This window comes from Photobacterium kishitanii (genome assembly GCF_000613045.3).
GTDB lineage: Bacteria > Pseudomonadota > Gammaproteobacteria > Enterobacterales > Vibrionaceae > Photobacterium > Photobacterium kishitanii.
Genome location: NZ_LN794352.1, coordinates 2,709,981 through 3,039,543, shown reverse-complemented (window position 1 = coordinate 3,039,543; position 329,563 = coordinate 2,709,981). Strand labels below are relative to the sequence as shown.

General features: G+C 40.9%; 252 protein-coding genes, 15 tRNA genes, 7 rRNA genes, 1 other RNA gene, 1 riboswitch and 1 other annotated feature. Of the genes, 152 read left to right on the top strand and 123 right to left on the bottom strand.

The features are described from left to right. The first annotated feature begins 59 nt into the window (after positions 1 to 59). The 5 genes from PPBDW_RS14030 (at position 60) to PPBDW_RS14010 (ending at position 3,798) form a co-directional block, all read left to right on the top strand. Positions 60 to 136 (top strand) — tRNA-Ile (locus tag PPBDW_RS14030). Positions 137 to 180: 44 nt separating this feature from the next. Then, a tRNA-Ala gene (locus PPBDW_RS14025) sits at positions 181 to 256 on the top strand. 287 nt (positions 257 to 543) lie between these two features. Next, positions 544 to 3,437 (top strand): 23S ribosomal RNA (locus PPBDW_RS14020). A 136-nt stretch (positions 3,438 to 3,573) separates the two neighbouring features. Next, positions 3,574 to 3,689 (top strand): 5S ribosomal RNA (gene rrf / locus PPBDW_RS14015). Between the two features lie 32 nt (positions 3,690 to 3,721). Beyond that, positions 3,722 to 3,798 (top strand) — tRNA-Asp (locus PPBDW_RS14010). 708 nt (positions 3,799 to 4,506) lie between these two features. On the opposite strand, the gene PPBDW_RS14005 is transcribed toward PPBDW_RS14010, so the two are convergent. Together PPBDW_RS14005 and PPBDW_RS14000 are read right to left on the bottom strand one after the other, a co-directional pair. Next, entirely contained in the window at positions 4,507 to 5,343 is an 837-nt protein-coding gene (locus tag PPBDW_RS14005; RefSeq protein ID WP_036796209.1) for a TIGR03899 family protein, read from the bottom strand. A 75-nt stretch (positions 5,344 to 5,418) separates the two neighbouring features. Then, positions 5,419 to 5,970, bottom strand: coding sequence for a YtfJ family protein (locus tag PPBDW_RS14000; protein ID WP_036796207.1), 552 nt, complete (start codon positions 5,968 to 5,970; stop codon positions 5,419 to 5,421). Between the two features lie 167 nt (positions 5,971 to 6,137). On the opposite strand from PPBDW_RS14000, the gene PPBDW_RS13995 reads away from it, so the two are divergent. From PPBDW_RS13995 to tamB, 3 genes are all read left to right on the top strand, one after another. Continuing rightward, on the top strand, positions 6,138 to 6,347 hold the full coding sequence (locus PPBDW_RS13995) for a DUF1107 domain-containing protein (protein WP_036796206.1): 210 nt from the start codon (positions 6,138 to 6,140) through the stop codon (positions 6,345 to 6,347). A 439-nt stretch (positions 6,348 to 6,786) separates the two neighbouring features. Continuing rightward, positions 6,787 to 8,511, top strand: a complete 1,725-nt coding sequence (tamA, locus tag PPBDW_RS13990) for an autotransporter assembly complex protein TamA (protein ID WP_036796204.1) — start codon at positions 6,787 to 6,789, stop codon at positions 8,509 to 8,511. Then, entirely contained in the window at positions 8,508 to 12,269 is a 3,762-nt protein-coding gene (tamB, locus tag PPBDW_RS13985) for an autotransporter assembly complex protein TamB (protein ID WP_036796203.1), read from the top strand. The genes tamA and tamB overlap by 4 nt, the downstream gene beginning before the upstream one ends. A gap of 87 nt (positions 12,270 to 12,356) precedes the next feature. Here the strand turns inward: tamB and PPBDW_RS13980 are convergent, their stop codons facing one another. The 3 genes from PPBDW_RS13980 to fbp form a co-directional block, all read right to left on the bottom strand. Beyond that, positions 12,357 to 12,737: a rhodanese-like domain-containing protein gene (locus PPBDW_RS13980; protein ID WP_036796202.1), complete on the bottom strand. Its 381-nt coding sequence runs from the start codon at positions 12,735 to 12,737 to the stop codon at positions 12,357 to 12,359. A gap of 12 nt (positions 12,738 to 12,749) precedes the next feature. Further along, positions 12,750 to 13,277 (bottom strand): inorganic diphosphatase, encoded by a 528-nt coding sequence (gene ppa / locus PPBDW_RS13975; RefSeq protein ID WP_036796201.1) that lies wholly within the window; start codon positions 13,275 to 13,277, stop codon positions 12,750 to 12,752. Between the two features lie 163 nt (positions 13,278 to 13,440). Further along, the gene (gene fbp, locus PPBDW_RS13970; RefSeq protein ID WP_036796200.1) at positions 13,441 to 14,454 is read right to left on the bottom strand and encodes a class 1 fructose-bisphosphatase; all 1,014 of its coding nucleotides are present in this window, start codon (positions 14,452 to 14,454) and stop codon (positions 13,441 to 13,443) included. A gap of 196 nt (positions 14,455 to 14,650) precedes the next feature. Between fbp and mpl the strand changes: the two genes are divergently transcribed. Then, positions 14,651 to 16,006: a UDP-N-acetylmuramate:L-alanyl-gamma-D-glutamyl-meso-diaminopimelate ligase gene (gene mpl / locus PPBDW_RS13965; protein WP_036796198.1), complete on the top strand. Its 1,356-nt coding sequence runs from the start codon at positions 14,651 to 14,653 to the stop codon at positions 16,004 to 16,006. A gap of 11 nt (positions 16,007 to 16,017) precedes the next feature. Then, positions 16,018 to 16,641 (top strand): flavin prenyltransferase UbiX, encoded by a 624-nt coding sequence (locus tag PPBDW_RS13960; RefSeq protein WP_036796197.1) that lies wholly within the window; start codon positions 16,018 to 16,020, stop codon positions 16,639 to 16,641. A 110-nt stretch (positions 16,642 to 16,751) separates the two neighbouring features. On the opposite strand, the gene argR is transcribed toward PPBDW_RS13960, so the two are convergent. Continuing rightward, on the bottom strand, positions 16,752 to 17,222 hold the full coding sequence (gene argR / locus PPBDW_RS13955) for a transcriptional regulator ArgR (RefSeq protein ID WP_036796195.1): 471 nt from the start codon (positions 17,220 to 17,222) through the stop codon (positions 16,752 to 16,754). Positions 17,223 to 17,616: 394 nt separating this feature from the next. Between argR and mdh the strand changes: the two genes are divergently transcribed. After that, on the top strand, positions 17,617 to 18,555 hold the full coding sequence (mdh, locus tag PPBDW_RS13950) for a malate dehydrogenase (protein WP_036796193.1): 939 nt from the start codon (positions 17,617 to 17,619) through the stop codon (positions 18,553 to 18,555). 70 nt (positions 18,556 to 18,625) lie between these two features. Here the strand turns inward: mdh and PPBDW_RS13945 are convergent, their stop codons facing one another. Beyond that, positions 18,626 to 18,811, bottom strand: coding sequence for a hypothetical protein (locus tag PPBDW_RS13945; RefSeq protein ID WP_230850453.1), 186 nt, complete (start codon positions 18,809 to 18,811; stop codon positions 18,626 to 18,628). 150 nt (positions 18,812 to 18,961) lie between these two features. Continuing rightward, positions 18,962 to 19,933 (bottom strand): octaprenyl diphosphate synthase, encoded by a 972-nt coding sequence (gene ispB, locus PPBDW_RS13940; RefSeq protein WP_036796191.1) that lies wholly within the window; start codon positions 19,931 to 19,933, stop codon positions 18,962 to 18,964. A 278-nt stretch (positions 19,934 to 20,211) separates the two neighbouring features. Between ispB and rplU the strand changes: the two genes are divergently transcribed. From rplU to folA, 7 genes are all read left to right on the top strand, one after another. Continuing rightward, entirely contained in the window at positions 20,212 to 20,523 is a 312-nt protein-coding gene (gene rplU, locus PPBDW_RS13935) for a 50S ribosomal protein L21 (protein ID WP_036796189.1), read from the top strand. Between the two features lie 18 nt (positions 20,524 to 20,541). After that, on the top strand, positions 20,542 to 20,799 hold the full coding sequence (gene rpmA, locus PPBDW_RS13930; protein ID WP_036796188.1) for a 50S ribosomal protein L27: 258 nt from the start codon (positions 20,542 to 20,544) through the stop codon (positions 20,797 to 20,799). A 67-nt stretch (positions 20,800 to 20,866) separates the two neighbouring features. Then, complete coding sequence (locus PPBDW_RS13925; protein ID WP_036796187.1) at positions 20,867 to 21,793, top strand: DMT family transporter; 927 nt, start codon at positions 20,867 to 20,869, stop codon at positions 21,791 to 21,793. A gap of 88 nt (positions 21,794 to 21,881) precedes the next feature. Beyond that, on the top strand, positions 21,882 to 23,057 hold the full coding sequence (gene cgtA, locus PPBDW_RS13920; RefSeq protein WP_036796185.1) for an Obg family GTPase CgtA: 1,176 nt from the start codon (positions 21,882 to 21,884) through the stop codon (positions 23,055 to 23,057). A 142-nt stretch (positions 23,058 to 23,199) separates the two neighbouring features. Next, positions 23,200 to 23,991: a threonine/serine exporter family protein gene (locus PPBDW_RS13915; protein ID WP_036796495.1), complete on the top strand. Its 792-nt coding sequence runs from the start codon at positions 23,200 to 23,202 to the stop codon at positions 23,989 to 23,991. Further along, the gene (locus tag PPBDW_RS13910; protein ID WP_036796184.1) at positions 23,988 to 24,452 is read left to right on the top strand and encodes a threonine/serine exporter family protein; all 465 of its coding nucleotides are present in this window, start codon (positions 23,988 to 23,990) and stop codon (positions 24,450 to 24,452) included. The genes PPBDW_RS13915 and PPBDW_RS13910 overlap by 4 nt, the downstream gene beginning before the upstream one ends. A gap of 51 nt (positions 24,453 to 24,503) precedes the next feature. Then, the gene (folA, locus tag PPBDW_RS13905; protein WP_036796183.1) at positions 24,504 to 24,986 is read left to right on the top strand and encodes a type 3 dihydrofolate reductase; all 483 of its coding nucleotides are present in this window, start codon (positions 24,504 to 24,506) and stop codon (positions 24,984 to 24,986) included. A 66-nt stretch (positions 24,987 to 25,052) separates the two neighbouring features. On the opposite strand, the gene PPBDW_RS13900 is transcribed toward folA, so the two are convergent. From PPBDW_RS13900 to lptD, 6 genes are all read right to left on the bottom strand, one after another. Next, positions 25,053 to 25,871, bottom strand: a complete 819-nt coding sequence (locus tag PPBDW_RS13900; RefSeq protein WP_036796181.1) for a symmetrical bis(5'-nucleosyl)-tetraphosphatase — start codon at positions 25,869 to 25,871, stop codon at positions 25,053 to 25,055. 50 nt (positions 25,872 to 25,921) lie between these two features. Next, positions 25,922 to 26,338, bottom strand: coding sequence for a Co2+/Mg2+ efflux protein ApaG (apaG, locus tag PPBDW_RS13895; protein ID WP_373455556.1), 417 nt, complete (start codon positions 26,336 to 26,338; stop codon positions 25,922 to 25,924). 102 nt (positions 26,339 to 26,440) lie between these two features. After that, positions 26,441 to 27,259 carry a 16S rRNA (adenine(1518)-N(6)/adenine(1519)-N(6))-dimethyltransferase RsmA gene (rsmA, locus tag PPBDW_RS13890; protein WP_036796179.1) on the bottom strand — a complete coding sequence of 273 codons (819 nt, stop codon included), beginning with the start codon at positions 27,257 to 27,259 and terminating at the stop codon, positions 26,441 to 26,443. Then, on the bottom strand, positions 27,256 to 28,266 hold the full coding sequence (gene pdxA / locus PPBDW_RS13885) for a 4-hydroxythreonine-4-phosphate dehydrogenase PdxA (RefSeq protein ID WP_173425424.1): 1,011 nt from the start codon (positions 28,264 to 28,266) through the stop codon (positions 27,256 to 27,258). The genes rsmA and pdxA overlap by 4 nt, the downstream gene beginning before the upstream one ends. After that, positions 28,259 to 29,566, bottom strand: coding sequence for a peptidylprolyl isomerase SurA (gene surA / locus PPBDW_RS13880; protein WP_036796178.1), 1,308 nt, complete (start codon positions 29,564 to 29,566; stop codon positions 28,259 to 28,261). The genes pdxA and surA overlap by 8 nt, the downstream gene beginning before the upstream one ends. A 47-nt stretch (positions 29,567 to 29,613) precedes the next feature. Next, positions 29,614 to 32,013 carry an LPS assembly protein LptD gene (lptD, locus tag PPBDW_RS13875; RefSeq protein ID WP_036796177.1) on the bottom strand — a complete coding sequence of 800 codons (2,400 nt, stop codon included), beginning with the start codon at positions 32,011 to 32,013 and terminating at the stop codon, positions 29,614 to 29,616. Positions 32,014 to 32,183: 170 nt separating this feature from the next. Between lptD and djlA the strand changes: the two genes are divergently transcribed. Next, positions 32,184 to 33,035, top strand: a complete 852-nt coding sequence (djlA, locus tag PPBDW_RS13870) for a co-chaperone DjlA (protein ID WP_036796176.1) — start codon at positions 32,184 to 32,186, stop codon at positions 33,033 to 33,035. Positions 33,036 to 33,113: 78 nt separating this feature from the next. On the opposite strand, the gene PPBDW_RS13865 is transcribed toward djlA, so the two are convergent. The 3 genes from PPBDW_RS13865 to rapA all read right to left on the bottom strand — a co-directional run bounded on the left by PPBDW_RS13865 (position 33,114) and on the right by rapA (position 37,911). Then, positions 33,114 to 34,067 (bottom strand): D-2-hydroxyacid dehydrogenase, encoded by a 954-nt coding sequence (locus tag PPBDW_RS13865; protein ID WP_036796174.1) that lies wholly within the window; start codon positions 34,065 to 34,067, stop codon positions 33,114 to 33,116. A 66-nt stretch (positions 34,068 to 34,133) separates the two neighbouring features. Continuing rightward, positions 34,134 to 34,832, bottom strand: a complete 699-nt coding sequence (gene rluA, locus PPBDW_RS13860; RefSeq protein WP_045041772.1) for a bifunctional tRNA pseudouridine(32) synthase/23S rRNA pseudouridine(746) synthase RluA — start codon at positions 34,830 to 34,832, stop codon at positions 34,134 to 34,136. A gap of 157 nt (positions 34,833 to 34,989) precedes the next feature. After that, positions 34,990 to 37,911, bottom strand: a complete 2,922-nt coding sequence (gene rapA, locus PPBDW_RS13855; protein ID WP_036796173.1) for an RNA polymerase-associated protein RapA — start codon at positions 37,909 to 37,911, stop codon at positions 34,990 to 34,992. A 326-nt stretch (positions 37,912 to 38,237) separates the two neighbouring features. On the opposite strand from rapA, the gene PPBDW_RS13850 reads away from it, so the two are divergent. Continuing rightward, positions 38,238 to 39,614, top strand: coding sequence for a PhoH family protein (locus PPBDW_RS13850; protein WP_036796172.1), 1,377 nt, complete (start codon positions 38,238 to 38,240; stop codon positions 39,612 to 39,614). 87 nt (positions 39,615 to 39,701) lie between these two features. Here the strand turns inward: PPBDW_RS13850 and thiQ are convergent, their stop codons facing one another. The 8 genes from thiQ to leuA form a co-directional block, all read right to left on the bottom strand. Next, on the bottom strand, positions 39,702 to 40,433 hold the full coding sequence (gene thiQ / locus PPBDW_RS13845) for a thiamine ABC transporter ATP-binding protein (protein WP_036796171.1): 732 nt from the start codon (positions 40,431 to 40,433) through the stop codon (positions 39,702 to 39,704). Beyond that, positions 40,426 to 42,033, bottom strand: coding sequence for a thiamine/thiamine pyrophosphate ABC transporter permease ThiP (gene thiP / locus PPBDW_RS13840; protein WP_036796170.1), 1,608 nt, complete (start codon positions 42,031 to 42,033; stop codon positions 40,426 to 40,428). The genes thiQ and thiP overlap by 8 nt, the downstream gene beginning before the upstream one ends. Positions 42,034 to 42,045: 12 nt before the next feature. Beyond that, the gene (gene thiB, locus PPBDW_RS13835) at positions 42,046 to 43,008 is read right to left on the bottom strand and encodes a thiamine ABC transporter substrate binding subunit (protein ID WP_054262113.1); all 963 of its coding nucleotides are present in this window, start codon (positions 43,006 to 43,008) and stop codon (positions 42,046 to 42,048) included. 143 nt (positions 43,009 to 43,151) lie between these two features. Further along, positions 43,152 to 43,268: riboswitch (TPP riboswitch) on the bottom strand. A 28-nt stretch (positions 43,269 to 43,296) separates the two neighbouring features. Beyond that, positions 43,297 to 44,079: a DUF547 domain-containing protein gene (locus PPBDW_RS13830; RefSeq protein WP_036796167.1), complete on the bottom strand. Its 783-nt coding sequence runs from the start codon at positions 44,077 to 44,079 to the stop codon at positions 43,297 to 43,299. Between the two features lie 124 nt (positions 44,080 to 44,203). Continuing rightward, entirely contained in the window at positions 44,204 to 44,806 is a 603-nt protein-coding gene (leuD, locus tag PPBDW_RS13825; protein ID WP_036796166.1) for a 3-isopropylmalate dehydratase small subunit, read from the bottom strand. A gap of 13 nt (positions 44,807 to 44,819) precedes the next feature. After that, complete coding sequence (gene leuC / locus PPBDW_RS13820; RefSeq protein ID WP_036796164.1) at positions 44,820 to 46,262, bottom strand: 3-isopropylmalate dehydratase large subunit; 1,443 nt, start codon at positions 46,260 to 46,262, stop codon at positions 44,820 to 44,822. Positions 46,263 to 46,273: 11 nt separating this feature from the next. Then, on the bottom strand, positions 46,274 to 47,362 hold the full coding sequence (gene leuB, locus PPBDW_RS13815; protein ID WP_036796163.1) for a 3-isopropylmalate dehydrogenase: 1,089 nt from the start codon (positions 47,360 to 47,362) through the stop codon (positions 46,274 to 46,276). A 43-nt stretch (positions 47,363 to 47,405) separates the two neighbouring features. After that, a complete protein-coding gene (gene leuA, locus PPBDW_RS13810; protein ID WP_036796161.1) occupies positions 47,406 to 48,947 on the bottom strand; it encodes a 2-isopropylmalate synthase in 1,542 nt (513 codons plus the stop codon). 858 nt (positions 48,948 to 49,805) lie between these two features. Between leuA and leuO the strand changes: the two genes are divergently transcribed. The 4 genes from leuO (at position 49,806) to ilvN (ending at position 55,499) form a co-directional block, all read left to right on the top strand. Then, entirely contained in the window at positions 49,806 to 50,765 is a 960-nt protein-coding gene (gene leuO / locus PPBDW_RS13805) for a transcriptional regulator LeuO (protein WP_036796160.1), read from the top strand. A 362-nt stretch (positions 50,766 to 51,127) separates the two neighbouring features. Then, positions 51,128 to 52,951: an AMP-dependent synthetase/ligase gene (locus PPBDW_RS13800; protein ID WP_036796159.1), complete on the top strand. Its 1,824-nt coding sequence runs from the start codon at positions 51,128 to 51,130 to the stop codon at positions 52,949 to 52,951. Positions 52,952 to 53,283: 332 nt separating this feature from the next. Continuing rightward, on the top strand, positions 53,284 to 55,002 hold the full coding sequence (locus PPBDW_RS13795) for an acetolactate synthase 3 large subunit (RefSeq protein ID WP_036796158.1): 1,719 nt from the start codon (positions 53,284 to 53,286) through the stop codon (positions 55,000 to 55,002). Continuing rightward, positions 55,002 to 55,499, top strand: a complete 498-nt coding sequence (ilvN, locus tag PPBDW_RS13790; protein ID WP_036796156.1) for an acetolactate synthase small subunit — start codon at positions 55,002 to 55,004, stop codon at positions 55,497 to 55,499. Before PPBDW_RS13795 ends, ilvN begins: the two co-directional genes overlap by 1 nt. Before the next feature lie 69 nt (positions 55,500 to 55,568). Here the strand turns inward: ilvN and PPBDW_RS13785 are convergent, their stop codons facing one another. From PPBDW_RS13785 to rpsU, 7 genes are all read right to left on the bottom strand, one after another. Continuing rightward, entirely contained in the window at positions 55,569 to 56,192 is a 624-nt protein-coding gene (locus PPBDW_RS13785; protein ID WP_036796492.1) for an FCD domain-containing protein, read from the bottom strand. A gap of 389 nt (positions 56,193 to 56,581) precedes the next feature. Beyond that, positions 56,582 to 57,994, bottom strand: a complete 1,413-nt coding sequence (gene pykF, locus PPBDW_RS13780) for a pyruvate kinase PykF (protein WP_036796155.1) — start codon at positions 57,992 to 57,994, stop codon at positions 56,582 to 56,584. A gap of 508 nt (positions 57,995 to 58,502) precedes the next feature. Continuing rightward, a tRNA-Ile gene (locus PPBDW_RS13775) sits at positions 58,503 to 58,578 on the bottom strand. A 180-nt stretch (positions 58,579 to 58,758) separates the two neighbouring features. Continuing rightward, positions 58,759 to 60,612: an RNA polymerase sigma factor RpoD gene (gene rpoD / locus PPBDW_RS13770; protein ID WP_036796154.1), complete on the bottom strand. Its 1,854-nt coding sequence runs from the start codon at positions 60,610 to 60,612 to the stop codon at positions 58,759 to 58,761. A gap of 92 nt (positions 60,613 to 60,704) precedes the next feature. Then, complete coding sequence (gene dnaG, locus PPBDW_RS13765) at positions 60,705 to 62,459, bottom strand: DNA primase (RefSeq protein WP_036796153.1); 1,755 nt, start codon at positions 62,457 to 62,459, stop codon at positions 60,705 to 60,707. A gap of 131 nt (positions 62,460 to 62,590) precedes the next feature. Continuing rightward, positions 62,591 to 63,034 (bottom strand): GatB/YqeY domain-containing protein, encoded by a 444-nt coding sequence (locus tag PPBDW_RS13760; RefSeq protein WP_036796152.1) that lies wholly within the window; start codon positions 63,032 to 63,034, stop codon positions 62,591 to 62,593. 31 nt (positions 63,035 to 63,065) lie between these two features. Continuing rightward, positions 63,066 to 63,281, bottom strand: a complete 216-nt coding sequence (rpsU, locus tag PPBDW_RS13755; RefSeq protein ID WP_005301411.1) for a 30S ribosomal protein S21 — start codon at positions 63,279 to 63,281, stop codon at positions 63,066 to 63,068. A 249-nt stretch (positions 63,282 to 63,530) separates the two neighbouring features. On the opposite strand from rpsU, the gene tsaD reads away from it, so the two are divergent. Next, positions 63,531 to 64,547, top strand: a complete 1,017-nt coding sequence (gene tsaD / locus PPBDW_RS13750; RefSeq protein ID WP_036796150.1) for a tRNA (adenosine(37)-N6)-threonylcarbamoyltransferase complex transferase subunit TsaD — start codon at positions 63,531 to 63,533, stop codon at positions 64,545 to 64,547. A gap of 64 nt (positions 64,548 to 64,611) precedes the next feature. On the opposite strand, the gene plsY is transcribed toward tsaD, so the two are convergent. Then, positions 64,612 to 65,226, bottom strand: coding sequence for a glycerol-3-phosphate 1-O-acyltransferase PlsY (plsY, locus tag PPBDW_RS13745; protein WP_036796149.1), 615 nt, complete (start codon positions 65,224 to 65,226; stop codon positions 64,612 to 64,614). A 250-nt stretch (positions 65,227 to 65,476) separates the two neighbouring features. Here plsY and folB point away from each other — a divergent pair, with 250 nt between their 5' ends. Genes folB through PPBDW_RS13730 form a run of 3 tightly spaced genes read left to right on the top strand, consistent with a single transcriptional unit; the run spans position 65,477 to position 67,163 of the window. Further along, positions 65,477 to 65,830 (top strand): dihydroneopterin aldolase, encoded by a 354-nt coding sequence (folB, locus tag PPBDW_RS13740; protein ID WP_036796148.1) that lies wholly within the window; start codon positions 65,477 to 65,479, stop codon positions 65,828 to 65,830. Then, positions 65,830 to 66,303 (top strand): 2-amino-4-hydroxy-6-hydroxymethyldihydropteridine diphosphokinase, encoded by a 474-nt coding sequence (folK, locus tag PPBDW_RS13735; RefSeq protein WP_036796147.1) that lies wholly within the window; start codon positions 65,830 to 65,832, stop codon positions 66,301 to 66,303. The genes folB and folK overlap by 1 nt, the downstream gene beginning before the upstream one ends. Positions 66,304 to 66,359: 56 nt before the next feature. After that, the gene (locus PPBDW_RS13730; protein ID WP_036796146.1) at positions 66,360 to 67,163 is read left to right on the top strand and encodes an undecaprenyl-diphosphate phosphatase; all 804 of its coding nucleotides are present in this window, start codon (positions 66,360 to 66,362) and stop codon (positions 67,161 to 67,163) included. A 53-nt stretch (positions 67,164 to 67,216) separates the two neighbouring features. Here the strand turns inward: PPBDW_RS13730 and PPBDW_RS13725 are convergent, their stop codons facing one another. Continuing rightward, the gene (locus tag PPBDW_RS13725) at positions 67,217 to 68,452 is read right to left on the bottom strand and encodes a multifunctional CCA addition/repair protein (protein ID WP_036796144.1); all 1,236 of its coding nucleotides are present in this window, start codon (positions 68,450 to 68,452) and stop codon (positions 67,217 to 67,219) included. 272 nt (positions 68,453 to 68,724) lie between these two features. Between PPBDW_RS13725 and PPBDW_RS13720 the strand changes: the two genes are divergently transcribed. After that, positions 68,725 to 70,350 (top strand): AAA family ATPase, encoded by a 1,626-nt coding sequence (locus tag PPBDW_RS13720; protein ID WP_036796143.1) that lies wholly within the window; start codon positions 68,725 to 68,727, stop codon positions 70,348 to 70,350. Beyond that, a complete protein-coding gene (locus PPBDW_RS13715; RefSeq protein WP_036796142.1) occupies positions 70,350 to 71,291 on the top strand; it encodes a general secretion pathway protein GspB in 942 nt (313 codons plus the stop codon). The genes PPBDW_RS13720 and PPBDW_RS13715 overlap by 1 nt, the downstream gene beginning before the upstream one ends. An 86-nt stretch (positions 71,292 to 71,377) precedes the next feature. On the opposite strand, the gene PPBDW_RS13710 is transcribed toward PPBDW_RS13715, so the two are convergent. The 3 genes from PPBDW_RS13710 to PPBDW_RS13700 form a co-directional block, all read right to left on the bottom strand. Next, a complete protein-coding gene (locus PPBDW_RS13710; protein ID WP_036796140.1) occupies positions 71,378 to 71,989 on the bottom strand; it encodes a TIGR04211 family SH3 domain-containing protein in 612 nt (203 codons plus the stop codon). Positions 71,990 to 72,103: 114 nt separating this feature from the next. Continuing rightward, the gene (locus PPBDW_RS13705; protein ID WP_036796139.1) at positions 72,104 to 73,369 is read right to left on the bottom strand and encodes an inorganic phosphate transporter; all 1,266 of its coding nucleotides are present in this window, start codon (positions 73,367 to 73,369) and stop codon (positions 72,104 to 72,106) included. Between the two features lie 31 nt (positions 73,370 to 73,400). Further along, positions 73,401 to 74,081 (bottom strand): TIGR00153 family protein, encoded by a 681-nt coding sequence (locus tag PPBDW_RS13700; protein ID WP_036796137.1) that lies wholly within the window; start codon positions 74,079 to 74,081, stop codon positions 73,401 to 73,403. Between the two features lie 185 nt (positions 74,082 to 74,266). Here PPBDW_RS13700 and PPBDW_RS13695 point away from each other — a divergent pair, with 185 nt between their 5' ends. From PPBDW_RS13695 to hldE, 4 genes are all read left to right on the top strand, one after another. Further along, a complete protein-coding gene (locus PPBDW_RS13695) occupies positions 74,267 to 75,781 on the top strand; it encodes a CYTH and CHAD domain-containing protein (RefSeq protein ID WP_036796136.1) in 1,515 nt (504 codons plus the stop codon). 282 nt (positions 75,782 to 76,063) lie between these two features. Next, on the top strand, positions 76,064 to 77,653 hold the full coding sequence (locus tag PPBDW_RS13690; protein WP_036796135.1) for a methyl-accepting chemotaxis protein: 1,590 nt from the start codon (positions 76,064 to 76,066) through the stop codon (positions 77,651 to 77,653). 109 nt (positions 77,654 to 77,762) lie between these two features. Then, a complete protein-coding gene (gene glnE, locus PPBDW_RS13685) occupies positions 77,763 to 80,645 on the top strand; it encodes a bifunctional [glutamate--ammonia ligase]-adenylyl-L-tyrosine phosphorylase/[glutamate--ammonia-ligase] adenylyltransferase (RefSeq protein WP_054262080.1) in 2,883 nt (960 codons plus the stop codon). Between the two features lie 71 nt (positions 80,646 to 80,716). Then, positions 80,717 to 82,147 carry a bifunctional D-glycero-beta-D-manno-heptose-7-phosphate kinase/D-glycero-beta-D-manno-heptose 1-phosphate adenylyltransferase HldE gene (gene hldE, locus PPBDW_RS13680; RefSeq protein WP_036796134.1) on the top strand — a complete coding sequence of 477 codons (1,431 nt, stop codon included), beginning with the start codon at positions 80,717 to 80,719 and terminating at the stop codon, positions 82,145 to 82,147. Between the two features lie 65 nt (positions 82,148 to 82,212). Here the strand turns inward: hldE and tolC are convergent, their stop codons facing one another. Further along, the gene (gene tolC / locus PPBDW_RS13675; RefSeq protein WP_036796133.1) at positions 82,213 to 83,511 is read right to left on the bottom strand and encodes an outer membrane channel protein TolC; all 1,299 of its coding nucleotides are present in this window, start codon (positions 83,509 to 83,511) and stop codon (positions 82,213 to 82,215) included. Positions 83,512 to 83,833: 322 nt separating this feature from the next. Here tolC and nudF point away from each other — a divergent pair, with 322 nt between their 5' ends. From nudF to idi, 8 genes are all read left to right on the top strand, one after another. After that, entirely contained in the window at positions 83,834 to 84,469 is a 636-nt protein-coding gene (gene nudF, locus PPBDW_RS13670) for an ADP-ribose diphosphatase (RefSeq protein ID WP_036796132.1), read from the top strand. Positions 84,470 to 84,501: 32 nt separating this feature from the next. Continuing rightward, positions 84,502 to 84,930: a DUF1249 family protein gene (locus tag PPBDW_RS13665; protein ID WP_080895427.1), complete on the top strand. Its 429-nt coding sequence runs from the start codon at positions 84,502 to 84,504 to the stop codon at positions 84,928 to 84,930. A 40-nt stretch (positions 84,931 to 84,970) separates the two neighbouring features. Then, on the top strand, positions 84,971 to 85,795 hold the full coding sequence (gene cpdA, locus PPBDW_RS13660) for a 3',5'-cyclic-AMP phosphodiesterase (protein ID WP_036796129.1): 825 nt from the start codon (positions 84,971 to 84,973) through the stop codon (positions 85,793 to 85,795). Next, positions 85,795 to 86,373, top strand: coding sequence for an esterase YqiA (yqiA, locus tag PPBDW_RS13655; RefSeq protein WP_036796128.1), 579 nt, complete (start codon positions 85,795 to 85,797; stop codon positions 86,371 to 86,373). Before cpdA ends, yqiA begins: the two co-directional genes overlap by 1 nt. A 215-nt stretch (positions 86,374 to 86,588) precedes the next feature. Further along, complete coding sequence (gene parE, locus PPBDW_RS13650) at positions 86,589 to 88,472, top strand: DNA topoisomerase IV subunit B (protein WP_036796126.1); 1,884 nt, start codon at positions 86,589 to 86,591, stop codon at positions 88,470 to 88,472. Between the two features lie 81 nt (positions 88,473 to 88,553). Continuing rightward, positions 88,554 to 90,833 carry a DNA topoisomerase IV subunit A gene (gene parC / locus PPBDW_RS13645; RefSeq protein ID WP_036796125.1) on the top strand — a complete coding sequence of 760 codons (2,280 nt, stop codon included), beginning with the start codon at positions 88,554 to 88,556 and terminating at the stop codon, positions 90,831 to 90,833. Positions 90,834 to 90,998: 165 nt separating this feature from the next. After that, a complete protein-coding gene (locus PPBDW_RS13640) occupies positions 90,999 to 91,724 on the top strand; it encodes a 1-acylglycerol-3-phosphate O-acyltransferase (protein ID WP_036796123.1) in 726 nt (241 codons plus the stop codon). 149 nt (positions 91,725 to 91,873) lie between these two features. Continuing rightward, positions 91,874 to 92,404 carry an isopentenyl-diphosphate Delta-isomerase gene (idi, locus tag PPBDW_RS13635; RefSeq protein WP_036796122.1) on the top strand — a complete coding sequence of 177 codons (531 nt, stop codon included), beginning with the start codon at positions 91,874 to 91,876 and terminating at the stop codon, positions 92,402 to 92,404. Between the two features lie 60 nt (positions 92,405 to 92,464). On the opposite strand, the gene PPBDW_RS13630 is transcribed toward idi, so the two are convergent. The 8 genes from PPBDW_RS13630 to PPBDW_RS13595 form a co-directional block, all read right to left on the bottom strand. After that, a complete protein-coding gene (locus PPBDW_RS13630; protein ID WP_036796121.1) occupies positions 92,465 to 92,851 on the bottom strand; it encodes a RidA family protein in 387 nt (128 codons plus the stop codon). Positions 92,852 to 92,960: 109 nt separating this feature from the next. Next, entirely contained in the window at positions 92,961 to 93,446 is a 486-nt protein-coding gene (locus tag PPBDW_RS13625) for an arginine repressor (protein WP_036796119.1), read from the bottom strand. A gap of 309 nt (positions 93,447 to 93,755) precedes the next feature. Then, entirely contained in the window at positions 93,756 to 94,223 is a 468-nt protein-coding gene (gene pyrI, locus PPBDW_RS13620) for an aspartate carbamoyltransferase regulatory subunit (protein WP_036796118.1), read from the bottom strand. 15 nt (positions 94,224 to 94,238) lie between these two features. Then, positions 94,239 to 95,168 (bottom strand): aspartate carbamoyltransferase, encoded by a 930-nt coding sequence (pyrB, locus tag PPBDW_RS13615; protein ID WP_036796117.1) that lies wholly within the window; start codon positions 95,166 to 95,168, stop codon positions 94,239 to 94,241. Positions 95,169 to 95,598: 430 nt separating this feature from the next. Then, a complete protein-coding gene (locus PPBDW_RS13610) occupies positions 95,599 to 96,609 on the bottom strand; it encodes an ornithine carbamoyltransferase (RefSeq protein WP_036796114.1) in 1,011 nt (336 codons plus the stop codon). A 121-nt stretch (positions 96,610 to 96,730) separates the two neighbouring features. Next, positions 96,731 to 97,645, bottom strand: coding sequence for a carbamate kinase (arcC, locus tag PPBDW_RS13605; protein ID WP_036796113.1), 915 nt, complete (start codon positions 97,643 to 97,645; stop codon positions 96,731 to 96,733). A gap of 63 nt (positions 97,646 to 97,708) precedes the next feature. Beyond that, positions 97,709 to 98,929: an arginine deiminase gene (gene arcA / locus PPBDW_RS13600; RefSeq protein WP_036796111.1), complete on the bottom strand. Its 1,221-nt coding sequence runs from the start codon at positions 98,927 to 98,929 to the stop codon at positions 97,709 to 97,711. 714 nt (positions 98,930 to 99,643) lie between these two features. Next, complete coding sequence (locus PPBDW_RS13595) at positions 99,644 to 101,092, bottom strand: YfcC family protein (RefSeq protein WP_036796110.1); 1,449 nt, start codon at positions 101,090 to 101,092, stop codon at positions 99,644 to 99,646. A 534-nt stretch (positions 101,093 to 101,626) separates the two neighbouring features. Here PPBDW_RS13595 and rraB point away from each other — a divergent pair. Both rraB and PPBDW_RS13585 read left to right on the top strand, forming a co-directional pair. After that, on the top strand, positions 101,627 to 102,025 hold the full coding sequence (gene rraB, locus PPBDW_RS13590) for a ribonuclease E inhibitor RraB (protein ID WP_036796109.1): 399 nt from the start codon (positions 101,627 to 101,629) through the stop codon (positions 102,023 to 102,025). A 201-nt stretch (positions 102,026 to 102,226) separates the two neighbouring features. After that, a complete protein-coding gene (locus PPBDW_RS13585) occupies positions 102,227 to 104,662 on the top strand; it encodes a beta-mannosidase (RefSeq protein WP_036796108.1) in 2,436 nt (811 codons plus the stop codon). Between the two features lie 100 nt (positions 104,663 to 104,762). Here PPBDW_RS13585 and PPBDW_RS13580 read toward each other — a convergent pair whose 3' ends face one another. From PPBDW_RS13580 to pepA, 5 genes are all read right to left on the bottom strand, one after another. Then, the gene (locus PPBDW_RS13580) at positions 104,763 to 105,668 is read right to left on the bottom strand and encodes a bifunctional helix-turn-helix transcriptional regulator/GNAT family N-acetyltransferase (RefSeq protein WP_036796107.1); all 906 of its coding nucleotides are present in this window, start codon (positions 105,666 to 105,668) and stop codon (positions 104,763 to 104,765) included. 84 nt (positions 105,669 to 105,752) lie between these two features. Continuing rightward, on the bottom strand, positions 105,753 to 106,166 hold the full coding sequence (locus PPBDW_RS13575; RefSeq protein ID WP_036796105.1) for a DUF2061 domain-containing protein: 414 nt from the start codon (positions 106,164 to 106,166) through the stop codon (positions 105,753 to 105,755). 218 nt (positions 106,167 to 106,384) lie between these two features. Beyond that, positions 106,385 to 109,246, bottom strand: a complete 2,862-nt coding sequence (locus PPBDW_RS13570) for a valine--tRNA ligase (RefSeq protein ID WP_036796104.1) — start codon at positions 109,244 to 109,246, stop codon at positions 106,385 to 106,387. Between the two features lie 28 nt (positions 109,247 to 109,274). Further along, on the bottom strand, positions 109,275 to 109,727 hold the full coding sequence (locus tag PPBDW_RS13565; RefSeq protein ID WP_036796102.1) for a DNA polymerase III subunit chi: 453 nt from the start codon (positions 109,725 to 109,727) through the stop codon (positions 109,275 to 109,277). A gap of 48 nt (positions 109,728 to 109,775) precedes the next feature. Beyond that, entirely contained in the window at positions 109,776 to 111,284 is a 1,509-nt protein-coding gene (gene pepA / locus PPBDW_RS13560; RefSeq protein ID WP_036796100.1) for a leucyl aminopeptidase, read from the bottom strand. Between the two features lie 195 nt (positions 111,285 to 111,479). Between pepA and lptF the strand changes: the two genes are divergently transcribed. Together lptF and lptG are read left to right on the top strand one after the other, a co-directional pair. After that, positions 111,480 to 112,580, top strand: a complete 1,101-nt coding sequence (gene lptF, locus PPBDW_RS13555) for an LPS export ABC transporter permease LptF (RefSeq protein WP_036796099.1) — start codon at positions 111,480 to 111,482, stop codon at positions 112,578 to 112,580. Continuing rightward, entirely contained in the window at positions 112,580 to 113,653 is a 1,074-nt protein-coding gene (gene lptG, locus PPBDW_RS13550; RefSeq protein WP_036796098.1) for an LPS export ABC transporter permease LptG, read from the top strand. Before lptF ends, lptG begins: the two co-directional genes overlap by 1 nt. Before the next feature lie 64 nt (positions 113,654 to 113,717). On the opposite strand, the gene PPBDW_RS13545 is transcribed toward lptG, so the two are convergent. Continuing rightward, on the bottom strand, positions 113,718 to 114,209 hold the full coding sequence (locus PPBDW_RS13545; protein WP_036796097.1) for an RDD family protein: 492 nt from the start codon (positions 114,207 to 114,209) through the stop codon (positions 113,718 to 113,720). Between the two features lie 243 nt (positions 114,210 to 114,452). Between PPBDW_RS13545 and PPBDW_RS13540 the strand changes: the two genes are divergently transcribed. After that, a tRNA-Leu gene (locus PPBDW_RS13540) sits at positions 114,453 to 114,537 on the top strand. Positions 114,538 to 114,779: 242 nt separating this feature from the next. Here the strand turns inward: PPBDW_RS13540 and PPBDW_RS13535 are convergent. Then, complete coding sequence (locus tag PPBDW_RS13535) at positions 114,780 to 116,102, bottom strand: hypothetical protein (RefSeq protein WP_054262079.1); 1,323 nt, start codon at positions 116,100 to 116,102, stop codon at positions 114,780 to 114,782. A 423-nt stretch (positions 116,103 to 116,525) separates the two neighbouring features. Between PPBDW_RS13535 and PPBDW_RS13530 the strand changes: the two genes are divergently transcribed. After that, positions 116,526 to 117,392, top strand: coding sequence for a PA4780 family RIO1-like protein kinase (locus tag PPBDW_RS13530; RefSeq protein ID WP_036796093.1), 867 nt, complete (start codon positions 116,526 to 116,528; stop codon positions 117,390 to 117,392). Positions 117,393 to 117,470: 78 nt separating this feature from the next. On the opposite strand, the gene PPBDW_RS13525 is transcribed toward PPBDW_RS13530, so the two are convergent. After that, positions 117,471 to 118,154 (bottom strand): 2'-5' RNA ligase family protein, encoded by a 684-nt coding sequence (locus PPBDW_RS13525; RefSeq protein WP_036796092.1) that lies wholly within the window; start codon positions 118,152 to 118,154, stop codon positions 117,471 to 117,473. 514 nt (positions 118,155 to 118,668) lie between these two features. Here PPBDW_RS13525 and PPBDW_RS13520 point away from each other — a divergent pair. Further along, positions 118,669 to 120,669, top strand: coding sequence for an oxidoreductase (locus tag PPBDW_RS13520; protein ID WP_036796090.1), 2,001 nt, complete (start codon positions 118,669 to 118,671; stop codon positions 120,667 to 120,669). 371 nt (positions 120,670 to 121,040) lie between these two features. Here the strand turns inward: PPBDW_RS13520 and cadA are convergent, their stop codons facing one another. The 3 genes from cadA to PPBDW_RS13505 all read right to left on the bottom strand — a co-directional run bounded on the left by cadA (position 121,041) and on the right by PPBDW_RS13505 (position 126,546). Next, complete coding sequence (gene cadA, locus PPBDW_RS13515; RefSeq protein ID WP_036796089.1) at positions 121,041 to 123,173, bottom strand: lysine decarboxylase; 2,133 nt, start codon at positions 123,171 to 123,173, stop codon at positions 121,041 to 121,043. Positions 123,174 to 123,263: 90 nt separating this feature from the next. Continuing rightward, positions 123,264 to 124,616, bottom strand: a complete 1,353-nt coding sequence (gene cadB, locus PPBDW_RS13510) for a cadaverine/lysine antiporter (RefSeq protein ID WP_036796088.1) — start codon at positions 124,614 to 124,616, stop codon at positions 123,264 to 123,266. Between the two features lie 463 nt (positions 124,617 to 125,079). Further along, positions 125,080 to 126,546, bottom strand: a complete 1,467-nt coding sequence (locus PPBDW_RS13505) for a winged helix-turn-helix domain-containing protein (RefSeq protein ID WP_036796087.1) — start codon at positions 126,544 to 126,546, stop codon at positions 125,080 to 125,082. Positions 126,547 to 126,839: 293 nt separating this feature from the next. Between PPBDW_RS13505 and lysS (PPBDW_RS13500) the strand changes: the two genes are divergently transcribed. Beyond that, the gene (gene lysS / locus PPBDW_RS13500) at positions 126,840 to 128,345 is read left to right on the top strand and encodes a lysine--tRNA ligase (protein WP_036796086.1); all 1,506 of its coding nucleotides are present in this window, start codon (positions 126,840 to 126,842) and stop codon (positions 128,343 to 128,345) included. A 90-nt stretch (positions 128,346 to 128,435) separates the two neighbouring features. Here lysS (PPBDW_RS13500) and tsgA read toward each other — a convergent pair whose 3' ends face one another. Then, positions 128,436 to 129,626 (bottom strand): MFS transporter TsgA, encoded by a 1,191-nt coding sequence (tsgA, locus tag PPBDW_RS13495; protein WP_036796085.1) that lies wholly within the window; start codon positions 129,624 to 129,626, stop codon positions 128,436 to 128,438. Positions 129,627 to 130,410: 784 nt separating this feature from the next. Here tsgA and PPBDW_RS13490 point away from each other — a divergent pair. The 9 genes from PPBDW_RS13490 to PPBDW_RS13450 all read left to right on the top strand — a co-directional run bounded on the left by PPBDW_RS13490 (position 130,411) and on the right by PPBDW_RS13450 (position 136,219). Then, a 16S ribosomal RNA gene (locus PPBDW_RS13490) occupies positions 130,411 to 131,957 on the top strand. Between the two features lie 100 nt (positions 131,958 to 132,057). Then, a tRNA-Glu gene (locus PPBDW_RS13485) sits at positions 132,058 to 132,133 on the top strand. Between the two features lie 21 nt (positions 132,134 to 132,154). Further along, positions 132,155 to 132,230, top strand: a tRNA-Lys gene (locus tag PPBDW_RS13480). A gap of 68 nt (positions 132,231 to 132,298) precedes the next feature. Further along, a tRNA-Val gene (locus tag PPBDW_RS13475) sits at positions 132,299 to 132,374 on the top strand. A 44-nt stretch (positions 132,375 to 132,418) separates the two neighbouring features. Next, positions 132,419 to 132,494 (top strand) — tRNA-Ala (locus PPBDW_RS13470). Between the two features lie 308 nt (positions 132,495 to 132,802). After that, positions 132,803 to 135,696: ribosomal RNA gene (locus tag PPBDW_RS13465) — 23S ribosomal RNA — on the top strand. Positions 135,697 to 135,832: 136 nt separating this feature from the next. Next, positions 135,833 to 135,948, top strand: a 5S ribosomal RNA gene (gene rrf / locus PPBDW_RS13460). Positions 135,949 to 135,994: 46 nt separating this feature from the next. Next, positions 135,995 to 136,110: ribosomal RNA gene (gene rrf / locus PPBDW_RS13455) — 5S ribosomal RNA — on the top strand. The 16S, 23S and 5S rRNA genes sit together here with 5 tRNA genes alongside, the layout of an rRNA operon. A gap of 32 nt (positions 136,111 to 136,142) precedes the next feature. Then, a tRNA-Asp gene (locus PPBDW_RS13450) sits at positions 136,143 to 136,219 on the top strand. Positions 136,220 to 136,639: 420 nt separating this feature from the next. Here PPBDW_RS13450 and PPBDW_RS13445 read toward each other — a convergent pair. The 15 genes from PPBDW_RS13445 to hemL all read right to left on the bottom strand — a co-directional run bounded on the left by PPBDW_RS13445 (position 136,640) and on the right by hemL (position 160,122). Further along, complete coding sequence (locus tag PPBDW_RS13445; protein WP_036796084.1) at positions 136,640 to 137,029, bottom strand: hypothetical protein; 390 nt, start codon at positions 137,027 to 137,029, stop codon at positions 136,640 to 136,642. 284 nt (positions 137,030 to 137,313) lie between these two features. Next, positions 137,314 to 138,726: a phosphoglucomutase/phosphomannomutase family protein gene (locus tag PPBDW_RS13440; RefSeq protein ID WP_036796082.1), complete on the bottom strand. Its 1,413-nt coding sequence runs from the start codon at positions 138,724 to 138,726 to the stop codon at positions 137,314 to 137,316. 61 nt (positions 138,727 to 138,787) lie between these two features. After that, on the bottom strand, positions 138,788 to 141,193 hold the full coding sequence (locus tag PPBDW_RS13435) for a glycoside hydrolase family 94 protein (RefSeq protein ID WP_036796080.1): 2,406 nt from the start codon (positions 141,191 to 141,193) through the stop codon (positions 138,788 to 138,790). Positions 141,194 to 141,234: 41 nt separating this feature from the next. Beyond that, a complete protein-coding gene (locus PPBDW_RS13430; RefSeq protein WP_036796079.1) occupies positions 141,235 to 143,163 on the bottom strand; it encodes a beta-N-acetylhexosaminidase in 1,929 nt (642 codons plus the stop codon). Between the two features lie 10 nt (positions 143,164 to 143,173). Then, entirely contained in the window at positions 143,174 to 144,064 is an 891-nt protein-coding gene (locus tag PPBDW_RS13425) for a glucosamine kinase nucleotide-binding domain-containing protein (protein ID WP_036796078.1), read from the bottom strand. Beyond that, positions 144,057 to 145,793 (bottom strand): glycoside hydrolase family 9 protein, encoded by a 1,737-nt coding sequence (locus PPBDW_RS13420; RefSeq protein WP_036796077.1) that lies wholly within the window; start codon positions 145,791 to 145,793, stop codon positions 144,057 to 144,059. The genes PPBDW_RS13425 and PPBDW_RS13420 overlap by 8 nt, the downstream gene beginning before the upstream one ends. A 131-nt stretch (positions 145,794 to 145,924) precedes the next feature. After that, a complete protein-coding gene (locus tag PPBDW_RS13415; protein ID WP_036796075.1) occupies positions 145,925 to 146,920 on the bottom strand; it encodes an ABC transporter ATP-binding protein in 996 nt (331 codons plus the stop codon). A 42-nt stretch (positions 146,921 to 146,962) separates the two neighbouring features. Next, complete coding sequence (locus PPBDW_RS13410) at positions 146,963 to 147,937, bottom strand: ABC transporter ATP-binding protein (RefSeq protein WP_036796073.1); 975 nt, start codon at positions 147,935 to 147,937, stop codon at positions 146,963 to 146,965. Further along, a complete protein-coding gene (locus PPBDW_RS13405) occupies positions 147,937 to 148,965 on the bottom strand; it encodes an ABC transporter permease (protein ID WP_036796071.1) in 1,029 nt (342 codons plus the stop codon). The genes PPBDW_RS13410 and PPBDW_RS13405 overlap by 1 nt, the downstream gene beginning before the upstream one ends. A gap of 2 nt (positions 148,966 to 148,967) precedes the next feature. Beyond that, complete coding sequence (locus PPBDW_RS13400; protein ID WP_036796069.1) at positions 148,968 to 149,954, bottom strand: ABC transporter permease; 987 nt, start codon at positions 149,952 to 149,954, stop codon at positions 148,968 to 148,970. A gap of 145 nt (positions 149,955 to 150,099) precedes the next feature. Next, entirely contained in the window at positions 150,100 to 151,776 is a 1,677-nt protein-coding gene (locus PPBDW_RS13395; protein ID WP_036796067.1) for an ABC transporter substrate-binding protein, read from the bottom strand. A 749-nt stretch (positions 151,777 to 152,525) separates the two neighbouring features. Next, positions 152,526 to 155,900, bottom strand: a complete 3,375-nt coding sequence (locus tag PPBDW_RS13390; protein ID WP_036796066.1) for a hybrid sensor histidine kinase/response regulator — start codon at positions 155,898 to 155,900, stop codon at positions 152,526 to 152,528. Positions 155,901 to 156,169: 269 nt separating this feature from the next. Beyond that, positions 156,170 to 157,189: a 16S rRNA (guanine(1207)-N(2))-methyltransferase RsmC gene (gene rsmC / locus PPBDW_RS13385; protein WP_036796065.1), complete on the bottom strand. Its 1,020-nt coding sequence runs from the start codon at positions 157,187 to 157,189 to the stop codon at positions 156,170 to 156,172. Between the two features lie 158 nt (positions 157,190 to 157,347). After that, on the bottom strand, positions 157,348 to 158,433 hold the full coding sequence (locus PPBDW_RS13380) for an AI-2E family transporter (RefSeq protein ID WP_036796063.1): 1,086 nt from the start codon (positions 158,431 to 158,433) through the stop codon (positions 157,348 to 157,350). 384 nt (positions 158,434 to 158,817) lie between these two features. Beyond that, the gene (hemL, locus tag PPBDW_RS13375) at positions 158,818 to 160,122 is read right to left on the bottom strand and encodes a glutamate-1-semialdehyde 2,1-aminomutase (RefSeq protein ID WP_036796062.1); all 1,305 of its coding nucleotides are present in this window, start codon (positions 160,120 to 160,122) and stop codon (positions 158,818 to 158,820) included. A gap of 346 nt (positions 160,123 to 160,468) precedes the next feature. Here hemL and clcA point away from each other — a divergent pair, with 346 nt between their 5' ends. Both clcA and erpA read left to right on the top strand, forming a co-directional pair. Beyond that, complete coding sequence (gene clcA / locus PPBDW_RS13370; RefSeq protein ID WP_373455535.1) at positions 160,469 to 161,857, top strand: H(+)/Cl(-) exchange transporter ClcA; 1,389 nt, start codon at positions 160,469 to 160,471, stop codon at positions 161,855 to 161,857. 62 nt (positions 161,858 to 161,919) lie between these two features. Beyond that, the gene (erpA, locus tag PPBDW_RS13365) at positions 161,920 to 162,261 is read left to right on the top strand and encodes an iron-sulfur cluster insertion protein ErpA (protein WP_036796059.1); all 342 of its coding nucleotides are present in this window, start codon (positions 161,920 to 161,922) and stop codon (positions 162,259 to 162,261) included. A 73-nt stretch (positions 162,262 to 162,334) separates the two neighbouring features. On the opposite strand, the gene PPBDW_RS13360 is transcribed toward erpA, so the two are convergent. After that, the gene (locus PPBDW_RS13360) at positions 162,335 to 163,624 is read right to left on the bottom strand and encodes a peptidoglycan DD-metalloendopeptidase family protein (protein WP_243423016.1); all 1,290 of its coding nucleotides are present in this window, start codon (positions 163,622 to 163,624) and stop codon (positions 162,335 to 162,337) included. A 327-nt stretch (positions 163,625 to 163,951) separates the two neighbouring features. Between PPBDW_RS13360 and PPBDW_RS13355 the strand changes: the two genes are divergently transcribed. Next, complete coding sequence (locus PPBDW_RS13355; protein WP_036796058.1) at positions 163,952 to 164,572, top strand: DedA family protein; 621 nt, start codon at positions 163,952 to 163,954, stop codon at positions 164,570 to 164,572. A 98-nt stretch (positions 164,573 to 164,670) separates the two neighbouring features. Here the strand turns inward: PPBDW_RS13355 and PPBDW_RS13350 are convergent, their stop codons facing one another. The 8 genes from PPBDW_RS13350 to gltB (PPBDW_RS13315) form a co-directional block, all read right to left on the bottom strand. Beyond that, positions 164,671 to 165,282, bottom strand: coding sequence for a TRIC cation channel family protein (locus tag PPBDW_RS13350; RefSeq protein WP_036796056.1), 612 nt, complete (start codon positions 165,280 to 165,282; stop codon positions 164,671 to 164,673). Between the two features lie 125 nt (positions 165,283 to 165,407). Then, entirely contained in the window at positions 165,408 to 166,244 is an 837-nt protein-coding gene (gene btuF / locus PPBDW_RS13345) for a vitamin B12 ABC transporter substrate-binding protein BtuF (protein ID WP_036796054.1), read from the bottom strand. Then, the gene (locus PPBDW_RS13340; protein ID WP_036796053.1) at positions 166,244 to 167,206 is read right to left on the bottom strand and encodes a cobalamin biosynthesis family protein; all 963 of its coding nucleotides are present in this window, start codon (positions 167,204 to 167,206) and stop codon (positions 166,244 to 166,246) included. Before PPBDW_RS13340 ends, btuF begins: the two co-directional genes overlap by 1 nt. Before the next feature lie 26 nt (positions 167,207 to 167,232). Further along, entirely contained in the window at positions 167,233 to 167,931 is a 699-nt protein-coding gene (mtnN, locus tag PPBDW_RS13335; RefSeq protein ID WP_036796052.1) for a 5'-methylthioadenosine/S-adenosylhomocysteine nucleosidase, read from the bottom strand. A gap of 175 nt (positions 167,932 to 168,106) precedes the next feature. Further along, complete coding sequence (locus PPBDW_RS13330) at positions 168,107 to 169,516, bottom strand: FAD-dependent oxidoreductase (RefSeq protein WP_036796051.1); 1,410 nt, start codon at positions 169,514 to 169,516, stop codon at positions 168,107 to 168,109. A 14-nt stretch (positions 169,517 to 169,530) separates the two neighbouring features. Further along, positions 169,531 to 173,994, bottom strand: a complete 4,464-nt coding sequence (gene gltB, locus PPBDW_RS13325; protein ID WP_036796049.1) for a glutamate synthase large subunit — start codon at positions 173,992 to 173,994, stop codon at positions 169,531 to 169,533. A 396-nt stretch (positions 173,995 to 174,390) separates the two neighbouring features. Next, complete coding sequence (locus PPBDW_RS13320) at positions 174,391 to 175,857, bottom strand: glutamate synthase subunit beta (protein WP_036796047.1); 1,467 nt, start codon at positions 175,855 to 175,857, stop codon at positions 174,391 to 174,393. Continuing rightward, complete coding sequence (gene gltB / locus PPBDW_RS13315; protein ID WP_036796046.1) at positions 175,850 to 180,397, bottom strand: glutamate synthase large subunit; 4,548 nt, start codon at positions 180,395 to 180,397, stop codon at positions 175,850 to 175,852. The genes PPBDW_RS13320 and gltB (PPBDW_RS13315) overlap by 8 nt, the downstream gene beginning before the upstream one ends. A gap of 520 nt (positions 180,398 to 180,917) precedes the next feature. On the opposite strand from gltB (PPBDW_RS13315), the gene mnmL reads away from it, so the two are divergent. Together mnmL and arcB are read left to right on the top strand one after the other, a co-directional pair. Then, positions 180,918 to 181,865, top strand: a complete 948-nt coding sequence (mnmL, locus tag PPBDW_RS13310) for a tRNA modification radical SAM protein MnmL/YtqA (RefSeq protein ID WP_036796045.1) — start codon at positions 180,918 to 180,920, stop codon at positions 181,863 to 181,865. A gap of 138 nt (positions 181,866 to 182,003) precedes the next feature. Beyond that, positions 182,004 to 184,367, top strand: coding sequence for an aerobic respiration two-component sensor histidine kinase ArcB (gene arcB, locus PPBDW_RS13305; RefSeq protein WP_036796044.1), 2,364 nt, complete (start codon positions 182,004 to 182,006; stop codon positions 184,365 to 184,367). Positions 184,368 to 184,431: 64 nt separating this feature from the next. On the opposite strand, the gene arcA (PPBDW_RS13300) is transcribed toward arcB, so the two are convergent. Continuing rightward, the gene (arcA, locus tag PPBDW_RS13300) at positions 184,432 to 185,151 is read right to left on the bottom strand and encodes a two-component system response regulator ArcA (protein ID WP_036796042.1); all 720 of its coding nucleotides are present in this window, start codon (positions 185,149 to 185,151) and stop codon (positions 184,432 to 184,434) included. Positions 185,152 to 185,761: 610 nt separating this feature from the next. Between arcA (PPBDW_RS13300) and PPBDW_RS13295 the strand changes: the two genes are divergently transcribed. Continuing rightward, positions 185,762 to 186,265 carry a putative 4-hydroxy-4-methyl-2-oxoglutarate aldolase gene (locus PPBDW_RS13295; protein ID WP_036796040.1) on the top strand — a complete coding sequence of 168 codons (504 nt, stop codon included), beginning with the start codon at positions 185,762 to 185,764 and terminating at the stop codon, positions 186,263 to 186,265. Here PPBDW_RS13295 and PPBDW_RS13290 read toward each other — a convergent pair. Together PPBDW_RS13290 and aceK are read right to left on the bottom strand one after the other, a co-directional pair. After that, positions 186,248 to 186,727, bottom strand: coding sequence for a hypothetical protein (locus PPBDW_RS13290; protein ID WP_036796039.1), 480 nt, complete (start codon positions 186,725 to 186,727; stop codon positions 186,248 to 186,250). The genes PPBDW_RS13295 and PPBDW_RS13290 overlap by 18 nt on opposite strands. Before the next feature lie 156 nt (positions 186,728 to 186,883). After that, positions 186,884 to 188,611 carry a bifunctional isocitrate dehydrogenase kinase/phosphatase gene (gene aceK, locus PPBDW_RS13285; protein ID WP_036796037.1) on the bottom strand — a complete coding sequence of 576 codons (1,728 nt, stop codon included), beginning with the start codon at positions 188,609 to 188,611 and terminating at the stop codon, positions 186,884 to 186,886. Positions 188,612 to 188,849: 238 nt separating this feature from the next. After that, positions 188,850 to 188,968: a sequence feature (Thr leader region), on the top strand. 73 nt (positions 188,969 to 189,041) lie between these two features. On the opposite strand from aceK, the gene thrA reads away from it, so the two are divergent. Genes thrA through thrC form a run of 3 tightly spaced genes read left to right on the top strand, consistent with a single transcriptional unit; the run spans position 189,042 to position 193,754 of the window. Then, complete coding sequence (gene thrA / locus PPBDW_RS13280; protein ID WP_036796035.1) at positions 189,042 to 191,501, top strand: bifunctional aspartate kinase/homoserine dehydrogenase I; 2,460 nt, start codon at positions 189,042 to 189,044, stop codon at positions 191,499 to 191,501. 1 nt (position 191,502) lies between these two features. Continuing rightward, complete coding sequence (gene thrB, locus PPBDW_RS13275) at positions 191,503 to 192,459, top strand: homoserine kinase (RefSeq protein WP_036796034.1); 957 nt, start codon at positions 191,503 to 191,505, stop codon at positions 192,457 to 192,459. A 2-nt stretch (positions 192,460 to 192,461) separates the two neighbouring features. Beyond that, a complete protein-coding gene (thrC, locus tag PPBDW_RS13270) occupies positions 192,462 to 193,754 on the top strand; it encodes a threonine synthase (protein WP_036796033.1) in 1,293 nt (430 codons plus the stop codon). Positions 193,755 to 193,853: 99 nt separating this feature from the next. Here thrC and grcA read toward each other — a convergent pair whose 3' ends face one another. Next, complete coding sequence (gene grcA, locus PPBDW_RS13265) at positions 193,854 to 194,231, bottom strand: autonomous glycyl radical cofactor GrcA (RefSeq protein ID WP_036796032.1); 378 nt, start codon at positions 194,229 to 194,231, stop codon at positions 193,854 to 193,856. Positions 194,232 to 194,593: 362 nt separating this feature from the next. Here grcA and nfo point away from each other — a divergent pair, with 362 nt between their 5' ends. Both nfo and ung read left to right on the top strand, forming a co-directional pair. Next, positions 194,594 to 195,445: a deoxyribonuclease IV gene (gene nfo, locus PPBDW_RS13260; RefSeq protein ID WP_036796031.1), complete on the top strand. Its 852-nt coding sequence runs from the start codon at positions 194,594 to 194,596 to the stop codon at positions 195,443 to 195,445. Then, positions 195,446 to 196,108: a uracil-DNA glycosylase gene (gene ung / locus PPBDW_RS13255; protein WP_036796030.1), complete on the top strand. Its 663-nt coding sequence runs from the start codon at positions 195,446 to 195,448 to the stop codon at positions 196,106 to 196,108. It begins immediately after the preceding gene. 69 nt (positions 196,109 to 196,177) lie between these two features. On the opposite strand, the gene PPBDW_RS13250 is transcribed toward ung, so the two are convergent. Next, on the bottom strand, positions 196,178 to 196,360 hold the full coding sequence (locus tag PPBDW_RS13250; RefSeq protein WP_036796029.1) for a DUF3545 family protein: 183 nt from the start codon (positions 196,358 to 196,360) through the stop codon (positions 196,178 to 196,180). A gap of 501 nt (positions 196,361 to 196,861) precedes the next feature. On the opposite strand from PPBDW_RS13250, the gene PPBDW_RS13245 reads away from it, so the two are divergent. Both PPBDW_RS13245 and yaaA read left to right on the top strand, forming a co-directional pair. Next, positions 196,862 to 198,313, top strand: a complete 1,452-nt coding sequence (locus PPBDW_RS13245; RefSeq protein WP_036796028.1) for an alanine/glycine:cation symporter family protein — start codon at positions 196,862 to 196,864, stop codon at positions 198,311 to 198,313. Between the two features lie 109 nt (positions 198,314 to 198,422). Then, the gene (gene yaaA / locus PPBDW_RS13240; RefSeq protein WP_036796027.1) at positions 198,423 to 199,196 is read left to right on the top strand and encodes a peroxide stress protein YaaA; all 774 of its coding nucleotides are present in this window, start codon (positions 198,423 to 198,425) and stop codon (positions 199,194 to 199,196) included. Between the two features lie 84 nt (positions 199,197 to 199,280). On the opposite strand, the gene srmB is transcribed toward yaaA, so the two are convergent. Together srmB and PPBDW_RS13230 are read right to left on the bottom strand one after the other, a co-directional pair. Next, positions 199,281 to 200,531 (bottom strand): ATP-dependent RNA helicase SrmB, encoded by a 1,251-nt coding sequence (srmB, locus tag PPBDW_RS13235; protein ID WP_036796026.1) that lies wholly within the window; start codon positions 200,529 to 200,531, stop codon positions 199,281 to 199,283. 195 nt (positions 200,532 to 200,726) lie between these two features. After that, entirely contained in the window at positions 200,727 to 201,437 is a 711-nt protein-coding gene (locus PPBDW_RS13230; RefSeq protein ID WP_036796025.1) for a tRNA1(Val) (adenine(37)-N6)-methyltransferase, read from the bottom strand. Positions 201,438 to 201,836: 399 nt separating this feature from the next. Between PPBDW_RS13230 and brnQ the strand changes: the two genes are divergently transcribed. Next, positions 201,837 to 203,156, top strand: coding sequence for a branched-chain amino acid transport system II carrier protein (gene brnQ / locus PPBDW_RS13225; protein WP_036796024.1), 1,320 nt, complete (start codon positions 201,837 to 201,839; stop codon positions 203,154 to 203,156). Positions 203,157 to 203,223: 67 nt separating this feature from the next. Here the strand turns inward: brnQ and fldB are convergent, their stop codons facing one another. Then, complete coding sequence (gene fldB, locus PPBDW_RS13220; RefSeq protein ID WP_036796022.1) at positions 203,224 to 203,745, bottom strand: flavodoxin FldB; 522 nt, start codon at positions 203,743 to 203,745, stop codon at positions 203,224 to 203,226. 212 nt (positions 203,746 to 203,957) lie between these two features. On the opposite strand from fldB, the gene xerD reads away from it, so the two are divergent. The 7 genes from xerD to PPBDW_RS13185 all read left to right on the top strand — a co-directional run bounded on the left by xerD (position 203,958) and on the right by PPBDW_RS13185 (position 212,396). Further along, positions 203,958 to 204,854, top strand: coding sequence for a site-specific tyrosine recombinase XerD (gene xerD, locus PPBDW_RS13215; protein WP_036796489.1), 897 nt, complete (start codon positions 203,958 to 203,960; stop codon positions 204,852 to 204,854). Between the two features lie 159 nt (positions 204,855 to 205,013). Further along, on the top strand, positions 205,014 to 205,742 hold the full coding sequence (gene dsbC, locus PPBDW_RS13210; RefSeq protein ID WP_036796021.1) for a bifunctional protein-disulfide isomerase/oxidoreductase DsbC: 729 nt from the start codon (positions 205,014 to 205,016) through the stop codon (positions 205,740 to 205,742). Positions 205,743 to 205,863: 121 nt separating this feature from the next. Then, positions 205,864 to 207,588 carry a single-stranded-DNA-specific exonuclease RecJ gene (gene recJ / locus PPBDW_RS13205; RefSeq protein ID WP_036796019.1) on the top strand — a complete coding sequence of 575 codons (1,725 nt, stop codon included), beginning with the start codon at positions 205,864 to 205,866 and terminating at the stop codon, positions 207,586 to 207,588. A gap of 168 nt (positions 207,589 to 207,756) precedes the next feature. Then, positions 207,757 to 208,855, top strand: a protein-coding gene (gene prfB / locus PPBDW_RS13200) for a peptide chain release factor 2 (protein WP_107174161.1) whose coding sequence is annotated in 2 segments (ribosomal slippage) — positions 207,757 to 207,831 and positions 207,833 to 208,855 — 1,098 coding nt in all. Because the reading frame shifts where the segments join, the coding sequence is not laid out codon by codon here. A gap of 32 nt (positions 208,856 to 208,887) precedes the next feature. Beyond that, on the top strand, positions 208,888 to 210,396 hold the full coding sequence (lysS, locus tag PPBDW_RS13195; RefSeq protein WP_036796018.1) for a lysine--tRNA ligase: 1,509 nt from the start codon (positions 208,888 to 208,890) through the stop codon (positions 210,394 to 210,396). A gap of 230 nt (positions 210,397 to 210,626) precedes the next feature. Continuing rightward, positions 210,627 to 211,970, top strand: coding sequence for a sigma-54-dependent transcriptional regulator (locus tag PPBDW_RS13190; RefSeq protein ID WP_081045129.1), 1,344 nt, complete (start codon positions 210,627 to 210,629; stop codon positions 211,968 to 211,970). Positions 211,971 to 212,093: 123 nt separating this feature from the next. Further along, positions 212,094 to 212,396 (top strand): DUF6482 family protein, encoded by a 303-nt coding sequence (locus PPBDW_RS13185; protein ID WP_036796017.1) that lies wholly within the window; start codon positions 212,094 to 212,096, stop codon positions 212,394 to 212,396. Between the two features lie 3 nt (positions 212,397 to 212,399). Here the strand turns inward: PPBDW_RS13185 and mutH are convergent, their stop codons facing one another. Beyond that, entirely contained in the window at positions 212,400 to 213,065 is a 666-nt protein-coding gene (gene mutH / locus PPBDW_RS13180) for a DNA mismatch repair endonuclease MutH (RefSeq protein WP_036796015.1), read from the bottom strand. A gap of 745 nt (positions 213,066 to 213,810) precedes the next feature. On the opposite strand from mutH, the gene rppH reads away from it, so the two are divergent. The 4 genes from rppH to PPBDW_RS13160 all read left to right on the top strand — a co-directional run bounded on the left by rppH (position 213,811) and on the right by PPBDW_RS13160 (position 218,432). Then, positions 213,811 to 214,335 (top strand): RNA pyrophosphohydrolase, encoded by a 525-nt coding sequence (gene rppH, locus PPBDW_RS13175; protein WP_036796014.1) that lies wholly within the window; start codon positions 213,811 to 213,813, stop codon positions 214,333 to 214,335. 45 nt (positions 214,336 to 214,380) lie between these two features. Then, positions 214,381 to 216,639: a phosphoenolpyruvate--protein phosphotransferase gene (ptsP, locus tag PPBDW_RS13170; RefSeq protein ID WP_036796012.1), complete on the top strand. Its 2,259-nt coding sequence runs from the start codon at positions 214,381 to 214,383 to the stop codon at positions 216,637 to 216,639. Between the two features lie 37 nt (positions 216,640 to 216,676). After that, positions 216,677 to 217,480, top strand: coding sequence for a sulfite exporter TauE/SafE family protein (locus PPBDW_RS13165; RefSeq protein ID WP_036796011.1), 804 nt, complete (start codon positions 216,677 to 216,679; stop codon positions 217,478 to 217,480). A 100-nt stretch (positions 217,481 to 217,580) separates the two neighbouring features. Continuing rightward, positions 217,581 to 218,432 (top strand): thymidylate synthase, encoded by an 852-nt coding sequence (locus PPBDW_RS13160; protein ID WP_036796010.1) that lies wholly within the window; start codon positions 217,581 to 217,583, stop codon positions 218,430 to 218,432. A 139-nt stretch (positions 218,433 to 218,571) separates the two neighbouring features. Here the strand turns inward: PPBDW_RS13160 and PPBDW_RS13155 are convergent, their stop codons facing one another. After that, complete coding sequence (locus PPBDW_RS13155) at positions 218,572 to 219,714, bottom strand: Na/Pi symporter (protein WP_036796008.1); 1,143 nt, start codon at positions 219,712 to 219,714, stop codon at positions 218,572 to 218,574. A 512-nt stretch (positions 219,715 to 220,226) separates the two neighbouring features. Here PPBDW_RS13155 and nhaA point away from each other — a divergent pair. The 3 genes from nhaA (at position 220,227) to nhaR (ending at position 222,628) form a co-directional block, all read left to right on the top strand. Further along, a complete protein-coding gene (nhaA, locus tag PPBDW_RS13150) occupies positions 220,227 to 221,384 on the top strand; it encodes a Na+/H+ antiporter NhaA (RefSeq protein ID WP_036796007.1) in 1,158 nt (385 codons plus the stop codon). 1 nt (position 221,385) lies between these two features. Next, positions 221,386 to 221,625 (top strand): hypothetical protein, encoded by a 240-nt coding sequence (locus tag PPBDW_RS13145; protein ID WP_036796006.1) that lies wholly within the window; start codon positions 221,386 to 221,388, stop codon positions 221,623 to 221,625. A gap of 118 nt (positions 221,626 to 221,743) precedes the next feature. Next, positions 221,744 to 222,628: a transcriptional activator NhaR gene (gene nhaR / locus PPBDW_RS13140; RefSeq protein WP_036796486.1), complete on the top strand. Its 885-nt coding sequence runs from the start codon at positions 221,744 to 221,746 to the stop codon at positions 222,626 to 222,628. Positions 222,629 to 222,682: 54 nt separating this feature from the next. Here nhaR and PPBDW_RS13135 read toward each other — a convergent pair whose 3' ends face one another. Then, positions 222,683 to 223,315, bottom strand: coding sequence for a DUF502 domain-containing protein (locus PPBDW_RS13135; protein WP_036796005.1), 633 nt, complete (start codon positions 223,313 to 223,315; stop codon positions 222,683 to 222,685). A gap of 149 nt (positions 223,316 to 223,464) precedes the next feature. After that, a complete protein-coding gene (gene rpsT, locus PPBDW_RS13130) occupies positions 223,465 to 223,725 on the bottom strand; it encodes a 30S ribosomal protein S20 (protein WP_036796485.1) in 261 nt (86 codons plus the stop codon). Positions 223,726 to 223,932: 207 nt separating this feature from the next. Here rpsT and murJ point away from each other — a divergent pair, with 207 nt between their 5' ends. The 11 genes from murJ (at position 223,933) to PPBDW_RS13075 (ending at position 239,435) form a co-directional block, all read left to right on the top strand. Then, complete coding sequence (gene murJ / locus PPBDW_RS13125) at positions 223,933 to 225,495, top strand: murein biosynthesis integral membrane protein MurJ (RefSeq protein ID WP_036796004.1); 1,563 nt, start codon at positions 223,933 to 223,935, stop codon at positions 225,493 to 225,495. Between the two features lie 187 nt (positions 225,496 to 225,682). Beyond that, complete coding sequence (gene ribF / locus PPBDW_RS13120; RefSeq protein ID WP_036796484.1) at positions 225,683 to 226,645, top strand: bifunctional riboflavin kinase/FAD synthetase; 963 nt, start codon at positions 225,683 to 225,685, stop codon at positions 226,643 to 226,645. A gap of 5 nt (positions 226,646 to 226,650) precedes the next feature. Then, entirely contained in the window at positions 226,651 to 229,491 is a 2,841-nt protein-coding gene (ileS, locus tag PPBDW_RS13115; protein WP_036796002.1) for an isoleucine--tRNA ligase, read from the top strand. After that, positions 229,491 to 230,015 carry a signal peptidase II gene (gene lspA / locus PPBDW_RS13110; protein WP_036796000.1) on the top strand — a complete coding sequence of 175 codons (525 nt, stop codon included), beginning with the start codon at positions 229,491 to 229,493 and terminating at the stop codon, positions 230,013 to 230,015. The genes ileS and lspA (PPBDW_RS13110) overlap by 1 nt, the downstream gene beginning before the upstream one ends. 160 nt (positions 230,016 to 230,175) lie before the next feature. Further along, entirely contained in the window at positions 230,176 to 230,685 is a 510-nt protein-coding gene (gene lspA, locus PPBDW_RS13105; protein WP_036795999.1) for a signal peptidase II, read from the top strand. A gap of 110 nt (positions 230,686 to 230,795) precedes the next feature. Continuing rightward, complete coding sequence (gene fkpB, locus PPBDW_RS13100; RefSeq protein ID WP_036795998.1) at positions 230,796 to 231,230, top strand: FKBP-type peptidyl-prolyl cis-trans isomerase; 435 nt, start codon at positions 230,796 to 230,798, stop codon at positions 231,228 to 231,230. Positions 231,231 to 231,242: 12 nt separating this feature from the next. Continuing rightward, a complete protein-coding gene (gene ispH, locus PPBDW_RS13095) occupies positions 231,243 to 232,187 on the top strand; it encodes a 4-hydroxy-3-methylbut-2-enyl diphosphate reductase (protein WP_036795996.1) in 945 nt (314 codons plus the stop codon). A 112-nt stretch (positions 232,188 to 232,299) separates the two neighbouring features. Continuing rightward, positions 232,300 to 233,109 carry a 4-hydroxy-tetrahydrodipicolinate reductase gene (gene dapB, locus PPBDW_RS13090; protein ID WP_036795994.1) on the top strand — a complete coding sequence of 270 codons (810 nt, stop codon included), beginning with the start codon at positions 232,300 to 232,302 and terminating at the stop codon, positions 233,107 to 233,109. Between the two features lie 553 nt (positions 233,110 to 233,662). After that, positions 233,663 to 234,802, top strand: coding sequence for a glutamine-hydrolyzing carbamoyl-phosphate synthase small subunit (gene carA, locus PPBDW_RS13085; RefSeq protein WP_036795993.1), 1,140 nt, complete (start codon positions 233,663 to 233,665; stop codon positions 234,800 to 234,802). Positions 234,803 to 234,819: 17 nt separating this feature from the next. Beyond that, a complete protein-coding gene (gene carB / locus PPBDW_RS13080) occupies positions 234,820 to 238,038 on the top strand; it encodes a carbamoyl-phosphate synthase large subunit (RefSeq protein WP_036795992.1) in 3,219 nt (1,072 codons plus the stop codon). A 539-nt stretch (positions 238,039 to 238,577) separates the two neighbouring features. After that, the gene (locus PPBDW_RS13075) at positions 238,578 to 239,435 is read left to right on the top strand and encodes a magnesium transporter (protein WP_036795991.1); all 858 of its coding nucleotides are present in this window, start codon (positions 238,578 to 238,580) and stop codon (positions 239,433 to 239,435) included. Between the two features lie 134 nt (positions 239,436 to 239,569). Here PPBDW_RS13075 and dacB read toward each other — a convergent pair whose 3' ends face one another. Continuing rightward, positions 239,570 to 240,973, bottom strand: a complete 1,404-nt coding sequence (dacB, locus tag PPBDW_RS13070; protein ID WP_036795990.1) for a serine-type D-Ala-D-Ala carboxypeptidase — start codon at positions 240,971 to 240,973, stop codon at positions 239,570 to 239,572. A 157-nt stretch (positions 240,974 to 241,130) separates the two neighbouring features. After that, a complete protein-coding gene (locus PPBDW_RS13065) occupies positions 241,131 to 242,207 on the bottom strand; it encodes a porin (RefSeq protein ID WP_036795988.1) in 1,077 nt (358 codons plus the stop codon). 608 nt (positions 242,208 to 242,815) lie between these two features. Between PPBDW_RS13065 and greA the strand changes: the two genes are divergently transcribed. Continuing rightward, entirely contained in the window at positions 242,816 to 243,289 is a 474-nt protein-coding gene (greA, locus tag PPBDW_RS13060; RefSeq protein ID WP_036795987.1) for a transcription elongation factor GreA, read from the top strand. A gap of 148 nt (positions 243,290 to 243,437) precedes the next feature. On the opposite strand, the gene yhbY is transcribed toward greA, so the two are convergent. Next, positions 243,438 to 243,734 carry a ribosome assembly RNA-binding protein YhbY gene (yhbY, locus tag PPBDW_RS13055; protein WP_036795986.1) on the bottom strand — a complete coding sequence of 99 codons (297 nt, stop codon included), beginning with the start codon at positions 243,732 to 243,734 and terminating at the stop codon, positions 243,438 to 243,440. A 212-nt stretch (positions 243,735 to 243,946) separates the two neighbouring features. On the opposite strand from yhbY, the gene rlmE reads away from it, so the two are divergent. From rlmE to nlpI, 15 genes are all read left to right on the top strand, one after another. Continuing rightward, the gene (gene rlmE / locus PPBDW_RS13050; protein WP_036795984.1) at positions 243,947 to 244,576 is read left to right on the top strand and encodes a 23S rRNA (uridine(2552)-2'-O)-methyltransferase RlmE; all 630 of its coding nucleotides are present in this window, start codon (positions 243,947 to 243,949) and stop codon (positions 244,574 to 244,576) included. A gap of 49 nt (positions 244,577 to 244,625) precedes the next feature. Beyond that, complete coding sequence (ftsH, locus tag PPBDW_RS13045) at positions 244,626 to 246,569, top strand: ATP-dependent zinc metalloprotease FtsH (RefSeq protein WP_036795982.1); 1,944 nt, start codon at positions 244,626 to 244,628, stop codon at positions 246,567 to 246,569. A gap of 69 nt (positions 246,570 to 246,638) precedes the next feature. Then, positions 246,639 to 247,472 (top strand): dihydropteroate synthase, encoded by an 834-nt coding sequence (gene folP, locus PPBDW_RS13040; RefSeq protein ID WP_036795981.1) that lies wholly within the window; start codon positions 246,639 to 246,641, stop codon positions 247,470 to 247,472. 81 nt (positions 247,473 to 247,553) lie between these two features. Beyond that, the gene (gene glmM / locus PPBDW_RS13035; RefSeq protein WP_036795980.1) at positions 247,554 to 248,891 is read left to right on the top strand and encodes a phosphoglucosamine mutase; all 1,338 of its coding nucleotides are present in this window, start codon (positions 247,554 to 247,556) and stop codon (positions 248,889 to 248,891) included. Between the two features lie 268 nt (positions 248,892 to 249,159). Then, positions 249,160 to 249,549: a preprotein translocase subunit SecG gene (gene secG / locus PPBDW_RS13030; protein ID WP_081045128.1), complete on the top strand. Its 390-nt coding sequence runs from the start codon at positions 249,160 to 249,162 to the stop codon at positions 249,547 to 249,549. An 11-nt stretch (positions 249,550 to 249,560) separates the two neighbouring features. After that, positions 249,561 to 249,645 (top strand) — tRNA-Leu (locus PPBDW_RS13025). A 57-nt stretch (positions 249,646 to 249,702) separates the two neighbouring features. Then, positions 249,703 to 249,779, top strand: a tRNA-Met gene (locus PPBDW_RS13020). A 188-nt stretch (positions 249,780 to 249,967) separates the two neighbouring features. Next, positions 249,968 to 250,423, top strand: coding sequence for a ribosome maturation factor RimP (gene rimP, locus PPBDW_RS13015; RefSeq protein ID WP_036795979.1), 456 nt, complete (start codon positions 249,968 to 249,970; stop codon positions 250,421 to 250,423). Between the two features lie 22 nt (positions 250,424 to 250,445). Further along, complete coding sequence (nusA, locus tag PPBDW_RS13010; protein WP_036795977.1) at positions 250,446 to 251,933, top strand: transcription termination factor NusA; 1,488 nt, start codon at positions 250,446 to 250,448, stop codon at positions 251,931 to 251,933. Positions 251,934 to 251,961: 28 nt separating this feature from the next. After that, positions 251,962 to 254,694: a translation initiation factor IF-2 gene (gene infB / locus PPBDW_RS13005; RefSeq protein ID WP_036795975.1), complete on the top strand. Its 2,733-nt coding sequence runs from the start codon at positions 251,962 to 251,964 to the stop codon at positions 254,692 to 254,694. Between the two features lie 98 nt (positions 254,695 to 254,792). Next, positions 254,793 to 255,194, top strand: a complete 402-nt coding sequence (gene rbfA / locus PPBDW_RS13000; RefSeq protein WP_036795974.1) for a 30S ribosome-binding factor RbfA — start codon at positions 254,793 to 254,795, stop codon at positions 255,192 to 255,194. Positions 255,195 to 255,196: 2 nt separating this feature from the next. Further along, the gene (truB, locus tag PPBDW_RS12995; protein ID WP_036795973.1) at positions 255,197 to 256,141 is read left to right on the top strand and encodes a tRNA pseudouridine(55) synthase TruB; all 945 of its coding nucleotides are present in this window, start codon (positions 255,197 to 255,199) and stop codon (positions 256,139 to 256,141) included. A gap of 201 nt (positions 256,142 to 256,342) precedes the next feature. Continuing rightward, positions 256,343 to 256,612, top strand: a complete 270-nt coding sequence (gene rpsO, locus PPBDW_RS12990; protein WP_006646210.1) for a 30S ribosomal protein S15 — start codon at positions 256,343 to 256,345, stop codon at positions 256,610 to 256,612. Positions 256,613 to 257,005: 393 nt separating this feature from the next. Continuing rightward, positions 257,006 to 259,129 (top strand): polyribonucleotide nucleotidyltransferase, encoded by a 2,124-nt coding sequence (pnp, locus tag PPBDW_RS12985; protein WP_036795971.1) that lies wholly within the window; start codon positions 257,006 to 257,008, stop codon positions 259,127 to 259,129. A 105-nt stretch (positions 259,130 to 259,234) separates the two neighbouring features. Beyond that, on the top strand, positions 259,235 to 260,137 hold the full coding sequence (nlpI, locus tag PPBDW_RS12980; RefSeq protein ID WP_082386827.1) for a lipoprotein NlpI: 903 nt from the start codon (positions 259,235 to 259,237) through the stop codon (positions 260,135 to 260,137). A gap of 66 nt (positions 260,138 to 260,203) precedes the next feature. Here the strand turns inward: nlpI and PPBDW_RS12975 are convergent, their stop codons facing one another. The 3 genes from PPBDW_RS12975 to PPBDW_RS12965 all read right to left on the bottom strand — a co-directional run bounded on the left by PPBDW_RS12975 (position 260,204) and on the right by PPBDW_RS12965 (position 264,277). Continuing rightward, on the bottom strand, positions 260,204 to 261,079 hold the full coding sequence (locus tag PPBDW_RS12975) for a U32 family peptidase (protein WP_036795970.1): 876 nt from the start codon (positions 261,077 to 261,079) through the stop codon (positions 260,204 to 260,206). Positions 261,080 to 261,089: 10 nt separating this feature from the next. Next, entirely contained in the window at positions 261,090 to 262,097 is a 1,008-nt protein-coding gene (gene ubiU / locus PPBDW_RS12970; protein ID WP_036795968.1) for a ubiquinone anaerobic biosynthesis protein UbiU, read from the bottom strand. A 140-nt stretch (positions 262,098 to 262,237) separates the two neighbouring features. Next, positions 262,238 to 264,277, bottom strand: coding sequence for a sensor domain-containing protein (locus PPBDW_RS12965; protein ID WP_036795966.1), 2,040 nt, complete (start codon positions 264,275 to 264,277; stop codon positions 262,238 to 262,240). 221 nt (positions 264,278 to 264,498) lie between these two features. Between PPBDW_RS12965 and ubiT the strand changes: the two genes are divergently transcribed. The 5 genes from ubiT to rimI all read left to right on the top strand — a co-directional run bounded on the left by ubiT (position 264,499) and on the right by rimI (position 267,832). After that, complete coding sequence (gene ubiT / locus PPBDW_RS12960; protein ID WP_036795964.1) at positions 264,499 to 265,020, top strand: ubiquinone anaerobic biosynthesis accessory factor UbiT; 522 nt, start codon at positions 264,499 to 264,501, stop codon at positions 265,018 to 265,020. Next, on the top strand, positions 265,010 to 265,516 hold the full coding sequence (locus PPBDW_RS12955) for a GNAT family N-acetyltransferase (protein WP_036795962.1): 507 nt from the start codon (positions 265,010 to 265,012) through the stop codon (positions 265,514 to 265,516). The genes ubiT and PPBDW_RS12955 overlap by 11 nt, the downstream gene beginning before the upstream one ends. Positions 265,517 to 265,729: 213 nt before the next feature. Further along, entirely contained in the window at positions 265,730 to 266,827 is a 1,098-nt protein-coding gene (locus tag PPBDW_RS12950) for a glycerol dehydrogenase (RefSeq protein WP_036795961.1), read from the top strand. Between the two features lie 158 nt (positions 266,828 to 266,985). Beyond that, the gene (locus PPBDW_RS12945; RefSeq protein WP_036795960.1) at positions 266,986 to 267,387 is read left to right on the top strand and encodes a DNA polymerase III subunit psi; all 402 of its coding nucleotides are present in this window, start codon (positions 266,986 to 266,988) and stop codon (positions 267,385 to 267,387) included. Then, positions 267,377 to 267,832 (top strand): ribosomal protein S18-alanine N-acetyltransferase, encoded by a 456-nt coding sequence (rimI, locus tag PPBDW_RS12940; RefSeq protein WP_036795958.1) that lies wholly within the window; start codon positions 267,377 to 267,379, stop codon positions 267,830 to 267,832. Before PPBDW_RS12945 ends, rimI begins: the two co-directional genes overlap by 11 nt. 78 nt (positions 267,833 to 267,910) lie before the next feature. Here the strand turns inward: rimI and prfC are convergent, their stop codons facing one another. Further along, positions 267,911 to 269,500: a peptide chain release factor 3 gene (gene prfC / locus PPBDW_RS12935; RefSeq protein ID WP_036795957.1), complete on the bottom strand. Its 1,590-nt coding sequence runs from the start codon at positions 269,498 to 269,500 to the stop codon at positions 267,911 to 267,913. A 168-nt stretch (positions 269,501 to 269,668) separates the two neighbouring features. Here prfC and PPBDW_RS12930 point away from each other — a divergent pair, with 168 nt between their 5' ends. The 6 genes from PPBDW_RS12930 (at position 269,669) to deoD (ending at position 277,125) form a co-directional block, all read left to right on the top strand. Then, a complete protein-coding gene (locus tag PPBDW_RS12930; RefSeq protein ID WP_243423014.1) occupies positions 269,669 to 270,472 on the top strand; it encodes a TatD family hydrolase in 804 nt (267 codons plus the stop codon). 216 nt (positions 270,473 to 270,688) lie between these two features. After that, positions 270,689 to 271,981: a NupC/NupG family nucleoside CNT transporter gene (locus PPBDW_RS12925; protein ID WP_036795956.1), complete on the top strand. Its 1,293-nt coding sequence runs from the start codon at positions 270,689 to 270,691 to the stop codon at positions 271,979 to 271,981. Between the two features lie 658 nt (positions 271,982 to 272,639). Beyond that, complete coding sequence (gene deoC, locus PPBDW_RS12920; protein WP_036795955.1) at positions 272,640 to 273,416, top strand: deoxyribose-phosphate aldolase; 777 nt, start codon at positions 272,640 to 272,642, stop codon at positions 273,414 to 273,416. Between the two features lie 219 nt (positions 273,417 to 273,635). Continuing rightward, positions 273,636 to 274,967, top strand: coding sequence for a thymidine phosphorylase (gene deoA, locus PPBDW_RS12915; protein ID WP_036795953.1), 1,332 nt, complete (start codon positions 273,636 to 273,638; stop codon positions 274,965 to 274,967). 10 nt (positions 274,968 to 274,977) lie between these two features. Then, positions 274,978 to 276,198 carry a phosphopentomutase gene (gene deoB, locus PPBDW_RS12910; RefSeq protein WP_036796480.1) on the top strand — a complete coding sequence of 407 codons (1,221 nt, stop codon included), beginning with the start codon at positions 274,978 to 274,980 and terminating at the stop codon, positions 276,196 to 276,198. A gap of 207 nt (positions 276,199 to 276,405) precedes the next feature. Further along, positions 276,406 to 277,125, top strand: a complete 720-nt coding sequence (gene deoD / locus PPBDW_RS12905; protein WP_036795952.1) for a purine-nucleoside phosphorylase — start codon at positions 276,406 to 276,408, stop codon at positions 277,123 to 277,125. A 98-nt stretch (positions 277,126 to 277,223) separates the two neighbouring features. Here the strand turns inward: deoD and PPBDW_RS12900 are convergent, their stop codons facing one another. Further along, a complete protein-coding gene (locus PPBDW_RS12900) occupies positions 277,224 to 277,838 on the bottom strand; it encodes a YtjB family periplasmic protein (RefSeq protein ID WP_036796479.1) in 615 nt (204 codons plus the stop codon). 262 nt (positions 277,839 to 278,100) lie between these two features. Between PPBDW_RS12900 and serB the strand changes: the two genes are divergently transcribed. After that, positions 278,101 to 279,066 (top strand): phosphoserine phosphatase, encoded by a 966-nt coding sequence (gene serB / locus PPBDW_RS12895; RefSeq protein WP_036795950.1) that lies wholly within the window; start codon positions 278,101 to 278,103, stop codon positions 279,064 to 279,066. Between the two features lie 66 nt (positions 279,067 to 279,132). Here serB and PPBDW_RS12890 read toward each other — a convergent pair whose 3' ends face one another. Next, positions 279,133 to 281,481, bottom strand: a complete 2,349-nt coding sequence (locus tag PPBDW_RS12890; RefSeq protein ID WP_036795949.1) for a PilZ domain-containing protein — start codon at positions 281,479 to 281,481, stop codon at positions 279,133 to 279,135. Between the two features lie 150 nt (positions 281,482 to 281,631). On the opposite strand from PPBDW_RS12890, the gene radA reads away from it, so the two are divergent. Then, positions 281,632 to 283,023, top strand: coding sequence for a DNA repair protein RadA (radA, locus tag PPBDW_RS12885; RefSeq protein ID WP_036795948.1), 1,392 nt, complete (start codon positions 281,632 to 281,634; stop codon positions 283,021 to 283,023). Between the two features lie 76 nt (positions 283,024 to 283,099). On the opposite strand, the gene PPBDW_RS12880 is transcribed toward radA, so the two are convergent. Together PPBDW_RS12880 and ettA are read right to left on the bottom strand one after the other, a co-directional pair. Continuing rightward, a complete protein-coding gene (locus PPBDW_RS12880) occupies positions 283,100 to 284,083 on the bottom strand; it encodes a M23 family metallopeptidase (protein ID WP_082386826.1) in 984 nt (327 codons plus the stop codon). Between the two features lie 270 nt (positions 284,084 to 284,353). Further along, positions 284,354 to 286,021 carry an energy-dependent translational throttle protein EttA gene (gene ettA / locus PPBDW_RS12875; protein WP_036795945.1) on the bottom strand — a complete coding sequence of 556 codons (1,668 nt, stop codon included), beginning with the start codon at positions 286,019 to 286,021 and terminating at the stop codon, positions 284,354 to 284,356. A gap of 290 nt (positions 286,022 to 286,311) precedes the next feature. Between ettA and sltY the strand changes: the two genes are divergently transcribed. Continuing rightward, positions 286,312 to 288,249, top strand: coding sequence for a murein transglycosylase (gene sltY / locus PPBDW_RS12870; RefSeq protein WP_230850432.1), 1,938 nt, complete (start codon positions 286,312 to 286,314; stop codon positions 288,247 to 288,249). Positions 288,250 to 288,432: 183 nt separating this feature from the next. After that, a complete protein-coding gene (gene trpR / locus PPBDW_RS12865; RefSeq protein WP_036795942.1) occupies positions 288,433 to 288,750 on the top strand; it encodes a trp operon repressor in 318 nt (105 codons plus the stop codon). Between the two features lie 57 nt (positions 288,751 to 288,807). Here the strand turns inward: trpR and yjjX are convergent, their stop codons facing one another. From yjjX to PPBDW_RS12835, 6 genes are all read right to left on the bottom strand, one after another. Beyond that, positions 288,808 to 289,323, bottom strand: coding sequence for an inosine/xanthosine triphosphatase (gene yjjX / locus PPBDW_RS12860; RefSeq protein ID WP_036795941.1), 516 nt, complete (start codon positions 289,321 to 289,323; stop codon positions 288,808 to 288,810). Between the two features lie 139 nt (positions 289,324 to 289,462). Next, positions 289,463 to 290,101: a helix-turn-helix domain-containing protein gene (locus tag PPBDW_RS12855; protein ID WP_036795940.1), complete on the bottom strand. Its 639-nt coding sequence runs from the start codon at positions 290,099 to 290,101 to the stop codon at positions 289,463 to 289,465. Between the two features lie 672 nt (positions 290,102 to 290,773). After that, positions 290,774 to 292,354 carry an alkyl hydroperoxide reductase subunit F gene (ahpF, locus tag PPBDW_RS12850; RefSeq protein WP_036795939.1) on the bottom strand — a complete coding sequence of 527 codons (1,581 nt, stop codon included), beginning with the start codon at positions 292,352 to 292,354 and terminating at the stop codon, positions 290,774 to 290,776. 253 nt (positions 292,355 to 292,607) lie between these two features. After that, positions 292,608 to 293,165 (bottom strand): alkyl hydroperoxide reductase subunit C, encoded by a 558-nt coding sequence (gene ahpC, locus PPBDW_RS12845; protein ID WP_036795938.1) that lies wholly within the window; start codon positions 293,163 to 293,165, stop codon positions 292,608 to 292,610. A gap of 290 nt (positions 293,166 to 293,455) precedes the next feature. Beyond that, positions 293,456 to 293,872, bottom strand: a complete 417-nt coding sequence (locus PPBDW_RS12840; protein WP_036795936.1) for a universal stress protein — start codon at positions 293,870 to 293,872, stop codon at positions 293,456 to 293,458. Then, a complete protein-coding gene (locus tag PPBDW_RS12835; protein ID WP_036795935.1) occupies positions 293,865 to 294,401 on the bottom strand; it encodes an HPP family protein in 537 nt (178 codons plus the stop codon). Before PPBDW_RS12835 ends, PPBDW_RS12840 begins: the two co-directional genes overlap by 8 nt. Positions 294,402 to 294,771: 370 nt before the next feature. On the opposite strand from PPBDW_RS12835, the gene PPBDW_RS12830 reads away from it, so the two are divergent. The 3 genes from PPBDW_RS12830 (at position 294,772) to PPBDW_RS12820 (ending at position 296,676) form a co-directional block, all read left to right on the top strand. Continuing rightward, complete coding sequence (locus PPBDW_RS12830) at positions 294,772 to 295,146, top strand: hypothetical protein (RefSeq protein WP_036795934.1); 375 nt, start codon at positions 294,772 to 294,774, stop codon at positions 295,144 to 295,146. A gap of 417 nt (positions 295,147 to 295,563) precedes the next feature. Continuing rightward, positions 295,564 to 296,034: a hypothetical protein gene (locus PPBDW_RS12825; RefSeq protein WP_156312893.1), complete on the top strand. Its 471-nt coding sequence runs from the start codon at positions 295,564 to 295,566 to the stop codon at positions 296,032 to 296,034. A 162-nt stretch (positions 296,035 to 296,196) separates the two neighbouring features. Continuing rightward, positions 296,197 to 296,676 (top strand): C40 family peptidase, encoded by a 480-nt coding sequence (locus tag PPBDW_RS12820; RefSeq protein ID WP_036795932.1) that lies wholly within the window; start codon positions 296,197 to 296,199, stop codon positions 296,674 to 296,676. A 48-nt stretch (positions 296,677 to 296,724) separates the two neighbouring features. Here the strand turns inward: PPBDW_RS12820 and PPBDW_RS12815 are convergent, their stop codons facing one another. Continuing rightward, on the bottom strand, positions 296,725 to 297,648 hold the full coding sequence (locus PPBDW_RS12815) for a hypothetical protein (RefSeq protein WP_036795930.1): 924 nt from the start codon (positions 297,646 to 297,648) through the stop codon (positions 296,725 to 296,727). A gap of 381 nt (positions 297,649 to 298,029) precedes the next feature. On the opposite strand from PPBDW_RS12815, the gene PPBDW_RS12810 reads away from it, so the two are divergent. Together PPBDW_RS12810 and PPBDW_RS12805 are read left to right on the top strand one after the other, a co-directional pair. Continuing rightward, the gene (locus PPBDW_RS12810) at positions 298,030 to 298,680 is read left to right on the top strand and encodes an inovirus Gp2 family protein (RefSeq protein WP_054262077.1); all 651 of its coding nucleotides are present in this window, start codon (positions 298,030 to 298,032) and stop codon (positions 298,678 to 298,680) included. Between the two features lie 54 nt (positions 298,681 to 298,734). Continuing rightward, positions 298,735 to 298,920 (top strand): AlpA family transcriptional regulator, encoded by a 186-nt coding sequence (locus PPBDW_RS12805; protein ID WP_036796476.1) that lies wholly within the window; start codon positions 298,735 to 298,737, stop codon positions 298,918 to 298,920. A 52-nt stretch (positions 298,921 to 298,972) separates the two neighbouring features. Here PPBDW_RS12805 and PPBDW_RS12800 read toward each other — a convergent pair whose 3' ends face one another. The 3 genes from PPBDW_RS12800 to radC all read right to left on the bottom strand — a co-directional run bounded on the left by PPBDW_RS12800 (position 298,973) and on the right by radC (position 300,377). Further along, positions 298,973 to 299,422, bottom strand: coding sequence for a DUF2787 domain-containing protein (locus tag PPBDW_RS12800; protein ID WP_036795929.1), 450 nt, complete (start codon positions 299,420 to 299,422; stop codon positions 298,973 to 298,975). Positions 299,423 to 299,484: 62 nt separating this feature from the next. After that, on the bottom strand, positions 299,485 to 299,910 hold the full coding sequence (locus tag PPBDW_RS12795; RefSeq protein ID WP_036795928.1) for a DUF2787 family protein: 426 nt from the start codon (positions 299,908 to 299,910) through the stop codon (positions 299,485 to 299,487). Next, positions 299,907 to 300,377 (bottom strand): RadC family protein, encoded by a 471-nt coding sequence (gene radC / locus PPBDW_RS12790; protein WP_036795926.1) that lies wholly within the window; start codon positions 300,375 to 300,377, stop codon positions 299,907 to 299,909. Before radC ends, PPBDW_RS12795 begins: the two co-directional genes overlap by 4 nt. A gap of 318 nt (positions 300,378 to 300,695) precedes the next feature. Here radC and PPBDW_RS12785 point away from each other — a divergent pair, with 318 nt between their 5' ends. The 5 genes from PPBDW_RS12785 (at position 300,696) to PPBDW_RS12765 (ending at position 311,074) form a co-directional block, all read left to right on the top strand. Beyond that, complete coding sequence (locus PPBDW_RS12785) at positions 300,696 to 300,887, top strand: type II toxin-antitoxin system antitoxin (RefSeq protein WP_036795925.1); 192 nt, start codon at positions 300,696 to 300,698, stop codon at positions 300,885 to 300,887. 1 nt (position 300,888) lies between these two features. Further along, complete coding sequence (locus PPBDW_RS12780) at positions 300,889 to 304,014, top strand: anti-phage-associated DUF499 domain-containing protein (protein WP_036795924.1); 3,126 nt, start codon at positions 300,889 to 300,891, stop codon at positions 304,012 to 304,014. A 40-nt stretch (positions 304,015 to 304,054) separates the two neighbouring features. Continuing rightward, positions 304,055 to 305,137, top strand: a complete 1,083-nt coding sequence (locus PPBDW_RS12775; protein ID WP_036795922.1) for an anti-phage-associated DUF3780 domain-containing protein — start codon at positions 304,055 to 304,057, stop codon at positions 305,135 to 305,137. Positions 305,138 to 305,240: 103 nt separating this feature from the next. Next, positions 305,241 to 308,288 carry an anti-phage-associated DUF1156 domain-containing protein gene (locus PPBDW_RS12770; protein ID WP_036795920.1) on the top strand — a complete coding sequence of 1,016 codons (3,048 nt, stop codon included), beginning with the start codon at positions 305,241 to 305,243 and terminating at the stop codon, positions 308,286 to 308,288. A gap of 41 nt (positions 308,289 to 308,329) precedes the next feature. Then, a complete protein-coding gene (locus PPBDW_RS12765) occupies positions 308,330 to 311,074 on the top strand; it encodes a phospholipase D-like domain-containing anti-phage protein (protein WP_036795919.1) in 2,745 nt (914 codons plus the stop codon). Between the two features lie 136 nt (positions 311,075 to 311,210). Here the strand turns inward: PPBDW_RS12765 and PPBDW_RS12760 are convergent, their stop codons facing one another. The 4 genes from PPBDW_RS12760 to smpB all read right to left on the bottom strand — a co-directional run bounded on the left by PPBDW_RS12760 (position 311,211) and on the right by smpB (position 314,902). Further along, positions 311,211 to 312,419, bottom strand: a complete 1,209-nt coding sequence (locus tag PPBDW_RS12760; RefSeq protein WP_036795918.1) for an IS256 family transposase — start codon at positions 312,417 to 312,419, stop codon at positions 311,211 to 311,213. Between the two features lie 100 nt (positions 312,420 to 312,519). Then, positions 312,520 to 313,758 carry an integrase domain-containing protein gene (locus tag PPBDW_RS12755; RefSeq protein ID WP_036795916.1) on the bottom strand — a complete coding sequence of 413 codons (1,239 nt, stop codon included), beginning with the start codon at positions 313,756 to 313,758 and terminating at the stop codon, positions 312,520 to 312,522. Between the two features lie 186 nt (positions 313,759 to 313,944). Further along, positions 313,945 to 314,314, bottom strand: a transfer-messenger RNA (tmRNA) gene (gene ssrA, locus PPBDW_RS12750). A 111-nt stretch (positions 314,315 to 314,425) separates the two neighbouring features. Continuing rightward, positions 314,426 to 314,902 (bottom strand): SsrA-binding protein SmpB, encoded by a 477-nt coding sequence (gene smpB, locus PPBDW_RS12745; RefSeq protein ID WP_036795915.1) that lies wholly within the window; start codon positions 314,900 to 314,902, stop codon positions 314,426 to 314,428. A 205-nt stretch (positions 314,903 to 315,107) separates the two neighbouring features. On the opposite strand from smpB, the gene PPBDW_RS12740 reads away from it, so the two are divergent. Both PPBDW_RS12740 and PPBDW_RS12735 read left to right on the top strand, forming a co-directional pair. After that, on the top strand, positions 315,108 to 315,542 hold the full coding sequence (locus PPBDW_RS12740; RefSeq protein ID WP_036795914.1) for an SRPBCC family protein: 435 nt from the start codon (positions 315,108 to 315,110) through the stop codon (positions 315,540 to 315,542). Next, positions 315,532 to 315,840 carry an RnfH family protein gene (locus PPBDW_RS12735; protein WP_036795913.1) on the top strand — a complete coding sequence of 103 codons (309 nt, stop codon included), beginning with the start codon at positions 315,532 to 315,534 and terminating at the stop codon, positions 315,838 to 315,840. Before PPBDW_RS12740 ends, PPBDW_RS12735 begins: the two co-directional genes overlap by 11 nt. 91 nt (positions 315,841 to 315,931) lie before the next feature. Here PPBDW_RS12735 and bamE read toward each other — a convergent pair whose 3' ends face one another. From bamE to nadK, 3 genes are all read right to left on the bottom strand, one after another. Next, complete coding sequence (gene bamE, locus PPBDW_RS12730) at positions 315,932 to 316,288, bottom strand: outer membrane protein assembly factor BamE (RefSeq protein ID WP_036795911.1); 357 nt, start codon at positions 316,286 to 316,288, stop codon at positions 315,932 to 315,934. 170 nt (positions 316,289 to 316,458) lie between these two features. Next, complete coding sequence (gene recN / locus PPBDW_RS12725; RefSeq protein WP_036795910.1) at positions 316,459 to 318,126, bottom strand: DNA repair protein RecN; 1,668 nt, start codon at positions 318,124 to 318,126, stop codon at positions 316,459 to 316,461. A gap of 181 nt (positions 318,127 to 318,307) precedes the next feature. Then, the gene (gene nadK, locus PPBDW_RS12720; RefSeq protein WP_036795909.1) at positions 318,308 to 319,189 is read right to left on the bottom strand and encodes an NAD(+) kinase; all 882 of its coding nucleotides are present in this window, start codon (positions 319,187 to 319,189) and stop codon (positions 318,308 to 318,310) included. A gap of 194 nt (positions 319,190 to 319,383) precedes the next feature. On the opposite strand from nadK, the gene grpE reads away from it, so the two are divergent. The 3 genes from grpE (at position 319,384) to dnaJ (ending at position 323,389) form a co-directional block, all read left to right on the top strand. Continuing rightward, positions 319,384 to 319,998: a nucleotide exchange factor GrpE gene (grpE, locus tag PPBDW_RS12715; RefSeq protein WP_036795907.1), complete on the top strand. Its 615-nt coding sequence runs from the start codon at positions 319,384 to 319,386 to the stop codon at positions 319,996 to 319,998. Between the two features lie 236 nt (positions 319,999 to 320,234). Then, complete coding sequence (gene dnaK / locus PPBDW_RS12710; RefSeq protein ID WP_036795906.1) at positions 320,235 to 322,148, top strand: molecular chaperone DnaK; 1,914 nt, start codon at positions 320,235 to 320,237, stop codon at positions 322,146 to 322,148. Positions 322,149 to 322,246: 98 nt separating this feature from the next. After that, positions 322,247 to 323,389 (top strand): molecular chaperone DnaJ, encoded by a 1,143-nt coding sequence (gene dnaJ, locus PPBDW_RS12705; protein WP_036795905.1) that lies wholly within the window; start codon positions 322,247 to 322,249, stop codon positions 323,387 to 323,389. Between the two features lie 194 nt (positions 323,390 to 323,583). On the opposite strand, the gene PPBDW_RS12700 is transcribed toward dnaJ, so the two are convergent. Next, a complete protein-coding gene (locus PPBDW_RS12700; protein WP_036795903.1) occupies positions 323,584 to 323,979 on the bottom strand; it encodes a type IV pilin protein in 396 nt (131 codons plus the stop codon). A gap of 135 nt (positions 323,980 to 324,114) precedes the next feature. Here PPBDW_RS12700 and PPBDW_RS12695 point away from each other — a divergent pair, with 135 nt between their 5' ends. The 8 genes from PPBDW_RS12695 to PPBDW_RS12660 all read left to right on the top strand — a co-directional run bounded on the left by PPBDW_RS12695 (position 324,115) and on the right by PPBDW_RS12660 (position 329,278). Continuing rightward, entirely contained in the window at positions 324,115 to 324,669 is a 555-nt protein-coding gene (locus PPBDW_RS12695; RefSeq protein WP_054262076.1) for a GspH/FimT family pseudopilin, read from the top strand. Further along, entirely contained in the window at positions 324,656 to 325,252 is a 597-nt protein-coding gene (locus PPBDW_RS12690) for a PilW family protein (protein WP_036795902.1), read from the top strand. The genes PPBDW_RS12695 and PPBDW_RS12690 overlap by 14 nt, the downstream gene beginning before the upstream one ends. Then, the gene (locus PPBDW_RS12685; protein WP_054262075.1) at positions 325,252 to 326,508 is read left to right on the top strand and encodes a hypothetical protein; all 1,257 of its coding nucleotides are present in this window, start codon (positions 325,252 to 325,254) and stop codon (positions 326,506 to 326,508) included. Before PPBDW_RS12690 ends, PPBDW_RS12685 begins: the two co-directional genes overlap by 1 nt. Beyond that, positions 326,498 to 326,929, top strand: a complete 432-nt coding sequence (locus PPBDW_RS12680) for a type IV pilin (protein ID WP_036795901.1) — start codon at positions 326,498 to 326,500, stop codon at positions 326,927 to 326,929. Before PPBDW_RS12685 ends, PPBDW_RS12680 begins: the two co-directional genes overlap by 11 nt. A 409-nt stretch (positions 326,930 to 327,338) precedes the next feature. Further along, positions 327,339 to 328,884 (top strand): 16S ribosomal RNA (locus PPBDW_RS12675). A 99-nt stretch (positions 328,885 to 328,983) separates the two neighbouring features. Continuing rightward, a tRNA-Glu gene (locus PPBDW_RS12670) sits at positions 328,984 to 329,059 on the top strand. Between the two features lie 26 nt (positions 329,060 to 329,085). After that, a tRNA-Val gene (locus PPBDW_RS12665) sits at positions 329,086 to 329,161 on the top strand. A gap of 41 nt (positions 329,162 to 329,202) precedes the next feature. Further along, a tRNA-Ala gene (locus tag PPBDW_RS12660) sits at positions 329,203 to 329,278 on the top strand. The last annotated feature ends 285 nt before the right edge of the window (positions 329,279 to 329,563 follow it).

Genomic DNA, 329,563 nt, shown 5'->3' with positions numbered 1-329,563 from the left:
CTGTTTTATGCAGTGTCCACACAGATTGCTTGGTCGAAATGTAGAACGTAAAAAGACTTGGGTCTGTAGCTCAGGTGGTTAGAGCGCACCCCTGATAAGGGTGAGGTCGGTGGTTCGAGTCCACTCAGACCCACCACTTTTTCTCCCAGAAAAAGTGGCGGTATAGTCTTTTACATCGTTGGGGTTATAGCTCAGCTGGGAGAGCGCCTGCCTTGCACGCAGGAGGTCTGCGGTTCGATCCCGCATAGCTCCACCACTCTTTAAACGCACTTTTCTTGAAAGACAGTTTAGTGTTTTTAAAAAGTGGTTATCTAACGATGATTACATGTTCTTTAACAATCTGGAAAGCTGACTAGTAAATTCAATCGAAAGATTGATTTTAAAAATGTTTTTATCTTCGGATAAAAACGAGTTCTCAAAACAACACACATTCAAGTGTCTTGTATCGAGTCCGGCGAAAAACCAATGTTTAATAGTTTCTTGATCGGATTATTAAACGCAAACCTTGGTTAGTTGAACATACAAGACCTCTTGGGGTTGTATGGTTAAGTGACTAAGCGTACACGGTGGATGCCTTGGCAGTCAGAGGCGATGAAGGACGTATTAACTTGCGATAAGCCCAGATTAGGCAGTAAAAGCCACTTGAGTCTGGGATTTCCGAATGGGGAAACCCACTAGCATAAGCTAGTATCATTAACTGAATACATAGGTTAATGAAGCGAACCGGGGGAACTGAAACATCTAAGTACCCCGAGGAAGAGAAATCAACCGAGATTCCGGTAGTAGCGGCGAGCGAAACCGGATTAGCCCTTAAGCTAGTTCTGCGTTAGGTGAAGGTTCTGGAAAGGACCGCGATACAGGGTGATAGCCCCGTAACCAACAACGCTTTATTAGTGAAATCGAGTAGGACGGGACACGTGATATCCTGTTTGAACATGGGGGGACCATCCTCCAAGGCTAAATACTCCTGACTGACCGATAGTGAACCAGTACCGTGAGGGAAAGGCGAAAAGAACCCCTGTGAGGGGAGTGAAATAGAACCTGAAACCGTGTACGTACAAGCAGTAGGAGCCCACTTGTTGGGTGACTGCGTACCTTTTGTATAATGGGTCAGCGACTTAATTTTAGTAGCAAGGTTAACCGTTTAGGGGAGCCGTAGGGAAACCGAGTCTTAACTGGGCGTCATAGTTGCTAGGATTAGACCCGAAACCGAGTGATCTAGCCATGGGCAGGTTGAAGGTGAGGTAACACTTACTGGAGGACCGAACCGACTAATGTTGAAAAATTAGCGGATGACTTGTGGCTAGGGGTGAAAGGCCAATCAAACTCGGAGATAGCTGGTTCTCCCCGAAAGCTATTTAGGTAGCGCCTCGGACGAATACTACTGGGGGTAGAGCACTGTTAAGGCTAGGGGGTCATCCCGACTTACCAACCCTTTGCAAACTCCGAATACCAGTAAGTACTATCCGGGAGACACACGGCGGGTGCTAACGTCCGTCGTGAAGAGGGAAACAACCCAGACCGCCAGCTAAGGTCCCAAAGTTATAGCTAAGTGGGAAACGATGTGGGAAGGCTCAGACAGCCAGGATGTTGGCTTAGAAGCAGCCATCATTTAAAGAAAGCGTAATAGCTCACTGGTCGAGTCGGCCTGCGCGGAAGATTTAACGGGGCTAAGCTATACACCGAAGCTGCGGCAATATGAATTCGTTCATATTGGGTAGGGGAGCGTTCTGTAAGCCGTTGAAGGTGCATTGTAAAGTGTGCTGGAGGTATCAGAAGTGCGAATGCTGACATGAGTAACGATAAAGGGAGTGAAAAACTCCCTCGCCGGAAGATCAAGGGTTCCTGTCCAACGTTAATCGGGGCAGGGTAAGTCGACCCCTAAGGCGAGGCCGAAAGGCGTAGTCGATGGGAAACGGGTTAATATTCCCGTACTTCTTATAATTGCGATGGAGGGACGGAGAAGGCTAGGTGAGCCTGGCGACGGTTGTCCAGGTCCAAGTATGTAGGCTGATGAATTAGGCAAATCCGGTTCATCTTAAGGCTGAGATACGATGTCGAGCTACTACGGTAGTGAAGTCATTGATGCCATGCTTCCGGGAAAAGCTTCTAAGCTTCAGATTATAAGAAATCGTACCCCAAACCGACACAGGTGATCAGGTAGAGAATACCAAGGCGCTTGAGAGAACTCGGGTGAAGGAACTAGGCAAAATGGTACCGTAACTTCGGGAGAAGGTACGCTCCTAGCGGTGATGAGACTTGCTCTCTAAGCTGCCGGGAGTCGCAGATACCAGGTGGCTGCAACTGTTTATTAAAAACACAGCACTGTGCAAAATCGAAAGATGACGTATACGGTGTGACGCCTGCCCGGTGCCGGAAGGTTAATTGATGGGGTTAGACTTCGGTCGAAGCTCTTGATCGAAGCCCCGGTAAACGGCGGCCGTAACTATAACGGTCCTAAGGTAGCGAAATTCCTTGTCGGGTAAGTTCCGACCTGCACGAATGGCGTAATGATGGCCACGCTGTCTCCACCCGAGACTCAGTGAAATTGAAATCGCAGTGAAGATGCTGTGTACCCGCGGCTAGACGGAAAGACCCCGTGAACCTTTACTATAGCTTGGCACTGAACATTGACCCTACATGTGTAGGATAGGTGGGAGACGTTGAAGCAACCGCGCCAGTGGTTGTGGAGTCAATCTTGAAATACCACCCTTGTATGCTTGATGTTCTAACGTTGGCCCCTTATCGGGGTTACGGACAGTGCCTGGTGGGTAGTTTGACTGGGGCGGTCTCCTCCCAAAGAGTAACGGAGGAGCACGAAGGTGGGCTAATCACGGTCGGACATCGTGAGGTTAGTGCAATGGCATAAGCCCGCTTGACTGCGAGAATGACAATTCGAGCAGGTGCGAAAGCAGGTCATAGTGATCCGGTGGTTCTGAATGGAAGGGCCATCGCTCAACGGATAAAAGGTACTCCGGGGATAACAGGCTGATACCGCCCAAGAGTTCATATCGACGGCGGTGTTTGGCACCTCGATGTCGGCTCATCACATCCTGGGGCTGAAGTCGGTCCCAAGGGTATGGCTGTTCGCCATTTAAAGTGGTACGCGAGCTGGGTTTAGAACGTCGTGAGACAGTTCGGTCCCTATCTGCCGTGGGCGTTGGATGATTGAGAGGGGCTGCTCCTAGTACGAGAGGACCGGAGTGGACGAACCGCTGGTGTTCGGGTTGTATCGCCAGATGCATTGCCCGGTAGCTAAGTTCGGAATCGATAACCGCTGAAAGCATCTAAGCGGGAAGCGAGCCTCAAGATGAGTCATCCCTAGACCTTTAAGGTCTCTAAAGGGTTGTTGAAGACTACAACGTTGATAGGTCAGGTGTGTAAGTGCTGCGAGGCATTGAGCTAACTGATACTAATTGCCCGTGAGGCTTAACCATACAACACCCAAGGGGTTTTCTTCTCCAAAGAGAAGAGACGGACTCTGCAAACGCTTGAATGCGTGTTGAGAACAACTAGTTAGATTTTCCCAGATTGCTATTTATTGCCATAAGGTGATAAATAAAACAGAATTTGCTTGGCGACCATAGCGTTATGGACCCACCTGATCCCTTGCCGAACTCAGTAGTGAAACGTAATAGCGCCGATGGTAGTGTGGGGTCTCCCCATGTGAGAGTAGGACATCGCCAGGCTTCAAATTGCTTAAATGCTGAATAGACACTGCGGAGTGGTAGTTCAGTTGGTTAGAATACCGGCCTGTCACGCCGGGGGTCGCGGGTTCGAGTCCCGTCCACTCCGCCATTATTAAAGAGACCTGAATCTAACGATTCAGGTTTTTTTTCGTCTGTAGATAAATAAATTCTCACTAGCGATGTAATATATCAGTTCAAATTATTCATTACTGAATATTTTATAATTTCTCCTATTTGATTTAATGAAATGACTTTGTTCTCTAAGTTACTTGAATACATTTAGTTTCGAGAAATATATGTTTGTTGTCCTGATAACTTTTTAAAGCTAATTAGCTCTTATTTTAAAGTCTATAATTTTAGAGGGTATAATATTCGTATTTTTTGCTTTTCCAAGATATATAAATATGTGCTATATGTATTTATTTTTATTTTTATTTTTATTTTTATTTTTATTATAGACTTCAAAGTTATCTATTTGATTAAATTATGATATGAATTTTACACTAGACTATTTTTAATTCGATATTCTTAGTGTTGGAGACTTAGCTAAATAAATCGTTTAGATATAAGATTATTATTTTTTCGTTTTTTGAAGGGCTGATTTTATTCAGTAATAGTGTCATATTATTAATTTGTATCATGGTCGTTTATATAAATAACTATCAGATTATTAAAAGTTATTAATGGAAGGGTGACTTAATTGTGAGGGGTTTTGCAGATGTAATATTGTTCACTCCTGATTGTTAACTTGTGTCTCAAGATTCTTTGATATATATAATTTTAATATCAGTTAATTATGTAATTAATATGGAGTATATTATTCTGTTGTGATTGTAAATAATTTAGCGAATATTTCTAGTAAATAAGTTTTGTATTCAGAATTATTTTTATATTCTATTAATGATGCAAGCTCTTGCCCAATTTGTGATATTCGATAATAGGTAAAAGAGATATTTTTATTATGGCAATGTAAGGTGTAATGAGTATCTCGTAAATGTACTTGAAGTTGTGCGGTATGATCAATTGTACTTGATTCGAATTCTGTTTTTAGTATTAGCCCTAAATCCATTAAAATAACGATACTGGAGTAGGGGATATTGTATTGGTCATATGCGATGGAGTAATGTTTTATTTTTGCTCCAAAAGGAATGAACCTTGTTGGTACTTTGATGCCTGTAATTATTTTTTTATCTTTATTCTTACCAACTTGGCAACATACACTTATGACTCGTTGAAATAACAGAGCCTCTTTTTGAGTCATTGTTATTAAAATAGTTAATGTTTTTAAAGAGGTTGTACCTGGACGTATAAGCTCTTTTTTGAGAATCCTAGACCATAATTTTTGCATAGATGGGTTATAGACATGTTTTGCCATTTCAATGAAACGCACTAACCAATCAGGATCTGGTTCTGCTGCTGTCTCATTCTGGCACTCGTCGTAGGTCAATTTGAATATTTTCTCGATATTATACTGTTCGTATTGATGTTGTAACTGTTGGCTATTGAAGTGCCTTTCTGTCAATGATAAGCCATTATTTGAATGAATTAAGCCATCATAGCCAAAATGTTTTGCTAAAGATTGGGTGCGAGCCTTACTGTCAGTTAATGGTCGTTTTGCAGAGGTGTTTTTTAAAGGTTGTTGTGTTGATGTCATTATGAAATATCTATTCACGATTAGGCCGTTATTAATAACGGCTATCATCAATATTTCTGAAGTGATAAATAAAATTTATATATTTTTTTTCACTAAGGTGATTACGCGTTCTATTTGCTGTTGGCTCAGTTGTCCTTCATGCACGAATACGACCTGGGCATTTTTATTGAGTACAATTATTGCGGAGTTTTCTTTTTTTAGATCCCATGTTTTTTGTACGATGCCGTTACTATCTAGCACAATAGATGACCACGGATATTTCTTTTTATTCTCTTCAGTCACACTTTTTACAAAGTGAGCTGTTCCCCAAATTGCATCATCTTGGTTGATGATGGTTGTTGTTTGATATTGTTGTTGCGGAAAGCGCGCAGCACTAATAGCATTCACTAATTTAGCATTGATTTTTTTTGCAGAACTTCTTCCTGCGATTGCCATTATTATACGTGTTTTCCCTTCTAATCTGGTGCTACGCCAAAATTGATAGCTAATACTGTCATTGTTCAGTACTAGTTCACCTTTATTCGTTACTGTAACGGCTGGTAAAGTTGTACCTATTTCAATGTTATTAGCTTGAGCTAAAGTTGGCAATGTAACAATAAAAAGTATTGTTAATAGTCTCTTATACATAATAATCCTTATTTATTTATGGTGTTATTAGTGTAGTGAATTATATTCCCCATGATAATGATCTTGTCTTATCGTTGTTAATCATTTTTGTTTATGTGGCAAATTGTTTGCATCTTTTTGTTGTTAATAAAAATAACTGCGTGTCATTGATTATTATGTGAGGATATATGTTGAGAATTTTTCAAGTTTATCGTCCTATTCAAGTAGCGAAACATGTTAAAAACTTCTTTAAAGGACGACTTTTTATTATCGGAATTGGTGGTTTTGAATTTGAATATGGTCGTTTACTTCCACCTAAGTCAGCTAACCTTAAAGCATTGAATGTATTATCAGAAGTGAATAAAGAAATTCAAATACTTTCTACTATAATTGCTTAACTAATAGCAAATCAATATAGGTATGAGCGTTTATTTTTTGAGATAATAGAAATTAATCGCAATCATTGTTTATGACTATTTAAAAACAATTATCAGAATAAGATGGATAAATTATAGGTTTATAATGAGATCGCCATTTTCATTTTGCAACGCTTGTTGATAACATTTAGTGTCTCATTAGGTTAGATTATTTAAAAAGTGTAGATAATTGTTCTAGAGTTATTTGGTCACTATGTAACTCTCTCTGGTGTTTGCCAGAAAAGTCATTCGAACTTGAATGTGCAACCTAATGAGTATTGTGTGTTAGTGATAGATATTTGAATTGAGTGGTTTATTATCAATAAATATTTGTAGCTATTGTTGTGTTGGTATAGATATACACCACTTGCCAGAATAGACCGTGTGAATGAATCTAATTTTTCCAAGAAGCATAATCCGAATGAATAAAGTTTATCAGTGGCTGGGTATTGCATCTTTTGCCTTAGTATTATCAAGTCCGGCAATGGCGGCATCTCTTAAAGTAAAGGGATTAAAAAGTAGCCTCGAAGATAATGTTGATGCGTATTTATCAGCAATTTCTAAGAATGATTATAGTGATACGTTGCGCTTTCAAGAGCAAGTGAAGTCTGAAATAAGTCAAGCTTTACAAGCGCTAGGCTATTATCAACCAACGTATGATTATCATGTAAAGGGCAGCGGTAAAAAGATTGCAATTACCGTGACTGTTGATGCTGGCCCTCGTACACATATAAGCCAGAGTAATATTATTATTACTGGAGATGCGAAAGATGATCCTGCTTTTATTTCATTATTAGAAAATAGTGGCTTAGGAATAGGTAAGGCTCTTAATCAAGGTAAATATGAGGCGTTAAAGTCTTCCTTACAAAGCTTAGCTATACGTCGAGGATATTTTGATGCTGAATTAAAGAAAAGCGAGTTAGGCGTGATCCCTACTCGTAATGAAGCGATCATTACTATCGATTTTGATTCTGGACGTCGTTACACTTTTGGTGATACGCATTTTACTGGCAGCCAAATCAAGGATGAACGTCTTCGTTCGATGATTCCTTATACTGAAAATGAGCCTTACTTAGCGTCTAAATTAGGCTTATATAATGAACGTTTGTCTAATGTAGGTTGGTTTTCATCTATTTATGTTGGCGGTGATGTCACTAAACGTAAGGATGATAAAATTCCGATTGAGGTTGCTTTAACACCTCAAGTTAGAAATCAAATTGAAACGGGTATTGGTTTTTCAACCGATACTGGTCCACGTTTGAAATTTAATTGGAAAAAACCATGGATTACCAGTAATGGCCATAGTTTTTATCTTAAATCTGAAATATCTAAAGAGCAGCCGAAGCTTGAAGCTGCTTATAAAATTCCATTAGATGATGTGCTAAATAATTATTATCAAATTGTTGGCGGTATCCGTTATGTTGATAATCACGATACTATTAGTACCCAATTAGGGTTAGGTGTTGAGCGTCATTGGAAGCTAAGCTCAGGTTGGGAGCGTACAGTATCGTTACATTGGCTTAATGAGAAATATAAGCAAGCTGGTGATGAAGAGGGTACCTTTAACTTATTTTTACCAGGACTTTCTTACAGTAAAAGTGAATTCACTGGCGGGATATTTCCAACCTCAGGTAGCAAATATAATTTTTCAGTTGAATTTGCGGATAAATCATTAGGTTCAGATACAAGCTTAGTTCGTTTGCAGGCAAAATCTGCTTGGATTCGTACTTTAAGCGAAAATCAACGTGGTATTTTCCGTATTGCCGGTGGTGCTGTATTAGCTGATAGTATTCGTGATATTCCACCATCATTACGTTACTTTATTGGTGGTGATAATAGTATTAGAGGCTACGGTTATGAGTCGATTTCGCCTCGTAATGATGCCGGAAGAATGGTGGGTGGCCAATATATGGCGACTTCTAGTATTGAGTACCAATATCGCCTATACGGCAATTGGTGGGGCGCACTATTTTATGATTATGGTTCGACATGGAATGATAATAAACCAGATTGGATGCGAGGCACGGGCTTTGGTGTGCGTTGGGCATCACCTGTTGGCCCTGTTCGTATTGACTTTGCTTGGGGGCTTGATAAGCCAGCCAAGAATAAGTTTGAACTTCACTTTACTCTAGGACCTGAATTATGATCTGGGTGAAGCGTATTTCTCTGGCTATCTTAGCCCTTTTATTATTTGTTGTGATTGCCGTTGCGGTGATTTTATACACCCCTGCTGGCTTAAAAGTTGCCAGTTGGGGAGCGCAAAAGGCTTTACCTGCACTATCTATTGGTACAACTAGTGGATCGTTGTTAAGCGGTTTCCAAATTGATGATGTACGCTATCAAGATAGCAATATGGATTTAGCTGTTAAGCAATTAAATTTAACCTTGGATGAGCGTTGTTTACTGACTCCTGAGATTTGTATTTCAGATTTAGGCGTAAAAGGGGTTAAGTTTTCAATGCCTAAATTACCGCCAGCAACGGAACCTCAGCAAGCATCAAAACCAGTAACAGAAATTAGTCTTCCGATTCCGATCAAAGTCGATAAAGTCATTTTAGATAATATTGATCTTGATATATTGGCGAATAAAGTGAGTTGGCAACATTTTGCAACGGCAGCGACTGTTATTGGTAGCCATGTAACATTAAAACCAACCGACTGGCAGAATATTAAGTTAGCGCTTGCTCCTGTTAAGGATACTGTTAAATCAAAAAACACTTCTCCAACAGATGTTAAGGATAAGTCGAACGCTACAGCGATTACATTACCTGATGTTGTATTGCCAATGTCATTTGATATTGAACGGTTTACAGTTAAAAACTTTGAATTGGAAGGTAAAACGCCACAAAAAGTATCTTTGCTTGAGCTGATTGCGTCTGGAAAGGGTAGTGAGATTAATGTTGAAAAACTACAAATTAATGCGCCGCAAGCTAATTTAAACGCTAAAGCACAAGTGACGTTAGCGGGTGATTATCCATTAACATTAGATGCCGATGCTAAAATCGCAATGAAGCCAGTTAATGGGCATCGATTAACATTAAAAGCTCATGGTTCATTACAAAAATTGCTTATCGATGCTCAACTAAAAGGTAAGCTAGATGCTGTTATTAAGGGTCAGTTATCGCCTCTTAAGGCAGACTTCCCATTTGATGTTGCAGTATCGAGTAAACACTTGCAGTGGCCGATTGATAAACCAGCTGAGTTTACCGTTGATAATACAGTCATTGACGCAAAAGGTAGTTTAAAAGGATTTACTTTTAAGGCTAAAAGCAGCATCGACGGTACACCTATGCCGGCGGTGAAATTAGCACTTAATGGTAAAGGTGACTTGAATCAGGTCGATCTTTCTTCTTTAAAGATAAATACCTTAGGCGGCGTAATTAGTGGTAATGCGCAAGCGAATTGGAAAAAATTAGTTACTTGGGATGGAGAATTAGCCTTTGCTAATATTCAACCTGGTTTACAGTGGCCTGCGGCTAAAGGCAATGTTAGTGGTAAATTTGTAACGTCTGGTGGATTAACGAAGCAAGGTGGTTGGTTTGTAAAACTGCCGCAACTATCAGTTGATGGCACTATCATGAAACAAGCATTAACGCTTGTTGGACAGTTAGATGCGTCAGATATTAACGGCAAAGGAGATTTACTTCAGGTAAATACCCCAGGGCTGACATTAAAACATGGCCCTAACGGCATGATGGTGAAAGGTCAGCTGGATAATACTTGGGACATGATTGCTAAGATCGATGCACCAGATTTATCAAAATCATTAAAAGGTTTACATGGTGCAGTTAATGGTGATGTGAAATTATCAGGTAGCATGGCAACACCAGATATTAAGCTTGATTTACAAGGTAATGATTTAGGTTGGCAACAATTAGCAAGCTTAGCATCGTTTGATCTTAAAGGTAATGTGACGCCGTTACCTGACATGAAAGCGGATATCAGTTTAACGGCTGCAAAAGGTAAATATGGCACGACCACATTAGATGATCTTAAGGTCTTATTTAACGGCACAGAGCAGAAACATCGTTTAACGGTTAATGCTAAAGGTGATCCTGTTGGTGCCAATTTATTGATTGATGGCTCTTTTAATAAGCAAACTGGTTGGCAGGGGATGTTAGCTAAAGGTGATATTAGTACGCCTGTTGGTAATTGGGTACTAAACCATCCGACTTTGATTCGTTATGACCTTAAAACAGCAATGGCGACGGTTGGAGCGCATTGTTGGCAGCAAGGACAAGCGGGGATTTGTTTAACGCAAGATCTTACCGCAGGGACTTCTGGTCAAGCGCAATTAGCGGTTCGTAAATTTAATTTTAATTTGCTTAAACCCTTTCTACCACCAGAGCTAAAAGTTAATGGTGAGTTAGGGGCGAATGTTGATGCGAAATGGTCACCTAAAACAGCACCATATCTAAAAGCTAACATCATCATGCCTGCCGGTGGGTTAAGCCAGCAAATGAGTAGTGATGAACACCCACTGAAATTAGGCTGGGATAAAGTAACAATCAATGCTGAGATGCAAGATAATGCGTTAAATGCTAATTGGTTAGTTGCGATTAAAAATAATGGTGATTTAAGCGGTCAGGCCAAGATCACTAACCTGCAAGGGGATAAACAGATTAATGCTAATGTTAAGCTTGATCGTTTTACGCTAGGTTTTCTTGAGCCAATAATTAAGGATTATCATAAGTTTGATGGTCAAGTTGATACTAATCTGACAGTGACTGGACCTATTCTACATCCTGCGGTTAATGGCTTATTACAAGTGACTAAGCTTGAAGCAACTGGGCGTAAGGTACCGTTAGATATCAAAAATGCAGATATTAAATTGGCATTTAATGGTTATAACGCCAGCTTAATCGGTAATATTTATACGCCTGATGGTCAGCTTTTGCTGCGTGGTACTGGTGACTGGCAGGATATGGCCGCTTGGAAAACTAAGCTTAATATCAATGGTAAAGAGTTGAAAGTTAGTGTACCGCCGATGGTTTCATTAAAGGTTTCTCCTGATTTAACTATTGAGGCATCACCAACTGCAGCAGAGATCACTGGTAAAATTGGTATTCCATGGGGACGGATTACCGTTAATCAATTACCTAAATCTGCAGTGAAAGTATCGAAAGATCAAGTGATCTTAAAAGATAACTTACAGCCAGTGAAAGAAAAATCAGCGGTGCCATTTGATATTACAACCAATATTTTTGTTCATATTGGTGATGACGTTAAATTGTCAGCCTTTGGTTTAAAAGCTGGTTTGTTAGGTGATTTAAATATTCGCCAAGCAGGTAAGGGACCAATGATTTATGGTGAAGTAAATATTGCTAAAGGATCGTACTACCGCGCATTAGGGCAAGAATTATTGATCCGTAAAGGCCAAATCTTATTTAATGGTCCAGCGGAACAACCTTATCTCTCTATCGAAGCGATTCGAGATCCTGATAATGTAGAAGATGATGTTATTGCCGGAGTACGAGTTACTGGTCCTGCGGATAAACCTGAAGTCAATATATTCTCTGATCCTGCGATGCCGCAACAAAATGCATTGTCATATATTCTAACCGGTAAGAATCTTGACTCTGAAGGTTCAGGTGATAGTAATAGTGCAATGACAACGGCATTGATTGGAATGGGTCTAGCACAAAGCGGTCAACTAGTGGGTGATGTTGGCGAAGCTGTTGGCGTTAAAGATCTGAGTTTATCCACCTCTGGTGCTGGTGATGATTCACAAGTGACGATCAGTGGCTATATTGCTCCTGGCTTACAGGTGAAATATGGGGTTGGTATTTTCAACCAAGTTGATGAGTTTACTTTACGTTATCGATTAATGCGTAATTTGTATGTTGAAGCGGTTTCTGGTCTTGATCAGGCGGTGGATTTACTTTACCAATTTGAATTTAATTAATCACAATATTGGTATTCAATGTATTGAGTGCCAATAATTGACAAAGCCCGGTTAGATTAATAACCGGGCTTTTTTTATCTCATCACTTTATGGGGTGGATATTGGTTGTGATGTTTTAAGTTTTTGATAGTTAAGACCGTTGTAGATTGCTGTGTAACCGAGTTTTTCTAGTGTCGTTGCTGCTATCTCTGCCCGTCGACCTGATTTACAGTAAAGTAAAATGGGTTGAGTCTTGTCTTGATAACGAGTCACTATAGTTGCAATCTGTTGGTAAGGGATATTAATGGCTGAGTTTAAATGTCCTGCGGCAAACTCAGCACTGGTTCGAACATCAATAATGACATTAGGTTGTTGCTGCTGTAGTTGCCAAAATTGTTGTACTGAAACATTTTTGGCATAACTTATTGACGTTATAATACTAAGACTTAATGTTGTAATGAGTAGCCCATATTTTAGTGCTGGTTTCATTACTCGGCCTCGTTATTTTTGCGCGCGTTCAAATGAGGTTATTATTTCTTCTTTTGCTGACTCGGCATTCTCCCAGCCATCAATTTTGACCCATTTGTTAGCTTCTAATTCTTTATAGTGTTCGAAAAAGTGCACAATTTGTGCTTTCAATAGACTAGGAAGATCATCAATATCTTGAATATGATTGTATTCTGAACTGAGTTTACTATGTGGTACCGCGACAATTTTAGCATCTTCACCTGATTCATCGGTCATTTTTAGCACCCCGATTGGGCGACAACGAATAACTGAACCCGCAAGTAATGGGTAAGGCGTTGGTACCAATACATCAACAGGATCACCATCAAGAGAAAGGGTGTGGTTGATATAACCATAATTACACGGATAGAACATTGGAGTGGAGGTGAAACGGTCAACAAATATCGCGCCACTGGCTTTATCTACTTCGTACTTAATTGGGTCTGCATTGGCTGGAATTTCAATAATAACGTTAATATCGTTGGGAATGTCCTGACCTGCAGTCACTTTATTTAAGCTCATGATAGATTCCTTTTTGGTTAATTAAATGTTGCGTATATTGAGGTTATCATGATTATGGCTAAAAACAACCGCAGCGCTTGAGGTGTTTTTAAAAGAACTTGATGGTGATAAAGAGAGAATTAATTAATATCAAGGTGGCTAGCACCACCTTGAATTGTTGTTGTTATTGATCATTTATTTCGTGCAGGAAAGCCTCTACTTTGTTGACCATATTGGTTGAACCAACAAAAAAAGGTACTCGTTGATGTAATTCAGTCGGAATAAGATCCAAAATACGCTGTTGACCATCTGTTGCTCGCCCGCCAGCTTGTTCTATTAATAGTGCCATTGGATTACATTCATAAAGTAGGCGTAATTTCCCATTTGGATAACTGGCTGTACTTGGATAAAGGTAGATTCCACCTTTTAATAAATTACGATGAAAATCAGCAACTAAGGAGCCAATGTAGCGTGAGGTATAAGGACGGTTATCTTGTGGAACACATTCTTGGCAATACTTGATGTATTTTTTTACACCTAATGGAAAACGAATATAATTACCTTCGTTAATCGAGTAAATATTGCCATCAACCGGAATTTGCATATTCTCATGCGAGAGGCAGAATACGCCGAGAGAGGGATCATAAGTGAAGCCATGGACACCATTACCAGTAGTGTAAACCAGCATTGTTGAGGAGCCATAGATAATATAACCGGCTGCAACTTGCAGATGTCCCGGTTGCAGGAAATCTGCATCTGTCGCAGGTGAGCCAACGGGAGATATTCGACGATAGATTGAGAAAATGGTGCCGACGGATACATTAACATCAATGTTAGATGAGCCATCTAGTGGATCCATTAACACCACATATTTAGCATCACGATTTAATTGGCGGTTAAAACTGACGGCTTGATCCTCTTCTTCACTGGCAATACCACAGACTTGATCACGTGCTTCTAATGCTGCTTTAAATTTATCATTAGCATAAAGGTCAAGTTTTTGTTGTTCTTCACCCTGCACATTTTCGGTGCCTACTGCCCCTGTTATATCAACCAGTCCTGCTTTATTGATTTCGCGGTTTACGATTTTAGCCGCTAGTTTGATTGAGCCTAGTAGTGATGATAGTTCGCCACTAGCGTGAGGAAAATCATTCTGCTTCTCGACAATAAATTCACCAAGCGTTCTAATATCGGTCATAAACAATCCTTGCATCATGTTGTCATAAGGGTAGAGAGATTCAGTTGTATACTGTTTGGATCTCAACGCATAATGAGATCGGACGCTTCATAATATTTTTCGTTGTATAAAGAATTGTATATAAAGATCTTTTTTATGGTAACGAAGTAACGTCAAAGCGTGACATTAATAAAAATTAAGGATGGAGAGAGCAATTATGCATATTCATATTTTAGGTATCTGTGGAACATTTATGGGGGGCGCAGCTACATTAGCGACTCAACTTGGGCATAAAGTTACCGGTTCTGATGCTAATGTTTATCCACCGATGAGTACCATGCTTGAGTCTCAAGGTATTGAAATAATTCAAGGATATGATCCTGAGCAATTAAATCCAGCACCTGATTTAGTGGTGATCGGTAATGCGATGAGTCGCGGTAATCCATGTGTTGAATATGTTCTCAACAATAATTTACGCTACACCTCTGGTCCTCAGTGGTTACATGATTATTTATTGCATGATCGTTGGGTAATGGCGGTTGCTGGTACACATGGCAAAACAACCACTGCGAGTATGTTAGCCTGGATTTTAGATGATTGTGGTTATCAACCTGGCTTCTTAGTGGGGGGAGTGCTTGGAAACTTTGGTGTTTCAGCTCGCCTTGGCGAAAGTATGTTTTTTGTTGTTGAAGCCGATGAATATGACAGTGCTTTTTTTGATAAGCGTTCGAAGTTTGTGCATTACCATCCACGCACTTTGATCATGAATAACCTTGAGTTTGATCATGCAGATATCTTTGATGATCTAAAAGCAATTCAACGTCAATTTCATCATTTAGTACGTACAGTACCAGGGAATGGTCGTATTTTAGCACCGCATGGGGTAAAAAATATTGATCAAACGCTAGCGATGGGTTGTTGGAGTGAATTGGAATATATTGGTGGCGATGGCCATTGGCGTGCGCAAAAACAACTTGCTGATGGCAGCATATTTGACGTTTATCTGGATGGTCAATTAGTCGGTGTTGTGGACTGGGCATTAGTTGGCGATCATAATGTTAATAATGCATTGATGGCAATTGCTGCTGCTCGACACGTGGGGGTAACGGCGAATTTAGCCTGTGAGTCATTAGCTAAATTTATTAATACTAAGCGTCGATTAGAGTATAAAGGCGAGGTCAATGGCGTCACTGTATATGATGATTTTGCCCATCATCCAACCGCAATAGAGTTAACATTGGGTGGATTGAGAGCTAAATTGAATCAATCACGTATTCTTGCAGTGCTTGAACCGCGTTCAAATACGATGAAATTAGGTGTACACAAACACGACTTGGCACCTGCGTTACATGCCGCAGATGAAGTGTTCTTATTTCAACCGGATAATATTCCATGGTCAGTTCAAGAAATTGCAGATCAATGTTCACAACCTGCGTTTTGTAGTGATGATATTGATACGCTGGTGGCTAAGATTGCTGAATCAGCTCAGGCTGGCGATACTATTTTAGTGATGAGTAATGGTGGTTTTTGTGGTATTCATGACAAATTATTAGCCGCATTAACTGCAAAATAAAGTGAGATATAATGAAGCATAAACAGATAACATTGGCATGGACGGGAGCGTCCGGTGCACCTTATGGTTTGCGTTTGCTGGAATGTTTGTTGGCGGCAGATTATCAGGTTTATCTGTTGATTTCATCGGCGGCGCGAGTGGTATTGGCGACTGAGCATGGGCTTAAATTATCAGCAGCACCAGAAACAGCGCAGCAACAATTAGTTGCTTATTTGCAGTGTGCCACTGAAAAATTGGTAGTGTGTGGTAAAGAGGAATGGTTTTCACCTGTAGCTTCAGGTTCGGCAGCGCCTAAGCAAATGGTGATCTGTCCATGTTCGGCATCGACGTTAGCTTCCGTTGCTTATGGAATGTCGAATAATTTGCTCGAGCGGGCGGCGGATGTAGTGATAAAAGAGCGTGGTCAATTGCTACTTGTGGTCAGAGAAACGCCATTCTCAAGCATCCATTTAGAGAATATGCTTAAGCTATCGCAATTGGGGGTTACGATCATGCCTGCAGCACCAGGATTTTATCATCAACCGCAAACCATTGCTGATTTAGTGGATTTTATGGTGGCACGTATATTAGATCACCTAAAAATAGAGCAAGGTTTAGTTCCTCGTTGGGGATATGATCAACGCGAACAATCCTAATTTAGGAACAGAGTGTCACTCATATTAAGGAGACACTGAAAACAAAGGGTCTATATTTCTTGAGCATTGATATTGATGCTACGCAAAGTTAGATAGACCCTAATCATCGATCAGTTGCTGTAATCAAACAGCTCGCATACCGAGTCATAAAGCTCATTGGTGGTGATGTTATTGGTCGGTGTAATAAAAATAGTATCGTCACCCGCAACAACACCTAAGATTCCTTCCGCTCTACCTAAAGAGTCTAATAAGCGTGCAATAACTTGCGCTGCGCCGGGACCGGTATGGATCACGACTAAGGCACTATTAAAGCCCACTTCCATTACTAATTCTTTTAATGGGCTAGTGATTGTTGGAACACCCAGCTCAATCGGTAAGCAATAAACCATTTCCATCTTTGCATTGCGAGTACGGACTGCGCCGAATTTTGTTAGCATGCGAGAGACTTTTGATTGGTTAATATTATCAAAACCCTGTGCTTTTAACGCATCAACAATCTCACCTTGAGAACTGAATTTTTCTTCTTTTAAAATTGATTTAAACGCTTTGATTAAACGTTCTTGTTTATCTGAATTTCGCATAAGTAAATATTATCTACAGGGACGAGGTGAGCCATTTTTGCATAACCTGTGACTCACTGGCAAACAAACTGAATCAAAATAAATATGTGAATTCGCATTTTTGGCATAGATAAAATTTTTTATTGTGGCTCTTGTCATTGTTTTATCATAACTAATTAATTGAAATCTGATAAAGCAGAGTCATTATTAATTTTTTATTTTATTTGTCTGATAAAAGCATTTGAGTGCATTTTTATGGGATTCTGCGTTACTTCGCAAAGCGAGGGGGAGAAGATTGTATTTTTTTTATGCTTAATATAACGTCCATAGATTGTTATTCAGTTACTACTATTATTAACTGAATTAGGTTGTACCCACTTCAATAAATATACTTCTATCGTAAAGGAGAACGAACATGAAAGTTGCTGTAATTGGTGCGGCTGGTGGTATTGGTCAGGCATTAGCATTGCTATTGAAAAATCGTTTACCAGCAGGCTCAGATCTTGCTTTATATGATATTGCTCCAGTGACACCTGGGGTTGCGGCAGATTTAAGCCATATTCCAACCCCTGTAGCAATTAAAGGATATTGTGGGGACGATCCAACGCCGGCGCTAGAAGGTGCTGATGTTGTGCTTATTTCTGCAGGTGTAGCACGTAAACCCGGAATGGATCGTTCTGATTTATTCAATGTTAATGCTGGTATTGTAAAATCATTAGCTGAAAAAATCGCAGTAGTGTGTCCACAAGCTTGTGTTGGTATTATTACTAATCCTGTAAATACTACGGTTGCGATTGCGGCTGATGTATTGAAAAAAGCCGGTGTTTACGACAAGCGTAAGTTATTTGGTATTACGACTTTAGATGTACTTCGTTCGGAAACATTTGTTGCTGAGCTAAAAGGCGTTTCACCATGTGATATTCGAGTACCTGTCATTGGTGGCCATTCGGGGGTAACTATTTTACCATTGTTATCGCAAGTTGAAGGTGTGAGCTTTAGTGAAGATGAAGTGAAAGCATTAACTCCACGCATTCAAAATGCAGGTACTGAAGTTGTAGAAGCTAAAGCGGGTGGTGGCTCTGCGACATTGTCTATGGGCCAAGCCGCCTGTCGTTTTGGTTTAGCTATGGTGCGTGCATTACAAGGTGAACAAGGTGTTGTTGAATGCGCTTATGTTGAAGGTGACGGTAAACATACTCGTTTCTTCGCTCAACCTGTATTACTGGGTAAAGATGGCATTGAAGAAGTGATGGACTACGGTACATTAAGTGCATTTGAACAAAATGCATTAGAAAGCATGCTTGATACATTACGTGCAGATATTACACTGGGTGAAGAGTTTGCTGCAAAATAAACCAGCTTAACTATTTGAATTAAAAAAGCGGCCTAAAGAGCCGCTTTTTTATGGCTGTTATTTATGAATATTAATAATAACGTTCGCAACCATTATGGAGTTGAGGTTGTTCGATAAGATCTGCAATATCTATTGACTGTAATTGATGATCTTGGCGGTGCTCGACGATCACTGAGTGGTACTGATGATCAATGCCGATCACTTTGCCTACTCCATGATAAGATTCAACCCACATTCCTTTGGTCAAATGCTTCATATCCATGATCACCTTCTTAGCCGATAAGGCACTTTATTTACCTAGTAGCTACAGTATAGATCATCGTCGATCGTAGATAGAGTTATCACGGGGGGAGGTTATTGGATATAAAAAAACCTGCCACTAGGACAGGTTTTGATAAAAAGGGGATTATTTTTTACGTTGTACTGCCATATGGGCTAACGTAATCAGTGCTTGCTTATAGTCGGACTCAGCAATCGGAGCTAGAGCCGCTATGGCTTTTTGTGCTTCTTGTTCAGCACGTTGTTGAGTGTACTCTAACGAGCCATATTGGTGCATACAAGCCAAAATAGCCTCAAGCTTATCCATGCCATTAGCATGAACAATTGCTTCACGTATCATTGTAGCCTGTGCTTGATCGCCATGATGCATTGCATGCAGTAAAGGTAATGTCGGTTTGCCTTCAGCAAGATCATCACCAACGTTCTTACCCATTTCTTTGCCGTCGGCAACATAGTCAAGGACGTCATCGATTAACTGGAAAGCAGTACCTAAATAACGTCCATACTCTTGCAGCGCAACCTCAATTTCTGTTGGTGCATCTGCAATAATGGCCGCAATTTGTGTTGATGCTTCAAATAAGCGCGCTGTTTTCGAGTAGATCACCTGCATGTAGCTGGTTTCTGTGGTTTCAGGATCGTTACAGTTCATTAACTGCAGTACTTCACCTTCAGCGATCACATTGGTTGCTTCACTCATGATATCAAGGATCCTTAAGGATCGTAGGCTTGTCATCATTTGAAATGAGCGCGTATAAATGTAGTCACCAACTAAAACACTGGCTGCATTACCAAAAGCGGCATTGGCTGTTTCTTTGCCACGACGCATATCTGATTCATCAACCACATCATCATGGAGCAATGTCGCGGTGTGGATAAATTCAACAAAAGCCGCGGCTGTGGTGTGTTTGTCACCCTCATAGCCAAGTGCACGTGCTGTTAATACTGCCAGCATGGGGCGAATACGTTTTCCACCACTGTTGACAATGTAGAATCCGAGTTGATTAATGAGGGCAACATCTGAGTTAAGTTGCGCCTGTATCTTCGCGTCGACTTCCGCCATATCGTTGGCGGTGAGCGCTTGGATAGCTTTAAAATCCATTATACATCCAGCAAGATTGTTAGCCGCGTAGGGCGGAAAATATTTTCAATTGATACGGGAATCTTACACTAAAATAACCATATCGTCATAACCTCAAATACAGCTATTTCAAACAGTTTTTGTATTGGGCAGCTTTTCACCAATTTTCTTTCCATAATGGCTTGCCACAAAGTCTCTTTTCGCGTAACATTCGCGCCCTATTGATGACAAGATTAAGCGCATACCCATTGCCCATTTTAGACGTGGCAAATGGCCTATGCGGAGAAGCGGAGTAAGACATGTACGCTGTTTTCCAAAGTGGTGGTAAACAACACCGTGTAAGCGAAGGCCAAACCTTACGCTTAGAAAAATTAGACGCTGAAACTGGCGCTAACGTTGAATTTGACTCAGTACTTTTAGTAGCTAATGGCGAAGAAGTAACTGTAGGCGCACCGTTCGTAGCTGGCGGTAAAGTAACTGCTGAAGTTGTTACTCACGGTCGTGGCGATAAGATTAAAATCGTTAAGTTCCGTCGTCGTAAGCACTCTCGTAAGCAAATGGGCCACCGTCAGTGGTTCACTGAAGTCAAAATTACTGGCATCAGCGCTTAATAACAGGAGAATTTAAAGATGGCACATAAAAAAGCTGGCGGTTCTACTAATAACGGCCGTGATTCAGAAAGCAAACGCCTAGGTGTTAAGCGTTTTGGTGGCGAGTCTGTATTAGCAGGCAACATCATCGTTCGTCAACGTGGTACTAAGTTCCACGCTGGCACAAACGTTGGCCTAGGTAAAGACCACACTCTATTCGCTCTATCTGATGGTAAAGTGAAGTTTGAAGTTAAAGGTCCTAAAAACCGTAAATTCGTATCTATCGACGCTGAATAATTTTCAGAATCGACACGAATATTAAAGCCCTGCCTTTTTGGCGGGGCTTTTTATATCTGGAGGGTTTATGATTAACCGCGGCCCCATGATTGGTTTTTTTCTTGCAATGACAACCGCCGTTTTTTGGGGCGCATTACCCATTGCAATGAAACAAGCTGTAGAAGTGATGGATCCTTTTACAATTGTTTGGTATCGCTTTATTACTGCAGCGTTTGGCTTAGGCCTTTTTTTAGCGTGGCGAAAGCAATTACCAACGATATCAAATCTTGGGCGAATGAGTTGTGTGGTGCTAGCCATCGCCAGTATTGGCCTTGCGGGTAACTTTGTGCTGTATAACAGTTCATTGAAATACCTAAATCCTCCCGTTGTACAAGTTATTATCCAATTAGCCCCCGTGATGCTGTTAGTATCCAGTGCGTGGGTATTTAAAGAAAAGTTAGGCCGACATCAAATTATTGGTGTAATTGCGTTAATTAGTGGGCTGATCTTATTTTTTAATGAACGGCTTATTGAGTTGTTTACCAGTTTTTCTGGCTATACTCTTGGTGTTAGTCTTGCTGTTGCCGCTGCGTTAGTGTGGGTCGTTTATGGCTTAGCGCAGAAATGGTTATTACGGCAGTTTTCATCAGCACAAATATTACTGATGATTTATATCATCTGTGCTGTAATACTGACCCCAATGGCACAACCACAACAAATTTTAACAATGGATAACCGTCAATTAGGGATGCTGTTATTCTGTTGTGTTAATACGCTTGTTGGCTATGGTGCATTTGCTGAAGCAATGGCACGTTGGCAAGCATCACAAGTGAGTGCAGTGATTACACTGACTCCCTTGTTTACGATATTATTTGTCGATCTTGCGAGTTTGGCTTGGCCACAATATGTTGCGACAGTCTCTTTGAATATATGGGGCTATCTCGGTGCTATGGTTGTGGTAAGTGGCGCTGTTTGCTGTGCTATAGGCCATAAGTTTATTCGCCAGAGCAAATAGTCAAGGTCCATGACAATAATTACTACGCGATGATAAGTGCTAAATGCCGTCATCGCTGTATGTTAAACGCCACAGTGCGGAGAAAAAAATGAAGTTTATAGATGAAGCGGTTATTCGCGCCGATGCCGGTGACGGTGGTAATGGTGTAGTAAGTTTTCGTACTGAAAAGTACATTCCTCGTGGCGGCCCTGACGGCGGTGACGGCGGTGACGGCGGTGATGTTTACCTGCTAGCTGATGAAAACTTTAACACTCTAATTGATTATCGCTTTGAGCGTTTCCATGCTGCTGAGCGTGGCGAAAATGGCCGTGGTGGTAACTGTACGGGTAAACGCGGTGCGGATAAAGTATTAACAGTACCTGTAGGTACACGTGCCATTGATGAAGATACAGGTGAAGTGATTGCCGATCTTACTGAACATGGTATGAAAGTGATGGTTGCTAAGGGCGGTTTCCATGGCCTAGGTAACACCCGCTTCAAATCATCTGTAAACCGTGCTCCTCGTCAAAAGAGTATGGGTAGTAAAGGTGAAATTCGTCATTTACGTCTTGAACTACTGCTTTTAGCTGATGTTGGTATGTTAGGTCTGCCTAATGCTGGTAAATCTACCTTCATTCGCTCTGTATCGTCTGCTAAGCCGAAAGTAGCTGATTACCCATTCACTACCCTTGTTCCAAGCTTGGGCGTGGTACGTGTTGATGCTGAGCGTAGTTTTGTCGTTGCTGATATTCCTGGTCTAATTGAAGGTGCCGCTGAAGGTGCTGGTCTAGGTATTCGCTTCTTGAAACACCTTGAGCGTTGTCGTGTGTTATTACACATGATTGATTTATTACCAGCTGATGGCTCTGATCCGGTAGAGAATGCATTTACTATCATCAATGAGCTTGAGCAATACAGTGATAAACTGGGTAATAAGCCACGTTGGATTATCTTTAACAAAGCAGATCTTCTTGATGAAGAGCAAGCACAACAAAAGATCACTGAAGTACTTGAAGCATTAGCATGGGAAGGTCAGCATTACAGTATTTCTGCCTTGAACCGTGTTGGTACTAAAGAGCTTACTTATGATCTGATGGTGGCTATTGATGCCTTGCCACGTGTTAAGTATGAAGTTGAAGAGCAACAAGCTGATAAAGTTGACTTTAAGTGGGATGATTACCACGCTGAACAAATTAAGAAAGTTCAGGATGAAGACGGCGATGATGATGATTGGGATGACTGGAATGAAGATGATTACGATGTAGAGATCATCTATAAGCCTTAAGTCCGAGCGAGCGTTATGCTAATGAGCCACACCTTTTGAGGTGTGGCTTTTTTTTGTGCTTAATCAACGCAGGCTGCAGCGGGTTAGGTATGCTAGTTGTTACAAAAGGTATTTTTATAATGGATTGTAAATGGATATTGGCATGGAGAGAGCACTCCAACCGTTGAATGACGCTCAGCAACGGCAAGTGACTCGGTTAGCGATTGAGGTTGGTCAACGGTTATTGCAACATGGGGCTGAGAGCTCGGTTATCATGGATGTCACTCGCAGACTCGGGTTAGCACTCGGGGTTGAGTATGTTGAAGTGTCATTATCAGCGAGTTCGATAGTGATCAGTACTCGTCATTTAGGTTGCTGTATTACCACCACGCGTCGTTGCCAAGACGGGGGAATTAACATGCAAATAGTGACTGATATTCAACGTATTTGCATTCTTGTTGAGCGTGGATTATTGGATTGTAATGACGTTCAACATCGTTTAGAAAATCTTAAAACCCAACGTTATAATCGCTGGTTAGTTGCGCTTATGATTGGCTTATCATGCGCGGCATTTAGTCGTTTAGCTGGTGGCGATTGGGCTGTGTTTTTACTTACCTTTTGTGCTTCATCTGTGGGTATGTGTGTCCGACAGCAAATAGCCAGCTATCATTTTAATCCGTTGTTAAACTTTGCAATAACCGCGTTTGTTACCACTTTAATTTCAGGACTTGGGCAAGTATACAATATTGGAGAACAGCCTTTTTTAGCCATGGCTTCATCAGTGCTGATGTTAGTCCCTGGTTTCCCGTTAATTAATGCGGTGGCTGATATGGTAAAAGGTTTTCCAAGTATGGGGTTAGCTCGTTGGACAATGGCAAGTTTATTGACACTATCAACCTGTATGGGGATTGTGGCGGCGATGAATGTGCTTGATGTCTGGGGGTGGTTACTATGACGTTAATGTTAGCGTTACTCAATGATATGTTACTTGCGATGATCCCTGCATTAGGATTTGCATTGGTGTTTAATGTCCCTAAAAAAGCGCTAAAATATTGTGCAATTGGTGGTGCGATTGGTCATGGAACGCGGTTTTTGCTAATGCATTGGGGGATCTCGATCGAATGGTCAACGTTGGTCGCAGCAACTCTCGTTGGTATGATAGGTGTCCATTGGTCGCACCGTTTTTTGGCACACCCTAAAGTGTTTACTGTTGCCGCATTGATTCCGATGGTGCCGGGAGTGTTTGCCTTTAAAGCCATGATTGCAATCGTTGAAATTAATCATCGTGGATTCTCATTAGAATTATGGGGGCTGATGATTGATAATGTGCTAAAAGCGATGTTTATTGTGGCAGCATTGGCAATTGGATTAGCAATGCCGGGGTTATTATTTTATCGTCGCCGTCCTGTGGTATAACGATAGCAGAATGATAATGTGCGCACTGAGAGTGTGAATGGAGATACAAAGATGAAGATCAGTATGATCGCTGCAATGGCTCATGATCGGATCATTGGTAATGATAATAGTATGCCATGGCATTTACCTGCAGATTTTACGTGGTTTAAGCGTTGCACTTTAGGTAAACCGATTGTTATGGGGCGTAAAACCTTTGAGTCGATTGGACGGCCGCTACCTGGGCGATTAAATATTGTTATTAGTCGTAATCCTCATTTCAGTGCTGAAGGTATTACGGTGGTCAACGATATTGCCGCTGCCAAGTTAGTTGCTGGTGATGTACCAGAGTTAATGATCATTGGTGGTGGTAGCATTTATCAGGCCTGTTTACCGATAGCCGATAGACTGTATTTGACTTTTATTGATGCAGATCTTAAAGGGGATACTCAGTTTCCTGAATGGGGAGATCATTGGCAAGTGGTAACAAAAGAGCATCATAATAGCGATGATAAAAATGCTTATGCGATGGAGTTCGTGATCCTCGAACGATCATAACTGATGAATATATTGCATCAGCGAGATAATGCCGACAATCATTGTCGGCATTTTTATAACTTCAAATTAAGCGTAGAGTGGACACTCGGTGACAAATCGTTGTCCATCTTCCCAACGTAACATGGTTAAGCTATTACCCCATACGCAGCCAGTATCTAAACCGATACAGTGCTCATCCTGGTGGCCCATCAGTGCCGCCCAATGACCAAAAATAATGGTTTTTCCTAATGGCTGACTACGTTTGACATCAAACCACGGGATTAAATCACCGATGGCAGGATCGTTAGGTTGCACTTTGCAATGCATATCTAGCCGTCCTTGAGGATCGCAAAAACGCATTCGCGTAAAGCTGTTGATCGTAAACCGTAATCGTTCTAATCGCGAAAGATCGTCTTGCCACCAATCAGGACCATCGCCATACATATTTTTCAGAAGCCATAAGTAGTCATTAGACTGTAGTAGTTGCTCTACTTCACTAGCATGGTGGCGGGCTTGTTCAAGTGTCCACTGTGGCGTAATGCCAGCATGCACCATAACAAATGGATAGTGCGGATGTTCGGCTAATAATGGCTGGTGGCGTAACCAATCGAGTAACTCTTGGCCATCCTCTGCGGTGAAAATCTGATGAATATTATCGCTTTTTTTAGCGCGTGCGAGTTGATGAGATACGGCTAATAAATGCAAGTCATGATTGCCAAGGATCACGGTAGCGTGATCGCCTAATGCTTTGACAAAGCGTAATGTTTCTAATGATTCAGGTCCGCGGGCAACCAGATCACCCGCGAGCCATAAATGATCGTGGTGAGGATCGAAATTAGCTTGCGCCAGTAATTTTTTTAAGTCGGGTAAACAGCCTTGAATATCACCGACAAGATAAGTCGCCATGGTGCTCCCATTATCAATGCGTTAATTAACATGAAATTAATCGCATTAGATTAATGAAGAATGTTTGGCATTGCTAGTCGAAATGGTGCTACTTCAACTTTAAAGGCATTACCTAATTCATCTTCCATGGTGTATTGGCCTTGCATAACGCCGACAGGGGTTTCAATAACGGTACCACTGGTATAAGTGAACTCATCATCAGCGTTAATATACGGTTGTTGACCTACAACACCTTCGCCCTCAATGACTAATTTTTTCCCGTTGGCATCGGTGATCAACCAATAACGTTTAAGTAAGTGGGCACAGCCACGACCTAAATTTTTGATAATAATGGTATATGAAAAAACATAGCGTTGGAGTTCTGGTTGTGATTGTTCGACTAGATAATGACTAACAACATGACACTTGATTGTTGGAGGGGATGAGATACTCACAGGCAATATCCTTTGCTGATGGTTTATTCTCATTTTAGTATTGTTGGCTGATAAATAAAGAAAACCCTGTGTAACACGTGACATGTTACACAGGGTTTTAAGGTTATTTACGCCGTTATAAGTAGGTTATAGCGGTTATTGTTCTTTTTGGAAATTAACATCAAGCCAATTAGCCATAGCAACAAATTGCTCAACCGTAATGTTTTCAGGGCGGTGGCCAGGATTAACGCCTAGCGCTTCAAGTTGTTCTGGAGTGAACAAGCCTTTGTAACAGTTACGAATTGTTTTACGACGTTGGTTGAAGCCTTCACGACACACACGATCTAGCCATTTTAGGTTAGTACATGGGTAAGGTAAAACTTCATATGGCGTTAAACGCACCACCGCAGAATCAACTTTCGGTGCTGGTACGAAAGATTCTGGTGGAACTTCCAATACAGGCATCACTTTACAGTAGTATTGTGCCATTACTGTTAGACGACCATAAGCCTTGCTACCTGGGCCGGCTGCTAGACGATTAACCACTTCTTTTTGAAGCATAAAGTGCATATCTAGTACGTCTTTATGGAATTCAAAAATATGGAACATCAATGGTGTTGAGATGTTGTAAGGCAAATTACCGAAGATACGTAGCTTATTATTTGGCTTAATAAGTTGCGTAAAGTCGAAGCGCATTGCATCGCCTTCATGGATCGTTAGCTTTGAGGCAAGATCGGGATGGTTACGTAAACGCTCAGCCAGATCTCGGTCAAGTTCAATAACGGTAAATTTATCAACTAATTTGCCAACATATTCAGTAATTGCACCAAGGCCGGGGCCAATTTCTACCAAGTTTTGGCCTGGTAGAGGGTTAATCGCTGACACAATGCCATCAATAATATATGGGTCTTTTAAAAAGTTTTGGCCAAAGCGCTTACGCGCGCGGTGACCTAAGTGGACTTGATCGCTGCTCATGCTTGTTTTTCTACCAATTCGAGGGCGTGGGATAGCGCTGTCCGAAGGCTACCTATGTCTGCTTGCCCAGTACCTGCGAGTTCCAGTGCGGTACCATGATCTACTGAAGTTCTGATAAAGGGCAGTCCCAACGTAATGTTGACTGATTTACCGAAGCCTTTGTATTTCAGCACCGGTAACCCTTGATCGTGATACATCGCTAACACCGTATCGGCATCAGCTAAATATTTTTCTTGAAAGATAGTATCTGCTGGAAATGGTCCAAGCAAATTTATGCCTTCTTGTTGACGCAGTTGTTCTAATGTTGGGATGATAGTATCAATTTCTTCCATTCCCATACAGCCGTCTTCTCCGGCATGAGGATTGAGCCCGCAAACATAAATTTTGGGGGACGCAATACCAAATTTAGTCACTAAGTCAGCATGCAAGATACGAATAACTTGCTTAAGTCGAGATTCGGTAATGGCTTTAGAAACACAGCTTATAGGAATATGGGTCGTCACTAATGCAACCCGTAAACCTTCTGTTGCCAGCATCATAACAACTTGTGCTGTATCTGATTGCTGTGCAAAAAATTCAGTGTGACCACTAAAAGAAACTCCGGCGCGGTTGATTACGCCTTTGTGTACTGGACCTGTAACAACCGCGGCAAATTCACCACTCATACAGCCAGAAGCTGCACGTTCTAGTGTTGCTAATACATAGAGACCATTTTGCTCGTCAAGTTGTCCACAGACAACTTCAGCGGCACTGTCTATTTGAGCCACTGTCATGGTGCCAGCTTGATGTGGTTGAGCTGGTAACTCAGATTGATAGGGCAAAATAGTAAGTGGCAAACCTAATTGAGCCGCACGTTCTACCATAACCTGAGCATCAGCACAAATTACAAGTTGATGCGGCCAATGTTGCTGACACAAGGCAATGACTAAATCTGGGCCAATTCCTGCCGGTTCACCTGGAGTGATTGCAATCCGTTGTGTGTTAGTCACCTGCTTGTTATTAGCCATTATTTACCTTATTCATTTGTTCAATGTAGGCACCAGCACGAAGTTCTTGTAACCAAGTTTGTGCTTCTTCATTGAATTTACGGTTAAATAAAATCTGTGCGGCACGGTTCTTTAATGCAGCTTCAGTACGATCGACATTACGGCGACCTTCAACTTCAACAATGTGCCAGCCAAACTGAGATTTAAATGGTTGGCTAATTTGATCTACTGGCAATGTTTCTACTTCTTTTTCAAAAGCAGGTGCATACATTGATGGTACTTGCCAACCTAGTTGACCACCATTAGCCGCTGAGCCTGGATCTTCGCTGTATTGTTTTGCTGCTGCAGCAAAGGTTTCTTTACCACTAATGATCTTCTGGCGAATTTGTTGTAATTCTTTTTTAGCTGCGGCGTCACTTAAAATGATGGAGGTTTTAATTAAAATATGACGTGCTTTTACTTCAACCGCAGAAACTGTTGGCATGCCTTTAACGTCATTAATTTTTAAAATATGGTAACCAACACCGCTACGGAAAGGACCAATTACACTGTCTTTACCGCTGGTTTTAATTTGGTCAGCAAAGATAGTTGGCATTTCATCTTTACTCATCCAACCCCATTCTCCACCTTTAAGGGCTTTAGGGCCTTTTGAGTAGCGATAAGCCAATTCAGCAAAATTAGCGCCTTGTTTTAATTGGGCATAAATTTTATCAGCTTCTTGCTTCGCTTTTTCACGGGTCGCTTTGTTTGCATCATCATCGACAGCAATTTGAATTTGGCTAATGTTGTACTGGACGTTTTGCTGAGTTTGTTTTGCTAGCTGTGCGGCTAAACTATCCACTTCTTGTGGCAGAATATTCACTCGTTTACGGACAATAATGGTACGCGCTTCAGAAGCTAGCATATCGTTACGTAATTGCTCACGGAACATTGAGAAGCTGATACCGGCACTCGCTAAATCTTGACGTAGTTGAGCAACGGTCATATTACGTTGCTTAGCAACATCAGCAATCGCTTGATCAAGTTGATTGTCGTCAATGCGTAATCCTAGCTGTTTTGCTTGCTGGATTTGCAAACTTTCCATGATTAATTTGTCCATCACTTGCTGGCGTAAAATATTATTAGGGGGCAGTTGTTGGCCCTCTGCTGCCGCATTTAGATGAACAGTTTTAAGCATTGCATTGACGTCACTTTGTAAAATGACACCATCGTTAACCGTGGTTACAATTTGATTTAATTCTTGCGGTTGAGGGGCTGCCATTGCTGTCGCTGTCATCCCCATGAGCATTACGCTTAGCGCCGAATACTTCCACTTTTTCATTTATAGTCCGTCATGTTGAGTGGCGATATGTATTATCGCCACGATCATTAATTTTTAAGTGTGAATGGGTCAGCATAACCTAAGATATTGCCGCCATCATCTGTCGATGTTTGACCAAATGGTCGTGCACCTTGAAGCCCAAGTAGACTAAACGAGAAGCTAACATTACTGTCATACTCAGTAAAATCTTGGCTCAATGCATTTTTTGCATAGCGATTATAGCTTAAACCGATCATCCAACATGCAGAGCGGTAAACTAGGCCGACCCGACTCTCTAGCATTTTATTGACATTCATATCTTGGAAATAATCCGCAGTAATATCAATATTATCGTTAATTGGAAAACCTGCTGATAACCCTAATTGTGATATGCCATCATTACCGTTATCTTTTAATGTATTTTCATCAACATAATTACCAAGATAAGAACGAGACACATAACGATAGCTAGGTTGAACAAAAACGCGACCATTACGGTATTCAACTGCCGTACTGCCTTGCTGAATTTCATTCTTACTTGAGTCATATTGCATTGCACTCTTGAAGAACAGGTTATCATTAAGGTTGAATTCGGTTTCTAATGCCGTTGCAGAATAGCTTTTTGCTTCTGTGCCATCAGCGACAGGTTTATCAATATAGAATATTTGACCCAATGAAAGGGTAAATCGTTCCTTAAAGTTTGCATCATAATAGCGAGTTGTGGCACCAACCGTAAATTGGTTAGCAGCAGCAATGTAATCTTGACCACTATAAGTACGATCACTAAATAAGCCGTAATAATCTTGTTGTAAACGGGTTGAGTCGTAACCACCACCACTATAATTAACTGGGTTATAAATCCCAGATTGATCAACATTTTTAACGTATAAATATTGTAGTTGTGGTTCTAAGCTTTGAGTGTAATGCTCTCCCATAATGGAGGTATCACGCTCAAAGTATAAACTACTGTTAACTCGAAACTCAGGTACGGTACGATTAGTTGTTTTATCAAGCGTACTTAAATTAGGATTAACATTGACATCAAACTGTTGGTTGTAATGTGCGTAGTTTAATTTTGCTTGAGTCGTGACTGACCACCACGGTGTCGCATATGGCAAGGTTAACGTTGGATTAAACGTAACTCGATCGGCTGTCGGTTTAGCTCTATCATCGGTATCAAACTTACTGATACTCATTGGCAAACTAAAGTCTAAGCCATAAGGCAGATCAGACTTATAGTAGGTGCTTGATAGTTGAGGCATTAATCGGTATTGGGTGCCTTCGCCACTTTGAGTGAGTGGTTGGAAGTCACGCACCATTAAGCTAGTGTCCCAATTATCATTTCGATATGCTAATGACGCAGTTTGCAGCAGGTTATTATCTTCACGCTGGCCGATAATTGAGTCAACGTCGTCAAAATATTTAGTATCACTGACTTTGCTGTAATCAATGTTCAGCAACCAGTTTTTGTTGATAATGCCACTATGTGTCCACTGAATACCCCAGCGTTTATCGTAATCTGGGTGTTTTTTGTCGTGACCTAAATATTCACTAATGAACTGGCCTTGACCAAAGTCAGTCAGATAACGGAATTTAGACGTTAGCTGTAACCCTCTGTGGTTCATGTACTTAGGTGTAAAGGTCAAATCGTAATTAGGGGCAATATTCCAGTAAAATGGGGTTTCAATTTCCATTCCGTTTTTAGAGCCGTAGCTAAGCGACGGGTAAAGGAAACCAGTAAGACGTTGCTCTGTAACTGGAACGCGTAACCAAGGCAGATAAAATATTGGGAAATCGAGTACTTCAAAGCGGGCGTTATACAGATCTGCAAATGGTGACTCGCCGTCACGCTCGAGGCTGCCAGCGGCAAAGCGCCAACTTTTATCGTTACTCGGGCAAGTGGTATAGGTACCATCTTTCATCTTATAGAATTGTGTGCCATCAACATTGCGACGCTCAATTAATTTCGCATCACCTCGACCGGGCTGACAAGTCATTTGGTAGACGGCATCATCCATTTGGGCATCTTTAGTATCAAGATCGCTCGTAAGGCGTTTGGCATCAATATCCATGCCTCCATCTTGGTAGAAAACGTTACCGTGAGCCGTCACAATGTTGGCTGGTTGTTGTAAAGTTGCTTTATCTGCAACAATAGTACGAGTGCCTTGCTTGACCACCACATCACCAGAATATACCGCGGTTTTATTTTGTTGCGCTTCAACGCGGTTAGCACTGATATGGATCGGTTCGTTGTTGGTATCTTGTTGGCGATCTTTTTCTGGGATGCAGACGCCACGTACCATCGCAAGAGGATCTTTGTTACCATTAATCGTATTATTAGCGGGATCTGCAATGGTTTGTTGGTTGTGACCATCACCACTTGTAGAGGTGGTGTCGGCAGCCATTGCTGGGCCATAAAGGGCTAAGCTAATCATTGTGGCTAGTAAACTGTGAGAGGTAAGTGACATCTAATTCAACATTCCTGTATCAATTTGGTGCAAGGCGAATTGTTGCGCTTTTTACAAGCATTCCCGACAAATGACAGCTATCATAATGCAAATTTAACGCGACGGCATCTTTTCAGCGCATGCTGTGGGGTAAACAGTGAAAAAATTAACGAATTACCAGAGAGTATAGAATGCAGAAAACAGGTATATGGGGAAAAATTATTGGCGCGTTGCTAGGACTCTCTATTGGTAAGCTACCTGGATTGTTGATCGGGCTGTTTATTGGCCATCAATTTGACAAGGCTTATGCGCGCCAAATGAATGGCGGCTTTGGTGGTTTTGGCGGTAAAAATGCCACTAATGCTGAACGCCAAGCGGAGTTTTTTAATGCCTGTTTTGCCACCATGGGCCACATGGCAAAAGCCAAAGGTCGCGTGACTGAGAACGAAATTCGTGTTGCTAGTACGATTATGGATCGGATGGGGCTGCAAGGCGAATCTCGTCGCCAAGCACAAAATGCATTTCGTGAAGGCAAAGAAGATAACTTCCCATTAGAAGCAACTCTTAATCGTGTCCGTAGTCGCGCCGGACGGGCTGATTTATTACAGTTTTTCTTAGAGCTTCAAATTCAAGCTGCGTTCGCTGACGGGCAATTACATCCGAAAGAGCGTGAGTTATTGCATGTGATTGCGCGCTATCTTGGTTTCTCAGAAGCACAACTAGAGCAACGCTTGCAAATGCAAGAAGCTGCGTTCCGCTTTCAGCAAGGTGGATTTCATCAGCAGTATCAACAGCAAGGTGGTGGTTTTCAAGCACCACCAACACGTGATCAATTAGCGGATGCATTTAAAGTGTTGGGTGTTAATGATGATGCCTCAGCGCAAGAAGTTAAGCGTGCCTACCGTAAGCAAATGAATGAACACCATCCTGATAAATTGGCCGCTAAAGGTTTACCACCAGAAATGATGGAAATCGCTAAACAAAAAACTCAAGAGTTACAAGCTGCTTATGATCTGATTCGAAAGGAAAAGGGTTTTAAATAAGGTTGTGCTTAGAGCTATAACCAGCGATAAATAAAAAAGCGAGCGTAATGCTCGCTTTTTTGTCACTAAAAATCATCATTAAAGCCGATTTTTATGGGTGCCTTGGTGAAAGCTATTGATATTATCAATGAGCTGATTCACTAATGCCTGAATAGCGGAGTCAGATCCCCACGCAACGTGTGGTGTTAAAATTAAATTAGGTAAATGGCTATGGGCAATTAAAGGATTAGACATCGGCGCAGGCTCTTGAGTAAAGACATCAATACCAGCGCCTGCTATTTGTTGGGAGAGCAGTGCATCAATCAAAGCCTGTTCATTAATCAGTCCACCACGGCCAGTATTAATAATAATTGCGCTAGGTTTCATTAATTCAAATTGCGGTGCTGCAATCATATTATTCGTTGCCGAGGTGAGCGGACAATGAAGGCTAATGATGTCAGCTTCACGTAATACTTGCTCAAAGGGATGATAGCCATCACGACACTGATTTGCCCTTGGATGCTCTGCAAATAAAACTTCGATTCCGATTGCACGCGCAAGTGCTGCAACTGCTTTGCCTAAACTGCCGTTACCGATAATACCTAAGGTTGATCCCGCAACATCCGTAATTGAATGGGTAAAGAAACAAAATTGCTGCTGGCGTTGCCATTCACCGTTAGCAATATCTTGCTGATAACCAGCAAGGTTACGTTTGAGAGCAAAAATCATTGCGATCACATGTTCTGGTACTGAACGAGTGGCATAACCCCGAATATTAGCCACTGCAATGTTATGGGCTCGGCAATAATTGAGATCAACATTATTAGTGCCTGTGGCGGCGATGGCGATAAATTTAAGTTGTGGTAATTGGGCAAGAATATGGCTATCGAGGACAACTTTATTAGTGATCACTATGGTCGCATGTTGAAGTCGTTCAATTATCTGTGCCGGTGTGGTGGTATCGTATTGCTGCCATTGGTGACAAAAGGTTGGACGAGGGAGACTAATGTGTGCCGGAATGGTTCCATGATCAAGAAAAACGATGGTTTCCATGGGTGACCTCAATAAACAATGAATGCAGGCTTTACGCTAGCATTCATTGCTAAAGATGCCTACCGCTTATGGGTAAATTGTTTGAGTCGGTGCTTGTGGATAAAATTCACATGGTGCGAAAAGATGCATCGGCTCATCGGTACCAGGGTGGGTAAAGGTTAGCTCAGCGGCGTGTAATAGCAGTCGCGGTGATGCTGCAAGCGCTTCGTCATTAGCATAGAAGCCATCACCTAAAATAGGGTGCCCGAGTGCTTGCATATGTACTCGTAATTGATGAGAGCGACCAGTGATAGGTAATAAACGCACTAGTGTGGTTTTATCATCGCGGCTTAATACCTCATAGTGGGTAACTGATGGCTTACCATCATCAAAACATACTTTTTGACGAGGACGATTTGGCCAATCACAAATCAGTGGCAAATCAACCGTACCGCTATCATGTTCTAGATGTCCCCATACTCGAGCATAATATACTTTTTTCGTTTCACGCTCACGAAATTGTGCTTTGAAATGGCGTTCGGCTGCCTTATTTAAGGCTAATACAATTAAGCCTGATGTGCCCATATCTAAACGATGCACAATTTGTGATTGAGGATATTGGGCTAACACGCGCGCAAACACACTGTCATGGTGCTCAGGTTGACGACCTGGGTTTGATAACAGGCCTGCTGGTTTGTTGACAGCAATAATATCACTATCAATAAAAAGGGTATCCAACCAAGGATCTGTGGGGGGATTGTAGATCAGCACTGGCAATGGTTTCATGATGCGCTCGTTGGTGAGAGTAAAAAATTGGTCAGCATACTAATATGAATACCTCATAATTGGTATGCCTATAGCACTGCTACCATAAAAAAGCCGCCGATCAGATGCTGTAAACATATAATCGACGGCGGAGTTTTTATGGTAATAACGTCAGTAATTAGTTATGACTAACAACAATTAAACGTAATGAATCAAGTTGAATTTGCGCTTTGGCAATGTAATCGGTCAAATCTAAAATTTGAGTTTCAATCAATTCTAATTCGTCATCACGAATATTAGGGTTAACGGCTTTTAGTGCCAGTAATCGTTGATGTTCAGCGCGTAAGCTTGCTTCCATCTCTGCTTGTGCTTGGCTACGAACACTAACCAACTCTTTATCAATTTCGCGTTCAGCATGAGCAATTAAAGTATGGATCTCTTTCTGTACTGAATTGACTAGCTTACTGCTTAAATGACGGTTAATTGGACTTAACTGACGGTTAAAGCTTTCAAACTCAACATTCGCCGACAGGTTATTGCCTTTACTATCAAGTAAAATACGAATTGGCGTTTTCGGTAAGAAACGGCCGATGCCTGATTGTTTTGGTGCTTGCGCATCAACCACATAAATCAGTTCTAACAATAACGTACCGACTGGTAATGCTTTGTTTTTCAATAATGAAACTGCAGTCGTACCAACGCCTTCACTCAATAGTAACTCGATACCACCTTGAATCATTGGGTGTTCCCAGCTGATAAAGTGCAGATCTTCGCGTGATAGCGCCGTATTTCGATCAAAAGTAATCGTACAGCCGTCATACGGTAAACCTGGGTAGCTCGCGACCATCATGTGTTCCGATGGGGTGACTACAATTGCGTTTTCACCTTTATCGTCTTGGTTAAGGCCGATAGTGTCAAATAAGCCAAGAGCGAAAGAGACTAAGTTGGTATCGCCGTCTTTGCTACTGATTTGTTCAACTAACTGTTGAGCAGCTTCACCACCGTTAGAGTGAATTTCAAGTAAACGATCACGACCTTGTTCAAGTTTGCCTTTGAGTTCGTTATGTAGCGCAGCACTTTGAGTGATCACTGCTTCTAGAGCGTCACTATCTTGCTTATCACTCGCAAGTAGAGTGATGAGATCTTCACATACTGCTTCGTAAACTGGGCGACCTGTTGGGCAGGTTTCTTCAAAAGCGTTTAAACCTTCGTTGAACCAGCGTGCAAGTAATGCTTGCGATGTTCCCTCAAGATGCGGCACATGAATTTCAATTTCACGCTGTTGACCAATACGATCTAAACGACCAATACGTTGCTCTAGTAAGTCAGGGTTACTTGGTAAATCGAACATTACTAATTGATTAGCAAATTGGAAGTTACGTCCTTCAGAGCCGATTTCTGAACAGATTAAGACCTGAGCGCCACTTTCTTCTTGAGCAAAATAAGCCGCTGCTTTATCGCGCTCAATGATTGACATTCCTTCATGGAACACGGTGGCACGAATACCTTCACGTTCACGTAATGCTTGCTCTAATGTTAACGCGGTTTGAGCGCGAGAACAGATCACCAATACTTTTTCATTACGATTGGCTTTTAGCATATCTAATAGCCAGTTAATGCGAGGATCAAAGTTCCACCATGTGGCTGATTCCCCTTCAAACTCTTGATAGATATCTTCAGGGTAAAGCAGTTTAATCGCTTTTTCGTTAATGCTTAATTTACCAGACATCATGGCAGCAACACGCATGGCGGTGCTGTATTGGTTAGGCATTGGTAATGGATACATATTAAGGTGACGCTTAGGGAAACCTTTGATAGCTGAACGGGTATTACGGAACAATACGCGGCCGGTACCATGGCGATCCATCAGATTACTGATCAGTTGATGGCGAGCTTCTAATGCGGCTACGTCATCATCAGTAGCCGCATTTTCAATTGCAGTGATCATTGGCTCAACATCTTGACCAGCAAGTAAATCAATTAAGGTTTGCTTGGCGTTGTTATTGAGTTTTTCTCCCGCAAGTAATTGAGATACTGCATCTGCAACAGGTTCGTATAGACGCTCTTCTTCAACAAAAGCGTCATAATCGTAAAAACGATCAGGATCCAATAAGCGTAGGCGTGCAAAGTGACTTTCACGGCCTAATTGTTCTGGGGTTGCGGTAAGTAATAATACTCCTGGCGTTTTTTCAGCAATCGCTTCAACCACTTGATATTGACGGCTTGGGCGCTCTTCACTCCACTCAAGGTGATGTGCTTCATCGACAATCAATAGATCCCAATCGGCATCAAGCGCTTGTTCAAAGCGGCGACGACTCTTACGTAGAAAATCAAGTGAACACAATACAAATTGTGCAGTATCAAATGGGTTGGCAGAGTCAGCAAAAGCTTCAACACAACGCTCTTCATCAAAAATAGAAAAGTGAAGGTTAAAACGACGCATCATTTCCACGAGCCATTGGTGTTGTAGTGTTTCTGGTACCAAAATTAGAATACGTTCAGCACGGCCTGACAACACTTGTTGGTGGATGATCATACCCGCTTCAATGGTTTTACCTAAACCTACTTCATCAGCCAGTAAAACGCGTGGAGCGTAACGACGACCCACTTCATGGGCGATGTAAAGTTGGTGTGGAATTAAACCTGCACGCATGCCACATAAACCACGTAATGGGCTTTTTAATTGTTCATATTGGTTTTTTAGCGCACGGTAGCGTAACGCAAACCGATCCATGCGATCGATTTGGCCGGCAAATAATTTATCTTGCGGTTTATTAAATCGAATTTGATGGCTTAAAAATATTTCACGTAATGCAACATCACTTGCTTCGGTATCTGTACGAGTACCGATATAAGTGATAATTCCTTTATCTTCTTCGATCGCTTCAACTTTTAGCGACCAGCCTTCGTGGCTTTCAATCACATCGCCAACATTAAACATTACGCGGGTAACTGGTGCATCATGGCGAGCGTATAAGCGGTTTTCATCTGATGCTGGAAACATCAAGGTGACAGTTCGTGGCTCAATCGCAACGACTGTGCCCAAACCTAAATCACTTTCTGTATCACTGATCCAACGTTGACCCAAAGCAAATGGCATAGTGCTAAAAACCTTCTAATTATTTGATATAAAGGAAAATGTTATAATTCGCGTTATTTGTTTATCGTCTATAATAAAACTAAATGCATAGATGAATAATACGGTATACACATAACTCAAAAATGGGGGAGTTATGGTACTGCATGATGTGATTAAGGTCACGGTGAAAGTGTGTAAATAAAGGCTTAAGTTCCAATATCATTTTAGTTTCATTAACTCCAGTCATTAATAGTGATGACGTCGTTATTTAACTAAATCGTTAATTTTGACGTAAGCTAAAACAGGATAGTAAGTTTATTGCTATTTGCCCTACCAAGGAGGTGCTTATGGACAATGCCGAACGGAAACTGTTTGTATTAGATACAAATATTCTGCTTCATGAACCTCTCGCTATCTTCTCTTTCCAAGAACACGACGTGGTGATTCCCATGACGGTATTGGAAGAGTTAGATCGTATCAAAGACAGTAAACGTGATGTTTCTCGTGATGCACGAGTTGCGATTCGTGCCTTAGAAAATATCTTTCACGATGCCACCCCTGAACAAATTTCAGCGGGTATTTGTTTTAATGATCAAATTCCTCACAACGGCACCATTGCCATTTTTGCTGATTATGAAGTTAAACAAACGGTGCATGCGTTTAGTGATAAAGCGGGTGATAACCGTATTCTTAATAGCGTTCTTTTTTTACAACAAAAACATGCTCCCAGAAGCGTAGTCTTAGTCACTAAAGATATCAATATGCGTTTACGAGCCAAAGGTGCTGGAGTATTGAATGTCGACGATTATCGTTCTGATCAATTGATTGATGATGTTGCTTTACTCAGCAAAGGTTTTCATCGTTATAGCGGTAATTTTTGGAGTAACGTCGTTGAATGTCATTCTGAAAATCGCGGGAGTTCAACCTTACATACCTTGCCAAAAGTGTTATTTGAAACGCCCTATGTGAATCAATATTTACTTGATGATAGCGAAGAGTTTGCAGCGCGGATCAAAGCAATTAATGGTGAAGAGGTCACCATTAAAGATATTAGCTACGAACGCTTAATGCATCGTCAGGCATGGGGAGTTCACCCTAAAAATATTTATCAGGGAATGGCGCTGGATGCGATGCTCGATTCGAATATTGATTTGGTGATCTTAACGGGGCCGGCTGGTTGTGGTAAAACCATTTTAGCAATGGCTGCCGCCTTAGAGCAGGTAATTGAAAAAGGGATGTATGACAAGATCATTGTCACTCGTAATACGCCTGAAATTGCAGAATCTATCGGTTTTTTACCCGGAACAGAAGAAGAGAAAATGTTGCCGTGGTTAGCGGCGGTGACCGACACGATGGAAGCGTTACATAAGCATGATGTCTGTACTGATGGCTCAATGAAGTACATTTTTGATAAAGCCAATATTCAATTTAAATCGATAAACTTTATGCGTGGGCGTTCGATTCAAAATGCGTTTGTGCTACTTGATGAGTGTCAAAACCTAACGGCATCTCAGATTAAAACCATTATTACCCGTTGTGGTGAAGGTACTAAGTTGGTGTGTTCAGGCAACCTTGCTCAAATTGATTCAAATTATTTGTCACCAGTGACATCAGGCTTAACTTATATTGTCGAACGGTTTAAGCATTTTGACGGTAGTGCCAATATTTATCTTAATGGCGTGGTACGGAGTCGCTTAGCGGAGTTTGCTGAAGAAAATCTTTAGTTTGATGGCGATTTTATTGATTATTTAAACGACATAAGGCGAGCTCTTGGCTGATAATGCCAAGAGCTCGCCTTTATTTTGGGGCTGCTACTGTGGCGTGTCTAATCCAAGATAATGACGTAAATCAGCTTGTTGTGGCTGGTTTAGTAATTTGTCAGTGTCGCCAAATACTTTAACTTCGCCGTTATCAACAAAGATACATTTATTAGCGATTTTTTTCGCATCATCAGGACTATGAGTGATCATTAACACTGTGATGGCTTGCTGTTGTGCCAATTGTTGGACTAACTTGAGCATATCATTACGCAGTGCTGGATCTAGGGCAGAGAACGGTTCGTCGAGTAATAGTAGCGGACGTTGACGAATAAGACAGCGTGCGAGCGCTACCCGTTGGCGTTGTCCCCCAGACAGTTGTTCTGGTAGACGAGCTAAATATGAATCGAGCCCGACCTTAGCGGCAGCATCATGTACCTGTTGTTGCTGGTGTGCGTTTAGTTTAAGACGTGGATCAACCCCTAAGGCGATATTTTCGTACACCGTCAAATGTGGAAATAAATTGTGCTCTTGAAATAACATTGATAATGGACGTTGGGCTGGATCCTGCATAATAATGGATTGCTGGTGGATACTGATATCGCCGCTATCAGGTTGTAAAAAACCAGCAATAAGGGCTAATAAGGTACTTTTTCCGGCACCACTTGGACCAATCAGCGCTGCAATATCACCTTGTTGGAGCGTAAAGTTAAAGCTTAACGGCATTGGGTGTTCATGCAGGTGTTGAGGTTGGTAGGTATAACGTAATTGGTTTACATCAAGCATGGTGTTTACCTTTGGTACGCCGAGGTTGGAAGCAGTATTCAATGGCACTGAATAAGCCTAAACTGAGTAATAACAATAATAATGCCGCCACAGCAGCACCATCCATACGGTAGCTACCCATTAATTGAAATAAATACAGTGGCAGTGTTTGGAAATCTTGACTGCCAAATAAAGCGATAGCACCGAGATCGCCGAGAGAAAGCACCAAACTGATCGCCAATGCTTGTGCGATAGGTCGACGTAGGGCTCGCCATTCGACCAGTCGTAATCGTGACCAGCCATTCATTCCTAAACTATGGCATAAGAGGTTGTACTGCTGGGCAATATGGAGCATTGGTTGACTGAGGGTCTTTATTACATAAGGCAATGCCATTAATGTATTCACTCCCACTACGACCCAAAATGCGCTGCCATAGACATCGGTATATTGACGTAATAGTAAGAAGATCCCAGTACTTAATACCAGCCCAGGTGTGACTAAAATGATGGTACCGATCATTTCGATACTATCAGCGCCAAAGCGTTGTTTCGTTAATCGTAACTGCCGACTAGCTAGTAAGATCATCACCCCAAATACAAATGCTAAACCACACGCCATCACGGCAATTTTGAGTGAATTAGCCACTGCGTGCCAGAGTGCTGGTTGTTGCAATAACTGTGGTAATTGGCGATTTAAACCCGCAATAAAGACCGCGATAATGGGTGGAATTACTAGTAATATTGCCCCAATTATCCAACTCCAATCCCAACATTTGGCGCGCCAATTATCTTGATAATTCACCACGTTTTTACCAACTGATGCACTAAATGTTGCTAATGGTTTAGCAAAACGGTGGCTGAGTAATACTAATCCACCACAAAGTAACATTTGCCACAGGGCTAAAATAGCACCAGTTGCAAGATCGAAGTCGTAGCGAATCGCTTGATAAATAGCCAGTTCAATGGTGGTTGATTTAGGGCCTCCCCCTAGGGACATAATCACCGCAAAACTGGTAAAACACAGCATGAAAATGAGTCCAGCGACATGAGGTAATTGTTGGCGTAATCGTGGCCAAGCAACAAGTTTAAATTTATGCCAACCACTAATGCCTAAATGGGCTGCTAATTGATGTTGTTCATGGGGAATCGCTTCTAAACTTTGGAGTAAGAACCGTACCGCTAAGGGTAAATTGAGAAAAACATGCGCCAGTAAAATCCCGCTTAAACCATAAATATTGAGCCGAGGTAATCCAAGCAGGCTTAGTCCATGACTAATGATCCCACTTTTACCGTAGATAGCTAATAGACCAAATACCGCTACTAATACTGGCATGACTAAGGTCATTGCAAACAAACGTAGTAACAGTTGTTTGCCAATAAAATTACGTCGTGATAATGCGTAAGCAATCGCAATTGCGGGGATTATGCTGAGTAATGTTGACAGTAAAGCTTGGTAAAAACTAAACCGTGTAACGTGACGTAAATAGGGGTCATGCCATAAGCTACTTAGTTGCCATTGACCTGCATGGATAATAAGACTGGTGATCGCGGCGGTCACCAGTAATAGAATAAGCCCAGCACTAGATAGCCCAGGCAGTAGTTGAGTTACACGTTTATTCACAGCTCTATGCCATTATTGGGTCAGCGCTTGCTGCCACTCTCGAATCCATGCTTTACGCTTATGAGCAACTTCATCTGCACTAAATTCTAATGCTTTATCAGGTACAGTTAATTGTTTAAATGCTGCTGGCAATGGCTGCTTAGTCACCGGATACATCCAGTTATGAGTGGCAATTTGAGATTGAAAGTCATCACTGACGATGAACTGCATAAATTGATCAGCAAGTTTAGGATGAGGGCTATTTTTCATTTTAGCCGCCACTTCAACTTGCATGTAATGACCTTCTTTGAAGTTAGCCGCCTTATATTGGGTCTTGTGCTCTTCAATGATGTGATAGGCCGGCGAGGTGGTGTATGACAATACCATATCTGCTTCACCATCAAGGAACATGCTGTAAGCTTCTGACCAGCCTTTAGTAACGGTAACTGTGTGTTTGGCTAATTGTTGCCATGCAGCGGCAGCTTTATCACCATAAACTGATTTCATCCATAACATTAGCCCTTGACCTGGAGTTGAGGTGCGGGGATCTTGATAGATCACACTGATGTTTTGATCATTAACCAGTGCTTTTAAACTTGTTGGTGGGTTGGGTAATTTGGTGCTGTCATAAACAAACGCAAAATAGCCATAATCGTAGGGAATAAAGGTGTCGTCATGCCAGCCTTTAGGTAGCGTTAATTTACTAAGATCAACATGCTGCTTGGCTAATAGCCCTGTTTGCTTGGCTTCAGTCATGAGATTGTTATCTAACCCGAGCAGAATGTCGGCTTGGCTGCGGCTGCCTTCAAGGCGAACACGGTTAAGAATTGATACGCCATCTTCTAAAGAGACAAAGTTAACCTTACAGCCATTACATTGCGCTTCAAAGGCTTTTTTAATGATAGGCCCCGGTCCCCATTCAGACGAAAACGAACTGTAGGTATAAACATTAAGAGTATTATCGGCGGCGAAGGCGTTGCTGGAGAGTAACGACATTGAAATTAACGGTAAAAGTGTATAACTGATTTTCACTATGCGCTCCTGATGTTTACATCCTGCAAACAAAATAAAAAGAGAGAGCGGCACAGGGTTGAGAGGGGAAGCATCATGCTGTAATAGCAGATTTACATGAGCGAAATACCCATGCGTTTCTCAATTCCTACGCCAGCATTACCTGGTTCAGGTTCAATGGGTTCTGCTATACCAATCAAGGTCATAACAACAATCTCAGCCTAACGGCTCCCCAATGAGAACACGAGTATTGTACCTGTAATAGACGTTAAGTTATAGCTTCCTATTTAACAACCAGTTGTAATCAAATTTGATGTTCTTAGCAGTGATTTTTTTATGCACACGATAATGATTTATATGCTGCAATAAAGCCTGTTGATTACCAAAGTCGGCACTATACCAATCATAAATTGACGATAAAGTGGTTTGGGTTGAGTTGGTACGTACCCCTTTAGGACTATTAATAAACCTGCTCGCAGCAGCATCGAGTTGATGATTTAATTGCTGGCTGTCAAATACTTGTGGTAGTAAATCAGGGCAGCCTAAACTGGCACAATTAACCGCATAATGAATACGAGGATCGCGCCAGATCGGACGTAATATTCGGTGTTCTATATCATTAAGACTAAGCGTTTTATTGTTGATCGTCACTATAGGTTGATCCCATGGTCCAAAACTAAAAAAGCCACCAAGTTTAGTGATAGAAGTGATTGGATAATTATTAATGATCAATTGCACTGTCAGCGCATTATAAAGATTAACCCAATAACTAAATTGGACATTACGATTATATTGACGTGGGTCAAGATCGCTTAGTTGCTTGATATAATTACTTAATTGTTGTTTGTCTGCGGTGGTGACATCACCATAACGAAAGAGTGTTTGTTGAGGTTGTACGACGAGATATTTATCCAATAACTGTTGCCATTGGTGATGATTTATTTGACGTTGATCAGTGGCAAGCTGATCCTGCCAATAAGGTAAAAGATCTGCCTTTGGTGCTGCGAAAATATTCATTGACCATAAAATACATAGTAAGCTTAAAACAATGCGCATAAGTAACCAATTATAGAGATATGATAACTACCAAGACCGCTATAAGTCTTAGTTTATTACAGGGTTGATAGTAATTTTAGGAACAAACGCCTGATTATTACAGGCGTTTTATTGCGCAGGTTATTTAAGCAAGGAAAGTTGGAATATTCGCTTCGTATTCAGCAATTTTTGCTTGATGTTGTAGCGTTAAGCCAATGTTATCTAATCCGTTTAATAGACAGTGACGTCGAAACTCATCAATCTCAAATGGGTATTGTTTGCCGTTGGCAAATACTGTCATAGCTTCCAGATCAACGGTGATCTCAGCCCCAACAGTTGCCTCTATATAGTTAAATAATTCATCAATTTGTTGCTCAGTTAAGCGTACTGGGATCATTTGGTTATTGATTGAATTACCATAAAAAATATCCGCAAAACTGGGTGCGATCATCACTTTAATACCGTAATCAGCCAGTGCCCACGGTGCATGTTCCCGTGATGAACCACAACCAAAATTTTCACGGGCGAGTAAAATGGTAGCGCCTTGGTAACGTGGTGCATTCATGACGAAATCTGGATTAGGCTGTTGACCGGCATCATCTAAAAAGCGCCAATCATGAAATAAGTGTTGTCCAAAACCAGTACGGGTGACTTTTTGTAAAAATTGTTTTGGAATAATAGCATCGGTATCAATGTTGGCGGTATTTAATGGCACTACCAATCCAGTATGTTGGGTAAAACCTGTCATAGTTATGTCCTTATTATGCCGATACGGGTTCAAGTTGGCGAATATCTACAAAGTGACCAGCACATGCCGCCGCTGCTGCCATTGCTGGGCTTACTAAGTGAGTTCGACCATCACGGCCTTGACGACCTTCAAAGTTACGGTTGCTGGTCGATGCACAACGTTCACCTGGGCCTAAGCGATCGTTGTTCATGGCGAGGCACATTGAACAACCCGGTAGCCGCCACTCAAAGCCTGCTTCAATAAAGATCTTATCTAACCCTTCTTGCTCGGCTTGGGCTTTGACTTGCTCAGAGCCGGGTACCACTAATGCTTGCACATGCGCCGCAACTTTACGCCCTTTCGCTATCGCAGCAGCAGCACGCATATCTTCAATACGAGAGTTAGTACAAGAGCCAATAAATACTTTATCAACTGCGTAATCAGATAATGACTTTTGCGCTTCTAATCCCATATATGCTAACGCTTTTTTAGCGGATGTTTGCTCGACAGGATCTGTAAAACTTTCAGGTGTAGGGATCGGCTCATCAACGGCGATTACTTGGCCTGGATTGGTACCCCATGTGACTTGTGGTTTAATCTCTTTAGCATCAAGGGTCACGACAGCATCAAACGTTGCCTCAGGATCAGACTTTAATGAACGCCAATATTTCACCGCAGCATCAAAATTAGCGCCTTTAGGTGCAAACTTACGCTCTTTAATGTAATCAAAGGTGGTTTGATCTGGTGCAATTAATCCCGCTTTAGCGCCAAGCTCGATCGCCATATTACACACGGTCATGCGACCTTCCATCGATAAATCAGTGATTGCCTCACCACAAAACTCGACCACATACCCAGTACCACCGGCAGCCGTGGTTTTACCTATTATTGCCAATACAATATCTTTGGCGGTAATACCTGCCGTCACTTTACCCTTAACTTCAATCTTCATGGTTTTAGCACGTGATTGTTTCAGGGTTTGAGTCGCTAATACATGCTCAACTTCAGAGGTACCAATACCAAACGCAAGCGCACCAAAAGCGCCATGAGTAGCAGTGTGTGAGTCACCACAAACAATGGTCATTCCTGGTAAGGTAATGCCGAGTTCTGGCCCCATTACATGGACAATTCCCTGATATTTATGGTTAAGATCGTATAACGTCACTCCGAAATCAGCACAGTTTTTAGCTAACGTTTCCATTTGGATACGTGCCATTTCACCAGAGGCATTAATGTCTTTGGTTTGAGTTGAAACGTTATGATCCATTGTGGCAAAAGTTTTATTAACTTGGCGTACTTGACGGCCTTGCTCGCGAAGGCCATCAAATGCTTGTGGTGAAGTCACCTCATGCACTAAATGGCGATCGATATACAAAATCGGGTTTTCGCCAGCAGCAGCAACAACGACATGAGCATCATAAACTTTTTGATAAAGTGTCTTGGCTGGGGTTGCTGGCGAAGTTGTATTATTCGACATTATGCTAATCCTTATGCGTGTTGAATATAGGCTGCGATTTTGTCACCCATTTCGCTGGTGGTTAGGGCGGTGCCATTACCAGCTAAATCAGCCGTGAGCTCACCGGCTTCTAATGCTTGTGCGACAGCCCTTTCTATTGCGCGGGCGGCATCTTCTTCACCAAGACTGTAACGTAGCATTAAGGCTGCTGATAAAATCTGTGCAATTGGGTTGGCGATATTTTTACCTGCAATATCAGGTGCTGAACCGCCTGCTGGTTCATACATACCAAACTTTTGTTGGTTTAAACTTGCTGATGGCAACATCCCCATAGAACCGGTGATCATTGCACACTCATCGGAAATAATATCGCCAAAAATATTTGAACATAGCATGACATCAAACTGCGATGGATCTTTGATTAACTGCATAGTGGCATTATCAATGTACATATGGGTTAAGCTAACATCGGGGTAACCCAGAGCGACTTCTTCAACAACTTCGCGCCATAAAATAGAACTTTGTAGGACGTTGGCTTTATCAATTGAGCATACTTTTTTACGGCGTAACTGAGCTGATTCAAAAGCAATTTTAGCAATCCGCTCAATTTCATAACGATGATAAATTTCAGTATCAAACGCTTTTTCTTGAGCGCCTTCACCTTCACGGCCTTTTGGTAGCCCGAAGTAAATACCGCCAGTTAATTCACGCACGACGGCAATATCAAAGCCACGCTCAGAAATATCAGCACGCAGCGGTGAAAAGCGTTCTAAGCCACGATGAATTTGTGCCGGACGTAGATTACAAAACAATTGAAAGTGCTTACGCAATGGAAGTAAAGCACCGCGTTCAGGTTGATCATTTGGTGCAAGGTGTTCCCATTTAGGGCCACCAACAGAGCCAAATAGCACTGCATCTGCTGCTTCACAGCCTTTTAAAGTGATGGCGGGTAATGGACAACCATGATTATCAATCGCAATACCACCAACATCGAACTGATGACAATGAAGAGTAATATCAAACTGCTGTTGCACCGCAGCCAATACTTTGTGTGCTTGTTGCATTACTTCTGGGCCAATACCGTCACCGGGTAGTACCGCTATATTATATGAACCTGCCATGGTGGATGCTCTCCGTAATGTACTAAAAATAAAATCGAATAAGTTATTGGCTATTTTGTTGTTTGATAGTCGCGATTTGATCGGCACGATGAATACTATTGATAACATGGATCAGAGCCTGACCTGACGCTTCAACAATATCAGTCGCTAGACCGGTGCCGTGGTATTTACGACCCTTGTAATTAGCAATGATATCCGCTTGTCCTAAACCATCTTCACCTTCGCCTTTGGCAGTAAGATCAAATTTATCTAATACAATCTCATAACCTGTTAGACGATAGATACATTGATAAAGCGCATCAACCGGACCATTGCCGACGGCAGCTTCACACTTTTCTTCTGCACCACATTGAAGTTTAATGCTAGTGGTTGCCATTACACTGCCAGATTGCACGCTCAAATAGTTTATTTTGAAAAAGTCATCTTCATCGCGCAGGTTCGCAAAATGCATTAATGCTTCTAGATCGTAATCAAATACTTGGCCTTTACGATCTGCCAATTTAAGAAAATCAGCGTAAAGTTTATCTAGATCGTATTCATGTTCGGTATAGCCAAGGGTATCCATATGGCTTTTAACGGCAGCTCGGCCTGAGCGACTAGTAAGATTTAGCGCTTGATTCTTAAGACCGATCGAATTGGGGGTCATGATTTCGTAGGTATTTTTATTTTTCAGCATGCCGTCTTGATGAATACCGGAAGAGTGGCTAAAAGCATTGCCTCCGACTATCGCTTTATTAGCTTGAATCGGCATATTACATAGCTGACTGACCATTTTGCTGGTGCGATGGATCTCGCTATGTTTGATATTAGTATGCACCCCTAATAGTGATTGGCGGGTTTTAATGATCATCGCAATTTCTTCGAGGGCGCAGTTTCCTGCTCGCTCACCAAGACCATTTATTGTGCCTTCAACTTGACGAGCCCCTGCTTGAATCGCTGCCATTGAATTAGCAACTGACATGCCTAGATCATCATGGCAGTGAACGGAAATGACGGCTTTATCGATATTAGGTACGCGATCAAACAGTTGGCTGATAATGCCGCCAAACTCACTTGGAAGGGTATAACCAACAGTATCAGGAATATTAATAGTATTAGCGCCAGCTTTAATCGCGGCCTCGACCATACGGCATAGGTTATCTATTGGTGTTCGTCCCGCATCTTCACATGAGAATTCGACATCATCGGTATATTTTCGTGCGCGTTTTACCGCCGCAATACCCATTTCAATGACATCATCATAGCTACGGCGCAATTTATCTTGTACATGAACCGTTGAGGTTGAAATAAAGGTATGAATACGAAATGCTTCTGCGACTTTTAATGATTCAGCTGCAACATCAATGTCTTTTTCGACAGCACGAGCAAGCGCACAGATTCGGCTATGTTTAATGTGTTTAGCAATAGTCTGTACTGACTCAAAATCACCGGGGGACGAGACTGGAAAACCAGCCTCGATAACATCGACGCCTAACCGTTCAAGTGCATAGGCTATTTGCAATTTTTCTTTAACCGTTAAGCTGGCTGATAATGCTTGCTCGCCATCACGCAAGGTTGTATCAAAAATAATGACCTGATCTTTCATAGTGACATCCTTTTAAATATAAGCCGATATAAGGCTGAGTTCCGCATTCACTTGCGCTGGTCAAAATATGAAAAAACCCGCGCTTGGTTGCGCGGGTTTTGAAATCTTTGGTGGTGTTTCCCACTCGATAGCAACCCGCGTGATTATGTCACGATAAGGAGGAGCGCTAAGAGGATAGAGAAACGTGTTTTCATTTTATTAAAGACTTCAATAAATTCAGTTAACAAATGAATATCAAATAGACAGGCTATAGGTCAACCAAAAGTTGTGTTTTTTTTGTACTTTTAGTCAGTAAGGGGGGCTAAAAAAGATCAAAAAGCGGGTTGTAGAGGCTAAGTGTGAGTCGTTACTAACTTTAAAAAATAAATTGAATGACAATTATTAATAATATAATTAGTTATAGAACTAGAAACCATTATTAAAAATAATAATTGTTTCTAGTTATTATATTTATACATCAATAATATTTACCTGATAATATATACAAAATTTAAATATATAATAAGTATATAATATTCTCATTGTGAATTTTAATTTGAAAATAAATGATAATCTTTGAAATTAAAATACTATTTTATCTTATTTTATTAACGTTTGTTTTATTTATATTAAATTAATTTTATCTCTATATGTTATTAATCTGTTGATTTTTATGGTTTTATTTTTCTGAATTATAATTAAATAAGTGACTGTTCATATTGTCTTATTTTCTATTATTAGTTTCATCAATCTATATGGTTGATACTTATCGTATCCCAACAAGGGCATCTAAAGCAGACACTGTAGACAGTAAAAATAATGTCTAAGTTAGTATGGCATTGCGATGCACCAATAATAATTAAATTTTAGAGGTATACCATGAGCCGAACAACTACTTCAGTTTCTGCTGTTGATAATTATAGTATGGAATCAACATTACGCAGTGTAGATCTTAATTTATTGACTGTTTTTGATGCGGTTATGCAGGAGCAAAATATCACTCGTGCAGCGCAAAATTTAGGCATGTCGCAACCAGCAGTAAGTAATGCTGTTGCGCGTTTAAAAGTGATGTTTAATGATGAACTATTTATTCGTCATGGTCGTGGCATTCAACCAACGCAACGTGCTAAACAATTGTTTGGTCCATTACGCCAAGCATTACAGTTGGTAAAAAATGAATTACCGTGTTCTATTTTTGCGCCATTAACATCAAGCCGCACTTTTAAACTCGCAATTTGTAGCCCTTCAGATATGCGTTTTGCACCGACAGTGTTATCGACGATGCGCGAACAAGCACCGAATATTCAATTGCAATTAGAAGCAGAATTAGACGCAGAATTACCACAAAAAATGCGTTATCAGGAAGTTGATTTTGTGATTGATTATGCACGATTTGATGAAGATGGTTTCTGTAGTACAGAGTTATTTTGCGATGAGTTAGTTGCTATTGTCGCTAACGATCATCCTCGTATTAGTGACAGCATTTCTGCTGATGAGTTTAACACTGAAATGCATGCGGTACTGAAATCTGTATCGGATGTGAAAATGTTTGCTGATGATATTTATAATCACAGTGCAGCAAATTGTCAGGATGCTTATCAAGGTGCAAGTCTAAACGATATTATGTTTGTAGTAAGTCAATCTGAATTGATTGCCGTTGCCCCTCGTTGGTTAGCTGAAGCATCAGCTGAAAACTTACAAATTAAAGTATTACCGCTCCCATTTGCTAATGCTAAGATCACTGGCTATCTGAGCTGGCATGAATCAACGCAGAAAGATAAAGGTAATATTTGGATGCGTGATCAGTTAATGGCTATTTGTGGTGATCTGACCAGCTAATAGTTGATATAGCGATACCATAAGGCCAGCTTAAACGCTGGCTTTTTTATTGGCTAAATAAAATTATATCGGCTGACGAGAGCATTTAAATGGCTAACGTAACGGTGTTTTTAGCGGTGATATTTAATACTCGTATTTCCACACAGATTTTTTCTGTTATGGGGGCATGTTATTTATAGATTCTTACACTTTTACTGTTTACTTAAAAAGTTATTGAAGACAATAAGTAAGCAGGTATAGAGTGATGTGGATCATTAGAAACTATAATTTAATATGCATTATAGTTGGCTTTTCAAAGACTGAATTGTAGACTGCACCTCTCAAATAAGCTTACAAGTGTAAGCTAAAAAAACAGAGTACTTATGGCACAACATGATTTCCATATTGTTCACCGTATTCGTCAGCAAATTGCGCGCTTAGGCGACAGTCCTGCTTTACGTCATCAAGTTGATGGTGAATGGCAAGATATTAGCTGGAATAATTTTGGTGAAAAAATTCAACAATTGGCTTTGGCATTGTTAAATCAAGGTTTAGCAGTACAAGATAAAGTCGGTATCTTTGCTAATAATATGCCTCGTTGGACCGTTGCTGATTTTGCCTCGTTATATAACCGTTGTGTTACGGTTCCTATTTATCCAACTAATACGCCTCAGCAAGCGGCATATATTATTAATGATGCCAAAGTAAAAGTATTGTTTGTTGGTGAGCAAGCTCAGTTAAATGCTGCGGTTTCTATTGCTGATCAGTGTCCAGGTTTAGAACTTATTGTCGCGTTAACCGATGATATTGAGTTACCTCAACATCCTTTAGTTTGCCATTATGTGGATTTTTTAAAGACCGCCACCTCAGAACATCAATCAGAGCTTGATGTGCGCCTTGGTGATTTAGCGATGGATGATTTATTGACGCTAATTTATACCTCAGGTACGACAGGTACGCCAAAAGGGGTGATGCTTGATTATGCTAATGTCGCTTCACAAATTATTGCCCATGATGAACGACTAGCATTAGATGAAGGTGATACTTCACTGTGTTTCTTACCTTTATCACATGTGTTTGAGCGTGCTTGGACATTTTATGTGTTACACCGTGGCGTGGTTAACTGCTATCTAGCTGATACTAATAAGCTTAAAGAAGCATTAGTGACGGTTAAGCCTAACTACATGTCAGCTGTGCCACGAGTGTATGAAAAAATATATTCAGGTGTGCATGAGAAAGTGTCTCGAGCGCCGATTCACCGTAAGATCATTTTTACTTGGGCGGTGAATATGGGAGCAAGAATGTCACTTGCTCGTCAGCAATGCCGTGAACCATCATGGTTATTAAAAAAGAGCTATAACCTTGCTGATAAAGTCGTGCTATCTAAGCTTCGCGCAGTGCTTGGTGGTAACATTAAATGTATGCCATGTGGCGGTGCTAAGTTAGATGCGGGCATTGGGCGTTTTTTCCATGCGATGGGGGTTAACGTTAAGTTAGGCTATGGCATGACAGAAACAACCGCGACAGTATCTTGTTGGGATGATCGTTGTTTTAATCCCGACTCTATCGGTATGCCGATGCCGGGGGCTGAAGTTAAAATTGGTACAGATAATGAAATTTTAGTTCGCGGCCCAATGGTTATGCGTGGCTATTATAATATGCCGGAAGAAACCGCCAATAACTTTACTGAAGATGGTTTTCTAAAAACGGGTGATGCGGGTTATATTGATGAACAAGGTAACTTGTTTATTACTGATCGTATTAAAGAATTAATGAAAACTTCGGGTGGTAAATATATTGCACCACAAGTGATTGAAGGTGCGATCGGTAAAGATCACCTGATTGAACAAATTGCAGTAATTGCAGATACCCGTAAATTTGTCTCGGCGTTGATTGTGCCATGCTTTGAAACATTAGAAGAGCATGCTCGCGAGTTGAATATAAAATATAAAGACCGCATAGAATTGGTTAAACATAGCCAAATTGTGGAGTTAATTGAAAAACGTGTTGTTGAGCTACAAAAAGATTTAGCCCGTTTTGAGCAAGTGAAAAAATTCACCTTATTACCAAAATCGTTTTCGATGGATAAAGGTGAACTAACACCAACGCAAAAATTGCGTCGTAAAGTGATTCAAGATCGTTACCATAAAGAAATTGAACATATGTACGAAGAAAGCCACAAAAAAGCCCAACAAAAAGACGACTAAGCCGTTTTTTGCTTACATTTAAGAAAGAAGCCTTATTGGCTTCTTTTTTTATGGCTATTACACAGTGATATGTACTAATTTATTATTGAATAATAGTGGTTGGTAGTAGTGCGCTAATAAATAGTTATATAAAGCATTACTAATTTCAACCGCGATAGATAAAAACCGTAAACTCCCATTTTGCTCTAGTAATGAATGCTGCAAAAGCGTTAAGGTTGTTGCAGTTATTTATAGTTGTTATTACAACTGTGATAAACATAGCATGCTTAGTCATGTTTTTTATTAGGCTAAAAATAAGCCCTAACTATGTTTCATCGATCTGGAGACAAAATATGGAAATGTTGTCTGGCGCAGATATGATCGTTCGTTCAATGATCGATCAAGGCGTTAAGCATATCTTCGGTTATCCCGGAGGTTCAGTACTTGATATTTATGATGCACTGCATGAAAAAAGCGATATTGAACATGTACTTGTGCGTCATGAGCAAGCAGCAGTGCACATGGCTGATGGCTATGCTCGAGCGACAGGTGAGGTTGGTGTTGTACTGGTAACCTCTGGACCTGGTGCAACCAATGCTATTACTGGTATTGCTACCGCTTATATGGACTCGATCCCATTAGTGGTACTGTCTGGCCAAGTGATGAGTAATCTGATTGGTAATGATGCTTTTCAAGAGTGTGATATGGTTGGTATTTCGCGACCTGTCGTAAAGCATAGCTTCCTAGTTACTAAACCTGAAGATATCCCCACTATTATCAAAAAAGCCTTTTATATCGCTGCTAGTGGCCGCCCAGGGCCCGTTGTGGTCGATATTCCTAAAGATATGCTTAATCCTGCAGAAACCTATCCATATCAATATCCTCAATCGATTGCATTACGTTCATATAACCCAACTACGCAAGGCCACAAAGGTCAGATTAAGCGTGGTGTTAAAGCTTTATTAGTGGCGAAACAACCAGTGCTTTATGTGGGTGGCGGTGCGATTATGTCAAGTTGCAGTGAGCAACTAATGACCTTAGCTGAAAGCTTAAATATTCCGGTGGTAAATACGCTAATGGGGCTTGGTGCTTTTCCGGGAACGCATGAAAAATGTTTAGGTATGTTGGGGATGCATGGCACTTATGAAGCCAATATGGCAATGCATAATGCTGATTTGATTTTTGGTGTTGGGGTTCGATTTGATGATCGCACCACTAATAACCTTGAGAAATACTGCCCTAATGCCACCATTATGCATATAGATATTGATCCATCATCGATATCGAAAACCGTGGCTGTTGATATACCGATTGTTGGTTCTGCTGAAACCGTTCTCATCAGCATGCTAAAGCTGATTAATGAGCAAGATAGCAATGCGAATCAAGCCTTATTACAGCCGTGGTGGCAACAAATAACAACTTGGCGTCAACGCCAATGCCTTCGTTATGACACTACTAGTGGACGTATTAAGCCACAACAGGTGATTGAATCCTTGTATCGCCTCACAGATGGTGATGCATATGTCACTTCTGATGTTGGTCAACATCAAATGTTTGCTGCTTTGTATTATCCATTTGATAAACCGCGTCGTTGGATTAATTCTGGTGGTCTTGGCACCATGGGCTTTGGTTTGCCTGCGGCGATGGGGGTTAAGTTTGCATTACCTGATGCAGAAGTGGTGTGTGTAACTGGCGATGGTAGTATTCAAATGAATATTCAAGAGCTTTCTACAGCATTGCAATACGATATTCCGGTAAAAATTATTAATCTTAATAATCGTTTTCTTGGAATGGTAAAACAATGGCAGGATATGATTTATCAGGGGCGCCACTCTCAGTCTTACATGGATTCTGTGCCTGATTTTGCTGCAATTGCAGAAGCATATGGTCATGTTGGTGTCCGTATTTCTGATCCAAAGTTGTTGGATCAGCAACTAGAGCAAGCACTGGCACTGAAAGATAAATTAGTCTTTATTGATATTAGTGTGGATGAAACTGAGCATGTATACCCAATGTTGATCCGTGGTGGGGCGATGAGTGATATGTGGTTAAGCAAGACGGAGCGAACTTAATGCGTAGAATTATTTCAGTATTACTTGAAAATCAGCCCGGTGCGCTTTCTCGTGTGGTGGGACTATTTTCTCAGCGTGGTTATAACATTGAGTCATTAACTGTTGCACCAACTGATGATCCAACCTTATCACGGTTAAATATCACCACTCAGGTTCAAGATGAGGCTGCTTATGAACAAATTGAGAAGCAACTTCATAAATTAATTGATATTTTAAAGGTAAGTAACGTTACTGAATCTGATCATATTGAGCGGGAGTTGATGCTGGTAAAAGTTAAGGCTAGTGGTTTTGCGCGTGCAGAAGTAAAACGTACTGCGGATATATTCCGAGGCTTAATTGTTGATGTTACCAGTAAGATTTATACCATTCAATTAACAGGAACCGGTGAAAAGTTAGATGCGTTTTTAGCAGCGGTAGGTGAGGCAACTGAAATTATTGAAGTTGCGCGTAGTGGTATCGTTGGTCTTGCTCGTGGTGAACGGGCTTTAAAAGTATAATTCTGTTGCAAACAAAAACCCATGCCATCTAGGTGTCATGGGTTTTGTTATGTCATTAGCTTAGTAAAACTAGAGATAAGGACTGACCGAGCTAACCGCATTTTTTGAGTGATTATTCATGATTGTTTGCGCAAGTTCAATATCACGATCTAATACTGCTTTCATTAACGCCTCATGCTCACCAGCATCACTATAACGATTTTCGCTATCACGAGATTGACTTAGCCAAATATGACGATAACGTTTTAGTTGATCATAAATATCAAGGTAAAGATCAAGCAACACTGGCGAATTACTACCAGATAAAATAGCAATATGAAAATCACCATGACGTTGTTCCCACTCTGAGAGATCAGCATCATCAGATGTAGGATTAAGGCGACTTAATTTATGGTAGCTAGTGAGAATATTGAGTTCCCAAGCCTCATCACCCTGCAAAATCGCTTTTTTTAATAATTCATGTGAGATTAATTGATGAGCATTAAATAGATCAGTTAATTCTTCCACTGAAACTGGCGCTACCCAGCAACCTTTTTGGGGAGCAAATTTAACATACTTTTTCCACGATAATTGGACTAATGCTTCACGAATAGGGGATGCACCAATTTGGTAATGTTCTTTCAAATCGGCAACAACAAGTTTTTGTCCGGGAGTCAATTTGCCAAGCAAAATATCTTGTCGTATGACCTCCATGATTTTATTGGTTTGCGTAGGACTGGACACAGTTTCCCTCTTTGTTGTTATATTTATTCGACATCATACAGGCATAACCTTTGGTAGCGGTTATTGATGTATCAGTATCTATTGACAAGGAGTATAACTGGCTTTGTTTATTGCTTAAACATTAAAGAAGCAGATAAGCAATGATTAAAATGGATTTGTAGTATGAATGTGATGATTTCAGTGTATTGATTTATAAAATATATTTTTGGAGTGTATTTTATTGGGTCTGTTTTATAAAACATCAGCATTATTGATAGAATTATATATAAAGTAGGGCGATAAATGTGTCACGATTCAGGAATTATATATAAATAAAAAGGGAGCCTAAGCTCCCTTTTTTAAGGCCTGTTTACGAACAATTATAGTACGTGAACAGATGCAGTATTAGTTGTACCTGAAGCAACAAGTGCGCCAGAAACCATTACTACGATATCGCCTTTAGCGCCAAGACCAGTTTCTAACGCTAGTTCTTTACCACGAAGGTAGAATGCGTCAGTACTATCAATTGACTCAACAACAACAGGTGTAACACCTTTAGAAAGACATAGCTGTGCTGCTGTCTTAGTATTTGTTGTTACAGCAAGGATGCGTGCTGTTGGGAAGTACTTACGGATTGAACGAGCAGATTTACCTGCTTCAGTTGCAACGATGATTAGCGGAGCGCCTAGCTTCTCTGCTGTATCAACTGCACCTTTACATACCGCTTCAGTGATACGTAGACGTGGGCTATCTAGACGTGAACCTAGCTCAGCTTTAAGTACTTTATCTGTACGTGCACAGATTTGTGCCATGATAGTTACAGCTTCAATTGGGTATTTACCCTTAGCTGATTCACCAGAAAGCATTACTGCATCAGTACCATCCATGATTGCGTTAGCAACATCACCCGCTTCTGCGCGTGTTGGACGTGGGTTCTTGATCATTGAATCAAGCATTTGTGTTGCAGTGATAACAACTTTACGAGCGCGGTTACATTTCTCGATCATCATCTTTTGAGCAAAGATAACTTCTTCAACTGGGATTTCAACACCAAGGTCACCACGAGCAACCATGATACCGTCAGATGCTTCAAGAATAGCGTCAAAGTTATCAACACCTTCTTGGTTTTCGATCTTAGAAATGATCTGAATGTTAGCGCCGCCGTTTGCTGCTAGTAGAGCACGGATTTCTAGTACGTCTTCAGCCTTACGGATGAAAGATGCAGCAACGAAATCAACACCTTGCTCACAACCAAACTTAAGGTCAGCTTTATCTTTTTCAGCAAGTGCTGGAAGTTTTACAGAAACGCCAGGAAGGTTAACACCTTTGTTTTCACCTAGGTCACCGCTGTTAAGTACTTTACACTTAACTTCAGTTTCTGTTGTTTCCAACACTTCCATTTCAATTAGACCGTCGTCTACAAGGATAATGTTGCCTTTTACTAGGTCTTTAGCAAAACCAGGGTAAGTCACAGCCACACGGTCTTGGTTACCGATTACAGATGTATCTGTTGTGAAAGTGAAATCTTGACCAGCTACTAGAGTGAAGTCATTACCACCTTCTAGCTTGATAGTACGAATTTCAGGACCTTTAGTATCTAGCAAGATTGCTAGTTCTTTGCCTGTATTAGCCATAACTTCACGTAAGTTAGTGATACGCTGACCATGTTCTTCAAAGTCACCGTGTGAGAAGTTAAGACGCATTACGTTCATACCAGCGTTAGCTAGTTTAGTAAGCATTTCTACAGATTCAGTTTTTGGTCCAATCGTACATACGATCTTGGTCTTTTTCATTGAGGATACTCTCCGGACGAACTTGCTACCCAAGGGAAAATTAACATTAATCAATATTGGATAATCAACCTGTGGTTGCTATCTGATAGTGAGTAATGGATAAATAAAAAACTCTTTAAATATTACTTTAAAAAAGCGTTAGTGCGCTTTTGTAAAGTTCATCTTCAAATGATGTTGAGTGAGGTTAAATCCCCTGCATTATCATTGAACAAGCAGATAAATGCCTTTAGAACATTGATCCTAGCCCCAATATTCAAGCGCAAGATTATAGCAGATATTCCACCATTTAGCACCCTGAGATATAGCTGTTCATTGTTGATATTGCGTGTGACATAAAAATGATGATTATGTGGAAAAATAAAAACAAAGCTTTGCTATTTATCAAGTGTCGGCGTGTTAATTATATTTTTGTTTAGTTACAGTAATAAAAGATGGAAGTTGGTCATTTTTATGTGGTTTGAAAACGAAAAAAGGCTGAAGTAAAAAATACTTCAGCCTTTTCGAAATTTGGTGGCCCCTCCCAGACTTGAACTGGGGACCAAGCGATTATGAGTCGCCTGCTCTAACCACTGAGCTAAGGGGCCATATGCGGCAAATTATAGGGGATGGCGTGACACTTGTCTAGTGATTAACACCAAAAAATTGTTTGCTTTTTCGGCAGTTAGAATAATTGAATTAGTATCTCAAACTTTTAATGTTGCTATTGCATATAATAAAAAAGCGAGCTCAAGGCTCGCTTTTTTTGATAACGTTATCGAGTTTACTTATTCGTCAAGGAAACTACGAAGTACGTCTGAACGACTTGGGTGACGTAATTTACGTAACGCTTTCGCTTCAATTTGACGGATACGCTCACGAGTAACATCAAATTGCTTACCCACTTCTTCTAACGTGTGGTCAGTATTCATATCGATACCGAAACGCATACGAAGTACTTTTGCTTCACGTGGTGTTAAACCCGCGAGTACATCGTTAGTTGCAGCACGCAAGTTAGTCGCAGTCGCTGCATCCATTGGTAGTTGAAGTGTCGTATCTTCAATAAAATCACCTAGGTGAGAATCTTCATCATCACCAATTGGTGTTTCCATTGAGATTGGCTCTTTAGCAATCTTCAATACTTTACGAATCTTGTCTTCCGGCATTTGCATGCGTTCAGCCAATTCTTCCGGTAATGGCTCACGGCCCATCTCTTGAAGCATCTGACGTGAGATACGGTTCAATTTATTGATGGTTTCAATCATGTGCACAGGAATACGAATAGTACGTGCCTGGTCAGCGATTGAACGTGTGATTGCCTGACGGATCCACCATGTGGCGTAAGTTGAGAATTTATAACCACGACGGTATTCAAATTTATCAACGGCTTTCATTAGACCAATGTTACCTTCTTGGATTAGATCCAAGAACTGTAGGCCACGGTTGGTGTATTTTTTGGCAATAGAGATTACAAGACGTAAGTTTGCTTCAACCATCTCTTTTTTCGCACGGCGCGCTTTTGCTTCACCGATTGACATACGACGGCTGATGTCTTTGATACGCTCAATAGACAGACCCGTTTCTTGTTCAAGTATGCGTAGCTTTAACGTTGAACGACGAAGATCTTCTTCATAGTTCTTTAGACGTTCAGCGTAAGGCTTACCTGAGTTAAGTGCGGTGTCAATCCAATCACTGTTTGATTCATTGCCCGCAAATAGGCTAATGAACGTTTTCTTTGGCATTTTGCTGTTATCAACACACATACGCATGATAAGACGCTCGTTAGTGCGTACCTTATCCATAGAGTCACGTAGTGAGCTAACTAGACGATCAAATTGCTTTGGAATTAAACGGAATTGCTTGAAGATCTCTGATAGTTCTTCAACGGCAACTTCAGTGGTAGCGTGTTGACGACCGTGTTGATTAATGGCTAAAGCCATTTTTTCATAGGATTGACGTAGTTCTAGGAACTTTTCACGTGCTAATTCTGGGTCGATGCTACCATCGTCTTCTTCTTCGTTTTCCGCATCTTCGTCGTCGTCGTCGTCTTCAAGATCTTTATCTTCATCTTCAAGATCAGTTTCGCTGAGTTCTGAGCCAATGTGTGTTGCTGTTGGTGCTGCGGTAGCTTCTTCGTTAGGATCAACGAAGCCTGAAATGATATCAGTTAGACGAAGTTCATCGGCTTCAACTTTGTCAAACTGCTCAAGTAAATGAGCAATTGCTGAAGGATATTCAGCAACAGAGCATTGAACTTGGTTAATACCATCTTCAATGCGTTTTGCGATATCAATTTCGCCTTCGCGAGTAAGTAGTTCAACCGTACCCATTTCGCGCATGTACATACGCACAGGGTCTGTTGTGCGACCGATCTCGCTTTCTACGCTTGATAATGCTTGCGCCGCTGCTTCAATGGCGTCTTCGTCGGCATTATCTTCAGTCATCATGAGTTCATCGGCATCAGGGGCAGTTTCAACTACCTTAATGCCCATGTCATTAATCATTTGAATAATGTCTTCAACCTGATCAGAATCAACGATATCTTCTGGTAGGTGGTCATTTACTTCGGCGTAGGTCAGATAGCCTTGTTCTTTGCCTTTAGCGACAAGTAACTTTAGCTGTGACTGCGGATTTTGCTCCATAGACGGTATCCAACTTCGGGTCTGAGTGATAATTTAGTATGCAGAGTTGCAAACCAGTCATTATAACAAATTTCTTAATTGTTGACTACTTATTAGACAGGGCGATTCAGCGTTAATAGCTGTAATTCCTGCTTTTCTTCGACTGATAAGCCGACAGTTCTTGATTTAGTCTGCAACTGTTCAATTTGTTGATTAACGCATTGGATAATAATGTTATCCATTGCATCTAAAAATACATCGAGGCTATTGTCTTCATCATTCGACAACGGTAGCTCCCACGCGGCAAGCCGAGCCATCATGGCTTCATTCTTGGTGCCACGCCAATATTCTAAAAGCTGTCCTGTGCTAATATTGGGATTGTTTCGGCATTTATCAACTATCGAGAGCAATAAATTTAAACCTGCGAGCTCAATACCAGCAAATGCGTCCATATCAAATTCAAGCTGTTGCACAAAGTGTGGATGCTGAATTAATAAGGCAATAACTTCTCGCATCGGGGTGCGTTTAATTTGTACTTGGCCGACAGCTTTAGTGATCTGGCCATGTTTTGATAGCAGCTGCTGTAACTGTGCTTCATCGGGTAAACCGAGTTTTTTACCGAGTAACTCACGCAAGTATAGTCGCAGAGTGCCACCTGGTACTTTATCAATTAAAGGAACCGCTAATGTAGTTAGCTTGGCTTTTCCTTCGCGACTACTGGTATCAATTTGAACCATTAAGCTATTAAACAAAAAGTCCGATAGCGTTGTAGCGCACTCGATGCGTTGTTCAAATTGTGCTTTGCCTTCTGCACGAATACAAGAATCTGGATCTTCGCCATCAGGTAAAAACATAAATTTTAATTGGCGGCCATCGGTTAAGAAAGGCAATGCTTGTTCCATTGCGCGCCAAGCGGCTTCACGTCCTGCACGATCACCGTCATAACAACACACAATAGTGCTGGTTTGACGAAATAGGCTTTGAATGTGATCGCCAGTGGTGGCGGTCCCCAAAGATGCGACGGCATAATCGACGCCAAATTGAGCTAGAGCCACCACATCCATGTAGCCTTCAACCACCATGATTTTTTCAGGCTCACGATGGGTTTGTAATACTTCATATAAACCATAAAGTTCACGACCTTTATGGAAAATATCAGTTTCTGGTGAGTTAAGATATTTAGGGGTACCTTCACCTAATACTCGACCACCAAAACCAATTACTCGTCCACGGCGATCATGGATCGGAAACATCACTCGTCCACGAAAGCGATCATAGCGACGACCTTGGTCGTTTTCGATCAGCATTCCAGTATTAACAAGTGCTTTTTGCGATTCATTATCACGCCCAAAGCGAGTGCGTACCATGTCCCATTGATCGGGAATAAAACCGATATTAAATTTTTTAACAATATCGCCAGATAAGCCACGACCTTTGAGATAATCAACAGCAATCTGAGCATCTTGTGCTCGTAATTGTGATTGATAAAACTGTGATACTTGGCCCATTAATTCATAGTAGTTACGTTTATCTGCCGCTTTCGGCCCACGGGGGGCGGTGCCATCATTTTCACGTGGCACTTCTAATCCTAACTGTGAAGCTAGCTCTTCAATGGCATCGACAAACTCTAATCGATCATACTCCATGACGAAGTCAAGTACGTTGCCATGAACGCCACACCCAAAACAATGATAGAACTGTTTTTCTTGGCTTACCGAAAAAGATGGTGTTTTTTCATTATGGAATGGACAACAGGCACCAAAGTTCTTACCTTGTTTTTTGAGTTTTACACGCGCGTCAATGACATCGACAATATCATGTCGAGAGATCAAATCATCGATAAATGAACGCGGTATTTTTCCTGCCATAACAAAGTAAACAACCTAGAGTTAGTCAAAAAGAGTGTAACGGTAACACCGTTAAAGTGAGGATTGTCAGATACAAACAAGCCGCGCATTCCGAAAGAATAGCACGGCTTGTTGCAGAATAAGAGGAGTGATTAACCTAGCTTGATTTTCACCAGCTTGCTAACAATCCCCATATCGGCACGACCCTGAATTTGCGGTTTCAGTACGCCCATGACCTTGCCCATATCTTGCATGTTGACAGCACCAGTTGCAGCGATAGCTTCATCCATCAGAGCAGAGATTTCATCTTCACTCAATGGTTGAGGCATAAATTCTGCAAGAACACTGATTTCAGCATGTTCAACATCAGCAAGATCTTGACGGCCTGCAGCTTCATATTGTGCTACAGAGTCACGACGTTGTTTCACCATTTTGGTCAACACTACTAACACGTCGTCGTCGGAAAGAGTGATCTTTTCGTCAACTTCGCGTTGTTTAATTGCAGCAAGCACCAAACGGATGGCACCAAGGCGAGGTTTATTCTTCGCCTTCATCGCCGCTATTTGTTCGCTTTTTAGGCGTTCAATAAGAGTCATTACGCGATCCTTCTGTTTTATAATCGAACGATTAGTACAGACGAACGCGACGCGCGTTTTCGCGAGCCAATTTCTTCAGGTGACGCTTAACTGCCGCTGCTTTAGCACGCTTACGTACAGTTGTTGGCTTTTCGAAGTGCTCACGACGACGAACTTCAGAAAGGATACCTGCTTTTTCGCAAGAGCGCTTGAAACGACGTAGTGCTACGTCAAACGGTTCGTTTTCACGTACTTTGATTACTGGCATGTAATACTCACCTCAGAGTGATTCGGTTTAATACTGACGTCAAAGTGTCAGTCGATTAAAATGGTGCGAAATTCTAATCTGATTTGGGGGTATTTGTAAAGCATTCTGCGCCTATGAACTGGTTAATTTGTGTTAACAGCGGTAACATGGCACTCAATTACCCCCTTACAAACCTATGTGAATTATCGGTTGTTATTGAAACTAGACTGATTTTTTATATTGGATCACCGAATAGTAATAGAGGCTGTTATGCGTATATTGGGCATTGAGACCTCCTGTGATGAAACAGGTATCGCAATTTTTGATGATGAAAAAGGCTTATTGGCACATGAACTTTACAGTCAAGTAAAGTTACATGCCGATTACGGCGGTGTGGTGCCAGAGTTAGCATCACGCGATCATGTTAAAAAAACCATTCCATTAATTACTGCGACATTAGCCGCTGCGGGCTTAACCCCTGATGATCTTGATGGCGTTGCTTACACCGCAGGTCCTGGCCTTGTTGGGGCGTTATTGGTCGGTGCGACAATCGGTCGTAGTCTTGCGTATGCATGGGATTTACCGGCAGTGGCTGTACACCACATGGAAGGCCACTTATTGGCACCCATGCTGGAAGATAATGCGCCTGAATTTCCATTCGTAGCACTGCTTGTCTCTGGTGGACACACCATGATGGTTGATGTACGTGGTATTGGTGATTATCAAATTCTTGGTGAATCAGTTGATGACGCGGCGGGTGAAGCATTTGATAAAACGGCTAAGATGATGGGTTTAGATTACCCAGGAGGTCCGCTATTGTCCAAAATGGCAGAACAGGGCACTCCAGGCCGATTTAAGTTCCCGCGTCCAATGACGGACCGCCCAGGGCTTGATTTTAGTTTTTCGGGTTTGAAGACATTTGCTGCCAATACTATTCGTGGCAATGATGATGATCCACAGACACGTGCTGATATTGCTTATGCATTTCAAGAAGCAGTGGTAGATACTTTAGCCATTAAGTGTAAGCGAGCATTGAAGCAAACTGGTTATAAACGCTTGGTGATTGCCGGTGGTGTAAGTGCTAATAAATCATTACGCCAGCAACTTGAAACATTGATGAAAGGTATGCACGGTGAAGTGTTTTATCCGCGTACTGAATTCTGTACAGATAATGGCGCTATGATTGCTTATGCTGGTATGCAACGTTTGAAAAATAATGAATTAATGGATCTTGGGGTTAAGGTTTATCCGCGTTGGCCGATCGATCAGCTGAAGCCTGTTGCTTAATAGCGGTTATGTGTTAATTGAAACAAAAAGCGAGAATCAATGTTCTCGCTTTTTTTATGCATTTTTATTGCTTTTCGTTACTTTTTCGGGCAAATTTCTGCCATATTTTAGTTTCGTCGCCATCGAGTAAACGGCGAATATTGTCTTGGTGGCGGAAGATAATTAAGCAAGAAAGCATTGAAACTGGCATGGTGTATTCAGGTTTTACCATCCATGTCATCAGTGGTGCAGCCAAGGCAGTGATTAAAGATGCTAGTGAAGAGTAGCCTGTTAGTGCTAATGCTAATATCCAGATACTAATTAAGCTACCGCTAAGATCCCAACCGATAGGTGCTAATGCACCAAGCGCAGTTGCGACGCCTTTGCCACCTTGGAAATGAAAGAAAATCGGATAGATATGACCCAGACAAGCAGCAATGCCGATAATGCCTAACAGAAATGGGTTTAAGCCAAAAAAATAACTTAACCATACTGGGATCATACCTTTGAGAATATCAGCAACAAGAACTAATGTTGCTGCAACTTTGCCGCCGAGTCGAAGTACATTGGTCGCACCTGGATTATGTGAACCATGAGTTCGAGGATCAGGGAAATGGTACAGTTTTGAAATTAACACTGCACTGGAAATTGATCCTAATAAATAGGCAGCAATGATCATCAGTAACGCTAATGGTGTCATCCAATATCCCGATTATTTAAAGTTAAGTTGTGCTATGTATCGATAGTAAATGTTAGCTAGATCTTATCTTTATTAATATTGCCGCTGATAAATATCAGCGTGTTTATGGCTGTGATATAGTCACGATTATGGTCAACATTGAGTGTATTATTGACCTGTTAGCATTTATTAACGCTAGCTTATATAGCCTGATAATACGCGTTTTTGTGTGTATTAGGTATCCGACCTCTAACAAAATTAGCGATTAAATATGGATACGGTATTTATAGAACAACTTGAAGTTATCGCCACTATTGGAGTGTATGACTGGGAACAACAAATCAAGCAAAAATTAGTATTGGATTTGGAGATGGCTCACGATAATCGTCCTGCGGCAGCAACTGACGACGTTAATTTAGCGTTAGATTATTCGACGGTAAGTTCAGCGGTTACTGAGCATATTACTCAAGGCCGCTTTTTGTTAGTTGAGCGGGTGGCTGAAGATATTGCCAATTTAATTATGACTCGTTTTGCAGTGCCATGGATTAAAGTGCGAGTCACTAAACCAGGTGCTGTAGCTAATGCACGCGGGGTTGGGGTGCAAATTGAACGAGGTCTTAAGTAGTGATCACCGCTTATATCAGCATTGGCAGCAATGTTGAGCGTGAACATTATTTACCGGCAGGCGTCGCTGCAGTTGCGCAGCTGGCAACGTCATGGCGGATGTCACGTGTGTTTGAAGCTGAACCGGTTGGTTTTGATGGCGATAATTTTTTTAATAGTGTGGTTGAAATAAAAACATCACTATCATTAGCTACGCTACAACAGTCGTTAAAAGCGATTGAGCGCCAACTCGGGCGACCTGAGAATGCGACTAAAAATCAAAGTCGTACCATTGATCTTGATATTTTACTTTATGGTGATGTGATCAGTGAATGTTCGCCGAAGTTACCACGCTCTGATTTGTATAAGTTTGCCTTTGTCTTGTGGCCGATGAGCGAGTTATGCCCTGAGTTGGTTATTCCTGGGCAGCAACAAACGATTGCTGAATTATGGCAAAAATTTTCACCTCAACAGCAACTATGGCCTGTTGAATAATCTCGAGTAAGTTATTACTTGTATTGATAGTTAACAATATAAATTAAGGATAATGAATGAGTCACTTTGAAGCGATTATGCTTGCCCTGTTACAGGGATTAACAGAATTTTTACCTGTATCAAGCTCTGCCCATCTTATTTTACCTTCAGAAATACTGGGTTGGCCGGATCAGGGGCTGGCATTTGATGTTGCGGTGCATGTAGGAACGCTATTAGCGGTAATGATTTATTTCCGTAAAGAAGTCGTTACATTACTTGGCGCGTGGCTAGCTTCAATTTTTAAGCGTCAACATAATGCTGAATCGAAATTGGCATGGATGATTGTTATCTCAACTATTCCTGCCTGTGTTTTTGGCCTGTTGATGAAAGACTTTATTGAAATGTATTTACGTTCAGCATGGGTTATTGCTTGTACGACAATTATTTTTGGTTTGCTGCTATGGTGGGTTGATAAACACGCTAAGCAAACAGACAATGAATATCAAACCACATGGAAAAGTGCGGTGCTAATCGGTTTAGCACAAGCAGCAGCTATCATTCCAGGTACGTCTCGTTCAGGCGCAACCATGACGGCAGCATTATATTTAGGCTTTACACGTGAAGCGGCAGCACGGTTCTCATTCTTAATGTCGATTCCGATCATTCTTCTTGCTGGTGGTTACTTAGGTCTTAAGCTAGTAACAGGGACAGAGCCAATTGATATCAGTAACCTTAGTATTGGTATCGCGGTGTCGTTTGTCAGTGCGTATGCCTGTATCCACGTGTTCTTAAAGTTAGTAACCCGTTTAGGAATGACACCATTTGTTATCTATCGTTTAATTTTAGGTGTTGGTTTATTCCTATTTTTATGGGCTAAATAATCATCAATAAGCGCCTTACAAACAAGCCGACAGTATGTCGGCTTTTTTGTGGATCAAGATGAGGTTCGAATCGATTGTAAGTATTCATCGACGGCTTGAATACGCACTTGAGTCAGTTGATGTTTGATATCCGCCCCAGTAAAACCTGCAGCAATGATCGGTTTTACGGATACAGCTTGCGCAATATCAAAAACGGCAATAACGATATCAGCTTGGGGGTATGCCGTATCTTCTAAACCTTGACGACCACGAGCATCTGCGCGACAGCATATTGCTAGTTGTGCAATACGTTTCGGTTTTCGCCAGCCATCGATTTGATCAAAAATAGTAATAAACGTACTCGCTCGCATTTCTTGTGCATGGTGGATTTTAGTATGTTGGGCGCATACTAGTAGTGCGAGATCACGGTATTCATTGGGAACTTTAAGTCGTTGGCATAGCTGTTTGATTGGTTTAATCCCATCACGGCAATGGGTTTTATGGTGGGGTAAATCATCTTTAGGTGATAGTGCCTTACCGAGATCATGTACTTGGGCTGTAAAACGAATAATCGTATTGTCACTGAGCAATGCTGCTTGTTTAGCAACTAAGAGAGTATGGATACCACAGTCTATTTCAGGATGCCATTTAGCGGGTTGTGGCACACCAAATAAAGCATCGATTTCAGGCATGATCACCGCTAATGCACCACATTGGCGCAATACGGTTAAAAATATTTGAGGATCTTGAGTTGAGAGTGATTTTTGCCATTCTTTCCAAACTCGTTCTGGGGTCAAATTTGATAATTCACCACTGATAACAATCTCTTGCATTAATGCCATGGTTTCAGCTGCGATGGTAAAACCTAGGTGAGCAAAACGAGCAGCAAAGCGCGCAACTCGCAATACTCGCAAGGGATCTTCGCTAAATGCTGGTGATACATGACGTAGGATTTTATGTTCTAAATCATATTGACCTGAGTAAGGATCGATTAACTGCCCGTGTTGATCTTGCGCAATCGCGTTGATGGTTAAATCTCGTCGTAATAGATCTTGTTCGAGAGTAACATCGGGGGCGGCATAACAGGTAAAGCCAGTATAACCATGGCCTGATTTACGTTCAGTACGTGCTAGGGCATATTCTTGTTTGGTTTGAGGGTGAAGAAAAACGGGGAAATCATTGCCAATTTGTTCATAACCTAAATCAAGCATCATGGCAGGGGTTGTCCCCACAACCACCCAGTCTTGATCTGTTGTAGGTAAGCCTAATAAGGTATCGCGAACAGCACCGCCGACAAGATAGGTTTGCAATGAAGACTCCTTAAATACCGCAGGGGTTAATAGTTGTAGATCACAATAAAAATCACCATTATCACATCATGATAATGTTAATCGGTATTATTTTGTTAACCAATATACACTGATTTATTTAGCATCATGATAGCAAAGATCGATTCGCAATGAGAGTTTGTCAGTATTCCGCGATTTATACTGTTGCTGATTTTGTCGATGCTGTTACTGAATGCGCTTATCGATAGTGTCGACAATTTATCCATACATAACTTAAGTATCAGAGTATATATATGTACCAAGATTTTTTTGGCATAACCGAAGCACCATTTTCAATTGTGCCAAGTGCCCGTTTTCTTTATCTCAGTGAGCGTCATCGAGAGGCGTTAACTCATATGTTGTCCGGGTTAACTGATGGTGGCGGCTTTGGGTTATTAACCGGTGAGGTTGGAACGGGCAAAACCACAGTGCTGCGGGCAATGATTTCGCGGTTACCACAGCAAGCACAAGTCGCTGTTATTTTAAATCCAGCGTTGTCATCCCATGATTTATTAGCGACTATTTGTGATGAATTAGGCTTAAGTTATCGTGATGAGGCGAGTTTTAAGCAATTAACCGATATTATTTATCAGCATCTGATTGCTAATCATGCTGCGGGCCGACAGACATTACTATTAGTTGATGAAGCTCAGCATTTAATGCCCGACGTGCTAGAACAATTACGCTTGCTGACTAATCTAGAAACGGACAGTCGTAAATTATTAAAGGTAGTGTTAATTGGCCAGCCTGAATTACAGCAATTGTTACAGCAAGAGCGGTTACGCCAATTAGCCCAACGTATTACTTCCCGCTACCATTTACTCCCATTGACTGAAACTGAAGTGAGTGAGTATATTCATTATCGTTTAAGTGCTGTTGATTGCCTCTATCCAGTATTTAATGCCAATGTAATCAGCTATATCGCCAAACAAACTCAAGGTGTACCTAGGTTAATCAACTTGGTATGTGATAAGTCAATGCAGTTAGCGTGTCAGGGCGGGACGCATAGCGTTACTAAAACGATGGCTATTCAGGCTTGTGAAGATATTTTAAGTTGGCAAATACCGTCCACTGCCGCTCCTCGTTCTACAGCTTCATGGTTGCCTTGGACCATTGCGGCGACATTATGTGGCGTGATGGCAACCGTAGCATGGCAATATTGGCCACCATCGAGTTTGTCACAACCATTAAAATTAACGACAGCAAGCGCTCAAGTTTCAGCTGCTGCAAAAACAATAACTCCTGTTGCGGCGACGACTGCGACGAGCGTTGAGTCACGCTTAGCTGAGGTTATTAATGATAGCCGTCAGCAACGTAATGCGATGCAGAGTTTGTATCAATTATGGGGTTTTGATACAGCATTAAATCAAGCGACTTGCGCGACCAGTTCTCGAATTGCACTAACCTGTTTTTCTGGGTCAACCACTTTAGCTCGACTAGGTCTGATTAATCGACCAGTGATAGTGACTTTAAAAGATGGCCAGCAACAGCCGTTCTATGCGGTGGTTTATGCCATTACTGATAATCGGATTGAATTGCTATTGGATCATCAACGTATTTCAGTTACACCGGCATGGTTTGAAGCGCGTTGGGATGGTCAATTTAGTTTGCTATGGCGTCCACCATTAGGTGATAAGACCACGATTCGCTTTGGTCAAAGTGGTGCTCGAGTGGCATGGCTAAATCAGCAGTTGAATACTTTCTTAGGGGATAATGGACCTCAGGTGCGCTATTTTGATCAAACGGTACTCGATAAATTACGTCGTTTTCAGCGTTCGCAAGATATTGCAGCTGATGGTATTGCCGGGCCAATGACGCTGATGATCCTCGATTCAGCCCTTAATTTCCCAGGGCCTACGTTACAACCGGAGCAAGCATAATGTCTCAGTTATTAACGGCATTAAAGCAGTCAGATGCAAATAATGCGACCCAATCAAGCCAAGGGAACAGTAATGGTGAACCGATGAAAATTGTGCATCCGATGCGAGCGGTTAAAGCACAACAATCTCGATCTAAGTGGATTGTACCAATTTTGATTGCCTTGGTGCCCGCGGCTTCGATTGTGGCTTATAAGCTGTATCAACAGCATTCATTGGCGGCGATAGCAAAGCCAGCATCAGTGGCGTTATCAATGCCAATTAATGCTGTTTTAGCACCGCCTAAAAAACCAGTATTAGCGCCAGTAGAGGCTGATACTGATGTGATGTTTATGGCGTATCCGCAACTGGTTACTGAACCATTACCGATCAGTGATAGCCTTTACTCTGCTTCTCCAGCTGAGCTGTCACAAACGAATACGCCGTTAAATGATAATGATGACCAGTATTCTAATCTAGGACCAACTTATGATGATGCGGCGGTGATTGATCCCGTTAAACACGCCTCTAAGACATCAACAGCGGCTCATGACCCCTACAAGCTAGATAATCTCGATTTATCTGATTTATCTCCAGAGCTTGCAGCTAAGCTTAAATCAGCGATAGTTGCTACTGATGGTGAGCAATATCAAGATAGTGATGTTGATCGTAGTGCTGTGGAACGAGATAGTGTGCCAGTAACAACGGCCGTTGCGGCAAAAAAACAAGTAACGCCAATTGGTTTATTACCCGCAGCAGTGCAACGAAAGTTACCTAAAATGAACTTTAATCAGCATATTTATTCTTCTACTCCGGCTAAGCGGTGGGTAAAAGTGAATGGTCATGAACGTCATCAAGGTGACATGGTAGCGGCAGGGGTTAAATTAGTAAAAATTGAATCGCGAGATGTGATTTTGGCATTTGACGGCTATCAATTTAGTATGCCAGCACTATCTGAATGGTAATAGTGACAGCAGATTAATTAATCAACAGGCAGCTAATGTGTTAGCTGCCTTTTTGGTGGATTCGTGAAATAACACTAAGTGGTTGCTTACGCCCAGCCATTGGTGCGTTTGCGACGACGAGGTGTGATATGTGGTAACAGTAATCCAAATAACAACCCTGCTCCAGCGACTAGCCCGCCATAAGTAAACCACCTCATCAACAAGTCATCTTTTTGAGTATCAATTTTGGCACGTAAAGTACGCACTTCATCTTGAGCAATCGTTAGTTCGTTTTGTAATTGATTATTACGGGTTTCAAATTGGTTAATTTGGCTATTACGTTGAACCAACGTTTTATTGAGTTCGCTATTTTGGGCGTTATTACTTGTTAGTGCCTCGGCAAGCTGCGCTTTTACTGTTGTAAGTTCAGCTTCTAGAACCGGTAAACGCTCTTTGAGTGCGACATCGGTAGAAAGAAACTTAGATTCAACCCAGCCACTACGACCTCGGTCATCGGTAATATGGCTATAGTTTTTATTGGTTTCTAATACTGTTACTGGTGAGCCAGCATTAACGCTACCGACAATGCGGTATTGGTTACCTGGACCTTTTAGTAGGTAAGTAAATAAGTTATCAGAAATATAATGAGCTTGTTCAGCATTAGCTATCGGGCTAATTAGTGTACAACAGAACAAAAAAAAGCTTATGAGATACTTCACTATCGGATCCTTGATGAACCTGAAATGGTTGAGATCGAGGATAGTAAGAGCTTTAAAGGAAGGGAGCAAGAAAAGAGAGAGGGGGAGACCTCTCTCTTTGAACTCTGCCACTATTTAACTAAATAATGCTTGCATAATGTAGAAGAAAATGACAGCAAGTAATGCACCTGCTGGTAAAGTCACAATCCATGATGCAACGATGTTGCGAACAACACCAAGGTTAAGAGCAGCAATGCCGCGAGCGAAACCTACACCCAATACCGCACCAACAAGAGTTTGTGTGGTTGAGATAGGTAAACCTGTGCCTGATGCTAGTACAACAGTTGATGCTGTTGCTAACTGAGCAGCAAAACCACGGCTCGGTGTTAACTCTGTGATGCCTGTACCTACGGTAGCCATTACTTTATGACCAAGAGTAGCTAGACCGATGACGATACCAATACCACCTAGTGGAAGGATCCACCATGCGATTTGGCTTTGCGCTGCAATTTGTCCTGAGTGTTCAATGGTTGAAACAACCGCTGATAGTGGACCAATTGCATTTGCTACGTCGTTTGAACCATGGGCAAATGCCATCGCACACGCAGTAACAACCATCAATACGCTAAATACACTTTCCACACCAGCATAACCATTGCTATCAATTAGATCATCATCAGCATATTTACGCTGAATGTAGAAGTAACCTACAATCATGATAACCAAAGAGACACCAATGGATGCGATCCAAGCTTCACCTGTAGATAAATGCAAACCTATATGCTTCAGACCTTTCTTAATTGTTACCAATGCAATGACCATCGCCGTGATAAACATATAAACAGGAACGAAACGTTTTGCATTTTTCATCGGGTTATCAGTATCAAAGATTAATCTTTGAGCACTGATAAAAATCAGATACGCAAATATACCGGCAATAAGCGGTGTAATTAACCAGCTACCCACAATACCTTGGATTGAATGCCAATCCACTGCATTGGTGCCAACTGACACACAAGCAAAACCGATGATAGCACCGATAATTGAGTGTGTTGTTGAAACAGGCCAGCCCATAAAAGAAGCGACAAGTAGCCATGTACCAGCAGCAAGAAGCGCTGACATCATGCCAAAAACGAGGGTTTCAGGGTGGGCTGCATATAGAGAAGTTTCGATAACACCCTTGCGAATAGTATCGGTAACTTCACCACCTGCAAGATAAGCACCTGCAAATTCAAAAATCATCGCAATGATGATCGCTTGTTTTACTGTAAGTGCTTTTGAACCAACTGAAGTACCCATGGCATTGGCAACATCATTTGCACCAATACCAATCGCCATCAAAAGACCAAAAAAAGCTGCCACTCCAATTAATAGAGTGCCGTAGTTAGCCAGGATTTCCATTGTAAAACCTTGTTTTGTTTAATTCCCGTTATTAAGAACGCGAGAGCATAATTTCTAAACGTGAGCCGACCCGCTGTGCTTGATCAGCAATTGCGCCTACCCACTCGAGAATTTTGTACAGGAACATGACATCCACCGGGCTGTGTTGGTCTTCGATGGACATTAATTGTTGACGTAAGACAACCTGCATAGCATCGGTATCGTCTTCGATAACATCTAGCTGATTAATCATTTCGGCAACAAGCGTCACTTCTCTGCCTTTGAAACCAGTTTCGAGTAATTCATCCAGTTCATTGATTACACGGCGAGCTTGATCAGCTGCGTCTAAACAACGTTGAATGTATGCCACAAAATCTGGGTACATGATAGCAGGCATCTGTAGCTTACGTCCTAAGACTCGACCAGCGATATCTTTGGAGAGGTTAGCTAATTTATCCTGCTGGGTTAACAGTCCTAACATATCAGTACGATCTACTGGCATGAAAAGACCACGAGGAAGCTTCAGACGGATCTCACGCTTAAGCACATCCGCATCTTTTTCAAGTTGCGAGATTTGTTCGCGTAAAATAGCCGCCTTTTCCCAGTCTCCAGCATTACATGCTTCAAAGAACGGGATAAGCAGATCACAACATTCAGTTACGCGAATAACATGACGTTGTAGTGGTTTGATTGGGGATTTTGCAAAGAGCCCCATTATTGTATTTACTGGCATAGCCGATCAACCTAAAGAGCGCCCGAATAAGGCTAAATCTTGAGCGATGGTCATTGAATCGCGCATGTTAACGTATTAAAGAGTATAGTGGAACCAGTTTTGATCAAGGTTTTATTGATATTTCTCACTTGCCCTTGAGTGAATAAGCAAATATCCTTGGTTTGCCACTGTTTATAGGTATAACTATGGAAACCGAGATAGAACTGAAGTTTTTTGTCTTACCAGAATTTTCAAAGCAGCTATTGGATAAAATTTCCGCAGCTAAAATTCTGCAACAGAGTCGTCGCGAGCTGGGTAATGTTTATTTTGATACCCCAGATCAATTATTGCGCCAGCATGATATTGGTTTACGTATTCGTCGTTTTGATGATGTGTTTGTTCAAACATTGAAAACGGCAGGCCGCGTTGTAGCTGGATTACATCAGCGTCCTGAATACAATGTTGAAGTAAATAGTACTGAACCAAGTTTAGCACTCCATCCGATGGATGCTTGGCCACAGGACTTTGATGTGGTTGCGGTACAGCAGCAAATTCAGCCATTATTTAGTACTGATTTTATACGCCAGCAATGGTTAGTGGCGATGCCTGATGGTAGCCAAATTGAATTAGCATTTGATCATGGTGAAGTGAGTGTTGATGATAAACGTTCGCCAATTTGTGAAGTGGAATTAGAGCTTAAATCAGGTCAAACAGATGCTTTATTTACTTTAGCGCGTGAATTATGCACTGATGGTGGCATGCGATTAGGTAATCTTAGCAAGGCTGCTCGTGGCTACCGACTTGCTGCTGATTATCAAGGCGATCCGATTAAGCCGTTGGTGTTTGTTGAAACAACTGTTCAAGACTCAGTTGAAACAACGTTCATTAATACGCTTGAGCATGCGCTAGAACATTGGCTATATCATGAGCAAATTTACGTCGAGCGCCAAGATCCGCAAGCGTTAGTACAAATTTCACAAGCATTGAGTTTATTACGTCAAACATTTGCAACTTTTGGCGGCATTATTCCACGTCGTGCCAGTGCCTTGTTACGCCAAGAATTGCAATGGTTAGAAGGTGAGCTTGATTGGCTAGAAGAAGCGAATAGCATTCAAGAGTTGGTTGACGATAAAGCCCATATACTCCGTAAGCTTAATGTTCGCAAAGAGTTACAGCAGCAATTGGATCTTCGTTATACCCAATTACCTGATAGCGAAGATATGATCCAATTAATGCGATCAGCTCGCTACTGTGGCTTATTACTTGATTTAAGTCGCTGGATTTTAAGTCGAGGTTGGCAGCCATTCCTTGATGATAAGTCACGTGATAAGTTGGCCGCTCCCGTGAAACCGTTTGCAGATAATATGTTAACTCGTTCATGGTCTGAGTTACTTGATGTTTTTCCGGCTGAACGACAACTTAGTCGGATTGATTACCTTGATCAAAAACCACGTTTAGTACGTAATTTGATGAGCGGAATTGCTTTTGCTGGTTTGTATGATGAAGAACGCCGTGCTTGTTTTAGAATGCCATGGCTAGATTTATTACAAGGTTTAGAAGATTTACGCGAATTAGAACCAATTAGGCGGTTATTACCTTTATTTGAAGGGGATGATTTAGCACAAGTAGAAAAATGGTTACAGCGTCAAGAAGAATCATTACTACATGCAATGAGTCAAACGCGCCATATTAGTATCGAGTTGACGCCTTACTGGCCATAACTTAATACGGAGAAAAATTGGTATCTAATAACAACGCCTCGCTTTATGCGGGGCGTTGTTGTATGTGGGTTAACGATAAGTTTTGCAACAACAACAATTGCATGTGGCGTAGATCATATTTTGAACGGTATGTTTGAGTCGCGACTAAATATTTAACCTTTGATGTCGATAACTAACCATGAGAACAAAGCAATGATGCTAATTGGCGATATTACTGGCTTACGAATAACGCTGTCACTATAAATGTGAAGGGTTTAAACGTTAGCACTATGGAGAAGATAAATGGCAGCGCTAATGTTTAAGCCGTGGGAAAAGTGGTTAACAAATCTTAAGTTAAGACCCAAACTGATATTACTAATCGTGGTTAGTTTGCTGTTGTTAATTGGTAAGCAGTTGTGGAATGTCGAGTTATTCTATCAATCGGTTATCGTCAATCAGCAAGATAAAGTCCAACAATTAGCGCAATCTAATGCTCAGACTTTAACGGCGTTAATGGCTATTGAAAACCAAGATTTTACTTTAGCTGAACAAGCATTAGCAGCAACAGTGGCTAATAATGGTGTATACGTTATTGATTATAGTAATGATAAAAAGCTTGCTCAGTCTAAGCTTAATCAGATAATTAATCTTAAACAGCCATTGCAAAGTGGCCAAACCCTCAGCAGTCTTATTAAGACTAATCAAACCCAACAGCCATTTGCGCTGCAAGATGAGCAAGGTTATGGTTATATTGTTAAGCTCCCAAGCTTAAATTTAGCGGTAATTAGTTATCAATCTAATGCACAGGCGTTAAATCATTATCAGCAATATTTAATCCAGATAGTATGGCAAACCGCATTGATCACGGTGATTTTTATCGTGATTTTGTTGCTGGTGTCGAGAATTATGTTGCGCCAGATCGGTTGCTTAAAGCAAAGTATTCAAGCATTGGCAAATAATGATTTATCGCAACCAATGCTAATGGATTGTCGTGATGAATTTGGTGAGTTAAGTCGTGAGCTTGAGCAAGGTCGTTGTCAGTTAACTGCGGTATTTGTTGCCCAACGTCAGGCCGCAACTACGCTCTCACAAGCAGCTGAAACTATGTCGTTAATGATGGAGCAAACTAAGGAATCTGCCCAAGAAGAGTTTGCTGAAATTGATCAATTAGCTTCAGCGATGGCAGAAATGACATCGACAGTACAAACTGTTGCAGGTCATGCCCGTGATGCGTCTAATGCAACCCTTGATACCTCGGAACAAGCAGCGCAAGGACAAAAGTTTGTTAGTCGAACGATGGTGACGATTAACCAATTATCGAATGATATTACCCAGTCAGCCGCCGCTGTAAATCAAGTAGAGACACGGGTTGATAAAATAAGCTCAGTGATTGTGACGATTCAAAGTATTTCAGAGCAAACCAATTTATTAGCACTTAATGCCGCGATTGAAGCTGCGCGTGCGGGGGATGCTGGGCGCGGTTTTGCTGTTGTTGCGGATGAAGTACGTAATCTAGCCCAGCGGACACAAACTGCCACGGTTGAAATTCAAGATATGATCGCCCAATTGCAGCAAAGTGCTCAGCAAGCGGTAACATTAATGGAGCGTAGTGTCGTTGAAGCGACTGAAGGGGTTGATCTTGTTACCAGTGCTGGAGATGAATTAAATAAGATTGTCGAACAAATTCAGCAGATTAATGATATGAACTTTCAGATAGCCGCTGCTGCTGAACAACAAAGTACCGTTGCTGATGAGATGAATATGAACTTAACCAATGTACGGGAATTAGTCGACGGCTCGGTGGGTGTGGTGACTGAGTTAACCCAAACCGCAGTGGAAATGCATCAGCAAGCGAATGATTTGGAAGCAAAAATAGATACTTTTAAAGTGTAAGTAAAGAGTAGCTTGCTCAATAAAATAAATTATAACGCCCATCGTTTGATGGGCGTTTTTGTATGCTAAATTAGAGCTCTTTATCGAGTTACTTGTTCAAGGACAGCGCATGGCGACCGAAAAATCATATCCAACCATTAGTCATTGCAGCGACTTATTAGCCGCGGCAGATTTAGCATGGGAAAAATTAGCCCAGCAACATCCACAACAGCTGGCATTATGGCAAGGAGAGGCCAAAGACGAGTTATATGCCATGTTGGGATTGAGTGATTTTATTAGCGCTTCTTTACAGCAAGATGCCACATTACTTGAATGGCTATTCGAACATCGTCAGTGCTGCTTGGAGATTGATTATCGTCAATTATTGAATCAGCAACTTGCTCAAGTAACCGATGAAGCTGGTTTAATGCGCAGTTTACGTCACTTTAGACGTCGCTATATGACCCTCATTGCGTGGCAAGATTTTAGTTCACGAGTCGCGTTGGAGCATAGCTTAGCCAGTTTATCGCAATTGGCAGAAGCATTGATTATGGAAGCTTATCATTGGCTTTATCGTCAGTGCTGCACCGAGTGGGGCACGCCAATGAATGACCAAGGTGAACCGCAGCCAATGCTCATTTTAGGTATGGGTAAACTTGGCGGTGGTGAGCTGAACTTTTCCTCAGATATTGATCTTATTTTTACCTATCCTGAAAATGGCGAAACGGTCGGTAGTCGTCGTAGCCTTGCTAATGCCCAGTTTTTTACTCGCTTAGGGCAGCGGTTGATCAAAGCCCTTGATCAAATCACTTATGATGGTTTTTGTTACCGAGTTGATATGCGCTTGCGTCCTTTTGGCGACAGTGGTCCGTTAGTCATGAGCTATGCTGCATTAGAAGATTATTACCAAGAGCAAGGTCGTGATTGGGAACGTTATGCGATGATAAAAGCAAGGGTAATGGGTAAAGAAAGCTTCAGCCAATACCAAGGCTTACGTCAGATGCTGCGACCGTTTGTATTTCGACGTTATATCGATTTTAGTGCTATTCAGTCGCTACGCCGTATGAAAGCAATGATTGGCAGTGAAGTTCGCCGCCGAGGGCTTACCAACAATATTAAGTTGGGGGCGGGTGGTATTCGTGAAGTGGAATTTATTGCTCAATCTTTTCAATTAATTCGTGGGGGACGCGAGCCAAGCTTACGTGAGCGTGGCCTATTACCGACTTTAACGGCGATTAAAGAGTTGGCTTTGTTACCTCAAGCTGATGTCGATGCTTTAACGAGGGGTTATTGTCACTTACGTCGATTAGAAAACTTATTACAAGCCATTGATGATAAGCAAACTCAAACTCTGCCTGATAAGTCGCTTGATCAAGCGCGACTGGCATGTGCAATGGCTGAGCCTGATTGGGCGTCATTAATGACCACAACAGATCAGCATATGGCGGCTATTCACGCTATTTTTGACGATATTATTGGACATGATGATCAAGATAGTCAGCAAGAGGTGGCGACGCAGTACCATGAAATGTGGGCAATGGTGACTAATGAAGATGTATTGCTGAGTATTTTGGCTGAAATAGACGCTCCCGAACAACAGCTTCAAGCTCAGAATTTACTGTCTTTTAAGCATGAACTTTTTAAACGTACTTTAGGTCCGCGTGGACGTGAAGCGTTAGCGACATTAATGCCGGAAATTTTAGCGCAAGTAGTGTTACGGGATGATGCTGTCCAGCTGCTGCCGCGATTAACCAAATTGATTATCCGCATTGCAACCCGTACTACATATTTAGAGTTATTGACTGAGCATCCAATCGCACTTAAGCAGCTGATTCGATTATGTGCGGCTAGTCCGATGGTGGCAGAGCAATTAGCGTTATACCCATTATTATTAGATGAATTGCTTGATCCGCAGCATTTGTACCAACCAACAGAACTGACTAGCTATCAAGATGAATTGCGTGAATATCTTGCCCGTATTCCAGAAGAGGATATGGAACAACAGATGGAGGCTATTCGCCAGTTTAAACAGACTCAGTTACTCCGCATAGCAGCTGCTGATATTGCAGGAGTGCTACCATTGATGAAAGTAAGTGATCACTTAACCTATCTTGCTGAAGCGATTATTGCCGCGGTAGTTAATCAAGCTTGGTTACAAATAGCAGCAAAATATGGTGAACCAAGCCACTTATTAGAGCGACAAAGTAAAGGCTTTGCGGTGATTGGTTATGGCAAAGTTGGCGGCTGGGAATTGGGCTATGGCTCAGATCTTGATTTAGTGTTTGTTCATGATTGCCCGGATAATGTTTATACCATCGGTAGTAAAGAAATCGATGGGCGACAGTTTTATTTGCGCTTAGCTCAACGAATTATTCATTTATTCTCAACACGAACAGCATCAGGAGTGTTGTATGACGTTGATATGCGCTTACGGCCATCAGGAGCCTCTGGATTATTAGTCACCACTGTTAATGCTTTTGCTGAGTACCAACAGCAACAAGCATGGACATGGGAGCATCAAGCATTAGTACGCGCACGGATGGTGTACGGCGATGAAATATTGCGTACGGCATTTGCAGACGTACGCCAGCAAGTATTAACCATCGCGCGCGATCGAACTCAACTAGCGACAGATGTTGCGGCGATGCGGCATAAAATGCGTCATCATTTAGGCAAGAAAAAAGTGGGAATGTTTGGTTTGAAGCAAGACCAAGGTGGCATTACCGATATTGAATTTTTAGCGCAATATTTCGTGTTAGCTTATGCTCATCAACAACCCGCTTTAACGCGCTGGTCTGATAATGTACGTATTTTTGAATCACTGGCGAATAACGGTATTCTTGATAGCATGACTGCCGAACAATTACAGCAAGCCTATTGTGATATGCGTAATGCGATTCATCGACTGAGTTTGTTGGGGTTAGCCGCCTATGTCGATCAACAACAGTTTGTTGAGATGCGTAATATCGTTGAGCAAGTATGGCAGCAATGGCTTGAACCTAATGCGGTTTAGCTATTACCCGAATGCCCCTCGATTTTAGTTTATGCTAATATTCGAACGTTTCCATATTCCCGGAGAAAGAAATGAAACTGACGCTGCCTGATTATAACCGCGCTGAGGTATTGATTGTTGGTGATGTAATGCTAGATCGCTATTGGACAGGACCGACTGAACGTATTTCACCAGAAGCGCCAGTGCCGGTGGTTAAGGTTGATCAAATTGAGGAACGTCCAGGTGGTGCAGCGAACGTGGCGATGAATATTGCTGCGTTAGGTGGTCATGCCAAATTGATTGGCTTAACCGGTACCGATGAGCCAGCACGAGCGTTAACAGAAAAATTGTCGTCACTAAATGTGAGCAGTGATTTTGTTGCATTGGCCGAATATTCAACGATTACCAAATTACGGGTGATGAGCCGTGGTCAGCAGTTAATTCGATTAGACTTTGAAGAAGGTTTTCAGAATGTTGATCCAGCGCTAATACTTGAACGTATGCAGCCTGCGCTGGCGAATGCAAAAGCGGTTATTTTGTCTGATTATGCCAAAGGTGCGTTGGAGCATGTACAGTCGATGATTCAATTGGCTCGTGCTGCAAAATTGCCGGTTTTGATTGATCCGAAAGGTACCGATTTTGAGCGTTATCGTGGCGCAACGTTATTAACGCCGAATTTATCTGAGTTTAAAGCCGTTGTTGGTAGTGTTAATTCAGAACAAGAATTGGTCGACAAAGGCATGGCTTTGATTGAGCAATTTGATTTTGAAGCGTTGTTAGTTACCCGTTCTGAACATGGAATGACGCTACTTGAAAAAGGCTGTGAACCATTACATATGCCGACTTTAGCGCAAGAGGTTTATGATGTAACGGGTGCTGGCGATACGGTTATTTCAGTGTTAGCGGCGTCATTGTCAGCGGGTAAGTCGTTATCTGACTCTTGTAAGCTTGCGAATGCTGCTGCTGGTGTGGTGGTGGCGAAGTTAGGTACCTCAACCTTATCAACCATTGAGTTAACTGAAGCTATTCACGGTAGCCAGGATAGTGGCTTTGGAGTGATCTCTGAACCTATGCTGGTTGAAGCCGTAAAAGCTGCGCGTGCGCGAGGGGAAACTGTCGTTATGACCAATGGTTGTTTTGATATTCTCCATGCAGGCCATGTTGCTTACTTAACCGAAGCGGCAAAACTAGGTGATCGCTTGATTGTCGCTGTTAACTCTGATGATTCAGTTAAAGGTTTGAAAGGTCCTGGACGTCCAGTTAACCCAGAAGATCGCCGTATGGCAGTATTAGCTGGCTTAGGTGCGGTTGATTGGGTGGTTCCGTTTACTGAAGAAACACCGCAACGATTAATCAGTGAAGTGCTACCAAGCATTTTGGTGAAAGGTGGTGACTATACACCTGAACAAATAGCTGGTGGCAAAGAAGTGATTGCGGCAGGTGGTCAAGTGTTAGTACTTAATTTTGAAGATGGGTGTTCAACCTCAAAAATCATTGAAGCCATTCGTGGTGGACGCGGTTAATTTTAGAATTATCACTGATAAAAAAAGCGCCGAAAGGCGCTTTTTTTATATCGATATAATTTGGCTTACTTAGTTTGAATTAAGCCAGCATTAATATCTAATAGATCTTGCTCACTTAGAGTGCCGACAGCTTGTTTCAACTGTAGGCGCGCTAGAATGTAGTCGTAACGCGCATTAGCTAATTCACTGTTAGCTGAATAGAGACTACGAGTTGAATCTAGGACGTCAACAATAGTACGCGTACCAACATCAAAACCAGCTTCAGTTGCTTCTAATGCTGACTTTGCAGATACAACTGATTGTTTATAAGCATTAATAGAACCAATAGTGGCATTAATGTTGTTGTAGTAGTTACGAACATTTTTAACCACGGTGCGGTATTGTGCTTCAAGATCTTCACTTGCTGAGACGTATTTATACTGAGCTTGTTTTACTTGAGAGCTAGTATTACCACCACTGTAAACTGGCAAGTCAATTTTAATACCTGCGCTTAGATTACCTTGATCAGGTTTAGATAACGCACTGGTATCGTCGTATTGGTAACCTGATTCAAATGATAATGTTGGTAGGTGCCCTGAGTCTGCCAGTGAAATATTATCACGAGCAATATCTTGACCAATACGTGATGCTAATAAGGTCAAGTTTTCAGTTTCAGCATCTTTAACTAGGTTATCAGCAACTTGTTGAGGTTTGCTCGCTGAGAAGGTAATGGTATTTAATGGATCTAATGACGAATATGCATGACCGGTAATTTCACGTAATTCTTCGTAACTATTGGCGAGAGTGTTTTTCTTTACAATGATAGAAGCCAGTACAGTATCGTATTGAGCTTGGGCATCATAAACATCAGTGATTGCTGATAGACCGACTTCAAAGCGTTGTTTCATTTGCTCTAATTGACGACCAACCGCTGCTTTTTCTGCCTCACCAAATTTCAAATCATCTTTGGCTTTTAAAACGTTAAAATACGCTGATGCAACGCGTAAAATAAGACCTTGTTGGGTAACGGCATAAGCTGCATCACTTTGACGAGCTTGTTTTTCAGCGATATCAAGACCAACCCAGCTAGCACGGTTATATAATGATTGGCTTAACGTAACCCCACCGGTAAAACCGTTATCTTTGCCTGCTTTTGAATCAAGGTAGTAGGTGTTATAGCCAGCTGAAAGATTAATTTGTGGCAAAAGGGTACTACGTGAAGAATTAATTGCTTCAAAAGCTGCATCTTTATCGGCCGCGGCTTTTAGAAGTTGTGGATCATTTTGCTTGGCTTGCTGATAAATCTGAGCGAGATCGTCAGCCGATGCTGATTGACTAATAGAGCCAATTGCAAGGCTGATAATGATTGGAAGCAATTTTTTCATGGATGCCTTTCCTGGTCTTGCAGACAAAAATGGGAATGTATAAATATAGTGCAAGCGCCAGTTTACCTGAAGCAGCCTTGCTTGAAACTGATCATTACGTAGTTTTACGTAGTGATTGTATTTTTACATTCGGTTATTAGGTTATTGTAATCGATTTAATAAACAGCGTGTCAAAAAGATACATGATATTTAATTGTTTAAACACTAGCAGTGGAATATTACACTTAAAGTATAACTGTAAGGGATATAAGTTGATTTTAATGCTATCTCGCTTGAAGTTGGTTAACTTTTAATAGATATCTATCATCGAAGGATAAAAAGTATGGGGAAAACGTCAGATTATTCATCCTCGCAACAAGCGTTTAATCGTCAAGATGTAGAGGTATTAGCGACGACAACTGTGTATGACGGTTTTTTTAAAATGGTTAAATACCGCTTACGACACAGGTTATTTGCTGGTGGTTGGAGTGGTGAATTTGAGCGCGAACTGTTTGAACGCGGTCATGCTGCAGCTGTATTACCTTATGATCCGATACGTGATCAAGTGGTATTAATTGAACAGTTTAGAATTGGCGCGATGGCTGCTGATTGCCAGCCATGGCAGTTAGAAATTGTTGCAGGTATGCTTGATCATGATAATGAATCTCCTGAGCAAGTAGTACGCCGAGAAGCAACTGAAGAATCGGGGTTAGTGCTAGGGAAAACGGAGAAAATATCACGTTATTTGTCCAGCTCAGGTGGCTGTTCAGAGGTACTTGATATTTTTATTAGTGAAGTCGATAGTCGTTTAGCGCAAGGGATCCATGGCGTAGCCAGTGAATCAGAAGATATTCGTGTGCATGTTGTATCTAGAAATCAGGCTTATCAATGGCTAGAATCTGGTAAAATTGAAAATGCGGCCACGATTATCGCACTACAATGGTTGCAGTTACATTATCAACGTTTGCAGCAGGCATAAAATAAATTATTTTATAATCCTAGGGGAATGATTTGAATAAAAGGTATACTGTTGATTTGACAAGCCTAATGCGCTTGTATGAAACTAATTACGCTAAACTCTTACCATTGTTGCCTCGCAACGATGAAGTCGGAGATACGCAAGTATACCTAGTGTGTGATGATGCATACCAGTTGAAAATTATTGAATCAACCCGCTACACCACAGTGGTAACATTAGGTTTGGTTGATATTGATAGGGTTGCTGATTACTTGGCACCATTATTAACGGTACGGTTATATCATGATGCTAAGGTCGCAGAAGTGTGTGCTGCGCAGCAGATTTCTCGTCTCAAGCCAATATATGACTATCCTAACTTGCGTATGCATCAAAAAAATGAGAAACATCAAGTCAACCTTTTCTTAGGTGACTGGTTGAAGCATTGTTTACGCCACGGGCTTAGTAAACAATCCGTTTGTTAATTGAACTTAATTGCTCAGAATAGACAAGGTTTTTGACGTTTTGCAGACCTATTCGCTGCCGCAGACTAACCCCGAAAGTGTGGTTCTTCTGCAGATCACCGACACTCATTTGTTTGCCAATGGCTCCGGCTCTTTGCTTGGTGTGGCAACCAAAGACAGTTTTCATGCCGTGCTTAATGGGGTAGATATTGCTGCGCGTCATTTTGACGCCATCGTTGCTACGGGTGATATTTCTCAAGATCACACCCCTTATTCTTATCAGCGTTTTGCTGATGGTATTTCACGTTGGTCACAACCGTGTTTTTGGTTGCCGGGCAATCATGATTTTCAGCCAACAATGCAATCCATTTTACCGAGTGAGCAGATTAAGCCACAGCAGCAGGTATTAGTGGGGGATCATTGGCAAATGATTTTACTCGATAGCCAAGTACAAGGTGTGCCACATGGTGAGCTAAGTACGGCACAGTTAGGATTATTAAATACCGCTCTAGCACGTTATCCTGATCGACATGCCTTAATTTTATTGCATCATCATCCGCTTGAAGCAGGTAGTGCGTGGCTAGATCAACATCAACTACATAATAACAGTAGTTTATGGGATGTGATTGATTGTCATCCACAAGTAAAAGCCGTGCTATGTGGGCATATTCATCAAAATTTAGATCGGACTTACCATGGTGTACGTGTGCTTGCGACACCATCGACCTGTATTCAGTTTATGCCTGATTCTGATGATTTTGCGTTAGATCATAACAACCCAGGTTGGCGTTATTTAGAATTAACTAAAGACGGACAAATTATTACCAGTGTCCACCGTATTAGTGGTGATCAATTTAAACCTAAACTTGATGCTGAAGGTTACTGATGCCATCATTATTAATTTATTTACATGGTTTCAATAGTTCGCCATCATCATTGAAAGCTCAACAAATGATGGCTTATTGTCGTCAGTATCGACCTGATATCAAGCTGATAGCGCCCCAGCTACCGAGTTATCCAGCTCAAGCTAGTCAATATCTAGCGCAATTGGTTGAGCAATATAAGGATCACTATACGATTGGTGTTGTCGGTAGCTCTTTAGGAGGGTATTTAAGTACGTGGCTTAGTGAGCGTTATCAATTATCGGCCGTATTAGTTAATCCAGCCGTTAAACCTTATCAACTGTTAGTTGACTATCTTGGACCACAGCAGAATCCGTATAGCGGTGAAAATTATGTGTTAGAAGCTCAGCACATTGATGAGTTGAAAGCACTTGAAGTTATAAATATCACGCAGCCACAACGGCTATGGGTGTTATTACAGCAAGGTGATGAAGTACTTGATTATCGCCAAGCAGCATTAAAATATGCGCACTGTAGGCTAACAATAGAAGCTAATGGTGATCATAGTTTTTGTAATTTTGAACGTTTTCCCGCCACCATTCTTCAATTCTTAGGGTTATAACCTGACTTATCTGTTCATTGAGTAACGAGATAGGCTACCCTATAAATCAAGTTATGTGCATTAGCATAAAATCTATACCCAGTTTTCGTCCCTTTTTCGTAATATAGAAAAGAGACGCGACTCACTGAATGTGAGTTTTCCGCAGACTCCCGCTTGACAACAACGCGAGGGTTACTGACTATTGTTTGCAAAATTTTCCCGTAAATTTCCGTGATATGACAGATCAAAGCTATAACGCTGGAGCCATTGAGGTTCTAAATGGCCTTGAGCCAGTACGCCGCCGTCCGGGTATGTATACCGATACGGTAAGACCTAACCACCTTGGTCAAGAAGTTATCGATAACAGTGTCGATGAAGCCTTGGCTGGCCATGCCCGTAAAGTTGAAGTCATTCTTCATACCGATCAATCATTAGAAGTGATTGATGATGGTCGTGGTATGCCGGTAGATATTCATCCAGAAGAAGGTGTTTCTGGAGTTGAGCTTATCCTATGTAAATTACATGCCGGAGGTAAATTCTCGGGTAAAAACTACCAATTTTCAGGTGGTCTACACGGGGTAGGTATTTCGGTTGTAAACGCCCTTTCTAATCGGGTTGAAGTAACGGTTAAACGTGATGGTCAAGTTTATCAAATCGCGTTTGAAAACGGCGATAAAGTCTCTGAATTAGAAGTTATTGGTACTTGTGGCCGCCGTGCAAAAGGAACCAAAGTTCATTTTTGGCCAAATCCTAAATATTTTGATAGTGCAAAATTTTCTGTTACTCGTCTTAAAAGTAATTTAAAAGCTAAGGCTGTATTATGCCCCGGTTTGGAAATAGTATTTACCAATAAAATTACTGATGAAACAATACGTTGGTGCTATGAAGATGGTCTTAAAGATTATCTAGCTGAAGGCGTGAAAGGCTATACATTATTGCCAGAAGAGCCGTTTACTGGTGTCTTTAGTGGCGCAACAGAAGCGGCTGATTGGGCGCTATTGTGGCTACCTGAAGGTGGTGAACTGATCACTGAAAGTTACGTTAACCTGATCCCTACCGCGCAGGGTGGTACGCATGTTAATGGTTTGCGCCAAGGTTTGCTTGATGCGATGCGTGAGTTCTGTGAATTCCGCAATTTATTACCGCGTGGAGTGAAACTGACTGCTGATGATATTTGGGATCGTTGTGCTTACGTATTATCTGTAAAGATGCAGGATCCACAGTTTGCCGGTCAAACTAAAGAGCGTTTATCGTCACGTCAATGTGCCGCATTTGTCTCTGGCGTAGTAAAAGATGCCTTTAGCTTATGGCTTAATGAGCGTCCACAGTTGGCAGAATTATTGGCAGAAGTTTGTATTGCCAATGCTCACCGTCGTATGCGTGCTAGTAAGAAAGTTGTTCGTAAAAAAATAGCTTCAGGCCCAGCCTTACCGGGTAAATTAGCCGATTGCTCACAACAAGATTTAAATCGTACTGAACTATTCTTAGTCGAAGGTGATTCGGCTGGTGGTTCGGCGAAACAAGCCCGTGATCGTATGTTCCAAGCCATTATGCCGTTGCGCGGTAAAATACTAAATACTTGGGAAGTGTCATCTGATCAGGTATTGGCTTCGGAAGAAGTCCATAATATTTCAATTGCATTGGGTATTGATCCTGATAGCGGCGATTTAAGTGGACTTCGTTACGGTAAAATCTGTGTCCTTGCCGATGCGGACTCCGATGGACTGCATATCGCAACGTTATTATGTGCCTTGTTTATGAAGCACTTTGAAGCGTTAGTACGTGCTGGACATGTGTTTATCGCTATGCCACCGCTATACCGTATTGACTTAGGTAAAGAGGTATTTTATGCGCTTGATGAATCAGAAAAAAATGCCATTCTTGAGCGTTTAAAAGGTAAGCGTGGCAAGGTTAACGTGCAGCGCTTTAAAGGTCTGGGTGAAATGAACCCATTGCAATTGCGTGAAACTACCATGGATCCTAATACCCGTCGTTTGGTGCAGCTTACTATTGATGATGATAGTGAAACCAATGAAATGATGGATATGTTGCTAGGTAAAAAACGCGCAGAAGATCGTCGTCATTGGTTACAAAGCAAAGGCGATTTGGCGGAAGTTTAATTCGCCTCACACGTATATCATTTTTAAATCGGCAAACATTATGTTTGCCGAATCGCATTATTTAAGACGGATTATCTCACGATGACTGATGTCTCTATGGATGGCGTTGAACAGCTTCCACTTAGAAAGTTTACTGAAGACGCTTATTTAAACTACTCCATGTATGTAATCATGGATCGTGCCTTACCTTTTATTGGTGACGGCTTAAAACCAGTACAACGTCGTATTATTTATGCGATGTCTGAATTAGGTTTGAACGCTACTGCGAAATATAAAAAATCAGCACGTACTGTTGGTGACGTATTAGGTAAATTCCATCCCCACGGTGACTCTGCGTGTTATGAGGCAATGGTGCTAATGGCACAGCCTTTCTCCTATCGTTATCCGTTAGTGGATGGTCAAGGCAACTGGGGTGCCCCGGATGATCCGAAATCTTTTGCTGCAATGCGTTATACCGAATCACGTTTATCGCGTTTTTCAGAAGTATTATTGGCTGAGATAAATCAAGGCACCGCTGATTGGGTACCAAACTTTGACGGTACTATGCTTGAGCCAAAAATGTTGCCGGCACGGTTACCGCATATTTTATTAAATGGTATTACTGGTATTGCGGTTGGTATGGCGACGGATATTCCGCCGCATAATGTTCGTGAAGTTGCTAATGCAGCGGTACATATGATCGAGAATCCAAGCGCTGATCTTGATCAATTGATGGAGTTTGTCCAAGGTCCAGATTATCCGACTGAAGCTGAAATCATCACCTCAAAATCTGATTTAAAGAAAATGTATGCCACTGGTCGTGGTAGCGTGAAAATGCGTGCGATTTGGCATAAAGAAAATGGTGATATTGTTATTACCGCCTTGCCTCATCAAACATCAGGTGCCAAATTATTGGAGCAAATTGCCGCGCAAATGCGCGCAAAAAAACTGCCAATGGTAGAAGATTTACGTGATGAATCTGATCATGAAAATCCGACCCGTATCGTGATTGTGCCACGTACCAATCGAATTGATTGCGATCAATTGATGAATCACTTGTTTGCTTCGACAGATTTAGAAAAAAGTTTTCGAGCCAACATTAACATGTTGGGTCTAGATGGTCGTCCACAAGTAAAAGGCTTGGTGACTATCATTAAAGAATGGCTTGAGTATCGTCGTAGTACGGTTCGTCGTCGTTTGCAATACCGTCTTGATAAAGTGATTGCTCGATTACATATTTTAGAAGGCTTATTAGCGGCTTATTTAAACATTGATGAAGTGATTGAGATCATTCGTAGTGAAGATGATCCTAAAGCTGAATTAATGTCACGTTTTGATTTAAGCGTTACTCAAGCCGATGCTATTTTAGAAATAAAATTGCGTCAGTTAGCTAAGCTTGAAGAAATTAAGATCCGTGGTGAATTAGATGAATTAGCTAAAGAGCGCGAGCAGCTTGAAAAGCTATTAGGTTCTGAGCGTCGTTTAAATACTTTAATCAAAAAAGAAATTATCGCAGATGCTGAAAAGTATGGTGATGATCGTCGTTCACCATTGGTTGAGCGTGCCGAAGCTAAGGCTATGACCGAGCGTGACTTGATTCCAAGTGAAACTATCACCGTCGTACTGTCTGACAAAGGCTGGATCCGTCATGCTAAAGGTCATGAGGTTGATCCAACTACGCTTAACTATAAATCAGGTGATAGCTATCTCGCTCATGCGCGTGGTAAGAGTAATCAACCGGCTATATTCTTAGGTTCTGATGGTCGCAGCTATGCCCTTGAATCTCATACTTTGCCATCTGCACGTAGCCAAGGTGAACCGATTACTGGGCGTTTAAATCTGACTCCTGGCACTAATATGCGCCAAGTAATGATGGCTGATGATGATCAACTATGGCTAATGGCATCGGATGCTGGTTATGGTTTCATCTGTAAGAGCAGCGACATGGTTTCTAAAAATAAGAGCGGTAAAGCCTTATTAACGGTACCTGAAAAGTCATTAGTATTACCGCCTCAGCCGATTGCAGATATTAATAGCGATCAAATTATGGCGATTACCAATGAAGGTCGAATGTTGTTATTCCCAATCAAAGACTTGCCACAATTAGGTAAAGGTAAGGGTAATAAGATCATTAATATTCCATCGGCACGATCAAAATCTCGTGAAGAGTTCTTATCTTATCTAATGGTTCTTACTGCTGATAGTCATGTCACTTTGTATGCAGGTAAACGTAAGTTAGGTTTAAAACCGAGTGATCTTGAAAACTTCCGTGGTGAGCGTGGTCGTCGAGGATCAATGTTGCCACGTGGATTGCAACGTGTTACTGATATTGAAATTGATTCCCCACAAACACTCAGTGATGAGCAATTAACTGACAGTTAATTTACGGCTATATATACAATAAAGCCCTCGTATTTATGAGGGCTTTTTAATGATTTATTTGCGTTAATTGTGTCGTAGTTTATTGAGTAATGGATACACATAACAGGTGTAATTTTCGTTGCTGTGGGTATACTAGCGCACACTTGTACGCTGAGGAGTGTTTGAATGATTTATATTTTGCGCCTGATTGCGATTGCAGTTTTTGCCATCGTAACCTTTGTCTTTGGCTGTGGTTATTGTTTATTAAGCCCACGAAATCCTAAACATGTTTATACCTTTGGGCGACTGTTTAGTAAAATGTCACGTGTATTGGGTATAAAGCTAGAGATCCGTTACGCTGAAGGTGCTGAACAAGTAGGTTCGGCGGTTTATATTGCCAACCATCAAAATACTTATGATTTATTTACCGTTTCTGGTGCAATTATGCAGCGTACAGTGACTGTCGGTAAAAAAAGTTTAGTGTGGATCCCATTGTTTGGACAGCTATACTGGATCACGGGTAATATTTTAATTGATCGTGCAAATCGCAGTAAAGCCGTGGGCACAATTGGTCAAGTTGTTGATAAAATTAAAAAGAATAAAGTGTCAGTGTGGATGTTCCCTGAAGGCACACGTTCTCGTGGTCGTGGCTTATTACCGTTTAAGACTGGCGCTTTTCATGCGGCTATCGGTGCTCAAGTGCCGATTGTACCGATTGTGTGTAGCTCGACGGATAAAGTAAAACTTAATCGTTGGGATAATGGTGTCGTCATTGTCGAGGTTATGAAGCCGATTGCGACTGTTGGTTTAGAAAAAGAAGATGTTCGTAAATTATTAACTCAAAGTCGTAAAATGATGGCTTCAAAACTAGCAGAGTTAGACCAAGAGGTTGCTCAGCGCAATAAGCATTAGTGCTGGTTATTTAATGTTTAATAATTATAACTAAAAGATATAATGTGAGTATTATTAACAAGGACATGTTTTTTAAACATGTCCTTGTTTTGTTTTATTGTTATCAAACAACGATAAACAAAATTTTGTGATAGAAGTAGAAGATAATTATGACTGAAGAATATGTAGTATTAGTAGATGAACAGGGCCATGAGCTTGGTTTACAAGAAAAAATGCAGGCTCACCGTGATGGTGCGTTGCACTTAGCTTTTTCAGTATTGCTTTATCGTGATACAGCTAATGGACGTGAATATTTATTACATCAACGTGCTTTAGAAAAATATCATAGCGGTGGTTTATGGACCAATACTTGTTGTTCTCATCCACGTCAGGGTGAAACGATTAATCAGGCTGGTATTCGCCGTTTACAAGAAGAAATGGGTATTACATTGACGACCCCGTTAACGGACGTAGGCCATTTTTGTTATTATGCTAAATTAGATCAACAGTTAATTGAACATGAGTTGGATCATGTTTTGATTGCGAATGGTGATGAGGTGATGTTTACGCCAAATCCTGCTGAAGTGATGGCATATCGATGGTGGCCTATCGCGGAGTTACAACAACAATTACATCAAAATCCCCAGCTATTTACCGCATGGTTTGCGCAAGTGTTAGCGACAGTAGAACAAGCATATTAGTGTGATGGTGGGAGAAAAAAGCGATCACTGATTTCAGTCTCGTGATCGCTTTTTTGATAATTATTTACGTACAGCAATCGCTTCAATTTCAATTTTCACATCTTTAGGTAGACGTGCAACTTCAACACAAGAGCGAGCTGGGTAAGGCGCATTATGTTCATCAAAGAACGCCCCATAAACCTCATTGACAGCACCAAAATCGTTAAGATCTTTTACAAATACAGTCATTTTCACAATATCAGCAACACTCAGACCTGATGCTTCAACAACCGCTTTAACGTTATCTAATGATTGACGTGTTTGAGCAGCAATATCTTCTGCAACTTCACCTGTTTGTGGGTTAACAGGGATCTGACCTGATGTCATTACCATGTTACCAAGATCAACACCTTGTACATAAGGACCGATCGCTGCAGGAGCTTGCTCTGTATGAAGAATTTTTGTCATGAGTTATCCTATTTTATGATCATTTAAAGGCTCAATAATAGCCTTTTAGTGGTAACTAATATGGGGGCAATTAAGCCTATATTCAACTCACCATCATCGATATCAGTGGCTATTTCAAGCCTAAATATTGCTTTACAACCTGCAAGCATTGGTTAATTCGCATAATATCTTTTGGCGCTACCATAACGGTATCATTGCCGCCAATGGTACCTAAAATATCCACATGGGGTTGCATATCAATTAATCGTGCGACCAATTGTGCACCACCTGGGTGGGTTTTTATCACAATAACCAATTGATTATGAGTAATAAATTCAATTTGTGACGCAATTGATGCATGTATTTTAATCGGTTCATTTTCAGTAGTTAGGCAATAAATTTTTTTACCTGTCGCATTAGGAACCTTAGTCACCCCTAATCGTAATAATAGCCGTGATACCGTTGATTGACTGATATCGTTAAAGCCTAATTTAATTAATTGATGCCGAATATCATCTTGCGTTGTAAAACTTTGTTGTTGTAATAAGCGTTTACATGCCGATGTCATATTATCATTACAATAATTATCATCGATTGCAGGCAGCTGGGTATCCATTCGAAGTCACTCCTTGGCAAGGTATGGATCAATAACAGATTAGGCAATATAGATTATCGGTATAGCAATAATGAGGTAGTAGCTATTGTTTGCGTGTTGTTGCATATTGATGGTAGCAATTATAATGTAGCGGAGATATGACCATTATCACCAAATAACAAACGTTATATTAAGTTATTTCAGTGAATGATAGTAATGTGATGTCGGTTTACGTTATGGATTCGCTGTAAGATGCTTGAAAGCCTATGAGGTAAAAAGACCCAGCAATAAAGGATAAGCTATCGCTGGGTAAATGACCGAGTGAGAATGTTAACTATTACATTCAGTCACAATTTGACGTGAAAATACTTTTTCACAGTATTTACACTTAAGTTGAATATCGGCTTTTTTAGTTAAAACTTTAAAGCCGCTAGCAACAGGTTCACCATGTGAAATGCAGTTGCTGTTAGGGCACTTAAAGATGGCACTGATAAACTCAGGTAACGATAAATTTAGTTTCTTAACTACCGTATAGTTTTCAATTTGATTAACGGTAGCTTGAGGAGCATAAAGGGCTAATTGATTGGCTTGATCTTCTGTCACAAACACATTTTCAATTTTAATGAGATCCTTTGCTCCTAATGCTGAAGACGGTAAATTAAGACCGATAGTAACGCGTTCATTTGTACCATCAATATTGAATAACTTCAGGATCTTAATGCCAACATTTGCTGGAATATGATCGATAACGGTACCGTTTTTAATTGCTTCAACTTTAAGTTGGGTTTCTTTAACCATGATCGTCATACCTCTTTATAGGGTTTCATTAAGTACAAGTGCAAGTAACGCCTGACGTGCATAAACGCCATTCTCTGCCTGCTGGAAGAAATAAGCATGCTTAGTCTTATCTACATCAACCTTAATTTCATCAACGCGCGGCAGTGGGTGTAATACTTTTAGGTTGTCGCGTGCATTTTCAAGCATGTTAGCTGTAAGAATATAGGCAGCTTTCATATGTACATATTCAGATTCGTCAAAACGCTCTTTTTGAACACGTGTCATATACAGAATATCCAGTTCAGGGATCACATCTTCCATGTTGTTATGTAAGCTATAGCTGATACCTGCATCATCTAATTCTTCGCAAATATAATCGGGCATTGCGAGTACTTCAGGTGCAATAAAGAAGAATTTAACGTCATTAAATTTTGATAGGGCTTGGGTTAATGAATGTACCGTACGGCCATATTTTAAATCACCAACAAAAGCGATATTTATCCCATCAAGTCGACCTTGGGTTTCATGGATAGTAAAGAGATCTAACAAGGTTTGGGTAGGATGTTGGTTTGCGCCATCACCACCATTGATAACAGGAACACCATTAGAAAACTCAGACGCCAAGCGAGCAGCACCTTCTTGCGGATGACGCATGACAAAGGCATCCACATAAGAGGTAATGACTTGTACTGAATCGGATAATGTCTCGCCTTTGTTTGCTAGTGAGGTATTTCCTGGAGAGTCAAACCCTACCACGGTACCGCCTAAGCGCTGGATTGCTGTTTCAAAAGAAAGACGAGTACGGGTTGATGGTTCAAAGAAGCAACTTGCGACTACTTTATTTTTTAGTAAAGTCGGGTTTGGCTCAGCTTTTAGTCTCGCCGCGGTATCAATAATAAGCTCTAGTTCAGCGCGAGTAAGCTCGGGGATGGAAATAATATGCTTTTTAAACAGCGAATTAGCCATGGCTTCTTTCCCTATGATGGTGTGATTAAATTGAAAACTGTCTGGTTTGCTAAATTTTAGGCAAAAAAAAGCCCCCTAGTTAAAGGAGGCTTTTTTTTGAAAATAGTAAAAATAAAATAACGAACCATCATCAATGAATGATTACTGCGAGCGAATTCGATGCTGATGGTAGGGTTCATTTTTTATCTCTTGCTAGGCAAATTGCAAGGATTATACCGTCTATTTTTTATGGCGCAAGCGTTTGCGTTAACTATTCATGCGGCGGATTTTTATGCAATTATAAAAATGATATATTTTGTTTTTTTTAGTTTTATCTCTATGAAACATAATGATTTTATTAATATTGAAATAATACGCATGCAATAAAATGTAGTTACCGCTCACGTGAGCGGTAACTGATTAAGGATTGATTGCACTCAAGTTTGAGCGTTTAGTTTCCTAGTGTGGCAACCATTACTGCTTTGATGGTGTGCATTCGGTTTTCTGCTTCGTCAAACACAATTGAGTGGTTTGATTCAATCACTTCATCGGTCACCTCAACCCCTTTGGATAGCATCGGATAAGCTTGAGCTAATTCTTTACCGACAGTGGTATCTTCACCATGGAATGCAGGTAGACAGTGCATAAATTTAACATGTGGATTACCAGTGGCTTTTAACATTGCCATATTCACTTGGTATGGCAGCATCAAATTAATCCGCTCAGCCCAAGCTTCTTTTGCTTCGCCCATCGATACCCAAACATCAGTGTAGAGGAAATCACAGCCTTGAACACCTTCTTGAACGTCTTCTGTCATGGTGATTTTAGCGCCGGTTTCTGCGGCAATATCACGACATTGAGCTACAAGTTTAGCATCAGGCCAAAACGCTTTTGGTGCGACTAAACGAATGTCCATCCCCATTTTAGCTGCGCCAACCATCAATGAGTTACCCATGTTATTACGTGCATCACCTAGGTAAGCAAATGATATTTGATGGAGCGCTTTACCACGACCATGCTCTTGCATAGTAAGGAAATCCGCCAGAATTTGAGTTGGATGGAATTCGTCGGTTAATCCATTCCAAACCGGGACACCAGCGTACTGACCTAACTCTTCTACAATCGCTTGACCAAAACCACGATATTCAATGCCATCATACATTCGGCCTAATACACGCGCGGTGTCTTTCATTGACTCTTTATGGCCAATTTGCGAGCCTGATGGACCCAAATAGGAGACTTGGGCGCCTTGATCAAATGCTGCTACTTCAAATGCACAACGGGTACGAGTTGAGGTTTTTTCAAAGATAAGTGCAATGTTTTTACCTGTAAGGCGTGGTTGCTCATAACCATTGTATTTTGCTTTCTTTAATTCAGCCGAGAGTTCAAGTAAATGTTGAATCTCACGAGGAGTGAAATCTAGTAATTTTAGGAAGTTACGATTGCGAAGATTAAAAGCCATGATGTATCCCTCTTAAGGTTCAGTATCTCTTCGACTGAATCTTGTTATGATTTAGTTGCTCAATAATAGATAATGTTAATAATATGTTTATCTTATTTCCAGTTAATTGTGAATAGTTATTCTACTTTTCTGCAATAATATTTGTCCCGGCAAGACCTTTTAGGATCTTTAATCCATCATCTAGTGCACCGATACCAACTAGTTTTCCACCTTGGTTGATAAATTCACATGAGGCTTCAATTTTGGGTCCCATTGATCCGGCATCAAAATGATAATGTGCTAACGCACGTGGGGTGATGCTAGTGATTGCTTTTTGGGTTGCTTTACCCCAATCGAGATAAACAGCATCAGCGTCGGTCAAAATCAGTAGTGCATCAGCATTTAATTGTTTAGCGAGGTATGCTGCTGACATATCTTTATCAATCACGGCTTCGACACCGACAAGTTTGTTATTTTCACGTTTAACGGGGATACCGCCACCGCCAGTACAAATAACCAAATGATTTCTTTTAATTAGGGTTTCGATGGCATCGCATTCAACAATACCAATTGGTTGTGGGCTCGGAACAACACGGCGGAAATATTGGCCGTCAGCTTTAACTGTCCATTGAAATTTTTCAGCCAATTCACGTGCTTCAGCTTCTTGATACACCGGTCCGATGGGTTTGGTCGGATCGGAAAAAGCCGGATCTTGCGGATCAACCAACATTTGGGTGAGCATGCAAGAGACTTCTTGCTGTGGTAGTAAATTTTTAAGCTCTTGCATCAAGATATAGCCGATCATGCCTTGGGTTTCTGATCCCAATACGTCTAATGGGTAAGGCATGACCTGTTTATATTCCAATCCTTGGAGTGCGAGTAATCCTACTTGAGGGCCATTACCGTGTACGAGTACCACATTATATTGTTGTGCGATTGCGGCGATGGTTGTGGCCGCTGTGGCGATGTTCTGACGCTGAATACTGGCTTCTAAAGGCTCGCCGCGACGAAGTAAGGCGTTACCACCAAGGGCAACAACGACAGTTTGTTTAGTCATAGCTGTGTATCTCCACATTTATGAGGGGCTGATCGAGAGTTGTATCAGCCTTTTTTATCGGGGTTAAATGCCATCACGTTCAATTGGGCAGCTCATACAGCGAGCACCGCCACGGCCACGACCCAGTTCATCACCAGGGATAGGTAGCACTGTGATCCCTGCTTTATCATATTTTTCATTGGTATAGGTGTTACGCTCATAGCCAATAACAACCCCAGGACTGACGGTTAGTACATTGTTGGCATCGTTCCATTGCTCGCGCTCAGCTTCAAAATTATCGCCACCTGTGGTAATTAAATTAAGTTGGTTAACCCCAAGTGCTTTTTCGATAGCGTTAACAAAAGACTTTTCTTCTTTGGCTTTGACACTGCCATAAGCATCACCAGTTAAGCTCCAGCATTGAACATCTTTACGAATAACTTCAGGATAAACTGAGAAGGTATCTTCACGCATATGGGTCATAACGGTATCGAGGTGCATACATGAACGGTGTTTTGGTAATTCCATCGCAATCACTTGCTTAGCTTGACCATGTTTAAATAGATTTGATGCAAGTGCTTCAACGCCTTGTGGGGTAGTGCGTTCTGACATTCCAATTAATACGCTGCCTTTACCTATAACTAAAACATCACCGCCTTCGATGGTGGATTTGTCATAAGCTTGCTGTTCATCACCAAAATACTTAATGAAATCTTGACCAACAAAAGTCGGATGCCAGCGATAAATGGCTCGTAAATGATTGGTTTCACGTTGACGAGCTTCTTTAGCCATCGGATTAATAGAAACACCGCCATAAACCCAACATGAGGTATCACGGGTAAAAAGATGATTGGGTAGTGGCTTAATAATAAAGTCACAAGCTGAATGCATTTTTTGCATAATAGAAGATGATTGCAGTGGTAATTCGGCGTAACTTAGACCACCTAATAAAATTGAAGCAAGTTCAGTATGAGACATATCTGCTAAGAAACAGCGAATATCATTAGCAAAAGTATTACCAAAACGATAATTTGATATTTGAGTTGATAATAGCCAATCTTTTGCTTCCGCTACGGCTAATGTTTCACTTAACATGGTTTGTAATAATAAAACTTCAACGCCTTGTTGGCGTAAAGTATTAGCAAAAATATCATGCTCTTCACCCGCTCTTTCGACGGATAATACATCATCAAATAATAATTCTTGGCAATTTGATGGTGTAAGATTATTTAAAGCACGCTCTGGACGATGAATAAGTACGCGGCGTAGTTGACCTATTTCAGAACCCACATAAAAGTTACTCATGATAGTATCCTTATTTTTATGCCTATTATTGATTGGCTATTTTAAAGTTACGAAGCGTTGAATAAGTATTGAATGTTGTTTATGTAATTAATTCTACGTGGTTAATATTATTTGTATAAGATCACTATCACACTTTAATTATTAATGACTTAGCTTGTGTTTAATGATTATTTACGACATTTGTCAGTCGTGAAATAATTTAATATCATGATTTATTATGTAGATTGGTTGTTTTTTTAAAGAGTGAATTTAACTTAAGTCATTGTTTTTGTATATTATTTGTTTTTGGTGTGGAATGTTATGCATTTTTGTTTTTTAATTAAGTTTTTATCACTTAAGATATTATTCAATTAGAGTGACTATATATATTTAAATATGGTTATTGATTTGGTTTTAAAATTTTTAATTGTTTTTTTTGTGACGTTTGTGTTGTGCGTTATTTTAAGTTTAATCGTTATTTTTTCAATTTAAATATGTGTTGGTATTGTTTTTTTTAGTGCGGAATAATAGTGTTATTGGCGGTTAATATATATTGATGGCTTAGCTGTTTAATAATTATTATCTAGATGGTATTTATTATGTGTAAATAGGATAGTTACTATTATTAATGAAATAATAGTATTTGAATTATCAATAATACTGATGGTGAGTGATTGTTAATTATTAGATACAAAAAAACCGCCCGTGGGCGGTTTATATAAAATAAAACAGTTACTACATTAATATGACCCCAACACTGAGTACTGCCATCGTAAATATAATAATAATACCTAATAATGGGGCAACCCATTTTAACCATCGTACATAAGGTACGCGTGCAATAGCCAGCCCTCCCATAACCACTGCAGATGTTGGTGTAACCAGGTTAACAACTCCCGATGCTGATTGATAAGCTGTAACAACGAGATCGCGTCCTACTCCTGAAAAATCAGCCAGTGGCGCCATAATTGGCATAGTTAATACGGCGAGTCCAGATGTTGAAGGGACTAAAAATGACAGCAGGATCTCTAATATATACATGACGTTAATAAAGACGACTGCTGATAGCCCGGTAACGATATGTTCGGCTGAATTTAGAATAGTGTCAGTGATCATGCCGCGATCCATGATTACCACGATGCCACGTGCAATCCCGATAATTAATGCTACGCCGAGTAGATCTCGTGCACCATCAATAAAGCTAGTAGAGAAATCTTCCTCGCTCATTCGTGACACTAAGCCAATAAGAATTGAAGCACCAAGGAACATTGCTGATATTTGTGGCATCCACCAACCAGCAATAGCAACGCCATAAATCATCACCGCAAACGATAATCCAAAAATAGCTAGAATGATTTTACGGGTAGTAGTGAATTCCAGCATTTGATCAGATTGGTTACTTAAAAAATGGGCTTTATTTTGTTCATATTGATCATACACAATTGATTTGGTTTTATCTTCCCGCACCATTTTTGCATAGCGCATGACATAAGCAACGCAGATTAACCAACCGACAGTAAGAATAATAATGCGTAGCATAATGCCATCGGTAAAGGGTATTCCAGCAGCATTGGAAGCAATCACGGTAGCAAATGGGTTAATGGTTGATCCTAACGTTCCGATACCTGCGCCAAGTAATACTGTCGCCGCAGCAACGAGGGGATCAAAACGGGCAGCCATCATTACAGGCACTAATAATGTATAAAAAGGCAATGATTCTTCTGCCATACCATAAATTGTTCCGCCAGCAGCAAACAGTCCCATTAGGATTGGGATCATTAACTCTTCTCTACCATGTAAACGTGCTGTCACGCGTTCAATGCCAGCATCAATGGCACCGGTTTTGGTGACGAGTCCTAAGAAGCCACCAATAATTAAAATAAATAATGACACGTCAATGGCTGCTGCTTCATAAGACTCATGATTATAAAAACCATCTATAGGTGCGAGTAACACATCGATAACGCCCTGAGGGTTGCTAGCAACGGCTTTATAAGTACCAGTAATGGGCACTTCTTTTCCGAGTTCAACATTCATTTCTCGATCATATTGCCCGGCTGGAACAACCCATGTCAGGGCAGCTACAAACGCAATGAGTGTAAATAATATGGTGTAAGCCGACGGGAATTTTAATTGAGCAAAGAAGCTTTTTTTGTGTGGTTTAATTTCTGTGTGTGTCGTCATGGTTATCTCCTACACCCTTGGTTAGTGATAACCATAAGGTGTGTTTGTCTGCATCAGTGATAATGATCACTGATGAAAAAATAAGGAACAAACAATAAACGTAACTAATTGAAAAACATCGTAGTCTAGCAGGGGTGAATAGATCATAAATGATCTCGTTTTGACTGCAGGACAGCATGATTCTAAGGTGGTTTATAGTTGCTAACTTAACGATTGCTCACAGTTTATTACTTTTATTTTGGGGTGTTTGGCGATGATTTTTAGGCTGAGGATATTTGTGTAAAAAAAATGGATGGCTATGCGAATAGTGACAACCAAGGGTTAGGATAAGTGTGTGTACTGTAGTCATTGGCGAATAATCGGCATAATGAGCATGGAATATTATGCATATTAGTGAGTATTTGACGGTTAGCAGTTAATCCTTCAAGGGTTGATTAAGATCAATTTAGGCTTGGCTGATGCGTAAGATATGGTAATTGAGTGCAAACCATGCGATATTTGCCAGCAAATTTATTCCATAGGTGGAGTGATACCATGTCTTACGCAGAATTGATTGCAGAGCAAAAAGAAGAAACTCGCGAAATTATTGCCGCGTTACTTGAAGATGGCAGTGAGCCAGAGGCGCTTTACACTATTGAGCACCATTTCTCTGCAGACACATTTGAAGAACTAGAAGCCGCTGCGGTTGAAGCATTTAAACTTGGTTTTAATGTTTTAGAAGCAGAAGAGCTAGAGCTTGATCCTGAAGATGGCGGCGGCAAGGTTGTATGTTTTGATGCCGTAATGGAATCAGCTCTAAACGCAGAATTAATTGATGAGCAAGCTGAAAAGCTGATTAAACTGGCTGAAAAGCACAGTATCGATTATGACGGTTGGGGCACTTACTTCGAATCTGACGAAGATGATGAAGAAGAGAATGAAGACGAAGAATAAATCGTCATAACACCACTCTGTTCTTAAAAGCCGGCATTTTGCTGGCTTTTTCTACTTTTTGGCTGTGATATCAAACTTGGATATCGACGACATGATAGAAATTTACTCGTGATCACTGTCTGTAATCACGACGCGTGTAAATCTTCCCATTTATCCTCATACATTTAAATCATACTGAATAACTCAGTATTGGAGTGATTGATGACAATCTCACTTAATGGCCAGTGGTTGCTTGCGTGTGTTCAACGTTCAGCAATTCAAGACCTTCATATTGATTTGCCGGGTGATGTTCACTCAGCATTATATGCAGCTGGAGAGATCCCTGATCCTTATTGGGCAACCAATGAAAAAAAAGTTCAGTGGGTTGGTGAGTGCGACTGGATTGTCAGCCGCCACTTTGAATTAACAGCCGAGCAACTGACGTGTAATGCCATGGACTTGGTATTGAATCAGCTTGATACGGTTGCTGAAATTCGTGTTAATGGTCATACCGTTGCAGATTTTAATAATATGTTCATGCGTCATAAGGTGGATGTATTAAGTTGTTTGCAAGTAGGGACTAACCGCATTGAAATTGTATTACATCGCGCTGATTTAGCTGCTAAAAATCGCGCCGATAAATTACCGTTTCCACTCCCATGGGCTGAAGGTAATAACCAAATTCCATTTATGAATACCCTTCGAAAACCACAATTTCATAGTGGTTGGGATTGGAGTATTTGCCTGTCGGTATTGGGTGTTTATGGTGATATTGTACTGCAACCCATTGAGCACGTACGTATTAGTCATTTAGCCACCAAACAGAAATGGCACCAGCAAGAGTGTGAATTGGCGGTTACGTTACATTATGAAGTTGTCTCTGAAAAAGGTTTGGCTAATGCGTCAGTGACCTTTGATGGGCAGACTTTCCACCTTACGCTTGATCGCGAAGCAACCAAAGCCAGTGTGATTTTTCGAATTGATAATCCACGTCATTGGTGGCCTGCAGGTTATGGCAAACAACGACTCTATAAGTTAGCACTTGAAGCTGATGGGGTTGCGATCACTAAGCAAATTGGATTGCGTAAATTAGAATTGGTAACGGAAGACGACGATCATGGTCAAAGCATGGTAGTGATGGTCAATGATGTACCCATTTCAGTTCGTGGTGCCAATTGGATTCCGCTTGATGCAATGCCTGCACGTATGACTGAACAACGTTATCGTAGTTTGTTAACCGATGCGGCCGCAGCCAATATGAATATGCTGCGGGTGTGGGGCGGTGGCATGTATGAAAAAGACATCTTTTATAATCTTTGTGATGAGTTAGGGCTACTTGTTTGGCAAGATCTGATGTTTGCTAATGCTCTTTATCCGTCAACGCCTGATTTCATTGCTGAAGTTGAGCAAGAGGTCGAATTCCAAGTTCGGCGCTTAAAAGATCACCCAAGTTTAGTCTTGTGGTGCGGCGATAATGAAGTTTTGGGAGCAATTAATCGTGATCCTGAGTCGCGTCAGCATCGTGAAAAGCATCTGATCAATTATGATCGTCTTAACCGTACTTTAGCTGAAGTGGTTGAGCGTGAAGATCCATCTCGTCGTTTCTGGGCTAGCTCACCATGTAATGGTGAATTGGATATTATAGATACTTGGCACCATGATCCTCATCGCGGTGATATGCACTGTTGGGATGTGTGGGATAGTGGTAAAGAGTTTGATGCTTACCTGCAAGTTACGCCACGCTTTTGCTCTGAATTTGGGTTTCAATCCTGGCCGTCGTTACCAACCGTAAAAAGTTGTTTGCCTGAGCAAGATTGGAATATTAGCTCGCCAAGTTTTGAAAGCCATCAGAAAAGCACGAATGGTAATTCGATCATTACCGAGATGTTTACCCGTTATTTCCGTTTTCCTAATGGGTTTGTCAATATGCTGTATTTGTCGCAAGTGCAACAAGCATTAGCCGTTAAAACAGCCGCTGAATATTGGCGTACACAAAAACCGACTAACCGCGGCATGCTATTTTGGCAGTTAAATGATTGTTGGCCCGTAAGTTCATGGTCATCGTTAGAATACAGTGGTCGGTGGAAACAATTGCATTATCATGCGCGGCGTTTTTTCGCTCCGCAAATGGCAACTTTTACGCGTGATCAACAAGGGCTGAAGTTACATTTAGTCAATGATGGTCGTAAAAATACCGAGTTAAAAGGTGAGGTGGTATGGCAAAGTTGGGATGGAGAAATCCTCTATCGTGAACCGATTGCTCAATACTTAGAAGCTGACTCGACCAAAGTGGTGTGGGAATGGTTAAATGAAGATTTAGACGGCCATGAACAAGATGGCTTCTTCCATGTTCATTTGTATAGTGGCCAGCAATTGATTGAGAACACGTGGTTTCCTGCACGACCAAAATATTGTGAGTTGGCTTGTCCTGATTTACGCTTTGAAGTCGCTGAGCACAATAATGAGATCGTGGTGATGCTGAGTAGCAGTAAGCCAGCATTTTTTGTGCATTTGGAATTTGAAGGTGAAGGGCGATTTGAGGATTCAAGTTTTACCCTAGTACCTGAGCACCAACGCCAGATTAAATATATTGGTTCGGCGAGTTATGCTGAAGTGGTGCAAGGGCTGCGAGTTTATCACCTAAAACAAAGTTACTAATTACCAATAATATAGAATAAACCCTGCTTGTTATTACCGTGATGTGATTCAACAAGTAGGGGTTTTTATTGCCGCTATTATTTTAAGGTGGCGTGATTATTTAGAAGGTTTTGATCATTTTAATTTCACAACTATCGTGACCAGTATTGCCCATGCGCTGTGGAATGTTAACAAATCCAAGAGATTGGTATAAATAAATCGCTTCTTTAAGTGCTGCGGTAGTCTCTAAATAGCAGCCTTTATATCCTTGTTGGCGAGCAAACTTTAATGCTTGTACTGCTATTTTTCGCGCTAAGCCTTTACCTCGTAATGCGGGTAAAAAATACATCTTTTGTAATTCACACCAATCTTCTTGTCCCGCCAGTGCCGCTACACCTCCACCACCTAAAATACGCTGATCTTTTTCTATCACCCAGTAGTTGCAATTATCGGGTCGGTAAACGTGTGCCATATTATCTAAAATAGGATCGTTCACGCTGTAACCTTTGTCGCCAGTGAGTCCATATTCAAGCGATACTTTACGAATAATGGTCGCAATAGCGGTGTTATCGAATGCGGTAATGGGTCTGATCTTATACTCCTGCTGTTGTTCTACCGCAGTGAGTGCACGTGAATAGCGATGTAAACTTGAGCCTAAATGGACGATTTCATCATCATCGAGCTGATCTAAAATATGTTGGCTATTGATATCAAGTTGGCGGTGTAATTGTCGTAATGCTTGCTGACCGGTTGATGTTAATTGGGATAATTGACTACGCCGATCGGTTGGGTGGCTAATGGTGGTGACTAAGTCTTGATTAAGTAGCATCGCAAGATTACGACTGGCATTGGATTTATCGACTTTTAAGTGCTGTGCCATTTGACTAACACTGCATGGGCCTTGCTCAAGTTCAATTAAGGTATGTGCTTGGACTGGAGTTAAGGCCATGGCACCACATTGATTATTGAGCATGCCTAATTGGCGCACCAGTTGTCGAGAAAGTTGGCGCAGTTGCTGAGGGTGCATAAACACATCCTAATTGTTGTTAATCGCAACTAAATAATAGCGGCGATTAACCGAAAAATCAGTGATGAAAGTCGTGTGCTGTTGTTAATGATGTAAACAAACCATCATCGACATTAACTGTTGTGGCTGATTTTGTGATTGTTGTTTTTTCTGCCATACGCGTTCGTGAAGGTAATAAGCTAGAGTGTTTATGGTTGGTTCGATCATTGCCATAGCACCACCAATCACTAAATCACCCGTTAAGAGGTAGACTACCGTAAAAGCAACACTGAAATGGAGTACTGCAAAACTGATGGTTTTACGGCTAGGGGATGCAGATTGGGTTTGGATAAGCTTTTTAGTCTGCCATATTTTTTCATGGAAGTAGAATGCGACGGTATTGACCATAGGTTCAACCAAAGCAATTAGGCCGCCAATTAAGAGATCACCCGTTAATAAGAATGCCAGACTAAAAGCAACGGTAAAGTGGATTGCGGCAAAGCTGAGGGTTTTCTTCATAAGGTTAATTCCATTAATTTGATGTAATGAGTATTACAAAATCATATCAATAGGTAAATTCGGTATTTTATATATTATCAATAGTTAAAAGCTATTGTGCGGGTGGGTTTATCGATGCTTTAGAAATATGAATAATTGCTGGTGGGGAAATGAAATATTGAGCCGAAAAAAAACCGACGTCGAAACGTCGGTTTTTGTTTTTAGATCTTAGTTAAAACTTATAGCGCAGCAATGGTTGCTTTTTGCTCTGTCAGTTTAACCAGTGTTTCTTCATAACCTGCTAACTTCTCACGTTCTTTAGTGATCACGATTTCAGGTGCTTTAGCAACGAAACCTTCGTTACTTAGCTTGCCAGAAGTGCGTTTGATTTCGCCTTCCATTTTCGCAATCTCTTTGTCTAAACGTGCAAGCTCAGCATCTTTGTCAATCAGACCTGCCATTGGGATCATCAACTCAGATTTACCCACTAATGCAGTCGCACAAGCTGGTGTTACTTCGCCATCAGCCAATACTTTAATTTCTTCTAGTTTAGCTAGCGATTTAAGTACGGTAAGATTTGCTTCAACACGTGCTGCATCAGCAGTATCAGCTACCTTTAGCATTACTGATAATGGCTTGCTTGGGGCGATATCATATTCAGCACGTAGGTTACGAATGCTAGTGATAAACGCTTTAACAAACTCAATGTCAGTGATAGCAGCTTGGTCAAACTGTGCATCATCAAACTGAGGCAGTGCCTGAGTCATGATCGTTTCACCTTCAACACCATCAACTAGTGGCTTAACACTCTGCCAGATTGATTCAGTGATGTAAGGCAATACTGGATGTGCAAGACGTAATGTCTTTTCTAGTACTGTGATTAGAGTATGGCGTGTTGCACGCTGTTGTGCTTCAGTGCCTTTCCATAGAACCGGTTTAGTTAGCTCTAAATACCAGTCACAGAATTGGTTCCAGATGAACTCGTACAGTACACCAGCAGCCATATCTAGGCGGAAGTTATCAATATGAGTATTGAATTCTTTCGCTGCTAATTGGAATTGTGATTCGATCCACTTATCAGCCAGTGAATACTCTAGCTCGCTACCAGTAGCGAAACCACAATCTTGATCTTCTGTATTCATCAGTACGTAACGGCTAGCGTTCCATAGCTTATTACAGAAGTTGCGGTAACCTTCAAGACGTTTCATATCCCAATTGATGTCACGGCCAGTAGAGGCCATTGCAGCAAGGGTGAAACGTAATGCATCTGTACCGTAAGGTTCAATACCTGCTTCAAATGTCTTACGGGTTGCTTTTTCGATCTTAGCTGCAAGTTGAGGTTGCATCATGTTGCCACAACGTTTTTCAACTAAAGACTCAAGATCAATACCATCGATCATATCGATAGGATCAAGCACGTTACCTTTCGATTTTGACATCTTATCACCGTTTTCATCACGGATAAGACCAGTAACATAAACAGTTTTAAAAGGAACTTGTGGCTTGCCGTCTTCATCTTTACAGAAGTGCATGGTCATCATGATCATACGTGCAACCCAGAAGAAGATAATGTCAAAACCTGTTACCAACACGTCTGATGGGTGGAAGGTTTTAAGATCTGGCGTATTTTCTGGCCAGCCTTGAGTACCAAATGTCCACAACGCTGATGAGAACCAGGTATCAAGCACGTCGTTATCTTGGTTTAGCACCACAACAGGCGCTAAGTTGTGCTTTTCACGTACTTCTGCTTCATTACGACCAACGTAAACATTACCGTCGTTATCGTACCAAGCTGGAATGCGGTGGCCCCACCACAGTTGACGAGAAATACACCAATCTTGAATATCACGCATCCAAGAGAAGTACATGTTTTCGTACTGCTTAGGTACAAATTGAATGTCACCGTTCTCAACCGCTTGAATAGCAGGTTGAGCTAATGGTGCTGCGCGAACGTACCATTGTGCTGTTAGCATTGGTTCGATAACTACGCCACCACGATCACCATAAGGGATGGTAAGATCATGATCTTTAATTTCTTCTAGCAGACCTAATTCGTCAAATTCCGCCACGATAGCTTTACGGGCTGCGAAACGCTCCATACCATGGTATTTTGCTGGCAACTCTGTGCTGTATACATCGCTTTCTTCGCCATTAGTGGTGAAGACTTCTGCGCTGTTACGAATATCAGCATTGAAGGTTAGGATGTTAATCATTGGTAGGCTATGACGCTTACCTACTTCGTAGTCATTGAAATCGTGTGCTGGAGTGATCTTTACACAACCAGTACCTTTATCCATATCAGCATGTTCATCGCCTAAAATAGGAATGCGACGGCCAACGATAGGTAGGATGATTTCTTTGCCGATTAGATCTTTGTAGCGTGGATCTTCAGGGTTTACCGCAACACCAGTATCGCCAAGCATAGTTTCAGGACGCGTAGTGGCTACAACAATGTAGTCTTTACCGTCAGCGGTTTGAACGCCATCTGCTAGTGGGTAGCGGAAGTGCCACATATGACCTTTAACATCTTTGTTTTCAACTTCGATGTCAGAGATTGCTGTATGCAGTTTTGGATCCCAGTTAACCAAACGCTTACCACGGTAAAGTAGGTCTTCTTGATATAAACGCACAAACACTTCTTGAACAGCATTTGATAAGCCGTCATCCATGGTGAAGCGCTCACGATCCCAGTCTACCGATGCGCCAAGGCGACGAAGCTGTTTGGTGATAGTGCCACCAGATTCGTTCTTCCATTCCCAGATTTTATCGATGAAAGCATCACGGCCGTAGTCGTGTTTAGTTTTGCCTTCTTCAGCAGCGATCTTACGCTCCACAACCATTTGGGTAGCAATACCTGCGTGGTCAGTACCAACTTGCCACAAGGTATTTTTACCTTTCATACGCTCACAACGGATCAGGGTATCCATAATGGTATCCTGGAACGCGTGGCCCATGTGTAGGCTACCTGTAACGTTTGGTGGCGGGATCATAATGCTGTAAGCATCTTTAGATGTATCACCATGAGGCTTAAAGTAACCAGCCTCTTCCCAGCGCTGATAAAGCGCTTGTTCAATTGATTGTGGGTTGTATGTCTTTTCCATAGCGCTCTTAGAAGGATTCTATGTGGAATTAAGGCGTCTCAGTAGCAGCGGCAGTCGTTATTTGAATGCCAGCAAGGCGGTAAGCCTTATAGCGTTCACGTGCTTGCTGCTTGAGCGTTTCATCGCAAGGGACAAAGTCTACCACTTGTGCAAAGCTAACCGCAAAATTTGCGACAATTTCGGCTAAATTAATTAATACTGCGCGGTGTCCGCTATAGCGTAAACCAGGCCAACCAATTTCAACCGGCGATCCGCCTCTTGGTCCTTCGCCAATTAAATTGTGCGGGACAAAGCTGTCAGGATCTTGTTGCCATAGATATTCATCTATTTGTTCTGCTTGTTGTTTGTTTGCTGCAAGTAAGTAAACCCGTAACCCTTGACGGTAACTCATGGCTGCGCAACGACAAGCAAAATGCCACTGAAAATCGCTATCAGCACCATCTTGATTATCATCTAATATATAAAACGTAGCATGAGTCATAAATTAATGTCCTAAAAGAAAAGGGCCAACGGCCCTTTTCTGAGTGTCTTATTCGACAATCTCTTGGCCTGCTCGATTGAGGAGGAATTGGACCAATAAGGGTACCGGACGTCCGGTAGAGCCTTTGGCTGCGCCACCTTTCCAAGCAGTACCTGCAATATCGAGGTGAGCCCAATTATATTTCTTAGTAAAACGTGATAAGAAACAACCCGCAGTAATGGTGCCAGCACCAGGAGTACCTAGGTTAGCCATATCTGCAAATGGACTGGCAATTTGCTCTTGGTATTCATCACTCATAGGTAGACGCCAAGCGCGATCACCTGATTGCTCTGAAGCATTAATAAGTTCATGAGCAAGTGGATTATGGTTACCCATTAAACCACTAATATGATGACCTAGTGCTACCACACATGCACCTGTCAGAGTGGCAATATCAACCACACATTCAGGTTCAAAACGCTCAACGTAAGTTAATGCGTCACACAGTACTAACCGGCCTTCAGCATCAGTATTTAATACTTCAACTGTTTGGCCTGACATGGTTGTTAAAATATCACCAGGACGGTAAGCACCGCCACCTGGCATATTTTCACAGCCGGCTAGAATACCAACCACATTGATTGGTAGATTAAGTTTAGCCAGTGCTTTCATGGTTCCAAATACGGAAGCAGCACCACACATGTCATACTTCATTTCGTCCATTTGAGCACCAGGCTTGATAGAAATACCGCCTGAGTCAAATGTTAGACCTTTACCGACCAGAACAATTGGTTTGGTGTCTGGATCTGGATGGCCTTTGTACTCAATCACTGACATCATGGCTTCATTTTTTGAGCCTTGACCAACAGCAAGATAGGATGTCATCCCTAAGGTTGCCATTTCTTGCTCACCAATGATTTTGGTAGTGACCGTTTCAAAATCATCTGCTAAACGACGTGCCTGTGAAGCTAGATAAGCAGGATTTGCCACGTTAGGCGGCATATTACCTAGATCTTTACTGGCTTTAACGCCTGAAGAAATAGCAAGACCATGAGCAATAGCTCGTTCGCCTAAAGAAAGCTCACGACGAGTTGGTACGTTAAAAACTAATTTACGTAGTGGACGGCGCGTCTCTGGCTTGTTACTTTTAAACTGGTTGAAGGTATAAAGGCTATCTTTAGTCGTTTCTACTGCTTGACGTACTTTCCAGTAGGTGTCGCGACCTTTAACATGCAACTCAGTAAGGAAACATACTGCTTCCATTGAGCCTGTTTCATTTAAAGTGCTGATGGTTTTTTTGATGATTTGCTTATATTGGCGCTCATCAAGTTCACGCTCTTTACCGCAACCAACAAGTAATACACGTTCTGACAATACGTTGGGAACATGATGCAATAGCAACATCTGTCCTGGTTTACCTTCAAGGTCACCACGACGTAGTAATGAGCTAATATAGCCATCACTAATTTTGTCTAGCTGTTCCGCGATTGGAGAGAGGCGACGTGGTTCAAATACGCCCACGACAATACACGCACTGCGCTGTTTTTCGGGGCTACCGCTTTTGACACTGAACTCCATGCGTACTCCTAACATCCTATAAAGACAATTAACGCTAAATGTTAGATAATACCACACTTGCTTGCTCTGCCGAGATTTCGGTATAGGCTTAAAAGCGCGGACTTACATTCAGCCGAAAGATAAAAAAATAACTAATTTAACGAAAAACTATAGTGATTCCATCAAAAAAACAAGTTTTCTATGGGAATATAACGCGTGATTATTGTTAGGTATTTGACGAGAGAGACAGTAAAAAGCCAATTAGCGGTACTTTTTGTGCTTTTTCTTGTTTTTATTAGCCAAAAGTTCATCCACATTTTAGCACAAGCGACTGATGGTTCGATCCCGAGTGATCTCATCATTACTCTAATGGGGCTTTCTATTCCAGCAATGGCGTTGCTGATGTTACCACTGAGTTTATATATAGGTATTTTGCTAACATTTGGTCGTTTGTACGCTGAAAGTGAAATAACCGTGATGAGTGCCACTGGTATGGGGAATAAGTTTCTTATTCGCTCAGCATTAGCGTTGGCATTGATTACTGGCTCGATTGCTACTGCGAATGCATTATGGGTTGCACCGTGGTCTCAAAATAAAATTGAACAAGTCATGAATCAAGCGAAAGCTGATCCAGGCTTAAATATGCTGGTTAAAGGTACTTTCCAGATGACACCTAATGGTTCTGGGGTAGTATTTGTTAATGATATTACTGATAAAGGATCCAAACTGCATAATGTATTTGTTGCTCAATTAAGAGCTCAAGATACGTTACAACCAAGTGTTATGGTGGCAAAGCGTGGTTTTGTTACTGAACAAGCAGATGGTCGCCAAATGTTGGATTTACAGCATGGTACGCGTTATGAAGGGGTGCCGACTCAGCTTAATTATGGCATCACTCAATTTGATGATTACCAAGCGTTAATTGGTCAACGTAAAGTGAAACAAGGTGATCGTGATTGGGAAGCGAAAACCACTGCTGAATTATTGAAAGATCCAAGTAAAGCCGCTACAGCAGAGCTGCAATGGCGGTTATCGTTAATCTTATGTATTCCATTATTGGTGATGATTGTGGTGCCGTTGTCGGCAGTTAATCCGCGTCAAGGACGGTTTGCGAAGTTAGCGCCGGCAGTCTTGATTTACTTAGCTTATTTCTTAGCGATATCATCAGCAAAATCTGCGATTGAAGATGGTTTCATTCCTAGTTGGATGGGAATGTGGCCGATTAATATTGGCGCGTTATTAATCGCGATTGGTTTAAATAGCTGGGATAGTTTGCCGGTGCGACGCTTCAAAGATAAATTACGGAGACGCGGTTAATGTTTAAAATTCTCGACTGGTATATTGGCCGAACTATTATCGCGACATCGGCATTAACCTTATCAACGTTAGTGGGATTATCTGCCATCATTAAATATGTTGAGCAGTTACGTAAAGTCGGTCAAGGCAGTTACGATCTTCTTAAAGCGTTATATTTTGTATTGTTATCAATGCCACAAGATATCGTGACATTTTTCCCAATGGCAGTATTGCTGGGAGCATTAATCGGCTTAGGAATGTTAGCGTCAAGCTCTGAGCTGGTGGTCATGCAAGCCGCTGGATTTTCTAAGCTAGATATTGGTTTATCCACCCTAAAAACGGCAGTGCCATTGATGATCATTGTGACGTTATTAGGCCAATGGGGGGCACCACAATCGCAAAAAGCGGCGCGTGAACTACGTGCATTATGGATCAGTGGCGGCAGTATGCTATCGGTTCAAAGTGGTGTGTGGGCCAAAGATGATAATGATTTTATTTATCTCGGTCGTGTGCATGATAAAAATCAAATTGATGTGGTTAATATTTGGCAATTTAATAATCAAGATAAATTGCTTGATGTGTTATCTGCCAAAACCGCCAGTTATGATGCCCAAAAAGGCTGGACGATGCACAATGTCACTGTGACAGATATGACCAATCAGGCACAGATCAAAAATACCCATTATGAAACTAAAAAATGGCAAACAACCTTAACGCCAGATAAATTAGCGGTAGTGACGGTTAAACCGGAAGAATTATCGTTATCTGGCTTATATAATTATGTGGGTTATTTAAAAGAATCTAAGCAAGATGCTATGCGTTATGAATTGGCATTTTGGCGTAAAGCATTACAACCAGTCTCCATCGCAGTAATGATGCTATTGGCGTTATCATTTGTATTTGGACCATTACGCTCGGTTACTATGGGAGCGCGAGTGTTATCTGGGGTTATCTTTGGCTTTGGGTTTTATATCTCCAATGAAGTCTTTGGACCGATGAGTTTAGTCTATAACTTACCACCGGTTATTGGCGCTCTGGCGCCAAGTTTGGTGTTTTTAGCCATCACTATTTATTTACTCAGACGTAAATTATAGCGATTAAAAAAGGAGCCTGAAGGCTCCTTTTTTATTAAGAATTATATTTTAAAATGGTGCGGTGTTATGACACTTTTTCCGTTACGACCATTTCGCATTCAGCCATAATATCTTGCATTGAACGACGTTGATTATTAAATGCCAGTAAGTTACCTAAACCAAATGCTGAGGTAGCAATACGAATAAAGGCTTGAGTAATTTTAATGCGAGAGCCATCTTCATTTTGAAGTTTTAATTTCCATGCACGCATGCCTAAGGTTTGTCCTGCCTGAGTCCAAAAATAGCTATAAAAACCAATAATCACGATAGCAAGGTAAGCACTGTACAACGCACTTGCCGTCGGGTCTGAGATTAAATAGTCACTGGCGTCGTGGTAGTCACCTAAAGTAAGTATTCCAATATGAAGTAGCGCCGCAACAATCGCCATCGCAAGTGCACCTGCAACCATTAAAATAGCTGCGACGATAAGAGTATCGTAGAACCAAGCGCCTAGACGACGTAATAAGCTTGGGTATTGGTGTGACGGTTTAGTATGTTGTGGTTTGGTTTTCTTCATGATGGTTCCAGTATCAATGATGGGTGAACAAATCCTTATGGGCGGCAGTGTAGCAGTAAACTAAATTCAGATGAATGAACTAAATTGCTACAAAATATATTCATGAGCTCCATCACATAGCGGCTTGATTAGCATCAATAAAGCCAGTGTGGCTTAAAAAAACAGCGCTTGGATATTTATATGATAAATGTTCTAGATTATCGCTTGCGCATCAACACGATATACGTATAATAGCCACCATAAGCCCGAGTGGTGAAATTGGTATACACGACGGATTCAAAATCCGTTTCCTTCGGGAGTGACGGTTCAAGTCCGTCCTCGGGCACCAAATTTCAGAGAAAAGCCTCAATCGCAAGATTGGGGCTTTTTTTGTGCCTCATTGTCATTCTAAATTTCTTAAGTTCGCTTTTCACCTTGTCATCAATCAAAGGAAAGCGGGTTTAAGTCCCCCTTGTTTATGTTGGTTCTATTCTCTTTCTCTATTCGCTGTAGTTAATAACCTTGTTGTCGCTGCTGTTATAAAAAAGCCCCAACATAATGTTGAGGCTTAATATTGGTAGCTGTTAGTTATCAAAACACTGTATAGGGAATGATTACTTGCAAACGGACATCGGTTTCATCTTTGCCTGCAGTGGCTGATTTAACTTCATCGCGGGTTAACCAAGTACTGTGTAACTGCACCACACTGCCTTTGAGTGTACCTTGTTGTAGCGTGTAGCCAACAGTGCCATTTACCGCAGCTTCACTGCTATAGCCGACTTTAGCGCTATCCATGCCTGAGCCGTAGCCCACACCCATGTAGTAGTTCCAACCATTACCAGCATTAAAAGATAAACGGTTATACATTGATACTTCACCAGATTGGTTCCAATCAGATAACGCATCCCAGAATTGTGACCAACTACCGTTATTCATCGCATAGGTATAAATCGTACGTGGTACAACCTCAGTATCATTATTACTGTTAGCATAACGTAGTTGAGATAACCAACTCCATTGACCATGATTCATGTGTAACGATAGCCCTGTCATATAACCTAAACCATTATATTTAACCTTATCGTTTACACCATAAAAATCAGCTGCAAGTTGCGTATTGGGGTTAAGTTGATAGCGAGTGTAGAGTTTATATGAGGTCGGATTCACGCTACGGCTAGTGTCGTTATAACGGACATCCATAGCTTGACCAATACCAAGGTTATAAGAGAAGTTATCAAAACTGTTTTCATAACCTAATGAGTGTAAATAGTTCCACTGGGTATTTGCCCAGCCAACGTAATCATCCTCACTGAGTAACCATGGTGCGGTGTATTTATCAGCCCAGAAGTAAGTTAATTTACCACCACCAACATGAGCATTAAGTTCTAAACCACGGTAAGTACCAGGGACAAATGACCATACGTTACCAACAGTACCATTACCTGTTGATTGAATTAAACCGACTTTACCGCTAAAGAGATCTTGGTATTTAAATTTAACTGCAGCAGTATAAAGTTTTAGATGAGGACCATTGCCTGACCCCCAGTCTTGGTTTTGTGAGAATGAGATCTCATTTGATAAGTACTGATCGTTATCATTTTGGATACTATTGTTATAAACATCCCCAGCTAAATAACCAGCAACATCCACGCCGATAAAGTTGTTATAGTAACCAGAATTTAAATCGACTATGGCATTGTAGGCGGAATAATTTAGTCTGCCATAAGAGTCAAAGGCTGGGTTGTCATTACGGGAACGAACGCGAGTATCACTGATAAATTTGGTTGTGAGTGATGAGCCATTAATAAAGCCGTTATCCGTTTTTGTTTGCGCCATAGCGAATGGTGACAGGGTTAGCGTACTCATAATCGCTACTGTGAGTAATGATTTTTTCGGCAGTAAACAATAGTTCATGTGATTTCTCATTATTATTTTTATTGTTAAATCGTTAACCATTAACGAATGGTATGTTTATGGGCGCTAATAATGAAAGCAGCTGAAAATGAAAGCTATATTGAAGAGCGGAATTTTATGTTGTTGTTTTCTAAGTTGATTGTTGTAGCTATTGTGTCATGCGCTTATTATCACTATTTAAATTTAAGCTGAGCGTTACTAAAAGTAGTTAATAATGAAAAATACATTGTAAATTTTGTTTTATGTTATTGTTTTTTAAGGTTAATGTTGTTTTTTGGGGCGGATGTGTTTACTACTGTTGCTTTATACTTACGTTGACGGCTTAGAAATAACCACTCATCAATACTTGTTAAAAATTTTCAGCTAGCGATAATGCGATATTATAAACAGGTATATTTCCAGTTACTGACTAATGTAGGTGTAATGAAGATTCCTCCACGATTACAACCCCTCGTTGAAGATGGTCTTGTTGATGACGTTTTATCTCAACTGATGAGCGGTAAAGAAGCCTCTGTGTATGTTGTTCGCAGTGGTGGCAAAATTTGTTGCGCCAAGGTCTATAAAGAAATCGATCAGCGTAGCTTTAAAAAAGCGGTTACTTACCGTGAAGGACGTAAAGTGCGCAATAGCCGCCGCGCTCGTGCAATGGAAAAAGGCTCTAAATTTGGTCGCGATGAGCAAGAAAAAGTATGGCAACAGGCTGAAGTCGATGCACTGTCATTATTGCTAAAAGCGGATGTGCGTGCGCCAATCCCTTATGGTTGTTTTGATGGGGTGTTATTGATGGAGTTAATTACAGATGCCGATGGCGCTGTTGCTCCACGTTTAAATGATATCACGCTAACCAAAGAACAAGCCTTACGCGATCATGCGTTAATGATCACCTATATTAAGCGCATGTTATGTATTGGTCTTATTCATGGCGATTTATCTGAATTTAATGTGCTGGTGGATGGTCAAGGCCCAGTGATTATTGATTTACCTCAAGCGGTAGATGCTTCTGCAAATAATAACGCTAAATGGATGTTTGAGCGTGATGTCAATAACATGGCCAATTATTATGGTCGTTATGCGCCAGAAGTACTTGAAACTCAATATGGCAAAGAAATGTGGGCATTATTTCAAGCGGGTACGCTAACGCCAGAGACTGAATTAACAGGCGTGTATATTGAAAGCGAAGTTGATGCTGATATTGATGGCTTAATGGCTGAAATCAATGCCGTTATGGCTGAGGCTGAATTACGTCGAGCCCGTTTCATGGATGAAATAAATGAAGAGGAAAGTGAGTAATCGCTATCGTCATTTAGTTTGATATCGCAATATTTTACATGAAAGCCTCAACCTTTGGTTGAGGCTTTTTTATCGCTGTTATTTGACAAATGAGTAGCTGGCAATAACGGCTTTAGCCTGACCGTTACTATTAACCGCGGCAATACCTACTCCTAGTGCTTTAATGTTTACTGGTTGAAATTTATCACCATAGTTAGCCATAAATTGAGTCAGTTTTTGAGGATCAGATTGCGCTAATAAAGTGATATGAGGCTCAAAGTTAGTAAAGACATTAGGACTACCATAACGTTGGAATGCAGCCAGTTTTTCAGGGTAGTGATTTACCCAAGCAGGTGCTTTTTGATCCATGGTACGTAGTGGAGCGACAGTAATTGCTGCAGTATCTGCTAAACGTTGCAGTTCACGAGTGTTACTTACCCCAAGCATCAACCAATCTCCCTTGGTACGCTCAATATGATCAAGAGTTAATGGAAATTGATGCCATTGGCTTGCAAGTTGTTGGGCTTGTTGCTTAAGTAACTTGAGATTTGAGGTTGAATATTGAGATAAATATAGCGTGATATGAGGTAAATAACCTTGGCTATAAAGGGAGGATAGTTGTTGTTGTTTTAGTTGATTGCTAATGGTTGATACTGTTGTATCAACATTGTGGCTTGGGATTAAAAACAGATTATAGCTGGTTGTTGAGGAGGGGGAAGGGCTTGCCAGCGCGACTTGACTGATACTAATCAAAGCCAGTGTTAACATGCATTTTTTAAGCATTTGAAGATTCCTAGAAGTAACCAATAATTGATTATATTCCTTTTAGGGATATCTTTTTGTGGGTACGTTGGCAACATTCACCGTCAAATAGCGTAAATTAACGATTCTTTAAATGATTTTATCAGTTTGCTCGCTAATATTTTTCATAGCAGGATTTGTCTGATTTTATAGACGATAACGACTTATTTTAATAGGAATGGATATTTTAAACTTAAACCGCCATTAATACCTGAACTAGGTATTAAATGAGCATGATTGTTTGGCTGTTGAATTGTCTATCAACGTCAATATCCTTATTTTTTATAATGTTTTATGACTGTTTAACTAACAATAGCCTTAAAGTCAGCGTTAATGATGACTTTAGTTTATAAGATCATAAAAACTAATATTATTGTCATACAAAAAGCAATTGTTATGATATGTAAACATAGCGTTCATGCATTTAATGCACTTAATTAATAACTCTTTTGCTTTTAGACTCAGGGCAAATGTTTATTAACTCAAAAGCATAATAATGAATAGATCAGAACTCTTTACACCAATGAAAATTGGTAGCGTAACTATTAAAAACCGAATTGTAATGGAACCAATGGGTCTTATGGGACTTGCTGGCCGTGAAGGCGAATTTAATCAACGCGCTGCTGATTATTTTGTTGAAAGAGCGAAGGGCGGTGTGGGTCTGATTATTACGGGTTTTACGAAGGTAGAAAATGAAATTGAGCGCATGAAAATGCCGACATTTACCTGTGTAACTCATAATCCTACTGCTTTTGAAAATTCATGTTATGAAATGATTGAGCGTGTACATTCTTATGGCGCAAAAATCTTTTTACAAGTGTCTGCTGGTCTTGGTCGAGTAGCAAAACCGACGCTGCTTGAAACTCAACCAGTTGCACCAACAGAAGTGCCTAACTACTGGCAACCTGATGTGATGTGTCGTGCTTTAACCACGGAAGAAGTGGAACGCATTATTTCTCGTTTTGAAGAAGCGGCTGCCATTGCTAAAAAAGTTGGTTTTGATGGCATTGAATTGCATGCAGTTCATGAAGGTTACTTAGCTGATCAATTTACCATGTCAGTGTTTAACAAAGATCGTAGCGATCGCTTCAATGGTGATTTGGAGCAGCGTGCGACTTTCCCGATTGAAATTCTTAAAGCTATTCGTCGTGGTGCGGGTGAAAACTATCCAGTAACCGTACGTTACAGTATTCGCTCATTCATTAAAGAATTGGGTAAAGGCGGTATTAATGTCGCAGCTAAAGAATCTGGACGTGATACTGAAGAAGGACTTGAGTTAGCTAAGATCCTTGAAAAAGCGGGTTATGATGGCTTTAATGCGGATACGGGCTCTTATGATGCATGGTATTGGGCGCATCCACCGCTATACGCTAAAGATGGTCTATATCTTCCATTTGTTAAACAACTTAAAGATGCTGTTAATGTGCCTATCATCATGGGCGGTAAGATGGGTGATCCTCAACTAGCTCAAGACTCGATTAAAAATGGTTCAATTGATTTTGTCGGTCTAGCGCGTCCGTTATTGACTGATCCTGAGTGGCCAAACAAGGTCATGAAAAATCGTGAAGAGCAGATTCGTCCTTGTATCGGTTGTCATGATGGTTGTTTACAGCGTATTTTTAACCATAAGCCAATCTCATGTTCAGTAAACCCTGCTTGTGGTCGTGAAAAAATTTACAATATTGAAAAAGCATTAGAGCCTAAACGTGTGATTGTTATCGGTGGTGGTATTGCTGGTCTTGAAAGTGCACGAGTAGCGAAACTTGCTGGTCATGAAGTAAAGTTATTTGAAAAATCAGATCAAATTGGTGGCCATATTTACGAAGCCGCAGCCCCTGATTTTAAAAAAGCGGATGAGAAACTACTTGATTGGTATCGTGTTGAGTTAGAACGCCTTGCTGTGCCGATGTATTTAAATACCGCTATTGATAAAGACTCAAAAGAGTTAGATGACGCGCAAGCCGTAATTATTGCAACAGGTTCAGTGCCAGTACGGTTACGTAATATTGAAGGTATTGATGAACCTCAGATTTGTAGTGCTGATGATATCTTATTAGCCAAAAAGCCAGTGGGTAACAACGTGGTGATTATCGGTGGTGGTCTAGTGGGTTGTGAAGTCGCGCTGTGGCTGAAAAACCAAGGCAAGCAAGTAACAGTGGTTGAATATCTTGCTAACGTGATGGACGGTGGTGCTGATACTAACTGGGCTAACAAATCAATGTTGCTTGATTTAATGGAAGAAGCACAAGTTAACATTATGACCAGCAGTAAGTTTATCGGTTATAAGAATGGTCATGCGCATATTGAAACCGCTACTGGAGTTGAGCAGATTGCGGCTGATAATGTTTGTATTGCCGTTGGTTATTCAAGCGTTAACGATCTTCATGATGAGATTTTAAGTCGCGGTAAAGATACTTACCTCATTGGTGATGCACGTAAAGTGTCTAATATCATGAATGCGGTGTGGGATGCTTACGAAGTCGCACGTAATATTTAAATAAATTTATCAAGTTCAATATCAAGGCACACTCATTTGAGTGTGCCTTTTTTTGATCCATTGTTACTGAATATTAAATATTTTTATCATGATACGAGATACGAGATACGAGATACGAGATACGAGATACGAGGTATGAGATGAGAGATGAGAGATGAGAGATGAGAGAGAGACGAGAGACGAGAGACGAGAGACGAGGTGTTGGGTTTTAGATGCGAGGCGTGAGTTGCGTAGGCTTAAATTATAAAATAGGCACTTAAATGCAAATAAATCATAAGGTTACAAGTTGATGATGGTTGTGATAAATAGAACGAATAAAAAAGGCATGCTATTACTAGCATGCCTTAATATTATTAATGAGAGTAAATATCTTAACGCTTGATCACTTTCACTTTGTAGACACCATCAACGTTGTAAACACCGTGGATGTCAGTTTCAAAGCCAGGGAAGTGATTACCAATTTCACATAGCATTTCAAGGAAATCTAATACTGGACGAGATTGCTCAGTAACCATTTCACCAGGAAGCACAACAGGCACACCTGGAGGATAAGGTAGGATCATATTGGCGCTAATTTCATTAACCATTTCAGATAATGGAATTTCACGCACTTCACCACGTAACTCTTGTTGCCATGCATCGTGTGGTGTCATCTTCATTTCTGGTAACACATCAAATGCTTTGTACATTAACTCTGGTAATTGGTATTCCACTGTTAGATCGTGAATACCTTGAGCGAGATCTTGTACGCGCATATTAGTGTAGAACTGAGGATCTTCTTTAAATAATGAAGGTAAGAATGACTTAATCGTCATGTTACGATCGTAACCACGTTTGAACTCAGTCAGAGCACGTAGTAATTGCATTGCTTTTGGCTTATCGATACCGATAGAGAACAAGAACAATAGGCTATATGGGCCAGTTTTTTCTACTACAATACCGTGTTGATCAAGGAACTTAGCTACAAGTGATGCTGGAATACCAGAACTTGCAAGTTCACCGTCTTCGTTCATTCCTGGTGTTAACAGAGTGATCTTAATTGGATCAAGGAACATATGATCTTCATCGATATTCTTGAAACCATGCCATTTTTCATTTGGTTTTAGATTCCAACATTCAGTAGTATCGATGTTTTCTGGTTGCCATACATCAAAGAACCAACCGTCACATTCTGAACGTAATTTTTTGATTTCTTTACGGAAACGAATAGCGCGATCAATTGAATCTTGAATTAAACGACGGCCTGCATTGCCATGCATCATTGCTGCTGAAATTTCAGCTGATGCCACAATACCGTATTGTGGTGACGTTGAGGTGTGCATCATAAAGGCTTCGTTGAAAGATTCTTCTTCCAATTGACCTTTAACATGGATCATTGATGCTTGTGAGAATGCAGCCAATAACTTATGAGTTGATTGCGTTTCATAGAACACTTTACCCGGCATTGCATCACCACTCATACCACACTTACCTTCGTAAATAGGGTTAAAGTTAGTGTAAGGTACCCAAGCACTATCAAAGTGAATGAACTTAGTATCTAGTGATTCTTTGATAAATTGAGTGTTATAGAACAAACCATCGTACGTTGAGTTAGTAATAACCGCATAGCCAGGTTTAGTTGCGCCTGGAGTATTAGCAACTTTCTCTGCAATTACTTCACGGCTAAATTCGCTTTTAGGGATACCACCTAAAATACCGTAAGCATTACGAGTTGGACGGAAATAGATTGGCACGACATCGGTCATCATCATCATGTGAGTTAATGATTTATGGCAGTTACGGTCAATCAATACAGTGCTACCAGCTGGTGCTGAAAACATACCAACAATTTTATTCGCTGTTGAAGTACCGTTAGTCACAATGTAAGAACGATCAGCGTTAAACGTACGCGCAATATATTCTTCAGCTTCTTTATGTGGACCAGAGTGATCCAATAATGAGCCTAATTCAGGCATTGAAATTGAGATATCAGCCTTGAATGTATTTGCACCGTAAAAATCGTAGAAAATACTACCTACAGGGCTTTTGTTAAAAGCAGTACCGGACATATGGCCAGGGGTACAGAATGTATATTTAGCTTCATCAACATAGTTAAATAATGCTTTGGTCAGTGGCGGTAGAATACTGTCTTTGTAGTCTTCTGTTGCTTGCTCAATTTTATGGGCAATATCAGAAGCACTACCAAGGCAATATTCAAAGAAATAAATATTTAAGCGAAGATCCGCCAAGTTAATATCTAACGTTGAATGTTCGTTAGCGAATGCATATAGCGGTAGTTTTTCGTTAATTTGGTTGATTTGTTGGCATAAGTCTAATGAGTAAGTATCCCAGTCAAAAATCACACCACTGATACGTGGGTTCATTTCAAGTAGTTTCATTAAATCTTTTTCATCAACAGGGTAAACAACCTTATAGCCACGAGTTGCTAATGCTTGTTCTAATTCTTGTACTGGGTATTTTTTGAAGAATACGCCTAAGTTATTTAAGATTGCTATGGTATTCATTGTTGAATATCTCCAGGGTAAATAAAGGCGCACCACTCCAATTAGGGAGGTGTAGTTGTGCGCCTTGATAATATTATTAGGGGGTTAAACTTAGTGAGATTGCGCTACTTTATTCGCTTGTTCTTGTTGTTCTAGTTGTAAGTGTTGACGGAAGCCAAGCTTACGAGCGTAGAACATGAAGATAGCTAGCGAAACAACGAAAGTTGCGGCTAATGCTGATGGATCTGCACCGATAAGTGCAATGAAACAGAAGATACATGCAACACCTGCAAATAACATCACAAACACATTGCGAGTTGTCATTCCTTCGTAACGGATAAGGTTAACCGCTGAGTAGAAGTAAGGCAGCATAGTTAATAACACTGCGTCAGAGGTTAAAATATCGAATAAGTTTGAAGCATGGCTATTACTAGAGCTAAAGATAGTGATTGCAATCATCAAGATAGTCATCATCACCGAGGCCAAAACCAACCCTTTTTTCGCCACGCCGTTTTTATCTGTTTCACCAAAAACAGCGGGGAAGTTGCCATCATTAGCTGCACGTTTGCCGGCCTCACCCACTAACATCATCCAAGAGCCTAGAGATGTAAAGCACGCCAAAGCGGTAAATGCTGCAACAAATGGAGCTGTCCAAGCACCAAAGATAGCGGTTGTTGCAAGTGCAAATGGTGCACCAGAAGCCGCAACTTCAGAAGCTGGGAACATACCAGCAATAACTTGGGTTGATAGAATATAAATAACACCAGCAATAACTGTTCCGAGTAGCGTTGCTAATGGAACTGTTTTCTTCGGATTTTTCACCATACCAGATGATACCGCTGCTGATTCAACACCAACAAATGACCAAAGTGTGATCAGTACCGCGCTAACAATAGCGTGTGAATTTGAGCTGTGTGATGTATTCCAGTTTTGCATGTAAGTTGTCGCATCAAAATGCCCCCAACCAACAACTGCAGTACCAACGATAGGAACAAGAATAAGTACTAAGCCTAATGTACATAGACGACTGACCCATGAACCACCCAATAAGTTAATAATGGTGAAAACCCACACTGAGGCAATAGTTGCGATTGCCGCTGGAATAGTGTTGTTCAAAATTGGGAAGAACACAGAAAGGTACGATACCCCAGTGATAGCGATAGCAAGGTTACCAATCCAGTTAGCATGGTAATAAAGCACACCTGTTTGGAAACCAAAAGCAGGTGAAACTTCACCAGCGTAGGCAATTGGCCCACCTTCTTGAGGGTTATTCGTTGCTAAACGAGCGTAAACAAAGGCCAAAGACAATGCGCCAACTAAACAAATAATCCAGCTATAAATAGATATTGAACCTACTTTTGCCAATGTCGAGGGCAAAAGTGCGATACCACTACCCATCATATTACCAGCTACCACACCGGTACAGGCGATTAAGCCTATCTTTTTTGATGTATCGGACGACATGTAACAATCTCCAAATAATACAATTATATTTAAAATGTTTACGCACGTTTAACGTCAGTAATTAAGAAGTTTTCACTTCCATACAATCAATGACTAGTGAGTTCGATTTAATCTACAGCAGAGAGCAGCGTTAATTAAATAACCTTCTACTCAAGGATTTTAAAATAATAAAATTGGTTTTTTTTAATTTAATTTATTTTGAAGCCCTTATTAATCAGTTACTTAGCTTGTTAGTGAAAAAGTAATTTATTTATCAATAAAATAATGACAGTTTGATAATCTTTATAAACTCTTAGCTGGAGATTAATTTAAGCAGCCATTGTAATGTTGTTATTGTTATTAACGGTAAATCTGAGCTACTACTCAGTATGATCACTAAGTTCGAAACCTATTAGGCCTATTAAATGGGTAATCGTTACTCACTGAGTAATTGTTTAATGCTAAATATTTAGACGTTCTAAACTTAATGAAGAGGAGTGATTTCAGAAGTATTTATTTGTGATATGAAGACCAGTTTTTGACACAGCTGCAGCGTTTCTTCAGAAGGAGATAAATACATAGCCATACTATAATACTCATTGGCTTGCTGTTTTTTATAAGTAAGCTCACTGATCTTACCTAATAAAATATAGCGTAAAGCAGTATTTTGTTGAGACTGCAATGCTGCCAGTGATAAATAATGTTCAGAAGCCGTTAAGTTACCTTGGTACAGTTCATTAAGCGCTAAAGCATCGTATATTTCACTGGATACGAGTTGTTGATTAGATGTAATACTTTTGACTAATGCTTTGCCATAGTTCATTAATTTTGGCATTGATGTTACTTTATTGTTTATGGTAAGTATGATCGCATAAGCAAGGTATCGTTGTGCTAATAAATAACTATTTTGGGGGGATAACTGAATAAGTTTATTGATTTGCTTAATATAACTAATATTTGTCTGGCCATCATTGGTAATGACACTAGGTAACTCAAGATAACCATACAATATATTAGAGTTGGTGAGAGTAATATGATTCTGAGTTTGTTGATGGTTATAATTTAAGGATTGTATTAATTTATTGAGCAGATTATCTACAGTGATGTACGAATTATTACGATCAAGATGAAGGCTTTCTTGTAACATAATTGTTTTTGATATGTTGTTAAATAATTTGATGTGTAATTGGTGTTGCTGATTTACGTATAGCGATAGTGTTTTACCAGCATTAGGTTGATGGCTGAAATTACTGATGTAATTTGTAGATTTAAACAATGAGTCTTTTATTATATTTGCTATTGAATACAGCTGATTAGTTGATGACTGCTGTGCTAATTCAATATTAATTAAGCGCGGATTTAAGATTGTGGTTGGTGGCGTAACTTTTTCGTTACTCCAGCTAATGAAAACAAGTGTTATTAGTAACATAGTTAAAATACAAACATCAAAAAACCAATGATTCCATTTAACATTATTTGAATTTGTAGTTGTCGCCGATGGCGCTTCTCTTGAGGTTTCGTTAAAAGCGCGCGTCATTGGCCCTGCTGGGAATGATGCCTGGGGTGAAGTATCATTAGTATGCTCATGTGAAGAGTGAAACTCTTCTAGCTTAAAACCTGTATTAGGATCGACATATATTTGTTGTACACCAATATCAAGCTTATAGCCTCGCTTCGGAATAGTAATAATCCAGTGATCTTCATCCATTTTTTTGAGTGTTTTACGTAATTCAAAAATAGATTGCGTCACGACTTGTTCACTAACAACAGCACTATCCCAAACGTTTTCAATTAATTCATCTCGTGTAAAAACAATACCTTGATGTTTAGCTAAAAAGGCTAATAGCTTGGTTATTCTTGGTTCAATAATATAATTTTGTCCTGATTTATATAAACAATTTTCTGTTGTAATTAATAACCAGTTATTAATTTTATAATTTACCCAAGCCATTTGGTTTTAATTCTATTGTTAATAATTAGGATGATATTAATTCTATATTATTTGCTTTTATATATAGATGGAATTTTTTATTTAAATGGTAAGCGTAATTTCATATTTCATTTTTAATTATAAAGAATAAATAAATTTTATATTTCTAATGTTTTGTGATGAATATCACGTTTTTTATTTTGTGGTTATTTATTTTAAAGTAAGCTCATAATCGGATTATAAATATGGTTTTTTTAAATAAATATTCGATTACATGCATTTTAATAAAGTGATTAAACGATGAAGGTAATATTATGTTAGAAACTGAAATTGATGAAAACAGACTGATAGCAGAGCGCCGAGCAAAACTGGATTATATAAGAAAAGATTGTAAAGCAAATGGTCACCCTAATACTTTTCGTCGATTGAAATTAGCGAGTGACTTAATAACTGAATATAAAAATAAATCTAAAGAAGATTTAATTAATACTACTTATACCACTGCTGTTGCTGGTCGTATTATGGCAAAACGTGGGCCATTTCTAGTATTACAAGATGTTTCTGGACGTATTCAAGTTTATGCCAATAAACAAGTTCAGGAAGAATTAAAACAAAAATATCATGGTTTAGATATTGGCGATATTATCGGTGTTAAAGGTCAATTGCATCGTTCAGATCGTGGTGAACTTTATGTCAATATGGATAACTATGAGTTACAAACCAAAGCACTACGCCCGTTACCTGAAAAATATCATGGCTTAACAGATCAAGAGCAGCGTTACCGTCAACGCTATGTTGATTTGATCATTAATGAAGAATCTCGTAATACCATGATTATGCGTTCTAAAGTGGTCGCTGCGATTCGTCAATTTATGATCACACAACAATTTATGGAAGTTGAAACGCCGATGATGCACCCGATTGCTGGCGGTGCTTCTGCTCGACCTTTTGTTACCCATCATAATGCGTTAGATATTGATATGTATCTTCGTATCGCACCAGAGCTTTACTTGAAGCGCTTGGTTGTTGGTGGTTTTGAACGGGTATTTGAGATTAACCGTAACTTTCGTAATGAAGGTCTTTCACCGCGCCATAATCCAGAATTTACCATGATGGAATTTTACATGGCGTATTCTGATTATAATGATTTGATTGATTTTACAGAAAATTTATTGAGTACTATTGCCAAAGATCTTTGTGGTAATACAGCGTTACCTTATGGTGAGCACGTTATTGAGTTTAATGGCCCTTATGCTCGTATGACGATGTTAGCTGCGATTCAACATTACACCCAAGACAATGCTCGTATCCAAGCGTTAACATATGATGATGTTAAGAATCGTGAATTAATGGCTGATATTGCGCGAGAAGTTGGTCTAACGGTTGAACCATTCTGGACTTGTGGTCAGTTGTTAGAAGAAATTTTTGGTGAAACTGCTGAGCCTAAGTTAATTCAGCCAACATTTATTACTGGTTATCCTGCTGATATCTCCCCATTAGCGCGTCGTAGCAATGAAGATTCATTCTTGACTGATAGGTTTGAGTTTTTTGTTGGTGGCCGTGAGGTTGCTAATGGCTTCTCTGAGCTAAATGACGCTCAAGATCAAGATGCGCGTTTTAAAGCACAGATGGATGCTAAAGATGCTGGAGATGATGAAGCGATGCAATATGATGAAGATTATATTCGCGCATTAGAGTTTGGCTTACCACCAACAGCTGGTGAAGGTATTGGTATTGATCGTTTAGTAATGTTGTTTACTAATGCGCATACTATTCGTGATGTGATTTTATTCCCATCAATGCGCCCTAATAATAATTAATAGATAGCTAGTTCGTTAATCTACTTTTGTTCAATGCAAAAAAAAGCCTCAATTTACACAATTGAGGCTTTTTATTCGATAGCGTTTTAGTTAGTGACTATCAGCGTGACCGTTAATCCGGTGTTTAGTTACAAAACCAACCAAGATACACATCACAAATACTGCTGCATACAAGCCATTAGCCGTAACTAATGCTGCGTGTGCGCCGTAGTTTTTAACAATAGGGCTTGTGACCACGAAAGTTAACATGGTACCGATTGTGCCGCATAACAGAATAAAGTTAACCAGTTTTGGTGATGATACTTTGGTCTGTTGTGAGCCTAACGTAATGATAGTGGTGTAAATAGCACTACTGATAAAGCCAAGTGCTGAAATAATATAGATAAGGTTATGTGGGTCAGTATCTTTATTAAATAGATACATCAATACAGTGGCTAATCCAGATAAAACAACCACAAAGTAATGCAGGTCGAATTTTTTCAGTAACACACTGAAAATCCACATACCAATCATATAAGCACCCCAGAAGTAGCTCACTAATTGGCTCGCATCACTAATAGATAAACCTAGTTTTTGGGTTGCATACTCAGGGATCCAAGAAATAAAGCCAAGTTGACCTAGGATGTAGCATAAAGCAGCGATCGCTAGAAATAGAACACCCAATCCCCATTTTTCTTTTGGTTCATTAGTTGTTGTTTCTTGAGGCGCATCTTTTCCTAATACAGGGAAAGTTGAGATTAATGCTAATAGGAAGATAGCAAGGTAGATAACGCCGATAGCTGCATATACCCAATACCATTGCATGTGGTGCGCAAGTACTGCTGCTGAAATTACAGGGAAAATCATTCCGGCCATACTGAAAAATGAATCAGTGAATAGCAGGCGTGAACCTCGTTGCTTACCATCATAGATATGAGTGATTAAGTAAGTACCAATCGACATGGTAATACCACTCACAACACCTAATACGAACATGCAGCCAGAGAATATAGCAAGATTATGACCGAAAATTAGGCCAAGAATTGCTAATAGCATGAGAATAAAACCAAAAATGAGCTGGCGCTTAAGTGGCACAATTTCCATCAACCAAACATTAAGGAAGATTGAAATTAAAATACCAGTATTAAGAAACGTAAAAGTGTTACTCATGCTAGATATTGGCAAATCAAAATATTTGGCAATATCTCCCATAACGATACCGGTGACGATAATCAGAGATCCAGTTAGGGCATAAGATAAGAAACTTATCCACGTCAGAAGGATGCGATTCTGGTTTGTCATAGCAAATCCTGTATAGCTTTCGATTGTAATTAAAGAGGCAGACGAGATGCCAATTAATGAAAGGGCTGAATCCTAACATAAGGACTAGCTTTGTTTGTGACATACATCACCATTATATGACATGGAAGAATTTATCATACCAATAAGATATGAATAATCAGTATTTATGAGATGGCATTCTATTACTGGTTGTTTTCATTGTTTTTATTTTGGTGTGAATTTAAGTTTTTTTAACAATATTCGGTTGTTATTTATTTTCTCTCTCTTTATTAACAAAGCTTTTGATGATTTTGGTCTATTTATAGCATTTAGTTACTTTCAGCTATAAATAGAGGGAGTATTAAAGCGAACCAAGGTATGTCAAAGCACAATTAAAGATGATTTTTAAATCATATTTAATGAATTTGGTTGTAGTGTGTGCGAACGTGTGTTTTTTTTTATATTTTTGAAAATTAACCCTTGCCAACGTGATCGAAGTCTCTATAATGCGTCCTCACTGACACGGAGCAAGCCATTGGCTAGCAACGAAATCAGTATTGTTCTTTAACAATTTGACCATGCAATCTGTGTGGGCACTCACTGAATAGTTAAGTCGAAAGATTTATCAATAAACTGAGTGACCAAAACAAAATGACCCTATCTATTTATAGAGAAGATTATTTTGGCACAGTTATTTAATTATCATTTTTAAATGATAAAAAGCTTTAATTTACATTCTTTATTTATAAAGAAAAGGTATTTAAAGTCAGTATTTATTGAGCCGGTCGAAAGACCAACAAAACTTTAATTGAAGAGTTTGATCATGGCTCAGATTGAACGCTGGCGGCAGGCCTAACACATGCAAGTCGAGCGGTAACAGAAAAAGAAGCTTGCTTCTTTTGCTGACGAGCGGCGGACGGGTGAGTAATGCCTGGGAATATACCCTGATGTGGGGGATAACTATTGGAAACGATAGCTAATACCGCATAATCTCTTCGGAGCAAAGAGGGGGACCTTCGGGCCTCTCGCGTCAGGATTAGCCCAGGTGGGATTAGCTAGTTGGTGGGGTAATGGCTCACCAAGGCGACGATCCCTAGCTGGTCTGAGAGGATGATCAGCCACACTGGAACTGAGACACGGTCCAGACTCCTACGGGAGGCAGCAGTGGGGAATATTGCACAATGGGGGAAACCCTGATGCAGCCATGCCGCGTGTATGAAGAAGGCCTTCGGGTTGTAAAGTACTTTCAGTTGTGAGGAAGGCGTTGGAGTTAATAGCTTTAGCGTTTGACGTTAGCAACAGAAGAAGCACCGGCTAACTCCGTGCCAGCAGCCGCGGTAATACGGAGGGTGCGAGCGTTAATCGGAATTACTGGGCGTAAAGCGCATGCAGGCGGTCTGTTAAGCAAGATGTGAAAGCCCGGGGCTCAACCTCGGAACAGCATTTTGAACTGGCAGACTAGAGTCTTGTAGAGGGGGGTAGAATTTCAGGTGTAGCGGTGAAATGCGTAGAGATCTGAAGGAATACCGGTGGCGAAGGCGGCCCCCTGGACAAAGACTGACGCTCAGATGCGAAAGCGTGGGGAGCAAACAGGATTAGATACCCTGGTAGTCCACGCCGTAAACGATGTCTACTTGAAGGTTGTGGCCTTGAGCCGTGGCTTTCGGAGCTAACGCGTTAAGTAGACCGCCTGGGGAGTACGGTCGCAAGATTAAAACTCAAATGAATTGACGGGGGCCCGCACAAGCGGTGGAGCATGTGGTTTAATTCGATGCAACGCGAAGAACCTTACCTACTCTTGACATCCAGAGAATTCGCTAGAGATAGCTTAGTGCCTTCGGGAACTCTGAGACAGGTGCTGCATGGCTGTCGTCAGCTCGTGTTGTGAAATGTTGGGTTAAGTCCCGCAACGAGCGCAACCCTTATCCTTGTTTGCCAGCACGTAATGGTGGGAACTCCAGGGAGACTGCCGGTGATAAACCGGAGGAAGGTGGGGACGACGTCAAGTCATCATGGCCCTTACGAGTAGGGCTACACACGTGCTACAATGGCGTATACAGAGGGCTGCAAGCTAGCGATAGTGAGCGAATCCCACAAAGTACGTCGTAGTCCGGATTGGAGTCTGCAACTCGACTCCATGAAGTCGGAATCGCTAGTAATCGTGAATCAGAATGTCACGGTGAATACGTTCCCGGGCCTTGTACACACCGCCCGTCACACCATGGGAGTGGGCTGCACCAGAAGTAGATAGCTTAACCTTCGGGAGGGCGTTTACCACGGTGTGGTTCATGACTGGGGTGAAGTCGTAACAAGGTAGCCCTAGGGGAACCTGGGGGCTGGATCACCTCCTTACCTAAAGACTTTTCTGTTTTATGCAGTGTCCACACAGATTGCTTGGTCGAAATGTAAAAGAGCCAACATAAGTTGCCCAACAACTTATGTTATGAACATTGTCCCGTTCGTCTAGAGGCCTAGGACACCGCCCTTTCACGGCGGTAACAGGGGTTCGACTCCCCTACGGGACGCCACTTCTCTTTGAAGTGAAAATTGGGTCGTTAGCTCAGTTGGTAGAGCAGTTGACTTTTAATCAATTGGTCGCAGGTTCGAATCCTGCACGACCCACCATTTCCTTTCCACGAAGGAAAGCTAGTTTGATTTTACTTTTTAAAGTGAAAGCAAATAGCAACTATCGTGGGCGATTAGCTCAGTTGGGAGAGCACCTCCCTTACAAGGAGGGGGTCACTGGTTCGAGCCCGGTATCGCCCACCACTTTCTCTTCATAGAGAACTTCTCCTAAAGAAGTAAAACTTTAAGGGGCTATAGCTCAGCTGGGAGAGCGCTTCGCTGGCAGCGAAGAGGTCTGCGGTTCGATCCCGCATAGCTCCACCACTTTTTAAATGCATTCTGAAGAGTGTAATTAAAAAGTGGTTATTTAACGATAATTGCATGCTCTTTAACAATCTGGAAAGCTGACTAGTAAATTCAATCGAAAGATTGATTTTAAAAAATGTTTTTATTCTTTGAATAAAAACGAGTTCTCAAAACATACACATTCAAGTGTCTGTGTTTGGTTTCACTTTTTAAAGTGAAGACAAATAAATGAGTCCGGCGAAAAACCAATGTTTAATAGTTTCTTGATCGGATTATTAAACGCAAACCTTGGTTGTTTGAACATACAAGACCTCTTGGGGTTGTATGGTTAAGTGACTAAGCGTACACGGTGGATGCCTTGGCAGTCAGAGGCGATGAAGGACGTATTAACTTGCGATAAGCCCAGATTAGGCAGTAAAAGCCACTTGAGTCTGGGATTTCCGAATGGGGAAACCCACTAGCATAAGCTAGTATCATTAACTGAATACATAGGTTAATGAAGCGAACCGGGGGAACTGAAACATCTAAGTACCCCGAGGAAGAGAAATCAACCGAGATTCCGGTAGTAGCGGCGAGCGAAACCGGATTAGCCCTTAAGCTAGTTCTGCGTTAGGTGAAGGTTCTGGAAAGGACCGCGATACAGGGTGATAGCCCCGTAACCAACAACGCTTTATTAGTGAAATCGAGTAGGACGGGACACGTGATATCCTGTTTGAACATGGGGGGACCATCCTCCAAGGCTAAATACTCCTGACTGACCGATAGTGAACCAGTACCGTGAGGGAAAGGCGAAAAGAACCCCTGTGAGGGGAGTGAAATAGAACCTGAAACCGTGTACGTACAAGCAGTAGGAGCCCACTTGTTGGGTGACTGCGTACCTTTTGTATAATGGGTCAGCGACTTAATTTTAGTAGCAAGGTTAACCGTTTAGGGGAGCCGTAGGGAAACCGAGTCTTAACTGGGCGTCATAGTTGCTAGGATTAGACCCGAAACCGAGTGATCTAGCCATGGGCAGGTTGAAGGTGAGGTAACACTTACTGGAGGACCGAACCGACTAATGTTGAAAAATTAGCGGATGACTTGTGGCTAGGGGTGAAAGGCCAATCAAACTCGGAGATAGCTGGTTCTCCCCGAAAGCTATTTAGGTAGCGCCTCGGACGAATACTACTGGGGGTAGAGCACTGTTAAGGCTAGGGGGTCATCCCGACTTACCAACCCTTTGCAAACTCCGAATACCAGTAAGTACTATCCGGGAGACACACGGCGGGTGCTAACGTCCGTCGTGAAGAGGGAAACAACCCAGACCGCCAGCTAAGGTCCCAAAGTTATAGCTAAGTGGGAAACGATGTGGGAAGGCTCAGACAGCCAGGATGTTGGCTTAGAAGCAGCCATCATTTAAAGAAAGCGTAATAGCTCACTGGTCGAGTCGGCCTGCGCGGAAGATTTAACGGGGCTAAGCTATACACCGAAGCTGCGGCAATGTGAATTCGTTCACATTGGGTAGGGGAGCGTTCTGTAAGCCGTTGAAGGTGCATTGTAAAGTGTGCTGGAGGTATCAGAAGTGCGAATGCTGACATGAGTAACGATAAAGGGAGTGAAAAACTCCCTCGCCGGAAGATCAAGGGTTCCTGTCCAACGTTAATCGGGGCAGGGTAAGTCGACCCCTAAGGCGAGGCCGAAAGGCGTAGTCGATGGGAAACGGGTTAATATTCCCGTACTTCTTATAATTGCGATGGAGGGACGGAGAAGGCTAGGTGAGCCTGGCGACGGTTGTCCAGGTCCAAGTATGTAGGCTGATGAATTAGGCAAATCCGGTTCATCTTAAGGCTGAGATACGATGTCGAGCTACTACGGTAGTGAAGTCATTGATGCCATGCTTCCGGGAAAAGCTTCTAAGCTTCAGATTATAAGAAATCGTACCCCAAACCGACACAGGTGATCAGGTAGAGAATACCAAGGCGCTTGAGAGAACTCGGGTGAAGGAACTAGGCAAAATGGTACCGTAACTTCGGGAGAAGGTACGCTCCTAGCGGTGATGAGACTTGCTCTCTAAGCTGCCGGGAGTCGCAGATACCAGGTGGCTGCAACTGTTTATTAAAAACACAGCACTGTGCAAAATCGAAAGATGACGTATACGGTGTGACGCCTGCCCGGTGCCGGAAGGTTAATTGATGGGGTTAGACTTCGGTCGAAGCTCTTGATCGAAGCCCCGGTAAACGGCGGCCGTAACTATAACGGTCCTAAGGTAGCGAAATTCCTTGTCGGGTAAGTTCCGACCTGCACGAATGGCGTAATGATGGCCACGCTGTCTCCACCCGAGACTCAGTGAAATTGAAATCGCAGTGAAGATGCTGTGTACCCGCGGCTAGACGGAAAGACCCCGTGAACCTTTACTATAGCTTGGCACTGAACATTGACCCTACATGTGTAGGATAGGTGGGAGACGTTGAAGCAACCGCGCCAGTGGTTGTGGAGTCAATCTTGAAATACCACCCTTGTATGCTTGATGTTCTAACGTTGGCCCCTTATCGGGGTTACGGACAGTGCCTGGTGGGTAGTTTGACTGGGGCGGTCTCCTCCCAAAGAGTAACGGAGGAGCACGAAGGTGGGCTAATCACGGTCGGACATCGTGAGGTTAGTGCAATGGCATAAGCCCGCTTGACTGCGAGAATGACAATTCGAGCAGGTGCGAAAGCAGGTCATAGTGATCCGGTGGTTCTGAATGGAAGGGCCATCGCTCAACGGATAAAAGGTACTCCGGGGATAACAGGCTGATACCGCCCAAGAGTTCATATCGACGGCGGTGTTTGGCACCTCGATGTCGGCTCATCACATCCTGGGGCTGAAGTCGGTCCCAAGGGTATGGCTGTTCGCCATTTAAAGTGGTACGCGAGCTGGGTTTAGAACGTCGTGAGACAGTTCGGTCCCTATCTGCCGTGGGCGTTGGATGATTGAGAGGGGCTGCTCCTAGTACGAGAGGACCGGAGTGGACGAACCGCTGGTGTTCGGGTTGTATCGCCAGATGCATTGCCCGGTAGCTAAGTTCGGAATCGATAACCGCTGAAAGCATCTAAGCGGGAAGCGAGCCTCAAGATGAGTCATCCCTAGACCTTTAAGGTCTCTAAAGGGTTGTTGAAGACTACAACGTTGATAGGTCAGGTGTGTAAGTGCTGCGAGGCATTGAGCTAACTGATACTAATTGCCCGTGAGGCTTAACCATACAACACCCAAGGGGTTTTTCTTCTCAAAGAGAAGAGACGGACTCTGCAAACGCTTGAATGCGTGTTGAGAACAACTAGTTAGATTTTCCCAGATTGCTATTTATTGCCATAAGGTGATAAATAAAACAGAATTTGCTTGGCGACCATAGCGTTATGGACCCACCTGATCCCTTGCCGAACTCAGTAGTGAAACGTAATAGCGCCGATGGTAGTGTGGGGTCTCCCCATGTGAGAGTAGGACATCGCCAGGCTTCAAATTTATATTATTGTTTTTTAACGGTAATAGACACGAATTTACTTAGCGACCATAGCACAACGGTACCACCTGATCCCTTGCCGAACTCAGAAGTGAAACGTTGTAGCGCCGATGGTAGTGTGGGGTCTCCCCATGTGAGAGTAGGTCATTGCTAAGTTTCAAATTGCTTAAATGCTGAATAGACACTGCGGAGTGGTAGTTCAGTTGGTTAGAATACCGGCCTGTCACGCCGGGGGTCGCGGGTTCGAGTCCCGTCCACTCCGCCATTATTGAAGAAACCTGAATTTAACGATTCAGGTTTTTTTTCGTCTGTAGAAAATGGTAATTATAGCGTGGGCTATCATCCGTCATCTCGGAAGGGAGGCACGAGCTATCTGTGATCTGCTCATCACGTGTTTGAGTATTAAAGAAACCAATAAAAAAGCAGTTAAAACAATAACTCTACAACGTGCTGATAATTGATTCCCTATCTCGTTCGTAACCTCACTGTAGGGAATGACGGCAGAGGATTAAGCCATAAGTTAGTTTCGATTAAGAAGCTTAGCAGCCTGCCACGGTTATTATGTGATAGAAAAAGGGCGCGCTGATGCTTTGGTTGTCATATTAGATATGGCAAGTCCCGTCCACTTCACATTATTGAAGAAACCTGAATCTAACGATTCAGGTTTTTTTTCGTCTGTAGAAAACTATTTCAATTCCTCATAGAGACCGGTGTGAAAAATTTCGCGTTGTTGTTGGTCACTAATATCACGGCGATGAGCGCGGTAGCGTGAGACAACATAAGTAATGATTACAGAGAACAGGGCGTAGGCGACAAGAAATGTTAGCGGAGAATGAATAATGTCGGCTGAGAAGACCCAAATCACACCTGTAATCGTAATGGCAAGTTTAGTTAATGCTGCTACAACTAAAAAACTCATAGCATACTGTGGTCGACGGATAGCTTGATAAGCAATTAAATAGCCGCAACTTACCGCGACAATCGCCAGTGTAAAGCCAACTGAGAATGAGTGAAAATGTTCGCTAAATAATATTGCGAGCGCAATCATAATGATAGCAATGATACCCTTCTTCATAACAACTCCTTACTTACGCAGAACGTGTAGCTTCGATTAAATAAGCATGGACTTAAATTAGGAGTTTGTATGTGAAGTAATGCGTTTTTCAGTTTATTGATAGGTAAAAGATCAGAGTTTGTGAGCAAGTATTGATTATTATTACTGGTATTAATCAAAGCGGTATAATAAAGAAAAGGGTAGTCAAGCGACTACCCGATGGCAAAGATCAGAGTAACTGATCTGCACAATGTAACAGCTATAAGGCGTGTTACTAGGACTTAGCAATGAAAATAATTAACTACTTATACAGCAAGAAATTGTTTAAATTGTAATAAAACGGCTTCTGCTTGAGTTTGATCTTCCATTTCTACAAACAGGCGCAGTAATGGCTCTGTGCCGGAGAAGCGTGCAATCGCCCAGCCACCATTTTTAAAGTAAACTTTAGCGCCATCAGCGTAGCTAACTTTTTCGATTTCGTAAGCAAATTCTGGTAATGATTTTTCGATATAAATTTTATTATATAGACGATCACGTTCAGCGGCTTTAAAGGTACAGTCACCTTCTGCGGTATAGGCATAACCAAAGCGGGTATAGATTTCATCTAATAGTTCCGAGAGTTTCTTACCGGTTGAACTGATCATTTCAACTAATAAACTCGATGCAAAGATGCCATCTTTACCTTTAATATGACCACGAATGGTTAGGCCACCAGAACTTTCACCACCGAGTAATGAATCATCTGCTTCCATTTGCGAGCTGATGTGTTTAAAGCCGACGGGAACTTCAAATGATTTTTCACCATAAGCAGCTGCGACTTTATCAAGTAGGTGGGTGGTAGCAATATTACGCACCACAGAACCTTTCCAGCCTTTGTATTCAAGTAGGTAGTAATACAGTAGTAATAGCACTTCATTAGGATGAATAAAGTTACCTTTTTCATCAATGATACCTAAACGATCGGCATCGCCATCAGTACCAATACCAATATCATAACCTTCTTGAGCGACTAAGTGTTTAAGACGGTAAAGTGTTGCCGCACTAGGTGATGGCATTAAACCGCCAAAGCCTGGGTTTTCACCATCATTGATGACATCAACATCACAGCGACCGGTGATCAACACCGTTTGTAATGCATTTTTTGCAACGCCAAACATTGGATCGATCAGTACGCGCAAGTTGGCTTTTTTAATGGCTTCTAAATCAAGTAAATCAATAACAGAATCAACGAATTCGTTCATCGGATTGATGATTTCAATTAATTTATCACGTTGTGCCTGTTCAAAGTCAACCAGCTTAATATTAGCCTCAGTTAATACTGAAATTTGTTGTTCTATCTTTTGCGTAATGATCTCATCAGCATCACGGCCGCCTTCGATAAAGACTTTAATGCCGTTGTAATCTGCTGGATTATGCGATGCGGTAATACATGCCGAGTAAATTGCACCAGTTTGTTTGGCTTTAAACATTACAATCGGTGTTGGTACAAAGCGATTGATAAAACTACATTTAATGTTATTTCCAGCTAAGACTTCAGCAAACCATGTTGCGGCTTTATCTGATAAAAAGCGGCGGTCATAACCGATAATAAATCCTTTATCAGTCACTGATTCGGTGATCATAATATTGGCAATAGCTTGTGCGACTAAACGTACATTAGCTTGAGTAAACTCTTCGCCAATAAAAGCACGCCAACCACCGGTTCCAAATTGAATCATGGAGGAACTCCTATTTCTCTCGCAAAATAAAATGGGGAGTAAAGCTACTCCCCGAAAGTGGTTAGCCCATTACTACAGTAACAGTATTCACAGAGCCTTCAGCTTGAGGTGCAATTGCGCCATCGACTGGCTGACCGTTAAGCATGATAGATTTAATGCCTTTGCTAACATGATCTGGGTTGGTGACGTTAATGTTGTACGTTGCACCACGCCATTCACGCGTTACTTCAAACCCTGGCCATTCAGTTGGAATACATGGATTAATTGTTAAGCCATCAAAACCAGTTTGAACACCTAGAATAAAGTTAGTTACCGCAAAGTAAGCCCAACCTGAAGTACCGGTTAACCATGGGTGGTTGGCACGACCATGATCTTGGTGATCACGACCCATGATAAATTGCACGTACGAGTAAGGTTCAGCCATACGCGTTTCAATCATGTCGTTTTGGTTGTATGGGTTAAGTGCATCGTAGAACTTCATTGCACGATCACCACGGCCTAGTTTGGCTTCTGCTACCCATGCCCATGGGTTTGGATGCGAGAAGATTGCTCCATTCTCTTTAACACCTTGGTAGACACGGGTTACAAAACCAATGTCATCGTTAGGGGTTGAGAATGACGGTGCATTAAGATGTAAGCCATAGTCTGAGTAAAGGTTTTCATCAACAGCATCCATTGCTTGCTCACCACGATCTTGTGATGCCATGCCAGACAGAACAGCAAGGGTATTTGATTCTAAATGAATACGGCCTTCAGTTTGTTGCGCAGTACCAATCTTGTCGCCGTTTTTGGTTAAACCACGAATGTACCAGCCACCTTCGTCATCCCATAAATGGGTTTCACAGGCTTCACGCACATTGGCTGCCATTTCAGTGTATTTTTCAACATCAGCTGCTTTACCTTGGTATTTAGCCAGTTGAATAAATTCTTGTAGTGCCCAAAAGTACAGGAACGATACCATTGCTGATTCACCGCCGCCTAAGTTTAGGCAGTCATTCCAATCGGCACGTAGACCTTTACAGATACCGGTTTGACCAACATATTCGGCAGAGAAATCAAGCGCTGCTTTCATGTGATCATAAACAGTTGCATCACCGCCGTCAGCGTATGGGATCACTTCGTCAAGGAAGCTTTCTTCGCCAGTTTCTGTGATGTACTTACAGATAGTAGGGACTAACCATAGGTGGTCATCTGAACAAGTATCATCAATGCCATGGATCTTATCAGCATCACTTGGTGTTGGTACTACTGTTGGTGATTTTGATGGCTCAACATCAGCCATGTCTGGATCGAACCAATCAGGATCAAACAGGTGTAAACCATAACCGGCTTTCACTTGACCACGAAGTAAATCGACTAAACGCTTACGTGTCATTACTGGGTTAGAGTGTGGCACTGAGATAGCGTCTTGTGCGGTATCACGGTAACCAAGACCGGTACGACCACCGACTTCGATGAATGAAGCAAAGCGTGACCATACAACACAAGTTTCCGCTTGGTATAGTGTCCAAGCATTGATCATTGTATCAAGGCCTTCATTTGGCGATGTTACTTTAAACTTGTTACAGCGGCTTTCCCAGTGATGTTTAATTTCCGCAAATGCAGTATCAACGGCAGCGCTGTCTTGGTATTTTTGACGTAGACGTTGGCCTTCGTTTTTACCAATACCTAGAATGTAGTTAAAACGAACTTCTTCACCGGGTTGTAGCGTGAATTGCTTGTGTAGCGAACCACAATGGTTGTAACAGGTTTGGACGTGGTTAGAACAACGGCCTTTTTCAACTGCAATTGGGTTGGACTCATCACGGTACGCACCGATGAAAGTATCACGTTGACCATCATAGCTATCAGGTTCGAAACTTGATGCTAAGTAGTAGTAACCTTCTTTATCATTAGTGTTGTAATACAGGTCGTATTCAATTACGCCATCATTGTAAGATGTGCCTGCTGAGTAAAGGCTCATCTGATGGTTTTGGTTGTCAGATTGAATGTGGCTGAATGAGAATTCAACAAATGAGAACGCACTGATAGTACGCACTTCATCGGTGGTGTTTTTTAGAACCACATCCCAGATTTCAGCATCTTCACCAATGGGTACGAATAAGGTTTTCTGAGCTGAAATACCGTTGTATTCACAAGCAAATTTTGAGTATGACAAGCCATGGCGTACTTCATATTTAGCTTCATCAAGACTTTTTGCTACTGGCTGCCATGAGATTGACCAGTAATCACCTGTCGCATCATCGCGTAGGTAAACATAATGCCCTGGACGATCAAATGTCGCATTTGGACGGAATTTAGTAACGCGATTGTATTCTGGTGACTTATAGAAAGAGTAACCACCGGCATTTTGTGAAATCACTGTACAGAACTTTTCAGTACCAAGGTAATTGGTCCATGGTGCTGGGACATCAGGTCTAGTGATAACATACTCTTTATTGCCGTTGTCAAAATAACCGTATTTCATTATTTCTAATCCTTAAAATATTTACTGTTCTGTGTACGTGGTTATTCACAGTGGCGGTAATTAATACCCGCCTTATCTAGATAGTTAAGTTGACCTTTTAAGCGTGCTTTAAAGTCATCCCAGTTGCGATGTTGTGGTTTACTCCAGCAGATCTCCGATACCGCCAGTAAGCGCGGATAAATCATATATTCAAATCTGCTTTGGTTATTAATTAATTCTGACCAAAGTGCAGTTTGAATGCCTAAAATGTGCTGCCGCGCAGAATTTTGCGCCGATAGCATGCTAAGTGGATGATAATTGTAAACATTATCCAGTGTTAATTTACCTGCCCAATCGACGCCAGCCTCGTCAGCAGAGTAACCTTGTGCGAGATCGAGGTAGGTGGCTTGTGCCGGTTGCATTACTACATCAAAGCCATTTTTTACGCATTCAAGGCCGGCTTCTTCACTGAGCCATGAATAAATTACGGTGTCTTTACTGACTTTATTACCATGGGTTGCTTCTTCCCAGCCCATCATACGTTTGCCTTGCGCTTGTAATACTTGTTCGGCAAAACGTAATAGGTGACCTTGTAATTCCATCGGGTCGTGGTAGTTGTTATCAGCCATTAATTGTTGGCACGCAGCACTGTCGGTCCATACGCCTTTAGGCACTTCATCGGCACCAATATGCACAAAAGGTGCAGGAAATAGTTCACATACTTCTTCAAGTACGGTTTTAATGAAGGTGTAAGTTCCCACTAATGCTGGTGATAAAATATTGTCAGGGTAGTTCTGAATACTGCGATAGATCGAATGATCCGCTGGATCTTGTAACAGTTCAGGCAGTGATAAAATTGCCGCACGACTATGACCCGGAATATCAATTTCAGGAATGATACTAATGCCACGATCACTGGCGTAGGCAATGACCTCGCGAATATCTTGCTTGGTATAAAATCCGCCATAGCGTTGATCGATATGACTAAATTGTGGAGCGATAATTTCATTTGGGCCGCGCCACGCACCAATCTCGGTTAATTGAGGGTAGGCGTCAATTTCAATTCGCCAGCCTTCATCATCGGTTAGATGCCAATGGAAAGTATTGAATTTATAACGTGCTAAATGATCAAGTAGGTGCTTAATTCGATCGACGGGGTGAAAGTGACGCCCGCAATCAAGCATCATGCCGCGGTAGTTATAATGTGGCTGATCGATTACTTCCACCATTGGTAAGCAATAAGCACCCGCAGCGGTATGAGTTGGCGTATTGGGTAGCAATTGCAATAAGGTTGATGTTGCATGTACGAAACCAGTCGCTGAACTGGATTGAATCCAAATGTTATCGGTTTCGATCAGTAATTGATAACCATGTTCGACAATGTCATTGCTAACGCGATAATGAATATTCCCTTGCGGATGAATAGGCATAGTTTCGTTAAAATGTTTTTTAAATTCAGCGCTTAACCAATTAATCGCACCTTGTGCTAAGAGCGGTGGGGTTTCAATTGCGGTCGCTTGGTTAAAAATGAACTCACCTTGAAGGCGGGTTAAATGGTTTGGTTGCGGAATTAACGCAATGTCACAGCCAACACTTGGGAGTGGGGTACAGTAACGCTCGATCGGATCTTGATCTAAATTAATAGTGGTCGTGTGTACTTTTAATGGTTGAATCGAATCTTGGTCGCTATCCAATGCAATAAATGCTTCATTAATACCATCATCATGCAGATTGAACGGCATTGTCTTCATGGTAAATTCAGTATAAAAATGCCCATTAGCCATTAATGGTGGTAATTGTGATAAATGGCTATAACTGCCAATTTGACTAATGGCGCCAACAGAAACACTGGCAGGATCAATGCAACGGCTAATGAAGAAATACAGTGACCATCCATGCAGGGTTTGATCGGTTAAGTTATGTAAACTTAGCGCATAGCGGCAATAACCATCTACTTTTTCTATTACTGTAAAATCAAGACGATAAGTCATTTATATTTCCTTAGCGTACAAATAAGTTGTGGTTGCCACGTGCCATTACAATCGCACCATCCATCGCATCACCTTGTGGTATCGCTATACGTTGTTGCATTGGTGGTGTTAGCCATGCTTGAATGCGTTCACCAATACCTCCCATCAGGCAAATACTGCTTGCGCCACGTAAAATCAATGCTTGCATCCACATTTCAATATCAGCGGCAGTCTGTTGTAACAGCGATACTGCTAATGAGTCATTTTGGGTTGCAAAGGTAAAAATAGCCGGAGAGAATTGACCATAATCACAAGGGCGAGCGTTTTTTGACCAGCTAACAATGGTATCGATATCATTATCAAAATGAGTTAATACATGCTGGGCTAATTCTGTCGATGGCACGATGCCATCAACACTGAGTAGTACTTGTTGAATCAGGCGTAGTCCCATAATGGCACCACTGCCTTGATCTGATATCGGAAATTCACGTCCACCGACCACATGTTGTTGACCATCAAGCAGTAAAATGCCGCAAGAGCCGGTGCCTGAAATTAAAATTGCACCATCTTTACCACCCCAAGCACCTAAACAAGCTCCGTAGGCATCAGTATTGAGTGTTATTGCGCCATATGGATGAGGTTGTTGCATGAAGGCATGCCATGCTTGTTGTTGTTCAGCGCCTGCAAGTGCAAGTCCGACGGCCATGTTTGGGTAATCAGCCGTCGTTAATTGGGCCTGTTGAGCGGCAAGGGCAATCGCTTGTTGAATTGATGCCATCGCAATTTCACCACCCAGTAAAATATTGGCGCTGCCAGTTTTAGCTTCACCCAAAATATTACCGAATAAGTCACAAATACGAGCTCGACATGAGGTGCCGCCACCATCAACACCGACGAGGTAAGCAACTGGAAAATCAGCCATGGTGACGTTCCTTAAATTGCAGCGTGGTCGCTAATAAGTACCAACCACCGTGTGGGATCCATTGTTCGCCCCAACGCCAGTTTTGCAACATGTCATCTTTTTGTCCTGCAGGATTAAAGGCAATGTCTTGCTCATTATCAAAACCGGAGGTAATACCATTACAAACACCACCTTTAGCATTACTAAAACCAAGCAGGGGAAGGTAATCAGGATTATTGTGGCCATGGCCATCTAGCATACACATATCAAATGGATTTAAACCTAAGATCCAATTCATAAGTTGCTGACCATATTGCATAAGTCGCTGTTTTAATGCGGTGTCGGTTAGGTGATCTTGTGCCATAAATGCCATGCTAGCGAGAGAAGCAATTCGAGCGTTTTCCCCTTGCCACCAATAGCCTGACTCGTTGTTATGTGCCACAAAAAAAGCGGTTTGTTTGTGGCCATCTATGGCTTTGGTATATTGGCGTGGATAACCAAACGGATTATTAACTTCAGCCGTCAGTGTTAATTCGAAATTAAGTGCATTAATGAGTGTTGGTTGTAGTTGTTGTTGCTGTTTCGATTCAGGCTCTGCTGCTAAATATTGCATCAGCGCAATTGCTGGTAAACCAGCTTCTGCTGCATGGTAATAAGGACGACTACCATCAGTGGTGGCTGACCAGTAATGGTCAATATTTTCATCGGACATTTGACGCTCGGCTAAGCGTTGCGCCCAATCTCGCATTTCAGTTAAATAACGATCTTGATGAGTCGCGCGGTATAGCTCTACCGCGGCTAATAAGGCGCAGTATTCATCAATAATATTTTCAGCGTTATCGTTGAGGTAAGCAATATTATGTTGTTTTAAATGCCAATAACCACGTTCAGCTGCTTGCAGGTATAGTTCGCTTTGAGGAGCGTCACAATGAGGAATGCGTGAGCAAGAGGGCAAGGTTGTTATGCGAGCTGCGGCTGCTAAAGCGGCAATTGCTACCCCACCACCTTGACGGAAACCAGCTTGATAATTATCAGTTTTGATGCCGTCTTGGGTTGCATAAGCGCAGATATCACGTTGTGCTGGCGACTTGCTCCATTTATCAAATACGGTCATGTAAAAGAAACCGTCATCACTTTGCATACGTACTAAAAAGTCAGCTCCAAATAACGCTTCTTCTAACAATCGCACACGGGTGAAATCAGCTATATCAGCTTGATCTTCGGCAATTTCATATGCTTTTAGCATGTTCCAAACAATCATCGGTGTTTGCTGAGGATTGAGATAATTAGCATAAGAAAGGTGGCTTAAGTATTTGCTGACATCACCCGATGCATCATACCAACCACCGCGAACATCAATGCGAAGATCACTATTGAGTAATAAAGCTTGGTTGTCAGCTTGGTCATAAATACCACTGCAACGTTGTGATTTGAAATAGTGCAATACATCACTGAAGGTACGGCGCATTAATAAACCTTCAGCAATGCTGAAAACAGTTGATTCAATGTTGGCGTAACGAATGCGATATTCGCCAGCATCTTGGCAAGCCGAAAAGTCGACTTGGTAAATATTGCCCGTATGCCATTGTGCGGTGGTACCACACGCAACTAATGGTAGCTGCATAACAGTTTGGTTAGTTTGATTGCACACTAGTTCAGCATGGCCTGAGAGCGTTTGGGATGTTGTTTGTAGTAAAGCCTGCTTTGTATTAAAGCGCTCATAACCAAGGTGATTAATTAACAGCTGCATAGGGCCTCCAATGTCGCTAATAAGTGATGGCTCCTTATCGGAACCATCACTAAATTGCTTGAGCGACAAATAACATGGATATAAAAGTAAAAGTGTTATTAGTGCTTATTGTGTAACTTAAGCTTTGTCGCTTAGTTTTCGTATAAGTAACAACGTACAAAGTGATTATCAGATAACTGTGTTACTGCTGGTAATTTCTCGCGACATTTGTCTGTTGCTTGCATACAACGACCAGCAAATGGGCAACCAAAACTGTCAGGTGTCCATAATGGAATTTCACCCTTATTACCTTTAAGCTTGGTATGAATCGATTTACTTGGATCGGGCACTGCTGACACTAATAATTGCGTATATGGGTGTTGTGGATTATGGATAATCTGTTCGGTATCGCCCCACTCGACCATATGTCCGACATACATAACCGCGAGATCTTCCGCAATATAACGTGCAGTTGCGATGTCATGAGTGATGTAAAGTAGCGCCATTTCTCGCTCAAACTTCATCTCTTCCATCAAGTTCAATACACCAGCGCGAATCGATACATCCAGCATTGACGTTGGTTCATCAGCCAACACGACTTCGGCACCTACCGCAATGTTACGTGCTAAGTTGACACGCTGGCGTTGACCACCAGAAAGCTGATGAGGGAACTTTTCAGCTGTCGCTTTGGGTGGAATTAAACCTACTTGCTCTAACAAGCTGTAAACGGTTTCTTCAAGTTCTTTTTTATTGCCAGCTGATACTTTATTGTGGATCAGTAATGGGCGCGCAATATGGTGAAAAATAGTATGAGTAGGGTTTAATGATCCAAACGGATCTTGCCATACCATTTGTACCCCGCGACGGTACTCCATTAGGTCATCACGGCTAGTGATTGTTTGAATATCACGACCATAATAGTCAATTTGACCGCCACTTGGTGCGTACATTTTAGCGATCATTTTTGCGGTCGTTGATTTACCAGAGCCTGATTCGCCCACCACGGCTAAGCCGCGGCTTTTGTACATTTTGAAAGACACATCGTTAATCGCACGCATCTTTGATTTTTTAAGTGAATTACTATTTACCGAGAAATCTTTAATTAGATTTTTACCTTCGATAATCGGTGTTCCGACAGGCTTGCTCATAGTGTCTCCTAAATACTGCCTATAGAATGCGGTGTGTTGCTACTAGTTACCCGTATTGGTAAATAGGTGGCAGTTTGATAAACGTCCTGGTTCAATTTGGCTTAACTGAGTTGGAGTGCTAAAGCACGCTGGATGGGTTTTTCCACAGCGAGCTTGAAAGCGGCAACCTTGTGGTATTTCAAGTAAATTCAATGGATTACCTGGAATTCCGGTTAAGCGTGTTTTAGGGCCTGTTAGCGGTGGGAATGAACTTCCCAAGCCTTCGGTGTATGGGTGGTACGGTGTTTCAAGAATTTGTTTTGATGGTGCAACTTCAATTAACTCACCTGAGTACATGATGCCGATACGATCAGAGAACTCGACCATCAGAGATAAATCATGAGTGATAAATAAAATTGAGAAGCCAAACTCTTCTTTTAATGCATAAATCTTTTGTAGAATTTCGCGTTGTACCACTACGTCCAATGCGGTCGTTGGCTCATCCATGATGATCATCTTTGGATTAAGTGCCAGCGCAATCGCAATAACTAGACGTTGACGCATACCGCCAGAGAACTGGTGCGGGTAGTCACGTAAGCGGCTTGGGTGAATATCAACAATTTCTAATAATCCTTCAGCACGACGAATAGCCTGCTTACGGTTCATGGTGGTGTGACGCATGATCACATCACAAAATTGCTCTTCCATGGTTAATACCGGATTCAAAGCGTTCATCGCACTTTGGAATACCATTGACATCTCACTCCAACGGAAAGCTGACATTGCCATATCCGTTTTCTTTAAAATGTCACCATGGCCTTCAAAGATCACCTCACCACCGGTAATGAATGCTGGTGGCTTATGTAAGCGCATGAGTGAGAAAGCAACGGTCGACTTACCGCAGCCAGATTCACCAGCAAGACCAAAAATTTCACCTTTACCAATGTCAAAGCTAACATTATTAACGGCACGGACATCGCCAGCATCAGTAATGTAATCAACACATAAATTACGAATTGAGATTTGTGGATCGGTCATTATTTAGTCCCGCCTTCTAGTGCTGGTTGAGGCATAGCTTCAACCGGATGTGCTTGTTTTGCATTTTCTTTTGCAAGATTTTTCCAACGACGCATGCCTTTATGAGAACGTAATTGTGGGTTAGCAATTTCATCCACAGCGAAGTTCAGCATCGCAAGGCCAATAGCGATAAATATTAGTGCGACACATGGGGCTAATAATTCCCACCAAGCACCGACTAGCATTGATGATGAAGTTTGTACGTTGTACAGCATTACTCCCCAGCTAATACCATTTGGATCCCCAAGACCTAAGAAAGACAGGGTGGCTTCTACTTGAATAGCGAGCATTACTGAACCGATGAAACTTGCGCCGACGATAGAGATAAGGTTTGGCAGAATCTCAATGAAAATAATACGACTTGATGATTCACCTAATACTTCAGCAGCTTTTACAAACTCTTTCTCTCTTATCGATAGGGTTTGTGCTCGTACTACACGCGCACCCCATGCCCAGGAGGTGACAGCGATAACCACCGCTATAGTCAGCGGTCCTGCTTGACCGATAAAGGCGGCAATAATGAACAAGATTGGGAGTTGAGGCATAACCAACATGATGTTCATACCGGCGGTGAGTATTTCATCAATCTTGCCGCCAAAATAACCTGCTGAGATACCAATGATTGTTGCTAAAAAACACACCATCAAACCAGCACCAAAACCAACCGCTAGTGAAGTACGTGCGCCATAGACAAGTTGTGACCAAATATCACGCCCCATGCGAGAGGTACCTAGTACGTGATCCGCATCTTTTGACATCAATAACGTACGCTTGTTAGTTGCCAAATTTGTAGCAATCCAGCCATCAGGATTGTCTTGTGCGGCTTTAACAATGAACGCTGGATATTCATGAGGATTTCCAGTTCTCTTATGTGGATCATACTGGGTGATCAGTGGTGCAAATATCGCAGCTAACAGAAAAAGAGTAATAATACTTAAGCCGAACATCGCTTTAGGGTTGCCAGATAATAGTTTAAATAAGGCTTTCATAATTATTTGCCTCCTTTACGTAGACGAGGGTCTAGCGCAACGATTAGGATGTCGGCCATAAAGTTAAAGAACAACATAAACATAGTCATAATCAGTAACTGACCTTGTAGTACTTGGTAATCTCGTGAGTGGATTGCGTTTAACATCACCGTACCAAGACCTGGGTAGTTGAAAATCATTTCGATAATTAACTGACCACCGATAGCCATACCCATCGCCATTGATAATGCCGTTACACTTGGTAGCATTGCATTACGGGCTGCATAGTTGAATACCACACGATTTTCACTTAGGCCTTTTCCCTTTGCCATGGTGATGTAGTCTTCATTGAGTAGGTTAATCATGTTGTTACGCATGCCAATTAGAAAGCCGCCAATTTGAATGATCGTGGCACAGAAAAGAGGTAGAGCGGCGTGGTAGAGCACGTCTTTATAGAATGCCAAGCTACTCCAATCAGGAATAACACCAGCGGTATATGCATTACCTGTTGGGAACCATTTTAAGCCAATCGCAAAAGTAAACATCGCCAGCATCGCAATAACAACCGGTGGAACGGCTTGAATAACCAGCATTCCTGGAGAGATAAACGTGTCGTAGTTACTGCCACGTTTCCATGCTGCGAAAATACCAAACACCGAACCGAGACAGAATGAAAGAATTACTGCAGAGCCAGCTAAGAATAGTGACCAGCCAATAGCACCACTGAGTAAATCATTTACTGATAATGGGTAAAATTTAATTGAAGTACCGAGGTTCCATGTAAAGACGTTGCCTAAATACGAAAAGTATTGCTCGTAGAGTGGACCATCAACAAAGCCTAGTAGCTTTTTCATAGCTTCAATACGCTCAGGAGTTACCTGCGCGGTTGCGTTTGCGAACATCATGGTAACTGGGTCACCTGGCATCGCACGCGGAAGAATAAAGTTTAGCGTTGCCGCGAAAATTAGCGCGATAAAATAAAACGATAAACGACGTAAAAAGAATCCCATAACTCACACCTTACACATCCAGCTTGCCTTCCTGAGCTGAATTCAGGACGTAAAACCCCCTGACGCAAGCGTCATACCTTTGATTGCAAAAAGGACAGAGGGAAGAGGCGGTGCACAAGGCGTGCACCGCAAATTTAAGCAGAAATTATGCTTTTGGTTTTAGATCCAGTACTTGAAGTAGACGCTCTTGAACGCCAGCCCATACCATTGGACGGCCTTTAGGGTTCTTCTCGTTCCACCAACCAGTGAAGCGACCTTCATTGTATTGGAAGTTGTTAGCACCAGAAATTACAGGAATCGTGATTTGATTCTCAGCAATGATTTTCTGAATACCATGAGCAATCTTGATTTGCTCACCCTTATCAGCGGTTTTGTAGAAGCTGTCTAGAAGTGTATCTAGCTGTGCATTTTTGAAGTAGTGCATAGCGAAACGTGGCATACCATCACCTTGCTGTAGACGTGAGTTGTACGCACTGTCCCAGTATAGGTGTGGATCGGCACCGTGGAAGTAGTTAGTAAATGCTACATCGTAAGTACCGTTCAACATTGATTCGTTGTAAACCGCAAAGTCAGGAGTACGTGCTTTCGCATTGATACCTGCTTCTTGAAGCTGCTCAACACCTAGCTGTACAGTGTTGTTAAAGTCAGTCCAACCATTTGGTGACTGAACTTCAAGCTCGATTTTCTCACCTTTTGGTGATTCAACAAATCCGTCGCCGTCTAGGTCTTTAAAACCAGCTTTTGCAAGTAGCTCTTTAGCGCCTTTGATGTTGTAAGTGTTGTAAGCTTTGTATTTATTATGTACTGCTTCGTCAGACCATGATTTGAAGCTATCACCTAGACCTGATGCGTAATCGTTCGGTGTACCAGCACCGTAGAACGCGATGTCGATGATAGTTTGACGGTCAATTGCCATAGAGAATGCACGACGGAAATCAACATTATTGATTGCTTCGTTGTTACCCGCTTTTGGCGACTTATAGTTCAACATAAATGACATAGTACCAGCAGCAGGGTACCAGTATTTATGGTTAGGATTTGCTGCAGCGTAAGTACTGTCGATATCTGGAATGAACGATGATGTCCAATCTAACTCTGAGTTAATGATCTTAGTCAGTAGTTGGTCATTGTTTGCGATTTGAGGTACACGTAAACAGTCAACTTCTAAGTTAGCGTTATCCCAGTAGTTAGGGTTACGACATTGAACGTAAAGTTGAGGAGTAAATGTCTCGATCTCGGTAAATGGACCTGTACCTACTGGGTTCTCGTTGGTGAAAGTTGTTGGGTTCTCAACTTTGCTCCAAATATGCTTAGCAACGACTGATACTTTAGAAATTTCAAACGGAACGTTTGAGTTCGCAGCTGTTAGTTCAAAGATAACCTTGTTACCGTCTTGCTTAACTGCTTTAACCCACTTATTGATACCGTATTGGTCAAGTTCAGGTTTGTCTTTCAACAGGTTAAAAGAGTAAACAACATCTTCAGCTGTGAACGCTTTACCGTCAGACCATTTCACGCCATCACGAATTTCAAACGTAACATTCATTAGGTCATCAGACATGTAGTAATCTTTCGCCAAACGCATAACAGGCTCGTTACCGTGCATTTGGTTAAAGATAACCAATGGCTCATAAACGAACTCAGTGGTCGTACGAAGGTTGGTTTGTAAGAATGGGTTAAAGTTACGTACCATTGTAGGGTAAAAATCGGGTACGATTGTTAGCTGGCTTTTTTCTGATGCAGTAGCAACGGGTGCTGTAAAAGCGGTTGCTGCAGCAACAACTGCAAGTGCTAACTTAGTTTTGTTAATATTGGCAAGCATAGCTGTTCCTTACTCTTAGCTCTGTTTCACTAATGGAAATAAAAATTAGCTCCGTCATTGGAGCGCCTCAAACCTACTTCATTGGAACTGAGTAACGCTGAACCATTGAATGGCCTTGTAGGTTCTCAGTGACATCAATATTGGCTGGATTGGCTTAATCGTCAACGCAGTCGCCCGTCAAAAACGTCAAAAAGGTTATTGTTGCCGTCAAAAACGTTAATTTTACTGTTTTACGTGATTGAGTGTTCAGTAAATAGCGTGGTTAACGTCACAAACGAATCTAGTTGTTACATGAACTTTGTTAGTACTTACTATCGGTTTTCTCATTGTTTTACAGGTGTTTTTTTTTATTTTTTTATAGGTGTGATGTAACGCATGTGGTTTTTTGCGCTTATTTTCATACGGAAAATTTAATAAACGAGTTTGTTGTGATTCGGTTCTCATAAACTAAAAGTATTTATTTTTACGCACTTTAAATGATGTTTTTTGATGAAAATGATTCAATTTTAACCACTAATCAGAGTGTGAATTTAATCATTTATACGGATTTAAAGGTGATTATTTCACGTGCTAAAAAAGTGATGGGTATCAGTTATAGTGCTAACTAGTATTGATAAATAATCATGGCCATTTATTACTTGTGTAGCGGTATACCAATAGCGACGGTAGGTTGCTTTAAGCGGTGACGGTTAAATCTGAGGCTATAAAAAAGGCCCACAACGGGCCTTTACAATCAATTAAATGACTTATTATTGGCTAATAATACGATGTAATTTATCACGCATAACGACCAGCTCTTGGCGAGCGCCATTTGATTGTGGGCATCGCTCTAATACATAATCGATGGTGTTTATAACGGTACGCCAACGTGGTGTTTTCGGTAGTGTCTCAAGTTGCAGGTACTTATCGAGGGTACGAGTTTGAAGCGTGCTACGGTCTAAATATACTCGCCATAGCCCACTTTCTTCTGCCAATTCAAATTTGTTTTTACGTGCTTCTGTTTCCCAAAATATCAGGGTCGCTTTCATGGCATCGACCAGTAATTGGCGAATTATTTCCGTTTTATTGTGTTCACCATCGCCTAATTTATCGGCTAAACGAGTGAACTCACCGCCAAGTTCGCGTAATTGTTGAAGGTTATTTTTGTCGCCATTAAAAGCAAACTCAGATAAAACATCAATGGCATTTTCGAGCAGATTAATTCGATGATCTGCTGATGGTCCTTGGCTATCAAACACAAACATTTGCTTAAGACCAGATTCAATCGGTAAATTGATGACATCAGTCGTTAATTGTTGCTGCTGATCACCGATATAATAATTTAAACACCCAGTAAAATGGTGATTATCATTAATTGTTATAGGAAGTGGTGTCGCTAAAATATCATCAATGGTATAGCGTTCTAGCAACTCAGGCGTACGTTTGAATAGTTTGCCCGCAGCATTATTTGCATAACGGATTCGACCTTCATGTTGGACGCAAATAATCGCCTCACTGGTTGAATCTAGTAATCCTAGTAGGCGACTTTGGGTTTCAATCAGTCCAATTTCAACCTGCTCACGGCGGTGAATTTCTTGCTCTAATGCATGATTTTTCTGACGTTCAATCTCTGTTTTTCCCGCTTGAAGATAGGCGCGAATACGAGCAATTAACTCTTCTTTATTAAATGGCTTAGTTAAGTAGTCATTGGCGCCGCACTCAAAGCCTTTTAAGCGATCTTGTACCTGTCCTAGGGCTGATAACATAATGATTGGCAACGCTAACATTGAATGATCTTTACGTAGCGTCGTACATACTTCATAGCCGCTCATTTCTGGCATCATAATATCCAGTAACACGAGATCTGGTTGTTGCTTCGCGATTAATGCTAATGCTTGAGGGCCACTTTCAGCGGTTTGAACACGGTAACCCGCAAGGCGTAAGAAATTGGTTAATATTTGTAAGTTTACTGGCTCGTCATCGACAACTAATAGTAACTCACCGTCTGGATTTTCAGGTAAATCAGAACCATCACAACTAGCAGCATTCAATAATGGCGCTTTAAAGTGATTATTATTTGGATTGGCTGCCATCGCCGCAATTTGATTGGCGTTAGCTAAGTTGAGGGTGAAACTAAAGGTTGTACCAACCATTTGTTGACTACTGACATACAAGCGCCCACCCATCAACTCAATTAGTTGGCGACTGATTGAAAGTCCCAGCCCTGCGCCCTGGCGGTAATTCGCTGAGCCTGTGTTAGCTTGGATTAATGGTTCAAAAATATGTTCTAGTTGGTCACTTGGGATTCCTTGCCCTGTATCAACGACTTGAATTCGCAACTGATGCTCTAATACTGTGGCGGATAAAATAATTTTACCCTCTGAAGTATATTTAATTGCGTTACCAACGAGATTATATAGCACTTGCTCTAACCGTTGTTCGTCAGCATCAACTAGCGGCAGATCTGCTGGAATTTGGTTGATGATACGAATAGGTTTATTGCCAAGTAAATGGCTAGATAATTCCAGTACCAATCGAATAGCGACAGACATATCAACAGCTTGATGATTGATATCAAGATCGCCGTAACGCATCTTATGGTAATCAAGCAGATTATCCACCAGGGTGGTTAAGCGTTGGCCACTGTTGATGATCATTTCTAATTGGCGTCGTTGCGGCTCATGTAATGCGCCGTTAGCACCCGCTAATAAGGATTCAGCTATCCCCACCATACCGTGTAATGGGGTGCGTAATTCGTGCGAGGTAGTCGCCAGAAATTCATCTTTCATTTTATCTGCGGTTTGCAGTTCATTGTTTTGTTGGCGAATAATAGTAAGGCTATGTTCTAACTCTTTATTTTGCTGGCGAATAAGGCCGATTTTTTCACGAATTGAACGTTGCATACGGGCAAAACTGATCGCTAAGCGACCGATTTCATCTGGGCGCTCGGTACCATCAATTTTTTGATCTAAATCTCCGCCAGAGGCTTTTTCAGCCGCCCAAGTTAAACGCAATAATGGGGCGGTGATTGAGTTAGATAACCAGTGTGATGTAATGATCACTAAAATAATTGCGGTTACCATTGCAGCAACAAAAATTTTCTCTAATTCAAAGATACGTGCAAATGCTTCTTTTTCTGGAAACTCAACCACTAACGCCCAGTGATGTCCTAGAATATTGAGGGGTGAAAAAGCACCTAACACAGGGACATTATCGTAATTTATAAAGCTACCAATCCCTGATTGGCCTGCTAATGCCTGATCAATGCTTTGGCTTTGGAGTTGGGACGGTAACTGTGCATTATCATCAAAACGGAGTTGATGATCGCTACCGACTAATAATGTTTGAATATGCTTAGTATTGTCTTTAATGAGCTCAGCAACTTTTTTATTACTCAGTTCCATAAATACATAACTGTGTAAGTAGCCTTGTTGAATAATCGGCGCAGCAAACCAAGCCGTAGTATCATTATTATGGCTGTTAGCGCTAAAGTCAGTAAACACTACTGGTACTTGTTCTGGACTATTTTGGCTGTGCTCAGTTTTAGTTTTGATAGCTTTAAATGTTTGCTGTAATGCTGGGTATGAGGTGTTTTTAGCTAATAAGTTCACCCCGAAAAGGTCATGATTTTTAACGGAATAAACCACATCTCCTGAAATATCAACCAACATGATATCTTTGAAATCAGAGCGTTTAAGGTATTCGTTATAAACCGCATTATAGCGTTTAAACATTAATCGATAACGCTCATGGCCAATATAACCGCTATTAACGGTTTGATTGCCTTTGGTGGTTAAAGTTAAATTAAAATAATTAGCACGGCCTTGTGCATTTAATTGTGAATCAATATTACCGAGTTGGTGGAAGGCACCGACTAAACCATAAAAGCGGCCTCCGCTATTATTGGATAATTCGGAGCGGGCAAAACTCTTAACTTCCGACTCTTTAGCGGCAAAAAAACTCTGGAGTTGTTTTTGTTTATTATCACGTAAAGAAGCTAGGTGGCTGATACTTTGCTCGGCTAAATCTTTAGTATGTGAATTAAGAAAATAGAGTGCTGACAATATCAATGGGGTGATACTGAGAACTAAAAATGCCAGCATAAGTGTGTGCTGAAGACGTTTGAAGCGTTTAGTATTCTGCATTCCGGTGCCTGAATAAAATGTTGGTATTTACGGTTTTAACGGTAACCAAAGCTACGTTAAAATGATCATTAAGATTTTAACGATTGTCCTTTATCGTTTTTACTCAATGTAATGAATTGTAGCGTTTATACTATATTTTTATTATGAATCAAGTCACTAGAAATGGATTCGTGTCAAAAGACACAAAATTAACAAATTTAACGTCATAAAAAAGGGCAGTATTGACTGCCCTTTATAAAATTCAGAGATTGCTTATAGCCCGTAACCGGTCATTTTTTTGCGTTATAAATATTAAATTTATTGGTGTGGGCACTGATATCACATTGACCAAGGCTTGCTTCAATTAATGGTGGATATTGGAGAAAACTGTTAGCCACGATCACTAATTCCCCACCATTATGTAAATAACTTGGTGCTTGATTAATAAATGTTTCAGTAGCGGTATAGAATGTTTTTAAACCGGCATGGAATGGTGGGTTACTGATTAAATATTGGTAAGGACCGTTGATGTTTTTATACACATCGGTGGCGATAAAATTAGCGGTTAATTGATTAACTTTAAATGTTTCTTTTGCTGATTCAATTGCTAGCGCACTGATATCACATAGATCTAGTTCGATCTGTGGATATTTGGCTTTCATTACCGCACCAATAACACCTGCACCACAACCAAAGTCGAGAACTCGGCCATTTAGGGCGGGTAAATTATTCAGTAGTAGTTCTGAGCCTTTATCAAATTCACCATGGCTAAATACGCCCGGTAGTGAACGAACAGTAAGGCTGACTCCTGCAATATTAATCGGGTAGCTACGGAACCAAGTATTAATATTAAAACTAGCGGCAGGCGTATCGCAACGTCCCCAGTAAAAACTGCAACGACGGGCTGAGTCATATTTAGTTAATGGGCCATATTGAGCAAACATTTTTTCTGCGCTTCTGACACCACTACGATTTTCACCAACAATACAAATCTCTACTCCAGCAGCAAACTTACTCAGTAGCATTGATAATAAATAGTCAGCTTCAGCTTTTGCTTTTGGCCAGTACAGCAGAATCATATCAATATCTAGTTCAGCATTAAGTTCTGCGCCAAAATGACAGTCAATTGCTTGGTGGTGCTCAATGTCAGCTAAGTAGCCGTAATTTGTTGTGAATACTGTTACCGACTGCGCCGTTGATAATAATTCTGAGGCAAAGGTATCGTTTAGTTCACCGGCAATAAGGACTTTACGGTTTTCAAAAAACGCAGATTGACGAGCAACCACTTGGCTCGCGGCGGAATAAGACATTTAACTGGCCTCAAAATAGATATCAGGGTTCAGGAGCGCGGATTGTTCCATAAATAGTGGCAGATGGAAAGTCACTGCCAGTAGAACAGTTATAATCATAGTCCGCCGTCATTATTGTTATTAATAATAACGGCGAGCTAGTGAGTAGTTACTATGGGTTAGTTATTATCTTGTTGCTCAAGGAATGATTGAAATTCAACTTCATACATTTTAAAAATAACTAACGTTACGCCAAAAATAATTGGACCATAGATCATACCAATTAAGCCAAATAATTGAATACCGCCAATGATTGAAAAGAAGATCAATAAGGTATTCATACTAGAGCTGCCTTGCATTAGTAATGGACGCACAATGTTATCGATAGAACCGACAATAATGACTCCCCAACAGGCAAGGAATAGTGCCCACTGCCAATCACCAATTAGCAGTAAATATAACGATGCTGGAAGCCAAATTAAGGCGGTACCAACGACGGGGATTAATGACGCAAAAGCCATCATTGAGCCCCAGAATATACCCGGGAAACCACATAGCCACATCGCAAAACCACCGGCAAAACCTTGGGCAAGGGCGGTTAGAAATGAACCTAAAACCGCTGATTTAGCGACTTGCTCTACTTCATTAATGATTGCATCTTCTTGACTACGTGACAGTGGAATAACATGGCGTACAGCGGTGATCATTTTTTCGTTATCGCGTAATAAGAAAAACAATACAAATAACATCATCATGAAATTAACCAGTAAATTAGTCGCGTCACCTAATATTTTTGCACTGATATTAAGAGCTTGTGAGCCAACTTGTGACGCTGTAGTTGCAAGCTTTTGAATGATCACTTGAGGATCAAAATCATGGAATGGCGAGTACTTATCTATCAGGGTTAGTGCTCTTTGAGCATAAGGATGCGCAAATAATTCTTTCGGGCCGCCAGTTGTTAACCACGTATAACTTTCTTTAGATACCGTGGTTCCTTGGTGCACGATCGATGAAAATACCACTAAAATAGGAATAACGATGATCACGGTCAGAATAAAGCATGACAGTACTGCCGCGGTATTTTCACGCGTAGGCATCTTGGCTAATAAGCGTTTATGTAATGGGGAAAACAATAGGGAAATGATAAACGCTAATACAATCGGACCAAGATAAGGTTCGATTAATTTATAACTGGCATAGGCGGCGACAATGAGTGCCGCAATGAGCATCCAGTGACGAGGTTCTACCTTAAAGGGTTTAGGCACGATGTTTATCCTTTTAAAATCGACCGATAACAGTCATTCCCACTGTAATTGATAAAGATTATCATTATAATCATCACTGTTGTTTTTGATGATTATAGCCCTTACCGAGGAGATAGCTTATGGGATGTTGTAATTGTGGTTGTGATGACAAAAAAAAGCGGAAGCCGCCGTTAGTGCTAATTATCTTAGTACTTGTCGCGGGACTTGCGGTTTATTTTTGGCAGTAAATTTTAACGAGTATGATGCATTTTTTATTAGTGAGATCTGATTAACATAATGATAAACACCTCTCATAAAAAAAGGCCACGATGAGTGACCTTTTTGCATAATAGCATTAATAAAATAATGTTTTTAACAACATTATATTATTTATTGTAAATGGTGCTATTTCGCTTCAGCTGCAAGAGTGGCAAATGCAAAATCAGCTGCTTCTAAGGTGGCATCAATTTCTTTATCGTTATGCGCAAGTGAGGTAAAGCAAGCTTCATAAGCTGAAGGTGCTAGGTAAACCCCTTTATCGAGCATCAAATTAAAGAAACGCTTAAAACGTTCAATGTCACATTTAGTCACGTCGTCATAGCAAGTGACAGTATCTTGATCAATAAAGAAGAAGCCAAACATTGCGCCAACTTGGTTGACTGCTAATGGAATACCATGTTTGTCAGCAAGTGCTTTAAAGCCTTTAGCTAAACGTTTAGTGGTGTTAGCAAGGCGCTTTTCATTGCCTTCTTCAGTTAATACCGTTAAACATGCATGTCCTGCCGCCATAGCAACAGGGTTACCTGATAGGGTACCCGCTTGATAAACAGGACCTGTTGGTGCCACAAATTCCATTACATCACGACGGCCACCAAATGCGCCGACAGGCATACCGCCACCAATAATTTTACCTAAGGTTGTGATATCAGGTTTAATGTTGTAATAACCTTGGGCGCCGCCTTGTGAGACACGGAAGCCAGTCATTACTTCATCTAAAATTAATAGCGCGCCAAATTCATCACAAATTTCACGTAAGCCTTCAAGGAAGCCGGGTACTGGTGGAATACAGTTCATGTTGCCAGCAACAGGCTCAACGATAATACAGGCGATTTGATCTGGTTGAGCCATGAATGCTTCACGGACAGAATTCAAATCATTGTAAGTCGCGGTTAGGGTGTGTTTAGCAAAATCAGCAGGAACACCAGGTGAGCTCGGTTGGCCCAGTGTTAATGCCCCTGAGCCTGCTTTTACTAATAGGCAATCAGCATGGCCGTGGTAGCAGCCTTCAAATTTAAGAATTTTATCACGACCAGTGAAACCACGAGCAAGACGAATGGCACTCATGGTTGCTTCTGTACCTGAACTTACCATACGCACCATTTCCATTGATGGTACGAGTTCTGATACTAATTCAGCCATGGTTATTTCCATTGCTGTTGGGGCGCCAAAGCTTAAACCTTGCTGAGCTGCTTCAATAACAGCATCACGAATAGCGGCATGGTTATGCCCCAAAATCATCGGTCCCCATGAGCCGACGTAATCGATATAGGCATTACCGTCGGCATCAAAAATATAAGCACCATCGGCACGTTCAATAAATAGTGGGGAACCGCCAACGCCAGCAAAGGCACGGACAGGTGAGTTTACGCCACCAGGGATTTTTTGTTGTGCTTTAGCAAATAAATCAGCTGACTTGCTTGTTTTGCTCATATGAGATCCTATAAAAAAGTAAGGCGTTGATCCAATCCACAGAATTATCTGTCCTAATGAATCATAGGCAAGAGAAGTGTGGGGAGTGAAACTGTCTTATTGTACCTAAAGTGACGCTGAAGAGAGAGTCATTTTACGGTTTAAAATGAATGCGAATCTATAACAAAATGGCCATGATTTGCGAAACAAGTCACAGTTGCAAAGCTATTTTTCAACATTAGCGGTGTAAATCACAACCACATTGGATTAGGCTGTAACGCTCATCGATCTTTATCTTCTGCGCTGTAATGGCGTCATCTTTATATAATACGGCTCTCTAATGACTGAAAAATCGCGCGGTCTTCATATGCCTTTCCACCTCCAATCTAGTGGGTTAGTTAGGCGTTTTTTGACCCAAGATAAAACACCTGTTTCTGTTCTGTTCCTTTCTGCTCTCGTTGGTACTCTTGCCGGCTTAGTAGGTACGCTATTTGAAATTGGTGTGCGGTGGGTTAGTGAGCAGCGTACTGTCTGGCTTCGAGATGAAATTACCAGTGTATTACCGTTATGGTTAGCAGCCTTTCTTGTGAGTGGCGTACTGGCCTTTATTGGTTATTTTTTAGTATGTCGCTTTGCTCCTGAGGCGGGTGGTTCTGGTATTCCTGAAATTGAAGGCGCGATGGATGAGATGCGTCCTGTTCGCTGGTGGCGCGTTATTCCCGTTAAGTTCTTTGGTGGTTTAGGTGCGTTAGGCTCAGGTATGGTATTGGGCCGTGAAGGACCGACAGTACAAATGGGCGGTAATATCGGTCGTATGATTTCAGATATTTTCCGTTTAAAAGATAAAGAAGGTCGCCACTCATTACTTGCTGCTGGTGCTGCCGGTGGTCTAGCTGCTGCATTTAATGCCCCAATGGCGGGGATTATGTTTGTTATTGAAGAGATGCGGCCGCAGTTTCGTTATAGTTTGATCTCAGTGAAATGCGTCATGATTTCAGCGATGATGTCGACGATTGTTTTCCGCTTCATTTCCGGTCAAAGTGCGGTTATTACCATGCCGCAATATGATGCTCCAGCACTGACATCTTTATGGTTATTCTTGGTTCTGGGGGTGTTATTCGGTGGTTTCGGGGTGGTATTTAACCGCTTAATTATTTTCACCTTAGATTGGTTTGTTAAAATTCACCATAATAATCGCACTCGTTATCTAATTACTGGTGGATTATTAGGTGGCTGTTTTGGTTTATTGCTACTTTATTTCCCTGAGCTAACGGGCGGTGGTGTATTCTTAATCCCACCTGCGACTAATGGCGATTATAGTTTAAATATGCTATTGCTGTTGTTCTTTGCTCGTGTTGTGACAACATTACTCTGTTTTGGCTCCGGTGCTCCAGGCGGTATCTTTGCTCCGATGTTGGCATTGGGTACTTTGTTCGGTACGTTTTTTGGTACAGTGGCACAAGGTATCTATCCTGAGTTAGGAATAGCACCTGGACTGTTTGCTATCGCTGGAATGGGAGCGTTATTTGCAGCTACAGTACGCGCACCTATTACAGGGATTTTATTGGTAATCGAAATGACCAATAATTATCACCTTATTTTGCCATTAGTGGTAACAACATTGGGTGCAACCATGATGGCTCAAATGCTAGGTGGTCAGCCGATTTACTCCCAATTGCTTCACCGTACCATTAAAAAAGAAAAATTAGGTCACGATTCACCGCATGATGCACCGGTTGAGACGGCTAATACTTGAACACAATAGTCAGGTATTAGATAATCACCCTTAATTAATGGAAGTATTTGAGAGGTTTTGTAATGAGCGATGTTAATTTGCCGCTGACTTTTTCTGATGTGGCTGCGAATAAAGTGAAGACGCTTATCGCTGAAGAAGAGAACCCAGAATTAAAACTACGGGTATATATTACCGGTGGTGGTTGTAGTGGTTTTCAATATGGCTTTACCTTTGACGAGAAAGTTAATGATGGCGATATGACCATTGAGAACAATGGTGTGACTCTTGTTGTTGATCCTATGAGCTTGCAATACTTAGTAGGTGGCATCGTTGATTATACTGAAGGCTTAGAAGGTTCACGCTTCTTTGTTAATAACCCGAATGCAACAACAACATGTGGTTGTGGAGCATCGTTTAGCGTTTAATGTGATGATCTTTCACTGCCATTAAAAAAGCCGTCTACTGACGGCTTTTTTTGTTTGTAACAATCGTTAAATATTAGCCTTGAGGCAATAACATAGCATTTTGAGCTAATAAGTGACTGTAGCTTTTTACTTGTCCAAGCTGTTGCTGCGCTTGTTGTTTAAACACGGTTTGAGCCGAGCCTGACAGCGAATGTGCTTGAGGTAAATCGACTGTCCGTGGATTTTGATGCTTACCATTGACCAAGAATTCATAATGTAAATGAGGACCGGTAACTCGTCCGGTTCCACCTAAAGTACCAATGGTTTGTCCTTGTTTAATCCGTTGACCGCTTTTCACCATACGTTTAGTCATATGAAGATATTTGGTGACATAGTTACCATTATGGCGAATGAAGACATAGTGACCATTAAATTGGTTATAACCCGATTGCATTATCACCCCATCACCTGCAGCCCAAATTGGCGTACCGACTGGGGCAACATAATCTGTACCACGGTGGGCCTTCACTTGTTTGGTTACTGGGTGTAGGCGACGCGGATTAAAGTTCGAACTGACATAGCGAAAATTGATCGGTGAGCGTAAAAATGCTTTACGCATCGCCTGACCATTTTTGTCGTAATATTTACCATCTTGATGACGTATGGCAGTAAATGTTTGTCCCATATTGGTAAACGTTGCTGCCAGAATATTACCGTGATCTATTGGGCTACCGTCGAGATAGTGTTGCTCAAAGAGTACTTCAAATTTATCGCCAGCTCGAATATCGAGTGCAAAATCAATATCCCATCCAAACAGAGCCGCGATTTCCATTATTTGATTAGCGGTTAAGCCTGCTTTATCGGCAGCATTCCAAAAACTGGAATCAATAGTTGCTTGAGCATAGTTTGTTTGAATTTCAACCTGTTGCTTATCGATACTGGCGCTAAAATCATCGCCATCAGCATCACGTTTTACAACTAAAGTTTCAAGATTATTTAATGGTTGATGTAATTCGATTAGTTTACCTGAAGCATCAAAACCAAAATTTAAATTATCCCCTGGACGTAGCGAGGCTAGCTGCTTGGTTTTATTACTGGTTGTGACGACTTGGTGTAATAGTCCGCTGTCTAAACCCACACTACTAAATGCGATAGCTAAACTTTCACCATTTTTGATGGTGTGAGTTTTCCATGCTAACTGTGAGTATGGTGCCAATTCCGTTGTTGTTGCGGCTATTGGTGGTAAAACCAATGGGTAATGTTGGCCTAATTGGTATGTCGACTCAGTTGTTGCTGGTGGCTCTGCATAAATCTCAGGGGCCACAATCAAGGCAATAACCGCACTACCGATTATCCCGATCAGTATTTTATTTATTCTTGGCATACGAGGTGAGGAGCTTCCATTCATGACGGTATTAAATAAAAAATAAATAATATTAAGTGTAATGGGTTTCAATATAAGCGGCTATTGAAGTCCAAATATTCAAGATTATTTTTTTAAAATTTGTCGAGGCGACCAAAAAAGGTCATTTTTACAGCAGGATTAAACCGAGGTAATCATGCTGCAAAGTATATTCTTATCTACTGAGAGCGGTTTTTTTTGTATAAGTTCATTTTAGAAAGCTTACTTTTTAGCTTTGATCGTTAGGGTCTCTGCTAAATTCAGTCTATCATCACAAATTGATGTTCATTTTTTTGACATAGACTGGCCATGGAATCGATTCAACATATTATTACTGAACTCACGCCATTGCTGCAGCAATATGGCTATTATATTTTAGCGCTTGCGATAGCGGTTGAAGGCATGGGGATTCCCGCACCAGGGCAGTCATTATTAGTGGTAGCGAGCTTATTAGCGGCATCAGGAAAAATGTCACTACCTGCGGTACTCATGGTTGGCTGGAGCGCTAGCTTTATTGGTAATAGCATTGGTTACTTTATTGGGCGCCAATTTGGCCATGTGTTGACCCGTAAACAATGGATCAAACCCAAAACATTAACCAAGCTGCATGGCTTTATTGATCGTTATGGCATGCTAGGACTGATCATTAGTCGTTTTGTCGAAGGTATTAAACAATTTATGTGTATTGGCTGTGGTATTGCTGCCATGCCTGCCAAATTGTTTTTTACCGGTAACTTTTTAGCAGTGACAGTATGGTTACTTGTTTTTGGTGTCGCTCCCGCTTATTTGCGTGATGAAGTTGCACCTATTTTAGCGTTTTACCATAAATACCAAACCCAATGTTGGGTGGTGGTAGCGGTTATCGTCGTTGCGATAATATGGTTGGTTTACCGTCGTTTTCAGCGTAACCGTGTTGTGATTGAAAAATAATAGCTTGATTTAGTTATGATAAAAAAACCGCCATGGCTGTAACTCGAAAGAGTATCGCCATGGCGGTTTTTTATTATTAATCGTTAACTTGCGGCTATTTAATTACGTAGAGCAAAGGTTGGTAGTGAAAGGTTCCAACGAATAGCGGCTAAACGAATCGATAAGGTGGTGATAATGCCCATAATGGCTGCCATTGAAGGTAATACACCGAGAGATAAGCTCAAGGTATGTACGACACCACCAATAATACAAGCAGTAGCATAAACTTCGGTGCGGAAGATCATCGGTACTTCTCGACCTAATACATCACGAATAACCCCACCACCACAGCCAGTGATAACTCCCATAATGACCGCAACTAATGGTGATGCGCCATAACGTAATGATTTTTCAACCCCGATAGCAACGAAGACTGCGAGTCCAATTGCATCGGCTACAGGTAGAAAATATCTTGGCATTCGTCGTGGCCGCTGAGTGGCAAGCATGGTGATAATACAGGTAATAAAAATCACCCATAAATAGTTGGTATCGTGAATCCAAAAAACGGGTGTTGCCCCTAATGCCATGTCCCTAATCGTGCCGCCACCAATAGCAGTAACACTTGCAAGTACGACTACACCAAAAGGATCCATCCGTAGCCGTCCAGCCATGAGTACTCCAGATGCGGCAAAAATCGCAGTGCCAAACATATCGAGAAAATAAATGAGCATCTCTGTACCTACAAGAATTAATGAAGTTGAGTAAAGCGGCTGAGATTGTACGAATAAATTCGCAAGGCACAACTGCAATTAAATGCTTTGTGAAGTTATTCACAGGGTTTATAACAATATTGTGATTAATGATCGTCTCGTACTTGATCGAGTAACGTGCAGACTTGCTTAATTGCCAGTAAAGTCCGTGGTGTAGGTCGGTTTAACCAATTAGCGTTAAGCTGATAAATATGGTGCTGTTTTACGGCAATTAATTGATGTTGCCATGGTTCCCATAGCTGTTGAGTCGTCGTGATGGGTTGTGGACTGAATATCACTTGAGGTTGGCGGACAACGACTTGCTCTTGGTTAATCAGTGGATAGGCGGCGCGACTGTTAGCAAAAATGTTTTCACCGCCACAAAAGCGAAATATTTGACTTGGCCAGCCTTTATCAGCAACGGTCATTAATGGTGCTGAACCAAGTTGGTAAAAATAACGCACTTTAGGCTTATTATGATTGGCTTGTTTTAGTTGTTGTAATTGGTGTTTAAATGCCGCTGCAGCGTGTAGTGCTGGTTGAGGTGAATCAGCATATTGACTAAGTTGTGCTAATGTTTTCGGTATATCAGCTAATGTTTTAGGATTGGAGTAAATGATTTTGATACCGAGCTGCTGTAAGCGAGCGAGTTCACGACTCGGGTTACCACCTTGCCAAGCTAAAATTAAATCAGGTTTTAAGGCTAAAATACGTTCCATTTTAAGGCCACGATAATTAGCAACCCGTTCTAGTTGTTGTGCCGCAGGTGGATAGTCACTGTAGGCACTGGCTGCGATGAGTTTATCACCTAATCCTGCCGCATAAGCCATTTCAGTGGTGTGGGGTGATAAGCTGATAATGCGTTGAGTTTGTTGCGCTAAAGTGGAGGCGATAGCGGGAGTAATAGACGTTATAATCACTACTAACCAAAATAATAACCGCACTATAAAACTCCACAGAAAAAGTATAACAATAAGCTTTCAATTGTGACCCATACATAGAGTCGTTGCGTCATTAATTGTTGTATTTGTGCAATATGTAGCGCTGCTGGGGTTATTTTTCCACCTAAGCGTGGCCGCACCATTTTGACATTATTATAAATAGCAGGCCCTCCGAGTGATAATGCTAATTTGTGGCCAGTCGCGACTAATAGCCAGCCCGGACCGGGTAAATGCCAGTTTTCACCTTGTTGACGTAAACCTTGAAGGGTAGTGCGACTATTTCGCCCTAAACAAATCAATAAGGCAAATAACCGTAATGGTACGATATCAAGTATTGCCGCGATACGTATCGCTGGACGACCAAAGACGACATATTGGGTGCGTGTTGGTGACCATGCTCGCGCAAGACTAATGGCTAAACGATATAATACCGCTGCGATACCACCGCCAATAGCATACCAAAATAATACCCCAACAACATGACGACCGTAGCTTAAAATAATGGTTTCAGCGCCTGCTTTACCTAAACCTAGCAGTGAAAGTACATCAGCATTACGATTGATATGAGGATCAAGTAGTTGTCGGCACTGGTCTTTATTATTATTGCTATAGGCGTGATTAAATTGCTGACTGAGGCTAGCACTATGTTGCCAATCAAGACTAAGCCATAAGAGTATTAGTTGAAATAGCGTTGGATACCATACTAATTGGCTGATCGCGAGTAATAGTACTAAGGCTGTTAACCACATTAATGCCCAAGCCAAGTAGCCGGCTAGTAACCGCTGTGAATGGTTTTCATGAGGATGGTTGACACGAGAGGCAATAAGTAACGCTAAACGGTGCCAGATACGTAATGGATGCAGTTGATGCGGAACAGGGAGTAACCAATGTAATAACAAGGCTCCCCACAAAGCAAGCAGGGAGCTATTGGTCACCAATGAGGCGATAAATGCCGAAGTTGTCATCAGTAGTTATCATCTCATTAGTTTGATTAGTTTAACAATTCAACCATTTTAGCGACCATAATTGAAGAGCTTTGTGCTGCAAGTGGCAGGAACTCATCAAAGCTCATTGGTGATTCTTTGTCGGCAACATCAGAAATTGCGCGTACAACCACAAATGGTACTTTAAATTGGTGACAAGCTTGAGCAATCGCAGCCGCTTCCATCTCAACTGCAACCACCGTTGGGAAATGAGTGCGAATAAAGTTTTGTTGTTCTGCTGAACACACAAAAGCATCACCAGTACAGATCAAACCACGAACTGCGTGTGGTGGTTGGGGTAACGCGGCAAGTGCTTGCTCTGCAACTGACATTAATTTTTCATCAGATAGGAAAGCTGCTGGTTGTTGTGCCATTTGACCGATTTCGTAACCGAATGCAGTCACATCTGCATCGTGGTAACGAACTTCTGTTGAAATAACAACATCACCGACGTTTAAGCTTGATTCGAAACCGCCAGCAGAACCAGTATTAATCACAACATCAGGTTGAAAACTTTCAAGTAGAACTGCAGTACCTACTGCGGCAGATACTTTACCAATACCGGATTGCAGTAATGCCACATCGGCACCGTTAAGTTTGCCAGTGTAGATCGTACAACCGGCTTTGTTATGAGTTTCACAGTCAGTAAGTTGATCTTTAAGGATGGCAACTTCTTGTTCCATCGCGCCAATAATGCCGATTTTCATGAATGGTATCTCTTGTTAATGAGGGCACGGGTAGTGCTGATATGACCAAGATTGTAGCATGAGCCATAATCATTATTCCAAAACTCTCGTGTCAACGGCTTTAATCGTTGTAAATACACAGCAGGTGCGAAGTGCAACTGCTGTGTTGATGATGAGAGTTAATCAATTAAGCGCTTTATACGTCTAAATAATCGAGAATGCCATCGGCGGCTTTACGGCCTTCATCAATCGCTGTGACGACGAGATCTGAACCTCGTACTGCATCACCGCCAGCAAAGATTTTAGGGTTAGAAGTTTGGAAAGCGAACTCCGTTTGGGCTGCTTTAATACGACCCCATTGATCGAGTTCAACATCATAAGGTGTTAACCAAGGCATAGCGTGTGGCTGAAAACCAAATGCCATGATAACCGCATCAGCGGCTAAGCGATGCTCGCTACCCGCAACGGGTTCTGGACGACGACGACCAGCAGCATCCGCATCACCAAGGGCTGTTTTAACGACATCGACACCAATCACATTGCCATTATCATCAACGGCAATCGCTAATGGTTGTAAATTAAAGGCGAAGTTAACCCCTTCTTCATGCGCATTTTTCACTTCACGTTTAGAGCCCGGCATGTTGGCTTCATCACGGCGGTAAGCACAGGTGACTTTTGCCGCTCCCTGACGAATGGATGTTCGTACACAGTCCATTGCGGTATCACCACCACCAAGGACAACCACATGTTTATCTCTCATATCAATAAACGGCTGTTGCTGTTCAAATTCCATTACACGGTAAGTGTTAGAGACTAAAAATGGCAGCGCATCATAAACGCCAGTTGCATTTTCGTTTTCTAGCCCAGCACGCATATTTTTATAGGTACCAACACCTAAGAAAACAGCATCATAATCTGCTAGTAGCGTGTCGATACTGATATCTGTACCAATCTCGGTATTAAGTTGAAACTCAACCCCCATCTCCGTAAAGATTCGGCGACGATTGACCATGATATCTTTTTCTAATTTAAAAGAAGGAATACCAAAGGTCAGTAAGCCACCAATTTCAGGGTAACGGTCAAACACGACCGGTTTAACACCGTTACGTACTAACACATCAGCACATGAAAGCCCCGCAGGGCCTGCGCCAATGATGGCTACTTTTTTATCTGTCCACTCAACGTTGGACATGTCTGGCTTCCACCCCATTTCAAACGCTTTATCAGTAATATATTTTTCAACATTACCGATAGTGACGGCGCCGAAATCTTCATTAAGGGTACAAGCCCCTTCACATAAGCGATCTTGCGGACACACACGACCACAGACTTCAGGTAAGGTATTGGTTTGGTGGGATAACTCTACCGCCTCAATAATACGACCTTCATTGGCAAGCTTTAACCATTGTGGAATGTAGTTATGTACCGGGCATTTCCATTCACAATAGGGATTACCACAATCAAGACAACGATCAGCCTGCGCGCCGGCTTGCTGCTGAGTAAAAGGCTCATAAATTTCCACAAACTCAATTTTACGAATTTGGAGTGATTTTTTGGGTGGGTCGATACGTTCGACATCAATAAATTGGTAAACATTCTGGCTCATTTGGTTTCCCTCCCTTATTGTGCCTGAAGGCGCAGTTCAGCTGCAGAACGGCTTTGGTGACCCAGCAGGGTATTGATGTCTGCTGATTTAGGTTTAGCAAGATAGAATTTTGGAATCCATTGTTCAAAGTGAGTCAGAATATCATTCGCATGATCTGATCCGGTTTCTTGCCAATGACGATCAATTAAGCCACGTAAATGTTCTTGATGGATTTTTAATTGATCGAGTGCAATGGCTTCAATCAGTTCTTGGTTGACGCGACCTGCAAAATCACCGTCTTCATCGAGAATATAAGCAAAGCCACCGGTCATGCCAGCACCGAAGTTGACCCCTGTTTTACCTAAAATTGCCACGATCCCGCCGGTCATATATTCACAAGCATTATCGCCAGCACCTTCAACAACAGCAATGGTGCCTGAGTTTCGCACCGCAAAACGTTCGCCAGCTTTACCTGCGGCAAACAGTTTGCCTCCTGTTGCACCGTATAAACAGGTATTACCAATAATGGTGGCATCACTCGATTTAAACGCTGAACCTTGCGGAGGACGAATGGTAATTTTGCCACCAGTCATACCTTTACCGACGTAGTCGTTAGCATCACCGGTTAAATTAAGATTAAGTCCGCCAGCATTCCAGACGCCAAATGATTGCCCAGCCGTACCGATAAAGTGCAGCGTGATTGGTGCTGATGCCATACCTTGATTACCATAACGACTAGCAATTTCACCAGATAAACGCGCCCCAATTGAGCGATCTGTGTTGCAAATTGGGAAGTGATAATCACCACCGCTGCGGTTTTCTATTGCGCTCAGGGTGCACTCTAGTAATTGCTGACTTAATTGCGCATCATCAAATGGCGCATTAGTTTCGCTGCAATAAAGCGTTTTTCCTGGTTGCGGTGTTGGTGCAACCAATAATGGACTTAAATCCAGTTTTGATTGTTTAGCGGTAAAGCCATCAAGTTGCTGTAATAGATCGGTACGGCCGATTAAATCAGTCAATTGTTTAATCCCAAGCTGGGCTAATAATTGACGTACTTCTTCGCCGACACCAATAAAGTAATTCATTACCTGCTCTGGCAAGCCTTTAAAGAAGTCACGACGTAGTTTTTCATCTTGAGTTGCAACCCCAGTGGCACAGTTATTTAAGTGACAAATACGCAGATACTTACATCCCAAAGCAACCATTGGTGCTGTACCGAAGCCAAAGCTTTCCGCGCCTAAAATTGTTGCCTTAACAACATCAAGGCCGGTTTTTAAGCCCCCATCAACTTGCAGACGAATTTTATGACGTAAGCCATTGGTGACTAGAGCTTGTTGCGTTTCAGCAAGTCCAAGTTCCCATGGGCTACCGGCATATTTAACCGAGGTTAAAGGACTCGCCCCCGTACCACCGTCATAACCTGAAATAGTGATTAAATCAGCATAGGCTTTGGCAACACCTGTCGCAATAGTGCCAACGCCGGGTTCGGATACTAGCTTGACTGACACTAATGCTTTGGGATTAACTTGTTTGAGATCGAAAATAAGCTGCGCTAGATCTTCAATCGAATAAATATCGTGATGCGGCGGCGGAGAAATCAAGGTTACTCCAGGAACAGCGAAACGTAACTTAGCGATCTCAGTAGTGACTTTATGGCCGGGAAGTTGACCACCTTCGCCAGGTTTTGCCCCTTGAGCGACTTTAATTTGAATGACATCGGCATTCACTAAGTAATGTGGTGTTACCCCAAAACGGCCGGATGCGACTTGCTTGATACGTGAGTTACGCTCGCTGCCAAAACGGCGAGGATCTTCACCACCTTCTCCAGAGTTAGAACAGCCACCTAAACGGTTCATGGCAATTGCTAACGCTTCATGGGCTTCTGGGCTTAGGGCGCCAATCGACATCGCTGCAGAGTCAAAACGTTTATACAATTCAGTTGCCGCTTCTACTTCTTCAAGCGCAATGGGATCGTGGTTATCGGTTAGGGTCAATAAGTCACGAATTGCGGCGACAGGACGATGATTAACGTGCTTAGCAAAGGCTAGGTAATCTTGATAATCACCTGATTTTACAGCTTTTTGTAAGGTGGAAATCACATCTGGATTATACGCATGGAACTCGCCGCCATGAACATATTTGAGTAAGCCACCGTGATCGATAGGTTTACGTTTTAGCCATGCTTTATGACTAAGGTTATGTAAGTCTTGTTGAATGTCGTTAAAGTCGGCGCCTGCAATTCGGCTCGACACACCTTTAAAACACAACTCAATAATGTCATCGCCTAAGCCAATCGCTTCAAATAACATTGAACAACGGTAAGATGAGATGGTTGAGATGCCCATTTTGGACATGATCTTAAATAGGCCTTTATTGATACCATCGCGATAATTAGTCATTACTTCGCGGTATGGCTTATCAACGACCTTGTTATCAACCATTTTTGCTAGTGACTCATAAGCAAGGTAGGGATAAACAGCGGTAGCACCAAAGCCAAACAGTACCGCAAATTGATGCGGATCACGTGCCGTTGCAGTTTCAACCACAATATTGGTATCACAACGTAAGTTGTTATCTACCAATCGGCGCTGGACTGCACCAACAGCCATTGCTGCTGGAATCGGCAGGGTATCTTTAGTGATGGCACGATCTGATAACACTATCAGCACCGCACCTTGCTCGACTAATCGTTGTGCTTTATCACACAGACTAATAATCGCTTGCTGAAGATCTTGCTGTTGGGGATCAAAATTAATATCGAGCTGGTTGCTGGCATAGTATTGTTGATCAAGCCCCAGTAATTGTTGTAAATCAGAATACAACAATATTGGTGACTTAAATGCCACCCGTTGGGCATGGCTATCGGTCTCGCAAAACACATTGATTTCACGGCCAATACAACTGGCAAGCGACATCACATGTTTTTCACGTAAAGGATCGATTGGTGGGTTGGTCACCTGAGCAAACATTTGACGGAAATAGTCGGTGATTGGTCGCTGTTGTGATGATAATACCGCCATTGGCGCATCATCACCCATAGATCCTGTTGCTTCTTGGCCATTTTCACCAATCACGCGTAGCACTTGATCGAGTTCTTCTCGGCTGACGTTAAATTGTTTGTGATAGGTATTAAGTTGATTATCGTCTAAGTTACGTTGACCAATATGATCATCATCTAACTGCTCAAACGGGATTAAATGTTGTACATGTTTATCCATCCATTGCTTATACGGATGGCGACTCATTAACTCATTATCGATATCTTGTGAGTGCCAAATTTTTGCAAATTTAGTATCAATAACTAATAGCTCACCTGGACCTACACGGCCTTTTTCTGCGACTTCATCAGGGGTGTAATCCCAGATCCCAACTTCAGAAGCGATGGTGATCAGTTTATCTTTGGTGATCACATAACGTGCTGGACGCAAGCCATTACGATCAAGGTTACAGGCTGCGTAACGACCATCCGACATCACAATCCCTGCTGGGCCATCCCATGGCTCCATGTGTTTGGAGTTGAAATCGTAAAAGGCACGTAATGCGGGATCCATATCGGGATGATTTTGCCATGCTGGTGGCACTAACATTCGCATTGCGCGGAATAAATCCATGCCGCCAGCCAAAAATAGCTCCAGCATATTATCAAGGCTTGATGAATCTGAACCTGTTTCATTAACAAAAGGGGCAGCGGTTTTTAAATCAGGCAACAGTGGCGAGCTAAATTTATAGGCGCGTGCGCGTGCCCACTGACGATTACCAGTAATGGTATTTATTTCACCATTATGAGCTAGATAACGGAAAGGTTGTGCTAATGGCCATCGTGGCTGAGTGTTGGTTGAAAAGCGTTGGTGGAATAAACAGATTGATGATTCTAAACGAATATCCCCTAAATCTAGATAAAATTTAGGCAGATCAGCAGGCATAAATAGCCCTTTGTAGACTGTAACTTGGGTTGAAAGGCTACAAATATAGAAATCTTTATCTTCAGTAATGCGTTTTTCAATACGGCGGCGAGCAATATAAAGTCGACGCTCAATATCACGCGGTTTCCAGCCTGCAGGGGCATTAATAAATACTTGTTCAATGGTTGGTAGCGATTGCTGAGCAATAGGGCCAAGTACACTTGGGTTAATTGGTACTTCACGCCAACCTGCAATAGATAAGGTTTCAGTGATCAATTCTTCATTGATAATTGTACGTGCTTGCTGAGCCAGCACCGGATCTTGACTGAGAAAGATCATCCCTACCGCAAATTCACGCGATAAGTTCCACTGCTTTTCTGTGGCGATAATACGATAAAAATTATCGGGTTTTTTGATTAATAAGCCACAGCCATCGCCAGTTTTTCCATCCGCGGCGATACCTCCTCGGTGGGTCATACGATCGAGGGCAGATATTGCGGTACGAACAAGCTTATGGCTGGTTTCGCCTTCAATGTGGGCGATAAGACCGAAGCCACAGTTATCTTTTTCTAGTGATGGGTTATACAGTGACATTGCAATTCTCCCTTGCTCCTGTTTGTTGTAAACAGTTTTACTGCAAAATGAAAATCAATATAGATTTCTCACTTTGCTTCCTACGATATTTCAAACTAACTATAATTTACAAAAAGGTCAAATGTTGCTAACAAATGATATTTATGGCTGTTAAGCGGTTTTTATTAACTTTAAATACCTGAAATAAATCTATATTAGTTACAGCTATAAGTTTTTCAGTTGTGATAATAAAGCCATTATAGCTATGTTCTGAAGTAAAAATAGTGCTAAACAGAGTGGTTGGTGACATTAATGTTACAAAGTTGTGTGGAGGGTAATCTTCTGAACTGTAATCAATAAAAAGTCAGCTTCGATAAGCTGACTTTTGATTTTAGTAGAATCTAGTAACAATAAAGTTTACGAAAGCATCAGTGAATCCGCTTTTGCTTCGAGGTTAGAGTTACCCATCAGGTAGCTATCAATCGCTCGTGCTGATTCGCGGCCTTCGTTAATACAACGTACCACAAGCGATTGTCCGGTACGCATATCACCCGCAGCAAATACCCCAGGTTGACTGGTTGCAAAATCTTGCGTGGCAACATTACCGCGATCATCAAGTTTTATATTTAACTGCGCTAATACACCGGTTGGTTCTGGGTGGATAAATCCCATCGCTAAAAAGGCCAGATCACACGCAATTACGCGCTCAGTTCCTACTACTTCTTCAAAGTGAGGTCTTTCACCGGGTTTTGCATCCTGCCAAGCAATGTCAGCGATACGTAGTCCTTTAACATTACCGTTACCATCATCAATAAATTCTTTAGTAAGAATATTCCAATAACGATCACAACCTTCTTCATGAGAGGTCGATGTTTTCATGATCATTGGATATGACGGCCATGGTTGATTGGCTGGGCGTTGTTCTGGTGGTAATGGCATGATTTCAACTTGAGTGATAGTTGCCGCACCATGGCGGTTTGAGGTGCCCACACAGTCAGAGCCTGTATCGCCGCCACCAATCACTACCACATGTTTATCTTGCGCATGCACCTCTGCTGTTTTGAGATCCATATTATTAGCACGACGGTTATTTTGAGCTAAAAACTCCATCGCAAAATGAACCCCATTTAGCTCACGACCGGGAATAGGTAAATTACGCGGTACAGTCGAGCCGCCCGTTAGCAAAATAACATCAAATTCTTGGCGCAACTGCTGAGCGTTAATATCCACTCCGATATGGGCATTGACTTCAAATTTGACGCCAGCTTGCGCCATTAAGTCGATTTTACGATCAATAATATCCATGCCGAGTTTAAAATCAGGAATGCCAAATCGTAGTAAACCACCGACTTTTTCATCGCGTTCAAACACCGTAACAGTATGACCAGCACTATTTAGCTGCTCGGCTGCAGATAAACCAGCGGGGCCTGAGCCAATAATGGCAATGGTTTTACCGGTACGCGAACGTGGGATTTTTGGTTTGGCGTAACCTTCACGGTAAGCGGTTTCAACAATGGTTTTCTCAATGTTACAGATAGTAATCGGATCTTGGTTGATGCCGAGCACACAGCCACTTTCACAAGGTGCTGGGCACACTCTACCGGTGAACTCTGGAAAGTTATTGGTTGAACTTAAAATATTCCACGCTTCTTCCCAGCTATCACGATAAACCGCATCATTAAATTCAGGAATGATGTTACCGATTGGGCAGGCGTTATGACAAAACGGTACGCCACAATCCATGCAACGTGATGATTGTTCTTGAATTTTCTCACCAAATTCATCGTTAAGAACAAATTCTTTGTTATTCTGAATACGAACACTTGGATCTAGCTTACTTGGCAGTTCGCGGCCAAATTCTAAAAATCCCGTAGGCTTACCCATTGATGGCCTCCAACGTTTCCTTGTTTTGAGCGGCAGCTTGACGCTGTTGTAATACGGCTTTGTAATCCCTTGGCATTACTTTTCTCATCTGGTTGAGGTTCGACTCAAAGTTAGATAAGAACAGTTCTGCAACCGTACTACCTGTTAATTCAATATGTTTGGTTAGCATATCAAGTAGCAGTGCTTTATCTTCAGCTTCTATCGGATCAAGATCGACTAATTCCGCATTGAGTTTAGTTTCAAAGTCACCAAATTGATCCCACACGTAGGCGACACCACCACTCATACCGGCGGCAAAGTTACGTCCTGTTTGACCAAGAATTATCGCGATTCCTCCCGTCATGTACTCACAACCGTGATCACCAATGCCTTCAACAACAACTTTAGCGCCAGAGTTACGGACACAGAAACGTTCACCAGCAAGACCACGAATGTAAGATTCACCTGAGGTTGCACCATAGAAACACACATTACCGACCACAATATTATCTTCAGCAATAATATCGGATTGGTGATCTGGATAGAGTACTAATGTACCGCCTGAAAGTCCTTTGCCCCAGTAGTCATTGGCATCGCCTTCAACGGTAAATTGCCCCCCTTTAGCGAGAAATGCGCCAAAACTTTGCCCAGCAGAACCGTTAAACTTGATGGTCATCGGTTGTGGTAAACCTTGGTCTTTATAAACCTTGGATATTTCATTTGATAACATGGTGCCGACACTGCGATCAGTATTGATAATTGGCAGTTGTGCAGTAACAGCTTCCCCCTTGGTCAGTGCAGGTTGTGCCAGTTTAATCAATGTACGGTCAAGGACGTTTTCTAGACCGTGATCTTGCTGACGTTGGTTATAAATACCGTCTTCAGCACGTGGCGGTTGAATATATAACACTGGACTGAGATCGAGGTTCTTGTATTTCCAATGGCCAATATCATCACGTAGCTTTAATTTATGCGCTTGGCCGACCATTTCATCAATGGTACGGAAACCCAGTTCAGCCATCACTTCACGCAAACCTTGAGCCATATATTGGAAGAAAGTAACGACGTCTTCTACACGGCCATCAAAACGCTCACGCAGGGTTTTGTTTTGAGTGGCGATACCAACAGGGCAAGTGTTTTTGTGACACTTACGCATCATGATACAGCCTTCAACCACTAGAGCTGCGGTTGCAACGCCCCATTCTTCAGCGCCGAGTAGGGTCGCGATGGCAAGATCACGCGGGGTTTTCATTTGGCCATCAGACTGGACCACAATACGATTACGTAAACCATTTTTAAGCAGAGTTTGATGCGTTTCAGCTAAGCCAAGCTCCCACGGTAAACCGGTGTGACGAATCGATGACATTGGTGATGCACCAGTACCGCCATCAAAGCCTGCAATTAACACTACATCAGCTTTGGCTTTGGCAACACCAGAGGCAATGGTCCCAACGCCAGCTTCTGATACTAACTTGACGTTAACACGACCCGCGCGGTTAGCGTTTTTCAAATCGTAGATCAGCTGCGCCAAATCTTCGATTGAGTAAATGTCATGGTGAGGTGGTGGCGAGATTAAGCCAACCCCAGGCGTTGAGTGGCGGGTTGCACCAATCCAATCATCGACTTTATCACCAGGTAACTGACCACCTTCACCGGGTTTTGCACCTTGTGCCATTTTAATTTGCAATTCAGATGCATTGGTTAGGTAATAAGAGGTTACTCCAAAACGACCCGATGCCACCTGCTTGATCGCCGAACGTTCCCAATCGCCATTATCTTTTTTATCAAAACGAATCGGGTCTTCACCACCTTCGCCGGAGTTAGATTTAGCGCCGATACGGTTCATGGCGACCGCTAAGGTTGAGTGGGCTTCATAAGAAATTGAACCAAAACTCATGGCACCAGTTGCGAAACGCTTGAGAATGTTTTCAATCGGTTCGACGTCATCAAGTGCAATTGAACCTGCGGGATTGCTGACAAAATCTAGTTGGCTACGCAGGGTTGCTGCATTGTCACCTTGATCGTCGACCGCTTTGGCGTATAGCTTAAACTGAGCATAATCTTTTTCGCGAGTCGATTGCTGCAGTAATGAAATAGTTTCAGGGTTAAACAGGTGCTTTTCACCACGCTGTTTCCATTGATATACGCCGCCGACATCGAGGATTTGTACAGGAATTTCACGGGTTGGATAACCGACACGGTGACGTACCAGTACTTCTTGAGCGATGTCATCAATAGTTAGCCCCTGAATACGAGTCACTGTACCGGTGAAGTATTTATCAACCACTGCTTTGCTAATACCAAGAGCTTCAAAAATTTGCGCACCATGGTAAGACTGTAAGGTTGAAATTCCCATTTTAGAGAAAATCTTTAGTAGTCCGCCGTTAACGCCTTTACGATAATTATCAAATAAAGTATCGGTAGGAAGCTCCGGATCGAGCTTACGTTTATACTGAAGATCAACCAGAGTTTCAGTGACTAAATAAGGGTTGATCGCATTAGCACCATAACCGATAAGAGTGGCAAAGTGATGAGTTTCACGTGCATCACCAGTTTCAACCACGATGTCACATTTAGCCCGTAGACCTTTACGGATCAAGTGATGATGAACAGCACCAACGGCTAACATTGCTGGGATCGCGGCATGGTTAGAGTTAACCGCACGGTCTGTCAAAATAATGATCGAATAACCATCAATAACGGCATCTTCAGAATATTGACAAATACGCTTTAAAGCACGATCAAGCTTGCCTTGTTCGCCACTGGCACGGAATACAATATCCAGTGTTTTTGATTGCAGATGCTCATTATCAATCGCGCGAATTTTTTCTAATTCAGCATTGGATAGTACTGGTGATTCAAGCTCGACTTTATGGCAATGCTCTGGTGTTTCAGTTAGCAGATTTTGGTCTTTACCTAAATAAGTATTAAGCGACATCACCATTCGTTCACGAATAGGATCGATGGGTGGATTAGTCACCTGCGCAAATAGCTGCTTAAAGTAATTCGATAAATGTTGTGATTGATGCGACAGTACTGCCAATGGCCAGTCTGCGCCCATAGCACTAAGAGGTTCATAACCTGTATTCGCTAATGGCACGATAATATCGTTAACTTCTTCTGAACTAACACCAAATGCTTGTTGATGATGCAACAGCCGTTCAGGTGTTGGCTGATGGTACATGTTATCAGCATCAGGCAAGGTCTTAAGTGTCAGTAGATTATCTTTGAGCCATTGTTCGTATGGTTGTGCCGTTGCAATGCTGTCTTTGACTTCTTCATCAGAGATGATGCGGCCTTGTTCGAGATCGGCAACAAAAATACGACCAGGTTGCAAACGACCACGGAACTGAATATTTGCCGGATCAATGTTTACTACTCCTGATTCTGATGCCATGATCAGGAAATCATCTTTAGTCACCGTATAACGTGATGGACGTAAACCATTACGGTCAAGGGTCGCACCAACTTGAACCCCATCAGTAAAACAGACTGATGCTGGACCATCCCATGGTTCCATGATGTTGGCGTGATACTGATAAAAAGCCCGTCGTTTAGGATCCATGCTGGTGTTTTCTTGCCATGCTTCAGGGATCAGCATCATTAGTGCGTGCGGCAAACTACGACCAGATAGCACTAATAATTCCAATGCCATATCAAAATTGGATGAATCTGAACTGCCTTCCTGACAAATAGGCAGTAGCATATCGAGTTCTTGTTGACTGAATAAGTCGGATTCAAGAATGGCTTCGCGGGCTTTCATCCAATTAAGGTTGCCACGGACGGTGTTAATTTCACCATTATGAGCAATATAACGGAAAGGTTGCGCTAAGCGCCAGCGGGGAAAGGTATTGGTTGAAAAACGTGAATGCACTAATGCTAATGCGGTTACCATCGCTGGATTTTGTAAATCAAGGAAGTACTGTGGTACTTGGGCCGTGGTGAGCTGGCCTTTATACACTAAGGTTTTATATGACAATGAGTTGATGTAGAAATCATCACCAATATTAGATATGCTTTCTAAGCAGACACGGACGGTATAGTTACGTAATACGTAAAGTTTACGTTCTAATACCGCAGGATCTAGATTGGTACTACCGGTAATGAAAACATGTTCAAACTGAGGCTCTGTGCTGAGAGGATCTTCGCCTAGCATTGAGTTATCTACCGGAAGTACTCGGTAGCCAATGACTTCTAAATCGAGACGTTTGGCATTACGCTCAAGAATATCACGACATTGTTGACGTTTATGTTCATCTTTTGGAAATAAAACGACACCGACACCGTATTGCGCAAAGGTCGGCAGTTTAATGCCTAGCTTAACCGTTTCTTCTAGTAAAAATTCGTGGGGTTTTTGTAGTAAGATTCCTGCGCCATCACCACTGCTAGGATCACAACCTTGACCACCTCGGTGCTCCATACGTGCCAACATATCGAGGGCCTGAGTGACAATCTGGTGAGATTTACGGTTTTTAAGGTGGGCAACAAAGCCGATACCACAGGCATCGTGCTCTAATTCAGGCACATAAAGTCCCTGAGCGTTAAGCTCTTGAGCTGTCATAGATACATCCTTCCAGTTACATCAAGCCATATTCCTAAGGCTTGGTTATCCCTAATTTATTATCACCATCAATGAGCATTGATATGGACTCCTGTCCTGCATTACTGATGGTGTGTTTATGATGACGAAATTATGTCATGCACAAACTTAATTCTGTTGTATTACGATTAATTGTCATAAAGCACGTTATTTATGCCTAAAGAGCCATATAAACACGTAAAAGCAGCGTAATAATAGGGCTTTTTTTGTTTATAAATTGCACACAAGTGTAACCATCCTACAATTTTGATACATTAATTACCAATAAAAATTAACACTTTTGATGCATAAATGAAGCATATGGATATTCGGCGATCGCTCTTAATTAACTTCTTTGAAAGCGATATCAAATCACGCTAGAGGAAGTGTTTTTTGTTTTAGCACAACCTTCACGATGGGGATTGATGATATGTTGCGGCTCTTTTTCGTATTGGTCTGCGCTGACGTAGATTATTCATTGTCTTAAACGCTAGGTAATACCATGCAATTGCATCAACTCGTCAATACTTTTGGGCAAGATCTTCAACACCGTTATGGTGAAAAAGTGCATAAACTTACCCTCCATGGTGGTTTTAGTTGTCCTAATCGCGACGGTACTATTGGCCGTGGTGGCTGCACATTTTGTAATGTTGCATCATTTGCTGACGAAAATAATCAGTTCGTGTCGATCAAACAACAATTAACTGCTCGTGCTGGTGAGGTTCGTCGTGCTCAGCGTTATTTAGCTTATTTTCAGGCTTACACCAGTACCTATGCTGAAGTACAAAGTTTAAAAAAGATGTATGAGCAGGCGCTAACATCTGTCGATATTGTTGGCTTATGTGTTGGTACTCGCCCTGATTGCGTGCCTGATGCAGTATTAGAATTACTTGCTGGATATGTAGCACAAGGTTATGAAATTTGGCTTGAATTAGGTTTACAAACCGCTAATGATAAAACCTTGAAACGCATCAATCGTGGCCATGACTTTGGCTGTTATGCCACTATCACTCAACGAGCTCGCGCATTAGGGATTAAAGTGTGTACCCATTTAATCGTTGGTTTACCGGGTGATACTAAAGCCGATAATTTGATGACAGTAACCAAAGTTGTCGAGGTGGGTGTGGATGGAATTAAATTGCATCCATTACATATTGTTGAAGGCAGTAAAATGGGGCAAGCATTTAAAGCGGGTCGATTACAACCTATTAGCCTTGAAAACTATACGGATATTGCCAGTGAGATGATCCGCTTAACTCCGCCAGAGGTGGTTTACCATCGTGTCGCTGCAAGTGCGCGTCGACCCACCCTGTTAGCACCGATGTGGTGTGAGAATCGTTGGTTAGCCATGACTGAGATTGGACGTTTACTTGACAAACATGGAGCGCAAGGTAGTGCGTTAGGCGCTCCCTTTGTTTATCAATTACCAAGCTTACATAATAATACCTAAATGAAGCCTACGTTAAGTAGGCTTTTTTGTGTGCCGCAATAAAACTTTACAGCTTTCGTTTAGGTACTAGCCACGAGAGCGATTATTATAAACAGTTGTATTCGCCATGGTGGCGAGATTTTTTATTGGTATTCATTGATGAAACAAATCAAAATTTTAGCCCAATTTTATGTCGACCTTTTAGTTAAATTGGGTATTTTCCGCTTTAGCTTATTATTGGCAGTCGCATTAGTCGCGTTGGCTTTAGTGGTGCAAATTAGTGTCACTCTTTTATTGCAAGGGTCTATGCGTGATATTGAAATTATTCGTTCAGTCACGTTTGGTTTATTTATTACGCCTTGGGCGGTGTATTTCCTGTCGGTTGTGGTTGATCAATTAGAAGACTCTCGTCAGCGCTTATCTAAGTTAGTCACCAAACTAGAGCAAATGCGTGCCCGTGACATGGAGCTAAACCAGCAGTTACAAGCGAATATCTCGCGTTTAAATTCTGAAATTGAAGAGCGTGAAAAAGCGGAAGAAGCCCGCGAAGAAGCGATGCAAGATTTAGAAAATGAGGTTTATCAGCGCGAGAACGCTCAATTGGCTGTTGCTGAAAAGAGTGCGTTATTAAAATCGTTTTTAGATGCATCTCCTGATTTAATTTACTACCGCAATGAGAATAATCAGTTTTCCGGTTGTAACCTTGCGATGGCTGAATTAGTCGGTAAAAGTGAAAAAGAATTAGTTGGGTTAACACCATGGGATGTTTATCCTGCAGAGGTTGCCAAGCGGATTATCAAAACTGACCAAGAATTGTTTGATGATAATACCGCGATGACCGATGAGCAGTGGCTTGATTACCCAAATGGAAAAAAAGCATTATTTGAACTGCGTAAAGTGCCACTTTATAACCGTAATGGTAAACGTTTAGGGCTGATGGGCTTTGGGCGTGATATTACTGAACGTAAGAAATATGAAGATGCGCTAGAAAAAGCCAGTAGTGATAAAACCGCGTTTATTTCGACTATTAGCCATGAATTACGGACGCCATTAAATGGTATTGTTGGCTTGAGTCGAATGTTATTAGAAACAGAGCTCACTGATGAGCAACGTGGTTATCTACGAACCGTCCATGTTAGTGCGATCACATTAGGTAATATTTTTAATGATATTATTGACTTAGATAAATCAGATCGTCGCCGTTTAGAGTTACTTCCTCAGCCTTTAGATTTACATGAATTTATTGATGATATTGGTAATATCTCACAATTGATGGCTGAGCAAAAAGGTTTGCGGTTTGATTTAGAGTGCCTGACAGAGTTACCGAAAAATATTGAAATAGATAGTACTCGTCTGCGCCAAGTGTTATGGAATTTGATTGGCAATGCGACCAAATTTACCAAACAAGGCGGGGTGGTGTTATCTGTCAGTAGTGAAATCCATGAGCATGATGCAGATATTATTTTTGAAGTTGAAGATAGTGGTATCGGCATTCCTAAAGCTGAAATAGAGAATATCTTTGCAATGTATTATCAAGTCCAACAGGGTAATGATAATTTACATGCTGTAGGAACCGGGATTGGCTTGGCCGTTTCACAACAATTAATTCAATTGATGGGTGGTAATATTACGGTCGATTCTGAAGTTGGAGAAGGGAGTACTTTTACGGTTAAAATTCGCGTGCCGCTCGTGGAAGGTATCATTGCCGACGAAATTGTGACAGAGGTGAAACCTGAGCTTACAGGCTTAAGTATTTTCATGGTAGAAGATATCGAACTTAATATTGTCGTCGCCAAATCATTACTTGAGCGTTTAGGGCATGAAGTTACGGTGGCAATGCGTGGTGATCAAGCGTTAGCAATGTTTAAACCTGAAGATTATGATTTAGTGTTATTGGATATTCAGCTACCAGATATGACTGGGTTTGATATTGCCCAACAGTTACGCCAACAATACCAAGATCTACCTGCTTTAGTCGCACTAACTGCAAATGTGGTTAACGATAAAACAGAGTATTTTGATAAAGGTATGGATGAGGTATTGAATAAACCGTTGACGGTTACAGCGATTACCAGTGTTATTGATAATCTTGTTTTAAGCTGCAGTCATGAGCTACAACAGCCGGACTTAATTGATAATGATGTTGATAATATTGAGTTAACGAATGGCAATGTCATTGATACGTTATTAGATTTAGAGATGTTGACATCATATGTTGAGATTGTTGGAACAGCACCGGTATACACCAGCATTGAGATGTTTGAGAAGATGATGCCTGATTATTTGGCTATTTTAGACTCGAATATGACAGCGAAGGATCAAGACGGAATTAAGTTTGAAGCCCATAAAATAAAAGGTGCTGCAGGATCTATTGGTCTTAAACATATTCAGCAAATTGCCCAAAAAGCCCAATCGCCAGAATTACCTGCGTGGTGGGAAAATATTAATGACTGGGTTGATGAAATAAAATATAGCTACCAAAATGATATTAATGTGCTCAAAACGTGGTTGAAGCAACAATAAAGTGTAATAAAAAAGGCGACCATCATGGTCGCCTCTTTAGTTCACTGTTTAATTGGAGAAGAAATTACTCTTCGCCTAAGTCACCACAAAAGCGGTAACCTTCACCGTGAATAGTTGCGATGATCTCTGGAGTATCTGCAACTGATTCAAAATGCTTACGGATGCGACGGATAGTTACATCAACTGTACGATCATGAGGCTTAAGTTCACGGCCAGTCATTTTCTTTAGTAAATCAGCACGAGTTTGAATCTTACCTGGGTTCTCGCAGAAGTGCAGTAACGCACGGAATTCAGAACGTGGTAGCTTGAATTGTTCGCCACTTGGGCTTACTAAAGAACGGCTATTGATTTCTAACGACCAACCATTGAACTCGTAACGCTCAACCAATTTCTTATCTTCAGTTGGAAGACCTTGGTTCATAGCGCGAGTTAATAGGTTACGTGCGCGAATAGTTAATTCACGAGGGTTGAATGGTTTTGTGATGTAGTCATCAGCACCAATTTCAAGACCTAAAATCTTATCAACTTCGTTATCACGACCAGTTAAGAACATCAGTGCCATATCACCTTGTTCACGAAGTTCGCGAGCAAGTAGTAGGCCGTTTTTACCTGGAAGGTTAATATCCATGATAACTAGATGCACAGGGTTTTCAGAAAGCATCTGGTGCATTTCTGCGCCATCATTTGCTTCGAATACAGTATAACCCTCTGCTTCAAAAATACTTTTCAGGGTGTTACGTGTTACGTGCTCGTCTTCTACAATCAGAATGTGAGGGGTTTGCATTTTGGCAGTACCTAATATCAGAAACTAAATCTGGTTAACCACAGAATAGTTAAATTCTATAAAAAAAATTCACATATAGGCAAAATGTTTGAAATAAACACTTTATTATTACAACCTACGTGGTACACCATCCTTTCATTCAACATCCTATTGGTGTTGAAATCCCCCATAAAACTTGGGGTGCTGGCTACAATCTCCCTGATAATGCGACAATTGTATTCACTTAACAGCTCGCTAACAATGTGGTGAGCTTATTTGATGCCGATTATTTATATATTTGTTGATTTATATCAAACAGTGAGATGAATAATTGTTATGTTTCCGAGTTTGGTTAACTTTTATATCTGGGTAGATAAAAAGTGTCATGATAGTAATCATAATATACAAAACTCAATACCATTGACTAATATTTAAGCTTAATGATAATAAAAAACACAACATATAGTTCATCTTTATCTAAAGATTGTAACAGTATCAGTTAGGGTTGGCACTCATTAAGGATGATGTATTTGAGTAAAAAAGATTTCATAAATCAATATTGTGATTGTTGTTAAGAAATACGGTCAATTTTGTCTGTTTTTGTTTGTTTTATCGTGATAGGGAAAGGCTAATGAAGGATTTATTACCAGATTTATGTGATTACTATGCGCAAGATATTCGTTTTTTACCGTTAACTTTATTTAATTATGGTCATAATGCGCCATTTTGGGGGCAAATCGTAACATTACGCTGTTTTGAAGATAACAGTTTAGTGCGCAATATATTATCGACTGCTGGTGACGGTAAGGTGCTGTTTATTGACGGCCATGGTAGTTGTCGACGCGCCTTATTAGGCGATCAACTGGCTTTATTAGCGGTAAGAAATAATTGGCAGGGTATTATCGTTAATGGTGCAATTCGAGATGTCGCAACATTGGCACAATTACCATTAGGTATAAAAGCATTAGCTGCGTGCCCGATTAAAACCGATAAACGTCAAATGGGAGAAAAAAATGTGGTGTTAAATATTGCAGAAACCCTCGTTTATCCAAATGATTATATTTATGCGGATTTAAATGGGGTTATTTTATCCAGCACAGCATTAGATTTTAGCGTATTAAAAACTGAATCCTAAACCAAGTTCAATGATTTGTTCTAGTTCTGCATAGTCGACAGTGGCGCGTACATTCACTTTTTGTGATACATCATATTGACTACTGAACTCTAGTCCTACTGTGGTGTGACTATTAATCGTTTCTGAAGTAATGGCACTATTAATACTGATTCGTGGCGATACTGCATATTTGACCCCAGAGGTTAAGCCATTTGATGCCGATTGAGAATCGGTACCGCTTGTAAGATGGGTACTGACATAAAGTTGAGTATTATCAGTGACAGAGTAAGCGTAACCACTGTCAATTTGCCATACATCAAAACTTTGTTGTTGCCGTGACTGTGATGATAAAAACCATCCTGATGTTAATTTCTTACCGCCATTATAAGTAAGATTAGTTTCAATGCTTGCCGCTGCTTGTGTCATTGTTGGTGTGATTAAAAAAGTAAGCAATCCCACAATACTTAAATAATATTTGATCATACTTACTCCCTATTATGTCGATATTATTCTAAATAGTAGGCCATATCGCGTAGTTAGTAAGTGTTATAAATGATAAATATTAACTTGGCTGCATAATGCGTGAGTGTTACTACAATTTAACACTCACGTTACAATGTGTTGCAAGCTTCAATACGCTTATTTTTTATTAGTATTATGATGTAATCGGTGCCGAGATTGATAAGGAAAAACATCAGGGTACAGTTCTTGACTAATATTGTTTTGTAAATGCTGCCAATAGTTGGCCTCAAACAGATCTTGATGTAACTCATTAAATAATATTCTTACCTTGGGATTAATCAGTAAAAATGTACGAAACTCTTCTGGAAAAACATCATTAACCCCAACGCTATACCAAGGTTCCGCCGCCATTTCATCTTCAGGATAACGTGCTGCAGGGATGGTACGAAAATTCATTTCACTCATATAGCTAATTTCATCATAATCATAAAATACTACCCGTTTGTGGCGTGTAACCCCAAAGTTCTTAAATAGCATATCTCCTGGAAATATATTGGCAGCAGCTAATTGTTTAATAGCGTTACCATATTCGTTAACCGCGTGGCGTAAGTCAGTGTCGGTGGCTGTTTCAATATAAATATTTAACGGAATCATCCGTCGTTCCATATATAAATGTTCAATAATCACGTGATCGGCGGTAACAGAGACAATTGATGGGGCAATCGTGAGTAGTTCATTAATGAGTTCATCGCTAAAGCGTTGCCGCGGAAAACTGAAGTGGCGGTATTCTTGGGTATCAGCCATTCTACCGACCCGATCATGTTCTTTTACCAGTTGATATTTTTGTTTAACCGTTTGGTGACTGATATCTTTTTGAGGGGCGAATTTATCTTTAATAATTTTAAAAACAAAATCATATGAAGGTAATGTAAATACTGACATCACCATGCCTTTGATGCCTGGAGCAATAATGAATTTATCGTCTGAGTGTTCTAAATGATCTAAAAACTGACGATAAAATTCTGTTTTACCGTGTTTTTGGCAACCGATAGCAGTATAGAGTTCGGCAAAATTTTTATTTGGTAACAGTTGTGCTAAAAATCGCACTAAGGCTGCTGGTGCTGGGCTATAAACCATAAAATAAGAGCGGGCAAATCCAAAAATAACACTGACGTCATTGACGTTACAGATACCCGCATCCAGTAATAGTTGGCCGTTATGATTGAGGATTGGTAGCACTAAAGGTAAGGATTTACCATTTGAAAAGGTAAGTTTCCCGACCAGATAAGCGGCTTTGTTACGATAAAAAGGTTCGCGAATTTGTTCTAAGGTTAGTTGTTGATCAAGATTATCACCGAGCTCAGTCTGTAAATGAGCTACTAATAATTCCACATCCCGTTTTTTATCATTCCAATCTAATGTAAATGGTTGATCATCAAGCATTCTTTCTATCATTGCTGCAATGGTCGTTTGCACTCGATAATGGCGAGTTAATGTGCTGGGGTAGGTTGGAATACGGTGCTGTTGTGAGCTGTGAACAAAAATATTATCACGGTTAATATTACGGTGTTTGAAAATACGGCAATACACAGAGTTAAAAAAACTTTCTGCAATATCATAACGCGGGTAATCAACCAATAAATTTTGATAAGCATGCTTTACGGCGGTAAGGCAGATCTGATTAGCATAATGACCACCGAGCATAATTTGAATTTGATTGGTGACCAATTCAACATGATGATCGTAAAAACTAATTCGCGTTTTTAATGCTTGGTGAACCAGAGCCCATTGTTGGTGTTCAAATCGTTGCTGTGCTTCGGCTGTTACGTCAAGAAAGCGGCCAAACATGGCATCAGAGCCTTGTAAAATAGTATGTGCTATCAGTGACTCCATCGCTGCACTCATCGGTTTGTCCTTATGATGATAATTTTATCCCTGCTATTTATTACTATGCAATGCTCTCTAGAGGACTGCAAATATTATTGTTGTTTTTTTAAGCGTTAAAATGAATGGTGTTGCGTATCAATGTAAGGTATCCATTGTGTGATAATTGTAAAAACTTTATTGACTCTATATTACTATTCATGTAATCGTAAGGTAACAGTATGTGAAAGAGTAATTGCAACAATGGCAAATATATCCCGTATCACTATCACCACAACCATGATTATTACCATTAACATTACTGGTGTTGGTGCGGGCTGATATGCACAAGAATTACAACAAGCCCGCAACTTATAAAGAGCTGCGGGCTTTTTTTTCAATTTAAATTCATCAGTGTTGAGTAATATTTGCTTACGGCAAGTAGTTCAGGATAGTCACTCGGGAGTAGGGAATGCGAGTATTTAAATTTGGCGGTTCGTCATTAGCAGATGCAGAACGATTTTTAAGAGCAGCAGATATTATTGCCAGTAATGCTAAACAGGGTGATGTCGCTGTGGTGTTATCGGCACCAGGTAAAGTCACGAATAATTTAGTAGAAGTGATCGATAATGCAGTAGCAACAGGCATTGCTACTCAACAAATAGCGACATTAGAGGCGGTATTTAATGATCTCTTTACTGGCCTTAAAACACTTGAACCTCTTTTTGCTCAGCAATCATTAACGGCTAAGCTAGCGTCAACCATTGAGCAATTACAACAATATGTACATGGGATCCGATTATTAGGATTATGTCCTGATAATGTTTATGCCAAGATAATCAGTAAAGGTGAGCGTTTATCGATTGTGGCGATGCAATCGTTATTAGAAGCTAAAGGTCAAGCGGCAAGCTTGATTGACCCTGTACAATATTTGTATGCCGCAGGTGATTATCTAGAGGCACATGTCGATATTGAAATTTCCACGCAAAACTTTCTTAATCATCCATTACCAGTGGGACATGTTTGTATCATGCCGGGCTTTACCGCCGGTAATCGTCAAGGCGAGTTAGTGACTTTAGGTCGCAATGGCTCTGATTATTCAGCTGCAGTATTAGCGGCTTGTTTACGCGCTGATTGTTGTGAAATTTGGACTGATGTTGACGGCGTTTATAGTTGTGATCCGCGTTTAGTTCCCGACGCCCGCTTACTTAAATCATTAAGCTATCAAGAAGCGATGGAGCTCTCTTATTTTGGTGCCTCGGTATTGCATCCAAAAACGATTGCACCTATTGCTCAATTTCACATTCCTTGCTTAATTAAAAATAGTTTTAATCCCCAAGGTGCTGGCACCTTAATTGGTCAAGATACCGGCGAAGATCAGCTTGATATTAAAGGTATTACTACCTTAAAAGATCTGACCATGGTCAATGTTTCAGGCCCTGGAATGAAAGGCATGGTAGGCATGGCGGCACGCGTGTTTGGTTCAATGTCTACCGCTGGTGTATCTGTGGTATTGATCACTCAATCATCATCGGAGTATAGCATTAGTTTCTGTATTGAAACTGTCGATAAAGTCGCAGCACAAGCAGCGTTAATTGCTAGTTTTGAATTGGAATTAAAAGAAGGCTTACTTGAGCCCGTTGAGTTTAGTAATGATTTATCAATTGTGACCTTAGTCGGTGACGGTATGCGAACTTCACACGGTGTGGCATCACGTTTCTTCACTGCTTTAGCTGAAGTGGATGTCAATATTGTAGCGATTGCGCAAGGCTCTTCTGAGCGTGCGATTTCAGCCGTTATTCCACAAAATAAAGTCTCAGAAGCGGTTAAAGCCTGTCATGAAAACTTATTTAATAGTCAGCATACATTAGATGTATTTGTTGTCGGTGTCGGCGGTGTTGGTGGTGAGTTGATCGATCAAATTCATCGTCAACAACAAAAACTTGCCCAAAAAGGGATTGTGATTCGTGTCTGTGGAATAGCGAACAGTAAAGGGCTATTACTTGAAAGTAATGGTTTTGCACTTGATAGCTGGCGCGATCTGATGGGAGCGGTGAGTGAGCCGCTGCAATTACAACGTATGGTTGAATTAGTACGCCATAATCATATTATTAATCCTGTTATTATTGATTGTACTTCTGATCAAGCCATTGCTGAGCAATATACTGATTACTTAGCAGCTGGTTTCCATGTTATTACGCCCAATAAGAAAGCCAATACTGCCAGCATGGCGTATTACCAACAATTACGCCAAGCTGCGCGGGTTGGTCATCGTAAATTCATGTATGATACCACCGTTGGTGCTGGTCTACCGGTTATTGAAAATCTTCAAAACTTACTCGCTGCTGGTGATGAGTTAGTGCGTTTCTCTGGTATTTTATCGGGATCTCTTTCTTATATTTTCGGTAAGTTAGATGACGGTATGAGTTTCAGTGAAGCGACCACTGTTGCGCGTAATAATGGCTTTACTGAACCTGACGCGCGCGATGATCTTTCTGGTATGGATGTCGCACGTAAGTTACTGATTTTAGCTCGTGAAGCCGGTTTAGAATTAGAACTTGAAGATGTGGTGGTAGAACAAGCCTTACCACCTGGTTTTGATGCATCGGGCTCGGTGGATGAGTTTATGGCGCGGTTGCCACAAGCTGATGCGTATTTCGCTGACTTAGCTGCTGCAGCTACAAAAGAAGGCAAAGTCTTACGCTATGTTGGTGAAATTGATAATGGTAGTTGCAACGTCAAAATTGTGGCCGTTAACTCTGATGATCCAATGTTTAAAATCAAAGACGGCGAAAACGCATTAGCATTCTATAGCCGTTATTATCAGCCGATTCCATTGGTATTACGTGGTTATGGTGCAGGTACAGAAGTGACAGCTGCTGGTGTGTTTGCTGATCTGATGCGTACCTTAGGTTGGAAGCGAGGTATATAACATGAGTATTGTTGTTTATGCGCCAGCCTCGATTGGTAATGTTAGTGTTGGTTTTGATGTTTTAGGTGCGGCTGTCTCTCCAATCGATGGATCTTTATTAGGCGATAGGGTTGAGGTTGTTGCTGGTACAGCGGCATTTAGTTTGCAATGTGTGGGGGCTTTTGTTGATAAGTTGCCACAACAAGCCAAAGACAATATTGTTTATCGCTGTTGGCAAGTGTTTGCGCGTGAACTCGATCATAAAGGTATTACATTACTGCCAGTTGCCGTTACGTTAGAAAAAAACATGCCGATTGGTTCAGGTTTAGGTTCAAGTGCTTGTTCTATTGTGGCTGCACTCGATGCCTTGAACCGATACCATAACCAGCCGTTAACCAGTAATGAATTATTGGCTTTAATGGGAGAGATGGAAGGTGAAGTGTCTGGTAGTGTGCATTACGATAATGTTGCCCCTTGTTTTCTGGGCGGGTTGCAATTTATGGTGCAAGAAATGGACATTATCAGCCAATCAGTGCCGTGTTTTGACGACTGGTATTGGGTGATGGCTTACCCTGGTATTAAAGTGCCAACAGCAGAAGCTCGAGCAATTTTACCGGCTCAATATCGTCGCCAAGATGTTATTGCCCACGGGCGTTATCTTGGTGGCTTTATTCATGCTTGTCATTCACAGCAGCCATTACTGGCGGCTAAAATGATCCATGATGTTGTCGCTGAGCCTTACCGCGAAAAATTACTGCCTAAATTTAATCAAGCTCGAAAATATGCACTAGAAGCAGGAGCAATTGCGAGTGGTATTTCAGGTTCTGGGCCGACAATGTTTAGTATTTGCACCAAGCTTGAAGTTGCACAACGGTTAGCTAAATGGCTAACCGATAATTATGTCCAAAATGATCAAGGATTTGTGCATGTTTGTCAGCTCGATAAACAAGGCGCAAAAGTCGCAGGGAGTGAGTTATAGCCATGAAGTTATATAATCTTAAAGAACACCAACAGCAAGTCTCATTTGGTCAAGCGGTACGCCAAGGTTTAGGTCGTCAGCAAGGGTTGTTTTTTCCTGCTCAATTGCCACAACTGGGTGATATTGATGCTTTGCTTGAGATGGATTTTGTCAGTCGTAGTAGTAAGATTCTATCGGCATTTATTGGTGAAGAGCTTAGCAATGAAACTGTGACTCAAATGGTTGATAGCGCATTTCAGTTTCCAGCACCGATTAAATCGGTAAAACCTGACGTATATGCGTTAGAACTTTTTCATGGGCCGACATTAGCCTTTAAAGATTTTGGTGGCCGTTTTATGGCGCAATCTTTAGCCGCGGTAACTGATAATGACGGTAAGATTACTATTTTAACGGCAACCTCTGGTGATACAGGCGCCGCGGTCGCTCATGCTTTTTATGGTATGGACAATATTCAAGTCGTGATTTTGTACCCCAAAGGTAAAATTAGCCCATTACAAGAAAAGTTATTTTGTACATTAGGCAAAAATATTACTACCGTGGCGGTTAATGGCACTTTTGATGATTGTCAGGCATTAGTTAAGCAAGCATTTGATGATGCTGAGTTACGAAAAGATATTGGCTTAAATTCAGCAAACTCAATTAATATTAGTCGTTTAATGGCGCAAATATGCTATTACTTTGAAGCGGTTTCTCAACTATCAAAAGCTGAGCGTGAGCAATTAGTGATTTCAGTACCAAGTGGTAATTTTGGTAATTTAACCGCGGGGTTATTGGCTAAATCATTAGGTTTACCTGTTAAACGTTTTATTGCAGCAACTAATGTTAATGATACCGTTCCGCGTTATTTGAAAACCGGCGAGTGGACACCTAAGGCTACTGTTGCCACTATTTCTAATGCGATGGATGTTAGCCAACCTAATAATTGGCCGCGCATTGAAGAATTATGTCAACTTAAAGGGTGGGGATTAAATGAGCTAGGTTATGGTGCAGTAGATGACCAGCAAACTGCGGTTACATTAAAGCAGATGTATGCTGATGGTTATTTGTGTGAGCCTCATGGTGCGATTGCTTACAATGTGCTTGAGCAACAATTAGTCGCAGGTGAAACGGGGTTATTCTTATGTACCGCGCACCCAGCTAAATTTAAAGATGTGGTTGATGATATTTTAGCGACTGATATTGCGTTACCAGCGCCACTCGTTAAGCATAATGCTATGCCGTTATTATCATTGGATGCGAATAACGATTTTACGGCGATTAAGGCGATTTTATATTCGGTCCAACCAAAATTATAAGATGAAAGCTGTAAAATGATGATACAAAAAAGGAGCCATAGGCTCCTTTTTTTATTACAGCATCTTGCTCAAATCAAGACACTTACACTGCGCCAAAAATTATAGGCTGCTAGTGAAAGTACGAGCGATAACGTCTTGCTGTTGTTCTGTTGTTAGTGAGTTGAAACGAACAGCGTAACCTGATACACGGATTGTTAGCTGTGGGTATTTCTCTGGGTGTGCAGCAGCATCTAGTAGCGTTTCACGCTTAAGAACGTTAACGTTTAGGTGTTGACCACCTTCAATTTTAGCTGGTGCTTCGATAGCTAGTTCACGGTACTCAATGTCACCAAGATCTGCTTGTGCGATAATTTGGTCAGCGTCGTAGCTGCCAGGTGCACAAACACAACGCGCTTCATTAGACTCGCTATCTAGGATCCAGATTGAGTTTAGTAGATCATCGTTTGCTGCTTTAGTAATTTGAATACCAGTAATCATAACTTTTCTCCAAGAAAATTGTTGTTAATTTATTCGTTTTTGTATTGAGCTACCTATTATATAACCTTCAATGCACTTTTGTGTATTGATGTAGATCAAGTTACTACAAAAAACCTTAAATATAATAAGGCTGTTTTATTGAGCTAGGTCAATCTAACTGCATTTGACGGGGGAATCAACTAAAAATATAAAATTTAAAATTTAAGTTGAATGTTATTTTGTTGTAAAATAACAACATTTTATAGTATTTATATATACCTATAGTGAATATTTTGTCACTATAGGTGAGTTTTTATGTTAAATTATGCGAGTAACATTAGTGTTGCTAATGTGTTGCTTGGTAGTTATTTTTGAGGGTGATTATGAAATTAATTGGTGCACACGTGTCAGCGGCAGGCGGCGTGTTCAATGCCCCTGTCAATGCTAAGGCTATTGGTGCAACTGCATTCGCATTGTTCACAAAGAATCAACGCCAATGGCAAGCAAAGCCATTAGATGCTGATACCATTACGGCATTTAAGAGTCGTTGTCAGCAGTTAGGTTTTGATGCGAGTGCTATTTTGCCACATGATTCTTATTTAATTAATTTAGGTGCGCCGGAAACGGAAAAATTAGAAAAATCACGGTTAGCTTTTATTGATGAGATGCAGCGTTGTCAGCAATTAGGATTACACTTATTAAATTTTCATCCTGGTAGCCACTTAAAGCAAATTTCAGAATCCGCGTGTTTAAAACTGATTGCCGAATCAATTAATTTAGCGCATCAGCAAGTTGATGATGTCGTTGCAGTGATCGAGAATACTGCCGGTCAAGGATCTAACTTAGGTTGGCGTTTTGAACATTTGGCTGAAATTATTGCGCAAGTTGACGATAAATCACGTATTGGTGTTTGTATTGATACTTGCCATGCTTTTGCTGCTGGATATGATTTACGTTCGATGGAAGCGACAGAATCTAGCTTTGCTGAATTTGATCAGATCGTTGGAATGCAGTACTTGCGGGCGATGCACTTAAATGATTCTAAAGGTGGCTTAGGTAGCCATTTAGATCGCCATCATAGCTTGGGAGAAGGGGCGATTGGTTGGGATTGTTTTCGGTTTTTAATGCAAGATCATCGCTTTGATAATATCCCCTTGATATTAGAAACCATTAATCCAGATATTTGGCAGCATGAAATAGCAACGTTACGCAGTTTTACACCAGAGGAACAATAAATGACAGCAAGCTGGCAAGCCTTTATCGAACAGCAACAGCAACTACCGTATTTTGATGCGATAGAGCAAGCCGTTGTCGCTGCTCGCGCAGTAGGTAAAACCGTTTTTCCTCCTCAAAAAGATGTATTTAATGCGTTTACAAGCACGCCATTAACGGCGACGAAAGTGGTGATCTTAGGCCAAGATCCTTATCATGGACCTAAGCAAGCTCATGGGCTTAGTTTTTCTGTATTACCCGGCGTAAAAACACCACCATCTTTGGCTAATATGTATAAAGAATTGGCTACTGATATCAACGGATTTACTATTCCTGATCATGGTTATTTACAGCCATGGGCGGAGCAAGGGGTACTCTTACTTAATACCGTATTAACGGTTGAACAAGGTAATGCTCATTCTCACGCTAAGATTGGTTGGGAAACCTTTACCGATCGCGCTATTGAATACATTAATGATAATACTGAAGGGGTGATTTTCTTACTTTGGGGGGCACATGCTCAGAAAAAAGGTAAAAAAATAGATCTTGAACGACATCATGTATTAACGTCTGCACATCCATCACCATTGTCTGCTTATCGTGGTTTCTTTGGATGTAAGCATTTTTCCGAGACTAATGCTTTATTAACTGCAATGAATAAATCGCCGATTGATTGGCAATTATAATTTCTGTTATCAATATCTTATGAAGGTATAAAACGGCCAGCAAAAATGCTGGCCGTTTTTTAGTATTTTTTAAAAATCAAAGTCATTACTATTAAAACTACCACACATATCCATATCTTGTAGTTCTCGACGTAGTCTTTGACGATCTTTTAACGCCTCAATTTCACGCCACTTTCTTTTTTCAGGTTTTGCGCGAGAGCGGCGAGAAACAGTATCCGTTGTCATCATGTCGTCGAATGCAAAGCTATCCATAAAGCACCTATTCCTACTTTTCGCTTGATGTAAGCGAGCTGATTATTTAATACCATAGAATGCTTCATAATAAAATTGAACTGTTTCTCATTTGTTACTAAAAGATGAAATATTTATGTGGATAACATCACAACTGGTGATGAATTGATGAAAAATAAGCCATTTTTAGTGTTAAATAGTGATTTTGTTGTTTTGTTCGTACTGTTTTGTTAACAGCCTTTAAATAATAGAAAAATTATCAATTATTAAAGGGGGTACAATCAGTCATTATTTGTGCTTGTAGATTATGTAACACATTGTAAAGATTCTGAGAATTACATAATTGTTCTTTTCAGAAAGGTTTTATACTTCGTTGCCGAAGTTATACGCTGATTTTTATATAATTTATGATGAATACCTATAGCGTATTATCGGTATGAGCGTAGACGTTCTTTTTATTTTGCTAATTACTTGCTAGTAGGGGCTTTATATCATTATCTATCGATCTGTGAAGGTACTAATGTGACCAGTCAAATTAATTTTATTAACGATTTGTTGTGGGGATCGATATTGATATATTTGCTGATTGGTATTGGCATTTATTTTACCTATCGCCTCAATTTTATTCAGTTTCGTCATTTTAGACATATGTTTTCGGTTATGAAGAATAGCCGTAAATCAGATCCATCTGGTATTTCATCTTTTCAGGCACTATGTACTAGTCTTGCCGCCAGAGTGGGTACCGGTAATATGGCTGGGGTCGCTGTAGCATTAACGCTTGGTGGTCCTGGTGCTATTTTTTGGATGTGGCTGATTGCCATGTTGGGTATGGCAACCGCTTTTGCAGAAAGCGCACTAGCGCAATTGTATAAAACCCGTGATGATGATGGTAATTATCGTGGTGGTCCCGCTTATTATATGGAGCGCGGTTTAGGTATGCGCTGGATGGGAGTGATGTTTTCTATCTTCCTGATCATTGCATTTGGGTTAGTCTTTAATGCAGTACAAGCAAATTCTATTACTCAAGCGACCCATGTCGCTTTTGGGTGGCAACCTCTGTATGTTGGGTTTGGATTAGTGGTGTTAACGGGCGTCATTATTTTTGGTGGTATGCGAACGATTGCGCGTACGGCAGAAATATTGGTACCCACAATGGCATTATGTTATCTCGCATTAGCATTATTTATTATGCTGAGCAATATTGAACAGTTACCACATATTTTAATGCTTATTTTCCGCAGTGCATTTGGCTTTGAAGAAGCGGCATCAGGCGCGTTAGGTTATACCATTGCTCAAGGAATGATTAATGGCTTAAAGCGTGGTTTGTTTTCTAATGAAGCCGGTATGGGATCTGCACCTAATGCAGCGGCATCAGCAACGCCTTATCCACCCCATCCTGCTTCACAAGGTTATGTACAAATGCTGGGGGTGTTTATGGACACCATTGTTATTTGTTCTGCAACCGTCGCAATTATTTTAATGTCTGGCGAATATGAGCCACACAGTAATATTACTGGGATTGAATTAACTCAAAAAGCATTAAGTTCACAAGTTGGTGATTGGGGAGCAATTTTTATAGCGGTTGCTATTTTCTTCTTTTCATTTACTTCGTTAGTAGCCAATTACTCTTATGCTGAAACGAATCTAATATTTCTCGAGCATAACCATAAAGTTGGACTAAATGTGTTTCGAATGGTGGTGCTATGCATGGTGATGTTTGGTGCGCTGGCAGATTTACCGACGGTGTGGGCAATGGCCGATATTTCGATGGGCATGATGGCAATGATTAATTTATCCGCAATAGTCTTGCTTTCGGGGACTGTGGTTAAGTTGGCACTCGATTATAATCAGCAGTTAGCATTAGGGAAGGTACCGACATTTAATAGTCAAGATTATCCTGAATTACATGCTCAACTTGAAGACGGAATTTGGGATCAATCATCAACGTCGTCAGCGACATCTAGATTACGTTAGTTGTCGTTATACCTATTAATAAAATAGAAATAATCACCGTGGTTGTACGTGGTTTTTTTTAGTGATAGTGGTAGTCTAAATCCGTCAGACTTTAAAGGAAAAAAGCCTTATGTTAATCGTGGTATCACCAGCAAAAACGTTAGATTATACATCGCCATTAGCGACAACAACGTTTACTTTACCTGAGCTTACACAGCATTCTGCAGAATTGATTGATGTCTGTCGTGAGCTTACACCAATGGATATTGCGAGCTTAATGAAGGTCAGTGATAAAATTGCCGGATTAAATGCAGCTCGGTTTGCCGAGTGGCAGCCAGAATTTACAGTTGATAATGCTCGTCAGGCAATTTTGGCATTTAAAGGTGATGTTTATACTGGTTTAGCGGCTGAGACCATGACTGAAGCTCAGTTTGCTTATACGCAGCAACATTTACGGATGCTGTCTGGGTTATATGGCGTATTACGTCCACTTGATCTGATGCAACCTTACCGGTTAGAAATGGGGACGCGATTATCCAATCCTAGAGGGAGTAATTTGTATCAATTTTGGGGGGATATTGTGACCGATAAGCTCAATGCGGCTGTTGCTGAGCAAGGTGATGATATTGTGGTCAATTTAGCATCAAATGAATATTTTAAAGCGGTTAAGCCCAAGCAACTGCAAGCTCAATTAATTACCCCTATTTTTAAAGATTGTAAAAATGGAACTTATAAAGTTATTAGCTTCTACGCCAAAAGAGCGCGTGGAATGATGGCGCGTTATATTCTTGATAACCAATTAACGACGATTGCTCAATTACAGCAGTTTGATAGTGCAGGCTATTATTTTGTTGCTGCAGAGTCAACAGCGACAGAATTAGTGTTTAAACGTGAACAGCAATAATTAACCAATAATAAATTTTATCCTAAAAAAAGGCCAACGAATCAACGTTGGCCTTGTTGTTTATCTGTATTTTAAAAGAAAATACTATGACTTAGCTTGGCTTTTTTTAGCCGCTTGTTTGATCTTCTTTTTCGCTTTCGCGTCTTTTACTTTCTTATCAACTTTTTTCTTTTTCTTTGCAGTACTAGGCTTCTTAGTCTGTGGACGAAGACCATGAATAAAGCGCTCTTGCACTTCTTCTTTCATGTAACGGCTAATACGTTCGATCATGCCTTGGTCATGCGCTTCAACTAATGCGATTGCAGTCCCTTTTTTACCAGCACGAGCAGTTCGACCAATACGGTGCACATAAACTTCAGCTGTGCGTGGTAGATCAAAGTTAATAACATGACTTACATCTGGTAAATCAATACCGCGTGCCGCAACGTCTGTGGCAATTAATACGTTTACCACACCATCACGAAAACGGTTGATCATATTAGTACGTGCAGCCTGCGCCATTTCACCTTGAATCCAATTACAAGGGATGCCCATTGCGTCCAATTGGCCGCGAAGAGTACCTAGGCGCTCACGTGTTTTTACAAAGATAATTGTGCGTTCAGCTTGATCTTTAATGATGTTTTCTAACAGAGCAAGCTTGTGATTCATGTTGTCACAACGAAGGTACATCTGTTGAATCTTTTTACGTTCGCGACGAGATGGATCAGCGTTAACTTCAAGTGGTTCATTCAGAATGGTTTCTGAGAACTCACGTACGCCTTTGCCTTCTAAGGTTGCTGAGAATAATAAACTCTGACGACGCCAGCGACATTCATGGTTGATGCGCTCAACGATTTTACCAAAGCCCATATCCAACATACGGTCTGCTTCATCAAGAATAAGACATTCAATTGCACGGCAATCAAATTTCTCAGACTCAATGTATTCCATTAAACGGCCAGGTGTTGCGACTACGATATCTTGCGTTTTGCCAAGTAGCTCAGCGTGCTCATCGTAAGAGATACCACCAGTAATGGTAAATACTTTTAAGTTAGTGTACTTAGAAAGTGCACGCGCATGTTCAGCAACTTGAATTGCTAATTCACGCGTAGGGGTTAAGATTAGTACACGTGCAGGCCCCGGCTTTTTGCGTGGGAAATCTTGCAAGTGTTGAATCATTGGCAGTAAAAACGCGGCTGTTTTTCCGGTCCCTGTTGGTGCAGAAGCCATGACATCTTTACCGTCAAGGGCGTGAGGGATAGCCTGCGCTTGAACTACGGTTGGGCGGCTATAGCCGATCTCGTCAATCGCTCGTAATAGCTCGCTATCTAACTCTAATTCGGAAAAGTCTTTCACCAGTTATCTCTCCCAAGACAAATGCTAAATATGCTCTCGTCACTGTGCTGTTTAAGCGTAACCAGACCATGGGTATTTATATTAAGGGGCGGCATTATAGCCACTCTTAGCGTAAGTAACACCGATTAAAACATAAAAACTTCAGTTAATGATCAATATTCATTGTTACTTAACTCTGTTTTATGCTGCTACAGATTACATTTTTAAGTAAAAATCTTTAGTAAGTGTAATAAAATCAGTGGAATAACCATTGCCAGTATGAATGCAAAGTTGTTGTTGTTCAGTAACAGAACAATTTTTAGTTAATTGGATCAATGTGCGCATTATAGGTTTATGTTCAGTGGTGCGAACATCACAACGGCGATGACAGTATAACCCGTAAGCTTGTGCTTGAGTAATTAGTTGCTGGCCTTCGTAAGTCGGTAAGATGATGTTAGCACTTCCATCTGTAGTTAATAAATGACTGATAGTCGCGAGCAATTGTTGGTGGCTAAAAGTATCTGTATGGCGTGCGGTGGCGCGATGTTGCTGTTGTGCTTGTTGGCCAGCGTTAAAATAAGGGGGATTACAAATAATACCATTAATGCTGGCTGGTGGAATACGCTGATACCAATTAGTAATGTCATCTTCAACGCATTGTAATCGTGGCCGCCAAGGCGATGATTCGAAGTTAGCTGTCGCTGCGGTTGCTGCTGTTGAATCTAATTCAATGGCAGTAATCGTTGTCGCTTGTGTACGCTGTGCAGCCATTAATGCTAATAAGCCACTACCTGTACCAATATCAACAATATGCCCTTGTTGCGGTAACGTTGCCCATGCGCCTAATAATACTCCATCAGTACTGATTGGCATGCCGCAGCCATGATCATTGATTGTAAATTTTTTAAAGCTAAAGCTGCGACTCATTATTGTTTTCCTTGGTCGTTGAAGCGGTATTTAGGTTTGTTAAATGCACAAAAGCATATAAAACGTCGGTTATATAATCAAAGTGATGATTGAGAATAGTGTATTGATAAAACTCGACTCAAACGGTGTTAAATAGATGTTATAACTTTTTTGTAAGTATGGTGTTTTTGATTTATTTTGGTATTTTATTCTGTTTTCGTGTTTATCTATGGTTGTTAATTTCGGCTTATTTGCTTGAAAACTGTATTATATGGTGTTTTTATCTACTCTATTGCTAAGATTACTCTTTTTGGTCATTATGCTACAAGGCACGAAATTCATAGCAATATATAGTACGTGCTACTTATTATAAAAAATGCAGACACAATATATAACCCATTAGAGAGTGGAAGGTGCAGTTTGAAAAAAACACTCAAAGTAACAGATATTATCGCGCTTGGTTTTATGACCTTTGCGTTCTTCCTTGGTGCAGGCAACATCATTTTCCCACCGTTAGCAGGACAGCTAGCTGGTGAGAACATGTTATCTGCAATGTCAGGCTTTTTGGTTACAGCTGTAGGTTTACCTTTAATCGGTATTATTGCAGTAGCGATTGCTGGTGGTGGTTGGACAGGGTTAACCCGTGATTTACCATCAAAAGTTGCGACCTTAATGGCTGTCCTGATTTTTATCATTATTGGTCCTGCGTTCGCTGCGCCTCGTACTGGTCTTGTTGCCTATGAAATGGCAGTTAAACCGTTTATTACCGATGCTAGCCAAGTCAGCTTAACTATTTTTTCTATCATCTTTTTTGCTGTAGCGCTGTTCTTTGCTTGGTCACGTGGCAAATTGATCGACATGATTGGCAAGTTTTTAACTCCAGCTTTATTTGTGGTGTTAGCAGTGTTAGCGGTTGCGGTATTTATCAATCCGCAAGGTGAGATTGTTGCAGCTCAAGGTGAGTATGTAACGCAAGCCTTCACTAAAGGTTTCCTTGAAGGTTACAACACCATGGATACTTTTGCGGCACTGATGTTTGGTATGCTGATTGTTGATGTTATTCGTAGCAAAGGTGTGACGGATGAGAAGACGACTTGTACTTATCTTATCTACGCTGGTTTAATTGCAGCGGCGGGTCTAGCTTTTGTTTATGTGTCATTGTTTTATCTTGGCGCAACCAGTGCAGGTATTGCTGCCGGTGTTGGTAATGGCGGCGCTATTTTAACAACTTATGTGATGGCGCTGTTTGGCTCGACAGGACAAATTATTTTATCAGCGATTGTACTGCTAGCATGTTTAACCACCGCGATTGGCTTAATCAGTGCGTGTGCTGATTACTTCAGTACATTAACCTCTCTTTCTTATAAAAAGTGGGCGGTATTATTAGCAGTCGTGTGTGCGATAGTGGCTAATGTTGGTTTAAATACGCTGATTACACTATCGATACCAGTATTGTTTGCATTGTATCCAGTGGCTATTGCATTAGTCGCATTGACCTTGATACGTAAATGGTTACCTAATCCTCGTTTAGCTTATCGTGTTGTATTATTGGTATCATTTATTTTCAGTATGATTGATGTTGCTAAGCATCTAAATATTGATATGTCAGTATTTAGCGGATTGCCACTATTTAATTATGGCATGGCGTGGGTATTACCAACGGTGATTGCATTGGTTGTAACGCGTTTTATCGGCAGTAAACACCAAGATAATGGTGATAACCATACTGTGATCGTATAATTACACGGTTACTTATAAATGAAAAAGGGATGCTTGTATTAGCATCCCTTTTTTTATCTTCTAGCAATTATAGTAGTTGGGCGTATTCAAGCATGATTTGTTCACACCATTGCTCAATACGGGCATCACTTAATTCATATTGGCTATCTTCATCTAACGCGAGGCCAACAAAAAACTGTTCGTCCGCCGTTAGTGCTTTTGATGCTTGAAATTGATAGCTATCGTCATTAGGCCAATAACCAATAAATTGTACCCCTGTTGGACACAATTGATCGTGCAACATGCCCATCGCATCTAAAAACCACTCGGTATAACCTTCTTGATCGCCAAGGCCAAACAGTGCCACGGTTTTTTGTTGTAATTGTAAGCCATCGAGTTGTTGCCACACCGCTTCCCAGTCTTCTTGGATCTCACCAAAGTCCCAGGTTGAAATACCTAAAATCAACATATCATACTGGTTCATTTCAGCTAATGGCGTGTGTTTAATATTGTGTAATTCAATGATATCAGCCCCAAGGCAGTCACGAATTTTTTCTGCTGCCATCTCGGTATAGCAGGTGGTTGAGCCATAAAACAAACCAATTTTCATGCTATGTATCCTATGCTTTTATTTTTAGCCAAAGTGTACTCGTTATTGATCATGAAGCTCAAGGTTAGCTTGGCATTGAAAGTCATAATATTAGGCTGAATAAATGTATAACGAGGTTACTTTTGATGATAAATATCCTATCATGCGCTGATCACTGTGTTTTTATCCATGTATTTAAACCGCCTTATGACACAGCTTATGACGAGGTAAAAATGGTAACTGACGATGTTATTATTGAACGCTTTCTAGATGCGATGTGGATGGAAAGAGGGTTATCTGAAAATACTCTTGCTTCTTATCGAAATGACTTAAAAAAATTACAACAATGGATGCAACAGCAAACTATTGCGGTGTCTGATGCTTCTGTCGATGATTTACAACGTTATCAATTATGGTTGTTTGACCAAAACTATAAACAAACATCACGCGCGCGAATGGTGTCAGCAATTCGACGTTTATTTCAATATTTGTACCGTGAGAAAGTACGGATAGATGATCCGAGTGCAATGCTGGTGACCCCAAAATTACCCAAACGGCTCCCAAAAGATTTAACTGAAGCCCAAGTCGACGCATTATTAGAAGCGCCCGATGTGAATGATCCACTGCAATTGCGCGATAAAGCGATGTTGGAATTGTTATATGCCACCGGACTGCGTGTTACCGAATTAGTTACCTTAACCATGGATAAAGTCAGTTTACGCCAAGGTGTTGTGAGAGTGACTGGTAAAGGAGACAAAGAACGCTTAGTACCAATGGGTGAAAATGCGGTTGATTGGATTGAGCAGTTTATTGATAGTGGTCGGCCGGTGTTATTAGGTGAGAAAAGTTCGGATGTGTTGTTTCCAAGTCGACGTGCTCGACAAATGACTCGGCAAACATTTTGGCATCGAATCAAATATTATGCGGTGTTAGCAGGTATTGATGCTGATACTCTATCACCCCATGTAATGCGCCATGCTTTTGCTACCCATTTACTTAATTACGGTGCCGATTTACGAGTGGTACAAATGTTGCTTGGCCATAGTGATCTTTCAACAACACAAATTTATACCCATGTTGCGACAGAAAGATTAAAACAATTACACCAAAGCCATCATCCTCGTGCATAATTATGAGATGTTGTTAGCTAAAATTAGCGATAATATTTGTATTTAGGGATACTTCATTTATGCTGCGCAGATAAAAATAGTAGCGTAATTGAAACTATATAGTAATGATCTCGGTCTGTAGTTATATCGAGATTGTCGTCATTTTAAAGGGATAACAGGATGCATTTTATTAGCCGCACAGTGCTAGCCACAGCTGTTGCACTTACCGCTTTCTCTGCGGTCGCAAAGCCGGACGTAGCAGCCATCACGAAGCAACTATCAAACATTGGTTTAACGCCAAGCTCAATTACTGCGTCACCAATGGCGGGTATCAATGAAGTTGTAACAGAACGTGGTGTTGTTTATACCTCTGATGATGGAAAATATTTCTTAGCGGGTCATTTATACCAAAACACGGGTGTTGAGCCGGTGAATTTAACTGAGCAGAAAATGGCGCAGTTAAATAAAGCGAAATTAGCGGGTATGGATAAAGACATGATTGTTTATCCAGCTAAAAATGAAAAATATGTTGTGACTGTCTTTACCGATACTAGCTGTGGTTATTGCCGCAAATTGCACAATGACATGCAAGGGTATAACGATGCCGGTATTACGGTACGCTACCTTGCTTTCCCGCGTGGTGGTGAGCGTTCAAGCAACTTCAACCAAATGAGTGCAATTTGGGGCGCTAAAGATCGTGTTAAAGCGATGCATGATGCTAAGAGTGGTACGTTTGATGAATCAAAAATCACTCCGCGTCCTGATTTAGTCATGGAGCAATATAAATTAGGTGTTGCGATGGGCGTTAATGGTACTCCAGCTATCGTGCTAGAAGACGGTACTATGATCCCTGGCTACCAACCGCCAGCCGCATTGTTGCAGTTATTGGATAGCAAAGCGAAAAGCTAACCTCGACCATTTATTGACTGTGTCACCGTATATAAAAGCCTGATAGTAATATCAGGCTTTTTTGTTAATGGTGATTTGGTTAAGATGAAAAGATAATCATTTCATTAAAGAAGCCGTTATTATGATAGAAATCAAGCGTCGTCCTGTTGCCGATCCTCAAGGCTTCTCTAGTGCGATCCCCGCTATTTTACAGCGTATCTATGCTAGCCGTGGCATTACTAATGATGCTGAACTTGAACGCGGTGCCAAAGGATTACTTAATTATAATCAACTTCATGGCATGGCAGATGCCGTGGCGTTGCTAGTTACCGCACTCGCTAATAATACTCGAATTATTATTGTCGGTGATTTTGATGCAGATGGCGCCACCAGTTCAGCATTATCAGTGTTGGCCTTAAAAATGTTGGGTTGTGGTAATGTTGATTATTTAGTCCCCAACCGATTTGATGATGGTTATGGTTTGAGCCCTGAAGTGGCACAACAAGCGATTGATCGCGGCGCTGAATTAATCATGACCGTGGATAATGGCGTTTCATCAATTACGGGTGTCGCAGCAGCAAAAGCACAAGGGGTACAAGTACTGGTTACTGATCATCACTTACCAGGTGATTGCTTACCAGCTGCAGATGCGATGGTAAACCCAAACCTTAATCAATGCGGTTTTCCATCAAAGGCCTTGTGTGGTGTTGGAGTCGCATTTTATTTAATGTTAGCACTGCGAGCTGAACTGCGTAATAACGGTTGGTTTGAACAACAAGCACTCGCGGTACCGAATCTGGCGGAGTTGCTTGATCTGGTTGCACTTGGCACTGTTGCCGATGTGGTGGCGTTAGATGGTAATAACCGTATTTTAGTTCACCAAGGATTACAACGTATTCGTGCTGGTAAATGTCGTCCTGGCATTCAAGCATTAATTGAAGTTGCTAATCGCGATCCTGCTCGATTAGTCGCTAGTGATCTGGGCTTTGCATTAGGGCCACGTATTAATGCGGCGGGACGATTAGATGACATGTCGTTTGGGGTTGAATTATTGTTGTGTGACAATATTCAAGCCGCTCGACGGATGGCTTCAGAGCTCGATGCCCTTAATCAAACCCGTAAAGAAATTGAACAGGGGATGAAAGAGGAAGGTCTCGCTATTTGTGAGCGATTACAGTTTAATCAGCAGGATATGCCTTATGGGTTAGTGTTGTTTCAACGTGATTGGCATCAAGGTGTGATCGGTATTTTAGCGTCTCGTATTAAAGATAAATATCATCGTCCTGTTATCGCTTTTGCTGATGCGGGTAATGGTGAAATTAAAGGGTCGTGCCGTTCTGTTGCGGGACTACATATGCGAGATGTACTGGATGTGGTTGATACTCAGCACCCAGGGATGATCTTAAAATTCGGTGGTCATGCCATGGCGGCTGGATTAACCATTCCGGAATCACAGCTAGAAGCCTTTAGTGTCGCATTTGATGCTGCAGTACGTAATGTTTTAGATGAAGATGCATTGCAAGGTTTTCTACTTAGCGATGGCGAATTGCACCCTAATGAACTGACACTTGAAACAGCCGAAACGTTGCGAGCTGGTGGGCCGTGGGGACAGCAATTTCCTGAACCGACGTTTGATGGTACGTTTCGATTATTGCACCAAAAACTAGTGGCAGGAAAGCATCTTAAAATGATGGTTGAGCCTTTGGTTGGTGGCTGTGTTATTGATGCCATTGCATTTAATGTTGACCTTAAACGTTGGCCAGATGCCTCTGTGCAGCAAATTGAATTAGTGTATCGTCTCGATGTTAATGAGTTTCGAGGTAATCGCAGTGTGCAGCTGATGGTTGAACATTTAGTTGCGAAATAACGATAGTCTGATAAGTAAGCCGTTAGTGGTGAGGATCTTGGCGTTAACAGCCTAGATTGTCACCATATTTAGATTAATTTTCTGATAACCTTTCTCTCCCTCTGTATATTCTATCTACAATTCGATAGAATCTTGCGGTTATATCTATTTCGGTAATGAAGCGTGGCGATGTTCGAAATTAATCCTATTAAAAACCGACTTGAGGATGTGTCTGTACGTACTGACACCCTTAGGGGGTACCTTTGACTATGATGCTAAAAAAGAGCGTCTAGAAGAGGTAAATGCAGAGCTAGAGCAACCAAATGTATGGAATGAACCTGAACGTGCCCAAGCGTTAGGTAAAGAACGTGCAGCATTGGAAGCGGTAGTAGAAACAATTGATCTATTAGACCAAGGCGTTGAAGACGTCGAGGGCTTACTTGAGTTAGCTGTTGAAGAAGACGATCAAGAAACGTTTGATGAGATTGAACCTGAGTTAGCTGAGCTTGAAGCTAAGTTAGCTAAGTTAGAATTTCGTCGAATGTTTGCTGGCGACCATGATAGTTCTGATTGCTATCTTGACCTTCAAGCTGGTTCTGGTGGTACTGAAGCGCAAGATTGGACATCAATGATGCTCCGCATGTATTTGCGTTGGGCGGATGCCAAAGGGTTTAAGACTGAGATCATTGAAATCTCTGATGGTGATGTTGCCGGTCTTAAATCTGTAACCGTACGTATCAGCGGTGAATATGCTTATGGCTGGTTACGCACTGAAACCGGTGTTCACCGTTTAGTGCGGAAATCACCGTTTGATTCAGGCGGCCGTCGCCATACTTCATTTGCTTCAGCATTTGTGTATCCAGAAATTGATGACAATATCGTTATTGATATCAATCCTTCTGATCTACGTATTGACGTATACCGCGCATCAGGTGCGGGTGGTCAACACGTAAACACCACTGAATCTGCGGTACGTATTACTCACTTACCAACAAATCTTGTTGTACAGTGCCAGAACGATCGCTCTCAGCATAAGAACAAAGATCAAGCAATGAAGCAATTAAAAGCGAAATTGTTTGAATATGAAATGCAGAAGCAAAATGCTGAAAAGCAAGCCAGTGAAGATACTAAATCAGACATTGGTTGGGGTAGTCAAATCCGTTCTTATGTACTGGATGACTCCCGCATAAAAGATTTACGTACTGGCGTGGAAAATCGTAACACCCAAGCAGTACTGGACGGTGATTTAGACCGTTTTATTGAAGCAAGCTTGAAATCAGGTCTTTAACCGAATTTCAGTAAAATTTTAAGGGTTTCCCCATGACTGACCAAGTACAAGATGAAAATAAGCTGATTGCTGAGCGTCGCGCGAAATTAGATATGATTCGCCAAAATTGTAAAGCAAATGGCCACCCAAATGATTTCCGTCGTGATAGTTTAGCTGCGGATCTAGAAGCAAAATACGGTGAAATGACCAAGGAAGAGCTTGAACAAGCTGGTCATGTATATGCAATCGCTGGTCGTATTATGGCTAAGCGTGGTCCTTTCCTTGCAATCCAAGATGTGTCTGGCCGTATTCAGGCTTATGCATCTAAAGATGTTCAAAAAGAGCTAAAAGAAAAATATTCTGGTCTAGATATCGGTGACATCATCGGTGTTAAAGGGGCGCTACACAAATCTGGTAAAGGTGATCTTTACATTGAGATGGATAACTACGAGCTGCTAACTAAAGCACTGCGTCCATTACCAGAAAAATTCCATGGTCTGACTGACCAAGAAATGCGTTACCGTCAGCGTTATGTTGATCTGATTGTTAATGACGACTCTCGTCGTGCATTCATTATTCGTTCAAAAGTGGTATCTGCAATCCGTAGCTTTATGGTAACTAAAGGCTTTATGGAAGTAGAAACACCAATGATGCATGTGATCCCTGGTGGTGCAACAGCACGTCCATTTGTGACTCATCATAATGCACTTGATATCGACATGTACCTGCGTGTTGCACCTGAACTTTACCTTAAGCGTCTAGTGGTAGGTGGTTTTGAGCGTGTGTTCGAAATCAACCGTAACTTCCGTAACGAAGGTCTATCTCCTCGTCATAACCCAGAATTCACTATGATGGAATTCTACATGGCGTATGCCGATTACCATGATCTAATGGATATCACGGAAGAAATGCTAAGCAGCATTGCGATTGATATTCTTGGTTCTTCAAAAATGCCTTACGGTGAGTTTGAAGTTGAATTTGCAGGTCCATACACACGTATGAGCATGTTAGATGCAATCAAGCAATACAACCCAGATCATGCAGAAATCCAAGCGCTAACTTACGAAGGCGTTGCCGATCGTGAGCTAATGGTGAAGATTGCTAAATCTGTGCATGTTGATGTTGAAAGCTTCTGGACTTGTGGTCAGTTATTAGAAGAGATCTTTGGTGAAACAGCTGAACCTCAACTAATGCAACCAACATTCATTACTGAGTACCCAGCAGATATCTCACCGCTTGCTCGCCGTAACGATGAAAATCCGTTCATTACCGATCGTTTTGAATTCTTTATCGGTGGTCGTGAAGTAGCAAATGGTTTCTCTGAGCTTAACGATGCTCAAGATCAAGACCAGCGCTTTAAAGCTCAAGTTAATGCCAAAGATGCTGGTGATGATGAAGCAATGTACTATGATGCAGACTACATTACTGCGCTAGAGCATGGTTTACCACCAACAGCGGGTCAAGGTATTGGTATTGACCGTTTAGTAATGCTGTTTACTAATACGCATACGATTCGTGATGTTATTTTGTTCCCGGCAATGCGCCCACAAACAAATAATTAATCGAATTATGAAAAAAAACCATCGCTTAGGCGGTGGTTTTTTTTTGCCTAAAAAAAAGAGTCAAAAAAGTGACAAATATGGACTTAATTAGATAAGAATCTAAGTAACGTCAATATTTTATATGAGTCCTGCTATATTATAGTAAACAAGTTGCACTTGTTCGTATATCATCAATAGAGCTGTTGTTAAATATTACAAGAGAGATAATTGCTTTATTAATGGAGGGACGAATGACAATCGGGACAGTGAAAAAACCTAAGGTAGTTATTCCTAATACCTTAGTTGTTTTTGGTGGTAGTAATCAAGAGTGGCTACCTGTAATGGAGGCTGCGGGTTGGCTATGTCATCGTTGCTATGATTTGCGAACTGCAGAAACATTACTCTTAGAAATTGGTCCTTGTATTGGTGTGGTCGATCTTAGCAATGATGACTTTAGTATTCATAGTTTTTCTGCGATGGTGAACCGTAATAAACAAGTACGCTGGATCGCTGTTGTACGTGATGATCAGCTGACCAATGAAGCGATTGGTCAATTTATCGTTAATTTTTGCCTTGATTATTTTTCGACTCCTGTTCCTCCAGCTCGATTACAACAAACGATTGGTCATCAGATCGGTATGCTTAATTTAGAGCGTCAAGTGTGGCCTCAATTAGGTAGTTTTGGTCAACAAGGTTTACAAGGCTCCACCGCTGTTATGAAAAAATTGCGTGATCAAGTTAAGCGTATCGCGTTAAGTGATGTCTCAGTGGTAATCAGTGGTGAAATAGGCACAGGTAAAATATTAGTGGCTGATGCTATTGTCCAAGCTTCAGCACGTGCTAAGCGACAAATAATAAGGGTTAATTGTGAAACCATGACTCCTGATTGGATAGTTGATACTGATAATGGTGTTGAATCTGTCTTTGCCGCGGCGAATCATGGCGTGTTGGTTCTTGAAGAATTTACCGCCTTAACCGATGCTTGTCAGCTGGGATTATATCAAGTGCTGGCTGAAGGAAACTATTATGATAGCGAGGGTAATGCTATCGCGATTGATATTCGTGTGATTTCAATCACTAATCATTCTCTTGATCATTTAGTCAGCTTAACAACATTACGGCGTGAGTTATATTTTCGGCTAAATGTCGTATCACTAACAGTACCTACATTGCGTGAACGGAGTGATGATATTATTTTATTGGCTGAATTTTTATTATTGAAGTACGCCCGTCAGTATAATAGCGTCGCTAAATATTTATCAGAACAAGCACAAGCGATGTTATTACAATATCCGTGGCCAGGTAATGTACGTGAACTTATTTGCCAAATTAAACGAGCAGTGTTGTTAGCTGAAAATAAAAGTATTGAAGCAGATCAATTAGATATACCTCGTTTAGTTGATGATAAATTAAGCTTAAAAAAGGTGCGTGAAGAGTCTGAGCGTAATGCATTATTAACAGTATTAGAAAATAATAAAGGCCAAATATCTGCTGCAGCGCGCGAATTGGGGGTATCTAGAGCAACGATGTATCGTTTGCTAAATAAGCACGAGTTAATTCCGACTCCACGTTGTTTTCGTCAAGGCCATGCATAAGTAATTAATTTTTAGTTCATAACAAATAAGGTTAACAATAAATGTTTATTTTATAGCTAACCTTGCTGGTTAAGGTGATCTGACACATGCTTAAAGCATTGTTGATAAAGATTAGGATCACTCATGAAGCTAGCGCAACTTAAACCATGGTTAAAATCAGTGCCTAAAAAAATACCACTATGTGTACTTAGCTGTTATGCCGGCAATAGTAATTATTTAATGGAAGTTGAATATAAACATCAGTTACAGCCATTAACTGATAGTAACAACAACCTTATTTATTTTAAAACCATAGAACAAGCACAAAATCTGTTGAAAAAAGTAGGCATTAATCATCTGACATTACGACTAATTGATCCCTATGATGAATTCTCTGATAATGGGTTATTATGTGATTGTGACCAAGACATGGTGCTGACGTTTTAATTATTAAATAAAATGTCGTTGTAGTAATTGCGCTGTAAATTGTTTTTTTAAGTAGAAACCTCGCGGTAACGTTTTAATCGGCTGGCCATTAGCACCATAAGCTTCTGTTAACGCTTTACTGTTAGCTGCTTTAGGGCGTAATTGCAGCACTTCACCATGACGGGCTGTAATATTTTCTACTTGACCTAATACGATCATATCCATTAATTCTTCCCAGTCTTGCTGTAATTGCGCTTCTTCTTCTGCGCTGGGACTCCATAATAATGCTGAACCTACATGACGTTGCTCAAGTGGAATATCACGTTCACCTTCAACCGGTACCCATAATACTCGCGCTAATTTTTGTCGAATATGACTACTATGCCATTGCAAACCTTGGACGCCAATTAAGGGCGCAACACAGACAAAAGTAGTTTCTAACGGCTTACCTTGGTAGCTGATAGGGATCGTTTTAAGTTCAATGCCTAGTTCAATAAAATCAGGGACAGGTTTACTGCCAGCTGTCGCCCCTAAATGCCACTCTAATAATTGACCAACCCAACCTTTATCACGTTTAAGATCTGGTGGTGGAATTATCCCTGCAATCGCCGCTAATTCACCCAGGGTCATACCAGCCAATTGGTGGGCACGATTGAGTAATTCTGTTTCTGTTTTTGGCGTTGGTTGCATTGATTGTCGGCTCATAAAGTAGCGTGATAAGGACTAAGATCTAATGTTAGGTTATCGATAATACTATCATATCTGTGAAGACGGAATCTGAAGATCAATATTGATCTTGATAGGTAAGCAAGGATTAAGAGAGATCTTTTTTCCTTGGCTACAGAGCGTTAGATATTGTGATGCTCTAATGATGAGTAACTTGTGATAGTTATTTAAGGCTAAGATCAAAATAAAAAGATATCCACAGTTTTTTTTTTGAAAATATTTTTTTTAAGCTTAACTGAGTATTTATACAGTATAAAGGTGGTATAACAAGCGTTGTGGTTAGCTTTTATTCTTGTTGGTGAAGGTGAATTTGTGGATAACGTCATTATTGGTTGATCTTTAACCGATCGTTTTTTGGTGATGTGAAAGTTGGCTTTATCTTTATTTATTATAGAACTGTTTTTTATCTAATATTATGTTTATAAAGGTAAAAGTTGTTATTTTTCTATTTTAAAAAATAAATATATAAGATCTTAATGGTTGCGTAAATATGCTTTTTTTAGGTTTCTGCACAAATCTATCCACAGAAAGAGTGAATAAATGTGGGGTATGTCTCACTTGGTTGTTGGTAAAGTAGTCATTATGCAAAGTTATCCAGAATATAGTTTAAATTAAGTAAAACTGATCGATATTGATGAATGTTTGTTTACCGATCCCGTCTACTATGAAAAAATCACTATTAATAGATATTTATACTTGAGGTCGTCCAGTGATTGATGGCGATGGATACCGCCCTAATGTAGGGATCGTTATCTGCAATGGCCATGGCCAGGTATTTTGGGCTCGACGATATGGACAACATTCTTGGCAATTTCCGCAAGGTGGCATTGATGAAGGTGAAACCCCTGAACAAGCTATGTACCGTGAATTGTATGAAGAAGTAGGATTAACCAAAAAAGATGTCAGGATTATTGCGTCAAGCCGTCATTGGTTACGTTATAAATTACCTAAACGTCTTGTACGGTGGGATTCAAAACCTGTTTGTATCGGTCAAAAGCAAAAATGGTTTTTGCTGAGTTTGGAATGCGATGAGTCCAAGGTCAATATGCAGCGTGGTGCTACACCTGAGTTTGATGGTTGGCGTTGGGTAAGTTATTGGTACCCAGTAAGGCAGGTTGTCTCTTTTAAGCGTGATGTCTATCGTCGTGCACTAAAAGAGTTTGCCGCTGTCGCTATGCCATTTAAAGAATGGAAAGAACGTAAATTTAAGCGCATTAAGAATAAGCGCAGCTAGCAAGTAGAGGTTTATTGGCTCACAGGGAACAATTAAAGGCTCGTTATGCTGACACAGCTAAGAGAAATTGTTGACAAGGTTGTCAGCGCTCACACATTAATTGATGCATTGGATCAATTAGTATCAAACACTACTTTAGTAATGAAGACTGATTGTTGTTCGGTGTATATCGCTGATCATCAGCGTCAGGTTTATACCTTGATGGCCACGCAGGGATTAAATAAATCTCGGCGTCGCATCAGTTTACGCTTTGATCAAGGGCTAGTGGGGTTAGTGGGTCAACGAGCAGAGCCATTGAATGTTGCAGATGCCCGCCTACATCCTAGTTTCAAACATCTACCAGGGATCGGAGAGGAATCTTTTCGATCCTTTTTTGGTACTCCGATTATACATCAACGCCAAGTGCTCGGCGTTATCGTCGTTCAACAACGCGAGCAACGTGAATTTACTGAAAGTGAAGAATCTTTTTTAGTCACCCTTGCCGCTCAATTAGCGGGTATTCTAGCGCATGCTAAAGCGCAAGGAATGTGGTTTGAAAAAGGTAATCGACTCCATTTAACCGGTTCTGCGGCATCGAGTGGGGTCGCGGTTGCGAAAGCATGGTGGGATGATACTCAGCCATTATTAGAACATGTTGCGCCTGCTTCGTGTTTAGACATCCATGCCGAGCAAGAGCGACTCACGATTGCGATTGATTCTGCAGGTAAAGAGTTTCGTCGTTTACGTAAGCGTTTTGATAGCGACTTACAAAAAGAAACCCTCGCTATTTTTGATCTCTTTAGCCATTTACTCAATGATCCATTATTACGCCAAGATCTTAAACTCCGTATCGATGGTGGTGATCAAGCTGAGTGGGCGGTTAGGCAAGTGGTTGAAGCTTATTCTAATCGTTTTGCCAATATGAAAGATCAATACCTCAAAGAGCGTGCGCGTGATATTCGTGAGTTAGGGCAACGGTTATTGTATTTTTTATGTGATGATGCACCTAATGAACAGCAATGGGATGAGCCGATCGTACTGCTCACTCGTGAATTAACCGCTGCAATGTTAGCAACGGTACCTGTGGGAAAACTTGCTGCTGTGGTTGCACAAGATGGTGCCGCTAATTCACACGCCGCTATCCTATCGCGGGCACTGGGTATTCCTGCCATTATGGGGGTTGATTTTACGCCGCATACGGTACATAACAATGTGGTGGTAGTTGATGGTTATCGTGGTGATTTATTAGTTAATCCCAATCGACATGTACTTGCTGAATATCGGCGTTTATTACGTGAAGATGATGAGCTTGAAAAGATTGTCGAATGTGACCAACAACAACATGCCGTGACGAAAGATCAGCAACGTATTATGGTACATATTAATGCTGGATTAAGTGCTGATTCTCATTTTGCGGTTAATAAAGGGATTGATGGTGTTGGCCTGTATCGCACTGAAGTTCCTTTTTTGCTCCAGCGCAGCTTTCCTTCTGAAGAAGAACAAATTAACCAATATCGAACTATTTTACAAACCTACCCTCAACAACCTGTGGTAATGCGTACTTTAGATATTGGTGGTGATAAGCCACTACCTTACCTATCGATTGAAGAAGATAATCCTTTTCTTGGCTGGCGAGGGATTCGATTTACGCTTGATCATCCTGAAATCTTTATGATCCAAGTACGTGCGATGTTACGAGCAAGTATTGGTTTGAAGAATATGGATATTTTATTGCCAATGATTTCTGGCATAAATGAACTTGATGATGCTAAAGCGATTATTGAACGCGCATATACTGATGTTGCTCAAATAGCATTAGTGGCAGGGCAACAACTGCATAAGCCTCGAATAGGGATCATGATTGAAGTTCCATCAATGTTATATCAACTGCATGCGCTAGTCGGACGAGTGGATTTTATCTCGGTTGGAAGTAATGATTTAACCCAATATTTATTAGCCGTTGATCGTAATAATGCTCGTGTTGCTAGTGTCTATGATGCGTTGCATCCTGCAGTGTTGCATGCGTTAAAGCATATTGTTGATAGTGCAGAAAAATATCAATTACCAGTGTGTGTCTGTGGTGAGTTGGCGGGTGATCCTGTTGGTGCATTACTGCTCGTTGGAATGGGCTATCGCTCATTGAGTATGAATGCACGTAATGTCGCTAAAATTAAATATATTTTACGCCATATTAATGGATCTGATATGAAATTATTAGCAAACAAGGTACTGCAAGTCGATGTTGCTGATGATGTACGTCAATTAACGACGGCATTTATTGAACAACATCAGTTAGGTGGATTTATTCGAGCAGGTAATAAATAATGGCGACCTGTATTGGTAAAGGTAATAGGTAGTTATTATGCATGAAAGCGTAATATGGCTTTTTTCGATGTGCTTAATTTTAGGCGCTGTCGTGGGTTTATTTGCTGGTTTATTAGGGATCGGTGGCGGTTTACTGGTCGTGCCCGCATTAGTATGGTTGTTACCACAGGCTGGGATTGCACCGACGATGTTAATGCATATTGCTTTAGCAACGTCATTAGCCAGTATTGTTATGACGTCAATGGCCTCTTCTCGCAATCACTTTAGATTGGGAAATGTTGATTTCTCAGTGGTTAAAGTGTTGGCACCAGGGATAATTGTCGGTGGGCTTGGTGGTAGTGTGGTCGCGGAATTAGTGCCAGCACAATATTTACCGAAAGTGTTTGCGGTGATTGTGCTGTTATTAGCCTTACAAATGATGTTATCGCTGCGAGTGACGAAATCTAGGCCATTGCCTAGTCCATTGGTATCAGCGATTGGCGGCGCTATTATTGGCTTATTATCAAGTTTAGCCGGTATTGGTGGTGGTTCGTTGACCGTGCCATATTTAAGCTATTTTGGGGTTGAAATGCGCCGCGCTATTGGCTCGGCATCGTTAGTCGGATTTCTTATTGCCGTTTCAGGCATGATTGGATTTATTTTTGCTGGTGTGGGGAGCGCAGATTTACCTGCTTATAGTCTCGGTTATGTTTATTTACCGGCATTAGTCGGTATTGCAGCTACATCAATGATCACTACTCGTTATGGGGCTGCACTGGTTACGCGGTTACCAACCGCAACCCTTAAAAAGATGTTTGCAGTACTACTGCTTATTATCAGTATTAAAATGTTCATGAGTTGATATTGACTAGCTTTAAGTTCGCTATCTTCTGATAGAATTAAAAGTAACGACTTTAGACGCCTGGCTTTTGCTGGGCGTCATTAATTTAACGGGTAGGACAATGAAACAGTACTTAGCGTTATGTCAGCGAATTGTTGACGATGGTGTGTGGATTGAGAATGAGCGTACAGGGAAACGTTGTCTAACGGTCATCAATGCAGATTTAACCTATGATGTTGCCAATAACCAATTTCCATTGATCACTACTCGAAAAAGTTTTTGGAAAGCCGCTATTGCTGAATTGCTTGGCTACTTACGAGGCTATGATAACGCTGCTCAATTTCGTGCTATTGGTTGTAACACTTGGAATGCCAATGCTAATGATAACCAAGCATGGCTCGATAATCCGTACCGTAAAGGTGAGGATGATATGGGGCGAGTGTATGGTGTTCAAGGTCGCCGTTGGCAAAAAGCGGATGGTACTGTTATCGATCAACTGAAGAAGATTGTTGATGACTTAGCCAAAGGGGTTGATGATCGTGGTGAAATTCTCACGTTTTATAATCCAGGTGAGTTTGATATGGGCTGTTTACGTCCATGTATGCATACCCATACGTTTTCATTATTAGGGGATACTTTGTATCTTACTAGTGCTCAGCGGTCTTGTGATGTACCGTTAGGGCTTAATTTCAATCAAGTACAAGTGTTTACTTTGCTGGCGTTAATGGCGCAAATTACCGGCAATAAACCCGGTCAGGCTTACCATAAAATTATTAATGCTCATATTTACGAAGACCAATTACCGTTAATGCGTGATGAGCAATTAACTCGAACGCCATTTGCATCGCCACAATTGATTATCAACCCTAAGATTACTTCATTAGAAGATCTAGAAACCTGGGTAACCTTAGATGATTTTGAAGTGGTGGGTTATGAACATCATGCCCCAATTCAGTACCCATTCTCGGTATAACAATACGACGAGCTAGCTTCTGGATCAGGATGTTATTGGTTGTAAGATGAATATAAATTATTAGCTGTAAATCTTTAAGATAACAAAAAGCCCCACACAATGACTTGTGCGGGGCTTTTTATTTAACTGAGCGTAACGATTAAGCAGTAAACGCTAGGATTGAACCTGGGATAGCAATGAATACTAGACCAAGGTAACCAGCAACAGCTGCTTTGTTCTTCGTTGCTAAGTCGCTTAGGAAGAAAGCACACTTCAGCGGAATTTCACGTAAGAACGGTACTCCGTAAATTAACACTGTCGCTAGTACGTTAAAGCATAAGTGTACTAGTGCAATCTGTAGTGCAAATACAGCATGCTCACCAGAGACTGCGGTTGCTGCTAGTAGTGCGGTGATACAGGTACCAATGTTTGCGCCAAGTGTGAATGGGTAAACTTCACGAACCGTTAATACGCCTGTACCTACCAGTGGAACCATCAAACTGGTTGTTGTTGATGATGATTGTACTAGCACCGTTACAGCAGTACCTGAAGCAATACCATGTAATGGACCACGACCGATTGCGCTCTTTAGAATATCACGTGCACGACCAACCATTAGGCCTCGCATTAGGCGACCCATAAGCGTGATAGAGATGAAAATCAACGCAATACCTAGGATGATTAGACCAAAACCACCGTTGTGACCAAATGCTTCTAGTGGACCTTTTACTAAATCAACGGCAGGTTGAGTTAACGGCTTCATGAAATCCATGCCGTCCATGCTCATATCACCCGCTTTTAAGAACGGTGATACTAACCAACCAGATAACTTATCAAGCAGACCAAACATCATTTCCAATGGTAGGAAAATGGCAACGGCTAGTAAGTTAAAGAAATCATGTACCGTAGCACTTGCAAATGCACGACGGAATTCTTCTTTACAACGAGCATGACCTAAACTAACTAATGTATTTGTTAATGTAGTACCGATATTGGCACCCATCACCATTGGAATGGCTGTTTCTACAGGTAAACCACCTGCCACAAGACCAACGATAATTGAAGTTACAGTACTTGATGATTGAATAAGTGCTGTTGCAATTAAACCAATCATTAAGCCTGCTACAGGGTGAGAGGCAAATTCAAATAATGTTTTTGCTTGCTCGCCTACAGACCATTTAAAGCCGCCGCTGACCATAGATACAGCAACGAGTAACAAATATAGCATGAACGCTAGGTTGGCCCAGCGGACCCAACGCATAGAGCTGAACTTAGATGCAGCAGTAGTGGCTTGGGTAGTCATAATCATTTCTCCATGACAGGAATATGTCGTTTTGGTGTCATTTTGTTGAAATCTGCGTGAATAGTAGTTTGGTTATATTTCAGAAATATTACACTGAGTGTCATAAATGAATATTTGTCAGAGCTTTGTCAGCAGAATGAGAGCGCAAACGATTAAACTGCACAATGTCAGGTTGCATTAATACACTCTAGTAGATTGTTTCTAAATGGTTTTTAATGAAAATATCTTTTAGGGTTAAAAATCATAAAATAGTAATTATTTAATTAGAAATTTTGCTATTTATTTGTTTTAGTATAAATCTAATGAATACTGATGAGGTTGACAGTGCGGATATAGTACCCATAAGACTGAAACCTTTCGGTTTTACCGAGTATTTATATCTATACAAACGATTTTTCAGTTTATCAGGATGACGTTTACACTAAATTTAATTGAGATGACCAAGTATGTTGCTAACCTTAGGTAGAGCAGCTTGGATCGCGTGGATAATATAGTTAAAGGAGTGACGGTCGATGACCGATGCTATTCGTAAGTTTCTTAAATTAGAATCAGCTGGCGGTATTATTCTTATAATCGCAGCATTAATTGCAATGGTTATTGCTAATTCACCATTAGCATCTGTATATACTGACACTTTGCATAGCTATATTGCAGGATTATCAGTAGCGCATTGGATCAATGATGGCTTAATGGCGATTTTCTTTTTCTTAATTGGATTAGAAGTTAAGCGTGAACTTATTGAGGGTGCACTTAATACTAAGGAAAAAGCAATATTTCCAGCTATTGCTGCTGTCGGCGGTATGATTGCGCCAGCATTAATTTATACCGCATTTAATTACGGCGATCCGATGGCGGTTAAAGGCTGGGCAATTCCTGCGGCGACAGATATTGCTTTTGCACTTGGTGTGATGGCATTACTTGGTAACCGTGTTCCTGTGAGCTTAAAAGTTTTCTTATTAGCCTTGGCTATTATTGATGACTTAGGTGTGATTGTAATCATTGCTTTATTTTATAGCTCTGACTTATCGACTATCGCGCTGACAGTGGCATTTGTCGCTACCGCCACCTTAATCATTATGAATCTAAAGAATGTCACTAGCATTCCATTATATTTGATTGTCGGTGCTATTTTATGGTTCAGCGTGCTTCAATCTGGTGTGCATGCAACATTAGCTGGTGTGGTGCTAGGTTTTGCCGTGCCATTAGCCGGTAAAGATGGTCGTACAGATACTCATTCGCCGCTTAAAACGATTGAACATGCGCTACATCCATATGTTGCCTTCTTAATCTTGCCGTTATTTGCGTTTGCGAATGCTGGTATTTCACTAACGGGCGTATCACTGGCGAGTTTATCAGCCATGTTACCGGTTGGTATTGCAGCGGGACTATTTATTGGTAAGCCAGTCGGCATATTTACTGCATGTTATATTGCAGTTAAAACAGGCGTTGCAAAATTGCCTGATGGGATTAACTTCAAGCATATTTTTGCGGTTTCTGTGCTGTGTGGTATCGGCTTTACGATGTCTATCTTCATCTCATCACTGGCATTTGTTGGTGCAGATGAGAGTTTTGCAACTTATTCACGCCTTGGAATCTTATTTGGTTCGACGGTTGCCGCGATTGTTGGTTACATAATGTTGAGTAAAACACTACCTAAATCAGAGGTGTAATATGAAAACGTTGTTAGTCGTTATTACGTGCTTATTTTCACTACCCAGTGTTGCTGCTGATTATCAGCAATGTACCAATGGCGATCGTTCTGAGGTATGTCAAGCATACTTACAAGGGATCAATGACGCTAAAGCGACAGTAGTAAAGACGACTACTGTACGTGAAAGCTCATTTCGTCAACGAGCGTTAGAACAGCGCGGTGGTGAGCGAGTGCGCAATTTAGAACGACAGCAACGTTAATTGCAATTCAAATACGATCTTGGTTTGATTTTACTATAATTTATAGTGTCAAACATTGAACAGCCCAGTGGCACAGCGTAAGCTTTGTCGCTGGGTTTTTTTATTTAAAATAGCGGCAATGTCTCACTTAAATTATAACCATCTTTATTATTTTTGGATGGTCTGCAAACAAGGCTCAGTAACTAAAGCTGCTGATGCTTTATTTTTGACACCACAAACAGTGACAGGCCAAATTCGTTCATTAGAAGATCGTTTGAAAGGCAAGTTAACCAAACGCGTTGGGCGTAATATTGAACCAACAGAGCTCGGCCAATTAGTATTTAAATATGCAGATAAGATGTTTGATTTAAGTTATCAAATGCTTGATCGTATTAATTATACTCAACGTGATAATCAATTGTTTGAAGTTGGGGTTGCTGACGCTTTATCAAAAAGGTTAGTAAGCCAAGTCTTGCTAGAAGGCATTCCAGATGATCAACGGATCCAATTGAGCTGTTTTGAATCGACCCATGAAATGTTGTTAGAGCAGTTATCACAACATAAATTAGACATGATTTTATCTGATTGTCCGGTAAGTTCGACCCAAAATCCGGGTTTATACAGTAAAAAGCTCGGTGAGTCTGCAATGAGTTTTTTCTGTACTGATGATTTATCTGATGCTGATTTTCCAGCTTGTATTGAAGATTATAAATTATTAGTCCCCAGTCGCCGTTCTGCGATGGGAAGGAAATTACATCAATGGTTTGATCAGCAGGGGATCACTCCCAACATATTAGGTGAGTTTGATGATGCTGCGTTGATGAAAGCGTTTTCTTTTTATCATAAGTCGATGTTTATCGCGCCATCTATTTATGCTGATGAGCTAACAACGAATAGCCGTGTTTATGAAGTAAAGCGAGTAACTGATATTTGTGATGAGTATTTTGTTATTTTTGCTGAGCGAATGATCATGCATCCAGCGGTAAAACGTATTTGTGCCGCTGATTTTAGTACTTTATTTTAGTTAGTTTATTGTTGCTAATTAACGCCTTAGGATCCTAAGGCGTTAATCGTTATATTATTGCGGCAGGTTGTCTGGTGTTTTTTTTTCTTTTTTCTCTTTCTCTTCTTTATCTTTGGCTGAAATTGAAATGCCCGCGGTTAAGTTATAGCGCATAGCATCTTCAAACGACCAATCAACCACCGTTAAGTCATCGCGTTTCACTAAGGTTGTAATCCCTGCTATTTGATAGCTTAGGGGAAATAGCACCGGTACCCAATCACCCTCTGGTAATGCGTTTGTTAGCGGCTCTGGGGTGTCGTTAGACATAATAAAGCCAACCACATAGGTATCATTTGCCTGATGTACCAGCACTGTTTGCTGGCTTTTATTTTTATTGTCACTACTCATTAGTGAGGCAATATCATTAATGCTGCTGTAAACCGTTTTAAAAAACGGGAATCGCATCAATTGGCGAATAACAAAATCATACAGCCATGCGATAGGGCTAACAGAAAAAAGCAGTCCAGCAATGAACAATAAGATTAGAATGAGTAAAAAACCCGCACCTTTGAAGAGTTCAGTGATATGAACAAGGCCAAATAAAAAACTGCCTACTTCATCTAATGACTCAAAAAGTGACCAGAATAACCAAATACTTAATACTAGCGGCAGAACGTTGAACAAGCCGCGTAATAGCGTTTTTTTCATTTTATGCTCGAAGATGTGAAATAAATTCAACTATAAAGTTAGCAATATTTACGATTGAAGTGCTAGTTTTATAGACGATGGCTAATGAAGAGACATAAAAAAACCGACCCTGAGGTCGGTTTTTTTTAATCTAGACTCATTAATTAAAATTAAAGAGCTTTGATTTTCGCTGTTAGACGAGCTTTGTGACGTGCAGCTTTGTTCTTATGAATCAGGCCTTTAGTAGCCATGCGATCCATAACAGGTTGCATTTCAGCGAAAGCTTGTGTTGCAGCTTCTTTATTACCAGCTTCAATAGCGATAATTACTTTCTTGAAGAAAGTGCGCATCATAGAACGACGGCTAGCGTTATGCTGACGACGTTTTTCTGAAGTTAGTGCACGTTTCTTAGCAGATTTGATATTTGCCAAGGGTGTAACTCCCAAATCTTGGTATGGTGACAATTTAAGGCCGAGGACTATGCCCTTAATCTTAATCATTGTCAAATGATTCGTGCAAATAACCGCCATACCAATCTAGTTGGCACTTGCGGATTAACACGGTTAATATGGCGACAGATTTTACCAGTATTTCGATTCAGAAGTCACCTTTCTGAACATCTTTTATGAGGTTTTTTTGTGAGTAAGCGTCTTTTACGCTCTGGAATGATAGTTAGCGCCATGACTTTAGTGTCTCGCGTGCTCGGTTTAGTCCGAGATGTGGTGGTGGCTAACCTTATGGGAGCAGGGGCTGCGGCCGATGTTTTTTTCTTTGCCAACAAAATTCCCAACTTTTTACGTCGCCTTTTTGCCGAAGGGGCTTTTTCGCAAGCCTTTGTACCAGTATTAACTGAGTATCATGCTGCTGGTGACGTAGATAAAACTCGATTATTGATTGCTCGTGCCGCAGGTACGTTGGGTGGTATCGTCACCATTGTCACCTTAGTCGGGGTGTTAGGATCTGGTGTTGTCACAGCATTGTTTGGTTTTGGTTGGTTTTGGGATTGGGTACACGGGACTGCTCCTGGTGCTGAAAAATTCGAATTAGCCAGCTTGTTACTTAAAATCACGTTTCCTTATTTGTGGTTTGTCACCTTTGTGGCGTTATCTGGCGCAATCTTAAATACCTTGGGTAAATTTGCGATTTCATCGTTTACGCCAGTGTTTCTTAATATTGCGATTATTGGTTGTGCAGTATTTGTTGCCCCCCATTTAGCCAAGCCGGAAATTGGACTTGCGATCGGAGTATTTGTTGGTGGCTTAGTGCAATTTGGTTTTCAATTACCATTTTTGTATCGTGAAGGCTATTTAGTGCGTCCACAATGGGGCTGGAACGACCCTGGAGTGACGAAGATACGTAAACTAATGCTGCCAGCACTGTTTGGTGTTTCAGTTACTCAAATTAACTTACTGCTCGATACTTTGATTGCCAGTTTTTTGATGACGGGTTCAATCAGTTGGTTATATTATTCAGATCGGTTATTAGAATTTCCATTAGGGCTGTTTGGGATTGCGATTGCGACAGTGATATTACCGGCTTTATCGCGTAAGCACGTTGATAAATCACCAGAACAATTTGCTCATACGATGGATTGGGGCGTGCGGATGGTGTTGATTTTAGGCATTCCTGCGATGCTCGGCATGATCACCTTAGCTAAGCCGATGTTGATGGTGATGTTCATGCGTGGTGAGTTTGACCTGTATGATGTTAACCAAACCGCAATGTCACTGTGGGTTGTATCAGCTGGCCTACTTAATTACATGTTGATTAAAGTATTTGCTCCAGGTTATTACGCTCGTCAGGATACCAAAACCCCAGTGAAAATTGGTATTATTGCGATGGTCAGTAATATGGTTTTTAACGCTATCTTTGCCCCATTTTATGGCTATGTAGGTTTATCGATTGCGAGTGTACTATCAGCCTTTCTGAATGCTGCATTGCTATACCGAGGTTTACACCAAGGTAATATTTACCGTATTAGTCGCCAGACATTACTGTTTGTGTTGCGATTAGTGATTGCTGGGGCTGTGATGGTGAGTGGATTATTATGGTTTAGTCCAACGACCGAGCAGTGGCTAGCATTTCATTTACTTGAACGCATGCTGTGGCTATTTGGTTTGATTTTAGGCGGTAGCGGTATTTACTTACTATGTGCAATTATTTTAGGCGTTCGCCCGCGTCATCTGCGCGCGGGGAGCTGATTGAAACTGCCGAGTAGTATATAATCCGTTAGCTTTGCGCTAAGAAAGATATTTTCAGCAGCAATGGTGGTGACTTAGTTACCGTTGTTATTAATTTTTTTGGCTGTTATTGGTCATCATATAAACAACTAATCTGATTGTAGGATGAGTGAATAGCCTTATGAGTACTGACATAGTTAAATCACCTATGGAATTAATTCGAGGTATACCCCATATTAAGCCACACCATCATGGTTGCGTGCTGACAATCGGTAATTTTGACGGAGTGCATCTTGGTCATCAAACGTTACTTAAGCAGGTGATAGGGAAGGCACATTCGCTGGGACTTGCTGCTACGGTAATGATGTTTGAACCGCAACCGCAAGAGCTTTTTGCGGGAGATAAAGCACCGGCAAGGTTAACCCGTTTTCGTGAAAAATATATAGAATTTGAAAAAGTCGGTATCGATCGATTGCTATGTGTTAATTTTAATCATCATTTTGCAGCCATGACTGCTGAATATTTCGTCGAATGCTTGTTGGTAAAGCAATTGGGTGTTAAATTTCTGGTTATTGGTGATGACTTTCGTTTTGGTCAAGGGCGACGTGGTGATTTTGCTATGCTGGTGGCTGCTGGCAAGAAATATGGATTTGAAGTCATAAGCACTGCAAGTTTTTGTGTTTCTGAGCAGCGAGTAAGCAGTACTGCAATTCGTCATGCCTTAGCTAATAATGAATTAGATCAAGTAGCACAAATGCTTGGTCGACCGTACAGTATTCGTGGTCGTGTCTCACATGGAAGAAAATTAGGTCGTACTATCGGCTTTCCAACAGCTAATATCCCACTAAAACGACGTGTTTCGCCTGTTACAGGCGTATATGCTGTGGAAGTTCTTGGTATTACAGCAGATCCTATTATGGGGGTTGCTAACGTTGGCCATCGACCCACTGTACAAGGTGTACGACAACAGCTTGAAGTTCACCTCTTTGATTATCAAGCGGATCTTTATGGTCGTCAGCTTGAAGTCGTGTTGCGCCATAAGTTGCGTGACGAAACAAAATTTGAATCATTCGATGCGCTGAAATTACAAATCGAACGAGATGCTCAAGCAGCACGGGTGTGGCTGTCTGAGCGTAATAGTGTCCAATTTCGCCCAAGTAACGGAATCTAGAATCCATGAGTGACTATAAAGATACCCTGAACCTGCCTGAAACAGGGTTTCCGATGCGAGGCAACCTAGCTCAACGTGAGCCAGTAATGCTTAAGCGTTGGTATGATGAAGATCTTTACGGTGAAATTCGTAAAGCTAAGAAAGGTAAAAAATCTTTCGTATTACACGATGGCCCTCCTTACGCTAACGGTGATATTCACATCGGTCACGCGTTAAACAAGATTCTTAAAGATATTATTATTAAATCAAAGACTCTTTCTGGCTTTGATTCACCGTATATTCCAGGTTGGGATTGCCACGGTCTACCGATTGAATTAATGGTAGAAAAGAAATTTGGTAAGCCTGGTCAGAAATTGACAGCGGCTGAATTCCGTGAAAAATGTCGCGCATATGCAGCTGGCCAAGTTGAAGGTCAAAAAGAAAGTTTCATGCGTCTAGGTGTACTAGGTGAGTGGAATAAGCCATACCGTACAATGGATTTTGGCACTGAAGCGAATATCATTCGTGCATTAGGTAAAATTGCAGACAAAGATCACCTACTTAAAGGTTTTAAGCCTGTTCACTGGTGTACTGATTGTGGTTCAGCATTGGCTGAAGCTGAAGTGGAATACCAAGATAAAGTATCGCTATCTATCGATGTTAAATTTAAAGCGGTAGATGAAGCGGCAGTTTTAGCTAAGTTTGGTTGTGTTGCCGATCAAGGCCAAGGTGATGTGTCGATTGTTATCTGGACAACAACACCATGGACTATGCCAGCTAACCGCGCAGTCGCTGTAAGTGCTGATCTTGAATACGCATTGGTACAAACACCTGTAACTGACGCGCACTCTCAACCACAACGTTTAATCGTTGCCGCTGAGCTTGTGAAAGAAGTAATGGCACGTGTTGGCTTTGAAGAATCAGAAATTCTTGGTTTCTGTAAAGGTGATGCATTAGAGCTAATGCGCTTTAATCACCCATTCTACAGCTTTGATGTGCCAGTTGTTCTTGCTGATCACGTTACTACTGAATCGGGTACTGGTTGTGTACATACCGCACCTGGCCACGGTCAAGAAGACTTCGTGGTAGGTCAAAAATACAACCTTGAAATTGCAAACCCTGTTGGTAGCAACGGTGTTTACTTGCCTGATACTGAGATCTTTGCTGGTCAACATGTACTTAAAGCAAACGAAGCTGTTGTTGAAGTATTACGTGAACATGGTTCATTGTTACACTTCTCAAAAATCACCCACAGCTACCCACATTGCTGGCGTCACAAAACACCAATCATCTTCCGTGCAACGCCACAGTGGTTTATCTCTATGGATAAAGCTGGTCTGCGTACAAAAGCACTAGAAGAAATCAAGAACGTACAATGGATGCCTGAGTGGGGCCAGAGCCGTATCGAAGGTATGGTTGAAGGTCGCCCTGAGTGGTGTATCTCTCGTCAACGTACTTGGGGTGTGCCAATTGCACTGTTTATCCATAAAGAAACCCAAGAGCTTCACCCGCAAACATCTGAGCTAATTGAAAAAGTAGCCCAGTTAGTTGAGCAAAAGGGTATTCAAGCTTGGTGGGATCTAGAACTAACTGATGTAATGAGCGCTGAAGATGCTGCAATTTACGAGAAAGTATTAGATACCCTTGATGTATGGTTTGACTCTGGTGTAACACATTTCTCTGTTGTTGATAGCCGTCCTGAGTTTAATGGCCATTCAGCAGATCTTTACCTAGAAGGTTCTGATCAACACCGTGGTTGGTTCCAATCATCATTGATTTCATCGGTAGCGATGAAAGACAAAGCCCCGTATAAGCAAGTGTTAACACACGGCTTCGTGGTTGACGGTCAAGGCCGTAAAATGTCGAAATCAGTGGGTAACGTCGTTGCACCAAAAGATGTGACCAACAAGCTTGGCGCTGACATTCTACGTCTATGGGTTGCATCAACAGATTACACTGGTGAAGTTGCGGTTTCTGATGAAATTCTGAAGCGTTCAGCTGATGCTTATCGTCGTATTCGTAACACAGCACGTTTCTTCCTCGCTAACCTTAATGGCTTCAATCCTGAAACTGATTGTGTGCCAGTTGAAGAAATGGTCGCGTTAGATCGTTGGGCTGTAGGTCGTGCTATGGCGGCTCAAGCTGAGATCGTTAAAGCATACGAAGACTACAATCTACACACAGTGACGCAGCGTTTAATGCAATTCTGTTCAGTAGAAATGGGTTCATTCTACTTAGACGTAATTAAAGATCGTCAGTACACAGCAAAACGTGGTGGTCATGCACAACGTAGCTGTCAAACTGCGCTTTACTATATCGTAGAGGCACTTGTTCGTTGGATGGCACCTATTATGTCATTCACTGCTGATGAAATCTGGAATGAAATGCCAGGTAAGCGTGATCAATTCGTGTTTACTGGTGAGTGGTTCGATGGCTTATTTGGTCTTGCTGAAAACGAAGAACTAAACAACGAGTTCTGGGCTGAGATTCAACAAGTTCGTGGTGCCGTGAACAAGTTACTAGAAACAGCACGTAGCGAAAAAGTGATTGGTGGTTCATTACAAGCTGAGATCACGTTGACTGCGAACGCAGAACTTGCCGCTAAGCTAAATAAACTTGAAGATGAATTACGTTTTGTATTGCTAACATCAAAAGCACAGGTTGTGGTTGCTGATAGCAAACCAGAAGGCGCACAAGAAACAGATATCGAAGGATTATTTGTAACAGTGAATGCCTCTGAAGCTGCGAAATGTGAGCGTTGTTGGCACCATGTTGCTGATGTAGGCACAATTGCTGGACACGAAGAAGTGTGTGGCCGTTGTGTAACTAACATCGATGGCGACGGCGAAGAGCGTAAATTTGCCTAATGACTAATTCAGCACCTCAGCAGCCGCTGACGCTTAAACAATCAGGAATTCGCTGGCTATGGTTAGCGATTCTGGTATTTATTATCGACAATGGCTCTAAGCTATTGGTGATGGACACGATGGGCTATGGTTGGCCAAACCGGATTGAGATCACCCCATTCTTTAATTTGCTGTATGTGCACAATACTGGTGCTGCATTTAGTTTTTTAAGTGAAGCGGGTGGTTGGCAGCGATGGTTATTTGCAGCGATTGCATTTGGTGTTTGTGGCCTATTAGCATTGTGGATGCGTCGTACACCAGCGACCAATAAAATGGCTAACATTGCGTATGCCCTTATTATTGGTGGCGCATTAGGTAATTTATTTGATCGCCTATACCATGGGTTTGTGGTCGATTTTCTTGATTTCTATTACGGTAGTTATCATTGGCCCGCATTTAACATTGCTGATTCAGCCATTTGTTTAGGTGCTGCATTGTTGATTCTTGATGGTTTTAGAGCAGATAAAGCGACTAAAGCTCACTAAGCATTGATATGTTATTAAAATAAAACGCTGCCTGTTTACAGGTGGCGTTTTTTTTTAGTTATTATTTGGCGTAATGTATGTTTAACCTCAGTAAGACTAAAATCGTTGTGATGACAGTTATACTCGGTGGTTAATGGTGTGATTGAGGAGTAATTATCAAATGGCAAAAGTAGCCCTAAATTCAAAATTTGAGCAACGTTCAGGTCTACGTTGGCTGTGGTTGGCTGTGATAATTTTCATGGTCGATTATTTGAGTAAAATTATCATCATGGGAACAATGACTGCTAATGGTTCAACGCCAATAGCGGTATTACCCTTTATGAATCTATATTATGTTCATAATACTGGCGCTGCTTTTAGTTTCTTAAGTGCAGAAGGCGGATGGCAACGATGGTTATTTACCCTAATAGCTGTGGTAGTGTGTGGTTTTTTAAGCTATCAAATGCGTCAAGCTTCGATCACAAAAACGGCGCATAATATTGGCTGTGCGTTGATCATTGGTGGTGCGTTAGGGAATCTTTTTGATCGCATAAATTATGGCTTTGTTGTTGATTTTTTAGATTTTTATTATAAAGACCATCACTTTGCTATTTTTAATATTGCCGATGTCGCGATTTGTTGCGGGGCAATATTATATATATTAAGTAGTGTTAATAAGTCACGTGGATAATAAAAATTATGCAGATGGTTATTTGATCGCGCAAAAACCCTAGTGAGCATACGTTGATACCCGCGGCACTTTGTTGTTAAATAGTAGTAACCAATAATAGGGAATAATATATGTCGGTGATCAAGGATAACAGTGAAGTGCTAATGCATTTTGCAATTAAATTAGCTGATGGGTCTGTGGCTGAGTCGACATTTGCTAATGCTAAGCCGGTGATATTTCGAATGGGTGATGGTAGCCTCACCGAGAACTTTGAAAAATGTTTATTAGGTTTAGCGGCAGGACAGAAAAAACAGTTTGATTTAGCCCCTGAAGATGCTTTTGGCCCTTCCAATCCAAATAATATTCACTATGTCGATCTGAGTAAGTTTAGCGCTGATACACCAGCAGAAGTTGGTCGCATTATTGCCTTTACTGGACCTGATGGGCATGATATTCCCGGTATAATTACACAAGTAGTGGGTGATTCAGTCACCGTTGATTTTAATCACCCATTAGCAGGTAAGACAGTCACCTTTGAGGTTGAAGTTGTCTCCATTGAACGTTAAGAGCCATTATTGATGAAAATATTACTCGCAAATCCACGTGGTTTTTGTGCTGGTGTTGATCGTGCTATTAGCATTGTCGAGCGTGCATTAGAAATGTATCAGCCGCCTATTTATGTGCGTCATGAAGTTGTGCATAACCGCTTTGTGGTGGAAGGCCTTAAACAGCGTGGTGCTATTTTTGTCGAAGAGTTAAGTGAAGTACCTGACGATAATATCGTTATTTTCTCTGCTCATGGTGTATCACAAGCGGTTAGAAATGAAGCTAAAGCGCGACAGTTAACTGTATTTGATGCTACTTGCCCATTAGTGACCAAAGTTCACATGGAAGTTGCTCGTGCTAGCCGTAAAGCGATGGAAGTGGTGTTAATTGGCCATGCCGGTCACCCTGAAGTTGAAGGTACAATGGGGCAATATGCCAACCATGATGGTGGTATGTATTTGGTTGAGAAGCCAGAAGATGTTGATACTTTGGTGGTAAAAGATCCGTCAAACTTACATTTTGTTAGCCAAACTACCTTATCGGTAGATGAAACTGCTGATGTGATCGATCGTTTACGTCAAGTGTTCCCTGATATTAAAGGTCCACGTAAAGACGATATTTGTTATGCGACTCAAAATCGTCAAGATGCCGTGCGCGAAATGGCAGCAACGGTTGATGTGATGATTGTTGTTGGTTCTAAAAATTCCTCAAACTCTAATCGCCTGCGTGAACTTGCGGTTAAATTAGGTACACCTGGTTATTTGACCGATAGTGCTGAAGATATTGATCCGCAATGGCTTGAAGGTAAAAAGTTAGTCGGTGTCACTGCTGGCGCGTCAGCACCTGAAGAGTTAGTGAATCAAATTATTGCGCGCATTAAGCAACTTACTAATGCCACAGATGTCGAAGAATTATCGGGTCGTGAAGAAAATATGTTCTTTGAAGTACCACGAGAATTACAAGTAAAGAATATCTAATGCTGTTTTGTTAGTTTCCAAGAGCCTCAGTGAAAACTGGGGCTTTTTTTATCATAGTCAACAAGCTACAGTGGATAAATATTATTATGAATAGTGTAGGAGATGCACGCTAATGGTCAGAATTGCGATAGCCGGAGCTGCCGGACGAATGGGACGTCAGTTAATTAAAGCCACTGCATTATCAAATTCGACGATATTAACTGTGGCAACTGAGCGTACAGGTTCAAGTTTAGTTGGCGCAGATGCCGGAGAGTTAGCTGGGATTGGCTTAGCAAACGTGGTTGTGATTGACGATCTTAGTCTAGCGATTGATGACTTTGATGTCTTAATTGATTTTACCGCCCCTGCGGTTACGCTCGCTAATCTAGAATTATGCCAGCAACACCATAAAAAAATTGTTATTGGCACCACTGGATTTAGTGAGCAACAGCGACAATTAATTGATACTGCTGCAGAGCAGATTGCGATGGTGATGGCGCCTAACTATAGTGTTGGGGTTAATTTGGTGTTTAAACTACTGGAAAAAGCCGCGAAAGTGATGGGCGACTATTGTGATGTTGAGATCATTGAAGCTCACCATCGTCATAAAGTTGATGCGCCATCAGGTACTGCTATTGGTATGGGTGAAGCAATTGCTGGGGCAATGGGTAATAAGCTCAGCGATGTTGCTGTATATACGCGTGAAGGTATTACTGGCGAGCGCAGTCGTGATGAGATCGGTTTTGCAACCATTCGAGCTGGCGATATTGTTGGTGAGCATACGGCAATGTTCGCTGATATTGGTGAGCGGGTTGAAATCACTCATAAAGCCACGGATAGAATGACATTTGCCAATGGTGCAGTACGAGCTGCAGCATGGTTAAATAGTAAGCATTCAGGGTTTTATACCATGACTGATGTCCTCGATTTGGATCGGTTATAAAATCAACTCAGAATGTGTGAAACCTGCCTTTATGGCAGGTTTTTTTATGTCTAAAGATAGTGTTGATAGCCATGTTTTATGCAAATTTTTGGGTATGTTGTGCATAAATTAAGATGATTATTGTGGCGCTGGTTAATAGCGATAAAACATTGTAAAAAAGTGTGTTTTGTTGTTGTTTATAAGTTGTTTGATCGTTTTTGTGTTTGTTGTCTTTGTTTTTAACGCTAAAGTTTGGTTGTTTTATCGTTTGCGTATAATTTTAATTTTTGTTAACGATAATGTAACCAAGGCAATCGATTACATTTTAGCTAACGTTATTCAATAGTCCTAAAGATGTAATTAAAGTTGCTATTTACAGTGTTTGAATGAAAAAGTGGTGTTTGATCGTGATATTTAAAATTTAATTACGGTTAAATGTTGACAGATTGCTAACTGATCCATAGAATTTGCGCAATTTGTCAAAAATCAGTAGTGAATGGTTTTTGGCGTTAAATGGAATGGGTAGTTGCAACTTTATCTGTTTTAATTGCATTTTTATTTTTTGGAGGTTGTCTTGAGCAAATCTGCGCTGTTAGTCCTTGAAGATGGGACAGTGTTCCGCGGCGTGTCCATTGGGGCAGATGGTTCGGCTGTTGGTGAAGTTGTTTTTAATACCTCGATGACGGGGTACCAGGAAATCCTCACTGACCCCTCTTACTCGCAACAGATCGTTACTCTTACTTATCCTCATATTGGCAACACTGGTACTAATACCGAAGACGAAGAATCAACAGCAATTCATGCCCAAGGCTTAGTAATTCGTGATCTTCCTCTTATCGCTTCCAACTTCCGCAGTGAACAATCCCTTTCTGACTATCTTAAATCACAAAATATCGTTGGCATTGCTGACATCGATACCCGTAAGTTAACTCGTATTTTACGTGAGAAAGGTGCTCAAAACGGTTGTGTTATTGCTGGCAACAATCTTGATGAAGCGGCTGCATTAGCCCAAGCCCAAGCATTTCCAGGCCTTAAAGGTATGGATTTAGCAAAAGAAGTGACTACTGCTGAAACGTATAGCTGGAAGCAAGGTTCATGGACATTAACGGGTGGGTTACCTGCTGCGAAAGATGACAGTGAGTTGCCGTACCATGTCGTGGCATATGATTTTGGTGCTAAGCGTAATATTCTGCGTATGCTTGTTGACCGCGGTTGTCGTTTAACGGTTGTACCTGCACAAACAACAGCAGAAGAAGTACTAGCGCTTAACCCTAATGGTATCTTCTTATCTAATGGTCCTGGTGATCCAGCGCCATGTACTTACGCAATTGAAGCGACCAAAGTATTTTTAGAAAAAGGTTTACCTATTTTTGGTATCTGTCTTGGTCATCAAATCCTAGCATTAGCTAGTGGTGCTCAAACAGTGAAAATGAAATTCGGTCACCATGGTGCTAACCACCCAGTAAAAGATCTTGAGCGTGATGTGGTAATGATTACCAGTCAGAACCATGGTTTTGCCGCTGATGAAGCAACATTACCTGATAACCTACGCGCAACGCATAAATCCCTGTTTGATGGCTCTCTACAAGGTATCCATCGTACCGACAAGCCTGCATTTAGTTTCCAAGGCCACCCAGAAGCAAGCCCAGGTCCACACGATGCAGCACCACTATTTGATCATTTCATCGAATTAATCAAGAAACACAACGCCTAAGCCGGGAGTAGTAAAAAATGCCAAAACGTACTGACATTAAAAGTGTATTAATCTTAGGTGCAGGTCCGATTGTTATCGGTCAAGCGTGTGAATTTGACTACTCAGGTGCACAAGCATGTAAAGCGTTACGTGAAGAGGGTTACCGCGTTATTCTGGTAAACTCGAATCCAGCAACGATCATGACAGATCCTGATATGGCGGATGCAACGTACATTGAGCCTATTCACTGGGAAGTGGTACGCAAGATCATTGAAAAAGAACGTCCTGATGCAGTATTACCTACGATGGGTGGCCAAACTGCGCTTAACTGTGCGTTAGATCTTGAAAAGTATGGCGTATTAAAAGAATTTAATGTCGAAATGATTGGTGCAACAGCTGACGCAATTGATAAAGCTGAAAACCGTTCACGTTTCGATAAAGCAATGAAAGCAATCGGCCTTGAGTGCCCTCGTGCTGATACTGCAACCACCATGGAAGAGGCCTATAAAGTCCTCGAGATGGTGGGCTTCCCTTGTATTATTCGTCCGTCATTTACGATGGGTGGTACCGGTGGTGGTATTGCATACAATAAAGAAGAATTTGAAGAGATCTGTTCGCGCGGCTTAGATTTATCACCAACCAGTGAATTGTTGATTGATGAATCTTTGATTGGCTGGAAAGAATACGAGATGGAAGTTGTTCGTGATAAGAACGATAACTGCATCATCGTGTGTGCGATTGAAAACTTTGATCCAATGGGCATTCATACTGGTGATTCAATCACAGTAGCACCAGCGCAAACACTAACGGATAAAGAATACCAGCTAATGCGTAATGCATCGTTAGCAGTATTACGTGAAATTGGTGTTGAAACGGGTGGTTCAAACGTTCAGTTTGGTATTAATCCTGATGATGGCCGTATGGTTATCATCGAGATGAACCCACGTGTATCACGCTCATCAGCGCTAGCGTCAAAAGCAACGGGTTTCCCAATTGCTAAAATTGCGGCGAAATTAGCGATTGGCTTTACTCTTGATGAATTAATGAATGATATCACTGGTGGCGCAACACCAGCCTCATTTGAACCGACTATCGATTATGTTGTAACTAAGATCCCGCGCTTTAACTTTGAAAAGTTTGTGGGTGCAAATGACCGTCTAACTACCCAGATGAAATCGGTGGGTGAAGTGATGGCAATTGGTCGTAACCAACAAGAATCATTGCACAAAGCATTACGTGGTTTAGAAGTTGGCGCTAATGGTTTTGACGAGATGGTTGATCTTGATGAACCTGATGCAATGAGCAAAATTCGTTATGAATTAAAAGCCGCGGGTGCTGATCGTATTTGGTATATCGGTGATGCGTTCCGTGCTGGTATGTCAGTTGACGGTATCTTTAACCTGACCAATATTGACCGTTGGTTCTTGGTTCAAATCGAAGATATCATTAAAGATGAAGCACGTGTTAAAGCCGCTGGTTTTGCAGGTCTTAATGAGCAATCACTGCGCGCATTAAAGCGTAAAGGCTTTGGTGATGCTCGGTTAGCTAAATTGGTTGGCGTTGCTGAAAGCGAAATTCGCAAATTGCGTGACCAATTCGATATTCATCCTGTATACAAGCGGGTTGATACCTGTGCGGCTGAGTTCTCATCAGATACCGCTTACATGTACTCATCATACGATGAAGAATGTGAAGCGAATCCAACCACCAAAGACAAAATCATGATTCTAGGTGGTGGTCCTAACCGTATTGGTCAGGGCATTGAATTTGATTACTGTTGTGTACATGCATCATTAGCATTACGTGAAGACGGTTACGAAACCATTATGGTTAACTGTAACCCAGAGACAGTATCAACAGATTACGATACCTCCGACCGTTTGTACTTTGAACCAGTAACACTGGAAGATGTACTTGCGATTGCTCGTGTTGAAAAGCCGAAAGGTGTTATCGTTCAATACGGTGGTCAAACACCACTTAAATTAGCGCGTGCTTTGGAAGCTGCTGGTGTGCCAATTATTGGTACTAGCCCTGATGCGATTGACCGTGCTGAAGACCGCGAACGTTTTCAACAAGCTGTTGACCGTTTAGGTTTATTACAACCAGAAAACGCAACAGTGACCACCATGGAACAGGCGATTGAGAAGTCAAAAATCATCGGTTTCCCATTGGTTGTGCGCCCATCCTATGTACTAGGTGGTCGTGCGATGGAAATTGTGTACGATGAGCAAGACTTACGTCGTTACTTTAACGAAGCGGTGAGTGTTTCCAACGAATCACCTGTATTGCTTGACCGTTTCCTTGATGATGCGATTGAAGTTGATGTCGATGCGATTTGTGATGGTGAGCAAGTGGTTATTGCTGGCATCATGGAACACATTGAGCAAGCTGGTGTTCACTCTGGTGACTCAGCATGTTCATTGCCTGCTTATACGCTAAGTAAAGAAATTCAAGATGTAATGCGTGAGCAAGTGAAGAATTTGGCGTTTGAATTAGGTGTTCGTGGTTTGATGAATACTCAGTTCGCGGTTAAAGATAACGAAGTTTACTTAATTGAAGTTAACCCTCGTGCCGCGCGTACAGTGCCATTTGTATCAAAAGCAACCGGTGTGGCGGTTGCAAAAATCGCAGCTCGTGTCATGGCTGGTCAATCACTTGAGTCGCAAGGTTTTACTAAAGAAGTCATTCCACCATACTATTCAGTAAAAGAAGTGGTATTACCGTTTAACAAGTTCCCAGGTGTTGATCCACTGTTAGGCCCTGAAATGCGCTCAACAGGTGAAGTAATGGGAATTGGTAATACGTTTGCTGAAGCATTTGCTAAGGCTGAACTAGGCTGTGGTAAAGAGTACCCATCATCAGGACGTGCACTACTTTCTGTTCGCGAAGGTGATAAGAAGCGTGTGGTTGATTTAGCGTCTAAGTTGATTAAACTTGGCTACCAACTAGATGCAACTCACGGTACTGCGGTGATTCTTGGTGAAGCGGGTATTAATCCACGCTTGGTAAATAAAGTTCACGAAGGTCGTCCTCATATTCTTGACCGTATTAAGAATAATGAATACACCTACATTGTTAACACTGCTGAAGGTCGTCAAGCGATTGAGGATTCTAAAATACTTCGTCGCAGTGCTTTGGCTGAGAAAGTGAATTATACCACTACCTTGAATGCTGGTTTTGCGACTTGTTTGGCACATACTGCTGATGACCGTAATACCGTAACCTCGATTCAAGAACTGCATGCCATGATTAAGTAAGCGTATTTCGATACGACTGTTGATTGTGATAAGGGCCGAGCATGAAAGTGCTTGGCCTTTTTAATTATAGCTATATTACATCATGACGTAGCGGTTACTATTTGATCGTAGGTGCAATCAAACTTTTGCTTTATATAAGGTTCGATTGGGTTGCAGCGATACATCAATAGCGTACAATGCAGGCGTCGCAGTAAGCGATATATTTTTGGAGACATAAGTGAACGATACCGACCAGCCCCCGAGTATGATGGTGGAAAATCAAGTCTAGCAACGGTATGCGTTACGTTTCCGTGCTGCCAGGCTCGGAATAATATGTCTTTCTTTTTAGTGTAATCATTTATCCACGACATTTTTCCTCGATTTTCCCGTTTATATTTAAGTGCAATTTTTATTATTAATGCTATCAATATCAGTTTTTAATGGCTGCTATTATCAGTAGGGCATAATGTTATGCCTGCTAGCTGATGGTATTAAAATTTAAATTGTGACGGTCGCTACTTATTACTCTTTTTGAGTATCAGTTAACCGGGAAAACCGCCATGACAGTAATGAATTTTGCAGCTTATGCTGCAGCAACAAGTGCTCATTTAGACCAACGTGATGCATTGGCTGTGCGTAATGCTTTTCTAAAATATGATTTAGATGAGCAAGCACATTTATTAGCAAAAATGCCCTTACCTGAAGCGTTAGTGGTGCTTCATGAATGCCCTTTACGCCATGTTCAATTATTGCTTGATCGTCTTGATGAGTTAAAAGAAGACGTTAAAGTTCGTCAATTAGCTAATGGCTTAGGCTTGATTTGTTCTGAAGTAGAGCCTGTTGGTCACTACTTACAAAATAGTGTTTTTAACCATGTTCGTGAGCGTATTGGTTGGATTGTAGGTTTAGCTTTAATGGGGATTATTTCTGGATTAATTATCTCGCATTATCAAAATACATTAAGCCAATTGGTACTGTTAGCTATTTATATGCCAGTTATTGCCGCTGCAGGTGGTAATACTGGTTCACAAGCTGCAACGTTAGTCGTGCGAGCGCTGGCAATGGAAGAAATCCGCGCTCGGGATTGGTTGGCGGTATTATGGAAAGAGTTTCGAGTATCGTTAGTGATTGCGCTTGGGTTAGCGGCGGTGATCGTTGGACGAGTGGTATTCTTTAGTGGTCATGTAGTGTTACCTGCTGGAATTACATTACACATGGTGGCGTTGGCGATTGGGGTTGCTATTTCGATTCAAGTCGTTATATCAACCAGTGCCGGGGGTCTATTACCATTAGTTGCGCGGGCACTTAATTTAGATCCGGCAGTGTTGGTAAGCCCTGTATTAGCTTCAATGGTCGATATTACTGGCATGGTCATTTATTTTAGCACTATTAATTGGATTCTTGGCTTAGGCCATTAAATGTTATCGTTGTTAGCATAAAACATTTGATACCGTTATAGAAAAGCCCCATTTACGGGTTGTCACGTTAAGTGATGACGGATAAATGGGGCTTTTTGCATTTGGTTATTAGCCAATTAATACGCTAATTTCAATCAGTAGTTATTATACAGTGAAGTATAGTACTGCTTTTCAAATTGATTGATTGGCGGTAATGGATCGGCGTTTAATTCAGCCTTAGTTGGGTAATAGTTGGTAACTAACTGTATAAATAATAATGGTTCACCCGATTTGGTTTTCAGAATACCAGCAAGGTTATAGGTGCCAAATAGTGAGCCAGTTTTAGCAATCATATGATCTTTTAACGGCGCATTTAGAACACTTTTACGGTATTGAAGGGTGCCACTTTTACCCGCTACGGGTAAATCGGTAATTAAGCCGAGTTTAGGATGATGATAAATGTAAGTAAGCACTTCCATTAAATCATGAGTGTTTAAGCGGTTATTACGCGAAAGCCCTGAGCCATCAACCATGATGGTATTAGATAAATCAATGTTGGCTTTTTGTTTTAGAATAGCTTTGATGGCTGCGACACCATTAGCATAGTTGCCCGCTTGATTAAAGTATTTAGCACCCATGGTTTTAGCAAGGTTATCGGCAAATAAATTATCAGAACGTTTAAGCATGATATATAGCAGCGTCGTTAATGGTGCTGACTGGTGGGTTGCAATAATCTTACCGCTGATAGTGTCATTACGTAAAATCTTGCCCTTTAAACGGATACCTGCGCGTTTTAATTCCCGCTTAATAATAGCTGTAGAATACAGCGTGGTATTCTGAACGGCAAATCGTAGTGCTAATGGATCTTTTTTGGGTTGAATACAACCCGTTATATGATAGCTGTTGTTATCATTTGCTTGTAGTAATAGCTCACAATATTGGTCTTTTTGCTGCGCTTTAGTTACTACAATCGCATCATTAGTGGCTGTGACTGGCTGGTGATTAGGAATATGTAAGCGTGTTTTAGCACCGAAAGCCATGTTTGAATATAACGCGCCTTCAAAACAGTTATGTTCCAAAGTAATGCTGCTTGATGGTGCACTATAGCATTGCGTTAGCATGTCCCACGGTGAACCCACCGCATGCTCAAACCCGGTAAAATGACCACCGTTAAGGTAAAGGTTACCTTTGATAGTGCTAGTACCTTGCTGTTTGAGTTGGCGTAATAGGTTGGCGATATCACTGCTTTCTAAGGTGGGATCACCATTAAAATCTAAAATAACATTATTACCTTGGGTTTCAAGGTTGGTGCTAAAACGGAAGTCATTACCTAAATATAATTTAGCCGCGAGTGCAGTGAGTAATTTTTGAGTACTCGCAGGGGCTTGCAGATGGCTCGCTTGATGCTGATAGATAATCTTGTTAGTCGCAGGGTTAACAACGAGGAGTGAGGCGTCACTGCCCGTTGGCAATTGCTTGAGGGCTTGCTGAGGCGCAAACGCTGCAAATGATGGCATGCTTGTTAGCAGCAAAGCGGAACAAATAAGTCGTTTAAGCATTTTTAGGTATATTGGTATAAATAAAATGAGCAGTAATAATAGCTTTTTTTATTGGCTGAGTAAAAAGCCCATCATTATATCGTTCTAGCAAATATCAGATACTAAAAAGCGCCGACCAAGGTCGACGCTTTTTGGGGTACGCTTTTAATCGTAAGGATTAGAAGTCGTAACGAGCACCAAGAACAATCTGGTCAGATGCTGCAACTTTACCTACTTTGTTCTTATCAAGCATGTTGAATGTGTAAGAAGCGTAAGTGCGGAAGTTGCTGTTGAAGTAGTAAGTACCGTCAACAGATAGCGCGTTTGCTAACTCGTCGTAAGAGCCGTCAGTGTTGCGCTCATCTTTCATGAAGCCGTAAGTAGTCGTAAATACAGCTTTACCCATAGTGTATGCTGCTGCGAATTCGTAACCTTGAGAATCTGTTAGCTTACCGTTTAGATTTGTTGCATCACGGTGACCGTACTTGTATAGACCGCCGAAGTATAGATCGCCCATAGTGTACGATGCTACTGCGAAGGTTTGCTTAGATGTCTGGTTTACAGAATTATTGATTGCAGTTTGATCTTTTTGTTGAGCATAACCCACACCAAGAGCAAGACCTGTATCACCGACTGCGTATTTAGCTGCAGTAGAGAAACCACTTTGGTTTGTTTTTTGACCGTAGTTTTTAGAAGCAATGTCGTCGTTGTACGCCGCACCATCAAATACGTAGTTCGCTTTGAAAGTAAGGTTGTTGAATGTACCTACGTAAGCTAGGTTATTTGAAGTACGGTCAGCTACAGCTAGCTTAGAACCACCAACAACAGAACCTGCGTATGCCATGATATCAGTGAAATCAGTTAGCATACCTAGTGAACCGTCAGCCTTACCGTAAACGATTTGGCCGTACTTATCACTGTTTACACCAGCGTAAAGGTAACGGTTTTCATCGTTAGAAGTATTTGCTGTGAACTCACGCTCAAAGTAACCAATACCTTGTACGCCATCAGCGATTTGAGTTTTAGCATCAATGTTTACACGTACACGTGAAATATCAGTTACATCGTTGCTTGTGTGTTGTTTAAGAACGTCTGTAACTTTATTATTAGTTGCGTTCTCAGAAGAAAGTGCACGAGCTTCTACACGGCCGCCAATAGCTAGGCTAGAAGTGTCGTCTGAATAAACTGTTGCTGCTGATGCTGCGCCAGAGAAAGTCGCTGCTGCTACTGCTAGAGCAATTAGGTTCTTGTTCATTGCCGAATCCTTTATATGATTTTTTTATAGTTTGCATTTTGATGCCAAATGCTATGGCGTTCTTTTTACTTGTGTCATTGGTAATATGTTAGTAAAAAAAACTGAAAAATAGTTTAAATAGGTCTTTTTTAGGTTTTTTATTGCTTTTATAATGTTTATTATCAATGTGTTATATAAATAAGTAAAAGTTCTAATTATTTTTTACATTTTAGTTCTATTTAGAAAATATTGTTTTTTTTATATTTAAAAATGACGTTTTTATTTGTAAGAGTGTGATTTGGCGCGCTTTTTGATTTTGATTGAATTGTAACTGTTTTGATGTTGTTAGCGTCAATATCACAATAGTGAGTAAGTGCTAACATAAAGCGTGATTCATTTTATATTATCGTTAATAGCAATCCTGATGCTTTTGAGTCAGTGATGTAACAAAATAATTAGCAGATAAATAACAGTTAAATGCGGATTATCATTTATCAATGATGATCTCTTGGTCATCTTTGTTTAAAATAAACCAAATCATTTTTATTCTGTCAGACTAGCTATGGGCTAGGCTGACGCTATTTACCTGAAATTGGCGAGCGCTATCAGGTTACAGAGGTTATTTATTTATGGAAAAAGTACCAATGACTGTTCGCGGCGAACAAAAGCTGCTCAAAGAACTTGAGGTATTGTTGAAGCGTCGTCCGCTTATTTCTCAAGCTATTGCTGAAGCTCGTGAACTTGGTGACTTAAAAGAAAACGCTGAGTACCATGCTGCGCGTGAAGAACAAGGTATTTGTGAAGCTCAAATTCGTGATATCGAATATAAGTTATCAGTAGCACAAGTAATTGATGTAACAACATTAGCTAATACAGGTAAAGTTATTTTTGGTACGACTATCAAATTACTCGATTTAGATAGTGATAAAGAAATGACTTATTGCATTGTGGGTGATGATGAAGCCGATATTAAGCAAAACTTAATTTCAGTTAATTCACCGATTGCGCGTGGTTTAATTGGTAAGTTAACGGGTGATGAAGTGCAGATCATAACACCCGGTGGCTTAAAAGAATTTGAAATCATGGATGTACAATACATTTAATGATTAATTGCTGTTTGTCGTTAGCAAAAATATAGACTATGTTTGACAAATAAGCGTTACCTTCAATTAGTAACGGTAATGTTTGTCGTTAGCAAAAAACAGTTTATTGCCAACGACGGCTATAAAAAAGGCCGCTAGGCGGCCTTTTTTATTTGCGAGGAAGTTCGATTTTACGATCTTCAGTTTGACGGTAAAGCACTAATGTTTTACCAATCACCTGTACTTTTTCTGCTTTAGTTTCGCGAATAATAGCGTCGACGATTAATAATTTAGTTTCACGATCTTCAGAAGCTACTTTTACTTTAATAAGCTCATGGTGATTTAAAGCTAAATCGATTTCAGCTAATACAGCTTCAGTAAGGCCGTTAGCGCCCATTAGAACCACAGGTTTTAAGTTGTGAGCTAGGCCTTTTAAGAACTGCTTTTGTTTTGTGCTTAGATTCATGATGACTCTATTTTTTTAGTTACAAGGGTTGAAAACGCGACATTCTACCGCCATCTACTCTAGAAGACTAATTTGTTTAATAGATGAGAGTCGGAAAATTTACAGTGATTATGTTGCACTGCACATTTTTAGGGCGCAATCTAATGAATTAGGTGCGATAAAGTCTTTAGCCGACGTATACTTACTAAGTATGGCAACTCATTAGGTTTATCATGAGTAGAAAAAAACAATCCGCTAGCTCAGGCCGGTGGTTAAAAGAACATTTTGACGATAAATATGTACAAGAAGCACAAAAACGGGGTTACCGTTCGCGAGCTTTCTTTAAAATTGAAGAAATTCAAAATAAAGATAAATTATTAAAACCAGGCATGACAGTGGTTGACCTTGGTGCTGCACCAGGCGGTTGGTCACAGTATGCGGCAGAAATTGTAGGTGATGAGGGACAGGTCATCGCTTGTGATATTTTGCCGATGGATTCACTACCAGGGGTTAATTTCCTTCAAGGTGATTTCCGTGAAGAAGCAGTATTAGAGGCTTTATTAACGCGTATTCAACCAGATATGGTTGATGTGGTAATGTCTGATATGGCACCTAATATGAGTGGTAACCTTGCATCCGACCAACCTCGAGCTATGTACCTTGTTGAACTTGCATTAGATATGTGTCGACAAGTACTTGCACCGAATGGCAGTTTTGCGGTAAAAGTTTTCCAAGGCGAAGGCTTCGACCAATATCTCGCTGATATTCGTAGCATGTTTAAAGTGGTCAAAATTCGTAAACCAGATTCCTCGCGAGATCGTTCGCGTGAAGTCTATATTGTGGCTACAGGTTACAAACTGTAGTAATCTACATTCATCTTTTAGTTATCGCGAGGTTAACACCTTGAGTGACATGGCAAAAAACTTGATTTTATGGCTGGTCATTGCAGTTGTTCTTATGTCTGTATTCCAGAGTTTCGGAACCAACAGTAATAGTGCCAAGGGCCAAGTCGATTATACGACATTTGTCCGTCAAATCGGTCAGGATCAGATAAAGGAAGTACGATTCAATGATCGTGAAATCACTGTAACCAAACGTGATAATGCGAGCTATGTAACATACTTACCTGTCGCAAATGATCCTAAGCTGTTAGACGATCTTATTAACGCTAACGTACAAGTACAAGGTACACCACCAGAAGAGCCAAGCCTTTTAGCTTCAATCTTCATTTCGTGGTTCCCAATGCTATTGCTTATTGGTGTTTGGATTTTCTTTATGCGTCAAATGCAGGGCGGTGGTGGCAAAGGTGCCATGTCGTTCGGCAAATCTAAAGCGCGCATGATGGGTGAAGACCAAATCAAAACAACGTTTGCTGATGTAGCAGGTTGTGATGAAGCCAAAGAAGACGTTAAAGAGCTGGTTGATTACTTACGTGATCCAAGCCGCTTCCAGAAACTAGGTGGTAAAATCCCAACAGGTGTGTTGATGGTTGGTCCTCCTGGTACGGGTAAAACCTTACTGGCAAAAGCGATTGCTGGTGAAGCAAAAGTACCGTTCTTTACTATTTCTGGCTCTGACTTTGTTGAAATGTTTGTCGGTGTGGGTGCATCCCGTGTCCGTGATATGTTTGAACAAGCGAAAAAAGCAGCGCCTTGTATTATCTTTATCGATGAAATCGATGCGGTAGGTCGTCAACGTGGTGCTGGTGTTGGTGGTGGTCATGATGAACGTGAACAAACACTAAACCAGATGCTAGTTGAAATGGATGGTTTTGAAGGTAATGAAGGTATTATCGTTATTGCCGCAACTAACCGTCCTGATGTACTTGACCCAGCCTTACTTCGTCCTGGCCGTTTTGACCGTCAAGTCGTTGTTGGTCTTCCAGATGTACGTGGTCGTGAGCAGATTCTTAAAGTTCACATGCGTAAAGTGCCGCTAGATGGTGATGTTAATCCATCATTGATTGCACGTGGTACACCTGGTTTCTCTGGTGCTGATTTAGCCAACCTTGTTAACGAAGCCGCATTATTTGCAGCTCGTGGTGATAAACGCACAGTATCAATGGTTGAATTTGAACTAGCAAAAGACAAAATCATGATGGGCGCAGAGCGTAAATCAATGGTGATGTCTGAAGAGCAAAAAGCATCAACGGCATACCATGAAGCTGGTCACGCAATTATTGGTCGTTTAGTACCGGATCACGATCCAGTGTACAAAGTATCAATTATTCCACGTGGTCGTGCACTTGGTGTAACTATGTACTTACCAGAGCAAGATCGTGTAAGTCATTCGCGTGAATTCTTAGAATCTATGATTTCAAGTCTTTACGGTGGCCGTCTTGCTGAAGAACTTATCTATGGTCGTGAGAAAGTATCAACTGGTGCATCGAACGATATTGAACGTGCAACTGATATTGCTCGTAAGATGGTTACTCAGTGGGGTTTCTCTGACAAGCTAGGCCCATTATTGTACGCAGAAGACGAAGGTGAAGTATTCCTTGGTCGTTCAGTAACACAAAGCAAGCATATGTCGGATGACACAGCGAAGTTGATTGATACTGAAGTACGTATTTTAATTGATCGTAACTATCAACGCGCCCGTCAAATTTTGGTTGATAATATGGATATTATGCATGCTATGAAAGATGCATTGATGAAATATGAAACCATTGATGCTGGTCAGATTGATGACTTGATGGAACGTAAATCTGAAATCCGTCCACCGAAAGGTTGGATCGACGATGGTGATACGTTACGCAATGCACCTGAAACTGAACTTGCTCCTGATGAGCCTGTAGGCGATGGTATTGATGCTCTATCTGAGAAAGACGATACAGATAGCAAGCCTCAAGCATAATTGCTAAGTGAATAGAAAACCCTGACTTAGGTCGGGGTTTTTTTTTATTGAAATTTTTGGAGCCATAACATGATGTTAATTAGTAAGAGTAAGACGCTGGATCTTACAACGCCTCAAGTGATGGGGATTGTTAATATTACGCCCGACTCATTTTCTGATGGTGGTAAATATAATCAATTAGAGAGTGCGTTACGTCATGTTGAGTCAATGATCGCAGCGGGTACGGCGATCATTGATATTGGTGGTGAATCGACTCGTCCAGGCGCTGCTGATGTTAATCTTGAGATGGAGCTCGCTCGAGTTATTCCGGTAATAGAAGCAATTAGACAGCGATTTGATTGCTGGATTTCGATTGATACTAGTAAAGCACAAGTGATGACCGAGGCTGTTAATGCTGGAGCGGATTTAATTAATGATGTGCGAGCATTACAAGAAGCAGGGGCACTAGAAGCAGCAGCAAAAGCAAATGTTCCTATCTGCTTGATGCATATGCAAGGTCAACCGCGTACAATGCAATCCGATCCGAATTATGTCGACCTGATCACGGATGTGAATCAATTTTTGCACGAGCGTATTCAAGCTTGTGAGCAATATGGTATTACACGGCAACAGTTAGTGCTCGATCCGGGGTTCGGATTTGGTAAAACAATGGCGCATAATTATCAGCTATTAGCGCAACTTGAGCAATTTCATCAGTTTGGATTACCGTTATTAGCGGGAATGTCACGTAAATCGATGATATCGCAATTGTTAAATATCCCTCCCAGTGATTGTTTAGCCGGCAGTTTAGCGTGTGCGACGATTGCAGCGATGAAAGGGGCACAAATAATTCGTGTTCATGACGCTAAAGAAACAATTGATGTTGTTAAAATCTGTAATATGGTCGCAAATTATTCTAAATAGTTTAGATGTCATTTCATAACAGTGGAAGATTGTAAGCTAATTACAGTCGATATACTTAGTAAATAGAGCTAGGAGCATAAAATGGCTGAACGTAAGTTCTTTGGTACTGATGGTATTCGTGGTCTTGTTGGTGAAGGCCCTATTACACCTGAATTTGTAATGAAATTAGGTTGGGCGGCTGGACGCGTATTATCGCAAACAGGAACTAAAAAAGTCCTAATCGGTAAAGATACCCGTATTTCAGGTTATATGTTGGAGTCTGCTTTAGAAGCGGGTTTAGCGGCGGCTGGCTTAAAAGCTGCTTTTACAGGTCCAATGCCAACTCCTGCTGTTGCCTATTTAACTCGTACATTTCGTGCTGAAGCAGGGATTGTTATTTCTGCATCACATAATCCTTATCACGATAATGGCATTAAGTTCTTTTCAGCGCAGGGTACGAAATTACCTGATGAGGTTGAATTGGCGATTGAAGCTGAAATGGAAAAACCACTAACGTGTGTTGAATCGGCATTATTGGGTAAGGCTTACCGTATTGATGATGCAGCGGGTCGTTATATTGAATTTTGTAAGGGTACTTTCCCTAACCATTTAAGCCTTGAAGGTTATAAAATTGTTGTTGATTGTGCTCATGGCGCGACTTACCACATTGCTCCTAAAGTTTTTTCTGAATTAGGTGCTGAGGTTATTACTATTGGTTGCGAGCCAAACGGTATCAATATTAATGACAAAGTCGGTGCAACTGATGTTGCTGCATTACAAGCTAAAGTTTTAGCAGAAAAAGCTGACTTTGGTATTGCCCTTGATGGCGATGGCGACCGTATTATTATGGTTGATGAGTTAGGTAATAAAGTTGATGGCGACCAAATTGCTTATATCATCGCTCGTGATGCATTACGTTGTGGTGAGCTCAAAGGTGGTGTCGTTGGTACATTAATGACTAACATGGGCATGGAAGTTGCACTTAAAAATTTAGGCATTCCTTTTGTACGTGCAAAAGTGGGTGACCGTTATGTAATGGAAGAGCTAATAAAGAATAATTGGCTAATTGGTGCTGAAAATTCAGGCCATGTTATTTTACTTGATAAAGTAACAACTGGTGACGGTATTGTAGCTGGTTTGCAAGTAATGGCTTCTATTGTTGCAAGTAAGATGAGCTTAAAAGAGCTTAGTGATGGGATGACAATGTTCCCGCAAGTATTGGAAAATGTACGCTTTAAAGGCGATAGTGATCCTCTACAATCAGCAGCGGTTCTTGCTGCAACTAAAGCGGTTGAGCAAAAATTAGGTGATAATGGTCGCGTATTATTACGTAAATCAGGCACTGAGCCATTGATTCGTGTTATGGTTGAAGGCCAAAATGCAGCTGATGTTAAGCAATATGCATTAGAAATTGCAAAAGCAGTGAAAGAAAACTGCTAATGTAATAATTGTTGATAAATGTTTAATTTTTTAAGCATTACTCAATAAGGTGGAGGCTGGCTAATAAAATATGGTCAGCCTTTTTATTTCAATGACTTTGTTTTTGGCTAAATGTTGTGCAAGTGGTTTGGAATATTCACTTTTTAGGTAAATATTACTTGTCACTGTTACAGGGTTTCGCTAGTATTCATTCGCTCTCTAGATAAGAGGAATGCGCTGGCACTGCTAAAGCAAAGCCGGTATAGCAATTTATCCATAGGTGGAACCCATGTACGAAATTCTACTTGTGATTTATCTTGTCGCTGCGCTTGGTGTAATTGGCCTAGTAATGGTTCAGCAAGGTAAAGGCGCAGATATGGGAGCTTCATTCGGGGCTGGTGCTTCAGGAACTTTGTTCGGCTCTAGCGGCTCAGGAAATTTTCTAACTCGAATGACAACACTTTGTGCAATTGTTTTCTTTGCAATCAGTCTTGTTCTTGGCAATATCAGTACCAAGCAAGCAGCAGAGACAAGTGGCTGGGATAACCTTTCAGCACCTGCTACAACACAAGCTGTTGAAAAACAAAAGACTGTAACCACTGATAAAGTAGTTACAGCAGAAAAAACAACTGAGAACACTGCTGAAACAACACCAGCAACAAGTGAAAAATCTCAGTAAGTAAAGATTTAGCCGAGATGGTGAAATTGGTAGACACGCTAGCATGAGGTGCTAGTGCCGCAAGGTGTAGGGGTTCAAGTCCCCTTCTCGGCACCATTATACTGGTTACTTGTAATAGTAACATCTGAACGGTATACTCTGTTCAGAATCGGACGCGGGGTGGAGCAGCTTGGTAGCTCGTCGGGCTCATAACCCGAAGGTCGTTGGTTCAAATCCGGCCCCCGCAACCACTTTCCTGAAAATAGACTATTCTTAATTTTGAATGTTTGTTTTCTTACTAAAACATTTGCTTGCATGGTTTTAGTAATCAGGGTCCAGTAATAAAAAACCCCGTATTCGGGGTTTTTTATTATCTGAAACATGACCATTCAGGTATTTACTGGGCTTTATGCCCTTTTTTTGTTTCCGGGGGGTTGTCTTGACAGCTTTAGAGACACAATTAACCGACTTACTTGAGCCTTCAGTTCAAGCTATTGGCTTTGAACTTGTTGGTTTAGAGTTCATCCGTGCTGGTGAGCACTCCACACTTCGCGTGTTTATTGACCATGAAAATGGTATTAATGTAGACGGTTGTGCAGAGGTTAGCCGCCAGATTAGTGCAGTAATGGATGTTGAAGATCCAATTACTGTTGCTTACCACCTAGAAGTGTCTTCCCCTGGATTGGAAAGACCACTCTTCAAAGCAACACATTATCAACAATTTATTGGTCATGAAGTTAGCTTAGTATTAAAAATGGCGATGGGAAACCGTCGTAAGTGGAAAGGTGACATTGTCGCTGTTGAAGGCGAACTGATCACACTTAACGTAGATGGCAATGACGAGTCCTTTGCACTGAGCAATATCTCCAAGGCCAACCTAGTTCCAAAATTCTAACCGCTAAATTGGGGCATTAGAAATGAACAAAGAAATCTTGGCTGTCGTAGAAGCGGTATCCAACGAAAAAGCTGTTCCTCGCGAGCGTATTTTTGAAGCGCTTGAGATTGCATTAGCAACAGCAACTAAAAAGAAACACGAAGCAGAAATCGAAGTTCGTGTTGTTATCGATCGTAAAACGGGTGAATTCGAAACTTTCCGTCGTTGGAAAGCAGTAGATGAGGTTACGCAACCTACACTTGAAATTACGTTAGAAGCGGCACAATTTGAAGATCCAACAGTTGCACTAGGCGATTATGTTGAAGATGATATTCAATCAGTAACATTCGACCGTATTACTACGCAAACTGCAAAGCAAGTTATCGTACAAAAAGTACGTGAAGCTGAGCGTGAGCAAATTGTGGCACAATTTATTGATAATGAAGGTGAGTTAATCACTGGTATTGTTAAGAAAGTAAATCGTGACGCAGTGATTATTGATTTGGGTAGCAACGCAGAAGCCGTTATCCAGCGTGATGATCAACTTCCGCGTGAAAACTTCCGTCCAGGTGACCGTGTTCGTGGTCTACTGTACAAAGTTGCACCTGAAGCTCGTGGTTTCCAGTTATTCATGACGCGTTCTAAGCCAGAAATGTTATCTGAGCTATTCCGCATTGAAGTGCCTGAAATGGGCGAAGAACTCATTGAACTAATGGGCGCAGCACGTGACGCTGGCTCTCGTGCAAAAATTGCAGTAAAAACTAACGATAAGCGTATTGATCCTGTGGGTGCGTGTGTTGGTATGCGTGGCGCGCGTGTTCAAGCTGTTTCTAGTGAGCTTGGCGGCGAGCGTATTGATATCGTATTGTGGGATGAAAATGCTGCACAATACGTTATTAATGCAATGGCGCCTGCGGAAGTTGATTCAATCATTGTTGATGAAGACAACCACACTATGGATATCGCTGTACAGAAAGATAATCTGGCACAAGCGATCGGTCGCAACGGTCAAAATGTACGTCTAGCATCACAGCTTACTGGCTGGGAACTAAACGTAATGACAGTTGAAGATCTACAGAAAAAACACCAAGCAGAAGCGCAAGCATCAATTGAAGTGTTTACTAAACACCTTGATATTGATGAAGATTTTGCAACTTTATTGGTGGAAGAAGGCTTTACTACACTAGAAGAAATTGCTTACGTTCCATTAAGTGAATTAATGGATATTGATGGTCTTAATGACGAGATTATTGAGCAATTACGTAGCCGTGCAAAAGCTGCATTGACTACATTAGCGCTTGCTCAAGAAGAAACGCTTGATGGTGTAGAACCAGCTGAAGATTTATTAAGTCTGGAAGGTCTTGAGCGTGAGTTAGCGTTTAAGTTTGCAGCAAAAGGTATTTGTACGCTTGAAGATCTTGCTGATCAAGGAACTGATGACTTGACCGACATTGAAGGCGTAGACGATGCAAAAGCGGGTGAGCTAATTATGGCTGCGCGTAATATTTGCTGGTTCAGCGACGAAGCGTAATCAAAAAATAAAGCAAGGGAGGAGCATTATGTCAGAGGTTACCGTTAAAACATTGGCGGAAGAAATTGGTACGCCAATTGACCGTTTACTTCAACAGCTTTCAGATGCTGGGATCGCTAAGAATGTTGATGAAAATGTAAGCCAAACCGAAAAACAGGCGTTACTTAATCATCTCCAAAAGGAGCATGGTAGTAACGGCAATACTGACGGCGCTCCGACTCGTCTGACTCTGCAGCGCAAGACACGTAGTACACTAAGTGTGTCTGGCAGTGGTGGCAAGAGTAAAAATGTTCAAGTAGAAGTGCGCAAAAAGCGCACCTACGTGAAACGTTCAGCACTTGAAGATGAACAACGTGCAGCAGAAGATGCTGTTAAGCGTGAAGCGGAAGCAAAAGCGCAACGTGAAGCTGACATGATTGCTAGCCAAGCCGCAGAAGAAGCAGCAAAACGTAGCGCAGAGGAAGCTGCCACACGTCAAGCTGAAGAGCAGCGTAAAGCAGAAGAAACTGCCAAGCGTGAAGCAGAAGAGAAATTAAAGCGAGACGCTGAGGATAAAGCGAATCGTACCGAAGAGGATAAGCGTAAAGCTGATCAAAAAGCTAAGCGCACCGTCGCTGACAAACAGGCTAAGTTAGATGCTGAAGTACTACAGCGTCGTCTGGAACAGGAAGCCAAGCGAAAAGCCGAAGAAGAAAGTCAGCGTCAGCTAGAAGAGGCTCGCAAAATGGCAGAACAGAACGAGAAAAACGGGGTAAAACCTGAGCAAGCAGTAAGTATGGAAAAATCTGATTACCATACAACGACATCTACATATGCTCGTGCTGCAGAAGATGAACAAGACCGCAAAGAAGAAACTTCTCGCCGTCGTAAAAAGAAAAAACCAGCGGCTAAGCAAGACGAACGTGGTGGCCGTGGCGGTCGTAACCAACGTGGTCGCGGTAAGCCACAAATGAACAAACCAGCATCAATGCAACATGGCTTCGATAAGACAGCACTAGTCGCTAAGCAAGATGTTATTATTGGCGAAACGATTGTTGTTTCTGAATTGGCTAACAAAATGTCTGTTAAAGGCGTTGAAGTTATCAAGGTAATGATGAAGATGGGCGCAATGGCGACTATCAACCAAGTTATCGACCAAGAAACAGCATCTCTTGTTGCTGAAGAAATGGGCCACAAGGTTATTCTACGTAAAGAAAACGAATTGGAAGAAGCGATTCTTTCTAATCGTAACGAGCTAGATTTAATCAAAGTATCTCGTGCGCCAGTTGTTACTATCATGGGTCACGTTGACCACGGTAAAACATCAACACTTGACTACATTCGTAAAGCACACGTTGCTTCAGGCGAAGCAGGTGGTATTACACAGCACATCGGTGCTTACCACGTTGAAACTGACAATGGTATGATCACTTTCCTTGATACTCCAGGACACGCAGCGTTTACAGCTATGCGTGCTCGTGGTGCTCAAGCGACAGATATCGTTGTACTTGTAGTTGCAGCAGACGATGGTGTTATGCCACAAACAATCGAAGCGATTCAGCATGCGAAAGCAGCTGGCGTACCTTTGATCGTTGCGGTAAACAAGATCGATAAAGAAGATGCAAACCCAGACAACGTGAAGAATGAGTTAGCTCAATACGACGTTATGCCTGAAGAGTGGGGCGGTGAGAACATGTTTGTTCACATCTCTGCGAAACAAGGTACTAACATCGATGGTTTACTAGAAGCTATCTTACTTCAGTCAGAAATTCTTGAACTTACAGCAGTTGAAGAAGGCATGGCGTCAGGTGTGGTTATCGAATCACGTCTTGATAAAGGCCGTGGTCCTGTAGCAACTGTACTTGTTCAAGAAGGTACATTGCGTAAGGGCGATATCGTTCTTTGTGGTCTAATGCATGGTCGTATCCGTGCAATGCGCAACGAACAAGGTCAAGAAATTGAATCAGCAGGTCCTTCTATTCCTGTTGAGATCCTTGGTCTTTCTGGTGTGCCATCATCTGGTGATGAAGCAACTGTTGTACGTGATGAGCGTAAAGCTCGTGAAGTTGCACTTTACCGTCAAGGTAAATTCCGTGATATTAAACTAGCACGTCAACAAAAATCTAAGCTAGAAAACATGTTTGCTAACATGGAAGCTGGCGAAGTTGCTGAGCTAAACGTAGTACTAAAAGCTGACGTTCAAGGTTCTGTTGAAGCAATTGCTGACTCACTACGTAAACTTTCAACTGACGAAGTTAAAGTGAACATTGTAGGTTCAGGTGTTGGTGCAATCACTGAAACTGATGCAGTACTTGCAGCAGCTTCTAACGCTATCGTTCTTGGTTTCAACGTTCGTGCTGATGCGTCTGCGCGTCAAACAATCGAAAATGAAAACCTAGACCTACGTTACTACTCAATCATCTACCAACTAATCGACGAAGTTAAAGCGGCGATGGGTGGTATGTTGGCTCCTGAGTTCAAGCAAGAGATCATTGGTCTTGCTGAAGTACGTGACGTATTTAAGTCACCTAAGATCGGCGCAATCGCTGGTTGTATGGTAACTGAAGGTACTATTAAGCGTAATAACCCTATTCGTGTTCTACGTGAAAACGTAGTTATTTACGAAGGTGAGCTTGAGTCACTACGTCGCTTTAAAGATGACGTTGCTGAAGTTAAGAACGGTTACGAGTGTGGTATCGGCGTTAAGAACTACAACGACGTTCGCGTTGGTGACCAGATCGAAGTATTCGAAATTATTGAAATCCAACGTACACTTGATTAATAATCAGTGTAGATAGTTGTTTTTCAACATGATAATGATAATGGGGAGCTTCGGCTCCCCATTCTTTCAAGAGCATTATTCTTAGAGAGAGCAAGACAATGGCAAAAGAATTTAGCCGTACCCAACGTGTAGCTCAACAGCTACAAAAAGAATTGGCTGTGATTTTACAACGTGAAATCAAAGATCCAGCGATCGCAATGACAACAATTTCAAGTGTTGATGTTTCGCGTGACATGAACTACGCCAAGATCTATGTAACGTTTTTCACTATTGGTGAGCAAACGGCAGAAGGTAGCTTGGCTGCGTTACGTGAAATGGCACCTTACATTCGTTCACTATTAGGTAAAGAAATTCGCTTGCGTGTGACGCCAGAATTAAACTTTATCTTTGATCAGTCGTTGACTGAAGGTATGCGTATTTCAAACCTAGTATCAAAAGCGGTACGTGACGATGAAGATCGTCGTGGTGATGAAGACGAAGTAGAAAAAGGCGAGGAGTAAACATGGCACGTCGTCGTAAAGGTCGTCCAATTAACGGTGTGATCTTGGTTGATAAACCAACCGGCATTAGTTCTAACGATACGCTGCAAAAAGTGAAACGTATCTTTTTTGCACAAAAAGCGGGCCATACTGGTGCGCTTGATCCTTTAGCGACGGGCATGTTACCGCTTTGTTTTGGTGAAGCGACCAAGTTTTCACAATTTTTATTAGATTCAGATAAGCGTTATCGTGTGGTTGCTAAGTTAGGTGAACGTACTGATACGTCTGATTCTGATGGTGAAGTGGTTGAAACCCGTGCTGTTAATGTTGAACGTGATCAACTTGAAGCTTGTATCGATAGCTTTCGTGGCACGACAGATCAAATTCCATCAATGTACTCTGCATTAAAGTACCAAGGCCGTAAATTGTATGAATACGCGCGCGAAGGAATTTCAATTCCTCGCGAGTCACGTAAGATTACGGTGTATTCGGTTGAGTTACTACGCTTTGATAACAATGAAGTTGAAATGGAATTACATGTGTCAAAAGGCACATATATTCGTACGATTGTGGATGATTTAGGCGAAATGCTAGGTTGTGGCGCTCACGTGACTTATTTACGTCGTACAGGAGTATCTAACTTTCCGTATGAACGAATGGTTACTATTGAGCAATTACAAGCAATGCTTGATCAAGCTAAAGCGGATGAGATTGAACCGGGTACAGTGTTAGATGCGTTATTATTGCCAACTGATACTGCGGTGCAAGATTTACCAGAAGTGAACATCAGTGCTGAATTAGCTGTTCATGTGCTGCATGGTAATCCTGTCAGTGCGGAAGTTGTCCCTGCTGAAGGCACATTAGTGCGTATTACCGTCGGTGAAGCAGCTGAATTTATTGGTGTTGGTACCATTGATGCGAAAGGCATGTTGGCACCAAAGCGAGTAATGGCAAACGAACAAGAATAATAATGACACCAGAAAATCGCAACTGATTGTGAACCGCGAATCATCTTGATTATCGGGAATAAGTCGTTTGAGATTAAAAATAACACTGGTTAATTATTCGCTTGTAGTTAGTACCGCTGATCAGTATAATCCGCGGCTTGGGTGTCGGCTGAATCAGAGATTGGCGGCACAAATTAAAACATCTTGTATTAGGAATGAGTTATGTCTCTGAATGCAGAAACTAAAGCAGCAATCGTTGCAGATTACGCACAATGTGAAAATGATACTGGTTCTCCTGAAGTTCAGGTTGCACTTTTAACAGCGCAAATCAACCACCTTCAAGGTCACTTTGCTAACCACAAGCATGACCACCACAGCCGTCGCGGTTTACTACGCATGGTTTCTCGTCGTCGTAAGCTTCTAGATTACCTTAAAGGTAAAAACCTAGATCGTTACCAAGACTTGATCAAGCGTCTAGGCCTACGTCGCTAAGATTGCTTTAAGAAAGGAGCCCTAGGCTCCTTTCTTTTTATCTGCTCTTTTTATTATTGATACCGCTATTATTGATTCGTTCCCCTGTCATCTTTCGCAATTTCGTCTACTATCTGTACCGGAGTTAAGCTCAAGTTTGTTGTATGAATGCTTATGCAAAGATATGATAGGTGTCGAGTAAATAACTGTACACATCCACTTGTTATGACTTCGCGAGTCGTTTTCGTCGACCTTCAGGTCGCGGCTAATGAGAGTTTTTTCATGGCTAAGAACTTTCATTAGTCGCGATACGTGAAATCACTACAAAAGTGGACATCATTACATGACGCTTATGTTTGTGTTGGTTATAATTGACCAGCAAATAGAAAGCGGAATATATTTAAGGAAATTCACGTGAATCCTATCGTAAAGACTTTCCAGTACGGTAACCACACGGTTACTCTTGAGACTGGTGTTATAGCACGTCAAGCGACTGCTGCAGTAATGGTTAGCATGGACGACACTTCAGTGTTCGTTTCTGTTGTTGGTAAGAAAACAGCAGTGGAAGGCCAAGACTTCTTCCCGCTAACAGTGAACTACCAAGAGCGTACTTACGCTGCAGGTAAAATCCCTGGTGGTTTCTTCAAGCGTGAAGGTCGCCCTTCAGAAGGCGAAACACTGACTGCACGTCTAATTGACCGTCCAATCCGTCCGCTATTCCCTGACGATTTTAAAAACGAAGTACAAGTTATTGCCACAGTAGTTTCTGTAAATCCTGCAGTTAACCCTGATATGGTAACAATGATTGGTACATCAGCTGCATTAGCTATTTCTGGTATTCCATTCAATGGTCCTATCGGTGCTGCACGTGTAGGTTACATTAACGATCAATTCGTTCTTAACCCAAGCAATGTAGAACTAGAAGAAAGCCGTCTAGATCTTGTTGTTGCTGGTACTAAAGATGCTGTTCTAATGGTTGAATCAGAAGCTGATCGCCTATCTGAAGAGCAAATGCTACAAGCAGTAGTGTTCGGTCACGACCAACAGCAAGTTGTTATCAATGCAATCAATGAGTTTGCAGCTGAAGTTGCAACACCAGCTTGGGATTGGACTGCTCCTGCAGAGAACACAGCACTTAAAACTAAGATCGCTGAACTTGCTGAAGCTAAGCTTGTTGAAGCTTACCAAATCACAGAGAAAATGGCGCGTTACGACCGTATTCATGAGATTGCTGCTGAAGTAAATGACACGATTCTTGCTGAAGATGTTGATGCAAACGCGAAAGAAATTCATACTATCTTCCACGATCTAGAGAAGACTGTTGTACGTGGCCGTATCATTGCGGGTCTTCCACGTATCGATGGTCGTGAAAAAGACATGGTTCGCGCGCTAGACGTACGTACTGGTGTACTTCCACGTACTCACGGTTCTTCACTATTTACACGTGGTGAAACGCAAGCACTTGTTACTGCAACACTTGGTACACAACGTGATGCTCAAATCATTGATAGCATCATGGGTGAGAAGAAAGATCACTTCCTTCTTCACTACAACTTCCCTCCATACTGTGTAGGTGAAACTGGTTTCGTTGGTTCGCCTAAGCGTCGTGAAATTGGTCACGGAAAGTTGGCGAAACGTGGTATTCAAGCTGTTATGCCTTCTGTTGACGAGTTCCCGTACACAGTGCGTGTAGTATCAGAAATCACTGAATCTAACGGTTCATCTTCAATGGCTTCTGTATGTGGTACTTCACTTGCTCTTATGGATGCTGGTGTGCCAATCAAAGCATCTGTTGCGGGTATCGCAATGGGTCTTGTGAAAGAAGGCGATGATTTCGTTGTTCTTTCTGACATTCTTGGTGATGAAGATCACCTAGGTGACATGGACTTTAAAGTAGCGGGTACTGACGACGGTATCACAGCACTTCAGATGGATATCAAGATTGAAGGTATCACTAAAGAGATCATGGAAATTGCACTTAACCAAGCTAAAGGCGCGCGTAAGCACATCCTTAGCGTAATGGATAACGCAATTAACTCTCCTCGTGAAGATATCTCTCAGTTTGCTCCTCGCATTCACATGATGAAGATCAACCCTGAGAAGATCAAAGATGTTATCGGTAAAGGTGGTGCAGTTATCCGTGCACTTACTGAAGAAACTGGTACTACAATCGAAATCGAAGACGATGGTACAGTGAAGATCGCTGCGACTGAAGGGACTGCTGCACAAGAAGCAATCCGTCGTATCGAAGAAATCACAGCTGACGTTGAAGTTGGCCGTGTTTACACTGGTAAAGTAATGCGTATCGTTGATTTCGGTGCATTTGTATCAGTTATCGGTGCTAAAGAAGGTCTAGTTCACATTTCTCAAATCTCACAAGATCGTGTAGAGAAAGTGTCTGATTACCTACAGATGGGTCAAGAAGTTCAAGTTAAAGTACTTGAAATCGACCGTCAAGGCCGTATCCGTCTAAGCATGAAAGAAGCAGTAGAAGCGCCAGCCGCAGCTCCTGCACAAGACGAGCAGCCACAAGGCTAAACGTTTTGCTAATATCATGATATAAAGGGGCTTAATAGCCCCTTTTTTTGATCCAAATATTATCATAGACGCTGGATCGTCATTGATGTCACAGGGAGAAATGAGTTGATAATACGCCATCTTCAATATGTTGTAATTGCGTCAGTGCTGATGCTGAGTGGTTGTTCAGCAATGCCAACAACATGGACCCATCCGCCAATGGCGATTCCTTATCAACCTAGTTTGCAGCAGCAAATCCAGTTGGCACGAATTGAGCAAATATTACAGCAACCCAATATTCCTCAAACAACATTAGCGACCATTTATTATGATCGCGGTTTACTGCATGACAGTTTAGGTTTACGTGATTTAGCCCGACTTGATTTTAATAAATCGCTAACGCTAAACCCTAACCAGCCTGATTTATATAATGTTGCCGGGGTTATTTTTACTCAAATGGGGTTGTTTGATTTAGCTTATGAAGCGTTTGATTCTACTTTGGATCTCGCTCCAGAGCATCCTTATGCACACCGTAATCGTGGTATCGCGCTGTATTATGGTGAGCGTTACGATTTAGCGAATGATGATTTATTGCCGCATTACCAGCAGGATATTAATGATCCTTATCGAGTGATTTGGCTCTACATTAATGATTTGAAATTTGTGCCAGAGCAAGCTCAAACATTACTTCAACAACGTTATGCGGCGAGTGATAAACAAGATTGGGGCTGGCAGATTGTGCGTATGTATCTTGGTGATATTAGTGAAGAGCAATTTTTAACTGAGATTGCCGAGCAGAGTAAAGATAATCAACAGTTGGCTTTGCGATTAACTGAAGGCTATTTTTATTTAGCGCAGCGCTATCAAAATCAACAAGATTATTCGACTGCAGTTATGCTGTATAAACTTGCACTAGCGGGTAATGTGTATGAGTTTGTTGAACATCGACTGTCTTTACTTGAATTGGATCGTATTTTAACCGCTGAGCAAAATGCAGTACCAGTAGAACCAGTTCCTCCAAGCGCATAGTCATCATGATTTTCTATAAAAATAGCCGCTATGAAGAGCGGCTATTTTTTTATTTTAATAGAACCACTAACGAATATCTAATCCTGCAAGATTATGCCAATAGCCATTACATTGATGACCATCAGCCAGAGGATGACGAATCGTGCTTTGCTCATTAGCACGGAAATCATCGATTAAGGTGAGGGTATCAAGTCCCATTGGGCTTAACCTGACTACATCGACCATATCTTTCATGCCTTTCAAATCGTTGATCAAGTTATAGCAGTAGCCTGATTGGGTTTGAATGCCATTGAGGGTGAAGATTTTTTGATCTTCTTGACTGTTAACAGTGATCCCTTGTGGATACTTGATACAACAAGTCTCACAATCATCTTTAGCTTTATTTTCAGCTCGAGCAGTAAAGCAGCGGGCTGAATAGGCAAGAGGTAAATAACCATAGCTAAAGACTTCGGTTTCGAATTGTTGACGGATACCTAAAGCCTCACATTCGGTAAGTGTGTTAGCTAACCAATCACGAGACAGTTCAACCGGCATACACCAACGGGTCATGCCTTGTTTAACAAATAGTTTGAGGGTTTGGGCGTTATAGCAGTTAACCGCAGGACCAACCACAAACGGCACCTTGCTTTGTGATGCAAGTTGAATCGCAGATACATCGTTAGCTTCAACAATAAAGTCGCCGTTATCGATATATTTTTTCATGATGTTAACTTCGCTAGGCGCTTCTAGCAATGCCATGGTTGATAGCACGACTTGCTTACCATTGGTGGCAAGTTCTTTCGCAATATCTATCCATTGGGCTGGTTTTAGGGCGCGACGTTTAGAGCACACCGTCTCACCTAAATAAATAATATCAACATTACTGTGCTTTGCTTGCTGATAAAAGGTTTCAACATCATGCTGAGGCCAAAAGTATAATAATGGCCCTAGTGAATATTTCATTAATGATCCCTTATTGCCATTTGCGGTGGTATGCACCTAACGTCGTTTGCTTACCTTCAGACAGGTTACCCAGACATGCATTCCATGCTGGATTAACACTGTAGCCTTCAGGATTTGCTAAATAGTGGTCAATTGCTGCACGCCAAGTACGGGTTACTTGCTCAACATAAGCAGGGCTGCGTTGGCGACCTTCAATTTTAACTGATGCAATATTAGCCTTAAATAGCTCAGGTAAAATTTCTAGGGTATTAAGGCTAGTTGGCTCTTCTAGTGCGTGATAGCGCTTGTTTTCACCGTCGATATTAATATCAAATCGGCCTTTACATAGCGTGGGATAACCAGCATTTTCACCTTTAGTATAGCGATCAATTAAAATTTCATTTAAGCGCGATTCTAATCCTTGTGGTGTTTCTTGCCAGCGAACATACTTTGCTGGAGAACAAGCACCAACCGTATTAGGGGATTCGCCGGTCATGTAAGATGATAAATAACAGCGTCCTTCAGACATAATACATAAACTACCAAAAGCAAAAACTTCTAATTGCATATCAGTATTACGGGCTAATTGCTTAACTTGATGAATAGAAAGTACCCGCGGTAACACGACGCGTTTGATATTGAAATTTTGTTGGTAATAATCGATTGCAGCGGTGTTAGTTGCTGATGCCTGCACTGAGAGATGTAACTCTAAATCAGGGTAAGTGGTTGCTGCATATTCAAGTACGCCAATATCTGCCACGATCAGAGCATCAACGCCCATTTCCGCTGCGTTATCAACCGCTTTAGTCCAGCGACTAAAGCCATCTGGGTGAGCAAAGGTATTTAAAGCCACATGTAATTTACGATCGTGATCTTTTACATATTGTACGGCTTTTTCAAGCTTGCGATCAGTGAAGTTTAAACCAGCAAAGTGGCGGGCGTTAGTATCGTCCTTAAAACCAATATAAACTGCATCCGCACCGTTATCGATAGCTGTTTTTAATGCTGGAAGATTACCAGCAGGGCAAAGAAGCTCCATGTTATTTATTATCCAATCTTTGCATAAAAGCGATGCCATCATAGTAAAAGTGTTTATGGCAGCAGATCTTGATGTTAGGCAGGTTTGGTTGATATTAAACAATAAAATTGTTACTAAATGATCGTGTTTTGAGGCTCATATCAACCATTAAGATAAACTTTTTCCTTTAATAACAAGTCTTCAAGTTCTTGCTTTGGCATTGGGCGGTGAAAATGAAATCCTTGAATATAGTCGCAATTAAGGTTTGATAGTAAAGTTGCTTGTTGGCGAGTTTCAATGCCTTCTGCCACCACACTCATGTTGAGTGATTTACCTAAATTGATGATATTTTCGATGAGGGTAATTTGTCTTGGAATGGTATCAATATCTTTAATAAAAGCGCGGTCAATTTTGAGTTCATCGAGCGGAAATCTCGCTAAATAAGACAATGATGAATATCCGGTACCAAAGTCATCAATAGATAATGCAAATCCTTGTTGTTTAATGGCATTGAGCATTTGGATGGTATGTTCACCGTCACTCATTACCGAACTTTCGGTAAGCTCAAAGGTAAAATCCGCCGCATTGATTCCTGTTGATTGACGTAGTTTATCGACAAAACTAATTAATTTAGGATTTTCAAATTGTTGTGATGATAAGTTGATTGCTACTCGCCCTTTTAAGAGCTGTTGTTTTTTCCACTGCTTAACGGTAGTAAACACCTCTCGCATCACCACACGACCTAGTTGCTCGATGAGACCAGATCGTTCAGCAACAGGAATAAATTGGGCTGGGCTAATGTAGCCCTCAACGGGGTGCTTCCAACGAACTAATGCTTCTGCACCGTCAATTTCAAAATTTTTGGCGTTAACTTTAGGTTGATACCATACTTCTAAGCCATTATTTTGCAGTGCTTTTTGTAGTTCTATTTCCAGCCATAATCGCATTCGAGCTTCTTTACTCATTGCATCACTGAAAACCACTAACCGATTTCGCCCGCGATTTTTGGCCTCATACATTGCAGTGTCGGCATTTTGCAACATCATGCGCGCATCATGGCCATTACCCGGCGATTTAACCATCCCAATTGAGCAGGCAAGGTGCTTACTAAAATAACGCAGATCAAAGGGTTGGTTAACTAACGCAATGATTTGTTCGGCAATTATTTCACCGCTATTTTCATGTTCAGGGTGCGCCAGTAAAACGGCAAATTCATCACCACTTAAATGACCAATAAGCGCATTTTTAGGTAGCAGTTGTTGCAATCGCAGCGCAATTTCTTGAAGGACTTTATCACCAATATGATGCCCTAATGAATCATTGATATTTTTAAAGTTATCAATGTCGATATATAGCATAAATAGCGGTGTATTGGCTTTCATTAGCAGTTCGAGTTGGCGACTAAAGCCATAGCGATTATAAAGGCCCGTTAAAGGATCCAGTTGAGTTAATTGCTCAATTTTATGCTGTTGTTCATCAGTGCTGGTGTCGGGAGTGAGCTTTATTAATAATGCTGCTTCTCCCATCATGGTAATAGCCGTTGTCGTTACCATCAATGGTGAGTGATCATCATTATGAGCAGAATAATAATGGCGATTATTGTTATGGATTGCTTGAGCGAATGTTTTACTGTGACAAGGTTGTTTCTTATTATCGAGTAACACATGATCAAGTGCTTGTCCGAGTAAGGCATTTTTTGAGGTCATACCCAATAGTTCAACGGCGCGTTGATTGGCATTCATGATGATATTTTTTTCAATCACACAGATACCGTCAGTCATCAGATTTTGAAGTTGGGTCAGTTGATGCTCTGATTCTTGCAATGAGTTAATTAATACATGGCGTTCTGAAGTATCTACGGAATGTAAAATAATATGATCAATTTTACCGTCGGCATTCGTTAACGGTGCCAAGCTAATGTGCAAACTGGTGTGATGATCAGTGTCATTGATAATAATTTCAGCTTCAATAACTTCACCATTAAATGCACGTTCGTAATAAGGCTTTAAGCATTGATAGTAGTAGTTACCAAGGGTGTCAATATCATTACTACCAATGAGTTCGTGTTGTGGTTTACCACTGATATCACTATAACGATTATTAACACTATGATAGTGGTGTTGGTCGTTAAGAATCGCAAATAGGAAAGGACTATTATTTGTCAGTAATGGAAACCAATAGTCAAGTTGCTCTATTTGCATGAATGTCTAATCCTTAGCGTTATATTTGAATGTTAATAATAAGTTGGTGCTAAATCATAGTTAGTGTAAATGTTAGTGAGGGTAAATATAATGTTTATTAACAAAATAATAGTGAGTTTTTCTAGAGCAGTTGCTTTTTTTTGACTCAAGGCATAAAACAAATGGCTAAGATTGCCATACAATTCATTTTTAGCGTTCGATTTTAAACAGGAATACAAATAGTGATTGCTCAACTTAGAAAAAAATTGGTTCAACGCGGCCCGGCATTATTACGTGTCCCTGCAAAGCTAACCCCGTTCGCTATTCAAAAGAAAATGATGCTCGATGGCTTGGCGATGGTTTTTAAAGAAGCCTTAGAGGACGGTGATTTTGAGTTTCTTGAAGATCGTTGGCTAAAAGTTGAGGTGCGTGATTTAGGGTTACAGTGGTTTATTAGTTATCAAGATCAACAGTTGGTTGTTGCTGAGCAATGCGACCAGCATGATGTAAGCTTTAGTGGTGAGTGTAATGACTTAGTATTAATTGCGGCACGCAAAGAAGATCCTGATACACTGTTCTTCCAACGTCGTCTTCGTATAGAAGGGGATACTGAACTGGGGCTGGAAGTAAAGAATTTGATGGATAGTATTGATCTTGATTCTTTACCTTCGCCGATAAAATTTGTGTTACAGCAATCAGCTGATTTTATTCATCAGGGAATGCAGACTAACGTGATTGAGAAAGAGGTTATACATGCTCATTAGATCTGAAGCACCTGCTGATATTCTATTAATTGATGCATTGTTAAAATCAGTTTTTGAGACTGACGCCGAAGCTAATTTGGTGATGCGTTTACGTGAAAATGGCTGTCGTACATTGTCATTAGTTGCTTGTACAGATGATGGTGAAGTGATTGGGCATGCTTTTTTTAGTCCGGTAACTGTCGCTGGACAAGAAACGAATTGGCAAGGTCTTGCTCCTTTAGCTGTGCGTGAGGATCATCGCCATCAAGGGGTTGGTCTAGCATTATTAGCTGAAGCGCAAGCAACGTTAGCCGATTTTGATTATCCGACAGTGGTGGTATTAGGTGATCCTAATTATTATCAGCGAGCGGGTTATCAACCGGCACTTAAGCATGGTTTAACATGCAGTTGGCCCGGCACTGAAGAGGCTTTCATGGTGTTAGAAGTTGTGCCTGGTAGTGTTCAACAATATCAAGGTTTGGTTGAATATTGCGAAGAGTTTAATGCGTTAGTCTAATCATGTGCTTAATAGCCACAATAAAAAGCCACACCGGACATTAACGACAAAACGTTAATAATGGTGTGGCTTTTTGGTTTTTATTAATAACCTATTCATAGATTGGTGCAACAAGGTTAATATTGAGAATTAAGAATTCTTTATTTGTCATTTAGCTTAATATTTAGTGGTGGTATTTTGTTGCTAAGAAATAATTCTTAAGGAATAGCATCGATGATCCCACGTAGTATTACCTCACCTAAAAAATTTATTATTGGCCAAAACCTGTTACCGCAACTGGATGGGTTTATTAAAGATTTTGGTAATAATGCTTTATTGATTTGTGATGAATTTATTCTTAATAAAGTACAAGCTGAAGCATTACCCTCTTTACAGCAAGCGGGCATTACCGCTCATGCAGAACAATTTCAATATGAATGTACTGATACTGAAATTGGCCGTATTCATGAGATAGTAAAACACCACGGCGCAAATGTTGTGGTGGGTATCGGTGGTGGTAAAACTATGGATGTTGCCAAAGCGGTGGCGCATTTTGCTAAAATTCCAGTGATTATTTTTCCAACCATCGCGTCAACGGATGCGCCTTGTACTGCATTATCAGTGATATATAAAGACGATGGTGAGTTTGATCGTTACTTGTTCTTACCTCAAAATCCAGATGCGGTTATAGCTGATACCGGTATCATTGCTGCTGCTCCAACGAAGTTTTTTGCTGCAGGTATTGGTGATGCTCTTGCTACTTTCTTTGAAGCCCGTGCGTGTTGTTATGCCGATGGGCTAAACTTAGTTCAAAAACGAGTATCACGTACCGGTTTAGGCATGGCACTAATGTGTTATGAACTGATTGTTGAAAATGTTGAAATGGCTATGGACGCAGCACGTCGTCATGTCGTTACTCCTGCATTAGAAGAAATGGTTGAAGCGACTATTTATTTAAGTGGGGTTGGTGCTGAGTCTGGCGGTTTAGCTGCTGCACATGCGATCAGTAACGGTATGTCATCATTACCACAACTACATCATATTCAGCATGGTGAAAAAGTCGCTTTTGGTTTACTAACCCAGTTAGTATTAGAAAAAGCTGACGCAGAAGAAATTGAAAACGTTATTTATGTTATGAAAACAGCAGGTCTACCATTAACACTTGCTGATTTTGGTATTGAAGAAATGGTTGAAGCTGATTGGCGTCAAGTCGCTGAAATTGCTTGTGCAGAAGGTGATACCATGGGCAATATGCCCGTTAAAGTGAATGCAGAGCGTGTTTACCAAGCAATGGTTGCTGCAGATGCATTAGCTCAACGTTACCATGATTAATGATTAAGCTTGATGATAACTGAATAATAAACAATGCCGACTTGATGTCGGCATTGTTGTTTTTAGACAGTGGAATACCGATGGCTATAGTTTATGAGTACAAACTGACGTGGATTTGTTAGGATCAGTCTCCATTTATATTCCATAGCAGGTAGGGTATGAAGCAACGCGATATTCAGGTGTTACAGGAAATGGGGATCACTTATTGGCAAGTACGAAAGCCAGAACTTTTTCCTAACCAAGTGCTGCCTGTGATCAATCTACCCGCTGAGTGTAAGCTGCTCTTTATTACAGCAGAGGAATTGGATGAGCATGATGCTTGGTTGTTTGGACGAATTTTATCTAGTATGAAATTAGCCCCATCTCAAGCCTTATCATTGCCGTTATCGGCGCTTGATCAAATCGCAGAGCACCATTTAGATTGGTGTTGGTTTGCTGGCTGCCAAGGGGCGCACCCTAGTGGCTGTCAGGTACTGAATTCGGCCTCATTAAAACTAATGCATAATGATCCTTCATCTAAGAAGGCGTTATGGCAACAGATTTGTGGTTATGACTCATAAAATTATTCCGTTAGAAGCGCACCATACTGATGATGTTTGGCGTATAGAACAAGCCGCTAATACTTTTCCATGGGCAGAATCAATGATCCGTAAGCAACCGAATCGCATAGCGGCTAACTATGTGTTAGTGGTTGACGAGCAGGTTGTTGGTTATTGTTTTGGACAATTGGTCGCAGGTGAAGGCACATTACTTAATATTGCTATTGATCCAGCTCAACAGCGTAAGGGTTACGGGAAGTTGTTACTTAATGGTTTTATTGATGCACTAGAAGCGAAACAAGCGGAAGAAATTTGGCTTGAAGTACGAGAAAGCAACCTAGGTGCTTATAAATTGTATGAAGCGACTGGATTTAATGAAACCAATCGTCGCGTAGGCTATTACCCAGCGGTTGATGGGCGCGAAGATGCGTTGATCATGGCCTATATGTTTATGCCTTTTGGCTGATTAAGCTATAAAAGCACCAATAAAAAGGCCGTATTCAGATGAATACGGCCTTTTTTGTATTAATAACCAGAAAGTAGATTAGTGCTCACGCGTTGCGCGGAAATCACCTTCAGGGAAACGTTCTTTAGCAAGGTTTAGATTAACCATTGTTGGGGCGATATAAGATAAATTATCACCGCCGTCTAATGCTAGGTGTGATTGGTTCTTACGCTTGAATTCTTCAAGTTTCTTAGCATCGTCACATTCAACCCAGCGCGCTGTTGCAACGTTAACGCCTTCATAAATCGCTTCAACGTTGTATTCAGCTTTAAGACGTGCAACAACCACATCAAACTGAAGTACACCCACCGCACCAACGATTAAATCGTTGTTTTGTAGTGGACGGAATACCTGTACCGCACCTTCTTCTGAAAGTTGTACTAAGCCTTTTAGCAATTGCTTTTGCTTAAGTGGATCTTTTAGACGAATACGACGGAATAGTTCAGGGGCAAAGTTTGGAATACCGGCAAACTTAAGGTTCTCACCTTGAGTAAAGGTATCACCAATTTGAATTGTACCGTGGTTATGTAAACCAATAATATCACCCGCATAAGCAACTTCAGCGCGAGAACGGTCACCGGCCATGAAGGTTACTGCATCAGAAATACTTACGCTCTTACCAGTACGAACATGGTTCATCTTCATACCTTGGTTGTAAGTACCTGACACTATACGCATAAATGCAATACGGTCACGGTGCTTTGGATCCATGTTAGCTTGGATTTTAAACACGAAGCCTGAAAATTTCTCTTCAGTCGCTTCTACTTCACGCGTATTTGCTTGACGAGGTAATGGTGCTGGAGCCCATTGAGTTAAGCCATCAAGCATATGGTCAACACCAAAGTTACCCAGTGCAGTACCAAAGAAAACAGGCGTTAGCTCACCAGCTAAAAATAGCTCAAGATCAAACTCATTTGATGCACCGATCACTAATTCTAGTTCTTCGCGCAAGTTTGCTGCCAAATCACTACCAATAGCCACATCAAGCTCTGGGTTATCTAAGCCTTTAATGATGCGTTGTTCTTGAATAGTATGGCCTTGACCTGTGCTGTACAGAATCGTTTCATCACGGTGAATATGGTAAACACCTTTGAACTCTTTACCACAACCAATAGGCCATGAGATAGGTGCACATGCCATACCTAGTTCAACTTCAACTTCATCAAGCAATTCCATTGGATCACGTGTTTCGCGGTCCAATTTGTTCATGAAGGTAACGATAGGTGTGTCACGTAGGCGAGTAACTTCCATTAGCTTACGAGTACGATCCTCGACACCTTTAGCGGCATCGATAACCATTAGACAGGAGTCAACGGCTGTTAGGGTACGGTAAGTATCTTCAGAGAAGTCTTCGTGTCCTGGAGTATCAAGCAAGTTAACCAAACAATTGTTGTAAGGAAACTGCATAACCGATGTGGTTACCGAGATACCACGTTCTTTTTCCATCTCCATCCAGTCAGATTTTGCATGCTGGTTAGAACCACGACCTTTTACTGTACCAGCTTTTTGGATCGCGTTTCCGAACAACAATACTTTTTCAGTAATGGTGGTTTTACCCGCATCGGGGTGGGAGATAATAGCGAAAGTACGACGTTTAGATACTTCGCCCTGAAACTGTGTTAGCGACATTAGCATGTTCTTTTTGAATGGAGTGCATTATCCGCTATTGTCGCTGATTTTACCCTTAGACTCAATCTAGCCGCAGTGAGAATTACCAACAAAGATAAAGAATGACGTGTTTGACGGTTAATTTGAGTAATATTAACCATAATACTTGCCCTAATAGAGACTCAAAGTATGTCCGTAGTAACTAATCATTCAGTCATAATAGATAGCCATTGCCATTTTGATTTCGCTCCGTTTGCAGAAAATCCGCACCAAGCGTGGACACAAGCACAGCAAGCTGGCGTTAAAGCGATGGTTATTCCTACGGTTGGTCGCAGTAATTGGCAGACAGTTTCTGCCTTATGTCAGCAATTCTCAGGCTTATATTATGGGTTGGGTATTCATCCTTTTTTTTACCACCAACATAGTTCTGAGGTTGTTGCTGAATTAACAGCACAGCTTGCTGAAGCAAAAGAAGATGATCGTTGTGTGGCTGTGGGAGAGTGTGGGTTAGATTTTGCAGTAGCTGGCGCTCAGCGAGAGCAACAACTTGAATGGTTACGAGCACAATTGCAATTAGCCAATAGCTATAAGCTACCTGTAATTTTGCATTGCCGTAAAGCTTTTCCTGAATTGGTGCAGTTACTTCGCCAACATCCACCCATGGCGGGAGGTGTTTATCATGGTTTCAGTGGCAGTTACCAGCAAGCTACTCAGCTTGTTGATCTTGGTATCAAAATTGGAGTTGGTGGCACAATTACCTATAGCCGAGCTCACAAAACGCGTACAACAGTCGCGAAATTGCCGTTATCAGCATTATTGTTGGAAACCGATGCACCTGATATGCCTGTCGCAGGTTATCAAGGTCAGCCGAATCGACCTGAGCGGTTAGTCGATATTGCGATGGTACTGGCTGAAATTAGAGCTGAGGATTATGCACAAGTCGCACAGGTCACAACCTTAACAACGGCTGAATTATTTCAAATAAAGCTGTGATTCTGCTGCCAAAGCCAAACGTTTGCGCTAACCGTTTACATTGCCATACCTCTTATGTGTGATTCCGATCACAATAGCGAATTCTAATACATCAAGTTTCCTCATAAACTGTGATCTTGGCATTACATCATCACCAACTCCATGAGTATAATGCGCCAACTCTTAAAGAGCCGAACTGTCAAGACGCCAAAACTTAACTATAGGATTCCATAAATCATGAGCCTGCTAATGAGCCTTGTTGGGATGGTGGTACTGCTACTAATTGCTGTACTACTTTCTGATAACCGTAAAGCGATCAATCTACGTACTGTTGGTGGCGCATTTGCTATCCAATTCCTGTTGGGTGCATTTGTACTCTATGTACCGGTAGGCCGTGATGTGCTGTATGGTATGTCACAAGCAGTTGCTAACGTTATTGCTTACGGTAATGACGGTATTAATTTCTTGTTCGGCGGCCTAACCTCAAACAAGATGTTTGAAGTGTTCGGTGGTGGCGGTTTCGTTTTCGCCTTGCGTGTTCTGCCAGTTATCGTGTTTTTCTCTGCTCTTATTAGTGTGTTGTACTACTTAGGTATCATGCAGGTTGTTATCAATATTCTTGGTGGCGGTCTACGTAAAGTACTGGGTACATCACATGCAGAATCAATGTCTGCAACAGCGAATATCTTTGTTGGTCAAACAGAAGCACCTTTAGTTATTCGTCCATTCGTACCTAAGATGACTCAATCTGAGCTATTTGCAGTAATGTGTGGTGGTTTGGCGTCAGTTGCTGGTGGTGTACTAGCAGGTTATGCACAAATGGGTGTACCACTAGAGTACTTGATTGCGGCGTCATTTATGGCAGCACCAGGTGGTCTACTATTCGCAAAAATCATCAAGCCAGAAACTGAGCAGCCAATTGAGCAGCTAGGCGACAATGTTGATGAAGCTGAAGAAAAACCAGCAAACATTTTTGATGCTGCAGCTGCAGGTGCATCATCAGGTATGCAACTAGCACTAAACGTTGGCGCAATGCTACTAGCGTTCATCGGTCTAATTGCACTAGTAAACGGTATGTTAGGTGGTATCGGCGGTTGGTTCGGTATGCCTCAGTTAACACTAGAATTAATTCTAGGTTACATCTTCTCACCATTAGCATTCTTAATTGGTGTGCCATGGGGCGAAGCACAACTTGCTGGTTCATTCATTGGTCAAAAGATTGTTGTTAACGAATTCGTAGCTTACCTAAACTTTGCCCCTTACTTAAAAGATGTGGCTGACGGCGGTATGTTAGTAGCAGAGACTGGTGCGGTAATGTCTGATAAGACTAAAGCAATCATTTCATTCGCATTGTGTGGTTTCGCTAACTTATCTTCAGTCGCTATCCTACTAGGTGGTATTGGTAGTCTTGCTCCAACTCGTCGTGCTGAAATCGCTCGCTTTGGTATGAAGGCTGTTGCGGCTGGTACGTTATCTAACCTAATGTCTGCAACCATTGCTGGTCTATTTATTACTCTTGCTGCATCGTAATAACTAGCCTCAAACGATAAAAGAAAAAGCGCCACAGTGAATACTGTGGCGCTTTTTTGTTTTAATTGGCTGTTTTAATTGGCTGTTTTAATCGAATAGTTTGTTGGAATAGGAGTGGGGGCAAATTAATTTGATGGGGTGGGTGATATTTAATGTAATAAAATCGATTGCGTTCCCCTTTCTAAATTCTCACTCTGTTATTATTCGCTTGTAGAAACAATTCAGTAGTTGCGGTTAATAAATTATTGCCGTTATTTGCATGATAAATAACAGTTATGCAAAAAGAGCTATTTTTTTTCGATCAAGTCGCATTAGTTACGATTACACTTTTTATTTCAGTAAACATATTATCCACCACAGGAAACACGAGTTTAATAGTCGAGTCGTGGTTGAGTTGATATTATAAGTAAGTAAAACCTAAACAGGTTAGAGTAACTTTATCTAAGATTAGGTAGCTCACGCGGTGATAGGGATAGTAACCAAGACAACATTAATTTGTTGCAGGGTCTTCAAGGAATAACGTCCGCTCATAGATGTCAGCGATAGTAAATGTCGTTGCATTGCAGTGAAATTGATTAGGTCACTGCTGAATTCATACCGAGTATTCAGGTAGTACTATTAATACTACCGCGATCAAACATTACGACTGGAGATAGTCATGAGCGATTTAAAAGCTGCAGCACTACGTGCATTAAAATTAATGGATCTTACAACATTAAATGAAGACGACACTGATGAAAAAGTGATCGCACTATGTAAGAACGCAAAAACAGTTGTTGGTAACACTGCTGCAGTATGTATTTACCCTCGTTTTATCCCAGTAGCTAAGAAGCAGTTACGTGAGCAAGGTACACCAGATGTACGTATTGCAACTGTTACTAACTTCCCACACGGTAACGATGACATTGAGATCGCTGTTGCTGAAACTAAAGCAGCTGTTGCTTACGGCGCAGATGAAGTAGACGTAGTATTCCCATACCGCGCACTAATGGCGGGTAATGCAGAAGTAGGCTTTGAGCTTGTTAAGCAATGTAAAGCAGCGTGTGGCAATAACGTATTACTTAAAGTTATCATCGAGACTGGCGAGCTAAAAACGGAAGCACTTATTAAGCAAGCTTCTGAAATCTGTATCAATGCTGGTGCTGATTTTATTAAAACATCTACAGGTAAAGTGCCTGTAAACGCAACACCTGAATATGCTGAAATCATGCTTAATGTGATTAAAGATATGGGCGTAGCAAAAACAGTTGGTTTTAAGCCTGCTGGTGGTGTGCGTACTGCTGAAGATGCACAACAATACCTAGCGATGGCTAACACTATTCTTGGTGATGAGTGGGCAGACAGCCGTCATTACCGTTTCGGTGCATCAAGCCTACTTGCTAATTTACTTCACACGTTAGGTGAAGGCGAGCAAGCAGCACAAGGCGGCTACTAAGCTTCTTTGAATAAGGTGGCGTTATGCCACCTTATTATTCTTAGCACTAATTGTTTTATATTAGTGACAATTATCTAGGTTATTTAACCATATTTATCAATGATGTATTGGCATCACTGGATGAATTCGTGCACGTAAATTTTAGCAAAATAATAGCTTAATTTTACAATAGATAATTAATTCCCCCCCATTGAAAAACATATCAGTAAGAGGATCGTCATGTACTTACCTCAAGAAATTATTCGTAAAAAACGCGACAACATTGCTTTGACTGCCGATGAAATTAATTTTTTCATTCAAGGTGTTGCTAAAAACACTGTCTCTGAAGGTCAAATCGCTGCATTTGCAATGGCGGTTTATTTTAATGATATGACCATGGATGAGCGGGTTGCATTAACATGTGCAATGCGTGATTCTGGAATGGTGATTGATTGGGGGCATATGAATTTTGATGGTCCGATTGTTGATAAGCATTCAACCGGTGGTGTGGGTGATGTGACCTCTTTAATGCTGGGCGCAATGGTAGCGGCATGTGGCGGCTATGTACCAATGATTTCTGGTCGTGGTCTTGGTCATACAGGTGGTACGTTAGATAAACTGGAATCAATTCCAGGTTATAACATTACGCCAAGCAATGAAGTGTTCGGCAAAGTTACTAAAGAAGCTGGTGTGGCAATTATCGGTCAAACGGGTGATTTAGCTCCTGCAGATAAGCGTGTTTACGCGACACGCGATGTTACTGCTACCGTTGATAATATTTCATTGATCACTGCATCTATTCTGTCGAAGAAATTAGCTGCTGGTCTCGATTATTTAGTCATGGACGTTAAAGTAGGTTCTGGCGCATTTATGCCAACTTATGCAGCATCAGAAGAACTTGCTAAATCTATTGTTGCTGTTGCTAATGGTGCTGGTACTTGTACTTCAGCGTTATTGACTGATATGAACCAAGTATTGGCATCAACAGCGGGTAATGCACTTGAAGTACGTGAAGCAGTACAATTTCTAACAGGTGAATACCGTAACCCACGTTTATACGAAGTTACTATGGCATTGTGTGCTGAAATGTTAGTTATCAGTAAACTTGCATCAGATTTACCGCAAGCACGTGCGAAACTCCAAGCAGTGTTAGATAATGGTCAAGCAGCAGAACGTTTTGGCAAAATGGTTGCAGGTCTTGGTGGTCCAACTGATTTTATCGATAATTATGATAACTATCTTGATAAAGCAGAAATCGTTAAACCTGTATTTGCTGAAACAACCGGTTTTGCGAGTGCAATGGATACTCGTGGTTTAGGCATGGCTGTGGTAGGTATGGGCGGTGGTCGTCGTGTCGCTAGCGACAGCATCGATTATGCCGTTGGTTTATCTGATATGATTCGTCTTGGTGATGAAGTGTATGCTGATACCCCATTAGCAATGGTACATGCACGTACTGAGGCACAGTGGCAAGAAGCTGCTAAAGCTGTACGTGCCAATATTACTATTGCAGAAGCACCGTCAGAAGCAACCCCTGAAGTATACCGTCGCATTGGCAAGCAAGATGTATAACGGAGCAAAAATGAAACGTTCAATTATTTTAGTTTTAGATTCTTTTGGTATCGGCGCGACTGAAGATGCGGTTGATTTTGGTGATGTAGGTGCAAATACCCTTGGCCACATTGCAGAAGCATGTGCGCGCGGTGAAGCTGATAATGGCGATCGTAGTGGTGCTCTACATTTACCAAACCTAACTAAACTTGGTTTAGCAAAAGCCTGTGAAGAGTCATGCGGTAGTTTCCCTGAAGGTATGGATGCTGATGTTGAAATCGTTGGTGCCTACGGCCATGCGAAAGAAATTTCATCAGGAAAAGATACGCCTTCTGGTCACTGGGAAATTGCAGGTGTGCCGGTATTGTTTGATTGGGGCTATTTCAGTGATAAAACCAATAGTTTTCCTAAAGAGCTAACTGATCGCATCCTTGAGCGTGCAGGTCTCGATGGTTACTTAGGTAACTGCCATGCATCAGGTACACAAGTACTGGATGACTTGGGTGAAGAGCACATGCAAACAGGTAAACCAATTTTCTATACATCTGCTGACTCTGTATTCCAAATTGCATGTCATGAAGAGACTTACGGTCTTGATAAGTTGATGGAACTTTGTCATATCGTGCGTGAAGAGCTAGAAGATTATAATATTGGTCGTGTTATTGCGCGTCCATTTATTGGCGCAGGCAAAGGTCAATTTGAGCGTACGGGTAACCGTCGTGACTTATCACTTGAGCCACCTGCAACAACTATTTTGCAAAAGTTAGTTGAAGAAAAGCAAGGCGAAGTGATTTCTATCGGTAAGATTTCTGATATCTATGCTGGTTGTGGTATTTCTCGCAAAGTAAAAGCAACCGGTATTCCAGCTTTATTTGATGCAACGCTAGCACAAATTGAAGTTGCTGGTGATAACAGTATCGTCTTCACTAACTTCGTTGATTTTGACTCAGCTTATGGCCACCGTCGTAATGTAGCGGGTTATGCTGCCGCGTTAGAATATTTTGATCGTCGTTTGCCTGAAATTTTAGCATTGCTAAAAGAAGATGATGTGCTAATTATTACTGCTGATCATGGTTGTGATCCAACATGGCCAGGTACTGATCATACACGTGAGCATATTCCTGTGATTGTAACTGGACCAAAAGTTAAAGCAGGATCATTAGGTCGTCGCGAAACATTTGCGGATATTGGTCAAAGTCTTGCCGAGCATTTTGGTACATCTGATATGGCTTATGGTAAGTCGTTTCTATAAACCTAATATAGTGGCATTATCTTAATCATCAAGGCGAGGAGTCATTGGATAAATCGCCTTGATTAGTATAAAAGTATGCATGTTTGTACGGTAGCGATTGTTGTCGTTATCTGAACGATATTAAGCGGTTATTAGTCATCGGTGGTGGGTGTTTTAATCGATATGGCCGCCACTGGTAACTGATTCAATTAACAAAAGGATATAACTATGGCTACTCCACATATTAATGCTGAAATGGGTGATTTTGCAGATGTCGTGCTGATGCCTGGTGATCCACTACGTGCTAAGTTCATTGCAGAGACATTCCTAGAAAATGTTACTGAAGTATGTAATGTACGTAGCATGCTTGGCTTCACTGGTACTTACAAAGGTCGTAAGATCTCTGTTATGGGCCACGGCATGGGTATTCCTTCTTGTTCTATCTATGCGACAGAGTTAATTAAAGACTTTGGCGTGAAGAAAATTATCCGTGTTGGTAGTTGTGGTGCTGTACGTGATGACGTTAAATTGCGTGATGTTGTTATCGGCATGGGCGCATCAACAGATTCTAAAGTAAACCGTATCCGTTTTGGTGGCCATGACTTCGCAGCAATTGCCGATTTCGGTATGGTACAAAATGCAGTAGATGCAGCAAAAGCAAAAGGTATTCCAGTTAAAGTGGGTAATATCTTCTCAGCTGATTTGTTCTACAATCCTGATTTTGATTTCTTCAAAACAATGGATAAATACGGCATTGTTGGTGTTGAAATGGAAGCCGCTGGTATTTATGGCGTAGCTGCAGAATTTGGTGCTAAAGCTCTGACTATTTGTACTGTTTCTGATCATATTCTACGTGGTGAAGCAACAACATCAGAAGAGCGTCAATTAACGTTCAACGAAATGATTGAAATTGCTCTAGAATCAGTATTACTTGGTGATGCTGAGTAATAGTGAACTGAATAGGTACTCTGATTGAGTGCCCATCAGAATTAAAAAAGCGGTAACAGTGTCAGCTGTTACCGCTTTTTTATGGATGTTAATCAGTGCTATTGGCGATGATTACGCAGGAAAGGAAAGTTACCTTGATAATGCTGACGGCTAAATACTAGCATCAGTAATCCGCCAAGGATCAATGCTGCAATGATTAGGCCTCGAATAATGGCAGTCATAGAAGCCATTTGAGCAAAAGCATGCGCCAGTAGTTTATCGTGTTCAAGAGTGATCCGCATAAATCCAATAATGTGGCCGTTAAGTAATACCGGCTCTGCAATTTGTTGACGGCCAATACTCGCTATCGCTAATGGGGTCGATAGTCCGGTTAATTGCTCTAGTGGCATTGCAGCTTTAGTTTTTGCTAATACCACCCCTTCAAGATTATAAATGCTGGCATCTAAGATCAATGGCTCAGTGGTTAAATTTTTAACCAATAATTGCAGTTGATCTTGGTCTTTATTTTCAAGATCTACTGCTGCATTTTGAGCCGCTTGACGCACAATAATTTGTGATAAGGTTTGAGTTTGCTCACTGAGCAGTTGGTAGTTTTGTTGGCTAAGTAATGCACCATATTGGAGTATGCCGATAAATGTTAATAAACATATTAGCAATATAACGGTTTTATGCAGACGCTGACGTTGCCACCGTTTGGTATTCCATTGGATCATTAATATCACTCGATTATCCTAGTTACAGTTATTCTACACTAAAAAAATAATGGATGATTATTTCCCCCGCAGGGAAGTGTTAAACTTTATTAACAAATAATAGTTATTAATGATTAGTTGTAAGTTGATTGCGTAAGTTGCTAATTATATGGATTTAAATTTATTTTTTTGTTAGTGATATAATGGTCAATTCTCAATTGGGCTTGCTCTTCTGGAGTACAATCGTTAGGTTTGTAGTAAATAAATTGTTAAGGATGACGTAATGGACGTTGCTAACGTACTCAAAATCAACAAACACCCGACCTTATTTAAACGCTTTCCAGAGATACTATCTGTCACTAATACCAGCAAGCGCCAAGCGAGTTGGCTGGTATATGGTAAACAAATTTCCACTGATAATATTGATGCGATTAATGATGTTGCACTGAATGCTATTGAAATTGTCGCAGCATGGAAAGTAGGAGCTTATGATGCGATTTTGATTGCCAGTGAATTAACGGTAGAGCAACAACAAGTGGTGCTTGAACAACAGTTAGATTTTGCTTATGTCAGTGATATTCCTGATTTATCCATGCCTGGAATTGTAGTGTTAGATATGGACTCCACTGCAATTGAGATTGAATGTATTGATGAAATCGCAAAACTAGCTGGTGTCGGTGAAGAAGTGGCTGCAGTTACTGAGCGGGCAATGCTTGGTGAGTTAGATTTTGAACAGAGTTTACGCCAGCGAGTGGCAACTTTAGCCGGTGCTGACGAAACGATTTTGACTCAAGTACGTGATAAATTACCTTTGATGGCTGAATTACCTCAATTAATCACAACCTTGCATCATTATGGATGGCAAGTGGCGATTGCATCAGGAGGATTTACCTACTTTTCAGATCACTTACAGCAGCAATTTAACTTGGTATCAGCAACCTCAAATACGCTTGAAATTATTGACGGTAAGTTAACGGGTAAGGTGATTGGTAAAGTCGTTGACGCTAAAGCAAAAGCGGAAATATTACTGGCACTAGCCGAAGAGTTTGATATCGAGCCACATAATACTGTCGCTGTTGGCGATGGCGCTAATGATTTATTGATGATGGAAGTTGCTGGGTTAGGGGTGGCTTATCATGCTAAGCCGATGGTTGAGCAACAGGCAAATGTTGCTGTTCGTCATGCTGACTTAGGCGCGGTGATTTGTATTTTATCAGCATCGCTAGCTGAGCAACGTTTAGCATGGTGATGTGACATAGTATCGCTATCTGCTTAATAAATCGCACCTTATAAAGGTGCGATGTGTTAACTAAGGTTAGTGAATTTCAAGCCGAATTAATACTTCGTCGGTAATGTCTGAGATTTCACCGCAGCCCATTAACGAGGTAAATTCTATCTCTAATGCGCGTGCCCGATGGAGTGTTAAGCGTGCTAATTGACTGAGTTTTTCACCAATTAATGCCGTGAGTGGATTTAATAACGGTAATGCGGTGATCCGCAACGCAAACAAATCGCCTTGTTGGCGTGCTTGGTGAATATAAGCACGTAGGCTAGCAACATCATCAAAATCCTCCCGTAGTTTAGTCTCAACCTTATGTATTTTATTGCCGTTAAACTCAATCGCTAGATATAACTCATGAATAAAAGGCGGTTGTTGCTTGTCTCGTGGCCGCATAGGATCTGCTAGCAACTCTTTAACGCGTTGTTTGAAAATAACATCAAGATTGAAGCGATTATTATTATTCAGTTGCTGGAGCATATTTGCCAGTGGTGATAATGGTAAATTAGATCCGACAGCTTTGACTTTTATTTTATGATCAATCTTCTCAGCAAAATAAGGCAAGCTATGCAGCCTCGTTAGTAACATTTGATGCATCGCTAATAACATTGCCGGCGAGGGTTGAGGCTCTTTACAAAGTGGCAACTTTTCAAGGTTGGATGCAATTAAACTGCGTAGAAATTGCCCACCTAATAGACCTTCTTCATTTTCAATGGTTGTTAACTGAATATTTTTACCATTAGGACTGGTACGAACGATCTGATAAGGCATATTTTTTAAAATATCATTTTTAGTGCTACGGGCTAGTTTAGTAAATTCAATTATTACCGTATCACCTTGTTTACACCGTAATGGTTGATCCAAATTAATATTAAGTCCACGACTTGAAAAGTCGATCGAATGGCCACTAATATTGTCATCACCTTGGTGTAATGCGATGGTTGTTTTATACCTAAACCGAGATTCACTTCGCAGTGGTTTAGGATCAAAATGAATCGCTTCAGCTTGGCTGATTGGATTTCGAGGATGACGAAATTGGTTTAGCTCTTGGGCAACTAAGGTTGATGGAGCACCACAGAGATAATCAGATTGTACTTGGGAGTGAGTTAAATCCTGCAAAGTACCAATATGTGATAAATCCTGACAACAAGGCATCATTTCTGGAGTGAGTTTTGCCAATGTTTGCACATCTGTTGACGTTAAAGGGGATAGCGTTAATTGCATCACGCGCCAACTTTTACGTTTAGCGCCTACTTGCCAAAATAATAGCCGTTGCTGGCGAGTCATTTCAGACAATGCTGCCGAATAAAAATAGCGTTGACCTTGATGCTCATGAAAGAAGCTATAAATTAAGGTGCTGGTTTGTGATACCTGACTTAGTCCAAGGTTAGTAATCCGCGTTGTTGATAACAGATGATTAATCACTGGCTGATTACGCTCATCATGCCAATACTGCCATTGGTGTTGATTATGATCCGTTAACAGGCTGTATTTTAGGTGTGTTCCTGCAAAAAATAATGGCATCGTTGTCGTATGTTTTAAATAGCAATGCTCAAAACCTTGCGTGCGCAGTTGAATAATTTTATCGTCATGGTTATTGCGACTTAATGATTGGTGCTGATCATGCTTAATGATTGCCTGAAGTGCTGTATTTTCAGTTAATGCCAGTAATCGTAACCATTTTATACTGTCGTTATCTTGAATATCATCAATGCCTAAAATACGATAGTGGTGACTTAGATTAAGACGAGCATCTTGATATTGCTGTGCCAATTGTGGAAACGAAGCCGCGATGGTTTGACCTAGTTGGTAGTCAAACGCTGCTGGTACTTTACATTTAGCCCCAGAAAGAGAAATATCGACCGTTGTGGCTAAGACTTGTTGATTGTTAGCCAACGTTAATGCCATCGGCGTTGCAATACTGAGCCTACTTTCTTCACGGCTAAGATAGTATCCAAATCTAATCAGTCGCGCTTGGAACAAGCTCGATTGGGTATCTGTCGTAGCAGTATCTACTGATGGTGTTTTTTGTTGTTGGTGAATAATACGAAAATTGTTATGGGTATTAATTAATTCTTCATACAGCCCATAGCAATATTGTCCGCCAAATACTGCATTGCGGTGATGATAAATATTAATAGCGACATCGTCCAACCAATGACTATGACCATTAAATGTATATTGTCGACATTGACCTTTAACCCGCCCTCGCAGATCAATAGTTTTATTGCAAGGAGCCATCAAGCGATTGATTTCCATTTTTATTTGTAGCCGCACTGGCCCCGTTTCGTGTTCAGTCAATAACTTGAACGTGGTCTCAAAATCGGGTTTGTTATAAATTGGCAATAATTGCTCAATCAGTGCTTTATAATCGTCGAGATGCATGATTTGGTCATATTGATGAATGGCTAGTTGTACTATCGACCTGTAGAGTAAAAAATTTAGGTTTAACTGACATATATTTGTCGTTATTCGATAGTTTCTTGACGCTAATGTGATTAGCGATTGTGAACAATAACTGATATAGGATTTAGAATGGCAAAAGCAGCAAAACGAGCATATGTATGTAGTGATTGTGGAATGGACTTTGCGCGTTGGCAAGGCCAATGTTCAGGATGTAAGTCATGGAATACGATCACTGAATTTACTATTCCGAATACTAAAACAGGTGTAGTAACCTCTGCTCGTTCAAGTTTGTCAGGCTATGCAGGCATTGCTGGTGGTGGCTCTAAAAAATTACATGAAGTTGAAGCGGTTGATGCGCAGAAAATGCTGACCGGTATTGGTGAGCTTGATCGAGTATTATGTGGTGGATTAACCACAGGTTCCGTGAATATTATTTCAGGCGATCCTGGTGCAGGTAAAACGACATTATTGTCAGACTTAGTGGCGCGAATGTCGAAATTAATGCCATCGTTGTACTGTACTGCGGAAGAATCGTTATCCCAGTTTAAAAACCGAGTTAATCGCTTAAAGTTAGACTGCAACGAAGATAACTTGTACTTAATGGCTGAAACCAGTGTTGAAGCGATTATTGCCGAACTGGATGCGAAGCAGATTAAATTTGCAGTTATCGACTCAATTCAAGCGGTATCAACGGAGTTAGCTAATGGTAGCCCCGGTTCACCATCACAAGTAAAAACAGCAGCTCAATCACTAACGCAATACTGTAAACAAAATAACGTTACGATGTTTTTGATTGCGCATGTTAATAAAAATAACGAGATAGCAGGCCCACAAACATTGGTACATATTGTCGATGCTTTACTGCATATCGATACCAATGATGGCCAAGTGCGTACATTACGTGCCAATAAAAACCGTTTTGGTGATGTTGATACTGTTGGTATTTTCCGTATGACCGAGCGCGGCATGCTCAGTGTCGATAACCCAAGTGAAATATTTCTATCGGGATCAACGACGGAATCTTCAGGCTCAGCGATCACCTGTATTCGAAAAGGTAACCGTAATATTTTACTTGAAATTCAATGTTTAACGACAGAGACCGAAGGGGAGTTTCCACAACGAGTCTGTGTCGGGTTAAACATGAATCGAATTAAAATGTTAACCGGTATTTTACGAAAACACGCAAAGACCAAAATCTTCCATGATACTTTTTTCAATATTGTCGGAGGATTAAAAATTGATGAATCTGAGACGTGCATCGATTTGGCACTCGTCGCGGCCTTATTAAGTAGCTTAAATGAATTTGTGGTGCCACGTACAACCTGCATTATGGGTGAGTTAAGTCTCAATGGTGACGTGCGTCCGATAGATAGCGGTGTACCGCGAGTAAAAGAAGCTGCTCAGCATGGATTTACCGAGATTTTTATTCCCTATCGTAATTACCATAAATCAATGGAAGGACTGGGTGCCAAAATTGTGGCAGTGAAAACTATCCATGAATTAATTGAGTTAATTAACTAATTATCATTGAGTAAATTGTTCTCAATAAAAAGGCCAATCGCAATAATGTGATTGGCCTTTTTAATCGGTGTGGTTGTTAAAAATCGTCTTGGTTGGTTGTTGATTGGGTATGATTTACGGTAGTGATACCAAGATCATGGTGTTCATCACCCGTTAATTGTACTTGCATAGCAACCATACTATTGATGGTATTTAATAACGATGCCCATTGAACATTCTTTTCTTGTTTAAACAAACTATCGAAATTTTCAATGTTCCATTTAACGAAGGGACGAGGATTAAGTGGCTTATCTAAAAAGCGAATTTCATAATGCAGATGTGGTCCGGTTGATAATCCTGAGTTACCCGTCCAGCCAATAAGTTGCCCTTTTTTTACAAATTCGCCTTGTTTGACTTTGAATTTACTCATGTGTGAATAAGTCGAAGTAAAACCCATGGTATGGTTTAAGGTTAATTGATTACCATAACCGTAGTTACTATTGCGAGCGCGTTCAATAACCGCGTCAGCTGGAGCATAAATTGGAGTACCAATTTTAGCTGCAAAATCAAGACCATCATGGCGTTTGCGTTTTTTAGTGATCGGGTGAATACGAGTGCCAAAGCCCGAAGTTAATTGTACATTGGGGGTTGGAGCACCATTAGGAATTAGCTGAAATAAAGTTGCTCTAACGGCAGAGTTAATTGCAGCAGTATCAACCCGCTGACTAATGGTTTGGTTATTGTCAGAGGGTTCAATACCGAGGACAGTTTCCATATCATCAATACGTTGATTAAGCGCGACTAATGATTTTTTCTTATCCGCTAAGGCTTGATTGAGATCTTGATTCATTGCCGTTTCTTCAGAAAGTGAAGCACTTAATGCTAATGCTTGAGCACTTAATTTCTGGGCTTTGATCTGAGAAATTTTAGCGTTTTGATAAAGGTGAAACATTGAATAGCCGCCATAGCTAAACATACCACATACAGCAATGATCACGGCCGTACGATAATAGCGCTGTAATGGACGTCGGGGTTTATTGGCTAATGATGGCTCTGATGATGGTGGTTCTAAATGAGACATAATCTATAGCTATTATTGATAAGTTAGTGAAAGCTGATCGGTGATGAACAGACGTTTACAGTGTTTAATATCGTGTCAACTAACAGTAAAGAATTAGCTACTCAGTCTATGTCTTCGCTTACATTATTGCTAGTTATCACGTCACATAAATGAGGCAATACAGTATCTTGCTAAGGTTTTATATAAAAAGCATTTGATTTAAATAGCTATTTTAATTTTCGATAAAAAGAGCTGCTCACACAGCTCTTTGATTACAAACTATTGAATTAATTATTTCGCAATACGTTTGTACTTTATACGATGCGGTTCGGCTGCATCAGATCCCAATGTTTTCTTCAACCATTCAGTATATTCAGTAAAGTTACCTTCAAAGAAGCTCACTTTACCTTCATCTCGATAGTCAAGAATATGGGTAGCAACACGGTCAAGGAACCAACGGTCGTGTGAAATAACCATCGCGCAACCAGGGAACTCAAGTAACGCTTCTTCCAATGCACGTAAGGTTTCTACGTCAAGGTCGTTGGTTGGTTCATCGAGTAGTAATACGTTACCGCCCGATTTTAGTAGTTTAGCTAAGTGAACACGGTTACGTTCACCACCAGATAGATCACCAATACGTTTTTGATGATCACTGCCTTTAAAGTTAAAGCGTGATACATACGCACGAGCAGGAATCTCAAAGTTGTTGATCTTAAGAATATCAGCACCTTCTGAGATTTCTTGGTAAACAGTGTTGTTATCGTTCATGCTATCGCGGAACTGATCCACAGATGCTAACTTCACTGTTTCACCTAATTCAATTGTACCTGAATCAGGTTGTTCATCACCGCTTAACATCTTAAATAGCGTTGATTTACCCGCACCGTTAGCGCCGATAATACCGACGATTGCCCCTTTTGGCATACTGAATGATAAATCATCAATCAGAACACGATCACCAAAGGATTTAGTCAGGTTTTTTACTTCAATAACTTTGTCGCCTAAACGCTCACCTGGTGGAATGAACAGTTCATTGGTTTCATTACGCTTTTGGTGATCGGTTGTATTAAGCTCTTCAAAGCGCGCCATACGTGCTTTTGATTTAGCTTGACGACCTTTAGGGTTTTGACGAACCCATTCAAGTTCTTTCTCAATGGTTTTTTGCAAAGCACGTTCTTGAGATGATTCTTGTTTTAGACGTGCGTCTTTTTGCTCAAGCCATGAAGTATAGTTACCTTGCCATGGAATACCTTCACCACGGTCAAGTTCTAAAATCCAGCCAGCGGCATTATCGAGGAAGTAGCGGTCGTGGGTAATTGCAACCACAGTACCACTGTAATCCACTAAGAAGTGCTCAAGCCATGCCACTGATTCAGCATCTAAGTGGTTAGTTGGTTCATCAAGCAATAGCATGTCTGGTTTATCAAGTAATAAACGACAAATAGCAACCCGACGACGCTCACCACCAGATAAATTTTTGATAGGCGCATCCCAATCAGGTAGACGCAGTGCATCTGCAGCACGCTCAAGTTGCATACCTAAATTGTGACCGTCTTTCGTTTCAATTAATGACTCAAGATCGCCTTGTTCTTTAGCTAAAGCATCAAAATCAGCGTCTGGTTCAGCATAAGCTGCATACACCTGATCGAGACGAATTAAGGCATCTTTAACATCAGAAACAGATTCTTCAACTATTTCACGTACCGTTTTGGTTTCATCCAATACTGGTTCTTGAGGTAAGTAGCCGACTTTAAGTCCGGCTTGAGGACGTGCTTCACCTTCAATATCAGTATCAATGCCCGCCATAATACGCAGTAGGGTTGATTTACCTGAACCGTTAAGACCTAGAACACCAATTTTGGCACCAGGAAAGAAACTCAATGAAATATCTTTTAAGATTTGACGCTTAGGTGGGACGATTTTTCCCACTCGCGACATGGTATAGACGTAATCAGCCATATCCGTGTGTGATCTCTACTCTAAAATGAAGCTTATATAGTACCTATAATCTTTAAAAGTTCACTCGAATTGTTGTTTATTACTTGGCTCTGTAAGGTATTTTAACAATAAAAGGGATTGTTTATTGTAATGGTTACTATCACAATCATACCTCATGGTAATCATATATCCGTCAATCTATGTCAGCGCTGATATTAAGGGCTATTTCGCATTGGAGTGGCATTTTTTTGCTATCCTTGAGCAAGGATCGTAGATAAGTTTTGGTGTTTTTTTTAGATATGGAGTCAATCGTGACACGTCTATTTAGTTATTCTCGCGTTTTTTCACTTGCTTTGTTGACTGTCGGATTAACCAGCACTGTAAGCGTTCAGGCTGCGTCTTTAGAGCAGCAACGAACATGGTATGAACAAGCTCAAAATGCTTTTTCAGCTAACGATATGGCCGCATTTCATCAAGCCAAAATTAAGTTAGGGGGCTATTCATTATACCCTTATTTAGAGTACCGAGAGTTTAATGCACAGTTGGAGACCAAAAATCCAAGTCAGGTGAAGGTATTTATTGATAAATATAAAATGCTACCTTTTAGCCAGGTAATCAAAATTCGATATTTAAATCAGTTGGTTAAGACTGAGCGTTGGCGTGATTTTTTGACTATGCAACCAGCAGTGCCTCGAAGTACCGATCTTCAGTGCGCGTTTTATTATGCAAAAGACAAAACAGGTAACACAAAATTAGCCTGGCAAGGCGCTGAAAAATTATGGCAAACAGGCAGTTCATTACCAACGGCTTGTGATGACTTATTAAATAGCTGGAGTGCTGCAGGTAAACGCACTAATACCATGGTGTTAGATCGCATGGTATTGGCTTATTCAAAAGGAAATAAAAGCTTATTAAGCTATCTTGATAAGTTGCTAACGGGTGATGCCAAAGCGACAGGAGAAACCATATTAGCGTTATATGATCAGCCTCAAAATGTGGGTGAGTTTGCTAAAAAAAGTAAAGTAACCTCTTTTAATCAAGCACTGACTAAGAATGCTTTTTTATTACTCGCGCGTACAGACACTAAACAAGCGGTTGCTGAATATGATCAGGTCATGCGTGGGCAGCACTTTGATGCTAAAACGAAGCAAACATTGGCTGATGCAGTCGCTTCTCGATTAATGTCGACAACGGATACGGCATTAATGCAATGGCGTGATAGTAAATTAGCTCATAGTCATAACACCAGTATTTTAGAGCGCCGAGTGCGTAATGCTATTCGTGACGCTAATTGGAAACAAACTCAGCTGTGGATTAATCGTTTACCAAAAGCAGCGCAAGAGACGCCACGGTGGACATTTTGGAAAGCAAAATTATTAGCGCAGAATGGCAATAAAAAACAAGCTGATAAAATTTATACCTCATTATTAGGTGAGCGTGATTTTTACAGTGCTGCTGCAGCAACGATATTACATAAACCCATTGTATATCCACTAACAAAGGCGCCTACATCGACAACACTATTAAAGCCGTATAAAAAGAGTTTAGCCCGTGTTGGCGAGTTGATTAAAATTGATAAAATAGCGGCAGCTAATCGTGAGTGGGGGTTTTTGTTATCAAAAATAACCAATGTACAAACGAAGCGTCAGCTTGCGGTATATGCTGAAAAGCACCAATGGCATTATCTTGCTGTACAAGCAACTATTTCAGGTAAATTATGGGATCACATGACATTACGCTTCCCATTGGCGCACAAATGGTTATTTGATTTCTTTAGCGAGCAACGCAATATTCCGGCATCAACCATGATGGCATTGGCGCGTCAAGAAAGTGCCTTGAACATCCATGCAAGATCACATGTTGGTGCGAGTGGGTTAATGCAGTTAATGCCAGCAACGGCTGCTGAAACGGCTAAAAAACTTGATTATAAATACTTAGGTAAGCAAAGTTTATTTGATCCAAGTGTTAATATTCGTTTGGGTAGTGCTTATTTGGAAATGATGTTAGCGCGTCATGATAATAATCGTATTTATGCGTTTGCATCTTACAATGCGGGTCCTGGTCGCGTGGCGCAGTGGAAAAAAGTGACGGCTGGTAAACTTGACGTTTATGCCTTCATTGAACAAATTCCATTTAATGAAACACGTGGTTATGTCCAAAATGTATTAATGTTTGATATCTATTACAATGAGCTTATGGGACATAAAGGGGTGTTATTTAGCCCTGCTGAACTAAAAGCACATTATTAATATTGGTGTGTATCTAATATCGTAATTATTGCGTTTTAATAAACTTATTATAATTATAAGTGGTAAAAACCGTTACTGTTATACCGAGAGGTAGCAGTAACGGTTATATAACCGTTGCTTGGTCTGATGTAGGAATCGCGGTACACTGCACCGCGTATATAATGCCTTACGGGATAAACGAAAATGGCTGTAGACTCACCAAAGTATACTGATTGGCAACAGATTCTAGATTTACTCCAGCAAGCTTCTGCGGAACAACGTGATCAATTACTGTTTAAAGTATTATTAACTCACGATGAAAGAGAAGCATTAATCGCACGAGTGAACATAGTACATGAGCTACTAAATGGTGAACGTAGCCAACGTAAAATTAGTGAGTTACTTGGTGTCGGTGTCGCTACTATTACGCGTGGTTCAAATGAACTAAAACATCAAGATGATGCAACAAAAGCATGGTTAGCTGATTTTCTCGCAAAAAATGTCCCTTCTGCATCAGAATAATTATTATGAGTTTCATTAACATCTTGCGCGTTAGTTATTACTACTAAATTGTATTTATTAATATAATTCAGGATGTAAAAAAGGGATTAACGCAAGAATTAAAGCTTGTTGATAAACACTGCTACGGCTCAATAAATGGTGGGTTAGCATCGCAATAGCCCCCCCTTTTTGTTTAATGTTTTGTTGATCAAACATCTCATCCATCACCTCTCCCAGCTCCATTCCTTGGGCTATTTTTTCTAATGCCAATGGCGGCAAAGGTAACGAAGCCGAACGGGCGGTAGATTTTCGGCCTTGATGTTCAATTACCATCCATGCAAATGTAAAATTGTCGTCGAGTCCAGCCTCTAAGCCAACGATGTAATCTGCATCAGGATAACGTTCACGGCAATGAGCCACTCGATTGTTAGCACCTAATAATGTTTCTTCACTGGTTAATGGTTGATCACGTACGCCACTGATAGCATTAACGCCTGTTGTAGTGAATGATTGTTGTGGAAAAGCAGCCTTAAATGCATCGGTTACTGCGGTGATTTTAGCTGGGTTAGTTGACGCGACAATAATGGTTAGCATAATTAACTATTCATAAAATAAAAATATTCATAAGTGTATTGAAAATAGCGTATTTATAGTGTGATTTGTAGTTAATAAAAAAGCCCATCTAATAATAAGATGAGCTTTTCTTTATCCCTAATTGAGCAGTCCGTAGTGATTAACGGTCGTAAGCCCAGTCTGATTGGATAATGTAACCGTGAATTTGGAACTCACCGTTATTTACAAATAAATTAGGGAAATCTGGCTGTGAGGTTGAAAATACAACGCCATCAGCTAATTGTGTCATATGGTAGAAATCAGGCTCACTGCCACGCACAGAAGCAAATACAGGTTGCTTTGGACGGTAAGCGGCTTCTTTCGTTGCTAAAGCGTAACTACCTACTGGTGCACAATGGGCGATATTTTCATTATCAATGAATAAACCTAGGCATGCATCACGCTCTAGGTGTTGGGGAATAGCACGCTTGCTGATTACCTCAACAGAATCACCTAAATTGTAAGCCGAAAAATCTTTACGGTGGATCACTGGAATATATGTGCAGGTTGCTGAGCTATCATGTTCAGTGCTGATTGTCGTTGTTGCTTGGGTGCCTGTATCAATTTGACCCGTTAGGATATAACCAATTGATGTATTTAGGGTCTCAGCAATCTTTTCTAGTTCACGTACTTCGATACCGTATTTACCTGATAGTTTACGGCTCATTGTACCTTGCTGAAGGCTTAATGCTTCACCAAGTTGCTTCTGACTAATACCTTGAACTTTAGCCAAACGCTTAATTCTTTCTAAATATTCCATGTAACTAGCTTCCTGCTTCAAATAGGGGGTGTGAATGAGATAGACATTCTCAATAGTTATAAAACATATTACTCAAAAGTGTAGAAAAGGAATCATTGTTACTTTAAAAGTGGGATTGATTTGGTTAAAGAAATATACCCCAGAGGAAAGATGGGTAAAAAAGGGAACAAAATACGCAGAAAGAAATAAGTTTTGACCATAAAGGTAACGTTTGCGGAAGCAATCTTAATGATTACGTCAATTGAGATATTAGAAAAATAAAATAATTAAAAGTTATAACTTAATGATTTTTAATGCTTTAAAAGTAAACTTAAAAGTGTTAAGTAATGTGGTGTTATTTGTTTTTTATTTTTGTAAATTTTGGTTTCATTTGTAAAACAACAACTGCTAGTAACCGTGAAATCAATAATAAAATTAAATAGTTTTCATGGGTATTAATATTAGTCTTGATGATTTTAAGAATAATCATTATTTGATTGTTGTCTTTATAACGTTTAAATGCCTTTTTGGTATTTAAATTTGCTATCAGGCTTGATATTGAGCTTATATTGAAACCAGGTGGGGAAGGGAAGGAATCGAATGCTCTATCTTACATCCAGTATAATTTTTTATGCTGTTATACGTAAAAAGGCCTACTCTCAATGAGAGTAGGCCTTTTCTCTTTTATTGGTATTACTTATTAACTGGGGCTGGAGTACGAATTAAGTAATCAAAAGCCCCTAAACTTGCTTTAGCACCTTCACCCATTGCAATAATGATTTGCTTATAAGGTACAGTTGTTACGTCACCAGCAGCAAAGATACCGTTAGCACTGGTATTGCCATGAGCACCAATTTCAATCTCACCACGTGGTGTTAATGCTACTGTTGACTCTTTTAGCCACTCAGTGTTTGGTACCAAACCAATTTGAACAAAGATACCTGCTAATTCAATGTGCTTGATTTCATCAGTGTTACGATCTTTGTAGCTAATACCTGTAACACGAGTGCCATCACCGACAACTTCAGTGGTTTGTGCCATTTTTATGATATCGATGTTCGGTAAGCTTTCAGCCTTATTAATCAATACTTGGTCAGCACGTAATGTGTCAGCAAATTCAAGTACAGTAACGTGTTCAACAATACCTGCTAGATCAATTGCCGCTTCAATACCAGAGTTACCACCACCGATAACAGCAGTACGTTTGCCTTTGAATAATGGACCATCACAGTGAGGGCAGTAAGCGACACCTTTATTACGGTACTCTTGCTCACCAGGGACGTTCATTTCACGCCAGCGTGCACCTGTACTGATGATCACACTGCGTGATTTTAAAATTGCACCACTTTCTAGATAAATATGAGCATAACCGTCGTCAGTATCAGAGGCTTCAACGATGTTATTTACACGTTGCTCGCTCATGATATCAACGTTGTATTGTTTTACATGCTCTTCAAGACTTGCCGCTAAACGAGGGCCTGTTGTTTCTTGAACAGAAATGAAGTTCTCGATAGACATGGTATCCATTACTTGGCCACCAAAACGTTCAGCAACAACACCGGTACGAATACCTTTACGTGCCGAGTAGATAGCAGCTGATGCGCCAGCTGGGCCACCACCAACAACTAATACATCAAATGGGACTTTATCGTTTAGGCTTGCCGCTACTTTTTTAGCAGCACCTGTATCTAACTTGTTTAGAATTTCAGTTAAAGACATACGACCTTGGCCAAATACTTCGCCGTTTACATAAACAGTCGGTACCGCCATGATATTACGTTCAGTTACTTCAGCTTGGAAAGCTGCGCCATCAATCATGCTTGCTTTAATGCGAGGGTTGATAGCTGCCATCATATTGAAAGCCTGCACAACATCAGGACAGTTCTGGCAAGATAACGAAATAAATGTTTCAACAACGATGTCTTGATCAAGCGCGGCGATTTGGTCAATAACCGCTTGCTCTAGTTTCATTGGGTGACCGCCGCTATGCAGTAGTGCTAATACCAATGAAGTGAATTCGTGTCCCATTGGCAGACCAGCAAAGCTCATTGAGGTCTGTTTGGTTGGGTTAACCACTTGCATTACTGGTTTACGTACGCTGGCATTGTTATCTTCAATAACACTAACTTTATTATTTAGTTCTGCAATTTCATAAGCAAGCTCATGCAGTTTTTGTGCAGTGTCACTATCATCTAAACTTAATACAAGTTGTACGTCGGTTTTTAAATTTTCTAAATATGCTTTTAATTGCTGCTTCATGTTTTGTTCTAACATAATCTTGCCTTTTTAATTTATTTACGGCTTAACAGTAGATGATGAAAACTGATCTACTGTAATACGACATATTGCCTATATAAAAAGGCTTAAATATGTTTGGAAGGTCTTATAATTGATAAGGCACCAAACATGAGGTTTATGTTTGATGCCTTATTACCTTTAAATAAGCGAATTATTTAAAAGCAGGATGAACAATATTGAGTTTTGAATAGCGATCAAAATGTCATATTGTCATCAAAGGTTAATAAGATTAGATCTTACCAACTAGGTCTAGAGAAGGAGTTAGTGTAGCTTCACCTTCTTTCCATTTAGCTGGGCAAACTTCACCTGGGTGAGCAGCAACGTATTGTGCAGCTTTTACTTTACGCATTAGATCTTCAGCTTCACGACCGATACCTTCAGCAGTGATTTCCATTGCTTGGATAACACCTTGTGGGTCGATTAGGAAAGTAGCGCGGTCTGCAAGACCTTGACCTTCACGCATAACATTGAAGTTATTTGTGATGTTACCAGTTTGGTCGCCTACCATGAAGTAGTTGATTTTACCGATAGTATCAGAGCTGTCGTGCCATGCTTTGTGAGTAAAGTGAGTATCAGTTGATACTGAGAATACTTCAACGCCACGCTCTTGAAGCTCTGCGTAATGGTCAGCAAGGTCGCCAAGCTCTGTAGGACATACGAAAGTAAAGTCAGCTGGGTAGAAGAAGAATACAGCCCACTTACCTAGAACATCTTTTTCAGTGATTTCTACGAAGTTGCCTTCTTTGAATGCTGTAGCGCTAAATGGTTTAATTTCAGTGTTGATCATAATATGGAATCCTTTTAAATATAATTTTAATTTTTTATGCTGTAGTGCAAATCAAATCTCTGAAGCCATTATTGTCGAACCGGGGATATTAAGGAAATCGTTACAGCCGATACATTCAATAGCTAAAACCTATTGTTGGTGTATGGGGCGGTTGGTTGATGATTTATCACCAGTGAGACTGGAGAAACTATTTAGATTGACTACACCTCGGGCCTAACCTGATTAAAGAAAAAGTCCTATTTTATGTAAAAATAAAATAGGACTTTTTAAATGTTCTAACCTTCTTACAATCAAGAGAAGCTCAAAAAATCATGGCGAGTTGCTAACTTTATTAGAAAACCATTTTTTGATAAAAAACTAAAATAATGGTGAGAATTTGCCATGACAACTAAATCAACGGATAAATGTGTCGCCAATCGCTCGATAGCCATACCGACCGGTCCGCTGACAATATAAACATGATCTTTATTTAAACTGGTGCCAGTAATTAAATCCTTTATTTTATTTTCTAGCTCGTCCTTTTCAGTATTAACAAGATCATCCCCTAGTTGGTGTCCAAAATAGGCGTCATCAGAAAATAGCTGATCATCAATATTTGTGGCATAACCAACAAATAGTTCTGCGTTGAGTTGCTCAGCTAAAGCAATCGCTTTGAGAAGATAAGGTTTAGAATCGATATCTAGCGCATACAATACTTTTTTATACATCTTTGCCTTCTTTAGGTTTGTTAACCCATGCATATTCTAAGCGAGAGACTAAAGCATGGTACAAAAGTGCAATCAGAACAATTATGCAGCTACCTGCAAAAATTGGATAAAACGCGAAGAGAATACTGGTATGAGCACCTAACATGATCAATAACGGATTCCCCCCAGCAGGTGGGTGCGTAACATTGAGCATTATCATCAGAAAAATACCAACGCCAACCGCCAAGCCTAGAGACCAAAATGTTACAGGCAGAAGGTTAGCAAATATAATGCCTGTGATTGCAGTCGTTAGGTGACCGAATACTACATTTTTAGGGTGGGCTAAAGGACTTTGTGGTAACCCAAAGACCAACACCATTGTGGCACCAAAAGGAGCGACTAATAAATAGTCACCTTTGGCTACACCATCGAAAAAGGCAAGGGTACCAATACATAATGCGGAGCCTGCAGCGGCAACTAACGCAATCATCCATAGTTTATGAGCTGGGTGGGTGATCTTATAATGGATCCCTTTTGGTATATCAGTCATCGTAATACTTACTTATGAGTACAATATATTAATAGTATATGCTAATTTTGACTCAATATGAGGATCGATAATAGCTCATAAGTATTATCTAAGAATGCGGTCATGATCCCACTTTGTTGATCAGTAATAATAAATACCTTATTAAATATATCGATGATTAACGGACAATAGTGGGTAAGGTTGACTGTAGAATTGGATTGAGGTTTTTCAAAAGTATCTCATTGCTATGTAGATAAAATCTTATAGCAGTATTCAATTTTATAGCGATTTTAATTAAGCGATAGTTTCTATTTTCAATGCCTATTGAGATAGTATTTTGTGAGAAAAGCATCATAATCGTGCTATACAAAACTTACAGAAGAAATGAACCATGACTAATTTCCAATATTACTTTCATCAATTTCCTTGCTTTCAATGTAAAAAAAACACAGTAAGCGCTGATCTTGGTTGGTTAACGGCTGCGATGAAAGATGATGTTATCGCACAAGTCACTGCGATTATTGCGCAAGGCAATGTTGAGCAAGAACTGTCAGTGAACGTTACTTGTACTAAAGACGAAGCTCGTGATTACTTATTGCTGAATTTCTATGGTTATTCAGAAAAAGAATTAGCCAATCCAGTTAAATCAGAAGATGAGCAAGAAGTGGCAGATGAAATAGCAGAGCTATTAGCTAACGGTAGTGATACTGCTGTTTTTGAACACGAAATCGTATTACAAAGCTGTACTGATTGCGATATTGATTAAGAGTCAAACTAAGCGTAATCATTAAACATAAACATGTTCGTCATACGTAATATGGTGTTTTATTTAAGGCGTTAGCAGAATTGATTTTGCTAACGCTTTTTTGTTGCTGCTGTTTTTATATATGATTTTATCGAATTTTAGGCATTAAAAAAGGCCACTTCCTAAGAAGTGGCCCTTTCCAAACGTTTGGTGGGCTGGCGTAAGTTGAATTCATGATGTAACCCTTTGTTTTTAAATTTATTTAACTTGTTCAAGTTTCGTGTGGAATACCTTTTGGAATACAATACTAAAAAGTCATTAATGGATATTAATGGATAGTTATCTTGTTGTTCTCATATGATCTTAAATTTATGATAGGAGTCCAGAATATAAAATTAAATGCATAATACAATCATATTTTAACTTTAAAGGTAAAGCATGATGACTAAATTATCAACGATCACATTTTTATCCGTTCTATTCGTTCCTACTATTTCACAAGCTGCGATCCCTAATTACTGGTCAGAAGCTTCATTACAGGGTTATAACATCTATACATTATCTAATGTAAAAGGACAGGTTTTAACTCTAACTTGTGCTGAGGGGACGGGGGCGCAAGATAGTAAATATATTGATAATTCAGTAAGCCTTGAGAAAAATGGACAGACAATTGATACTGATATTACCTTTGTCATTGATGACACTCCATATTTAGTTCCATCTGATACTGGTACTACAAGTGGTGATTCTATGGCTTGGGATAATTTCTTCTATAATTTAAAAAATGCTACAAATTTTGTAGTTTATGCTAGTAATAAAGAGGTAGGAGCATTTACTGTAAATGCTAAAAATGTTGCTAAAACTTTTAATTATGAAGCATGTAATTCTAAGAAAAATTGGGAGTTATAATAGTAATTAACTTATATAGATTGCCACATGATTTTAAACCATGTGGCTTAAAATACATTCCTTGTGTATTGGCACATATATTAATTAATGTTATCTCCATACTCTACTCTAAATAAAGTTAGGTATATCTCATAACTAGAATAATAAAATGAGGTTATGATTATGAAGTTATACTATTTATCTTTAATTCCTGTTATCAATAATATCAAAGATAGCATTGTTGATAATGTATTTAAAAGTAAGATTAAGCCAATTGAAGGCTCTATTGTTTATTGTGATTTGTTATTAGGATATGCAGAACATTCTGGAATCTATATTGGGAATGATAAAATCGTACATAAGAATCGATATGGTGTTATTGAAGTTGTTTCATCTAGAGACTTTATTGAAAAAACTACCGCTATATCAATATATGTAAGTTCTTATAAGGGGAACGCTTCTGGATCTATAGTTGCTGCATGGAGAGCTGAGTCACAAATTGGTATTCATGATGAATATTCGTTTTATCACTATAATTGTCATCAGTTTTGTAGTTATTGTATATCTGGGGATTTAGATAACTATGATATCTCTTTGATGCAATTGAAAACTAATAGTAAAAATAATATAGATATTGATGATTGGTTAGTCTGGGAACGGTGATCGTAAATAGCTGCTGATTGTATTAGCAGCTATTAAAATTTTTAATTATTATTTTAGTTTCAATTTAAAATTCTTATATTCTTTCTCAATTGTTTTTTCAACTAAAAGGTTTTTATTAATATTTAACTCTCTTGACATTTCAGATAACTTTTCACTAATATCTTCTTTCATAGTAAAGTTATATTCTTTAAAACCATTTTTAGAGTCTCTATGTTTTTTTTGAGACCATGCTTTTTTCATCTTATCTAAAAGGTGTTTTTTCTTATAAATATTTTGGCAAACATCAAAATATAAAATTATATTATTGTAATAATCTCTATCATAATTTATTTTGAATTCAAATTTATCATCTTTGTTTTTTGATAAGTAATCTACAGCCCACTTGTTTTGTATAATATTATCTTTGTCTAAGAAACCAATTATAGCTATATCAGTTGCTATCTTGGCCCAGCTTTTTTTTAGTTCAGTTATTAGTAATTGTTTTGTTTTTTTATTATAATTTATATGTTCTATATGATCACATATTTTTTTGTATTTTTCTTTATTAGAGATGGCATTTGATTTTAAGTAGTCTCTGAAAATTCTTGTGTCTATATTGTCATATACTTCATCAATAATATCCAAGTTAATAAGGCTATCATTATTATTATTTAGTGAATTCAACAAATCTCTATTGGTTAAAATATAAAACAGAAAGTTGCATAATCGTTCATTGTTACACTCTATCCATGAAAGTTCATCTTTTGTTATTCTTTCTGATTTAATCAGTAAATTAAGTTCTTTTATTTTATCACCGCTTAGCTTTAAAGTTTCTTTAATAAACTGATTAAGATTTAAAGATATATTTAAAAGTGAATCTCTACTATCAAGTAAATCTCTCATATAGTATTCATCACTATCATATTCACATTGCTCTATTAAGTGCTCTATCACGATTTTTAGTTCGTAATTATTTTTTACATTATCAATCATAGCTATATCACTTAGTGATTTATTAGTAACTTTTAAGTTCGAATAAATAGAAATCTAATAGATTTTAAGAAGATTTTTAGTTTATTTTTACTTTACTTTAAGCATGTGATTTTAAATGTTTTTGGTTTTTTTTGTGTGATCTAAGTAGGATTTATGAATGGTTTATCTTTGATTAACTACAGAGTACTTCTTCTATCATAACTTGTCGATGAGCCCATAGCTGTCAACGCTTGTTAGTTATGCCATTCTGTCGGATATAATTAATATTATAACTAGAAGATACTCACTATATTACTACTCTAATATATATCACTAATATAACCTGTAATAAATAACTTACATCCATATACCTATGAGATTTAAATATTATAGGTGTAATCGATGAATTATATAAGTAAGAAAAGATGGAATGAATCTAAGGTTGTTAGTGAAGAGTGTAATGAAAATTATCTAACAACAATAGAAAGAGTGATTAATGATTCATTAGATGATTATCCAAGAATATTAGCAGTAAGGTTTGATTTAAGATTACCTGAAAGTAATCAGGATGATTATCTTGATAGAGATCTTCCTGATTCTTTTAATAGAGATAAGTTAATACCAAAGTTTATTGAATCTTTGAAATCGAAAATAAAGTATGACCTTAAGCGTAAGAATAAAAAATGGGATAGAAATTTTAAGTGTCAATTACGTTATGTATGGTGTCGAGAAAAAGAAAGTTCTAATAACGAACACTATCATGTGATGATCATTATTAATAAAGATGTATATAGAAGTATTGGTGAATATCACCATAATGGAAGCTTATCATCAATGATTGTTTCTGCTTGGGAAAGTTCTTTAAGTTTAGATTATAACCAAGTAAAAAGGCTCGTTTATTTCCCTTCTAATTGTGCTTATGTAGTTAACTATCGTGATAGTAAATATGAAGAGCAATATGATGATTTGTTTTATCGAGTGAGTTATTTAGCTAAAACAAGAACGAAAAATATTAATAGGTATTATCGTTCTTTTGGGTGCAGTACTCGATAACTGTTTTATTTTACAAAGAGCTTCAATCTTGTGTACGAATACGGGGACTTCGACATGAGATTAATTAGATTAAAAGAAGTAATGAATATAACTGGGTTAGGACGTTCAAGTATTTATAAGTTTATGGATGAGTCTCGATTTCCTAAAAGCGTTTCATTAGGAGATAGAGCTGTTGCTTGGATTGAATCAGAAGTAGAAGATTGGATTGTTGAAAAAATAGCAGAAAGAGATAGAAACTAATAAATGGTAGAGGGTATTAATACCCTCTATCTTAATTTGTGTTATTTGAATATCAGCAATTTACTTTTATTTGGTCGTAAGCATCCATATCAACATATGCTAAGAAGTTGCTTTCCCATCGCTGATATAACTCTTTTGCATCTTGCTGGTGGGTTTTAAGCGATAACCAGCCGATGTGGGAAGTGAACCAACAGTTATTAGTGATATCAAAATCTATACTTCTTTCTAGCTCAGGGTAGTAATTACCGAAGTACGCAAACTCAGTAATATATTCAATACTCCATTCATCTGATGATTGTTGATTAATAGCAATTTCAATCGGACGGAATCCACCATTTTCAGCATCATAGCTAGTGTCTCTAAAATTGAATGTATAGCGTTCTGCTGATTGTCCATTGAGTTGTATTACTTGAGTGTGATAGTTGCATAGCGTTTGATTCAATAGCAATTTCAGCTTATTTGAAATAGGTAGTAAGGTTGGTGTAAATGAAATTACAGACATGATGAATCCTCCTGTGGTGACAAGATATTTATTGTTAGGTATGTATTAAAGCGGAATAATAATTAACGCAGAACGGTCAGACTAATATCATCGAATTGTTGCTGTTGAATGTGATGTAGAAAAGCGGCTATCCAAGTATGAAATAGATCAATAAGGGATGGGTGAAATAAGTCACAACGACCACCAACATCAGGCTGATAACACCAGTGGTTGATTAAGTGAAAATACAATTCAACATCGACAGATTTATTATGAGTGTTAATAAATGAAAAACTAGCAATAAATACCACCAGCCATTGATTACCACTTTTCTTGAGTTGTATTTCTACCGGGTGTAGCCCTTGTTTGGTTTGATAATAATCTAACGCCCTATAATTTATTACTAAGCGAGTTGCTTGATCAGGGATCGTATAACAGCTTAATAGCTTTTCAAGATGACCATGTAATGCGAGTGGCAATTGTAATTCGCCATAATGTTGTTCAATCATAAATACCCCTGCTCAGCAAAAGAGACACACGTTTCTCCCACCACAAAATGATCCAACACTCGAATATCAATTAGCGCTAAGGCATCTCTGAGTTTTTGCGTGATGTGTTTATCAGCATTAGACGGCTCAGCGATTCCAGAGGGATGGTTATGAGCAAAGATCACCGCAGCAGCATTGCAGTTAAACGCCACTTTTACCACCTCCCTTGGATATACACTTGCAGCATCAATGGTGCCAAAGAATAACTCTTTGTACTCAATTAGCCTATGTTGGTTATCTAGCAGTAATACTGCAAACACTTCACGTTCATAGCCTGCCATTTTGTATTGCAGAAAATCTTTAGTTGCCTGTGGGTTGGTAAATACATCACCACGTAAATATCGGTTAGCTACAATTTCTGCGGCTTTTTCTAAAACTTGATCTGCTGTCATTGGAGTATGAACAACATAGTCGTTTGGTTTGTGCATAGCCTTAATTCCTTATAGTAAATGGGCTTCTACACAAAGATGATATATATCTGAGATTTGTTTGATTAGGATTTGAGGAGGATCAGAGACGTAATTTGGAATGAATTTGTTATTACAGTTTGTATAGATAGAAATCTAGATAATTAATAAACTGTTCGACAACTACCATAATAGCGATAAATATCAAGATCTTTACTCTTAATTGGTGGATAATTTAAACAGCAGTTTTTAATGCAATTAGTTTATTAGAAATACTTTGTGGATTCTTTTACTGACTGTAAAATGCAGTACATTTGCATACATTTAGAGAAAGTACAAATGGCTACCACCAAAACAGCAACGTTAACGATACGAATTGAACCTAGTTTAAAGGACGCTTTACGTAAAGCGGCTCAAACTGAACATCGTTCTATCTCTAATATGATGGCAGTAATGATTCGTGATCATTGTATAAAAAACGGTATAGCCATAGAGAATCTCCAAGGATTAGATCAGCATCAGGAGCACTAAAATGATTAAAACGGTTAAGCAAGCATGTTGTTTCAATCCTGTAATTCAGGATTACAGAATGAGTCAGGGGATTGAAAATCTGGCTGATCTAATTACCGATGAAGGAGATGGAAGTGAGTTTTTCTCTCGTAACTTTGTCACTCACGGTATGGAGCAGCTTTTTAAGGAAGGGATGCTGAGGCTCTCTGGTCAATCAGATCAAGCCGTTTTTGAGCTTACTCAAGCAATGGGTGGCGGTAAAACCCACATGATGATTGCCTTAGGCTTACTTGCTAAGCATGCTCATTTAAGAGCTGGAATTTTACCTGAAAGCCTTAACAGTCGTTTAGATTTTGGTAACGCACGTATTGCTGCTTTTAATGGACGAAATAACCCTAATAATTATATTTGGGGTGATATCTGTACACAGCTTGGTGCTGAAGAGGAGATCAAAGAGCATTGGGTTAATGGGCCTAAGCCTGTTGACCAACAAAAATGGAAAGACATAATTGGTGATACTCCAACGCTGATTATGATTGATGAGCTACCACCTTATTTGAATGTTGCTAGTACGCATGTTTTAGGAGCTGGTACATTAGCAGATATGGTTGTATATAGTTTAAGTACACTAATGAGTGCAGCTTTAGAGCTACCCAATTGCTGTATCGTTATGGCTAACCTTTCCGGTAGCTATAAAGCTCAGACTAAAGCATTAGCGGATTCAATTTCTAACCTTCAAAATGAAACTCGTCGTCAATCTATGACCATTACTCCTGTGCAACTATCGGGTAATGAGATTTATGAAATTCTAAAAAAACGTCTGGTTGATGAAATGCCAGACGAGAAAGTGATTAATGGAATAGCAGAAGAGTACGCTCAGCAAATTAAAAAAGCTGAAGATGGTGGTTACATTATTGCTTCAAGCATTGAACAGATCACGGAGCAAATTAGAGAAACTTATCCGTTCCATCCTTCTTTTAAACATATCGTTGCGTTGTTTAAGGAAAATGAAGGCTTTCGTCAAACTCGTGGTTTGATGCAATTTACCGCTAGGTTACTTAAGAGTGTCGACCAACGAAAAACTGATGATGTATTCTTAATTGGTACCCAGCATCTCAATTTAAACGATGAGCAAGTCAAGGATGAGATTGAAAGAATCGCTCCTAATCTTGTTCCTGCTGTGACACGAGATATTGCAGATAGCGGTGATGCAATTGCTGAAAGTATTGATGCTGAGCAAAGTAACGATGCTGCGGTTCAGTTAATGACTCTCTTGTTAGCTTCGTCATTGTCTCGTGCGGTTGGTGGACGTATTGGTTTATCAGAAAGTGAAATTATTGAGTTTTTAGCTGCACCTAATAGAAAAGCTGATGAATTCTTAGAAGCTATGCAAAAACTGCGTGAACATGCGTGGTATTTACACCGTGAAGATGAACGTTTCTTTATTAAAGAAACAGAAAATTTGTCTCGTCAGATAGAGCGTAGTGCGAAAGAGGTTCCTCAGCCTAAAATTGATCAAGCATTGATTAATCGTTTGAAAGGGATCTTACTACCAAATACTCGTAATACTTATCAAGAAGTTCAAGTTTTACCACGAATGGATGAGCTTAAGCTTAGTGGCCCTCGTGTTCTTATTGTCATTAAGCCCGACGGTAAAGTGCCACCTAGTGAACTAATGAATTTCTTTGAGTTTCAGCAAGAAAAAAACAATCTATTGGTGCTGACTGGACAAGACAGCATTATGGCTGATGCCGTAGAAGAAAGGTTGCGTGAACTTTACGCATTAGAGTTTATAAATAAGCGTTTAAGATCGGGTGATTCCTTATTTGAAGAAGCACGAGATCGATTAGAAGAGGCGGAGGAGCGTTTTGCAAAAGCATTATCAGCTTCTTATAACACCATTCTATTTCCTGGTGTAGATGAATTAGATGGCTCTGAACGTCTGCTTAAAGTAACCATTGATCATGGGTTGAAATTAGGTGATGGAGAGCAATCGGCTGAAGTTCAAATAGATAAATTGATGGCAGATCCTCGTGCAAATTATAAATTAGCATCTGATTTAAAAGAAGATTTTAATCAATACTTTGCAATGGCTGAAGCTGAACTTTGGCCTTTAGGTGCTGGAAATAGACGAGCTCCGTGGAAAGATATAACAACTCGGGCTAAGTGTAATCCAGGTTGGCCTTGGATGCCTGGTAATAGTGGTATGGATACACTAAAAGCAGAAGCACTGAAACAAGGTCGATGGCGACAGGGTGAAGATGGTTACATCGAGAAAGGTCCATTCCCTAAAGATAAAACAAGTGTCAATGTCTCGTTGCTTAGTACACATCCAGAGACAGGGGAATCAGTACTTAGTCTTACTCCAAGAAATGCAGGTGATAGTCCTGCAATCCATTATTCGACTAAACCTGAAGTTTTAGAAACAGACGCGCAAGTTGAAGATAGTGAAAGCTTTAGTACTACAGAAGGCACGCTATATTTCTTGGTCAGAGATCCTAGTGGAAAGTATGAAACTGGTGCAGCGACTCGTTGGGTTGCAGACTTAAAGGTTAGACATCAAGTAGACTTATTGGCTGATAAACGAAAGATTACGCTTCAATGTACACCACATGCTGACATGTTTTATACGTTGGACGGCTCTAATCCAAAAGATGGGCAAGCGTATAATGTACCATTTGATATTGGTTCAGAGGCTGCACTATTATCTGTTTATGCAAAATCAGGAGAAGCCTCTAAGACTGCTGAATTCTCTATTCCGCATGTTGGTGATAAAACTGTTAAAATAGATGACACTAAACCAACGTGTATAAATAGTACTAAACGAGTATCACTCGATAATACCGATAAGGTTTTTTCAGTCATTAATCGATTCAGAGATCAAGCAGCTACTAAGTTTAAAGGTGTTCGAATTGAGATCGGTGAAGGTGAAAATACGGTATCTATTCGCTTTGGAGAACGTCAGGTTACAGCCATTATGATTGAAAAATCAGTAAATGGCCTGAGGGATCTACTTAATGAAGCGGATGCTACTGTAACGGTTAAAGTTAGCGATGGTATAGAGTTTGAGAATGGTTATGAAGCAAAAGAGTTTGCTAAGTTGGCTGGGATTGAACTTCGCCCTGGTGATGTAGTGCAAGAAGAATAATCCTGTATGGATAAATGTAAACAATGATGAGGATAAATAAATGTCAAAGGTAACAACAAAACAAAATGCGCCTAAGTGTGCAACGCTTGGTTTTGGAGTACCTGCATCCAGCGATCCTCATCACTTTAAGGTTGTTATTCCTAAGGCAAATAGTGGCAAGGTTGAAATCAATGAATATCTTGGTATGCAAGCACAAAGTGAGGAGTTATCAATTATTGAGCGCGTAGTTCTTGAACGTCCTTGCTGGACAGCTATACGTGCGGAAGTACAACGTGCATTTAATGCTCGTTTGAAAAGTTATGATTTGAGAACAAGCTCCTGGATGGTTGGTGAAAATGTTGTCGATCGTCTATTAGGAAAAGAGCTTTGCGTACTCGCTTGGGCTGTCGAGGGTATGGATGTTGATAATATCTCGGTTGCCGTTCGTAATTGGTTAGCACTTCGACCTGAAGAGCGCTGGTGGTTGTTTGGGATGACAGCAATGAGTACTGGGCACAAGGACGATCGTGATGTTGGTTGGCGAATTGCGTTACGACATGCTCTTGGTGATATTGTACAAACTGAACACTTAGAACAAGTTGGTCAACTCAATGAGGTTTCACCTCCTGATTCATTGAAACAGAGGAAGAATGATTCAAGTGTAGTTACACGTGATGATAACAACTCGAAAGATGATGGAAGTATAAATGAATCCCTGCCTAACTATACTAGCTCCTCATTCCAAGATGATGAAGCTTCATTGTCAGAGATAGAGCTTATGCAAGATAGCTATGCAGAGGAAGGCATTGTTTTCCTTTTTGAGGCCAAGCAAGCAAAAGCAAGTGGGTACCCTGTTGGTGAAATGAGTAAGCCAGAGTTTGTTGTTGGAAAGGGATCTACAGCAAATATCATAGAGGTAAAATCGTTACGACCTGCTATTCGTGAGCTTCGTTTGAAGCTTTTAGAAGAGGAGGTTCTTGTAAAGGAAGGAGACGTTTATTCCTTTGTGCATGAGTACAGATTTAAGAGCCCGAGTTTGGCTGCTTGTGTAATTGCTGGTAATCCACGTAGTGGTATGGATGCATGGCGAGATCTAAAAGGACGTAGCCTTAAAAAGTTAGGCTACGGAAAAAAAGCTAATTAATATAGCACAGGGGGGACTAAAACAGCTCCGTTTCCTGATTGTACCTAAGAAATTATAAAACGACCGTTAATTAACGGTCGTTTTATTTGGAGATAAAAATTAAATGGTAGAACTAAAACCTTTTGCGCTAAAAGATGCTCCAGCACTTATAGAAGCAGTATTTCCAGCACAAAAAATTTCTTTTGAAGCACAAAAAGAAAGAAAATCTGGTGCTGGGCAAACTATGACTGCTTTGGGTTCATACTGGAAAGGCCGTAAGCCCTTAATTTTAGTGAGATCGATAGTACTAGGAAGTTTGTTACCGCAATCAAATGATATCGAAAAAGATTTAGAAATATTTGAGTTATTAATGGGTTTTGATGACGAAAGTCTTTCACGAAGAGCTCTGATACAAAATGTACTTAAACCTAAAGATTTTTCAACCAGTATTACAATAAATAATCCTTGGCAGTATTTTGCATACACGATTAAAGATTCAAATTTAACGGCTGAAGAAGTCGATTCTTGGGGGTTCCCTAAAGATTTGGATACACTGGGAGTTACAATTCGATGGCGCCGAGATATTAAATTAGAACATAAGTTGTCTCTGTATAGAAAATATATTATCAGCTTAGATAGTTATGAAGCTAAATCAACTTTATGTAAGAGACCTGAAGAGGTCAAACAAGAATGGTTATATGAGCCATCCTGGAACATTATTAATGAATATTATCAGCATTTAGGCATTAACGCTAAATCACATCAAGAATTAATAGAGCAATTAGGGATTCTCCGTTTTGGTCGTCGCCCTCGTGTTGGTGATACATTTTCAGGAGGGGGATCTATACCTTTTGAAGCGGCTAGGCTTGGTTGTGATGTCAGTGCATCAGACTTAAACCCTATTGCATGCATGCTAACATGGGGTGCTCTAAATATTATTGGTTCTCCAGAAGAAACACGTAAAGAAATTGAAAATGATCAGAAGCTTGTTGTAAAACTAGTAGATCAAGAAATAACTAAACTTGGCATTGAACATGATAAAGATGGTAATAGAGCAAAAACTTTCTTTTATTGTTTGGAGGCGCGATGTCCGGAAAGCGGATGGCTTATACCTTTATCGCCAAGTTGGGTGATTTCTAAAGCCCATAAGGTAATTGCTGTTCTTACTCCGAATAAATTAACAAAATCTTTTAATATAGATTTAGTACATAACGCAAGTGATGAAGAATTTCGTAAAGCGCTAAATGGAACTATCCAAAAACAAACGATGGTTTATGAACTGGATGGGAAGACTTTTAGAACACCGATTAAAACTCTTAGAGGTGACTATAAAGATGCTGCAGGCATAACTAAATCAAATTTGAGGGCGTGGAGTAAAGAAGATTTTATTCCACGTAAGGATGATATTTTTCAAGAAAGATTGTATGCCATTCACTGGATGACAAAGGCCTCCCTAAGTAAGCCAAGACAAGAAACATTTTTTACTGCTGTTTCTAAGGAAGACGAGAAGAAAGAGTTAATAGTAAAAAAATTGGTACAAGAAAACCTAGCTTCTTGGCAGGAGCAGGGGTTGGTATCTGATATGGCTATAGAATCTGGTTACAATACAGATCAACCAAAACGAGAACGTGGCTGGACATATTGGCATCACATGTTTAACCCTCGTCAACTTATAAATATTGCTTTATTTCTAGGAAAAGCTCGTCAGCATTCAAAAAATCTTGCGACAGTCCTTTCATTTTCACCTGATGGAATACAACGCGGTAGTAGGTTATGTCGTGTTGATGTATACCCTGGGCCAGGGCGAATGCCTAAAGTGATCGAGACATTTTCTGACCAAGTATTAAATCCACTGTACAACTATGGAGTTAGAGGTTGGTTTTATTGGGAACCGGTTTTTGAGGGTGCAAAAGATATTCATGATAGACAACCTATATTGGATTGTATTCAAAAGAGTATCGTTTCAAGAGAAGCATCAAAAGTAGATGATTTTTGTGATTATTGGATTACAGATCCTCCATACGCAGATGCTGTTAATTATCATGAAATAACAGAGTTCTTTATCGCATGGTTAAGGAAGTCTCCTCCCAAGCCCTTCGATGAATGGACATGGGACTCTCGACGCGCTTTGGCTATTAAAGGCTCTGGTGATAACTTCCGTAAAGGAATGGTCGATGCTTATAAAGCTATGGCAGATCACATGCCAACTAATGGTATGCAATGCGTGATGTTTACTCACCAAGATACTGGCGTATGGTCAGATATGGTAGGCATATTTTGGGCTGCTGGATTGCAGGTAGTTGGTGCTTGGTATATTGCTACTGAAACCACATCAGAACAGAAAAAGGGCGGCTATGTTCAAGGCACTGTAATTTTGATGTTACGTAAGCGCTCTGCTGGTGAAAAGATGGGCTTTAAGCAACGATTATTACCTGCTGTGCGTGCAGAAGTGAAGAATCAAATAGAAACCATGATGCATCTTAACGATAACGTGAAAGATAAAATGGGTGAGCCTGTGTTTAATGATTCAGACTTGCAGATGGCAGGTTATGCTGCGGCTCTTAAAGTATTGACATCTTATACGAATATTGGCGGTGAAGACGTAACCTCTTTTGCCTTACGTCCTCGAACAAAAGGTGAAGTAACTGTCGTTGATGAAATTGTTCAGCAAGCGGCAGAAGCGGCAAATAGTTTATTAGTCCCTGAAGGATTAGGTATAGATACGTGGCAAAAACTAAGTGGTATTCAACGTTTTTATTTAAGAATGATGGATATTGAAACCACCGGGGCGGGTAAGCTTGATAATTATCAAAACTTTGCTAAAGCATTCCGTGTTGGGGATTACACTAGTGTAATGGGAAGTATGGCTGCAAATAATGCTCAACTGAAACGTATTCCTGAGTTTGTATCTCGTGACTTAATAGATAGTAATGAGATAGGTCCAACTTGGTTGGGGCAGCTTATTATTGGATTACAGCAGTTGTTAGCTGAAGTAGAACCTCAAACAGTTATCAATCAGTTACAGAACGCTCTCCCTGATTTTATAGAGATTCGTGGATTGCTAATTGATGTACTTAAGTTCATCGAAAACAAAGCTCCAGAGCAAGCTACACGTGATGTAGCGGAAGTGTTAGGTGCTCGTTTACGAAATATGCGTGCTTTAGGTAACTAATTGATGGAGTACTCCAAGGACGGAGTAAAGGAGAATAAGAAATGGCGATTAGACGGTTTTCTTCTCGAACTCATCGGTTAGACAGTAGTTTTTTACTTGAAAACTTAAAAGGAGCACGTAGTTATAAACGTATTGCAGGTTATTTTACGAGTTCTTTATTTGAGGTTGCTCATGAGCTTATAGAAGCAATCCCTGATGTGAAAATTGTCTGTAATGTGGATATTCATCCTGATGATTTGAAGATAGCCCAGCTACGTGAATCTAAAATGATTGGTCGTTGGAATGAGCTTGATATAGAGTCAGAAGCATTACTGAACCGTGATCGCTATCGTAGACTTGATAGCTTTTTAGCTAAACATGGACAAGTTATTCGAGTTGCACCGGATAGCGTATGTGGCTTTCTTCACGGTAAGGCTGGAGTGATTGAATGCGCGGATGGTCGTAAACTGGGCTTCATTGGCTCAATGAATGAAACAAGCCGCGGTTGGCAAAGACACTATGAGATCCTTTGGGAAGATGATTCACCTGAAGGGGTCGCATGGATTGAGGAAGAATTCGATTACTTATGGAATGCAGCTCGGCAATTGCCTGATGCTGTAATTCGAGAAGTAAAGCGTCGTGGTTATCGTCGAGAGATTGTGTTTGATGAAATCGAGGATGAAGATGATATAGCACCTGCTGCTTTAATTGAATCGCCTCTTTATCGTCAGGGGTTTTCATTGCAACCCTGGCAACAAGGTTTTGTAAGTGAGTGTATTCGCCATTACCGTAATCATGGCATCGTACGTTTACTTATTGCTGATGAAGTTGGTTTAGGTAAGACGTTATCAATGGGGACCGCAGCACTTAGTCTTTGCCTTCTTAGTGATAAAGAAAACAAAAAACGAAAGCCTGTTATTATTTTTGCTCCTGCTACATTGTGTGAGCAGTGGCAAACTGAAATGATAGATAAGTTAGGTATTCCTTGTGCTCGGTGGCATACACAAAAAAAAGCTTGGATTGATTCAGATGGGCGGGTGATTTCACCTACGGGACAATCGTTTATAGCTAAGTGTCCTTTACGAATAGGCATTGTATCTACTGGTTTAATGATGCAAGAGTCTTTAGAAAAAGAGTATTTATTAGGGCTCCGGTTTGGTCTTTCTATTTTAGATGAGGCCCATAAAGCAAGGAGTAGACAAGGATTTGGAAAAGATGCAGGTACCCATAATAAGTTACTTGCTTTTATGCGTGATGTAGCAGAACGTTCAGACCATGTCTTATTAGGAACAGCAACACCAATTCAAACTCGACCTGAAGACCTATGGGATTTAATGGGAATATTACATCAAGGCGATGGTAATTTTGTGTTAGGGAATAATTTGGCTAAATGGCATCGACCAAAAGAAGTCTTACCTATTTTATCCGGTGAGCAACATGTCAGTGAGCCGAGTTTTGCTTGGGAGTTGTTACGTTCACCTTTGCCTATGGTCGATTCGAGTAATGATCAACATTCGAGAAAGTTATTTCGTTCGATACGAGAAGATCTTGAACTGCTAAATGATCGAAAATCGGATATTAAAAACCCTATAACAGATTTATCAGAAGACTCTAGAGATTATTTGGAAGATGAGCTTGATCGAGATATTGCAGGAGCTAGCTTCTTTCAGAGAGAGAACCCATTTGTTCGTCATATAGTGTTACGTAAACGTGTAACATTGGAAGATGCTAATCTACTTCCTCGTATTGGTGTTGATGTTCATCCTGATAGAAAATTAGTGAAAAAAGAACATAAATTTAGCAGTTTATTTGAAGGGAAGGCTCTACGAACGAGTGAAGAATTTCGTCAAGCTTATACTGAAGCACGTCATTTTGGTAAAGCACTTGCTCAAAGCGGAAAGGGCAGTGGTTTTATGAAGAATCTGATGGAGCAAAGAATTTGCTCAAGTATTGTTGCAGGGTTGAATACAGCAAGAATGTTGCTTGAAGGTCGAACTCTTCAAGAGGAAAGTGATGAGCAAGATATAGAATTAAAGGTTGAAAGCCCTGAAGAGAAAGCTGTACTGGAGCGCATGATCTTGAGGCTCGAAAGTATTGATGAAGATCCAAAACTTCGCGCAGTATTGCATTACTTAGAGCTGGAGGATTGGCTTAAACATGGCGTAATTATTTTTAGTCAATACTACGATACAGCGAAATGGATTGCCGATGCATTAGCGGATAGATATCAAGATCAAGCTGTAGGATTATACGCAGGTGCAGGGCGGAGCCGATTATACCAAAAAGGTGATAGTGTAAATATTGAGCGTGAAACATTAAAGCGAATGGTTGCAGAACATCAATTAGAAATAATGGTTGCTACTGACGCAGCATGTGAAGGCTTGAACTTACAAACTTTAGGCACATTGATAAATGTCGATCTACCTTGGAATCCGACTAAGCTCGAACAAAGAATTGGTCGTATAAAACGTTTTGGTCAAGTACGCGATAAAGTTGATATGTTGAATTTGGTCAACGAGCAAACTGTTGATGAGAAAGTTTATGAAAAACTTTCTGAACGTATGAAAGATAGATACAGTTTATTCGGTTCTTTACCAGATACAATTAAAGATGAATGGATTGAAGATATCGAGACTTTGGGTGAGAAAATGGATGAATATATCAATGCCCAAAAGAAAGCTAATGGTTTTGATCTTCGATATACATCAACAATGTCACCTTCAGATAAAAATTGGCGGGATTGTACAAATGTTTTGTCGCGACGCTACTTTAGCGAATTGATGACTTCAGGTTGGAATGAGTCATAAGTGATGTAATAATAATTAGAGAATGAGATTGTGGAAAAGGGTTCAACGTTAGAACCCTTTTAAGGGGAAAATCATCTTTGTGAGAGATTTTACCTATGATGATAGGACCCTGTAAATAATTCTGTGTAATTACCTTTTACAGGTGATCTTTTAAACGGTCTTCAAATTCAATAATAAAACGGTTCATCGCTGCTTTCCAATTATGAATTGGCATCGACCATTTTTTTGATGCTGAACGAATTGCCAAATAGATGACTTTTTTAGCCGAGTCATCACTTGGAAATACTTTTCGGTTTTTAATCGCTTTACGAATAACACTATTCAGTGACTCAATAGCGTTCGTTGTATAAATCGCTTTTCTGATATCCTTTGGATATCTGAAAAACGTATTTAAATTTTCCCAATTATTTACCCATGACCTTGATATTTGAGGATATTTTTCATCCCAACGTTCTGAAAAAGTATCTCGTTCTATAAGTGCTATTTCTTCAGTATCTGCCTGATAAATTCGTTTTAAATCTGCGGTTACTGCTTTGTAATCCTTCCAGGATACAAATCGTAGTGAGTTCCTTATCATGTGGACGATACAGAGTTGGATATGTGTTTCTGGATAAACAGTATTAATTGCATCAGGAAAGCCTTTAAGGCCATCTACACAAGCAATTAAGATATCTTCAACGCCTCGGTTCTTTAATTCAGTTAAGACATTAAGCCAAAACTTAGCACCTTCATTTTCAGCGAACCACAAACCTAATAATTCTTTTTCTCCATCAAGATTAATTGCTAAAGCGAGAAAAACCGCTTTATTAATTACACGGTTATCTTGACGGATTTTAACCACAATACAGTCTAAATAAACAATGGGATAAAGACTGTCTAATGGTCTATTTTGCCATTCATTGACTTCGTCAATGACGGCGTTAGTAACTTTGGATATTAGTGTTGGTGAAATGTCTGCATTATACATTTCTTTAAACGAATCAACGATATCACGTGTTGTCATGCCTCTAGCGTAGAGACTTAGAATCTTGTCATCCATCGATGTAAAACGTGTTTGATTTTTCTTAACCAATTGTGGTTCAAAACTACCTTCACGATCTCTTGGTGTATCGAGTTCAAATTGCCCATCTTCTGTTTTTAAAGTCTTAGTTGATGAACCATTTCGATAGTTTATTGAGGTGTCTTTCTGATTTTTTTCATAACCCAAATGTTCATCAAGTTCTGCATTAAGAGCAGCTTCAACTGTGATTTTAGTGAGCATTTGGCTGAAATCGAGGAGATCTTGATGAGATTTCAAACCTTTTGCAGCTTCCTTTGCAAAGGCTTCAAGTTCTTGCTTGGTCATAATTACCTATCCTTAATATGATTAAGTTAATGATAGGCAATTACACTGATTTTGGGACAGGGTCGATGATAGGTCTATAAAAAGTCCTGCAATAAGTTAACTAGATTACTTTCAACTGTTTCATTCCCGTCACAGACAGGCTGCCTTGTGCAGCCTCGTCTATATGCCCGCTCCACCAGCTCATCATTGGAATACGTCTTTCTAAATAATCAGTACGGTTATAAGCACTACGTACTTGATTATCATCAACGTGCGCTAATGCAGCTTCAATTAAGTCAGCTTCAAAGCCTTGCTCGTTAAGCGTAGTACTTGCAAGTGAGCGTAGGCCATGACTAACCAGCCTTCCCGCAAAGCCCATTCGTTTAAGAGCCATGTTTGCCGTTTGGCTGTTACACGGTTTTAATGGATCTCTATCTGATGGAAATACAAACTCACGATGCCCACTAATGGGCTGCATTGTTTCAAGTAGAGCTAATGCTTGTTCAGTCAATGGAATACGGTGTTCACGACGTTTCTTCATTCGCTCAGGTGGAATTGACCATATCTTAGTATCTAGATCTATCTCATCCCAACGAGCCCCTGAAGCCTCTGCGGGGCGTGTCATGGTATGTAATTGCCATTCAAGTAAACAACGGGTTGTGCGTTTTATTGAAGCGTTAGCAATAGCACTCATTAACTCTGGTAACTCTTCAGGTTTAAGTGATGCCATGTTTTCTTTCTTTGGCTTCTTAAATGCCGCTTTTATACCACTAAGTGGATTAGAAAGTACTAAGCCACAGTTGACCGAGTAGTTCATGATCTCGTTAAGGCGCTGAGTTAAACGTTTTACAGTTTCTAAGCTGCCTTTGGCTTCAATAGGTCGAAGAATGCTAATAATAATCGGAGCTGTAATTTGTGAAACAGGAGTGTTAGCCAGTTTAGGAAAGATATGTTTTTCTAATGAGCGCCAAATATCTTCAGCGTAGTTAGGAGTGATTGTTTCTTTCTTTAATTCAAACCAATCTGATGCAACATTAGTTAGTGTGTGCTTGCTAACTTTTTGATCATCTAATTTTTGTTGTTCACGATATTCTTTAGGATCTATGCCTTGAGAAACGAGAGATCGTGCTTCTATGGTGTATTTTCTTGCTTGAGCTAAAGAGAGTTCAGGAAAAGCACCAAAGCCCATATTTACTCGTTTCTTAGTAAGAGGCTGGCGATAGTTGAAGTTCCATAGGCGAGAGCCATTGGTACGGACACGAAGTTGTAAGCCGTCACCGTCAGAGAGTACATAATCTTTCTCTTTTGGTTTAGCGTGTTCGATTTGTTTTTGGTTGAGTCGTACTGCCTTAGTGCCCATGGTGACTAGCCTCCGCTGCTAATGGTATTCCAAAATTGTACTCCAAAAAGCTTGGAATACCACGTGGAATACCAAAATGTGTGGATGCTGGTGGACGGTAATGGATACTACAGATACAAAAAAGCCCCCTAAACCAGTGGTTTAGGAGGCTTTTAGGACACCCTAGGATGTCTTCGTATACGAATTTGGTGGAGCTGGCGGGATTTGAACCCGCGTCCAAAATCAGTCTAACAGATGGCGCTACATGTTTAGTCAATCTTTATTCTCGTATCGTCACTGCGAATTGACACGCTATGCTAATACATACCAGAATTCTATTTCGCGGTTCATCTCTCTAGTCAAAGAATCCCTCGCTATCTCGTTTGGGTTTGAACCCCTGTTATTCCCCGTCTTACAAGCGGAAGCTAGGGCAGGAGCGCTCTTAGCAGGGTATTAAGCTGCTAGTGCGTAGTTTTCGTCGTTTGCGACTATTTTTTTGCGGCTGTTTAACGAGGCAAACCGCACCTCGACATGCTCCACAAGCCTTCGTGATCCTGTCGAATCCTGAATCAGCCCCAGATGCATTCGATGTTAGCAGAATATTTAACTAGGTCAATAGCTATATTGTAATTCACTCACCAAGTGATTGATTACTATTCAAATGCTAACATCGTGTTGCATAGGTTGCTTAACGGTTATTGCCTTTCATGATACGAGCTTTATCACGTTGCCAATCTTTGGCTTTGCTATCAGCACGTTTATCATGCAATTTCTTACCACGAGCAGTACCGATTTTCACTTTTACAAATGAAGTACTCCAGTACATAACTAAAGCGACGATGGTATCGCCTTCGCGGTTAACCGAATCTTCTAGCTTTCTCAGTTCACGACGGTTAAGCAATAGCTTACGTACGCGGGTTGGATCAGCGACTACGTGAGTTGATGCTGCATTTAATGGCGCAATGGTTAAACCTGAAATAAAGGCTTCACCGTTACGTAAGAAAACATAACTTTCGGTCATATTTACTTTACCGTCACGGATGGCTTTTACTTCCCAACCCTGTAATACCATACCAGCTTCGTATTCGTCGCCGATGGCAAATTCAAAACGAGCGCTTTTATTTTTTGCAATAGTATTGCTACTTTGCTTTGGTTTTTTAGCCATGTTGACCTCGTAGAGTCATTGTTGCAGTCCCAGAACAAAATCTAATATCGGTGATTTTTCTGGTCGAATAAGCTATTGACGTTACCATAATACCGCTAGATGGTAACTGTTATTTTGGTCGATAGCCCAGTAATGGTATCATTGACTAAACGCAGCGAATAGATTTTATCTTCAGGGTGAGGATGTGTTCGATGAAGGAGAAGCTATGCCACAAATTAGTCGTTCGGCACTGGTGCCTTTTAGTGCACAACAAATGTTTAACTTGGTGAATGATGTTGAATCTTACCCAATGTTTTTACCCGGCTGTGCGGGCAGTAAAATCATTGAAAGTTCGACCAGCCATATGATGGCCTCAGTTGATGTAGCCAAAGCTGGTATACGTAAAACATTTGTCACGCATAATAAATTGGTTGATTTTAATCAAATTCAAATGCAGTTAGTGGATGGTCCTTTTCGAAAATTAGTTGGCGGATGGACATTCACTGAACTTGATGCAACAGCTTGTAAAATTGAATTAAATTTAGAATTTGAATTTACTAGCGGCTTAATTGATGTTGCCTTTGGTAAAATTTTTCGTGATCTGACCAGTAATATGGTGCAAGCGTTCACACAGCGAGCAAGAGAAGTTTATGCATTCTGATCAACCCTTAATTCATGTTGAGGTAGTTTATGCACTGCCTAACGTACAGCGAGTATTAAAGCTCGCTGTTGTTGCTGCGACTCCCATTCAGGCGATTATTGAGCAATCGGGTATTTTAACTATGTACCCTGAGATTGACCTCAAGACCAATAAAGTTGGTATATATAGTCGTAATGTGAAATTAGATGCGACAGCTCGCGATGGGGATCGGATTGAGATTTATCGTCCGTTAATTGCAGATCCGCGTGAGATCCGCCGTAAACGCGCAGAACAAGCAAAAAAAGACGCTGAAAAGTAGCGCTTCTTTTTATAGTAGACAACAAAAAGCTCGCCATTTATTAGCGAGCTTTTTTTATTTTTTGAAAACAACTATTTTCTATGGAGTCTGATTAATTCATTGGATCCATGAAGTTAGGACCTTGCTTGTAATCACCTTTCATACTAACAAGCTGTGCCTGTTGGTTGAAAGTTAAGAACAAGTTCTTTTGAACCGGCTTATCATGACCATTTTGTTCGTAGAAAATGTAGTTCCATGTGTTGGGGTAACTTGGGTCGACTAACATAGGCGTACCCAGCACATATTGAACTTGTGTTTTCGTCATGCCAACACGCAAGGTATTAACACTTTTCTGTTCTACATAGTTGCCTTGGTCAATATCAATACGATAAACCAAACGTTCAGCGACCGAACAGCCGCTAAGTAAGCCCAACACTAAGGTTAGGGCTGCAATGTTTTTCCAACTCATAGCATCCTGGCTTTTTAGCTTTAACTGCTGCGATGATAAACAAGCTCTTGGCAGAAGTAAAAAGCGGTAAAGAAAAAAAGTAATATATTTTGATATTCGACTACTACTGTCAGCAATAGTTGCATCAATGTTTTAGTTTATTTCATATTCGCGCAAGATGCGAAATTAAATCAAGCCGCAACCAGTAGTTCTTTGGCATTTGCGAGTGTGCGTTCAGTAATTTCACTGCCGCCAAGTAGACGGGCTAGCTCTGCGATACGATCATCGGTACTTAATGGACGCATCTGAGTTTCAGTCTGACCATCAGTGGTTTTCTTGGCAACAAACATTTGTTGATGACCACAACCAGCGACTTGCGGTAAGTGAGTTACACACATGACTTGCGTTGATTTGCCCAGCTTTCGCAGCATCTTGCCAACAATAGCCGCTGTTGGACCACTAATACCGACATCCACTTCATCGAAAATTAAACTTGGAGTTTCAACTTTTTGAGCCGTGATCACTTGAATTGCGAGTGAGATACGTGAAAGTTCACCACCAGAAGCGACTTTGCCTAATGGCTGTAATGGTTGGCCTGGGTTAGTTGATACTAAGAAATTAATACTGTCATAGCCTAATGGACTTAGCATTCGTTCTGGATCGCTAGTGAGCGCAATTTCAAATTCACCGTGTTCCATACTTAACATGTGCATGCTTTCGGTAATTTTTTGATCTAACTCTTTGGCGTAACGCTGACGACTTTTACTTAATTTTTCCGCCGCTTCGATACATTGTTGGCGCAGAGATTCGACATTAGCTGCCATATCTTCTAAACGTTCATCACTGCAATCAAGATTTTCAAGTTCTTTAAGTAAATCATGATGTTTTTGGTAAAGCTCTGCTGGCATAACGTAGTGCTTACGTGCCATTGACATGATTTTAGCTAAACGCTCTTCAAGATAAATTAATCGATGCGGGTCCATATCTAAGTTATCAAGGTAGCTACGTAACTCTTGGCTAGCCTCTTGAACTTGAATGATCGCTTCTTCAAGCATCTGCGGAATAGCACTTAAATTGCTGTCGTATTCCCCAAGATTGTTAACTTGTTGGCAAGCGAGTTGTAGTAATTGCAATGCATTACCATCATCGTTGTCATAAAGAACAGACAGCGCAGTTTGACTTGAAATAGCCAGTTCCCCTGAATTTGAAAGACGTTTATGTTCTTCTTCAATTTCAGTGAATTCTTCTTCGCCTAACGCTAATTCATCCAGCTCTTTTACTTGGTATTGCAATAATTGTTTTTGGGCTTCGTTTTCATCACGGCTTTGAGTTAAACGTTTTAGCTCATTATGTGCTTGACGCCAGCGTTGGTAAGCACTGCGAGTACGATCGATTAGTAAGTGATGACCAGCATATTGATCTAGCATATGCTGTTGATATTCAGGGCGCATTAGTTGTTGATGAGCATGCTGACCATGAATATTAATCAGTAGTTGGCCTAAGGCTTTTTGTTGCGATGCAGGAACAGGGCTGCCATTAATAAAGCCACGTGAACGGCCTTCTTTGGTGATCACTCGGCGCAAAATACATTCTTCACCATCACTGAGCTCATTATCTTCGAGCCAACGTCGAGCCGCTTGGTTATTGGCTAATAAAAAGGCAGCTGAAATTTCAGCTTTATCTTCATTCGGTCGTACCATTGAGGCTTCAGCGCGATCGCCTAAGCATAAACCTAATGCATCAATCGCAATAGATTTACCCGCACCGGTTTCACCTGTAATAGTGGTCATTCCCGGTTTTAGTTCAAATTGAAGAGTTTTGACAATAGCAAAGTTAGAGATCGTCATATGCGCGAGCATTGTGTTCACCTGTTTAAATCAACACCTGTTTTTTCATACAGTATATACTGTATCTATAACCAGTAAAGTACTGGGGTGATAATTATTCAGATAAAATGTGACTTAGATTAACTTTTTTGCACTGTTATAAAAAAACCAGCAGATAAAGATGCTGGTTTTTAGAGTGGAATTGTCGTTTAGCTTAAAATAATCGGCTTGACCAGCCTAGTTTTCCGCGTAGTACATTGTAGTAACTGTAATTTTTCGGATGAATTAATTGCAGACGGTCTTCGCTTTGATAGATATGAATTTCATCCCCAGGGCTTACAGGCAGTGAGACTTGACCATCACAACTTACCTCTAAGGTGCTGCCATTATTGGGTGAAACCAGCAGTTTGATACAGCGATCACCATCTACGACCAGTGGACGAGATGAAAGGGTGTGAGGAAACATCGGTACTAAAGCAATAGCATTTAAACTGGTTGATAGAATTGGGCCGCCACCAGAAAGAGAGTAAGCTGTTGAGCCGGTTGGGGTAGCAATGATTAATCCATCAGAACGTTGTGAGAACGCAAAGCAGTCATCAATATAGACTTCAAACTCAATCATGTGAGCAATTTTATCTGGGTGTAATACTGCTTCGTTTAATGCCGCATTACGGCTTTTAATTTGACCATTGCGATGCACCTCAGCTTCTAACAGAAACCGATCTTCTTTTATAAACTCACCCGCAAGCACTAACTGTAATTGTCGCTCAAAATCATCAGGATCAAGATCGGTAAGGAAACCAAGGTTGCCACGATTAACACCAATAACAGAAATATCAAATCGAGATAATACTCGTGCAGCACCTAACATATTGCCATCACCGCCAACAACAACGGCAAGATCTGCTTTATCACCAATGGTGAGTAAATCACAAAAACAATGCTCAGGTACGTCAATATCGTTGACTAACCGATGATCGACTAACACGTTATAACCTTGTGCAGTTAACCACTCGTAAAGGCTAGAGTGCGTTTGTAATGCCTCCGGATTACGAGGTTTGCCAATTAACGCGATAGTATCAAAAATACGCTTCATGTCCTTGTTCCGACAAATGATGGTGGGTCAGTATAGCCTTAGAAAAAACAACTTGTCGTGGTTTGTTGTCAATATTGGCTTGAATCATTGAACTTCATCCCCATAATATGCTCAAGACTGTTCTAAAAGTAGCGCTTATCCAATTAGGCTACTGAGTGAATAAATACCCTTTTATCTTGGCGGAGAACCAACGCATGACTAACAAAAACCACAATGTACAGGATGAGCAGCTAAATGACGCAGTTGAAGCTGTAGAAGTTGAAGCTGTCGAGGGTGAGTTTGTTGAATCTGAGCAAGAATTATATGCAGCTCGTATTGCTGAACTAGAAGCAGCTCTATTAGCAAAAGATGCAGAAGTTAATGAAGTAAAAGATGCGGCATTACGTGCACGCGCTGAAGGCGAAAACGTTCGTCGTCGTTCTGAGCAAGAAATTGATAAAGCGCGTAAATACGCATTGAACAAATTTGCTGAAGAGCTATTGCCAGTTATTGATAATCTTGAACGTGCTATTGAAATGGCAGACAAGAATAACGAAGCAACTAAAGCAATGATGGAAGGTGTTGAGCTTACATTGATGACCATGACATCCACAGTAGCTAAATTTGGTTTAAAAGTGATTGACCCACAAGGTGAAACTTTTAATCCTGAGTTCCACCAAGCGATGGCAATTCAAGAAAGCACTGAATTTGCACCAAATACCGTTATGGCTGTAATGCAAAAAGGTTACGAGCTAAATGGCCGTGTGATCCGTCCTGCAATGGTGATGGTATCAAAAGCTGCTGCGGGTAATGTGAATACTCAAGCGTAATTTGCAACAGATGATTCAAGGTTTACTTGATGATGTCGCAAAATAAAGCCCACTTCGGTGGGTTTTTTTATTTTTTTGCATTTTTTTTGGGGTCTCCCCTTGAAAAGCAGTCTGGCGACCTTATCTAGTAGTCATAAGACATTAAATGTATTTGTCACGGGGTTATCCCGAACCGCTAACCCATTTGTTATTTTGGGTGTAGTTAAGAACATATAACGAATTTCGGAGATTGTCTGATGGGTAAGATCATTGGTATTGACTTAGGTACAACTAACTCTTGTGTAGCAGTACTTGACGGCGACAAGCCACGTGTAATTGAGAATGCAGAAGGCGAGCGTACAACAGCATCAGTTGTTGCATACACGCAAGATGGCGAAACGTTAGTTGGTCAACCAGCAAAACGTCAGGCGGTAACAAACCCTGAAAACACATTATTCGCTATCAAGCGTTTAATCGGTCGTCGTTTTGAAGACGAAGAAGTTCAGCGTGATATCGAAATCATGCCTTACAAAATTGTTAAGGCTGACAACGGTGATGCATGGGTAGAAGCGAAAGGCCAAAAAATGGCTGCTCCTCAAGTATCAGCTGAAATTCTTAAGAAAATGAAGAAAACTGCTGAAGACTTCCTGGGCGAACCAGTAACTGGCGCAGTTATCACAGTTCCTGCATACTTTAACGATGCACAGCGTCAAGCAACTAAAGATGCTGGCCGTATCGCAGGTCTAGATGTTAAACGTATCATCAACGAACCAACAGCAGCAGCTCTAGCTTACGGCCTAGACAAGCAAGGTGGTGATCGCACTATCGCTGTTTACGACCTTGGTGGCGGTACTTTTGATATCTCAATCATTGAAATTGATGAAGTTGAAGGCGAGAAAACATTTGAAGTTCTAGCAACTAATGGTGATACACACCTTGGTGGTGAAGACTTTGATACACGTCTAATCAACTACTTAGCAGACGAGTTTAAGAAAGATCAAGGTATCGATCTTAAGAAAGATCCTCTAGCTATGCAGCGTCTAAAAGAAGCAGCAGAAAAAGCTAAAATCGAACTATCTTCTGCACAGCAAACTGATGTGAACCTACCTTACATCACTGCTGATGCAACTGGTCCTAAGCACATGAACATCAAAGTGACTCGTGCAAAACTAGAATCTCTAGTTGAAGACCTAGTTCAACGTACTCTTGAGCCGCTAAAAGTAGCTATCTCAGATGCTGGTCTTTCTGTTAGCGACATCAACGACATCATCCTTGTTGGTGGTCAGACTCGTATGCCAATGGTTCAGGCTAAAGTAACTGAATTCTTCGGCAAAGAGCCACGTAAAGACGTTAACCCTGATGAAGCTGTAGCTGTAGGTGCTGCTGTTCAAGGTGGTGTACTTGCTGGTGATGTTAAAGACGTTCTACTTCTAGACGTTACTCCACTATCTCTTGGTATTGAAACCATGGGTGGCGTGATGACTAAACTTATCGAGAAGAACACAACTATCCCAACAAAAGCGAACCAAGTGTTCTCTACTGCTGAAGATAACCAAAACGCGGTAACAATCCACGTTATTCAAGGTGAGCGTAAGCAAGCAAGCTTCAACAAGTCTCTTGGTCAGTTCAACCTAGAAGGTATTCAAGCTGCACCACGTGGTATGCCACAAATCGAAGTTACTTTTGACCTTGATGCGGATGGTATCCTAAACGTATCAGCTAAAGATAAGACTACTGGTAAAGAGCAGAAGATCACTATTCAAGCGTCTGGCGGTCTAAGCGATGCTGACATCGAGAAGATGGTTCAAGAAGCTGAAGCTAACAAAGAAGCTGATAAGAAGTTTGAAGAGTTAGTAACTGCTCGTAACCAAGCTGACCAACTTGTTCACGGTACTCGTAAGCAAATTGAAGAAGCTGGTGATGCACTTCCTGCTGATGAGAAAGCAAAAATCGAAGTTGCTGTTGCTGAACTAGAAGAAGCACGCAAAGGCGAAGATAAAGAAGCAATCGACGCGAAAGTTCAAGCGGTTGTTGCTGCATCTCAAAAGCTAATGGAAATCGCTCAACAGAAAGCACAAGCACAACAAGCTGATGGTGCTGGTGAGCAACAAGCTAAGCAAGACGACGATGTTGTTGACGCTGAGTTTGAAGAAGTTAAAGACAACAAATAAGAACGTTAACTATTATTAGTTAACATCTTGTTTAAATTACGGGCGTTTGAGGTTACTCTAACGCCCGTAACTATATCTAGCTAGGTGACAATCAAGTTATGTCGAAACGTGATTTATACGAAGTGTTAAGTGTGGCTCGTGACGCAAGTGAGCGTGACATTAAAAAAGCTTATAAGCGCTTAGCAATGAAGTTCCACCCCGACCGTAACCAGGGTGATGCGGAATCTGCTGAGAAATTCAAAGAAGTGAAATACGCTTATGAAATTCTAACAGACGACCAAAAACGCGCTGCTTACGATCAATACGGCCATGCAGCCTTTGAACAAGGTGGTATGGGCGGTGGCGGCGGCGGCTTTGGCGGCGGTGCAGACTTCAGTGACATCTTTGGTGATGTGTTTGGTGATATCTTTGGTGGTGGCGGTGGCCGTCGTCAACAACGCGCGCAGCGTGGTTCAGATCTTCGCTACAACATGGAACTGACGTTGGAAGAAGCTGTTCGCGGTTGTTCGAAAGAAATCCGTGTTCCAACTTTAGTTGGTTGTGATAGCTGTGATGGTTCAGGCGCTAAAAAAGGTTCATCTGCAACAACGTGTGGTACCTGTCATGGTGCTGGTCAAGTGCAGATGCGTCAAGGCTTCTTTGCTGTTCAACAGACTTGTCCACACTGTCATGGTCGTGGTCAAATTATCAAAGATCCATGTGATAAGTGCCATGGCGAAGGCCGTGTAGAAGAAACCAAAACGCTATCAGTTAAAATTCCTGCGGGTGTTGATACCGGTGACCGTATTCGCTTAAGTGGCGAAGGCGAAGCTGGAGAACAAGGTGCACCAGCAGGCGACTTGTACGTTCAAGTGCATGTTAAAGAACACCACATTTTCCAGCGCGAAGGTAATAACCTACATTGTGAAGTACCAGTAAGTTTCACAATGGCAGCATTGGGTGGCGAAGTTGAAGTACCAACACTTGATGGCCGTGTCAGTTTGAAAGTGCCTGCTGAAATGCAAACGGGCCGTATGTTCCGTATGCGTGGCAAAGGTGTTGATTCTGTTCGTGGCGGTTTACGCGGTGATCTTATCTGTAAGTTGGTGGTTGAAACCCCAGTACATTTAAGCAAGCGTCAAAAAGAGTTGCTACAAGAACTAGAAGAAACGTTTGGCGGTAAAGATGCGAGTAAGCACAAGCCAAAATCAGAAGGTTTCTTTAACGGCGTAAAAAAGTTTTTCGACGATTTAACCAACTAATTCGTCGCAAAAAAGAATAAATAAAAGCCGCTATTCGCACATGCTAATAGCGGCTTTTTTGTAGCTCAATATCGTCATTTCCTAAACCATAACGAGAATGATGCGGGTTATTATCCGTCGTCTCGGAAGGGAGGTACGAGCTATCCGTGATCTACTTATCACGCGTTTGAGCATAAAAGAAGCCAGTGAAAATATTACCAACAACCTTCAGGTGAACCTTTACTGGTTTGATTAAGTTCTAAAGTTGAGCACTCATCGTTTGTTTGCGCCAGTTTTGGTAGCGCTTTTATCGTGTAGTTAACCGTTGTCGCTTCAATCTCATAATCATAACGTTCATCATTGGCACAAGCAGGACATAACGAGCTAATGATTTGAGAATGATCAATACCATCGAAAACTGAATAATCTTCTCCTCCTGTACGTTTACTCTCCATTGCTAGCTGGATCATTATTAAATCCGTCATTGCTTGAGTACGATGGCCTTTTAGTACATAAGATTGGTACGAAGGATAGGCAATCGCAGTTAAGACTCCAATGATAGCCACTGCAATCAACATTTCGATCAGCGTCACGCCTTTTTGTTTAATCATCTTCCGTAATCTCTTAAATATTCGAATTGACTCGATAACTGATTGATATCCTAACGGTGCTATTTTGCGGTGATGATAAACTCCCGATCAAGTTGTTCTTGGTGAAGAAGAATAACGTTAACAGGGATTTGGGGAATGGCTCGCGAAATTATCACGCACTTTCATTACATACATCATACCGGTGACAGTCAGCGAGGATTTACTTTGTTGGAATTGGTTTTTACCGTAGTGATCATGGGGATTATTATTGCAATGGCAGCCCCGCGTTTTAATGGTTTAATTGAATCGAATAAAGCCAAGCGGTTAGCAACAGAAATCGAGTGGTTATTGGTGCAAGCCAAATCAGAAGCGGTGATGCGTGGGGTTAAGGTGTATGTTGAAAGTAGTGCACCAACAAGTCTACTTACTCGATCTATAGCCCCATGGGCTATTAGTGCTGAATTAGAGTCAGAACTCACTGTTTTATCATCAATAGAATCAAGTTCGTTTTCTGGTGTAGTGATAACTAACACTAGCAACCTCAATCGATTTTATTTTGATCCTATCTACGGTAGACCCAGTGCAAATGGTAGTTATAGCTATAGCATCGGTGACTATAAGCTTAAAACAACTATATATACCATTACAGGGCGTATTTATACCTGCTTAGAAGCAGACTCTAAAAAGTTGAGCAGTTATGAGAAATGCTAATCAAGGTTTTAGTTTAATTGAATTACTTATTGCATCATCGGTAGGTTTAATTGCAATAGCTGTAGTAGGTTCGGTTTTTTTATCGGGTTATCAAGCATCTAATAAGCGTTCATTAGAATTATTACTTCAACAAGATGTGAATGATGCTTTTCGACTCATCAAAGAAGATGTACTACGAGCAGGATATGTATCTGGTGGTCGTTCTAGTTTGAAAATATCAGGAGCAGATAATGTTGTTTATGTAAATGTCACTAATAATTGCTTAGCTTATGTTTATGATGCTACTGATGGCCGTAAATATAATGAATTTATTTATAACGATAAAGATAAAAAATTAGTTTATCGCTCGTCGAATGATGAAATAACAGTTTTAAATGCATGCTCTTTATCTCGATCCCGATCTTATTCATTAATTTATGATAAGCAGATTAGTGTAGATAAATTTGGAATTTTAAATAAACCGATTAGCTCTGCTAGTGCCACCAGTCAATTAATTAAAATTACTCTTGCTGCGCATTTAAATAATGATATCGCAGTGAGTACAGCGAAGTCGATTCAGATTAAAACAAGGAATTGGCAATAATGAATAAGCATCAGCAGTCAGGGATGACGACATTATTAATTATTAGTATGTTATTAATTGTGGCGTTGTTATTTTCATTGGCGTCATATAAGAACTTATTTTATCAGATTAAGCGTACTCAAAATGAAGTCTTAGCCAGACAAGCACATTGGGCTGCTGAAGGTGGGCTGGAGTGTGGCTTTACAGAAATCAGTAATAATTCAGATGTAAATACAAATTTAGATGTGTGTAATAGATTATTTGGTAAACAGCCATTAACTCTCGAAATTATCATGAATGATGATAAATCAGTATTAACATCAAAGACTGATAATGATTATAAAAAAATAACCAAAACAATAGTTGCTGGTGGTGTAAAAAGTAGCGGTGTTATAAAAAGTTCTGCTGATCTATATTTTAATGGTGAGTCTAGCATTTTTCCAGATCCAAATAATAAAGCTGCAGATCTTTCATGGGAATGTAGTTTATTAAGATATAAAAATAATATTTACTTACATAAAAGTGGGACTAAAGTTAATAACATTGAATTTGAAGGTGCTTCTACACCACCAATAGCTGGATTTGATTTAGAAAAAAATAAATGTATACCTGAATTTAAAACAGTTAATGCTAAAAAGAGAGATGACTTTGAAAGTGATATAACATTAGATTCTTCATTAGATTTGTTTAAAGAAACTTTTGGTGTAGATCGTTCTCAGTGGCAGATAGTAAAGGATAAAGTTTTTGTTGATGGTAATGAAAGTCGTGAGACTAAGTGTATAGATAAAATAACAACAAGCATAACAGCAGAAAAAAGACATGTATGGATTGAAGGTGACTGTAAGTTAGATGGTACTGATCTGTCCTTATTACCCCAAGAACATGGGAATGATAAAGGTATCTTTATTTTAATTCATAATGGTGTATTAGAAATGAATGGTTCTGCTGTTTATAAGGCAGTTATATATCATTTTAATCATGAATATGTTCCTTCTGGTAATAAATGGATCGGAACTTTTTTAGATGGCAGACAATTTCCTGATACCTATATGACTAGTGACAATGATTCTTTTGATAAAGAAGCTTTTGGTAAAAAGGTAGTTGCTCATATCACTGGTTCACATCGACCAACTGGTGGGTTTATGTTTGATACGCCAGAACAAGTAACTTACTTTCAATATGCAGGAATGCTTACTTATGATGGAGAATTAATAACTGATTTATTGGCACCATTTAGTAAGCCTCGTTGGCAACAAGGATCTTGGCATGACTTCTAATATCAAAATAGCAAAAGGCTTTAGTCTATTAGAGGTGGTGATTGCTCTTGGTGTGCTTGTTGTTGGGGTATTGGGGCTGGTTAAGATACAAGCCTATATGGAAGTAAAAGCACAAAACGCATTAAAGACTTTAGATGCGCTTCATATAGCAGAAGCGCAGATGGAGTTTTATCAAACCCGCACCAGTAATATCAGTGGTGCTACTGGTTTGATTGCTTTTGAAAACATGACTGCACCAATTAATTGTCAGCAATCAATGGTGAGTGGAACTAATTATACGCTTACTTGCGATGCTGATACTTTATCGCTATCTGATGCACTACGAATTATTAATGTTACAGTCAGTTGGAGTGATCGCCGTGGTGTCTCGCAGGCAGTATCTCTCAAAACCGCCATTTCTAAATACAGTGAATTTGATTAAACAACGGCTATCATCGCTAAAAAGACATAATTTAATCCAAATTAAATCATTTTGAATGAAAAGTGTTCGAACGTTTTTTTTTTTATTAAAAAACTATTGTCAGCCAATAAAATCTCCTTATAATGCGACCTCACTGACACGGACAACGGCGCAAGCAGTTACCGAAAGTCAGTATTGTTCTTTAACAATTTGACCATGCAATCTGTGTGGGCACTCACTGAATAGTTAAGTCGAAAGATTTATCAATAAACTGAGTGACCAAAACAAAATGACGCAAGTTATTTTGGCACAGTTATTTAATTATCATTTTTTAAATGATAAAAAGCTTTAATTTACATTCTTTATTTATAAAGAAAAGGTATTTAAAGTCAGTATTTATTGAGCCGTTTCGAAAGAAACAACAAAACTTTAATTGAAGAGTTTGATCATGGCTCAGATTGAACGCTGGCGGCAGGCCTAACACATGCAAGTCGAGCGGTAACAGAAAAAGAAGCTTGCTTCTTTTGCTGACGAGCGGCGGACGGGTGAGTAATGCCTGGGAATATACCCTGATGTGGGGGATAACTATTGGAAACGATAGCTAATACCGCATAATCTCTTCGGAGCAAAGAGGGGGACCTTCGGGCCTCTCGCGTCAGGATTAGCCCAGGTGGGATTAGCTAGTTGGTGGGGTAATGGCTCACCAAGGCGACGATCCCTAGCTGGTCTGAGAGGATGATCAGCCACACTGGAACTGAGACACGGTCCAGACTCCTACGGGAGGCAGCAGTGGGGAATATTGCACAATGGGGGAAACCCTGATGCAGCCATGCCGCGTGTATGAAGAAGGCCTTCGGGTTGTAAAGTACTTTCAGTTGTGAGGAAGGCGTTGGAGTTAATAGCTTTAGCGTTTGACGTTAGCAACAGAAGAAGCACCGGCTAACTCCGTGCCAGCAGCCGCGGTAATACGGAGGGTGCGAGCGTTAATCGGAATTACTGGGCGTAAAGCGCATGCAGGCGGTCTGTTAAGCAAGATGTGAAAGCCCGGGGCTCAACCTCGGAACAGCATTTTGAACTGGCAGACTAGAGTCTTGTAGAGGGGGGTAGAATTTCAGGTGTAGCGGTGAAATGCGTAGAGATCTGAAGGAATACCGGTGGCGAAGGCGGCCCCCTGGACAAAGACTGACGCTCAGATGCGAAAGCGTGGGGAGCAAACAGGATTAGATACCCTGGTAGTCCACGCCGTAAACGATGTCTACTTGAAGGTTGTGGCCTTGAGCCGTGGCTTTCGGAGCTAACGCGTTAAGTAGACCGCCTGGGGAGTACGGTCGCAAGATTAAAACTCAAATGAATTGACGGGGGCCCGCACAAGCGGTGGAGCATGTGGTTTAATTCGATGCAACGCGAAGAACCTTACCTACTCTTGACATCCAGAGAATTCGCTAGAGATAGCTTAGTGCCTTCGGGAACTCTGAGACAGGTGCTGCATGGCTGTCGTCAGCTCGTGTTGTGAAATGTTGGGTTAAGTCCCGCAACGAGCGCAACCCTTATCCTTGTTTGCCAGCACGTAATGGTGGGAACTCCAGGGAGACTGCCGGTGATAAACCGGAGGAAGGTGGGGACGACGTCAAGTCATCATGGCCCTTACGAGTAGGGCTACACACGTGCTACAATGGCGTATACAGAGGGCTGCAAGCTAGCGATAGTGAGCGAATCCCACAAAGTACGTCGTAGTCCGGATTGGAGTCTGCAACTCGACTCCATGAAGTCGGAATCGCTAGTAATCGTGAATCAGAATGTCACGGTGAATACGTTCCCGGGCCTTGTACACACCGCCCGTCACACCATGGGAGTGGGCTGCACCAGAAGTAGATAGCTTAACCTTCGGGAGGGCGTTTACCACGGTGTGGTTCATGACTGGGGTGAAGTCGTAACAAGGTAGCCCTAGGGGAACCTGGGGCTGGATCACCTCCTTACCTAAAGACTTATGCTGTTTTATGCAGTGTCCACACAGATTGCTTGGTCGAAATGTAAAAGAACATCTAAGTTATCCCATAACTTAGACAAAAAACTTAGTCCCGTTCGTCTAGAGGCCTAGGACACCGCCCTTTCACGGCGGTAACAGGGGTTCGACTCCCCTACGGGACGCCACTTCTTTTCATCGGAAGTAAAACGATGGGCGATTAGCTCAGTTGGGAGAGCACCTCCCTTACAAGGAGGGGGTCACTGGTTCGAGCCCGGTATCGCCCACCACTTTCTTTGAATAGAACTTCTCCTAAGAAGTAAAACTTGATGGGGTTATAGCTCAGCTGGGAGAGCGCCTGCCTTGCACGCAGGAGGTCTGCGGTTCGATCCCGCATAGCTCCACCACTTTCTAAATACATTCGAAAGAGTGTGCTTAGAAAGTGGATTTTCATCGTTTAAGATGACAAAAACACATGTTCTTTAACAATCTGGAAAGCTGACTAGTAAATTCAATCGAAAGATTGATTTTAAAAAATGTTTTTATCTTCGGATAAAAACGAGTTCTCAAAACATACACATTCAAGTGTCTGTGTTTGGTTTCACTTTTTAAAGTGAAGACAAATAATGAGTCCGGCGAAAAACCAATGTTTAATATTTTCTTGATCGGATTATTAAACGCAAACCTTGGTT

What these genes read in the sequence shown, in the direction of transcription:
- dnaK (WP_036795906.1), top strand. Translation starts at nt 320,235, where the DNA reads ATGGGTAAGATCATTGGTATTGACTTAGGTACAACTAACTCTTGTGTA.
- PPBDW_RS12800 (WP_036795929.1), bottom strand. Translation starts at nt 299,422, where the DNA reads ATGTCTGTAATTTCATTTACACCAACCTTACTACCTATTTCAAATAAG.
- recJ (WP_036796019.1), top strand. Translation starts at nt 205,864, where the DNA reads ATGATAGAAATCAAGCGTCGTCCTGTTGCCGATCCTCAAGGCTTCTCT.
- mtnN (WP_036796052.1), bottom strand. Translation starts at nt 167,931, where the DNA reads ATGAAAATCGGCATTATTGGCGCGATGGAACAAGAAGTTGCCATCCTT.
- PPBDW_RS13925 (WP_036796187.1), top strand. Translation starts at nt 20,867, where the DNA reads ATGATTAACCGCGGCCCCATGATTGGTTTTTTTCTTGCAATGACAACC.
- PPBDW_RS13945 (WP_230850453.1), bottom strand. Translation starts at nt 18,811, where the DNA reads ATGAAGCATTTGACCAAAGGAATGTGGGTTGAATCTTATCATGGAGTA.
- cadB (WP_036796088.1), bottom strand. Translation starts at nt 124,616, where the DNA reads ATGTCGTCCGATACATCAAAAAAGATAGGCTTAATCGCCTGTACCGGT.
- PPBDW_RS13830 (WP_036796167.1), bottom strand. Translation starts at nt 44,079, where the DNA reads ATGCGCATTGTTTTAAGCTTACTATGTATTTTATGGTCAATGAATATT.
- leuB (WP_036796163.1), bottom strand. Translation starts at nt 47,362, where the DNA reads ATGGCAGGTTCATATAATATAGCGGTACTACCCGGTGACGGTATTGGC.
- glnE (WP_054262080.1), top strand. Translation starts at nt 77,763, where the DNA reads ATGGCGACCGAAAAATCATATCCAACCATTAGTCATTGCAGCGACTTA.
- PPBDW_RS12735 (WP_036795913.1), top strand. Translation starts at nt 315,532, where the DNA reads ATGCATTCTGATCAACCCTTAATTCATGTTGAGGTAGTTTATGCACTG.
- PPBDW_RS13705 (WP_036796139.1), bottom strand. Translation starts at nt 73,369, where the DNA reads ATGGAAATCCTGGCTAACTACGGCACTCTATTAATTGGAGTGGCAGCT.
- ispB (WP_036796191.1), bottom strand. Translation starts at nt 19,933, where the DNA reads ATGGATTTTAAAGCTATCCAAGCGCTCACCGCCAACGATATGGCGGAA.
- folB (WP_036796148.1), top strand. Translation starts at nt 65,477, where the DNA reads ATGGATACGGTATTTATAGAACAACTTGAAGTTATCGCCACTATTGGA.
- PPBDW_RS12880 (WP_082386826.1), bottom strand. Translation starts at nt 284,083, where the DNA reads ATGTCTCATTTAGAACCACCATCATCAGAGCCATCATTAGCCAATAAA.
- yjjX (WP_036795941.1), bottom strand. Translation starts at nt 289,323, where the DNA reads ATGCTAACCATTATTGTCGCGTCAACTAACCCAGCTAAAATCACCGCA.
- deoB (WP_036796480.1), top strand. Translation starts at nt 274,978, where the DNA reads ATGAAACGTTCAATTATTTTAGTTTTAGATTCTTTTGGTATCGGCGCG.
- parC (WP_036796125.1), top strand. Translation starts at nt 88,554, where the DNA reads ATGACTGATGTCTCTATGGATGGCGTTGAACAGCTTCCACTTAGAAAG.
- PPBDW_RS13800 (WP_036796159.1), top strand. Translation starts at nt 51,128, where the DNA reads ATGGCACAACATGATTTCCATATTGTTCACCGTATTCGTCAGCAAATT.
- rpsO (WP_006646210.1), top strand. Translation starts at nt 256,343, where the DNA reads ATGTCTCTGAATGCAGAAACTAAAGCAGCAATCGTTGCAGATTACGCA.
- PPBDW_RS12680 (WP_036795901.1), top strand. Translation starts at nt 326,498, where the DNA reads ATGACTTCTAATATCAAAATAGCAAAAGGCTTTAGTCTATTAGAGGTG.
- tsgA (WP_036796085.1), bottom strand. Translation starts at nt 129,626, where the DNA reads ATGACAAACCAGAATCGCATCCTTCTGACGTGGATAAGTTTCTTATCT.
- nfo (WP_036796031.1), top strand. Translation starts at nt 194,594, where the DNA reads ATGAAATTAATTGGTGCACACGTGTCAGCGGCAGGCGGCGTGTTCAAT.
- rlmE (WP_036795984.1), top strand. Translation starts at nt 243,947, where the DNA reads ATGAGTAGAAAAAAACAATCCGCTAGCTCAGGCCGGTGGTTAAAAGAA.
- greA (WP_036795987.1), top strand. Translation starts at nt 242,816, where the DNA reads ATGGAAAAAGTACCAATGACTGTTCGCGGCGAACAAAAGCTGCTCAAA.
- PPBDW_RS13865 (WP_036796174.1), bottom strand. Translation starts at nt 34,067, where the DNA reads ATGGAAACCATCGTTTTTCTTGATCATGGAACCATTCCGGCACACATT.
- PPBDW_RS13715 (WP_036796142.1), top strand. Translation starts at nt 70,350, where the DNA reads ATGTCTCAGTTATTAACGGCATTAAAGCAGTCAGATGCAAATAATGCG.
- PPBDW_RS14000 (WP_036796207.1), bottom strand. Translation starts at nt 5,970, where the DNA reads ATGTATAAGAGACTATTAACAATACTTTTTATTGTTACATTGCCAACT.
- PPBDW_RS13900 (WP_036796181.1), bottom strand. Translation starts at nt 25,871, where the DNA reads ATGGCGACTTATCTTGTCGGTGATATTCAAGGCTGTTTACCCGACTTA.
- djlA (WP_036796176.1), top strand. Translation starts at nt 32,184, where the DNA reads ATGCAGAAAACAGGTATATGGGGAAAAATTATTGGCGCGTTGCTAGGA.
- carB (WP_036795992.1), top strand. Translation starts at nt 234,820, where the DNA reads ATGCCAAAACGTACTGACATTAAAAGTGTATTAATCTTAGGTGCAGGT.
- PPBDW_RS13570 (WP_036796104.1), bottom strand. Translation starts at nt 109,246, where the DNA reads ATGGAAAAGACATACAACCCACAATCAATTGAACAAGCGCTTTATCAG.
- PPBDW_RS13795 (WP_036796158.1), top strand. Translation starts at nt 53,284, where the DNA reads ATGGAAATGTTGTCTGGCGCAGATATGATCGTTCGTTCAATGATCGAT.
- PPBDW_RS12700 (WP_036795903.1), bottom strand. Translation starts at nt 323,979, where the DNA reads ATGATTAAACAAAAAGGCGTGACGCTGATCGAAATGTTGATTGCAGTG.
- PPBDW_RS12820 (WP_036795932.1), top strand. Translation starts at nt 296,197, where the DNA reads ATGAAGTTATACTATTTATCTTTAATTCCTGTTATCAATAATATCAAA.
- PPBDW_RS13435 (WP_036796080.1), bottom strand. Translation starts at nt 141,193, where the DNA reads ATGAAATACGGTTATTTTGACAACGGCAATAAAGAGTATGTTATCACT.
- deoC (WP_036795955.1), top strand. Translation starts at nt 272,640, where the DNA reads ATGAGCGATTTAAAAGCTGCAGCACTACGTGCATTAAAATTAATGGAT.
- ftsH (WP_036795982.1), top strand. Translation starts at nt 244,626, where the DNA reads ATGGCAAAAAACTTGATTTTATGGCTGGTCATTGCAGTTGTTCTTATG.
- rpsU (WP_005301411.1), bottom strand. Translation starts at nt 63,281, where the DNA reads ATGCCAGTAATCAAAGTACGTGAAAACGAACCGTTTGACGTAGCACTA.
- PPBDW_RS12775 (WP_036795922.1), top strand. Translation starts at nt 304,055, where the DNA reads ATGTCAAAGGTAACAACAAAACAAAATGCGCCTAAGTGTGCAACGCTT.
- PPBDW_RS13545 (WP_036796097.1), bottom strand. Translation starts at nt 114,209, where the DNA reads ATGAAGAAAACCAAACCACAACATACTAAACCGTCACACCAATACCCA.
- PPBDW_RS12740 (WP_036795914.1), top strand. Translation starts at nt 315,108, where the DNA reads ATGCCACAAATTAGTCGTTCGGCACTGGTGCCTTTTAGTGCACAACAA.
- ahpC (WP_036795938.1), bottom strand. Translation starts at nt 293,165, where the DNA reads ATGATCAACACTGAAATTAAACCATTTAGCGCTACAGCATTCAAAGAA.
- mpl (WP_036796198.1), top strand. Translation starts at nt 14,651, where the DNA reads ATGCATATTCATATTTTAGGTATCTGTGGAACATTTATGGGGGGCGCA.
- PPBDW_RS12890 (WP_036795949.1), bottom strand. Translation starts at nt 281,481, where the DNA reads ATGCATCTCGACGATTATAAAGCACTGATTGAGCAATTATTGCCAATT.
- hldE (WP_036796134.1), top strand. Translation starts at nt 80,717, where the DNA reads ATGAAACTGACGCTGCCTGATTATAACCGCGCTGAGGTATTGATTGTT.
- PPBDW_RS13340 (WP_036796053.1), bottom strand. Translation starts at nt 167,206, where the DNA reads ATGACAACTTCGGCATTTATCGCCTCATTGGTGACCAATAGCTCCCTG.
- PPBDW_RS13230 (WP_036796025.1), bottom strand. Translation starts at nt 201,437, where the DNA reads ATGAGTCGCAGCTTTAGCTTTAAAAAATTTACAATCAATGATCATGGC.
- PPBDW_RS13330 (WP_036796051.1), bottom strand. Translation starts at nt 169,516, where the DNA reads ATGAGCCAGAATGTTTACCAATTTATTGATGTCGAACGTATCGACCCA.
- tolC (WP_036796133.1), bottom strand. Translation starts at nt 83,511, where the DNA reads ATGAAAAAATTGCTTCCAATCATTATCAGCCTTGCAATTGGCTCTATT.
- nhaA (WP_036796007.1), top strand. Translation starts at nt 220,227, where the DNA reads ATGACCGATGCTATTCGTAAGTTTCTTAAATTAGAATCAGCTGGCGGT.
- lspA (WP_036795999.1), top strand. Translation starts at nt 230,176, where the DNA reads ATGGCAAAAGTAGCCCTAAATTCAAAATTTGAGCAACGTTCAGGTCTA.
- PPBDW_RS13565 (WP_036796102.1), bottom strand. Translation starts at nt 109,727, where the DNA reads ATGACTCATGCTACGTTTTATATATTAGATGATAATCAAGATGGTGCT.
- PPBDW_RS13190 (WP_081045129.1), top strand. Translation starts at nt 210,627, where the DNA reads ATGACAATCGGGACAGTGAAAAAACCTAAGGTAGTTATTCCTAATACC.
- folA (WP_036796183.1), top strand. Translation starts at nt 24,504, where the DNA reads ATGAAGATCAGTATGATCGCTGCAATGGCTCATGATCGGATCATTGGT.
- rimI (WP_036795958.1), top strand. Translation starts at nt 267,377, where the DNA reads ATGACTCATAAAATTATTCCGTTAGAAGCGCACCATACTGATGATGTT.
- PPBDW_RS13630 (WP_036796121.1), bottom strand. Translation starts at nt 92,851, where the DNA reads ATGACAAAAATTCTTCATACAGAGCAAGCTCCTGCAGCGATCGGTCCT.
- PPBDW_RS13505 (WP_036796087.1), bottom strand. Translation starts at nt 126,546, where the DNA reads ATGGCTTGGGTAAATTATAAAATTAATAACTGGTTATTAATTACAACA.
- PPBDW_RS12840 (WP_036795936.1), bottom strand. Translation starts at nt 293,872, where the DNA reads ATGTATAAAAAAGTATTGTATGCGCTAGATATCGATTCTAAACCTTAT.
- thrC (WP_036796033.1), top strand. Translation starts at nt 192,462, where the DNA reads ATGAAGTTATATAATCTTAAAGAACACCAACAGCAAGTCTCATTTGGT.
- ptsP (WP_036796012.1), top strand. Translation starts at nt 214,381, where the DNA reads ATGCTGACACAGCTAAGAGAAATTGTTGACAAGGTTGTCAGCGCTCAC.
- serB (WP_036795950.1), top strand. Translation starts at nt 278,101, where the DNA reads ATGGACGTTGCTAACGTACTCAAAATCAACAAACACCCGACCTTATTT.
- PPBDW_RS13440 (WP_036796082.1), bottom strand. Translation starts at nt 138,726, where the DNA reads ATGATTCAATTTGGAACCGGTGGTTGGCGTGCTTTTATTGGCGAAGAG.
- PPBDW_RS13530 (WP_036796093.1), top strand. Translation starts at nt 116,526, where the DNA reads ATGAAGATTCCTCCACGATTACAACCCCTCGTTGAAGATGGTCTTGTT.
- leuO (WP_036796160.1), top strand. Translation starts at nt 49,806, where the DNA reads ATGAGCCGAACAACTACTTCAGTTTCTGCTGTTGATAATTATAGTATG.
- dnaJ (WP_036795905.1), top strand. Translation starts at nt 322,247, where the DNA reads ATGTCGAAACGTGATTTATACGAAGTGTTAAGTGTGGCTCGTGACGCA.
- deoA (WP_036795953.1), top strand. Translation starts at nt 273,636, where the DNA reads ATGTACTTACCTCAAGAAATTATTCGTAAAAAACGCGACAACATTGCT.
- fkpB (WP_036795998.1), top strand. Translation starts at nt 230,796, where the DNA reads ATGTCGGTGATCAAGGATAACAGTGAAGTGCTAATGCATTTTGCAATT.
- prfC (WP_036795957.1), bottom strand. Translation starts at nt 269,500, where the DNA reads ATGTCGCTAACACAGTTTCAGGGCGAAGTATCTAAACGTCGTACTTTC.
- PPBDW_RS12765 (WP_036795919.1), top strand. Translation starts at nt 308,330, where the DNA reads ATGGCGATTAGACGGTTTTCTTCTCGAACTCATCGGTTAGACAGTAGT.
- PPBDW_RS12690 (WP_036795902.1), top strand. Translation starts at nt 324,656, where the DNA reads ATGAGAAATGCTAATCAAGGTTTTAGTTTAATTGAATTACTTATTGCA.
- PPBDW_RS13395 (WP_036796067.1), bottom strand. Translation starts at nt 151,776, where the DNA reads ATGCTTGCCAATATTAACAAAACTAAGTTAGCACTTGCAGTTGTTGCT.
- idi (WP_036796122.1), top strand. Translation starts at nt 91,874, where the DNA reads ATGACTGAAGAATATGTAGTATTAGTAGATGAACAGGGCCATGAGCTT.
- mutH (WP_036796015.1), bottom strand. Translation starts at nt 213,065, where the DNA reads ATGCAACCAACGCCAAAAACAGAAACAGAATTACTCAATCGTGCCCAC.
- PPBDW_RS13250 (WP_036796029.1), bottom strand. Translation starts at nt 196,360, where the DNA reads ATGGATAGCTTTGCATTCGACGACATGATGACAACGGATACTGTTTCT.
- dsbC (WP_036796021.1), top strand. Translation starts at nt 205,014, where the DNA reads ATGCATTTTATTAGCCGCACAGTGCTAGCCACAGCTGTTGCACTTACC.
- PPBDW_RS12695 (WP_054262076.1), top strand. Translation starts at nt 324,115, where the DNA reads ATGGCTCGCGAAATTATCACGCACTTTCATTACATACATCATACCGGT.
- PPBDW_RS12810 (WP_054262077.1), top strand. Translation starts at nt 298,030, where the DNA reads ATGAATTATATAAGTAAGAAAAGATGGAATGAATCTAAGGTTGTTAGT.
- pdxA (WP_173425424.1), bottom strand. Translation starts at nt 28,266, where the DNA reads ATGGCTAATAACAAGCAGGTGACTAACACACAACGGATTGCAATCACT.
- PPBDW_RS13415 (WP_036796075.1), bottom strand. Translation starts at nt 146,920, where the DNA reads ATGAGCAAGCCTGTCGGAACACCGATTATCGAAGGTAAAAATCTAATT.
- PPBDW_RS12955 (WP_036795962.1), top strand. Translation starts at nt 265,010, where the DNA reads ATGCTCATTAGATCTGAAGCACCTGCTGATATTCTATTAATTGATGCA.
- cgtA (WP_036796185.1), top strand. Translation starts at nt 21,882, where the DNA reads ATGAAGTTTATAGATGAAGCGGTTATTCGCGCCGATGCCGGTGACGGT.
- PPBDW_RS13360 (WP_243423016.1), bottom strand. Translation starts at nt 163,624, where the DNA reads ATGCCAAGAATAAATAAAATACTGATCGGGATAATCGGTAGTGCGGTT.
- PPBDW_RS12770 (WP_036795920.1), top strand. Translation starts at nt 305,241, where the DNA reads ATGGTAGAACTAAAACCTTTTGCGCTAAAAGATGCTCCAGCACTTATA.
- rsmA (WP_036796179.1), bottom strand. Translation starts at nt 27,259, where the DNA reads ATGAGCAGCGATCAAGTCCACTTAGGTCACCGCGCGCGTAAGCGCTTT.
- PPBDW_RS12755 (WP_036795916.1), bottom strand. Translation starts at nt 313,758, where the DNA reads ATGGGCACTAAGGCAGTACGACTCAACCAAAAACAAATCGAACACGCT.
- PPBDW_RS13730 (WP_036796146.1), top strand. Translation starts at nt 66,360, where the DNA reads ATGAGTCACTTTGAAGCGATTATGCTTGCCCTGTTACAGGGATTAACA.
- dacB (WP_036795990.1), bottom strand. Translation starts at nt 240,973, where the DNA reads ATGCTTAAACGACTTATTTGTTCCGCTTTGCTGCTAACAAGCATGCCA.
- PPBDW_RS12900 (WP_036796479.1), bottom strand. Translation starts at nt 277,838, where the DNA reads ATGATCCAATGGAATACCAAACGGTGGCAACGTCAGCGTCTGCATAAA.
- PPBDW_RS12965 (WP_036795966.1), bottom strand. Translation starts at nt 264,277, where the DNA reads ATGCAAATAGAGCAACTTGACTATTGGTTTCCATTACTGACAAATAAT.
- deoD (WP_036795952.1), top strand. Translation starts at nt 276,406, where the DNA reads ATGGCTACTCCACATATTAATGCTGAAATGGGTGATTTTGCAGATGTC.
- leuD (WP_036796166.1), bottom strand. Translation starts at nt 44,806, where the DNA reads ATGACAGGTTTTACCCAACATACTGGATTGGTAGTGCCATTAAATACC.
- mnmL (WP_036796045.1), top strand. Translation starts at nt 180,918, where the DNA reads ATGCAATTGCATCAACTCGTCAATACTTTTGGGCAAGATCTTCAACAC.
- thiQ (WP_036796171.1), bottom strand. Translation starts at nt 40,433, where the DNA reads ATGCTTGATGTAAACCAATTACGTTATACCTACCAACCTCAACACCTG.
- hemL (WP_036796062.1), bottom strand. Translation starts at nt 160,122, where the DNA reads ATGAGCAAAACAAGCAAGTCAGCTGATTTATTTGCTAAAGCACAACAA.
- rpmA (WP_036796188.1), top strand. Translation starts at nt 20,542, where the DNA reads ATGGCACATAAAAAAGCTGGCGGTTCTACTAATAACGGCCGTGATTCA.
- PPBDW_RS12950 (WP_036795961.1), top strand. Translation starts at nt 265,730, where the DNA reads ATGATCCCACGTAGTATTACCTCACCTAAAAAATTTATTATTGGCCAA.
- PPBDW_RS13135 (WP_036796005.1), bottom strand. Translation starts at nt 223,315, where the DNA reads ATGAAAAAAACGCTATTACGCGGCTTGTTCAACGTTCTGCCGCTAGTA.
- PPBDW_RS13695 (WP_036796136.1), top strand. Translation starts at nt 74,267, where the DNA reads ATGGAAACCGAGATAGAACTGAAGTTTTTTGTCTTACCAGAATTTTCA.
- PPBDW_RS12855 (WP_036795940.1), bottom strand. Translation starts at nt 290,101, where the DNA reads ATGGAATATTTAGAAAGAATTAAGCGTTTGGCTAAAGTTCAAGGTATT.
- PPBDW_RS12825 (WP_156312893.1), top strand. Translation starts at nt 295,564, where the DNA reads ATGATGACTAAATTATCAACGATCACATTTTTATCCGTTCTATTCGTT.
- PPBDW_RS13785 (WP_036796492.1), bottom strand. Translation starts at nt 56,192, where the DNA reads ATGGAGGTCATACGACAAGATATTTTGCTTGGCAAATTGACTCCCGGA.
- PPBDW_RS13155 (WP_036796008.1), bottom strand. Translation starts at nt 219,714, where the DNA reads ATGACTACCCAAGCCACTACTGCTGCATCTAAGTTCAGCTCTATGCGT.
- grcA (WP_036796032.1), bottom strand. Translation starts at nt 194,231, where the DNA reads ATGATTACTGGTATTCAAATTACTAAAGCAGCAAACGATGATCTACTA.
- PPBDW_RS13585 (WP_036796108.1), top strand. Translation starts at nt 102,227, where the DNA reads ATGACAATCTCACTTAATGGCCAGTGGTTGCTTGCGTGTGTTCAACGT.
- PPBDW_RS13720 (WP_036796143.1), top strand. Translation starts at nt 68,725, where the DNA reads ATGTACCAAGATTTTTTTGGCATAACCGAAGCACCATTTTCAATTGTG.
- aceK (WP_036796037.1), bottom strand. Translation starts at nt 188,611, where the DNA reads ATGAGTGCAGCGATGGAGTCACTGATAGCACATACTATTTTACAAGGC.
- rpoD (WP_036796154.1), bottom strand. Translation starts at nt 60,612, where the DNA reads ATGGAGCAAAATCCGCAGTCACAGCTAAAGTTACTTGTCGCTAAAGGC.
- trpR (WP_036795942.1), top strand. Translation starts at nt 288,433, where the DNA reads ATGGCTGTAGACTCACCAAAGTATACTGATTGGCAACAGATTCTAGAT.
- PPBDW_RS13185 (WP_036796017.1), top strand. Translation starts at nt 212,094, where the DNA reads ATGAAGCTAGCGCAACTTAAACCATGGTTAAAATCAGTGCCTAAAAAA.
- smpB (WP_036795915.1), bottom strand. Translation starts at nt 314,902, where the DNA reads ATGGCTAAAAAACCAAAGCAAAGTAGCAATACTATTGCAAAAAATAAA.
- ispH (WP_036795996.1), top strand. Translation starts at nt 231,243, where the DNA reads ATGAAAATATTACTCGCAAATCCACGTGGTTTTTGTGCTGGTGTTGAT.
- PPBDW_RS13430 (WP_036796079.1), bottom strand. Translation starts at nt 143,163, where the DNA reads ATGACTTATCGTCTTGATTTTACAGTAATAGAAAAAGTAGATGGTTAT.
- PPBDW_RS14005 (WP_036796209.1), bottom strand. Translation starts at nt 5,343, where the DNA reads ATGACATCAACACAACAACCTTTAAAAAACACCTCTGCAAAACGACCA.
- secG (WP_081045128.1), top strand. Translation starts at nt 249,160, where the DNA reads ATGTACGAAATTCTACTTGTGATTTATCTTGTCGCTGCGCTTGGTGTA.
- arcA (WP_036796042.1), bottom strand. Translation starts at nt 185,151, where the DNA reads ATGCAAACCCCTCACATTCTGATTGTAGAAGACGAGCACGTAACACGT.
- mdh (WP_036796193.1), top strand. Translation starts at nt 17,617, where the DNA reads ATGAAAGTTGCTGTAATTGGTGCGGCTGGTGGTATTGGTCAGGCATTA.
- PPBDW_RS12925 (WP_036795956.1), top strand. Translation starts at nt 270,689, where the DNA reads ATGAGCCTGCTAATGAGCCTTGTTGGGATGGTGGTACTGCTACTAATT.
- pyrB (WP_036796117.1), bottom strand. Translation starts at nt 95,168, where the DNA reads ATGGCTAATTCGCTGTTTAAAAAGCATATTATTTCCATCCCCGAGCTT.
- PPBDW_RS13405 (WP_036796071.1), bottom strand. Translation starts at nt 148,965, where the DNA reads ATGAAAGCCTTATTTAAACTATTATCTGGCAACCCTAAAGCGATGTTC.
- PPBDW_RS13165 (WP_036796011.1), top strand. Translation starts at nt 216,677, where the DNA reads ATGCATGAAAGCGTAATATGGCTTTTTTCGATGTGCTTAATTTTAGGC.
- ung (WP_036796030.1), top strand. Translation starts at nt 195,446, where the DNA reads ATGACAGCAAGCTGGCAAGCCTTTATCGAACAGCAACAGCAACTACCG.
- PPBDW_RS13350 (WP_036796056.1), bottom strand. Translation starts at nt 165,282, where the DNA reads ATGCTCATTTATTTTCTCGATATGTTTGGCACTGCGATTTTTGCCGCA.
- arcB (WP_036796044.1), top strand. Translation starts at nt 182,004, where the DNA reads ATGAAACAAATCAAAATTTTAGCCCAATTTTATGTCGACCTTTTAGTT.
- PPBDW_RS13610 (WP_036796114.1), bottom strand. Translation starts at nt 96,609, where the DNA reads ATGGCTTTTAATCTTCGCAATCGTAACTTCCTAAAATTACTAGATTTC.
- plsY (WP_036796149.1), bottom strand. Translation starts at nt 65,226, where the DNA reads ATGACACCATTAGCGTTACTGATGATCATTGCTGCCTATTTATTAGGA.
- rsmC (WP_036796065.1), bottom strand. Translation starts at nt 157,189, where the DNA reads ATGTCTTATTCCGCCGCGAGCCAAGTGGTTGCTCGTCAATCTGCGTTT.
- leuA (WP_036796161.1), bottom strand. Translation starts at nt 48,947, where the DNA reads ATGAAAGATCAGGTCATTATTTTTGATACAACCTTGCGTGATGGCGAG.
- rluA (WP_045041772.1), bottom strand. Translation starts at nt 34,832, where the DNA reads ATGAAACCATTGCCAGTGCTGATCTACAATCCCCCCACAGATCCTTGG.
- PPBDW_RS13915 (WP_036796495.1), top strand. Translation starts at nt 23,200, where the DNA reads ATGGAGAGAGCACTCCAACCGTTGAATGACGCTCAGCAACGGCAAGTG.
- nadK (WP_036795909.1), bottom strand. Translation starts at nt 319,189, where the DNA reads ATGAAGCGTATTTTTGATACTATCGCGTTAATTGGCAAACCTCGTAAT.
- yhbY (WP_036795986.1), bottom strand. Translation starts at nt 243,734, where the DNA reads ATGAATCTAAGCACAAAACAAAAGCAGTTCTTAAAAGGCCTAGCTCAC.
- parE (WP_036796126.1), top strand. Translation starts at nt 86,589, where the DNA reads ATGACAGATCAAAGCTATAACGCTGGAGCCATTGAGGTTCTAAATGGC.
- PPBDW_RS13760 (WP_036796152.1), bottom strand. Translation starts at nt 63,034, where the DNA reads ATGACTCTTATTGAACGCCTAAAAAGCGAACAAATAGCGGCGATGAAG.
- surA (WP_036796178.1), bottom strand. Translation starts at nt 29,566, where the DNA reads ATGAAAAAGTGGAAGTATTCGGCGCTAAGCGTAATGCTCATGGGGATG.
- ribF (WP_036796484.1), top strand. Translation starts at nt 225,683, where the DNA reads ATGGAATTAATTCGAGGTATACCCCATATTAAGCCACACCATCATGGT.
- PPBDW_RS13520 (WP_036796090.1), top strand. Translation starts at nt 118,669, where the DNA reads ATGAATAGATCAGAACTCTTTACACCAATGAAAATTGGTAGCGTAACT.
- PPBDW_RS12795 (WP_036795928.1), bottom strand. Translation starts at nt 299,910, where the DNA reads ATGATTGAACAACATTATGGCGAATTACAATTGCCACTCGCATTACAT.
- nudF (WP_036796132.1), top strand. Translation starts at nt 83,834, where the DNA reads ATGGGGAAAACGTCAGATTATTCATCCTCGCAACAAGCGTTTAATCGT.
- PPBDW_RS13390 (WP_036796066.1), bottom strand. Translation starts at nt 155,900, where the DNA reads ATGCAGAATACTAAACGCTTCAAACGTCTTCAGCACACACTTATGCTG.
- PPBDW_RS13320 (WP_036796047.1), bottom strand. Translation starts at nt 175,857, where the DNA reads ATGGGTAAGCCTACGGGATTTTTAGAATTTGGCCGCGAACTGCCAAGT.
- ilvN (WP_036796156.1), top strand. Translation starts at nt 55,002, where the DNA reads ATGCGTAGAATTATTTCAGTATTACTTGAAAATCAGCCCGGTGCGCTT.
- erpA (WP_036796059.1), top strand. Translation starts at nt 161,920, where the DNA reads ATGAGCGATGTTAATTTGCCGCTGACTTTTTCTGATGTGGCTGCGAAT.
- PPBDW_RS12975 (WP_036795970.1), bottom strand. Translation starts at nt 261,079, where the DNA reads ATGAAATATTCACTAGGGCCATTATTATACTTTTGGCCTCAGCATGAT.
- PPBDW_RS13355 (WP_036796058.1), top strand. Translation starts at nt 163,952, where the DNA reads ATGGAATCGATTCAACATATTATTACTGAACTCACGCCATTGCTGCAG.
- tamA (WP_036796204.1), top strand. Translation starts at nt 6,787, where the DNA reads ATGAATAAAGTTTATCAGTGGCTGGGTATTGCATCTTTTGCCTTAGTA.
- nhaR (WP_036796486.1), top strand. Translation starts at nt 221,744, where the DNA reads ATGTCTCACTTAAATTATAACCATCTTTATTATTTTTGGATGGTCTGC.
- yaaA (WP_036796027.1), top strand. Translation starts at nt 198,423, where the DNA reads ATGTTAATCGTGGTATCACCAGCAAAAACGTTAGATTATACATCGCCA.
- PPBDW_RS13595 (WP_036796110.1), bottom strand. Translation starts at nt 101,092, where the DNA reads ATGACGACACACACAGAAATTAAACCACACAAAAAAAGCTTCTTTGCT.
- PPBDW_RS13580 (WP_036796107.1), bottom strand. Translation starts at nt 105,668, where the DNA reads ATGCACCCTCAGCAACTGCGCCAACTTTCTCGACAACTGGTGCGCCAA.
- rraB (WP_036796109.1), top strand. Translation starts at nt 101,627, where the DNA reads ATGTCTTACGCAGAATTGATTGCAGAGCAAAAAGAAGAAACTCGCGAA.
- PPBDW_RS13290 (WP_036796039.1), bottom strand. Translation starts at nt 186,727, where the DNA reads ATGATCAAATATTATTTAAGTATTGTGGGATTGCTTACTTTTTTAATC.
- infB (WP_036795975.1), top strand. Translation starts at nt 251,962, where the DNA reads ATGTCAGAGGTTACCGTTAAAACATTGGCGGAAGAAATTGGTACGCCA.
- clcA (WP_373455535.1), top strand. Translation starts at nt 160,469, where the DNA reads ATGCCTTTCCACCTCCAATCTAGTGGGTTAGTTAGGCGTTTTTTGACC.
- PPBDW_RS13640 (WP_036796123.1), top strand. Translation starts at nt 90,999, where the DNA reads ATGATTTATATTTTGCGCCTGATTGCGATTGCAGTTTTTGCCATCGTA.
- PPBDW_RS13535 (WP_054262079.1), bottom strand. Translation starts at nt 116,102, where the DNA reads ATGAACTATTGTTTACTGCCGAAAAAATCATTACTCACAGTAGCGATT.
- grpE (WP_036795907.1), top strand. Translation starts at nt 319,384, where the DNA reads ATGACTAACAAAAACCACAATGTACAGGATGAGCAGCTAAATGACGCA.
- fldB (WP_036796022.1), bottom strand. Translation starts at nt 203,745, where the DNA reads ATGAAAATTGGTTTGTTTTATGGCTCAACCACCTGCTATACCGAGATG.
- PPBDW_RS13425 (WP_036796078.1), bottom strand. Translation starts at nt 144,064, where the DNA reads ATGGCTGATTTTCCAGTTGCTTACCTCGTCGGTGTTGATGGTGGCGGC.
- PPBDW_RS12830 (WP_036795934.1), top strand. Translation starts at nt 294,772, where the DNA reads ATGACTAATTTCCAATATTACTTTCATCAATTTCCTTGCTTTCAATGT.
- nusA (WP_036795977.1), top strand. Translation starts at nt 250,446, where the DNA reads ATGAACAAAGAAATCTTGGCTGTCGTAGAAGCGGTATCCAACGAAAAA.
- tsaD (WP_036796150.1), top strand. Translation starts at nt 63,531, where the DNA reads ATGCGTATATTGGGCATTGAGACCTCCTGTGATGAAACAGGTATCGCA.
- fbp (WP_036796200.1), bottom strand. Translation starts at nt 14,454, where the DNA reads ATGACCGATATTAGAACGCTTGGTGAATTTATTGTCGAGAAGCAGAAT.
- thrA (WP_036796035.1), top strand. Translation starts at nt 189,042, where the DNA reads ATGCGAGTATTTAAATTTGGCGGTTCGTCATTAGCAGATGCAGAACGA.
- folP (WP_036795981.1), top strand. Translation starts at nt 246,639, where the DNA reads ATGATGTTAATTAGTAAGAGTAAGACGCTGGATCTTACAACGCCTCAA.
- leuC (WP_036796164.1), bottom strand. Translation starts at nt 46,262, where the DNA reads ATGTCGAATAATACAACTTCGCCAGCAACCCCAGCCAAGACACTTTAT.
- dapB (WP_036795994.1), top strand. Translation starts at nt 232,300, where the DNA reads ATGGTCAGAATTGCGATAGCCGGAGCTGCCGGACGAATGGGACGTCAG.
- PPBDW_RS13075 (WP_036795991.1), top strand. Translation starts at nt 238,578, where the DNA reads ATGACAGTAATGAATTTTGCAGCTTATGCTGCAGCAACAAGTGCTCAT.
- PPBDW_RS13400 (WP_036796069.1), bottom strand. Translation starts at nt 149,954, where the DNA reads ATGGGATTCTTTTTACGTCGTTTATCGTTTTATTTTATCGCGCTAATT.
- lysS (WP_036796018.1), top strand. Translation starts at nt 208,888, where the DNA reads ATGACTGACCAAGTACAAGATGAAAATAAGCTGATTGCTGAGCGTCGC.
- pyrI (WP_036796118.1), bottom strand. Translation starts at nt 94,223, where the DNA reads ATGGTTAAAGAAACCCAACTTAAAGTTGAAGCAATTAAAAACGGTACC.
- recN (WP_036795910.1), bottom strand. Translation starts at nt 318,126, where the DNA reads ATGCTCGCGCATATGACGATCTCTAACTTTGCTATTGTCAAAACTCTT.
- argR (WP_036796195.1), bottom strand. Translation starts at nt 17,222, where the DNA reads ATGCGAAATTCAGATAAACAAGAACGTTTAATCAAAGCGTTTAAATCA.
- arcC (WP_036796113.1), bottom strand. Translation starts at nt 97,645, where the DNA reads ATGACTAAACAAACTGTCGTTGTTGCCCTTGGTGGTAACGCCTTACTT.
- PPBDW_RS12685 (WP_054262075.1), top strand. Translation starts at nt 325,252, where the DNA reads ATGAATAAGCATCAGCAGTCAGGGATGACGACATTATTAATTATTAGT.
- PPBDW_RS13700 (WP_036796137.1), bottom strand. Translation starts at nt 74,081, where the DNA reads ATGCCAGTAAATACAATAATGGGGCTCTTTGCAAAATCCCCAATCAAA.
- PPBDW_RS13625 (WP_036796119.1), bottom strand. Translation starts at nt 93,446, where the DNA reads ATGGATACCCAGCTGCCTGCAATCGATGATAATTATTGTAATGATAAT.
- gltB (WP_036796049.1), bottom strand. Translation starts at nt 173,994, where the DNA reads ATGTCACTGTATAACCCATCACTAGAAAAAGATAACTGTGGCTTCGGT.
- PPBDW_RS13160 (WP_036796010.1), top strand. Translation starts at nt 217,581, where the DNA reads ATGAAACAGTACTTAGCGTTATGTCAGCGAATTGTTGACGATGGTGTG.
- ileS (WP_036796002.1), top strand. Translation starts at nt 226,651, where the DNA reads ATGAGTGACTATAAAGATACCCTGAACCTGCCTGAAACAGGGTTTCCG.
- PPBDW_RS13980 (WP_036796202.1), bottom strand. Translation starts at nt 12,737, where the DNA reads ATGAAACCAGCACTAAAATATGGGCTACTCATTACAACATTAAGTCTT.
- thrB (WP_036796034.1), top strand. Translation starts at nt 191,503, where the DNA reads ATGAGTATTGTTGTTTATGCGCCAGCCTCGATTGGTAATGTTAGTGTT.
- PPBDW_RS13525 (WP_036796092.1), bottom strand. Translation starts at nt 118,154, where the DNA reads ATGCTTAAAAAATGCATGTTAACACTGGCTTTGATTAGTATCAGTCAA.
- PPBDW_RS13995 (WP_036796206.1), top strand. Translation starts at nt 6,138, where the DNA reads ATGTTGAGAATTTTTCAAGTTTATCGTCCTATTCAAGTAGCGAAACAT.
- PPBDW_RS13145 (WP_036796006.1), top strand. Translation starts at nt 221,386, where the DNA reads ATGAAAACGTTGTTAGTCGTTATTACGTGCTTATTTTCACTACCCAGT.
- PPBDW_RS12835 (WP_036795935.1), bottom strand. Translation starts at nt 294,401, where the DNA reads ATGACTGATATACCAAAAGGGATCCATTATAAGATCACCCACCCAGCT.
- truB (WP_036795973.1), top strand. Translation starts at nt 255,197, where the DNA reads ATGGCACGTCGTCGTAAAGGTCGTCCAATTAACGGTGTGATCTTGGTT.
- PPBDW_RS13575 (WP_036796105.1), bottom strand. Translation starts at nt 106,166, where the DNA reads ATGAAGAAAACCCTCAGCTTTGCCGCAATCCACTTTACCGTTGCTTTT.
- xerD (WP_036796489.1), top strand. Translation starts at nt 203,958, where the DNA reads ATGGTAACTGACGATGTTATTATTGAACGCTTTCTAGATGCGATGTGG.
- ettA (WP_036795945.1), bottom strand. Translation starts at nt 286,021, where the DNA reads ATGGCTGATTACGTCTATACCATGTCGCGAGTGGGAAAAATCGTCCCA.
- PPBDW_RS12930 (WP_243423014.1), top strand. Translation starts at nt 269,669, where the DNA reads ATGTCCGTAGTAACTAATCATTCAGTCATAATAGATAGCCATTGCCAT.
- PPBDW_RS12815 (WP_036795930.1), bottom strand. Translation starts at nt 297,648, where the DNA reads ATGATTGATAATGTAAAAAATAATTACGAACTAAAAATCGTGATAGAG.
- dnaG (WP_036796153.1), bottom strand. Translation starts at nt 62,459, where the DNA reads ATGGCAGGAAAAATACCGCGTTCATTTATCGATGATTTGATCTCTCGA.
- rapA (WP_036796173.1), bottom strand. Translation starts at nt 37,911, where the DNA reads ATGCCATTTGCTTTGGGTCAACGTTGGATCAGTGATACAGAAAGTGAT.
- bamE (WP_036795911.1), bottom strand. Translation starts at nt 316,288, where the DNA reads ATGAGTTGGAAAAACATTGCAGCCCTAACCTTAGTGTTGGGCTTACTT.
- rplU (WP_036796189.1), top strand. Translation starts at nt 20,212, where the DNA reads ATGTACGCTGTTTTCCAAAGTGGTGGTAAACAACACCGTGTAAGCGAA.
- cadA (WP_036796089.1), bottom strand. Translation starts at nt 123,173, where the DNA reads ATGAATACCATAGCAATCTTAAATAACTTAGGCGTATTCTTCAAAAAA.
- PPBDW_RS13690 (WP_036796135.1), top strand. Translation starts at nt 76,064, where the DNA reads ATGGCAGCGCTAATGTTTAAGCCGTGGGAAAAGTGGTTAACAAATCTT.
- PPBDW_RS12760 (WP_036795918.1), bottom strand. Translation starts at nt 312,419, where the DNA reads ATGACCAAGCAAGAACTTGAAGCCTTTGCAAAGGAAGCTGCAAAAGGT.
- PPBDW_RS13850 (WP_036796172.1), top strand. Translation starts at nt 38,238, where the DNA reads ATGGACAATGCCGAACGGAAACTGTTTGTATTAGATACAAATATTCTG.
- pepA (WP_036796100.1), bottom strand. Translation starts at nt 111,284, where the DNA reads ATGGAGTTCAGTGTCAAAAGCGGTAGCCCCGAAAAACAGCGCAGTGCG.
- ppa (WP_036796201.1), bottom strand. Translation starts at nt 13,277, where the DNA reads ATGAGCTTAAATAAAGTGACTGCAGGTCAGGACATTCCCAACGATATT.
- PPBDW_RS13910 (WP_036796184.1), top strand. Translation starts at nt 23,988, where the DNA reads ATGACGTTAATGTTAGCGTTACTCAATGATATGTTACTTGCGATGATC.
- radC (WP_036795926.1), bottom strand. Translation starts at nt 300,377, where the DNA reads ATGCACAAACCAAACGACTATGTTGTTCATACTCCAATGACAGCAGAT.
- PPBDW_RS13445 (WP_036796084.1), bottom strand. Translation starts at nt 137,029, where the DNA reads ATGAAGAAGGGTATCATTGCTATCATTATGATTGCGCTCGCAATATTA.
- PPBDW_RS12780 (WP_036795924.1), top strand. Translation starts at nt 300,889, where the DNA reads ATGATTAAAACGGTTAAGCAAGCATGTTGTTTCAATCCTGTAATTCAG.
- PPBDW_RS12945 (WP_036795960.1), top strand. Translation starts at nt 266,986, where the DNA reads ATGAAGCAACGCGATATTCAGGTGTTACAGGAAATGGGGATCACTTAT.
- PPBDW_RS12785 (WP_036795925.1), top strand. Translation starts at nt 300,696, where the DNA reads ATGGCTACCACCAAAACAGCAACGTTAACGATACGAATTGAACCTAGT.
- glmM (WP_036795980.1), top strand. Translation starts at nt 247,554, where the DNA reads ATGGCTGAACGTAAGTTCTTTGGTACTGATGGTATTCGTGGTCTTGTT.
- pykF (WP_036796155.1), bottom strand. Translation starts at nt 57,994, where the DNA reads ATGAAAAAGACCAAGATCGTATGTACGATTGGACCAAAAACTGAATCT.
- yqiA (WP_036796128.1), top strand. Translation starts at nt 85,795, where the DNA reads ATGCCATCATTATTAATTTATTTACATGGTTTCAATAGTTCGCCATCA.
- rbfA (WP_036795974.1), top strand. Translation starts at nt 254,793, where the DNA reads ATGGCAAAAGAATTTAGCCGTACCCAACGTGTAGCTCAACAGCTACAA.
- lspA (WP_036796000.1), top strand. Translation starts at nt 229,491, where the DNA reads ATGACTAATTCAGCACCTCAGCAGCCGCTGACGCTTAAACAATCAGGA.
- PPBDW_RS13065 (WP_036795988.1), bottom strand. Translation starts at nt 242,207, where the DNA reads ATGAACAAGAACCTAATTGCTCTAGCAGTAGCAGCAGCGACTTTCTCT.
- apaG (WP_373455556.1), bottom strand. Translation starts at nt 26,338, where the DNA reads ATGAGAATAAACCATCAGCAAAGGATATTGCCTGTGAGTATCTCATCC.
- arcA (WP_036796111.1), bottom strand. Translation starts at nt 98,929, where the DNA reads ATGAGTAACTTTTATGTGGGTTCTGAAATAGGTCAACTACGCCGCGTA.
- PPBDW_RS13960 (WP_036796197.1), top strand. Translation starts at nt 16,018, where the DNA reads ATGAAGCATAAACAGATAACATTGGCATGGACGGGAGCGTCCGGTGCA.
- gltB (WP_036796046.1), bottom strand. Translation starts at nt 180,397, where the DNA reads ATGACAGCTCAAGAGCTTAACGCTCAGGGACTTTATGTGCCTGAATTA.
- ahpF (WP_036795939.1), bottom strand. Translation starts at nt 292,354, where the DNA reads ATGTTAGAACAAAACATGAAGCAGCAATTAAAAGCATATTTAGAAAAT.
- tamB (WP_036796203.1), top strand. Translation starts at nt 8,508, where the DNA reads ATGATCTGGGTGAAGCGTATTTCTCTGGCTATCTTAGCCCTTTTATTA.
- ubiU (WP_036795968.1), bottom strand. Translation starts at nt 262,097, where the DNA reads ATGGAGCTTCTTTGCCCTGCTGGTAATCTTCCAGCATTAAAAACAGCT.
- PPBDW_RS13410 (WP_036796073.1), bottom strand. Translation starts at nt 147,937, where the DNA reads ATGACCGATCCACAAATCTCAATTCGTAATTTATGTGTTGATTACATT.
- radA (WP_036795948.1), top strand. Translation starts at nt 281,632, where the DNA reads ATGGCAAAAGCAGCAAAACGAGCATATGTATGTAGTGATTGTGGAATG.
- lptD (WP_036796177.1), bottom strand. Translation starts at nt 32,013, where the DNA reads ATGTCACTTACCTCTCACAGTTTACTAGCCACAATGATTAGCTTAGCC.
- lptG (WP_036796098.1), top strand. Translation starts at nt 112,580, where the DNA reads ATGTTTAAAATTCTCGACTGGTATATTGGCCGAACTATTATCGCGACA.
- PPBDW_RS13420 (WP_036796077.1), bottom strand. Translation starts at nt 145,793, where the DNA reads ATGCAGCTGTTAATTAATCACCTTGGTTATGAGCGCTTTAATACAAAG.
- lysS (WP_036796086.1), top strand. Translation starts at nt 126,840, where the DNA reads ATGTTAGAAACTGAAATTGATGAAAACAGACTGATAGCAGAGCGCCGA.
- PPBDW_RS12805 (WP_036796476.1), top strand. Translation starts at nt 298,735, where the DNA reads ATGAGATTAATTAGATTAAAAGAAGTAATGAATATAACTGGGTTAGGA.
- PPBDW_RS13295 (WP_036796040.1), top strand. Translation starts at nt 185,762, where the DNA reads ATGAAGGATTTATTACCAGATTTATGTGATTACTATGCGCAAGATATT.
- thiB (WP_054262113.1), bottom strand. Translation starts at nt 43,008, where the DNA reads ATGTCGTTACTCTCCAGCAACGCCTTCGCCGCCGATAATACTCTTAAT.